This is a genomic window from Arthrobacter sp. Marseille-P9274, assembly GCF_946892675.1.
Classification (GTDB): domain Bacteria; phylum Actinomycetota; class Actinomycetes; order Actinomycetales; family Micrococcaceae; genus Crystallibacter.
Window position 1 is genome coordinate 281,868 of sequence record NZ_CAMPOV010000002.1, and the last position, 453,838, is coordinate 735,705.

The 453,838-nt window shown below is 67.6% G+C and carries 408 protein-coding genes, 2 tRNA genes, 8 pseudogenes and 1 riboswitch (2 of these 419 only partly in view); of the genes and pseudogenes, 210 read left to right on the plus strand and 208 right to left on the minus strand.

The genetic code is table 11. The annotated features are described in order from the left end of the window. From OC550_RS14520 to OC550_RS14530, 3 genes are all read left to right on the plus strand, one after another. Positions 1 to 1,035 carry the 3' portion of a DUF5129 domain-containing protein gene (locus OC550_RS14520; RefSeq protein ID WP_262106610.1) on the plus strand. The gene continues 396 nt to the left of window position 1, outside the view, so the window shows 1,035 of its 1,431 coding nt (coding positions 397-1,431); its start codon lies off the left edge, out of view; the stop codon is at positions 1,033 to 1,035. 144 nt (positions 1,036 to 1,179) lie between these two features. Further along, on the plus strand, positions 1,180 to 2,112 hold the full coding sequence (locus tag OC550_RS14525; protein WP_262106611.1) for a cytochrome b/b6 domain-containing protein: 933 nt from the start codon (positions 1,180 to 1,182) through the stop codon (positions 2,110 to 2,112). 22 nt (positions 2,113 to 2,134) lie between these two features. Then, positions 2,135 to 3,130: an adenosine deaminase gene (locus OC550_RS14530; protein WP_262106612.1), complete on the plus strand. Its 996-nt coding sequence runs from the start codon at positions 2,135 to 2,137 to the stop codon at positions 3,128 to 3,130. A gap of 153 nt (positions 3,131 to 3,283) precedes the next feature. Here the strand turns inward: OC550_RS14530 and OC550_RS14535 are convergent, their stop codons facing one another. Then, a complete protein-coding gene (locus OC550_RS14535; protein ID WP_262106613.1) occupies positions 3,284 to 3,487 on the minus strand; it encodes a cold-shock protein in 204 nt (67 codons plus the stop codon). A gap of 177 nt (positions 3,488 to 3,664) precedes the next feature. On the opposite strand from OC550_RS14535, the gene OC550_RS14540 reads away from it, so the two are divergent. From OC550_RS14540 to OC550_RS14550, 3 genes are all read left to right on the plus strand, one after another. Then, positions 3,665 to 4,570, plus strand: coding sequence for a diacylglycerol kinase family protein (locus OC550_RS14540; protein ID WP_262106614.1), 906 nt, complete (start codon positions 3,665 to 3,667; stop codon positions 4,568 to 4,570). Positions 4,571 to 4,723: 153 nt separating this feature from the next. Next, positions 4,724 to 5,830, plus strand: coding sequence for an acyl-CoA desaturase (locus tag OC550_RS14545; protein WP_262106615.1), 1,107 nt, complete (start codon positions 4,724 to 4,726; stop codon positions 5,828 to 5,830). A 35-nt stretch (positions 5,831 to 5,865) separates the two neighbouring features. Further along, on the plus strand, positions 5,866 to 6,504 hold the full coding sequence (locus OC550_RS14550; RefSeq protein WP_262106616.1) for an NADPH-dependent F420 reductase: 639 nt from the start codon (positions 5,866 to 5,868) through the stop codon (positions 6,502 to 6,504). Between the two features lie 94 nt (positions 6,505 to 6,598). Here the strand turns inward: OC550_RS14550 and OC550_RS14555 are convergent. From OC550_RS14555 to OC550_RS14570, 4 genes and pseudogenes are all read right to left on the minus strand, one after another. Further along, positions 6,599 to 7,641 (minus strand): annotated as a pseudogene (locus OC550_RS14555) (NAD(P)-dependent alcohol dehydrogenase). A gap of 116 nt (positions 7,642 to 7,757) precedes the next feature. After that, positions 7,758 to 8,180: a nuclear transport factor 2 family protein gene (locus tag OC550_RS14560; protein WP_262106617.1), complete on the minus strand. Its 423-nt coding sequence runs from the start codon at positions 8,178 to 8,180 to the stop codon at positions 7,758 to 7,760. A gap of 21 nt (positions 8,181 to 8,201) precedes the next feature. Next, positions 8,202 to 9,692, minus strand: a complete 1,491-nt coding sequence (locus OC550_RS14565; RefSeq protein WP_262106618.1) for a carboxylesterase family protein — start codon at positions 9,690 to 9,692, stop codon at positions 8,202 to 8,204. Continuing rightward, positions 9,689 to 11,668, minus strand: a complete 1,980-nt coding sequence (locus OC550_RS14570; RefSeq protein WP_262106619.1) for an NAD(P)/FAD-dependent oxidoreductase — start codon at positions 11,666 to 11,668, stop codon at positions 9,689 to 9,691. The genes OC550_RS14565 and OC550_RS14570 overlap by 4 nt, the downstream gene beginning before the upstream one ends. 132 nt (positions 11,669 to 11,800) lie before the next feature. Between OC550_RS14570 and OC550_RS14575 the strand changes: the two genes are divergently transcribed. After that, positions 11,801 to 12,493: a GntR family transcriptional regulator gene (locus OC550_RS14575; RefSeq protein WP_262106620.1), complete on the plus strand. Its 693-nt coding sequence runs from the start codon at positions 11,801 to 11,803 to the stop codon at positions 12,491 to 12,493. 38 nt (positions 12,494 to 12,531) lie between these two features. Here the strand turns inward: OC550_RS14575 and OC550_RS14580 are convergent, their stop codons facing one another. After that, a complete protein-coding gene (locus tag OC550_RS14580) occupies positions 12,532 to 14,118 on the minus strand; it encodes an FAD-binding oxidoreductase (RefSeq protein ID WP_262106621.1) in 1,587 nt (528 codons plus the stop codon). A gap of 137 nt (positions 14,119 to 14,255) precedes the next feature. Here OC550_RS14580 and OC550_RS14585 point away from each other — a divergent pair, with 137 nt between their 5' ends. Beyond that, positions 14,256 to 15,200, plus strand: a complete 945-nt coding sequence (locus tag OC550_RS14585) for a LysR family transcriptional regulator (RefSeq protein ID WP_262106622.1) — start codon at positions 14,256 to 14,258, stop codon at positions 15,198 to 15,200. A gap of 131 nt (positions 15,201 to 15,331) precedes the next feature. Here OC550_RS14585 and OC550_RS14590 read toward each other — a convergent pair whose 3' ends face one another. Then, positions 15,332 to 16,666 (minus strand): LLM class flavin-dependent oxidoreductase, encoded by a 1,335-nt coding sequence (locus OC550_RS14590; RefSeq protein WP_262106623.1) that lies wholly within the window; start codon positions 16,664 to 16,666, stop codon positions 15,332 to 15,334. Between the two features lie 250 nt (positions 16,667 to 16,916). Next, positions 16,917 to 18,278 (minus strand): MFS transporter, encoded by a 1,362-nt coding sequence (locus OC550_RS14595; RefSeq protein WP_262106624.1) that lies wholly within the window; start codon positions 18,276 to 18,278, stop codon positions 16,917 to 16,919. A 251-nt stretch (positions 18,279 to 18,529) separates the two neighbouring features. On the opposite strand from OC550_RS14595, the gene OC550_RS14600 reads away from it, so the two are divergent. The 3 genes from OC550_RS14600 to OC550_RS14610 are packed head-to-tail and all read left to right on the plus strand — an operon-like array spanning position 18,530 to position 22,667. Continuing rightward, positions 18,530 to 20,032 carry a 4-hydroxyphenylacetate 3-hydroxylase N-terminal domain-containing protein gene (locus OC550_RS14600; RefSeq protein WP_262106625.1) on the plus strand — a complete coding sequence of 501 codons (1,503 nt, stop codon included), beginning with the start codon at positions 18,530 to 18,532 and terminating at the stop codon, positions 20,030 to 20,032. Between the two features lie 9 nt (positions 20,033 to 20,041). Then, entirely contained in the window at positions 20,042 to 21,472 is a 1,431-nt protein-coding gene (locus tag OC550_RS14605; RefSeq protein WP_262106626.1) for an MmgE/PrpD family protein, read from the plus strand. A gap of 46 nt (positions 21,473 to 21,518) precedes the next feature. Beyond that, complete coding sequence (locus OC550_RS14610; RefSeq protein WP_262106627.1) at positions 21,519 to 22,667, plus strand: flavin reductase; 1,149 nt, start codon at positions 21,519 to 21,521, stop codon at positions 22,665 to 22,667. A gap of 208 nt (positions 22,668 to 22,875) precedes the next feature. On the opposite strand, the gene OC550_RS14615 is transcribed toward OC550_RS14610, so the two are convergent. The 6 genes from OC550_RS14615 to OC550_RS14640 form a co-directional block, all read right to left on the minus strand. Further along, positions 22,876 to 23,958 carry a Zn-dependent alcohol dehydrogenase gene (locus OC550_RS14615; protein WP_262106628.1) on the minus strand — a complete coding sequence of 361 codons (1,083 nt, stop codon included), beginning with the start codon at positions 23,956 to 23,958 and terminating at the stop codon, positions 22,876 to 22,878. Between the two features lie 146 nt (positions 23,959 to 24,104). Beyond that, positions 24,105 to 25,196 (minus strand): Zn-dependent alcohol dehydrogenase, encoded by a 1,092-nt coding sequence (locus tag OC550_RS14620; protein WP_262106629.1) that lies wholly within the window; start codon positions 25,194 to 25,196, stop codon positions 24,105 to 24,107. A 69-nt stretch (positions 25,197 to 25,265) separates the two neighbouring features. Further along, positions 25,266 to 26,072 (minus strand): ABC transporter ATP-binding protein, encoded by an 807-nt coding sequence (locus OC550_RS14625; RefSeq protein ID WP_262106630.1) that lies wholly within the window; start codon positions 26,070 to 26,072, stop codon positions 25,266 to 25,268. Positions 26,073 to 26,104: 32 nt separating this feature from the next. Continuing rightward, complete coding sequence (locus OC550_RS14630) at positions 26,105 to 26,944, minus strand: ABC transporter permease (RefSeq protein WP_262106631.1); 840 nt, start codon at positions 26,942 to 26,944, stop codon at positions 26,105 to 26,107. Continuing rightward, positions 26,937 to 27,707, minus strand: coding sequence for an ABC transporter permease (locus OC550_RS14635; RefSeq protein WP_262106632.1), 771 nt, complete (start codon positions 27,705 to 27,707; stop codon positions 26,937 to 26,939). Before OC550_RS14635 ends, OC550_RS14630 begins: the two co-directional genes overlap by 8 nt. A 29-nt stretch (positions 27,708 to 27,736) precedes the next feature. After that, complete coding sequence (locus tag OC550_RS14640; RefSeq protein ID WP_262106633.1) at positions 27,737 to 28,750, minus strand: ABC transporter substrate-binding protein; 1,014 nt, start codon at positions 28,748 to 28,750, stop codon at positions 27,737 to 27,739. A 182-nt stretch (positions 28,751 to 28,932) separates the two neighbouring features. On the opposite strand from OC550_RS14640, the gene OC550_RS14645 reads away from it, so the two are divergent. After that, entirely contained in the window at positions 28,933 to 30,426 is a 1,494-nt protein-coding gene (locus OC550_RS14645; protein ID WP_262106634.1) for an aldehyde dehydrogenase, read from the plus strand. Positions 30,427 to 30,604: 178 nt separating this feature from the next. Here the strand turns inward: OC550_RS14645 and OC550_RS14650 are convergent, their stop codons facing one another. The 4 genes from OC550_RS14650 to OC550_RS14665 form a co-directional block, all read right to left on the minus strand. Continuing rightward, positions 30,605 to 32,191, minus strand: a complete 1,587-nt coding sequence (locus OC550_RS14650; RefSeq protein ID WP_262106636.1) for an FAD-dependent monooxygenase — start codon at positions 32,189 to 32,191, stop codon at positions 30,605 to 30,607. A gap of 36 nt (positions 32,192 to 32,227) precedes the next feature. Further along, positions 32,228 to 33,091 (minus strand): fumarylacetoacetate hydrolase family protein, encoded by an 864-nt coding sequence (locus tag OC550_RS14655; protein WP_262106637.1) that lies wholly within the window; start codon positions 33,089 to 33,091, stop codon positions 32,228 to 32,230. 134 nt (positions 33,092 to 33,225) lie between these two features. Continuing rightward, a complete protein-coding gene (locus tag OC550_RS14660; RefSeq protein ID WP_262106638.1) occupies positions 33,226 to 33,915 on the minus strand; it encodes a GntR family transcriptional regulator in 690 nt (229 codons plus the stop codon). A gap of 79 nt (positions 33,916 to 33,994) precedes the next feature. Next, positions 33,995 to 34,882 carry a VOC family protein gene (locus OC550_RS14665; protein ID WP_262106640.1) on the minus strand — a complete coding sequence of 296 codons (888 nt, stop codon included), beginning with the start codon at positions 34,880 to 34,882 and terminating at the stop codon, positions 33,995 to 33,997. A 337-nt stretch (positions 34,883 to 35,219) separates the two neighbouring features. On the opposite strand from OC550_RS14665, the gene OC550_RS14670 reads away from it, so the two are divergent. From OC550_RS14670 to OC550_RS14680, 3 genes are all read left to right on the plus strand, one after another. After that, positions 35,220 to 35,714 carry an NADPH-dependent FMN reductase gene (locus OC550_RS14670; protein WP_262106641.1) on the plus strand — a complete coding sequence of 165 codons (495 nt, stop codon included), beginning with the start codon at positions 35,220 to 35,222 and terminating at the stop codon, positions 35,712 to 35,714. Between the two features lie 114 nt (positions 35,715 to 35,828). Further along, the gene (locus OC550_RS14675; RefSeq protein WP_262106642.1) at positions 35,829 to 36,698 is read left to right on the plus strand and encodes an endonuclease/exonuclease/phosphatase family protein; all 870 of its coding nucleotides are present in this window, start codon (positions 35,829 to 35,831) and stop codon (positions 36,696 to 36,698) included. 32 nt (positions 36,699 to 36,730) lie between these two features. Continuing rightward, positions 36,731 to 37,597, plus strand: a complete 867-nt coding sequence (locus OC550_RS14680; protein WP_262106643.1) for a phosphatidylinositol-specific phospholipase C/glycerophosphodiester phosphodiesterase family protein — start codon at positions 36,731 to 36,733, stop codon at positions 37,595 to 37,597. Positions 37,598 to 37,635: 38 nt separating this feature from the next. On the opposite strand, the gene OC550_RS14685 is transcribed toward OC550_RS14680, so the two are convergent. Then, positions 37,636 to 37,815 (minus strand): DUF1508 domain-containing protein, encoded by a 180-nt coding sequence (locus OC550_RS14685; RefSeq protein ID WP_262106644.1) that lies wholly within the window; start codon positions 37,813 to 37,815, stop codon positions 37,636 to 37,638. A 281-nt stretch (positions 37,816 to 38,096) separates the two neighbouring features. Here OC550_RS14685 and OC550_RS14690 point away from each other — a divergent pair, with 281 nt between their 5' ends. Further along, a complete protein-coding gene (locus OC550_RS14690) occupies positions 38,097 to 39,215 on the plus strand; it encodes an alcohol dehydrogenase catalytic domain-containing protein (protein ID WP_262106646.1) in 1,119 nt (372 codons plus the stop codon). Between the two features lie 17 nt (positions 39,216 to 39,232). Continuing rightward, complete coding sequence (locus tag OC550_RS14695; RefSeq protein WP_262106647.1) at positions 39,233 to 39,997, plus strand: metalloregulator ArsR/SmtB family transcription factor; 765 nt, start codon at positions 39,233 to 39,235, stop codon at positions 39,995 to 39,997. Between the two features lie 77 nt (positions 39,998 to 40,074). Here the strand turns inward: OC550_RS14695 and OC550_RS14700 are convergent, their stop codons facing one another. Genes OC550_RS14700 through OC550_RS14710 form a run of 3 tightly spaced genes read right to left on the minus strand, consistent with a single transcriptional unit; the run spans position 40,075 to position 42,931 of the window. Continuing rightward, positions 40,075 to 40,767 carry a uracil-DNA glycosylase gene (locus tag OC550_RS14700; protein WP_262106648.1) on the minus strand — a complete coding sequence of 231 codons (693 nt, stop codon included), beginning with the start codon at positions 40,765 to 40,767 and terminating at the stop codon, positions 40,075 to 40,077. Positions 40,768 to 40,776: 9 nt separating this feature from the next. Beyond that, a complete protein-coding gene (locus OC550_RS14705; protein WP_262106649.1) occupies positions 40,777 to 42,285 on the minus strand; it encodes an MFS transporter in 1,509 nt (502 codons plus the stop codon). Then, positions 42,257 to 42,931, minus strand: a complete 675-nt coding sequence (locus OC550_RS14710; RefSeq protein ID WP_262106650.1) for a GntR family transcriptional regulator — start codon at positions 42,929 to 42,931, stop codon at positions 42,257 to 42,259. The genes OC550_RS14705 and OC550_RS14710 overlap by 29 nt, the downstream gene beginning before the upstream one ends. 175 nt (positions 42,932 to 43,106) lie before the next feature. Between OC550_RS14710 and OC550_RS14715 the strand changes: the two genes are divergently transcribed. From OC550_RS14715 to OC550_RS14735, 5 genes are all read left to right on the plus strand, one after another. Beyond that, positions 43,107 to 44,063, plus strand: a complete 957-nt coding sequence (locus tag OC550_RS14715) for an alpha/beta hydrolase (RefSeq protein WP_262106651.1) — start codon at positions 43,107 to 43,109, stop codon at positions 44,061 to 44,063. Further along, positions 44,060 to 45,670, plus strand: coding sequence for an NAD(P)/FAD-dependent oxidoreductase (locus OC550_RS14720; protein WP_262106652.1), 1,611 nt, complete (start codon positions 44,060 to 44,062; stop codon positions 45,668 to 45,670). The genes OC550_RS14715 and OC550_RS14720 overlap by 4 nt, the downstream gene beginning before the upstream one ends. Positions 45,671 to 45,797: 127 nt before the next feature. Then, complete coding sequence (locus tag OC550_RS14725; RefSeq protein WP_262106653.1) at positions 45,798 to 46,166, plus strand: hypothetical protein; 369 nt, start codon at positions 45,798 to 45,800, stop codon at positions 46,164 to 46,166. Then, complete coding sequence (locus OC550_RS14730; RefSeq protein ID WP_262106654.1) at positions 46,163 to 46,654, plus strand: hypothetical protein; 492 nt, start codon at positions 46,163 to 46,165, stop codon at positions 46,652 to 46,654. Before OC550_RS14725 ends, OC550_RS14730 begins: the two co-directional genes overlap by 4 nt. A 133-nt stretch (positions 46,655 to 46,787) precedes the next feature. Beyond that, positions 46,788 to 47,426: an NADPH-dependent F420 reductase gene (locus tag OC550_RS14735; RefSeq protein WP_262106655.1), complete on the plus strand. Its 639-nt coding sequence runs from the start codon at positions 46,788 to 46,790 to the stop codon at positions 47,424 to 47,426. Between the two features lie 35 nt (positions 47,427 to 47,461). Here OC550_RS14735 and OC550_RS14740 read toward each other — a convergent pair whose 3' ends face one another. Further along, entirely contained in the window at positions 47,462 to 47,734 is a 273-nt protein-coding gene (locus OC550_RS14740) for a DUF3040 domain-containing protein (protein WP_262106656.1), read from the minus strand. Between the two features lie 217 nt (positions 47,735 to 47,951). Between OC550_RS14740 and ubiG the strand changes: the two genes are divergently transcribed. The 7 genes from ubiG to OC550_RS14775 all read left to right on the plus strand — a co-directional run bounded on the left by ubiG (position 47,952) and on the right by OC550_RS14775 (position 57,098). Beyond that, complete coding sequence (gene ubiG, locus OC550_RS14745; protein WP_262106657.1) at positions 47,952 to 48,740, plus strand: bifunctional 2-polyprenyl-6-hydroxyphenol methylase/3-demethylubiquinol 3-O-methyltransferase UbiG; 789 nt, start codon at positions 47,952 to 47,954, stop codon at positions 48,738 to 48,740. A gap of 309 nt (positions 48,741 to 49,049) precedes the next feature. Further along, positions 49,050 to 50,681, plus strand: a complete 1,632-nt coding sequence (locus OC550_RS14750; RefSeq protein ID WP_262106658.1) for an ABC transporter substrate-binding protein — start codon at positions 49,050 to 49,052, stop codon at positions 50,679 to 50,681. Beyond that, positions 50,678 to 51,679 (plus strand): ABC transporter permease, encoded by a 1,002-nt coding sequence (locus OC550_RS14755; protein ID WP_262106659.1) that lies wholly within the window; start codon positions 50,678 to 50,680, stop codon positions 51,677 to 51,679. The genes OC550_RS14750 and OC550_RS14755 overlap by 4 nt, the downstream gene beginning before the upstream one ends. Then, a complete protein-coding gene (locus OC550_RS14760; protein WP_262106660.1) occupies positions 51,676 to 52,590 on the plus strand; it encodes an ABC transporter permease in 915 nt (304 codons plus the stop codon). Before OC550_RS14755 ends, OC550_RS14760 begins: the two co-directional genes overlap by 4 nt. Positions 52,591 to 52,593: 3 nt before the next feature. Beyond that, positions 52,594 to 54,300 (plus strand): ABC transporter ATP-binding protein, encoded by a 1,707-nt coding sequence (locus OC550_RS14765; protein ID WP_262106661.1) that lies wholly within the window; start codon positions 52,594 to 52,596, stop codon positions 54,298 to 54,300. Positions 54,301 to 54,332: 32 nt separating this feature from the next. Then, a complete protein-coding gene (locus OC550_RS14770; protein WP_262106662.1) occupies positions 54,333 to 55,601 on the plus strand; it encodes an acyl-CoA dehydrogenase family protein in 1,269 nt (422 codons plus the stop codon). A 90-nt stretch (positions 55,602 to 55,691) separates the two neighbouring features. Further along, positions 55,692 to 57,098, plus strand: a complete 1,407-nt coding sequence (locus tag OC550_RS14775) for an LLM class flavin-dependent oxidoreductase (RefSeq protein WP_262106663.1) — start codon at positions 55,692 to 55,694, stop codon at positions 57,096 to 57,098. 2 nt (positions 57,099 to 57,100) lie between these two features. Here OC550_RS14775 and OC550_RS14780 read toward each other — a convergent pair whose 3' ends face one another. Next, positions 57,101 to 58,282: an SGNH/GDSL hydrolase family protein gene (locus tag OC550_RS14780; protein WP_262106664.1), complete on the minus strand. Its 1,182-nt coding sequence runs from the start codon at positions 58,280 to 58,282 to the stop codon at positions 57,101 to 57,103. A gap of 165 nt (positions 58,283 to 58,447) precedes the next feature. Next, a complete protein-coding gene (locus OC550_RS14785; protein ID WP_262106665.1) occupies positions 58,448 to 59,233 on the minus strand; it encodes an IclR family transcriptional regulator in 786 nt (261 codons plus the stop codon). A 139-nt stretch (positions 59,234 to 59,372) separates the two neighbouring features. Here OC550_RS14785 and OC550_RS14790 point away from each other — a divergent pair, with 139 nt between their 5' ends. Genes OC550_RS14790 through OC550_RS14825 form a run of 8 tightly spaced genes read left to right on the plus strand, consistent with a single transcriptional unit; the run spans position 59,373 to position 66,512 of the window. Further along, the gene (locus tag OC550_RS14790; RefSeq protein WP_262106666.1) at positions 59,373 to 59,873 is read left to right on the plus strand and encodes a tripartite tricarboxylate transporter TctB family protein; all 501 of its coding nucleotides are present in this window, start codon (positions 59,373 to 59,375) and stop codon (positions 59,871 to 59,873) included. Between the two features lies 1 nt (position 59,874). After that, a complete protein-coding gene (locus tag OC550_RS14795) occupies positions 59,875 to 61,380 on the plus strand; it encodes a tripartite tricarboxylate transporter permease (protein ID WP_262106667.1) in 1,506 nt (501 codons plus the stop codon). Positions 61,381 to 61,424: 44 nt separating this feature from the next. Then, positions 61,425 to 62,417 carry a tripartite tricarboxylate transporter substrate binding protein gene (locus OC550_RS14800; RefSeq protein ID WP_262106668.1) on the plus strand — a complete coding sequence of 331 codons (993 nt, stop codon included), beginning with the start codon at positions 61,425 to 61,427 and terminating at the stop codon, positions 62,415 to 62,417. Between the two features lie 23 nt (positions 62,418 to 62,440). After that, entirely contained in the window at positions 62,441 to 63,079 is a 639-nt protein-coding gene (locus OC550_RS14805; protein WP_262106669.1) for a methyltransferase, read from the plus strand. Between the two features lie 34 nt (positions 63,080 to 63,113). Beyond that, positions 63,114 to 63,896 carry a DUF1932 domain-containing protein gene (locus OC550_RS14810; RefSeq protein ID WP_262106670.1) on the plus strand — a complete coding sequence of 261 codons (783 nt, stop codon included), beginning with the start codon at positions 63,114 to 63,116 and terminating at the stop codon, positions 63,894 to 63,896. Between the two features lie 34 nt (positions 63,897 to 63,930). After that, the gene (locus OC550_RS14815) at positions 63,931 to 65,268 is read left to right on the plus strand and encodes a TRAP transporter permease (protein ID WP_262106672.1); all 1,338 of its coding nucleotides are present in this window, start codon (positions 63,931 to 63,933) and stop codon (positions 65,266 to 65,268) included. A gap of 12 nt (positions 65,269 to 65,280) precedes the next feature. Further along, positions 65,281 to 65,529, plus strand: a complete 249-nt coding sequence (locus tag OC550_RS14820; protein ID WP_262106674.1) for a hypothetical protein — start codon at positions 65,281 to 65,283, stop codon at positions 65,527 to 65,529. After that, positions 65,526 to 66,512, plus strand: a complete 987-nt coding sequence (locus OC550_RS14825; RefSeq protein ID WP_262106675.1) for a cyclase family protein — start codon at positions 65,526 to 65,528, stop codon at positions 66,510 to 66,512. The genes OC550_RS14820 and OC550_RS14825 overlap by 4 nt, the downstream gene beginning before the upstream one ends. 26 nt (positions 66,513 to 66,538) lie before the next feature. On the opposite strand, the gene OC550_RS14830 is transcribed toward OC550_RS14825, so the two are convergent. Further along, positions 66,539 to 67,531, minus strand: a complete 993-nt coding sequence (locus OC550_RS14830; RefSeq protein WP_262106677.1) for a D-2-hydroxyacid dehydrogenase — start codon at positions 67,529 to 67,531, stop codon at positions 66,539 to 66,541. A 378-nt stretch (positions 67,532 to 67,909) separates the two neighbouring features. On the opposite strand from OC550_RS14830, the gene OC550_RS14835 reads away from it, so the two are divergent. The 8 genes from OC550_RS14835 (at position 67,910) to OC550_RS14870 (ending at position 79,743) form a co-directional block, all read left to right on the plus strand. Next, complete coding sequence (locus OC550_RS14835; RefSeq protein WP_262106679.1) at positions 67,910 to 69,190, plus strand: aspartate aminotransferase family protein; 1,281 nt, start codon at positions 67,910 to 67,912, stop codon at positions 69,188 to 69,190. Positions 69,191 to 69,199: 9 nt separating this feature from the next. Continuing rightward, positions 69,200 to 72,301: an FAD-binding and (Fe-S)-binding domain-containing protein gene (locus tag OC550_RS14840; protein WP_262106681.1), complete on the plus strand. Its 3,102-nt coding sequence runs from the start codon at positions 69,200 to 69,202 to the stop codon at positions 72,299 to 72,301. Continuing rightward, positions 72,298 to 73,797 (plus strand): NAD-dependent succinate-semialdehyde dehydrogenase, encoded by a 1,500-nt coding sequence (locus tag OC550_RS14845; RefSeq protein WP_262106683.1) that lies wholly within the window; start codon positions 72,298 to 72,300, stop codon positions 73,795 to 73,797. The genes OC550_RS14840 and OC550_RS14845 overlap by 4 nt, the downstream gene beginning before the upstream one ends. Positions 73,798 to 73,853: 56 nt before the next feature. Further along, positions 73,854 to 75,035 carry a M24 family metallopeptidase gene (locus tag OC550_RS14850; protein WP_262107174.1) on the plus strand — a complete coding sequence of 394 codons (1,182 nt, stop codon included), beginning with the start codon at positions 73,854 to 73,856 and terminating at the stop codon, positions 75,033 to 75,035. A gap of 8 nt (positions 75,036 to 75,043) precedes the next feature. Further along, the gene (locus OC550_RS14855) at positions 75,044 to 76,288 is read left to right on the plus strand and encodes a PLP-dependent aminotransferase family protein (RefSeq protein WP_262106685.1); all 1,245 of its coding nucleotides are present in this window, start codon (positions 75,044 to 75,046) and stop codon (positions 76,286 to 76,288) included. Beyond that, a complete protein-coding gene (locus OC550_RS14860; RefSeq protein WP_262106687.1) occupies positions 76,289 to 77,557 on the plus strand; it encodes a M20 family metallopeptidase in 1,269 nt (422 codons plus the stop codon). Between the two features lie 9 nt (positions 77,558 to 77,566). Continuing rightward, on the plus strand, positions 77,567 to 79,024 hold the full coding sequence (locus OC550_RS14865; protein WP_262106689.1) for an MFS transporter: 1,458 nt from the start codon (positions 77,567 to 77,569) through the stop codon (positions 79,022 to 79,024). 146 nt (positions 79,025 to 79,170) lie between these two features. After that, positions 79,171 to 79,743, plus strand: coding sequence for a molybdenum cofactor biosysynthesis protein (locus OC550_RS14870; protein WP_262106690.1), 573 nt, complete (start codon positions 79,171 to 79,173; stop codon positions 79,741 to 79,743). Positions 79,744 to 79,884: 141 nt separating this feature from the next. Here OC550_RS14870 and OC550_RS14875 read toward each other — a convergent pair whose 3' ends face one another. The 3 genes from OC550_RS14875 to ald form a co-directional block, all read right to left on the minus strand. Further along, a complete protein-coding gene (locus OC550_RS14875; RefSeq protein WP_262106692.1) occupies positions 79,885 to 80,478 on the minus strand; it encodes a DUF1992 domain-containing protein in 594 nt (197 codons plus the stop codon). A gap of 44 nt (positions 80,479 to 80,522) precedes the next feature. Beyond that, positions 80,523 to 81,269 carry a GntR family transcriptional regulator gene (locus OC550_RS14880; RefSeq protein WP_262106694.1) on the minus strand — a complete coding sequence of 249 codons (747 nt, stop codon included), beginning with the start codon at positions 81,267 to 81,269 and terminating at the stop codon, positions 80,523 to 80,525. 247 nt (positions 81,270 to 81,516) lie between these two features. Next, positions 81,517 to 82,635, minus strand: coding sequence for an alanine dehydrogenase (ald, locus tag OC550_RS14885; protein ID WP_262106696.1), 1,119 nt, complete (start codon positions 82,633 to 82,635; stop codon positions 81,517 to 81,519). A gap of 379 nt (positions 82,636 to 83,014) precedes the next feature. Here ald and OC550_RS14890 point away from each other — a divergent pair, with 379 nt between their 5' ends. Then, complete coding sequence (locus OC550_RS14890) at positions 83,015 to 84,241, plus strand: CdaR family transcriptional regulator (RefSeq protein WP_262106697.1); 1,227 nt, start codon at positions 83,015 to 83,017, stop codon at positions 84,239 to 84,241. Between the two features lie 244 nt (positions 84,242 to 84,485). Here the strand turns inward: OC550_RS14890 and OC550_RS14895 are convergent, their stop codons facing one another. Then, positions 84,486 to 86,114 carry an HNH endonuclease signature motif containing protein gene (locus tag OC550_RS14895; RefSeq protein ID WP_262106698.1) on the minus strand — a complete coding sequence of 543 codons (1,629 nt, stop codon included), beginning with the start codon at positions 86,112 to 86,114 and terminating at the stop codon, positions 84,486 to 84,488. Between the two features lie 1,380 nt (positions 86,115 to 87,494). Between OC550_RS14895 and malQ the strand changes: the two genes are divergently transcribed. The 4 genes from malQ (at position 87,495) to OC550_RS14915 (ending at position 92,107) form a co-directional block, all read left to right on the plus strand. Then, complete coding sequence (malQ, locus tag OC550_RS14900; protein WP_262106699.1) at positions 87,495 to 89,687, plus strand: 4-alpha-glucanotransferase; 2,193 nt, start codon at positions 87,495 to 87,497, stop codon at positions 89,685 to 89,687. Positions 89,688 to 89,829: 142 nt separating this feature from the next. Further along, positions 89,830 to 90,387, plus strand: coding sequence for a hypothetical protein (locus OC550_RS14905; RefSeq protein WP_262106700.1), 558 nt, complete (start codon positions 89,830 to 89,832; stop codon positions 90,385 to 90,387). Between the two features lie 97 nt (positions 90,388 to 90,484). Beyond that, the gene (locus OC550_RS14910) at positions 90,485 to 91,099 is read left to right on the plus strand and encodes a DUF305 domain-containing protein (RefSeq protein WP_262106701.1); all 615 of its coding nucleotides are present in this window, start codon (positions 90,485 to 90,487) and stop codon (positions 91,097 to 91,099) included. Between the two features lie 108 nt (positions 91,100 to 91,207). Beyond that, positions 91,208 to 92,107 carry a F510_1955 family glycosylhydrolase gene (locus tag OC550_RS14915; RefSeq protein WP_262106702.1) on the plus strand — a complete coding sequence of 300 codons (900 nt, stop codon included), beginning with the start codon at positions 91,208 to 91,210 and terminating at the stop codon, positions 92,105 to 92,107. A 136-nt stretch (positions 92,108 to 92,243) separates the two neighbouring features. On the opposite strand, the gene OC550_RS14920 is transcribed toward OC550_RS14915, so the two are convergent. Both OC550_RS14920 and OC550_RS14925 read right to left on the minus strand, forming a co-directional pair. Then, a complete protein-coding gene (locus OC550_RS14920; protein ID WP_262106703.1) occupies positions 92,244 to 94,376 on the minus strand; it encodes a copper-translocating P-type ATPase in 2,133 nt (710 codons plus the stop codon). Between the two features lie 347 nt (positions 94,377 to 94,723). Further along, entirely contained in the window at positions 94,724 to 95,575 is an 852-nt protein-coding gene (locus OC550_RS14925; protein ID WP_262106704.1) for a LysR family transcriptional regulator, read from the minus strand. Positions 95,576 to 95,660: 85 nt separating this feature from the next. Here OC550_RS14925 and OC550_RS14930 point away from each other — a divergent pair, with 85 nt between their 5' ends. The 6 genes from OC550_RS14930 to OC550_RS14955 all read left to right on the plus strand — a co-directional run bounded on the left by OC550_RS14930 (position 95,661) and on the right by OC550_RS14955 (position 101,427). Next, positions 95,661 to 96,539, plus strand: coding sequence for a DMT family transporter (locus OC550_RS14930; RefSeq protein WP_262106705.1), 879 nt, complete (start codon positions 95,661 to 95,663; stop codon positions 96,537 to 96,539). Positions 96,540 to 96,651: 112 nt separating this feature from the next. Further along, the gene (locus OC550_RS14935) at positions 96,652 to 97,134 is read left to right on the plus strand and encodes a CBS domain-containing protein (protein WP_262106707.1); all 483 of its coding nucleotides are present in this window, start codon (positions 96,652 to 96,654) and stop codon (positions 97,132 to 97,134) included. A 31-nt stretch (positions 97,135 to 97,165) separates the two neighbouring features. Beyond that, entirely contained in the window at positions 97,166 to 98,203 is a 1,038-nt protein-coding gene (pdhA, locus tag OC550_RS14940) for a pyruvate dehydrogenase (acetyl-transferring) E1 component subunit alpha (protein WP_262106709.1), read from the plus strand. Next, on the plus strand, positions 98,200 to 99,204 hold the full coding sequence (locus OC550_RS14945; protein ID WP_262106710.1) for an alpha-ketoacid dehydrogenase subunit beta: 1,005 nt from the start codon (positions 98,200 to 98,202) through the stop codon (positions 99,202 to 99,204). Before pdhA (OC550_RS14940) ends, OC550_RS14945 begins: the two co-directional genes overlap by 4 nt. A 9-nt stretch (positions 99,205 to 99,213) precedes the next feature. Continuing rightward, a complete protein-coding gene (locus tag OC550_RS14950; RefSeq protein ID WP_262106711.1) occupies positions 99,214 to 100,680 on the plus strand; it encodes a dihydrolipoamide acetyltransferase family protein in 1,467 nt (488 codons plus the stop codon). A gap of 111 nt (positions 100,681 to 100,791) precedes the next feature. Beyond that, on the plus strand, positions 100,792 to 101,427 hold the full coding sequence (locus OC550_RS14955; RefSeq protein WP_262106712.1) for a uracil-DNA glycosylase: 636 nt from the start codon (positions 100,792 to 100,794) through the stop codon (positions 101,425 to 101,427). A 138-nt stretch (positions 101,428 to 101,565) separates the two neighbouring features. Here OC550_RS14955 and OC550_RS14960 read toward each other — a convergent pair whose 3' ends face one another. Then, positions 101,566 to 102,798 carry a glycerophosphodiester phosphodiesterase family protein gene (locus OC550_RS14960; protein WP_262106713.1) on the minus strand — a complete coding sequence of 411 codons (1,233 nt, stop codon included), beginning with the start codon at positions 102,796 to 102,798 and terminating at the stop codon, positions 101,566 to 101,568. A gap of 415 nt (positions 102,799 to 103,213) precedes the next feature. Beyond that, complete coding sequence (locus OC550_RS14965; RefSeq protein WP_262106714.1) at positions 103,214 to 106,693, minus strand: chitobiase/beta-hexosaminidase C-terminal domain-containing protein; 3,480 nt, start codon at positions 106,691 to 106,693, stop codon at positions 103,214 to 103,216. 431 nt (positions 106,694 to 107,124) lie between these two features. Between OC550_RS14965 and OC550_RS14970 the strand changes: the two genes are divergently transcribed. Together OC550_RS14970 and OC550_RS14975 are read left to right on the plus strand one after the other, a co-directional pair. After that, complete coding sequence (locus OC550_RS14970; RefSeq protein ID WP_262106715.1) at positions 107,125 to 107,355, plus strand: PLDc N-terminal domain-containing protein; 231 nt, start codon at positions 107,125 to 107,127, stop codon at positions 107,353 to 107,355. Between the two features lie 68 nt (positions 107,356 to 107,423). Then, positions 107,424 to 108,266, plus strand: a complete 843-nt coding sequence (locus tag OC550_RS14975; RefSeq protein ID WP_262106717.1) for an amino acid-binding protein — start codon at positions 107,424 to 107,426, stop codon at positions 108,264 to 108,266. Here OC550_RS14975 and OC550_RS14980 read toward each other — a convergent pair. The 4 genes from OC550_RS14980 to OC550_RS14995 form a co-directional block, all read right to left on the minus strand. Continuing rightward, entirely contained in the window at positions 108,241 to 109,245 is a 1,005-nt protein-coding gene (locus OC550_RS14980) for an LLM class flavin-dependent oxidoreductase (protein WP_262106718.1), read from the minus strand. The two genes, OC550_RS14975 and OC550_RS14980, sit on opposite strands and share 26 nt — an antisense overlap. Positions 109,246 to 109,452: 207 nt before the next feature. Beyond that, a complete protein-coding gene (locus tag OC550_RS14985) occupies positions 109,453 to 110,112 on the minus strand; it encodes an HNH endonuclease signature motif containing protein (RefSeq protein ID WP_262106719.1) in 660 nt (219 codons plus the stop codon). Continuing rightward, on the minus strand, positions 110,078 to 111,115 hold the full coding sequence (locus OC550_RS14990; protein ID WP_262106720.1) for a 13E12 repeat family protein: 1,038 nt from the start codon (positions 111,113 to 111,115) through the stop codon (positions 110,078 to 110,080). The genes OC550_RS14985 and OC550_RS14990 overlap by 35 nt, the downstream gene beginning before the upstream one ends. Before the next feature lie 283 nt (positions 111,116 to 111,398). Further along, on the minus strand, positions 111,399 to 111,854 hold the full coding sequence (locus tag OC550_RS14995) for an Lrp/AsnC family transcriptional regulator (RefSeq protein WP_262106721.1): 456 nt from the start codon (positions 111,852 to 111,854) through the stop codon (positions 111,399 to 111,401). Positions 111,855 to 111,959: 105 nt separating this feature from the next. Between OC550_RS14995 and OC550_RS15000 the strand changes: the two genes are divergently transcribed. The 3 genes from OC550_RS15000 (at position 111,960) to OC550_RS15010 (ending at position 114,189) form a co-directional block, all read left to right on the plus strand. Next, positions 111,960 to 112,619: a LysE family translocator gene (locus OC550_RS15000; protein WP_262106722.1), complete on the plus strand. Its 660-nt coding sequence runs from the start codon at positions 111,960 to 111,962 to the stop codon at positions 112,617 to 112,619. 110 nt (positions 112,620 to 112,729) lie between these two features. Beyond that, entirely contained in the window at positions 112,730 to 113,050 is a 321-nt protein-coding gene (locus OC550_RS15005) for a multidrug efflux SMR transporter (protein ID WP_262106723.1), read from the plus strand. Between the two features lie 71 nt (positions 113,051 to 113,121). Beyond that, the gene (locus OC550_RS15010) at positions 113,122 to 114,189 is read left to right on the plus strand and encodes an NAD-dependent epimerase/dehydratase family protein (RefSeq protein WP_262106724.1); all 1,068 of its coding nucleotides are present in this window, start codon (positions 113,122 to 113,124) and stop codon (positions 114,187 to 114,189) included. A 161-nt stretch (positions 114,190 to 114,350) separates the two neighbouring features. On the opposite strand, the gene OC550_RS15015 is transcribed toward OC550_RS15010, so the two are convergent. Together OC550_RS15015 and OC550_RS15020 are read right to left on the minus strand one after the other, a co-directional pair. Then, entirely contained in the window at positions 114,351 to 115,127 is a 777-nt protein-coding gene (locus OC550_RS15015) for a 3-hydroxybutyrate dehydrogenase (protein ID WP_262106725.1), read from the minus strand. Beyond that, positions 115,124 to 116,500, minus strand: coding sequence for an MFS transporter (locus tag OC550_RS15020; protein ID WP_262106726.1), 1,377 nt, complete (start codon positions 116,498 to 116,500; stop codon positions 115,124 to 115,126). The genes OC550_RS15015 and OC550_RS15020 overlap by 4 nt, the downstream gene beginning before the upstream one ends. 137 nt (positions 116,501 to 116,637) lie before the next feature. Between OC550_RS15020 and OC550_RS15025 the strand changes: the two genes are divergently transcribed. Further along, positions 116,638 to 117,567, plus strand: coding sequence for a LysR family transcriptional regulator (locus OC550_RS15025; protein WP_262106727.1), 930 nt, complete (start codon positions 116,638 to 116,640; stop codon positions 117,565 to 117,567). A 449-nt stretch (positions 117,568 to 118,016) separates the two neighbouring features. On the opposite strand, the gene OC550_RS15030 is transcribed toward OC550_RS15025, so the two are convergent. Beyond that, positions 118,017 to 119,630, minus strand: coding sequence for a BCCT family transporter (locus OC550_RS15030; RefSeq protein WP_262106728.1), 1,614 nt, complete (start codon positions 119,628 to 119,630; stop codon positions 118,017 to 118,019). A gap of 185 nt (positions 119,631 to 119,815) precedes the next feature. Between OC550_RS15030 and OC550_RS15035 the strand changes: the two genes are divergently transcribed. The 6 genes from OC550_RS15035 to OC550_RS15060 all read left to right on the plus strand — a co-directional run bounded on the left by OC550_RS15035 (position 119,816) and on the right by OC550_RS15060 (position 126,242). Further along, positions 119,816 to 120,442 carry a cob(I)yrinic acid a,c-diamide adenosyltransferase gene (locus tag OC550_RS15035; RefSeq protein WP_262106729.1) on the plus strand — a complete coding sequence of 209 codons (627 nt, stop codon included), beginning with the start codon at positions 119,816 to 119,818 and terminating at the stop codon, positions 120,440 to 120,442. 92 nt (positions 120,443 to 120,534) lie between these two features. Next, positions 120,535 to 121,344 carry an IclR family transcriptional regulator C-terminal domain-containing protein gene (locus OC550_RS15040; protein WP_262106730.1) on the plus strand — a complete coding sequence of 270 codons (810 nt, stop codon included), beginning with the start codon at positions 120,535 to 120,537 and terminating at the stop codon, positions 121,342 to 121,344. A 79-nt stretch (positions 121,345 to 121,423) separates the two neighbouring features. After that, complete coding sequence (putP, locus tag OC550_RS15045) at positions 121,424 to 122,920, plus strand: sodium/proline symporter PutP (protein WP_262106731.1); 1,497 nt, start codon at positions 121,424 to 121,426, stop codon at positions 122,918 to 122,920. 222 nt (positions 122,921 to 123,142) lie between these two features. After that, positions 123,143 to 124,465, plus strand: a complete 1,323-nt coding sequence (locus OC550_RS15050) for an MFS transporter (protein ID WP_262106732.1) — start codon at positions 123,143 to 123,145, stop codon at positions 124,463 to 124,465. 65 nt (positions 124,466 to 124,530) lie between these two features. Then, positions 124,531 to 124,893 (plus strand): PadR family transcriptional regulator, encoded by a 363-nt coding sequence (locus tag OC550_RS15055; protein WP_262106733.1) that lies wholly within the window; start codon positions 124,531 to 124,533, stop codon positions 124,891 to 124,893. After that, positions 124,890 to 126,242, plus strand: a complete 1,353-nt coding sequence (locus OC550_RS15060; protein ID WP_306556939.1) for a permease prefix domain 1-containing protein — start codon at positions 124,890 to 124,892, stop codon at positions 126,240 to 126,242. Before OC550_RS15055 ends, OC550_RS15060 begins: the two co-directional genes overlap by 4 nt. A gap of 165 nt (positions 126,243 to 126,407) precedes the next feature. Here the strand turns inward: OC550_RS15060 and OC550_RS15065 are convergent, their stop codons facing one another. The 3 genes from OC550_RS15065 to OC550_RS15075 are packed head-to-tail and all read right to left on the minus strand — an operon-like array spanning position 126,408 to position 129,915. Next, positions 126,408 to 127,748 (minus strand): MFS transporter, encoded by a 1,341-nt coding sequence (locus tag OC550_RS15065; RefSeq protein WP_262106735.1) that lies wholly within the window; start codon positions 127,746 to 127,748, stop codon positions 126,408 to 126,410. Positions 127,749 to 127,782: 34 nt separating this feature from the next. After that, a complete protein-coding gene (locus OC550_RS15070) occupies positions 127,783 to 128,790 on the minus strand; it encodes a PDR/VanB family oxidoreductase (RefSeq protein WP_262106736.1) in 1,008 nt (335 codons plus the stop codon). 30 nt (positions 128,791 to 128,820) lie between these two features. Further along, positions 128,821 to 129,915, minus strand: coding sequence for an aromatic ring-hydroxylating dioxygenase subunit alpha (locus OC550_RS15075; RefSeq protein WP_262106737.1), 1,095 nt, complete (start codon positions 129,913 to 129,915; stop codon positions 128,821 to 128,823). A gap of 114 nt (positions 129,916 to 130,029) precedes the next feature. On the opposite strand from OC550_RS15075, the gene OC550_RS15080 reads away from it, so the two are divergent. Next, the gene (locus tag OC550_RS15080; RefSeq protein WP_262106738.1) at positions 130,030 to 130,617 is read left to right on the plus strand and encodes a PadR family transcriptional regulator; all 588 of its coding nucleotides are present in this window, start codon (positions 130,030 to 130,032) and stop codon (positions 130,615 to 130,617) included. 71 nt (positions 130,618 to 130,688) lie between these two features. Further along, positions 130,689 to 131,081, plus strand: a complete 393-nt coding sequence (locus tag OC550_RS15085; protein WP_262106739.1) for a VOC family protein — start codon at positions 130,689 to 130,691, stop codon at positions 131,079 to 131,081. A gap of 6 nt (positions 131,082 to 131,087) precedes the next feature. Here OC550_RS15085 and menE read toward each other — a convergent pair whose 3' ends face one another. After that, a complete protein-coding gene (menE, locus tag OC550_RS15090) occupies positions 131,088 to 132,638 on the minus strand; it encodes an o-succinylbenzoate--CoA ligase (RefSeq protein ID WP_262106740.1) in 1,551 nt (516 codons plus the stop codon). A 369-nt stretch (positions 132,639 to 133,007) separates the two neighbouring features. Between menE and OC550_RS15095 the strand changes: the two genes are divergently transcribed. The 7 genes from OC550_RS15095 (at position 133,008) to OC550_RS15125 (ending at position 141,765) form a co-directional block, all read left to right on the plus strand. Continuing rightward, entirely contained in the window at positions 133,008 to 134,000 is a 993-nt protein-coding gene (locus OC550_RS15095; RefSeq protein ID WP_262106741.1) for a phosphate/phosphite/phosphonate ABC transporter substrate-binding protein, read from the plus strand. A gap of 18 nt (positions 134,001 to 134,018) precedes the next feature. After that, complete coding sequence (gene phnC, locus OC550_RS15100; protein WP_262106742.1) at positions 134,019 to 134,849, plus strand: phosphonate ABC transporter ATP-binding protein; 831 nt, start codon at positions 134,019 to 134,021, stop codon at positions 134,847 to 134,849. Further along, a complete protein-coding gene (phnE, locus tag OC550_RS15105) occupies positions 134,846 to 136,540 on the plus strand; it encodes a phosphonate ABC transporter, permease protein PhnE (RefSeq protein ID WP_262106743.1) in 1,695 nt (564 codons plus the stop codon). Before phnC ends, phnE begins: the two co-directional genes overlap by 4 nt. Before the next feature lies 1 nt (position 136,541). Continuing rightward, positions 136,542 to 137,816, plus strand: a complete 1,275-nt coding sequence (locus OC550_RS15110; protein WP_262106744.1) for a cytochrome P450 — start codon at positions 136,542 to 136,544, stop codon at positions 137,814 to 137,816. Positions 137,817 to 137,840: 24 nt separating this feature from the next. After that, a complete protein-coding gene (locus OC550_RS15115) occupies positions 137,841 to 138,803 on the plus strand; it encodes a PaaX family transcriptional regulator C-terminal domain-containing protein (RefSeq protein ID WP_262106745.1) in 963 nt (320 codons plus the stop codon). Between the two features lie 335 nt (positions 138,804 to 139,138). Then, positions 139,139 to 140,338 carry a S9 family peptidase gene (locus OC550_RS15120; RefSeq protein WP_262106746.1) on the plus strand — a complete coding sequence of 400 codons (1,200 nt, stop codon included), beginning with the start codon at positions 139,139 to 139,141 and terminating at the stop codon, positions 140,336 to 140,338. Next, positions 140,335 to 141,765: a hypothetical protein gene (locus OC550_RS15125; protein WP_262106747.1), complete on the plus strand. Its 1,431-nt coding sequence runs from the start codon at positions 140,335 to 140,337 to the stop codon at positions 141,763 to 141,765. Before OC550_RS15120 ends, OC550_RS15125 begins: the two co-directional genes overlap by 4 nt. 138 nt (positions 141,766 to 141,903) lie before the next feature. Here the strand turns inward: OC550_RS15125 and OC550_RS15130 are convergent, their stop codons facing one another. Beyond that, positions 141,904 to 142,887: an ABC transporter substrate-binding protein gene (locus OC550_RS15130; protein WP_262106748.1), complete on the minus strand. Its 984-nt coding sequence runs from the start codon at positions 142,885 to 142,887 to the stop codon at positions 141,904 to 141,906. Positions 142,888 to 143,106: 219 nt separating this feature from the next. Between OC550_RS15130 and OC550_RS15135 the strand changes: the two genes are divergently transcribed. Continuing rightward, complete coding sequence (locus OC550_RS15135) at positions 143,107 to 143,736, plus strand: flavin reductase family protein (RefSeq protein WP_262106749.1); 630 nt, start codon at positions 143,107 to 143,109, stop codon at positions 143,734 to 143,736. 1 nt (position 143,737) lies between these two features. Here the strand turns inward: OC550_RS15135 and OC550_RS15140 are convergent, their stop codons facing one another. Beyond that, positions 143,738 to 143,983, minus strand: a complete 246-nt coding sequence (locus tag OC550_RS15140) for a PLDc N-terminal domain-containing protein (RefSeq protein WP_262106750.1) — start codon at positions 143,981 to 143,983, stop codon at positions 143,738 to 143,740. A gap of 68 nt (positions 143,984 to 144,051) precedes the next feature. Between OC550_RS15140 and OC550_RS15145 the strand changes: the two genes are divergently transcribed. Beyond that, positions 144,052 to 144,378 (plus strand): antibiotic biosynthesis monooxygenase, encoded by a 327-nt coding sequence (locus tag OC550_RS15145; RefSeq protein WP_262106751.1) that lies wholly within the window; start codon positions 144,052 to 144,054, stop codon positions 144,376 to 144,378. Between the two features lie 18 nt (positions 144,379 to 144,396). Here the strand turns inward: OC550_RS15145 and OC550_RS15150 are convergent, their stop codons facing one another. Together OC550_RS15150 and catA are read right to left on the minus strand one after the other, a co-directional pair. Next, positions 144,397 to 145,113, minus strand: coding sequence for an NUDIX domain-containing protein (locus OC550_RS15150; protein WP_262106752.1), 717 nt, complete (start codon positions 145,111 to 145,113; stop codon positions 144,397 to 144,399). 150 nt (positions 145,114 to 145,263) lie between these two features. Continuing rightward, a pseudogene (catA, locus tag OC550_RS15155) lies at positions 145,264 to 146,113 on the minus strand (catechol 1,2-dioxygenase). Between the two features lie 324 nt (positions 146,114 to 146,437). Here catA and benA point away from each other — a divergent pair. From benA to OC550_RS15180, 5 genes are read left to right on the plus strand one after another with little or no spacing between them, the layout of a single operon-like run. Further along, positions 146,438 to 147,814 carry a benzoate 1,2-dioxygenase large subunit gene (gene benA / locus OC550_RS15160; protein ID WP_262106753.1) on the plus strand — a complete coding sequence of 459 codons (1,377 nt, stop codon included), beginning with the start codon at positions 146,438 to 146,440 and terminating at the stop codon, positions 147,812 to 147,814. Positions 147,815 to 147,846: 32 nt separating this feature from the next. Then, on the plus strand, positions 147,847 to 148,350 hold the full coding sequence (benB, locus tag OC550_RS15165; protein ID WP_368736945.1) for a benzoate 1,2-dioxygenase small subunit: 504 nt from the start codon (positions 147,847 to 147,849) through the stop codon (positions 148,348 to 148,350). A 26-nt stretch (positions 148,351 to 148,376) separates the two neighbouring features. After that, positions 148,377 to 149,420 carry a benzoate 1,2-dioxygenase electron transfer component BenC gene (benC, locus tag OC550_RS15170; protein ID WP_262106755.1) on the plus strand — a complete coding sequence of 348 codons (1,044 nt, stop codon included), beginning with the start codon at positions 148,377 to 148,379 and terminating at the stop codon, positions 149,418 to 149,420. Beyond that, positions 149,417 to 150,244: a 1,6-dihydroxycyclohexa-2,4-diene-1-carboxylate dehydrogenase gene (locus OC550_RS15175; RefSeq protein WP_262106756.1), complete on the plus strand. Its 828-nt coding sequence runs from the start codon at positions 149,417 to 149,419 to the stop codon at positions 150,242 to 150,244. The genes benC and OC550_RS15175 overlap by 4 nt, the downstream gene beginning before the upstream one ends. A 38-nt stretch (positions 150,245 to 150,282) precedes the next feature. Beyond that, a complete protein-coding gene (locus OC550_RS15180; protein ID WP_262106757.1) occupies positions 150,283 to 152,955 on the plus strand; it encodes a LuxR family transcriptional regulator in 2,673 nt (890 codons plus the stop codon). 48 nt (positions 152,956 to 153,003) lie between these two features. On the opposite strand, the gene catC is transcribed toward OC550_RS15180, so the two are convergent. The 3 genes from catC to OC550_RS15195 are packed head-to-tail and all read right to left on the minus strand — an operon-like array spanning position 153,004 to position 155,325. Then, positions 153,004 to 153,282 (minus strand): muconolactone Delta-isomerase, encoded by a 279-nt coding sequence (gene catC / locus OC550_RS15185; RefSeq protein ID WP_262106758.1) that lies wholly within the window; start codon positions 153,280 to 153,282, stop codon positions 153,004 to 153,006. 37 nt (positions 153,283 to 153,319) lie between these two features. Beyond that, complete coding sequence (locus OC550_RS15190; RefSeq protein ID WP_262106759.1) at positions 153,320 to 154,426, minus strand: enolase C-terminal domain-like protein; 1,107 nt, start codon at positions 154,424 to 154,426, stop codon at positions 153,320 to 153,322. Then, on the minus strand, positions 154,423 to 155,325 hold the full coding sequence (locus OC550_RS15195; RefSeq protein ID WP_306556940.1) for a LysR family transcriptional regulator: 903 nt from the start codon (positions 155,323 to 155,325) through the stop codon (positions 154,423 to 154,425). The genes OC550_RS15190 and OC550_RS15195 overlap by 4 nt, the downstream gene beginning before the upstream one ends. Positions 155,326 to 155,526: 201 nt before the next feature. On the opposite strand from OC550_RS15195, the gene OC550_RS15200 reads away from it, so the two are divergent. The 3 genes from OC550_RS15200 to OC550_RS15210 all read left to right on the plus strand — a co-directional run bounded on the left by OC550_RS15200 (position 155,527) and on the right by OC550_RS15210 (position 157,193). Then, positions 155,527 to 155,820: a DUF503 domain-containing protein gene (locus tag OC550_RS15200; RefSeq protein ID WP_262106760.1), complete on the plus strand. Its 294-nt coding sequence runs from the start codon at positions 155,527 to 155,529 to the stop codon at positions 155,818 to 155,820. 107 nt (positions 155,821 to 155,927) lie between these two features. Then, positions 155,928 to 156,353: a hotdog fold thioesterase gene (locus OC550_RS15205; protein ID WP_262106761.1), complete on the plus strand. Its 426-nt coding sequence runs from the start codon at positions 155,928 to 155,930 to the stop codon at positions 156,351 to 156,353. Between the two features lie 9 nt (positions 156,354 to 156,362). After that, on the plus strand, positions 156,363 to 157,193 hold the full coding sequence (locus OC550_RS15210; protein WP_262106762.1) for an aldo/keto reductase: 831 nt from the start codon (positions 156,363 to 156,365) through the stop codon (positions 157,191 to 157,193). Positions 157,194 to 157,231: 38 nt separating this feature from the next. Here the strand turns inward: OC550_RS15210 and OC550_RS15215 are convergent, their stop codons facing one another. Then, positions 157,232 to 157,687, minus strand: a complete 456-nt coding sequence (locus OC550_RS15215; RefSeq protein WP_262106763.1) for an SRPBCC family protein — start codon at positions 157,685 to 157,687, stop codon at positions 157,232 to 157,234. Between the two features lie 36 nt (positions 157,688 to 157,723). Then, positions 157,724 to 158,833, minus strand: a complete 1,110-nt coding sequence (locus OC550_RS15220) for an acyl-CoA desaturase (RefSeq protein ID WP_262106764.1) — start codon at positions 158,831 to 158,833, stop codon at positions 157,724 to 157,726. Positions 158,834 to 159,176: 343 nt separating this feature from the next. On the opposite strand from OC550_RS15220, the gene OC550_RS15225 reads away from it, so the two are divergent. The 3 genes from OC550_RS15225 to OC550_RS15235 all read left to right on the plus strand — a co-directional run bounded on the left by OC550_RS15225 (position 159,177) and on the right by OC550_RS15235 (position 160,859). After that, positions 159,177 to 159,380 (plus strand): cold-shock protein, encoded by a 204-nt coding sequence (locus tag OC550_RS15225; RefSeq protein WP_262106765.1) that lies wholly within the window; start codon positions 159,177 to 159,179, stop codon positions 159,378 to 159,380. Between the two features lie 155 nt (positions 159,381 to 159,535). Next, positions 159,536 to 160,141: a hypothetical protein gene (locus OC550_RS15230; RefSeq protein ID WP_262106766.1), complete on the plus strand. Its 606-nt coding sequence runs from the start codon at positions 159,536 to 159,538 to the stop codon at positions 160,139 to 160,141. Between the two features lie 19 nt (positions 160,142 to 160,160). After that, the gene (locus tag OC550_RS15235; protein WP_262106767.1) at positions 160,161 to 160,859 is read left to right on the plus strand and encodes a PspA/IM30 family protein; all 699 of its coding nucleotides are present in this window, start codon (positions 160,161 to 160,163) and stop codon (positions 160,857 to 160,859) included. A 40-nt stretch (positions 160,860 to 160,899) separates the two neighbouring features. Here the strand turns inward: OC550_RS15235 and OC550_RS15240 are convergent, their stop codons facing one another. From OC550_RS15240 to OC550_RS15250, 3 genes are read right to left on the minus strand one after another with little or no spacing between them, the layout of a single operon-like run. Continuing rightward, positions 160,900 to 162,339, minus strand: a complete 1,440-nt coding sequence (locus tag OC550_RS15240) for an amidase (RefSeq protein WP_262106768.1) — start codon at positions 162,337 to 162,339, stop codon at positions 160,900 to 160,902. Continuing rightward, on the minus strand, positions 162,336 to 163,109 hold the full coding sequence (locus tag OC550_RS15245) for a maleate cis-trans isomerase (protein WP_262106769.1): 774 nt from the start codon (positions 163,107 to 163,109) through the stop codon (positions 162,336 to 162,338). The genes OC550_RS15240 and OC550_RS15245 overlap by 4 nt, the downstream gene beginning before the upstream one ends. Next, complete coding sequence (locus OC550_RS15250; protein ID WP_262107177.1) at positions 163,106 to 163,870, minus strand: aspartate/glutamate racemase family protein; 765 nt, start codon at positions 163,868 to 163,870, stop codon at positions 163,106 to 163,108. Before OC550_RS15250 ends, OC550_RS15245 begins: the two co-directional genes overlap by 4 nt. Before the next feature lie 88 nt (positions 163,871 to 163,958). Here OC550_RS15250 and OC550_RS15255 point away from each other — a divergent pair, with 88 nt between their 5' ends. From OC550_RS15255 to OC550_RS15270, 4 genes are all read left to right on the plus strand, one after another. Beyond that, positions 163,959 to 164,483, plus strand: coding sequence for a DUF3830 family protein (locus tag OC550_RS15255; RefSeq protein WP_262106770.1), 525 nt, complete (start codon positions 163,959 to 163,961; stop codon positions 164,481 to 164,483). Positions 164,484 to 164,797: 314 nt separating this feature from the next. Then, the gene (locus OC550_RS15260; RefSeq protein ID WP_262106771.1) at positions 164,798 to 165,184 is read left to right on the plus strand and encodes a hypothetical protein; all 387 of its coding nucleotides are present in this window, start codon (positions 164,798 to 164,800) and stop codon (positions 165,182 to 165,184) included. A 305-nt stretch (positions 165,185 to 165,489) separates the two neighbouring features. After that, entirely contained in the window at positions 165,490 to 165,795 is a 306-nt protein-coding gene (locus OC550_RS15265) for a hypothetical protein (protein ID WP_262106772.1), read from the plus strand. Positions 165,796 to 165,914: 119 nt separating this feature from the next. Continuing rightward, on the plus strand, positions 165,915 to 166,106 hold the full coding sequence (locus OC550_RS15270; RefSeq protein WP_262106773.1) for a hypothetical protein: 192 nt from the start codon (positions 165,915 to 165,917) through the stop codon (positions 166,104 to 166,106). A gap of 68 nt (positions 166,107 to 166,174) precedes the next feature. Here the strand turns inward: OC550_RS15270 and OC550_RS15275 are convergent, their stop codons facing one another. Next, complete coding sequence (locus OC550_RS15275) at positions 166,175 to 166,639, minus strand: GatB/YqeY domain-containing protein (protein WP_262106774.1); 465 nt, start codon at positions 166,637 to 166,639, stop codon at positions 166,175 to 166,177. Between the two features lie 375 nt (positions 166,640 to 167,014). Between OC550_RS15275 and OC550_RS15280 the strand changes: the two genes are divergently transcribed. Beyond that, on the plus strand, positions 167,015 to 168,838 hold the full coding sequence (locus tag OC550_RS15280) for a calcineurin-like phosphoesterase family protein (protein WP_262106775.1): 1,824 nt from the start codon (positions 167,015 to 167,017) through the stop codon (positions 168,836 to 168,838). A gap of 98 nt (positions 168,839 to 168,936) precedes the next feature. Here OC550_RS15280 and OC550_RS15285 read toward each other — a convergent pair whose 3' ends face one another. The 9 genes from OC550_RS15285 to OC550_RS15325 all read right to left on the minus strand — a co-directional run bounded on the left by OC550_RS15285 (position 168,937) and on the right by OC550_RS15325 (position 179,805). Further along, positions 168,937 to 169,467, minus strand: coding sequence for a hypothetical protein (locus OC550_RS15285; RefSeq protein ID WP_262106776.1), 531 nt, complete (start codon positions 169,465 to 169,467; stop codon positions 168,937 to 168,939). Positions 169,468 to 169,959: 492 nt separating this feature from the next. Beyond that, the gene (locus OC550_RS15290; protein WP_262106777.1) at positions 169,960 to 170,811 is read right to left on the minus strand and encodes a pyruvate, water dikinase regulatory protein; all 852 of its coding nucleotides are present in this window, start codon (positions 170,809 to 170,811) and stop codon (positions 169,960 to 169,962) included. Next, positions 170,812 to 173,220: a phosphoenolpyruvate synthase gene (ppsA, locus tag OC550_RS15295; protein WP_262106778.1), complete on the minus strand. Its 2,409-nt coding sequence runs from the start codon at positions 173,218 to 173,220 to the stop codon at positions 170,812 to 170,814. A gap of 57 nt (positions 173,221 to 173,277) precedes the next feature. Beyond that, entirely contained in the window at positions 173,278 to 174,756 is a 1,479-nt protein-coding gene (gene cycA / locus OC550_RS15300) for a D-serine/D-alanine/glycine transporter (RefSeq protein ID WP_262106779.1), read from the minus strand. Between the two features lie 157 nt (positions 174,757 to 174,913). After that, a riboswitch (glycine riboswitch) is annotated at positions 174,914 to 175,011 on the minus strand. A gap of 131 nt (positions 175,012 to 175,142) precedes the next feature. Next, positions 175,143 to 176,096 carry a hypothetical protein gene (locus tag OC550_RS15305; protein WP_262106780.1) on the minus strand — a complete coding sequence of 318 codons (954 nt, stop codon included), beginning with the start codon at positions 176,094 to 176,096 and terminating at the stop codon, positions 175,143 to 175,145. Between the two features lie 59 nt (positions 176,097 to 176,155). Continuing rightward, a complete protein-coding gene (locus OC550_RS15310; protein WP_262106781.1) occupies positions 176,156 to 176,998 on the minus strand; it encodes a DUF1524 domain-containing protein in 843 nt (280 codons plus the stop codon). 216 nt (positions 176,999 to 177,214) lie between these two features. Further along, on the minus strand, positions 177,215 to 178,237 hold the full coding sequence (locus OC550_RS15315; protein ID WP_262106782.1) for a DUF808 domain-containing protein: 1,023 nt from the start codon (positions 178,235 to 178,237) through the stop codon (positions 177,215 to 177,217). Between the two features lie 794 nt (positions 178,238 to 179,031). Beyond that, complete coding sequence (locus OC550_RS15320) at positions 179,032 to 179,616, minus strand: hypothetical protein (RefSeq protein ID WP_262106783.1); 585 nt, start codon at positions 179,614 to 179,616, stop codon at positions 179,032 to 179,034. A 116-nt stretch (positions 179,617 to 179,732) separates the two neighbouring features. Then, positions 179,733 to 179,805 (minus strand) — tRNA-Ala (locus OC550_RS15325). Between the two features lie 287 nt (positions 179,806 to 180,092). Between OC550_RS15325 and OC550_RS15330 the strand changes: the two genes are divergently transcribed. Next, the gene (locus OC550_RS15330; protein WP_262106784.1) at positions 180,093 to 180,587 is read left to right on the plus strand and encodes an Lrp/AsnC family transcriptional regulator; all 495 of its coding nucleotides are present in this window, start codon (positions 180,093 to 180,095) and stop codon (positions 180,585 to 180,587) included. 33 nt (positions 180,588 to 180,620) lie between these two features. On the opposite strand, the gene OC550_RS15335 is transcribed toward OC550_RS15330, so the two are convergent. From OC550_RS15335 to OC550_RS15350, 4 genes are all read right to left on the minus strand, one after another. Next, positions 180,621 to 181,118 carry a DUF456 domain-containing protein gene (locus OC550_RS15335; protein ID WP_262106785.1) on the minus strand — a complete coding sequence of 166 codons (498 nt, stop codon included), beginning with the start codon at positions 181,116 to 181,118 and terminating at the stop codon, positions 180,621 to 180,623. A gap of 9 nt (positions 181,119 to 181,127) precedes the next feature. Continuing rightward, positions 181,128 to 181,625, minus strand: coding sequence for a DedA family protein (locus OC550_RS15340; RefSeq protein ID WP_262106786.1), 498 nt, complete (start codon positions 181,623 to 181,625; stop codon positions 181,128 to 181,130). A 116-nt stretch (positions 181,626 to 181,741) separates the two neighbouring features. Continuing rightward, a complete protein-coding gene (locus OC550_RS15345; protein WP_262106787.1) occupies positions 181,742 to 183,007 on the minus strand; it encodes an MFS transporter in 1,266 nt (421 codons plus the stop codon). Positions 183,008 to 183,150: 143 nt separating this feature from the next. Then, positions 183,151 to 183,957 carry an SGNH/GDSL hydrolase family protein gene (locus OC550_RS15350; RefSeq protein WP_262106788.1) on the minus strand — a complete coding sequence of 269 codons (807 nt, stop codon included), beginning with the start codon at positions 183,955 to 183,957 and terminating at the stop codon, positions 183,151 to 183,153. Between the two features lie 148 nt (positions 183,958 to 184,105). On the opposite strand from OC550_RS15350, the gene OC550_RS15355 reads away from it, so the two are divergent. Beyond that, positions 184,106 to 184,969 carry an SDR family oxidoreductase gene (locus tag OC550_RS15355; RefSeq protein WP_262107178.1) on the plus strand — a complete coding sequence of 288 codons (864 nt, stop codon included), beginning with the start codon at positions 184,106 to 184,108 and terminating at the stop codon, positions 184,967 to 184,969. Positions 184,970 to 185,001: 32 nt separating this feature from the next. Here OC550_RS15355 and OC550_RS15360 read toward each other — a convergent pair whose 3' ends face one another. Next, positions 185,002 to 185,847, minus strand: a complete 846-nt coding sequence (locus tag OC550_RS15360; protein ID WP_262106789.1) for a CoA ester lyase — start codon at positions 185,845 to 185,847, stop codon at positions 185,002 to 185,004. Positions 185,848 to 186,047: 200 nt separating this feature from the next. Between OC550_RS15360 and OC550_RS15365 the strand changes: the two genes are divergently transcribed. The 4 genes from OC550_RS15365 to OC550_RS15380 all read left to right on the plus strand — a co-directional run bounded on the left by OC550_RS15365 (position 186,048) and on the right by OC550_RS15380 (position 188,611). Beyond that, on the plus strand, positions 186,048 to 186,458 hold the full coding sequence (locus tag OC550_RS15365) for a helix-turn-helix domain-containing protein (protein ID WP_262106790.1): 411 nt from the start codon (positions 186,048 to 186,050) through the stop codon (positions 186,456 to 186,458). A gap of 77 nt (positions 186,459 to 186,535) precedes the next feature. Next, the gene (locus OC550_RS15370; RefSeq protein ID WP_262106791.1) at positions 186,536 to 186,997 is read left to right on the plus strand and encodes a hypothetical protein; all 462 of its coding nucleotides are present in this window, start codon (positions 186,536 to 186,538) and stop codon (positions 186,995 to 186,997) included. 55 nt (positions 186,998 to 187,052) lie between these two features. Beyond that, positions 187,053 to 187,613, plus strand: coding sequence for an NAD(P)H-dependent oxidoreductase (locus OC550_RS15375; RefSeq protein WP_262106792.1), 561 nt, complete (start codon positions 187,053 to 187,055; stop codon positions 187,611 to 187,613). Positions 187,614 to 187,777: 164 nt separating this feature from the next. Next, the gene (locus OC550_RS15380; RefSeq protein WP_262106793.1) at positions 187,778 to 188,611 is read left to right on the plus strand and encodes an aldo/keto reductase; all 834 of its coding nucleotides are present in this window, start codon (positions 187,778 to 187,780) and stop codon (positions 188,609 to 188,611) included. 37 nt (positions 188,612 to 188,648) lie between these two features. On the opposite strand, the gene OC550_RS15385 is transcribed toward OC550_RS15380, so the two are convergent. Next, positions 188,649 to 190,004 carry an MFS transporter gene (locus tag OC550_RS15385; RefSeq protein WP_262106794.1) on the minus strand — a complete coding sequence of 452 codons (1,356 nt, stop codon included), beginning with the start codon at positions 190,002 to 190,004 and terminating at the stop codon, positions 188,649 to 188,651. Between the two features lie 135 nt (positions 190,005 to 190,139). Between OC550_RS15385 and OC550_RS15390 the strand changes: the two genes are divergently transcribed. Then, positions 190,140 to 190,586 (plus strand): MarR family winged helix-turn-helix transcriptional regulator, encoded by a 447-nt coding sequence (locus tag OC550_RS15390; protein ID WP_262106795.1) that lies wholly within the window; start codon positions 190,140 to 190,142, stop codon positions 190,584 to 190,586. 123 nt (positions 190,587 to 190,709) lie between these two features. Here OC550_RS15390 and OC550_RS15395 read toward each other — a convergent pair whose 3' ends face one another. The 6 genes from OC550_RS15395 to OC550_RS15420 are packed head-to-tail and all read right to left on the minus strand — an operon-like array spanning position 190,710 to position 196,308. Then, complete coding sequence (locus tag OC550_RS15395) at positions 190,710 to 191,702, minus strand: ABC transporter substrate-binding protein (protein WP_262106796.1); 993 nt, start codon at positions 191,700 to 191,702, stop codon at positions 190,710 to 190,712. A 41-nt stretch (positions 191,703 to 191,743) separates the two neighbouring features. Beyond that, entirely contained in the window at positions 191,744 to 192,733 is a 990-nt protein-coding gene (locus OC550_RS15400; protein ID WP_262106797.1) for an ABC transporter substrate-binding protein, read from the minus strand. A 30-nt stretch (positions 192,734 to 192,763) separates the two neighbouring features. Beyond that, positions 192,764 to 193,219, minus strand: coding sequence for a MaoC family dehydratase (locus tag OC550_RS15405; RefSeq protein ID WP_262106798.1), 456 nt, complete (start codon positions 193,217 to 193,219; stop codon positions 192,764 to 192,766). A gap of 49 nt (positions 193,220 to 193,268) precedes the next feature. Next, positions 193,269 to 194,453, minus strand: a complete 1,185-nt coding sequence (locus OC550_RS15410; RefSeq protein WP_262107179.1) for an acyl-CoA dehydrogenase family protein — start codon at positions 194,451 to 194,453, stop codon at positions 193,269 to 193,271. 14 nt (positions 194,454 to 194,467) lie between these two features. Further along, positions 194,468 to 195,316, minus strand: a complete 849-nt coding sequence (locus tag OC550_RS15415; protein ID WP_262107180.1) for an amidohydrolase family protein — start codon at positions 195,314 to 195,316, stop codon at positions 194,468 to 194,470. 56 nt (positions 195,317 to 195,372) lie between these two features. Next, complete coding sequence (locus tag OC550_RS15420) at positions 195,373 to 196,308, minus strand: SDR family NAD(P)-dependent oxidoreductase (protein WP_262106799.1); 936 nt, start codon at positions 196,306 to 196,308, stop codon at positions 195,373 to 195,375. 137 nt (positions 196,309 to 196,445) lie between these two features. On the opposite strand from OC550_RS15420, the gene OC550_RS15425 reads away from it, so the two are divergent. Then, positions 196,446 to 196,964, plus strand: a complete 519-nt coding sequence (locus OC550_RS15425; protein ID WP_262106800.1) for a MarR family winged helix-turn-helix transcriptional regulator — start codon at positions 196,446 to 196,448, stop codon at positions 196,962 to 196,964. Between the two features lie 36 nt (positions 196,965 to 197,000). Here the strand turns inward: OC550_RS15425 and OC550_RS15430 are convergent, their stop codons facing one another. The 4 genes from OC550_RS15430 to OC550_RS15445 form a co-directional block, all read right to left on the minus strand. Continuing rightward, positions 197,001 to 197,417, minus strand: coding sequence for a hypothetical protein (locus OC550_RS15430; RefSeq protein WP_262106801.1), 417 nt, complete (start codon positions 197,415 to 197,417; stop codon positions 197,001 to 197,003). Between the two features lie 440 nt (positions 197,418 to 197,857). Next, positions 197,858 to 198,709, minus strand: coding sequence for an ABC transporter ATP-binding protein (locus OC550_RS15435; RefSeq protein WP_262106802.1), 852 nt, complete (start codon positions 198,707 to 198,709; stop codon positions 197,858 to 197,860). Then, positions 198,699 to 199,472, minus strand: a complete 774-nt coding sequence (locus OC550_RS15440; protein WP_262106803.1) for an ABC transporter permease — start codon at positions 199,470 to 199,472, stop codon at positions 198,699 to 198,701. Before OC550_RS15440 ends, OC550_RS15435 begins: the two co-directional genes overlap by 11 nt. Beyond that, entirely contained in the window at positions 199,469 to 200,305 is an 837-nt protein-coding gene (locus OC550_RS15445; protein WP_262106804.1) for an ABC transporter permease, read from the minus strand. Before OC550_RS15445 ends, OC550_RS15440 begins: the two co-directional genes overlap by 4 nt. Positions 200,306 to 200,688: 383 nt before the next feature. Here OC550_RS15445 and OC550_RS15450 point away from each other — a divergent pair, with 383 nt between their 5' ends. Further along, positions 200,689 to 201,324 (plus strand): hypothetical protein, encoded by a 636-nt coding sequence (locus OC550_RS15450; protein ID WP_262106805.1) that lies wholly within the window; start codon positions 200,689 to 200,691, stop codon positions 201,322 to 201,324. Positions 201,325 to 201,426: 102 nt separating this feature from the next. Here the strand turns inward: OC550_RS15450 and OC550_RS15455 are convergent, their stop codons facing one another. From OC550_RS15455 to OC550_RS15465, 3 genes are all read right to left on the minus strand, one after another. Further along, positions 201,427 to 201,612 carry a hypothetical protein gene (locus tag OC550_RS15455; RefSeq protein ID WP_262106806.1) on the minus strand — a complete coding sequence of 62 codons (186 nt, stop codon included), beginning with the start codon at positions 201,610 to 201,612 and terminating at the stop codon, positions 201,427 to 201,429. Beyond that, entirely contained in the window at positions 201,609 to 202,580 is a 972-nt protein-coding gene (locus OC550_RS15460) for a lantibiotic dehydratase C-terminal domain-containing protein (protein WP_262106807.1), read from the minus strand. The genes OC550_RS15455 and OC550_RS15460 overlap by 4 nt, the downstream gene beginning before the upstream one ends. A gap of 95 nt (positions 202,581 to 202,675) precedes the next feature. Further along, positions 202,676 to 202,810 (minus strand): hypothetical protein, encoded by a 135-nt coding sequence (locus OC550_RS15465; protein WP_262106808.1) that lies wholly within the window; start codon positions 202,808 to 202,810, stop codon positions 202,676 to 202,678. Positions 202,811 to 203,110: 300 nt separating this feature from the next. Between OC550_RS15465 and OC550_RS15470 the strand changes: the two genes are divergently transcribed. Both OC550_RS15470 and OC550_RS15475 read left to right on the plus strand, forming a co-directional pair. Continuing rightward, positions 203,111 to 204,082 carry a helix-turn-helix transcriptional regulator gene (locus OC550_RS15470; RefSeq protein WP_262106809.1) on the plus strand — a complete coding sequence of 324 codons (972 nt, stop codon included), beginning with the start codon at positions 203,111 to 203,113 and terminating at the stop codon, positions 204,080 to 204,082. Positions 204,083 to 204,176: 94 nt separating this feature from the next. Next, on the plus strand, positions 204,177 to 205,487 hold the full coding sequence (locus tag OC550_RS15475) for a PLP-dependent aminotransferase family protein (RefSeq protein WP_262106810.1): 1,311 nt from the start codon (positions 204,177 to 204,179) through the stop codon (positions 205,485 to 205,487). On the opposite strand, the gene OC550_RS15480 is transcribed toward OC550_RS15475, so the two are convergent. The 6 genes from OC550_RS15480 to OC550_RS15505 all read right to left on the minus strand — a co-directional run bounded on the left by OC550_RS15480 (position 205,484) and on the right by OC550_RS15505 (position 211,254). Beyond that, a complete protein-coding gene (locus tag OC550_RS15480; protein ID WP_262106811.1) occupies positions 205,484 to 205,699 on the minus strand; it encodes a hypothetical protein in 216 nt (71 codons plus the stop codon). The genes OC550_RS15475 and OC550_RS15480 overlap by 4 nt on opposite strands. Before the next feature lie 40 nt (positions 205,700 to 205,739). Next, on the minus strand, positions 205,740 to 206,225 hold the full coding sequence (gene rraA, locus OC550_RS15485; protein WP_262106812.1) for a ribonuclease E activity regulator RraA: 486 nt from the start codon (positions 206,223 to 206,225) through the stop codon (positions 205,740 to 205,742). A gap of 54 nt (positions 206,226 to 206,279) precedes the next feature. After that, the gene (locus tag OC550_RS15490; protein ID WP_262106813.1) at positions 206,280 to 207,800 is read right to left on the minus strand and encodes a dihydrolipoamide acetyltransferase family protein; all 1,521 of its coding nucleotides are present in this window, start codon (positions 207,798 to 207,800) and stop codon (positions 206,280 to 206,282) included. Between the two features lie 12 nt (positions 207,801 to 207,812). Next, positions 207,813 to 208,787, minus strand: coding sequence for an alpha-ketoacid dehydrogenase subunit beta (locus OC550_RS15495; RefSeq protein WP_262106814.1), 975 nt, complete (start codon positions 208,785 to 208,787; stop codon positions 207,813 to 207,815). Beyond that, entirely contained in the window at positions 208,787 to 209,956 is a 1,170-nt protein-coding gene (gene pdhA, locus OC550_RS15500; protein ID WP_262106815.1) for a pyruvate dehydrogenase (acetyl-transferring) E1 component subunit alpha, read from the minus strand. Before pdhA (OC550_RS15500) ends, OC550_RS15495 begins: the two co-directional genes overlap by 1 nt. Positions 209,957 to 210,102: 146 nt before the next feature. Further along, the gene (locus OC550_RS15505; protein ID WP_262106816.1) at positions 210,103 to 211,254 is read right to left on the minus strand and encodes a histidinol-phosphate transaminase; all 1,152 of its coding nucleotides are present in this window, start codon (positions 211,252 to 211,254) and stop codon (positions 210,103 to 210,105) included. 74 nt (positions 211,255 to 211,328) lie between these two features. Here OC550_RS15505 and OC550_RS15510 point away from each other — a divergent pair, with 74 nt between their 5' ends. The 4 genes from OC550_RS15510 to OC550_RS15525 all read left to right on the plus strand — a co-directional run bounded on the left by OC550_RS15510 (position 211,329) and on the right by OC550_RS15525 (position 217,162). Further along, positions 211,329 to 211,733: a phage holin family protein gene (locus OC550_RS15510; RefSeq protein ID WP_262106817.1), complete on the plus strand. Its 405-nt coding sequence runs from the start codon at positions 211,329 to 211,331 to the stop codon at positions 211,731 to 211,733. Positions 211,734 to 211,929: 196 nt separating this feature from the next. Further along, positions 211,930 to 213,324 (plus strand): MFS transporter, encoded by a 1,395-nt coding sequence (locus tag OC550_RS15515; RefSeq protein ID WP_262107181.1) that lies wholly within the window; start codon positions 211,930 to 211,932, stop codon positions 213,322 to 213,324. Beyond that, a complete protein-coding gene (locus OC550_RS15520) occupies positions 213,324 to 215,534 on the plus strand; it encodes a molybdopterin oxidoreductase family protein (protein ID WP_262106818.1) in 2,211 nt (736 codons plus the stop codon). The genes OC550_RS15515 and OC550_RS15520 overlap by 1 nt, the downstream gene beginning before the upstream one ends. Further along, positions 215,531 to 217,162 carry an FAD-dependent oxidoreductase gene (locus OC550_RS15525; RefSeq protein WP_262106819.1) on the plus strand — a complete coding sequence of 544 codons (1,632 nt, stop codon included), beginning with the start codon at positions 215,531 to 215,533 and terminating at the stop codon, positions 217,160 to 217,162. The genes OC550_RS15520 and OC550_RS15525 overlap by 4 nt, the downstream gene beginning before the upstream one ends. On the opposite strand, the gene OC550_RS15530 is transcribed toward OC550_RS15525, so the two are convergent. Both OC550_RS15530 and OC550_RS15535 read right to left on the minus strand, forming a co-directional pair. Continuing rightward, positions 217,119 to 218,585, minus strand: a complete 1,467-nt coding sequence (locus OC550_RS15530) for a hypothetical protein (RefSeq protein ID WP_262106820.1) — start codon at positions 218,583 to 218,585, stop codon at positions 217,119 to 217,121. The genes OC550_RS15525 and OC550_RS15530 overlap by 44 nt on opposite strands. Continuing rightward, entirely contained in the window at positions 218,582 to 218,875 is a 294-nt protein-coding gene (locus OC550_RS15535; RefSeq protein WP_262106821.1) for a hypothetical protein, read from the minus strand. Before OC550_RS15535 ends, OC550_RS15530 begins: the two co-directional genes overlap by 4 nt. A 153-nt stretch (positions 218,876 to 219,028) precedes the next feature. Between OC550_RS15535 and purB the strand changes: the two genes are divergently transcribed. The 6 genes from purB (at position 219,029) to OC550_RS15565 (ending at position 225,528) form a co-directional block, all read left to right on the plus strand. Continuing rightward, positions 219,029 to 220,441, plus strand: coding sequence for an adenylosuccinate lyase (gene purB, locus OC550_RS15540; RefSeq protein ID WP_262106822.1), 1,413 nt, complete (start codon positions 219,029 to 219,031; stop codon positions 220,439 to 220,441). Positions 220,442 to 220,630: 189 nt separating this feature from the next. Beyond that, positions 220,631 to 221,806, plus strand: a complete 1,176-nt coding sequence (locus tag OC550_RS15545; protein WP_262106823.1) for a metallophosphoesterase family protein — start codon at positions 220,631 to 220,633, stop codon at positions 221,804 to 221,806. A gap of 62 nt (positions 221,807 to 221,868) precedes the next feature. After that, positions 221,869 to 221,942, plus strand: a tRNA-Met gene (locus OC550_RS15550). Between the two features lie 267 nt (positions 221,943 to 222,209). Then, positions 222,210 to 224,471, plus strand: coding sequence for a choline BCCT transporter BetT (betT, locus tag OC550_RS15555; RefSeq protein ID WP_262106824.1), 2,262 nt, complete (start codon positions 222,210 to 222,212; stop codon positions 224,469 to 224,471). A gap of 85 nt (positions 224,472 to 224,556) precedes the next feature. After that, positions 224,557 to 225,060: a GNAT family N-acetyltransferase gene (locus tag OC550_RS15560; RefSeq protein ID WP_262106825.1), complete on the plus strand. Its 504-nt coding sequence runs from the start codon at positions 224,557 to 224,559 to the stop codon at positions 225,058 to 225,060. Positions 225,061 to 225,096: 36 nt separating this feature from the next. Beyond that, entirely contained in the window at positions 225,097 to 225,528 is a 432-nt protein-coding gene (locus tag OC550_RS15565; protein WP_262106826.1) for an acyl-CoA thioesterase, read from the plus strand. Between the two features lie 41 nt (positions 225,529 to 225,569). Here the strand turns inward: OC550_RS15565 and OC550_RS15570 are convergent, their stop codons facing one another. Continuing rightward, positions 225,570 to 225,923 carry a DsrE family protein gene (locus tag OC550_RS15570; RefSeq protein WP_262106827.1) on the minus strand — a complete coding sequence of 118 codons (354 nt, stop codon included), beginning with the start codon at positions 225,921 to 225,923 and terminating at the stop codon, positions 225,570 to 225,572. A 25-nt stretch (positions 225,924 to 225,948) separates the two neighbouring features. Further along, a complete protein-coding gene (locus OC550_RS15575; RefSeq protein WP_262106828.1) occupies positions 225,949 to 226,140 on the minus strand; it encodes a hypothetical protein in 192 nt (63 codons plus the stop codon). Between the two features lie 179 nt (positions 226,141 to 226,319). Between OC550_RS15575 and OC550_RS15580 the strand changes: the two genes are divergently transcribed. Together OC550_RS15580 and OC550_RS15585 are read left to right on the plus strand one after the other, a co-directional pair. Then, positions 226,320 to 227,729, plus strand: a complete 1,410-nt coding sequence (locus OC550_RS15580; RefSeq protein WP_262106829.1) for an MBL fold metallo-hydrolase — start codon at positions 226,320 to 226,322, stop codon at positions 227,727 to 227,729. A gap of 81 nt (positions 227,730 to 227,810) precedes the next feature. Beyond that, positions 227,811 to 228,882, plus strand: a pseudogene (locus OC550_RS15585) (MFS transporter). A gap of 105 nt (positions 228,883 to 228,987) precedes the next feature. Here OC550_RS15585 and OC550_RS15590 read toward each other — a convergent pair. Then, the gene (locus tag OC550_RS15590; protein ID WP_262106830.1) at positions 228,988 to 229,245 is read right to left on the minus strand and encodes a metal-sensitive transcriptional regulator; all 258 of its coding nucleotides are present in this window, start codon (positions 229,243 to 229,245) and stop codon (positions 228,988 to 228,990) included. 179 nt (positions 229,246 to 229,424) lie between these two features. On the opposite strand from OC550_RS15590, the gene OC550_RS15595 reads away from it, so the two are divergent. From OC550_RS15595 to OC550_RS15605, 3 genes are read left to right on the plus strand one after another with little or no spacing between them, the layout of a single operon-like run. Beyond that, positions 229,425 to 229,955, plus strand: a complete 531-nt coding sequence (locus OC550_RS15595) for a rhodanese-like domain-containing protein (RefSeq protein ID WP_262107182.1) — start codon at positions 229,425 to 229,427, stop codon at positions 229,953 to 229,955. A gap of 52 nt (positions 229,956 to 230,007) precedes the next feature. After that, positions 230,008 to 230,304: a rhodanese-like domain-containing protein gene (locus OC550_RS15600; RefSeq protein WP_262106831.1), complete on the plus strand. Its 297-nt coding sequence runs from the start codon at positions 230,008 to 230,010 to the stop codon at positions 230,302 to 230,304. A gap of 41 nt (positions 230,305 to 230,345) precedes the next feature. Then, a complete protein-coding gene (locus tag OC550_RS15605) occupies positions 230,346 to 231,236 on the plus strand; it encodes a sulfite exporter TauE/SafE family protein (protein ID WP_262106832.1) in 891 nt (296 codons plus the stop codon). 76 nt (positions 231,237 to 231,312) lie between these two features. Here the strand turns inward: OC550_RS15605 and rlmN are convergent, their stop codons facing one another. Beyond that, complete coding sequence (rlmN, locus tag OC550_RS15610) at positions 231,313 to 232,530, minus strand: 23S rRNA (adenine(2503)-C(2))-methyltransferase RlmN (RefSeq protein ID WP_262106833.1); 1,218 nt, start codon at positions 232,528 to 232,530, stop codon at positions 231,313 to 231,315. 55 nt (positions 232,531 to 232,585) lie between these two features. Here rlmN and OC550_RS15615 point away from each other — a divergent pair, with 55 nt between their 5' ends. Continuing rightward, positions 232,586 to 233,032 (plus strand): pyrimidine dimer DNA glycosylase/endonuclease V, encoded by a 447-nt coding sequence (locus tag OC550_RS15615; protein ID WP_262106834.1) that lies wholly within the window; start codon positions 232,586 to 232,588, stop codon positions 233,030 to 233,032. Positions 233,033 to 233,065: 33 nt separating this feature from the next. Here OC550_RS15615 and OC550_RS15620 read toward each other — a convergent pair whose 3' ends face one another. The 6 genes from OC550_RS15620 to OC550_RS15645 form a co-directional block, all read right to left on the minus strand. Further along, positions 233,066 to 234,268 (minus strand): aminotransferase class I/II-fold pyridoxal phosphate-dependent enzyme, encoded by a 1,203-nt coding sequence (locus tag OC550_RS15620; protein ID WP_262106835.1) that lies wholly within the window; start codon positions 234,266 to 234,268, stop codon positions 233,066 to 233,068. A gap of 119 nt (positions 234,269 to 234,387) precedes the next feature. After that, the gene (locus tag OC550_RS15625) at positions 234,388 to 235,224 is read right to left on the minus strand and encodes a DNA/RNA non-specific endonuclease (RefSeq protein WP_262106836.1); all 837 of its coding nucleotides are present in this window, start codon (positions 235,222 to 235,224) and stop codon (positions 234,388 to 234,390) included. Positions 235,225 to 235,325: 101 nt separating this feature from the next. Then, positions 235,326 to 235,529 (minus strand): hypothetical protein, encoded by a 204-nt coding sequence (locus OC550_RS15630; RefSeq protein ID WP_262106837.1) that lies wholly within the window; start codon positions 235,527 to 235,529, stop codon positions 235,326 to 235,328. A 120-nt stretch (positions 235,530 to 235,649) separates the two neighbouring features. Beyond that, a complete protein-coding gene (locus OC550_RS15635; RefSeq protein ID WP_262106838.1) occupies positions 235,650 to 236,525 on the minus strand; it encodes a carbohydrate ABC transporter permease in 876 nt (291 codons plus the stop codon). 4 nt (positions 236,526 to 236,529) lie between these two features. After that, positions 236,530 to 237,465 carry a carbohydrate ABC transporter permease gene (locus OC550_RS15640; RefSeq protein ID WP_262106839.1) on the minus strand — a complete coding sequence of 312 codons (936 nt, stop codon included), beginning with the start codon at positions 237,463 to 237,465 and terminating at the stop codon, positions 236,530 to 236,532. Further along, positions 237,465 to 238,853, minus strand: a complete 1,389-nt coding sequence (locus OC550_RS15645; protein ID WP_262106840.1) for a sugar ABC transporter substrate-binding protein — start codon at positions 238,851 to 238,853, stop codon at positions 237,465 to 237,467. The genes OC550_RS15640 and OC550_RS15645 overlap by 1 nt, the downstream gene beginning before the upstream one ends. A gap of 118 nt (positions 238,854 to 238,971) precedes the next feature. On the opposite strand from OC550_RS15645, the gene OC550_RS15650 reads away from it, so the two are divergent. Together OC550_RS15650 and xylB are read left to right on the plus strand one after the other, a co-directional pair. After that, positions 238,972 to 239,934, plus strand: coding sequence for a sugar-binding transcriptional regulator (locus OC550_RS15650; protein ID WP_262106841.1), 963 nt, complete (start codon positions 238,972 to 238,974; stop codon positions 239,932 to 239,934). Beyond that, entirely contained in the window at positions 239,931 to 241,334 is a 1,404-nt protein-coding gene (gene xylB / locus OC550_RS15655; protein ID WP_262106842.1) for a xylulokinase, read from the plus strand. The genes OC550_RS15650 and xylB overlap by 4 nt, the downstream gene beginning before the upstream one ends. On the opposite strand, the gene OC550_RS15660 is transcribed toward xylB, so the two are convergent. Further along, positions 241,331 to 242,809: a mannitol dehydrogenase family protein gene (locus OC550_RS15660; protein WP_262106843.1), complete on the minus strand. Its 1,479-nt coding sequence runs from the start codon at positions 242,807 to 242,809 to the stop codon at positions 241,331 to 241,333. The genes xylB and OC550_RS15660 overlap by 4 nt on opposite strands. A gap of 179 nt (positions 242,810 to 242,988) precedes the next feature. Here OC550_RS15660 and OC550_RS15665 point away from each other — a divergent pair, with 179 nt between their 5' ends. Further along, a complete protein-coding gene (locus tag OC550_RS15665) occupies positions 242,989 to 243,411 on the plus strand; it encodes a VOC family protein (RefSeq protein WP_262106844.1) in 423 nt (140 codons plus the stop codon). Between the two features lie 56 nt (positions 243,412 to 243,467). Here OC550_RS15665 and OC550_RS15670 read toward each other — a convergent pair whose 3' ends face one another. After that, positions 243,468 to 243,890 (minus strand): low molecular weight phosphatase family protein, encoded by a 423-nt coding sequence (locus tag OC550_RS15670; RefSeq protein ID WP_262106845.1) that lies wholly within the window; start codon positions 243,888 to 243,890, stop codon positions 243,468 to 243,470. Positions 243,891 to 244,052: 162 nt separating this feature from the next. Between OC550_RS15670 and OC550_RS15675 the strand changes: the two genes are divergently transcribed. Both OC550_RS15675 and trxB read left to right on the plus strand, forming a co-directional pair. Then, positions 244,053 to 244,487, plus strand: a complete 435-nt coding sequence (locus OC550_RS15675) for an arsenate reductase ArsC (protein WP_262106846.1) — start codon at positions 244,053 to 244,055, stop codon at positions 244,485 to 244,487. Positions 244,488 to 244,506: 19 nt separating this feature from the next. Then, positions 244,507 to 245,484 carry a thioredoxin-disulfide reductase gene (gene trxB, locus OC550_RS15680; RefSeq protein WP_262106847.1) on the plus strand — a complete coding sequence of 326 codons (978 nt, stop codon included), beginning with the start codon at positions 244,507 to 244,509 and terminating at the stop codon, positions 245,482 to 245,484. A gap of 72 nt (positions 245,485 to 245,556) precedes the next feature. Here trxB and OC550_RS15685 read toward each other — a convergent pair whose 3' ends face one another. After that, on the minus strand, positions 245,557 to 246,096 hold the full coding sequence (locus tag OC550_RS15685; RefSeq protein WP_262106848.1) for a TetR/AcrR family transcriptional regulator: 540 nt from the start codon (positions 246,094 to 246,096) through the stop codon (positions 245,557 to 245,559). 89 nt (positions 246,097 to 246,185) lie between these two features. Here OC550_RS15685 and OC550_RS15690 point away from each other — a divergent pair, with 89 nt between their 5' ends. From OC550_RS15690 to OC550_RS15705, 4 genes are all read left to right on the plus strand, one after another. After that, the gene (locus tag OC550_RS15690; RefSeq protein ID WP_262106849.1) at positions 246,186 to 247,688 is read left to right on the plus strand and encodes an MFS transporter; all 1,503 of its coding nucleotides are present in this window, start codon (positions 246,186 to 246,188) and stop codon (positions 247,686 to 247,688) included. 91 nt (positions 247,689 to 247,779) lie between these two features. Then, positions 247,780 to 248,154: a metal-sensitive transcriptional regulator gene (locus OC550_RS15695; RefSeq protein ID WP_262106850.1), complete on the plus strand. Its 375-nt coding sequence runs from the start codon at positions 247,780 to 247,782 to the stop codon at positions 248,152 to 248,154. A 26-nt stretch (positions 248,155 to 248,180) separates the two neighbouring features. Next, positions 248,181 to 248,408 carry a heavy-metal-associated domain-containing protein gene (locus tag OC550_RS15700; RefSeq protein WP_262106851.1) on the plus strand — a complete coding sequence of 76 codons (228 nt, stop codon included), beginning with the start codon at positions 248,181 to 248,183 and terminating at the stop codon, positions 248,406 to 248,408. 86 nt (positions 248,409 to 248,494) lie between these two features. After that, positions 248,495 to 250,816 (plus strand): cation-translocating P-type ATPase, encoded by a 2,322-nt coding sequence (locus OC550_RS15705; RefSeq protein WP_262106852.1) that lies wholly within the window; start codon positions 248,495 to 248,497, stop codon positions 250,814 to 250,816. A 141-nt stretch (positions 250,817 to 250,957) separates the two neighbouring features. On the opposite strand, the gene OC550_RS15710 is transcribed toward OC550_RS15705, so the two are convergent. From OC550_RS15710 to OC550_RS15720, 3 genes are all read right to left on the minus strand, one after another. After that, positions 250,958 to 251,227 carry a DUF2277 domain-containing protein gene (locus tag OC550_RS15710; protein ID WP_262106853.1) on the minus strand — a complete coding sequence of 90 codons (270 nt, stop codon included), beginning with the start codon at positions 251,225 to 251,227 and terminating at the stop codon, positions 250,958 to 250,960. Positions 251,228 to 251,445: 218 nt separating this feature from the next. After that, complete coding sequence (locus tag OC550_RS15715; RefSeq protein WP_262106854.1) at positions 251,446 to 252,804, minus strand: MFS transporter; 1,359 nt, start codon at positions 252,802 to 252,804, stop codon at positions 251,446 to 251,448. Positions 252,805 to 253,067: 263 nt separating this feature from the next. Continuing rightward, positions 253,068 to 254,078 (minus strand): DMT family transporter, encoded by a 1,011-nt coding sequence (locus tag OC550_RS15720; RefSeq protein ID WP_262106855.1) that lies wholly within the window; start codon positions 254,076 to 254,078, stop codon positions 253,068 to 253,070. 115 nt (positions 254,079 to 254,193) lie between these two features. Between OC550_RS15720 and OC550_RS15725 the strand changes: the two genes are divergently transcribed. After that, positions 254,194 to 254,769, plus strand: coding sequence for a CGNR zinc finger domain-containing protein (locus OC550_RS15725; RefSeq protein ID WP_262106856.1), 576 nt, complete (start codon positions 254,194 to 254,196; stop codon positions 254,767 to 254,769). A gap of 43 nt (positions 254,770 to 254,812) precedes the next feature. Continuing rightward, positions 254,813 to 255,178, plus strand: coding sequence for a YtxH domain-containing protein (locus OC550_RS15730; RefSeq protein ID WP_262106857.1), 366 nt, complete (start codon positions 254,813 to 254,815; stop codon positions 255,176 to 255,178). 5 nt (positions 255,179 to 255,183) lie between these two features. On the opposite strand, the gene OC550_RS15735 is transcribed toward OC550_RS15730, so the two are convergent. From OC550_RS15735 to OC550_RS15770, 8 genes are all read right to left on the minus strand, one after another. Next, positions 255,184 to 256,032, minus strand: coding sequence for a DUF1206 domain-containing protein (locus OC550_RS15735; RefSeq protein WP_262106858.1), 849 nt, complete (start codon positions 256,030 to 256,032; stop codon positions 255,184 to 255,186). A gap of 27 nt (positions 256,033 to 256,059) precedes the next feature. Beyond that, complete coding sequence (locus OC550_RS15740) at positions 256,060 to 256,464, minus strand: hypothetical protein (protein ID WP_262106859.1); 405 nt, start codon at positions 256,462 to 256,464, stop codon at positions 256,060 to 256,062. Between the two features lie 110 nt (positions 256,465 to 256,574). Beyond that, the gene (locus OC550_RS15745) at positions 256,575 to 257,135 is read right to left on the minus strand and encodes a hypothetical protein (RefSeq protein ID WP_262106860.1); all 561 of its coding nucleotides are present in this window, start codon (positions 257,133 to 257,135) and stop codon (positions 256,575 to 256,577) included. Positions 257,136 to 257,145: 10 nt separating this feature from the next. Then, complete coding sequence (locus OC550_RS15750) at positions 257,146 to 258,492, minus strand: MATE family efflux transporter (protein ID WP_262106861.1); 1,347 nt, start codon at positions 258,490 to 258,492, stop codon at positions 257,146 to 257,148. A gap of 23 nt (positions 258,493 to 258,515) precedes the next feature. Further along, positions 258,516 to 259,346 carry an ABC transporter permease gene (locus tag OC550_RS15755; RefSeq protein WP_262106862.1) on the minus strand — a complete coding sequence of 277 codons (831 nt, stop codon included), beginning with the start codon at positions 259,344 to 259,346 and terminating at the stop codon, positions 258,516 to 258,518. Beyond that, positions 259,343 to 260,311 (minus strand): ABC transporter ATP-binding protein, encoded by a 969-nt coding sequence (locus tag OC550_RS15760; protein ID WP_262106863.1) that lies wholly within the window; start codon positions 260,309 to 260,311, stop codon positions 259,343 to 259,345. Before OC550_RS15760 ends, OC550_RS15755 begins: the two co-directional genes overlap by 4 nt. A 67-nt stretch (positions 260,312 to 260,378) precedes the next feature. Then, positions 260,379 to 260,669 carry a transcriptional regulator gene (locus OC550_RS15765; RefSeq protein ID WP_262106864.1) on the minus strand — a complete coding sequence of 97 codons (291 nt, stop codon included), beginning with the start codon at positions 260,667 to 260,669 and terminating at the stop codon, positions 260,379 to 260,381. A 2-nt stretch (positions 260,670 to 260,671) separates the two neighbouring features. After that, the gene (locus tag OC550_RS15770; protein WP_262106865.1) at positions 260,672 to 261,340 is read right to left on the minus strand and encodes a hypothetical protein; all 669 of its coding nucleotides are present in this window, start codon (positions 261,338 to 261,340) and stop codon (positions 260,672 to 260,674) included. Positions 261,341 to 261,637: 297 nt separating this feature from the next. Between OC550_RS15770 and OC550_RS15775 the strand changes: the two genes are divergently transcribed. After that, positions 261,638 to 261,835 carry a hypothetical protein gene (locus OC550_RS15775; protein WP_262106866.1) on the plus strand — a complete coding sequence of 66 codons (198 nt, stop codon included), beginning with the start codon at positions 261,638 to 261,640 and terminating at the stop codon, positions 261,833 to 261,835. A 33-nt stretch (positions 261,836 to 261,868) separates the two neighbouring features. On the opposite strand, the gene OC550_RS15780 is transcribed toward OC550_RS15775, so the two are convergent. The 3 genes from OC550_RS15780 to OC550_RS15790 form a co-directional block, all read right to left on the minus strand. Further along, entirely contained in the window at positions 261,869 to 262,747 is an 879-nt protein-coding gene (locus tag OC550_RS15780) for a hypothetical protein (RefSeq protein WP_262106867.1), read from the minus strand. Positions 262,748 to 262,848: 101 nt separating this feature from the next. Beyond that, a complete protein-coding gene (locus OC550_RS15785; protein ID WP_262107183.1) occupies positions 262,849 to 264,744 on the minus strand; it encodes an ABC transporter ATP-binding protein in 1,896 nt (631 codons plus the stop codon). A gap of 191 nt (positions 264,745 to 264,935) precedes the next feature. Further along, the gene (locus OC550_RS15790) at positions 264,936 to 266,666 is read right to left on the minus strand and encodes an ABC transporter ATP-binding protein (protein ID WP_262106868.1); all 1,731 of its coding nucleotides are present in this window, start codon (positions 266,664 to 266,666) and stop codon (positions 264,936 to 264,938) included. A 416-nt stretch (positions 266,667 to 267,082) separates the two neighbouring features. On the opposite strand from OC550_RS15790, the gene OC550_RS15795 reads away from it, so the two are divergent. Further along, a complete protein-coding gene (locus OC550_RS15795) occupies positions 267,083 to 269,737 on the plus strand; it encodes a PEP/pyruvate-binding domain-containing protein (RefSeq protein WP_262106869.1) in 2,655 nt (884 codons plus the stop codon). 253 nt (positions 269,738 to 269,990) lie between these two features. Next, on the plus strand, positions 269,991 to 271,139 hold the full coding sequence (locus tag OC550_RS15800) for an LPXTG cell wall anchor domain-containing protein (protein ID WP_262106870.1): 1,149 nt from the start codon (positions 269,991 to 269,993) through the stop codon (positions 271,137 to 271,139). A gap of 185 nt (positions 271,140 to 271,324) precedes the next feature. Here the strand turns inward: OC550_RS15800 and OC550_RS22390 are convergent, their stop codons facing one another. From OC550_RS22390 to OC550_RS15815, 4 genes are all read right to left on the minus strand, one after another. After that, positions 271,325 to 271,723, minus strand: a complete 399-nt coding sequence (locus OC550_RS22390; RefSeq protein WP_368736942.1) for a GNAT family N-acetyltransferase — start codon at positions 271,721 to 271,723, stop codon at positions 271,325 to 271,327. A gap of 105 nt (positions 271,724 to 271,828) precedes the next feature. Further along, positions 271,829 to 272,923, minus strand: coding sequence for a low specificity L-threonine aldolase (locus tag OC550_RS15805; RefSeq protein ID WP_262106872.1), 1,095 nt, complete (start codon positions 272,921 to 272,923; stop codon positions 271,829 to 271,831). Beyond that, positions 272,920 to 273,678: an SDR family oxidoreductase gene (locus OC550_RS15810; RefSeq protein ID WP_262106873.1), complete on the minus strand. Its 759-nt coding sequence runs from the start codon at positions 273,676 to 273,678 to the stop codon at positions 272,920 to 272,922. The genes OC550_RS15805 and OC550_RS15810 overlap by 4 nt, the downstream gene beginning before the upstream one ends. Next, the gene (locus OC550_RS15815) at positions 273,675 to 275,078 is read right to left on the minus strand and encodes a DUF6421 family protein (RefSeq protein ID WP_262106874.1); all 1,404 of its coding nucleotides are present in this window, start codon (positions 275,076 to 275,078) and stop codon (positions 273,675 to 273,677) included. The genes OC550_RS15810 and OC550_RS15815 overlap by 4 nt, the downstream gene beginning before the upstream one ends. A 690-nt stretch (positions 275,079 to 275,768) precedes the next feature. Here OC550_RS15815 and OC550_RS15820 point away from each other — a divergent pair. Beyond that, positions 275,769 to 276,017, plus strand: coding sequence for a hypothetical protein (locus tag OC550_RS15820; RefSeq protein WP_262106875.1), 249 nt, complete (start codon positions 275,769 to 275,771; stop codon positions 276,015 to 276,017). Further along, the gene (locus tag OC550_RS15825) at positions 276,014 to 277,579 is read left to right on the plus strand and encodes an amino acid permease (protein WP_262106876.1); all 1,566 of its coding nucleotides are present in this window, start codon (positions 276,014 to 276,016) and stop codon (positions 277,577 to 277,579) included. The genes OC550_RS15820 and OC550_RS15825 overlap by 4 nt, the downstream gene beginning before the upstream one ends. Before the next feature lie 253 nt (positions 277,580 to 277,832). Here the strand turns inward: OC550_RS15825 and OC550_RS15830 are convergent, their stop codons facing one another. The 5 genes and pseudogenes from OC550_RS15830 to OC550_RS15850 all read right to left on the minus strand — a co-directional run bounded on the left by OC550_RS15830 (position 277,833) and on the right by OC550_RS15850 (position 281,077). Beyond that, positions 277,833 to 278,045 (minus strand): Fur family transcriptional regulator, encoded by a 213-nt coding sequence (locus OC550_RS15830; RefSeq protein ID WP_262106877.1) that lies wholly within the window; start codon positions 278,043 to 278,045, stop codon positions 277,833 to 277,835. Between the two features lie 65 nt (positions 278,046 to 278,110). Then, positions 278,111 to 278,191: pseudogene (locus OC550_RS15835) on the minus strand (hypothetical protein); the annotation flags it as partial. 42 nt (positions 278,192 to 278,233) lie between these two features. Continuing rightward, positions 278,234 to 279,151 (minus strand): metal ABC transporter permease, encoded by a 918-nt coding sequence (locus OC550_RS15840; RefSeq protein WP_262106878.1) that lies wholly within the window; start codon positions 279,149 to 279,151, stop codon positions 278,234 to 278,236. Between the two features lie 58 nt (positions 279,152 to 279,209). Beyond that, positions 279,210 to 280,088 carry a metal ABC transporter ATP-binding protein gene (locus tag OC550_RS15845; protein WP_262106879.1) on the minus strand — a complete coding sequence of 293 codons (879 nt, stop codon included), beginning with the start codon at positions 280,086 to 280,088 and terminating at the stop codon, positions 279,210 to 279,212. Further along, positions 280,085 to 281,077, minus strand: coding sequence for a metal ABC transporter substrate-binding protein (locus OC550_RS15850; RefSeq protein WP_262106880.1), 993 nt, complete (start codon positions 281,075 to 281,077; stop codon positions 280,085 to 280,087). Before OC550_RS15850 ends, OC550_RS15845 begins: the two co-directional genes overlap by 4 nt. A 109-nt stretch (positions 281,078 to 281,186) precedes the next feature. Between OC550_RS15850 and OC550_RS15855 the strand changes: the two genes are divergently transcribed. The 3 genes and pseudogenes from OC550_RS15855 to aztD all read left to right on the plus strand — a co-directional run bounded on the left by OC550_RS15855 (position 281,187) and on the right by aztD (position 283,804). Then, positions 281,187 to 282,299, plus strand: a complete 1,113-nt coding sequence (locus OC550_RS15855; RefSeq protein ID WP_262106881.1) for a GTP-binding protein — start codon at positions 281,187 to 281,189, stop codon at positions 282,297 to 282,299. 89 nt (positions 282,300 to 282,388) lie between these two features. Beyond that, positions 282,389 to 282,509: pseudogene (gene ykgO, locus OC550_RS15860) on the plus strand (type B 50S ribosomal protein L36). Between the two features lie 5 nt (positions 282,510 to 282,514). Next, entirely contained in the window at positions 282,515 to 283,804 is a 1,290-nt protein-coding gene (gene aztD / locus OC550_RS15865) for a zinc metallochaperone AztD (protein ID WP_262106882.1), read from the plus strand. A 1,441-nt stretch (positions 283,805 to 285,245) separates the two neighbouring features. Here aztD and OC550_RS15870 read toward each other — a convergent pair. The 7 genes from OC550_RS15870 to OC550_RS15900 form a co-directional block, all read right to left on the minus strand. Then, the gene (locus OC550_RS15870; protein ID WP_262106883.1) at positions 285,246 to 285,467 is read right to left on the minus strand and encodes a hypothetical protein; all 222 of its coding nucleotides are present in this window, start codon (positions 285,465 to 285,467) and stop codon (positions 285,246 to 285,248) included. Positions 285,468 to 286,175: 708 nt separating this feature from the next. Beyond that, the gene (locus OC550_RS15875; RefSeq protein ID WP_262106884.1) at positions 286,176 to 287,771 is read right to left on the minus strand and encodes a sulfatase; all 1,596 of its coding nucleotides are present in this window, start codon (positions 287,769 to 287,771) and stop codon (positions 286,176 to 286,178) included. Further along, positions 287,768 to 288,568: an ABC transporter ATP-binding protein gene (locus OC550_RS15880; RefSeq protein ID WP_262107184.1), complete on the minus strand. Its 801-nt coding sequence runs from the start codon at positions 288,566 to 288,568 to the stop codon at positions 287,768 to 287,770. The genes OC550_RS15875 and OC550_RS15880 overlap by 4 nt, the downstream gene beginning before the upstream one ends. A gap of 98 nt (positions 288,569 to 288,666) precedes the next feature. After that, positions 288,667 to 289,440, minus strand: coding sequence for an ABC transporter permease (locus tag OC550_RS15885; RefSeq protein ID WP_262106885.1), 774 nt, complete (start codon positions 289,438 to 289,440; stop codon positions 288,667 to 288,669). Then, positions 289,437 to 290,213 carry an ABC transporter permease gene (locus OC550_RS15890; RefSeq protein ID WP_262106886.1) on the minus strand — a complete coding sequence of 259 codons (777 nt, stop codon included), beginning with the start codon at positions 290,211 to 290,213 and terminating at the stop codon, positions 289,437 to 289,439. Before OC550_RS15890 ends, OC550_RS15885 begins: the two co-directional genes overlap by 4 nt. Positions 290,214 to 290,243: 30 nt before the next feature. Then, positions 290,244 to 291,236, minus strand: coding sequence for an ABC transporter substrate-binding protein (locus OC550_RS15895; RefSeq protein ID WP_262106887.1), 993 nt, complete (start codon positions 291,234 to 291,236; stop codon positions 290,244 to 290,246). Positions 291,237 to 291,287: 51 nt separating this feature from the next. Then, positions 291,288 to 292,997 (minus strand): amidohydrolase, encoded by a 1,710-nt coding sequence (locus OC550_RS15900; protein ID WP_262106888.1) that lies wholly within the window; start codon positions 292,995 to 292,997, stop codon positions 291,288 to 291,290. A 191-nt stretch (positions 292,998 to 293,188) separates the two neighbouring features. On the opposite strand from OC550_RS15900, the gene OC550_RS15905 reads away from it, so the two are divergent. After that, positions 293,189 to 293,827, plus strand: coding sequence for a TetR/AcrR family transcriptional regulator (locus OC550_RS15905; protein ID WP_262106889.1), 639 nt, complete (start codon positions 293,189 to 293,191; stop codon positions 293,825 to 293,827). 9 nt (positions 293,828 to 293,836) lie between these two features. Here the strand turns inward: OC550_RS15905 and OC550_RS15910 are convergent, their stop codons facing one another. From OC550_RS15910 to OC550_RS15920, 3 genes are all read right to left on the minus strand, one after another. Further along, positions 293,837 to 294,721, minus strand: coding sequence for a formylglycine-generating enzyme family protein (locus OC550_RS15910; RefSeq protein WP_262107185.1), 885 nt, complete (start codon positions 294,719 to 294,721; stop codon positions 293,837 to 293,839). A gap of 267 nt (positions 294,722 to 294,988) precedes the next feature. Further along, positions 294,989 to 295,651, minus strand: coding sequence for a TetR/AcrR family transcriptional regulator (locus OC550_RS15915; protein ID WP_262106890.1), 663 nt, complete (start codon positions 295,649 to 295,651; stop codon positions 294,989 to 294,991). After that, on the minus strand, positions 295,648 to 297,966 hold the full coding sequence (locus OC550_RS15920; RefSeq protein WP_262106891.1) for an aminotransferase class III-fold pyridoxal phosphate-dependent enzyme: 2,319 nt from the start codon (positions 297,964 to 297,966) through the stop codon (positions 295,648 to 295,650). Before OC550_RS15920 ends, OC550_RS15915 begins: the two co-directional genes overlap by 4 nt. 209 nt (positions 297,967 to 298,175) lie before the next feature. Here OC550_RS15920 and OC550_RS15925 point away from each other — a divergent pair, with 209 nt between their 5' ends. The 4 genes from OC550_RS15925 to OC550_RS15940 all read left to right on the plus strand — a co-directional run bounded on the left by OC550_RS15925 (position 298,176) and on the right by OC550_RS15940 (position 303,518). Then, positions 298,176 to 298,952, plus strand: a complete 777-nt coding sequence (locus OC550_RS15925; RefSeq protein ID WP_262106892.1) for an SDR family NAD(P)-dependent oxidoreductase — start codon at positions 298,176 to 298,178, stop codon at positions 298,950 to 298,952. Between the two features lie 23 nt (positions 298,953 to 298,975). Continuing rightward, complete coding sequence (locus tag OC550_RS15930) at positions 298,976 to 300,442, plus strand: APC family permease (protein ID WP_262106893.1); 1,467 nt, start codon at positions 298,976 to 298,978, stop codon at positions 300,440 to 300,442. Between the two features lie 117 nt (positions 300,443 to 300,559). After that, the gene (locus OC550_RS15935; RefSeq protein WP_262106894.1) at positions 300,560 to 302,287 is read left to right on the plus strand and encodes an amidohydrolase; all 1,728 of its coding nucleotides are present in this window, start codon (positions 300,560 to 300,562) and stop codon (positions 302,285 to 302,287) included. Between the two features lie 43 nt (positions 302,288 to 302,330). Then, complete coding sequence (locus OC550_RS15940; RefSeq protein WP_262106895.1) at positions 302,331 to 303,518, plus strand: MFS transporter; 1,188 nt, start codon at positions 302,331 to 302,333, stop codon at positions 303,516 to 303,518. 453 nt (positions 303,519 to 303,971) lie between these two features. Here OC550_RS15940 and OC550_RS15945 read toward each other — a convergent pair whose 3' ends face one another. After that, positions 303,972 to 305,399, minus strand: a complete 1,428-nt coding sequence (locus OC550_RS15945) for an amidase (RefSeq protein ID WP_262106896.1) — start codon at positions 305,397 to 305,399, stop codon at positions 303,972 to 303,974. A gap of 230 nt (positions 305,400 to 305,629) precedes the next feature. On the opposite strand from OC550_RS15945, the gene OC550_RS15950 reads away from it, so the two are divergent. From OC550_RS15950 to OC550_RS15960, 3 genes are all read left to right on the plus strand, one after another. Further along, positions 305,630 to 306,373, plus strand: a complete 744-nt coding sequence (locus OC550_RS15950) for a DUF5058 family protein (protein WP_262106897.1) — start codon at positions 305,630 to 305,632, stop codon at positions 306,371 to 306,373. Positions 306,374 to 306,385: 12 nt separating this feature from the next. Next, positions 306,386 to 307,123, plus strand: a complete 738-nt coding sequence (locus tag OC550_RS15955; protein WP_262106898.1) for a hypothetical protein — start codon at positions 306,386 to 306,388, stop codon at positions 307,121 to 307,123. A gap of 166 nt (positions 307,124 to 307,289) precedes the next feature. Further along, the gene (locus OC550_RS15960) at positions 307,290 to 308,231 is read left to right on the plus strand and encodes an Lrp/AsnC family transcriptional regulator (protein WP_262106899.1); all 942 of its coding nucleotides are present in this window, start codon (positions 307,290 to 307,292) and stop codon (positions 308,229 to 308,231) included. Between the two features lie 679 nt (positions 308,232 to 308,910). On the opposite strand, the gene OC550_RS15965 is transcribed toward OC550_RS15960, so the two are convergent. Further along, on the minus strand, positions 308,911 to 309,549 hold the full coding sequence (locus tag OC550_RS15965) for an HD domain-containing protein (protein WP_262106900.1): 639 nt from the start codon (positions 309,547 to 309,549) through the stop codon (positions 308,911 to 308,913). Positions 309,550 to 309,648: 99 nt separating this feature from the next. On the opposite strand from OC550_RS15965, the gene OC550_RS15970 reads away from it, so the two are divergent. Next, positions 309,649 to 310,659 (plus strand): GlxA family transcriptional regulator, encoded by a 1,011-nt coding sequence (locus tag OC550_RS15970; RefSeq protein WP_262106901.1) that lies wholly within the window; start codon positions 309,649 to 309,651, stop codon positions 310,657 to 310,659. Between the two features lie 123 nt (positions 310,660 to 310,782). Here the strand turns inward: OC550_RS15970 and OC550_RS15975 are convergent, their stop codons facing one another. Then, positions 310,783 to 311,229, minus strand: a complete 447-nt coding sequence (locus OC550_RS15975; RefSeq protein WP_262106902.1) for a GNAT family N-acetyltransferase — start codon at positions 311,227 to 311,229, stop codon at positions 310,783 to 310,785. Positions 311,230 to 311,423: 194 nt separating this feature from the next. Between OC550_RS15975 and OC550_RS15980 the strand changes: the two genes are divergently transcribed. The 5 genes from OC550_RS15980 (at position 311,424) to katG (ending at position 316,771) form a co-directional block, all read left to right on the plus strand. After that, positions 311,424 to 311,885 (plus strand): MerR family transcriptional regulator, encoded by a 462-nt coding sequence (locus OC550_RS15980; RefSeq protein ID WP_262106903.1) that lies wholly within the window; start codon positions 311,424 to 311,426, stop codon positions 311,883 to 311,885. A gap of 73 nt (positions 311,886 to 311,958) precedes the next feature. Continuing rightward, positions 311,959 to 312,372 (plus strand): cupin domain-containing protein, encoded by a 414-nt coding sequence (locus OC550_RS15985; protein ID WP_262106904.1) that lies wholly within the window; start codon positions 311,959 to 311,961, stop codon positions 312,370 to 312,372. A gap of 22 nt (positions 312,373 to 312,394) precedes the next feature. Next, positions 312,395 to 313,441 carry an NAD(P)-dependent alcohol dehydrogenase gene (locus OC550_RS15990; RefSeq protein ID WP_262106905.1) on the plus strand — a complete coding sequence of 349 codons (1,047 nt, stop codon included), beginning with the start codon at positions 312,395 to 312,397 and terminating at the stop codon, positions 313,439 to 313,441. A 94-nt stretch (positions 313,442 to 313,535) separates the two neighbouring features. Beyond that, complete coding sequence (locus OC550_RS15995; RefSeq protein WP_262106906.1) at positions 313,536 to 314,105, plus strand: DapH/DapD/GlmU-related protein; 570 nt, start codon at positions 313,536 to 313,538, stop codon at positions 314,103 to 314,105. Between the two features lie 374 nt (positions 314,106 to 314,479). Continuing rightward, positions 314,480 to 316,771 (plus strand): catalase/peroxidase HPI, encoded by a 2,292-nt coding sequence (gene katG / locus OC550_RS16000; protein WP_262106907.1) that lies wholly within the window; start codon positions 314,480 to 314,482, stop codon positions 316,769 to 316,771. 83 nt (positions 316,772 to 316,854) lie between these two features. Here the strand turns inward: katG and OC550_RS16005 are convergent, their stop codons facing one another. Continuing rightward, positions 316,855 to 318,078: an MFS transporter gene (locus OC550_RS16005; RefSeq protein WP_262107186.1), complete on the minus strand. Its 1,224-nt coding sequence runs from the start codon at positions 318,076 to 318,078 to the stop codon at positions 316,855 to 316,857. Between the two features lie 68 nt (positions 318,079 to 318,146). Beyond that, positions 318,147 to 318,635, minus strand: a complete 489-nt coding sequence (locus OC550_RS16010; RefSeq protein ID WP_262106908.1) for a MarR family winged helix-turn-helix transcriptional regulator — start codon at positions 318,633 to 318,635, stop codon at positions 318,147 to 318,149. Between the two features lie 198 nt (positions 318,636 to 318,833). Between OC550_RS16010 and bcp the strand changes: the two genes are divergently transcribed. Then, a complete protein-coding gene (gene bcp, locus OC550_RS16015) occupies positions 318,834 to 319,304 on the plus strand; it encodes a thioredoxin-dependent thiol peroxidase (protein WP_262106909.1) in 471 nt (156 codons plus the stop codon). Positions 319,305 to 319,381: 77 nt separating this feature from the next. On the opposite strand, the gene allB is transcribed toward bcp, so the two are convergent. The 5 genes from allB to OC550_RS16040 all read right to left on the minus strand — a co-directional run bounded on the left by allB (position 319,382) and on the right by OC550_RS16040 (position 325,594). Continuing rightward, positions 319,382 to 320,728 (minus strand): allantoinase AllB, encoded by a 1,347-nt coding sequence (gene allB / locus OC550_RS16020; protein WP_262106910.1) that lies wholly within the window; start codon positions 320,726 to 320,728, stop codon positions 319,382 to 319,384. Between the two features lie 2 nt (positions 320,729 to 320,730). After that, positions 320,731 to 321,957, minus strand: coding sequence for a glycerate kinase (locus OC550_RS16025; protein WP_262106911.1), 1,227 nt, complete (start codon positions 321,955 to 321,957; stop codon positions 320,731 to 320,733). Between the two features lie 2 nt (positions 321,958 to 321,959). Next, positions 321,960 to 323,750 (minus strand): glyoxylate carboligase, encoded by a 1,791-nt coding sequence (gcl, locus tag OC550_RS16030; protein WP_262106912.1) that lies wholly within the window; start codon positions 323,748 to 323,750, stop codon positions 321,960 to 321,962. 149 nt (positions 323,751 to 323,899) lie between these two features. Beyond that, positions 323,900 to 324,778: a 2-hydroxy-3-oxopropionate reductase gene (locus tag OC550_RS16035; RefSeq protein WP_262106913.1), complete on the minus strand. Its 879-nt coding sequence runs from the start codon at positions 324,776 to 324,778 to the stop codon at positions 323,900 to 323,902. A gap of 33 nt (positions 324,779 to 324,811) precedes the next feature. Continuing rightward, a complete protein-coding gene (locus OC550_RS16040; protein ID WP_262106914.1) occupies positions 324,812 to 325,594 on the minus strand; it encodes a hydroxypyruvate isomerase family protein in 783 nt (260 codons plus the stop codon). A gap of 432 nt (positions 325,595 to 326,026) precedes the next feature. Here OC550_RS16040 and OC550_RS16045 point away from each other — a divergent pair, with 432 nt between their 5' ends. Next, positions 326,027 to 328,000, plus strand: a complete 1,974-nt coding sequence (locus tag OC550_RS16045; RefSeq protein WP_262106915.1) for a transglycosylase domain-containing protein — start codon at positions 326,027 to 326,029, stop codon at positions 327,998 to 328,000. Positions 328,001 to 328,094: 94 nt separating this feature from the next. Here OC550_RS16045 and OC550_RS16050 read toward each other — a convergent pair whose 3' ends face one another. Genes OC550_RS16050 through OC550_RS16065 form a run of 4 tightly spaced genes read right to left on the minus strand, consistent with a single transcriptional unit; the run spans position 328,095 to position 333,186 of the window. After that, positions 328,095 to 328,910: a bifunctional allantoicase/(S)-ureidoglycine aminohydrolase gene (locus tag OC550_RS16050; protein ID WP_262106916.1), complete on the minus strand. Its 816-nt coding sequence runs from the start codon at positions 328,908 to 328,910 to the stop codon at positions 328,095 to 328,097. Beyond that, positions 328,907 to 330,181 carry an HpcH/HpaI aldolase/citrate lyase family protein gene (locus OC550_RS16055; protein WP_262107187.1) on the minus strand — a complete coding sequence of 425 codons (1,275 nt, stop codon included), beginning with the start codon at positions 330,179 to 330,181 and terminating at the stop codon, positions 328,907 to 328,909. The genes OC550_RS16050 and OC550_RS16055 overlap by 4 nt, the downstream gene beginning before the upstream one ends. Continuing rightward, a complete protein-coding gene (gene aceB, locus OC550_RS16060; RefSeq protein ID WP_262106917.1) occupies positions 330,181 to 331,785 on the minus strand; it encodes a malate synthase A in 1,605 nt (534 codons plus the stop codon). Before aceB ends, OC550_RS16055 begins: the two co-directional genes overlap by 1 nt. 15 nt (positions 331,786 to 331,800) lie before the next feature. Further along, positions 331,801 to 333,186 carry an NAD-dependent malic enzyme gene (locus tag OC550_RS16065; RefSeq protein WP_262106918.1) on the minus strand — a complete coding sequence of 462 codons (1,386 nt, stop codon included), beginning with the start codon at positions 333,184 to 333,186 and terminating at the stop codon, positions 331,801 to 331,803. A gap of 248 nt (positions 333,187 to 333,434) precedes the next feature. Here OC550_RS16065 and OC550_RS16070 point away from each other — a divergent pair, with 248 nt between their 5' ends. The 6 genes from OC550_RS16070 (at position 333,435) to OC550_RS16095 (ending at position 341,432) form a co-directional block, all read left to right on the plus strand. Beyond that, a complete protein-coding gene (locus tag OC550_RS16070) occupies positions 333,435 to 334,196 on the plus strand; it encodes an IclR family transcriptional regulator (protein WP_262106919.1) in 762 nt (253 codons plus the stop codon). Between the two features lie 233 nt (positions 334,197 to 334,429). Continuing rightward, positions 334,430 to 334,924 carry a nucleoside deaminase gene (locus OC550_RS16075; protein WP_262106920.1) on the plus strand — a complete coding sequence of 165 codons (495 nt, stop codon included), beginning with the start codon at positions 334,430 to 334,432 and terminating at the stop codon, positions 334,922 to 334,924. A gap of 10 nt (positions 334,925 to 334,934) precedes the next feature. After that, a complete protein-coding gene (locus tag OC550_RS16080) occupies positions 334,935 to 336,404 on the plus strand; it encodes an NCS2 family permease (protein WP_262106921.1) in 1,470 nt (489 codons plus the stop codon). Between the two features lie 59 nt (positions 336,405 to 336,463). Continuing rightward, positions 336,464 to 337,705, plus strand: a complete 1,242-nt coding sequence (locus tag OC550_RS16085) for an XdhC family protein (RefSeq protein ID WP_262106922.1) — start codon at positions 336,464 to 336,466, stop codon at positions 337,703 to 337,705. A gap of 9 nt (positions 337,706 to 337,714) precedes the next feature. Then, a complete protein-coding gene (locus tag OC550_RS16090) occupies positions 337,715 to 338,560 on the plus strand; it encodes an FAD binding domain-containing protein (protein WP_262106923.1) in 846 nt (281 codons plus the stop codon). A 1-nt stretch (position 338,561) separates the two neighbouring features. Further along, complete coding sequence (locus OC550_RS16095) at positions 338,562 to 341,432, plus strand: molybdopterin cofactor-binding domain-containing protein (protein ID WP_262106924.1); 2,871 nt, start codon at positions 338,562 to 338,564, stop codon at positions 341,430 to 341,432. A gap of 28 nt (positions 341,433 to 341,460) precedes the next feature. Here OC550_RS16095 and OC550_RS16100 read toward each other — a convergent pair whose 3' ends face one another. From OC550_RS16100 to uraD, 5 genes are all read right to left on the minus strand, one after another. Continuing rightward, positions 341,461 to 342,816 carry an 8-oxoguanine deaminase gene (locus tag OC550_RS16100; RefSeq protein WP_262106925.1) on the minus strand — a complete coding sequence of 452 codons (1,356 nt, stop codon included), beginning with the start codon at positions 342,814 to 342,816 and terminating at the stop codon, positions 341,461 to 341,463. A gap of 182 nt (positions 342,817 to 342,998) precedes the next feature. Beyond that, positions 342,999 to 344,603, minus strand: a complete 1,605-nt coding sequence (locus OC550_RS16105; RefSeq protein WP_262106926.1) for a nucleobase:cation symporter-2 family protein — start codon at positions 344,601 to 344,603, stop codon at positions 342,999 to 343,001. Between the two features lie 66 nt (positions 344,604 to 344,669). Further along, positions 344,670 to 345,578: a factor-independent urate hydroxylase gene (gene pucL / locus OC550_RS16110; RefSeq protein WP_262106927.1), complete on the minus strand. Its 909-nt coding sequence runs from the start codon at positions 345,576 to 345,578 to the stop codon at positions 344,670 to 344,672. 2 nt (positions 345,579 to 345,580) lie between these two features. After that, complete coding sequence (gene uraH, locus OC550_RS16115) at positions 345,581 to 345,922, minus strand: hydroxyisourate hydrolase (RefSeq protein WP_262106928.1); 342 nt, start codon at positions 345,920 to 345,922, stop codon at positions 345,581 to 345,583. Next, positions 345,919 to 346,413: a 2-oxo-4-hydroxy-4-carboxy-5-ureidoimidazoline decarboxylase gene (uraD, locus tag OC550_RS16120; RefSeq protein ID WP_262106929.1), complete on the minus strand. Its 495-nt coding sequence runs from the start codon at positions 346,411 to 346,413 to the stop codon at positions 345,919 to 345,921. Before uraD ends, uraH begins: the two co-directional genes overlap by 4 nt. A gap of 272 nt (positions 346,414 to 346,685) precedes the next feature. Between uraD and OC550_RS16125 the strand changes: the two genes are divergently transcribed. Then, a complete protein-coding gene (locus OC550_RS16125; protein ID WP_262106930.1) occupies positions 346,686 to 346,853 on the plus strand; it encodes a hypothetical protein in 168 nt (55 codons plus the stop codon). A gap of 88 nt (positions 346,854 to 346,941) precedes the next feature. Here OC550_RS16125 and OC550_RS16130 read toward each other — a convergent pair whose 3' ends face one another. Together OC550_RS16130 and aceE are read right to left on the minus strand one after the other, a co-directional pair. Further along, on the minus strand, positions 346,942 to 347,319 hold the full coding sequence (locus OC550_RS16130; RefSeq protein WP_262106931.1) for a VOC family protein: 378 nt from the start codon (positions 347,317 to 347,319) through the stop codon (positions 346,942 to 346,944). A gap of 153 nt (positions 347,320 to 347,472) precedes the next feature. After that, positions 347,473 to 350,211: a pyruvate dehydrogenase (acetyl-transferring), homodimeric type gene (gene aceE, locus OC550_RS16135; RefSeq protein ID WP_262106932.1), complete on the minus strand. Its 2,739-nt coding sequence runs from the start codon at positions 350,209 to 350,211 to the stop codon at positions 347,473 to 347,475. 166 nt (positions 350,212 to 350,377) lie between these two features. Between aceE and OC550_RS16140 the strand changes: the two genes are divergently transcribed. Then, positions 350,378 to 351,145, plus strand: a complete 768-nt coding sequence (locus OC550_RS16140; RefSeq protein ID WP_262106933.1) for an SDR family oxidoreductase — start codon at positions 350,378 to 350,380, stop codon at positions 351,143 to 351,145. A gap of 9 nt (positions 351,146 to 351,154) precedes the next feature. After that, a complete protein-coding gene (gene pyk, locus OC550_RS16145) occupies positions 351,155 to 352,573 on the plus strand; it encodes a pyruvate kinase (RefSeq protein ID WP_262106934.1) in 1,419 nt (472 codons plus the stop codon). 22 nt (positions 352,574 to 352,595) lie between these two features. Here pyk and OC550_RS16150 read toward each other — a convergent pair whose 3' ends face one another. From OC550_RS16150 to OC550_RS16160, 3 genes are all read right to left on the minus strand, one after another. Beyond that, complete coding sequence (locus OC550_RS16150; RefSeq protein ID WP_262106935.1) at positions 352,596 to 352,868, minus strand: hypothetical protein; 273 nt, start codon at positions 352,866 to 352,868, stop codon at positions 352,596 to 352,598. A gap of 97 nt (positions 352,869 to 352,965) precedes the next feature. After that, positions 352,966 to 353,109, minus strand: a complete 144-nt coding sequence (locus OC550_RS16155) for a hypothetical protein (protein ID WP_262106936.1) — start codon at positions 353,107 to 353,109, stop codon at positions 352,966 to 352,968. A 91-nt stretch (positions 353,110 to 353,200) separates the two neighbouring features. Continuing rightward, positions 353,201 to 354,328 carry a hypothetical protein gene (locus tag OC550_RS16160; RefSeq protein ID WP_262106937.1) on the minus strand — a complete coding sequence of 376 codons (1,128 nt, stop codon included), beginning with the start codon at positions 354,326 to 354,328 and terminating at the stop codon, positions 353,201 to 353,203. A gap of 224 nt (positions 354,329 to 354,552) precedes the next feature. Here OC550_RS16160 and OC550_RS16165 point away from each other — a divergent pair, with 224 nt between their 5' ends. Beyond that, positions 354,553 to 354,813: a GlsB/YeaQ/YmgE family stress response membrane protein gene (locus OC550_RS16165; RefSeq protein ID WP_262106938.1), complete on the plus strand. Its 261-nt coding sequence runs from the start codon at positions 354,553 to 354,555 to the stop codon at positions 354,811 to 354,813. A gap of 161 nt (positions 354,814 to 354,974) precedes the next feature. Then, a complete protein-coding gene (locus OC550_RS16170; RefSeq protein ID WP_262106939.1) occupies positions 354,975 to 356,585 on the plus strand; it encodes an AMP-binding protein in 1,611 nt (536 codons plus the stop codon). A gap of 12 nt (positions 356,586 to 356,597) precedes the next feature. On the opposite strand, the gene OC550_RS16175 is transcribed toward OC550_RS16170, so the two are convergent. Together OC550_RS16175 and OC550_RS16180 are read right to left on the minus strand one after the other, a co-directional pair. Further along, the gene (locus OC550_RS16175) at positions 356,598 to 357,197 is read right to left on the minus strand and encodes an NADPH-dependent FMN reductase (protein ID WP_262106940.1); all 600 of its coding nucleotides are present in this window, start codon (positions 357,195 to 357,197) and stop codon (positions 356,598 to 356,600) included. Positions 357,198 to 357,304: 107 nt separating this feature from the next. Continuing rightward, entirely contained in the window at positions 357,305 to 358,528 is a 1,224-nt protein-coding gene (locus OC550_RS16180; RefSeq protein WP_262106941.1) for an ROK family protein, read from the minus strand. Between the two features lie 83 nt (positions 358,529 to 358,611). Between OC550_RS16180 and gap the strand changes: the two genes are divergently transcribed. Beyond that, positions 358,612 to 359,622, plus strand: coding sequence for a type I glyceraldehyde-3-phosphate dehydrogenase (gene gap, locus OC550_RS16185; protein WP_262106942.1), 1,011 nt, complete (start codon positions 358,612 to 358,614; stop codon positions 359,620 to 359,622). Between the two features lie 74 nt (positions 359,623 to 359,696). Here gap and OC550_RS16190 read toward each other — a convergent pair whose 3' ends face one another. After that, entirely contained in the window at positions 359,697 to 360,953 is a 1,257-nt protein-coding gene (locus OC550_RS16190) for an MFS transporter (RefSeq protein WP_262106943.1), read from the minus strand. A 120-nt stretch (positions 360,954 to 361,073) separates the two neighbouring features. On the opposite strand from OC550_RS16190, the gene OC550_RS16195 reads away from it, so the two are divergent. The 3 genes from OC550_RS16195 (at position 361,074) to OC550_RS16205 (ending at position 362,805) form a co-directional block, all read left to right on the plus strand. Further along, positions 361,074 to 362,168 (plus strand): exo-alpha-sialidase, encoded by a 1,095-nt coding sequence (locus OC550_RS16195; protein WP_262106944.1) that lies wholly within the window; start codon positions 361,074 to 361,076, stop codon positions 362,166 to 362,168. Positions 362,169 to 362,175: 7 nt separating this feature from the next. Further along, positions 362,176 to 362,478: a MoaD/ThiS family protein gene (locus OC550_RS16200; RefSeq protein ID WP_262106945.1), complete on the plus strand. Its 303-nt coding sequence runs from the start codon at positions 362,176 to 362,178 to the stop codon at positions 362,476 to 362,478. Positions 362,479 to 362,550: 72 nt separating this feature from the next. Further along, the gene (locus OC550_RS16205; protein ID WP_262106946.1) at positions 362,551 to 362,805 is read left to right on the plus strand and encodes a hypothetical protein; all 255 of its coding nucleotides are present in this window, start codon (positions 362,551 to 362,553) and stop codon (positions 362,803 to 362,805) included. A gap of 127 nt (positions 362,806 to 362,932) precedes the next feature. On the opposite strand, the gene OC550_RS16210 is transcribed toward OC550_RS16205, so the two are convergent. After that, entirely contained in the window at positions 362,933 to 363,916 is a 984-nt protein-coding gene (locus OC550_RS16210; RefSeq protein ID WP_262106947.1) for an ABC transporter substrate-binding protein, read from the minus strand. A gap of 204 nt (positions 363,917 to 364,120) precedes the next feature. Between OC550_RS16210 and OC550_RS16215 the strand changes: the two genes are divergently transcribed. Then, positions 364,121 to 364,939: an IclR family transcriptional regulator gene (locus OC550_RS16215; RefSeq protein WP_262106948.1), complete on the plus strand. Its 819-nt coding sequence runs from the start codon at positions 364,121 to 364,123 to the stop codon at positions 364,937 to 364,939. Positions 364,940 to 364,946: 7 nt separating this feature from the next. On the opposite strand, the gene OC550_RS16220 is transcribed toward OC550_RS16215, so the two are convergent. The 4 genes from OC550_RS16220 to OC550_RS16235 form a co-directional block, all read right to left on the minus strand. Next, the gene (locus OC550_RS16220; protein WP_262106949.1) at positions 364,947 to 365,537 is read right to left on the minus strand and encodes a DUF308 domain-containing protein; all 591 of its coding nucleotides are present in this window, start codon (positions 365,535 to 365,537) and stop codon (positions 364,947 to 364,949) included. Between the two features lie 106 nt (positions 365,538 to 365,643). Beyond that, entirely contained in the window at positions 365,644 to 367,353 is a 1,710-nt protein-coding gene (locus tag OC550_RS16225; RefSeq protein ID WP_262106950.1) for a long-chain-fatty-acid--CoA ligase, read from the minus strand. Between the two features lie 84 nt (positions 367,354 to 367,437). Further along, positions 367,438 to 367,842, minus strand: coding sequence for a hypothetical protein (locus tag OC550_RS16230; protein ID WP_262106951.1), 405 nt, complete (start codon positions 367,840 to 367,842; stop codon positions 367,438 to 367,440). Positions 367,843 to 368,025: 183 nt separating this feature from the next. Next, positions 368,026 to 368,634 (minus strand): LysM peptidoglycan-binding domain-containing protein, encoded by a 609-nt coding sequence (locus OC550_RS16235; protein ID WP_262107188.1) that lies wholly within the window; start codon positions 368,632 to 368,634, stop codon positions 368,026 to 368,028. Between the two features lie 787 nt (positions 368,635 to 369,421). On the opposite strand from OC550_RS16235, the gene nboR reads away from it, so the two are divergent. Then, positions 369,422 to 370,090, plus strand: coding sequence for a nicotine blue oxidoreductase (gene nboR / locus OC550_RS16240; protein WP_262106952.1), 669 nt, complete (start codon positions 369,422 to 369,424; stop codon positions 370,088 to 370,090). 15 nt (positions 370,091 to 370,105) lie between these two features. On the opposite strand, the gene OC550_RS16245 is transcribed toward nboR, so the two are convergent. Then, on the minus strand, positions 370,106 to 370,249 hold the full coding sequence (locus OC550_RS16245; protein WP_262106953.1) for a hypothetical protein: 144 nt from the start codon (positions 370,247 to 370,249) through the stop codon (positions 370,106 to 370,108). A 404-nt stretch (positions 370,250 to 370,653) separates the two neighbouring features. After that, complete coding sequence (locus OC550_RS16250) at positions 370,654 to 372,279, minus strand: MFS transporter (protein ID WP_262106954.1); 1,626 nt, start codon at positions 372,277 to 372,279, stop codon at positions 370,654 to 370,656. A gap of 16 nt (positions 372,280 to 372,295) precedes the next feature. Here OC550_RS16250 and OC550_RS16255 point away from each other — a divergent pair, with 16 nt between their 5' ends. The 3 genes from OC550_RS16255 to OC550_RS16265 all read left to right on the plus strand — a co-directional run bounded on the left by OC550_RS16255 (position 372,296) and on the right by OC550_RS16265 (position 373,996). Next, positions 372,296 to 372,496: a hypothetical protein gene (locus OC550_RS16255; protein WP_262106955.1), complete on the plus strand. Its 201-nt coding sequence runs from the start codon at positions 372,296 to 372,298 to the stop codon at positions 372,494 to 372,496. A gap of 38 nt (positions 372,497 to 372,534) precedes the next feature. After that, a complete protein-coding gene (locus OC550_RS16260) occupies positions 372,535 to 373,143 on the plus strand; it encodes a TetR/AcrR family transcriptional regulator (protein WP_262106956.1) in 609 nt (202 codons plus the stop codon). Positions 373,144 to 373,243: 100 nt separating this feature from the next. Further along, positions 373,244 to 373,996 carry an ABC transporter permease gene (locus OC550_RS16265; protein WP_262106957.1) on the plus strand — a complete coding sequence of 251 codons (753 nt, stop codon included), beginning with the start codon at positions 373,244 to 373,246 and terminating at the stop codon, positions 373,994 to 373,996. Positions 373,997 to 374,020: 24 nt separating this feature from the next. On the opposite strand, the gene OC550_RS16270 is transcribed toward OC550_RS16265, so the two are convergent. Genes OC550_RS16270 through OC550_RS16285 form a run of 4 tightly spaced genes read right to left on the minus strand, consistent with a single transcriptional unit; the run spans position 374,021 to position 380,286 of the window. Further along, on the minus strand, positions 374,021 to 375,484 hold the full coding sequence (locus tag OC550_RS16270; protein WP_262106958.1) for a YdiU family protein: 1,464 nt from the start codon (positions 375,482 to 375,484) through the stop codon (positions 374,021 to 374,023). Further along, entirely contained in the window at positions 375,481 to 376,338 is an 858-nt protein-coding gene (gene xdhC, locus OC550_RS16275; protein ID WP_262106959.1) for a xanthine dehydrogenase accessory protein XdhC, read from the minus strand. Before xdhC ends, OC550_RS16270 begins: the two co-directional genes overlap by 4 nt. Before the next feature lie 13 nt (positions 376,339 to 376,351). Beyond that, complete coding sequence (gene xdhB, locus OC550_RS16280; protein ID WP_262106960.1) at positions 376,352 to 378,826, minus strand: xanthine dehydrogenase molybdopterin binding subunit; 2,475 nt, start codon at positions 378,824 to 378,826, stop codon at positions 376,352 to 376,354. Continuing rightward, the gene (locus OC550_RS16285) at positions 378,823 to 380,286 is read right to left on the minus strand and encodes a xanthine dehydrogenase small subunit (protein ID WP_262106961.1); all 1,464 of its coding nucleotides are present in this window, start codon (positions 380,284 to 380,286) and stop codon (positions 378,823 to 378,825) included. Before OC550_RS16285 ends, xdhB begins: the two co-directional genes overlap by 4 nt. A gap of 246 nt (positions 380,287 to 380,532) precedes the next feature. Here OC550_RS16285 and epsC point away from each other — a divergent pair, with 246 nt between their 5' ends. The 3 genes from epsC (at position 380,533) to OC550_RS16300 (ending at position 383,013) form a co-directional block, all read left to right on the plus strand. Then, the gene (gene epsC / locus OC550_RS16290; protein ID WP_262106962.1) at positions 380,533 to 381,120 is read left to right on the plus strand and encodes a serine O-acetyltransferase EpsC; all 588 of its coding nucleotides are present in this window, start codon (positions 380,533 to 380,535) and stop codon (positions 381,118 to 381,120) included. A 101-nt stretch (positions 381,121 to 381,221) separates the two neighbouring features. Continuing rightward, positions 381,222 to 382,571, plus strand: coding sequence for a rhodanese-like domain-containing protein (locus OC550_RS16295; RefSeq protein ID WP_262106963.1), 1,350 nt, complete (start codon positions 381,222 to 381,224; stop codon positions 382,569 to 382,571). A 34-nt stretch (positions 382,572 to 382,605) separates the two neighbouring features. Next, on the plus strand, positions 382,606 to 383,013 hold the full coding sequence (locus tag OC550_RS16300; RefSeq protein ID WP_262107190.1) for a DUF302 domain-containing protein: 408 nt from the start codon (positions 382,606 to 382,608) through the stop codon (positions 383,011 to 383,013). 8 nt (positions 383,014 to 383,021) lie between these two features. Here OC550_RS16300 and OC550_RS16305 read toward each other — a convergent pair whose 3' ends face one another. Then, positions 383,022 to 384,323, minus strand: coding sequence for a hemolysin family protein (locus OC550_RS16305; RefSeq protein ID WP_262106964.1), 1,302 nt, complete (start codon positions 384,321 to 384,323; stop codon positions 383,022 to 383,024). A 107-nt stretch (positions 384,324 to 384,430) separates the two neighbouring features. Here OC550_RS16305 and OC550_RS16310 point away from each other — a divergent pair, with 107 nt between their 5' ends. After that, positions 384,431 to 385,972: a DUF4389 domain-containing protein gene (locus OC550_RS16310; protein ID WP_262106965.1), complete on the plus strand. Its 1,542-nt coding sequence runs from the start codon at positions 384,431 to 384,433 to the stop codon at positions 385,970 to 385,972. Here the strand turns inward: OC550_RS16310 and OC550_RS16315 are convergent. Further along, positions 385,969 to 386,862 (minus strand): LysR family transcriptional regulator, encoded by an 894-nt coding sequence (locus OC550_RS16315; RefSeq protein WP_262106966.1) that lies wholly within the window; start codon positions 386,860 to 386,862, stop codon positions 385,969 to 385,971. The two genes, OC550_RS16310 and OC550_RS16315, sit on opposite strands and share 4 nt — an antisense overlap. An 83-nt stretch (positions 386,863 to 386,945) precedes the next feature. Between OC550_RS16315 and OC550_RS16320 the strand changes: the two genes are divergently transcribed. The 5 genes from OC550_RS16320 (at position 386,946) to OC550_RS16340 (ending at position 392,696) form a co-directional block, all read left to right on the plus strand. Beyond that, positions 386,946 to 387,860: a DMT family transporter gene (locus tag OC550_RS16320; RefSeq protein WP_262106967.1), complete on the plus strand. Its 915-nt coding sequence runs from the start codon at positions 386,946 to 386,948 to the stop codon at positions 387,858 to 387,860. A gap of 101 nt (positions 387,861 to 387,961) precedes the next feature. Beyond that, complete coding sequence (locus tag OC550_RS16325; RefSeq protein ID WP_262106968.1) at positions 387,962 to 388,396, plus strand: helix-turn-helix transcriptional regulator; 435 nt, start codon at positions 387,962 to 387,964, stop codon at positions 388,394 to 388,396. Next, entirely contained in the window at positions 388,393 to 390,054 is a 1,662-nt protein-coding gene (locus OC550_RS16330; protein ID WP_262106969.1) for a SulP family inorganic anion transporter, read from the plus strand. Before OC550_RS16325 ends, OC550_RS16330 begins: the two co-directional genes overlap by 4 nt. A gap of 159 nt (positions 390,055 to 390,213) precedes the next feature. Continuing rightward, the gene (locus tag OC550_RS16335; protein ID WP_262106970.1) at positions 390,214 to 390,699 is read left to right on the plus strand and encodes a hypothetical protein; all 486 of its coding nucleotides are present in this window, start codon (positions 390,214 to 390,216) and stop codon (positions 390,697 to 390,699) included. Between the two features lie 239 nt (positions 390,700 to 390,938). Beyond that, complete coding sequence (locus tag OC550_RS16340; protein WP_262106971.1) at positions 390,939 to 392,696, plus strand: thiamine pyrophosphate-binding protein; 1,758 nt, start codon at positions 390,939 to 390,941, stop codon at positions 392,694 to 392,696. A gap of 155 nt (positions 392,697 to 392,851) precedes the next feature. On the opposite strand, the gene OC550_RS16345 is transcribed toward OC550_RS16340, so the two are convergent. After that, positions 392,852 to 393,757 carry a TM2 domain-containing protein gene (locus tag OC550_RS16345; protein ID WP_262106972.1) on the minus strand — a complete coding sequence of 302 codons (906 nt, stop codon included), beginning with the start codon at positions 393,755 to 393,757 and terminating at the stop codon, positions 392,852 to 392,854. Between the two features lie 501 nt (positions 393,758 to 394,258). Between OC550_RS16345 and OC550_RS16350 the strand changes: the two genes are divergently transcribed. Both OC550_RS16350 and OC550_RS16355 read left to right on the plus strand, forming a co-directional pair. Beyond that, positions 394,259 to 394,510: a hypothetical protein gene (locus tag OC550_RS16350; protein WP_262106973.1), complete on the plus strand. Its 252-nt coding sequence runs from the start codon at positions 394,259 to 394,261 to the stop codon at positions 394,508 to 394,510. Positions 394,511 to 394,837: 327 nt separating this feature from the next. Next, the gene (locus tag OC550_RS16355; protein ID WP_262106974.1) at positions 394,838 to 395,287 is read left to right on the plus strand and encodes a rhodanese-like domain-containing protein; all 450 of its coding nucleotides are present in this window, start codon (positions 394,838 to 394,840) and stop codon (positions 395,285 to 395,287) included. A gap of 13 nt (positions 395,288 to 395,300) precedes the next feature. Here the strand turns inward: OC550_RS16355 and OC550_RS16360 are convergent. Together OC550_RS16360 and OC550_RS16365 are read right to left on the minus strand one after the other, a co-directional pair. After that, a pseudogene (locus OC550_RS16360) lies at positions 395,301 to 395,587 on the minus strand (helix-turn-helix domain-containing protein); the annotation flags it as partial. Positions 395,588 to 395,759: 172 nt separating this feature from the next. Beyond that, positions 395,760 to 397,301 carry a sodium:solute symporter gene (locus OC550_RS16365; RefSeq protein WP_262106975.1) on the minus strand — a complete coding sequence of 514 codons (1,542 nt, stop codon included), beginning with the start codon at positions 397,299 to 397,301 and terminating at the stop codon, positions 395,760 to 395,762. A 469-nt stretch (positions 397,302 to 397,770) separates the two neighbouring features. On the opposite strand from OC550_RS16365, the pseudogene OC550_RS16370 reads away from it, so the two are divergent. Next, positions 397,771 to 397,914, plus strand: a pseudogene (locus OC550_RS16370) (pyridoxal 5'-phosphate synthase lyase subunit PdxS); the annotation flags it as partial. Positions 397,915 to 397,976: 62 nt separating this feature from the next. Here OC550_RS16370 and OC550_RS16375 read toward each other — a convergent pair. Continuing rightward, positions 397,977 to 398,171 carry a hypothetical protein gene (locus OC550_RS16375; RefSeq protein ID WP_262106976.1) on the minus strand — a complete coding sequence of 65 codons (195 nt, stop codon included), beginning with the start codon at positions 398,169 to 398,171 and terminating at the stop codon, positions 397,977 to 397,979. 282 nt (positions 398,172 to 398,453) lie between these two features. On the opposite strand from OC550_RS16375, the gene OC550_RS16380 reads away from it, so the two are divergent. Beyond that, positions 398,454 to 399,848 (plus strand): NAD-dependent succinate-semialdehyde dehydrogenase, encoded by a 1,395-nt coding sequence (locus tag OC550_RS16380; RefSeq protein WP_262106977.1) that lies wholly within the window; start codon positions 398,454 to 398,456, stop codon positions 399,846 to 399,848. 547 nt (positions 399,849 to 400,395) lie between these two features. Here the strand turns inward: OC550_RS16380 and OC550_RS16385 are convergent. Both OC550_RS16385 and OC550_RS16390 read right to left on the minus strand, forming a co-directional pair. Further along, positions 400,396 to 402,120 carry an amidase gene (locus tag OC550_RS16385; RefSeq protein WP_262106978.1) on the minus strand — a complete coding sequence of 575 codons (1,725 nt, stop codon included), beginning with the start codon at positions 402,118 to 402,120 and terminating at the stop codon, positions 400,396 to 400,398. Beyond that, positions 402,120 to 403,163 (minus strand): agmatine/peptidylarginine deiminase, encoded by a 1,044-nt coding sequence (locus tag OC550_RS16390; RefSeq protein WP_262106979.1) that lies wholly within the window; start codon positions 403,161 to 403,163, stop codon positions 402,120 to 402,122. The genes OC550_RS16385 and OC550_RS16390 overlap by 1 nt, the downstream gene beginning before the upstream one ends. A 106-nt stretch (positions 403,164 to 403,269) precedes the next feature. Between OC550_RS16390 and OC550_RS16395 the strand changes: the two genes are divergently transcribed. Next, positions 403,270 to 403,932: a TetR/AcrR family transcriptional regulator gene (locus OC550_RS16395; protein ID WP_262106980.1), complete on the plus strand. Its 663-nt coding sequence runs from the start codon at positions 403,270 to 403,272 to the stop codon at positions 403,930 to 403,932. 285 nt (positions 403,933 to 404,217) lie between these two features. Here the strand turns inward: OC550_RS16395 and OC550_RS16400 are convergent, their stop codons facing one another. Further along, a complete protein-coding gene (locus tag OC550_RS16400; RefSeq protein WP_262106981.1) occupies positions 404,218 to 404,859 on the minus strand; it encodes a TetR/AcrR family transcriptional regulator in 642 nt (213 codons plus the stop codon). A gap of 113 nt (positions 404,860 to 404,972) precedes the next feature. Here OC550_RS16400 and OC550_RS16405 point away from each other — a divergent pair, with 113 nt between their 5' ends. Both OC550_RS16405 and OC550_RS16410 read left to right on the plus strand, forming a co-directional pair. Further along, complete coding sequence (locus OC550_RS16405) at positions 404,973 to 406,406, plus strand: cytosine permease (protein WP_262106982.1); 1,434 nt, start codon at positions 404,973 to 404,975, stop codon at positions 406,404 to 406,406. A 139-nt stretch (positions 406,407 to 406,545) separates the two neighbouring features. Next, the gene (locus tag OC550_RS16410; protein ID WP_262106983.1) at positions 406,546 to 408,189 is read left to right on the plus strand and encodes an amidohydrolase; all 1,644 of its coding nucleotides are present in this window, start codon (positions 406,546 to 406,548) and stop codon (positions 408,187 to 408,189) included. 84 nt (positions 408,190 to 408,273) lie between these two features. Here the strand turns inward: OC550_RS16410 and OC550_RS16415 are convergent, their stop codons facing one another. Beyond that, positions 408,274 to 409,290: a LacI family DNA-binding transcriptional regulator gene (locus OC550_RS16415; RefSeq protein ID WP_262106984.1), complete on the minus strand. Its 1,017-nt coding sequence runs from the start codon at positions 409,288 to 409,290 to the stop codon at positions 408,274 to 408,276. Between the two features lie 149 nt (positions 409,291 to 409,439). On the opposite strand from OC550_RS16415, the gene OC550_RS16420 reads away from it, so the two are divergent. The 4 genes from OC550_RS16420 to OC550_RS16435 all read left to right on the plus strand — a co-directional run bounded on the left by OC550_RS16420 (position 409,440) and on the right by OC550_RS16435 (position 413,392). Continuing rightward, on the plus strand, positions 409,440 to 410,513 hold the full coding sequence (locus tag OC550_RS16420; protein WP_262106985.1) for a C45 family peptidase: 1,074 nt from the start codon (positions 409,440 to 409,442) through the stop codon (positions 410,511 to 410,513). Between the two features lie 32 nt (positions 410,514 to 410,545). Continuing rightward, positions 410,546 to 411,898 (plus strand): MFS transporter, encoded by a 1,353-nt coding sequence (locus OC550_RS16425; protein ID WP_262106986.1) that lies wholly within the window; start codon positions 410,546 to 410,548, stop codon positions 411,896 to 411,898. Positions 411,899 to 412,492: 594 nt separating this feature from the next. Then, positions 412,493 to 412,690, plus strand: a complete 198-nt coding sequence (locus OC550_RS16430; RefSeq protein ID WP_262106987.1) for a hypothetical protein — start codon at positions 412,493 to 412,495, stop codon at positions 412,688 to 412,690. 333 nt (positions 412,691 to 413,023) lie between these two features. Continuing rightward, complete coding sequence (locus OC550_RS16435; protein WP_262106988.1) at positions 413,024 to 413,392, plus strand: hypothetical protein; 369 nt, start codon at positions 413,024 to 413,026, stop codon at positions 413,390 to 413,392. Between the two features lie 325 nt (positions 413,393 to 413,717). On the opposite strand, the gene OC550_RS16440 is transcribed toward OC550_RS16435, so the two are convergent. From OC550_RS16440 to OC550_RS16450, 3 genes are all read right to left on the minus strand, one after another. Then, positions 413,718 to 415,085, minus strand: a complete 1,368-nt coding sequence (locus tag OC550_RS16440) for a sugar porter family MFS transporter (protein ID WP_262106989.1) — start codon at positions 415,083 to 415,085, stop codon at positions 413,718 to 413,720. A 432-nt stretch (positions 415,086 to 415,517) separates the two neighbouring features. Continuing rightward, on the minus strand, positions 415,518 to 415,979 hold the full coding sequence (locus tag OC550_RS16445; protein ID WP_262106990.1) for a hypothetical protein: 462 nt from the start codon (positions 415,977 to 415,979) through the stop codon (positions 415,518 to 415,520). A gap of 658 nt (positions 415,980 to 416,637) precedes the next feature. Further along, positions 416,638 to 418,344: an IS30 family transposase gene (locus OC550_RS16450; protein ID WP_262106991.1), complete on the minus strand. Its 1,707-nt coding sequence runs from the start codon at positions 418,342 to 418,344 to the stop codon at positions 416,638 to 416,640. 654 nt (positions 418,345 to 418,998) lie between these two features. Between OC550_RS16450 and OC550_RS16455 the strand changes: the two genes are divergently transcribed. Further along, positions 418,999 to 419,649, plus strand: coding sequence for a hypothetical protein (locus tag OC550_RS16455; protein ID WP_262106992.1), 651 nt, complete (start codon positions 418,999 to 419,001; stop codon positions 419,647 to 419,649). A 358-nt stretch (positions 419,650 to 420,007) separates the two neighbouring features. Here OC550_RS16455 and OC550_RS16460 read toward each other — a convergent pair whose 3' ends face one another. Next, entirely contained in the window at positions 420,008 to 420,751 is a 744-nt protein-coding gene (locus tag OC550_RS16460) for a GntR family transcriptional regulator (RefSeq protein ID WP_262106993.1), read from the minus strand. A 129-nt stretch (positions 420,752 to 420,880) separates the two neighbouring features. Between OC550_RS16460 and OC550_RS16465 the strand changes: the two genes are divergently transcribed. From OC550_RS16465 to OC550_RS16480, 4 genes are all read left to right on the plus strand, one after another. Next, a complete protein-coding gene (locus tag OC550_RS16465) occupies positions 420,881 to 422,047 on the plus strand; it encodes a mandelate racemase/muconate lactonizing enzyme family protein (protein WP_262106994.1) in 1,167 nt (388 codons plus the stop codon). Positions 422,048 to 422,139: 92 nt separating this feature from the next. Then, entirely contained in the window at positions 422,140 to 423,522 is a 1,383-nt protein-coding gene (locus OC550_RS16470) for a cation:dicarboxylase symporter family transporter (protein WP_262106995.1), read from the plus strand. A gap of 110 nt (positions 423,523 to 423,632) precedes the next feature. After that, on the plus strand, positions 423,633 to 424,577 hold the full coding sequence (locus tag OC550_RS16475) for a phosphoglycerate dehydrogenase (RefSeq protein WP_262106996.1): 945 nt from the start codon (positions 423,633 to 423,635) through the stop codon (positions 424,575 to 424,577). A gap of 34 nt (positions 424,578 to 424,611) precedes the next feature. Continuing rightward, a complete protein-coding gene (locus OC550_RS16480; RefSeq protein ID WP_262106997.1) occupies positions 424,612 to 425,766 on the plus strand; it encodes a tartrate dehydrogenase in 1,155 nt (384 codons plus the stop codon). A 548-nt stretch (positions 425,767 to 426,314) separates the two neighbouring features. Here the strand turns inward: OC550_RS16480 and OC550_RS16485 are convergent. The 3 genes and pseudogenes from OC550_RS16485 to OC550_RS16490 all read right to left on the minus strand — a co-directional run bounded on the left by OC550_RS16485 (position 426,315) and on the right by OC550_RS16490 (position 428,978). After that, complete coding sequence (locus OC550_RS16485) at positions 426,315 to 426,770, minus strand: recombinase family protein (RefSeq protein WP_262106998.1); 456 nt, start codon at positions 426,768 to 426,770, stop codon at positions 426,315 to 426,317. 250 nt (positions 426,771 to 427,020) lie between these two features. Continuing rightward, positions 427,021 to 427,514: pseudogene (locus OC550_RS22395) on the minus strand (flavin reductase family protein). A 129-nt stretch (positions 427,515 to 427,643) separates the two neighbouring features. Beyond that, the gene (locus OC550_RS16490; protein WP_262106999.1) at positions 427,644 to 428,978 is read right to left on the minus strand and encodes an NtaA/DmoA family FMN-dependent monooxygenase; all 1,335 of its coding nucleotides are present in this window, start codon (positions 428,976 to 428,978) and stop codon (positions 427,644 to 427,646) included. A gap of 180 nt (positions 428,979 to 429,158) precedes the next feature. Here OC550_RS16490 and OC550_RS16495 point away from each other — a divergent pair, with 180 nt between their 5' ends. After that, entirely contained in the window at positions 429,159 to 429,551 is a 393-nt protein-coding gene (locus OC550_RS16495; protein ID WP_262107000.1) for a MerR family transcriptional regulator, read from the plus strand. A 130-nt stretch (positions 429,552 to 429,681) separates the two neighbouring features. Here the strand turns inward: OC550_RS16495 and OC550_RS16500 are convergent, their stop codons facing one another. Then, the gene (locus OC550_RS16500) at positions 429,682 to 431,088 is read right to left on the minus strand and encodes a DHA2 family efflux MFS transporter permease subunit (protein WP_262107001.1); all 1,407 of its coding nucleotides are present in this window, start codon (positions 431,086 to 431,088) and stop codon (positions 429,682 to 429,684) included. Positions 431,089 to 431,587: 499 nt separating this feature from the next. Between OC550_RS16500 and OC550_RS16505 the strand changes: the two genes are divergently transcribed. Next, on the plus strand, positions 431,588 to 432,331 hold the full coding sequence (locus OC550_RS16505; RefSeq protein ID WP_262107002.1) for an NADPH-dependent F420 reductase: 744 nt from the start codon (positions 431,588 to 431,590) through the stop codon (positions 432,329 to 432,331). A 351-nt stretch (positions 432,332 to 432,682) separates the two neighbouring features. On the opposite strand, the gene OC550_RS16510 is transcribed toward OC550_RS16505, so the two are convergent. Beyond that, a complete protein-coding gene (locus OC550_RS16510) occupies positions 432,683 to 433,888 on the minus strand; it encodes a YbfB/YjiJ family MFS transporter (protein WP_262107003.1) in 1,206 nt (401 codons plus the stop codon). Positions 433,889 to 433,980: 92 nt separating this feature from the next. Between OC550_RS16510 and OC550_RS16515 the strand changes: the two genes are divergently transcribed. The 3 genes from OC550_RS16515 to OC550_RS16525 all read left to right on the plus strand — a co-directional run bounded on the left by OC550_RS16515 (position 433,981) and on the right by OC550_RS16525 (position 436,558). After that, entirely contained in the window at positions 433,981 to 434,811 is an 831-nt protein-coding gene (locus OC550_RS16515; RefSeq protein WP_262107004.1) for a LysR family transcriptional regulator, read from the plus strand. Between the two features lie 202 nt (positions 434,812 to 435,013). Next, entirely contained in the window at positions 435,014 to 436,123 is a 1,110-nt protein-coding gene (locus OC550_RS16520; RefSeq protein ID WP_262107005.1) for a nitronate monooxygenase family protein, read from the plus strand. 45 nt (positions 436,124 to 436,168) lie between these two features. After that, positions 436,169 to 436,558, plus strand: coding sequence for a tautomerase family protein (locus tag OC550_RS16525; protein WP_262107006.1), 390 nt, complete (start codon positions 436,169 to 436,171; stop codon positions 436,556 to 436,558). Positions 436,559 to 436,868: 310 nt separating this feature from the next. On the opposite strand, the gene OC550_RS16530 is transcribed toward OC550_RS16525, so the two are convergent. Continuing rightward, positions 436,869 to 438,167, minus strand: a complete 1,299-nt coding sequence (locus OC550_RS16530; RefSeq protein ID WP_262107007.1) for an Nramp family divalent metal transporter — start codon at positions 438,165 to 438,167, stop codon at positions 436,869 to 436,871. Positions 438,168 to 438,290: 123 nt separating this feature from the next. Further along, positions 438,291 to 439,226, minus strand: a complete 936-nt coding sequence (locus OC550_RS16535) for a dihydrodipicolinate synthase family protein (RefSeq protein ID WP_262107008.1) — start codon at positions 439,224 to 439,226, stop codon at positions 438,291 to 438,293. 164 nt (positions 439,227 to 439,390) lie between these two features. Here OC550_RS16535 and OC550_RS16540 point away from each other — a divergent pair, with 164 nt between their 5' ends. Continuing rightward, positions 439,391 to 440,425: a LacI family DNA-binding transcriptional regulator gene (locus tag OC550_RS16540; protein WP_262107009.1), complete on the plus strand. Its 1,035-nt coding sequence runs from the start codon at positions 439,391 to 439,393 to the stop codon at positions 440,423 to 440,425. 322 nt (positions 440,426 to 440,747) lie between these two features. Here the strand turns inward: OC550_RS16540 and OC550_RS16545 are convergent, their stop codons facing one another. The 3 genes from OC550_RS16545 to OC550_RS16555 form a co-directional block, all read right to left on the minus strand. Further along, positions 440,748 to 441,023, minus strand: a complete 276-nt coding sequence (locus OC550_RS16545) for a hypothetical protein (RefSeq protein ID WP_262107010.1) — start codon at positions 441,021 to 441,023, stop codon at positions 440,748 to 440,750. A gap of 393 nt (positions 441,024 to 441,416) precedes the next feature. Continuing rightward, positions 441,417 to 441,917, minus strand: a complete 501-nt coding sequence (locus OC550_RS16550; protein ID WP_262107191.1) for a GNAT family N-acetyltransferase — start codon at positions 441,915 to 441,917, stop codon at positions 441,417 to 441,419. Between the two features lie 1,200 nt (positions 441,918 to 443,117). Continuing rightward, positions 443,118 to 443,681: a dihydrofolate reductase family protein gene (locus OC550_RS16555; RefSeq protein ID WP_262107011.1), complete on the minus strand. Its 564-nt coding sequence runs from the start codon at positions 443,679 to 443,681 to the stop codon at positions 443,118 to 443,120. 229 nt (positions 443,682 to 443,910) lie between these two features. Here OC550_RS16555 and OC550_RS16560 point away from each other — a divergent pair, with 229 nt between their 5' ends. Then, positions 443,911 to 444,648 carry a polysaccharide deacetylase family protein gene (locus OC550_RS16560; RefSeq protein ID WP_262107012.1) on the plus strand — a complete coding sequence of 246 codons (738 nt, stop codon included), beginning with the start codon at positions 443,911 to 443,913 and terminating at the stop codon, positions 444,646 to 444,648. A gap of 228 nt (positions 444,649 to 444,876) precedes the next feature. Here the strand turns inward: OC550_RS16560 and OC550_RS16565 are convergent, their stop codons facing one another. From OC550_RS16565 to OC550_RS16575, 3 genes are all read right to left on the minus strand, one after another. Then, the gene (locus OC550_RS16565; protein ID WP_262107013.1) at positions 444,877 to 445,038 is read right to left on the minus strand and encodes a hypothetical protein; all 162 of its coding nucleotides are present in this window, start codon (positions 445,036 to 445,038) and stop codon (positions 444,877 to 444,879) included. A 243-nt stretch (positions 445,039 to 445,281) separates the two neighbouring features. Then, positions 445,282 to 446,388 (minus strand): glutamate--cysteine ligase, encoded by a 1,107-nt coding sequence (locus tag OC550_RS16570; RefSeq protein ID WP_262107014.1) that lies wholly within the window; start codon positions 446,386 to 446,388, stop codon positions 445,282 to 445,284. A 229-nt stretch (positions 446,389 to 446,617) separates the two neighbouring features. After that, positions 446,618 to 447,523: a M20/M25/M40 family metallo-hydrolase gene (locus OC550_RS16575; protein ID WP_262107015.1), complete on the minus strand. Its 906-nt coding sequence runs from the start codon at positions 447,521 to 447,523 to the stop codon at positions 446,618 to 446,620. A gap of 621 nt (positions 447,524 to 448,144) precedes the next feature. On the opposite strand from OC550_RS16575, the gene ggt reads away from it, so the two are divergent. Beyond that, positions 448,145 to 449,968 carry a gamma-glutamyltransferase gene (gene ggt, locus OC550_RS16580; RefSeq protein ID WP_262107016.1) on the plus strand — a complete coding sequence of 608 codons (1,824 nt, stop codon included), beginning with the start codon at positions 448,145 to 448,147 and terminating at the stop codon, positions 449,966 to 449,968. Between the two features lie 98 nt (positions 449,969 to 450,066). On the opposite strand, the gene OC550_RS16585 is transcribed toward ggt, so the two are convergent. The 3 genes in view from OC550_RS16585 to OC550_RS16595 are tightly spaced (each overlapping or abutting the next) and all read right to left on the minus strand, a layout consistent with a single transcriptional unit that may run on beyond the window. Next, positions 450,067 to 451,347 (minus strand): M20 family metallo-hydrolase, encoded by a 1,281-nt coding sequence (locus tag OC550_RS16585; RefSeq protein WP_262107017.1) that lies wholly within the window; start codon positions 451,345 to 451,347, stop codon positions 450,067 to 450,069. After that, entirely contained in the window at positions 451,344 to 453,017 is a 1,674-nt protein-coding gene (locus OC550_RS16590) for an amidohydrolase (RefSeq protein ID WP_262107018.1), read from the minus strand. Before OC550_RS16590 ends, OC550_RS16585 begins: the two co-directional genes overlap by 4 nt. Further along, positions 453,014 to 453,838 carry the 3' end of a thiamine pyrophosphate-dependent enzyme gene (locus OC550_RS16595; protein ID WP_262107019.1) on the minus strand. Its footprint extends 891 nt past the window's final position, so only the last 825 of its 1,716 coding nucleotides appear in the window; the start codon falls outside the window, past its right edge; the stop codon is at positions 453,014 to 453,016. Before OC550_RS16595 ends, OC550_RS16590 begins: the two co-directional genes overlap by 4 nt.

Below are 453,838 nucleotides of genomic sequence, written 5' to 3' on the forward strand. Positions count from 1 at the left end.
ACCAAGGACCTCTTCCGCGAGGCGCAGTGGACCGACGGAACCATCGCCGGAGTCCGGCGCGGCGCCGAGCTGATCAACCGGCCGTGGTACCGATCCGGCTGGTTCATCGGCGGAAGCATCGCTGCCGGGGTTGTGGCGCTTGGCGGCGCCGGAACGTGGATCGGAGTACGACGCCGGAACCGGGCACGCGGACGCAGCGAACGTGAGCGCGGCAACCGGAGCTATGCCAACGTCACCATGGACCTCGAGGCTACGGAGGTCAACGCCCGCACCATCCCACCGTCGTCCGAGTTCGGCGCGCTGGTCCTGGAGAAATACCGCGGGTTCATGGCGCGGTACAAGGACGTCAGCAAGCTCAACCAGCAGGTCCATTCCCTGGCCGACAGGGACTTCTCGTCCGGCAAGAACGTCAGGCTGGCCGCTCAGTACGCCGATGCGGCCGCGGAGCTGGACACGCTGGACGACGTCATCGCTGATTCCAACACCTTCCTGAACCTCGCCTCCGGCTGGCCCAGGGCCTGGGACCGGCAGCTCTCACCGCTCCGCGATGACTTGGACAGCCTGGACCAGATGCTCACGGGGCCCAAGGCGGCCGGAAAGTCCGCCACCGCGGCAGCGCTGCTGTCCTTCCGCGACGCCACCCGGGACGACTTCCAGCGCTGGGCCGCAGAGCTTGAATCGGGAACAACGACGCCGGATACAGCCCTGCGCGGTCTTCGCACCGTCCGCGAGGAGTTCACCGACCTGCTCAGGCAGCACTCCAAGACGGTCATCGACGAGTCCGCCAAGAATCAGAAGGAAGCCGACCTGATGCGGCACGACATGGACACAGAGTTCAGCCGCGGCGGCCGCAGTCGCTCGAGCATCCTGGACTCGGTCTACCCCGCCTCGCTCTTCTACTCCGTGAGCTCCTTCAACACCGGCTTCAGCGCGGGACAAACCAGCATCGAGTCGGCCCGCAGCGAATCGAGCAGCACCGGCTATGGCAGCAGCGGCGGCAGCTTCTCCGGATCCGGCAGCTCGTCGAGTTTCTGACCGGCAGCCCTGCCCGGCGGTCCCGGCGCCGGTTCCTCCCGCTCTCCGCCTCGTCGCGGGAGCAGAGTATTCTCGGTTCATACCCTTGACCGAGTAGACCTGCACGGACGCACCCGTCCTTACCAGAGAGACAATCTATCCCCCATGTCCCCCTCCACGAAGACCAAGTCCGCCGCCTCCCGGAGCAAGTGGTCCAAGCTGCTCTGGGTCATTCCCGCCATCCTGGTGGGACTGTTCCTGGTCGTCCTTGCCGCCAAGGGACTGCGCGGGCTGCCGGCCGTCCAGCAATTCCTCACCGATTACCCGGGCCACTCCGATCTCCCCGAGGGCGCGCCGGTGGGCTTCCCCGCCTGGCTGGCCTGGCAGCACTTCCTGAACGCACTGCTGATCCTGCTGATCATCCGCTCCGGCTGGCAGGTCCGCACCGTGACCCGGCCACCGGGCTACTGGACGCGCAACAACCGAGGCTTGATCAAGACCAAGAATCCGCCGACCAAGATGAGCCTGCACCTCTGGTTCCATCTCAGCCTGGACGTGCTCTGGGTGCTGAACGGCCTGGTCTTCTACGTCCTGCTCTTCGCCACCGGACAGTGGACCCGCGTGGTCCCGACCAGCTGGGACGTCTTCCCCAACGCCGCCTCGGCCGCCTTGCAGTACGCGTCGTTGGACTGGCCGCTGGAGAACGGCTGGGTCAACTACAACGCCCTACAGCTGCTGACCTACTTCATCACGATCTTCGTCGCGGCGCCGCTGGCCATCATCACCGGGCTGCGGATGTCCTCGGCGTGGCCCAAGCAGGCCGGGATCAACAAGGCCTACCCGATCGAGCTGGCCCGTGCCGTGCACCTGCCGGTCATGTTCTACTTCGTCGCCTTCATCATCGTCCACGTCACGCTGGTGCTCACCACCGGTGCCCTGCGCAACCTCAACCACATGTACGCGGCGCGCGACGACGGCGGCTGGCTCGGCTTCTGGATTTTCGCGGCGTCCCTAGTCGTCATGGCGGGCGCCTGGATCGCCGCCAGGCCCATCCTCCTGCGGCCCGTCGCCGCCCTGATGGGCAAGCTCAGCCGCTGACACCCCGACTGGAAGGACCACCATGGCCAGCCCACCCTGCGCGGAACTGCACCTCCATATCGAGGGGACGCTCGAGCCCGAGCTGATCTTCGACCTAGCGGAACGCAATGGCATTGCGCTGCCCTACGCGGACCTCGAGGAACTCCGGGCCCAGTACGAGTTCACGGATCTGCAGTCCTTCCTCGACCTGTACTACCGCAACATGGAGGTGCTGCGGACCGAGGCGGACTTTGCGGACATGACCCGGGCCTACCTGCGGCGGGCCGCTGCAGCCGGGGTCCGGCATGCCGAGATCATGATGGACCCGCAGGCCCACCTCGCGCGCGGCGTCGGGCTGGAAACCTGCGTTAACGGGGTTGCCTCCGCCCTGGCGGAGAGCGAGTCAGAGTTCGGTATCAGCACCGGGCTGATCGCGGCGTTCCTGCGGGACCGACCCGCCGAGGAAGCCCTGGAGGTCCTGGAACGGCTCCTCGACATGGATGCGCCGGTCATCGGCATCGGACTGGACTCGGCCGAGGTCGGCCACCCGCCGAGCGGTTTCGTGGACCTGTACCAGCGCGCCCGGGCGGCCGGGCTCCGCCGTATCGCGCACGCCGGCGAAGAGGGCCCGCCCGAGTACATCACCGAGGCCCTGGACCTGCTCGGCGCGGAGCGGATCGATCATGGCATCCGGTGTATGGAGGATGATGAGCTGGTGCAGCGCCTCGCTGCAGAGCAGGTTCCGCTGACCGTCTGCCCGCTCTCGAATGTCCGGCTCCGCGCCGTGGACACGCTCAAGGACCACCCGCTGCCGGCCATGCTCGCCCGCGGCCTGAACGTGTGCGTGAACTCCGATGATCCGGCCTATTTCGGCGGCTACGTGGACGAGAACTTCGCGCAGCTGGGCCAGGCCTTCGCCTTCTCCACTGACGACCTCGCGCAGCTGGCGGCCAACTCCATCCGGTCAGCGTTCATTGATGGGGAACGCCGGTCCGCCCTGCTCGCCGACGTCGACTCCTGGCGTGCCGCCCAACCGTAATCCGTACGCGGACGGAGCCCCGTCGTCGTTGCTTCCCTATACCTTCGGGCAGCTCGCCGGCAGCCTCCCCTGACCGGCTAAAAAACAACGGCGGGATTCGGGCAGGTTTCACAACCCGCCCAAAATCCCGCCGTTGGCTAGACGCTTATTTGGTTAGAGCGGTCGGATATTCTCCGCCTGCGGACCTTTCTGGCCCTGCACGACTTCGAATTCCACCTTCTGGTTTTCTTCGAGCGACCTGTACCCACTGCTCGCAATAGCGGAGAAGTGGGCGAACACGTCCGCCGACCCGTCGTCAGGCTGAATGAAGCCAAAACCCTTTTCAGCGTTGAACCACTTGACGGTGCCTGTTGCCATTGTTTTTTCCTCTGCGTTTCTTCAACCGACGACAGCCAGGACGGCTCCCCGGTCTTATCAACCTAGGGGCAGAAGGACGAACTGACAAGGGGTGAAGTGGATGACCCCCTCGCTAACATGGCTTCATGGTGCCTCTGATTCCCCTTTTGGCCCCCGTCAAGGCGGAACGGATCCGTCGTGGCCGCTGAGCCTGCCGTGCCCGAAGCACGTTTTGACCGGGTGGCGGTGATATTCAATCCTGACCCCTCGCGCATGCCCGTCCACCTCGCGGAGCACCTGCGGGACGAACTCGTTGCCAGGATGCCGTCCGTGCGCGTGGACCTGCTGCCAACCGGCTTTGCCGGCCATGCCCGTGAACTGGCTCGTGCCGCCGCCCAGGCTGGCCGCCCGTTGATCGTCTCGGTCAGCGGGGACGGCGGATACAACGAAGTGGTCAACGGCGTCATGGACGTGCCGGACAACCAAGCGGTCTGCGCAGTGCTCGCAGCGGGCAACGCCAACGACCACCGACGCAGCACGCGGACCCTGCCGCTCATCGAGGCGATCCTCCACGGCAGCCTCCGCAAAATGGACCTGCTGCATCTTCAGGCAGCAGCGCCGGAGGCGGTGACGACCCGCTATGCCCATTCGTACATCGGATTCGGGCTCACTCCGGCGATGGCTATCGCGATCGAAAAGGGTGGAAAGGGCAGGCTGCGCGAACTTATCGCGGTGGCACGGGCCGTCTCCGGGCTAACGCCCTTCGAGATCGCCCGGTCCGACGGAGCGCACGCGACCTTCGACAGCCTGGTGCTGGCGAACATCCCGCACATGGCCAAGTACGGCAGGCTGAGCCAGTTTGGCGATGCCACCGACGGGAAGTTCGAGGTCGTCATGCTGCCCCACTCGGGCACATGGAGGATGGCGCTGATGACACTCCGGGCGGTGACTGTCGGGCTCGGCGTCCAGCCCAGCGTCCGCCGCTACGACTTTGTGACCGTCGGACCCCTCCCATTGCAGATCGACGGCGAGGTTCTGCACCTGCCGGAAGGGACCGCGGTCCAGGTCAGGATCGCGCCGGGCGCCCTGACTGTCATCGGGTAGCGAAGCCTCGGCCGCACCTCCCGCCGGGGCGCCTAAGCCGCCAATGGCCATCCGGCTCTGGCGCGCTGGATGGGCCGGGAGTAACCTCAACGGAGGGCCCTCCGATTCGCTTCAAGGACCGCAGGGGCATCCCGGCAGTTTCGAGGTACTCCCATGGACACTCCCGCATCTTCATCCCCCGCGGACGTCGAGAGGCCGAAACCGCCGCCGCCTAAGGAGCCCAACGCAATCGCCGCCGGCTACCTGGCCCTGGCCGGGGCGATGCGCAGCGGCGGGCTGCTGCGCCGCCGGCGCGGCTACTACATCACGCTTTTCTCGGTGCTGATGCTTTCCCTGGCCGGTGCCTGGACCGGCTTCGCGCTGCTGGGCAGCAGCTGGTTCCAACTGCTGATCGCCGCGGGCCTCGGCATCCTATTCACGCAATTCAGCTTCCTGGCCCACGAGGCCGCGCACCGCCAGATCTTCGCGTCGAAACGCGTCAATGAATGGGCCGCACGGATCGTCGGCACCGGACTGGTCGGGATCAGCTACTCCATGTGGCAGCAGAAGCACACGCGGCATCACGGTTTCCCCAACCACGTGGACAAAGATCCAGACATCCACACCGGCGCCGTCGCCTTCCATCCGGACGCTGCCGCCGGCCGGCGCGGGTTTATGGTCCTGGTGACCCGATGCCAGGGTTACCTCCTGTTTCCGCTGCTGCTCTTCCTCGGTTTCAGCCTGTACCTGGATTCGATCAAATTCCTTGTCAGGCGCGGAAACATCGACCGCCGCTGGGTCGAACTCCCGCTTCTGACCGCCCGCTTCGCGCTGATGCTCGGGGTCGTGTTCTGGTTTTTGCCGATCGGCATGGCCTTGGCCTTCATCGGCGTCCAGGTCGCCGTCTTCGGGTTCTATATGGGGGCGCCCTTCGCCCCAAATCACAAGGGCATGCCCATCTATCCCCGCTCCAGCAAGCCGGACTTCGTGACGCGGCAGGTCACCGCTTCCCGCAACATCCGCGGCGGCGTCTTCATGGACCTGCTCATGGGAGGACTGAACCGCCAGACCGAGCACCATCTGTTCCCGGACATGCCCCGCCCGTCCCTTCGCAAGGCGGCACCGCTGGTCCGGCAGTACTGTCGGAAGAATGGCATAACGTATACGGAGACGGGGCTGTTCTCGTCCTATGCCACGATCCTTCGCTACCTTAACAGCGTCGGCATAGCGGCGGTCGACCCGTTCCATTGCCCGGTTGCAGACATTTACCGGCCGCGGTGATTTGCCAGAGCGGTTCTCCTGTGAAAGGAAGCAGCATGACAGATATAACCATCCTCGGGGCCGGCAATATGGCCAGGGCGATCGCCCTGCGGGCGGTCGCCGCCGGCAGGAACGTCCAGATCCTGGACCGCACACCGGAGAAGGCGGCCAAGCTTGCCGCCGAACTGGGTCCCGATGCCAGCAGCGGCGGGCTGGACGAAACTCCCGGCGGCAACATCGTGGTCTTCGCCCTCTACTTCGATCCGGCCCGGGAGGTCGCTTCCAGGCTTGGGGACTCCCTGGACAACAAGGTCGTGGTGGACATCAGCAACCCGATCAACACGGCGACGTTCGACTCGCTCGTCGTCGAACCCGGCACCTCCGCCGCCGAGGAGATGGCGAAGCTACTGCCCAAGGCCCAAGTCGTCAAGGCCTTCAACACCACCTTCGCCGGCCCGCTGGCGGAAGGGAGCCTGAACGGCAAGCCCCTGGATGTCTTCATTGCCGGCGACTCCGAGGACGCCCGTAACCAGGTGGCGGCTTTCGTGTCCGACGCTGGCCTGCGGCCGCTGCAGGTCGGGGCGCTGCGGCACGCCCGCGAGCTCGAGGGATTCCAGCTGCTGGTGATGGCTCTGCAGGCAAATCCGGCGTACGACACCTTCAACTGGGGCACCGCCCTGAAGGTCATCGACTAAGCGCCCAACGCGTACGACGCCGGCACCCGGGTAAGTTGCGTGACTTGCCCGGGTGCCGGCGTCGGTTATCCGGCGTTCCTCTGCCGGCTCAGGCTCAGAAGCCGTGCGGGACGATGACCGCCCGGCCGGAGAGCCGGCCTGACTCGAGCCGGCGGTAGGCTTCAAGCCCGTCATCCAGGGAGAACTGCTCGACCTCCGGCGTGATCTGGCCGGCCTTGTACATGTCGACGACCTCATGCAGGTCCTCGATGGTGCCCCAGTACGTGTTGGTGAGCTGCGATTCGTAGGGCGTGGTGAAGAAGCTCCACTCGTAGCTGCCGCCGGCGATGCCCACGACGGTGAGCTTGGACTGCTTGGCCATCACGGCTGCCGCGGTCTTGATCGTGGGGCGACGCCGACGAAGTCGAAGGCGGCGTCGACGCCGCGGCCGTCGGTCAGCTCGCGGATCCGCTCCGTCTGGCCGTCGCCGCCGGGGACCGTGATGGCGCCGGCCGCCTCCGCCGTGCGCATGGCGTCTTCCTTCATGTCGGTGGCGATGACCGTGGCTCCGGAGAGTGCCTTCAGGATCTGCACTGCGATCTGGCCGAGGCGGCCGAGCCCGATGACCAAGGCGTACTTGCCGCCGCCGTTGAGGTACGGGAGGGCCTGCTTGATGGCGTGGTACGGGGTGAGCCCCGCGTCGGAGAGCGGCGCGGCCGCGATCGGGTCGGCGTCGCCGAGAGGCACCAGGTTCCGGGCCGGAACCGCGACGTACTCGGCCATCCCGCCGTCGCGTCCGAGGCCTACGCCCAGGTAGGGCATCGTGGCGGCGTTCTCGCAGTAGGTGTCCTGGCCGCGCGAGCAGGCCTTGCAGCGCCCGCAGCCGACCGGCCCGTAGACCAGGCAGGCGTCGCCCGGCCGGACGCCGGTCACGCCGTCGCCGAGTTCCTCCACCCAGCCGGAGTTCTCGTGGCCTAGCGTGAACGGCGGCGGGACCGCGCCAGGGGTGTCCTTCGCGAAGGTGTAGACGGCCACATCGGAGTGGCAGGCACCGGCGCCGGCCACCTTGAGCAGGACCTCGCCCGGCCCCGGCGTGGGCACTTCGACATCCTTGAGTACGGGGAACTTCTGCCAGTCTTCGAACACGATCGCGCGCATGAATGCCTCTTCCGTTCCAGATTTTCGGCTGATGCACTTCCGACGGTATTAGCCCGCGGCAGTCCATGTCAGCCTCTTCGCCGGATTGCTCCCCCGCAGACCCAGCGGCCGTGCCGCTAAGCTGTGGGGGCCGACGTGGCATGGAAGGCGAGCAGGCGGTAACCGCCGTCATCTCCGGTCCAGAGCGTGGTGGTGCGGGTGCGCAGCCTCCTGGCCTGGCCGCCCTTGACCAGGTCGATCAGCATCGTGCCCGTGGCCCAGACCGTGCCGCCCAGCGGCTCCACGCGCTCCAGGCGGTGCTCGATCGCGCTGTAAGTGACGACGCCGGATCCGACCAGCGCCAGCAGGCCGGCGAGCGTGTCCCGCCGGCCCGTGGAGTGGACGTAGTCCAGGCGCGGATCACACAGTGCGGCGAGGCCGTGCGGGTCGCCGGCAATCATCCGCCGGAGGCGTTCGGCTTCGGCCGCCTCTATCGCTTCGCGAACGACGGCGGCGCCTCCGGCGGCGGGCGCGGTTTCCGGGCGGTCCGGGGTCGCCATGCAGTCCTCCTGAACCGTCCGTCAGCGGCGCGGCGACAGGCCGCGCTCGGGTTCCATCGTTGTTGCTCCGTCCGGGCCGATCCGGTGCAGCCGGGGGGCGGCCGGATCGTAGGCGCCGACGGCGGCACCGGCCGCGTCGCGGGGCGTGCCGTCGGCCGTGAAACCGAGCAGCAGCGAGCGCAGTTCCGAGCCCGCACGGTCAAAAGCTTCCTCCGACAGGTCCGAGAGCATCGGCGCGTCGTGCCACTTGTCCCGGTCGCCGAAGACAAACGGAACTTCGAAGCAGTGCGGGCTGCGGTCCTCCGCGAGCGGGGTCCCGGCAGCGAAACGTGCCACGGTGGCGGGGATTCCTTCCCCGGTGACGGCCTCGGCAAGTTCGACGGCGGCCAGGCGGTGCTGATGCAGGCTCATGGCTTCAACCAGCTTGGCGTGGTCGGTGGTTCCGGGCAGGGCCTCGTCCAGCCAGGCCAGGGCGCAGGAGACGTCCTCGAAATGGGCGGACACGAAGCCTGCAAGCTGCTCCCGCCCGACGGCCGCGACGGGCAGTGCCCTGAGGAAGGCTGCGGCCTCGTCCTGGGTGCTGTTCAGCAGCAGGGACTCGACATGCAGCCGCCGGGCGGCCGCCGCGAAGTCGAACAGGTCGACGGGAACCGTCCCGTCCGCGGCAGGCATCAGGCCGAGCCCGCGGCCGGCGTAGGCCTTGGAAACAGCTACCTGGGCCTGCAACAGTGCCTCGACCGGAGCGTCCTGGTCCGCCGCTTGCCCGGCCAGCGCGTCCGTGAACAGCCGGTGGCGCTCGGCGTACTCCCCTGCCGACAGCGGCGGTTGCCAGGGAAGGCTGAGCAGCGCGACGCGGCGGAACAGGCCCTCGGCTTCGGGCAACTGGCTGAGCAGGTAGGCGTACCAGGCACCGGCCGACTGCCCCACCAGCGTGACCTGGTCGGGGTTGCCTCCGAAACCGGCGATGTTATCGCTTATCCAGCGCAGTGCCTGCAGCAGATCCGTCACCGCCAGGTTCCGCGGCGTGTCCTCGTCGCCCAGCAGCGCGAGCGCTCCCAGCCGATAGTTGACCGTAACGACGACGCAGCCGCCCTCGCGGGCCAGCCGCTCGCCGTCGTACCATCGCCCCGTCCCGGCACCGCTGATGAAGGCGCCGCCCGGCACATAGATCATGACCGGGGCATCGCTGGCGTCCTCGGGAGCCCAGATGTTGAGCTGGAAGGCGTCCTCGCTCTGCGGCAGCTCCATCAGCGCCGGACCAAGCAGCCAGTCCAGCGAACCCGACAGCTGAGGGAAAGCGGCCGGCGCCGACTGCCGCAGCCCGGGGCCGGGGTGCCCGACCGGGCTGAAGCGATCCGCGGGATTGAGCCGTTCCCCGTAGTGCACGCCAAGCGTGCCGACGACGGCGGCCTCCGCCCGGGGGCCAGGCACCCGCCCCACAGCCGGCGGACCTATTGGCCGCGTGCCGGGGCCCATTCCGGGAGCGGCCGCGAGATCAGTGGATGCGCTCATGCCAGCTTGTTGTAGTCGTCGAGCCGGACCTCGCGGGTAATCTTCCAGAAGTCGAGCACCGGGAAGGGCCAGATCTGCGAGACGCGGCCGAACTTGTTCTTGTACCAGGTCTGCACGCTGGGGTGGCCCCAGGCCTTGGTGGCGCTCGCTGCATCGAGCTTACTGACGAACTCGTCAAGCACTTCCTGCCTCAGGTCGAGCGCCTTCAGGTTCTCCTGCAGGACCACGCGCAGCGCTTCGAGGATGTACTCCACGCCGTATTCGATCATCGAGTACAGGCTGCCGTTGACTACGTGGCCGGTGTTGGGGCCGGTGATGATGAAGAGGTTCGGAAAGTTCGGCACCGTCAGGCCCGCGTAGGCCTTGGCGTCGCCGCCCCAGTACTCGTGCAGGTCGACGCCGTTTAGGCCGCTAACCTGAAGCGGCTCAAGGAACTGGGAAGCCTGGAACCCGGTGGCATAGATGATGACGTCCAGTTCGTGCAGCACGCCGTCCTTGGTGATGATGCCCTCGGGCACCATCCGCTCCATCCCATCGGTGACCAGGGTGGTCTGCGGCTTCTTGAGGGACTGCGCCCAGACGCCGTTGTCGCGGAGCATGCGTTTGCCGCCGACGATGTAGTCCGGGGTCACCTTGGCCAGCAGGTCCGGGCGGTCCTTGTACTGCTCGGCCAGCATCGCGGTCAGGGCCTGGCGGACCCGCTCGTTCACGGCGGAAACGCTGCCGGGCTTGTTCCAGCCGGGCTCGGCAACCGTGGTGTGCTGGCGGCCCTCGACGCCGAGCCAGTGCTGCCAGAAGCGAAGCCACTGGCCGTAGTGAGGAAGCTTCCGCACCAGCCACTGAACGGATTCGGGCATGTCGTCGTAGTAACCCTTGGTGGGCAGCATCCAGGGCGAGCTGCGCTGGATCACGGTGAGCGAGGCGACTTGGTCCACGATCGCCGGGACGATCTGGTACGCGCTGGCCCCGGTGCCGATCACGGCGACACGCTTGCCGGCGAGGTCGACGGTGTTGTCCCACTCGGCGGAGTGGAGCTGGATCCCGGCGAAGTCCTCGCGCCCGGCAACCTCCGGGTACTTCGGGCGGTCCAATTGTCCGACGGCGGAAATCACCGCGTTGAAGCGGCGCACGGTGGTGACCCCGTCTTGGACTATCTCTACATCCCAGAGGCCGGCGCCGGCGTCGTACGTTGCCTTGGTGACTTCCGTGTTGAACTGCATGTGCTCCATCAGGCCGCCACGCTCCGCCACCTCGCAGGTGTAGCGGTGGATCTCGGTGCCCTGGGAGAACTGCTGGGGCCAGTCGTCGCGCTGGGCGAAGGAGAAGCTGTAGGCGTAGTTAGGGGTGTCGAGCCGCACGCCGGGATAGGTGTTCTTCCACCAGGTACCGCCGATCGTGTGTCCCTTTTCAAACACGGTGTGGGGAATGCCGGCCTGCTTCAGCCGGTAGGAGGCGGCCATCCCCGAGACACCGGAACCGATCACAGCGACGCTGAACTCCCGGCCGCCGGCGACGTCCTCGAAGTTCCATTTCGGCTTGCCGCCCTTGCCCTCGACCAGGGCCATGTCATGCATCAGCATCGGGTAGTACTCGGAGTTGGCGGCGTTGGTGATCCAGTCGAGGATCTGCGCCCCCTGCTCCTCCGTCAGCGTGCCCACGCTGGTCAGCCGTTCCTCGCGGACCTGCTTCAGCGCCGCGAAGGCAAGTTCGCGGGCGGCGGCCTGGGCGTCCGGCGCCATCCCGCCGTGCGGTTCGCCAACGATGTCGGCCGGCGGCTGCGGCGGGCGGAGGTCCTCACGGAGCAGGGAGAAGTCCCCCGTGACCGCCGCCAGGGCGACCATCAGGGCCGGCAGATCCGCGGTTTCCACGATGCGCCGCAGGAACGCGTCATCCTCGGTGATGGGCTCGTAGGTTTCGCGCCAGTACAGGTCGTCGACGGCGAGGTCTTCGTGCAGCTCGGTCAGTGAGTCGGTCACGGCGGTCTCCTTGGTGTCGTGCAGCCCGCGGGCCTGTGATGCAGCTCTCGCGGTGAGGTTGTTTCCAGTTTAGGGGTGTTATTGCATAAGTCAACTAAAAATGCATTATCTTCTCATTGCTACAATTTGCTTATGGCAAAGCGCACTGATTCCGAGACCCTCAGCAAGCACCTCAGGGATGCCCTGCGCAGCGACATCCTGGCGGGTCGCTGGGCGCCCGGCGCCAAGCTGCAGCTGACGGCGCTCTCGGACCACTACCAGACCAGCAGCACGGTGGTCCGGGAGGCGCTCACCCGGCTGGTGGGCGAGCGCCTGGTCCAGCTTCGGCCCAACCGCGGCTTCTTCGTGCCGCCGATCTCGCTCGCCGAGCTTGAGGACATCACGGAGCTGCGCTGCGTCAATGAGGAATTCGCCGTGAAGCTGGCGATCGAGCGCGGCGGGCTGCAGTGGGAGTCCGAACTGATGGCCGCGCACCATACGCTGGAGCGCACGCCGCGACGCTCGGAGGAGAATCCGGACGAGCACACCCAGGAGTGGAATATCGCCCACCAGGCGTTCCACGCCAAGCTGGTGGAAGCGTGCGGCATTCCCGTGCTGATCGAACTGACCTGCACGCTCTCCGACATCAGCCAGCTGTACGGGCGCTGGGCCGGCGTGGCCACGCGCGATGCCAAGCGGGACATCGACCAGGAACACCGCGACATCCTGGCCGCTGCCCTTCGCCGCGACGCCGCCGAGACCGGGGCATTGCTGCGCAGGCACTACCAGACCACGATGGACGCGGTGCGCGAGGCCGGCGAGGTGGGGCTCGAAGCAACCGCCTGACCCCGGCACCGCAGCGGGACGCCCGGTGCCGGTAAACGCTAGATCTGTGCCGGAGCCAGCTCGGGCTGGACCGCCGATCGCTGCGCGCGCAGCCGGGCGGGCCACACGCCTTGCTTCCCGGGCGAGATGACGCCGTTCGGGTCCAGCACATCCTTGAGCTTCTCCTGCAGCCTGCGGGCCGCATGGTTATTGAAGTCGAAGCCCTCGGCGATGCGGTCCATGTAGTCCACGTGGCTGCGGTACGGGGCGTAGCCGCGGCGGCGGGCGGCGTCCAGCAGCCTGCCGTAGAGTTCGCGGGCGCGGGCCAGCATCTCCTCGTTGTCGTTCTCGAAGAAGATCATGGTCACGTGCACCATGTGCCGCGGGTACAAGTGGTAGCCGATGTACAGATCGAAGCCGTACTCGCGGTAGAGCTGCTTGGCCTCCTGGTAGAACTCGTACACTTCGTGGCCACGGGCCGGAATGATCGGGGCAGCATCAATGTGGCCGCCGTTCTCGGCCGCCCAGCCCACGGTGCTCAGCGGCTTGAGCGTCGGCACGCCGGCCATCTGCGTGCGGTCGATTTCGGTGATGTCCTCGTAGGCGACGGCCTGCCCTTCGGCGCCTTCGTAGAGCCGCGCCTTGACCTCCACCCCTTCGAGCCCGGCGAAGCGCTCCCGGATGATTTCGAGGCGGCGTTCGGCCAGGCCCTTGTCGCCGTAAATGGCGAAGCGGGCGTTCCACTGGCCGATGCCGAACTCCTGCCGCATCTCCTCGAGGCGTTCGTCCGGAATGGACCCCTCGCCGTCGTAAAAGTCGGCTTTGCTGCCGCGCATGGTGGCGGCGCGGACCACGTTGCCGCAGAGCGCGTTGTTCTGGATGACGTCCTGGCGCCGCAGGTCAGTGAGGATGTCGATCAGCTGCGGAAGGTCCTCTTCCCGTTCCGCGGTGACGTCACCGGAGATGTAGACATCGGGCCAGGGCATCAGCCACAGGCCGACCTTGGTCACTACCCCGAGATTGGACTGGGTGAACAGCCCGTCCAGCGTCGGGCCGAAACCGCCCTGGAAGATGGGTCCAAGGTCCGTGCCCTCCATCGCGCCCATGCCGGTGCGGACGAGGTCGCCGTCCGGCAGCACCACCTCCATACCGCAGAGCGACTTCACGTGGTCGCCGTACGGGGTCATGCCGTAGCCGCGGTCCAGCATGTTGCCCATGACCGAGCCCCAGCCCAGCGCCGGCACCGAGAGCCAGACCTTCAGGCCGCGTTCCTGGATGTACTCGAACAGGTCGAAGAACGTCACGCCGGGTTCGACGACCGCGTAGCAAAGCTTGTCGTCCACCTCGAGGATTCGGTTCATCCGGCCGAGGTCGAGCGCGACCATGGTCTGGTCACGCGGTTCGGGACCGCCGTAGCCGAGGTTCTTCCCGCGCGAGAAGGTCCACAGCGCGACGCCGGCATCATTGGCCAGCCGCACGAGGTTCTGGACTTCCTCGACGGATCCTGGCCGGATGCCGGGCCACTTGCTGCGGCCGGGGTTCAGCGGGTACGGGTCCTTGTAGCCGGCGTCGCCGGCAACACGGACCACATTCTCCTCGCCCACGATGGCTGCGGCCCGGTCCAGGAATGTCTCTCGGATGTCCATGAAGCTCTTGCACCTTCCACGCATGCACGGACCGCTCGGCCGCGCCGGCCCGCCTCGGGCCCTGCATCCATCCTCGCAAGGAAGTAGCCTCAAGTAAATTGTCGATTTTAGTGCTATTAGTTCAATAGAATTGACATATGAACCTCGAGAGCCATCCCGCCATCACCCTCCGCCAGATCTGGCACTTCGTGGTCGCCGCGGAAACCGGCACCATGAGCGAGGCCGCCCGGCGGCTGCACATGGCGCCATCGGCGATCTCCATGTCGATCTCGGAGCTGGAGCGGATCATCGGCGCGGAGCTGGCGATCAAGCGGAAGTCGAAGGGATTGACGCTCACCTCCACCGGCCGGATGGTCTTCCAGCAGGCCCGCCAGCTGCTGGACCTCGCGGACGAGATTGCCTCGCTGTCCAAGGGCGAGCGGCCGAGCCTGCGCGGCCCGCTGACCGTGGGCTGCTACATGACGCTGGGGCCGACCATCATTCCGCCGATGCTGGCCGGTTTCGCCGAGCAGTGCCCGCACGTGGAGGTGGACTTCGTGGAGGGCTATCACGAAGACCTCCAGCAGCGGCTGCTGGACGGCTCGCTGGACGCGGCATTCCTCTACGACGCGGACGTCTCCCCCGCCCTCAAGACCGCGCCGCTGGCGTCGGCGGATCCGTACGTGCTGGTCTCCGCGAACCACCCGCTGAGCGGCGCCAGCGAGGTCTCCCTGAAGGACATCGTCGGCGAGCCGCTGGTCTTCTTCGATGCCGCCCCGATCTCGCACCGGGTCCTCGACATGTTCCGGGATGCCGAAGTGGCGCCGGACATCCGGCACCGCTCGCGCAGCTACGCCACCATCCGCTCGCTCGTGGCCAGCGGCCGCGGGGTGGCTGTCCTGTTCCAGCAGCCCCGCCTTGAGGCCCCGTACGAGGAACTCAGGGTCCTGCTCAAGCCACTGGCACCCACGCGGACGGCGGCGCACGCGCCCGTCACCGTGTCCGTGGCCTGGCCCCGCAGCACGCGGCTGAACGCCCGTGCCCAGGCCTGGATCGACGTCGCCGATGAGCTCTTCGGCGCCGGTTCCGGCTCGAAGGCCTGACCCGGCGCAGGCCCGGCCAGCTGCAGGCGGGCCTGCGCCTCGGCGAACACAGAAAGGGTACGACGCCGGCGGAAGCATTCCGCCGGCGTCGTACCTTTGTTGCGTCTTGCCCTGCCTTGCCCCCTGGGCCCTTAGACCAGAGCCCTGGAGCGGACGGACGACGGGCGGGGCAGGCCGAGATTGTCGCGCAGCGTCGTGCCCTCGTATTCGGACCGGAAGTAGCCCCGGTCCTGCAGTTCGGGGACCAGCTTGTCGCAGACCAGCTTGAAGCCGCCCGGGTTGAACGGGGCGTTGAGGTTGAAGCCGTCGCAGGCCTTGGATTCGAACCAGTCCACCATGCGGTCGGCCACCTGCGACGGCGTGCCCGCCATCCACTGGTGCCCGGTGGAACGTGCCAGGTCCACGATCAGTTCGCGGAGGGTCATGCCCTGGTCCACGCTCTTGCGGCGGTAGATCTGGTAGCGCGAACCCAGCTTCGGATCATCGGAGAACCACTCGGCCGGGATAGTGCGGTCCAGCGGCAGTTCGGACAGGTCCATGCGCAGGTCCGCGCCCACCTGCTTGCGGCCGTTCTCCATGTGCACGTTGCGGCCCAGCTCGTCCGCCAGTTCCAGCGCCTCCTTCTCCGTGTCGCCGAGGATCGGCAGGATGCCCGGGATGATCTTGACCAGCTGCGGGTCGCGGCCCTTGGCGGCGGCCATCTGCTTGAACTTCGCGTAGAACTCCACGGACGGCTCCTTCAGCGGCTGCGCGGTGTAGATCCCGTCCGCCACGGAGGAGCCGAGTTCCATGCCCGGCCCGGAGGAACCGGCCTGCACCAGCACCGGGCGGCCCTGCGGGGAGCGCGGCATGTTGATCGGCCCCTCGACCTCGAAGAACTCGCCCTTGTGGTTGAGCGGGTGGACCTTGTCCGTATCCACGTACCAGCCGGACTCGCGGTCGTTGATGACCGCGTCGTCTTCCCAGCTGTCCCACAGCCGCTGGACGACGTCAACGAACTCCGTGGCTCGGCGGTAACGGGTCGTCGGGTCGGGCGCCTCCTTCATGCCAAAGTTCCGGAAGCCGTCCGACGAGGTGACGATGTTCCAGCCGGCGCGGCCGCCGGACATGTGGTCCAGCCCGCACATCTGGCGTGCGACGTTGTACGGCTCGCTGAAGGACGTCGAGACGGTTCCGATCAGGCCGATGTTCTTGGTCCGGGCGGCGAGCGCGGCGAGCACGGTCATCGGCTCGTAGAAGCCGTTCATCTTGATGTCGCCGCGCATTACGGTGTTGGCATGCACGATGTCGCCGAAGAAGACCGCGTCCAGCTTGGCGGCTTCGGCCATCAGCGTCAGATCCGCGACGAATTCCAGGTTGGCCAGCTCCTCGGAGCGGCTGCCCTCCATGCGCCAGCTGTCCTTGTGGTAGCCGGCGGGGAGCATAAAGGTTGTCAGCACCATGTGCTTGCTGGGCTTGGTCACCATAACGGCGGGTCCTTTCACGATCTGCGCCTCGACGGCGCTGCTATATCCATCGTCACAGGTAGTCCTTCCCTAGTAAATGACAAGTTTTAGCACTGGCTTATCAGAATTTTTGACTTAGTATTCAGGTCCCGATGAGGCAGCGCGACGGCTGATTCCGTGAGCTTGCGCGAGTGGCAAGACGACGAAACGCCGCCGTCCCGCCCGCGGGAAGCGGACGGCGACGACGGCGGAGCGCGGCGGCGCGGGGCTCCTAGTGCCGCTTCGGGGACAGTTCGGCACCTTCGCGGCTCATGCGGACGGCAACCAAGCCCATGGCGAGGATGCCGATCCAGAAGAAGCCGACGAAGAGATAGGAACCGCCGGCGAGCATGACGAGCGCAGTGGCGATCATCGGGGTGAAACCGGCACCAAGCGTGGCAGCCCCCTGGTAGGCCAGGGAAGCTCCGGTATAGCGGACATTCGCAGGGAACTGCTCCGAGATGTAGGCGCCGATCGGCCCGGCAAGGAAGCCCTGGATAACGCCGTTGCCGACGATGACCGCAATGGCAAAGGCCCAGACAGCACCGGTATGCATGAGGTACAAGGCGGGGAACGCAAACAGGATGCCGCCCACGCCGCCGATGGTCAGCACGGTGCGGCGGCCGATGCGATCGCTCAGGCGGGCCGTGTAGAAGCAGACGATGATGGTGAAGACGGCCGCAACACCCTTGAGGTTGAGCACATCCGAGCGCTCCACGCCGCTCTGAACCGCTACAGACACGCCCCACGAGGTCAGAATTCCCTGGCAGCAATAGAAGCCCAGCGAGGCGACGAGCGTGAGGACGACAACGCGCGGGTGCAGGCGCAGCACGTCCATCAGCGGGGTTCGCTGCTTCTGCTGCCGCCTGGCGGCTTCCTGCTCAAGTTCCTGGAAGACCGGCGTTTCGGCGACCTTCAGTCGGATCAGCATGCCGACCAGAATCAGCACCGCGGAAAGGATGAATGGAATTCGCCACCCCCACACCAGGAACTGGTCCCCGGTCGCAGCGGAGACGCCGGATACCACAAACGTGGCCAGCAGGCCGCCGGCTGGGCCGCCCGCATTAGCGAAGGCGGCCGCGAAGCCGCGCTTATGGGCAGGGGCATGTTCCAGCGCCATCAGCGTGGCGCCGCCCCACTCGCCGCCCACCGAGATGCCTTGGACGAAGCGCAGCGTGACCAGGATGACCGGTGCGAGGACGCCGATCTGCGCCGTCGTGGGCAGGAAGCCGATGGCGACCGTCGCGAAGCCCATCATGAGCATGGACAGCACCAGCATCTTCTTGCGGCCGATCCGGTCCCCGTAATGCCCGAACAGGATGCCGCCGAGCGGGCGGGCGACATAGCCGACCGCCAGAGTGCCGAATGAGGCGAAGAGCGCCACGCCGGGACCAAGGTTGGCGAAGAAGACCTTGTCGAAGATCAGCGCTGCGGCAGTGGCATACAGGATGAAGTCGTAGTACTCGATGACGCTGCCCATGAGGCTCGACCCCAGGACCCGGCGAAGGTCCTTTGTATTAAGGGAGCCGCTGGCTGGGGAGCCTGCGTCGGGACCCTGCTGCTGCGGAAGCTGCTGGTCTGTAGGAGAAGACATAGCGTTCCTCTTGGCGTTCGTTGGATTGTGACCTACGCCATCATGACAGCGTGTTCCGCAAAAATCCACCGCTAGAGCATTTTTTACCTGAGAATATTTTCTTTGACTTGGAATAGATCAGCTGGACCGAGTTAGCGACCCGGAGAATTTCCGCGCAAGGCATTGCCATCACGGTCACATGTTTATAAACTAGCCCACAGAATATATTTTCACTCGAAAATGCGGGACTTCCGCGGAGCAAGGAGAACGACGTGACTGCACGTACCGGCGCCGAATACAAGCAGGGCCTGGCCGATGGGCGCGAAGTCTGGCTGGGCAACGAGCGCATCAATGTCCTCGAGCATCCCGTTTTCGCGGGGTCGATCGACGGCATGGCCGCCTACTTCGACTACCAGCACAAGTACGCCGCCGACTGCCTCATGGAAGACCCGGAGACGGGCGCACTGATGAATGTCAGCCTGTCGCTGCCGAAGAATGCAGAAGACATCGCCCGCCGGCACCAGGCCTTCGACCGGCTCGCCCGTTACTCCAACGGGATGCTCGGACGGACGCCGGACTACGTCAACGTGGTTTTGGCCGGCCATGTCTCGCGCAAGGACATCTTTGACAAGCACAGCGACCCGGTGTTCCACGAGCGACTGGCCGCCTACCACCGCGAGGTCATCGAGAAGGATCTCGCGCTGACCCACACCATTGTGCACGCCGCCATCGACAAGAGCGTCGGCGAACTGCAGGGCATCAACGAGGAGCTCACGCTCCGGGTCGTGAAGCGGACCGAGGAAGGCCTGGTCGTGCGAGGCGCCAAGATGCTGGCCACCCTCGGCCCGATCGCCGACGAACTCTACGTCTACCCCGCCACCCCGATCCAGAAGGGATTCGAGGAGTACGCACTCTCGTTCGCCATTCCCGTGGCGACCGCCGGCGTCGTCGCTGTTTGCCGCGACCACTACGGTGTGGCACAGGACGTGGTGGACAAGCCGTTCTCGTCCCGGTTCGATGAACAGGATGCGGTCATCATTTTCGACGACGTACTGGTCCCCTGGCACCGCGTCTTCATCGACGGCAACCTGGACGTCTACAACTCCCTCAACGGCGGCACCGCGACCGGCAACACCCAGCAGCAGACGGCCATCCGGGCCGCGGTGAAGCTGGAGTTCGCCTACGACCTGTGCGTCCAGATGGCCAAGGTCACGGGCACGGAATCCAAGCCGGACACCGCGGCCATGCTGGGCGAAATCTACTCCTACCTGCGCATTGCCCGCGCCGTCATCCATTCCGCCGAGGTCAACGCGTCGGACTGGGGCGGCGGCGCCTTCTTCTGCCACGACGACATCAGCTCGCTGCGCACCGTGATGCCGATCTGGATGGCCCGGGTCAACGACATCATCAAGACCATGGGCTCGCACAACCTGCTGGCCACGCCGACGGCAGCGGCGTTCGAGAACCCGCGGCTGGGTCCGCTGCTGCACAAGTACTTGCCCGGGGCCAACGGCATTCCCGCCGAAGAACGGGCCCGGATCTTCCGCACTGCGTGGGATTTCGCCGGCTCCGCGCTGGGCAGCCGGATCGAACTCTACGAGCGCTTCTACCTCGGTTCCGTGCCCCGTGCCCGCGCACTCGACCACCGCAAGGCCCAGGCCAAGGGCGAGACCGGCGCGTACCGGGCCATGTTCGAGGAAGCGGGTATCGGAGAAGTTCCCGTGCCCGCCGAGGACGCAGATTTCCCCGGCACCTACGCGGACCTGCGCGGCTAGGACGCAGCCATGACGACGACGAGCACTTCCCCGGGTGCGGTGGCCGCGGTCGGTCCCACGATCACGGACCGGCTGGTCCGGCATGTCGCGGGGACCGGTTTCGGCGATATCGACGGCGGCACCATCGGGCGTGCCAAGGTACGCCTCATCGATTCGCTGGGAAACATCGCCGCGGGACACCGCGCCCAGGGAAGCGACGGCGTCGTACATTTGGCGGCCCGCTGGGGCGGAGCCTCCGAGTCCACGGTGCTGACCCACGGCCTGCGTGTTCCGGCCCAGACGGCCGCACTGGCCAATGCGGTGATGATGCGTTCCTACGACTTCGAGCCGATCAGCGCCGAAGGCCCGGACGGGATGCAGATTGCCGCCCACATCTCGGGTACCACGGTCCCGGTGGCCCTGGCCGTGGCCGAGCAGCAGGGCGCCAGCGGGCGCGAACTGCTGACCGCCCTGGTACTTGGCGACGACGTGGCGTCGCGGCTGGCCGTGGCCAGCGGCTTTGACGTCTACGGCGGCCAGGACAACACCGGCACCGTCAACGGCCTCGGCGGCACCGCAGTGGCCGGGCGGCTTATGGGGCTGGATGCCTTCCAGCTGCGCCACGCCTTCGGCATCGTCGAAAACCAGCTCGCCGGGACAGTGGCCAGCATCGTCGACCAGAGCCTGGCCTTCAAGCTGCCCATGGCCTTCGCGGCGCGCAACGCCATCGTGTCGGCCGAACTCGCCCAGCTGGGTTTCACCGGCCCCGTGGATGCGGTGGGCGGCCGGCACGGGTTCCTCGACATGTACTGCACGGACCCCGTGCCGGAGCGGATCATCCACCGGCTCGGCGAGGAATTCTACGGCGACTGCGTCATCAAGCCGTGGTCCGCCTGCCGCGCCAGCCACCCGTCGCTGGACGCCTGCGTCCGGCTGGCGTCCGATGAACGGTTGGACCTGGCTGAGGTGGAAGCCGTCCGGATCCACGTCACGCCGCGCACCCTGGCCGGTTTCGTCGGCCAGCCCTTCGCAATCGGCGACTGTCCCGAGGTGTCGGGAGCGTTCAGCATCCGGTTCACGGCGGCGACGGCGTTGATGTACGGGACCGTACGCCCGGAACACTTGACCCTGGCGCACATGCAGGATCCGCGGCTGGCCGCCCTGCTGGAGAAGATCGAGCTGGTCGGTTCGCTGCCCCCGCACGAAGTCCTCACGGCCGAGGTGGAACTCACGCTGCAAGACGGAGCGGTGTTGCGCCAACGAGTTGACCAACCCCGCGGCGACATACACGCCTCTCCCCTGTCCGAGGCCGAGATCCTGGACAAGTACTTTGCCAACGTCGACTTCGGCGGGGTAGTCACCCGTTCCGACGCCGAACGCGCCATCGAGATCATCCACGACCTGGAATCCTGCGAAGACATCACCGCCCTGGTGGGGCTCTTCGCCGGCAAGCAACCCTGACCCGCCGCGGTGGCCGACCGGCCACCGCATCCTAGGAGGTAACAACATGAGCACCAACACCATCGAAGGAGCCGGCGTGGACCAGCTGGTATTCCGTAACGTCGTCGGTCACTTCGCGTCCGGCGTCACCGTCATCACCACCGTGGTCGACGGCGAAATGTTCGGCACCACGGCCTCGGCGGTTTCCTCGCTGTCCATGGACCCGCCGATGATGCTCGCCTGCCTGAACCGATCCAGTTCCACCCACGACGCGGTGGTCAAGGCAGGCTGGTTCGGCATTAATATCCTGGCCGAGGAACAGGGCGGCCTCGCCATGCAGTTCGGGCGCAAGGGCGGCGACAAGTTCGACGGCGTGGCGGTCACCCGTTCAGAGCACGGCGGAGTGCCGATGATCGACGGCGCCCTGGCGCAGATCGTCTGCCGCGTGGCAGAGACCCCGACGGGCGGCACCCACACGGTCTTCCTCGGCCTGGTCGCCGAGGCCTCGGCCCGCGAAGGCGCGGAACCGCTGGCCTATTACCGCGGCACCTTCGGCCGGTTGGAGCGGGTCAAGGAGCTGGCAGCCTACGAGTCCGTGCGGAACTGGGTGCTGCACCGCAGGACCCCGCTCGGCGAGGAACTGGCCCCGGCCGCCGTCGCCGTCGAGATCAAGGCCGAACCGCACCACGTGCACAATGCGCTGGTGAAGCTGAACGCCGAAGGACTGGTCACCCGCAACGAACAGGGCGGCTACCAACCGAACCCGATGACCGAGGACCTGGTGGCCAGCTTCTACGACGGCCGCGCCACCATCGAATCCGGCGTGATCGCCAGCCACCTGGACAAGCTGACCGACGACGACGTCGCCGACCTCCGCCGGATTACCGCCGAGCTCGGCCGCCTGCGCGGAGACTCCGATGCCGCCCTGGACGACTTCCTCAAGCTCAACGTTGCCTATCACGACCGCCTCGTGAACGTGGCCGGTTCCGCGCAGCTGACCGATTCCTTCCGCCGGCTGGGCGTGGGCACCGTGTGGCGCCAGGCCCTGACCGCCGAGGAATGGGGACGGCAGCTGGACCACAGCTACATCGTGGAGCTGACCGAGGCCCTCGCTGCCCGGGATGTGCAGCGTGCCATTGCTGCCCTGAACGCCCACACCTCGTTCGGCAAGGCCCTGGCCCAAGAGGTCATCAAGCGCCACGGTGGAGCGGTCTAGGACCACCTGATACAGGTAGCGACCTCCTGAAGAACCGAACACCGAAAGCCGGGCTGGCATTCTGGCCCGGCTTTCGGCGTTCGGTTCCTTTGCATGCCGGAGGAGACCTTCCTTGGCCGCCGCTGCTGTGCCCAAGACGAAAGGGACCGGCCCGGCGCATCGCCGGACCGGTCCCTGGAGCTGCTTGGAGCGCCTACGCCGCCGGAGCTCAGAAGGTGATCACGCTCCTGGCGATGCCGCCCGACTCCTGCACGGCGTACGCTTCGTTAATCTGGGCCAGGGAGATCTCCTGGCCGATGAGGTCGTCCAGGTTGAGGCGGCCCTGAAGGTAGAGGTCAGCGTAGAAGGGGATGTCCCGGCGGATGTTCGAGGATCCCATGTAGACGCCTTGGAGCTTCCGCTGCCCGATAAGAAGGTCCGTCATCACATTGAAGTCAAGCGGAGTGCCCTGCGGGATGCCGATGAAATACACGCCTCCGCCCGATCGAGTGAGGCCCAGGGCAAGTTTTTGGGTCGTACCAAGGCCAATCGCCTCAAAGGAGTGATGGACACCCCGGCCGGTTATTTCATTAACCCTGGCCTCAGCGTCGTCCTCCCCCGAGTTGATGACGTGCGTTGCCCCGAACTTGCGGGCGAGTTCCAGCTTCGCAGGATGAAGATCGATTCCAATGATGGTCTTGGCGCCGGCTATCTGCGCCCCGGAAACGATATTGAGCCCGATCCCTCCGAGGCCGACCACGGCCACCGTGTCTCCCGGCTGCACACCGGCCGAATTCAGGGCCGCTCCGACGCCCGTCGTCGTCGCGCAGCCGAGCACGGCGGCCTGCGGAAAGGGAATCTGGTCCGGAACCCGGACGAGTTTGTTCTGGTGCACCAGCGCATGTTCGGCGAAACCGGCCACGCCGAACGCCTGGACCGCTTCGCCGTCACGACGCAGTTTCGGCACCTCCTCCGGGCTGCGGTTGATCGATCCCGGATCCATACACCGGTAGGTCCCCCCGCCGACACACTCCTCGCAACGACCGCAGAAGTTGATTTCCGACGCGATGACGTGGTCACCAACTCGGAAGTCCGTGGCCTCAGGTCCGAGTCCGACGACGATTCCCGCCATCTCGTGGCCCACGACCATGGGCAGCGGGCGGCCGCGGTCCACGGACGCGACGATCATGTCGGAGTGGCAGAGGCCGGCTGCCTTTACTTCCACCAGCACCTCGGCCCCGCGTGGTTCGTCGATCTCCAGCTCTTCGATGTCGAAGGTGCCGTCGATCCGATTAATAACTGCTGCCTTCATATGTTTCCTCCCGGAGAGGCTCAAAAGCCCGTAAATTTCCTATAAACGCATTCGGCTTCTTTGGCCAGGACGGCGCATCAAGATCAGGCACTCGGTCCATGGGACCTCAGGCCCCGGTGCCATAACACCGGGGCCTGAGGGGGCTTTCAGAAGCTTGTAATAACCGACCGGGCAACTGCTCCGCCCCGCAAGAGCTGGTAGCCGTGATCTATCTCCTCGAGCGAGATCCGCTGGGATATGAGTTCGTCGAGCTTGAAGCGGTCCTGAAGATAGAGATCAGCGAACATCGGGATGTCGACCTTGATATTCGCCGAGCCCATGGCCACTCCCCGGACTCCCTTTTGCTTCCCCATGAGGTCGCCGAAAGGAGTGATCTCCAGTGTTGCGCCGGGCCGGTGAACGCCAATGAGGTAGGCAGTTCCGCCGATCTCCAGCATCGCAATCGCGTTCTCGGCGGTGGGTTTCAATCCGATGACCTCGAACGCATGCGTCACGCCGCCTCGCGTGGACTCCAGGACCGACTGCACGGGGTCCAGCTCCGATGCGTTGACCACGTCCGTCGCGCCGAATTGCCGCGCGAGCTCGAGTTTGGACGTGTGAAGGTCGATCGCGATGATCCGCTGCGCACCAGCCAGAGCAGCACCCTGGATAACGTTCAGTCCTACGCCGCCGCAGCCGATGACCGCCACGGTGTCCCCCGGCCTGACCCGTGCAGTGTTGAGCGCTGCCCCCGCGCCGGTCACCACGCCGCACCCGAGCAGCGCTGCCCGGTCGAAGGGGAGGTCCTTCGGCACGCCAACAACCGTGTTCTCATGAACGAGGACCTGCTCCGCGAATCCACCGATCCCGATGAACTGACCCAGCACGGTCGTGCCGCGGCTCAAGCGCGGCCCGGATCCTGTGCCGCGTTGGGTGTGGCCGGGAACCCGGCACTGGTATGGCCGTCCGGCCAGGCAGCCGCGGCACTGCCCGCAGCTGTGCACGGGGGAAGTCACCACATGGTCGCCCGCACGGAATCCGCTCACATCCGGGCCGGCTTTGACCACCACACCGGCGACCTCGTGGCCCAAGACCGCCGGCAGCGGGAAGCCGACGTCCGTTGAAGCCACGTGCAGGTCGGAGTGGCACAGGCCGCTGGCACGGACTTCGATGAGCAGTTCCTTGCCCCGCGGGGCGGCGATCGAAATGTCCTGGATCTCGAAAGGGCTTCCAACGGCCTCGGTAACTGCAGCTTTCATGGAACCTCTTTCCGGTAGTTATCGAATAAGACGAGGCTTCGGGAACGCACTGGGACGGAACCTCGCCTGCTAGTGGGCGCGCAGGCGGTGCAGGATTCGTGCCCGTGCTTCCGCAAACCGCGGGTCGGCCTTCGTCTCGACCTGGTCGCGATGGTCTCCGAAGCCCGTCTCGATTTCGTCGACGACGGTGGCCGGCTTCTCCGCGATCACCACGACCTTGTCGGCGAGGTACAGGGCCTCGTCGATGTCGTGGGTGACCAGGATGATGGTGACGCCCAGTTCCTGCTGCAGGGTGATGACCAGGTCCTCGAGATCGAAGCGCGTCTGCGCGTCGACGGAAGCAAACGGCTCGTCCATGAGCAGAACCTTGGCGTTGTAGGCGAGGGCACGCGCGATGGCCACCCGTTGCTGCATGCCGCCCGACATCTCCCAGGGGTACTTGTCCCCTTGCCCTTCCAGCCCGACGGCCTGCAGGTTGTGTTCCGCCAGGGCGTTGCGCTCGATCTTGCCCAGCCCCTTTCCCTGCAGCGGGAAGGCGACGTTCTCCCTCGTCGTCATCCACGGCATCAGCGACCTGCTGTAGTCCTGGAAGACGACGGCGAGATCGGGGTGCGGCCCGTTGATTTCCTGGCCGCCGACCGAAATCGTCCCGGCCTTTGGCCGCAGGAGCCCCGACAGGCAGCGCAGCAGCGTCGTCTTGCCGACGCCCGAGGGGCCGACGATCGAAACGAACTCGCCGGCACTCACGTCCAGGTCGAGGTTCTCCAGGATCTTGTTCTCGGCAGCGCCCGTTCCGTAGCTCATGGACATGCCGCGGACCTTCATCAGCTGGGTTGCGGTGCGCGGCACTCCGGCCTCGCGCGTATCAATGCTCATGCTTGCTCCTTGCTTGTAATGCGTTGAGATGCTCATTTCGCCGCCGAGGCGAAGTACCAGCGCAGGAGCCTGCGCTCGAAGACAACGAACAGGACTGACAGGATGTATCCGATGACGCCGACCAAGAGCGCTCCTGCCCACGTCTCGGAGACTTTGAAGGTCGCCGAAGAATTCAGGATGTAGAAGCCAAGCCCCTCGGTCGCGGCGAACATTTCGCTGACAACCATGACAGTGATGCCGATCGGCAGTGCCACGCGGATGCCGGCGACAATCTGCGGGAGGGCGGCCGGGAGTACCACGCGCCGGAAGTGGAGCCACCTCGGAATGCGGTAGACCTGCGAGAACTTGCGGATGGTCGGCTCCACGCCAAGGACTCCGTCGATGGTGTTGAGCAATACCGGCCACATGCAGGCGAAGGCGATCGTGTAGATCTTCGGGCCCTGGCCTACACCGAACGCGCCGATGATGAGGGGAACCAGCGCCGCCTGGGGAATCGACCGGAAAAAATTGATGATCGGTTCGACAATCAGGCGGACCCGGTCAAGTTCTCCCAGTACGACCCCCAGGACGATCCCGACGACCACCGCGAGAACCATGCCGGCTGCCAGGTTGGTCAGCGAATATGCCGCTCCGGAAAGGATCACTCCGTTCCCCAGGTCCCGTCCCAGCGAAGCCAGGATCTCCTGCAGGGAGGGAATGAAGAAGTTGGTGCTCTTCGCCGAAGCGACCCACCACAGGACGAAGACGACGGCGACCAGCCAGACGGAGTCGAAGGCCTGGAGCCAAGCGGAACGCGGGCCTTTCGCTGCGCGGCCGGACTTGGCCCGCGCGGGCGACGCCGGACGGTCGAGGTTGAGGGTTGTGTCAGTCATGATCCTGCCTGTTCCACTTCAGAAGCCGGGCTTCAGCCGTTTGCAGCAGCCAGGCGATGGCCCAACCGACCAGTCCTGCGAAGAACAGGTAGGCGAACGCGATGTCCCAGTTCTGGGCCTGCTGGGCGAGCGTGATATTCCGGCCCATTCCGGGGGCCTGGCTGATGACTTCCACGCCCACCGCCACCAGGATGGCTATGGCGGCGGCGATGCGGACTCCCGTGGCCACGAACGGAAGCGCGCCCGGTAACAGGACCCGCCGGAACCACAGGGTCCGGGGTATGCGGAAAACCTTCACCGTGTCGAGGACTGCGGCCTCCTGGCGCCGCGCGCCGTAGATCGTTTGCACGAGTACCGGCCACAGGCAGGAAAGGCCAACGACGACGATTTCCATGCGGGTGCTGGAGCCGAGCAGCATGATGACCACCGGCATGAGGGCCAGCACCGGGAACGAACGGCCAAAGTCGATCAGGATCGAGGTGGAGCGATCCAGGTACCGCATCGACCCAATGAACAGGCCGAGAATGACACCGGTAACGGAAGCCAGCGCCCACCCGGTCAGTGCCGCGAGCAGCGTCTTCGCGAGCGCGGCCCAAAAGACCGGCGCCATGATCGTCGACAGGACGGCGGTGGCGATTTCGGGAACGCCCGGAGTCATCGATGGCATGGACCCGGACCAGATGACGAGCTGCCAGATCGCGAGCAGCAGCAGTACGGCCAGGACGCGCTGCAGTTGTATGGGAATGGTGGATGCCAGCTTCATCGCTTAGTCCTCCTGCACTCGATCGGGTGCTACTTCGCGTCCGCGGAGGCGCGGCGGGGAGCTTCTTCCCAGAGCAGTTCCTCGACGCTGAGCGGATCATTCAGGAGACCGAAGTGTTCCATGGCATCGATGCCGGACTGGGCTTCCTTGACGTTGATCGGTACCGAGACGGGCACAAACGCCTTGGGGGCTTTGGCAACGTCGATCTGGTTCACCTTGGCATGGACTTCCTGGGTGGCCGCGAGATTGGCGTCGTCGTTATAGAACTCCGCGGCGTCTTCCATGGCGGCGACAAACTTCCCGGCCGTCTCGCCGTTGCCGGTGAGCCATTCGTTGGTCGACGTCCACACCGTCACCGGCATGTTGGCCTGGTATTCCCGGACCGGATTGGAGATGGTCCGGTATCCGGCTTCCACCATCTGGTGGTAGAAGGAATCCGCGGGAACGACGGCGTCTACCGTCTTCTGCTCGACGGCGGCCTGCATACCGGAATAGGGCACGGCCACCTCCTTGACATCATCGGGCGACACGCCTGCCCCCTCCAGAGCCTGCAGAACGGGGATGTCCCCACCGCTCTTGACACCCATGACGCCAATCGTCTTGCCCTTGAGGTCGGCGAGGGACTTGACGTCGGAGTCTGCTGCTACCAGGACACCGGAGTTATCGGTCTTGGAATCCACCACCCCGTTGCCGCCGATGACCGACACGGGAACTCCTTCTGATGCGGACGTCGCCACATTGATCCAGGAGCCGATCGCGATGTCCACCTGTCCGGAGACGGCCATCGCCAGCAGTGCGGCCGGATCCTGCCCGGGAACCAGTTCGACATCCAGGCCATGGTCCTCGAAGTAGCCCTGGGACTCCGCCAGATGAGCCGGCTCGAAGTGGATGGGCGCTACGGCCACTTTGACCTTGGTCAAGCCTTCCCCGCTGGCAGACGCCGTAGTCTCGGAGCCGCAGCCGGTGAGCGCCGCCGTGACGAGACCGGCGAGGGCGGTGTAACTGGCCAATTGGGTAAAGGCGGAACGGTTGACAGGACGCATGAAGTGCTCCTCGTTTGCATAAGCGGTGGGTACACGGATTGAAGGCCGGGAAAGAGGCGACACTCCCGGGAGTAATGAATGTATTCTCCGTTGAAAAATATAGTCTTAATCGGCTAATGTGGCAACAGTCACAAAATCTATCTTCCGGATGGCTCGTGCAAGCCCTCCAGTTAGGACCGGATATGACCGTCGCCGACGCTGTAATAGCCCCTGAGCCGCCCCTGCTCGAGCGCCCTTTGCGCTTGCTGATCGATGGGGAATGGACGGAAGGCCACGGCCAGCCCCTGGCCATCCTGAATCCTTCTACGGGCGACTCCCTCACGACGTCGGCCTCGGCGGACGGGACTGATGTGGACCGTGCCGTCGCCGCCGCCCGGAGGGCCTTTGACGACGGGCCCTGGTCCAGGATGGCGCCGGCAGCACGGGCCCTGCTGATCCACCGTTTGGCTGACGCCCTTGAGGAGGCAAAGGAGGAATTTGCCCGGCTTGAGACACTCAACTGCGGCAAGCCGCTTGCTGTGGCCCGCGATTTCGAAGTCACCGCGGCCGTCAGCACCTTGCGCTACAACGCCGGGTGGGCAACGAAACTGAACGGCGAAACGCGCGATGTTTCGCTGCCGGGCCAGTGGCAGGCGTTCACGCTTCGGGAGGCCGTCGGTGTGGCAGGCCTGATCGTGCCATGGAACGTGCCGCTGGCCATCGCGGTATCGAAGCTGGCCCCCGCCCTGGCAGCGGGCTGCACGGTGGTCCTCAAGCCTGCCGAGCTGACTCCCCTGACGGCGGTCCGCTTGGGCGAACTGGTCCAGGAAGTCGGGTTCCCCTCCGGCGTCGTCAACATAGTGCAGGGGCTGGGCCACGTCGCCGGGCAGCGCCTCGCCGAGCACCCGGACGTGGACAAGATTTCCTTTACCGGCTCCACCGCCGTCGGCAAGCGCCTGCTCGCCTCCTCCGCTGGCAACCTCAAGCGGCTGTCGCTGGAACTGGGCGGCAAATCGCCCGTGGTGATCTACCCCGATGCCGATCTGGCCAAGGCGATACCTGCCGCGGCGATGAGCATCTTCGCCAACACCGGGCAGGTGTGCGCCGCCGGCTCCCGGCTGTATGTGCATCGCGATGTGGCGGACGAGGTCATCGGCGGCATCACCCGGATCGCCGAATCGCTGAAGATCGGGCCGGGGCTCGATCCTGCCACCCGGTTGGGGCCGATCATCTCCGAGGCACAGCGGGAGCGCGTCCTGGAATACATCCGCAGCGGCATCGAGGAGGGGGCAGCCGTTATAACGGGCGGCGCTGCCGTCGAAGGGCCGGGGTTCTTCCTGCAGCCGACGGTACTGTGCAACACGGCGCCCGGCATGCGTGTGGTCCGCGAAGAGATCTTCGGTCCCGTCCTGTCGGTTGCAACGTTCGACGACGCCGACTCCATCACCGACGTCGTGGCGCGGGCCAACGACACCGATTACGGTCTGTCCTCGACCATCTGGACCCGGGACATCTCCAAGGCACTCCAATTTGTTCGCCGGATCAAGGCCGGCAACGTCCGGGTCAACGCTTCGGGCGGCATGGATCCCAACATGCCCTTCGGCGGCTTCAAGCAGTCAGGTTGGGGCCACGAGAACGGCCGGGAAGGCGTGGAGGCCTTCACCGAACTGAAATCCGTGGCCATCAACATCGACTGACGGCCCAAGCCGAACGGCTCCGGAGCGGGCAACCGCTCCGGAGCCGTTGTGATTTCGCTGCCGGCACCGCAGGCACATCTGCGGGATGAAGGCCGTGATACGACCTGGCCCCGGCACCGAGGGTCTCGGCACCGGGGCCAGGTCTGTGAGGCTCGGTCTGCGGGGTGGGTGATCCGGGTCAGTCCCGGGCGGCGACCGCGGCGGAGGCCGCGGCTCCAGGCTGCACAGCCAGCCCCGGCGCATAGTCCTTTAGCGCCCGCAGCGCCGCTGCTTCTCCTGCAGCCGTTGTCGCCGCCGCGACGTAACGGTCGGGACGCACGATCAGCACGCTCCGCGTCCCGGCCAAGGCGGCGAAGGCGCCAGAGGTATCCACGACCGAAAGAGGCGAGGCACCGCCGTCGTTGGTATCCAACGGCTGGATCTCGATGCTGCCGCCGGGCAGGAACCGCAGGGCCGCCCAGCCGGTGCCGAGCACCGTGTCCAAAGGAACCGTGTCCCCCGTGGCCAGCAGGACCTGGGGCTGGGACAGCGAGCGTCCGACCAGCGCCGCTGCTGCCTTCTCTACGTCGTCCGCCGCGGAAACCACGCAGCCTTCGGTGAAGTGCGGCTGCTTGAGGAACTTCATGCCGGTCAGCCAGTTCTTGGCCGCCGGCACCACGCCCAGCCCGGTGATCAGCGCGTCGCGGACCGCCGTCAGCTTCGGATTGACGCTCATGACGACCTTGCCGATGCGCTGGGACAGCCGCACCATGTCGACCGCGTGCGGCCGCCGCTCGGTGGCGTAGGTGTTGATCAGGGCGTCGGTGCCGATGCCCCGCACGTGCGCGGCGACCTTCCAGACCAGGTTCGCCACGTCGCGGATGCCCGCGTTCAGGGCCTGCCCGGCGAAAGGCGGCATCATGTGCGCGGCGTCCCCGGCCAGCAGCACGTGCCCCATTCGGTAATTCAGCGCCACCCGCTGGTGCGCCACGTAGACCGCGGCGCGGCGGATGTCCTTCGGCACGATCTTCTGGAACGGAGCGATCAACGCGATGATCTTCTCCGGCTGCGTGACGGTCTTGGCGTCCTCCCCGGGCAGCAGCATGAATTCATAGCGTCGGCGCCCCTTCACTCCGGGCACGACGACGGCCGGACGGGTCCCGTTGCAATGGAACTCCGCGAAGGGCTCCGGCGTGCCGGGCGTATTCACGATGTCGGCCACGATCCACTTCTGCACTTGGGTGGATCCCTCCATCGGGATACCCAGCTGTGCGCGCACAGGGCTTCGTCCGCCGTCGCAGGCGATGATCCATCTGGCGCGGACGGTCTTCTTGCCCTCGTCGTCGATCAGCACCGTGTCGGCGTGGTCCGGGGCCTCCGTGATGCGGAAAGCCTCGGTATTGAAGCGGATGTCGATCTGCGGGCGCTGCCGCGCCGCCTCCAGCAGCAAGGCCTCCATGACCGGCTGGTCGAACTGCGATTTGCCAGGCTGACCGAGCCGCGGGCTCGCCGGCCGGACCTCGGCGAGCAGCTGGCCCTTGCGGCCGTAGTAGCGGGCACCGGTATCCATCAGCATCTCAGGCGCCAGGCGGTCCATGATGCCGATCCGCTGCATGACCCTCAGCGTCTCGTCCGTGGCGCTGATGGCCCGCGGCTCGTCGCTGGTGCCGGCGTTCTTCTCGACCAGCATGACGCGCACGTCCTGATCGGCCAGCAGGTTGGCTGCGGCCAGGCCTATGGGCCCGGCACCGATAACGAGCACGTCTGTTTCGAGGAGGTTTTCCATCGCTATTGCCTTTCCGTTGGTCCGCGAGTGGACAGGTCAGGCCTCGAGCCGGACCGTGTTGCGCAGCACGCCCAGACCGGTGATCTCGACCTCCACGACATCGCCGTCGGAGAGCAGGCCTGAGGGGGTCATGAAGCGGCCCACTCCTCCCGGGGTGCCGGTGACGACGACATCGCCGGCGGACAGCTTCGTGAAGCCGGTGACGTAGCTGAGGAGCTGAGGGATATCGAAGTACAGGTCAGCCACGGAGGCCTTCTGCCGAATTTCGCCGTTCACGCGGGTTTCCAGGGTCAGGTCCCTGACGTCGCCCAGATCCGACGCCGGTACGAGGTACGGCCCAAAGGCGCCGGTGCCGGGGAAGTTCTTTCCCGGCGTCCACTGCGTGGTGGCCAACTGCCAGTCGCGCACGCTGAAATCGTTGTACGCGGCGTAACCGGCCACGAGTTCCATGGCTTCAGTCTCGGCGACGTGGAAGCCGTCCTTGCCGATGACAAGGGCCATCTCTCCCTCGTAGTCGAATTCGTTCGTGGAGGCGGGCATCAGAGCCGGCTGCAGGTGGCCCATCTGCGAATCCGCGAAGCGCGTGAAGATGGTCGGAGCCTTCTGCTCATTCTGGTGCGCAGCCCTGCCCGTTTCCTGCTGATGGCTGCGGTAGTTCACGCCGATGCAGATGATCTTGCCCGGGTTGGTGATCGAGGGCAGGAACTCGATTTCCGCCTCCGGACGGGAAGGGGCGGTATGGAACTCTTCGCCGACGGAGCCGAAGATTCCGTTTTCGACGGCGGCGCGCAGGGTGGGTGCCAGTGCCGAACCCGTGGGGCCCAGATCATAAGCGCGGCCCTCGTCGATGATGCCCCAGGTTTCGGATCCGTCTGCTGCGGTAAACGATGCGTACTTCAATGGGTGTTCCTTTCGCTGTGGCGCCAGGGCCGTCCTGCGGTCTTGCCGCACTGCCGCCATCCAATGTGGCCAACGCCACCAGCTTAGGAATAGTAGAGTCGATTTGTCAACGGATTATATATTCTGAACTCTTTTTACTTTTCTACTGCTGCGAGTTCGGCCGCGGGAACATCGAGGCCGGCTTCAAGCACGATGTGCATCGTCCTCTCGTAGTGCCGCCGCAGCAGCTTGGCGAGCCCCGAGGCGTCCCGCGCGAGCGCCGCCTCCAGAATGTCGCGGTGCTCCTGTTCGACATCGCGTTCCGCTGCCCCGCGGGACGGCGCAGCCCACCGCCGGTAGAGCTCCGTGGAATCGGCCAGATTGTCGGCCAGCCGAATCATGGGGGCGCTGGCGCAGGCCTCCAGGAGCTTCGCATGGAAGGACCGGTGTGCAACCGACCACGGGTCCGCAATATGCTCCGGATCCTCTTGGTCCCGCCGAGGCGTCCTGGACAACTGATGATGCGCGGCGATGAGGTCGGATTCCCATTGCAGGTCCCCGCGTTCGACCGCGAGGCGCGAGGCCAGCTCCTCGGTGACGCAACGCAACTCCGTGAGGTCACGCAACTCCCGCGGTTCGAGTTCGGGGACGAAGAAGCCGCGATTGCGTTCCCATGTCAGCAGCCCATCTCCGGCCAGGCGGGTCAGCGCCTCCCGGACGACGGTTGAACTAGTGCCGAACCGTTCGGCGAGCGCAACCGGGGCCAGCCTCTCCCCCGGCCGCCACGAACCGCCCAGGACGGCGCGCCGAATCCCGTCAACTGTCTGACCCCCGGCCTCAGCCATGACCCCACCCTCTCACCCAGCTGGTTTCCCGACGTTCCGCCCGGCGCGCCCGACCGACACTCCCGCCCTGAGCGCAACCTTAGCGGACGCCGGACAGCCGGTTGGCAACGGGCGGAATCCCGAACTTGCGGAACTCCTCGGGACGGAATGAGCTCCACTTGTTGTACCAGTTCTCCTCCTGGCCCCAGACCACGGGCGGACGGCTGTCGTCATAGATCTGCTCCAGGTCGGTGTAGAGCTCGACCACCGCGCCGGAGGTTTCCACATAGTAGGCGGCAATGTTGTGGCCCGCGCCGTGGCGGACCGGCCCCCAGATCAGTTCGCGCCCGACCTGATGCAGCCGGTCACCGAGCTTGCCGAGGTCGACAATGGACTGGGCCTGCCACGCGTGGTGATGGAACGTGCCCTCGCCCTTAATGAGGGCGATGCCATGGTGGTCAGCGTTGCAGCGCATGAAGTAGGCGAAGTCATCGCCGATCACGTCGGAAAGCCGGAAATCGAGGACGCGGTGCAGGAACTTCATCATTCCGGTCACGTCGCGCGGATGGAAGTTGATGTGCCCATACCTGTCCGGGCCAAAGGACAGCTGCCCCGGCGCATCCGGCTGCATGTCGATGTAGACCTCGAAGATCCAGCCTTCGGGTCCAACGAAGGTGAAGCCATCCTGGATGCCGGCGCTGACCGCCTTCTCGCTGATAACCGGAAGGTTCTCATCCCGCACGCGCTGCCGAATGGTCCGCAGCGCGTCTCCGTCCCGGGCCACAAGCCCCAGGCTGTGGATGCCGTTGACGTCCGACTCCACGTAGACAAGCTCGTGGTGAACCCCGGCGGCCGCAAGGTAGACCTCGTTGTCGGTCTTCTCCGTCACCCGTAGGCCCAGGAGCTGCGTGGCATCGAAGACCGATCCCTGCACATCGGTGGTTTGGATGGCGACGTGCCCCATCTCGCTGATTAGTCCCCAGGACATACCCTGCTCCTTCCATACACGGCACACGCCGCAGCCAATGTGACTGCCTCCACATTATCTGACCAATAATGTATTTTCCAGCGTTTATGCGTTTTGTTCGAATCCCGGGAGGATCTGGCTTTCCGGCTGCACGGCCCCATCGGGCGTCTTGCAGCCGGTGGAGCACGGCGAGCCGGAACTCGATATACCCGTCCAAGAGCATTTGCCCTGGTTCCGTCTGGCAGACTGCGAAGTCCGGGTGTGGCTGTCTCGCACGCTGCTGCTGACTGTCGCCGGGACGACTTCTGGCCACTAGACTCCGGACCAGTCCCCGAGCACCGTCGTCGAAGGAAACCGCATGAAGACCGTTGTTGTCGCCGGAAACCCCAAGCCAGGCTCCCGCACCCTCGATGCCGGCATCCGGCTGGCCGCGCGCCTCGGTGCGGACCCGCTGGACATCGTCGACGTGGTCCAGTTGGGGCCGGGGCTGCTCGGCTGGGGTGATCCGGGCGTAAAAGACGCCCTCGAACTCGTGGCGGGAGCCGACTTGGCCGTGATCGCCTCACCCACCTTCAAGGCCACTTACTCCGGTCTGCTCAAATTATTCCTCGACCAGTTCGCGACCGGCGACGGCCTGCGCGACGTCGTCGCCGTGCCGCTGATGCTCGGCGCCGGACCGGCCCATGCACTCGCACCGGAACTGCTGCTCAAGCCGGTCCTCGTCGAACTCGGTGCCGTCTGCCCGGCGCCCGGTCTGTACCAACTGGACCGCACCTACGCCGAGGATTCCAGCGCGGCCGACTATGCGGACCGCTGGCAACCGGCCATCCGCGCTGCGCTCCGCCACCGCTGACACGCCGCACGTTCACCCTCGCGCCACCGCCCGGCCCGCTGGCAGTCAACCGCTTGAAACGGTTATCCGAAACAGTAAACCCTGCATCCCAATTTCCCAACAGAAGGATGAACAATGCAGGGAACTACCCGCATCAAACGTCTGATCCCCACAGGCACCGCGGCCGCCATGGTGGCCCTTTCTGCCCTGGCAGCCGCTCCGGCGCAGGCGGACGCGCCTGCCGATGAAGTCCGCGTGATGTCCTTCAACATCCACCACGGCGCCGACGGCGCCGACAACCTGGACCTCGAGCGCATCGCCCGCGACATCGAGGCGAGCGGCTCGGACATCATCGGGCTGCAGGAAGTAGACAACCACTGGTCCACCCGAAGCGATTTCGAGGACCAGGCCGCCTGGCTCGCCGACCGCCTGGACATGCATTACGCCTACGCCGCAAACCTGGACCGGGAGCCGGCCGAAGGACAGACCGAGCGCCGCCAGTACGGCACGGCCATCCTGAGCGAGTACCCGATACTGGACTCCGAGAACCATCTGCTGACCAACCTCGAATATGCCCAACGGCCCACCGAACAGCGCGGACTGCTGGAGGCGGTCATCAACATCGAGGGCAACCACGTTAGCTTCTACAACACGCACCTGGACCACCAACGCAGCGAACAGCGCCAGTCGCAGGTGAAGGAGATCCTCGCGGTCGCAGAGGAATCCGAGCTGCCCTCCGTCCTGGTCGGAGACCTGAATGCCGTGCCGTCGGCCCCGGAGATGCAGGACATCATGACCGGGTTCACCGATGTCTTCGCGGTGCTCGGCCAGGACGACGCCTACACCTACCCGGTCGAGGAGCCGGACCGGCAGATCGACTACATCCTCACCAGCGACGACATCGAAGCCGAAGCCGCCGAGGTCATCGACACGACCTCCTCGGACCACCTGCCGATCGTCGCTGACCTGAGCATCGAGCAGAACCCCAACGGCCTGCTCAAGTAGTCCCCGAACCACTGACCCCGAAGGACAATCCCGTGTTCAAGCACACCGCAGCGGCCCTGCTGGCCACCGCCGCCGCCTTCTCCGGCTCAGCCCTGCCCGCCACCGCCGCCCCGCAGGACGAAACGGCAGCGGCGCCTGCCGGCGTCGTCCTCGGCGCACCGCAGGACCAGGCGCACGCCCACAACGACTACGAGCACGACCGCCCGCTCTACGACGCGCTGGAGCACGGCTTCACTTCGGTGGAGGCCGACGTCTGGCTGGTGGACGGTGAGCTGTTGGTCGCGCACGACCGCGAGGACGTCGAAGCCGGCGTGACGCTGGAAAGCCTCTACCTGGATCCGCTGACGGAACTGGTGAAGGGCAACGGCCGCAGCGTCTACCCCGGCTGGGACGGCCAGTTCCAGCTGCTGATCGATATCAAGAGCGAGGGCGAAGCCACCTACGCCGCGATCGAGGAAGAGCTGGCCGAACACCGCTCAATCCTCAGCCGCTACACCCATGGCAAGACCAAGACCGGCCCCGTGGCCGCGGTGATCAGCGGAAACCGGCCGCTGGAAACCATGCAGTCGGCCCAGCAGCGCTTCGGCTTCTACGACGGCCGCGCCTCGGACCTCGAATCGGGCACGTCCGCGGACCTGATGCCGCTGGTCAGCAACAACTGGACGCAGCTCTTCACCTGGCAGGGCGTCGGTCCGATGCCGGAGGCCGAGCGCGCCCGGCTGCGGGAGTACGTTGCCACCGCCCACGAGCAGGGCTTCCGGGTCCGATTCTGGGCCACCCCGGACCAGGCGGGAGCGGCGCGCGACGCGGTCTGGACCGAGCTCTACAAGGCCGGCGTTGACCACATCAATACGGACGACCTCGCCGGGCTGGAAAAGTTCCTCGCGGCGCGCGGCTGATTCCCGTCGTAAAGCTGCACCCCCGTGCAGTCTTTGGCTTACCCGACCGGTACAGACTTGTCGGCAATCCGGGCGGTCGCCGCGACTTCGCGCGCATCGCGGATGGCGGCCACCACGCTCGACTTCTCCTCATACCCCTCGGAGACGGCGATGACGCGGTCCTTCTCCATCATCCGGAACCGGTACTTCTTGTTGGCATCCCGGTAGATTTCGAACATGATGCATTCCCCCTGATCTTTGTGGTGATCCCCCCGCGGCCCCCTTTTGTGCGGCCGGCGTACGGCAGGCTTGTGTGGCCATGGCGCCATTGCCACGGCCGTAACACAAGGGTAGGGCGAACCGTGGTTACTCCCGAGTACGGTTCTGTAATGTTTGTCACATCCGGTAAAACGCTGAATTCCAGCTGTTAAATCCCTCTGAATGACGGCGGGAGGCTTGTCGCCCCGCCCTGAACGAACCGCGCCGCCTACGATCAAAAGGACCGGGAGGAGGTGCAGGAGTGGCGGATGAGCAGGACGACACCCAAGACGGCGGCGGCCGAAACTGCAGCAGGCTAGACGGCGCGCAGGACCAGGGCCCGACGAACCTGGCGTTGGCCCGCACCTCGACGGAACCCGGGGGCGTGGGCCTGGTTGATCATCCGGTGCGCCTGCCGGGACCGGAGGAAGTCGAGTTCCAGGTCGCGCTCTGCGGCCTGTGCGGTTCGGACGTAGTCGTTTACGACGCCGATCCCCACTTCGCGTGGGTGCCTCCGCGGACCGTGCTGGGCCACGAATCGGTCGGCACGGTGGGCCGCGTCGGCCTGCTGGTGCCGGAGGAAATCGTCCCGGGGATGCGCGTGGTGCCCGTTTCAAAAGTCCGCTGCGGCCGGTGCAGCGAGTGCGCCGCCGGGCGGGTGGAGCAGTGCCGGCGTCCCGCCACCCTTGGCCTGGGCCGGCATGGAACGGCGTGCGGACGGACCATCGTTCCGTGGCACTGCCTGGTCCCGGTGCCGGATGGGCTGCCGGACACGACGGCGGTGCTCGTCGAGCCGACGTCCGTCGCCTGCCGCGCGGTGGCCGAAGTCGCCCAAGTGCAGGCCGGCGAGCGCGTCGCCGTCTCGACCACAAGGGCCATCGGCCTGCTGGCCGCGCTTATCGCGAAGGCCCGGGGCGCCGAGGTCACGATGGTCGGCCGCCCGGACCCCGAGCAGGAGGCCAGGCGGGAGCTGGCAGTCCGGCTGGGGCTGAGGAGCACCACCGCCCCGGATCCCGGCCGGTTCGACACGTGGGTGGAGGCGTCCGGCTCCGGCAAGCAGTTAACCACCGCCATGGCCTCGCTGCGGTCCGGCGGCAAGCTGGTACTGGTCGCCATGTATGCCAGCGGCACCGCACAGCCCGTGAGCGCCCGCGCGCGCAAGGACATCTCCATCCTGACCAGCTACTCGTCGGTCCGCTCCGACTTCGAGCAGGCCATCGGCTTCCTGCTCACCATGCCCCGCGTCGGGGAGCAGCTCATCACGCTCTTCCCAATGGACCGGGCGGTCGAGGCCCTGCGGCTCACCTCCCAGCCGCACAGCACCGTCGGCGGCAAACCGCTGATCAAAGCCGTCCTGGATCCTCGACATGTGACCATTTAGTCACCTATTATAAAGACGTGGACGAGGTGTTCAAGGCGCTGGCCGATCCCACCCGGCGCGAGTTGCTCGACGAGCTGTTCCGCCGGGACGGACAGAGCCTGAGTGAGCTTGAAGAGCGCTTCGAAATGTCCCGCTTCGGGGTGATGAAGCACCTGAAGCTGCTGGAGGAAGCAGGCCTGGTGGTGACCCGGCGCCGCGGCCGCGAAAAACTGCACTTCCTGAATCCGGTGCCCATCCGGCTCGTTCACGACCGGTGGGTCAGCAAGTACGCCGAGCCGTGGGCCGCTGGCCTCAGCGACCTCAAATCCCGTTTGGAGACTCCCATGGAAAACACCGAAAAGATCTTTGAAATCTACATTCGCACCAGCCCCGAACGCCTCTGGGAAGCCATCACGGACAGCGAAACCCGGAGCAAGTACATGTTCGGCAACCGGATCGAGACCGACTGGCAGCCCGGCTCCGCCTACCGCATGACCAATCCTCGGGCCGACGGCCCGCTCGGCGAGGGCGAGGTCCTCGAGGTGGATCCGCCCCGCCGCCTGGTGCAGACCATGCGCGCGCTCTGGGGCGAGGACGTCAAGGCGCAGGGAACGTCTCGCATCACGTGGGAGATCGAGCAGGTCGAGGATTCCTGCCGGCTCACCGTCACCCATGACCAGCTGCGCGAGGGCGCCAACGAGCAGCTCTACGGCGGCTGGCCGATGATCCTCTCCGGCCTGAAGACCTGGCTGGAGACCGGCGAGACCCTGACCACGCCGGGCTCGATCATGTACACCCGCTGACCCGGGCCACGGAACGGGTACGGTCCGCGGATGGACATCAGGGAGGACGACGGCGGAACCGCGCTTTCGCCGTCGTCCTAACTTTTGGCTTCCGTGCCAGAGTGCGACCCGGCAGGGGTTTCGTCGATACCCGCGGCGAGAAGTTCCCGCAGGCCCTCGCGGAACTTGACCTTGCCGCCGTGGGCCGGATGCCGGACCTTCGGGGCGCTGCGGCCGCTGGCGAGGACGCTGCGGTGGCCGATGTTGCCGACGGCGATGACGTTCCCGATCCCGAAGATCCGGGCCAGTTCCTGCCACAGCGGCAGCCCGGTCCGGATCTCGGCGGTCGACGGCGTGCGGTTGGAGAGCGGCCGGCCCGGCTGGTGCGGATGCAGCGGGTAGGCGCTCCAGAGCAGCGGCAGGAAATCGAGTTCCGCCAGCACGTCCCACATCACCGTGGCCGTGGGTTCGGCGGCGACCGTGCCGGCGTCCGGCGGCAGGACGTAACCCTTCTCGGGGCCGAACAGGCCGAACGGGTCCGCTCGGCCCTCGATGATGGCGGGGTTGCTGAACGGCACGCCGGTCATGCGCATGCCGCGGTAGCCGGGAGCCTCCCCGACCAGCAGGACCGAGGGCCGGCGTTCCAGCATCTCCAGCAGGTACAGCTCGAGGTTCCGGCGCCGCAGGGCATTGCCGGCGTCGCTGTAGTCGAAGAAGTTGGTGCTGGCGGGGCCGGTTTCCGTGCGGGCCAGCAGTTCGACGAACGCCCGGACCGGCTTTTTCGCTGACATGCTCCGACGTTATCGCTTCCCGCGCCGCAGCCCCGGGGAATCGACGCCCGGACCGGTGTCGGACGGGCCGGCGGCAGGCGGGTTGCGGATCCCCCAGGCCGAGATGAGCCCTCCGGCGATCGCCAGGACAGCCACGACGACCATCACCCGGCGAAACCCTCCGCCGTCGAGCGCTCCGCCGAGGATCACGCCGGCAAACGCCACGGCGATCAGCCCGGCAATGCGCGAGACGGCATTGTTGATGGCGGAACCGATCCCGCTCTCCCCCGGTCCCACGGCCGCGAGGATGCCGGCGGTCAGCGGCGCGACGGTGATGGCGAGGCCCAGCCCGCACACCAGCAGGCCGGGCAGCATCCGGGCCGGGAAATCCAGGGGCATGCCTGCCCCCGTCATCAGCAGATAGCCGGCGCCGAGCACCATCGGGCCCGCCGCCATGAAGATCCGCGGGCCGTACTTCCCGGCCAGTCCGCCGAAGGTGCCGGAGAGCAGCAGCATCAGCACGGCGACGGGAATCGTGGCCAAGCCGGCCTGCGTCGCCGAGAATCCCCCGACCTGCTGCAGGAACAGCACAATCATCAGCATGCCCAGCGACAGCGCGGCGTAGATGAACGCCGTCGCGATGTTTCCTACACCGAAGTTGCGGACTTTGAACAGCCGCAGCGGCATCATCGGATGGGCGGTGCGGCCCTCCCACCACAGGAAGGCGGCGAAGGACGCCAGCCCCAGGACCAGGGAACCCGCGATGCCCGGATGGGTCCAGCCCAACCGCTGATGCTCGATCAGCGCGAAGACCACCCCGGCCAAGCCGAACGCGGCCAGCAGGGCGCCCGCCAGGTCTACCGGGGGACGGTTCCGGACAGAAGGCCCGGCCTTGAGACGCCCGAGAATCGCGAGCGTGACCGCGATCGGAAGCACGTTGATGGCGAAGATCCAGCGCCAACTGGACAGATCGACCAAGAGCCCGCCGAGCAGCGGGCCGGCGATGGCCGAGGTTCCGGTCCACCCGGTCCAGATCCCGATGGCGCGGGCCTGGGCCGCTCCCTGGTATGACGACATGATGAGCGCCAGCGAACTGGGGACCAGCAAGGCGCCGCCGGCCCCCTGCACCGCCCGCGACGCAATCAGCGCCGCCCCGGTCGGCGCCAGCGCGCAGGCCAGCGACGCCGCCCCGAACAGCACCAGGCCCAGCCGGAGAATCCGGATGCGGCCGAAGCTGTCGGACAGGGACCCGGCGATCAGGATGAGGGCGGCGAGGGTCAGGAGGTAGGCATCCACGACCCACTGCTGCAGGGCCAGGCCGCCGCCCAGATCCTCGCCGATCGCAGGCAGCGCGACGTTGACGATCGCCCCGTCCAGGAAGGCGATGAACGAGGCCAGGATCGCCGCCCAGAGCACCGGCCGGAGGGCAGGATCGAGGCGGTCGTTTGCAGCTGACCGATGGTTCCCGCGGACCCGTCTGCTCATCAGCGCCTCGTCGTCGGCCCCGGTCCTAGTGCGGCCGCGGGGCGACGACGGCATCGTCAGAGCGGTCGCGGTGCATGGCCGCAATCAAGTCGCTGAAGAAGGAGCGCAACCGCTGAACGGCGGCAGCGTGGTCGCCGCCGGCCAGCAGCCCGGCGGTGTCGCCGAATGCCTCCCCCCAGAGCGACAGCAGGTGGTTGGAGGGATAGAGCTGGATGCGGTTCAGCGAGCGGAGCAGCACATGGTCCGTCACCGCCCGCAGTTCGTCGTTGTCCGCGGCGTCGCAGATCAGCTCCGCGATCCGGCGGAAAGCCTTCCCCGAGCGGTCCAGCTGGTCGGGCCTGAGCTCGGCCTGGAATCCACGCACGGCGGCGGCGAACTCGTCCAGCCACTCCTGGTCCAGCCGCCCCTCGGCCCGCTCCAGTCCGGCTACCAGCACGGCGCCCAGCACGTCCATCAGGTCGATGGCCTGCTTCTGCGTCAGCATGGCCACCCGGCGGCGCTTGTTCGGCAGCGCCTCGATGAAGCCCTCGCTGATCAGCTGCGTGATGGCTTCGCGCACCGGCGTCACGCTGAGCCCCAGCCGGGCTGCGAGCTCGGCATCCTTCACGGGCGCGCCGGGGGCCAGCTCGCCGGAGAGCATTTCGCCGCGCAGGCGCTGCACCACGGCGTCCTTGCGGGACAGGGGTAGCTCGAAGGCCATGCCGCTCCCCTTTCCCCTCGGATCTTCCTCGCCGCGAGGGCATATCCAACTCTACCGAGGGTTCGTAAAATAGGGGCCTCCGACCTCTTCCTTTCGTAAAACAATGCATTCTATAGTGATGTGACCTGCATCACTGGTGCGGGTTCGACAATCCGCTCAACGAAGAGAGATTGACATGGCGCTTGATGAAGCCACCATCCAGTTCCTGGCCGCCGCAGCAGAAGCAGCGGGCCCCGATGCCAAGCCGATGTGGGAGATGGAGCCCGCACAGGCCCGGGCCACCTCGGCCGCGATGAATGAAATGTTCGGCAAGGGCCCGGACATGCAGCGCACCGAAGACCACACCCTGACCGGCTACGACGGCGGCACCTTCGCCATCCGCGTCCACGTGCCGACGGACCGGCCCACGGGCGTCTTCCTCTACCTCCACGGCGGCGGCTGGGTCGTCGGCGACATCGACGGCTACGACACCCTCGGCCGCCAATTGGCGGAAAAGACGGGCAACGCCGTCGTCCTGGTCAACTACCGCAAGGCGCCGGAGAAGCGGTTCCCCGCCGCCGTCGAGGACTCCTGGACTGCCCTGCAGTGGGCGGCCGAGCACCTCGAGGACATCGCCGGCTCCCGGGTGCCGCTGTTCGTCGGCGGCGACAGCGCGGGCGGCAACCTCTCCGCCGTGATGGCCCTGCGTGCCCGCGACGAGGGCGGCCCGCAGCTGGCCGGCCAGATGCTCATCTACCCCGTCACCGACGCTGACTTCACCCGGATTTCCTACGACGAGCCGGAGAACCAGACCCTGCTGACCAAGGAATTCATGATCTGGTTCTGGGACCACTACGCGCCGACCCCGGAGGACCGCGACCATCCGCACGCCTCGCCGCTGCGGGCCGAAAGCCTGCAGAACCTGCCGCCGGCCCTGGTCGTCACTGCGGCGCACGACGTGCTCCGCGATGAGGGCGAATCCTACGCGCAGCGGCTTGAGGAGGCCGGAGTCGACGTCGAGTTCCACCGCTGGCCCGGCCAGATGCACGGCTTCTTCTCGATGGTCAATGTGCTGCCGGCGAGCGCCGAGGTGATGGACCTCGTGGCCCGCCGCGTGCGGGCCCTCTCCGCCGAGCCGGCCTTGGAGGCATGATGGAGCGCGTGCGCGAGGTGGACGCGGTCATCGTCGGTGCAGGCTTCTCCGGCCTGTACATGCTGCACAAGCTGCGTGACCAGGGGCTTTCCGCCGTGGTGTTCGAAAAGGGCGACGGCGTCGGCGGCACCTGGTACTGGAACCGTTACCCGGGAGCCCGCTGCGACGTGGAGAGCCCGTACTATTCCTACTCGTTCGACCCTGAGCTGGAGCAGGAGTGGGAGTGGACGGAGCGCTACCCGGCCCAGCCTGAGCTGATGCGCTACCTGAACTTCGTGGCCGACCGCTACGACCTGCGCCGGGACCTGGAACTCGAGACCACCGTGACGGCAGCGGAGTACGACGGCGGAACGAACCGGTGGCGGGTGTCGACCAGTTCCGCCCGGGGCGACGAGGTGACGCAGGCCCAGTTCTGCATCATGGCAACGGGCTGCCTGTCGACCAGCCGCATCCCGGACTTCCGGGGGCTCGAGTCCTTCAGCGGCGAGGTCTACCATACCGGCGCCTGGCCGCACGAGGACGTAGACTTCACCGGCAAGCGCGTCGGCGTGGTCGGAACGGGTTCCTCCGGCATCCAGTCCATCCCTGTCATCGCGGCGCAGGCCGAGCAGCTGACCGTGTTCCAGCGGACGCCGAACTTCAGCGTCCCGGCCAAGAACGGACCACTGGACCAGGAGTTCTGGCAGGACGTGAAGGCCAACTACCGCCGGATCCGGGAGGACGCCAAGCACACCCCCACCGGCCTGCCGTTCCCGCCCGGTGCCGACGCAGCGCTGGAGGCGGCTCCGGAGGAACGCCAGCGGGTCTTCGACGAACACTGGACGCTCGGCGGATTCCGGCTGGCCCAGTGCTTCTCGGATCTGGCCGTGAGCAACGAGGCCAACGAGACCGTCGCCGAATACATCCGGACCAAGATCGACGAGATCGTGGAGGACCCGGAGACGGCGCGGCTGCTCAAGCCGTACGACCATCCCGTGGGCACCAAGCGCATCTGCGTCGACACCGAGTACTACGCCACCTACAACCGGCCGAACGTGCAGCTGGTCGACGTGCGCAAGGCGCCGATCGAGGAGATCACCCCCGCCGGCCTGCGCACCGCCGAGCAGGAGTACGAGTTCGACGCGATCGTGTTCGCCACCGGCTTCGATGCCATGACCGGAGCTCTGCTGGCCATCGACATCCGCGGTCGCGACGGCGTCGCCCTGCGGGACAAGTGGGAGGCCGGCCCGCGAGCCTACCTGGGCGTCTCCATGGCCGGGTTCCCCAACCTGTTCACGGTCACCGGCCCGGGCAGCCCGTCCGTGCTGAGCAACATGGTCACCTCCATCGAGCAGCACGTGGACTGGATCGCCCGGCACATCGAGTACCTGGACGCCAACGGGCTGCAGTCCTCGGAACCGCTGGCGGAGGCCGAGGACGCCTGGGTCGAGCACGTCAACGCCCTGGCGGACATGACGCTCTTCCCGCAGGCCAACTCCTGGTACCTCGGCGCCAACGTGCCCGGCAAGCCGCGGGTCTTCATGCCGTACGTCGGCGGCGTGGGCGCCTACCGCGCCAAGTGCGACGAGGTTGCAGCGAAGGCCTACGAAGGGTTCGCGCTCGCCTAGCACCGGCATGGGGAGGACGACGGCGGGAGGCAGCTTCCGCCGTCGTCCTTGCCCGTGTGCCGGGCCGGAAAAGCCAACAGCCCAAACCCATGCTCGTTCCAAGTCCAGCCTGATAGACCCGGGACCTATGAAGAAGATGCCGGCACGCCTCGCCACTCCCGCGCTCATCCTCGCGGCCGCCTTGACCGGTTGTTCGAGTCCCGGAGCGGGCACTTCCGCCGCCTCCCCGCCGGCTGCCGCCCCGCCGGCTGCTTCGACCGACACCGCCAGTCCGTCCGTGCAAACCGTCGATCCGAACACTGCGACGACCGAGGAGCTGACCGCGGCACTGGCGTCGGCCGGCGTCGACAACCCCGACCGGTGGGCCGAGGAGGTCCAGGAGTACGGCCCCTACACGGCCGAGAACCTCGAGCCCACACTGACCGAAGAGCTCGGGAAGTACGGCATCTCCCAGGACCAGCTGAGCAAGGTGCTCAGCGCCCTCAAGGTGGAGTGAGCACCGTGGCCAACACCGTGGAGACAGGGACCGACTCTGTTGCCCTGGTCGCCGTCTATCGCCGCATCCTGACCTGGCTCGGCATTGGCACCGCCCTCGGCGCCTGCGTCGAGCTCGCGATGCTCCGCCACTGGCACGACGCGGGCCAGCTCGTGCCGTGGGCGGTCCTGGCGGTGCTCCTTGCTGCCGCGGCGGCCTGGCTGGTGCGGCGCTCCGTGGCGACGGCGCGGATCATGCAGGGGACCGCGATTGTGGCGGTTCTTGGCAGTGCCTTCGGCGTCTACGAACATATCGGCGCGAACCTGGCCGCCGGACCGCTGAGCGGCCGGTACTCCGCCGTCTGGGATTCGATGTCCGCGGTGTCGCAACTGTGGGCCGCCGCCACCGGCTCGGTCGGCGCGTCCCCGGTCCTCGCTCCCGGCATGGTCGGGCTGGCGGGGGTGCTGCTGTGGCTCGCCGCGTTCCGCTGGGTTCCGGCCCGCGATTGATGCGGCTTTGCTCTGGCCTCGGGCCTGCACACGCCATAGTCTGGCGACGGCGGGGCGCTGAGTTCCGCCGTCGCCCTTTGGCGAGGGCTTCGAGCGTGTCACGGACCTGTACATTCCTGCGGGAGGAAGCATCATGACGGACATCACCATCATCGGCACCGGAAACATGGGCAGAGCCATCGCCACGCGCGCCGCGGCCGCCGGCCGCTCCCTCCAGATCCTGAACCGCACCCCGGAGAAGGCCGCCCAACTGGCCGGCGAACTGGGATCGGGGATTATCACCGGCGGGCTCGCCGAGCCCGCGCTGGGAGACATCGTCGTGCTCGCCTTGTACTACGGGCCCGCCCAGGAGGTCGTCACGAGGCTCCGCGGCTCCCTGACCGGCAAGACCGTGGTGGATATCAGCAATCCGATCGACGTGGAAACCTTCGATTCCCTCGTGGTCGGACCGGACACCTCGGCCACCGAAGAGCTGGCAAAGCTGGCGCCGGAGGCCCGCTTCGTCAAGGCCTTCAATACGACCTTCGCCGGACCGCTGTCAGAGGGCTCGGTCGACGGCAAGCCGCTGGACGTCTTCATTGCCTCGGATTCGGAGGAAGCGCGGAAGCAGGTCGCGGACTTCGTGAGCGCCGCAGGCCTGCGGCCTCTTGAGGTCGGCGCCCTCCGCCATGCCCGGGAGCTTGAGGGCTTCCAGCTGCTGCTCATGGCCCTGCAGGCCAACCCCGCCTACGAGTCCTTCAATTGGGGCACGGGGCTGAAGATCCTCGACTGACACTCTTCGCGGCAGCGCGGTCCGATGTTGGACGTTCACCGCGTCCGGCGTTGGAACAGGCGCAGCGCCCAGTACACGGAGGCGCCCATCAGCAGGAAGCCGACGATCCCCACGATGACCAGCTGAGCGGCGATCCCGCCGATCAGCAGCACAAGGCCCGCAATCCAGGCCAGGGCGGCCAGCAGCCCGCGGGATTGCCGGGGCCACAGAGAACCGGACTCCAATTCCCGAGCGAGTCTGGGATCCTCCGCGGCCAGCTCTTCCTCCAGCTCCCGTAGCTGTTTCCGTTCTTCATCCGACAGTGGCATCGCACGGTCCCTTCCGCCAGCCGAGCAGCGCTCTAAGAGGTCTGCCGCCCGGGCCAGTTCCTGGAAGAGCAGGCCCCGGTAGAGCCATGATGCTCCTCTAACGCAAGAGACGCCAGCGTTGGAAAGCGGGCATCGGTGTCAGTGGTCCGGCTCCCATGCCCGCCCGGCCCCGCCGTCCGACCCCGGCGTATGATCGACGTCAAAGCGAGGAGCAGCGATGCCGATCGATAACGAGCTGTACGACCGTCTGGGCGGATCCTGGTGGCACGAGGACAACCCGCTCAACCTGCTGCACGGCAGCCTCACCCCGGCCCGGATGGAGTATTTCCGGGGCGCGCTGCGGGACCGGCTCGGCGGCCGGGTGGCCGGGCTGAAGGCACTGGATATCGGCTGCGGCGCCGGCCTGCTGGCCGAGGAGTTCGCGCGGCTCGGCTGCGAGGTGACCGGCGTCGACCCATCGGAACCCGCGTTGGCGGCCGCCCGGCGGCACGCCGCGGACGGCGGCCCGGCGATCCGCTACCTGGCCGGCAGCGGCGAGGAACTGCCGCTCGCGGACGCAAGCTTCGACGTCGTTCTCTGCTGTGATGTGCTGGAACACGTCACCGATCTGCCGCGGGTCATCGCGGAGACCGCACGGGTCATGAAGCCGGGCAGCCTGTACCTCTTCGACACGATAAACCGGACGGCCGCCAGCTGGCTGCTGGCCATCAAAATCCTGCAGGACTGGCCGCCCACCAGGATCATCGACGCGCAGCTGCACAGCTGGGACATGTTCATCAAGCCGCGCGAGCTCGCGCGCCTGCTGCAGCGCAACGGGCTGGAGCCGGGCGGATTGGCCGGCCTGGCCCCGCGGGCGAACCCGCTGGCCGCCCTCTCGGCCCTCCGCGCTGCCCGCCGCGGCCGGATCAGCTACGGGGAACTCGGCCGCCGGCTGGACTTCGGCCAGGTCCGCTCGACTGCGCTGTCCTACATGGGCTACGCCATCAAGGCCGCCGAGCTGGGCTGAACCGAAAGAACCGGCTGAGCGGGCCTTTCGTTGCGTAACGTCCGGTCACAAGCCGTCATTGCGACGTCATGTCCGGCCGCGGAAAAGTCATATGAATTCACCGCGCTCCACAAAGATTCCGGCCTCCGCCACGGGTGCGTAGATTCTTCCGTACCTCCTGCGGGACGAGTGTTAGAACCACTGTTCCCGCCGGAATTGAACTGCCGCGAGGCGTGAGAAGCCTCGTTGAACACTAGCCGGTGATTGCAGTGCCCGAGTCTTCGGGCGCGTCCGGTGCCGTGTGCAACGGGCCGAACGGAAGACCGGAACATGAACCATCGCAACGCCCCTTGGGCGCCCACGGCCGCAGCCGCCGTCGTGCTTCTGGCGCTGACCGGATGCGGCGGCAGCGCCAGTGCGCAGCCGGCAGACGACACCTTCGTTTTCGCGACGGGCAAGGACATTTCCTGCCTGGACCCGCACGTGAACGGCGACATGCCGCAGGCCTCGATCGCCGCCAACTACCTCGACTCGCTGGTCTCGCAGGACAAAGACGGCAAGATCCACCCGTGGCTGGCCGAGTCGTGGGAAGTCTCGGAGGACGGGCTGACCTACACCTTCAAGGTCCGCGACGATGTCACCTTCACGGACGGCACCAGGTTCACCGCCGAGGCGGTCAAGGCGAACCTGGACCACATGGTGGATCCGGACACGCAGTCCGGCACGGCCGGCGGCTACCTCAAGCCGTACAAGAGCACCGAGGTGGTTGATGACACCACGGCCGTGGTCACGCTGAACCGCCCGTACGCGGCGTTCCTTGAGGTGCTGGCCCAGCCGTTCCTCGGCATCGAATCGCCGACGGCGCTGAAGCGGCCGCAGGCGGAGAACTGCAACTCGCCGGTTGGGACGGGTCCCTACAAAATCGTGGACTACGTTCCGCAGTCCAAGGTCTCGCTGGTGCGCAACGACGACTACAACTCGGCGCCGCCGTTCGCGCAGCACCAGGGGCCGGCGCACATCAAGAACCTCGAATGGCAGATCGTGCCGGAGGATTCCACCCGCTACGGGCTGCTCCGCGCCGGCCAGGTGGACGCGCTGGACCTGATGCCGTCGGTCCACTTCGCCGAGGCGGAGGCGGACAAGAACGTCGCGCTGGTGCTGCAGGACCGGCCGGGCAACCCGACCAACCTGATGCTCAACACCACGCGGGCACCGTTCGACGACCTCCGCGTGCGCCAGGCGTTCCTGCGCAGCGTGTACGTGGAGGCCGGAATCAACAGCGTCTACTTCGGCACGGTGACCCAGGCCGGCGGCCCGCTGGCCAGCACCACCAAGTTCTATTCACCGGACTTCGAGGACGCGTACCAGCCGGATCCCGCGAACGCGGCCAAGCTCCTCGACGAAGCGGGCTGGACGGGGCGTGACAAGGACGGCTACCGCACCAAGGACGGCAAGCGGTTGGTGGTGCACTTCCCGTATACGCCGGCCGTCTGGCCGACCGCCCACCAGGCCCTAGTGACCCAGCTGCAGGCCAGCGCGAAGCAGGCCGGGTTCGACGTGCGGATCGAGACGGGCGACTCCGCCTCCGTGAGCGAGCAGGGCAACAACTTCGACTACGACCTGCGCTCCGACTACTGGAACACCAACACTGCGGACGTGCTGCGGATCGTCTTCTCCTCCGAGTACACCGAGTCCGCCGGCTTCGTGCCGAACGGGTCCGGCTTCCGGAACAAGGAATTCGACAAGATCGTCAACGACGCTTTGGCCACCGACGATCCGGCAGTGCGCGAAAAGCTCTACTACGAGGCGCAGCAAATCGTCAGCCGCAATGCGCTGCAGCTGCCCCTCTACAACCAGGCCAGCCAGCTGGCTGTCCGGACGGACCGCTTCGCCAACCTCACGCTGGAGCCCAGCCTGTCCCTGCCTTATATCTACGACGTCTCGGCGGTGAAGCAATCATGAGTGCTGCAGCAACAACCTCCCACACGGGACTTCCAAGAACGACGGCGACCGCCGGGTCCGCCGGGCGGGTCATCCTTAAGCGCGCGGCCGGCAGCGTCTTCGTGCTCTGGGCCGCCGTGACCCTCACGTTCTTCGTGCTCCGCCTGACCCCGGGAGATCCCGTGACCGCCATTCTCGGCGGGGCCGGCTCCTCGCCCTCGCCGGAGACGGTGGCCGCGGTCAAGGCACAGTACGGGCTGGACCAGCCCGTCTTCGTCCAGTACCTGGACTACCTGGCCGGCCTGGCCACCGGGAACTTCGGCACCTCGTACATCTTCAAGGTGCCGGTGCTGGACATCCTTGGGCCGCAGATCCTGCCCACGTTCCAGCTGGCGGGGCTGGCGCTGGTCTTCGCGTGGGCAATCGCGCTCGCCTTCACCCTGCTGACCGTCGGCCGCGGCCGCCTACGGGACGGCATCGGCCGCGGCATCGAGGTCTTCTTCGCCGCGCTGCCACCGTTCTGGGTCGGCATCATGCTCGCCGTGGTCTTTGCGGTCATCCTGGGCTGGTTCCCGGTAGCGGGCGACGACGGCTTCAGGTCGCTGGTGCTCCCGGCGCTGGCCCTGGCCATCCCGCTGGCCGGCTTCATCGCGCAGGTCACCCGGTCCTCCTTCGAAGAGGCGCTGGCGCAGCCGTTTGTACTCTCCGCCCGGGCCCGCGGGCTGTCCGACCTGGCCGTCAGGCTGGGCCACGCCCTGCGGCACGCGATCCTGCCCGGCCTGACGCTCTCCGCGTGGGCCGTCGGCTCGCTGGTCAGCTCCGCGGTGGTCGCCGAGATCATCTTCGCCCGCCCCGGCCTGGGCCGCTCCCTCGTGGACGCGATCATCAACCGGGACCTGCCCATCACCCTGGCCGTGGTGGTCATCATCGCCGCCGTCTACATCGTCGTGAACCTGCTGGTCGATGTGCTCTACCGCGTCATCGACCCGCGCATCACCGAGAAGGGAGCCATCGCATGAGCGTGGCACTTGAACCCACCACCGCCCGCGGAAGCCTGCCGGGCAGCCCCCGGCCCGGAAAACCCGCACCTTCCCCGCGCGGCACGGCGAAAGCCGCGGCAGCGCTGCGGAAGACGCCGATCGGCCTGTGGATCGCGGCGGCGCTGCTCGCCTTCCTGGTGATTGCCGCCGTCGTACCTTCCCTGCTGATCCGGCAGGACCCGTACGTCATCGACCCGGCCACCGCCTTCACAGCGCCCAACGCGGAGCACTGGTTCGGCACGGACCAGAACGGCCGCGACGTGTTCTCGCGGGTGGTCGCCGGCACCGGCCAGTCGCTGCTGCTCGGGCTGGCCGCCACGGCCATCGGCCTGGTGCTCGGCGGCCTGCTGGGCATCACCGCCGGCGTCTCGGGCAAGTGGCTGGACTCGGCGATCTGCCGCTTCGTCGAGATCCTGTTCGCCTTCCCGGGCCTGCTGCTGGCGCTGATCGTCATCGCGGTCTCCGGCACCGGCATCGTCACCGCGGCCATCGCCGTCGGCGTCGGCACCGCACCCGGCTACGCACGGATGCTGCGGACCCAGACGCTGCAGGTCATCGCCTCGCCGTACGTCGAAACCGCGCTGTCGCTGGGCCGCTCGCGCTCGCACATCCTGTGGCACACCATCGTGCCGAACGTCGTCCGGCCGCTGTTCGTGCTAGCCACGCTCGGCGTCGGGCAGGCGATCGTCTGGGCTTCCTCGCTCAGCTTCCTCGGCCTGGGCGCGCAGCCGCCGGCCGCCGAGTGGGGCGCCATGCTCGCCGACGGCCGCAACTACATCCAGCTGGCCTGGTGGATCGCGGCCTTCCCCGGCATCTTCATCACCCTCGCCGCCCTGACCACCACCGTGGTGGGTCGACACCTGCAGCAGCGTCTCGAAGCGGAGGTCTAGGACATGACTGTCACCAAGAACGACGGCGGAACTTCCGTTCCACAGCAGGGTCCGGCATCGCTGCTGGGCATCGAGGGGCTCAATGTCTCCTTCGCGACGCCGCGCGGGCGGGTGGACGTGGTCAAGGACGTCTCGCTGGCGCTGGCACCGGGCAAGGCGCTGGCGCTGGTCGGCGAATCCGGCTCCGGCAAGACGGTCACGGCGCGGACCCTCGTGGGGCTGAACGCGGCCAACGCGAAGGTCACCGCCGACCGGCTCGAGGTGCTGGGACGGGACGCGCTGGCGCTGTCCGAGCGGCAGTGGCGCGGCGTGCGTGGCAAGGAGATCGGCTACGTCCTGCAGGACGCGCTGGTCTCGCTCGACCCGCTGCGCACCGTGGGCCAGGAGATCGACGAGGCGCTGCGGGCGCACGGCGTGCGGGGCAAGGCGGAGCGCCTGGAGCGCGTGCACCAGGCGCTCCGCGACGCCGGCATCCCCGACCCGGAGCTGCGGGCTCGCCAGCGGTCCGGCGAGCTCTCCGGCGGCCTGCGCCAGCGGGCCCTGATCGCGCAGGCGACGGTGCTGAATCCGCAGCTGGTGATCGCCGACGAGCCGACCACAGCGCTGGACGCGACGGTCCAGGCCCAGATCCTGGAACTGCTCGAGGGCCTGAAGGAACAGGGCCGGGGACTGATCTTCATCTCCCACGACCTGGCCGTGGTGGGGCACTTGGCCGACGAGATCGCCGTCATGCAGGGCGGGCGGATCGTCGAGTCCGGCCGCGCCGCTGAGGTCCTAGCGAACCCGCGGCACGAGTACACGAAGGCGCTTATCGACGCGATCCCGTCCGGCGCGGCCAAGGGCACCCGGCTCTCCACCGGCCCGCGGGTCCAGGTCGCCGCCGAGCCCGACCGCGCCACCGAGTTCTCGGAAACGGCCCCCGCCCTGGAGGCCCGCGGCCTGGCCAAGTCCTACCCCGGCCCCGGCGGCACCACCCGCCGGACCGTGGTGGACGACGTGTCCTTCACCCTCGAACGCGGGAAGACCCTGGGCATCGTGGGCGAATCCGGCTCGGGCAAGTCCACCACCGCCCGGATCGCCCTAGGCCTGACCCGCCCGGACGCCGGCACCGTCACCCTCGGCGGCTTCGCCTGGTCCGGCGCCGGAGCGGACGAGGTGAGCGAAGAGCAGCGGCGCCGGCACCGCCCGGACATCCAGCTGGTCAACCAGGACCCGCTGAGCTCCTTCGACCCGCGGTTCAGCGTCGGCAGGGTCATCCTCGATGCCCTCGATGCCGGCTCGATCGGCACACCGCGCGACCGGACCACCCGCGCACTGGACCTGCTCGACCAGGTCGGCCTGCCGGCGTCGTTGTTTGACCGCCGCCCTCTTACGCTCTCCGGCGGACAGCGGCAGCGCGTCGCGATCGCGCGGGCCCTGGCCCTGCAGCCCCGGGTGCTGCTGCTGGACGAACCGGTGTCCGCCCTCGACGTGTCCATCCAGGCCCAGGTCCTCGACCTGCTCGCCGACCTGCAGGAACAGCTCGGCCTGAGCTACCTCTTCATCAGCCACGACCTCGGCGTCATCCACCACGTGAGCGACGACGTGCTGGTGATGAAGGACGGCCGCGTGGTGGAAAGCGGCACCGCGGCGGAGCTGTTCGCCAACCCGCAGACCGACTACACCCGGCAGCTGCTCGCCGCCGTGCCCGAACTCCCCGCCCGCGCCTGACCCGGCGCCGCCCCACCCCTCCAGGAGGAACCGTGACCATCACCGCAGACTCAACCGACGCCACCGCATCCACCCCTTCAGCAGCAGCCACCGCTCCGGCCACCACAGCTTCGGCCCCGAGCTACGCCGAGCTCGCGGCGAAGTACCGGCCGCTGTTCGACGAGATTGCCGCCGGCGCGGCGGAACGGGAAACCAACCGCGAGCTGCTGCACCGGCAGATCGGCGAACTGGCGGCCGCGGGCTTCGGCGCCGTCCGGGTCCCGAGCGAGTTCGGGGGCGACGGCGCCACGGCGCCGCAGTTCTTCCGCCTGCTGGTCGAGCTGGCGGCGGCGGAGTCCAACATCGCGCAGGCGCTGCGCTCGCACGTCGCGTTCGTGGAGGGTCGGCTGTACGCCAACGACGCCGAGTGGCTGCGGAAGGTGGGCGAGGGCCGGATCCTGGGCAACGCGTGGACCGAGACGGGGCCGGTCGCCGTCGGCGGTGTCGGCACCACGATCGAGCGGGACGGCGAGGACTTCCGCATCAACGGCACGAAGTACTACACCACCGGCAGCCTCTATGCGGACTGGATCCAGACGGGCGCGCGCACCGCGGAGGGCCAGGACATCATCGCGCTGGTCAAGGCGGACGCCCCGGGCGTCCGGATCGACGACGACTGGGACGGATTCGGGCAGAGGCTGACCGCGTCGGGCACCACGGTGTTCGACAATGTGCTGGTTCCCGCCTCCGACGTCCTGGTGGAAACCGACCAGGCGCCGTACACCACCGGCGTCTACCAGCTGATCCACGTGGCGACGCTGGCCGGCATCACCCGGCGGGTGGTCCGGGACGCCGCAGCCGCGGTGCGCGGACGCTCCCGCGTGTTCAGCCACGGCAACGGGGTTCCGCCGCGCGAGGACATCCAGGTCCAGCAGATCGTCGGCGAACTCTCGGCCAAGGCCTTCACCGCCGAGGCCGCCGTGGAGCGCGTTGCCAACCTGCTGCAGGAAGCCATCGGGCTGCGCGCGGCCGGGGCCGATCCGGCGGCGTTCGAAGAAGCTGTGCATCTGGTGGAGTTCGGCTCGTCCCAGGCGCAGATCGTGGTGACGGACCTGGCCCAGCGGGCCTCGACGTCGCTGTTCGACGCTTTGGGAGCGTCCGCGGCGAAGACCGAACTGCAGCTGGACCGGCACTGGCGCAACGCCCGCGTCATCTCCTCGCACAACCCCGTGGTGTACAAGTCGCGGATCGTCGGCGCTTGGGAAATCAACGGCACCGTGCCCGAGTTTGTCTGGCGCTCCGGCACCGCCGCCGGCTCCTAACCCGGACCCCGCAGGCACTCCAGCCTCCATCCACCGCCCGCAACCCCCGGCGTCGTTAATTCCAGCCCATCCCCAAACAGGAGCATCCCCATGGCAAAGCCGCTGCACTTCAACGCGTTCGTCATGAACACCACCTCGCACATCCACCACGGCCAGTGGCGCCGGCCGGACGCCGGGCAGACCGAGTTCAACGACGTGGACACCTGGATCGACCTCGCGCAGAAGCTGGAGGCGGCCAAGTTCGATGCCATATTCTTCGCGGACGTGACCGGGCTCTACGGGGACGCGGACGCCGACTTCGACGTCTATGCGCGCGAGGGGCTCCAGATTCCTTCGAACGATCCGACGGTGCTGCTGGGCGCGCTGGCGGTCAAGACCGAGCACATCGGGCTCGCCCTGACGTCCAACGTGGTGCAGAACCACCCGTTCAACTTCGCCCGGCAGGTGTCGACGCTGGACCACATCTCCCGCGGACGGATCGCCTGGAACATTGTGACCGGCATGCAGGACAACGGGGCGCGGAACTTCGGGCTGGAACAGCTGACCGACCACGCCGAGCGCTACCGCTGGGCCGAGGAGTACGTCGACGTGGCCTACAAGCTGTGGGAGGGTTCCTGGGACGAGGGCGCGCTGCTGAAGGACAAGGAGCACGGCATCTTCTCGGACCCGGCGAAGATCCACAAGATCTACCACCAAGGGCCCCGGTACCGCGTGGAAGGCCCGCACCTCCCGTCCCCGTCCCCGCAACGCACCCCGCTGCTCTACCAGGCCGGGTCCTCCGCGTCCGGCCGTACCTTCGCCGCGCGCAACGCCGAGGCCGTGTTCATCATTGCGCCGACACCTGAAGTGGCCGCTCTGCAGATCGCGGACACCCGGCGGCTGGCGGTGGAAGCCGGACGGCGCCCCGAGGACATCAAGTTCTTCCAGGGCCTGTCCTTCATCATCGGCGATACCGAGGCAGAAGCGCATGCCAAGGCGAAGGAGTACGACAAATACGTCAGCGTCGACGGCTACCTGGCGCATGCCGCGCTCGTGGACAAGACCGGACGGGTCTATCCGGCGGACACCCCGCTGTCCGAGGTGGATACAAACACCCGGAAAGGCTTCCAGGAGTGGGTAGCCAAAGCCATCACGGACCGCGAGCCGGTGGTGGGCGACATCGCGCACCTGCAGGCGCGGAACACCCGGGTGGTCGGCACACCGGAGCAGATCGCGGACCGGCTGGATCAGTGGCAGGCGGCCGGTGTGGACGGCATCAACGTCATCAACTGGGTCATCCCGGGCTCCTTCGAGGAGTTCGCCGACCGCGTGCTGCCGGTGCTGCGCGACCGCGGCCTCGCGCAGACCGAATACGCCGAGGGCCCGCTGCGGCAGAAGCTCTTCGGCGCTCCCCTGCTCAACGAGCGCCATCCTGCCGCCCGGTACCGCGGCGCCTTCGCCAACGGCCCGGCCAGCTGGGAGGAGGCCGAAGCCGGAGTGCCCGCGGCGCGGCTCTAACGTCAGGCGCTTGTCGGGAAGAACCCCTCGGGCCCGAAGGCCAGGCGGGCGAACCGTTTCCCCATCAGCTGGTGGGTAACGGCATCCGGGTGCAGCGCGTCAGGCAGCGGAAGGTCGGCGGCGTCCTGCTCGCCGTACAACTGCAGGCCGTCCAGCCAATACAGATTCGGGTCGTCGACGGCCCGCTGGCGGACGACGCGGTCCAGCTCTTCGCGGATCACCCCGAGGGTGAGCTTGCCAGCGGCGCGCTCCGCCGGATCGCCGGTCGCCCGGAACCGGAGCTGTCCAGCCGCAATGGCTTCGAGGTCGAATGCTCCGGGGCCCGGGGTGTCCTCGTGGATGCCGCAGTAGATCGGCGAGACAACGAGGAGGGGCGTGTCCGGGTGTCCATCGCGGATGGTGTCGAGGTACCCGTGGACGGCAGAGCCGAATGCGCGGCGACGCATCAGGTCCGCGTTGACCAGGTTGATGCCGATCTTCACGCTGATCAGGTCCGCCGGCGCGTCCCGCATGGCCCGGGCCGTGAACTGATCGAGCAGGGCGCTCCCGCCGAATCCCCGGTTGACCAATTCGACGCCGCCCAGGCGCGCCGCAATTGCCGCCCAGATTCCAGTAGGCCGGGTGGCGTTGGACCCCTGGCTGATCGAGCTTCCGTGGTGCAGCCACACCGGCCGCCCGGAGGCGGGGGCCGGTTCAATCGGCGCGTTGGTGCGCAGTTCGAGGAGTTCCGTCGTCTCATTGTGCGGCAGCCACAACTCGATGGTCTTAACGCCCTCCGGGAGGTCCGCGAACCTTGTTGTGCACACCGGGCCCTGCACTTGCTCGGCGGCGCCCGTCGCCATGTCGATCGTGACAGTGTTCCCGCCGCTCGTCGCGGCGCTTCCTGCGATCCGGCCATCCACCATCAGGTCGATCACGCCGTCGGGCCGCGGCGGGAGGCCGGAATAGGTAGTCCTTGTGCGCAGCGTGTCGAGCTCGATCTCGGTGGCGGAGGTCCGGACGGCAATCCGCACACCCGAAGGCTGCGTCTCGACCATCTGCAACTGCGGATCGTTGGACTGAGCCCGGGCGCTCGCGGGAAGCCGGTGCGGCAGTACGCCCTGCTCGGTGCGCTCCAGCTCCTGAGCGCCCCGGACGAGGGACATGTCGATGGGCGCGGTGATCGTCCGGTTTTCGATAGTCATGTTCGGTGTTTTCCCATTCCTCGCTGGCTCGGCCCGTCTCCGCCGGCCCCGGCCACGCATTCATCGCGTTCGTCGCGACATCCAACCTACATCTGGCGGACTCTTCCCCGGATGCTCTTCGGCGAAAATATGCGCTGCTGTGGAACCGTCGCGGAGCAGGTTTCCTTAGTAGACGGTGCTGGCCAGCTGGTCGGCCAGGCGCCTTGCTGCGTGGCGCAGTTCCGGAACGCGGGCGACGAGGTCCTCGCGGGATGAGGCATGGACCGGTGCGGTGAGGGCGATCGATTCCGTCGCTGCGCCGGTCCGGGCAGGGACGGCGACGGCGATGCTCACGACGCCGGTCGCGCGTTCATCCTCCGAGTAGGCGTAGTCCTCGCCGGGCGCCGGCAGCCGGCGCCGTAGGTTCTCGAGGGTTGATTCTTCAGGTTCGTACTTGAGCTCGACGGCGGCTGCGAGCACATCAGCGAGCTGGTCCTCGTCCAGGGCTGCGATGAGGATTTTTCCTGCCGCACCGACGGTGAGGGGCAACCGGCGGCCCTGGGGCAGTTCGTATCCCAGGGACGCGGCTCCGACGACGCGTTCGACCAGCACGCGTTCGAAACCGAGACGGGAGTACAGCGACGCGGTCAGGCCGGTATTCCCGGCCAGTTGCTGCAGGATGGGCCTGGCGGATCGCGGCATCGGGTCGGCTTCGAGGAAGACGCGCGCGGCGGGCAGGACCGCCGGACCGATGCGGTAGTTCTTGTCGGTTTGGCTGACCAGGCCGGCGTCCTGAAGCACGCGCAGGATTCGCAGCGTCGTAGGTGAACTCATGCCGCAGTCCTTGGCGATCCGGTTCAGCCGCTGGGGGTGGTCGTAGCGCTGGAGCTGCTCGAACACTCCGATCGCACGCGACAGCGACCGCATGGTGCTGGCACCGCGGGTATCCGATGCCTTGGGTTCGGCCGTCATTCTTTCATCCTACGCAATCTCTTGGTGATTGGCCGCACTTGACCCTGTGATGTGGACCATGCCATCATTTCAATGCACGTTACAAGATTTTATCTAATGAAATTTTAGAACGCTCTACGAAACAGCATCAAGGATTCCCATGACTTCAGTCACAGAAAAAAGGCCGGTGGAGAAAGTGCGCCGCTCCGTCCTCGCGGGCCAGACCGCTCTGGTAGCCGTCGGCGCCTACGTGCTGGCCGAGTCGTTCCGGCTCGGGCTGTGGAACGAGCTCGGGCCAGGCCCAGGTTTCTTCCCCTTCGTGCTGGGCGGCGGCCTCGTGCTGCTCTCGCTGGTCTGGTTCCTGCAGGAGCGCGCCGGCGTCCAGGCTGCCCCGGCGCCTGAGGCCTCTGACACGTCCCAGGTCCGCGCGGTGGTGCTCAGCCTGCTGGTGCTGGCCGCGGCCCTGCCGTTCATCGGTTTTCAGCTGGGCGTGTTTGTGTTCCTGCTGTATCACCTGCGGCTGCGCGCCCGGACCTCCTGGGTCAAGTCGCTGGTGATCTCCCTGCTCGGCAGTGTCGGCGTCTACTACCTCTTTACGCTAGCGCTGCGGGTCTCGCTGCCCGAAGCGGGCCTTGTCCCCCTGAACCTGATCGGACTCTGACGTGGATGTACTGAACGAACTGCTGGGCGGGTTCGCCTCGGCGCTGACGTGGCAGAACCTTCTGTTCGCCTTCATCGGCTGCCTGCTGGGAACCGTGATCGGCGTGCTGCCCGGCATCGGGCCGGTCGCCGGCGTCGCGCTGCTGATCCCGCTGACCCTCAACCTGGACCCCGCCGGGTCGATCATCATGCTCTGTGCGATCTTCTACGGCACCACGTACGGCGGGACGATCACCAGCGTCCTGCTCAACACCCCTGGTGAGGCCGCTTCGGCGATTACCGCCTTGGACGGGTACGCGATGACGAAAATCGGGCGGGCAGGGGTGGCGCTGACCATCGCCGCCGCCGGTTCCTTCATCGGCGGCTCGCTGGCCACGGCCGGCCTGGTCGTCGCGGCGAAGCCGCTGGGCGGACTGGGCCTGATGATCGGCCCGCCGGAATTCTTTGCGCTGGTCGTCGTCGGCATTTCGCTGCTCGTGGCCTTGGCCGGACGGTCCATGGTCCGGGCGTTGATCTCCGGTGCCTTGGGCCTGCTGATCTCCATGGTCGGCATCGACCCCGTCGCCGGGGCCCCGCGCTTCACCTTCGGAATGGAGCGTCTGCTCGACGGAGTCTCTTTTGTCGCCGTCATCGTCGGACTGTTCGGTCTCTCCGAGGTCCTGTCCTACCGTCCCGGACGGAACAAGGTCACGGTTCAGTCCCCGGGCATGCGTTCCCTGCTGCCGACCCGCGCCGACTGGCGGCGCAGCGCCCCGGCTATTGCCCGCGGCACCGGCGTCGGCTTCGGACTGGGCCTGATCCCCGGCATGACCGGTTCGGTCTCTTCCCTGCTCTCCTACGGTGCCGAGAAGAAGTTCTCCAAGCACCGCCACGAACTCGGCCAAGGCGCGATCGAGGGCGTTGCCGGCCCCGAAACGGCGAACAACGCCCACGCCAACGGCGCCCTGATCCCGCTGTTCACCCTGGGTATCCCGGCCTCCCCGACGATCGCGGTGCTCATGGGAGCATTCCTGCAGCAGGGCCTGACCCCCGGCCCGACACTCTTCGCCGAACACGCCGATATTGCCTGGACGATCATCGCCAGCCTGTTCATCGGCAACATCCTGCTGCTGGTGCTCAACGTACCGCTCGTGGGGCTGTGGACCTCCATCCTCAAAGTGCCCTACCCGATCCTGTCCAGCCTGATCCTGATGTTCATGGTCGTCGGCGCCTACACCATCAACTTCTCCGTCTTCGACGTCTTCGTGATGATCCTCTTCGGCGTCGTCGGTCTGGTCCTGCGCAACCTGGACATCCCGCTCGCGCCCATGGTACTGACCCTGGTCCTTGGCCCGCTGATGGAACGCTCCCTGCGCGAGTCCCTCGACATCTCCCGGGGCGACCTGTCGATCTTCCTCGACCGCCCGGTGACCGTGGTCCTGCTCCTGGTCGCCCTCGCGATCGTCGCCAGCCCGCTGCTCAAGCTCCGCAAACCTGCCGCCCTCGCCGCCGAGGACCCCGAAACCTAAACCGCTCTAACACCAACCGTTAAGCACCTAGCAAAGGACAACCAATGAAGCGCATCCTTGCCGCCACCTCAGTAGCAGCCCTCACCCTCATGGCTTCCACTGCCTGCGGCGCTCAAACCTCCTCCTCCGCGGGCGAGGACTTCCCCCGCCAGGGTAAGTCCATCGAGATGATTGTTGCGTTCGCCCCGGGCGGCGCCGTCGATACCGCCGCCCGCCTGGTCCAGCCCGTGCTTGAGAAGGAGCTGGGCACGAACGTCGAAGTTGTGAACAAGCCCGGCGCCGGAGGCCAGATCGGCTACACGGCCCTGACCAGCGCCGAGGCCGACGGCTACACGATCGGTGCCACCGGCTCGCCGTCGGTCGTCGTCACCCCGCTCGACCCGGCCCGCGGCGCGAGTTTCACGCGGGAGGACTTCCAGCCGCTCGGACGCCAGGTCATCGACCCCGCCGTCGTCGCCGTCCAGCCGGACAGCCCCTACCAGAACCTCGACGACCTGCTGAAGGCAGCGAAGGACAAGCCGGACACCATCACCGCGACGACCACCGGCCAGCAGGGCGGCGAGCACTTCGCGATCGCCCAGGTCAAGGATGCCACCGGTGCCGCGCTCAGCCCGGTCCACTTCTCCGAGGGCGCCTCGCAGGCTACCACTGCATTCCTCGGCAAGCACGTCGAAGTCCTCGTGGCCAACGTCAGCGATGTCACCGACCTGGTCAAGCAGGGCAAAGCCAAGGTCCTGGGCGTGATGGACAGCGAACGGGCCGAGGCCCTGCCCGACGTTCCCACCTTCAAGGAGTCCGGACATGACGTCGTCGCCGCCACCGCCCGCGGCTACTCCGCCCCGGCCGGCCTGCCCGAACCCGTCGCGCAGAAGCTCGAAGCAGCCCTGAAAACCGCCATCGAGGATCCGGCCGTTGTCGCGAAGATGGAGGACCTGGGCCTGGCCACCAGCTACCAGTCCGCCGGCGACTACGAGACGTTCTGGGGCCAGCAGGAGACCGACTACAAGACCGTCCTGCCCCTCGTCCAAGCCAAGTAATACCCGAACGAAGGAACAGCATCATGTCCTCCACCGCTGACACCACGACCGTCGTCGATTTCGAGCGGCCCGCCCCGGAACTCATCGCCCGCCTCGCGGCCCTGCCCGCGGCCAACATCGGCGATGCGATGGAGCGCCTCGGCGTCGCCGATTCGGCCATCCAGGCGATCTGGCCCGGAGCCAGACTGGCTGGCCCCGCCTTTACCGTCTGGGTCGCCGCCGGCGACAACCAAGGCATCCACGCAAGCCTCGCCGCGGCCAGCCCCGGCGACGTCGTGGTGGTCAGCGGCGGGGGCGACACCTCCCGCGCGCTGCTCGGAGAACTCATCGGTGAACGGGCGATCTCAGCCGGACTAGCCGGCTTCGCGCTGGACGGGGCCGCGCGGGACGCCGAAGTCCTCGGCGAGATCGGATTGCCGGTCTTCGCCAAGGCCACCAGCCCGGCCGGCCCCTATAAAAACGGCCCGTTCCGGATCGCGGTGCCCATCGCTTTCGGCGGGGTTCCGGTCCTGCCAGGCGACATCATCGTCGGTGACTCCGACGGCGTCGTCGTCGTTCCCCGCGGCCGGGCGGACGAAATCGCGGCAGCGGCCGAAGCGGTCTTCGCGGACGAAGCCGAACGCCGCGCCCGCATCATCGGCGACCGCGCCGCCAACTCCTGACACGCACCACGCTCCACCCGAAGGAAACAGCACCATGAATTGCACCGTTATCGGCCTCGGCGAAGCCGGCGCCATCTACGCCTCCGCCCTGCTGCGCGCCGGCCACCAGGTCACCGGCTACGATCCGGTCGTGACTTCTGCCCCGGCCGGAGTCGGCCTCGCACCTAGCGCAGCAGCCGCCTGCGCCGAAGCCGACGTAGTCCTGGTCCTCACCGGCGCCGGGGCGGCCCGCCCCGTCGCCGCCGAGTGCCTGCCGGCCATGCCTGCAGGGGCCTGCTACGCGGATCTGACCTCCTCTTCCCCTGGCACCATGGAAGAGCTCGGCCGCGGCGCCGGGGACGTACTGTTCGCCGACGTCGCGATCCTCGGACCGGTCATCGCACAGCGCGAAGCCACCCCGCTGATGGCCAGCGGTCCCGGCGCCGCAGCCTTCGCCGACGTCGTGCGCGGCATTGGTGCACCCGTTGAGGTTGTCCCCGGACCTCCAGGGGCCGCGATGGCGCATAAACTGCTGCGCAGCGTCTTCATGAAGGGGCTCGCCTCCGTCGTCGTAGAAGCCGTCAACGCAGGTCGGGCGGCGGGCCTGGAAGATTTCGTCCGCGCCCAGATCACGGGGATGCTCGCCGGGGACGGGCAGGCCGTCATAGAGCGGTTCCTCACGGGCACGCAGAAGCACGCGGCCCGCCGCTCCTTCGAGATGCGCTCCACCAGCGGCTACCTAGCCGAACTCGGTGTCCCTGCGGAAATGACCGAAGCCTCGGCCACCGCGATGGAACGCATGGCCGCGGCCGAAGAAACCGAAAGCGTGGCATCCTGAAAGTGGCCGGCAAGAGACACGGGAAGGACCACTCATGATCGGCGTCTGGGCACTCGGCGCCTACCTGGCCGTGATCATCTTGTGGACGACCCTGCTTAAGCGCAACGTCGGGGAAGCCATGATGATCGGCTTCCTCGTTGCAGCCGGGTTCAACGGGGCGGCCGCGCTGAACGCCGGCTGGACCGCGCTCTACGACGCGCTCACCGACGAGATCGTCTACGCCACGGTCATCTTCGTGTTCATGGGCTACCTGCTGGAAAGGGCCGGAGTCATGGAACGGATGATCAACCTGCTGGACGCGCTCATCGGCGGCCGCAAGGGCGGCTCCGCCTACGTGTCCACCGTCGCCTCCGCAGGTTTGGGCAGCATCGTGCACAACCAGGCCGCCATCGCCGCGACGGTCGGCTCGGTGACCATCCCTTGGATGGAACGCGCCAAGGTCGAGCGGACCACGGCGGCCACCATCGTCGCCGGCAACGCAGGCATGGGCATCACCTTCCCCTTCAGCGCGTCCATGTTCGTCCTCGTCGGTTCCTCCACCGTCGGCCCCCTGCTCGACATCGACACGCTCATCCTTCCCCTGATCGCCGGAGGCCTCTGGTGCGTCCTGCACCGCCTCATCGTCACGGCCATCCTTGTGCACCGCAGCGGCGCCCGCGCCACAGCCAAGGAAAACCGCCCCCTGCTGCTCGAGGCCCTGCGCCGCGGCTGGACCACCCTGCTGCTCTTCGTCGGGGTCGCCCTGCCCATGCTCCTGACAACCGGAGCCCTCGCCAAGATCCTCTCCGGCCACGCAGGGACGGACGTCTCCGACGCCATCAGCCCGATCTTCTGGATCCCCGTTGTCCTGATCGTTCTCGGCCTGGCCCTGGGACGCAGACAGCTGCCCCGCAGCCCCAAGGCATGGGCCCAGCTCATCGGCGACTCCGCACCCAGGTTCGGCGTCGTCGGCATCACCGTTCTCTTCGCCTTCGCCGGCGCGAACGCCCTGGCCACCACCGGCCTGCCCGAACAACTGTCGGGCCTGCTGGACGGCCTCGACCTGCCCGTGTGGCTGCTCGCGGTCGTCATCGGCCTCATCGTCGTCGCCGTCGCAGCCCCCCTGTCCTCCACGGCTACCATGGCCGCCGTGGGCACCATCGGCGTCGCCGCGCTCATCGCCGCCGGTGTCCCGGCCCCGACAGCCGCGGTCGCCGTGCTGATCTTCTCCTCCTGCGAGGCCGCCGTGCCCCCGGGCGGTGCGCCCCTGTACGTCGCGTGCGGCATTGCCGGCGTCGATCCCCTCCACACCTTCCGGCGCATGCTGCTCTACTATGCCCTGCCGCTGCTGGGCATCGGGGTGCTGGTCGCCGCAGGCGTCCTGCCCGTCTAGCAAGGAACCACCATGCTCCACCGCATCGCCCGGACCGTGTTCATCGCCTCACTCTCCACCGCCCTGGCCGGCGGCGTGCTGCTCATCGTGTGGCAGGTCCTCGGCCTGGCCGCCGGCGACGCCGAAATCCTCACCGCCCCGAACGGCATCTTCAAGACCGTCCTGTGCATCGCGGCCTCCGCTTCCGCGATCGCCGCGTACGTCCTCGTCCATGTCAAAGCAGCAAGCCCTACCGCTCAATCGAAAGCCGGGACCCGATGACCGCCGCCGCGCGCGGCGGCCTGCCCGACCGCCGGGAACTCAAAGAACGCCCGGGCGCTCTGGCCGGCACCTCCTGGAACCTGTTCACGGACTCCTCGAGGGGAACGCCGTCCTTCGCCGACGCTGCCGCCGTGGTCGGTGCTGCCCGGTCGGTGCAGCACGGAGAAGTCTTCGGGCTCGATTACCCGGTGGATGCCTTCGCCCCCGGTATGTCCAAAGCCCGCAAGGCTCCCGTCCACACCATCTATGCCAACCATCCGGCCCATCGCGATGACTTCCTCGACGGGTTCTATCTGCAGGGATCTACCCAAATCGACGGGCTCCGGCACAGGCGCGCAGACGACGTTGGCTTCTATGGCGGCGTCCCGGACGACCTGATCCAGCCAGGCACTGAGGAACTGGGCATCCAGGTATGGGCAGACAAACCCATCGTGACCCGCGGCGTGCTGGTCGATGTCGCCGGGTACCTCCAGTCGCAAGGCCGGGAGGTCGATCATTCCGGCGGCCAGCCGCTTCCGTTCGATCTGATTCCCCGGGCGCTCGAAGCCCAGGGTGCGGAGGTCAGCACGGGCGACGTCGTCATGCTCCATACCGGCTGGGCCGAGTGGTTCCTTGGGCTCGACGACGCGCGCAAACGTGAACAGCAGGCCAACGGCCGCGCAACCGGCATGGCGCAAAGCGAAGAACTCCTCAACTGGTCCTGGAACAGCGGGGTGACACTGCTCGCGGCCGACAACTTCGCCGTCGAGTGCCTGCCTCCGGTCCCGGATTCTCCCTTCAGGCAGACGGCGCCGAACGACCGCGGCATGATGCACCAGGAATTCCTCGCCAAGCTCGGGCTGCCCCTCGGAGAACTCTGGCGCCTCGGACCGCTCGCCCGCCGGATGCGGGAGCTAGGACAGTGGCACGCCCTGCTCGTCGTCAAGCCGCTCAATGTCACAGGCGCCACCGGTTCGCCGGCCAATGCCACCGCCATTCTCTGATGCGCATTCTCTGATGCGGCCGCGGTTTACCCCCGCGAGCTGACGTAGCCGCGTTCCTTGTCCACCTGGTTGGCGAGCGGTTCGCCGGCGAGCCAGCGGTCCAGGTTGGCGAGGAACTGGTCCGCGAGGGCGTCGCGCCAGCCGACGACGTCGCCGCTCATGTGCGCCGAGATGTGCACGTTCTCCATGGCCCAGAAAGGGTGGTCGGCCGGAAGCGGCTCCTGATCGAAGACGTCCAGCGAGGCGGCGGCGATCCGGCCGGCCTGCAGCGCCTCGATGAGCGCGGGCTCGTCCACGAGCGCGCCGCGGCCGACGTTGACCAGGTGCGCCGTCGGCTTCATGGAGGCGAGCACCTCGGCGTTGAGCATCTGCCGGGTCTGGTCCGTCAGCGGAGCGATCAGCACGACGTGGTCCGCCCACCCGGCCTGTTCGGCGAGCTCGGCGCTGGGCACCACGGAGCCGAAATCGTCGTCGCACTCCCTCGCCGTCCGTCCGGCGCCCCGGACCTCCAGCCCGACCGCGCGCAGCAGCCGGGCCGTGGCACGGCCGATCCCGCCGGTCCCCACAACGAGCACTCGGGAGCCTGCGGTCGGCGTGAGTTCGCGGTGCATCCACGTGGCCTCCCGCTGCAGGGCCTTGCTGTGGTGCAACTGTTTGTCATGCGCCAGGATGGACGCCAGCACGAACTCGGCGATCGGCCTGTCGAAGGTGCCGTGCGCGTTGGTCAGCTCTACCTCGGAGTCGCGCAGCCCGTCGAACAGCATCGTGTCCACGCCAGCGGCCGCCACGTGCACCCACTTCAGCGCGTCCGCCTGCGGCCACGCATCGCGCAGCGCCGAGGAAAAGAAGTCCCACAGGAACAGGGCGTCCGCGCCGGCGATCGCCTGCGGCAGCTCGGCGGCGGGGGCAACAACGACGTCGGCGCGCGCCTTAATCGCACCCAGATTGTAGGGGCGGGGCTGGCCGTCCTCGGCCAGAATCACCACGCGGGGGCGGGACCCCGAAGCTCGATTAGTCACGGCTCCACGCTACGCGAGCGCAAGATTGTTGACAATAGACAGCTAGGCGGACCCCGACGTGAATAACGGGGTCCGCGGCCGCGCGCCGTTCAGCCGGCCAGGGACCCCACGGGGTAGTTGACAATGACGACGCCCGGCGGCGCGTAGTTAGGCACATCCGCGGCGAGGGCCTGCCCTTCGGGGGAGGACATGGCCGCGACATAGGCCGCCTTGTCGTCGAAGTCCCCCTCGAAGTGGCGAAGAGGGCTCGGCGGGCAGAGTGCAGCACTCGAGCCCAGCGTAGTGATTCGAGCGGCGGCAGGGCACCCTTGATGCCAAACAGCCGGGGGTGTCGACGGATTGTTGACAATAAACAGATGTGACCTACACCATGGGTGCATGACTTCACTTAGCCCCGCGCTCAAGCAGGCCACCCCCGTCGTCGTCGACCACGCCCTCGGCAGCTGGATCTACGGCACGGACGGCAAGGACTACCTGGATTTCACCACCGGCATCGGCGTCACCAGCACCGGCCACTGCCACCCGAAGGTGGTCGCCGCGGCGCGGGATCAGGTCGGCAAGATCATCCACGCGCAGTACACCACGGTGATGCACCAGCCGCTGCTGCAGCTGACGGAAAAGCTGGGTGAGGTGCTGCCGGCCGGGCTGGACTCCGTCTTCTACGCCAACTCCGGCTCGGAGGCGGTCGAGGCCGCGATCCGACTGGCCCGGATGGCCACCGGGCGCCCGAACATCGTGGTCTTCCAGGGCGGCTTCCACGGCCGCACCGTCGCGGCGGCGTCGCTGACCACGGCGGGCACCAAGTTCTCCGCCGGCTTCGCACCGCTGATGGCCGGCGTGCATATGTCCGCCTTCCCCTACGCCTACCGCTACGGCTGGGACGAGGCCACCGCCGTCGAATTCGCCCTGAAGGAACTGGACTACCTGCTGCAGACCCGCACCGCGCCGAACGACACGGCGGCGTTCCTGATCGAGCCGGCCTTGGGCGACGGCGGCTACCTGCCCACCCCTCCGGCGTTCATGGAAGGGCTGCGCGAGCGCGCGGACCGGCACGGCATCAAGCTGATTTTCGACGAGGTGCAGGCCGGCGTCGGGCGCACCGGCAGGTTCTGGGGCCATCAGCACTCGGCGGCGACGCCGGACATCCTGATCACCGCCAAGGGCATCGCCTCCGGCTTCCCGATCTCCGCGATCGCCGCCTCGACCGAGACCATGTCGAAGGCGTGGCCAGGTTCGCAGGGCGGCACCTACGGCGGCAACGCCGTCTCCGCGGCGGCCGGCGTCGCCACGCTGGAAGTGGTCCAGGAGGAGGGGCTGGTGGAGAACTCGCGGCTGCGCGGCGAGCAACTGCAGGCCGGGCTGCTCGAGATCCAGGGCAGGTTCCCGCAGATCGGTAACGTCCGCGGCCTGGGCCTGATGCAGGGCATCGAGTTCACCGGAGCGGACGGCAACCCGGACGCGGCCACGGCCACCGCGGTCCAGCAGGCCACCACCGAGCAGGGCCTGCTGACGCTGACCTGCGGTCCGGCGGGCAACGTGGTCCGGCTGATCCCGGCCCTCGTGGTCACGCCCGAAGAAATCACCACCGGCCTGGAGCGCTTCGAGGCGGCCGTCGCCGTCGCCACCGGAGCCGTCCCCGCGGCAGCGACGGGAGCCTGAGCACACCACATGAGCGAAGCCGTCCTCCCCGACACCACCCGTACCCCGGACCGCCGAGCCGGCAACACCGGCGTCGACCGGCCCGCCGTGCTCGCCGCGCTGGCCGCGGCGGGCATCACCGCCGACGCCTCGCCGCGCCGGCGGGCCGAGTACTCCTTCGACGCGTCCAACTACCGCGTCCCGCCGCTCGCCGTGGTCTTCCCGCGCAGCATCGAGGACGTCGTCGCCGCCGTGAAAGCCTGCCGCGCCACGGGCACGCCGCTGATCGGCCGCGGCGGCGGTACCTCGATGGCCGGCAACGCGATCGGTCCCGGGGTCGTGCTGGATTTCTCCCGCTACCTGAACCGGATCCACCGCGTCGACGAGGCGGCCGGGACGGTTTCGGTGGAGCCCGGAGTGGTGCTGGCCGCGCTCTCCGCCGAGGTGGAGCGCGCGACGGAGGGACGCTTCACCTTCGCGCCGGATCCGTCCTCGAAGAACCGCGCCACGGTCGGCGGCGCGCTGGGCAACGATGCGTGCGGCAACCACTCGGTCCGCTACGGCCGGACGTCTGACCACGTGGCGGAGATCGACGTCGTGACGTCCGACGGCGTTCGGCTCACCGCGGGCGCGGAGGGGCTGCGGGCCACGGATCCCGAGGACACCGCCGCCGCGCTGCGCGCCGCGCAGCTCACTGCCGAGCTGAAGGAGCTGGCGCGCGCCAACCTCGCCGGGTTCCGCACCGAGCTCGGCCGGATCCAGCGGCAGGTTTCCGGCTACCACCTGGCCAACCTGCTGCCGGAGAAGGGCTTCAACGTGGCCCGCGCGCTGGTGGGGTCCGAGGGCACCTGCGCGGTCATCGTCGGGGCGCGGATGAAGCTGGTGCCGAAGCCCGCGAGCGCGCTGCTGGTCTGCGTCGGCTACCGGGACGTGGTCGAGGCCTCGCGGGATATCGGCACCATCCTCGAGTTCTCCCCCTCCGCGGTGGAGGGGATCGACGAGGCGATCGTGGACACCATGCGCTTCCGCCGCGGTGACGGCTCCGTGCAGGGCCTGCCGGAGGGCAAGGCCTGGCTGTACGTCGACCTGGACGGCGACGACCCGGACGAGGTCGCCGCAGAGGCCGAGCGGCTGCTGGCCCGGCTGAGGGAGAACGGCCGGATGATGGACGGCCGCCCGGTCCCCGATCCGGTGGAGCGCGCCTCGCTCTGGCGCGTCCGCGAGGTCGGCGCCGGCCTGTCCTCCCGGCTGTCCACCGGCGGCGAGTCCTGGCCCGGCTGGGAGGATTCCGCCGTTGCGCCCGAAAAGCTGCCGGAGTACCTGGCGGACTTCCGCGACCTGCTGGCCAAGCACGGCCTGACCGGCGTGATGTACGGACACCTCGGCGCCGGCTGCATGCACATCCGGATCACCTACGACCTGCGCAGCGACGCCGGCCGCGCCGTGTTCCGGGCCTTCTCCCGCGAGGCCGCGGAGCTGGTGGTCCGGCATGGCGGCTCGCTCTCCGGCGAACACGGGGACGGCCGCGCCCGCTCCGAGCTGCTGCCGATCATGTACTCCGCCGCGATGCTGAGGGCCTTCGCCGACTACCGCCGGATCTGGGACCCCGCCGGCATCCTCAACCCCGGTTCGCTCACCGATCCGGACCCGCTGGACGCGCACCTGTCGCTGGACGGCGTGCCGGAGCGGCAGTGGCGCACCAGCTTCGACCTGCGCCCGATCGGCGCGGGCGGCAGCGCCAGCGCCGAGACCGACAACCCGGCGGACGAGTCCGGGGCCGGCGCCGACCCGTGGGTGCACGCCGTCCAGGGCTGCATCGGCGTGGGCAAGTGCCGCTCGGACACCGCCGGCGTCATGTGCCCCAGCTACCGCGCCACCCGGGACGAGAAGGACTCCACCCGCGGCCGCGCCCGCGTGCTGCAGGACATGGTCCGCGGCGCCCGCAGCATCGAGGAAGGCTGGCGCTCCGAGGAGGTCCGCGAGGTGCTGGACCTGTGCCTGTCCTGCAAGGCCTGCTCGAGCGACTGCCCCACCGGCACCGACATGGCGACCTACAAGTCCGAGTTCTTCGACCACTACTACCGCGGCCGGCGGCGTCCGCTCTCGCACTATTCGCTCGGCTGGCTGCCGCGCTGGCTCAAGCTCACCGGCCGCATCGCGCCGCTGGTCAACGCCGCGCTGGACACGCCGCTGGGCAAGCTGGCGGCGGCCGCGGGCGGCATGACCACGAAGCGCGCGCTGCCGAAGTTCGCCGGTGCCGGCGAATGGTGGAGGCAGGTGGCCGCGGCCGGGCTGCAGCGCGGAAAGCACGACGGCGGTGTCCGGCCGGTCGCGGGCGGCACCTTGGAAGGCGAGTACGACGGCGGTGCACGCCACCGCGCGGACCGCACCTCCGGCGTCGTCCTCTTTGTGGACACCTTCACGCGCGGCTTCCGCCCGGAGGTCGCCGGTGCCGCCGCGCGGGTGCTCGCGGGCGCCGGACAGCCGGCCGAATGCTCGGCCGACGCGTGCTGCGGGCTGACCTGGATCTCCACCGGCCAGCTGGACACCGCGAAGAAGCTGCTCCGCGGGGCCGTCGAGGCGCTCGACGACGGGACGGACCGGCCGATCGTCGTCGTGGAACCCAGCTGCGCCGCCGCGCTGCGCAAGGACCTGCCCGAACTCGTGCATACCGAGCAGGCCCGCCGGGTGGCCGCCCGGGTGCGCAGCTTCGCCGCCTATGTGGGCGAGCTGGCCGCGGGCGGCTGGAAGCCGGCGCCGGCGGAACCGCTGCCGGAGCAGGTGGTGCTGCAGACGCACTGCCACGAGTACGCCGTCTTCGGCGCCGCAACCCAGCGGCAGGCCCTGGCCGCCGTCGGCATCGAAGGCGTCACCGATGCGACCGGCTGCTGCGGTGTCGCCGGCAACTTCGGCTTCGAGAAGCAGCACTACGACGTGAGCATGCAGGTGGCCGAGCACGCCCTGGCCCCGGCCCTGCGCGGCAGCGGCACGGACGTGCCGGTCCTGACGGACGGCTTCTCCTGCGCCATGCAGGTCAACCAGCTCGCCCCGGACAGACCCGGCCGGCACCTCGCCCAGCTGCTCGATCCCAAACCTGACCAGACCACTGACAAGAAGGACTCTCCCGCATGACAACTGAGACCGCCCCCCGCACCGACGCAGCAACCTCGCAGGAGGCGCGCGACGCCGTCGCCAAGGTCAGCACCGGCGTCTTCATCGACGGCGAGTGGAGCGAATCCGCCTCCGGCGCCCGCTTCGACGTCGTCAATCCCGCCACCGAGGAAGTCGTCGCCACCGTGGCCGACGGCGGCCCGGAGGACGCCCGCCGCGCCATCGAAACCGCCGGCCGGGTGCAGAAGGAGTGGGCGAAGACCGCGCCGCGCGAGCGCAGCGAGATCCTGCGCCGAGCCTACGACCTGATCATGGCGCGGCAGGACGAGCTGGCGCTGGTGATGACCACGGAGATGGGCAAGCCCTTCGCCGAGGCCAAGGGCGAGGTGGCCTACGCCGCCGAGTTCTTCCGCTGGTTCTCCGAGGAGGCGGTGCGGATCGGCGGCGACGTGACCACCACGGGCGACGGCAAGAACCGCATCCTGGTTTCCAAGGAGCCCGTCGGCCCCTGCGTGCTGGTCACCCCGTGGAACTTCCCGCTGGCCATGGGCACCCGCAAGATCGGCCCGGCCATCGCCGCCGGCTGCACCATCGTGTTCAAGCCGGCCAACCTGACCCCGCTGTCCTCGCTGGCGCTGGCGGACATCCTCATCGAGGCCGGTCTGCCCAAGGGCGTGCTCAACGTCGTCTGCACGTCGAAGGCCTCCTCCGTGGTGACGCCGTGGATGGAGAGCGGCATCGCCCGCAAGGTCAGCTTCACCGGCTCCACCGAGGTGGGCGTGAAGCTGCTCGAGCAGGCGGCCAAGCACGTCATGCGCTCCTCGATGGAGCTCGGCGGCAACGCGCCGTTCATCGTGTTCGAGGACGCCGACCTGGACCGTGCCGTCGAGGGCGCGGTCGCCGCCAAGATGCGCAACATGGGCGAGGCCTGCACCGCGGCCAACCGTCTGTTCGTGCAGCGGCCGGTCGCCGAGGAGTTCGCCCGCAGACTGGCCGCGCGGCTCGGCGCACTCACGGTGGGGGACGGCGCGAAGGATGGCACCGACGTCGGACCTTTGGTGGAAGAGAAGGCCCTGGTGAAGGTGCAGGAACTGGTGGACGACGCCGTCGCCAAGGGCGCCACCGTGGTCTGCGGCGGCTCCCGTCCGGAACGCCCCGGCTACTTCTACTCCCCCACGGTGCTTTCCGACGTCGATCCGGCCGCGGACCTGATGAGCGAGGAGATCTTCGGCCCGGTGGCCCCCGTCATCCCCTTCGACACCGAGGAGGAAGTCACCCGGCTGGCCAACGACACCCCGTGGGGGCTGGTCGGCTACCTGTTCACGCAGGACGTGGACCGAGGCTTCCGGATGGGCGAGGCGCTGGAGGTCGGCATGGTCGGCCTGAACACCGGCGTCGTGTCCAACCCGGCGGCGCCGTTCGGCGGCATCAAGGCCTCCGGGCTGGGCCGCGAGGGCGGGCGCGTGGGGATCGAGGAGTTCCTCGAGTACAAGTACATGGCCGTTCCACGCGGCTGAACATTTCCCGTCTAGACATCACGGAGGCTTGAGTGGAACCAAACGGCATCGCCCCCATGCTCTTCTCCATCGGGGAGTACGAGGCGCGGCTCGCAGCGGTCCGGCTGCGCATGGAGGACCAGGGCCTAAGCGCCCTGATCGTCACCGATCCGGCCAATATCTATTACCTGACCGGCTACAACGCCTGGTCCTTCTATACTCCGCAGATGGTGTTCGTGCCGGCCCAGGGCGACATGATCCTCTTCACCCGGCAGATGGATGCCAACGGCGCGTTCCGCACGGCCTGGCTGCCGGAAGAGTGCATCGTCGGCTACCCGGAGAGCTACATCCACCGGCCGCACATCCACCCCTTCGACTGGGTCGCGTTCGCGCTGCGCGAGCGGCACCTGATCGCGCCGGCGGCCAAGGGCTGCGTGGGCCTGGAGATGGACTCGCACTTCTTCGCGCCGAAGGCCTACCGTGCACTGGTCAACGCCATCCCGGAGTGGACGCTGGTGGACAGCTTCGAGCTCGTGAACTGGGTGCGGTCCGTGAAGTCGCCCGCGGAGATCCAGTTGATGCACAAGGCCGCGGTGATCACCAACAATGCGATGGCCGCCGCCGAGGAGGCCATCCGTCCCGGGGCCCGGCAGTGCGACATCGCGGCCGCGATCACGGAGGCGCAGATCTCCGGCACCGAGGAATTCGGCGGCGACTACACGGCCATCGTGCCGCTGCTGCCGACGGCGGAATCCGCCGACACCCCGCACTTGACCTGGAGCGAGCGGCGGCTGCGCGGCGATGAGGCGGTCGTCGTCGAACTCGCCGGCGCCTACAAGCGCTACCACGTCCCGCTGAACCGGACCTTCCTGCTGGGCCAGCCGTCCGCGGAGCTGAGCCGCGTGGCCGAAGCCACGGACGCCGGCCTCAACGCAATGCTGGACGTGATCGGCGCCGGCGTGCCCGTCCGGGAGGTCGCCGCCGTGTGGAACCGCACCATCTTCGAGTACGGCTACGAAAAGGACTCGCGGCTGGGCTACTCGATCGGCATCGGCTACCCGCCGGACTGGGGCGAGCGCACCATCAGCATCCGCAGCGAGGACGAGCGGGGCCTGGCCGAGAACATGACCTTCCACCTGATCTGCGGGATGTGGATGGACAACTACGGCTACGGCCTCTCCGAATCCATCCGCGTCACGGCGACCGGCGTCGAAACCTTCACCACCTACAAGCGGGGCCTGCTCCCCATCAACAGCTAGGACTTCCTATGACCCTGCGCAACCTTCCCCTCGGGGCACGGGCCGGCAACCTGGTCGGCTCCGTCATCGACTCCAGCACGTCGCTGCTGGCCAAGCAGACCCACGACATCGTGCGCTTCGCGATGGGCGCCCCGGCGGAGGAAGCCGTGCCCGTCGAGCTGTTCAACAGCGTGCCCGCCGCCGTCTACGACGCCTCCTCCTACACCTACGGCGCCACGGAAGGCGAGCCGCACCTCATCGACGCGCTCACGGACTATTTATCGACGACGGCGGATCCCACCGCGCGTGAACGCATCACCATCACTTCGGGCGGCATGCAGGGGCTGGACCTGGCCTTCAAGATCTTCGTCGACCCCGGCGACCTGGTGGTCGTGGAGAGCCCGACGTACACCAACGGCTCGGCCACCGCGCTCAGCTACGGCGCGGAGCTGCTGGAGGTCCCGGTCGACGAGGACGGCATGGACGTGGACCAGCTGGAGTCCCTCGTGGCCGCGTACGGCAAGACGCCGAAGGCCATCTACACCATTCCCAACTTCCAGAACCCGTCGGGGACGACGCTCTCGCTGCCGCGCCGCAAGCGGCTGCTGGAGCTGGCGCATGAGTGGAACACCGTGATTGTCGACGACGACCCGTACGGCCTGCTGCGCTTCGAGGGCGAGGAGCTGCCCACCTTCAACCAGCTCAGCCCGGACGATCCGCTGATCTTCTCGGTCCGCACCTTCTCCAAGATCCTCGCCCCCGGCCTGCGCGTGGGCTGGGTGGAGACCGACCCGGAGCTGCAGCGCCTGGTCATCAACGCCAAGCAGGCCATGGACACCTGCACCAACGTGCCGGCCCAGCACCTGGTGGCCGAGTTCATCCTGCGCGGCGGCCTGGACGACCACCTGGCCTGGCTGCGCCGCGAGTACCAGGGCCGCAAGCACGCAATGCTGGAGAGCATCGGGCGGCATCTCGGGGACCGCGTGCGCACCACGAACCCCGACGGCGGTTTCTTCCTCTGGGTGACGCTGCAGGGCGAGGACGCGAAGATCAACACCCAGCGGCTGTTCGACATCGCGCTGGCCGAGGGCGTCGCCTTCATCCCGGGCCCGGCGCTCTCCCCCGGCGGCCGGTTCACCGACGCCTTCCGGCTCTGCTTCGCCTCCTCGTCGCCGGAGCGCACCGAGACCGGCATCGTCCGCCTCGCCGCGGCCATCGACAAGGCCCGCGCCGAGGTCTCCTTCGGCACGGCAGCCTCCTCGGGAGCGCGGTAGGTGGCGCCGGCCCCCCGCGAGGCAGCCCAGCGCGCGCTGACTGCCACCGAGCAAGCCGTCCTCGACGCCGTCGACCTGGGCCGGATCGTAAACCTCGCCGCCCGGCTCATCGGGGCCGGCGGCGAGAACCCCGGGGACACCGAGGCCGCCACCGTCGCCGTGCTGGAGGCCGCGGCCCGCGAGCTGGGCCTCGAAGTCGCCATCCAGCCCGCGGCCCCCGACCGCCCGAACATCCTCGTCACGCTGCCGCCGCCCGCTCCCGCCGGGACGGCTGCGGAGACCGGCGTCCCGGGCCCGGAATCCGGCGCGGCGCGCGGCCTGATGTTCCTCGGCCACTCCGACGTCGTCCCGGCGGGGCCCGGCTGGAGCCGCCAGCCCTTCCAGGCCGCCGTGGAAAACGGCCGGCTCTACGGGCGGGGCGCCACGGACATGAAGGGCGGCCTCGCCGCGGTCCTCGGCGCCATGGCCGCGCTCAAGCAGGCGGGCGCCGAGCTCTCCGGCCCCGTCACGCTGGTCTGCACCGTGGACGAAGAGGACCTCGGCCTCGGCATCCGGACGCTGGCCGCCTCGGCCCTCCCCCATGACTACCTCGGCTGCGTCGTGGCCGAACCCACGGACCTGGAAACCGTCGTCGGCTGCCGCGGCGACAGTTACCTGGAACTGGAAATCACCGGCCGCCCCGCGCACTCCGGCCGCCCGGCGGACGGGCGCAACGCCATCGCCGCCGCCGCCCGGATCTGCGAACTCATCCGCGCGGACCACGAGCGGCTGCAGCAGGACCAGGACGACCTCCTCGGAGCCGGCAGCTGGAATGTCGGACTGATCGAAGGAGGCCAGGGCACCTCGGTGGTGGCGCCGTCGTGCTCCCTCTCCCTGGACCGCCGCCTGATGCCGGACGATGACCCGGACCGCATCCTCGCGGACCTGCTGGCCCGGATCCGCGAAGCCGGCATTGACACGGACGGGATTTCAGTCACCGGCCGCGTCAGCATGCAGATGCCAGGCTTCCGCACCCCCGCGGACCACCCGCTGGTCGCCGCGGCCGTGGCCAGCGTGGAAGCTGCCGGGGGCAGCACCCGGATCGGCGGCTGGACGGCCGCGTGCGACGGCGGCTTCATCGTCCGCGACTTCGGCGTGCCTGCCATTGTGCTCGGCCCGGGCGGCCTCAACGACCAAGCCCACCAGGCGGACGAATCCGTCGGCCTGGACGAACTGTCCATCGCCGCGCGTGCCTACGCCCTGCTCTGCCTGCGTACCCTGACCAACTAGGAGCACTCCATGAGCACTTCCGAATCCCTGCGCAACAACCAGCCGGAGCCCAAAACGGCGCCGGGCGCCGAACCGGGCACGCCCGAGGGCAAGCGCACGCTCAACCGCGCCATCCTCGGCTCGGCCCTGGGCAACGCCGTCGAATGGTTCGACTACGGCGTGTACGGCTACCTGACGATCTTCATGGCGGTGAACTTCTTCGGTTCGGAGGAGGGCGACGGCGGCCTCGGCGTCACGCTGACCCTCGCCACCCTCGCGCTGTCCTTCCTGGTCCGTCCGCTCGGCGGCATCATCCTCGGGCCGCTCGGCGACAAGGTCGGCCGGCAGAAGGTCATGGTGCTGACGGTGATGATGATGACCCTGGCCACCGGTGCCATCGGCCTGCTGCCCACGCTGCAGACCGTCGGCGCCCTGGCCCCGGTCCTGCTGCTCCTCTGCCGGCTGGTACAGGGCTTCTCCGCAGGCGGCGAGTACGGCGGCGCCGCGGTCTACATGGCCGAATCCGCCCCGGACCGACGCCGCGGCTTCCTCGGCTCCTTCCTGGAATTCGGCACCACCGTCGGCTTCATGCTGGCCGCCGTCGTCTGCACCACGCTGATCACCGTAGCCGGCGAGCAGGCCGTCCAGGACGGACTCTGGCGCATCCCGTTCCTGCTGACCATCCCGCTCGGCCTGACCGCGCTGTGGATCCGCACCCGGTTGGGCGAAGCCCCGGTCTTCTCCGAGGCCTCCGCACAGCACGAGACCACCCGTTCCCCGCTGCGCCACGTGATCGTCCACAACTGGCGCCAGATCCTCGTCCTCGCCGGCTTCGTGGTGCTGCTCAATGTCGCGTTCTACCTGATCCTCGGCTACATGCCGACCTACCTGAGCGGACAACTCGGCCACAGCACGGCCCAGGGCAACTGGATGCTGGTGGGCATCATGGCGCTGATGCTGGTGGCGATCCCGCCGATGGGCGCGCTGTCCGACCGCGTCGGCCGCAAGCCGCTGCTGCTGGCAGCCGCCGCCGGGTATGCGCTGCTCTCGGTCCCCGCCATCATGCTCCTCGGCATCCCCAACCTGCTGCTGCAGTTCGTCGGCCTGGCCGTCCTCGGCCTGCTGCTGGTGGTCCTGGTCTCCTCGGTCTCCTCCACCCTGCCCGCGCTGTTCCCCACCGCCGTGCGCTACAGCGGCTTCGCCATCGGCTACAACTTCTCGACGGCGTTCTTCGCCGGCCCGTCCCAGACCGTCGCCAACCAGCTGATCGAAACCACCGGCAACCAGCTCGTGCCCGGCTGGTACATGGCCATCGCCGGCGTCATCGGCTTCGTCAGCATCCTCTGCATGCGCGAGACCTCGCAGGCCACCCTGCGCGGCGAAGAACTCCCCGGCCTCCCGGAATCCACCGGGCTGCCCAGCCTGCGGCATGTCGAGTTCAACCGCGAGGACGCCCGCGCCCGCCGCGAGGCCTTCCACAGCGCCTAGGCCAACCGCCCGCCGCCGGCCCGACAGGGATCGGCGGCGGGCTTCGCCGAGCCTGCCGCACCGCACGTTCCGCCGTCCCCGCCAACCCGCTCACGATGCGGAGCCTGCCAACCCACCCCGAGGGCACCCGCCCTAAGCTGGGTAGCATGACGGCGACGTTCGCATACCAAGTGGAGATCCTGCATCTGCTGGTCTCCCCGCGCCATGCCTACTTCGGCCGCGCCCGGGACGGCGCCGCCGACGTCCCCACCTCGGACCTCGACCAGGTCGAGGTGGTCGCAGGGAAAGGCATCGTCGGCGACCGCTTCTTCGGCAAGGCCGCGCACATGGACGCAGCGGTCACGCTCATGGCCATCGAGGCTCTCGAGTCCATCGCCGCCGAGCTGGAGGCGGTGCCCTTCGACCCGCTCCTGGCCCGGCGCAACGTGATCCTCAGAGGTGCCCAGCTCGCCCCGCTGGTCGGCCAGGAATTCACCCTGGAATCCGGGGGCGACTCCGTCACCCTGCGCGGCGGCCGGCAGGCCCACCCCTGCGTCTGGATGGACCGGATGCTGGCTCCCGGAGCCCATGCCGCGATGCGCGGACGAGGCGGCATTCGCTGCCAGCCCCTGGCCGGCGGTCTCCTCCATCGCGGTCCGGCGACGCTCCTGAGCCCCGTCCCGTTGGAGCCCGAAGAGGCTGGCGCCCAGGCCCTGCCCAGGAAGACACGGCTGCCCTAACCAGCGAAAACCAGCCCAGCCAGCCTGCAGCCCGCGAAAACCGGGCCAAAACCAACCGGCGGCCCGCGAAAACCAGCCCCCTAGCCAGCCAGCAGCCAGCCTGCAGCCAGCCCCAGCTAACGCGTCATTATCGGCCGCTAATTACCCGCCGCCCCTGAGCCGCCGCCACCAGGTCCGCTTGGGCTCCGGCTCGGGTTCCGCCGGGGTCGCCGCGCGCCGGGCCTCGCGGCGCTCCTGCCAGCGCCGGACCTCCCCGTCCACGTCGCGCGTCTTCGTGATGACCGGCGGACCGCCCTGGAGCTGGCGCCGGGCGTCGATGACCCGGGCGTTGAAGTCCTCGACGATCTCGCGGACCTGCTTCTCGGTGTACACGCGGTCCAACGTGGCGTCGAGTTCGGCATCCTCGGTGCGCAGCAGGATCGCCTTCGGCCCCAGCCCGGTCAGGTTCTCGCGCTGGATCAGCCCCTTGACCCACCAGTCCGGATCGTTCCCCTGCCCCAGCCCGGGGATCGGCTTGCCCGCGTACTTCAGGTTGTCGAACTCGCCGCGGGCCATCGCGTCGCGGATCAGGTAGTCCGCCCTGGCGGCGCTGCCGAGCTTGCGCCGCTTCTCCTCGAGCTCCTCCTCCGCGGCCGCGGCCTGCGCCTCCGCGGCGCTGCCGCCCGAGGCCCGCACGGAACGCACCTCGGCCGCCCGTTCCAGCCGCCGCTTGTATTCGTCGGACGCCCTGCCCATCAGGCCACTCGCCTCCAGCTATCTCGAGGTTGCCGGTTCGCCCGTTACGCTACCGGCTCCGCAGCCGCGCCCGCGGCACCCGGCACCACGCCGCCGTCGTTCTCCGTTGCGTTCTCCAGCGCCCGCATGCTGCTGGAAATCTTCTCCACCGCATCGTCCATGTGGTGTGCCAGCAGCTTGTGGAACAGCGGCACGTTCGCCGCCCCGATCGCATCGGCGATGGCCTCGTGCTCGGCCAGCCGGTCCTCCGGGGTGTAGCCGGTGTCCTCGAGCGCCGCCATGCACATCCGGGTCTCCGTCATCAACGTCTGGTGCATGCGCGAGAGCCGGCCGCTCTCGGCCATCCTGACCAGCAGCTCGTGGAACTCGATGTCCAGATCGCTCAGGACGCTGCCCCGCTCGCCGGCGGCGACGGCCTGCGCCATCTTGTCCGTCACGGTCCGCAGCGCGGCCGCAACCTTCTCGTGGATGCCGACGACCTCGATAACCTTCAGCCCGGCGGCGCGTTCGACGGCGGTGCGCGCCAGGTACATGTCGGCAATATCGTCCGGGCCCAGTTCCGTCACGAAAATGCCGCGGTTCCGTATGCTGACCAGCAGGCCTTCCTGGGTCAGCCGCTGCATCGCCTCGCGCAGCGGCCCCCGGCTGACGCCCAGCTCGCGGGCCAGGTCCGCCTCGCCGAGCTGCTGGCCCGGCTGCAGTTCGCCGTGCCCGATGGCGTAGCGCAGCTTGCGCGCGATGATGGCCGGCGTGGACTCCTGGACCAGCGGCTCGATGAATCGGTGTGCCATGGGCTTCCTTGCTCTCGGCAGTGGCTGCTGAGCAGGCGCCGGAATGCCGCCGCCTGTCCATTGCAGACAATCTTACAACTGCTTCGGCGAGCCGGGCCAGAAATGCTTAGCCGCAAAAGCGCCGCGGGGCGGATGCACCGGATTCAGTGCGCCCGCCCCGCGGCGTAGTGGATCTATTGAGTTATGGCCCCAACGAAGTGGTGGGCCCGTGAAGGAATTCAGCCCTAGCCTGGCGAGGAGCTAAGCCCTAGGCGTTGACCAGCTCGCCGGCTTCGGCCAGCTCCAGGCCGAAGGCTTCGGCTACCGAGCGGTGGCGGACCTGGCCTGCCGAGACGTTCAGGCCCGCGGCAAGCGCCGGATCCTTGGCCAGCGCCGCGTCCACGCCCAGGTCGGCAAGCAGCGCGGCGTAGCGCAGCGTGACGTTGGTCAGCGCGTAGGTGGAGGTGTTTGCCACGGCGCCCGGCATGTTGGCCACGCAGTAGAAGAGCGAGTTGTGCACGGTGAAAGTCGGATCCTCGTGCGTGGTCGGCCGGCTGTCGGCGAAGCAGCCACCCTGGTCCACCGCGATGTCCACCAGGACGCTGCCGGGCTTCATCTTCGCGACCAGCTCGTTGCTGACCAGCTTCGGGGCCTTGGCGCCCGGGATCAGGACAGAGCCGATCACGAGGTCAGACTCCACCACGGAACGCTCGACCTCGAGGCTGTTGGAGGCCACGGTCTTCAGGCGCCCGGAGTACTGGGCGTCCAGCTCGCGCAGCCGGTTGACGTTGATGTCCAGGATGGTCACGTCCGCGCCCAGGCCCAGCGCCATAGCGGCCGCGTTGGTGCCGGCCACGCCCGCACCCAGCACGGTGACCTTGGCCGGCCGGACGCCCGGCACGCCGCCGAGCAGCACGCCGGGGCCGCCGGCGGGCTTGGTTAGGGCCGTGGCGCCGACCTGCACGGAGAGCCGCCCGGCGACCTCGCTCATCGGGGCGAGCAGCGGCAGGGCACCGTTGGCGCTCTGCACGGTTTCATAAGCGATGGCGGTGACGCCCGAGTCGAGCAGCGCACGCGTCAGCTCCGGCTCGGCGGCCAGGTGCAGGTAGGTGAAGAGAACGAGCCCGTCCCGGAAGTGGCGGTACTCGGAGGCGATCGGCTCCTTGACCTTCATGACCATCTCGGCCCGTGCCCAGACCTCGTCCGCACCGACCACGATCTCGGCACCGGCAGCGACGTACTCGGCGTCCTCGATGCTGGAGCCAACTCCGGCGCCGGCCTCGATCAGCACCTGATGCCCGCGGCCACGCAGTTCGTGCACGCCGGAGGCCGTGATGGCCACGCGGAATTCGTTGTTCTTGATTTCCTTGGGAACGCCGATGATCATCGGGGTGCCTCCGTTTTCGTGGGTGGAATTCTGTGCCGGAACCGGCCGTGAATCAACTGTAGAGGCGGAAATTACGACGCCGGCCGCTCCCCTTCGCGGGCACCGCGGCGCCGGTTGTGGCAGCGTGCGGCGACCCGCCGCCGTCGTCCGTTCCCGAAGCCGCCATGATCCGCGGATCGGCGCGGAAGATCAGGCCTCAACCGGTCCCGCCAGCCGAACAGGCGCTGTGATGGCTACCACAGCTATGCTGGAAGCTGCAATCGACAAATGTCGAGTCGCGGCGCAGCAACTGTCGCCCGTTGTCTACGTGGCCCGGACCATTCCCGGGCCGCCGTCGACCGGGGCATTGCCGCCAGGATCCGTTTCTACAGGAGAGTGCGTGCAGAACCTCAGCACGGAACAGGCCGTCGAGTCGATCGCCCGGACCCTGGACCACGGCGTCTCCGTGGAGGACCTGGACGGCGACCTGATCGCGTACAGCAGCCACCGAGCCTCGGCGGACCCGGTGCGGGTGAACTTCCTGCTGACCAAGAAAGTGCCGGAGGACGTCAGCGCCTGGCAGCTCAGCCACGGCATCGCCACCGCCGTGCGGCCCGTGGTGGTCGGCGCCAACGAATCGCTCGGCATGCTCGGCCGCGTCTGCGTGCCGCTGCTGGTGCGCGGGTTCCGCGTCGGCTACCTCTGGGTCCTGCAGGAACCTGGCGAAGCACCCGACTCGATTCTGGCCGGGTTGCCGCAGGTCCGGCCGCTGTTGGACGGCCTGGCCGAGGAACTGCTGGACACCAACACCCCGGAGTCGGAAGCCCGGCGGCGCCGCGAAGCCCAGTTTCTCGCCGCCTGCGCCGGCGACAGCGCGGCCATCGAGGACGTGGCCGGCTGGCCGGAAATAGGCGGGCGGGAGCCTTGGGCCCTCGGCGTGGTCATGGAGCGCATTGATGACCCGGACGTGGCGATGGCCGAGCTCGCGGACCCGGAGGCGGCCGTGATGCTCCAGCGCGTCTCCGCCCTGCAGGCCACCGTCGGCATCCGGCCCGCGCTCTTCAGCGCCGGCGCCCCACAGCATGCCGTGCTGCTCTTCCGCGACCTGGCCGGACGCGCCGACCACCAGGAGGTGCTCCAGCGCTACAGCCACGAAATCTCGCTGCGCGGCGGGCACCCCGAGCGGCCCGACATGCTGGGCCTCAGCGAACCCTTCACCGACCTGCGCCGACTGCCGACCGCGTACCGGGAAGCGACGACGGCGGCGCAGGCGGCTTCCGTGGATCCGCGCGTTGGGCATCTGGTCGACTACCGCGACACCGGCGTGTATCAGTTCCTTGCCGAGGCCCGCGGGCTCCTGCCGGCCGGATCCGTGCATTTCCGCGAACTCGCCGAGCGGGACCGGAACGGCGAACTGCTGCCCGTCCTCGAGCTGCTCTACGACACCGACGGCTCGGTCGCCGACGTCGCCGCCGGACTGCACCTGCACCGCAGCAGCGTGTACAACCGGCTGGCCAAAGTCCGCTCCATCATTGGCGCCGACCCACTCAAAGGCCATACCCGGCTGGAGCTGCACCTCGCCCTCAAAGCCGCCCGGTGGTCCCGCCGCCCGCGCCTCACGGAATAAGCGGCAGGCTCCCGGCTCCCCCACCCGGCGCCAGTACAACGCATCCCAGGCTGAGAACCCGCGGTGGGTCCGCATCCCGGGCTCAGAGGTCTGTCCCCTCAACCCCGTTAGGCCTCTGTTCGCGCCTGCCGGCTCGGCGTCCGTGTGAGCCTCCCAGCTCGCAACCGGTGCTTTCCTCCCGGCTTTGTCGGCCCACGTCCCGCTCTTGTTACGCGCGGGTATTCGGATCCAGAACTCGGTGTATCTAGAAGGGCGGCGGCGTGGTGTCGTTGAAGGGGTCCGGTGGCGGGGGCGGTGGCGGTTTGATGCCGTGGCTGACCCAGGACCCGTCCGGGTAGCTCGTGTAGGTCTGTCCGGTCCTGGTCTGGTGGCGGATCACCCCGTGTGGTTCCTGGGTGGTGTGCCAGCCGTCATTGTGCTTGGACAGGTGGTCGGGTTTGCAGCGCAGGGCGAGGTTGTCCAATTCGGTTTTGCCGCCGTGTTCCCACGCCAGCGTATGGTCGAGCTCGCAGTGCTTCCACTGGGTCCGGCAGCCCAGCCCCCGGCAGGTCCCGTCCCGCAGTCGCACGTGGCGTTTGAGCCATTCGGGCGGGTGCCGCATCTCCCGGGCCACCATGACCGCTTTGTCGTGTTCGTCGGTGATGACCGGCAGCCACGTTTTCGCCAGGCCCGCGATCCTGCGGGCCATTGCGGGCGGGATCGGCCCGTACCCGGCCAGTTCGCCCGGCTCGTCCCCGCCCGCGGCGGTCGCCAGCGGGATCGTCACCGCCACAAACGATTTCACGTTCCCGCCGCCCCACACCTCACCGGCACAGGCACCCCCGGCAACGCCGTCACCGGCAGCGGCGGCACCGGCTGCGACGTGACCGGCCTGGGCGGCACCGGGAGTGCCGTCACCGGCCGCGCCGCCACCGGCCTGGGCGGCACCGGGAGTGCCGTCACCGGCCGCGGCGCCACAGCGGCCGTCCATGACGCCGGTGAGGGTGTCCGTTCCGGCCCCGTTCCCGCCGGCCGGCGGGAGGACTGTGGCCCCGAAGGCCGTCCCGCTCCCCATCCCGTTCCTGTTGCCGTTTCCGTTGCCGTTCACGGGGGCGAAGCAGCGGCTGCTGCTGTCGACGGGGCCGTGTTCACCGGTTTCGCCGGCAAGGCCGGTGAAGACGTCGGCGCGCAGCTGGGCCAGGGTGCGGGTTTCTCCGTCGAGGGTTTTCAGGTGTTGGGCGTGCTCCTGCACCAGGTTGTAGACGGCCATCGCGGTATCCGCGCCGGTATGCACGCTCAGTTCGGCCATCCCGTCTTCCTGCGGCCGGAACCAGAGCCCGCGGTGCTCCATCGCCCTCGTATGCCGTTCGTCCAGGGTCTGCGGGTGCAGCCGTTGCCGTGCCGTCCGGGCCCGGTCCTGCACGGTCTCGCGGACCACGTGCTCCGCCCCCGGCAAAACCTGCGCCTCATACTCGGCTAGTACGGCGGCGGGCAGGTCGCGGGAGCCGCGCACGATCGCACTCGCCCGCCCCAAATCCACGCGTCCTTCGCCCATCGCCGCCACCGTGCCCGGGAAGTGCCCGCAGAGCTGGACCGCGTCCGCGAGCTGCGGGGCCAGCGTGTTCCGGGACTGGTGCAGGTGCGCGCTGAGCTCCTTGACCGTGCCCTGCTCGTAGCCCTCCGGGCCCATTAGCGGGGATCCGGGCTCGGTCCGGCGGCCGGCGAACTCGCCGAGTCCGACCACCCGCAGCGACTGCAACCACGCCGTGGCCTTCTCCACCGCGGCCAGGTACTCCAGCAACACCCCGTCAGAGAGTCCGGACAGGTCCTGCCGCGCCAGCACCACCACCAGATCCGGCGGTGCGATGTCCCGCCACGCCTGAAACCACTCCACCGGCCCGTGCTCCACCAACGCCGGCGGCTTCGGCCGGGCCGCCTCCCTGGCCCGCTCCCGCTCCGCCCGCCGCCTCGGCGACAACGCCCAATCCGGCACCTCCTCCCCATCCCCAGCCTCATCCGCCGCCGGTACCGGCTCGGACGGCGTTAGGGGAGGTTCGGCTTCGCACGCTGCAGCGGGATCTGCCGCAGCGTCATCCTGCGCAGCCGCCATGTCTTTCTGTGCGGGGGCGGTAGCGGACCCGGACGCGGCAGGTTCAGTCAGCTCCCCGGGACCAGCCGCGCAATCAGCGGCCACGGCTTCCGCGGGGCCGGACTCGGCACGCCCTGGATCCGCGCCGCCAGTGGCAGGGACGGAACCGGACGCGGGGGAAGCGTCCGGGGCCTGCGGGGCGGCAGCGGGCCCTTCCGGTGCGGACGCGGCCGCGGGGGTCTCAGACCCCGGAGCGGCGGAAGCGGGGCGCGTGTCGTTGCTGTCCCGGTCGTCGGGATCACCGATCGGTACCGTGACGCCGTCCTTGTTCCTGCCGGCAGGCGACACCTTGCCCGGCCGGCGAGGCAGCTGGGCGCCGCAAAGGCCATCCGGATCGGAGGAAGACGGGGGCGAGGCAGACGGAGCAGCGGCAGGCGGATCGGAGCCAGTCGGATCGGAGGAACACAAGCCTTCCGCTCCTGCGCCCTGAACCTCGCCCGGATTATCCAGGCCCGCGATGTGCAGAGTGCCCAACGTTGGATCTTCTACGACACGCAACTGATCGCCGGCCCCAGGCGCCAGGTCCGGATACATCCGCCGCAGGCACTCATCCAGCAGCGCCCTATGCAAGTGGTACTCAAAAAGAGAAGACGGCCCAACCGGCGCAGCAGAGAACGAGGCATTGACCTGCCGCTTCCTCGACCGCTGCTTCCCGAAGTCCTCCATGCACCAACACTATGAGCTGGCTCCGACATTATTTCGGGACTGCGGCAGAGGCCTTCGGGAAACGAATACCGGGATGCGTGACGATGCATTGTCCTGCCGGGGCACTCCTGCCTGGACACTTCGCTCTCAACCGAGCAAGGCCGCGGAGGCGCCAACGCCGTCGTTCGCAATCCTTCTGTCGGAGGAGCTCGGCAAGGACGGCCGGGACTCATTTGAGAAGATCAACGACCTGTGATGGCCAGATGCGGCGTGGTTGACGTCCTGGTCGACTTGAACAAGATCATCCTCCAACTGCGGCGGGGACCGGCGGCGGGCCATCGTCGTGCACTATGACCGACGTTGACCACTGGTTCGCCGTCATCTTCTTCCACTGTCAGTGCGCGCTGACATAATCGGAACCAGGTGCCCCAGCGCTCCGGCACATGCATGCAGCGACCCTCGGTAGACAAGGCGGACTTGATGAGCAACCCCGCGTCCCCCGTCAGCACTTCCGCTGACGCCCACCTCGACCCAGACCTCGCCCAGCTGCGCCGGCTGGCCGCGGCGTACGGCGTCGGCACCACCTTCACTGGCTGGAACGGGAAGCCGCAGCAGGTGGCGCCCGGGACGCTGGTCAAGGTGCTGGCCGCCCTCGGTGTTCCGGCCTCGTCCCCCGAACTGGTGGACGGATCCCTTGCCGACGCGGAACTGGAGCCCTGGCGCCGCATGCTGCCCCCCGCCGTCGTTGTCACCGCGGGAAAGGAAGCCCTGGTCCCGGTGCACGTGCCGGACGGGACACCGGTGAAGCTGCGGATCGTCGCCGAGGACGGGCGGGAGCACACCGCCCGGCAGCGCGACGTCAGCGTGGAGCCGCGCGAGGTGGATGGTGTGCTGACCGGCCGCGCCACCTTCGCACTGCCGCGGGACCTGCCGCTGGGCTGGCACACCCTGCATGCCGAGATCGAGGGCGCCGCGGCCCAGACCGCGCTGATCGTGGTGCCGGACCGGCTGGCCACCACCGGGATGCTGGAGCAGCGCCGGGGCTGGGGCCTCGCCGCGCAGCTGTACTCGGTCCGCTCCAGTCGTTCCTGGGGGATCGGGGATTTCGGCGACCTGGCGGACCTGGCCGCGCTCAGTGCCGAGCGCGGCGCGGACTACGTGCTGGTCAACCCGCTGCACGCGGCCGAGCCCGCCCCGCCGCTGCAACCCTCGCCCTACTCGCCCTCCACCAGGCGGTTCTTCAACCCGCTCTACCTGCGGATCGAGGCGATCGACGAACTGGCCTACCTGGAGCCGAAGCAGCGGGAACAGGTGGAGAAGCTCGCGGCCAAGGCGCAGCGGCTGAACCGCAGCGCCGGGCTGCTGGACCGGGACCAGGTCTACGCGCTCAAGCTCGAGGCCCTGGAGCTGCTTCACCAGGCCGAGCGCTCCCCCGCGCGCGAGCAGGCCTACCGCGCGTTCGTCCGCGACAGCGGCTCCGGGCTGGAGGACTTCGCCCTCTGGTGCGCCCTGCGCGAGGAGACGCCCGCGGACGATCCGTCGTGGCGCGACCCGGCGGCGGCCCCGGACACGGCGGCAGCGCAGGCGAAGCGGCGCAAGCTGGCCAAAAAGATCGGCTTCCACATGTGGCTGCAGTGGCTCTGCGACGAGCAGCTCGAGGCGGCGCAGCGTGCGGCGAAGCTGTCCGGGATGCGCCTGGGCGTGGTGCACGACCTGGCGGTCGGCGCGGATCTGTCCAGCGCGGACGCGTGGATGCTCCGCGGCGTGCTGGCGCCCGGGGTCAGCGTGGGTGCGCCGCCGGACATGTACAACCAGCTGGGGCAGGACTGGTCGCAGCCGCCGTGGCACCCGAAGCGGCTGGCCGAGGCCGGCTACGTGCCGTTCCGGAACATGCTGCGCACCGTGCTGCGTCACGCCGGCGGCGTGCGGGTGGATCACATCCTGGGCCTGTTCCGGCTCTGGTGGGTGCCGGAGGGGAACCTGCCCATCGACGGTGCCTACGTCACCTACGACCATGAGGCGATGATCGGCATCCTGGCGCTGGAGGCGCAGCGCGCCGGCGCCGTGGTGATCGGCGAGGATCTGGGCACCTTCGAGCCGTGGGTGCGCGACTACCTCGCGGAGCGCGGCATCCTGGGCACCTCCATTCTGTGGTTCGAGAACGACGGCGGCGCTCCCCTGCCGCCCGAAAAGTACCGGATGCAGTGCCTGGCCAGCGTCAACACGCACGACCTGCCGCCAACCGCCGGCTACCTGTCCGGCGAACATGTGGCCTTGCGGGACGGTCTCGGCCTGCTCCAGCAGAGCGCGGCCGAGGAGCTGGCCGGGCACCGGAAATCGGTAAGTGCCGTGCTGGAGGTTGCCCGCGAGCGCGGTCTGCTGCCGGACGGCGAGGCGACGGAACAGCAGCAGATCGAGGCGCTGCACCTGCTGCTGGCCCAGACGCCGTCGGTCCTGCTGGGCGTCGCGCTGGTGGACGGCACCGGCGACCGCCGGGTCCAGAACCAGCCCGGCACCACCGCCGAGCAGTACCCCAACTGGCAGGTGCCGCTGGCCGATTCGGCCGGACAGCCGGTCCTGCTGGAGGATCTCGAAGGGGACCCGCGCTTCAATGGCCTGCTGGCCGCCGTCGAAAACGCCCTCCGGCAATCGGACGCTCCCGGGCGGCGCTAACGCGGGGCACATGGCCCTCCGGCATCGAGGCTCACAGGTGGAACTGGATACCCCCGCCCGGTATCATTGTCAGAGGGCGGGGAACGGCGACCAGGCCGTTGGCTGCTCGAAGAAGGCGGCTCCGGCTAGCAGGAAGGCAGGCATGGCGGACCACATGTTCGTGATTCCGCGCTGCCCCGCGCCTTTCCGGCACAGCTCGATGCTACTGGTCGGCCTGCTGGCGGTAATCGCCGGCATCCTCGGGATGCATACGATGGGCATTTCCCACCAAGCCGCGCCCGGACACGCCGCCGTGGCCTCGGGCCAGCCCGCTTCACCTGACGCCGGCAGTTTCCACGGCTCCCACACGGACCACGGCACTCCGCACGCGGACGACAGCTTCCACACCGCCCGGAGCGCCTCGCGCGACGCGGGCAGCATCCACACGTCCCAAGGCGTTACTAATTCCGCCGCCACCCTCACAACCGCCGATCCGGACCTGCATTCCGCAACCTGCGCCGGTCCCTGCGGAGGGGAGCACACGATGGAAGCCGCGTGTGTCTTCCTGGTGGTGCCGACCGGCTTGCTCCTGGCCTTCCTGCTGCAGCGGCATCACGTGAGCGGCGCCCATGGACTGCGCGCACCCCCGCCTTCGCCCTCGTGGATCCGGGCCATTCCCAGATCACCTTCGTTGCTGGAACTTTCCGTCAGCCGCACGTAGGCCGCCTGTTTGATCCCGTTACGGGAACGGCCTATTTCCGCATGCCCTGCGCGTGCGGCCTCGACAGACACCCAAGACTTACGAAGGACCGATCGCTATGAAGCGTTATGCAGTCATCGCCTCTTCCGCCGTCGCCGCTGCCCTGCTCCTCTCCGGCTGCGGCTCGGACACCGGCTCCGATTCCTCCGCCCCGAACGCTGGCCAGCAGGGAGCGGCCCCGTCCGCTGCGGCATCCGGATCCGAGGCGGCACAGGCGGGCGCCGCGTTCGCCCAGGCGATGATCCCCCACCACGAACAAGCCGTGGATATGAGCGAGATGATGCTCGTCAAGGACGGCGTGGATCCAGAGGTGAAGCAGCTGGCCGAAGACATCAAGGCGGCTCAGGGCCCCGAAATCGAGAAGATGCACAGCTGGCTCGAGGCCCGGGGACAGCCGACCACGATGGCGGGCGGCAGCGACCACAGCAGCCACTCGAGCATGAGCGGAATGATGAGCGACGCCGACCTCGACAAGCTCAGAGGGGCCGAAGGAACCGACGCCTCGCGGATGTTCCTGGAGCAGATGATCGAGCACCACGAGGGCGCCATCACCATGGCCGAGCAGGAAGCGGCCAATGGATCGGATGCCCAGGCCGTGGTGCTGGCCAAAAAGATCGTGGCAGACCAGCAGGCTGAAATCGACAAGATGAAGGGCCTGCTCGCCGGGCTCTGAGTCCTCCCGCCGGCGCGGCTGCCCAGGCGCGCAACCACGCGTGCCCGGGCAGCCGCCCCACGACCCCTTCTGCTTCAACCTCCACGGATTCAACTTCTACGGAGAAACATGAAAGCCCCATTTTCCAGGCTGCCCGCAGGCGCGCGCCTGGTCCTGCCCGCTGCGGCCGCAGCGGCGGGCCTGCTGCTCAGCGGCTGCGGCGGCACGGCCGCCCCGCCCTCGAACGCGGCAGCCGAGTCCTCCGGCGCGACAAAGGCCGCGGCAGCGGCCGCCGAACTCTACGGCCATGTGCATGGCATCAGCGCCGACCCGCAATCCGGACGCGTGCTGCTGGCAACACACAACGGCCTCTTCGAAGCCGGTTCCGGATCGGCGGCGCCGCTCAGCCCGGTCATCGACCTGATGGGCTTCGCCGCGGGCGACGGCCAGTTCTTCGCCTCCGGGCACCCCGGCCCCGGGTCGGACCTGCCCGAACCTGTCGGGTTGATCCGCTCCTCTGACGGCGGCCGCACCTGGGAGCAGCTGTCCAGGCAGGGCGAGTCGGATTTCCACGCGCTGACCGCCACGGGCTCCGGTGTCATCGGCTTCGACGGGCAGCTGCGCATCACCGAGGACCTCGAAACCTGGCAAACCGTGGACGCCGGCTTCCACCCGTACAGCCTCGCCGGAACGCCTACCAGTCCGGTGGTGCTCGCGACCACCGAGCAGGGCATCCACCGGTCCGATGACGGCGGCAAGACCTGGTCCTCCCCCGAGGACGGGCCGGTCCTCCTGCTGACCGCGTTCGCGGACGATGCCACGGTGGCCGGCATCGCGCCCGACGGATTGGTGTACACCAGCTCCGACGCCGGCCGCTCCTGGCAGAAGGCCGGGAACGCCTCCGCCCCGCCCGAGGCCATGACCGCCGGAATCGGAGAGGGAGGCAAGCTGCTCGTCTGGGTCTACACAGCCAACGGGCTGGAGTACTCCGACGACGGCGGGAAAACGTTCGCGCCGCAGGGCACCTGAGTAGGCGCTAGGTCCGGGTGTTAACGCTGGCAAGCGCGGCGCCCCTGCATTGCCCCTCAAGTAAGTAAGCAGCGACAGCCGCGGCCCCAGGGCCGCGGCTGTCGTCATCTCTGTGGCGCTCACTGTGTGAGCCGTCCTAGCGGATCCGCTCCGGGTCAAGGTCGATCCTGCGCAGCAGCTGCGCGTTGAGGGCCACCACGATGGTGGAGACCGACATCAGGATCGCGGCGACGGCCGGCGAGATCGCGACGCCGGCGAAGGCCAGCACGCCGGCGGCCAGCGGCACCGCGACGATGTTGTAGCCCGTCGCCCAGACCAGGTTCTGGATCATCTTCCGGTAGCTGGCCCTGGACAGGTCGATCATCGACAGCACCGCGCGGGGATCGTTTCCTGCGAGCACGACGCCGGCCGATTCCATCGCCACATCGGTTCCCGCGCCGATGGCGATGCCGACCTCCGAGCGGGCCAGCGCCGGGGAATCGTTGACGCCGTCGCCGACCATGGCCACCTTCAGGCCGCGCTGCTGCAGTTCGGTGACCTTCTTGTCCTTGTCCTGAGGGAGGACCTCGGCGAAGACCTCGTCGATACCGAGGTCCCGGCCCACGGCTTCGGCGACCTGGCGGGCGTCGCCCGTGATCATGGCGACCTTCACGCCGCGCTGCTGGAGCGCCTTGACGGCGGCCCGGGATTCGGGACGGACCTTGTCTTCAAGGGCCAGCCCGCCGACAATCCGGCCGTCGTGGACCACGTGCAGCACGCCCGCGCCGCGTTCCCGCCAGGCGTCGGTCTGTGCGGCAATGTCCTGTGGCTCGGCCAGGCCCAGTTCGCGGAGCATGTTCGGCCCGCCCACGGAGACCTCCGAGCCGCCAACGGTGGCCCGGACGCCGCGGCCGGTGCGGGAGCTGAAATTGCTGCCGGCCAGGCCCAGCCCTTGGGCATCGGGGTTCTCGGCGGCGACGCGGACGATGGCGCGGGCGACGGGGTGTTCGCTGTCGGACTCGGCGGCGGCGGCCAGCGCCAGCAGCTCGGCCTCGGAAACACCGCTGGCGGGGGCGGTCCCGGTGACGGCGTGCTCGCCTTCGGTCAGGGTCCCTGTCTTGTCGAACAGGACCACGTCCACGGTGCGCATCCGTTCCAGGGCCATGCGGTTCTTGATCAGCACGCCGGAACGGGCGGCACGCTCGGTCGAGATGGCGATGACCAGCGGGATGGCCAGCCCGAGGGCGTGGGGGCAGGCGATGACCAGGACGGTCACGGTGCGGATGACGGCCTCGTCCGGGCTGCCGAGCAGCAGCCAGGCGGCGAAGGTGATGATGCCGGCAACCAGCGCGAAGTAGAACAGCAGGGCGGCGGCTCGGTCGGCCAGCGCCTGGGCCCGAGACGAGGACGCCTGCGCCTCGGCGACCAAGCGCTGGATGCCGGCCAGCGCGGTGTCGGAGCCGACGGCGGTGATCTCCACCCGTACGGCATTGTCCGTGGCGACGGTCCCGGCGACCACGGTGTCACCCGTTCCGCGGCCGACGGCCTTGGACTCGCCGGTGATCATCGACTCGTCGAACTCGGCCTCACCATGAATGATCCGCCCGTCCGCGGGCACCCGGGCTCCGGAGCGCACCAGCACGACGTCGCCCGTGCCCAAGGAGGCCACCGGCACCGTGGTGACGCCGCCGTCGTCGTTAATCCTGTCCGCTTCATCCGGAAGCAGGGCGGCCAGCGCATCGAGGGCGCCCTGCGCGGAGCCCAGCGCCCGCATCTCCATCCAGTGGCCCAGCAGCATGATCACGATCAGCAGCGCCAGTTCCCACCAGAAGTCCAGGTCGAAGCCGCCGATCCCCAGGCTCGTGATCCAGGAGGCGACGAAGGCGACCGTGATGGCCATGGCGATCAGCAGCATCATGCCCGGCTGGCGCGACTTCAGTTCCTTCAGGCCGCCCTTCAGGAACGGGGTGCCCCCGTAGAAGAAGATGACGGTTCCCAGCACCGGCGGAATCCAAGCGGCGCCGGGGAAATCCGGAATGGCGTAGCCGAGGATGTCGGCGAACATCGGACTGAAGAACACCACCGGGATCGACAGCAGCAGGGACAGCCAGAACTTGTTCTTGAACATCGCCGTGCTGTGCCCGGCGTGTTCGCCGTGCGTGTGGACGGCATGCTCGTCGTCCACCGCCGAGTGCGCCTGGCCGGCAGGCATGGCCTGCCCGTGGGTGTCGTGGTCGGTCATCGCCGGGCCGTGGCCGGAATGGTCGTGCTGCGAATGCGGGGTTTTCATGATGCGGCCTTCCGCTGGGATTCGTTTGGCTCTTCGGCAGTCTGGGAGCAGCAACTGCAGCCGGAGGCTGATTTCCCGGTCAGGGGCAGTACGCGGTCGATCGACGCGCTCATGATGATCTCCTCACACAGCATTCGTTGGCGGCGCGGGGATCGGGGGCGTCAGGCCACTGGATGGCGCTCCGCTGCCGCGGCGGTGAGGACCTTCGCTGCGTTGGAGTCCGTCGGACTCGGACGCTGGTTTCCGGTACTGCCGAATATATACCCCTAGGGGGTATATATCAAGAGTTGATTGGCATCGCCGCACGCCCTGACCAAGCGCGGCTCGGTGTCGCGACGGAACCGATGTCAGGCGTAAAAGCTGGCGAGGAGTTCGATGACGTCCTTGCGCGCCGGGGGCGGATCGGCCTTGGACCAGGCGACGTAGACAGGCAGCGGCGGAGCGTCGCGCACGAGACGGTAGACGAGGCCGGGCCGCCGGTATTGGTACGCGGTGGATTCGGCAGTCACGCCGCGGGCTGCGCCGGTCGATATGACGGTAAGCCAGTCGTCGACGTCCTCGATGGAGATGCTCTTGCCTGGACGCCGCTCCTCCGGCCAGAGCTCCAGCCGTGTGCTTCCGGTTCTCAGGTCGAGCGCCACCGGCTTGTCGGCGAGCTGCGCTAGCGAGACGGTCCGCTTGCCGGCCAGGGGGTCGTCGGAGGCCATCGCACAGTAGCGCCTCTCGTGCCCGATCAGCACAAGGTCCACGGCCGCTGTGTCGGGAACGCGCCGCAGGATGGCGAAGTCGCTGGTGCCTTCGACGAGTCCCGACGTCGGCGAGTTGGTCCTGACCAGTCGCAGCTCGCTGTGCGGGAACACCACCTCCCATCGACGCTGGAATTCCTGCGTGTGCCGGCCCAGCGCGGACCAGGGATACCCGATGCTGACGGTGCCGCCGCTACCGGCAGCCTCCCGCTGGAGCTCCGCGACGATCGACAGGGCCCGGCGGGCTTTCCGGATGGCCCGCTCCCCCGCGGTGGTCGGCTCGACGCTGCGGGTGGTGCGGTGCAGGAGCCGTACGCCGAGGGCACGTTCCAGCGCGGCCACGTTCCGGGAAACCGCGGCCTGCGAAATGCCCAGCTCGATCCCGGCGTCGGTAAAGCTTCCGGTTTCGACGACGGCAACGAGGGATCGCAGGTGGCGCAGCTCGACGTCCATGGGACGAGTCTATTCATACGTGCAGCGCATAGACACCCGCGTCCATGCATTATGCGAATGCTGGCCGGCGGAGCAGACTCGGCGCATGGAGCAGAAAGAATCTTTCGCCCGCGGACGCAGGGCCGGCGTCATCACCCTGATGGGCAGCGCCTTGTCCAACCAGCTGGGTGCGGCCAGCGGTTCCCTTGCCTTCCCGGTGCTCGGCCCCGTCGGGGTCGTGGCGGTGCGCCAGCTCATCGCCGCCGCCGTACTCGTCCCAGTGGTCCGGCCGCGCCTGCGGTCCTTCACCGCGCAGCAATGGTGGCCGGTGCTGCTCCTCGCGCTCGCGTTCGGAACCATGAACCTCAGCCTTTACGCAGCCGTGGAGCGGATCGGGCTGGGGCTCGCCATGACCCTCGAATTCGTGGGCCCCCTGACCGTGGCCATCGTCGGCGCCCGCCATTGGAAGGCCAGAGCGTGCGCCCTTCCCGCCGCGGCCGGCGTCCTGGCGATCACGCAGCCCGGGCCGTCCACGGATTACGTCGGCATCATGCTCGCGCTGACGGCGGCGGGCGGCTGGGCCGCCTACATCATGCTCAACAAGACCGTGGGGGCGCGCATCCCCGGCGTCCAGGGCACCGCGGCCGCCACGGGCGTCTCCGCCACCCTCTTCCTGCCCGTCGCGGTGATCATTTTCGCCACGCAACGGCCCGACGGCGCCACCCTCCTCTTCGCAGTGGGTGCGGGCATCCTGGCGACCGTTGTCCCCTACACGGCGGATCTGCTGGTCCTGCGCCGGTTCCCGGCGAACCTCTTCGGGATCCTGATGAGCATCAATCCGGTCTTCGCGGCCCTGGTCGGCGTCTTCGCCCTCCACGAAGCGCTCAACACCGTGCACTGGCTCGGCATCGCCCTCATCGTCGGCGCCAACGTCGCCGCGCTGCGGCTGAGGGACGGTGGCCGCAGCGCCGCCGGCCGGCCCTAACCGGGGCTGCCCGTTCCGCCCTTGACCTCCCATGCAACCGGACTAGGCTTGGCACCAGGCGCCAGGTACGTCATTTCCGCAGTTCAACTCCGGTTGGAGAGGACAAACAAGCGTGGAAGCAACGGCAGCAAGCACCGCCGGCGAGATCATGACCAGCCCCGTCATCACTGTCACGGCCGAGACGCCGGTGGACCGGGTGGCCGGGCTCCTGCGGCGGCACCGGATCAGCGCCGTTCCCGTGGTGGACAACTCCGGAAATGTCGTGGGGCTGGTTTCCGAGTACGACCTGCTCGCGCGGAGCGGCACCACCGCCGGCCAGCTGATGAGCAGCGAGATCGCGACGGTCAGCCCGGAGACCTCGATCGACACCGTACGGAAACTCCTGGTGGACCGCCATTTCCGCCGGATTCCCGTGGTCCAGGGCGGACAGCTTGTCGGCATCGTCAGCCAGGGCGACATCATCGCACTGATGGCGACCGAGTGGATCTGCGGCGCGTGCGGCGAGGCGGTCCGGGGCGACGAGCCGCCGGAAAAGTGTCCCCGCTGCGGCAGCGCGGACCAGTTCAGCTTGCAGGAGCAGCTGCCCGGAACCTAGGGCCGGGGCAAGAGTAGACGCAGGAGCGGCCATGAGCGAAGAAGTGCAGGATGCCCGGCAACTGACGGACTACTACGCGCAGATGGTGCTGATCCGCCGGTTCGAACTGGTGGCGGACCAGATGTACAAGCGGGCCAGGATCGGCGGCTACTGCCACCTCAACCTCGGCGAGGAGGCGACCGTCGTCGGGCTGATGGCCGCGCTGCGGGAGCAGGACTACCTCTTCACCACCTACCGCGACCACGGCTACGCGCTGGCCCGCGGCATGGAGCCCGGCCGGGTGATGGCGGAGCTGTTCGGCAAGTCCACCGGGGTGGCCAAGGGCCGCGGCGGCTCCATGCACATGTTCGATGCCGGGCTGCACATGCTCGGCGGCTACGGCATCGTCGGCGGCCAGATCCCCCCGGCCACCGGGGCCGCCCTCGCCCTGACCTACCGCACCACGGCGGGCCCGGAAGCCGGCGCCGTGCTCTGCCAGCTGGGCGACGGCACCACCAACATCGGCGCCTTCCACGAATCCCTCAACCTCGCCGCTATCTGGAAGCTGCCCATCGTCTACGCCATCGTGAACAACCGGTTCGGCATGGGCACCGCAGTGGAGGCGGCCTCCGGCGAGCCGGACCTGTACAAGCGCGGCGCCTCCTACCGGATTCCCGGCGAGCGCGTGGACGGCGGTGATCCCGTCGCCGTCCGGCAGGCCGCCGAGGCCATGCTCACCCGAGCCCGCGAGCAGCACCAACCCGGCCTGCTCGAGCTGATGAGCTACCGGCTCAAGGGCCACTCCGTCGTCGACCCGGCCAAGTACCGTTCCCAGTCCGAGGTGGAGACCGCCCAGGCCGCCGACCCGGTGCCGGCGTTCCGTGCGCGGCTGCTGGAAGCGGGCGTCCTCACCGAGGATGCGGCCAGGGAGATAGAGGACGACGCCGAGGAGAAGGTGGGTGCCGCCGTCGCGTTCGCCGAGAACTCACCCGATCCGGCGCCCTCCGAGCTCTTCGACTTCGCCTACGCCCAGGACGTGCCCAACGCGCCGCGGGCCCTGCCGGGCGACCCGCTGGAGGTGGAGCCGTGAACGCCGAGCCAGCCCCGATCACCTACCGCCAGGCGCTGAACGACACCCTGCGCGCCGAGCTCACCCGGGACCCCAACGTCATCCTGCTCGGCGAGGAGATCGGCAAGTTCGAGGGCTCCTACAAGATCACCGCCGGCCTGCTCAAGGAGTTCGGCCCGGAACGCGTCCGCGACACCCCGATCGCCGAGGAAGGCTTCGTCGGCGCCGCCATCGGCGCCGCGATGCTCGGTTTGCGCCCCGTCGTCGAAATCATGACGCTGAACTTCAGCCTGATCGCGATCGACCAGATCGTGAACCACGGCGCCAAAATCTACGGCATGTTCGGCGGGCAGACCCCGGTGCCCATCGTCATCCGGTTCCCGGGCGGCGGCGGCCAGCAGCTGGCGGCCACGCACTCCCAAAACCTCGAGGTCTGGTACGCCCACGTGCCGGGCCTGAAGGTCATCGCCCCCTCCACGCCGGCGGACGCCAAGGCCATGCTCACCGCTGCCATCCGCGACGACGATCCGGTCATCTTCCTGGAGAACCTCGCGCTCTACAACACCAAAGGCGTGGTCCCGGACGGCGAGCAGGTCGCCGAAATCGGCCGCGCCGCCGTCGTCCGCGAAGGAACGGACCTGACGGTCATCACCTACTCGCGCGGCACCCTGATCGCCCTCGAGGTGGCCCGCCGCTTCGCCGACGAAGGCATTTCGCTGGAGGTCGTGGACCTGCGCAGCCTGCGCCCGCTGGATCGTGCAGCCTTCTGCCGGTCGGTGCGCAAGACCAGCCGCGCCGTGGTGCTCGAGGACGACTGGCTCAGCTACGGCGTCGGCGCCGAAATCTCGGCCACCCTGATGGAGTGCGCCTTCGACTACCTCGACGCCCCGGTCCGCAGGGTCGCCGCGGCCGAGGTGCCGCTGCCCTACGCCAAGCCGCTCGAACTCGCCGCCCTGCCCGACGCCGAGGACCTCGTCCGCGTGGTGCGCGAAGTCCTGGCCGCAACCGGTTTCCACAGTTAGGTGACAGCCATGTCGGAAATTTTCATGCCGCGGCTCTCGGACACCATGGAAGAAGGTGTCATCGCGCGCTGGACCAAGAAGCCGGGGGACGCGGTGAAGGCCGGCGAGGTCATCGCCGAGATCGACACGGATAAGGCCACCATGGAGCTCGAGGTGTTCGAGGACGGCGTGATCGAGCAGCTGCTGGTCGAGGAGGGCGCCACGGTGCCCATCGGTCAGGTCGTCGCGCTGATCGGCACGGGTGCCCGTGGCACCGGCGGCGGGACCGGCGGTTCAACAACGACGGCGGCGCCCGCCGTGGCGGGGTCCGTCACCGAGGGCGCGGCGCAGGAAAAGGTCGGGGCGGAACCCGAGCCGGGCCAGGGACCGGTAGAGCCGGCCGGCGCGGGGCAGGCTGCCGGCGGACGGGCTGCCGGCGCCGAAGGACAGGCCGCCCGGGAGCCCGGGGCCCGCGTGCCGATGTCCCCGCTGGCCCGCAAGATCGCCCACGAGCACGGCATAGATCCGGACACGCTGGCCGGCTCGGGACCCGGCGGACGCGTGGTGCGGCAGGACGTGGAAGCCGCCATCGCCGCCCAGGCTGCCGGGGGCGCAGCCGCAGCGCAGCCGGCCGCAGCGCAGGCGGTCGCAGGCACACCCTCGGCCCGGCCTGCCGGGGCTGCAGAAGCCGGGCAGGCCGCCGGTCCCGAAGCCGGGGCAGCCGCCGGTCCGGCGGGCGCAACCCGGCCGCCCGCCGTCGTCGCCGGTCCCGCCGCCGCCGCGGTGCCGGGGGTGGAAACCGGGCAGGCCGCTGAAGCCACCGAGATACCGCTGACCCAGATGCGCAAGGCGACCGCGCGCCGGCTGACGGAGAGCGCCGCCGTCCCGCACTTTGACCTGATCATCCCCGTGACGGTGGACCCGCTGCTGGCCTTCCGGGCGGACATCAACACGCGGCTGGCCGACGACGGCGTCAAGGTCAGCGTGACGGACCTGCTGGTGCGGGCGGTGGCGGTCACGCTGCGGCGGCACCCCAAGGTCAATTCGTCCTGGGCCGGGGACAAGATCCTGCAGCACCACCATGTGCACGTCGGCATGGCCGTGGCCATCGAGGCCGGGCTGATCGTGCCGGTCATCCGGGACGCGGACGTCAAGGGCCTGGCCGTGCTGGCGCGCGAGAGCAAGGAACTGGCGGAGAAGGCCCGGACCGGCAAGCTCCGGCCCGAGGAATTCAGCGGCGGCACCTTCACGCTCAGCAACCTCGGCATGTTCGGGATCGAGCAGTTCACCGCGGTGATCAATCCGCCGGAGGCCGCCATCCTGGCGGTCGGCGCGAGCGTGGCCGCGCCCTACGTGGAGGAGGGCGCCCTGCGCGAACGCACTGTGATGCGCCTGACCATGACCTCGGACCACCGGGTGCTCGACGGCGCCGTCTCCGCGGGGTTCCTGCGGGATCTGAAGCAAACGCTGGAGGAACCGCTGCGGATCCTGCTCTGAGATAGCTTGCTAGACTAGGTAAGCCCCAAAAACACCCCACGGCGCGTCCGCATGCCCAGCAGCGGTGCGCAAACAGCTGCCCGGCACGGCGCAAGGAGATACCTCACTTTCATGACAGCCCTGGCTACCGAGTCCTTCCATGACCAGCTCTTCGACCGCCGCTACGACCCGAACGTGGCCGTGGTCAACCAGCTCTGCGACAGCCTGCAAGAGCAGAAGCCGGGCAGCGAGGTCCCGTACGTCGATCCCGGGCACAACGTAGAAGAATGCCGGATCATCAGCCTGTTCTCGAATATCGGCACCGCATCTCCTTCCGGTTTCATCACGGCCGGGGACGACGACGCCGCGACACGCCTTCTCGGCGTGCACTGGCAGCTGGGCCTGCGGCCCGAGTACGTCATGCCCTGGAACGTGCACCCCTGGTTCGTGCCCGGCCAGCCCAACGGCAAGCTCTCGCCCCAGCAGGTCACGGCGGGCCTGAAGCCGCTGCTGAAGTTCCTCGCCCTGGTGCCCCGCGCCTCCGCGCTGGTCGCCCACGGCACCGAGGCCCAGCGGCTGGCGGCGCAGCTGCTGAAGACCGAAGCCCCGCTGCTCTGGCGTCGCGGCTTCAAGACCTACAAGGTGCGCGCCCTCAGCGGCCGCTCCTTCGCCGGCTCGCCGGAGCGCCAGGCCCAGTGGCTCGGCGACATGAAGGACGCCTACGGCGACGCGATGGCCCGCACCGGCCTGCCCCGCCGCATCAAGTAGTCCGCAACCGGTCGGGTTCGGCCCGACCATTCGACGACGGCGGCGCCCGCCTTCCGCTCCCCGGCACCCTAAGGGGTGGGCAAGGGACCTCGGGCGGGCACCGCCGTCGTCAGTTGGAACTGCGGAAGGCCGCTGCCGCTAGTTCGCGAAGACGTCCTGCAGGGTGTCCTGCGGCGACCACAGCGCGACCGAATCGCCCGTGTTGTTCAGGACATTGGCGTCCCCGCCGTTGTAGTAGGCCTCGGCGGAGTTGGTGCCCGGCCCGGTGTAGACGCGCAGTTCGGCGCCCGGTTCCAGCACGTAGCCCTCGCCTACGGTCAGGATGTTGTTGGCCGCATCGCGGAGGATGTAGCCGCTGACGTCCACGCTGCGGTCGGTGGTGTTGCGCAGGACCACGTGCTCGCCGGTCTCGGCCTGCACGTCATCGCCGGCCGGGTTGTTGACGGCGCCTTCGATCTCGATCCCGGTGCTGGCCGGGAACGGCTTGTTGCCGTCCACGTAGCGCATGGTCTGGATCGGGAAATCACCGGTGACGGCGTCCACGCCGAGGTCGATGGAGTGCTGGACGGCTTCCGGCGAGTTGGCCGTGTAGACGCCGATGATGAGGCCGGCGGCCTTGGCATCCGCGACGTTCTGCTCGGTCAGCGTGCGGTAGTTGGTGCCGACCGAGTCGACGAAGGTGGCCCAGGAGTCCAGCACGGACTTGGCGGGAACGATGCTGGAAAGCTGCTGCAGCTCGATCTCCGGGGCGATCTCGGCGAACTTCCGGTTAGAGGCCTCGTCGAAGCCGAGCACCTGGATCTTGTCCGCGGCGACCAGCTTCTTCCACTTCGCGTCCGTGCGCAGTTCGTCGGCGACCAGCTGCTCCACGCCGGGAGAGTTCTTCGGGGACTTGATCTCGATGTAGACGCCGGTGTTGATGGTGGCGACCTCGGCGGCATCGTCCAGGTGCGGGATGCGCTCCCCCTCGAACTCTTCGCCGAAGTAGGAGCCCGCGTCCAGCTGTTGAAGCTCGGCCCAGGTGAAGGACGTGATCGGATCCTTGGCCCGCTCCGGGAAGACCTCTTCCACGTTGGTGGTACGGGCCGGGGTGTCGTCGTGGAACAGGAACGGCACGCCGTCCTTGCTGAGCTGGACATCGATCTCGAAGAAGTCGGCGCCGGAGGCGCGGCCGTCCTTGAAGGCGGCGACGGTGTTCTCCGGTGCGGTGCCGGCCGCACCGCGATGCCCGATGATGAGCGGTGAGGTTTCGGCAGCGGCTTCGGCCGGAGCCTCAGTCTCCTGTGCCGTGGCGGGCGCAGCGAACAGGGTGAGTCCGACGGCGGCGGCGGCCGCGGAACTGGTCAGGGTCTTGGTCAAGCGGGATGGCATGCGTCGTTCGAATCCTTCGTCGTGGTGGTTGTTTCCCCTTCGCGATGTTCACAGCCGAGTCCGTCCGGAAAGACAAATGCCCGTGAACTCAAGGTGAAACGAGCTATCGGTGGGCGCGGCTGCCACTGAAATAACTGGATTTTCAGGCTTTTAACAGGTTCTACCCCGGGTTTCCTCAAACTCCGTCCCTACATTTGAATTACCTCATCAAGGTGCGAGTGATTGAAACCCCGGTGGCCAGGAGCTTCCCCCATCTCCTGGCCGCCGGGGTTTCCCCTTGTCCGGGATCGGCCCTTACCTGCGCCTTCCCGCCGGCCGGAACCGCGGCGCCTAAGACTGGCGGAGCCGAAGCCCCGGGCACGCAGCAAGGCCCCCTGCCGCTGGCAGGAGGCCTTGCCTGGTTGGGCGGGTCGAGCTAGAAGGCCGACATGTTGTTCCAGCCCCTGCTACCGATGACGTTCCAGGTCAGCCAGCGGCCTTCCCCGTTGCCCCGGTAGAGCCACAGCGAGCCGTTCTTATTCCGGGCAAGCACATCGGCGTTGTCGTCGCCGTCGAAATCGCCGGCGCTGAAGATCGACGTCATGGAGTTCCACCCGGTACCGATCTGCTTCCAAGGCAACCAGCGGCCCTTGCCGTTGCCCGGGTACAGCCACAGCGTCCCGTTCTTGTGCCGGGCGAGCACGTCGGCGTTGTCGTCGCCGTCGAAATCACCGGCACTGAAGATCGCCGTCATGCCGTTCCAGCCCGTGCCGACCTGGACCTTCTTGAGCCAGCCGCCGTTCCCGTTGCCCGGGTAGAGCCACAGCGTCCCGTTCTTGTGCCGTGACAGCACGTCCGTGTCGCGGTCCCCATTGAAGTCGCCGGGGCTGAAGATCGACGTCATGGTGTTCCAGCCGGTGCCGGCCTGGATCCGCTTCAGCAAGCGGCCTTCGCCCGTGCCTGGATAGAGCCATAGCTTGCCCGCCCGGTCGCGGGCGAGGACATCGGCATCGCCGTCGCCGTCGAAGTCGCCGGGGCTGAAGATCGACGTCATCGTGTTCCAGCCGCTGGCGCCCATCTTGATCTTCGGCAGCAGACGGCCTTCCCCGTTGCCCGGGTAGAGCCACAGGACGCCCTGGCTGTCGCGGGCGATGACGTCCACGGCGTTGTCGCCGTTGAAGTCGCGGTTGTCGGAGATCCGGCCGGATGAGCCGCCCGGAGTCTCCCCGCCGGGTTCAGCCGGGTTCTCGGTGCCAGGATCGCCCGGATCGCCCGGGTTCTCCTCGCCCGAGCCGTCTGCGGCTTCGAAGGTCCACGCACCGATGTCGCTGACGTTCCCGGCCTGGTCAATCGCGATCGCCCGCAGCGTGCTCGCCCCCGTGACCTCCATGGGGCCGGAATAGGACAGGCTCTGGTCCGTGGGCTGCGATCCGTCCAGCGTGTAGTAGATCGCCGCATTCTCACTGGCGGTCAGGGTCACCAGGCTGCCCGCGGCGAGTGTCCCGCCCGCCGGATCAGCTGTGACGGCCGGAGCCGTGAAGTCCAGCGTGTAGGTTTCCGTGACGATGTCCGAGGCCACGCCGTTGAAGGCGATGAACTTCAGGGTGGTCGCACCCTCGGCGGTGATGTCGATCGGACCCGTGTACAGCGTGCTGTCCGTGTCCGGATCGGTCCCGTCGGTAGTGAAGAAGATCTGCGCCCCTGCGGGATCGGCCGCCAGCTCGATGGCCTGCGGTGCGGCGAACGTTCCGCCGGCCACGCTGGCCGCTGCCGTTGCGGGAGCCGGAGCCTCCGCGCCCGCCGTGCGGCCCTGGACGATGAACTCTTCGGTCTCGCCGACGATGGCCGGGGAGTCCAGTTCGGCCCCGGTGCCGTCGGTGAGCTGCTCGATGCGGAAGACGTTGGTGTTGAACGGGCTGCCGACAACGGCGTGCGGCGTGGTGCCGTCGCCCAGGTAGCCTGCCGGCGCACCTTCGGTCCAGCGCAGGAACGGCCCGATCTTGGCCTCAAGCAGCGGCGTGAAGTCGCCGTTGCCGTTCATGCTGCCCAGGTCCTCGGTGAAGTTGATGTCGCCGACCTCGTCCGCGGCCACCTCCAGCACTCCGTACGGATGGGTGATCCGGTACGTGGCGCCGGGCACGAAGACCCCGTCGCCACGGACCCGGATGCGGCCAAATGCCACCTGGTCGCCGTCACGGACTTCCTCTGCGGCCCACGCGGCCTCAGAGGCCAGGGTCAGTCGGATGTCTTCCGCGCCAATCGTCATTTCCGCATCCGCGGCCCACCAGAACGCTTCACCGGGGAAGTTGTCCGGGAAGGACGCCGGCTGCGCCGGATCGGGCAGTACGTCGACTATCGGGCAGAGCGGATCATCCAGGCACAGCTCCAGCCGGACCGGATCCTGGCCTTCCCAGCCGTTGTCCTCAAGCCACTGCGGGAAGCCGTGGTCACCGACCGGGCCGACCGCCTTGAGGTTGTGGATGACGTAGCGGAAGGATCGGATCTCCCCGGCTGCGCCCGTGCCGTCGACCGACACTGCGCGCAGCGTCGCCGTGCTCGCGATGGTGAACGGGTCGCTGTACAGGCGGGTGCTGCCCTCGGGCTGGCCGTCCGCGGTGAACCTCGGAGCGGAGCCGTCCAGCGTGTAGAAGATCGATGGCGCCTCGCCCGTCTGGGTGGTTCCGGTCAGGGTCACCGTCTGGGGCCCGGCCATCGGGCCCTCGGCCGCAGGTGTCGCCTCGATCCACGGCTTGGTGGCGTCGAGTTCGTACGTCTCGCTGTAGATTTCGGTGGTCTCTCCCGTGGCCGGGACCACGGCGAGGTACTTCAGCGTGGTCGTGCCCGGCGTATCGAGGGTAACGACGGCGGCGGCGTCCTTGTTGCCAGCATCCGGAACGTACTCGAGGCCGTTGACTACCGCGCCGGCCTCGCCCACCTGCGGGTCGGTGCCGTCGGTCGTGTAGACGATCTTGGCTTCCTCCGGGAAGGAGGCCTGGATCTTCACGTCCTGGGCGGCGTTGTAGAGCCCACCGCGCTTGTCCACGCCGGCTTCCAGCGTGGCGATCTTGCCCTGGACCGCGAAGAGGTCCGTCTGTGCGGTTGCCATGGCTCCGCCCGCGGTGAAGACGCCCTCCACCCGGAAGAAGTTCGTGCCGTTCGGGCTGCCAACCACCTGATGCTGCACATTCGGGTCACCGATAAACCCTTCCGGCGCGGCGGGCGCCACGGCGGGATCCCAGCGCAGGAACGGGCCGATGCTGCCGTCCAGCGGCTCGTCCCAGGTGCAGGGCTGCTGCAGGCAGCCGATGTCCTCAGTGTGGCGAACGCGTCCGCGGTCGTCGGCGACCAGAGTCTCGGTGCCGTAGGGATGGGTGAACGTATAGCTCTGGCCAGGCACGCCGTCGTCAATGCGGATCCGCAGGCGGGCAAAGCCGTTCTGCTGGCCCGCGGCCACTTCGCCGGCACCGCCGAACGCGGCCTCCTGCGCCAGGACCAGGAGGGCCTGGCCGCCGCCGGGCAGATCCATCTCGGCCTCGGCGGACCACCAGAAGGACTCCTCCGGGAAGTTGCCCGGGATCGCCAGCGGCTGGGTGTTGTCGTAGTCGACGCCGATCACCGGGCAGCCGACGGCGTCGAGGCACAGCTCCAGGCGGACCGGATCCAGTCCGGCTTCGGGGATGCCGGTGTCGCCGTACCAGTACGGGTAGCCGTTGTTCGGGTTAACCGGGCCAACGCCCTCGGGTGCAACATTCAGCGCGGCCGGGAGCATCCCGCCCGGACCGGCCTGTGCGACGGCGGGCGGCAGGATGCCGAGCCCGGAAACAAGGACGGCGCCGGTGGCAGCTACTGCCGCTGCCTTCCGCCGGAAATGCCAGTGCACGGCAGGCCTGCCGCGCAGTTCAGGTTGTGACGTCATGAATCCCCCTAGTGCGAATGTTGCCCCTTGCGGAAGCGGGCGATCGGCCCCGGCTCCCGCCACTAGACTTGCTTCGCGACGCTGGAAAATCCTTGCAGCAGCCTCCCGCGAGCTGCGGAGGCACCGGTTCACAGCGTTTTAACAGCTTTCGTAAAGCCTGTGTCCAAACGGCAGTCCTACGGTGGAACCACCTCTTGAAGAGTGCGAGTGGTGTCAAAGCACCGGCTGGCAGGAATTCCCCCCAACGTCCTTGCCAGCCGGTGCTTTTCTCGTTCCCACAGGAAAATCCCATGCCCGGCGTCGTAGGCTGCACCAAATCTCATACCTACGGCGGATGCCCGGAGCCCGTCGGGTTACTTATGCTCTTTGCGGGGCGCCGTCGAGGGGAGGGCCCCGGCAGGACCGGCTTTTCGCCGGAAATAGGGGGACGCATGGAATTCGATCCGGTGCTGTGGGTCATGGCTCTGCTGAGCGCCGGGCCGTTCGCCCTGGCTGTCACGGCGGGCGCCATCGTCAGCATCTTCCGCAGCCATTTCAGCGGCCCGAGGACGGCAGGGTGGATCCTGCTGGTCGTGCTCCTGCCGCTTCTCGGCCCTGCCTTTTGGTTCGGCCGCCACCTGCTCCAGCGGCTTCCAACCGGCGTTGCCCGGACCCCCGGTTAGCGGCAGATGTTCGCGCGGCGTGACGCCGCCGCAATCACTGCGAAACACCGCACCGCCATGATGGCTGCATGACGCGCCGAACCACAACCAACGCCCACACCGACCTGCTCTGCAGCGCCTGCGGCCAGTTTCCCGAGCCGCCCAAGTCCCGCCTCGTAGTGGCCAACCTTGCGGCAGTGCTGCCCATCGAGCTGCTGGTCCATGCCGCCGTCCTCAGCGCGGAGCTGCCCTACTTCTGGAAGGTCCTGACCCTCGCGGTCACGACGACGGTGCTGGTCATGTGGGTCGCCGAGCCGTCCGTCGCCCGTTTGCTGCGCCGCTGGCTCCATGCCGCGGCACTCAAGCACCGCCGTCGTTATGACGCCGCTCCCGCGCTGTGGCGGGCCCGCACCGTCGTCGACGACCGCCCCGGCTCGCTCGAACGCATCACGCACGCGCTGAGCTGCCTGGACGTCAACATCCTCAGCATCCAGGTGCACCCGGTGGTCGGCGGGGCGCTCGACGAGTTCGTCCTCTCGACACCGGCGGGCACCACCGAGCAGGACCTGCTGGATGCGCTCGAGGCCGGCAGCGGCCGCCGCCCGCGGGTCTGGACCACCACCGCGCTGGCCCTCGCCGACGGCCAGACCCGGGCGCTTGGCCTGGCCGCCAAGGTCGCGGCCGATCCCGACGCGCTGCCGCACGCCGCCGCGTCGCTGCTCTCTGCCGTCGTCCTGGACGACGACACCGCGCGCAGCCTGCCGCTCCTGCCGAAGGACGGCACGGTCTTGAAAATCCCGACCGTGTGGGGCGCCCCGCTGCTCCTATCCCGCCCGGACGAGCCGTTCACTCCCGCCGAATCCGCCCGCGCCCACCGGCTCGCGGAACTGGCGGAAACCGTACAGCTTACCGGGCGGAGCCAGCGGGAGTGACCAACCCGACGGCCCGGGCGGTCAGCTCCACAGAGCGCAGCCGCTGCTCCACCGTCGGGGCCTGGTGCGCGACGATGAGCTCGTCCGCGTCGGCGTGCTTGGCGAAACCCTCAAGGTATTCGCGGACCGCATCGGGCGTCCCCACGGCCGTGTACTTGACCATCTGCTCCACGTGCTGGCCCTGCGGCGACTCAAGCACCATGTCCGCTTCCTCGTCGGTGAACTTCCGGCCGCGGCCGAACAGCAGCCCGACGCGGGCACGCCGGACCACCTGGAACTGCGCCTGCGCGTCCTCGTTGGAGTCGGCGGCGATCGCGTTCACGCCGGCGATCACATAGGGCTCGGCCAGCTGCTCCGACGGCTGGAATTCGCGGCGGTAGGCTGCCACGGCGTCGTTCAGCGCGGCCGGTGAGAAGTGCGAGGCGAACGAATAGGGCAGCCCGAGCGCGGCGGCCAGTTTGGCGCCGAACAGCGACGAGCCCAGGATGTAGAGAGGCACGTTGGTCCCCTTGCCCGGCGTCGCATCGACCCCGGGGATCCGCGAGTTGCCGGTCAGGTAGCCCTGCAGCTCCAGCACGTCCTGCGGGAAGGTCTCGGCGCTCATCGGGTCCCGCCGCATTGCGCGCATGGTCTGCTGGTCGCTGCCCGGCGCCCGGCCCAGGCCAAGGTCGATCCGCCCCGGGTGCAGGGTCTCCAGGGTGCCGAACTGCTCCGCGATGGGCAGCGGCGCGTGGTTGGGCAGCATGATGCCGCCGGCGCCCAGCCGGATCCTCTTGGTGTGCGCCGCCACGTGCGCGATCAGCACGCTGGTCGCCGAGGACGCGATGCTCGCCATGTTGTGGTGCTCGGCGTACCAGACCCGCCGGTAGCCCAGTTCCTCGGCAAGCTGCGCCAGCCTGACGCTGCCGTCCAGGCTTTCCCGCACCGTCTCGTCCTTGCCGATCGTTGCGAGGTCGAGGATGGAGAGGGGAACAGTCATGTCGCGGACCGGCCTTTCGTCGTCTTGTGTGGTGTCCGGACGCGGGAGCGGCGGACACTGGAGACAACGACGCCGGTGCCCCGGTTATTTCAGCCCGTCCCGGTGACGGGGCGTACGTACCGCTTTGCCGCCCGTCCTAGCTGGTTAAGCCCGGTGTCTGATGTGGGCCGGTTTCTGATGTCGGGTATAGGTGGTGTTATCACGTTTCTACCAAGGAGGCGTCGCCGGTTGCAGTGGCCCGTCGCCGAAGGGCCGGGTCCAGCCGTCGGTTGATTCGACCGGCGCCACTGCGGGAGGCGCCGCGGCAGTGCCCAATGGCGGAGACAGTTCCAAAGGCGGGCTCGAACCGTCACTCCCTCGTGCGGGGACAGCCGGTCGTTCGGCGCGTTTGAGGTCGGGCGGGAAGCGGTATCTGTTGCGTCGCGGGACTTGTGAGGGGTCGATGTAGGCGGGCGGGATGAACCACGGTATGCCGTCCATCGATTCGATGATCCAGTCTCCGGCGTGGACCAGGTGATGGTGGAAGGAGCAGAGGAGCACGCCGTTTGCGACGGAGGTGCGGCCTTTGTGCTTTTTCCAGTAGCGGATGTGGTGGGCTTCGGTCCAGTGGGCTGGCATGGTGCAGCCGGGGAAGGCGCAGCCCTTGTCGCGGGCGACGAGGGCGCGGCGCTGGGCGGGGGTGAAGAGGCGCTGGGCGCGTCCGATGTCGAGGACTTCGCCTTTGCCGCCGAACACGATGGGGATGAGGTCGGCGTCGCAGGCCATCTTGCGGACCGTGCGGGGTGTGATGAGTCCGGTGAAGACGGCCTGGCCGGTGGTGCCGGCTTCGGTTTTACTCATGAGGTCCTGGTAGTCGATGGTGACCATGACCTGCGGGCGGTGGCCCTCCGCTGGCGGGAAGCTTGTCCGTGGACAGCGCGATCTGGCAGGCTCCGACCAGACCCTGGAGCAGCAGTTGGGGCCGGGTGGGATTCGGCCAGCCCGGGGGCGGTCCGGCTTCTCCGGCGGGATCGGCTGCCGCTTCGCTTGCCTCCCCGGCGGCGCCGTCGGTGAGGTGGCCGGGGCTGCTGTCGGTGGCCTGGAGGTTGCCGGCTTCGGGTGAGAAGGTGGTTTGCAGGCGCGGGTTGGTTGCCGTGTTCATGGCGGTGATCAGGTGTTCGTACTGTTCATCCGTGGCTCGCACTTCGAAACGGTGCAGGCCCCAGCGCTTCCCTTTCACAAACACACCCTGCTGGGCGGTGAGCTGTTCGGTGCTGGGTTCGCGTCCGTCCGGGTCGATGGCAGCTTCCCAGCTCCGGGCGACGATGCGGAGCGTATCCAGGTCCGCCTCCGCCGCCTGCCGGGTCAGCTGTTCCTCCATGGCGGCCAGGTGGTCCGGGGCGGCTACCGGGCGGATGCGTTCGAGGGTGTCATGGATGAGGGTGGCGGCCGTGCCGCCGATCTCCGATGCCGCCAGCCCGGCTGCGAGGTGTTCGTACTTCGGCGGGGCCTCGCCGCCGGAGATGAGGGTGTGCGGCATGGTGCCGGCACCGACGCGGATGCGGCGGCGGGCTTCGGTCCGGCTGATCCGCAGCCGGGCCCGGAGGTAGTCCGCGGTGTCCCGGAATTCGGTCTTTGACTCCGGGTTGCCCGGGTCCCGGCCGAACAGGCTCGCTACGCCCTGCTGCTCGATGGCATGCGCGCCGGTGACCTGCAGTTGCTCGACGGTCCTGGAGAAGTCCTCGAAGAGTCCCACGCATTCGGCCAGCACCCCAGGGGTCTCAAGGGCCGCCGCCTCGCGGAAGACCGCGGCGAATTCCTGCAGTTGGTCGCGCATCGAAGCGAGGAAGCCGGTGACTTCCTCGGTCGCTTCGAATGCCGCTATTGCCATGCATTAACGCTATTGAATGCCTATCCGAAGTGCACCTGAAATTAGGCCATGTGTAGGGCAAGTGGGAATCACCAATCAGCCGGAAGCCACTTTCCAGAAGCGGGTGAGTGGCTTCCCGTTCGCTGAGCTTGGAACAGGCCATTTCCAGGCGGCGGGCATGGGCCCAGCATGCCGATCAGCCAGAGCCGGAAGCCCCAATAGGGCCTGCAGCGCGAGCCGCCGTACCCGCAGCCGGCGTTCGCGAGGGACTGCCTCAATGTGAGACTTCATAGGACTTGGTCAGCTAGATGGGCAGGCCGGCGTTCGCCTTCAGGTTCTTCATGACGATGGTCGACTGCAGCTTCTCCACGGCCGGCAGGTCCGTGAGCTCCTCGTCGTAGAACTTCTGGTAGGCCGCCAGGTCCGGCGCGACGACCTTGAGCTGGTAGTCGATGTCGCCGAAGAGCCGCAGGGCCTCGATGATGTGCGGATTGGCGCTGACCTTCGCCTCGAAGTCCGCGAGGGTGGCCCGGTCCACTTGGCGCAGGCTGACGAAAACGATCGCCTCGAAGCCGAGCCCCAGCGCCCCGGCGTCGAGGTCGGCCCGGTAGCCGCGAATGACGCCCTTGGACTCCAGCTCACGCAGCCGCCGGTGGCAGGGAGCCACCGTGAGGCCGATCTTCGATGCGAGCGCAGTAGCAGTCATTCGCCCGTCCTGCTGGAGCTCGCGCAAAATACTTCGATCAATTGCATCTACCACGCAAGAACCTTACCCTTCAGCCCGCATGTTGCGCGAAAACAGCAAGCACTTCCGCGAGCGTTTTCCCTACAGTTGGCTCGTCGCCAACTTCGAAGGAGTTCCCCCGTGGACCAGCAGCTGTACCTGGGCTTCGCCGCCGTCGCCATCACGCTGGCCTGCACCCCGGGAGCGGACTGGGCCTACTCCATCGCAGCGGGCCTGAACCAGCGCAGCTTCGCCCCGGCCATCGCCGGGCTCTGCAGCGGCTACGTGGTGCTCACGCTGCTCGTGACGGCCGGCGTGGCCGCCGTGATCGCCAGCGTGCCCGCCCTGCTGGGGTGGCTCACCGTCGCGGGCGCCGCCTACCTGCTCTGGCTGGGCTTCAGCACCGCACGTTCCTGGCGCGCGGCGGCGTTCTCGAGCATGGAGCAATCCGGGTCCTCGCGCCTGCGCAGCTTCTTCCGCGGCCTGGGCACCAGCAGCATCAACCCGAAGGGGCTGCTCCTGTTCCTCGCGCTCGTCCCCCAGTTCATCAACCCGGCGGCTGCGCTGCCTGCCCCGGTGCAGCTGGGCGTCCTCGGGCTGTCCTTCGTGCTGATGGCCGCCGTCGTCTACGCCATGGTGGCGCTGGCGGCAAAGAAACTGCTGCAGTCCCGGCCCGCCGCCGCCCGCGCCGTCACGCTGGCCAGCGGCCTCATCATGATCGTCCTCGGCGCAGCCCTGCTGTTCGAACAGGTCGCCCCGCTCATCGCCGACAGCCCGCTCCTGGCCGCCTCTTCGTTCTGACACAGCCGGGACTCCGGCAGGTGAAAGACTGCTGGGAGAACGAAGACCGACAAGGGGAACCCCTGACCGCCTGTACATGACTGGCCGAGGGGCATGAAAGGCAATGGCACATGGGTTATGTCTTCCTGCTGCTCGCAATCGCCGCCGAAGTCTTCGGCACGAGCCTGCTGAAATCGACCGAAGGCTTCAGCAGGCTGTGGCCAACCGTCCTGTGCCTCACGGCCTACGCGGCCTCGTTCGCGCTCCTCGCGCAGGTCGTCAAGAGCGTGCCGGTAGGAGTGGCTTACGCCCTCTGGTCCGGCCTAGGAACCATAGCCATCGTCGCCATCGGTACTGCCTTCCTGGGCGAGCCCATCAGCCTCGTTAAGGTCCTCGGGATAGGCCTGATCGTGGCCGGGGTCGTGGTGCTCAACCTCGGCGGCGCGCACTAACCTGCCGGCCGCCGCCCGCAACTTCGGCCGACCGCCTACAGTCTGTCAGTAGCCGGGCGTAGGGTGGGCCCATGCGGATCGCGATCATCGGAGCAACCGGCAATGTAGGGACCGCTGTGCTGCGGCGGATCAAGAGGGCGGCGGCCACACGCCCCGGAGGTGTGGAGCTGGTGGGCATCGCGCGGCGGCTGCCGGACACGTCCCGGGAACCGTACGACGGCGTGGCCTGGCACAGCATCGATGTCGCCTCGGAGTCGGCGCGCGAAAAGCTGACGGCGGCACTGGCCGGGTGCGACGCCGTCGTACATTTGGCCTGGCTCCTCCAGCCGAACCGCGACGAAGAGTTCATGCGCCGGGTCAACGTCGACGGCACGGCCAACGCCCTGGCCGCGGCCGCGGCCGCAGGCGTGAAGCAGTTCGTTTGCGCCTCCTCGCTCGGGGCGTACAGCCCGGGGCCGAAGGACCGGCCGGTGGACGAGAGCTGGCCCGCGCGCGGCATCGCGAGCTCGCACTACAGCCGGTTCAAGGGCGAGCAGGAGGCGCTGCTGGACGGCTTCGAACGCAGCCACCCGGAGATCAAAGTCGCCCGCCTGCGCCCGGGCCTGATCTTCCAGACCGACGCGGGCTCCTCGATCGGCCGCTACTTCCTGGGCCGGGCCATCCCCAAGTTCTTCCTCAACAAGGTGCGCCCGCCGCTGCTGCCGTTCCCGCGGGAGTTCGTGTTCCAGGCCGTCCATTCCGACGATATTGCCGATGCGTACTGGCGCGTTGTGGACCAGGGCGCCAGCGGGCCCTTCAACATCGCTGCGGACCCGGTGATCACTCCCCAGCTGCTGGGCGGATTCCTCGGCGCCAGGCGCGTGCTGCATGTGCCGGTGCCGCTGGTCCGCGCCTTGGTGGGTGCGGCATGGTCACTGCGCCTGGTGGCCATGGATCCGGGATGGGTGGACATGGCCCGCTTCGCTCCGGTGATGAAGACCACCCGGGCCCGTGAGGAGCTGGGCTGGGTTCCCGCGAAGACCTCGCTCGAGGCCCTGCAGGAGGTGCTGGACGGTCTGAGCTCGGGCGACGGGGTCGGCGGGTCCCCGGTGCTGTACGGCCGCGGGGACCTGGAGTCCGCGGAGCCAGCCCCGCGCTGAGCCGGGCCGCTCCCGGACGGCAGGACTGGCCGCATGCGGCGAGGCATCGGAGGCAGGCTTCCGGCGCCGGGTAACACGAAAGCCGGCGGCGAACCGCCGGCGACCCGTCCAAAAGACGGGCCGCCGGGCATGCTGCTGGCTGGTTGTGCGCGGGCTGCCTCCTACCGGGCGGACCAGCCGCCGTCCATGGTGTAGCTGGCGCCGGTGACCATGGCCGCGTCGTCGGACGCCAGCCAGGCCACCAGCGAGGCCACTTCATCCGGTTCGACCAGCCGCTTGATGGCGCTCTCGGTCAGCATGATCTTGGCCAGCACCTCCGTCTCCGGGATGCCGTGCAGCCGAGCTTGGTCACCGATCTGCTTCTCCACCAGCGGCGTGCGTACGTAGCCGGGATTGACGCAGTTGCTGGTCACGCCGTGGGGGCCGCCCTCCAGGGCGGTCACCTTGGACAGGCCCTCGAGCCCGTGCTTGGCCGTGACGTAGGCGCTCTTGAAGGCCGAGGCGCGCAGCCCGTGCACGGAGGAGATGTTGATGATCCGCCCGAACTCGTTTGCGTACATCTTCGGCAGCGCCGCCCGTACCAGCAGGAACGGGACCTCCAGCATCAGTGTGATGATCCGGCGGAAGTCCTGCGGGTCGAACTCCTCGATGGGGCTCACCCGCTGGATGCCGGCGTTGTTCACCAGGATGTCCACGCCGTCCAGCGCCTCGGACAACCGGGCCTCCGAGACTGCTTCCGGATCCAGCAGGTCCACCACCCAGGCGGAGCCGCCGAGCTCGGCGGCGGCCGCCTCGGCCCCCTCACGGTCTCGGTCGGCGACGACCACGTGGGCCCCTCGGGCGGCCAGCGCCTTGGCCGCGGCAAGGCCAATCCCGCCCGCGCCGCCGGTGACGAGCGCGCGGCGGCCCTTCAGCGCCTGCCCGTCCGCGGCGGTCACCGGGCCGCCTGTGCGTTGGTGTCGAGTCCGTGCTTGCGGGCGTCTTCGGCGTCCACATCACGCAGGGACAGGCCCTTGGTCTCGCGCAGCGTCAGGACCGTCGCGGCGGTGATGGCGCAGGCGACCAGGACGTAGACGGCCACGGCAACCCAGCTGCCGGTTTCCTGCAGCAGCGCGGTCGCGATGATCGGCGCCAGCGAACCGGCCAGGATTGAGGTCACCTGGTAGCCGAGCGAGACGCCGGAGTAGCGCATCCGGGTCGGGAACATCTCCGCCATGATGGCCGGCTGGCCGGCGTACATCAGGGCGTGGAAGCACAGACCGATGGTCACGGCCAGGATGATCACCAGGGGGTTGAGCGTGTCGAACATCGGGAAAGCGAAGAAGGCCCAGGTCGCGGACAGGACGGCGCCGACCAGGTAGACCGGCTTCCGGCCCAGCGAATCCGCCATGCGGCCGACCTGCGGAATGACCAGGAAGTGGACCACGTGGGCGATCAGCAGCGCCAGCAGCAGCTGGCTCGTGTCGTACTGGTGCACGGTCTTCAGGTACACGATCGTGAAGCTGACGATGATGTAGTAGATGATGTTCTCGGCGAACCGCAGTCCCATGGCCTTCAGGACGCCCTTCGGGTACCGCTTCACCACCTCGAACACGCCGTAGCTAACGGACTTCTCGGACTCCACCTGTGCACGGGCCTCAAGGAAGATCGGTGCCTCGCTGACATGCGTGCGGATGTAGTAGCCGACGATGACGATGACGGCGGACAGCCAGAACGCCACGCGCCAGCCCCAGCTCAGGAACTGGTCGGGCGGGAGGATCCAGGACATGCTCAGCAGGACCAGAGTGGCCAGCAGGTTGCCCACCGGCACCGCGGCCTGCGGCCAGCTGGCCCAGAACGCGCGCTGCTTATTCGGGCTGTGCTCGGCCACCAGCAACACCGCGCCGCCCCATTCGCCGCCGACCGCGAAGCCCTGGATGAACCGCAGGATGACCAGCAGCGCGGGTGCCCAGTAGCCGATCGAGTTGAAGCCGGGCAGGCAGCCCATGAGGAAGGTGGCCACGCCGACCAGGATGATGGTGACCTGCAGCGTGTGCTTGCGGCCCAGCTTGTCGCCGATCTGGCCGAACACGATGCCGCCCAGCGGCCGCGCGACGAAGCCGACGGCGTAGGTCAGGAAGGCGGCAATGATGCCGTCCAGCTCGGAGCCGGTATTCGGGAAGAAGAACTGCCCGAACACCAGCGAGGCGGCGGTGGCGTAGAGGAAGAACTCGTACCACTCCACCACCGTGCCGACCATCGAGGCGGCAACAATCTTCTTCAAGCCCGATCGCTCCGTCTGCGCGGCAGCCGCGGGTTGGTTCACGCTCATGCGAGCACTCCTTTGTGTCCTTGACTTGCTGTAAGTTTTGTGACGCGAGACACGCCAATGGCCTCACTCGAGTATCGACTGAGACCGAGTGTGCAGCAATGACTACTTCCGCAGACTGAGAGTGCAGAATTGCAGATATGGGAACGTCGCCAGCGCCCAACCCCGACGACCTGCTGATCCTGCTCGCCGTGGCACGCAGCGGGAGATTTACGACGGCGGCGGAGGGCTTGGGCCTGAACCACACCACTATTTCGCGCAGGATTGCGGCCCTGGAGAAGGTGCTGGGCGGCCGGGTGCTGGCCAGGACGGTGGGCGGCTGGGAACTGACCGAGCTGGGCCGCCGCGCGGCCGGAGCCGCGGAACACATCGAGACCGCCGTCGCCAGGATCCACGAAGGCGAGAAAGAAACGGACCAGGTTTCCGGCGTCGTCCGCGTTTCCGCCACTGACGGCTTCAGCGGCTACATCATTGCCCCGGCGGTGGCCATCCTCCGCCGCACGCACCCCAACCTCAGCGTGGAGATCGTCAACGTCACCCGGCGGGCGCTGCAGCACCGCTCCGGGCTGGACATCGAAGTGGTGGTCGGCGAGCCCCAGGTGCACCGGGCCGAGGCCGTCTGCCTGGGCCAGTACATGCTCGGAATGTACGCATCGCGCAGCTACCTCGAGGAGAACGGGACGCCGGCCGATGCCCGCGAGCTCACCCGGCACGGCCTGGTCTACTTCGTCGACTCCATGCTGCAGGTCGACGCGCTGGACGCGCCGCGCCGGCTGGTGCCCTCGATGCAGGACTCGCTCAGCTCCACCAACGTCTTCGTGCACGTCCAGGCCACCCGGGCCGGCGCCGGCATCGGCTTCCTACCCTGCTTCATGGCGGACCCCCATCCGGACCTGGTCCGGCTGCTGCCGGACGACTTCGCCGAACTGCTGCCGTACTGGATGGTGCTGCGCCCCGACTCGCTGCGCCAGCCCGCCGTCGCCGCCGTCGCCAGAGCCCTGCGAGCGCGGACCGCCGCCTTCGAGCCCGAACTGCTCGGCCGCGGCCCCGGCTCCGGCACCGGCACCTGACCGCACCGGCACCGGCTGCCGCCCAGGCCGCCTCATGCCAGCCCGCCTCCCGCTGCCGCCCAGTCCGCCTCATGCCAGGTCGCCTCCCCTGCTTGCCGGCCCGCCTTGCCTCCCGGCCCGACTCATCGAGCGACCCCCTCCCGGCGACGGAAACGGTGCAGGTCTTGCCGACGGCCCGGGATAAAACCGCTCGTCAGGGGGCTTGCCGCCTTCCAAGAACTGCACTTCTTCCGCCAAACCTGCACGTTCCCCGTCGCCCACGAGCCCTGCCTGCTCCGACCCGGCGGCATTGAAGGCGCTTAAGCGGGTGAGCCCCCGGCGTTGGCCGGGGGCTCACCCATGGGAGGGATCAGGGCAGGGTCGGCTCCGGGATCATCCGGCGCCAGTCCGGCGCGTGGTCCGGCGCGTGGTCCGGCGCCAGGTCCTCGCCCGGGTCATGGTCCCTGGCGTCAGGGCCGGTCGCGGTCCTCGCCGGGTTTGTCGACCGTGGTGATCGATCCAGTCTCCGTCGGCTCGGCGAAGGGCACGGTGCTGGGGACCGTCACCGCTCCCCGGACCGGGCCGATCCGCCGCTGCCGGAGCGGGTCGCGCCTCAGGTCGGCGTAGAGGGCTACGCAGAGGCCGATGATGATGATCACGAACGGGCTGGCCGCGAGGATGGTGAAGGTCTGCAGCGCCCCGAGTCCGCCGACGAACAGCAGCACGGCGGCCACGGTTCCGGTGAGGATGGCCCACATGAGCACCAGCGGGGTCCACGGTTCCTTGGTTCCCCGCGAGGAGAGCGTGCCGAGCACCAGCGAACCCGCGTCGGCACCGCTGATGAAGAACACAGCGGTCAGCACCATGACCACCAGCGCCGCGCCGAAGAAGAACGGGTACTGCTGCAGGGCGGCGAAGAAGCCTGCGGCTTCGTTGCCGGTGCCGGCGATGTCCACGCCGCCGAGCTGCAGGTGGATGCCGGCGCCGCCGAAGATGGTGAACCAGATCATGCTGACGGCGGTGGGGACCAGCAGCACGCCCAGCACGAACTCGCGGACCGTGCGGCCCCGCGAAATCCTGGCGATGAAAGTGCCCACGAACGGCGTCCAGGAGATCCACCAGGCCCAGTAGAAGATGGTCCAGCTGGCCAGCCACTCATGTCCGCCGAAGACGCCGGAGTTGAAGCTCATCTCCACGAAGTCCGAGAAGTAGGCGCCGACCGAGGCCGGAATCAGGTCGAGGATGAACACGGTCGGACCGACCACGAACACGAAGACCACCAGCACGAAGGCCAGGACCATGTTGGTGTTGCTGAGCCACTTGATGCCGCGGGAGACGCCGCTCGCGGCCGAAATCACCACGCCCACGGTCAGCACGCAGATGATGATGATCGGCACAGCCGTGCCCGGGTCCTCCTGGAACTGCCCGGTCCGCAGCAGGGCCAGGCCGGCCGCGATCTGGAGTGCGCCCAGGCCCATCGACGTTGCGGAACCGAACTTGGTGCAGATGATCGCCAGGATGTCGATCGGCTTGCCCCAGCCCTTGTCCTCGATCCGCTCGCGGCCGAACAACGACTGGAACGGCGAGCTCATCAGGTTGCCGCGGCCCATCCGGTAGGTCGAGTACGCCAGCGCCAGGCCAACGACGGCGTAAATCGCCCAGGGGTGCAGGCCCCAGTGGAAGAACGTGTAGGCCATGGCGGTGCTGGCCGCCTCCTGGCTGCCGGGCTCGACATTGGCGAACGGCGGCGGCGACGCCAGGTGGGTGACCGGTTCGTACACGCCGAAGAACATCAGGCCGATCCCCATGCCGGCGCTGAACATCATGGCCACCCAGGACAGCGTGGAGAACTCGGCCTCCTCGCCCTCGCGGGAGAGCGGGATGTTGCCGTAGCGCCCGAAGGCCAGCACCAGGGAGAAGACCACGAACCCCGTGGCACCGAGCACGAACAGCCAGCCGAACGACGTCGTTACCCACGCCAGCGCGGCGGCCGCCGCGGTCTCCACCGCCTCCGTGAAGAAGATTCCGAGCAGGCAGACCACCGCGATGATGCCTACCGAAACCCCGAAAACTGTTTTATCCACCGTCGCGAATCCCTTGGCGGGAGGAGCGGAAACGGTGTCCCCCAGCCTGGATTGTGCGCTTTCACCGGACGGTTCGTTGCTCATGAATACCTCGCTGGTAGCGGTCGGTTCCTTGCCCGGCGGGACGGAATGTCCACTCTTTCCTCTCTTCGACGCCGGCCTTTTCCTTACGTATAGTTTCAGCCATGGACGAGCACGACGCACCGCTTCCGAACATTCCGGCAGAGTCTGCCAGGACAGGCGACTACGGCCGGACGGACTTCGGCGGGCACGGCAACGTTTCCAAGAACGACGCGCGGGTCCTCGCCTATGACGAATGCGATGCGGGTAACGCTTCCATCAGTGTCGTGATGGCCAGCGCGGCGGTGTCGACGCACGTCGGGGCTACCTTGCTCAGCATACAGAACGATCTCTACGACCTCGCCGCCGACCTGATGCAGCCGACGGACAGCGAGGAGCCGGCGCAGGCACGCATCGTGCCGGGCCACACGGAGCGGCTGGAGCGGGCGATCGAGCACTTCGCGCAGGACGCGGAAGACCTCAGCGGCATGATCCTCCCCGGCGGCACGCTCGCGGCGGCGCTGCTGTATCAGGCCCGGGCCACTGTGCGGCGGGCCGAACGCGCCGTCTGGGCGGCCGTGGAGGAATTCCCGGACAGCGTCAACGCGGAGTGCGCCCGCTACCTGAACCGGCTCTCGAGCCTGCTGTTCGTCCTGGGCCGGGTCGCCAACGCCGAGCACGGCGACGTGATGTGGGTGCCCGAAGCCTCGGTCCGGCCGGCCGATCCGGAGCCCGAGGTCGGCGAGGCCTGAGCCCCGTCCGGCGGCCCGGACCCGCGTTCGGAGCAGGGCACCGGCTGTAACGGACGTCTCATCCACCAACCCGCCCCGGCTATCCTGAAGTGATGACAACCACAGCGCCGGCGGTTTCCGCTGCGTCCCCTGCGCCCCCGGTGGCCCCGGTGCGTGCGCTGGTCCGCGGGCTGTCGGTACTGAACGCCTTCGACGAAGAGCATCAGGCGATGCGCGCGGCGGAGGTCGCCGCGCGGGCGGGCCTGAACCGCGCTGCCACTGCCCGGGTCCTGCGCACTCTCCACCAGCTCGGCTACGTGCGGATCAGAGGCGACAAGTTCTTGCTGACCCACAAGGTCCTGGAACTCGGCCACGGCTACATCTCCGGCGTTCCCCTGGCGGTTTCCGCGCGGCGCCGCGCTGAGGAGCTGACCGCGGCCTTCTCCGAACCCTGCACGGCCGGAGTGCTCTCCGGCGCCGAGGTAATCTGCATCGCCGGCACCCGCGCCCCCGGCCTGATCCGCAGCGGGCTCTCGGTCGGGGCCCGGATTCCGGCGCACGCCTCTTCCATGGGCAAAGTCATGCTGGCCGACCTCAGCGACGAAGAGCTGCGCCGGGTCGTCGGGGACCGGCTGAGCCGACTCACTGGCAACACCATTGGGCGCCTTGACACCCTGCTGGAAGAGATCCACACCGTCCGCTCCCGGGGCTACGCCACCAATGACAGCGAGCTGCAGCCCGGCCACCGCACCATGTCCGTGCCGGTCCGCGGCCCGGACGGCCGGGTCGTCGCCGCCATCGGGGTCAACATGCTTCGTTCCGGGCCGGAAGCCCTCGAGGCCGCCACCGCCGAGTACCTCCCGCCGCTCCAGGCCGCGGCCCGCCGAATCGAGGAGGACCGCGCCCGCTTGTCACACGATTAACCGGCCGGCGGATGGTCTTGGAATACTGGTACGGCTCGCTCGAGCAACCGAACCCGGTCGCGCCGGAAGGAAAGCCCACGTGAACGACCAGATTTTCCAGTACATGGCCATGGTCCTCTATATGGCCGGCATGCTCGCAATAGGCTGGTGGGCGTACAAGCGGACCAGCGACCTCGACGACTATATGCTCGCCGGCCGCGGCCTCAAGCCGGGCGTGGCCGCGCTCAGCGCCGGCGCCTCGGACATGTCCGGCTGGCTGCTGATGGGCCTGCCCGGCGCCCTCTATGTGAACGGCCTCTTCGAAGCCTGGATCGCCATCGGGCTGACCGTCGGCGCGTGGCTGAACTGGAAGTTCGTGGCACCGCGGCTGCGCTCCTACACCGAGGTCTCGAACGACTCCATCACCGTGCCGAGCTTCCTGGAGAACCGGCTCAAGGACAACTCGCACATCCTGCGCGTCGTGTCCGGCCTGATCATCCTGGTCTTCTTCACCTTCTACGTTTCCTCCGGCATGGTGGCCGGCGGCATCTTCTTCGAATCCTCGTTCAACTCCACCTACACCATCGGCATGCTGCTGGTCGGCGGCGTGACCGTGCTCTACACCCTCTTCGGCGGCTTCCTCGGCGCCAGCTACACCGACGTGGCACAGGGCCTGCTGATGTTCGCCGCCCTGCTGGCCGTGCCCATCGCCGGCCTCTTCGCCACCGGCGGCCTCGGCGCCACCTTCGACTCAGTCCGCGAGGCCGACCCGGCCCACCTGAGCCTCTTCGCCGGCGGCGCCGTCGCCGGCATCTCGGCCGCGGCATGGGGCCTGGGCTACTTCGGCCAGCCGCACATCATCGTTCGCTTCATGGCGCTGCGCTCCCCCGGCGAAGCCAAGGCCGCGCGGCGGATCGGCATCGGCTGGATGGTCATGACCGTCCTCGGCGCCACGGCCACGGCCCTGATCGGCATCGCCTACTTCCGGCAGAACCCGCAGGCCACGCTGACCGATCCGGAGTCCGTCTTCCTGGACCTTGCCCAGATCCTGTTCCATCCCTTCATCGCCGGGCTGGTCCTCGCCGCCGTGCTCGCGGCCATCATGAGCACCATCTCCTCGCAGCTCATCGTCTGCTCCTCCGCGCTGGTCGAGGACCTGTTCAAGATCGTCGCGAAGCGCGAGGCCTCGCCGAAGACGCAGGTCATGCTGGGCCGGCTCGGGGTGCTGGTCGTCTCCGTCGTCGCGGCCGTCCTCGCCTGGAGCCGCAACGACACCATCCTCGGCCTGGTCGCCTTCGCCTGGGCCGGGTTCGGCGCCTCCTTCGGCCCGACCATCCTGCTGTCGCTGTTCTGGCGAAAGCTCACGATGCCCGGCGCCCTCGCCGGCATGGTGGCCGGCGCCGTCACCGTCTTCACCTGGGGCAACTCGGAGCTGACCGACACGATGTACGAGATCGTCCCCGGCTTCATCCTCAACGTCGTGGTCGCGGTCGTGGTCAGCCTGCTCACCTTCCGGCACAAGCCGGAGATCGAGGCGGAGTTCGACGCCGCGCTCAGCGGGCTCAAGCCGGAACCGGTCGGCGCCGGCGCACGCTAGGCGCTAACGACGGCGGGGCCCGGCCGGGTGCCCGGGGCCTCCTGGGCGTTCACTCGCGCCACAGTAGCCGGCGGGGGCACCGGAAGCGGTGGCCCCGCCATCGTCGTCAAGGTCAACACCGGAAACCCGTGCCCCCGCTGTCGTCATTGACGCCCCAAGTGGTTTGCGCTTCCCAATCACTTGGTGGATACTGGTGCCCTGCCCTACGTCCAAGGGAAAACCATGTCCTTGCCCCGCGCCATGCGACCCTTCGTCCACCGCGACTACCGCGTCCTGATCGCTGCCCTGGCGATCTCGATTTTCGGCACCGGCATGTGGGCGGTTGCCATGGTCTACCAGGTCATCCACCTCGGCGGCGGGCCGGTGGAGCTCTCCATAGTCGCGACCGCCTCCAGCATCGGCCTGCTCGCGTTCGTGCTGCTGGGCGGCATTGCCGCGGACCGGCTGCCGCAGCGCCGGCTGATCATCGCCGTGGAGGCTGCCAACCTGCTCGCGGTCGGCACTGTGGCGGTGCTGGCCGTTACGGACCTGCTGCAGTTGTGGCACCTGGCCGCCGCCGCATTCCTGCTCGGCGTCGGCGCCGCGTTCTTCTTTCCGGCCTACTCGGCGATCCTGCCGCGCATCCTGCCGGCGGAGGACCTGCTGGCCGCCAACGGGATGGAAGGCACCATGCGCCCGCTGCTGCAGATGGCGGCGGGGCCCGCCGCGGCCGGCATGATCGTGGCCGCCTTCTCGCCCGCGAGCGCGACGGCCTGGATCGCCGTTTGCCATCTGTCGGCGCTGGTCATCCTGACCTTCCTGAGCCGCGCGGTGGCGTCAGCCGCGCCGGCGGCCGCGGAAGGACCGTCCGGCGAGATTGGCCCAACCGACGCGGGCGGCCCGGAGGCCGCAGCCGGCCGCTCATCGGTCTGGCGCGACCTGCGCGAGGGCGTCGCCTACACGGTAAAGACCCCGTGGCTGTTCTGGACCCTGCTGTGGGCCGTCGTCTACGTGCTGCTCTTCATCGGGCCGATCGAGGTGCTGCTGCCCTTCGCCGTCGCCGACCAGCTCGGCGGGGACTCCAGCACGTTCGGCTTCCTGCTCGGCACCTACGGCGCCGGCGGGGCGGTCGGCGCGCTGGCGACGGCATCCTTCCGGCTGCCCCGGCGCTACCTCAGCGGCATGCTGCTGCTTTGGGGCGTCGGCTCGGTCCCGCTGGCCATCACCGGCTTCGCCACGAACTTCTGGGTACTGGCCGCCGCCCTGTTTGTCGTCGGGCTAACCGGGGGCGCGGGCCAGGTCATCTGGGGCACGCTGTTGCAGCGCCGCGTCCCGCCGCACCTGCTCGGCCGGATTTCCAGCCTGGACTTCTTCGTCTCCCTCGCGCTGATGCCGGTATCGATGGCACTGGCCGGACCGCTGGCCGCGGTGGTGCCGATCTGGCTGATCTTCCTGGTGGTCGGGCTCATCTCGCCCGTGCTGTCCGTACTCGCCATCGCCTGCGGCGGCATGCTCAAGGACGAGATCGCCCATCCGCTGGACCGGGAGGCGGCCCCCGTCGACTGACCGGCTTTGCCATACCTAGAGCTGCTATGCTTCAATGCGTAGTAGATCTAGGTATGGGAGGCGCAGTGCGCATCGATAAGGACCTGGTCGCCGCTTCGGCCACCCCGCTGGTGCTGGGGATCCTGGCGGAGGGCGACCTGTACGGCTACGCGATCATCAAGCGGGTGAGCGAGCTGTCGGCCGGGGGCATGCAATGGACCGACGGGATGCTCTACCCGCTGCTGCACCGGCTGGAGCGGCTCGGCTATGTCTCCTCCTCGTGGGGAACATCCGAGGCCGGGCGGCGGCGCAAGCACTACGCGATCACGGCGGCGGGCCGCGAGGCACTCGCCGACCGGCAGGAGCAGTGGGCCGTCGTTGCCGACGCGCTGCGGCAGGTCTGGCAGTCCGCCCAGCTGCCGCCCGTCGTGACGGAGGGGTGGGCATGATGGAGGCGCACGCGGAACTGGAGGCACAGATCGGGCGGTGGCGCGGGTACGTCCAGCGGCGCCAGGCGATCTCCCCGGCGGACCTCGACGAGCTCGAGGACCACCTGCGCGAGCAGATCGCCGACCGGCGGGCCACGGGGCTCGACGACGAGGAGGCCTTCCTCGTCGCCATCAAGCGCATGGGCAACCTCGACGCCGTTTCCCGGGAGTTCGCACGCGAGCACTCCGACCGGCTGTGGAAGCAGCTCGTCCTCGTCCCCGAGGACACCGACGACGCCGGCGCCGGGCGCTGGCGCGAGCTCGCGGTGGTCCTCGCCCTGGCGGTAGGCGCCGGGCTGACGGTCAGGGCCGGGATGGCGTGGCTCGGCGACGGGACCGCTTTCGTCCGCAACGCCGGCCTGCTCGTCATCCCGTTCCTCGCCGCCTACTTCGCCTGGAAGCGGCGGCTCGGCGCGCGGCCGGTGGCGGTGCTGCTGGCCGGATTTGCCGCGCTGGCGGTGGCCCTCAACGCCTACCCGTTCTCCCCCAACGGTTCCACTGAACTGCTCGCCGCGCTGCATGCTCCCGTGGTGCTCTGGCTGCTGGCCGGGATCGCGTACGCCGGCGGGCGGTGGCGGTCCGACAACCGGCGCATGGACTTCGTCCGCTTCACCGGCGAGCTGGCCATCTACTACACGCTGCTGGCGCTGGGCGGCGCCGTGCTGATCGGCCTGACCTTCGCGTCGCTCCAGATCGTCGGCGCCGACTTTGAGCCGGTCCTGGAGGGCTGGATCCTGCCGTTCGCCGTCCCCGGGGCGCTCGTCGTCGCCGCCTGGCTCGTCGAGGCCAAGCAGAACGTCGTCGAAAACATCGCGCCGATCCTGACCCGCGTCTTCACGCCGCTGACCATCGCCATGCTGCTGGCCCTGCTCGCCGTACTCACCGCCGCCGGCGGCTTCGCCGAGGTCGACCGCGGCCTGCTCATCCTGATGGACGCAATCCTGATTCTGGTCCTGAGCCTGCTGCTCTACTCCATCTCGGCGCGCGACTCGCTGGCCGCGCCCGGGCTCGTCGATGCCCTGCAGCTGGTCCTCGTCATCGCCGCCCTCGCGGTGGACGCCGCGATGCTGACCGCGATGCTGGCGCGGATCGCGGAGTTCGGCTTCAGCCCGAACAAGATCGCGGCGCTGGGCCTGAACCTGCTGCTGCTCGTGCACCTGGTCCGGGCGGGCTGGCTCACCCTCGGGTTCCTGCGCGGGCGGCGCCCGTTCGGCACCCTCGAGCGCTGGCAGACCCGCTATCTCCCGGTCTACGGTGCCTGGGCCGCCGTCGTGGTCCTGGTCTTCCCGCCGCTCTTCGCCTTCGCCTGATCCGCGATCCGAGACCTGCGGGGGGGGATCGTCGTTGAAGACCCGCCAGTACGTTTGGCCGGCAGGCACAGCCACATGGCGGCGGGAGCAACAAGCTTCCGCCGCCATGTGCGGGACCGGGCTGCGTCGCCCGGCCCCGGAACCGCCGTCGTTATTGCAGCCGGACTAAAGCGCAGAGACCTTTTCCCGCTCGGGCTGGACGCGGCTCCGGGCAGGGCCCAGCATCCGCACGGCAACCGCGGCCACCAGCACAACCGCCCCGACGCCCAGGTACAGCTGGACCGGACTCCACGCCGCGTCCAGCAGTGCGCCAGTGATCATCGGCGCGACAATGGCGCCGGCACGGCCGATGCCAATGGCCCACCCCACGCCGGTGCTGCGCGTGCGGGTGGCGTAGAGCGAGGGGGTGATGGTGTAGAGGCCAGCGATGCAGCCATTGATGAGCATGCCCACTCCCACGCCCGTGACGAAGGCCAGCGCCAGCATCGCGGCAGTGCTGATGAACAGGACCATAGAGGCCGCAGAGAGCACGGCGAACACGATGAAGACTCCCCGGCTGCTCCATTTGCCCGCCAGCACGCCGTACAGAATGGAGCCGAAGGTTCCGCCCAGGGTGAGCATCAGGCCGCCGACAACGCCCTGCTGCTCGGTCATTCCGGCCTCCACAAGGAGCCGCGGCGTCCAGCTGTTGACGAAGTAGAAGCCGAACATCGTGGCGAAGAAGGCCAGCCAGATCAGTAGGGTGGTCCGGCGCTGCTCGGGGGCCAGCAGTTCACCCACCCGGTTCCGGCCGGGGGCCCCGGCATCGGCCGCGGGCGTGGCGGCCAGCTCACCGACCGCCGGCTGGCCCAGGCGGCGGGCGATCTTGTTGAGACGCTCGACGACGTTGCGGGGCCGCTTCGCCAGGAGGAAGTCCACCGATTCCGGCAGCAGCACCGCGAGCAGCGCCAGCGCCAGGGCCGTGGCGGTGCCGCCGAAGATAAAGACCGAGCGCCAGCCATAGCTGCCCTGCAAGGCCACCGCTGCCATGCCGCCCAGTGTCGCGCCTACGCCATAGCCGGCGGTGTAGATGCCGATGCACAGTCCGCGCCGCCGGTCGGAGGAGTACTCACTGGCGATGACGTTGGTGCAGGCCAGGATGCCGCCGACACCGAGCCCGGTGACCGCGCGCCACAGGCCCAGCTCACCGGCGGAGTGCGCCGTGGCGGACAGGAACATGCCGCCCGCGGCCAAGGCCAGCGACACGAGGATCAGCGGGCGGCGCCCGAAGGCGTCGGCGAACGGGGCCAGGCCCAGCGAGCCGATGGCCATGCCCACCAGTCCCGCGCTGAGAAGCAGGCCGAGTTCGGTCCCGCTCAGGCCGAAATCGTTGGTCACGCTGGTGGCGGTGAAGGCCATGGCCATCACGTCGAAGCCGTCCAGCGCATTCAGCAGGACGCAGAGTCCGATGATGAGCCACTGGTACGGCGACATGGCCGACTGGTTGATCCGGTCGCGCAGTTCCATTCGTTCTTCCTTCTTGTGCAGCCGGAGTCCGGCGTCAGGATACGTCGATAGTGATGATGGCGGGGCCGGCGGGCGAGGCGTCCGCCCTTGCGCCGGTTTTCGAGGTGACGCCGCGGGAGACGCAGCAGCACATCTTTTCCGTGGCCTTCTGCTGGCGCTCGCTGTAGAACACGTCGCGGTGGTCGATGCCGCCGTCGAGCGCCAGGATCCGCACCTCGCAGAGGCCGCATTCGCCCTTGCGGCAGTCGAACATCATGTCCGCTCCGGCGTCTTCGAGGGCCTCCAGCATGGAACGGCCCTGCCCGACCTTCGCCTCGATGCCAAGCCGGGGGACCTTGACGATGAACTCCTCCGGGTCGAACCAGCCGCTGTTGCCGAAGGTCTCGTAGCGCAGGTTCGGGGAATCGAGCTCGCGCTCGGACCAGGCCCGGCGGACGGCGTCCATCAGCCGGATCGGCCCGCACATGTAGAGCTCCGTGTCCAGGTCCGCCCCGGCAACGAGTTCGTCCACCTTCAACGAGGTGCCCTCGTCGTCGACATGGACCACCAGGTTCTCCCCGTGCCGCTCCTCCAACTCGGCCAGGTACGCCATCGCGGCGCGGCTGCGGCCGGCATATACCAGCGTGTAGCTGGCCTTGAGCCGCTGCAGGACCGCCGCCATGTTGGCGATGGCCGTGATGCCAATGCCGCCGGCGAGCAGGAGGTAGCGCTCGGCACCCACCCGCAGCGGGAAGTTCTGCAGCGGCTGCGTGATCTCCAGCTGCTGCCCGGTTTCCAGCCCGTGCATAAAGACCGAGCCGCCGCGGGACTGCGGAGCCCGCATCACGCTGATCACCAGGCGGCCGGCGTCGTCGGACTCCACCACGGAATAGGAACGCTTCTGCTCCTCCCCGCCGATGGTGACCTTGACATCGATGTGGGACCCCGGTTCCGCCGCCTTGGGCAGGGCGGGTTCCAGCACAATGCGCCGGATGTCCGTCGCGACGGTGTGGATTTCGACGACGGTGGCCCGCTGCCAGACTTCGGTATTCGTTGCTGCCATTGTTCTCTGCCTGTCTCTCGATCGGCCGGCTCAGGCGGTCGGGACCAGGCGGCCCTCGGCGTCGAGCATCCGCTCGATCAGCCTCCGCACCCACATGCCCCCGGCGTCGATGTTGAGGTTGTAGAACTCGTAGTCCGGGTTGGCGTCGATGGCTTCCTGCTGAGCCTTGAGCATCTCCTCGTCCTCGCCGAACACGCCGTGCACGCCGTTGCGCAGCTGGGTCGTGATGAGCTGGCTCTCCAGCCGGTAGTTGCGCATAAACGCCCAGAAGTAGTGGCAGGATCGATCAGTTTCCGGGGTGATCGTGTTCATGACGAAGCCGTTCACGCCCTGGCTGCGGTCGCCCTCGGGTGCCCCAGTGCCGGCGGCCGCCACACCGACGTCGATGCAGATGGTGGACGGCGCCTGGAAGGTGATGATCTGCCAGCGGTCCACCCTGCCCTCGAACCCGGGGAACTTGTCCCGCATGTTCTTGAGCCAGAACGGCGGCGCATCGATGTCCAGCATCCACCGCGAAACCGTGACGGTGTTGCCGTCGTGCGAGACGACGAAGTCGGACTCGCTGAGCTCCTCCTGGCCGATCGAGGACGAGTGCACGAACTCCTCGTGCGTGAGGTCCATCAGGTTGTCCAGCACCAGCTGGTAGTTGCACGGCGCATGGATCGTCTCGCCGTCCCCGGCCCACTCCTCGGAGGACATCTGGTGCATGTCCGGCACCAGGTCGGGGTCCGCCTTGGTCGGATCACCGAGCCAGACCCACACATAGCGGTGACGCTCGACGACGGGAAAAGACGGGACGGTCGCGCTCGGGTTGATCGTCTCCTGGGCCGGCATGGACATGCAGCGGCCCGCGGAGTTGTAGACGATGCCGTGGTACGGGCACTGGATGCCATCCTTGCCGACGGTCTTTCCCATCGACAACGGGGCCAGCCGGTGCCAGCACGCGTCGGCGAGCGCCACGGCCTTGCCGTCCTCGGTCCGGTAGAGCGCCACCGGGCGGTTGGCGATCCGGCGGGACATCGGAGTGCGCGTGACCTCGTGGTCCCACGCCGCCACGTACCAGGCATTCAGTGGGTGCCCGAGGACCTTATTGGTCGTCGAACTCTGGGATTGGACAGCGGTCACTGCGGATCCTTTCGGCTGATTCAACTATCTATCTCCATAGATAGTGCTCTGGGTCACCAGAATAACTATCGATATAGTGATTTGCAACACCCGCGAGAAGGAGCCTGGAAGCCCGTGAGCCTGCGATACGCCCTGCTGGCGCTGCTCAGCGTCGAGCCCATGACCGGCTACGACCTTTACAAGGAATTCGAATCCTCCGTCGGCCACGTCTGGCATGCGCCGGATTCCCAGATCTACCCCGAGCTGCGACGCATGGAGAAGGACGGACTGCTCGAGGGTGAAGAGGTCGCCTGGGGCCAGCGGGGGAAGAAGCGTCAGTACCACATCACACAGGCAGGAACAGAGGCCTTCCGGGACTGGATGAACGGGACCCTCGAGTACTCGCGCGAGCGCGACCCGGCCCACCTCAAAGCGGCCTATCTGGAGTGGGCCGCGCCGGAGGCCGCCCGCGAGCAAATGCGGGCACACATCCGGCACCACTCGGCCCAGCTGGAGCAGTGGCGGGACAAGGTCCGGGAAATCGAAGAGGGCAGCAGCCCGATGCTGGCCCGGAGGCTGGCCAGCCTGCCGACCTCGGACCGGGAAAAAACAACGGCCTTCAAAAAGTTCACCTACCAGGGCCTGATTTCCCGGGCCGAGCAGGAAATCGCCTGGGCGCAGCAGGGCCTCGCCCTGATCGACGAGCTCTATCCCGGCAGCTGACGGCCGCCCCTTCTCGCCTCAGCAAAAACCAGCTAGTGTTTCCGGCAATCCCGCCGAGGTTGGAGGAAGCCATGGATACCGTCAGCGTCCGGTACATCGTCGAGGACATCGATGCCGCCGTCCGGTTCTACACCGAACTGCTCGGCTTCGAACTGCGGATGCAGCCCGGCGGCGGATTTGCCATGCTCACCCGCGGCAGCCTGCGCCTGCTGCTCAACACCCCGACAGGTCCGGGAGGCGCCTCGCAGCCGATGCCCGATGGCCGCCGCCCGGAGCCCGGCGGCTGGAACCGGATCCAGTTCGAGGTCGGGGACCTGGCCGCCGAGGTGGACAGGCTCCGCAGCCAAGGTGCCAGCTTCCGCAACGACATCGTCTCCGGGATCGGCGGCCGGCAGATCCTGCTGGAGGACCCCGCCGGCAACCTAATCGAGCTCTTCGAATCCGGCCGCCCCGACGCGCCGTAGGCGCCCCTAGCCCGAGTACTGCTTCCGCAGGTCCGCCTTGCGGATCTTGCCGCTCGCCGTGCGCGGCAGGTCATCCACGATCACCACGCTCTTGGGGATCTTGTACCGCGCAACCCGTCCCGAGAGGTGGTTGATGACGTCGTCGCCCGTGAGCTGGAAGCCGTCCCGAAGGGTGACGATTGCCCGCGGGACCTCTCCCCACTTCTCGTCCGGAACACCGATCACCGCGACGCTGCTCACCGCCTCGAGCTCCACGATGACCTGCTCAACCTCGGCCGGATAGATGTTTTCACCGCCGGAGATGATCATGTCCTTCAACCGGTCCGAGATGAAGAGGTAGCCCTCGTCGTCGACATAGCCCATGTCCCCGGACCGGAACCAGTCGCCGTCGGCGTAGCTGTCCGCCGTGGCATCAGGACGCTGCCAGTATTCCTTGATGACGTTGGGGCCCTGGATCTGGATCTCCCCCACCTCACCCGGACCGGCCGGCCCGCCCAGCGGGTCCACGATCCGGACGTCGGTGAAGAAGTGCGGCAGGCCGGCGGAACCGGCCTTCTCCCGCGACTTGTCCGACGCGAGCGTGGTGGTGCCCGGCGCGGTCTCGGTCATTCCGTACCCGTTGGTGAAGGACAAACCACGCGCCTCATAGGCCTCCAGCACGCGCATCGGAACCGCGGAGCCGCCGCACGTCAGCTTGTTGAGCGAACTGACATCGGTGGTATCCCACGCCGGATGTTCACAGATCAGCTGGAACGTCGTCGGCACGCCGCTCAGGGTGGTCACCTTGTACCGCTCCACCAAGTGCAGCGTCCGCCCCGGATCGAAGCGCGGCTCCAGGATGACGGTGGCGCCCTTGAGCAGCGACGGCAGCACTCCCATGCCCAGCGAGGCCACGTGGAACATTGGCGCAATCATCAGCGACACATCCTTGCTGGACAGATCGAAGTCCACCAGCACGTTGAAGCTGTTCCACGTCATGTTCGCGTGGGTCAGCAGGGCCCCCTTCGGGCGGCCCGTGGTCCCGGACGTGTAGAGGATCATGGCCGGATCATCGAGCGCCACCTCAAGGTCAAGGTGCGTGTCGGCTCCGGAGGCGATGACGTCTTCGAAGAGTTCGACGGCGGCGCCCGCCCCGTCTTCCGGCGCGCCTTGCGCCGCGGCGTCCTCCACGACGATGCGGCGCTCCACCCCGGTATCCCGGGCCCCGCCGACGGCCAGCCCGTCAAGGCTGCGCGCGTTGACCAGGATCCGGCTGCCCGAATCCTCCAGCGCGAACTGGATCTCGGGCGGCGCCAGCCGGGTGTTCAGCGGAACAAAAATGGCGCCTAGGGTGCCGCAGGCGAAGAACGTCTCTAGGAAGGCCGCATGGTTTTCGCCAAGGTAGGCGACCCGGTCGCCCTTGGCAACGCCGCGGTCCGCGAAAGCATTAGCCAGGCGATCCACGCGGCTGGCGAAGTCCGCGTAGCTCAACTCGGCCCCGCTGCTGACGAGCGCCACCTTATCGGCGAACTTCCTCCGCCTGCGGTGGATCCACGTCCCGACCCCTTGGTTGTGCATCGTTACACGTACCCTTCGCTATTCGTTCCGACGACGGATCTGAGGACCGAGTCCCTTCACCAAACGAGCCGGTGAGTCCCGTCACATGTTCGTACCCATACGTTAGGAACTATTGATTGAATAAGTCAATAGTTGTGAAAACGCTGAATACCGCCCGCGGAAATCAAAACCGTTGACAACTTCAATCGATAGTGATGCACTGTGTTTCGCACCACACACATCCCAGACCCTTCGATCAGCGTGGATCAATAGGCCACAGTTATTTGAGCTTCAGACTACATAACTGGCGTCCATTGTCCGGCACGAACCTGATCCGGCCGGACCCGGACGGTCAGCATCCAGCCAAAGGAACCACAGGAAGACCCGATCATGCACAAGATCTTCAAAGCCGTCGCGACTTTGACCGCGGCCGGACTCCTGCTCACTGCTTGCGGCGCCAGCCCCAATGCGCGCACTAATTCGGCGAATGCCGAAGGTGAGGCCCCCGATTCCCTCGTCTTTGCGGTTGTTCCGACCGACGACAGCAAAGAGCTGGAGAACAGCTTCAAGCCGATTGTGGAGGCGATCGAGAAGGAAACCGGGCTCCCGACGAGCATCGAGGCGGTGAGCAGCAACGCGGGCGTGATCGAGGCCCAGGTGGCCCAGCGGGTAGACGTCGCGACCTACGGCGCATTCTCCTACTACCTGGCCAAGGACGTCGCGGACGTCACTCCGGTTGCCATGGACCAGCGCACACCGGAATCCGGCTCGGGCGCCGTGCAATCCCTCGGCGTCGTTCCTTCCGGTTCGGATATCGGCCAGCTGGCGGATGTGAAGGGCAAGGACGTGTGCTTCACCGACCCGGCTTCCAGCACCGGTTACCTGGCCGCGGCGGCGGGCATGATGGAAGCCGGCATCGACCCGGAGAAGGACATCAACCCGATCTTCGCAGGATCGCATGATGTTGCGGTGACCCAGATGCTCGCCGGCGACTGCGACGTAGCCTTCGTGGCGGCCACCTTCATCACGGACTTGCTGCCGGCCCGCGGCATCCTCCAGGACGGCGATGTGGAGACCGTCTGGACGTCCCCGGACATTCCTGGCACACCGCTCGTCGTCGGCAACTGGTTGCCCGAGGAACTGCGCACCAAGATCACCGAGGCCGTTTTCAAGTACGACGCCGTCACCGGGGCCGAAGCGGGTCTCTGCCCGGACAACCAGCGCGAGGCGCCCGAGGCCTGGGGCGACGAGTACGCGGGCCAGATGGCCTGCGAGTGGGGCGGCACCGGCGCTTTCGCCTTCGAGCCTGCTTCCGAGGCCGATTTCGACTCGATCCGCGAAATCTGCGAAACCACCCAGGCCGAAGTCTGCCGCAACGAGTAGTCCCCAAGGAGCCACACGATGACCGCCGCCACCCGCCGCCCACACATCACCGAAGCCCAGGCCGCCGCACCCGCCGCCGGCGCTGCGGACATAGCACCGCCCAGCTTGCTCCTCCAAGGACTCGGCATGAGCTTTGGCGGAAAACAAGTGCTTGGCAACGTCAATCTCGAGGTCCGCCCCGGACAGTTCCTGGCCCTCGTCGGCCCCTCGGGTGCAGGCAAATCCACGCTGCTGCGCCTCATCAACGGCAGCCACCGCCCTACCGCGGGCTCTGTCTCCGTGCTGGGTGCCGATCCTGCTACCTGCAGCCGGAGGGATCTCCAGAAGCTGCGCACCCGGGTGGGCTTCGTCTTCCAGCAGTTCGGCCTCGTCGGGCGCCTCAGTGCCCTAGAGAACGTGCTCATGGGGACCTTGGGATCCCTGACGATGCCGCGCTACGGCATTTCTACGTACCCGAAGGCCCTCCGGGAAAGGGCCGTGGCGAACCTGGAGCGTGTGGGGCTAGTCAACGAGCGGTTCCAGCGCTGCGATACGCTCTCCGGCGGCCAACAGCAACGCGTGGCCATCGCGCGAACGCTCATGCAGGAAGCCGAGATCGTGCTTGCGGACGAACCTGTGGCGTCCTTGGACCCCAGCGCCAGCCTGTCGGTGCTCACTACTCTGAAGAAGCTCAGCGCCGAAGATGGCTTCACCGTGGTCTGTTCCCTGCACCAGGTGGACCTGGCCCTGCAGATCTCGGACCGGATCGTTGCGGTCCGTGGCGGCTCGCTCATTATGGACACCCCCACCGAAGCAACGTCGGAAGAGGCCATCCGGGCGATTTACCAGCAGGCGGGGGATCAACCGTGAGCAGCACGATGCAGGACAATCCCGCCGAGGCGCGGCCGCTGCGGGGCGGAAGCGCCGACGGGGAAATCGTCACGGTGACGACCGGACCGTCCGCACACCGGACCGGCAAGTGGGCGGGCGTCTCGGCCGCAACGCTGGGCATCCCTCTTGCCTACCTGGCGATCACCGCCTTCGGTACCTGGTGGATCGACATCCGACCATCGGCTCTGGCCGCGGGCGTGGGCGACATCGCACGGCTCCTCGAGCGAATGCTTCCGCCCACCACGGGTCCGCTCCCGGACCTGTTGGCGCTGGCGTTGGAGACCCTCTGGATCGCCATCGCAGGTACGGCCATGGCGACTCTCGCTTCCGTGTTCCTGGCCGCGGCCGCCTCACGCCGCTACACCGGGCCCAGGGCAGTCCAGTGGCTCGCCCGCGCGATCATCATCGTGACCCGCGCCGTCCCGTCACTGATCTTCGCCATCCTCTTCGTCCGGATTTTCGGCCTGGGTCCGCTCGCGGGCGGCCTGGCTATCGCCTTCCACTCCGTCGGCATGATCGGCAAGATGATGGCGGACAGCTTCGAGGAGCAGGATCCTGCCCCGCGTGAGGCGATTGCCTCCGTCGGTGCCACCCAGTTGCAGAACTTCGTCTCGACGACCCTGACCCGCGCCCTGCCCGCGCTGGCGTCGCTGGTGCTCTACCGGCTGGACATCAACATCCGCGCCTCGGCGGTACTGGGGCTCGTGGGCGCAGGCGGGATCGGCGTAGCCCTCCAAACGGCCATCGGCTCGTTGAACTATCAGCGGGCGGCGGGCATCATCGCCGTGATCGTGGCCATGCTCCTGGTCCTGGAGCTGGTCTCCTACGTGGTGCAGCGTGCCGTTGCCGAACACGCGGACGAGCATACACAGTCGCAGCTGCACCGGGCAGGCACCCACCCTGCCACGCCAGGCTGGGACCGCGCCCGCGCACTGAGGACCGGCGGTGCCGTGGCGGCCGCCCTGCTCTTTGTCTACTCGCTGAGCCAACTCTCCCTCAACCCGGCACGGCTTGACCAGGCGTGGGAGAACGCGCTGGCCCTGCTCTCCGGCTTCGTGCCGCCGGTCTTCACCGCGGAAGTCGCCCTGGGTATCTTCGAGAGCGTCATCATGGCCCTCACGGCCACGTCCTTCGGCGTGGTCCTGGGACTCGCGATTGCGGTGCTGTCCACCCGCCACCTCGTTCGTTTCGAGCCCCTTTCCCTGGCCCTGCGAGGCATCGTCGTAGTCCTGCGGGGGATCCCCGACATCATCTACGCCCTCGTTTTCGTCGCAGCCCTGGGCCTCGGTCCCTTTGCTGGTTTCCTGGCCTTGTCCCTCTCCTGCACCGCGCTGGCCTCCAAGTTCTTCACCGATTCGCTGCAGAATGTCGACCCCGCTCCCCTGCGCGCCCTCGAAGCAACCGGGGCCAGCCGGCTGCAGGTATTCGTTAGCGGGGTGTGGCCGCAGTTCGTGCCCAGCTTCATTGGGAACAGCCTGTTCACATCTGACCTGGCCCTACGCGAATCCGCTGTGCTGGGCATCGTCGGAGCCGGAGGGATCGGTTTCCTCCTCGACGAATCGGTCGCCACTCTTCACTACCAACAGACCGCCGGCATCCTGATCGGGCTGATCGTCGTCGTCGTAGCCCTCGAGTCCGTGGCCCGCTGGGCCAGAAGAAAGGTCATCTGACATGGGCCAGTGCCCCGTAGGCTTCACCGCTGCCGTGCAAGAGCGGCCGGCGGACACCCGAACAGCCAGCGAGCGCGGGTCCGAATGGTCGCCGGCTCTGGACGAAACGTTCGGCAGCGCCCACCAGGACTACGCCCGGCTGCGCCGGAGCAACCCCTTTCCCTGGAGCAGCGATTTCGGCGGATTCTGGTCCGCCACCACGTACGAGGACATTGCTCGGGTCGCCCAGGACGACGACCTGTTCATCACCTCAGTGCAGAACGTCGTGCCGCATGTGCCCCGCTCATCGCGCCGTCCCCCTTTGCATTTCGATCCGCCCGAACACACGGCGTACCGGGAGGCGATCGATCCGGTCCTCCGGCGGTCCTTGCTGCGCAATCACGAGGCCGCCTTCCGGGCGAGCGCGGAAGAGCTGCTGGACGGGATGCTCGCCGGAGACGGCGCGGACGGGGTCCGCGACTTCGCCGCTCCGTTCGTGATGGACTGCTTCGCTGCGTTCCTCGGCGTCCCTTCCTCGCTGACGCGGCACATCAGGGACATCGGTGTCCGCTACGCCTTCGCCATCCAGGACATGGACAACGAGGTGATCGGCGAGTGCAGCGCGGAGCTGTACCGGATTGCGGAGCAGGTCTATCGAGACCGTGTGTCGGCCGGCGCCGACCCGCGGCGGGACCTCGTCTCCAGCCTCCACCACGCTGCCCTTAGCCCGGACAACCACATCACCGAAGGGACCGCCATCGCCACCATCCGCCAAATGATCGTGGCAGGAATGGGCGCTCCCCAGGCAGTACTGGGCAGTTGCGTGGTGCATCTGGCCCAGGACCAGGACCTGCAGCGGCACCTTCGTGAGCATCCCGAGGAGCTTCCGTCCGCGATCGAGGAGTTCCTCCGCCTGCATGCGCCCTACCGGGTGTTTGCCCGCACCGCGCGGCGGGACACGGAGTTGCACGGACGCCTGGTGCGCGCAGGCGAGCCCATCGCGCTGATCTTCCCCTCTGGCAATCGGGACGGGACCGCCTTCCCGGATCCGGACACGTTCGTGCTGCGCAGGCCCAACAACTCCCATCTTGCTTTCGGCCGGGGCGCCCACAAATGCCCCGCGGCCACGATGGGCCGTCTGGAACTACTCATCGCGCTGGAGGTACTCCTGGAACGCACCGAAGCCTTCGCGCTGGCTGGCGACGTCGTGATGATGAACTGGCTCGAGTACGGACCACGCTCCGTCCCCCTGCAGTTGGCAGGACGGACAGCGGCAGGCAAGCAGGCGGCGTCGTAGTCACCGCGATGGCAGAATCAACGCATGTCCACTCCAGCGCCGAGCCTGCCGCGCTTCCAGCAGGGAGCACGCCCCCAGCAGCTGCTGACCGTCCTGCTGGGAGACTACTGGCACGCACGCAACGAGCCGATCCCCTCGGCGGCGCTCGTGGAGTTGCTGCAGGGCTTCGATGTGACCGTTACGGGGGCGCGTGCAGCCATTCAGCGGCTGGCCCAGCGAGGCTTCCTAGTGGGGATAAAGGCGGGACGCCAGACGGCCTACGCGGTGCCGACCATGAGCCAAGACAGGATCAATGCGCACGTGCGCTCGCTCTTCATGAGCCACCTGCCGCAACAGTGGGACGGCGCCTGGACGCTTGTCGGCTATTCCCTCCCCGAGGATGCCAGGGGCACGCGGCGGGCCCTGCGCGAACAGCTGCGCCAACTGCGCTTCGGGAACCTGTACGACGCCCTCTGGATCCGGCCGGGCGACCATTTGGCGGCGGTTCGCGACTTGCTGGACGGCCTCGGCAGCGCGCTCGATCCCGAACACGTTACGGTGTTCACGGGAGCACGACTGCCGGAGGGAACGGGGCTGAGCGCGGTAGCCTCCGCCTTCGACTTGCCGGCCTTGGCCGAGCAGTATCGCGAATTCCTGGACCGTTGGGAGCCAGTCGCTTCGCGGCTGCAGGACGGGCTGGAGGCCGCCCTCGAGGTCTCGCCCGAGGCGGGAGCCAGGCCGGGGGACGCGGCCCTCCGCTTGCGCACGTCGATCATGGCCGACTGGCGCACGCTGCGCAGGCTCGACCCCCGCCTGCCGCACGAACTGCTTGGCGAGGACTACCCCATGCATCGGGCTGTAGCGGCCTGCTGCGCCATCTACGACGCCCTCGGGCCGCCGGCGGAAGCCGCCTTCCGCCGTATCCTGCGCGCACACGATGGGCATCTGGCCGAGCTGGTCACGCACCACACTTTCGCAGCCTCTGCTTCACTGCTTTCCGAGGCGTAGGCGCGCCGCGCAATTACACGCGGCGCAACAGCACCTTTCCCCTTATCTCTTTCGCATCGCAGCCGGCCCTTTCATGAGCCGTGCCGCTGGAAGGATTTTCCATGCCCCAACATACGTCCGGTCCGTTACGTCCGTCCCGGAGACCACGTAGACTCTTGGCGGCCACCGCAGCGGCCTGCCTCGCACTCCCCTTAATCGGCGCCGCTACGTCAGCCGTATCGCCGCCTTCCGCGAAGGCCGCTCCTCTGGCCGGCAGTGCCGCCGTCGAAAAGCGCGGCACGCTTCCCGGCGGAGGTCGATATGTCCTCTTCGAACCCGCGCAGTGGAACGGCATCGTGCTGGTATGGAATCCGGGCTACGGCAGCAGCGGTGCCCCGACAGCCGCCGCCGGACCCACGAACCCGGTCAAGGCGTGGCTGCTGGACCAGGGCTACGCCCTTGCCGGAACCACCGCATCCTCCGGCGGCTGGGCCGTCGAGGATCTCGTCGCTAACCAGCCTGACGTTCTCCGGATTGTCAGCGCAGAGCTCGGCGAGCCCGAGGAAGTCATTGCCTGGGGTGAGTCCATGGGTGGCCTGACCTCCGCCGCCGCCTTGGAAGCGCACCCGGAACTCATCGATGCCGCATTGCCGTTGTGCGGCTCGGTCTCCGGCGCGGTTCCAATGCTGAACGGTGGCCTGGACGGCACGTTTGTGCTCAGGATGCTCCTTGCACCCGACGACGAACGGCTCGAACTGGCCGACGTCCGGAACGAAGCCGCGCGCCAGGCGGCCTTCCGCGAGGTGCTGGAGGAAGCACAGGCCACCCCCCAGGGCCGGGCACGTATCGCTCTTGCCGCCAGCGCGGCCCAGATACCCGCGTGGACCCAGGCCTCGGACCCGGAGCCTTCAAAGGGAGACCTGGCAGCGCAGCAGGAACAGCTCTACGCAGCATTCATGTTCGGGGTGGTTTCTCCCCGGCAACCGCTGGAAGCCCGCGCCGGCGGAAACTTCTCTTGGAACACAGGGGTGGACTACGGGCAGTCGCTTGTCCATTCGGGCAACGCCCAACTGGTCCGTGCCCTCTACCGCGAGGCAGGCCTGTCCCTGTCCGAGGACCTCGGCACCCTCGCCTCCAGCGACCGAATTGCGGCCGACCCGCGCGCCGTCGCCTACATGCAGGAGAACGCTACACCTGAGGGCAAACTCTCCGGGCCGGTGCTCACCCTGCATGAAACGGGTGACACCGCACCGACCGTGGCGCAGGCCGCGACCTACGAGGACCGCGTGCGGGCTAACGGCGACAATGCGCTGCTCCGGCAGGCCTTCGTGGATCGGCCGGGCCATTGCGACTATGCCGATGCGGAGATAGCCGCCATGGTCACTACCCTCCATGAGCGCCTTGACGAGGACCATTGGGCCGATTTGGCACATCCTGCCTCCCTGAATGCCCTGGCCGACAGGATCACCGCGGAGAGCGGCCTCGAGCGCGGAGGCTCCTTCGCCAGCTACGCACCGAACAGCATGCTCCGCCCCGAACGGGAGGTACAACGATGACCAGAATTATCCAGACCCCAACCAGGAAAAGCCGGGCGGCAAAGGCCCTTTGCCTGGTCGCCCTCATGGCCTCGGCAGCCCCACTGTCCGCGGCACCCGTTTCCGCTTCTCCGCCAGCCTCCAGCCCCACTGCCGTGCCGTTCACCGGAGATCTAGCCCCGGGAAAGGAGCTCATCCGGGAAGGCACCTTGGGCGGCGAGGCTCCCTATTCCCTCATCAAGCCTGCCATCTGGAACGGCGCCATCGTCGTTATGCCGGGCCGCCCGGACCTTGCCGGTGTCACCGCACGGTGGCTGGTCGAGCAGGGCTATGGCGTGATCGGCTACGACTTCACGGCCAACTGGGACCTGGAACTGAACCGTGACAATGCGGGTGCCGCCGTCAAAGTGTTCACGACCGTCGCCGGAGAGCCTGAAACCGTTGTCGTGAACGGCAGGTCGCAGGGAGGGCTGACCACGCGCATTATCGCCGACTCCCGACCGGAATGGCTCGACGGCGCCCTGCCGATGTGCGGCGGCGGAGCGGGGTCCGTCAGCACCTGGAACTATAAGCTGGATACCGCGTTTGCACTCCGGGAGCTCGTGGATCCGGGCTCACCGATGAGGATCCAAGGTATCACCGACCGCCAAGCCGAACTCCAGGCGATGAATGACCTGGTGGCCACGGCGGCGTCCACCCCTGAGGGACGGGCCCGTGCCGTGCTCGCAGCGGCCCTTGGAAAGATCCCCGCCGTGGATCCTGCAACCGACAGGGAAATCCCCGAGACGGACCTGGACGCCCGCATCGACCGGTACATCGACCATCTGCCATTTGCCATGGGCTCCCACGTCCGCGCCGGATACGAGCAGACGGTCGGCGGCGTCTTCTCGTGGAACACCGGCGTGGACTACGTGAGGTCGTTGAAGGAGTCCGGTCGATGGTCCGAGATCATGGCTGCCTACCGGGCCGCTGGTATCTCCCTCGAAGAGGATCTGGATGCGCTTGCCTCCGCGAAACGGCTGTCCGCAGACCCTGAGGCAGTGGCCTTCGTTGAACGAACCGCAACTTTCACGGGTGAGCTCTCAGTCCCTGTGTTGTCCCTGCACACTAACGGCGACGGCGCCGGGACCACGGCGGACGACCAGGCCTACGCGTCGGTGGTCCGCTCGACCGGCTCCTCGCCGCTGCTACGCCAACTGTTCGTTTCGGCTGATGGCCACTGCACCTTCACCCCGGCCGAAGAAATCGCTTCCCTTCAGGTACTCTTCGAGCGGATAGAAGACGGCCGCTGGGGCGCCACGTCCCCGCAGGCCCTCTCCTCCGTGGCCGCCGAGGTGAAGGCCCGTTCGGAGCTGGACCTGGGCGCGTCCCGTTTCACCCAAGTCTCCACGGCCGGCACGCCCGCCCGCATGTGGGATGCACGGGACTGGGGAAGCTACAGCCGGTAAGACTGGCGGTAAGGCCCGGCGCCAAGCCGGCAATGGCGTTGTTGCTGCCCCGAAGTCTGTGGCGGCAACAACGCCTCCTCCGTTATAGGCAATGCCTGTCCAATCGCTCGGGAGGGGCTGCCCGCCGTCGTCGCTGCCTTACTGCTGCGGGAGCAGCGCTGCCATGTCCGGCTTCTCGTCGATCAGGCCATCTTTGAGGGAAATGTCGGCGATGGCCTCGAGGGAGTCCGTGTTTACCTCCTGGGCGAACTTCGGCAGGGTGAGCTGCTCGATGATGGCGGGGTCCAGCTGGGTGTAGGTCGGCAGGATCCCGCGGACCTTGTCCGGATTGGCGTCGGCGAAGGCCTGCGACTCCTTCATGGCGGCAGTAAAGGCCTCGGTTTCCCCGGACTTCTGCTGGGCGATCTGGTCCGAGGTGAAGTAGACGGCCACGGTGAGGTCGTCCACGGGATGCGCATAGTTGGAGAAGACGGGGGTGGCGCCGTCGCCCTTGGCCATCGTCACGAAGGGCTCGACGGCGGCGATGGCGTCCACGTTGTCCTGCTCCAGGGCTGCGCACATGTCCGGGAAGGGCATCTCCACGTAGTCGATGCTGGCGGCGTCTCCCCCGGCTTCTTGCACGGCCGCGCTGATGGTGGAGTCGGAGATATTGTTGAGCGTGTTGACCGCAATGCTCTTGCCGGCCAGGTCCGCGATCTCCTTGATGCCGCTCTCCGGCTTGACCATCACGGCGGCGAAGTCCGCATCCTGGTCGCCGGTGGAGGAGGAGCCGCTGGCGAGGATCTGCAGCGGCAATCCCTTGGACCGGGCGATGATCAGCGACGTTACGTTGCTGAAGCCGAAGTCCATCTGTCCGCTGGTGATGGCCGGGACGATGGCGGCACCGCCCTGGGCAGGCGTGAGTTCGACGTCGAGCCCGTGCTTTTCGAAAATGCCCTCCTGCACGCCGAGGTAGATCGGGGCGACGTCAACGATGGGGATGACACCGACGGTGACGGGTGTGAGGTTCCCGCTGGCCCCGGAAGACGCAGCCGCCCCCTCCCCGCCCGAGGGGCTTCCCCCGCCGCAAGCGGTCAAAGCAAGGACCGCCGTCATCGCCAGAGCCGCACCGAGTTTCTTCATGCTTGTACCCCTCACACCTTCCCCGCGCACGATTGTGCGTTGCGCCACATACTAACTATTGCCATAGTGAGTGGTCAACGGCGGCGGGTTGCACCTTCATCAAGGTCCGACCGGGAACCCAAGACGGAGGAACTGATCTGCCCGTAGGCGGGGAGCAAGTCACGTCCAATTTAATCGCGTTGCCGCGGGGGCACGGTGAGGCTGTGGTCAGATGGGACAATGCGCGTTGACATTTCCCCGGAGGAACTGGGGCCCAAGGACTTCTACAAGTTCCTCACGTCGGTGATCATCCCGCGGCCCATCGCCTGGGTATCGACGATCAGCGCCGACGGCGTGCTGAACCTGGCGCCGCATTCGTTCTTCACCGTGGCGTCCACCGATCCGCCCATCGTGCAGTTCACCCCGACGGCCCGCAAGGACAGCCTCAACAACGCGGAGTCGACGGGCGAGTTCGTGGTCAACTTCGCGCCGGAGGAGTTGTTCGCGGACATCAATGGCACGGGCACCAATTTTCCGCCGGAGGTCAGCGAGTTCGACGCCGTGGGGTTGGGCACGGAGCCGAGCCTGACCGTGCGTCCACCGCGGGTGGCCGAGTCCCCCGCGGCCCTCGAGTGCCGTGTGCACGAGATCATCCCGGTGGGCAATTCGTGGCTGGTGCTGGGGCGGGTCCTGCACGCCGCCATTAATGAGGAGATGATGGAGGGCGGCCACCCCGAGGCGACCCGGCTGAAGCCGCTTGCCCGCCTGGGGCGCAATGAGTGGAGCCGGCTGGGGGAGATTGTGCGGATCGACCGGATCCCGTACCGCGACTGGCCGAAGGACCAGCTGACCCCAAAGGACCGGAGCTGATCTAGAGCTTTTTCCAGGCGGCGATCGCGGTCTTCTTGCGGCCGAAGAGGAAGTAGGCGGTGGGACCTATGAAGCTGATGAACGAGCCCACGGCCCATGCCGCCTTGGGTCCGTTGATCTCCGCGGCGGGCCGTTTCCTCAGGTCGCTCAGCGCCGCGACCATGAGGCTCAGCTGGACGCCGATGGAAAGGAGGACGGACACCTTCTGGGCCGTGGTCAGTTCGTTCCAGGACTTCTTCTGTCGCATGGCTGCTCCCTGTCATATTCGCTGGTGAGCCCAGTGTACGGTCAGCGTCGGTGGGCATAATAGGGCCCATGAGCATCATCAAGATCAACGCCATCACCGTGCCAGCAGACTCCGGCGACGAGCTCGCCAAGCGCTTCGCCGCCCGCGCCGGGGCGGTGGACAACCAGGACGGCTTCGAGGGTTTCGAACTGCTGCAGCCCACCGACGAACGGACCACCTGGCTGGTCATCACCCGGTGGCGCGACGAGGAGTCCTTCGAAACCTGGAAGAACTCCAAGGCCTTCGGCCGCGGGCATGCGCAGGCCGAGGGCGAGTCCCCGCACAAACCGGTGGGCATGTCCGCCGAGCTGTGGAGCTACAAGGTCGCCGGGGGCTCAACCGGCCGGCAGGCGTAGCCCGGCCGGCCTAACCGGTCAGCCGTCGGTGCGCTGGTAGCTCCAGGGCAGCGAGCTGACGTCCAGCCGGTGCCGACCCCCCGCCCGGGGGCCGGCAGAGGCGTCGGCATCGGGATAATCCGCGTCGCCGGACCAGAGCACCAGTCTGCGTCCGTCGGCGTCCGCCCGCTGGCGGCTCTGGTAGGTCTCGGGCTCACCCGTCCGGGCGCGGCCGAGGGCGGTCTCGACGTTGGCACAGCCGGAGAGCCAGTGCAGCGTCACCCAGGTGGGCGGGATCAGGGACATGGCTCCGGCGGCATGCCGGGACAACGCCTCCCTCGGGCTGAGCCACGCATAATCCTCGAGCTCTCCCACGTTCAGGACGATCTCCTGTCCAGGCACCGGCGCGGGCGCAACAAAAAAGTAGGTCCGGAAACGGCGCGGCTGTACGGAGTCCGGAATCCACACGGACAAGTGGACCAACTGGTCGGCGTGCACCTGAAGCCGGGTCTCTTCCCAGGTTTCCCTGACGCCGGCGCGGCGGGCGGCGAGCACTTCATGCGCATCCGCCCTGCCGCCGTCGTTGGCGTCATCATGCCCGCGGGGACCAAAATCCTCCGGATCCACCTTGCCGCCCGGAAACACCCAGGCGCCGGCGAAGGAGCCGGTCTGGGGCCGCTCCAGCAAGAGCACCTCAAGGCCGCCGGGCACATCCCGCAGCAGTACCACGGTGGCAGCAAGAACCGCAGGCGGCATGATCGGGCCCCTTCTTTTCGACGCGCACAGCTGGCTCCAACGTACATTGCCCGCCGCTGCCCCGCGCAATACGAGGCGGAGGCGAAGAGCTGAAAACGTTGCGGCGGCCGCGAATATTCGGGCGGCCGCCGCTCAAATGGTGGATGAAGCTTAGTTGGCCGGATCCAGCACGAAGTTGTGAGATGACTTCGCGGCCGGAGCCGTCGGCCTTGTCCTGCGGGTCAAGGACCAGCTCGGGCTTGACGGCCGAGGCGATGTCGTCGGACAGGTGCTCATCGCCTACGAAGTAGAGCTGGGCGGTGATCTCCTGGTACCCCTCGGCATGGACCTTGACGTGAATGTGCGCCGGGCGCCAGGCATGCCAGCCGGCCGCGGCGATCAGCTGGCCGCAGGCACCGTCCGTCGGAATCTGGTAGGGAGCCGGCTGCATGGTGTTGATCTGGAAGTAGCCGTCGGCGTCGGCGACGACAGTGCCGCGCAGGTTCCATTCGGGCAGGCCGGGCGCGTACTGCGAGTAGAAGCCGGCGTCATCGGCGTGCCAGATTTCCACGATGCCGCCGGGCAGCGGTTCGCCGGCCACGTTGGTGATGCGGCCTTCCCAGAGCAGCGGCGTGCCGGACTCGTCTTCACGCATCGGCAGGGTCGCCGGCGATTCCAGCTTCGGTGCATCCGGGACGTAGTAAGGACCCTCGATGCTGCCCTTGCTGCCCTCGCGGCTCTCGTTGGCCACTTCCTCCACGGAGTGCTCGACCCAGACGTCGAGGAACAGCGGCCATTCGCCGTCTTCGCCGACCTTGATCAGCCAAGCCTTGAAGGCGTTGTACTCGTCGTACGTCACCTTCTCTTCGAGCACCGTATCGTTGACGGCCTTGACGAGGCGCGAGGCCAGGAGGTTGACGCGCTCCTGGCTGGTGCCGGCGGCGAACTTCTTGTTTTCGTGGAAACGCTCCGTCGCCTTCGCGCCTGAAGCGGCGGCAGTGGCTTGGGTTTCAGCAGTCATGTCGGTTCCTTCTCTCGTACTGTTCCGGGCCCCTTCGCCCGGCAGCGGCTGCTCGAACGTGCTGCAGCCGGGCAACCCCAACAGTGGGCCCGGGCACATCTGATTTTGCCCTGCAGTAACCGTAGCCACATTTTTTAGGACCAACAAATACAAATATCCCGCCGATTAGTATCAATCACGTCTCAATCCACCCCTAGGTCAAGCCTAGGGGTGACCCTAGTGTGAGCCGCGCTTCCTGCTGGAACAGTTGTCGCTAAATGTCGAGCAGCATGTGACAGCCACCACGCTACTCAGTGGTGGTGGCCATAGATGAAGGAGACGTACATGACCCGGACACTGAGCGCTGTCGGCGCAACACTGGACGATGCCGTCGTAGAGGATCACGAGAACGGAGTTCATCGGGCGAAGCGGAGCATCTTCACGGACGAGGAGCTGTTCGAGCTAGAGATGAAGCACATCTTCGAGGGCAACTGGGTGTACCTGGCGCACGAGAGCCAGATCCCGGAGATCGGGGACTACTTCACCACGTACATCGGCAGGACCCCGGTGGTCATTTCCCGCTCCAAGGACGGCGAGCTGAACTGCCTGGTCAACGCGTGCAGCCACCGCGGCGCGATGCTGTGCCGGCGCAAGACGGACAACCGGACCAACTTCACCTGCCCGTTCCACGGCTGGACGTTCAACAACAAGGGCAAACTGCTCAAGGTCAAGGACTCCCGCGGCGCCGGCTACCCCGAGCAGTTCAACAAGGACGGCTCGCACGATCTGACGAAGGTCGCCCGTTTCGAGTCCTACCGCGGGTTCCTCTTCGGCTCCCTGAAGGCAGACGTCAAGCCGCTCGAGGAGCACCTGGGCGACGCGACGAAGATCATCGACATGGTCGTGGACCAGTCCCCGGAGGGCCTGGAGGTCCTGCGCGGGTCCTCGACCTACACCTACGACGGGAACTGGAAGGTCCAGGCCGAGAACGGCGCGGACGGCTACCACGTCTCCGCCACGCACTGGAACTACGCCGCGACCACGGCCCGGCGCACCGCGGGCGAGTCCACGAACGAGACGAAGGCGATGGACGCCGGGACCTGGGGCAAGCAGGGCGGCGGCTACTACTCGTTCGAGCACGGCCACCTGCTGCTGTGGATGTGGTGGGGCAACCCCGAAGACCGCCCGCTCTACGAACGCCGGCAGGAACTGGCCGCCGAATTCGGCGCGGAGAAGGCCGAGTTCATGGTCGGCGCGTCCCGCAACCTGTGCCTGTACCCGAACGTGTACCTGATGGACCAGTTCTCCTCGCAGATCCGCCACTTCCGCCCGATCTCGGTGGACAAGACCGAGGTCACGATCTACTGCATCGCCCCGAAGGGCGAGTCCGACGCCGCCCGCGCGAACCGGATCCGCCAGTACGAGGACTTCTTCAACGCCTCCGGCATGGCCACCCCCGACGACCTCGAGGAATTCCGCTCCTGCCAGAAAACCTACCTCGCCGAAACCGCCAAATGGAACGACCTCAGCCGCGGCGTGGCACACCAGCTCAACGGCCCGGACGAACAGGCCCGAAAGATCGGCATCAACCCGCTCTCCAGCGGCGCCAAGACCGAAGACGAAGGCCTCTACCCCGTCCAGCACGGTTACTGGGCAGAAACCATGCGCAAGGCCGTTGCGGCGGAAGAAGCCGAAGAACGCGCTGCACAGGCCCAGAACTAGCCCGGATAAGGATTCCTGCCATGACTGTCACCATGTCCGAAAACAAGGCCGCCACTCTCGAGGGCATCCGCGAGTTCCTGTTCCGGGAGGCGCGGTTCCTGGACGACCGGGAGTTCGAGCGGTGGCTTGACTGCTACCACCCGTCCGCCGAGTTCTGGATGCCGGCCTGGGACGACAACGACGAACTCACCGAGGACCCGCAGCGCGAGATCTCGCTGATCTACTACTCCAACCGCGGCGGCATCGAAGACCGCGTCTTCCGCATCCGCACCGACCGCTCCAGCGCCACCAGCCTGCCCGAACCCCGCACCGGGCACAACATCACCAACGTCGAAATCATCGAACAACGCGACACCGAAGTCGACGTCCGCTTCAACTGGTTCACCCTCTACTACCGCTACAACAACGTCGACACCTACTTCGGCACCTCGTACTACACCATCGACACCTCCGGCACCCAGCCCGTGATCCTCAAGAAGAAAGTCGTCCTCAAAAACGACTACATCCACCACGTCGTGGACATCTACCACATCTGATTCCCTGGCCTGAAAGGAAAATCCTCATGACCTACAAGGTTGCATTGAGCTTCGAAGATGGCGTCACCCGGTTCATCAAGTGCGGACCGAACGAGACGGTCGCCGACGCCTCCTACAAGGCGCGCATCAACATCCCGCTGGACTGCCGCGACGGCGCCTGCGGCACCTGCAAATCCCTCTGCGAATCCGGCACCTACGACGGCGGGGACTACATCGACGAGGCCCTCACCGACGAGGAGGCCGAGGCCGGCTACGCCCTGCCGTGCCAGATGACGCCCAAGAGCGACCTGGTGCTGCAGATCCCCACTACCTCCGACATGGCCAAGACCGGCGCCAGCACCCACAGCGGCACTATCACGGAGATCAGGCGCTACTCCCCGACCACCATCGGCTTCAGCATGGCGGTCGAGGACCGCGCGGCGCTCTCCTACCTGCCCGGCCAGTACGTGAACATCCAGGTCCCGGGCACGGACGTCGAGCGGTCCTACTCCTTCAGCAACGGCCCGGACACCGAGGACATCTCGTTCCTGGTCAAGATCACCGAGGGCGGGGCCATGTCCACCTACCTCAGCGACCGGGCGGAAGTCGGAGACACTCTGGCCCTCACCGGCCCGATGGGGTCCTTCTTCCTCCGCGAGCCCAAGCGTCCCGCGCTGCTGCTCGGTGGCGGCACCGGCCTGGCGCCCCTGCTCGCGATGCTCGAAACCATGACGACGACGGCGCCCGGCCAGCCCGTGCACCTCATCCTGGGCGTGACCACGGATGCGGACCTGGTGGAGCTGGACAAGCTTCGCCACTACGCGGACACCATCGAGGGCTTCACCTGGGACTACTGCGTCGCCGACCCGGAGAGCGAGGCCCCGAACAAGGGCTACGTCACCGCCCTGATCGAGCCGACCCACGTCAACGACGGCGACGTCGACGTGTACCTCTGCGGCCCGCCTCCCATGGTCGAAGCGGTGCGCGGCTTCCTGAAGTCCGAGGGCATCACGCCGGCGAACTTCTACTCCGAGAAGTTTGCCCTGGCCACCGCTCCCGCCGCCGGCGACCTCGTCGGGGCCTCAGCGTGAGCACCGGCTCCGCGGCTGCCTCAACGGAACGGCCCGAACGGGTTTTTCCGGGACGGTTCGACGGCAAGGTCGCCATGGTGACCGGTGCCGCGCAAGGCATCGGGCTGGCAGTGGCGCGCAGGATCAGCGCGGAGGGCGCCGCCGTCGTACTGGTTGACCGCTCCGAACTCATCCACGAGGTCGCCGCGGAACTGGCCGCGGCCGGGGCCAAGGCTACCAGCGTGACGGCCGACCTAGAGCGATTCGCCGGCGCCGAAGCGGCGGTGGCCGAGGCGGTGGCGGCGCATGGCCGGATCGATGTGCTGGTCAACAACGTCGGCGGCACCATCTGGGCCAAGCCGTACGAGCACTATGCCGCCGAGGAAATCCAGCAGGAAATCCAGCGCTCCCTGTTTCCAACCCTGTGGACGTGCCGCGCGGCGCTGCCGCACCTGATCGAACAGGGCGCGGGCGTGATCGTGAATGTCTCCTCGGTGGCCACGCGCGGCGTCAACCGGGTGCCCTACGCTGCCGCGAAGGGCGGGGTGAATGCCCTGACGCAGTCACTGGCCCTGGAGGCGGCGCCGCACGGCATCCGCGTCGTCGCCACCGCGCCCGGCGGCACCGAGGCGCCGGTGCGGAAGGTCAAACGCGGGCCGGAACCGGAGCAGGAGCAAGAGAAGGCCTGGTACCAGCAGATCGTGGACCAGACGGTGAATTCGTCGCTGCTGAAGCGCTATGGAAGCCTCGATGAGCAGGCCGCGGCCATCGTGTTCCTGGCCTCGGACGAAGCCTCGTACATCACCGGCACCGTCCTGCCCGTGGCCGGCGGCGACCTCGGCTGAACTGTGCCGCGGCGCACATCGGGCTAATCTCGTAATCTATGGTCCACCGGAATCACCACAGCCTGTTCGTCGGGCGCCTGCAGGAGCTCTCCGTTCTCGGGGAGCTCCTGCAGGACGTTAAACGGTCCCGGCCCAGAATCGCCGTCCTCACCGGGCGCAGCGGTACGGGCAAGAGCGCCGTCCTGGACAAGTTCCTCGCCGACCACCCGGAGCTACAGGTCCTGCGGTCGGGGGGCCTGGAGTGGCTGCGTCCCGCGCCGCGATCGGGGCTGGAGCGGGTAGCGCGGGGCGGCGACCCGGCCCGGCTGGTGGCCTCCCTCCAGGAGCAGGGACCCGTCGCCGTCGTTCTCGAAGACATTCAATGGGTCGATGCCGAATCCGTGCACGAACTTCTCCAACTGGCGGAAGACCCGTCCGCCGGCGCGCTGCTCCTGCTGCTGACGCTGGACAGCGGCGCGGCGCTGGACCGCGCCACCGCGCGCCATCTGTCCGGCCACTCGATCTCCAAACTGGCGCTGGAGCCGCTGTCCCCCGCGGAAATCCGGGAGCTGCACGAGCTGCTGACCGGCCGCACCCTCGCCGGCCCCGCGGCCCAGCAGCTGCGCCGCCACACGGGAGGCAAGCCGGGCTATGTCCGCGAACTGGTACCCGAGCTGCCGCCCGCCTTCGCCAGCGTAGGCATGAACCGGCTGCCGGCGCCGTCGTCAACCGCCGCACAGGTGGCGCGCGAGCTCGAGGGAGCGTCCGACGAGGCGCGGGCGCTGATTGAAGCGACGGCCATCATCGGACAGTCCGGCGACCTCTTCGACATCGCCGCGATCGCCGAAATTTCCCGCCCGCTGGCCGTCATGGACGCCGCCGTGGCGACCGGTCTGCTGCGCACCGAGTTCACCGACAGCGCGCATCTCCTGGATTTCCGGCTCCCGCTGTTCCGGGCCGCCGTCTACGACACGCTCTCGGGGGAGCGGCGGGCCGCACTGCACCGGCAGGCCGCCCGTGTGCTCCCGGACGAGGCCCTGCAGCTCTGGCATCTGGCGCGGTCCGCCCCGGACGCTGACGACGCACTGGCGGACCGGCTCGACGAGTTCGCCGCCAGCCAGGCGTCCAACGGGGCGTGGGCGGCCGCCGCCGATGCCCTGCTGGAGGCCAGCCGGCTCAGCACGCAGGCCCGCAACCGGCAGGGCCGCCTGGTCCGTGCGGTGGACGCGCTGGTGGGCGCCGGCCGCCTGGTCAAGGCCATCCGCCTGCTCCCGGCACTGGAAAGCATGCCGGCGTCGGCCGAACGGGACGGCGTGCTCGGCTACCTCGCCGCGTGCCGTGGGCGCGAGGCCGAGGCCCGGTTCCATCTGGACAATGCGTGGCGGCGCAGGCCGTCCGGGGACCGCGCCACCGGCGCCAGGATCGCCCAGCGCCAGGTCATTCACGCGCTGGCCCGATGGCAGGGAGCCGACATCGTCGAATGGGCCACGCGTGCAGTGGAGCTTGCTGAGCCCGGAAGCCCCACCGCCATCGAGACCAAGGCCATCATCGGCCTGGGGCTGGCTGCCTCGGGGCAGCCGGATGCCGCGCGCAGGCACTACGAGGCCGTGCTGGCCGACGCCCCGCCGGGCGCGCACAGCCAGCGGGTCCTGCTGGGCAGCGGCTGGACCAGGCTGGCGTTGGACGATCCGGAAACCGCGCGGATGCAGCTGGAAGCCGCGGTGCCCAGCGAGTACCGGTCCGGTTCGCTGCGCATCTCGCTATGGGCCAGCGCCTGGCTCGCCCGGACGCACTTCACCCTCGGCGACTGGGACGCCGCCCTCGCCGTCGTGGGTACGGCGTCGGCCCAGCTGGAACGGGCCCAGCTGGACCTGCTGCGGCCGCTGATCCATTGGACCGCCGTCCAGATCCACGCCCTCCGCGGCAACCCAGTGCAGGCCAGGGAGCATCTGCTGCTGGGCGCCGCCTTGGCGGAGAATTACGAGAGCATGGTCAGTCCCGCACTGCTGGCCCACGCCCAGCTGCTGGAAGCGGCCGGCGACTACCAGGGCGTGGTCCGGGTGCTGGCTCCGCTGGCACAGACCCGTTCGGCGCAGCTGGCCGAACCGTTCTTCTGGATCTGGCAGGATACCTATGCCAACGCCCTGGTGGTGCTGGACCGGGTAGACGAAGCCTCCGCTTTCCTGGCGCCCTACGAGAGCCTCGCCGCGGAGCGCCGGCACCGCACCTCGCTGTCGCAGCTGAGGTCGGTCCGCGGGCGAATCCACGCGGCCAAGGGCGACCTGGACGCGATGCGCCGCTCGTACCAGAGCGCCCTCGGACAGCTGGATACGCTGTCCGCCCCGTACTACCGGGCGCGGGTGCAGTACTCGTACGGGCAGAGCCTGCGCCGGGCGGGAAAACGGCGGGAGTCGGCGGAGCAGCTGGCGGCCGCCCGGCAGGCCTTCGTCCTGCTGAACGCGCAGGTCTACGTGGCGCGCTGCGACCGCGAACTGGGGGCAAGCGGAGTGGACGTGCAGCGCCGGGACGATCCCACCGGCAGCTCGCTCACGGCACAGGAGGAAGCGGTCGCCCTGCTCGTCGCCCGGGGCAAGAGCAACCGGGAAGCGGCCCAGGAGCTGATCGTCTCGGTGAAGACGGTGGAATACCACCTCACCCGGATCTACGCGAAGCTGCAGATCCGATCCCGCACCGAGCTGGCCGCGCGATACCGGCCGGAGGACCCTGCCTAGGGCTTCCATCCTCCGGCCGGTCTCGCCGGCGCTCTTGCTGAGGCGGTCCTACTTGATCGAAGAGGGGTGCTTCGCCAGCGGAATCACGTCGATATCCATGTACGGGAAGAGCGGCAGGCCGGAGAGCAGTTCGTGCAGCTCGTCATTGCTCTCGACGTCGAATACCGAATAGTTGGCGTACTCGCCCACGACGCGCCAGATGTCCGCCCAGCGGCCGTCCTTCTGCAGCTCCTGCGAGTAGGCCTTTTCCGTCGCCTTGATCGACGCCGCCTCCTCGGCGGGCATGTCGACCGGCAGGTTCACGTCCATTCGAACCAAAAACAGCATGTGCTTCCCTCTATTCGTTCTATTCGTTCTATTTGTTCTATTTGGTGTCCTGGCGGTAATGCGCCAGCTTGGCTTCGTCGATGGCTGCGCCGACGCCCGGCACCTGCCGGACGCTGATGGCGCCGTCCCGGATCACGATCGGCTCGGCCAGCAGGTCGTCGCTCATGTCCAGGAAGTTGGAGAGCTCGCCGGCGCGCCGGGAGGACGCCTCGTGGGCGGCGCCGAACGTGACGGTGGCGATAGTGCCGATCTGCGTGTCGATCTGGTTGCCCATGGTCACGTCCACGCCCAGCCCGGTGCAAAGCCCGAGGATCTGGGTGGCTTCGGTGAAGCCGCTGCGCGCGGTCTTGATGCAGATCGCGTTGCAGCCCCCGGCGAGCAGTTCGCGGGAGACGTCCCCCGCCGTCGGGACGCTTTCATCCCCGACGACCGGGATCGGCGACTTGTCCACCAGCCGCTTCCGGCTCATCGTTTCCTTGGCGTCGCACGGTTCCTCGAGCAGGGACAGGCCCAGCCCCTCGGTCCGGCGCAGCACCTCGAGCGCCTCGTTGGCCGTCCAGCCGCGGTTGGCATCCAGGTAGATGTCGGTGTCCTCGCCCAGCCCCTCGCGGAGCACGTGGCACGCCTCGATGTCGAGGGCCAGCGGACGCCGGCCGACCTTCAGTTTGAACGTGTTGATGCCGTAGTCGCTGCGGAAGCGCAGCGCCTCGTCCAGCAGCTTCTGCGCCGGCTGGAAGCCGAGCATGTGGCTGACCTGCATCGAATCGGTGTAGCCGCCGAGCATCTGGCTGACCGGCATCCCCGCCGCCTGGCCGAAGATGTCCCAGAGGGCGATGTCCAGCCCGCCCTTTGCGGTCTGGTTGTGGATGGTGCGGCCGAGCACCTGGTGGATCTTTTCCCGGTCCAGCGGGTCCAGCCCGATGATGCCGGGGGCGAAGATCTTGTTGATCACGGAGACGATCGAGTCCTGCGTCTCGCCGTAGGTGTACGGGCGGGGCGGGGTGTCCGCACTGCCGACGATGCCCTCGTCCGTGTGCACGCGGATCAGCACGTGGTCCGCCTCCGTGACCTGCCCGCTGGCGAACTTCAGCGGCTTGTTGTACGGGATGGAGTAGGGAATGGCCTCGATGCGTTCGATTTTCACGACGTCTGGTCCTTCGTGGGTTGGGAGATTTCCTGCATAAGTTCGATGAAGCGCGCCAGCATCGGCCGCTGGTCGCCGGCCCGCCAGGCGACGGCAAGTTCAACCGCCGGCGGATCCGCCAGCGGCCGGAACACCGTGCCCGCCAGCGAGAAGGTCCGGGTGGCCGCCGGAATCAGCGCCACCCCCGTGCCCGCCGCCACGAAGGACAGCAGCGTGGAGGTCTCGCGCGCTTCCTGCACGACCGCGGGCGCGAAACCGGCCTTGCGGCAGGCCTCCATGAAGATCCGGTAGACGACGGAATCGCGGGGATAGGAGATGAACTGCTCCCCCGCCAGCTGCTGCAGCGACAGCTCCTCCTCCGCTGCGAGCGGGTGGTCGTGCGGCAGCGCGGCGATGAGTTCGTCCCGCTCCAGCGGCCGCAGTTCCAGCCGGTCCGAATCCACCGGGGGCCGCAGCACGCCCACGTCCAGCGCGTGTTCCTCCAGCCCGGAGATCAGTTGCGGTGTGAGCATCTCGCCGCGAACCTTCAGCTGCAGCCCCGGCAGCTGCTCCTTCGCCTCGCGGACCACCCGTGGCATCAGCCGGTAGGTGGCGGAGCCCGTGAAGCCGATCCGCAGTATGCCCTTCACGCCGCTCCCGACCTGGGCGACATCGGATTCCAGCGACTCGAGCTCCTCGAGGATTCTCCGGCCGCGCTCGAGCAGCAACTCCCCCGCCGCCGTCAGTTCGACCTTGCGGGTGGTGCGCTCCAGCAGCAGGGTGCCCAGTTGTTCCTCCAGCTGCTTGATTTGCTGCGACAGCGGCGGCTGCGCCATGCGGAGCCGGTCGGCCGCCCTGCCGAAGTGCCGTTCCTCCGCCACCGCGACAAAGTAGCGCAGATGCCGCAGTTCCATCGCCATTCGCTCCTTCGTCTCGGCTCCCGGTCGTCGTCCCAGATTAGGCCGCCGGGAAGCCTTGTTGGAAATACATATTGACCCTTGATTGATATTCGGGACGTCTCAAATGTAACGTCGCGCCCCCGCGCCGGATAGCCCCGGAGGAAAAGTACGACGGCGGCATACGGCCTTCCGCCAGGTCCTCGCCGGGGGCAGGATGGGCCTATGTGGATTGGCTGGATAGAGTTCGACCTCCTGCTGGGAGACGTCCATTCCCTGAAGGAGAAGCGGTCGGTGATCCGGCCGATCATCGCCGAGGTGCGCAAGCGCTACGACGTCTCCATCGCGGAAGTCGGCCAGCACGACCTCTACCGCCGGGCCGAAGTGGGCATCGGCATGGTCGCACCGGACCGCGCCCACGTGGTCGAGGTGCTGGACGCCGCGGAGAACCACATCGCCTACCGGCCCGGCGTGGACCTGCTGAGCGCCCGCCGCCGGATCGTCTCAAGCGACGATTGACGGCGATTGACGGCCTACGCCCATGTGATGGACCTGGCACGTGCCGCCGGTCCATGCTTGCTACGGTAGGACGAGACCCGCGCCACAGCCCTGGAGGAACCGTGACCATGCCCGCCACCGAAGAAGGATTCGCCAGCGTCGAGGACCTGATCCGCCATCGCTACTCCTTCGACAAGGCCTCCCAGCACCTGGGCATCGAGGTTGTCTCCGCCGAAGCCGGCCGCGTCACCATGGCCATGGACGTCCAGGACAGCATGCTCAACGGACACGGCATCCTCCACGGCGGCTACCTCTTCACGCTCGGCGACACGGTCTTCGCCTTCGTCTGCGAATCCCTCGGCCACCCCTCGGTCTCCCGGCAGGCCGAGATCACCTACATCGCCCCGGGCGGCGCCGGCTCCCGGCTCATCGCCAGCGGGGTGGAACGCACCCGCTACGGCCGCAACAACATCGTCGACGTGACCATCGAAGACCAGGACGGCCAGCACCTGGCCGAGGTCCGCGTCTTCGGCGTCTTGGTCCCCAAAAAGTAAGGAACCCGCATGGTCCAGGTCCCCGACGTCGTACTTAACAACGGTGTCAGCATTCCGCAGCTCGGTTTCGGCGTCTTCCAGGTCCTCCCGGGCGAAACGCAGCAGGCAGTCGAGGCGGCGCTGGAGGCCGGCTACCGGCACATCGACACGGCCGCCGCCTACCGCAACGAAGCCGCCGTGGGCGCGGCGATCCGGGTCAGCGGGCTGCCCCGCGAGGAGCTGTTCATCACCACCAAGCTGCGCAACGGCGAGCAGCACATGGCACGCGGGGCCTTCGACAGCAGCCTGGCCCAGCTCAGGCTGGACTACGTCGACCTGTACCTGATCCACTGGCCGGTCCCCTCGCAGGGGCGGTACGTGGAGGCGTGGAAGGAACTGGAAAAGATCCAGTCCGACGGCGGCGCCCGGGCAATCGGGGTATCGAACTTCCTGCCGGAGCACCTTGAGACCCTGCTCGCGGAAGCCCGCACCACCCCCGCCGTGAACCAGCTGGAAATCCACCCCAGCCTGCAGCAGGCCGCCGCGGTGGAGAAGAGCCGCTCCCTGGGCATGGCCGTGGAGGCCTACAGCCCGCTCGGCCAGGGCGTGGACCTGGACCATCCCGTGATCACGTCCCTGGCGGAGCAGCGCGGTGCCACCCCCGCCCAGATCATCCTCGCCTGGCACCTGGCGCAGGGCACCATCGTGATACCCAAGACCGTCAATCAGGCCCGCATGGCCGAAAACCTGGCCTCGGCCGGGCTCACGCTGACGGCCGAGGATGTGGCGGCCGTGTCCGCGCTGGAGGCCGGCAACCGGGTCGGCGCGGACCCGGCGACGGCGGCGTTCACCCAGCTCTAGCTAGCCAGTCCGGCCCACGTGCGAGGGCTGCCGGTCCGTCACGTCCGTGGCCCGGCCTCCAGTATCTCCTTGAGCTGCCGCAGGTCTTTGCGGTTTTCGCGTCGCATCGCCGCGGCCATGAATGGGCCGGCCAGCTTCGAGAAGCCCTGGGGCATCCCGGCGTTCCGGAGGGACATTCGGGTTTCCGCGGGCCCCAGCTCCTCCCAGCGGTAGATGGTTTCCATCGGAAACGGGCCGTGCGCGGTCCGCATCACCAACCGGCTCCGCGGCATCCACTCTTCGACCCGGTAGGTGTAGGCCAGCCGCCTGCCGAGGAAGCAGGCAACAAACGCGATCTCCGATCCGACGGCCAGCGGCTTCGGCGTGCGCCATTCGACCTCGCGGATGTTGGCGTACCAGGAAGGCGCGCGGTCCGGATCGGCGGCAAAGCCGGCCACTTCCGCAAGCGGACGGTTGATCACGGCTTCTGTAAGGACATCTACCACGTTGCCCATTCAGCCATTCCCGGGCCGCCGGTGCAAGGCAAGTGGTCAGCGCGGGCGGTACTGGGTAACCATCGGGCAGTCGAACGGGTCGCGGGCGGAGAGCCCGACCTTATTGAGGTAGTTGATGACGATGCCGTAGGACTGCGGGAGGGTCGCCTCGGTGTACGGGATCTTGTGGGCGGCGCAGTATCCGCGGACGATCTCGCTGGCCCGGGCCAGGTTGGGCCGCGGCATGCTGGGGAAGAGGTGGTGCTCCACTTGGTAGTTCAGGCCGCCCATGAAGGCATTGATCGCCCGGTTGCCGAACCGGGTCCGGCCGGTGATGTTGCGGCTGGTCAGCACCTGGCGGCTGAGGAAGTCGATCTTCGAGCCCTCGGGGATCAGCGGCATGCCCTTGTGGTTCGGCGCGAAGGACGCGCCCATGTACACGCCGAAGACCGCGAGCTGGACCCCGATGAAGGCGAAGGCCATGCCCAGCGGCAGCACGTAAAAGATCACCGCGATGTAGGCGGCGAGTCGGGCGAAGACCATCGACAGCTCACGCTTGCGGCCCTTAATGGACCCCTTGGTGAAGAGGTAGCGGATGGAGGTCGCGTGCAGGTTCAGGCCCTCGAGAGTCAGCAGCGGGAAGAACAGGTAGCCCTGCCGGCGCGTCAGCCAGGCCATGAATCCCTTGCGTGCCTGGGCCTGCTCGGGGAGGAAGGAGATCGTGTCCTGCTCGATGTCCGGGTCCTTGCCCAGCGTATTGGGATTGGCATGGTGCCGGTTGTGCTTGTTGGTCCACCACTGGTAGCTGATGCCGACGAACAGGTTCGCCAGCACCCGGCCGAAACGGTCGTTGGCCGGGCCCGACTCGAACACCTGCCGGTGCGCCGCCTCGTGGGCGATGAACGCCAGCTGGGTGAACAGGATGCCCAGCACGCCGGCGATGATCAGCTGGAACCAGCTGTCACCGAGGAGCACAAAGCCGGTGGCCGCACCGGCGAGGCCGAGGCAGAGGGCGATGAACAGGGTGATGTAGAACGACCTGCGGCGCCGGAGCAGGCCGGCCTCGCGGATAGTCTTGATGAGGCTGGAGTAGCTGCTCGAGCCCGCGGTGCCGCGGGCGGGGCGGACAGCTGGGCGGGCACTGGGGGCAGTTGCGGTAATCGTCATGCGGCCTTCAGGGGATCGGATTCGACTTCCCAGCCGCGGAAAAGGGCGATCGCCCTGCAGATGTCTGCCAGTGTAGCCCGGGAACCTGCACGCCGGCTGAACAGACCGCAAATTTCTTGGACAGGACTCCCAAGCCCGCACAACGGCGCCCGTCGCGGCCTTGGTCACGGGCCGACGAAATCATGCTGTACAGTTAGTCGCGTAGTTGTTGTGTTGCGCATTTGATTTTGAGCAACAGGCTCCTCCATCCGGAGGACTTGTGCTTCTCTGAACGGCGGCAAAACGAACACCGCTGCAGGAGGCCCCGAAAGACGGGGCTTGGACAAACTCCGAGGAGTACAAAATGGCAACTGGAACTGTGAAGTGGTTCAATTCCGAAAAGGGCTTCGGCTTTATCGCTCCCGATGACGGATCGGCCGACGTTTTCGCCCACTACAGCGCGATTGAATCCAATGGCTACCGCGAACTCCGCGAAGAGCAGAAGGTCGAGTTCGAGACCACCCAGGGCCCCAAGGGCCTGCAGGCCGCGAACATCCGCCCCCTCTAAGGACGGCTGGGCGGCTCACGCCGCCGACTGAGCTTTAGGAAGCCGGTCCCTCTTCGGAGGGGCCGGCTTCCTTGTTGTCCGAGGCAGGGGAACCTTGCACACCCCTCTGCTCGTTATTCTGGCGGGAAGGTGAGGTGGGGATGCAGACTAGTCTTATGCGTGAAATGTCCGTTGATGCCAGCGCCGCTGATTTCGTCTCCGAGGTTGTGCCGCAGCTCCTGCTGATCGGAGGCACTCTTGTGCTGGCCTTGTGGCTGGCGTTCGCGCTGGCCTGCTGGCTGGTGGTCCGCCGGATCCGGCGTTCCAGGAAGATACGGCAGAGCATGCGCAAGGGACAACTGATGATGCGGGTCGCCACCGGGGACCCGTCGAGGCGGCAACTGGCCAGGCTGAGGATGCAGCTGCAGCGCTCAACCGAGGCGACGGAGCGCTCACTCGCCGCAGCCTCGGGCCAGGGCCGTCCCGTGGGCGAGCTGCCGGCGGTCGCGCTGAACCTCTCCCGGGCCGAGCAGGCCCTCGATGCCCAGCTGCATTTGGCCGAACGCGAGCCGGACCCGCAGTTGCGCAGGATCCTGGTTCCCGGCATGCAGAAGGAGGTCGAACAGCTGTGCGGGCTGGGGTCCCAGCTGCGGCAATCAGTCCTGGAGACGGGGCACACGGTCAGCGCCGCGCGGCTGGAGCAGGTCGGTCGGCATCTGGCGATGGAGCTGGATGCGCTGCAGACCTGGAACCAGTCCTACAAGTCCCGCCAGCGCCACTGACCCGCCGCGAAGGAGCATAATGTCGATCGGACGGCGCCTGGGGCGCATCATCCGGGCCAACCGCACCGCGCGGCAGCAGCCGGCGGCGGATCCGATGCAGACGCTGGATGAAACCTACGCCAACCAGCTGGACCTGCTGGACCAGGCCAGCCGCAGCGCCGCGGACGTGGCGGCCAACAGGCGCCGCGTCGAGCTGCTCGCCGAACAGGCCGCCGCCGAAGTGGCCGCCCTGGACCGGGCCGCGGAGCAGGCGGTGGCGGCAGGCAACGACGACGGCGCGCGGCAGGCTTTGCAGCGGAGCATCGCCGTGCGCAAGCGGATGGAGACGCTCACCGCCCAGCGGCGGCAGCTCGATGACCAGGTCCGCGGGCTGGAGCAGACCCTGCTGCGCCTGGAGCATCGGATCGAGGATTCCCGGCTGCACTACCAGTCGCTGAAGGCCACGCACAGCGCGGCGCAGGCCGCCCTCGGCATGCAGGAGGCGGTCAACTCGTCCGGCCGGCAGGCCGCCGACGCGCGGGAAGCCGCCCGCCAGGCCGAGCAGGAGGCCCGCACCCTGCAGGCCCGCGCCGCCGCCTACGAGGAGCTGTCCTGGTCCGATCCGGACTCCCCGCAGGTGCGCCAGGCCTTCGAGGAACTCGAAACGCGGATGGAGGCCGAAGAAGGCCTGCGGCAACTCAAGGACCGGAAGGGCCTCAACCCCGGCCCATCGGCGTGAGCCGCCGCCTCATCGTCACCGTGCGGTGCCACCCTCATCGTCACCGTGCGGTGCCACGAGGACCATCGTCCGCCAGCAGCGGCGGCTGTCCCCAGGCGCCCCGTGCCTGCTCGAATGCGTAGGCTGCGCGCAGCACCAGTGCGTCCGCGTGCCGCGCCCCCACCAGCTGGAGACCGATCGGCAGGCCGGACGAGGTCAGGCCGCAGGGCACCGACACCGCCGGCTGCTGCGTCATGTTGAACGGGTAGGTGAACGGGGACCACTCGGCCCACCGTTTCAGGCCCGAACCCGGCGGGACCTCGCAGCCGACGTCAAACGCCGGCAGCGGCATGGTCGGCGTCGCCAACAGGTCGTACTCTTCGTGGAAGGCGCCCATCTGCTGGCCGAGCGCCGCGCGCACCGCGTTCGCATCCAGGTACTCGTCGACGGTGACGGCCTGGCCCTGGCGGCAGACTTCCAGCAGCGCCGGATCCAGCTCACCCCACCGCCCTTCGGGGTAGCCCCGGATCACCTTGCCCGCGCCGGCGAACCAGAGCGTGTGGTACTCCCCCAGCGGGTCCCGCAGCCGCAGGTCCGCCTGTTCCACGTCGGCGCCGAGTCCGCGAAGGAGCCTGACGGCGGCCTCCACCGAGGCGGCGACCTCAGGTTCGACGTGGGCATAGCCGAGGTCCGGGCTGTAGGCGATCCGCAGCCCGGCCACTCCGTCGCGCAGCCCGGCCAGGAACGACCCGCGCGGAGCGGCCAGCGCCGACCAGTCCCGGCTGTCGAAGCCGGCCAGCACATCCAGCATCAGCGCATTGTCCTCGACCGTGCGCGTCATGGGCCCCGCATGCGCCAGCGTGCCGTACGGCGTCGGCGGATACAGCGGAATGGTCCCATAGGTGGGCTTCAACCCCACGATCCCGCAGAAGGATGCCGGGATGCGGACGGAACCGCCGCCGTCGGTCCCCACGGAGAGCGCACCCATGCCCAGCGCCACCGCCGCCGCGGAACCGCCCGAGGAGCCGCCCGACGTCTTCGACGGATCCCAGGGGTTCCCGGTATTGCCGGTCAGCGGGCTGTCCGTCACGCCCTTCCAGCCGAACTCAGGCGTGGTGGTCTTGCCCAGGAACACGGCGCCGGCCCGGCGCAGCGCGGCCACCGCCGGGGCGTCATCGGTCCAGGGCTGGTCCGGATCGATCAGGGTCGAGCCCCGCAGCGTGGGCCAGCCCCTGGTCAGCAGCAGGTCCTTGATCGAGGCCGGCACGCCGTCCAGGGCCCCGGCGGGTTCGCCCCGCAGCCAGCGTGCCTCCGATTCCCGTGCGGCCGCGAGCCCGTCGTCCTCGGCGATCAGGCAGAAGGCGTTGACCTCGTCGTTGAGCGCGTGGATCCGGGTCAGCGCCGCCTCGGCCGCCTCGACGGGCGAAACGGACTTCGCCCGGTAGCGGGCCAGCAGTTCGGCAGCGGACAGGTCCGCTAACGACGTCGTTGCAGCAGTCATGCCGGGTCTCCTCCTTTTGCGGTGGCCGGGTCCGCGGTCCGGAACAGCCGGCCCAGTCCGTCGACGCGGCCCAGTCCATCCAGTCTGCCGGCGATCCGCAGCCCCTCCCACACCGTTACCTGGTTGGCGGTGAGCACGGTCTTGCCCACAGCCTGCTCCAGTTCATCCAGCCACGCCAGCGAATGCACCGCGGTGTCCGGCACCAGCACGGCTTCGGCATCCGGCCGGTCCGCGGCGGCCGCCATCCGCGCGATCTCCGGCAGGCCCATGCGTCCGGCCTCGCCCGCCGCCGGAATGCCGCTGCTGTCCAGATTGACGACGGCGATCCCCGCCTCCGCGAGGAACGTCCGGAAGTGCCGGGCCAGGTCTTCGGGGTAGCTGGCCGCCACGGCTACCGTACCCAGGCCCAGCCGCTGGACGGCGTGGGCAAAAGCGAGGGAGGTCGACGACGCCGGACGCCCCGCCGCCGCGGCGAGCTCGGCGGCCTGCTGGCGGGCGCCCCCTAAACCGAAGACGAAGGAACCGGAGGTGCACGCCCACATGACGGCGTCCGGCCCGAACGCCGCCAGCCGCCGGACGCCGTCGAGCAGGTTGACGGCGCTGCCCACCCGGCGCAGGGTGGCGACGGTGTGCTGCACGTCGCCGCCGGCCGTGGTGACCAGCGGAAGCCGCAGCCGGCCCGCCAACTGCCGCTCGAGGGCGGGGAAGTCATCCTCCGCCCCGACCCCGGGGTAGAGGAGTCCGATGACCGGGGCGGCCGCGCGGTTCATCGCGCCGCCCCGTCGGCCCGCACCGCGAGCAGCCGCTGCCCGGGACCCGCCGGCTCCAGTCCGAGGTAGTCGAGCGCGGCCCACATGGCTGCCTGGTTGGCGGTGACGAGCGGCTTGCCCAGATACTCTTCGAGCGGGGCGATCAGGTGGTAGGTCGGCAGGTTGGTGCAGGCCACGACGACGGCCTCGGCCTCGGGGCAGTCCGCCGAGGCGATCAGTTCCGCCGTGCGGGCATAGGGAACCTTCCAGATTTCGCCGGCCAGGCCGAGCATCGAGGCACGGCGGACCTCCAGGCCGCCCTCCGTGAGGAAGTCCGCGAAACGCTGGGTGACCGCGGCCGTGTAGGGACAAGCGACGGCCACCCGCCGGACCTTGAGTGCGGACAGCGCCGCGAGGATCGCCCCGGAGGCCGTGACCAAATGGGGCAGGCCTGCGGCCCGGACCGCCGAGACCAGTTCCCGTTCCCCCGCCACGCCGTGGACGAAGGACGCGGACGTGCAGGCGTAAACATAGCAGTCCGGCGAAACGGCGCTGATCCTGCGGGACGTCTCGATAATCATCTCCGGGCGCGCGAGCTGCTCGGCCTGGGCGATGTCGACCGCGGAGGGTTCGAACGGCGAGCGCGCGAAGTAGAGGTCCGCCTGGCCTTCCGCCCACCGTCCCATTTCGTGGTCGAGCGCCATGTCGTACGGGGCGACGACACCGATCTTTTTGAGCACAACCGGGCCGGGCGGAACCATTGAGGCCAGGTCTTTCAGCATGTCCACCACCGCCGAGATCGTTGATTGTTGACAATCCTAGGGGATGGGCCGCTAGGCTCGCATCAACTATTTTGGCGCTGGAGGATCCATGGACCGTTTCCTGAAGGTATCGCTCGAAAAGCGCGGTGTCTCCTGCCTTGCGCGGCTGCTCGATGCCGAGGCACCGCGGACGGCCGCGGCCGTGTGGGACGCCCTGCCGCTGTCCGGGCAGGTCTTCCACGGCAAGTACGCCCGCAACGAGATCTACCAGCTGGTGCCGGCCTTCGCGCCGGTGGAGCCGGGTCCGGAAAACACCACCGTCACCCCCATTCCCGGCGATCTCTGCTACTTCACCTTCAACGCAGACATCCTCAACACCCCGTCGCATGGCTACGGAGCGGGCGACGCGGTCAGCACCCCGGAGGCCATCATCGACCTGGCCCTCTTCTACGGGCGGAACAACCTGCTCCTGAACGGGGACCAGGGCTGGGTTCCCGGAAACGTCTTCGCCGCCGTCGTCGAGGGACTGGACGAAATGGCCGCTGCCTGCCAGAGCATCTGGATGGACGGCGCCCGCGGTGAAACCCTCACCCTGGCCCGTCACGAAGGCGGCTCCGAGGACGCGGACAGTTAGATGGCGCCGAATCCGCTCCGGCCCTGATTGTCAAGCCCCAGTTTGGGTATTGTTGGCACCCAAAGTGCGGCTTAGTGTGACTACACCATCGGAATGGCCGGTGGCGGGGAAGGCTCGGGGCGAGCATTCAATCCACTCGTTGGGAACCTGCCTGGTTCCCAAAAGGACCGCCCAAAGCGCTACTGCGGGAGGGTCCTGCACTCACAAGGCGGCACGCTTGATGAAGGGCCGGGGGCTCGTGCCGTTCGGGAAGCGGCACCGCGGGCGATGGGCCCAAATGCCGGCGGATCCCGGCACCACGAGGAAGCATCGCGATGAGAAAGTCACCCACGTGGCGGCTGCTGCTGCTCATGGCAGGAGTAATGCTGGGCTTGATCGCGGGACCGGGCGTGGCGGCCCCGGCCGCCGCAGCTGAGGTCTCCAAGGCCGCCGCCCAACGACTGACCTTGGCGGTCAGCAGCAATGGCAGCTACGTCGTCCAGGGGAAAAACTACAAGGACAGCGTCGTCGACGTCTGGATCGTCATGGTCAGCGGCCGCGACCGGGTCGTCGACCACCGGCGCGTCCGCCCCGGGGGCGACGACGACTTCACGATCCGCGGCTGGGGCCTGGCCTGCAGCGAGACCTACCAGGCCGTGAGCTACAGCCGCAAGGACGACTGGGACCGGAGCGCCCGCGAGCGCGTCCGCTGCGACCGCTGAATCCGTCCTGGAAGTCGAACGGCACAGGTACGGCGCAGGCGCAGGACAGACATGGAAGGAGGGAGGACCGGGTCCGCCGGTCCTCCCTCCTGGTCAGCCAGCGGGTTCCGGCAACCGGGGCGAGTCGCCGGAATCCGGGTCTCTGGCTGCGTCTACTGTCGCTGGCGGCACTTGGAAAAGCCTTGCATTGGGCCTGCTGGCGGAATCTTGACGATTGCTGGCAGGAATCGCGGCCATGGAACGTGACCGGGCCGGTGTTGACATCAGTGTCAACGCCACGAAGACCCGACCCGAAAGAAGGAGCCATGAGCCTCCAACCCGCGGAATACTGGCTGGACATGCACAACGCCCAACTGCGGCTGAAGATGGCCGAGGCCGAGCGCCTCCGCCGCCGCAAAGAGGCCGGTGTGCGTCCGGCCCGGCGCAGCACGCAGTGGCGGGCGCGGCTCGCAGCCCTCGCCACCCGCGCGGCTGTTGGGGCCCGCCGCTCCCCCGCGGCCTCGGGTGCCAGCGGCACCGCAGCAGCAGGCGCGCGAGGTGGCACAGCTGCCGCCGGTACCCGCCGCGGCAGCCGGCCGGCCGCCGTCGGCCTTTCCCCCTGCCCCGACTGACGCGGCCATCCCGGCCGCTCGCCCTTGACCGCCGGCCCGGACAACCGCCCCGTCGCGGAAGGCTGTCGTTCGCCGCCGGAAAGGAGGACGATTAAGGGACGAGGTGAAGGAGGTGCGCGATGTGCTACGCCTCGAATAGGGATTTCGGCTGGCGCTTCAGGAAAGAAGCGGCAGGTAAGCCGGAAAAGCGCGACAAGGATGAGGACGTCCGCGTCGAGTCCTGGACCGCAGCGGATGACACCACGGTGCAGGCGTTCCTGGACAAGGCCAAGGCAGGCGAAGAGGAAACCGCCAGCGACCGGACCCCGTAGCCGGGGTCCGGCCAGGAGCAGCGAAGCCCCGCGGGGAGATCCGCGGGGCTTCGCTATGTCCGGGGTCGTCAGGCGAGGCGCCTGCGGACAATCTCGCTGACGGCCTTGCCATCGAAGCGGCCGGCGACCTTGGCAGTCACGGGCTTCATCACGACGCCCATTTGGCGCATCGACGGCTCCGTCCCGTCCGCCTTCAGCCCGGCGATGACCTCGTCCACGATGGCTTCGACGTCGGCCTCGGACAGCGGTTCCGGCAGGTAGGCCTCGATCACCTCCGCCTCCGCAAGCTCGGCCGCCGCGCGCTCGGCCTCGCCGGCTTCCGTGTAGATGCGGGCCGTGTCGCGCCGCTTGGCCGCTTCCTTCTGCAGCACGGCCGTCGTCTGGGCGTCGTCCAGCTCGACCGGCGTCTTGCCCGATTTCTCCTTGGTGCCGATTTCGCCCAGCACGTTGCGCACTGTGGTCAGGGCAATTTTGTTGCCCGCCTTCATGTGGGCAACGACGTCGGCCTGGAGCCTTTCCTTCAAAGTCGCCATGGTGTCCTCGCTTTTCTCGTCCTGTCCTTACTCAGGATTCTCGCACTCTCAGCAAAGGGGCGCGCACACCGGCCGGCGCCGCGAACGCCGTCGGACGCCGCCGGAGGCCGCCGGACGCCGCCGGACGCCGCCGGACGCCGCCGGACGCCGCCGGACGCCGCCGGACGCCGCCGGACGCCGCCGGACGCCGCCGGACGCTAGGAGCACCGTCTTGGCGCTGAACCGTACGGGCGAAAACGCTGCAGGCCGGGCGATTCGTAAAGCTTGCTTCCCATCCCCGTAGCTTCGGCTTAGTTAACTGTTTACCCTGCGCTGAAACGGTGCCAGAGGCTGGCCAATCCGGCCCGCCTCACATCACCGCTCCGGAGGTTCTTCGTGCGCCCTAGTTCCCCTAAACGATCCGCCGTCCCGCTCGGCCTGGCCGCCGGCACCCTGGCACTCACCGTCGCCGGAAGCCTGCTCTCCCCCGCCGCGACGGCCGCTCCCGGCCAGGCTCCGGCCGAAACCGACTCCGCCGCCGCTGCGTTCCGCGGCGCTGTCGAGGTCGTCGACGGTCCCGATGACGACCAGCAGGTCATCGACGGCGCCGTCTTCGACGACAAGAACAAGAACTCCAGGCAGGATGCCAACGAGCCGGGCGTCCCGGGAGCCACCGTTTCCAACGGCCGCGACGTCGTCACCACGGATGGCCAGGGCCGCTACGAGCTGCCCGCGTTCGACAACATGACCGTCTTCGTGACCCAGCCCCGCGGCTACCAGGTACCCGTCGACGAGGACAACGTCGCGCAGTTCTTCTACCACCACCTGCCCGAAGGCTCACCGGAACTGAAGTTCGGCGGCCTCGAGCCGACCGGAGCACTGCCGGATGCCGTGAACTTCCCGCTGGCCAAGAGCGCGCTGACCCAGTCCCCCGAACAGCACTGCGTCATCGGCGGCGACATCCAGACCTACGACCAGGAAGAGGTCGGCTTCGCGAAGGACGGTGCGTTCGCCGACCTGGCCGCCCGCGACGACTACGCCGGCTGCGGCGCCCTCTTCATCGGCGACGTCGTAGGCGACGATCTCTCGTTGTACCCGCAGACCCGGGAGCTCGCCGGTATGCTCAACGGCCCCGCGCGCTTCCTGCCGGGCAACCATGACCTCGACTTCGACGCCACCAGCGGCGAGCACACCTTCGATACCTTCAAGGCGAACCTCGGCCCCGACTACTACTCGTACGACGCCGGCAAGGCCCACGTCGTCGCGCTGAACACCGTGGAGTACCCGACCAAGCATCCGGCGGCCAAGGGCGACTACAACGGCGCGCTGGACGACCAGCAGCTCGAGTGGCTGCGCAACGATATCGCGAAGGTGCCGGACAACAAGCTGATCGTGCTGGCCGCCCACATCCCGCTGCTGGACTATGCGGACCAGGGCAGTGCCAAGCACCAGGTGGACCAGGTCGCCGAGATCTACGAAATCCTTGAGGGCCGCGAAGCCGTGGCACTCGGCGGACACACCCACAGCATCGAGAACATGCGCACCGGCGATTCCCTGGAGGGCTGGGACAAGCTCTTCGGCGTCAAGGGACTGCCCTTCCCGCACATCACGGCCGGTGCGATCTCCGGCGACTGGTACTCCGGACGCACCGCGGACGGCAATTACCCGCTGGGGGTCCAGCGCGACGGCGGCCTGCCCGGCGTCCTCACCCTGGACATCAAGAACAACACGTTCCAGGAACGCTTCACGGTCCGCGGCGAAGACGATTCCCTGCAGATGGCCCTGGGCCTGAACACGCCGCGCTACCGCGACTGGTATGCCGCGAACCTGGCCAAGAAGGGCTCCGCGCCCGAGTTCGCCGATCCGACCGCGGTCTCGAAGTCGGACCTGGCCGGCGGCACCTGGCTGACCACCAACTTCTGGATGGGCAGCACGGGCTCCACGGTCAAGGTTCAGATCGATGGCGGCGAGACCGTCGAGGCCGACCGCACCCAGAAGATGCAGGGCGAAGGCCAGCTCGTCGGAGCAGAGTGGTCAGACCCGGTCGCCGTGCAGGAGCAGCTGGTCAACGGCGGTAGCCTGGCCGACCGCATGATGCACCTGTGGCGGTTCGAGCTGCCCTCCGATCTGAGCGTCGGCGAGCACACCGCCAAGGTCACGTCGACCGATGCCTACGGACGCGAGTTCACCGAGAGCCTGAGCTTCCAGGTGACCGAGTAACTCCCGGCCCGCACCTTCGGACCGGTGCCGGCGCCGATCGAAGCCGCTGCGGCTCTCGGTCGTCGCCGGCACCGGCGCTTATTTATCGTCGTGCCTGCTCACCGATCGGGGTAGTTCACGAATCTTTGGACGTCGCGAAGCTGTTGCTGAAGCTCCTCTATGGCGCTCTCGTACCGGGCGAATTCCAATCTGCGGCGCCTTTGCTCGAGACAGCTGGCCCACAGCGCGAAGATGCCCAGCGGGACCGCGGCCAGGCACCCCCAGCCGGCCATCGTGAAAAAGTCCAGGGCCACGGGAACCGCCTGCTGGAAGCCGCGAAGATCATTCACCCCGCCGACAACATTGGCCATCAGGGAGTCCAACGGCTTCAGGTAGTCCCCGACCAGCGGCGTCCCCGCCAGTGACGGCGCCGACAGCGGCGCTCCGGCGGGCCAGCGCAGGTCGATCGGATGGGCCAGCACATAGATCCCGGCACCGATGCTGGCCGCCACAAAAACGCCCGCCGCCCCGAGGGCGGCCCAATGCAATGTGCGCGGATACCAAAAGCGCAGTAGCAAGGCTGTCCCGAGGGCCAGCGACCAAATGAGGGTCTGCAACCCGCTGATGCTGATTCCTGCCAGAATATCCACTCAGAACAACCGCCTTAACTGCGCCCGTGGCTTTCTTCCTGACGACGTTACGGGCGCCCGCACAAAGGAGCCCCGGCCACAAATGGCCGGGGCTCCTTCAATCTATCGAAAACGCTTCTAGATTGCCGTAGCGATCCAAATGATCAGGGCAATGGCAGCCAGAATGCCCACGATTGTCCAGATAAGGTTGCTTCCGCGCATTATGCTTCCTCCGTTCTCTCTATTGATCACCATTCTGCCCATAGAAAGCACACTTATGGGTGCAAGACGCGAAATCAATCCAGTGGGCTGTCTCACGCCGGGGATCACATCGGTCGGTTCGGCCCTGTCGTCGTCTTAGCTGACCGTCCTGGCACTCACGTTCGTGATGGCGCGGGCCTTCGCTTCAGCCAACCGCACGGCCTTACGGCGTCGGAGCGGGCAGATTCCTCCTGCCTAAGGCCCGAGGCCCAGTCCGCGGAGCTGCCGCCAGCCGGGGCCCAAGACCGCGGATCAGTGGTGCAGCTGCATCCGCTGGAGGATCGTGGCCGAGATCTCCTCGACCGACATCGAGGCGGAGTTCACAAAGGGGATCTGGTTGAACCGGTACATCTCCTCGGCGTTGCGGAGTTCGTGGCTGCACTGAGCCAGCGAAGCATAGTTGCTGTCGGGCCGCCGCTCCTTGCGGATCTGGCTGAGCCGGACCGGCAGCGAGGTCAGCCCGAAGCACTTGCGGACAAACGGCCGCAGCGGGTCCGGCAGCGTCTGGTGGACAAAGTCCTCCTCGACCAGCGGGAAGTTGGCGGCCAGGATGCCGTGCTGCAGGGCCAGGTACATCGTCGTCGGGGTCTTGCCGCACCGCGACGGGGCGATCAGGATCAGTTCCGCGCGTTCCAGGGCGCGGATGGACTGTCCGTCGTCGTGCTCTATCGCGTATTCGACGGCGGTCATGCGGGACTGGTACCGGATCGCGTCGCCGACGCCGTGGGCCTTGCCCGGCTCGCCGCTGGCCGGGGCATGCAGCGCGTCCTCCAGCCGGCCTATGTGCGTGCCGAACAGGTCCAGGAAGTGCCCCTTGCTCTGCGCCAGGATCTCCCGGATCTCCCGGTTGACGGCGGTCGAAAAGACGATCGGGCGCGGGCCCGAGGACGCGATGCCGTTGATGACCTCGATGACGCGGCAAGCCTCCACAGCCGTGGTGATGAAGGGGATGGTCCGCCGTTCGAACCTGTGGCCGGGAAACTGGGTCAGCAGGGTGTTGCCCAGGGTCTCGGCGGTGATGCCGGTGCTGTCCGAGAGGAAGAAGACCACGGGGGCGGGGCCGCGCCCGGCCCCCGCGGTTTCCTCATGCGTTGCGTCGGACACTTAGACCGCGGACGGTTTGCCGGTCTTGGCCAGGCGCAGCCAGGTCTCCGTCACAGCGTCGGGGTTGAGCGAGACCGAGTCAATGCCCCGCTCCAGCAGCCATTCCGCCAGGTCCGGGTGGTCGCTGGGGCCCTGGCCGCAGATGCCCACGTACTTGCCGCGGGCGCGGCAGGCAATGATCGCCATCTCCAGCAGCTTCAGGACCGCCGGGTTGCGCTCGTCGAACCCCCCGGCGACGAGCGCCGAGTCCCGGTCCAGGCCCAGGGTGAGCTGGGTCAGGTCGTTGGAGCCGATGGAGAAGCCGTCGAAGTAGTCCAGGAACTCGTTGGCCAGCAGGGCGTTGGCCGGCAGCTCGCACATCATGACGATCTCGAGGCCGTTTTCGCCGCGGCGCAGGCCGTTGGCCGCCAGCAGTTCGGTCACGCCCTTGGCCTCGTCCAGGGTGCGCACGAACGGGACCATGAGCTTGATGTTGGAGAGCCCCATCTCGTTGCGAGCGAACTTCAGTGCCTCGCACTCGAGTTCGAAGGCCTGGCGGAAGGAGTCCGAGAGGTACCGGGAGGCGCCCCGGTAGCCGATCATCGGGTTTTCTTCGGTCGGTTCGAACGCCGGTCCGCCGAGCAGGTTCGCGTACTCGTTGGACTTGAAGTCCGAGAGCCGGATGATCACCGGCTCCGGGGCGAAGGCTGCCGCGATGGTGGAGATGCCCTCGGCGAGCCGCTTGACGTAGAAGTCGCGCGGTCCGTCGTAGGCGGCGATCCGCTCGCGGATTTGCTGCACCGTGTAGTCCGAGAGCGCGGCGGGCCGCTCGATCTCGCCGTCGAGGGCCAGCAGGGCGTTGGGGTGAATGCCGATCTGGCGGTTGATGATGAATTCCAGCCGGGCCAGGCCGACGCCGTGATTCGGCAGCCGGGCGAAGCTGAAGGCCTGTTCGGGAGTGCCGACATTCATCATGATCTTCACCGGAGCCTCGGGCATCGTGTCCAGCGAGGTCTCGTGCAGCGTGTAGTCGAGCAGCCCCTGGTAGACCCGCCCGGCCTCGCCTTCGGCGCAGGAGACGGTCACGGGCGTGCCATCGGCCAGCACGCGGGACGCGTTCCCGGTGCCGACCACCGCAGGGATGCCCAGCTCGCGGGCGATGATGGCGGCGTGGCAGGTGCGGCCGCCCCGGTCGGTGATGATGGCCGCGGCCTTCTTCATGATCGGTTCCCAGTCGGGGTCCGTCATGTTCGCCACCAGGACGTCGCCCTCCTCGAAGGAGGCCATCTGGTCGATCGAGGTCAGCACGCGCACCTGGCCGGCGCCGATGCGCTGGCCGATGGCGCGGCCTTCGGCCAGGACCTTCGAGCGTTCGTTGAGGACGAAGCGGGAAAGGGTGCCGCTGGCCTTCCGCGACTCGACCGTCTCGGGGCGCGCCTGCAGGATGTACAGTTCCCCGTCCACGCCGTCTTTGCCCCACTCGATGTCCATCGGGCGGCCGTAGTGGGCCTCGATGGACATCGCGTGACGGGCCAGCTGCTCGACCTCCGCATCCGTGAGGCTGAAGCGGCCGCGCAGTTCCCTGGTCACCGGCACGAAATCAACGGTCCGGCCGATTTCCTGCGATTCGGTGTACGTCATCTGCAGGGCCTTCTCGCCCAGTCCGCGCTTGAGGATCGCCGGCCGCCCCGCCGCGAGGGTGGGCTTGTGCACGTAGAACTCGTCCGGGTTGACCGCGCCCTGGACCACGGCTTCGCCCAGCCCGTAGGAGGACGTAATGAAGACGGCGTCGGTGAAGCCCGATTCGGTGTCCATGGTGAACATGACACCGGAGGCACCGATGTCGGAGCGGACCATGCGCTGGATGCCGGCAGAGAGCGCGACCTCGGAGTGCGTGAAACCGTGGTGGACCCGGTAGGCGATGGCGCGGTCGTTGTAGAGCGACGCGAAGACGTCCTTGATGGCCAGCAGCACGTTGTCGATGCCGCGGATGTTCAGGAAGGTCTCCTGCTGGCCCGCGAAGGAGGCATCCGGCAGGTCCTCGGCCGTGGCGCTGGAGCGCACCGCCCAGGAAACCTCCGACTCGTTGCCGTGGCCCTCGGTCAGCTCGGCGTAGGCGCCGCGGACCTCCTCCTCGAACCCGGCGGGGAACGGAGCCTGGCGGATCAGGTCCCGGATAGCAGCGCCGGCCTTGGCCAGTGCCGTGACGTTGTCGCTGTCCAGGTCTTCGAGGATCGCGGCGATGCTGGCTTCGAGGCCCGACTCGTGCAGGAAACGCCGGTAGGCGTCCGCCGTCGTCGCAAAGCCCTCCGGGACCCTGACCCCGGCAGTTGCCAAATTACGGATCAATTCCCCGAGCGAGGCATTCTTGCCGCCGACCTGTTCAAGGTCGGCCAGCCCAAGTTCGGTGAACCAGAGAACGTCGGTCATAGTGTGGTGCTCCTTGTGAGAAAACAGCGCTAAACGTGTGGACAAAACTTTGGCGGGCTACTGGGCGTCCGCTGCGGCGGCCCGGCGGGCCTCGGCCTCGAGCTTGGCTTCGGCCTCGAGGTCGGCCTGGAACGCCTCGTAGCGCGCCAGGTGCGCCGGGCGGCGGCGCAGCATGAGCCAGGCGATGCCGAGGACGACGAACCAGAGCGGGGTCACCAGCAGCGCGGTGAGCGTGTCCGGCTGCGTGGTCAGCGCCCAGAGGACGAAGGCGAAGAACGCGAACACCACCCAGACCATCGCGATGCCGCCGGGCATCTTGAACTTGGACTCGTCATGCAGCCGCGCCCGGCGCTTCCGGAAGGCGAGGTAGCTGGCCAGGATGATGGACCAGACGAACATGAAGCAGACCGCGGAGACCGTGGTCACCATTTCGAACGCCAGGGCGATGTCCTTGCCGGCGTAGAGGAGGACGACGCCGGAGAGCAGCAGGACGCAGGACACGAACAGTGCGTTCTGCGGAACCTTGCGCGAGGAGAGCTTGCCGAGGACGGTCGGAGCGTCGCCTTCCTGCGCGAGGCCGTAGACCATGCGGGAGGTCGAATAGACGCCGGAGTTGGCCGAGGACATCGCCGAGGTCAGCACCACGAGGTTGATGATCGTGGCGGCCATGCCGAGTCCGGCCAGGGAGAACATTCCGATAAAGGGGCTGCGGCCCGCCTCGAACTCGGTCCACGGGGTGACGGACATGAGGATGATCAAGGCGCCGACGTAGAACAGGAGCACACGGATGGGGATGGAGTTGATGGCCTTGGGAAGGTTCTTCTCCGGGTCCTTGGCTTCCGCCGCCGTCGTACCCACCAGTTCGATGCCCACGAAGGCGAACACCGCGATTTGGAAGCCCGCCACGAAGCCCATGAACTCGTTCGGGAAGAAGCCGCCATGGCTCCACAGGTTGCTGAAGGCGGCCGGGCCGGCCGGGGACTCGAAACCGGTGAAGATCATGATCAGGCCGGTGACGATCAGCGCCACGATGGCGACGATCTTGATCATGGCGAACCAGAACTCGGTCTCGCCGAAGGCCCTGACGGTGGCCAGGTTCAGCAGCAGCAGGACGGCCACGGTGAAGATGCCCGGGATCCAGAGTTGGATGCCCGGAATCAGTTCGTCGGCGTAGCCGGCGATGGCGATGACGTCCGCGATGCCGGTGACGACCCAGCAGAACCAGTAGGTCCAGCCGGTGAAGAACCCGGCCCAGGGACCGAGCAGGTCAGCGGCGAAATCGCTAAAGGACTTGTAGTGGAGGTTGCTCAGCAGCAGCTCGCCCATCGCCCGCATGACGAAGAACAGCATGAAGCCGATGATCATGTAAACGAAGATCACGGAGGGGCCGGCCGCCGAAATGGTCTTCCCCGAGCCCATGAACAGGCCGGTGCCGATCGCACCGCCGATCGCGATCAGCTGGATGTGCCGGTTGGATAACTGCCGCGCGAGATGCGGCGGCTCGCCTGTCGTGGTGGATGCATGTGGCGTAGTCATGAGGAACTCCATGGTTCAAGTGGCACGGGCGCACCACGTTGATTAGGTTCCTCCCCACTCTGTATTGGACCTGAGAGATTCCGCGCCCCCTGCTTGCGCAGGAGCCGCTTGCACCGTCGGTGAGACAGGCTGCCGCCTGGCTGCTTTCCAGAGTTGCCTAGCCGCGGCGGTACATGGGCCTGAGAGATTCCCGGGGAGGGTTTGCTCCTACGGCGCCTGCCGAATGTACCGGCAGGACTCTCCCGCCGCAGATCGTAAGCATTATTGACTTATGGGTGACTGGGATCACAACTCAGAGTAGAGTGCGGCCCGGCCTCCCGCAAGCCGGTTGCGTGAAGGGCGTCATATTCCGGAAACAGAGTCCGGCGGCCCGCCGTGCAAAGCTGTCAGCCCCGTTCGGCGAACGGCGGCACGTGGTGACCTGGCCCGAAAGGCCTGAACCAGTCCTCGAACTTCATCGACGGAGCCCCTTCGGGGCTGGCCTCCGGATCATTTTCGAAGCCGTCCATGGCCGGGTCGAAAAGCATCATGGAGTCGGCGAAACGCAGGAAGAAGTGTTCGAGCCCGGCCACCCAGTCCGGCGGCAGGTCGGCCTCGAGCTCCAGTTCGTCGGCCAGGAATTCCGCCTCGGCGAGAAGGCAGCGCAGCCCGAGCTCCTGGGCCACGCAGGACGGTTCCTTCCAGCCGGCGGCCAGGTTCATCGTGAGGTCGGTGCAGACGGTGAGGAACCGGGCCGCGAAACGTGCGTCGTAGTGGTGCGCGTACTGCGGCGGCAGGTTGCCGAGGACGTAGGTCTCGTCAATGTCCCTGGCCGTCGGTTCCCGGCCCCTGAGCAGGTCTATGTCGTTGAACAGCTCGTCGATCATGCCGGCGCCCGCATGCCAGAGCAACCCGGCCAGCACCCGGGCCCGGTGCCGCGACAGCTCGCGCTCCGCCTCGGGCGCCGCGGCATCGTAGCCGAGCCGCTCGAGAGCGATCCCGCCAGCCCGGCCCGCGGCTTCCAGCAAGGTGGCCACGGCGTTGCCGCTGATTCCGGTGTCCGCCGGCTCCCGCCCGCCCTCTGCCCCGGCGGCATGGGGCATAACGGAGTCCGCCACCCCGTGGCCCTCCGCCGGCTCGACCTTGCCGCGCAGGATCCGGATGCCCGGGACATCCGCCGCGATGGCCAGCGGATCCATGGCAACGGCGAGGGCGGCGAACAGGTCAGTCGAGGCCAGAGCCACGTGTTCGGGTGTTTCGGCTTTGACGACGGCGTAGCTCCGCAGCTCCCCCGGGTCGGTGATGTCCACGTCTATGGCGATGTGGATCGACGCCGCGATGGGCCTCTCCGGGTCATTCATGCGTAACACCCTACTCCCGCTGGCGCCTGCCACGACGGAAAGAAGCAGGCCCGGACTGGTCAGCCCTCGCAGCCGACCCCGTCGCCGTTGCCGTCGAACTTGGTGCTCCAGCCGGGGTCGCCCACCCGGATGGGCGCTGCGCCGCGGGCCTTCACCTCGGCGCAGTTCTTGTACTCGATGGCTGGGAGGGTCACTCCGCCGCCATCGGCCGGGACCCGTTGGTCCGCGCAGGATGAGGTTAGGACCTTCTTGATGGCGTCGTACTCGGCCCGGGTCATCCAGAGACCGTACTTGGCTTTCACCGCGGTCTGCAGGGCAACGTACTCGCAGCGGAAGCCCTTGTTCGGCGGCAGCCAGGTCGCAGCGTCGCCGTCGCCCTTGGCGCCGTTCGTGGGACCGTCGGCGGCCCTCAGGTTCAGCGGATCGTTGGCGAACGCTTCGCGTTGTCCGGAGGAGAGCTTCCGGGCGCCCTTCTGCCACGCATCCGAGAGGGCGACGACGTGGTCGATCTGGACCAGGGTGCTGGTCTTGTTGCCGCGGACAAAGTCGATCGTCTTGCCGGTGTACGGATCGGCAAGGGTGCCGGTCAGGACGACGCAGTCCTTGGTGCCGGGCTTGAAAGTCTCGTTGGCCAAGTCGCGGGCGAGAACATCATTCCGGGCGTCGCAGCCATTGTGGTCCGGATCCAGCCACCCCTCGCCGAACTGCTCACGCGAGTATCCGGTCTTCGGGGCGCGGCCCTTGACCGGGATCGTCGCGAGCTGCTCCAGCGCGGTACCGGCCTCGGCCGCCCCGGCCGCCGCCGGCACTTGGGCGTCGTAGCCCGGAGTACAGGCCGCCAGCGATGCGGCTGCGAGGAAGGCAGTGGTCAGGGAGAGGGCACGACGGCGGAAAGTCTGCATGATCCTTCGGTGTACGGGGAGACCCGGCGGATCCCATCCTCCAGCCTATGATCCCGTCGCCCGAACGCGGGGCAGGCTCGCTCTGCACGGACGTCTGGGAGTCCGCGCTGACAGCCCCGGACGGAGATGGGCGCCGGCGGTGTGCGCACCTTAAAGCCGCAGGATCCAATGAGCCACAAAGGCGCGTAACCGGCGCGGCCGGTCACGGACAACCTGCTAGGGGGCGGGATCGGAGTCTCGCTCCGGCGGATGGTGACCAGCGGCAGCGGCGCGTACGTCGCCCTCGTCGTGCCCACCCTTCTTCTTACCGAAAGGCAGCACCTTCAGCAGCGGGTGCAGGACGGCCATAACGACGAGGCCCCAGACGAGTCCCAGGATGGCCGAGCACAAGGTGTTCACCAGCCATGCCAAGGCGCCGCCGGCCACCGGGATTGCTGCGAAGGGGGCCTCGAGGACGTGGACCAGGTCGTACGGCGCATGCCAGCCGAGGTCGTGCGCCCCCTGGAGCATGATGTGGCCGCCGACCCACAGCATGGCGATTGTCCCAACGAAGGTGATCGCACCCAGCACGGCAGGCATGCCCTTGACGAGCAGCCGGCCAAAGCGCTGCGAGCCCGCGGAGTCCTTGGTAGTCAGGTGCACGCCGATGTCGTCCATCTTGACGATGAGCGCGACGGCGCCGTACACGAGCACCGTGATCGCGATCGCCACGACGACCAGGATGACCGCCCGGACCAACAGGGACTGGTCGGCCACCTCGTTCATGGAGATGACCATGATCTCGCAGGACAGGATGAAGTCGGTCGTGATCGCACCCTTGACGACCTTGCCCTCCGCAGCCCGGCCCCGCTCAACGGCCGGAGCCTCTTCGCCACCGTGGTGCCCGCGGAGCCTGTGCCAGACCTTCTCGGCACCTTCGTAACAGAGGTAGGTGCCGCCCAGCATCAGGATGAACGGGATGACCGCCGGAATGAAAGCGCTGATGAGCAGCAGCGCCGGAAGGATGATCAAGAGCTTGTTCCGCAGCGAGCCCCAGAAGATCTTCTTGATCATCGGCAGTTCGCGGGACGGGTCCGTCCCGGACACGTACTGCGGCGTGACGGCGGCGTCGTCGATCACCACGCCCGCGGCCTTCGTCCCGGCCTTGGCCGCTCCGGCGGCGACGTCGTCTACCGAGGCGGCCGCGATGCGGGCCAGGGCTGCGACGTCGTCGAGCAGGGCGACGAGACCGCCGCTCACAGGTCTCCCCCGAACTGCTCGACGGCGGACTGCTGGGCGCGGCTGGCACGTGTGATCGGCATGCTTCGAGTATAAGTTGGCGACCGGCTCAGGCGGGCAGCCGGCGCGGAGTTGGAGCCACGATCCGGAGGACGCCGGGTGGTCGCAACTGCCGCTGGCTGAGCCGAAATCCGGCCCACCGGCCATGGCTGAATTCGACTTCAGGAAAGCCCGCGGATAACACCGGAAATGTTCCGGACACCCGCTCGAACAGGTAAGGACCACCGATGGAACAACTTTTGACGATCATGCCGACCCTGCTGACCGCAGCGGCACTCCTCATCACCTTTGCAGGGATGGCGTGGATCCGGGGACGGCAGAGGAAAGTCCTCGCCGAGGTCAGGGCCATGAGTGACAACCAGCTGCGAGAGCTGCCCCTCGCCGACCTTGCCCGGAAACGCCTGAAGATCGGGTCGCTGAGAGGGCGTCAGCCGAAGAAAACATCCACATCGAAGTCCAGTTCTCCCGCATCAAGGACGCCCACTGAGGAGCTTGACCTACTGCCGCGGCGAATCAGTCGTGGCATGCCTAGCCGGCGAGCGTGCCGCTAACCGTAGTTTTCCAGCGAGGCATCCCTGGCGAGTTCGGGGACGGCTGGTCCAGCCCGGGCGTCACGGCCTGATTGACTCCCACCGGGTCTTCCAGTTCCTGCTCGTCAACCAGCTGCCCTACGAACTCACCGTCCTGCGGGAGCCCGCACGGTGAGCCGGCCCGCAGTTCCATCCTGCCCGCTGATCGGAAAAGGCCTCTCGAGGTCAATGCACGAGCGTACTGAGCCAGATAATGATCAAGCCCAAGGCCGAGGTAGTGGCGGCGTTGAGCAGCCGGAGCGGCCAGCGTTTGCGACGCCGGGCGGCGTTGGCGTAGCCCAGCACAGCGAGGATCCCGACACCGACCCACAGGGCGACGTAATAGGCCACGTACTCGTCGAGTACTCCGGCTGTGGCCAGCAGCAGGAAGAAGGCCGGCAGGAGCATCGCAAGCACCATGCCGGCCGAATGCCGGGCGGTGTCTAGGACCGTAGCCCAGACCGCCTTGCGGGGGCGCTCGGCCGACCGATTGCCCGCAACCACACCGGAGTAAATGTGGGACAGCCAAAAAACGCCGACGGTACCGAGGGTGAACAGGAAGACTTCCAGGTCAGTCTCGTATTTCCAGCCGACGGCAATCAGGGCGCTGACCAGCACCGTGCCGTAGATGGCGTGCTCGGTTTCGTAGGTACGCAGCAGAGCGGCCGCGGGCCGGGCGACGCCGTGCGCGGCGCGCCGGGTCAAGCGGCGGGCACGTGATGGCAAGGTCACTGCGTCGGAATCGATCGCGTCAGGATTGGCACCGGCCATTGCTGTCCTTCGCACGGCTCTTGCCCCCACTTGATCCTACGGTAGCGGCCCGGGCTGCCGCGGTCCAGAGGACGCGTTATTTAGGCGCTGGTACCAGCCAATAGCCGCGCAAACAGTGGAGCCTAGGGGAATCGAACCCCTGACCTTTTCATTGCGAACGAAACGCTCTACCAACTGAGCTAAGGCCCCGAGTAACTGCGTAGATCATATGACCGCCGTGGCCGAATCACCAAAACCGAATGCAGCGAGACCCCCGCTCCATCCGGCAGGCATCCGGCTGGATCGGGGGTCTTCAGCTGTGAACAACCAGGTTGGATCCTTGCGGGATCCGTCCACAGATCGTCGGCGGGGTGGGCCGGTTTCACTGCACCTTGGCGGGCGGAAGCTTGTGGCTCGTCCCGCGTTGCACCCAATTCGAGCACCACGGCAGCAATCGGTGCAATAGTTGCCTTATCGGTTGGTCAATCTGATCAACGATGAAGCGGGACACCGGACAGGGAGTGGTCAGATTGCAGCAGCTGGACCCGACGGACCGCCGGATCATCCTTGCGTTGGATGAGGATCCGCGCATTCCGGTCATGCTGCTCGCCCAGAAGCTCGGGCTGGCGCGCGGCACGGTCCATTCCCGGATCGAGCGGATCAAGGCGGCGGGCATCCTCCGTCCCCATTCGGCGCGGATCCTCCCGGAGGCCACCGGACGAGGGGTGATGGCCATGGTGAGCGCGGAACTGGACCAAAGCAAGCTCAACAAGGCCGTCGAGGCGCTGCGAAAAATCCCCGAGGTCCTCGAATGCCATGCCCCGGCCGGCGACACGGACCTGCTCATCCGGGTGGTGGCGAAGAGCCCGGACGATCTCTATCGGGTCAGCGAGGAGATCCGGCTCTGCCCCGGCATCACGCGGACTTCCACACAGATGTTCCTCCGCGAGGTGATCCCGTACCGGACCACGGGACTGCTCCAGGAGGACTGAGTCCGCAAGACCGGCCCCCGGAGGGGACGGCTGTCAGGCGAAGAATTGCACCAGGACGCCGATGGTCCAGATGCTGCCGGCGGCAAACGCGCAGCCGAGCTCCACAATGATTCCGATCCCCATCGCCTTGAGGGCGACCCCGCTCGAGGTCAGGGCGCGGCCGAAGTCGCGCTGCCGGAGGAACTCGCTGAGCAGCAAGCCCGCCGCGAAGCCGATGAAGAGGCCCAGCACCGGGATCACGAACATGCCCACCAGTCCCACGACAATGCCGACCACGATCGAGTGGTTGGGGATCCTGCGGGCCTTGAGCCGTTTCCCGGTCAGCACGGCGCTGGCCGTCATCCCGATGGCCACCAGCACCGCGCCCAGTCCGAAGACGACCCAACCGACCGTGTTCTGCAGCACCAGCGCCCAGATCAGCAGGCTAATGGCGATGGTGATGCCGCCGGGCAGGACCGGAACCACGATGCCGGCGACGCCGACCGCGATGAGCAGTCCGCAGATGACGGTGGTGATGATCTGGGCTTCCATACGCCCAGCCTAAGCGGCTTCGCGGGCCTCTTCCGCCTTGGCGGCACGTTCGCGCCGCTTCCGGCGCCACAGCAGGAAGACCAGCACTCCCAGCAGCAGGATCGCAATAACGACGGCGGCGGCCGGCGAAGCGAGCACCAAACCCAGCCATGCGGCTACTGCCGCGAGGCCGACTGTGGCATAAACCACGGCCCAAATGATGCTGCCGGCCACAACGGCGGGCAGGAAGCGGACCAGGTGCATGCGGGCGATGCCTGCGCTGGCAATCACCGCCGTCTGCAGGCCGATGGTGAGGAAGCACAGCGTCACGGCGAACGGCCCGAACCTGTCCATCAGGCGTTCCGCGCGCTTCATCACCGGGCTGTCGAGGTGCTTCTCGAGGGACGTGCGGCGGGCACCGGCGGCGGCGCCGCGGCCCAGCCAGTAGGTCGCGTTGGAGCGGACCATGGCGCCGCAGAAGAGGGCGAGGATGGCCCATCCCAGCGGCAGCTCAAGGAAGATGTCCATCGCCCTCCTTTCCGCGGATGCCGGCCCGTTAATTCTACCGTCCGTAGAATCGGCCGGATGACCCCTCCGCGGCGGTAACGTCCTGCGCGGCGACGATTATTCCGCCGCTACGGCCCTTACCGCACGCCCTTGATCTTGACCACGAACACCGCTCCCAGCAATCCGATGACGGCCGCGAGCACGAACAGGGCCGTATAGCCGCCGAGGTACAGCACCACGGGAGCCGCGACCAGCGGGGCGAAGACCTGCGGGGACGAGTTGGCGATGTTGATGACGCCCAGGTCCTTGCCGCGGTCGGCGGCGCTGGGCAGCACCTGCGTCAGCAGCGCGAAATCGACTGCGAGGAACATGCCGAAGCCGGCGCCCAGGACGGCGGCGGCGACCAGCGCCGTCGGCCAGGTCTGCCAAAGCGCCACCAGGATCGACGCCGTCGCGATGGTCGCGGCGGAGGCGATGACAAACGGCTTCCGCCGGTCGATCCGGTCGCTCCAGGGCCCGCCGATGACCGCGGTGACGATGACCATCAGCGCGTAGATGCCGGTCAGCAGCAGCACGCCGGCCGCCGGGTCGGGGTGCCCCACGGCGTCCTGCAGGAAGAAGAACAGGTAGAGCGTGAACAGGTTGTTGCCCAGGTTGACCAGGAACCGCGTCAGCCAGGCCCAGCCGAAGTCAGGGTGGCGGCGCGGGGAAATGTAAAAGCTCTTCAGGAACCGGCCCCAGGCAAACGGCGGACGCAGCGCCGGGTCCAGCGGCACATCACGGCCCTTCACCAGGAACATCACCACGCTCAGGAGCAGGAACACCGCGCAGTAGATGTAGCCGAGGACGAAGCCGCCGGCCAGGTTGGCCAGCACCGCCCCGAAGACGATGCCGACGGTCTGCCCCATGGCCGCCAGCCCGCCGACCTGGCCGCGCTGCAGCGCAGGGACCCGGTCCGGAATGCCTGCCGTCACCGCGGCGTAGGCGCCGTTGCAACCCGCCTGCACCAGGCACCAGGCCGCCACCATGACGGCGATGGTCGGGGCGCCGGCCAGCAGGAGCAGGGCGGCAAAAGCCAGCAGCGCGCCGCCCAGCACCCAGGGCACCCGGCGTCCCAGCGCCGACGTCGTACGGTCGCTGAAGGCGCCGGCGATGGGATTGGCGACCAGCGAAACGGCGGCCCCGAAACCGGTGGCCAGCGCCAGGACGGCCTCCTTGTTGGCCGCATCGAAGGACTGGGCCTGCTGCGCGAGGAGCACCTGCAGCGGACCGAAGAAGGCCGCGTTGATGCCGACGTTGACGAGGATAACCCCCGTGATCCAGCCGGGGCCGACCCGCCGCGTCGGTTCGGCGAAGGCGGCCGCCGGCACCCCAGCGCCGGGCACCCCTCCGGGACTGGTCATGCGGGCGCTCCTAGATCCCGGCGAACTGCATGATGAATCCCATGCCGACGCTAGCCACCATCGCGACGATGAGCAGCCAGACAATGGGCGTGCGGAATTTGCGCATAGTCTTCATGATCCACAAGTCTAGGTCCCCTGCGGGCCTATCCCACCGGGGCCCTTCCGGCCCGCTTGGCCAGCTTCTTCAAACCGTCGGAAACCTTGACCGGCTCCGGCCAGCGCGGCGGCAGGTTGTCCCCCAGCGTGACCCCGCGCAGCTTGCGGCCGAACATCGGCACGACCCATTCGTGCATCCAAGCCCGCTCGCGGCGCAGCATTTCCCGCCAGCCATAGCGCTCCATCGGCCCCAGCGGCCGGATTTTCAGGGTGTGTTCGACGCCGAGCAGCTCCAGGACCTGCGCGGCCATGTACTTGTGTCCGGCAGGCGACATGTGCAGCCGGTCGGAGTCCCACATCCGCTTGTCCTGGTAGGCGTCGAATGTCCAGTGGTCCACCAGCAACGCCCCGTACTTGCGCGCTATGGCCCGCACCGCCTCGTTGTACTGCCAGTTCCGCCGGCGCATCGGTTCCAGCACCGACGGCAGCATCACGTCGAACCCCGTGAAGAGCACCAGCCGGGCACCGGTCGATGCCAGCCGGGCCACGGCAGCCTCGTACTGCTCCAACAGCTCGTCCATGTCCTTGCGGATCTCCAGGATGTCGTTGCCGCCGGCGTAGAACGTGACCAGCGTGGGCTTCATTGCCACGGCCGGCTCCAGCTGGTCCGCTACGATCTGGTGCAGCCGCTTGCTCCGCACGGCCAGGTTGGCGTAGCGCAGCTCCGGATCCTTCTTGGCCAGCTGTTTGGCCAGGCGGTCGGCCCAGCCCCGCACCCCGTTCGGGAACTTCTTGTTCCGGTCGCCCACGCCTTCGGTGAAGCTGTCCCCCAATGCGACGAATACCTCTGGCACCCGACCCACGCTAACCGCGGACGGAAAAGGGCCGGGAAACTCAAGATGAATTCCCCGGCCACCGCCGGAATCCGGCCCGCCGGACGGCCGCGCTGCAGCCGCCGTCGCTGAACACGCGCGGCTTCCCGGCCCTATGCTTGGAGCCATGATGCCGGATAAGACTCCCACCCCTCCCACCATCGCCGTCACCGGTGCCTCCGGCCGGCTCGGCGGCGAAACGGCGCGCCTGCTCGCCGCCGAGGGGATCCCGCTTCGCCTGGTCCTGCGCGACGCCTCGCGCGCGCCTGCGCTTCCGGGAACAACGACGGCGGTGGCCAGCTTCGGGGACCCGGAGGCCTGCCGCCGGGCGCTGGAAGGCATCGGGACGGTATTCATGGTGTCAGCCGCGGAATCCGAAGACCGGCTGCAGCAGCACTTCAGGTTCATCGACGCCGCCATGGATGCCGGCGTCGAGCACATCGTCTACACCTCGTTCGCCGGCGCCGACCCCGATTCGACCTTCACCCTGGCGCGGGACCATTTCGCCACCGAAGAGAAGCTGCGGGAGACGGGGGCCAAGTTCACCCTGCTGCGCAACAACTTCTACGCAGACATCCTGCCCGACTTCGCGGACCGGGACGGGGTGATCCGCGGGCCCGCCGAGGACGGGCGGGCGGCGTTTGTGGCCCGGTCCGACGTGGCCCGCGTGGCCGCCGCGATCCTGCAGCAGCCCATCCCGCACGCCGGCTTCACCTACAACCTCACCGGCCCCGAGGCCCTCACGCTGGCGGAGGCCGCGGCCATCCTGACCGAGGCCACGGGACGGCAGCTGAGCTTCCACAATGAGACGGTGGAGGAGGCCTACGCCTCGCGCGCACATTACGGCGCCCCGGCATGGCAGCTGGATGCCTGGGTCAGCACCTACACCGCGATCGCCCGCGGCGAGCTCGCCAAAACCACCAACGACGTCGAACTGCTCACGGGCCAGGCTCCGCTCAGCCTGCACCAGTTGTTCTCGCAGCCCTTGAACTGACGCCGGGGTGGCCTCAGCGGGGCGGAACCGGCTCAGGCGTTCCAGAGTCCGTAGGAATCCGCGAGCGAGGAGATCTTCTCGGCGCGGGCCAGGCGGGGCAGGTAGGAGCCGTCGCCCACCACGGCCCCGGCGGCGTGCGCATTCAGCAGCTCGTGCGCCCAGCGGATCTCGGACTCGCTCGGAGAGAGGCCCTTGTTGATGGTGTCCGCCGCCTCGAGTAGCAAGCAGAGCTTCCCCGTCATGCCCATCGATGCCGTGACCTTGCAGGCCTCCAGCAGGTCTTCGCCCAGCATTCCGACGCTCGGTCCGTCGATCGGGCCGGGGAGCTGGCCCACTCGGGAGGCGATCACGAGCCGCGAGCGCGCATAGGCGAGCGCCATCGGTTCGTCGCTGGCGCCCGTGTCGCGGCGGAAGTCGCCGACGCCGAACGCCAGGCGAAAGGTCCCGGGGGCGCTGGCGATGGCCGTGGCGTTCTCGATGCCGACGGCGGATTCGATCAGCGCGACCACCGGCGTGCCCGCATTCAGCCGCATGGCCGTGTGGGTCACCTGCTCCGGACGCTCGGTCATCGCGAGCATCACGCCGCGGAGGCCCGGCGCCTTGGACAGCGCGGCCAGGTCATCGGCCCAGTAGTCGGTTTCCATGCCATTGACCCGGACCCAGGCGGTCATGCCGTTCGACAGCGCTTCGACCACACGCTCCCGGGCCTCGGCCTTGCCCGCCGCGGGGACTGCATCTTCCATGTCGAAGATGACGGAGTCGGCTTCGGAGGCAAGGGCAGGGGCGAAATTGGCTTCGTCGGCAGCCGATGCCAGGAGCCAGGAACGGGAGAGCTTCGCCGGCAGTGCTGCTGCGCGGCGGTTTCTGATCGTGGGCATATACAGAGCCTACTTAACCCTCGCCCGCCCTGCTAACACGAGGGCGGTACTCTGCGGCCAACGTCACCTCCGGAAAGGCGCCGCCGGATAGGCTTTGGCAACCACCGCCGTCGCGGCCGTCTCCTCGCGGCTCTGTCGTCCATTTGCGCCGCGGGTTAGAGCCCCGGTGATGGGGGAGCCGGTGGATTAGGGTAGGTGCTATGGCGCAGCTGAAACCCCGCACCACGGACGCCCTGCCGGAGACCGAATCCCGGCGGCTCGCCCGCGCTCTGGGCGAAAGCGACGACGTTACCGTCTTCGTCAATGGCACCACGGTGAAGCTGCCCGCCGAAGCACGGGACGCCGTCGTCGATGTCCTGCGCCGCCTGGCCGACGGTGACGCCGTCATGGTCAGCTCCGCCGAGGGGCTGCTCAATACTTCCCAGGCGGCCGAGGTTGCCGGGATCTCCCTGACGTACATGCGGAAGCTAACCGACTCCGGCACCATTCCGGTCGAGTACCGCGGCACCCACCGGCGGATCCGGCTGCGCGACGTCCAGGCCTGGCTCGAGTCGCGCGCGCAGAAGCAGCGCGAGCAACAGCAGCCCGGGCAGCGGCCCGCAGACCCTTAGCCGCCGCCGCTTCCGATGGAGTATGCTGGTTCATCCTGGTTAAGCAGTAGCCGGATCCTTTCGTCTTTAAGGAATCCGTGGATCTGCACAACCCGCCCGCCGAATACGGCGCCGGTTCCATTCTTTACCTCCTCACCGCTGCCGCCGCCGCCCTGGAAGGCACCGCGGACGAGGCGCTGGCTCCGCTGGGCATGAACCGGCAGTCACTGAGCCTGCTGGAAAAGCTCGCGGGCGGCCCGCTGAGCGCCGCCGAGCTCACCCTCCTCGCAGGTTCCCCGGGCGAAGACATCAAGGCGGTCCTGTCCAGGCTGGAGTCCCGCGGCTACGTCGACCGGCCGCGTTCGGCCGGACGGAGCACCGGATACGTACTGACGGACAAGGGGCGCCGCGCCGCCGCAGCCGCCCAGCTGGCTGTCGGCCGTGCCACCCACGTCGCCGGCGCCGCGCTGCCGGAGCTGCGGCCACAGCTGGCGGCGCTGATCGAAGCGTTGGAGTCCACCGGCCGAGGTGAGGAACCCCACGCCGCGGACGAGGAATGAATCCCCCGGGCCTCCGGTTGTCATCCGTGTACCAACCACTTGGCTTAGGAGATTCATGAGCATCAAGGTCCTCACCCTCGTCGGCAGCCTTCGCGGCGCCTCCGTCAACCGCAAGCTGGCTGAAGCGGCCGCCGCCGTTGCCCCCGAAGGTACCGAGGTGACCCTGTACGAGGGGCTGGCCTCCGTCCCCTTCTACAACGAGGACCTCGACGTCGAGGGCCAGGTACCGGCCGCCGCGGCAGCCCTGCGCGAGGCGGCCGGCGAGGCTGACGCCGTGCTGTTCGTGACCCCCGAGTACAACGGCACCACCCCGGCCGTGCTGGCCAACGCCATTGATTGGCTGTCCCGTCCGTACGGCGCCGGCGCCGTGAAGGACATGCCGGCCGCCGTGGTCAGCGCCTCCCCCTCCGGCTTCGGCGCCCAGTGGGCCAACGACAACACCCGCAAGGCCCTCGGCGTTGCCGGCGCGAAGGTCCTCGAGGACGTGTCCATCACCGTCGGCGGCCGGTTCGAGGTCTTCGCCGAGACCCACCCGAAGGACCACGCCGAGACCGCCGCCGAACTGGCCGGCGTTGTTTCCGCACTGGCTAGCGCCCTGGAGCCGGCCAACGCCTGATTCCGTCTCCGCCCCGCGCCGAGCCCGTGGGCCCGGCGCCGCTTCCCGAAAGGGGCAGTGGCGCCGGGCCTTCGCTTTGCGTTTCCCTTTGCTTCCGCAACCGCCTGCCGGCCGTCCCAGCCAAGGCCTAGGCTGGTGACCACCACGACGACCCTGGGAGAACAGTGACTGGACAGACCGCACCCCTGCTGGACCTGCGCAACGGCGCCACCATCCCGCTGCTGGGCCTGGGCACCTGGCCGATGAACAACGCGGAGACCGCCGACGCCGTCGAACACGCCCTGGGCTTGGGTTACCGCCTCATCGACACGGCCGAGAACTACGGGAACGAGGCCGGGGTCGGCGAAGGCGTCCGCCGCAGCGGGCTGCCCCGCAAGGACGTCTTCATCACCACCAAGTTCAACAAGGAGTGGCACAGTTACGACGGCGTTCGGCGGGCTTTCGAAGCCGGCGCCGGGCGGCTGGGGGTCGAGTATGTGGACCTGCTGCTGATCCACTGGCCGAACCCGGGACAGGACCGGTACGTGGACGCCTTCAAGGGCATGGCCGCGCTCCTGGAGGAGGGGCTGGTCAGGGCGGTCGGCACCTCCAACTTCAAGCCTGCCCACCTGCAGCGGCTGTTCGACGCCGGGCTGGTGCCCGACGTCAACCAGATCCAGCTGGACCCGCGGCACACGCGCGCCGACCTGGTCGAGCTGCACCGCGGGCACGACATCGCCACCGAGGCCTGGAGCCCGCTGGGCCGCGGCGGCTCGCTGCTGCGGGAGCCCGCCATTACCGCACTCGCCGACAAGTACAACCGGACGCCGGCGCAGATCGTGCTGCGCTGGCACACCCAGCAGGGCTTCGTCGCCATCCCCAAGTCCGGCCGGCCGGAGCGCCTCGCCGAGAACCTTGCCGTCTTCGACTTCACGCTCGACGATGCCGAGGTCCGGCAGCTGTCCGCGCTGGACACCGGCGTGGCGGATATCTACGACGCGGACGAATTCGGGCACTGAGCCCCGCGGCGGGCAGGCCGGCGCTAGCGGGATTCGGCTAGCGGGATTCGGCCAGCTGCCCGGCGACCGCGGCTGCCGGTTCGATCGGGGCGCTGAGCGACTTCGGCTTGCGCAGCACGGCGATCGCGACGGCGCCGAGGACCAGCGGCAGGATGAAGACGAAGTAGATGTTGCCCGGGACCCAGCCGGCGTCGACCAGCGCCCCGGCGACGATCGGGGAGACGATGCCGCCGGACCGGCCGATGCCGCCGATCAGGCCCACCGCTGTAGCGCGGATGGAGGCGTCGTAGTAGACCGGGCCGATCGAGAACATGCCGGCGATGGTGGCGTTGCTCAGGACGCCCAGCAGCCCCGCGAGCACGAGGGCCGTGCTCAGCTGGTTGGCGAACAGAGCGAACACCGCGAAGGCAGCCCCGGCCAGCACGAAGAAAACGGCCAACGTGCGCTTCAGGTCAAACCGGGAGCCGAAGTAGGCAAAGACGATCGAGCCGAGGATGGAGCCGACGCTGAAGAGCACGCCGGCCGTGATGCCCTGATTGGCAGAGTAGCCGGATTCGGTCAGCAGGCGCGGGGTCCAGGAGTTGGCGAAGTAGAACGAGCCCATGATCATCATGAAGGCGAAGGCCAGCAGGCTCGTCTTGAGCGCCTGCCCGTTGGAGAAGATCGCGACCAGCTTGTTGGATGGCTGTCCCGTGGTTACCGGGGCGGCGGGGAGTGCGGCAAGGGCGGGCTGTCCGAGGCGGGCGAAGATGCTGTTGATCTTCTCCAGCGCGCCTTCCGGCCGCTTGGCGTTCAGGTAGTCGATCGACTCGGGCAGCCACTTCAGCACGATGGGCAGCATGATGAACGTGATGATGCCGCCGAAGATAAAGCCGGCGTGCCATTCGAAGCGGGTGAGCAGCGCCGCGACGATGATGCCGCCGAGCACGCCGCCGATGGGCAGGCCGGCGCTGTAGAGGCTGACCGCGGTGGCGCGGCGCCGGGCGTTGGAGTATTCGGCAACCAGGACGTTCAGGCTGGTCTGCATGGTGCCGGCGGCCACGCCGGTCACGACGCGAAGCGCCAGCAGCGTCTCGTAGTTGGGCGCGAAGGCCGAGGCGAACATGCCGGCGGTGATCACCGCGGTCGAGAGGATGATCGTGTTCCGGCGCCCGATCTTGTCGGCAATCTGCGCCACGAAGATCGCGCCGATGGCCATGCCGGCCAGGGCGGCACTGAGCAGCAGGCCCAGGTCCCCGCCGCTGAGGCCCCAGGACTCGGCGATGGCGGTGGCGCTGAACGCCATGACCAGCACGTCGTAGCCGTCAATGAAGTTCATGGCAAGGCAGATGGCAACAATGCCGATCTGCGCATTGCTCATCGGGGATGCTTCGATCCGAGCCTTGATATCCATGGTCGTGGCCTAACTACCTCGAATTACTGTCCGACCGTTCGGTCGTACGTACCCGGACGATGTTACGGTAATGCGGGGCAGCTCACAATCCCTAGGTCACCCACGATCGGCCCCGCTGAAAGGTTGGTGCTCCCCGTGCCCCGTTCCGAGGCCGTCGAATTCCGCAGCTACTGGCTGCGCCGGGCGCTGCAGTTCCATGGACAGCTCTGGCACCTGCACGCCTCCCCCGAGATCTCCTCCATCCAGTTCGGCGTGCTCACCTTCGTCCGCGACCATCCCGGAATCGGCCAGCGGGAGCTGGTGGCGCTGTCGCAGCTGGATAAGTCCACCCTCGCGGAGCTCCTGGCTCGCATGCAGAAGAGGGGCCTGCTGCGCCTCAGCCGGCACGCCACGGACAAGCGGCGCAACAGGGTCGACCTGACCGAGGCCGGCGCCGAGGCCGTTAAGGAGCTGGAGGCCAAGGCCCGGGCGGTCAACGAGCTGCTGGTCGCCGGACTGGACGAGGCGGAGGCCCGCGAGCTGGACCGGCTGCTGGGCAAACTGCTCGCCGCGGAGCAGGCAAGAGCCGCGTCCTTGTCCTGACGCTTGCTGAGCGCTTCCGGCCGTCTCCGGCCTTCTCCTGCCAGCCTCAACGCACGACGGCGCAGGGCGGCTCCCGTAAGTCCGGGAACCGCCCTGCGCCTTGTCCTGCGTCCGCTCCGGCGGTTACTGCACCGTCATCGCGGCCACGTCCGGGGTCTTCTCGACGTAGCCGTACTTGACCGTCAGTTCGCCCATGTCGCTGAGCACCTCGGTGGGCAGCTCGGCGTCGAAGGTTTCCATCTTCAGGCCCTTCGCCACTGCCTCGTCCATCCCCATGAACTCCGGCAGCACGGCGCGCACGCCCTCCGGGTCCGCCTCCGCGGCGGCAAGGGTCTCGGTCACGGCGGCCTTGAAGTCGGCCACGATCCCGGGATTCTCGCTGGCGAAGCTGCCGCTGGTGAAGGTCACCATGGTGGGCAGGCCCGGCAGCGCCTTCTGGTTCGGGTAGCCCAGCAGCTTGTAGTCCTTGTTGGCCAGCGCCTTCGCCTGGAACGGCTCCGGGATCCAGATGGCGTCCACGTTGCCTCGCTCCAGCTGGGCTTCCATGTCCGGGAACGGCATCTCGCTGAACTTCAGCGCCTTCGGGTCGCCGCCGTCGATCGCCGCGCTCTCCATGATGGTCAGGTCGCCCTGGGTCTTGAGCGTGTTAACCGCGGTGGTCTTGCCCGCAAGGTCCGCGAAGGACTCGATCCCGGAGTCCGCCTTGACCACTACGGCGTTGATGTCCTCGCCCTCGACCTTCGAGTTGCTGTAGCCGGTGACGATCTTCATGTCCAGGCCCTTGTCCACAGCGGTCATGACCGAGAGCGGATTACCGACGGCGAAGTTCATGGTGCCGGTGGACACGGCCGGCAGCATGGCCGCGCCGCCCTGGCCGGTCTGGAGCTCGACGTCCAGCCCGTGCTTCTCGAAGATGCCTTCGTCGATGCCGTACTGCATGGCGCCGGAGGGGGCGATGGGCAGGACGCCGACGGTGACCTTCTGCAGGCCCCCGCTGGCCGCCGCCTCGCTGCCGGCGGGCTCGCCGGAGCCGGAGGGGGAACCTGAACCGCAGCCGGTCAGGGCGAGCGCTGCGATCGCGCAGCCGGCCAGCAGTGTGGCAAAGCGCCTCTTCATAGTGATGCCTCTTCCTTGAGGTGGTTGGTGGTTGGTGGCTGCTACTTGACCAGGACGGCGTTGACGTCCGGGGCCTTCGAAACGAAGTCGTACTTCTGCATCAGCTCGCCCAGCTTGGTCATCTGCTCGGTCCGCAGTTCGCCGGAGAACTCCTCCATGTTGATCGCCTGGGCCTTTGCCTCGTCGATCTTGAGGAAGGTCGCGACGGTGCTCTTCAGCCCCTTCTCGTCCGCCTGGGCCGCATCCAAAGTCTCGGCGAGCGCCGTCTTGAAGTCGGCGACGGCCTCCGGGTTCTCCTGCGCGTACTGACCGGAGGTGAAGGCCACCATCGTCGGCAGCCCGGGGATGACGTCCTGGTAGTTGTAGCCGAGCAGCTTGTTATTCTCGTCCGCCAGTGCGTTGGCGACGAAGGGCTCGGCCATCCACGCCGCGTCGATATTGCCGCGCTCCAGCTGCGCCGGGGCGTCGGGGAAGGCCACCTCGCTGAACTTCACGGCCTTCGGGTCCCCGCCGTCCTGCTCGACGGCCTCCATGATGGTCAGGTCGCCCTGCGTGTTCACGGCGTTCACGGAAACGCTCTTGCCCGCCAGGTCCTTCCACGAATTGATCCCGGAATCCTTCTTGACGACGACGCCGGTGATGTCGTCGCCCTCGGCCTTGGAGTTCGAGTAGCCCGAGACGATCTTCATGTCCAGGCCCTTGTCCACGGCGACCAGGACGGAGAGGGGATTGCCGATGCCGATGTTGATCGTACCCGTCGAGACGGCCGGAAGCATGGCCGCCCCGGCGGAGCTGGTCTGGAACTCGATATCCAGGCCGTGCTTCTCGAAGATGCCCTGGTCGATGCCGTACTGCACGGCGGCCGACGGGGCGATGGGCAGGACGCCGACAACAACCTTGGTCAGCTCCCCGTTGGCGCCTTCCGAGCCGGCCGGAGCCGCGCCGCCGGACGGGGAGCCGCTGCCGCAGCCCGTCAATACCAGCGCAGCGACAGCCGCGACCGCAAGCATCTTGCCGAAGTGCTTCTTCATGCTCTGCTCCTTGTAGTGGTGGGCCGCTGGTCAGGCGTAGAACCGGGCGAGGAATTCGGCGACGACGGCCGGACGCTCTTCGCCCTCGATCTCGATGGTGTTGTTGGTCTTGATCTGGACACCGCCCTTAACCTCGGTGACCTCGGCGATCGCGGAATGCATGCGGACCTTCGCGCCGACCTTGACCGGGTTGGTAAACCGGACGCGGTCCAGGCCGTAGTTGACCTTGGTCTTGACGCCCTCTACGTCGAACAGCTCGCTCCAGAACGGAATGATCAGCGACAGGCTGAGGAAGCCGTGGGCGATCGGCGCGCCGAACGGGCCGTCCTTGGCGCGCTCCGGATCGACGTGGATCCACTGGTGGTCGTTGGTCGCCTCGGCAAAGGTATTGATCTGCTCCTGCGTGATCTCGATGTAGCTGGTGTAGCCAAGGTCCTTGCCGACCAGGCCGGGCAGTTCCTCGAACGTGACAACGGTGTTGCTCATGGGATGGCTCCTCGTGGTGGATGCGGGTGGAATTCCGGCGTTTGCCGGTCTAGCGGAAGGCCCCGGTGCCGGTGATCGCCCGGCCCACAATCAGGGCGTTGATTTCGTGCGTGCCTTCGTAGGAGTAGACGGCTTCGGCATCCGCATGGAAACGTGCGACGTCGGTGTCCAGCGTGATCCCGTTGCCTCCTACCAGCTCGCGCGCCAGGGCGACGGTTTCCCGCATCCGGGCGCAGGTGAACATCTTGGCCAGCGCGGAGTTCTCGTCCTTGAAGATGCCGGCCTCCTGCTGCTGGGTCAGCCGGACCACCATGCCGAGCGAGGACGTGACGTTGCCCAGCATTGTGGCGAGCTTCTCCTGCACGAGCTGGAAGCTGGCCAGCGGCTTGCCGAACTGCTCGCGCCCCATCACGTACCGCACGGCCGCCTCGTAGGCGCCCGCCTGCAGCCCCGCGGCGATCCAGGCGACGTCCGACCGCATGTTGCGCAGCAGGCCGGCGACGTCGGCGAAGGAATTGACTCGCTGCAGGCGCTCGGATTCCGGCACCCGGACGTTCGTCAGCGTGATGTCCGAGTTCTGCATCATGCGCAGCGCGGTCTTGCGGTGGATCTTGGACAGCTTCACGCCCGGCGCGTCGGTGGGCACCAGGAACGCCTTGACCTGCCCGTCCGCCTCGTCGCGGGCAAACACCGCAAGCACGTCGGCCGAGACCGCCCCGCCGATCCAGCGCTTGTGCCCGTTGATGACCCAGTCCCCGCCGTCGCGCCGCGCGCTGGTGGCCAGCCCGCCGGCAATGTCGGAGCCATGGTCCGGCTCGGTCAGCGAGAACACGCCCTTGTACTCGAAGGAGCGGATCAGCGGGTCCAGCCGCGCCACCTGCTCGTCGCTGCCGCCGAGATTGACTGTGGTGCGGAACAGGCCGGACTGGGCGTTGTAGAACGTCGCCACGGAGGCGTCGGTCCGGGCCAGCTCGAAGTTCCGGAAGCCGGTATACAGGCCGCCGGGCACCGCGCCGCCGGCCGTCAGCTCCTCCGGGTCCATCAGCCTCAGGTCGAACAGCGGCTTGGTGATCTGGTAGGGAAACTCGCCCTGTTCCCAGTAGTCCGCCAGCAGCGGCTTGACCTGCTGGTCCAGCACCGCCCGCAGCCGGCCCAGCACGGCCAGCTCGGCCTCGCTGAGCAGCGTCGAGAAACCGTACTGGTCCGAAGGATAGAACCCCGTCTGCTCCTGCACGCCGGCGGAGACGCTCACGACTGCCCGCCCGCGCCCAGGCCCAGCAGCCGCATCGCGTTGTGCTTGAGGATCTTCGGCCGGACCTCGTCCTTCAGCGGCAGGTCGGCAAAGGCACCCAGCCACTTCTGCGGCGTGATCAGCGGGAAATCCGTCCCGAAGAGGACCTTGTCCTGCAGCATTGAGTTGGAAGCCCTCACCAGCGACTCGGGGAAGTACTTCGGCGACCAGCCCGAGAGGTCGATCCACACGTTGGACTTGTGCGTGGCGATCGAGTTGGCCTCGTCCTGCCACGGCACCGAGGGGTGCGCCATGATGACCTGCAGCCCCGGGAAGTCCGCGGCGACGGCATCCAGCAGCAGCGGATTGGAGTAGGCCAGCTTGATCCCGTAACCGCCGGGCAGGCCCGCGCCCATGCCGTTCTGGCCGGTGTGGAAAATCGCCGGCAGGCCGATCTCCTGCAACGCCTCCCAGAGCGGGTAGAACTCCCCCTGGCTGGGGTCGAAGCCCTGCAGGCTCGGGTGGAACTTGAAGCCCCGGACCCCGTAGTCCTCCGCCAGCCGCTTGGCCCGCACGATCGCCTCCGATCCGGTCAGCGGGTCCACGGAGCCGAACGGGATCAGCACGTCATTGTTCCGCGCGGCGCCTTCGACGATGTCCTCGATGCTGTTCGGTTTGTGCGAAAGCTTGGTCCGCGCATCGACGGTGAAAACGACGGCGGCCATGTTGAGCGCACGGTAGGTCTCGGCGATGCTGTCCAGGGACGGCGTCCGCTCCTCCGCCTTGAAGTACGCGCTGGACGCGTCCATCAGCGCCGGGGGCAGCGAACAATGCCCGTGCCCGTCGATCTCCACATGCACGTGCATGTCGATCGCATCCAGCGCCGCCGCATCGACGCCGAGCTCGTACGCCTTGACCGCCACTACTTGCTCCCCGCCGTCTCAGGCTGCAGTTCCGCCGGCAGCTCCGGAAACTCCTCGCCAACGGTCTGCAGCCGCTGGCCGAACAGATCGTCGAACCGCTCGCCCAGCGCCTCGTAGGTCCAGCCGCCGTCGCGGTACTCGGTCGCCACGGCCTCCGGGTGGGACCACAGCTGCAGGCGGTCGCCGCCGACGCCGATCGCCTGGCCGGTGACATTGGCGGCCGCGTCGGAGGCGAGGTAGGCAACCAGCCCTGCAACGTCGTCGGCCGTTCCGAAACCCAGGTCCTTGCGGAAGAAGTCCGGCATGGCCTCTCCGCGCTCATCCGCCTCGACCGCCTTCTGGAAGAAGGGCACGGTCTTGGTCATCGCGGTGGCGGCCACCGGGATGACGGCGTTGGCGGTGATTCCGGCCTTCTTCATCTCCAGCGCCCAGGTGCGGACCATGCCAACGATCCCGGCCTTGGCGGCGGCATAGTTCGTCTGGCCGAAGTTGCCGCGCTGGCCCGTGGGCGAGCCGATCGTGATGATGCGGCCGGGGATGCGGTTCTCCTTGAAGTAGGCGTAGGCCTCGCGCACGCAGGTGAAGGTGCCGCGCAGGTGCACGTTAATGACGAGGTCGAAGTCCTCGTCCGTCATCTTCAGCAGCGACTTGTCGCGCAGCACGCCCGCGTTGGTGACCAGGATGTCCAGCCGGCCGAAATTGTCGACGGCGGCAGCCACCAGCTGCTTCGCGGTCTCCGTCGAGCCGACGGGGGCCACCACGGCCACGGCCCGGCCGCCGGCCGCGGTGATGCCGGCAACGGCTTCGTCCGCGATCTGCTGGTCAACGTCATTAATAACGACGGCGGCGCCCTGCTTCGCCAGTTCCTGTGCGTAGGCCAGGCCAAGCCCGCGGCCGCTGCCGGTGACGATGGCTGCTTTTCCTGCCAGTGACATAACGTAAGCTCCTTTGCTCAGGTCCCGGCCCATGGCCAGGACCAGCGTGCGACTGTTCCAAAATCAATGACAACGTATACCATTGATAAAGTCAACAGATTTTCGGCAGGACCTGCCCGAGTAAGATGCGAGGAACCATGGCGATACAGAAGACGGCAGAGCCCCGCTCCGGCAGCGCCACCCAGGCGGCGGAGGCAAATGGAGCGGCCACGGGTCCGGAACGGCTTATGGCCGCCGAACTCGCCGATGAAATCGAGTTCCTGACCGCTCGGGCCCGCTCCGTCGGCTCCAGCCGGGCGAACCTCACCCTCAAAGAGCTGGACCTGAAGGTGCGCTCCTACTCCGTGCTGTCGCTGGCCTGCAGCGACCTCAACCCCTCACAGCGCGAACTGGCCGACTTCCTCAGCCTGGATCCCAGCCAGATCGTGGCCCTCGTGGACGAGCTGGAACGCCGCGGCGCCGTCACCCGGGAAGCCGACCCCCGCGACCGCCGCTCCAAGGTCATCGTCGCCACCCCGGAGGGACGACGGCTCTACAAGCAGGCCTTCGACCTCGTGCGAACGGCCGAAGAGCACTCGCTCGGCGAGCTCAGCCTCGAAGAACGCGACCTGCTCCGCACCTTGCTCAGGCGCATCGCCTTCGAAGCTGCCGACTGACTTCAATCCACTGTCCCGGCGTTGGACCGGTCCCCGTCAGCGCTTGACCAGCAGGTTGGGATGCAGTTCCCGCCAGCCGTCCTGCTGCAGTCTGGACGAATCGAAGCCGTCCGTCACGAGCATGGCCCGCACACCGTCAATTCCGGTCGCCACCGGGGCCTTCTCTGAGCAGCCCGCGACCCAGGACGAGCCGTCGCGCTGCCCATCGATCACAATGCACGCCGCCGACGCCGCCCCATCGGCGGCCGGTTTCGCCGCGTAGAAGGCTACTCCGTCGGACTCGGCCAGGAACCGGGAGCTCGCGGCGTCCAGCTCCGCCGCTTTCAGGTATGCAGGCAGCGCGTCGCGGGGCGCCGCCTCGACCTCGAACGCGCCCACCCCTTCCGGACCACCGCAGGCCGCCGCCACCAGCGCGGCCAAGCCCATGACCGCCGCCAGAACCATCCGCTTCATAACCAGCCTCTCCCCCGGTTCCACCAACCTAAGCGCAGCCCAAGTGCAGGGCGGCGTGAATCCGGGCTTCTTTTCGATAACGGTTCCACCCGGACACGCCCACCTGCCACCCACCGCCTGCCTGCTTGCTTGCCAGCGAAGCCGTCACCGTCTGCCTGCCTGCTGCCAGCGAAGCCCGGCATCGCCTGCCTGCTTGCTTGCCAGCGAAGCCGTCACCGTCTGCCTGCCTGCTGCCAGCGAAGCCCGGCACCGCCTGCTGGGTCCCACCACCGAGCTCTTCCAACCAGGATCCCCCAGGCTGCCTCCGCCCCACGGTCGATTCCTCCTTAGCCGGCCCCCGCCGTCGTAATCCCCCATACGCGAATGGCAGTTGCCCTCCCCCACGGAAGGGCAACTGCCATCGGGATACTGCTGGACCGCCTCGGAACGATCGACGGCGGTCAGGCCTGCCGCGCGGCTGCGGGGCGGTGTCCGGCTTTGGCGAGCTGGATCTGTTCGTAGACGTGGTGGCGTAGTTCGGTGAAGCGGGGCAGGGCGCGGGTGTTGAGCTGGTCGCGTTCGTCGGGCAGGTCGATGGTGATGTCTTCCTGGACGACGGTCGGCGAGGAGGACAGGATGATTACGCGCTGGCCGAGGTAGACGGACTCGTCGATGTCGTGCGTGACGAACAGGACGGTCACGCCGAGCTTGCGCCAGACGGTGCGGATCAGGTCCTCGAGGTCGGCGCGGGTCTGCGCGTCGACGGCGGCGAACGGTTCGTCCATCAGCAGGACCTCGGGCTGGTAGGCCACGGCCCGGGCGATCGCGACGCGCTGCTGCATGCCGCCGGAGAGCTGCCACGGGTAGGACTGCGGCACGTGCGCCAGTCCCACGGCTTCCAGGGCGTCGTCGACCAGGCGGTCGCGTTCGGCCTTGGGCACGCCCTGGTTCTTCAGCGGCAGTTCAACGTTCTCGCGGACCCGCATCCAGGGGAACAGCGAGCGGCCGTACTCCTGGAACACCACGGCCATCTTCTTCGGCGGGCCGACGACCCTGGTGCCGTTGAGCAGCACCTCGCCCTCGGTCGGGGCCATCAGGCCGGCGATGCATTTGAGCAGCGTGGTCTTGCCGGACCCGGACGGGCCGACCAGGCAGGCCAGCTCCCCTGCGCGCAGGTCGAAGGTGAGGTTGCGGACGGCCTCGATGTCGCCGCCGTCGGTCTTGTAGACCTTTTTCATGCCGCGGACCGAGAGCATTGCCTCGTTCGCGGGGAGGGTCTTGCCGGCCGGTGCCGGGGTTGTCTCAGACTGCATTTTCTACCTCTCGCAGGCCGTGGTACCAGCGCAGGATCCTGCGCTCGGTGAATTGGAAGATGAACGACATGGCCACACCGATCAGGCCCAGCACCACGATGCCGGACCACATTTCCGGAATCGCGAACGAGCGCTGGAACTGCACGATGGTGAAGCCGAGCCCCGACGAGGAGGCGAACATTTCGGAGATGACCATCAGGATCAGGCCGATGGACAGGCACTGGCGGACACCGGCCATGATCTGCGGGCCGGCGGAGGGCAGGACCAGGTACTTGATCCTCGCCCAGCCCCGGATGCCGTAGGTGTGGGCGCTGTCGGAGAGGACCGAGTCGATCGCGCGGACGCCTTCGATGGTGTTCAGCAGCACCGGCCAGACGCAGCCGGAGATGATCACGACGACCTTCATGCCGTCCGTGATGCCCATCAGCAGCATCAGGACCGGCACCAGCACCGGCGGCGGGATCGCCCGGAAGAACTCTAGCACCGGCTCGGTCAGGTCCCGCAGCCACTTGATCGAACCGATCAGCAGGCCCGCCACGATGCCGATGATGATCGCCGCGACCACGCCGACGAAGAGCCGGCCGAGGCTGGGCAGCACGTCCGAGACGATCCGCTCACCGAACCAGGTCTCGCCGAACTTCTCCGCCAGCACCCCGGGGGTCGGCACGAAGAAATTCGTCTCGCCGAGGGTGGAGGCCCACCAGATCATGACCAGGATGACCGGCAGCGCCAGCGCGTACCCGATCCCCTTCAGAATTTTCATACGATCACCTCGGAACGGATGGACGAGTGCCAGGACAGGGTCTTGCGCTCGATCCAGCGCATCAGCAGGTTGATCAGCACGCCGATCAGGCCGGTCGCCAGGACCAGGGCGTACATGCCCGAGATCGCGCCGCCCGACTGAGCCAATGCGATTTCGCGGCCCAGCCCCGGCGAACCGATGACCAGTTCGGCCGTGATCGCCAGGATCAGCGCCACCGAAGCGGCCAGGCGCACGCCGGTCATCAGGTACGGCAGCGCGGTCGGGAAGACCACGTACCGGATCCGGGCCACCCGGCCCAGCCCGTAGGACTTAGCCGTGTTCATCGCCACGTTGTCCACGTCCGTCACCCCGTACAGCACCTGGATGAAGACCTGCCAGAAGGAGGCATACACGACCAGCATCAACGTGGACTCGATCTTCACACCGAACAGCAGCACCGCCAGCGGGATCAGCGCCACCGACGGAATCGGCCGCAGGAACTCCACCGTGGAATTAGTCAGCTTCCGCAGGAACGACGACGAACCGATGATGAAGCCCAGCACCGTGGCCAGCACGATCGCGATCACCAGGCCCAGCAGCCAGGCCAGCATCGTCTCGCCCACCGCAACCCAGAAAGCCGTCAGGCCGAAATCGCGGGCCAGGGCCCCGATCACCTCGGACGCCGGCGGCAGGAACCGCGGCTCGACAATACCGACCCTGGGCACCAACTCCCAGATCAACAGAAAGGCCAGGATGCCGGCGATGCCCAGCAACTGCTTGCTCGGCATCTTCCTCGCCGGGCGCTTCGGTGCGGCGTGCGCGGCACCGCTCTTGTTAACCGCCTGCGCCGTCATACCGATGCGGTCCTCGGTCGTTTCATTTCCACTCCTTCGTGCCCCCTCAGCGAGCGGGATGCCGCGTCAGTGTTCGCTTATTGAACAGCTGTTCACTAGCTAGTGTGAGATGACCCACCGAGTGGCGTCAAACACGGCGTGATGATCGTTACACACAAGATATTCCGTGACGCAGGCCGACAAATCAAGTTGAAAAACTCAATTGTTTGTGATTCCACGAAAATTCCGTCGCGCGCACGCCGGGCAGACGACCACCGCTGAGGGCCCTCTGGCACTTGCCGCAGCCGACCGGCGCAGTAGCGTTTGACTTGACGGGGTGAGTCACCGGTCCGAAGTAAATGCGGATGAACGCGCCCCCGCTCGCCGCAAGAGGGGGATCCGACGTGGAAACGATGAAGATGAAGCGGGCTCTCCCCGCTGTCGCCGCTGCCCTGCTGACGCTTGCGGGCTGTGCGCCGGCGGAGCCGCCCGCCACGTCACCGGCCACGACCCGGGCCAGCGCCACTGTGGGAGCATCCTCGGACGCCCCGGAGCAAAGCCCGACCTGGACGACGCCAGTGGCGACCGGAAGCGGGCCGGTGTTGTCGCCGCCCGGCACGCAGGACAGTGCTGCACCAGCAGCGCTGACGCTTTACTACGTGGCGGTGGACGATGCCGGCGGGTCCGGCGAAGCCATCGGCTGCGGCGACAGCCTGGTGGCGACCTATACGGAGCGCCTGAGCACTCCGGACAGAGTTCGCGAGGCGATGGAACGGTTGCTCGCCGACAAGGGGCAGTTCCTTGGAGAGTCGGGACTGTACAACGCGCTGTACCAATCCGACCTGTCCTTCGTCCGGGCAAGCACGGAGGCGGACACCGTCATGGTGGAGCTGGAGGGCCAACTGCAGTCCGGAGGAACGTGTGACGACCCTCGAATCGAACGCCAGCTGGAACAGACAGCGGCGACCGCTGCGGGCACGGGGACGTCCGTGGTCCTCGTCAACGGCGTCCCGGTCGAAGAGCTGCTAAGCGGCAAATAGCGGCCGCTTTCCTGGGAGGCGATTGTTTTTGGACAGGGAACTGGCCGGAACCGTTGGGGGGAGTTCCGGCCAGTGGCTTATGGGGTTATTGAGGTAGGAGGGTCACTGCCAGGCGTGGTCCGCCCAAGCCGCATCCCGTGAGTAGTCGCTCCCGGTCAGGTTCCACAGGTCGCCGTCCGGTCCGTGCGAGGCGAGCCCGCCCATCTCTTCGAGGGCGTCGGTGCTGGTCTGGTCAGTAGTTTCGGACGAGCGCAGGTAGACGGCGTTGGCCGACGTAAACGGGGTCATCTTCTTCTCTTCTCCAACAGAGCGGATTCAGTATCAGGCGTCCACGCGCGGGCGTAGATTCCCAAGGCTGCTTCTTCCCACATCGTGAAGCCAAGCCGATTCATCATGTAGTGCGACTGGCTGAACATAAGGTTCTGGGCGCTGCGGCTCACCCGGGACTTGTCAGCCCGGTAGAGGTAAGCATCAATTGCCCGCTTCCAGCGGCGGCGCCAGTTCTGCACGGAGCCTTCGGCTGCTGTCGCTGCCATCAGGCGGTGCATCGGGGCCGTCCTCGGGGCAAGACTGGCAGCCAGACCGGCGCGCGCCTTTGCAGCACCGCGCCCGAGCTCCAACGTCGAGACCCTCAAATGGTTGTCCCAGCAGTAGTTCCAGGACAGCCTGCGCCGGTCCGGCCACTGGGCGGACTTCGGGCCGTTCATCATTGCCCAGGCGGCATCCGAGAGCAACAGCGCTCCCAGGGCCGTCCGCCCCTGCGACTTGCTGAAGCGGCCAACCGCCCAGCTCGCAAGTTCAGATGAAAGCTCGAAGACCTCCTCGGCCAGAACCAGGCCATCGGCGCCGCCGAATCGGTCCAGCTCCGATTCGTGAACCATCGACACCGGCTCAGGCCCGACCAGGCCGGCCAGGTCCTCGCAGTTCGGAGGCAGTACGTAGTTCTGCTGGATCCTGGCAGTGGGCACGGCTTCAAGGAGCCGGCCCCGGGCCGCCAACTCAAACCTCTGGAGGCTATCGAGGGCTGAGCGGTGGCCCAGGAACCGGACCTTTATGTGAGGCCCCACCTCATCAACATGATGACCGAAGTACCAGCGGCCCACGCCTTCGCGGCGAGCGTGGGCCACCAGCGGCGTAACCAGTTCTCCTATGACGGTTTCGGCTACGTCCTGTCTACCCGTGTATATAGACAGGACCCACCAGTATGATTTGAGACTGAGCGTTTCCGAGGTGCGGATGGCTGTCAGCTGGCTCATGCGCTTCTCCTTGGTTAGCTCGCTGGTGGTTGGGGAGGAATAGCCTGGCCGTCCTGGTTACAGGATCAGCTACATGCTGGGGATGGGGCGGCTTTTTACCAGTCCCAGGCTGCGACCGGTGTGCTGTTGGGCTTAGGCCCTTGCTCGGCTACCACTGCAGGAGTGGCTGCCGAGATCGCACCGAAGGCAACCAGCAGACCTGCCGTGATGCTGGCGATCCTCTTGAACATGTCATTCCCCTTTTGGGTGTGAGTGGCAAACCATCGGGGAATGCCCCCCGACAACTTCAAGAGTTCCGTGTCAGCCCGGGTGGTGTCCAGCCGGAGGAGGGGCAGGAACCGGACATGCACACATTGGGACAGGCGCCGGCGGGTGTCCGCTTGATGCCACCGGTGATTGACCCGAAAATCCCTTGAGATTCCAAGGTTTCAGCACCAAAGGTATGATTTGAACGTGCCTACTTAAACCGATTGGCAACAACCGGACATGGCATTCACTTACCAGTCTCAAACCAGCCGAGGGGGCAGCGGATGCTGAGCGGCACAGCCTTCGAACTGTACGAACACGCCGTAGCCAATCCGGAATGGACGAAAGAGTCTGCTTCCACGGCGTTGGGCTACACGATACGTGACCTCAACGCCGCAATCGCGGAACTAGTGAGCCGCAAGTTGCTGCAGCAGCCGGCACCGCATATCGAGGCCTTCATCGCCATCCCCCCGGACGTCGCGCTCTCCCAGCTGGTGGACGCGGACGAGCGGCTGCTGATCGACTTGCGGGCCAAGATCAGCGGACACCGCAGCGATATGGCCGCCCTGGTTCCCTCGTATCTGGCGGCGCGGAAGAACGTCGGCCTCGATTCGACGGTTGAGGTGCTGGAGGACCCCGGAGTCATCCGCAAGCTGCTGATCGACTACGGCCGCGACGTCAGCGAGCAGGTCCTGATCAGCCAGCCCGGCACGGGCTCCACCGCGGAAGTGCATGAGGAGAGCATCCAGAAGGACCTGGAACTGCTCGGCCGCGGGGTCGTGCGCAAAAACCTCTACAGCACCAGCACGCTGGACCATGTGCCGACCCGCAAGGCCGTAGCAGCCACGGCTCCGGCCGGGCTCGAATACCGGACCCTTCCCTACGTGCCGCTGAAGGTGCTGATCTTCGACCGGAACCTGGCCCTTGTGGCCCGCCAGCTTTTCCCCGACGACCGCGGGGCGCTCGTGGTGCGCGACCCGAAGCTCATCCACGTCTTCACCCATCTGTTCAACGTGGCCTGGGAGCTCGCGACGCCCTACAACTCGGACGAGGACAGCCCCGCCGCCCAGCTGAACAGCGTCCAGCAGTCGATCCTGCGCGGCATGGCCTCGGGCCACTCCGACGAAGTGATCGCCCGCCGGCTCGACATCAGCGTCCGGACCTGCCGGCGGCACATCGCCTGGATGCTGGAGCAGCTTGGCGCCGAAAGCCGCTTCCAGGCCGCGCTCAAGGCCAAGGACGCCGGCTGGCTCTGACCAGGACGGACCGGCCTGCCGTCAGCCCGGGAACCAACCACGCAAAGTAAACAGGAGTTGCCCCTAAGGCAACATGGCGGGTTATCCTGTGTGAGTGACAGCACATCAGCCGACTGCGCCCGCCGATCTTTCCACGGAGACCGAGGTCGCTCTGGAGCGCGCCGCGACCTCCCACCGCCACCACGAGCTGTTTTCCGAGCGGGCGTCCAAGATCAAGCAGTCCGCGGTCCGTGACGTCTTCGACATCTCGCTGCGGCCGGGGCTGGTCTCGCTGGCCGGGGGCAACCCGTTCCTGCAGTCACTGCCGCTGGAAAAGATCGGCGGGATGGCCTACAAGCTCGTCACCGAACACGGCCTCACCGCGCTGCAGTACGGCGGCGGCCAGGGCATGGAAAAGCTTCGGGAACAGATCTGCGAGGTCATGGCCGAGGAAGGCATCACCGATGCCGACCCGGGGAACGTCGTCGTTACCGTAGGATCCCAGAGTGCGCAGGACGTCGCCTGCAAGGTGTTCTGCAACCCCGGGGACACCGTCCTGTGCGAAGATCCGACCTACGTCGGTGCGCTTAATACCTTCGAAGCCTACGAGGTCAACGTCGAAGCCGTCGCCATGGACGACCGCGGGCTCGTTCCGGATGAGCTCCGGCGGCGCATCGCCGAGGTCCGCTCCGCCGGCGGCAACATCAAGTTCCTCTACACGATCCCCAACTTCAACAATCCCTCGGGCATCACGCTGGCGGCCGAACGGCGGGAAGAGATCGTGCGGATCTGCCAGGAATCGAACATCCTGATCATCGAGGACAACCCCTACGGGCTGCTGCGCTTCGACGGTCGGCCGATTCCGCCCCTGCGGGCGGGGCATCCGGCGGACGTGATCTACATGGGCTCGTTCTCCAAGATCCTCGCCCCGGGCCTGCGCATCGGCTGGGCGCTGGTGCCGTCCCACCTGCAGCGCCGGTTCTACCTGGCCAGCGAAGCCGTGACGCTGTGCCCGCCCACGCTGAACCAGATGCTGGTGTCGGAGTACCTCGACGGGCACGACTGGCGCGGCCAGATCACCACCTACCGCGACCTCTATGCGGAGCGCTGCCTCGCGATGCTTTCCGCGCTGAAGGAATTCATGCCGCCGGGGGTCACCTGGACGCGCCCCGAAGGCGGCTTCTTCGTCTGGGTGACGCTGCCGCCGGGAATCGACACGTACCCGCTGCTCCACCGCGCTATCGACGCCGGCGTCGTGTTCATCCCGGGAGCCGCATTCACGCCGTCGGACGAGCCGTCCAACCGGCTCAGGCTGGCCTTCAGCGCCGTGGCAGGCGACCGGATCCGCGAGGGCGTCCGCCGGCTGGCCCCGGTCATCGCCGAGGCCATCGAGGCGGGAGAGGCGCAGCTGCCTGAGGACGCCTAGCGCCGCTTCTTCAGGTACCGGTGGTACACGTACCGGCCGGCGAAGTAGAGGGCGAGCACCAGCACGATGCGCAGGATGGCGTGCATGCCCGGGAACAGCGCGATGAAGACGTAGCTGAGCAGGAAGATGAATAGCATCGCCCAAAGGGTGCCGCGCCAGTCGATGCGGGGGATGCCAGGGTCGTCGCGGCGCGTGGGGCGGTTGTTGCTCATGCCTCCCAGTCTGTCACAGACGTGCGGTGCTTCCGGCGGCTCAGCGCTCCACGAGGATGCCGTCGAGGTCCGCGTAGAGCATCGCGCCGGGACGGAACTGCACGCCGGAGAATTCCACCGGCGCGTCCACTTCGCCTGCCGACTCCTTGGCACTCTTGCGGGGATTGCTGCCCAGCGCCTTGATCCCCAGCGGCAGGCCGGCCAGCACGGCACGGTCCCGGACGGCGCCGTTGATGACGACGCCGGCCCAGCCGTTCTCCACGGCCGCCGCGGCGATCAGGTCCCCCATCAACGCGGTGTTGAGCGATCCGTCTCCGTCAACCACCAGGACACAACCGTCGCCCGGGGAATTCAGCACGGACTTCACCAGGCCGTTGTCCTCGTGGCAGCGGATGGTGCGGACAGGCCCGCTAAAGGTCGTGTTCGCGCCAAGGTCCAGGAACTGCAGCGGGACGGACTGCAGTTCCTCGCCGCGCTCGTCGTAAAGGTCGGCAGTCTGTACAGCGGTGCCGGTCGTCTCGGTCATCGTTCGCTCCTCCTCGCCACTGCTGTCGATCATAGCGAACGACGGTGCCGCGGCTTAGTCGAGCAGGAGCGCCGGCTCCTCCATGATCGAAGCCACGTCCGCCATGAAGCGCGCGGAGAGGTCCCCGTCGACCACGCGGTGGTCGAAGGAGCCGCCCAGGGTGGTGATCCAGCGGGGAATGACCTCGCCGTCGAGCACCCACGGCTTCTGCTTGATGGTGCCGAAGGCGACGATGGCCACTTCGCCCGGGTTGATGATCGGCGTGCCGGTGTCGATGCCGAGCGCGCCGATGTTGGTGATGGTCAGCGTGCCGCCCTGCATCTCCGCCGGCTGGGTCTTGCCCTCGCGGGCCCGGGTGGCCAGCTGGTTCAGCGCGATGGCCAGTTCCTTCAGCGAGAGGTCCTGGGCGTCCTTGATGTTGGGCACCATCAGGCCGCGCGGGGTGGCCGCGGCGATGCCCAGGTTCATGAAGTGCTTGACCAGGATCGCATCGTCCGTCCAGGTCGCGTTGACCGAGGGGTTGCGCGCGGCGGCCCAGATGACGGCCTTGGCCAAGATCAGCAGCGGGGAGACCTTGATCCCCTCGAAGTCCCGGCTGGCCTTGAGCCGCTTGACGAACTCCATGGTCCGCGAGGCGTCGACGTCCACGAAGATGCTCACATGCGGCGCGTTGAAGGCGGATTCGACCATCGCCTTCGCGGTGGCCTTCCGTACGCCCTTGACGGGTACGCGCTCGATCCGCTGGTCCTGCGGCTTCTTGCTCGGCGCCCAGAACGTCTCGGCCTGGTCCAGCTCGGCGTCCCGCTGGGCCTGGTAGCTGAGCAGGTCCTGCTTGGTGACTTCTCCGCCGCGGCCCGTCGGCACGATGTCCGCCAGGTCGATCCCGAGATCCTTGGCGGCCTTGCGCACCGGCGGCTTGGCCAGCACGCGGTTCAGCAGCCGGGAGACGGCGGCCTGCGCGTCCGCCCGGCGGTGCTTCAGCCCGGCGGGCTCGGCAGAGGGCGCCGCCGGAACGGGCGGCACGTGCGGAGCGTGGTGGGCCGGGCTGGAGTCGGAGACGCCGTGATGGTGCCCGGCGGGAGCGTTGGCGAGCGAGGTATCTTCCGGGGCGCCGCTCCCCTCGGCGGCATCCGCCGTCGTCGTTATTGGAGCGGTGACCCCGGCGCTGCGGCGCGGCCGGCGCTTGACCGCATCCGCCTTCGGCCCCGAACCAACGAGCGGCTTCAGCTCCTGTTCGGGCGCCGCCGCAGGGGCCTCGCCCGGCGCGGCGGGCAGCGCCTCGGCGAGGGCGTCGCCGGCGGGCTTCTCCGGCTCGGCCTGCGCTTCGGCCCCGGCGGGCCGGACGGCGATGATCGGGGCGCCTACTTCCACGGTCTGGCCTTCCTCGGCCAGCAGTTCGGCCACGACGCCGGCATACGGGCTCGGCAGTTCCACCAGGGACTTGGCCGTTTCGATCTCCACGATCACCTCGTTGATCGCCACCGTGTCCCCGGGCTTGACCTTCCAGGACACGATGTCCGCCTCGACGAGGCCTTCGCCGACGTCTGGCAGGTTGAAGATAAATGTGTTCGACATGGGAACTCCGGATCAGTAGGCGAGCGAACGGTCGAGGGCCTCGAGGATGCGGTCGATGTCCGGCAGGTAGTGCTCCTCGACCTTGGCCACCGGGTAAGGCATGTGGAAGCCGCCGACGCGGAGCACGGGGGCCTCCAGGCTCAGGAAGGCGCGTTCGCTGACCCGTGCGGCGATTTCCCCGCCGATGCCGCCGAAGGTCGGGGCCTCGTGCGCGACGATGAGCCGGCCGGTCTTCTGCACCGAGGCGGTGACCGTGTCGAAGTCGATCGGCGAGATGGAGCGCAGGTCGATCACTTCGACGCTGGTGCCGTCCTCCTCGGCGGCCTGCGCGGCGGCGAGTGCCACGGGCACCAGGGGGCCGTAGGCCACGGCCGTCGCGTCCGTGCCTTCGCGGAGGACGGCGGCGCGGAAAGCGTCCAGCCCGGCCCGCTCCGTGTCCACCTCGCCCTTGAGCCAGTACCGGCGCTTGGGCTCGAAGACGATGACCGGATCATTCGAGGTGACCGCCTGCTGGGTCATCCAGTACGCATCGTGGGCGTTGGAGGGCGTGATGATCCGCAGGCCGGCGGTGTGCGCGAAGAGCGCCTCCGGGGACTCCGAGTGGTGCTCGATGGACCCGATCCCTCCGCCGTAGGGAATGCGGACGACGACGGGGGCCGAGATCTGCCCGCTGGTGCGCGCGTGCATCTTGGCCAGCTGGGTGGTGATCTGGTTGAAGGCCGGGAACACGAATCCGTCGAACTGGATCTCGCAGATGGGGCGGTAGCCGCGCATGGCAAGGCCGATGGCGGTGCCGATGATGCCGGACTCCGCGAGCGGGCTGTCGACGACGCGGTCCTTCCCGAACTCCTCCTGCAGCCCTTCCGTCACGCGGTAGACCCCACCGAGGGCGCCGATGTCCTCGCCCATCAGCAGCGTCTTCGGGTCCTCGGCCAGGGCGCGGCGCAGCCCGGCGGTAATCGCCTTGGCGATGGTCATCGTGGCCATTAGTTGCCCTCCCCCGAGCGGTCGGTGTCGGCGAAGCCCGCCTCGTATTTCCGGTGCCAGGCCAGTTCCTCGGCGACCAGCGGATGCGGGTCCGCGTAGACCGTGTCGAAGCTCTGCTCGAACTCCGGTCCCTCCATGGCGAGCACCTCGGCGCGGACCGCGGAGGCCATGGCCTCGCCCTCCGCTGCCACCTCGTCAAAGAACCTGTCCCCGGTGCCGGCGCCGCGCAGGTGCTGCGCCAGCCGGGCCAGCGGATCCCGCTGCCGCCAGTCCGCCTCTTCGGAGGACAGCCGGTACTTGGTGGGATCGTCCGCCGTCGTATGTGCGCTCATCCGGTAGGTAAAGGCTTCGATCAGCACCGGCCCCTTCCCGGAGCGGGCGTGCTCGAGGGCCCAGCGGGTGACGGCGTGAACCGCCACCACATCATTGCCGTCCACGCGGATGCCGGGGAAGCCGTAGCCACTGGCGCGGTTGGACAGCGGGATCCTCGACTGGACTTCGGTGGGCACCGAGATCGCCCAGTGGTTGTTCTGGCAGAAGAAAACCACCGGGGACTGATTGGAGGCCGCGAACACCATGGATTCGTGGACATCGCCCTCGGAGCTGGCGCCGTCACCGAAATACGCGACGCTGACCGCGTCCTCCTGGTCCCGCTGGATTCCCATCGCGTAGCCGACGGCGTGCAGCGTCTGCGCAGCAAGCACCAGCGTGTAGATGTGGAAGTTCTTCTCCCGGGGGTCCCAGCCGCCGTTGGTGATGCCCCGGAACAGCTGCAGCAGGGAGGAGAGCTGCAGGCCCCGGGTGAGGGCGACGCCGTGTTCCCGGTACGTGGGGAACACGTAGTCCTGCGGCAGCAGCGCGCGGCCGGAGCCGATCTGCGCGGCCTCCTGTCCGAGCAGCGGCGGCCACAGGGCCAGCTGGCCCTGACGCTGGAGCGCAGTGGCCTCCTGGTCGAAGCGGCGGATCAGGAACATGTCCCGGTACAGCCCGCGCAGCGCCTCAGCGTCCAGGTGCTCGGCGAAGGGGCTGAAGCGCGCGTCGAACTGCAGGACGCCGTCCGCGCCCAGCAGCTGCACCATGTCCGGCGCGTCAGCGGGATCGCTGGCGGTCAGGGACTGCTCCAGTTCCGCAATCTCGAATTCCGAGGTGGGCAGGTGCTCAGCGCCCATACGAACTCCTCGCCGGCGAGGAGCTCTCCAGCCTCGCCTGTGCTGTTATATTCCCGCGAAGGAATAGATCACCCGCGGGGCATATATCGGTCGTTTTCCGCTCCCTAGCCTACTGCCACCGGGCAGCGACCCTGTTCCTATTACGATCAGGAAACGCCGGGGCCCTTTGTGTAGTTCGCGCACAGCGCCAGGAACCGGGTGTTGGCCTCGACCTCGCCGACGGTGACGCGCACTCCCTCGCCCGGGAATGCGCGCACCGAGAGGGCCTGCGTCCCTGCGAACTGCGCAAAGTCCTGCGAATCCGCCCCCAGCGGCAGCCAAACGAAGTTCGCCTGGGTCTCCGGGATCTTCCAGCCAAGATCTGTCAGTCCGGCGACGACCCGCTCCCGCTCGTCCACCAGGCTTTGCACCCTTTCCACAACCTTGTCGTAGTGCTTGAGCGAGGCGATGGCGGCGTCCTCAGCCAGGCTGGATACAGCGAACGGGGTGGCGGCGACCCGGAGGTGCTGGGTCAGGCTCTGGTTGGCCACGGAGTAGCCGACGCGCAGGTTCGCCAGCCCGTGGGCCTTGGAGAAGGTCCGCAGCACGATGAGGTTCGGGTAGTTGCGATAGAGCCGGATGCCGTCGACCGCCTCGGGGTCGCGCACGAATTCGGTGTACGCCTCGTCGATCACCACAACGACGTCGGAGGGAACCTTCGCGAGGAAGGCCTCCACCTGGGCCGTGGTCAGCGCCGGACCGGTCGGGTTGTTCGGGGTGCACAGCAGGACGACGCGGGTCCGTTCGGTGATGGCGGCCGCCATCGCCTCCAGGTCGTGGGCGCCGTCCGCCCGGTTGGGCACCTGCACGCTTTCCGCGCCGGCCAGTCCCACCATGATGGGGTAGGCCTCGAAGGACCGCCACGCGTAGACAACCTCGTCCGCGGTGCCGTCCGGATTCCGCCCGGCGAAGGTCTGCAGGATCTGCACCAGCGCACCCAGGCTGCCGGCACCCGTGACGATATCCTCCGCCGGCACGTCCAGGAAGCGGCCCAGTTCGGTGCGCAGCGCGGTGCTCAACGGGTCCGGGTAACGCTGGATGTTGTGCTGGGAGTTGATCGCGGCCAGCACCTCCGGCAGCGGCGGCAGCGGGTTCTCGTTGGACGAGAGCTTGTAGGGCTGGAGCCCCTCGATCACGGCGGGCGGCTTCCCTGCGGCATACTTGGGCAGCTGGGCAACCACGGGGCGGGGAGCGACGGCGGCGGCGCGGGGATCTTCCTGGACCGCAGCGTCATCGGTGAAGTTCCTTGCAGAAGTCATGGGTTAAAGAATACGTGGGCCAAGGCACAGTCCTGTCCGGTGTGCTCCGGCGGCTCGTGTGACAGCATGAGGCCATGGGAAAGTTCATCGTGCGTGTCCTGATCAACGGCCTCGCGCTGTGGGTGGCCAGCTGGCTGCTGCCCGGCATCTTCATGGAGACCACGTCGACGGCCGCAGCCGCAGGCGGAAACGAAACGGTCGGCGTCGTGCTGGCCTTCCTGTTCATCGGGCTGATCTTCGGGCTGGTCAACGCCATCGTGCGCCCGATCGTGAGCCTGCTGTCGCTGCCGGTGACCATACTGACCCTCGGCCTGTTCACGATCATCATCAACGCGCTGATGCTGATGCTCACGGCCTGGCTCTCCGGCTTCACCCCGGTGCACTTCGTGATCGACTCGTTCTTCTGGACCGCCGTGCTCGGCTCGCTCATCATCAGCGTCGTCTCGCTGATTGCCGGCTTGATCACCAACACGCGCTGACCCGCGCCCCGGCTCACCTGGACGCCGAAGCCGCCCTCCCGGCGTCGTTCTCACCGTCCGTCCGGCCCGCCGTGAGGCACTTTTGATGCGGCCGTAACGTCCCGCCGCCGGAATCGAAACACGCGGTTCCTACAGTCTTCTCCATCGGTGAAAACTGCTCCCCCTGGAGGACCGCGTGAGTATTGACCAGACTGAACTGAGGACCGGCCCGGCCGGCGCACCTGCCGCCGCGGCTTCCCGGCTGCGGATCCGGCCCGGGCGCTGGGTGGACGGCTGGGACCCGGAAGACAAGCAGCTCTGGGAAACCGAGGGCCGTGCCCTGGCCACGGTCAACCTGCGCTGGTCCATCTTCTGCGAGTTCCTCGGCTTCGTGGTCTGGCAGCTCTGGTCCATCATGGCCGTGCAGTTGCCGGCGGCAGGCTTCGACTTCAGCACGTCGCAGATCTTCTGGCTGATCTCGATCCCCAGCCTGGTCGGGGCGACGCTGCGGATCCCGTACACCTTCATGGTCCCGCGCTTCGGCGGCCGGAACTGGACCGTCGTGTCGGCGCTGCTGCTGCTGGTCCCCTCGATCGGGCTGGCGCTGTGCGTGGCCAATCCGCAGACGCCGTTCGCCGTGATGTTGCTGGTGGCGGGCCTTGCCGGGTTCGGTGGCGGCAACTTCGCCAGCTCGATGGCCAACATCACTTACTTCTACCCCGCCGCGGAGAAGGGCTACGCGCTGGGCCTCAACGCGGCCGGCGGCAACCTCGGCGCCGCGGTGGCGCAACTGGTAGTCCCGCTGGCGATCACGCTGGGCGCCGCCGCCTCCGTGAACCTGCCGCTGGGCGGGCTGATCTGGGTGCCGCTGATCCTGGTGGCCGCGTGGGGCGCCCGGAAGTACATGCACAACCTCTCGCATGCCAAGGGCGACCTGGCCGGCTCGGTCGCGGCGCTGCGCGAGCCGCATCTGTGGATTATGGCCCTGCTGTACATCGGCACCTTCGGGTCCTTCATCGGGTTCTCGGGCGTCTTCCCGAAGCTGATCAATGACATGTTCCCCGCGTTCTCCTCCTTCGCGGTGGGCACGGCGGCGCTATCGCTGGCCTTCCTGGGCCCGCTGGTCGGCTCGCTGACCCGTCCGCTCGGCGGAAAGCTGGCGGACCGGTTCGGCGGCGCAAGGATGACGGTGGCGGCGTTCGCGACGATGGCGGTGATCGCCCTGGCCGTGGTCTGGACCCTGCCGCTGGGCAACTTCTGGCTGTTCCTGTCGCTGTTCCTCGCGCTGTTCACGGCCAGCGGGTTCGGCAACGGCGCGACCTACCGGATGATCCCGAGGATCTTCGCGATCCGCGGGCACCAGCTGGCCGGTGTGCGGGGCAGCGGCAAGGTGGACAGCCAGCGCAAGTCTTCCGCGGCGCTCGGTTTGATCTCCGCCATCGGCGCCTACGGCGGCTTCGTGATTCCCCAGGTGCTCAGCGCCTCGCACGCAGCCGGGGGCAATTACAACGGGGCGTTCTACGGGTTCGTGGCGGCCTACGTGCTGATGCTCGCGGTGACCTGGTTCTGCTACCTGCGGCCGGGATCCGTCATGGCCAAGGGCGGCGTCTGATGGGCACCGCGACGCACTGCCCGTACTGCGCGCTGCAGTGCGCCATGCGCCTGTCGCCCGCCGGCGGTTCCGCTAACGACGGCGGGATGGCGGCTTCCGCGGGCAGGTCCGGGGTGCCGGCTTCCGCGCACGACGGCGGGATGGCGGCTTCCGCGGGCAAGCCCGGGCTGGCGGTGGCCGGGCGGGATTTCCCGACCAACCGAGGCGGCCTGTGCCGCAAGGGCTGGTCGTCCAGTACGCTGCTGAATTCGCCGGAGCGCCTGACCGCTCCCCTGCTGCGCGGTGACGACGGGAGCTTCCGGCCGATCGGCTGGGAAGAGGCGCTCGACCTCGCCGCCGGTGCCGTCCGCAGCACCCAGGCGATGCACGGGCAGGATGCGGTGGGCGTGTTCGGCAGCGGCGGCCTCACGAATGAGAAGGCGTACCAGCTCGGAAAGTTCGCGCGGCTGGCGCTGCGGACCTCGCGGATCGACTACAATGGCCGGTTCTGCATGTCGTCGGCGGCAGCCGCGGGGAACCGGGCCTTCGGCCTGGACCGCGGCCTGCCTTTTCCGCTGGAGGATCTGGACGGCGCGGGCACCATCATGCTGCTGGGCTCCAACGTTGCCGACACCATGCCGCCTTTCGTGCAGCATCTCCAGGGCGCCCGCGATGCCGGCGGCCTGATCGTGGTCGATCCGCGGCGCTCCGCCACGGCCGCGCTGACCGGCTCCGGGGCCGGGCTGCACCTGGCTCCGACACCGGGAACCGACATGGTCCTGCTGATGGGCATCGCGCACGTGGTGCTGCAGGAAGGGCTCGCCGACACGGACTACATCGCCCGGCGCACCTCCGGCTTCGAGGAGCTGCGCCGCAGCCTCAACCGCTGGTGGCCCGCCCGGGTGCAGGAGGTCACCGGAGTGCCGGTCGCGCTGATCCGCGAGACGGCGCACCGGTTGGCCGGTGGTGTGCGCCAAGCCGCCGCGGGGAACGGGACCGGGGGAACCTACATCCTGACCGGGCGCGGGGTGGAGCAGCACGTCGACGGCACCGACACTGCCACGGCCGCCATCAACCTGGCCCTACTGCTCGGGCTGCCCGGCAGCGCCCACAGCGGCTACGGAACGCTCACCGGGCAGGGCAACGGCCAGGGCGGACGGGAGCACGGCCAGAAGGCGGACCAGCTGCCCGGTTACCGCAAGATCACGGATCGGGCGGCCCGCGAGCATGTCGCCGCGGTCTGGGGTGTCCAGCCCGAGGACCTGCCCGGCCCGGGCGTTCCCGCCGTCGAGATGCTGATGTCGCTCGGGCGGCCCGGCGGTGTCCGCTGCCTCTTTGTCCATGGTTCCAACGTGGCCGTTTCCGCCCCCGATGCCAACGCGGTGATCGCCGGCCTGCAGCGGTTGGACTTCCTCGTGGTTGCCGACTTCTTCATGTCGGAGACCGCCGCCGAAGCGGACCTGGTCCTGCCGGTCCTGCAGTGGGCCGAGGAAGAGGGCACGATGACGAACCTCGAGGGCCGGGTGCTGCGGCGCCGCGCCGCCATCGAGCCGCCAGCAGGCGCCCGCTCCGAGTTGTGGATCATGTCCGAACTGGCGCGGCGGCTGGGGGCGCCCTCGGACTTCAGCACCGATCCCGAAACCGTCTTCGACGAGCTTGCCCGGGCGTCTGAGGGCGGGCCGGCCGACTACTCCGGCCTCAGCTACCCCCTGCTGGACTCCGGCGCCGCAGCCTACTGGCCTTACCCGGCAGGCTCGGCCGGTACCCGGAGGCTGTTCGGGGACGCCTTCGCCCATGCGGACGGACGTGCCCGGCTGATCGCAGTGGCTCCGGCCGCGCCGCCGGACGAGCTGCACCGGCCGGGCGAGCTGATCCTTGCCACCGGGCGCCTGCTGGAGCATTACCAGTCCGGCACCCAAACGCGGCGGGTCACTGAGCTGGCCGCCGCGCAGCCCGAGCTCGCGCTGCAGATCCATCCGGTGACCGCGCACCGGCTGGGCATCGAGGCCGGAGACCGGCTCGCGATCGGCAACGGGCGCGGTTCGGTCACCGGCGTGGCCGACCTTACCCAGGACATCCGCCCGGACACTGTCTTCCTGCCCTTCCACTTCCCCGGCGGCCAGAGCGCCAACCGGCTCACCCCCGCCGCCACCGATCCGGTCTCCGGCATGCCCGAATTCAAAACCAGCTCCGTGAGCGTACGCGTGCTGGAGAAAGCGGGTGCACTGTGACGCGCCAACCCGAGCGGATCGCCGTCGTCGGCTTCGGTCCCGTAGCCGCCCGCCTGGTGGACGAACTGCTCCCCGCGGCGGGCGAGGGGCTGATAAGGCTCACCGTGATCGGCGCGGAGACCGAGGCTGCCTACAACCGGGTCCTGGTGGCCGATGTTGGAGTTGGGCGGACCGCGGCCGAGGCGATCGCGCTGGCGGACGAGGCCGACCTGCGCCGCCACGGGGCCATCGTCCGCCTGGGCCGGACGGTGCGGCGCATCGACCGGCCGCGCCGGCAACTGCTGCTCGACGATGGCAGCGTCGAGCCATACGACCGGCTTGTGCTGGCCACCGGCGCCCGCCCGGTGGTCCCGACGCTGACCGGTCTCAACCCGGATCCTTCCGCCCTGCACCTGCTCCCGCCGGGCGTGACGGCGCTGCGCGACCTGCGCGATGCCGCCCGGCTGCGGCACGTGGTCGCCGCGGGCGGAGAGGTCATCGTGCTCGGCGGAGGGATCCTGGGCATCGAGGCCGCGCTCGCGGCTGCCGACGAGGGCGCATCGGTCACGGTGGTCCATCATGGTCCGCGGCCGCTGGGACGGAGCATCGATGCAGGGGGCGGAGCCGTGCTCGCTGGGGCGCTGCGGGACCGGGGTATCAAGCTGGTCTCCAACACCCGCTCGTCCGGCATCCGCTTCCGCAACCAGCCCGGGGGCCGGCACCGGTTCGACGCGCTGGTCCTCGACGACGGCAGCGAATTGCCGGCCGACCTGCTGCTGCTCTCCTGCGGCGTCCGACCGCGAACCGCCCTCGCCGACGGCTGCGGGCTCGCCGTCGACACCGGCATCGTGGTCAACCACCGGCTTGAGGCAGACGTCGAAAGCCGCGTCTTCGCGATCGGCGACTGCGCCCAGGTCAATTGCGGGCAGGACGGCTGCCCGGAGTGCGGTCCCGGTTCCGGCGCGCCGCTGGGACTGCTTGGCCCGGGCTGGCGCCAGGCCGAGTTCCTCGCCGGACAGCTGCTCGCCGCTGCCGCCGCAGGCGGCACGCCACCCGGAGGGGAACAGCCCGCGGCCGACAGGCGGCCGCCCGGAACGGAACGGCATGGTCCGGACAGGCTGCCGGCCGAGCGCCCGCCGGTGATCCTCCTCAAAGCGCGCGGGGTGGACATGGCGTCCGCGGGCGACGTGGGCGCCGAACTCTGGGACGACGTGCCGCACGAACCGGGCACCGCCCCGCGGCACGTTTCGCAGTGGGCAGACCCGGAACACGGACGGTACGCCAAGATGGTCACCCGCGGCGGTGTGCTCGAGGGCCTCGTCTGCGTGGGCATGCCGAGGACTGCGGCCGAACTCGTGCTGCTCTTCGAGCGCGGAGCGGAACTGCCGGCCGACCGGACGGCGATGTTCCGGCTCGATGCGGTCGAAGCACTGCCGGACAGCGCCGGGCCTGCCGATCCCGACTCGACGCTATGCCGCTGCACCGGAGCAACGCTCGGCAGCGTCGAGGACGCCATTACGGGCGGCTGCTCTACGACTGAGGAGGTGTCCGCCTGTACGCGGGCCGGCACCGGCTGCGGCGGCTGCAGGTCCCGGATCAAGGAACTCATCGAGGCACACCGCGGGCTGGAGGCCGCACCGGCCGGCTAGGCGGAGAGGGCAGCCCGGACGGCGCGGCCTTCGGGGTGTTCTGCGGCTGGGACTGACGCCGGAGGGTGAACAGGTGCCTGCGGGCGGCTCCCCCGCCGGCGAGCGCGGTGCCGAGCACGGCGGAGCTGGCGGCGACCGACGGGTCCCGGCTGCCTTCCAGCTGCCGCGCGCCGGCAACGTAGTTGGCGAAGTCATGCCCGGGACCCAGGCCTGCGCCTTCGCCCTCCGGGGTGGCTACCCTGCCCGTCAGGGTGACCGTGACACGGTCCCGGGTGTCCGGGTTCGGCTGGCCGTCCGCGCCGGGAACCCAGTCCTGGACATGTTCGAGGTGCAGTCCGCCGGTTCCGTCCGGGATCGCCGTCCCGCCGACGGGCGAGCCCGCAGTCACCACGTACGCCACATCATGGCGCGCCCGGAACTCTTCGCTGGCGGCAAGGTTCGCGGCATGCATTCCGCCCTGGCTGTAGCCGACCAGCACCACGGGGTCTCCGGCGGCGGCGCCGGCGTCGGAGAGCGCCCGGGAGACCGCCTCCGCGGTGTGCCGGCTGTTCCCCGCGAGCGCTTCGGCCACGCCGGTCTCGTCGAACGGATTGGCCGTGGCCTCGGCCGCCCCCGACGCTTGGGTGCCCGGCAGCGTGACGACCCAGCGGGCTCCTTCCGGCGTCCGGACCTCGAGGATCTCGATGGTCCCCGGTCCCGCGTCGGCTGCCGCTTCGGCCCGTTCCAGCAGGGCCGCGGCGGTCGGCTCGAGCCTGATTTCGCCGGCGGGCCGGGCGGTCTTCGCCACGGAGACCGGAGCCGCCCGCAGCAGCCCGAAGGAGTTGGCACTGCCGACCAGCGCGGCCGCTGCTTCCCGCGGGGAGGCTGCAGCGGAAGACCTGCCGGCCAGCGCCAGCAGGGACGGCGGCAGCCCCATCAGCGCCCCCAGGGTAGCCGGACCGTGGACGATCGCCAGCTCCGCGCCGTCACGGGTCGGCCGGCCTTCGTTTCCGGCCATGCCAAGCGGAGTGCTGACCCACCAGGTGGCTCCGTGCACCTGGTCCATGCCCCACGCGGCCGCTTCTTCGGCGAGGCGGTAGGCGGCGTGGGCAGCAGCGACCTCCCCGGCCAGGTCCCTGATCTCCGTGATGGACCTGCCCAGCACCTCTGCCGCCTCCGATACCGCGGCTTGCGCCGCCACCCGCGAGGGCAACCAGGCCAGGCGCGGGTCCTGAAGTGCCAGCTGGACCAGCACAAGGTCCCCGTAGGCGGCGTCGGCATCATCCGCCACCGCGCCCAGTTTGGCCGCGGCATCGCTGAGTTCCTGCCACTGGAACTTCATCCCGCCCACGCCGCCGCGGACGCTGAAGGCTCCGCCGGGATCCGGCGGCTTCGGCCAGCCTGTGTACCCGCCTGCCCCGGGCTGGAGCACGTGCCCCGTCATGAAAAAGGATCGACGGGCGACGCTGCGGCGGCTTGGCCGAACGCGTCCACAGCCGCCGCGGCCTCCGCCACCTCGGCTGCGGCCCGGTCGAGCCGCAGCCTGCGCAGCTGCAGGCTTTCCCGGAAGGCACGGCCCGCCGGCGAAACCCACGCTTCCAGTTCCAGCCCGTCCAGCTCGCCGTTCAGCCTCAGCAGTTCATCCTCGCAGCTGAACAGCTTTTGTGCCGCCGCCCTGACGCCGTCGGCACCGCCCGCCAGTCCCGGCGTCGTACTTACCCAAAGACCGCACATGATGTCTCCTCTCCGATGCCACCACGCTAGGCACCGGGCTCCTCAGCGCACAGGCGGCCGGTTCCGCTATGTCGAAAACCCGATGCCAAGGCCTCCTGTGGAGGCGGGGTCATCGATCCGCCGGGCAGGCACGGTCATGGAAGAATGAAGGGCATGTCTGAAACTTCCCGCGTCTCACTCGCAGAACTCACCCCCGGCATCATGCTCGGCCCGCTGGACGGCCGCTACCGCTCAGCCGTCGCTCCGCTGGTCGACTACCTGTCCGAGGCCGCGCTGAACCGGGACCGCGTGCATGTGGAGGTCGAGTGGCTGATCCACCTCACCGACCAGTCCGTGCTGCCCGGCACGAGCCCGCTGACCGAGGACCAGAAGTCCGCGCTGCGCCGGATCGTCACCGGATTCGACGCCGAATCCATCAAGGAACTCGCGGAGACCGAAGCCATCACCGTCCACGACGTGAAGGCCGTCGAGTACTTCATCGGCAACCGCCTGCCGGACATCGGGATCGGCCACCTGAAGTCGCTGGTCCACTTCGGCTGCACCTCGGAAGACATCAACAATCTCTCCTACGCCGTGGGCATCAAGGGCGCGGTCGAGCAGGTGTGGCTGCCCGCGGCCCGCGCCCTGGTCGGACAGTTCGCGGCGATGGCCCAGGAGCACCGGGACGTGCCGATGCTCTCCCGCACGCACGGCCAGCCCGCCACGCCCACCAGCCTCGGCAAGGAACTGGCGGTCATCGCCCACCGGCTCGACCGCCAGCTGGACCGGATCGCGCGCACCGAGTACCTGGGCAAGATCAACGGCGCCACCGGCACCTACGCGGCGCACTACGCCTCGGTCCCCGGCGCGGACTGGCAGGCCGTTTCCCGCAGCTTCGTCGAGGGCCTGGGCCTGACCTGGAACCCGCTGACCACGCAGATCGAGTCGCACGACTGGCAGGCCGAGCTGTACGCCGACATGGCCCGGTTCAACCGGATCCTGCACAACGCCTGCACGGACATCTGGAGCTACATCTCGATCGGCTACTTCGCGCAGGTTCCGGTGGAGGGCGCCACGGGCTCCTCCACGATGCCGCACAAGGTCAACCCGATCCGATTCGAAAACGCCGAGGCCAACCTCGAGATCTCCTGCGGGCTGCTGGACACCCTCGCCGCCACGCTGGTCACCTCCCGCTGGCAGCGCGACCTGACGGACTCGTCGTCGCAGCGCAACATCGGCGTCGCCTTCGGCCACTCCCTGCTGGCCATCTCCAACGTGGCGAAGGGGCTCGATCGGCTCAACGTCCCCGCCGACGTCCTGGCGGCGGACCTGGACCAGAACTGGGAGGTCCTGGGCGAGGCCATCCAGATGGTGATGCGGGCCGAGGCAATCGCCGGCGTCGAGGGCATGGAGAACCCGTACGAGCGGCTGAAGGAGCTCACCCGCGGGCACCGCGTGGACGCCGAGCGCATGAAGGAATTCGTCTCCGGCCTGGGCCTCAGCGCCGACGCCGAGGCGCGCCTGCTCGCGCTGACCCCGTCCACCTACAACGGCATCGCCGGCCGGCTGGTGGACCACCTCAAGTAGCCCAAGCCAGAGGGAAAGTACGACGCCGGGACGCAACTTCCGGCGTCGTACTTCTGTTTGGGAATCGTTCAACCAGGCGGCAACCTTCCGGCCATCTTCGGTGTCTACGGTCGAAACTCCGGCCCGCGGGTCCTCCCCAGACCCCGCCGCATCGCGGCTGCCAGTGGCCGGATGCACGAAAGGCACCTGATGAGCACCAACTCCCCCAACCTCGGACGCCGCGGCCTGATCGCCGGAGGCTCTGCAGCAATCCTCGCCGGCATGCTGGCCTCGACCCCCGGGGCCAGCGCCGCGGTTTCGTCCCAGCGCCCGGGCCGCGCCGGGATGCCGCTGGCGTTCGGCAGCGACGGCAAGTTCCGCATCGTCCAGTTCAACGACACCCAGGACGGCCCGCGCACGGACCGCCGGACCATCGAGTTCATGGGCAAAGTGCTGGACGCCGAAAAGCCCGGGTTCGCCCTGATCAACGGCGACGTCATCAACGGCTCGCCCAAGAGCGCGCAGGAAGTGCGCCAGTCCATCAACAACGTGGTCCAGCCGATGGAGTCCCGCGGCGTCAAGTGGGCGCTCACCTTCGGCAACCATGACGAGGATTCGATGGAGAACGGCACCGGGATGACCGAGGCCAAGATGCTCGAGTTCGTCCGCGGATACGAGCACAACGTCAACGCCGGGCCGGAAAAGGGCGTCGAGGGCTCCTCCAACGCGCAGTTGCTGATCCGTTCGGGCAGCAGCAGCAAGCCGGCCTTCGGCATCTGGCTGCTGGACTCCGGCCGGTACGCCCCGGACACGCTCGGCGGGCAGGACTTCCACGGGCTGATGGGCTACGACTGGGTCCGCCCGAGCCAGATCCAGTGGTACCGGGACACCTCGCTGGCCACGGAACGGAAGTACGGCAAGGTCCAGTCCCTGATGTTCTTCCACATCCCGCTCTTCGAGCACCACCACATGTGGTTCGGCTCCCAGTTCAGCTCGAACGACGCCGACCACGCTGCCGCAGTGAAGAAGCACGGCATCGTCGGGGTCAAGAACGAAGAAGTCTACACGGGCGCGTTCAACTCCGGGCTTTATGCCGCGCTGCAGGAACGCGGGGACGTCCGCGGCGTGTTCGTCGGCCACGACCACATCAACACGTACTCGGGCGACTACTTCGGCATCGAGCTGGGCTACGGACCGGGAACGGGCTTCGGCACCTACGGGCTCGGCGGGGATAAGGAACACCACCTGCGCGGCGCTCGGGTATTCGAGCTGGATGAGAAGGCCGAGCGCGTTTACACGGCCACCCGGACGGTGTTCGCGAAGGACCTCGGCATCGACATGGACCCGAAAAAGCAGCCGCTGGACGGGCCGCTCCCGCTGCCCTAGGCGTGAGCCTGCTCACTCGATTCGTCAGATGGACACTCCGCGCGCTAATGTTGATTCCACGCCGCGGGGTGGAGCAGTTCGGTAGCTCGCCGGGCTCATAACCCGGAGGTCACAGGTTCAAATCCTGTCCCCGCAACTTCCACGATAGAACCCCGGCCCGGTCTCCCGGGCCGGGGTTCTATCGTTTTTACTGCTTGCCCGACGGCGGATTGCCCGCCACAGTTAACCCGTACCGCTGGCCTGAGCCGGCGCAAAGGCCGTCCAAGCGGCCGCCGAACCGGCCGGGGCGAGGGCCGGGTTTGCCGCACCGCACGCGTGCTGCGCCAAGGAGCGCGGCCCTTCCTCAAGCATTGCGGCCAGAGTTCGAGGACCGCGGGCACCGCCCGCGAGAGATGGAGCATGTATGGCTAAGGTTGAGCAGACACCGACTCCGGACAACGAGCCGACGAAGGCACTCGTTGAACGCGAGCGCTTCGGCGGAACCGATCGACGCAGGAACCACGATCCTGAGATCGAGGCCAGGCGTCCTCCCATTTCCAGCACCGAGCTGAGCAAGGGACCAACGGAACTCGTCGAGAGCCCCAGACCACGGGTCAACTGGCGGGTCTTCATCATTTCCTCGATCGTCGTCGTCCTGTTTTCGTTGTGGGCGATGCTCGCGCCGACGACCGCGGCCAGCACCATGCACTCCGTGGTCACCTGGATCGCCACCAACCTGGGCTGGTACTACGTCGTAACGGTCACCCTCGTCATCATTTTCGTCCTGTGGGTAGCCCTCTCCAAGGAGGGCAGCGTCCGGCTCGGCCCCGACCACTCGCGTCCGCAATACCGCCTGTTCACCTGGGTCGCCATGCTGTTTGCCGCAGGCGTGGGCATCGACATGCTCTTCTATTCGGTGACCGGCCCGATCACCCAATACATCACGCCCCCGTCAGCTACTCCCGAGTCGGCGGCGGCCGCCCAGGACGCGGTCGTCTGGACCATGTTCCATTACGGCGTCGCCGGCTGGTCGATGTATGCGCTGCTCGGCATGGCGATGGGTTACTTCGCCTACCGGTGGGGGATGCCGCTGTCCATCCGGGCAGCCCTGTACCCGCTGCTGGGCAGGCGGGTCCGCGGTGCGACCGGCGACGTGATCGACATTTTCGCCCTGGTGGGCACGGTGTTCGGCGTGGCCACCTCGATGGGAATCGGCGTCGTCCTGCTCAACGTCGGCTTCAGCTGGCTGTTCGGGCTAGAGGAAGGCCTGGCCCTGCAGATCGCCCTCGTGCTCGTCGCCGTGATCATGACCATCGCCGCCTGCACGTCCGGCGTCGACAAGGGGATCCGGCTGATCTCCGAGCTCAACCTCTGGTCCGCCGGCGCGATGATGCTCTACATCCTCGTCACCGGCAAGACGTCGTTCCTGCTCAACGCCATGGTCGAAAACATCGGCCGCTTCGTCTTCACCCTTCCCGAGCGCACCCTGCAGACCCTGGCCTACGAGGAAGGCGGCTCGGAGTGGATGGCCGGCTGGACCTTGTTCTTCTGGGCGTTCTGGCTGGCCTGGGGGCCGTTCGTCGGGCTCTTCCTGGCGCGCATCTCACGGGGCCGGACCCTGCGTGAGTTCGTCATCGCCGCCATCACCGCTCCGGTCCTTTGCGACTTCTTCATTGTCTCGATCTTCGGCAACAGCGCCATGAGCGAGGTGCTCGGAGGGAACAAGGAGTTCGCGCAGCTCGCCATCGACAGCCCGGAACACGGCTGGTACGCACTGCTGGAGATGTTCCCGGGAGCGCCCTTCCTGATCGGGCTGGCCACGTTGTCCGGCCTGCTGTTCTACCTCACCAGCGCCAACTCCGGCGCCATGGTCATGTCGAACTTCTCCTCCTCGATCCCCGACCCATCGATGGACGGAGCGAAGTGGCTGCGCATCTTCTGGGCGCTGGTCACGGCCTTCCTCACGGTGGCCATGCTCGTGGCGGGCGGCGTGACGACCATGGAATACGCCACGCTGATCTTCGCCCTGCCGGTCACGATCATCGCGTATCTGGTGATGGCTTCCTTCTCGAAGGTGCTCCGGATGGAGCGGGCCGAGAGGGAGGGCCTGGTGCTGCGCCGCCGTTCTGCTGCCGCCCATGGCGGCCATGCTCCCGAGAAGACCTGGCGGCAGCGGCTTGCCGGTCTGCGCTCCTACCCGTCGAACAGGGCCGTGGCCCAGTTCGCCGCACGTGTCGTGAAGCCCGCCCTGCAGGACGTGGCCAGGGAATTCACGCAACTCGGCTACGAGGCCGAGCTGACGACCGCATCCAACGAGGAAACCGGCGTCGATGAGCACACCCTGGTGGTGAACATGGCAGACCACAGGAACTTCCACTACCAGGTGGCAGCCGTCGAGGCCCCGGTGCCGATGTTCGGCGCCCGCAGCATGTCGCGCGAGATCGACACCTACTACCGGCTCGAAGTGTTCACCCAGACGGGCACCGAGGGGTACGACCTCATGGGCCTGAGCCGGCAGCAGATTATCGACGACGTCCTCGACCGCTACGAGGCGCATCTGGCGTTCCTCAAGTACTCCAGCGAGCACGCCTACGCCTCGGTGCTCACCCCGGCGGTACCGCCGTCGACCGGGTCGACTCCGCACGTGGAGGCAAAGACCGAGGATCCCGAGCGGCCCGACGTTTAAGCACTCTCCATCTGCCCGAAACACTGGCGAAACCATGGCCGCCTAGCGTTGTTGGCATCACCTCTTCTACGGGTTGGAGGACAGGATGCACGGCAGCAGGCGGCTTATTTTCCGGCGGGTCCCCTGGGACAACCCGGTGGGCGCGGAACTGCGCAGGGCGCAGCAGGCGGAACTGGCCGCGCGCTTCGGGACGCCGGACCACGAACCGGGTCCGCCGCCGTCGGACGCGGACGTGGCGCTCTTCCTGATCGCGTATGAACGCTGCAGCGGACAACCGCTGGGCTGCGGCGGCATCCGCCATCTGGACGAAGCAACCGGGGAGATCAAGCGCGTCTATGTGCTCCCCTATGCCAGGGGCTCCGAAGTGGCCAGCTCCATCCTCGCGGTACTCGAGGACTGTGCCGCGGAGCTCGGGTATTCGGAGCTTCGGGCCGAGGCTGGCTCCGTCCAGGCCGATGGCATCAGGTTGTATGAGAGTTCCGGCTATGCGCGCGTACCGAACTTCGGCCCTTACGCGGAGGCGGCCACGTCCCGCTGCTTTGCCAAGGTCATCGGCGCGAGGACCCTGGCAGCCAGCGCCGCTTCATAGCCCGGAATCCGCCGGGGTTCCGCTACTGTCGTCCCTATGGAGAACGGCGACATCACCTTCCACACCCGCAAATGGGTGCGGCCCGAAGACCTCAATGCCAACGGCACCCTCTTCGGCGGCAGCCTGCTGCGGTGGATCGACGAGGAGGCGGCCATCTACGCCATCGTCCAGCTGGGCAACGGGATGGCGGTCACCAAGTACATGTCCGAAATCAATTTCGTCAGCTCGGCCCAGCAGGGCGACCTGATCGAGATGGGGCTGACGGCCACGGACTTCGGCCGGACCTCGCTGACGATGCGTGCCGAGGTGCGGAACATGTTCACCCGCCAGTCCATCCTGACGATCGAGAAAATCGTCTTCGTCAACCTCGGCGAGGACGGCAAGCCAGCCCCGCACGGCTACACCGAGATCACCTACTCCCGCGACCGCGTGCCGCGCCAGCACCTGGACCGCATGCCGCCGCGATAAACCGCGGCTGAATCGGGGCTGCAGTCCAGTGCCGTCAGGCGCTAGATGCGGATGTAGGCGGCGCCGCCGAATTGCCGTTGGGCGAGGTGGGCGACGGCGGCGGGGACCACGGCGATGCCCGGCGGCAGGGATGTTTCGTCGATTCCTGCCGTGCGGAGGCTGTTGCGGCACGCCGTCACCTTAGTGCCGCTTTCGGCGGCGAGGGCTCCGGCTTCCGCAGCCGCCGGGCCGGATCCGGCCAACTGGGTGACTACCGGTCCCTGCACGACGAGTTCGATCCTGGCCTCGGGCAACTCCGCGCGCGCATTACGCGCGACGCGCAAGGCTGCGGCAAGGTCGGGGAATGGCTGTGTCCCCGGGCCGCCCAGGTGAAGGACAAGATCGGCGTTCTCCATGCCGGTCACTTTAACAGGCTGCGGGTCAGCGCCCGAAGAGCTTCCTGAACCAGCCGAGGCCACTACCCGTGCGCGCAAGGGTGCCCTGCCGCCCCGCCACGCGGGAGCAGGTACAGCGCCGGGACTGCGGAACATTGCGCATCACCTGCTCCACATGGTTGCCGCAGCCGGCCCACGTCGCTTTTCCGCAGTGCCGGCACGTCGCCACTCTGCACACAACAGTCCTCCATCACGGTTCGTTAGAGGACACCGCGCTCGGTGCCCGCCTCCATTCTATATACCCCCATGGGTATTCGACGGTTTCGGGACGACACTTGCGGCATACCCCCGGAGGTATTATTGTTGATTCTGAAATATACCCCCGGGGGTACCGGGAGCCAACGACAAGGAGACGAGATGCTGCTCGAGCGAATCTATGACGAGGACCTGGCGCAGGCCGGCTACTTCATCGGCTGCCAGCGCAAGGGCGAGGCCGTGGTGGTCGATGCCCGCCGCGACATCGATGTGTACCTCGAGATGGCCAAGGCCAACGGGATGAAGATCGTCGCGGTCACCGAGACCCACATCCACGCCGACTATCTCTCCGGCACCCGTGAGCTCGCCGCGGCCACCGGCGCGGACATCTACGTCTCCGGCGAGGGCGGCACGGACTGGCAGTACGGCTTCGGCGCCGCGCGCCTCAACGACGGCGATGCGGTCTCGATCGGCAACATCACCGTCCAGGCCGTACACACCCCCGGGCACACCCCGGAACACCTGTCCTTCCTCGTCACCGACGGCGCATTCAGCGACCAGCCCGGCTACCTCCTCTCCGGCGACTTCGTCTTCGCGGGAGACCCGGGCCGGCCGGACCTGCTGGACGAGGCCGCCGGCGGCATCGACACCCGCTTCGAGGGCGCGAAGCAGCTCTTCGCCAGCCTGCGCACCAAGTTCCTGACCCTGCCCGACCACGTCCAGGTCTACCCCGGCCACGGCTCCGGCAGCGCCTGCGGCAAGGCTCTGGGCGCGATCCCGTCCACCACGGTCGGCTACGAACGTCTCTACTCCTGGTGGGGCAAGTACCTTGAAACCAACGACGAACAGGGCTTCATCGACGAGCTCCTCGACGGCCAGCCCGACGCCCACGCCTACTTCGGCCGGATGAAGCGCCAGAACCGCCTCGGCCCGGCCGTGATGGGCGACCGCGCACCGCTGCCCGAACTGGACAATCAGACCATTGCCGCAGACCTGGCCGCCGACAAGGTCACTTTCGTCGACACCCGCCCCAACACGCAGGTCCACGAAGGCACCGTGCCTGGCGCGCTGAACATCCCGGCCGGGAACAAGGCCGCCAGCTTCGGCGCCTGGGCCTACGACCCCGAGACCGACGACCGGCCCCTGGTCCTGCTGGCCCCGGACCAGGACGCGGCCCGCACCATGTGGGACCACCTGGTCCGCGTCGGCATCGACAACGTCGCCGGCTACACGACAAACCTGGACGGGCTGCCCACTGCGGTCCCGGCCCTGATCCAACCCGAGGAACTCGAGGGCTTCGACGCCGCCCTGGTCCTGGACGTGCGGAACAGGACCGAGCACACCGCCGGCCACATCCCCGGCTCCGACCAGCTCAGCGCCGGCCGTGTGCTCTGGAACCTGGACAAGCTCCCCTTCGACGGCACCATCGTGACCTACTGCCAGAGCGGGGTGCGCAACTCCGTCGCCGCCAGCGCCCTGCGCCGCGCCGGCTACAACGTCGTCGAACTCGACGGCAGCTACGCAGCCTGGGAAAACTTCCAGGCCACCCGCCAAACGGCCGCCATCCGCTAACCGACGAACACCACCGCACGGGCCCGCAGTCACTGCGGGCCCGTGGGCGTTATGATCGCCCCACTCCTGCGGAGGATAAAGATGGCCGACACACCAAAAGCCCCCTTGCCAGCCCTCGGACTGCGGGCCAACGCGGCACAGTTCACCCTACTGGTGGTAGTAAACGCACTGGTCGGCGGGATGGTCGGCCAGCAGCAGACCGTACTGCCGCTGCTGGCCACAGAGGACTTCGGACTGACAGGGTTCACCTTCATCTTCACCTACGTCGCGGCCTTCGGGGTGACGAAGGCGATCGCCAACTACTTCGCCGGAACGCTCTCCGACCGGCACGGCCGCAAGCCCGTCCTGCTCGCCGGCTGGCTGTTCGCGGTGCCCGTGCCGCTGATGCTGATCCTTGCCCCGAACTGGGGCTGGGTCATCGCCGCCAACGTGCTGCTGGGCATCAACCAGGGCCTGACCTGGTCCACCACCGTCGTGATGAAAATCGATCTGGTGGGTCCGCGGCAGCGCGGGCTGGCGCGCCGACGGGATGCACGACCACCTGCACCAGGACCTGGACAACCGGCAGATCCTGATCCAGACCAGCCTGCGGGAACCGGCGCTGTCGTCGGCAAGCCTGGCCGGACTAGTGAACAACCTCAATTTCGGCCTGTCCTGGGGCCTGTTCCCGCTGCTTTTCGCCACCGCCGGCCTGCCGGTGGAGCAGGTGGGCCTGCTCTTTGCCCTCTACCCGGGCGTGTGGGGCGCGGGACAACTGGTCACCGGAGCCCTCTCTGACAGGATCGGCCGCAAGCACCTCATCGCGGCCGGCATGAGGCTCCAGGCCGCGGCCCTGGCCATCATCGCAGCATCCGGTGCCTTCGGCGGCTGGGCCCTGGGAACCGTGCTGTTGGGAGCAGGGACCGCGATGGTTTATCCGACGCTCCTGGCGGTGGTCGGGGACGTGGCACACCCAGCCTGGCGCGGCCGGGCGGTCGGGGTCTATCGGATCTGGCGCGACCTCGGCTACGCCTTCGGTGCCATCCTCGGGGGCGTCATCGCCGACCGGTTGGGCCTGCACGCCGCCGTCTGGGCGGCAGCGGCCCTCAGCGCGGCGACTGCGGGCATCGTCGCTGCGAGGATGTACGAAACGCTGGCCTCCCGGCCGGGCTAAGGCACGGTCCCGGGCGGGCCCGGCGCGGCACCGCACCGAACAAAGCGACAGGCGGCCCTGGTCCGCATGGACCCGGCCGCCTGTCCGCCTTGCCGATCGTCTGGCTCAGGCCAGGGAGAGGAAGAGCTTTTCGAGGTCCTTCTTGTCGATGGAGTTGTCCTGCTTGGCCAGGCACTGCTCCAGGCCGGTCGAAATGATCACGAATCCTGCGCGGTCCAGCGCCTTTGACACGGCGGCCAACTGGGTGACCACGTCCTTGCAGTCGCGGCCTTCCTCCAGCATCCGTGTGACGGCGGCGAGCTGGCCGTGCGCGCGCTTGAGCCGATTGATCACCGGCGTGAGTTCTGTGGCATCCAGTTGCATCGTCTTCTCCTCGCGATAAAGGTCTCCTTCCATCGTATACCCCCTAGGGTGTCTTGCATACCCCTGGGGGTATATGCCAGACTTGTTAGGACACAACCCCCCCCTGGAAAGGAAACTTCCCCTTGGCTTCCGAAACCTCCACCGTGACCGCCCTCGACGCACCGACCCTTCGTGAATGGATGGACCGGCACGAGGACCTGGTCGTGATCGACGTCCGCTCCGCCGCCGAGTTCGAATCCCAGCACATCCGCGGCTCCTACAACGTGCCGCTGCCGCTGCTCTCCGAGCACACGGACGAACTCGCCGAACGCCTCGGCAAGCGCGTCGTCCTGGTCTGCCAGTCCGGCGTCCGCGCCGAGCAGGCCCGCCAGCGGCTGGTCACCGCCGGGCTCGGATCGGCCCGAGTGCTCACCGGCGGCGTACCGGCATTCGCCGCGGCGGGAGGCGACGTCGTCCGGGGTGCCCAGCGCTGGGACCTCGAGCGCCAGGTCCGGATGGCAGCCGGCACCCTCGTGGTCGGCGGCCTGCTGGCCGGCAAGTTCGTCTCCCCCAAGCTGCGACTGCTCGCCGGCGCCATCGGCACCGGCTTGACCTTCTCGGCCGCGACCAACACCTGCGCCATGGGCAACATGCTCTCCAAGATGCCCTGGAACAAGACCGCCGCCAAGCCCACCGCCGAAAGCGCAATCCGGCAACTGCCCGGCGCCTGAGCGACTTTCCCCTCAAGCCGGTTCCCGCCAGCCTTCATCCAAGGAACCCGCCATGGCCGAGACCACCATCCAGGACACCAACGACCGCCGCACCCGCGACCAGATCCTCGATGTCCGCGAGGATTTCGAAGTCGCCGAGGGAATGATCCCCGAAGCCCTGCACATCCCGATGGGCGACCTCAACCGCCGCCTGAACGAGCTCGACCGCAGCCGCCCCTTCATCGTGGTCTGCCGCAGCGGCAACCGCAGCGCCCGCGTCGCCGACGCGCTCAACACCGCCGGCTACACCGCCGACACCATGACCGGCGGCATGATCGCCTGGCAGCGCGCCGGCCTTCCCACCCGCTGACCCGCCTGCCGGCCCCTCCCACCACGCAAAGGACCGACCACATGAGCCTCGCCCTCACGGCCACCCTGCTGCTCTCCGTCGTCATCGGACTCTCCCTCGGCCTGCTCGGCGGCGGGGGCTCCATCCTCACCGTTCCCATCCTCACCTACGTCGCCGGGCTCGACCCCAAGGAAGCCATCGCCGCGTCCCTGTTCGTCGTCGGTGCGACCTCGGCCGTGAGCGCCATCGCCCACGCACGCAACGGCCGCGTCAAATGGCGCACGGGCCTGGTCTTCGGTGCCGCCGGCATGGCCGGAGCCTTCCTCGGCGGCCTGCTCGGCGGACACATCCCCGGCACCATCCTCATGATCGCCTTCGCCCTCATGATGGTCGCCACCTCCATCGCCATGATCCGCGGCCGCAAAAACAAGGCCCAGGACGCCACCACCCACAACAACGAACTGCCCGTCCTCAAAGTCACCCTCGAAGGCCTCGTCGTCGGCCTCGTCACCGGACTGGTCGGAGCCGGCGGCGGATTCCTCGTCGTCCCGGCCCTCGCCCTTCTCGGCGGCCTCGCGATGCCCGTCGCCGTCGGAACCTCCCTGGTCGTCATCGCGCTGAAGTCCTTCGCCGGACTCGGCGGCTACCTCACCAGCGTCAGCCTGGACTGGGGACTCGTCGGCGCCGTCACCGCCGCCGCCATCGTCGGCTCCGTGCTCGGCTCCCGCCTGGCCGGCCGCATCCCCGAAACAGCGCTCCGCAAGGGCTTCGGCATCTTCGTGCTCGTGATGGGCGTCTTCGTCCTCGTCCAGGAACTCCCCGCCCCGGCCAACACCATTCTCGCCGTCGCCGCAGCCGTCCTGGCAGCAGCCGCCCTCACCTGCCGCTACGCCATCCCCGCCTGCCCGCTACGGCGGTCGCCCGCCCGGCCTGCCGCGGCGGGAGCCCGCTAGCGCCGCAGCAGCAACAGCAAACGGCTGCTTAGGTCTACAGACCTAAGCAGCCGTCGTCGTTGTGTGGCTGGAAAGATTATTCCGCCGCGGCGAGCTGGCCGCAGGCGCCGTCGATCTCCTTGCCGCGGGTATCGCGCAGCGTCGTGGGGACGCCGGCATCATTGAGCCGGTCGACGAATTCCCGGGTGACGTCCGCGTCCGAGCTGGTCCAGATGGAGCCCGGCGTCGGGTTCAGCGGGATCGGATTCACGTGCACCCAGCCGCGGCCGCGCTTGTTCAGCTTCTTGGCCAGCAGGTCCGCGCGCCAGGCGTGGTCGTTCATGTCCTTGATCAGCGCGTACTCGATCGAAACGCGGCGGCCGGTGCGCTCGTAGTAGCCGTAGGCGGCATCGAGTGCCTCATCCACCTTCCAGCGCGAGTTGACCGGGATCAGCTCGTCGCGGAGCTCATCGTCCGGTGCGTGCAGGCTCAGTGCGAACGTGAAGGGAAGGTTCTCGTCCGCCAGCTTGTTGATCGCCGGGACCAGGCCGACCGTGGACACCGTAATGCCGCGGGCGCTCATGCCCAGCCCCTCCGGAGCCTCGTCCACCATGCGGTGCACGGCGTTCATCACGCGCTTGTAATTGGCCAGCGGTTCGCCCATCCCCATAAAAACGATGTTGGTGACGCGCTCGGCGTCAGCGCCGCCGTCCCGCCGCTTGCCGCCGAGCCCGCCCTCTGCGATCACGCGGTTGGCCTGGACGATCTGGTCCAGGATCTCCGCCGTCGACATGTTGCGCGTCAGCCCGGCCTGTCCGGTGGCGCAGAACGGGCAGTTCATGCCACAGCCGCACTGGCTGGAGACGCACAGCGTGATCCGGCCCGTGTAGCGCATCAGCACCGACTCCACGAGCGAGCCGTCGAAGAGCCGCCACAGGAACTTGATCGTGTCGCCCTTGTCCGTGGTCAGCCGCTTGACCTCGGTCAGCAGCTTCGGGAAGAACGCCTCGGCCAGCTCGGCGCGGCGCTCCTTGGGCAGGTCGCTCATCCGCTCCGGGTCGGTGGTGTAGTGCTGGAAGTAGTGCGTGGAAAGCTGCTTCGCGCGGAAGGCGGGCAGCCCCAGCTCCTTCATCTTCTCCTGCCGCTCGGCCAGCGTCAGGTCGGCCAGGTGGACCGGCGGCTGCGTGACCCGCGGGGACTTAAACTGCAGCAGCGGCCGTCCCTCGGCGGTGACGGCCTGGTTCCAACCCTCGGTCGCGGGGCGCACCTGTGGCCGGTCTGAAATGACTTGGGGGGAAGTTTTCTGCGAAGACATTGGCACTATTGTCTCACACGGACTACAGTTCTCCCTTTCGCCTAGAGTATCCAGCATGCGCTTGTGGAGCCTGCACCCCCGGTACCTGGACCAGAAGGGGCTGGTCGCGTGCTGGCGCGAGAGTCTGTTGGCGCAGAAAGTGCTGGCCGGGGCCACGAAAGGCTACCGCAACCATCCGCAGCTGGTGCGCTTCCGCGCCGCCGCCGATCCAGGCGCGGCCATCGGCGCCTACCTGGTCGGTCTGGCCGAAGAGGCCGAGGGCCGCGGCTACCGCTTCAACACCGCGCTGGTACTCTCCCCGGAACCCGCGTCGGCGGCGCCCATCCTGGTCACCGAGGGACAGCTGAACTTCGAACGGCAGCACCTGCTGGCGAAGCTGGCCATCCGCGACCCCGGCCGGCGGCACCAGCTCTCGCCCGCGCTGGCCGGCAGGGTCCCGGACGCGCATCCGCTGTTCCGGGTCATCGGCGGGCCGGTCGAGGACTGGGAGCGGGCGGTCTGAAACCGGGCGGCCGCTGCCCGGGCCCCGGCGCGCTCAGCGGCGGCGCTCCTGGAAGCGGACAATCCGCTCCACGGCCTCGGCCACGGCATCCTTGCCCGCGGCAAAGGACAGCCGCACCGAACGGCGTCCGTTGACGGCGTCGAAGTCGGAGCCCGGCACCAGCGCCACGCCCTCGTCCTCCAGCAGCGCGCGGCAGTACTCCGCAGAATCGGCGAAGCCCGCCAGCTGGTCCCCCAGGTCCGCGTAGAGGTAGAAGGCACCGTCTGCCGGAGCAGCCGTCCCCCACTCCAGCCGGCCCAGGTTGTCCAGCAGCACCTGCCGGATGCCGGCGAACTCCGCCACCGCGGCGTCCGCCTCGGCATAGGACTCGGGGCGGAAGGCCTCCACCGCGGCGAGCTGCGCGGGGGTGGGCGGGCAGAGCGCCACGTTGCCGGCGAGCGCGTCCATGGCCGGCGCCAGGTCGCGCGGCATCAGCGCCCAGCCCAGCCGCCAGCCGGTCATTCCCCAGTACTTGGAGAAGGAGGAAATAACGACGCCGGTCTGGTCCAGTTCCCACGCGCACACGCCTTTGGCGTCGGGCGCCTGGGGGTCCGTGTAGGTAATGCCGTGATAGATCTCGTCGCTGACCAGCCGCACGCTGTTTGTGCGGCACCAGTCCGTCAGCGCGGCGAGCTCGGTCCGGGAGACCATAGTGCCGGTCGGGTTCGCGGGCGAGGCCAGAACCAGCCCGGACAGCTTGCCGTGGGCCTCCGCCGCCGCGTCCAGCAGGGCCGGATTCGGCTGGTACCGTTCACCCGGGCCGCAGTCGATCTCGACCACCTCGCAGCCCACCGCGGTCAGGATGTTGCGGTAGGCGGGGTAGCCGGGGCGGGCGAGGGCCACCCTGTCGCCGGGATTGAACGCCGCGAGGAACGCGAGCATGAAGGCCCCGGATGAACCGGTGGTGACGGCGACGTCGTCGTCAGTGATCTCCAGACCGTACCAGCGGCGGTAGTGCCCCGCAATCGCCTCCCGCAGGTCCCGGACGCCAAGCGCGCTCGTGTAGGTCAGCGGCAGGGCCAGGCGGTGGATCTCCGCAGCCTTGGCCGACACCGCGCTCGGGGCGCCCGCGGACGGCTCTCCCGCGCACAGCGAGATGACGTCCCGGCCCGCGGCGCGCATATCGGCCACGCGCTGCAGGACGTTCATGACTTCGAAGTGCGGCACCCGGGCGCGGTCAGCGACCTTGAGGCTCACGTGGCGGCTCCTTGCGGAAGTAGGGCTGGGGCTGAAGCCACCAGCTTCGCACATCCGCAGCAGGCCCGGGCGGCCGCCTTCCGGCGACGGCATCGTCCAACGGGCGGCAAAGCCCGCACTCAGGCTTCGCCGGGCAGCAGCACAATCTGCTCAGGGCGGACCAGCAGCTGCCAGCGCGGTTCACCGGCCCGGGCGCCAGGAGCCGGCACGAACCGGTCCACAGCAACCAGCTGCTCCAGCCCCAGACCAGTCAGGTCCTGGACGTCCGCGACCGGAACCTGGAAGGTCCGGTAGGGGCCCAGCGGAGGGGTGGCGCCCTCCGCGGCGCGCAGGGCCGTCTGGCGCTCCTGCTCCAGTTCGCCCAGCAGCGGCGACTGGTCCAGGATGTAGCCCGTACTGGCCAGGCCGTCGGCCCCCTGCCACGCGACAACCTTCCAGAACAGCAGCGGGATGGCGAACCCCCGGTACGGCGGGTCCTTCGGGTCGAGGACGGGTCCGGTGAACACGCTCAGCCGGGCGTCGTACTGGTCCGCATGGTTGAGCACGTAGTCCTCCAGCCCGAGCCAGAGCGCCTTGGACTGGTTGAAGGTGTCCACCTGCGGGGCGGCGTTGGTATAGAAGAAGGTCTCGATGTTGGCCTTCGCCGCGTCCGCAGGCGGGCCCCACACCGGATCCCGGCGGCGCACCAGGTGCCCGCGGTCCAGATCGTTGTTCCGGTACAGCTCCTCCCCCGCCTGGAGCGCCGAGGCAACCCGCGGGTCCAGCCGCCACGTATCCTCGCGGCCCACGTCACGCAGCTGCCCGCCGTCGAGATTGACCGCCGTCAGTTCGGCGAACCGCCGGGACGTATTGAGGAGAACGGTGAAGTGCGTGTAGTCCAGCACCTTGGCCGCGGTGGCCGCGTGCGGCAGATCAACGGTGGTCTGCAGGAAATCAGCGTCGTAGCCCAAAGTCATGCTTCACCCTACCCGTCGGAGGTTGAACGGCCGCCTGCCCTTCCGCCAAACAGCAGTTGAAATCCGCGACAACCGCCGCGGAACTGGCCGCCGCGGACCGCTCAGTCGACGAACTCGGATTGCGTTTCGATGAAGTCCCAGTCCCGCCGGGACAGCGACTGCTCCTTGAGGTCCGGCCCGCCGGCGTCGTAGACATCCAGGGCCGCGTCCGGATCGATCTCCTCGGCCCCGTAATTCGCCCGGAACCACTGCTTGGTCGCCGTGTGCAGCTCCGGCCACCACTGTTCAATGCTCTTCTCGGACATGATGGGCACCTTCCATGGTCGTCTTGGTTCAACCGTAGGCGCGGCCCACATTCCGTTCAAGGGTGCGACGGGATACGGGCACACTTCCGCTCTGTCCATGCCGCCCGCCTGCGCACCCGCCTACTTGACGGCGCCCATGGACAGGCCGCGGACCAGCTGCTTCTGCGCGATCCAGCCGGCCAGCACTACGGGCAGCGACGCCAGCACCGACGCCGCGGAGAGCTGGGCGAGGAACAGCCCCTCGCTGGTCATCTGCGAGACGAGGAACACCGGCACCGTAGCGGCTTTTGCCGCGGTCAGGTTCAGCGCGAAGAAGAACTCGTTCCACGCGAAGATGACGCAGATCAGCGCCGTGGCGGCGAGGCCGGGGGCGACCATTGGCATCAGCACTGAGCGCAGGGTCTTGATCAGCCCGGCGCCGTCCATCTGTGCGGCCTCCAGCACCTCGGCCGGAACCTCCTGGAAGAAGGAGCGCATCATCCAGACGGCAATCGGCAGGTTCATCGCCGTGTAGAGGACAACGAGGGTCCAGATATTGTCCAGCACCTTGAGCTGTCCGGCGATGACGTAGATCGGCATGATGACCGCGACGACGGGCAGCATCTTGGTGGAGATGAAGAAGAACAGGACGTCCTGGGTCTTCTTCACCGGCCGGATGCTCAGCGCGTAGGACGCCGGGACTGCGAGGATGATCACCAATATCGTGGAGGCGCCCGTGGCGATCACGGAATTCAGGAAGTATGGACCGGCACCGGACTCCAGCACGGCCGCGTACTGGTCCAGCGTCGGCTTGAACACGAACGTCGGCGGGCTTGAGGCGGCCTCCGACTCCTGCTTGAAGGATGTCAGGACCATCCAGATAATGGGCGAAAAGAAGCCGAGCGCGAGGATCCAGGTCAGCACGGTAATGAGCGACGACGGTTTGCCGTTCCCCTTGCGGCGCCCCTGGGGCGCCTCGGCTGGCCTGGCGGGCGCCGGCGCGGTATCGATAGCCACGTCTTCAGTCCTTTACGTCGAAGCTGCGGAAGATCAGGCGGAGCGCGAAGGTCGCGATGATGATGGTGGCGATCACGACGACGACGCCCATGGCAGCTGCCTGCCCGATGTCGAAGCCAAGGAACGCACGTTGATAGATGTAGAAGGGCAGGTTGGCGCTTGCCGTGCCGGGACCGCCGGCGGTCATCAGGTAGATCTGGTCGAACGTGTTGACTACGTAGATCGCGCCGAGCAGGATGCCCAGCTCGATGTACCGGCGCAGCTGCGGCAGGGTGATTGAGGTGAACGTGCGCCACCAGCCCGCGCCGTCCATCTGCGCGGCCTCCAGCACATCCCGCGGCTGCGCCTGCAGCCCGGCCAGGACCAGCAGCATCATGAACGGGGTCCACTGCCAGATCAGCGCCATCAGGATGGATAGCACCGGGTAGGACGAGGTCCAGTCGACGGCGGGGATGCCGAACAGGCTGAGGATCCAGTTCACCAGGCCGTAGCTCGGATTGAGCATGGAAACCGACCAGAGGACGGCGCTTGCCACGGGCATGATGAGGAAGGGCGTGATCAGCAGCGTCCGGACGATGCCGCGTCCGCGGAATTCGCGGTCCAGCAGAAGCGCGAAGATGATGCCGAGGACCATCGCGGCGAAGACGCAGCCCACCGTGTAGATGACGCTGTTCAGCGCCGCCTGGCGGAAGGTGGAATCCGCGAAGATGTCCGCGTAGTTCTGCAGGCCGATAAACTCGGTGGCGCCCGGACGGAGCAGGTTCCAGTTCAGCAGCGAGTACCAGAGCGTGAACACGAACGGCAGCTGCGTCACGATGATCGTGAAGATCAGGGCGGGCAGCAGCGGTGCCCGCCTGCGCCAGCCCTCGGCGCGGTCGCGTCCGCGGTCGGCCCGCCGAGCCCGCTGCCGGCGGTTGTGCGAATCAACCAGGGTTGCCATCAGCTTCCTCCTGCCTGGTAGCTGTCCGCCACGGTGCGGGCGTACCGTTGTGCCTGCTCGAGGGCCTCGTCCACGGACTTCTGTCCGGCGATGGCCGCGGAGATCTGCTGGGCGACCCGCGTACCCAGATCCTGGAACTCGGGAATGCCGACGAACTGCAGTCCGGTGTAGGGAACCGGATGGACCATGGAGGTCTTCTGGGATGCGCCGGCCATGGCATTCAGGGTGGGTTCGGCGTAGGCCTCGGAAACCTCGGCGTACCCGGGGAGCTCGTAAGTGGAGAGCCGGCTGCCCGGGGGAACCCGTTCCCAGCCCACCTTTTCGCCGACCAGCTTCATGTAATCGGGACTGGTCATCCAGGAGATGAAGTCCCAGGCGGCGTCCTTGTGCTGGCTCGTTTCGGGGATCGCCAGCGACCAGCTGTACAGCCAGCCCGCGGCCTCGGTGTCCTTGACCGGAGCCGGCGCGTACTTGGTCTTGCCGACCACCAGCGAGGAGTTCGGATCCTCGACGCTCGAAACCATGGCGGTGGCGTCATACCACATCGCCGCGTTGCCCTGCGCGTAGCGGGTGAGGCAATCGCCGTAACCGCTGGTGGCCGCGCCGGGCTGGCCGTAGCTGCGGACCAAATCGACGTAGTCCGTGACCGCGGCCTTCACCTCGGGAGTATCGAGGGTGGCGTTCCAGTCCTCGTCGAACCACCGGCCGCCGTAGGTGTTGATCATCGTGTCGAGCGGCGCCATGACCTCGCCCCAGCCGGCCAGGCCGCGCAGGCAGACCCCGGAAAGTCCCTTGGCCGGGTCGTTCAGCTCCTTTGCGAACGTGCGGATGTCGTCCCAGGTCGGCTTCTCCGGCATGGTCAGCCCGGCCTGTTCGAAGAGGTCGGACCGGTAGGCCAGGAAGGAAGACTCCCCGTAGAACGGGACTGAGTACAGGTCGCCCTCGTAGCTGAGCGCCTCCTGGATGGTGGGGACGAAGTCATCGGGGTTATAGCCCTGGGTCTTCTCCGCATAGTCCTGCAGGTTGGTGATCCACCCGTTGGCGGCCCACATCGGTGTCTCGTAGTTGGAGATCATCACGACGTCGAACTCTCCGCCGCCGGTGGCGACCGAGGCCGTGATCTTGGCCCTGGCCTCGTTTTCCGGAAGCGAAACGAAGTTGACATCCACGTCCGGGAACTTGGCGCTGAACTCGTCCTGCAGGGAAATCGCGTCCTGCATCTGCGGATTCGACACGATCGCGACGACAATTTCTTCCTTGCCGGCTTCCGAGGATCCCCCTCCGCAGCCCGTCAGGACGAGGAGGGGGACGCTGAGGGCCGAAAGGATTCCGAGCCTGCGGCGCGGCCGGCGGCTGGCCCGGCGAGCCGGCTTGAATGGGAATTTCACGAGGCCACCTTTGCTCATCTGAGAACCAGTCCGCGCTCATTTGGTATGTGACTCTAGTCATATATACTCATTTGAGCAAGAGGGGTTGCTCAGGCGTGAGACTGGAGGTCCTAGCCCGGTGGCCAAGCCAACCGATGATGAAACGCTGGCCCTGATCGGCCGGGACTATTACCTCGGGAATATGTCCAAGGTGGAAATTGCCACGAGCTACGGGATCTCGCGGTTCCAAGTGGCCCGCATGCTCGAAGAGGCCCGCTCCAAAGGCATCGTCCGGATCGAGGTCGTCTTCCCCAACAGCCATACGGCCGCGGACCCGCGCCGCCTCAGGGACGCGCTGGGGGTCGAAGCTGTCATCGTGACCCCGACCGGCGCCGACGACGCCCGGACGCGGGACCTCATGGCGCAGGCAGCCGCGAAGGAGCTCGTGAAGCGGACCCGCCCCGGCTTCACCGTCGGCATCTCCTGGTCGCGCACCCTCGACCTGGCGGCCCGGCACATCGACACGCTGCCGCCGTGCGACCTGGTCCAGCTCGCCGGCGCGCTCCCCGTTCCCGGCAGCGGCAACTCCGTGGAGCTCCTCCGCGTGCTCGGCCACGCCACCACCGGCCGCATCTGGCCCATTTGGGCCCCGCTCGTCGTCGAAAATACCGCGACCGCCGAAAGCCTGAAGCGGCAGCCCGAGATCTCGCAGGCGCTGACCAAGGCGGACACCCTGGACCTCGCCGTCGTCGCGCTGGGCAGCTGGAAGCCCGGAACCTCGACCGTCTGGGACCGGGTGGACAACGCCACGCGGCTGGCCTGCACAAAGGCGGGCGCGGTGGCCGAGTGCTCCGGCCGCCTGCTCGACGCAGACGGCGACCCCGTCCTGACGGACCTGGACGACAGGGTCATCGCCGTGACGATCGAGCAGCTGAGGCACACCCCGCACGTCGTCGTCGTGGCCCAAGGCGCGGAGCGGACGGACGCGGTCCTGGCCGCGGCACGGGCCGGCATCATCGGGACGCTGATCGTCGACGAGGAACTGGCCGAGGTTTTGGAAGAGCAGGAATCCCACGAGCGTAGGCAGGCACCGGCTACATGAGCATCGCAATCGGCATCGACTCCTCCACCCAATCCTGCAAGGTACTCGCCGTCGACCTGGAGACGGGCGCCATCCGCTCCTCGGGGTCCGCGCCGCACCCGGACGGGACGTCGGTGGACCCAGTCCACTGGGAGCGGGCCCTGGCCAAAGCATGGAACGACGCCGGCATCCGCGGTTCCGCGGATGTCGCGGGGGTGAGCGTGGCCGCCCAGCAGCACGGGATGGTGGCGCTCGACGCCGAAAACCGGCCGGTCCATGACGCCCTGCTGTGGAACGACACCCGCAGCGCGGGAGCGGCCGAAGACATGGTCGCCGAGCTGGGCGCCGCGGCGTGGGCCGAGGCCGTCAACGTGGTGCCGGTGGCCTCGTTCACCCTCACCAAGCTGGCCTGGCTGGCCCGGAACCGGCCCGAACTCGCGGCCAAAGTGGAGCGCGTGGTCCTGCCGCACGACTACCTCAACTACCGCCTGACCGGCCGCTTCTTCACCGACCGCAGCGACGCCTCGGGCACCGCCTACTACTCCGCCGCCGCGGACACCTACCGGGCCGACCTGCTCCGGAAGTACTTCGGCAGGCTGCCCGAACTGCCGCCGGTGCTCGCGCCGCAGGAGTCCGGCGGCACGCTCCTGCCGGACTGGGACGCCGGCGGCGTGCCGGTCGGCGCCGGCGCGGGCGACAACGCGGGGGCGGCGCTGGGCCTGGGCATCAGCCCCGGAGACGTGGTGGTCTCCGTCGGCACGTCGGGCACCGTATTCACCTCCGCCCGCGAACCGGTGAACGATCCCAGTGGCGCGGTCGCCGGCTTCGCGGACGCCACCGGCGCCTACCTGCCGCTGCTGGCGATGATCAACTCGGCGCGGGTCATGGCGGCCACGGGTGCGATGCTCGGCGTGGACCTGCCGGAGCTGGACCGGCTCGCGCTTTCCGCCGCTCCGGACGCCGCCGGCCTGACGCTGCTGCCCTACCTTGACGGCGAGCGCACGCCCAATCTGCCCTACGCCACTGGCGGCCTGGTCGGCCTGACGCGCAGCAATATGACCCCGGAGAACCTAGCCCGGGCGGCGGTGCTGGCCGTGCTCAACTCGCTGGCGGACGCCCAGGAACTGCTGCGGGTCCGGGGCATTCCGGTGGAAAAGGTGCTGCTGATCGGCGGCGGGTCCAAGTCGCGGGCGCTGCGCCAGGCCGCCGCGGACGTCTTCGGCGTGCCGGTCGAGGTTCCCGCGGCGGCGGAATACGTCGCCCTGGGCGCGGCCCGCCAGGCGGCGTGGGCCGCCACCGGCTCGCTGCCCCAGTGGAAGCCGGCGCTGGACGCCGCCTACGAACCGGACCCGGGCGCCGACTGGGGCGCCGAGGTCCGCCGGCGATTCACCGCGGGCCGCATGTCGCTCTACGGCGTCTAGCTTCCGGCCACCAGTTCCTCGACGGTCGCGCGGGCGCCGCGCTCGTGCAGGGAATCCAGGGCCGCGGTATAGGCCTCGACGAAGCTCTCGTTGTCCACGAGGTCGCCGAACACCTCCCGCTGGGCGATGAAGGCCAGCTTGTCCTCGCGGTTCCGGGCCGCCGCGGCCATCAGCGAGTCCTTCAACCGGTCGACGACGGCGATCGGCTCGCCTTGCTCGTCGGTTCCTTCCGCGTAGCGCGCCCACGAGGCGACGATCGCCGCGGAACGGTGGATCTCGCCGTCGTTCTTGAGGTTCTCCCGGATCACCGGCACCAGCCACTTGGGGATGCGGTCCGAGCTCTCCGCGCAGAGCCGGGTTAGGGTGTCCCGGACGTACTCGTTGGAGAAACGCGCGATCAGCTTGTGCTTGTAGGCGTCCAGGTCGATTCCGGGCACGGGCTGCAGGGTGGGCGTGGCCTCCCGGTCCATGTAATCGAGCAGGAACCGGGCGAACGTCCGGTCCTGGCAGACCTCGTGGGCGTAGCGGTAGCCGGCCAGGTAGCCGAAGTAGCACTGGCCCTGGTGGCTGGCGTTGAGCAGCCGCAGCTTCATCAGCTCGTAGGGCTCCACGTCCTCCACCAGCTGGACGCCGGCCTCGTCGAAGGGCGGCCGGCCCTGGGTGAAGTGGTCCTCCAGCGCCCACTGCTCGAAGTCCTCGCAGACCACCGGCCAGGCGTCCTCAACGCCGAACTCCTGGGCGATGGAGGCCCGGTCCTCGTCCGTGGTCACCGGGGTGATCCGGTCCACCATGGAGTTGGGGAAGGAGATGTTGGCGTCCATCCATTCCCCCAGCTCCGGGTCCTTCAGGCGGGCGAAGGCGGTGAACATCCTGCGGGCCATGTCCCCATTGCCCTGGATGTTGTCGCAGGACATGATGGTCAGCGGCGGCAGGCCGCGCTGCCGCCGCCTAGCTACGGCCTCGGTGACCAGTCCGAAGGTGGTCGACGGCGTGGCCCCCGGCGCCAGGTCCGCGGCCACGGCGGGGTTGGCCGCGTCGAACTCTCCGGTGACGTGGTGGAAGTTGTAGCCGCCCTCGGTGATGGTCAGCGAGACGATCCGGGTCTGCTCCGAGGCCATCTTCTCGATCACCGCCTCCGGGTCCTCCGGCGCCAGCAGGTATTCGATGATCGAGCCGATCACGCGGGCCTCGCGGGTGCCGTCCGGGTTCTTGACCACCAGGGTGTAGAGGCAGTCCTGGTCCGCCATGGCCTTCTTCATCGCCGCGTCCGAGGGCATCACGCCCACCCCGCAGATGGCCCAGTCGAGGGCCTTGCCGGCGTTCATCAGGCGGTCCAGGTACATCGCCTGGTGCGCCCGGTGGAACCCGCCGACACCGAAATGCACGATTCCGGCTCTCAGCTTGCTCCGGTCATAGGAAGGGATGGCCAGCTGAGAGGCTAGCTGCGGCAGGGTTACGGCGTTGAGCGCGGACATGCTACCACCTTGTGAGCCGGGTTACTTTCGCACAATCTAGCATATGAGTCTCCGCCGTTGCTCAGATGAGCACATCCTCTCCGGGCCCCTGGCTTGGGCCCCTTGGCAGGACCGCGGAGCAGTGCCAAGGTGAACACTGTCCGCAGTCATCCACGCTATCGATTCCGTGAGGACCAGCCATGGCACGCATGATCTTCCCGAACCTCCCCGTGACCGACCTGGCCAAGGCCACGGACTTCTACACCGGCCTGGGCTTCGAGAAAAACCCGCAGTACAGCAATGACGTCTGCTCCGCCATCGTCGTCTCGGACAGCATCGTGGTGATGCTGCTGCAGCAGGAGTTCTTCAAGGGTTTCCTGGCCGACGGCGACACTCCGCACCTGACGTCGGACGCCAAGGAGGTGCTCAACTGCCTCAGCTGCGACTCCCGCGAGGAGGTGGACAGCCTGGTGCAGAAGGCCCGGGACAGCGGCGGGACGGTGTACCACCCGGCCGAGGAGGGCACCCCCGGCATGTACGCCGCCTCGGTGGCCGATCCGGACGGCCACATCTGGGAGCTGCTCTACATGTCCCCCGAGGCCATGGCCGGACAAGAAGGCTGACCCGACGCAGCGCGTACCCGACACTGCCTATACGGCAGCTCCTACTCCGGCAGCTCCTACTCCGCGGTGAGCTCCTCGTAGAGGCGGTGGACCCGGGCATCGATCTCGTCGCGGACCAGGCGCATCCGTTCCATGCCGTGGATGTCGCGGAGGCTCGGCTCGTCGATCTCCCACCGCTCGTAGCGGGTCCCGGGCACCTCATCCAACCGGGCGTTCGTGCCGAGGATGACGACGACGTCGGCGGAGCGCTGCGCTTCCTCCGTCACCGCGGTGGGGGTGTTCGCGCTGATGTCGACGCCCTTCTCGAGCAGCGCCGCGGCCGATTCCGGGTTGACGGCCGTCCCCGGCTTGGTGCCGCAGGAGTGCACCTCGACCGTTCCACCGGCCAGCTTCTCCATCAGGCCCGCGGCCATCGGGGACTTGCCGCTGTTGGACGAGCAGACGAAAAGGACGCTGGGTCTGTCGGTGGGCGTAGCCATGCTGCAAAATCCTCTCGCGGGCCGTGAAGTCGGTGTCGGTGCGGCTGTCCGCGGCCAGGCGGCCGGTTGCCGCCGACCCCTTGATAGTAGCCGCCGTTCTTGCTGGACTGTTCTAGAGCGCACGCGGCTGCACCTGCGACGCCGCAGAAAGAGGGAACCGCCATGACCGAGCCCAGCAGCCACACGCCCGTCGTCCTCTTTGTCTGCGACCACAACGCCGGCCGCTCGCAGATCGCCGCGGCCTACCTAAACCACCTCGGCCGCGGCGCCCTCGTGGCCAAGTCGGCCGGGTCGCGGCCCTCCGCCGAGGTTCATCCCGCCGTCGTGGAGGCGATGGCGGAGGACGGACTCGACATTTCCGCGGAGACACCCAAGGAGCTCACCGACGAGGCGCTCCAGGACGCCAACATGGTCATCACACTGGCCGGCAGCGAGGCCGTGCGCGTGATCCCGGGACGCAAGTACGAGGACTGGCAGCTCCGGCATCCTGACAACGATTCGCTGTCGCACGTCAGGCCGCTGCGCGACGACATCAAGGCCCGCATCCAGGAGCTGCTCTCCGAACTGCTTCCGGCCGTCCACCCCGACGCCAACTAATACCTGCGAGGAACCCGCCATGGACACTGACAAGCTGATCATCATAGGATCCGGACCGGCGGGCTACACCGCCGCCGTCTACGCCGCGCGGGCCGGGCTGGCGCCGCGGGTGATCGCCGGCGCGGTCACGGCCGGCGGCGCGCTGATGAACACCACCGAGGTGGAGAATTTCCCCGGCTTCCCGGACGGCATCCAAGGTCCGGAGCTGATGGAGCAGATGCGCTCCCAGGCAGAGAGATTCGGTGCCGTGATTGAGTACGACGACGTTTCCACCGTCTCGCTCAAGGGGCACGTCAAGGAGGTGGCCACCATGGGCGGGAACACCTACACCGCGCCGGCCGTCATCCTTGCCACCGGTTCGGCGTACAAGGAGCTGGGGCTGCCGGAGGAGAAGATGCTCTCCGGCCACGGGGTGTCCTGGTGCGCCACCTGCGACGGGTTCTTCTTCCGCGACCAGGACATCATCGTGGTCGGCGGCGGCGACTCCGCGATGGAAGAGGCTCTCTTCCTGACCCGCTTCGGAAAGAGCGTCACGGTCGTGGTCCGCCGCGACACCCTCCGGGCGTCGAAGATCATGGCCATGCGGGCCCGCGACAACGAGAAGATCCGCTTCGCCTACAACAGCGCCGTCACCGCCATCCACGGGGACACCAAGGTCACCGGCGTGACCCTGACGGACACCGTCAGCGGCGCCACCCGGGACCTGCCCGCCTCGGGCCTGTTCGTCGCGATCGGCCACCTGCCGCGCACCGACCTGGTCAAGGGCCAGGTCGAGCTCGACGACGAGGGCTACATCAAGGTGGACTCCCCCACCACCTGCACCAACCTGGACGGCGTCTTCGCCTGCGGCGACGCCGTGGACCACCGCTACCGCCAGGCCATCACCGCCGCCGGCACCGGGTGCTCCGCCGCCTTGGACGCCGAACGTTATCTGGCGGCCCTGGACGACGCCGACAGCATCGCCACCGCGCTCGTCGAAGCGGAGACGCACGCCTGACCGGCCCCTCCCGGCCGGCCCGCCTGGCCCTTGCTCCCCCGCCCCGGGGCCTCCCGGACGAACCGGCCCGGATTAATTGCGCGCCACGAGCGCGTCGACCTGCTCGAGCAGCGCTTCCATTTCCACCTCGGTGACGTCGGCAGGCTGGGCGTTACCGGAGAAGAACGTCGCGCTGTAGTACAGCCCGTCCCCCATCAGCTTGACCGCCTGGGCCAGCGGCCGGCTGCCCAGGGCTTCCTCGAGCGCCTTCAGCCACAGGTCCTGGATCCGCGAGAAGGCATGCGCGGCCGCCGGGTGGCCCTGCTGCACCAGCCGGGCCACCGCGACGATCGCCCGGTCCAGGGGTGAATCCACGTAGTGCGAGGTCCGCACGTAGTAGCGCGCGGCGCCTTCGGGCGCGGCGCCGATCTTCACGGCGTCGTCTTCGGTCAGCGCCTCGAGCCGCTGGCACAGTCCTTCCACCATCGCTTCCTTGGACGGGAAGTGGTAGAGCAGCCCGCCCTTGGAGACTCCGGCCGCGGCGGCTACCGCGTCCATGGTGGCGGCCCGTTCACCCTCTTTGATGAGGATGTCTTCAAAGCTGTCGAGGATCCGGTCTTTCGCGCTGGCCATGGCTCCATCCTACGGGTCGGCGAATTGTTTATAAACCGTCCAGACGGTACAGTTATGCCGTTCCCGTTCGTTCCTCCAGGAGGTGCAGTATGCTCACGATCACCCAACGCGCCGGCCGCAAGGAGTGGACCGCCCTGGCGGTGCTCATGCTGCCCGTCCTACTGGTCGCCGTCGACAACACGGTCCTCAGCTTCGCCCTGCCGGCCATTTCGCTGGACTTCAACACCAGCGGCACCACGCTGCTGTGGATCATCGACATCTACCCGCTGGTGCTGGCCGGACTGCTGGTCGCGATGGGCAGCCTGGGCGACCGCTTCGGCCGCCGGCGGATGCTGATGATCGGCGCGGCCGGGTTCGCAGCCCTGTCGGCGGTCGCCGCGTTCTCCCCCAGCGCCGAGCTGCTCGTCGCGGCGCGGGCCGGACTGGGCATCTTCGGCTCCATGCTGATGCCGGCCACGCTGTCGCTGATCCGCAACATCTTCGGTGACCGCGGCCAGCGCCGGCTGGCCATCGCGATCTGGGCGGCCGGCTTCTCCGCCGGTGCCGCCCTGGGCCCGCTGCTCGGAGGCTTCCTGCTGGAGCACTTCCACTGGGGCGCGGTCTTCCTGCTCGCCGTGCCCGTACTGGTGCTCATGCTCGCGCTGACCCCGGCGTTCGTGCCCGAGTCCCGCGATCCATCGCCGGGCGGCGTGGACGTGGTCAGCATCGCGCTCTCGATCGCTACCATGCTGCCCGTCGTCTACGCCATCAAAAACCTGGCCAACGACGGTGGCTTGCCCGCAACCCTGGCGAGCGCCGCCGTCGGGCTGGCCTCCGGCTGGCTGTTCACGCGGCGCCAGCTCTCCCGCACGAGTCCGATGCTGGACGTGCGCCTCTTTGCGGTGCGGCCGTTCACCGGCGCGGTGCTGGTCAACCTGCTGGCCATCTTCTCGCTGGTGGGCTTCCTCTACTTCGTCTCGCAGCACCTGCAGCTGGTGCTCGGGCTCGGCCCGCTGGAGGCGGGGCTGGTGCTGCTGCCCGGCCTCGCGGTGACGATTGCGGCCGGCCTGCTCGCCGTGCCGCTGGTCCGGCGGATCCAGCCGCATCTGGTGGTCTCCGGCGCCCTGCTGCTTTCGGCCGCGGCCTACTGGATGGTGGCTTCCTCCGAGGACGGCTCGGCCGGGTGGCTAATGCTGGCCTTCGTCGTGCTGGGAGCGGGCGTCGGCGCCTCCGAGACCCTGTCCAACGATTTAATCCTCTCCAGCGTGCCCGCAGCCAAGTCCGGTGCCGCCTCCGCGGTCTCGGAGACGGCCTACGAGGTCGGCTCCGTGTTCGGAACGGCACTGCTGGGCAGCATCCTGGTGTCCTCGTACCGCGACAACGTCGAACTGCCGGCCGGCCTGGACCCGGAACAGGCGGCGGCTGCCGGCGAAACATTGGGCGGCGCGATCAATACCGCGGCCGACCTCCCGGCGCGGAGCGCAGACGCCCTGCTGGACTCGGCCTTCCGGGCCTTCGACAGCGGTGTGTCGATCACCGCGGGCATCGCCGCCGTGCTGATGCTGGCCGCGGCCTGGCTGGCCTTCCGGACCCTGCGGGGCGTCCAGGCCTGAGCCGGATCGCCGTCGAGCGAACCCGGCCGATTCATTGCTCTATACCCCAAGGGGGTATAGACTGTGTGGGCAGGACACGGAAGGAGCAGCCATGAACCCGGAACCGGCCGCCGTCGACACCGAAGCGGAAGCCCTCGCACACGCGGAGGCGTCCGCCGTCGACCCCCACGTCGGCCATGCCTACACGACGGACAAGGCGGCGTACCAGCGCCGGCTGAAGCGGATCGAAGGCCAGGTGCGCGGCATTGCGCGGATGGTCGATGAGGACAAGTACTGCATCGACATCCTGACGCAGGTGGCCGCCGTCAACAAGGCGCTGCACGCCGTGAGCATCGGGCTGCTCGAGGACCACATCTCGCACTGCGTCGTCGGAGCGGCCAAGGAATCCGAGGCCTCCGCGGACCCCGCAATCGTGCAGGAGAAGGTCAAGGAAGCCACGGACGCCATCGGCCGTCTGCTCCGCTGAACCGCCCATTCCCCAAGGAGAGCACCATGAGCACCATTACCAAAGTCAGCATCGACGGCATGACCTGTGGCCACTGCATTGCGGCCGTCACCGAGGAACTCACCGCGATCGAGGGCGTCCAAGAGGTTGCGATCGAGCTGAACAAGGGCGGGATTTCCACCGCCACCGTCCAGTCCGCGGGCCAACTGGATCCGGAACAGGTCGGCGAGGCCGTGGCAGAAGCCGGCTACCTCGTGGTTGCGGACGAGGCGTAGCGAAGCAGGGCACTTTAGGTAGGGCACGTCGCGAGCGGTGCCCTACCGCGCCGCCATCAGACTTGGCAGGAGGGAACGGGGCAGCGATGACCCACGAAACGGACACATGGGTGGCAGGCGAGGCGGGGCCGTCGCGCCTGGTCGAACTCGAGATCGAGGGCATGACCTGCGCCTCCTGCGTGAACCGCGTGGAACGCAAGCTCGGCAAGATCGAGGGCGTGCACGCGAGCGTGAACCTGCCGCTTGAATCGGCGCAGGTGACGGTGCCCGCGGGCATCACGGACCAGCAGCTGGTCGAGACCGTGAACGCCACGGGCTACCGGGCGCGGGTCAAGGCGGCAGGGCACGCGGACCGCGCCGAGTCCGCCGAGCACGCCGAGCACGCCGGGCCAATGGACCACCTGGACGATGCCGGAACCGAAGACCACATGGCCCACGGCGGCACCGCCCGGCAGCTCCGCCCGCGGCTCTGGGTCGCGGCGCTGCTGACCGTGCCCGTCGTCGTGATCTCCATGGTGCCCGGCGCGCAGTTCCCGCACTGGGGCTGGGCGGCCTTGGCGCTCTCGGCCCCCGTGGTGTTCTGGGCCGCCTGGCCGTTCCACCGCGCCGCCGCCGTCAACGCCCGCCATCTGGCCTCCACCATGGACACCCTGGTTTCCATCGGCGTGCTCGCGGCGTTCCTCTTCTCGGCGTGGCAACTGGCCATGGATCCGATGATGACCGCGCAGCAGCATTCCGGCATGGCGGAGGGAGCCTTGTATTTCGAGACGGCCGCCGTCATCGTTACCTTCCTCCTGCTGGGCCGCTACCTGGAGGCGAACGCCAAGCAGAAGGCCGGCGACGCGCTGAAGGCGCTGCTCAGCCTGGGCGCCAAGGAGGCCACCGTGCTGCGCGACGGCGCGGAGGTCCAGGTCGCCGCGGAGCAACTGGTGCCGGGCGACCTGATCGTGGTCCGGCCGGGCGAGAAGATCGCGACGGACGGCTACGTCGTGGAGGGCCGCTCCGCCGTCGACACCTCCCTCATCACCGGCGAGTCCGTTCCGGTGGATGTGGAGGCGGACGACGCCGTCACGGGCGCGACCATCAACACCTCCGGCCGGCTGCTGGTGCGGGCCACCCGCGTCGGCTCGGATACCACGCTGGCGCAGATGGGGCGGCTGGTGAGCCAGGCGCAGGCCGGCAAGGCGCCAATCGCACGGCTGGCGGACCGAATCAGCTCGGTATTCGTGCCGATCGTGCTGGCCATCGCCGCGCTCACGTTCGTCCTGTGGCTGGTCTTCGCGGGCGACCTGCAGTCCGCTTTTACGGCCGCCGTCACCGTGCTGGTGATCGCGTGCCCCTGTGCGCTGGGGCTGGCCACGCCGACCGCACTGCTGACCGGCACGGGCCGGGCGTCGCAGCTGGGCATCCTGATCAAGGGCCCGCAGATCCTCGAGGACACCCGGCATGTGGACACGATCCTGCTGGACAAGACCGGCACGGTCACCACCGGCAAGCAGTCGGTCAGTTCCGTGGCGGCGCTGAACGGGCATGCCGAGGCGGACGTGCTATGGCTCGGGGCCGCGGTAGAGGCCGGGTCGGAGCACCCGATCGCCCGCGCGGTGGTCGCCGCGGCACAGGAGCGCGGGGCGGTGCTGCCGGCGCTCTCCGATTTCCACAGCGCGGCCGGGGGCGGCGTGCGCGGCACCGTTTCCGCGAACGACGGCGGGAACGTCACCGTGGTGGCGGGGCGGAGCAAGTGGCTGGAGGAGAACGGCATCGCCCCGGACGAGGAACAGCTGGCGGCCTTCCGGGCGCAGCAGGAGGCGGGCGCGACGGCCGTCTGGGTTGCCGTGGACGGCGCCGTGGCCGGCATCGTCAGCCTGAAGGACACCGTCAAGCCGGGCTCGGCCGCCGCCGTCGCGCGGCTGAAGGAGCTCGGCCTGCGGCCGGCCCTGCTGACCGGTGACAACGCCGCAGTGGCCGCCCAGGTGGCCGCCGCCGTCGGTATTGCCCCCGAGGACGTGCAGGCCGACGTCCTGCCGGAAGGCAAGGTCGCGGCGGTGAAGCAGCTGCAGGCCGAGGGCCGGACCGTGGCGATGGTGGGCGACGGCGTGAACGACGCGGCGGCGCTGGCACAGGCGGACCTCGGGATCGCCATGGGCGCGGGCACGGACGTGGCGATCGAGGCCGCCGACATCACCGTGATGGGCAGCGAGCTCGGCCAGGTGGTGCAGTCCATCGAGCTCAGCCGCAGGACGCTGTCCACGATCAAGGGCAACCTGTTCTGGGCGTTCGCCTACAACACGCTCGGCATCCCCATCGCGGCACTGGGCCTGCTGAACCCGATGGTCGCCGGGGCCGCAATGGCCGCCAGCTCGGTGCTGGTGGTGGCCAACTCGCTGCGGCTGCGCAGGTTCGCCCGGTAGCCGGCGCTCCCCCAAGCGCCGCTCGGCAGCCGCCGCTTCGCGCAAACGACTCATTCCGCTGCGTTTTGGAGTTTCTCCTACGGTCTAAAACGGCGGCAGAATTCCAGAACGCAGCAGAATCGGCAGGCGGCGGCAGTCCGCCTAGGTGCCGTAGCGGACGGCGGCGCGGGCCTTGGCCTTCGCCGCCTCGTCATCCCGGTTCTTCGGCGGCGCCGTCGTGACGAGCGAGTCGAGCAGGTGCTGCGTGATGTGCGCGATCTCGTGGACGGCCTCGTTGAAGGCCTGCTCGTTCGCCTTGGAGGGCTTGTTGCTGCCGCTGACCTTGCGCACAAACTGCAGGGCGGCGGCTTCAATCTCGGCGTTCGTGGCGGACGGCTCGAAGTTGTGGAGCTGGCGGATGTTGCGGCACATGATGCCTCCTCGACGGGAACGGGCTCAGGCTGGCTCCTTCCAGTCTGCCCCGCCCGGTCGCCGCACGCTACCGAGCCGTCGGAGCAAATCTGACGCCCGTTCGCAGAAGAGACCGGCCGCTCACACGAAGGCGGGGCCCAGCCGCTTAAGCTGGGCCCCGCCGTCGTTAGGGGAAAGCCGCGCGGGCAGCGCTTGTGTCACACCCCGCACGGGCAGGATCAGCGGCTTGCGCTGAGTTCGTGGTCATCGCGCTCGGACTCACCAGCCGGGGCCGCGACAGCCAGCACCGGCTTGCCCAGCATCGAGATGAACGCCGCGCCGAGCAGCATCGGGACGATGAACAGGAAGTACAGATCCGTCGGCTGCCAGCCGCCGTCCATCAGCGCGCCGGCGATAATCGGCGAGGCGATGGACCCGACCCGGCCCATGCCGATGACCAGGCCCAGCGCGGTGCCGCGGACCTCGGAGGAGTAGTAGGTCGGGCTGATGGCCAGCATGCCGGCGATCGGGGCGTTGGAGCCGAAGCCCACCAGGAACGCCGCCAGCAGGGCGCCGGCCAGGGACCCGGTGGAGAGCGAGAACGCGCCGAAGGTCAGGCCGCCGAGGATGAAGAAGACGGCGAGGACCTTGCGCATCGGGAAGCGCGCGCCGAAGAAGCCGAGGGTCACGGCCCCGACGATCGCGCCGACGCTGAAGAGCACGCCCGCGTTGATGCCGTCCTGCTGGCTGAAGCCGCTGGCGGTGACCAGCTTCGGGGTCCAGGAGTTGGCGAAGTAGAAGCTGGCCATCAGGACGAAGTAGCTCAGCGAAATCAGGATGGTGCGGCGGGCGTTGGTGCCGGTGAGCACGTCGGCGAAGCGGGACTTCTTCTTCGCGGGGGCCGGGGCGGCATCGGGCAGCAGGGAGACGGCCGGCTGCTCGATGCGGGCCAGTACCTTGTTGACGCGCTCCAGGGCGTTGGCCGGGCGGCGGACCAGCAGGTAGTCGATCGATTCCGGCACGGCGCGCCAGATGATCGGGATCATGACCAGCGTGATGACGGCGCCGAACATGAAGGCCGCGCGCCACCCGTAGGCCTGGATCAGGACACCGGTAATCAGGCCGCCGACCACGCCGCCGATGGGCTGGCCGATGCTGACCAGGGCCAGCGAGGTGGAGCGGCGCTTGGCGTTGGCGAACTCGGAGGCCAGCACGTTGGCGGTGGCCTGCAGGGTTCCTACCGCCAGGCCGGTGATGAAGCGCAGCACGACCAGCAGTCCGTAACTGGGCACGAAGGCTGAGGCCAGCATGCCGAGCGCGACGACGGTGGCGCCCAGCAGGAGGGTCTTCCGGCGGCCGATGATGTCCGCAATCGTGGAAACGAAGATCGAACCGAGGGCCATGCCGACCAGGGCGGAGCTGAGCAGCATGCCCAGCTGTCCGGCGCTCAGGCCCCAGTACTCGGAGACGGCGTTGGCGCTGAACGCCATGACGAGAACGTCGAAGCCGTCGATCATGTACAGGGCGGCGCAGACGGCGATAATGCCGATCTGCGTCCGCTTCATGGGGGCGGCTTCGATCCGCGACTTGATATCCATTCGGGGCCTAACTCTTGCTGATGCCTGGACCGACCGTGCGACTCGGGAAGAAAGATCGGTTCGACAGGTGAACGAACGTTCGGTATCAGAGAGAAAGTATATGGCCCCGGGCACCCCCTGCCGTGTCGACCGCCACACATTGTGAGTAAGCTCACCGCTCCGGCCGGCGCGGCGGGGTTTGCGGGCGCGGCGCGGTTCGCGGCGGGCCGCGGCGCCCAGCCGAGCAAGTCGTAGCAGGTGGCGCTAAAGTACGACGGCGCCCCCTAGGCTCCGGCGTCGCCCCGGTTCCGGGCGGGGACGGGCTCCGCGGGCCTCATCCTGAGCGGCTGCGACCGCAGTTCGCCCAGGCGGACCAGCACGACGCCGGCGACAATCAGCACCCCGCCGAGCAACTGGACGGCCGCGGGCAATTCGCCCAGGAGCAGCCAGGCCCAGAGCACCGCGAAGAGCACCTCCGTCAGCGATACGAAGGAGGCCACCTTGGAGCCCAGGATCCGCGCGGCCATGATGCCCGTGACGTAGGAGAGGACCGTGGAGAACAGCACGAGTCCGAGCATTGGGACCCACCACGGGGTGCTCCAGCCGCCCAGGGTGACGTCGTCGGTGCTGAACCCCATGGGCACGGCACCGACGGCGCCGAGCAGCAGCATCACCGCCCCGCCCACCAGCAGCCCGCCGGCCGCGAGCACCAGCGGCGGAAGCGAATCGTTCTGTTTGGCGGTGATGAAGAAGTAGATGACCAGGCAGACGGCCGCACCCAGCCCCCAGAGCACCCCGGCGGGATCCAGCCGGGCGGAACCGAACACATCCAGCACGAGCATCAGCCCGGCAACGGACAGCACCGCCCCGGCCAGCGTCGCCGGCCTGGGCATGCGCCGGCTGGTCAGCCACAGCCACAGCACGATCAGCACCGGCGCGAGGAACTCCAGCAGCAGCGCCACGCCCACCGAGAGGGTCCTCACCGCGTTGAAGTAGAAAAGCTGGCAGCCCGCCACGCCGATCAGGCCGAAGAGCACGATCGTCCTCCAATTGCCCCGCACCTGGTGCCAGCGTCCGCGCAGGGCCAGGGAGGCGGGGACCGCAAGCACCAGTGCGGCTCCGATCATGCGGAGGGCGACGGCGGCACCCGGCGTCCAGCCCGCCTCCAGCAGCGACTTGGCGAAGGAGCCTGACAGCCCGAACACGGCGGACGAGAGCAGCGCGATACCCACACCGGAGACAGCCGCGGGCGGAACCGCGCGGGCAGCCGGAACGTGGGCGGTTTTGCCGGCCATGGGGACCTCGACTATCGGACTGGAGCCCTGCCCTCGCTGCCTCATTGCAGCGGAATGTCAGGGGCTAAAACGGGTATAGTAGTGACAGTACTTTCGTTCCCGTTCAGGAGTCAAGATGGTTTTTGCCCATGACACCGAGGCCTCGCTGCTAGACGCGGCAAAGCTCATCAATACCGCCGAAAACGAAGTGGACCGGCTCAAGACCATGGCGGACCTGGACGAATTCCTGGAGGTCAACGGGTACACGGGTTCCCGCACGCACACCATGCATGAGCTGCGCGCGGTCCGCCACCTGCGGCCGCAGTTGCGCGCCATCTGGACCGCGGAAGAAGATGAGGCCGTACGGCTGGTCAACAATATCCTGCGGAACGGCCGGGCGCTCCCCCAGCTCGTCAAGCATGACCATTGGGAGTACCACCTGCACGCCACCACGCGCGAGGCGCCGCTGGAGGTCCGGATGGCGGTCGAGGCCGCGATGGCTTTCGTCGACGTGATCCGCGACCAGGAGCTCGAGCGCCTGCGGGTGTGCGAGGCCGAAGACTGCAACGCCGTCCTGGTCGACCTGTCGCGCAACCGCTCGAAGCGCTTCTGCGACACCGGCAACTGCGCCAACCGCACGCATGTCGCCGCCTACCGGGCCCGCAAAGCTGCCGCCGCCCCGTTGCGAATCCGGAAATCATCAGTAGGCTGAGGAATGGAGTAGTAATACCCACCTACGAACTGGAGGAACAGCCATGATGAAGAAAGCAGTTTTCCTGGCAGGCGTCGGCGTCGGATTCCTGCTCGGCTCGCGCTCCGGGCGGGAGAGCTACGAAAAGCTCAAGACGGAGGCCCAGAAGCTCTGGAACGATCCGAAGCTCCAGCACAAGGTGTCCGAGAGTACCGAGTGGGCCAAGCAGAAGGCCCCGCAGGTGCAGGAGAAGGTCAGCGAGAAGGCCAAGGAAGTCTTCCACAAGAACGACGACGGCCACGGAGCCGGGCACGCGGGCACCGGCACGGCCGGCACCACCAGCCCGGGCGTCACCGGAACCACCAGCCCCACGGCAACCGGCGAGTTCCTGCGTGACCCGTCCCGGCCGGACCAGGATCCGCTCGCGTAGCCCCGCTACATCCGCCCGTGCCGGGCCCTGATCATCGCGAATATGCCGTAGCAGATCAGCCCCAGGGCGATCGCCAGCAGTGCCGGAACACCGAACGGGTGTTCCGGCAGTGCTTTAAGGCTCCCGTCCAGGCCGGTCGACTCCGCCGGGTCGTGCTTGAGCGTGGCGATGACGATCAACAGCCCCATCAGCATTAGGGCCACGCCCTTGGCGATGTGCCCGAAGACGCCGAGGCCGTTCACTGTGCGGCCGCGTTTGGTCACCCCGAGGTTGAGTTCTTCCTTGAACTTGAGGCGCAGCGCCTTGACCACGAAGTAGACGCCGATGCCGAAGACCGTGCCGCCCGCCGCCACCAGCAGGGCCATGCCCGGTCCGGTGGCCAGCAGCGCCGCGGTCAAATCCTTGGTGGACTCGCCCGAGTCCGAGCGGCCGCCGAGGGCGTAGCGGGCAAACGTGAGCGAAAACAGCCCGTAGGCAATGCTGAGCGATCCCGAGGAGATGGCCTTGGATACCCGCTCGCGCTTCCGCGGCAGGTGCCGGGCCCGGAAGGTCGCCTCGCTGAATTGCCACAGGGCGAGGCCGGCGCAGCCCAGAAAGCAGCTCCACATCACGATCGGCCCGAACGGGGCGCTGGCCGCCAGCACATCCACCGCACCAGCAGGGTCTGCCTCGCCGTAGCCGCCGAAGGCGATCCGGAGGGCGATAGCGCCGATGAGGATGTGCACTAGGCCGAGCACAGCGAAGCCAAACCTCGCCAGCACGTCCAGCGTCCTGGTGTTGGAGAGTTCCTCGGCGGCGTCAGCCGTACGCGCCGCCAGCGAATCGGCTTGGTTCTCGCCGCTAATTTCCTGCACCGCAGCCCCTAGCGCACGGTACGCGGGTCAGGCGCTTCGCGGCGTCCCGCCGTCGTCGTTATTGTCCGGATCCGGCTCCTCGCGGGGCGGTGTCCCCGGCCGACGGCCGTCCGCATTGCTCCGCGGATTGCCCACGCTGCCGGCCCCGCCGGGAATCTTGGAGGAGACTCGGTTGACGCCCGAGCCCTCGCTCAGGTGGCCGGGGTTCTCCTTGCTGGCCATGGTCAGCACGGCGACCAGCAGCAGCGACGCGATGAACGCGATGCCCGCGGCCGTGATGCCCAGATCCCAGCGCAGCTCGTTGCCGGCACCCCCGGTGGAGAAGATCATCGTGAAGAAGCCGGCGATGACCGCGAGCACCGCCGAGAAGATCAGCGGCCCCTTGACGGACATCCGCGCCTCGTTGGATGCTCCGGACGGCTTGGTCCCCACGATGAATCCTCCTGAATACTGCAAAGCTTTCCACACAAGTCTACCGGCTGTAGAAGAAGCCGGGCTTCGCGGGCGGCAAGCCGGCACCCGGGCGGGCGCGGGGGCCGGACTTAGGCGGCCGCGGCCTTCCGAGCATCGAACCGGTAACTGAGCGCCGCGATTCCCAGCACGACGGCGATGATGATGGCCGACCCGCCGAGCACGCCGAGTAGCGCGTGCGCGCCAAGGTGCGTGAAGAAGGGCATGGCGGCGCCGAAACCGACCGACACGGCGCCGGTGATGAGCCAGTCCTTGGCGAGCACGGAGCCCCGCGCACCGCGGTTCTGCCACCAGAGCACCAGTTCCGCGCCGCCGCCGATCAGCAGGGCTGCCGTGGCGAGGATGGTGAACGTCGCCGGGGCCTGCAGGGCCATGGCGAGCAGGCCGGCGACGGCGAAGGCCCCGGCCTGGAGCGTCAGCAGCGTGCGGTAGTCCCCCGCCGCGGGCCTGCGCGAGAGCATCCACACGGCGGCGCCGCTGAGCAGCAGGTAGAGCCCGCCGGCCACAGCCATGACGGCCTCGCCCGGCTCCTGCCAGAAGATGGTCAGGGCCCCGAAGACCGCGGCCACGAGAGCCCTCAGCATGATGGGTTGCCAGTAGGCTGCGGCCTGGTCTGCTCTGTTGGTGCTCACCCCCTCGAGTTTAGTGCGCCCCGGTGACCATCCACGCATCGTTGCGCACGCGCCAGCCGAGGGTCAGCGCGCGGGCGGCCATGTAGCCGAGCCCAAAGGCCGCCCACAGCCACACCAGGCCCGCGGCGCCGGACAGCCGTCCGGCGTCGACCAGGGCCAGCAGCGGCAGGTACATCAGGAGATTTACGACGCCGGAAATCGCCAGGTATTTCGCGTCGCCCGCCCCGATCAGCACGCCGTCGAGCACGAAGACGAAGCCGCAGATCGGCTGGCTGAGGGCCAGCAGCAGCACGCCGACGGCGAACGCCTCCTGCACGGCCGGATCCGACGTGAACATCCAGCCCAGGTGCGGCCCGGCGAGCCCCAGGACGGCTCCGGTGAGCACCCCGAAGCCCACGCCCCAGACGATCATCCGGCGGGTCAGCGAGTGGGCCAGCGGCTTGTTGCCGGCGCCGAGCTCCTTGCCGATCAGGGCCTGCGCGGCGATGGCGATGGCGTCCAGGGCGAAGGCCAGGAAGGTGAAGACCGTCATCACGAGCTGGTGCCCCGCCAGGCTCACCGGGCCCTGCGCGGTGGCGACGAAGACGGTGGCCAGGATGGCGATCCGCAGGCTCAGCGTGCGCAGCATCAGCCAGGAGCCCACGTGCGTAGTGGACTTGATGCCGGACCAGGTCGGCGCGAGCGGGATGCGGTACTTGACGGCGGCCCGGTAGACGATGACCAGGTAGACCGCGGCCATGCCCCACTGTGCCAGGCTGGTGCCGAGCGCCGAGCCGGCCACCGAGAGGTCGAGCCCGTACACCAGCGCGAAGTTCAGTCCGATATTGACCATGAACCCGATGCCCGCCACGAGCAGTGGCGTCTTGGTGTCCTGCAGCCCGCGCAGCACGCCGGTGGCGGCGAGGACGATCAGCATCGCGGTCAGGCCGGGCATCGACCAACGCAGGTAGTCGACGGCGTACTCGTGGACCTCGCCGGCGGCGCCCATGGCCGATGCGAGGGCAGGCGCGCTGAACCAGCCCGCCACCGAGAGAATCAGCCCCAGCAGCACCGCCAGCCAGATGCCGTCGCGCCCGATCGCCAGCGCCTCCGCGATCCGGCCCGCGCCGAGCATGCGCGCCACCGCGGGGGTCGTGGAGTAGGCCAGGAACACCATCAGGCCGACGGCAGTCTGCACCACGGTGGCCGCCAGGCCCACTCCAGCCAGCTGCGCCACGCCCAGGTGCCCCACGATCGCGGAGTCGGCCAGGAGGAACAGCGGCTCGGCCACCAGGGCCCCGAAGGCCGGGAGGGCCAGGGCGAGGATCGTGCGGTTGAGGCCCTGCTGGGGCCGGACCGCGGTTTGTCGTGAAGTCACGCTTCCCAGCTTAGGGCCCGGCGCTAGCGGAAGCGGCGCCCCTGGTCCCGCCGGTTTGCCCACAGCGCCAGGCCACCCAGCAGCACCATCCACACCGCGAGGCACAGGACCGAGCCGGCCTCCAGGCCCTCTCCGGTCAGGGCGAAGACCGACACATCGCGGGCGGCGCGGGACGGCAGGAAGAGCGAAAGGGTATTGAGCCACTCCGGGAACGCCGCCGGCGGCATCATCATCCCGCCGGCGAAGGCCATCGGGAAGAACACCACCTGCGTCACCGCCACGGCCACCTTGGAGGTGCACCGGTAGCCGATGAACAGCCCGAGCGCCAGGAACGGCAGCCCGCAGGACAGCCAGACTGCGACGGCCAGCGGCACCCGCCACCAGGAGAGGCCGCCGTCGCCAAAGGCCTCCGGCGCCGACGTCAGCAGGGCCCCGATCGCCAGCACCGGGACCAGCGCAAACAGCGCGAACAGCATGGCCGGCACCGCCCGGGCAATGGTCGGCGGCACAGGACCTACCGGCAGCGTCCGCAGGTAGCTGCTCCACGGGTTGGCCCGCTCCTCCGCGATGCCGATGCCGTAGTTGAACAGGAACGAGCTCATCACGCCGAAGACCGCCAGTTGCGCCACCGCGGTCAGCGACGCCATCGGGTTCGACGTCACCAGCTCCTGCGGGACGACGAAGAACAGCAGCACCAGCGCCGGGAAGACGGTGGAGGAGATGACCGCCACCGGAATCCGCAGCTGCTCGAGGACCTGCGCCTTCGAGTGCGCCAGGACCAGCGCGGCGTGGCTTGGCGCCGGCCGGACGGCGGTTGAGTCCGACACGGGAACGGGCTGGGTCAGGGCGCTCATGCGGGTTCCTCTTCGGTGGTGGCTGTGCCGGAATGCCGGGTGAGGGCCACGAAGGCTTCCTCCAGCGTGGCGGCGTGGACTTCGAGGCCGCTGAAGCCGATGCCCTCCTCCACGAGGCGGCGGACCGTGGCGTCGGCGTCCTGCGTGACAATGGTCGTCACCCCGGAAGCGGCCAGGGAGGAACCGACCGTGTGCGGCCAGGAGCCAAAGTACGACGGCGGCAGCGGGCTGTGGAACGTGACCCGGCTAATTGCCACGTGGCTGCGGACCTCCTCCACGGTGCCGTCCGCGACGATGGTGCCGTGGTCGACGACCACGACCCGGCTGGCCAGCGCCTGGATCTCTTCGAGGTAGTGGCTGGTGATCAGCAGCGTGCCGCCCCCGGCGCGGTAGTCCCGAAGCTGCTGCCACAGCGTCTCGCGGGCGTCCACGTCCAGGCCGGTGGTCGGCTCGTCGAGGATGACCAGCCGGGGACGCCCGACCAGGGCCAGCGCCACGAGCAGCCGGCGCTGCTGCCCGCCGGAGAGAGCGCCGCACTGCCGGTCCGCCATGTCCGACAGGCCAAAACGGTCCAGCAGTTCGGAGGTCGGGATCGGGTCCGCGTAGTGGGCGGCCACGAAGTCAACCGTCTCCCGCAGCTTGAGCGTCTGCGGGACGGAGGTGGCCTGCGGGGTGATGCCCAGCTGCAGCCGGGCCTCCGGGTCCAGCGGGTTCCGGTTGAACAGTTCCACGGAGCCGGCATCCGGACGGCGCAGCCCGCAGAGCAGGCTGATCAGCGTGGACTTGCCGGCGCCGTTCGGCCCGAGGAGTCCCACGGCCTCGCCGGCGTTGATCGCAAGGCTGAGCCCGTCCAGGGCCTTCACTTGGCCGAAGCTCTTGGCGACCCCGGTGGCCGAGGCGAGGACCGGCGTCGTACCTTCAGTAGTTACTGTGGGTAGTGCCAAAGATGGTGCAGGGACTGACATGTGTGCTCCTCAGGATGGCGCAGTTCAGCTCCGCCCGCGGACCGCGGACGGTGGATGTGGCTTGGTTTCAGCCGCCGAGCAGTTCCTTGAGCGCGTCGCGGTAGGCGGTGTAGGCAGCGCGGCCCTTGGGCGTGATGCCCACGTAGGTGGCGGGAGTGCGGCCCTCGATGGTCTTGGTGACTTCGATGTAGCCGGCGTCTTCGAGCTTGCGCAGGTGGGTGGAGAGGTTACCGGCGGTCATCTCGAGGATCTTGCGGAGTTTGGTGAAGGCGATCTTGTCCCGCTCCCCCACCTGGTTGAGCACCGTGATGGTGCGCAGGCGGGACTCGGCGTGGATCACCGGGTCGAGCTCCGGCATGCTCACGCACCTGCCAGGAGGCGACGGCGGCGGACGGTGCCCGCGAGGGCCGCTGCGAAGAAGCCGGCCGGACCCAGGACCGCCAGCACGGTCAGGAAGTGCACGGGGCCGGCCAGCAGCGAAACGATGTTTACCACCAGGAACCAGACGCCCAGGACGGCCTGGTTCCGGTCGTTGAACATCGCACCGCCTGCCATGTACATCAGCCCGACGATCAGGATGGCGATGCCGTTGAAGGCCATGCTGCGCAGCCAGTAATCGTCGGTCATCGCGACGACCACGCCTCCGAGCGCGCCCATGGTCATGAAGCCCAGCGCCCATCCGCCGCCGTACACCGCGCCGAGGAAGGACGAGTGCCCGCGGATTCCGCGGCTCTGCCGGGTGATGATGACGACGGTCGAGACCAGCGCCACCAGAATGCAGGCTCCGAAGATCAGCATGGCCTGCTCCGGTGCGAGCGGCAGCCAGCCGAAGCGGGCGCCGTGCAGTCCGCCGTAGCCGACCAGCCAGGCCAGGCCCCAGATGAGGTAGACCATCGCATCATCGCCGTAGAGCTCGCGCCGGGCACGGGTTTCCGCGTCATTGACCAGGCGGAGCGCGGCATGCAGATCCAGCGGCGCCTCTTCCGGTTCCCCGCGCTCGGCGGGACGTTCCTGGGCTTGCGGTGTCATGGCTCTCCCTGCTTCCTAACGGCGATTCTACAAACTAGTTTGTACTACAAACTGATTTGCCGCAAGAGCTCAGTAGTGAATGCGGCAGCTGGGACCACGACCCGCCCTGCCCGCTGGTGCCCCACCACACCGCATCCCAACGTGACAGTACCCGGGAGGACGCGCGCGGCGTCGTAATCCGTGTCGTCTTCGCCTGCGAGCCGGCAGCCGAAGCAGAAGTCCGCCAGCGTATAGACCGGGCACTTCGCTCGGGCTCCGTGGCCAATCCGAACGGCCGTCCTGCTTCGAACATCCGGTATGACCGACGCATTTGGGATCAGCTATGCGGCCGGCGAGTCGAAGGCCCTGTCCCTCGCGCGGCTGATCGTGGCCGACACCCTCGCCGAGCTCGAACGTGTCTGGTCCGACCCACGCCCCGAAGCGGTTGTCGCCGCGGCCCGGCGCCACCTCGCCGCTGCAGAGGACTGGGCCAACGTCCGCCGCGAGGGAGCCTAGGAACGGAATCGAGGACCTGGAGCCTGATCGGACCTAAATGCAGGAGTAGTCGTAGTCGAAGCCGCGGGAGACAAACTGCGTCAACGTTACCCGGCCGCCCGGCGTGAGCGGCGCGGAAGCGCAGTTGTTCTTGGCTCCGTTCAGGGTGCGGGCTCCGGCCAGCCAGCTCGGCAAGCTGTTGAGATTGCTTCCGGCCGGCACCTGGCCGACGATCTGCGCCCACTGCGAGGAGCCCGCATACAGGCCGACGCGGGCCCCGATGCTCTGGAAGTAGGCGGTCATGCCTTCAAGGTCCGCCCTGTTGGCCTGCCGGTCCGCCGACCAGCTGTTTCCGGTTTCCACGTCCAGCCACCACAGGTAGACGGAGGGGTTGCTGACGCCGCGAAGATGGACGTCGTCGTAGGCCTTGGCGTAGCCGTACATGTAGGCGCAGGCTGCATCCTCGCCGCCCTGGCAGGCGCCGTACGGGTTGTTGACGATCGTGCCGCCGTACTCATTGCTGACCGGCCACCACGAACCGGCATGGCCGGGGTTCGCCGTGTTGACGTAGAGCGCGACCAGCGGCTGGCCGGTGCCGCCCGACGACTTCTGCGCCCAGGCCAACTGGTCGGCAAAGCAGGGGTTGGTGTTGTTGGCCAGGCCGCCGTTGACGCCGACGATTCCGAAGGCCTGCCCGCTCGGCAGCGCCTTGTTGCACTGCCGCCAGGAGACGTCGTTGCCGAGCGGCGTGTCGTTGCTTCCCTTCGCCGGGGCCGCGGCGGCACCGGGAGCACCGGCTAAGCCGACAACCGCGGCAGCGGCCCAACAAGCCAGGAGCAGCACCATGCGACGGAGGCCGCGCCGGCACAGTCGGCTGCCCGGGGAGGTTCCGCCGCCGGTGCGGGCGGGCTCAGCAAAATCATCTGCGGGCATGTGGAGCCTCTCGTCCGGACGGTCAAACCTGACCGCCAGCTTCCTCCCGCAGGAAGCCGGCGGTCAAGGTTTCGGCCGCAGATTTCTTCGCTCGCGGAGGGTCAGGCCGGGTCCGCCGCCGCGGCGAACTGCGACATGTAGAGCCGGTAGTACGCGCCGTGGGCTTCGAGCAGCTCGGCGTGGTTGCCCTGCTCCACGATCTGCCCGTCCTCCATCACCAGGATGACGTCCGCATCCCGGATGGTGGAGAGCCGGTGCGCGATCACGAACGAGGTCCGGTCGGTGCGCAGCGCGGCCATGGCGTGCTGGACCAGCACCTCGGTGCGCGTGTCCACCGAGCTGGTCGCCTCATCCAGGATCAGCAGCGATGGATTCGCGAGGAAGGCCCGGGCGATCGTGATCAGCTGCTTCTCGCCCGCCGAGACGTTGTTGCCCTCCTCATCGATCACCGTGTCGTAGCCGTCCGGCAGCGCCCGAACGAACCGGTCCACGTAGGTCGCCTTGGCCGCCGCCAGCACCTGCTCCTCGGTGGCGTCCAGGTTGCCGTAGCGGATGTTGTCGAAGATGGACCCGCCGAAGAGCCAGGCATCCTGCAGCACCATGGCCACCTTGGAGCGCAGCTCGGCACGGCTCAGGTGCGTGATGTCCACGCCGTCCAGCGTGATCCGGCCGGAGTCCAGCTCGTAGAAGCGCATCACCAGGTTCACCAGCGTGGTCTTGCCGGCGCCCGTGGGCCCGACGATGGCCACGGTCTCCCCCGGCCGTGCGGCAAAGGAGAGGTCCTCGATCAGCGGCTTCTCGGGCGTGTAGCTGAAGCTGACGCGCTCGAACTCCACGTGCCCGTCGGTCTTCGCCGGCAGCGTGTCGATGGCCGTATCCGGCTCCTGCTCCTCCGCGTCCAGCAGCTCGAAGACGCGCTCGGCGGAGGCGACACCGGACTGCAGCATGTTGGCCATGCCCGCCATCTGGCTCAGCGGCTGGTTGAATTCGCGCGAGTACTGGATGAACGCCGTGGCATCGCCCAGCGTCATCGAGCCCGAGGCCACCCGCAGGCCGCCCACCACGGCGATGCCGACGTAGGACAGGTAGGAGATGAACTGCATGATCGGCATGATCATGCCGGAGACGAACTGCGCCCCGAAGGACGCCTTGTAGAGCTCCTCGTTCTTCTTCTCGAACTCGGCCAGCGACTCCTGCTCGCGGCCGAACACGCGGACCAGGTCGTGCCCGCTGAAGGACTCCTCGATATGGCCGTTCAGCGCGCCCGTATTCTTCCACTGGGCGGCGAAGAGCTTCTGGCTGCGCACCCCGATCAGGCCCGCCCCCACTGCGGAGAGCGGCAGCGCGATCAGCGCGATCAGCGCCAGCTGCCAGGACACGATGAACATCATCACCGTGATGCCAATCAGGCTCAGGGCGGACATGATCAGCTGCGCGAAGGCCTGCTGCAGCGCCTGCTGGACATTGTCGACGTCGTTCGTCACCCGGGAGAGCAGGTCGCCGCGCTGCCGGGTATCGAAGTAGTTCAGCGGCAGCCGGTTCAGCTTGGCCTCCACATCGCGGCGCAGGTTGAACACCACGCGCATCACGATCCGGTTCAGCACGTAGCCCTGCAGCCACATGAACAGCGAGGAGACCAGGTACATGCCGAGCACGATCAGGATCAGCCGGCCCAGCAGGGTGAAATCGATCCCCGCGCCCGGAATGAGGGTCATCCCGGAGAGCATGTCCGCGAACTGGTCCTGCCCCTGCGCGCGCAGGCCGGCGATCACCTGGTCCTGGCTCACGCCGGCGGGCAGGTTCTTGCTGACCACGCCGTTGAAGATGACGTCCATGGCGTTGCCCAGCACCTTCGGTGCAATGACGTTGAGAACGACGGCGACCAGCACCATCGCGAGCACGGCGAAGATCCCTGCCTTCTCCGGTTTCAGCAGGCCGAAGAGCCGCTTCGCCGAGGGCCAGAAATGCTGGGCCTTCTTCGCCGGCGTGCCGGTCATCCAGTCGCCGTCCGCTTCGGTGGGCTGGTATTCCTCCTCGTCGAAGGTCCCCGACACGGCCTCGGCCTGCGCCTCCGCGGCGGCCCCCGGGGTGGGGGCGACGACCGGCTCAATGGCCGGAGCGGTTGCGGGATCGGCGGCTGGCGCGGTGTCGGTGTCCCCCAGCGTTGCCCGGTTGTCCTTGTCCACGCTCAGGCCACCTCCTCGGCTGCGATCTGCGATTCAACGATTTCCTGGTACGTCGGCGAGGTCTCGAGCAGCTCCTCATGGGTGCCGCGGTCCACGATCTGCCCGTGCTCCATCACCAGGATCTGGTCCGCATCGCGGATTGTGGCCACCCGCTGGGCCACGATGATGACGGTGGCGTCCTTGGTCCGGGTCTTCAGCGCCGCACGGAGCCGCGCATCGGTGGCCACGTCCAGCGCGGAGAACGAGTCGTCGAACAGGTAGACCTTGGGCTTGGCCACCAGCGCGCGGGCGATGCAGAGCCGCTGCCGCTGCCCGCCGGACACGTTGGTGCCGCCCTGGGACACCCGGGACTCCAGCCCGTGCTCCTGCTCCAGCACGAAGTCCGCCTGGGCCACGGCCAGCGCGTCCCGGAGTTCCTCGTCCGCGGCATCCGGGTCGCCGAAGCGCAGGTTGTGCGCGATGGTTCCGGAGAACAGGTAGGGCCGCTGCGGCACAATCGCCACGCGCCGGGTGATCTCCTCGCGCGCGAGCTCGGTGACGGGAACGCCGTCGAGCAATACCTCGCCGCTGCCGGCGTCGAACAGCCGCGGCAGCATGGAGACCAGCGTGCTCTTGCCGGCACCGGTGCTGCCCACGATCGCCGTCGTCTGGCCCGGCCGCGCGGTGAAGCTCACGTTGCTCAGCACGGGAGCCTCGGCCCCGGGGTAGGCGAAGGAGACGTTGCGGAATTCGACCGCGCCGGCCGCCTCCGCGGGTACGGTCGGCCGCTCGGGTTCGTGGATCGAGGGCACCGCCTTGAGCACCTCGCCGATCCGCTCCGCGCACACGGCGGCGCGCGGGATCATCATCGCCATAAAGGTGCCCATCATGACCGCCACCAGGATCTGCAGCAGGTACTGCAGGAATGCCGTCAGCGCGCCCACCTGCATCTGCCCGGCATCAACCCGAAGGCCGCCGAACCACAGCACGGCGGCCGTCGCCAGGTGCAGGATCATGCCGATCGCCGGGAACATCAGCACGAACAGCGATCCGACCGCCAGGGACACGTCCGTCAGTTCGCGGTTGGACTTGTCGAAGCGCGAGGCCTCGTAGGGTTCGCGCACGAAGGCCCGGACCACCCGGATGCCGGTGATCTGTTCCCGCAGTACCCCGTTGATGCCGTCGATCTTGGTCTGCATGGTGCGGAACAGCGGCATCAGCTTCCAGACCAGGAAACCAACGACGACGAAAAGCGCCGGCACCGAGACCCAGACCAGCCAGGACAGCTGCAGGTCCTCGCGGACGGCCATGATGATGCCGCCCACGCACATGATCGGCGCCGACACCATGAAGTTCAGCCCCATCAACACCAGCATCTGCACCTGCTGCACGTCATTGGTGCCGCGGGTGATCAGGCTCGGCGCGCCGAACTCGTTGACCTCGCGCGCGGAGAACCCGGCGACCTTGTGGAAGACGCCCCTGCGCAGGTCCCGGCCGACCGCCATGGCCGCCTTCGACCCGAAGTAGACACCCGCGATGGCGGTGGCCACCTGGACGAAGCTGACCCCCAGCATGACCGCGCCGGTGTTCCAGATGTAGTCGGTGTCGCCCCGGGAGACGCCCTCGTCTATGATCTGGGCGTTCAGGCTGGGCAGGTAGAGGGCCGCGATGGTGGATGCCAGCTGCAGCACCACCACGGCCAGGACATACGGAAGATAAGGCCGCGCGTAATGGCGGACCAGTTTGATCAGCATGAGCCGCTTTCTCGGACGTTCCGGAAGGCCCGGAAGACATTAAGGTGGAGTGGCGGCGCCTTCGGTGAGGCATTCCGGCGCAAGAATCGGGCGCCGTTCGAAGAGACCGCAATTCAGGTTATGCCCCGGCCGGTGCCGCGTCTATCCATCCAAAGGCGTATTCCGGACAGCTACTGCCCTGATCATGCCGCCCCGAAGAGTCCGGACTCGACCCGGGAGCGGCGGGGACGCCCCGAGCAGGCACGCCACGGATTCGGGCCATGCAGTCGGGTGATGAGGTGGTGGCCTCCGGTCCTCCCCGCGCCGTCCTTGCGCGGAGTACCCTGAGGGCAGCATGACCGCTCCCGGGACGGGGCAACGCCGAGGAGCAGCACTTCGGGGCGCGGCCGGCGGGCTATTTGAGGCGGGGGCGGAACATGGCATTCATCAGGGACCTGGCGGACGTCGGCCGGACAGATCTCGCTTCGGCCGGCGGAAAGGGCGCCAACCTAGGCGAACTCGTGCGGGCCGGCTTCCCCGTGCCGCCTGGATTCGTGCTGGAGACGGCGGCCTACGATGCGTTCGTCGCCGCCAACGGCATTGGTCCGCAAATCCTGGCCGCGGCCGACCTCCCGGCCGAGTCGGCGCCACAGGCCTACGAGGAGGCCTCCGCCCGCATCCGCGCCCTGTTCACCGGCGGCACCGTTCCCGCCGACATCGCCGCGGAGCTGGCCGAAGCGCTCAGCCGGCTGGCCGCCGACGCGGCGGTGGCGGTCCGGTCCTCCGCTACCGCCGAAGACCTTCCGGGCGCCAGCTTCGCCGGGCAGCAGGAGACCTACCTTAACGTGCGCGGGCAGCAGGAGGTGGCCGCCGCCGTCGTTAACTGCTGGAGCTCGCTGTGGACGCCGCGGGCGATGGCCTACCGCGCCCGCGAGCGAATCGCGCCGTCCGATGTGCGCCTGGCAGTGGTGGTGCAGGACATGGTCGACGCCGATGCGAGCGGCGTGATGTTCACCGCCAACCCGGCGGACGGGCGCCGCGACCAGCTGGCCATCAGCGCGGCCTGGGGACTGGGCGAGGCGGTAGTCGGCGGCACGGTGGGCACCGATGAGTTGATTGTCGACGCCGGATCGCGGCGCGTGCTGTCGCGGCAGGCCGGCGGGCAACGGGCGAGGACCGTGCCCGCCGGCAGCGGCGTGCGGGACGAGGAGCTGCCGGTGGCGCTCCGCGGCAAGCCTGTGCTCGACGACGCGGCGGCGGCCCGGCTGGCGGATTTGGGGACGCGCATCGCCGCACTGTTCGGCACGCCCCAGGACATCGAATGGTCGCTGGCCGGCGGCGAGGTGTGGATCCTGCAGGCGCGGCCGATCACCGCTCTGCCGGAGCCGAGCGCCGCACCGCCGACGGACTGGAACGTCCCCTACCCGGGCGGCATGTACTTCCGGGCCAGCATCGTGGAGCAAATGCCGGATCCGCTCACACCGCTGTTCGCAGACATGGTGGACGGTTCGGTGACCCGCTCGCTGGGAGCCCTGATGTACCGCGTGATGGGGCGCAAACTGCTGAACGACGGCGATGTCCGGTTTCCGACGGTGAACGGCTACGCCTATTACTACTACCGGAACTCGGTGATGCTGCGGATGACGGCCAGGACGTTGCCGGCGATGCTGAAACTGGCACGCGGCGGGGCCAACATGGGCCTGAAGGGCTGGCGCGAGTACGGCCACCCGCGCTACGCGGCGACGGTACGGGAGTGGGCCGGGAAGCGGCCGGAGGAACTGGACGGCACGGAGCTGCTGGACGGCGTCGGGACGCTGCTGGACGCCGGCACCGAATACTACACGGCGGTGCAATCCGTCATTCCGGCCGCCGCGTCCAGCGAGATGCTCTTCACCGCCTTCTACGACAAGCTGGTCCGCCGGGCCGGGGATCCGCCCGCGTCCGCGTTCCTGCTGGGCTTCGACAGCGCGCCCATCCGGGCCGAGAAGTCGCTCTACGACCTGGCCGCCTGGTCGCGGCAGCAGCCCGGGCTGGCCGAAGCACTCCTGGCGGTTCCGGTGGCTGCGCTGGCACAGGCTCTGCGGGACGGGACCGAGCCGGCAGGCGTTCCCGCGGACCTGTGGGATTCCTGGCGTGAGCGTTTCATCGGGCACCTGGACCGCTTCGGCCACGCCGTCTACAACCTCGACTTCGCCGTCGCGGTGCCGGCAGACGCCCCGGCCCCGCACCTGGAAACCATCCGGTTCTACCTGGGCGGCCGGGGCCAGGACCCGCACCGGCGGCAGCAGCTCTCGGCCGCCCGGCGGGACGAGCTGACCGCCGCGGTGTTGGCCCGGCTCGGGTTGGCGCGCCGCCGCGGCTTCCTCCGGCTGCTGCGCTGGGCCCAGGCGGCCGCGCCGGTGCGTGAGGACGCGCTGGCCGATGTCGGACTGGCCTGGCCGCTGCTGCGGCGGATGCTGCGCGAACTCGGCCGGCGCCTGGCCGCCTCCGGCGTGATCGCCGAGCCGGAAGACATTTTCTGGCTCCGCCACGGCGAGCTCCGCGCGGCGGTGGACTTCGGCCTCGCGGACGCGGCCGGCGGCAGCGGACCCGCCATCACTGGGGCCGCGGCACCGGTCCGGGCGGGGGCCGCCGAACAGCGCAGGATGCTCTGGCGCGGCCAGCGCCGGGCCACCGCGCCCCAGATGCTGCCTCAGCGGCCCTGGATGAACAGGTTGTTCGGCTCGATGATGCCCGCCGGCGCCCAGGACCAGCAGGGGGACACCATCCGTGGCATCGGCGCCAGCCCCGGCCAGGTGACGGCCGCCGCCAACGTGCTGGGCGGCCCGGAGGACTTCGGCCGGATGCGCGAGGGGGACGTCCTCGTCGCGCGGATGACCACGCCGGCCTGGACCTCGCTATTCGCGATGGCCTCCGCCGTGGTGACCGACGTCGGAGGTCCGCTCAGCCACAGCTCCATCGTCGCCCGCGAGTACGGCATCCCCGCCGTGCTCGCGACCGGCGTCGCTACGCAGCAGCTCGCCGCCGGAGACCTCGTCCACGTGGACGGCGACGCCGGCACCGTCGCCGTCGTCAAACACTCCGGCAAGTAGAACCCTGCCTGCCCCTGGCGCAGGCTCCGCCTTCGGGAACCGAACGAACCCGCCTGCCCAATCCGGCCCCGAAGTCCCAGCCGCCAGCGGCCCGGGAGGCATTCGTGGAAAAACGTTCTGACTAGCCAATATGCTCCGAATCACTTATATTTCTGCGTAAGTCCGGATGAAGCCGGAAGCAGGGCACGGAACTTGCCGGATTGGCGCGGTGGCTGCCCTGCCTGCACAGCCAAGTTGGGGACAGGAATTCCACGTGACATCACGACTGCGCTTTGCGCTGCTCACCGGCACCGTTGCCGCCGCTCTCGCCCTCGGTGCCGCACCGGCCCAGGCCGCCGCCCAGGATGCCGCCCAACAGCCGGCCGAGACCGCTGAATCCGCGCCCGCGGCCAGCCCCGACACGAATGCTGTCGGGGCCGCTGCCTCGGAATCGGCTTCTTTCGCCGCGTCCGCACCGGCTGACACCCTGCCGGCTCCGGTATCCGTTCCCGCCGGGACCGAAGAGGCCCTGGCGGACGCCGTGATCCCCCTGCTGGCGGAGGACCCCCCTTTCGACAGCAACGGCGGAGCACTGAATGAAACAGCTGGCGGGGTCGCCGGCGGATCTGGCGAGGCGACAAGCCCTGCGGACAGCGGCTCCGAAGGGGAACCGGCGACGCCTGCCCCGGCCTTTCCTGAAACCGATCCGTCGTCCGGCGCCGGAATCGAACCCGCACCCGAGACCGAGCCCGCCGGTCCCGGTGCCGGACCGGCTGCCCCTGCAGAGGAGCCGCCTGCACAGCCCGGGCCCACGCCTGCTGCTCCCCCGGCCGCAGATCCCACGCGCGTCGAGTCCATCGTGGTGGGCGGACGAACTCTGACCCATGCCGATTTCAATATTCCCGATGACATCGCCGCCAGCGACGAAGAGACGATCAACCGCTGGATGGAGGAGAACTTCGAACTGGTGCTCGAATCCGACGGCATGACATACCTCGTTGATCTCATGTTGGGCTACCTCATGGCCGACGACCTGGATGGCCTGGCCGCCCTGATCCGCGAAATGACTGTCTCCGACCCGGCTGCCGGCGAAGAACTGATCCAGTGGATGTATGAACTGTTCCAGGGGGTGGGTGAATGGCCCGTCGACTTTGAGGACTGGCCCATTGACGCCGAGCCCGCCCCCGCGCAGGCTCCAGGCCGCGAACCCGCCCCAGAGATCTCGCCCGCCAGCCTCGACGTAGCTCCGGCCGCAGGCCCCGCTCCGGAGGCGCCCCAGACGGACGTTGCACCCTCAGCCGCCCCGGCCAACGAGCTGGCCCAGACCGGCACTGCCGACACCCTGTGGCTCACCTCCGGCGGAGCAGGACTCTTGCTCCTCGGCGCCACCCTCATCGGATGGCGCCGCCTGAGCACCCATTGACGCCGGAATAGCCCTGCGATGGAGGATCGGGCCTATCGCCGATAACGGCGCATATGTAGCGAGGAATTCCACTCGTTGTTATCGAGGCAGGCCCGTTCTGATCCTGAATAGGACCAGGGTTCAACTCCTGTGGAGCAAACAAGCCGAGAGCCAGTAACAAAGGCCGCAGCAAGTTCCGGACGGGATTACGCGCCAGCTGGCTCTGCCGCTGGATCATTTGCAGGACGATCAAGTGGTGAGGTGGACACCCGCGGTGCCACTGACTCGCGATAATGCCGCGAAGGCTGGGTATAGCCGTGGCGTTCGTAGAATCGGTGGGCTTGCTGACGTTGGTTTGATGTCGAAAGCTCCAACACGGGGGCTCCCATATCCAGCGCCACTTGCTCCGTCGCTTCCAAGAGCAACGCACCGACACCGCGGGAACGCTCGGCTTCATCCACCACCAAGGCAGTGAGTCTGGCCTTATAACGCCCTCGGTAAGAAACGGCACCCGATGGACGTGCGCCAGACCGAATACTCGAGTCCCTGCCTCCGTCAGGATGCTGACCTGCCCGATCATCCGGGATCCCGTGGACTTCTGACAACCCGGCGAGGACACGGGCGGGGCCACTGGAAACCCCGCCCGATCGGAAAGTACCCGCCGCTAGTTGGCGGGCACGTCTCCCTGACTCGACGCTAGCTGTGTGAAGCTAGGCGACTACGGCAGCTTCTACGGCTGCCACCAGAGATTGCACATCGGTTTCGGTGGTGTCCCAGGAACACATCCACCGGACTTCGCCGCGCACCTGGTCCCAGTCGTAAAAGCGGAAGGATTCCCGGACTTGCGCGGCTGCCCCGGGTGGAAGAACGGCAAAGACACCATTGGACTCTGTGGCTTGTGTCAAGGCGACACCGTCGATGGCCGAGACGCCTGCGCTGAGACGTTGCGCCATCTCGTTGGCGTGACCGGCGGACCGCAACCACAATCCATCCGTTAGCAGGGCTATCAGTTGCGCGGAGACATAACGCATCTTCGAGGCAAGCTGCATGTTCATCTTGCGCAGGTAGTGCAGGCCCGGATCGGACTCTGAGTTGAGCCAGACAACGGCTTCGCCGAACAGCAGTCCGTTCTTGGTGCCGCCAAAAGACAGGACATCGACACCGACTTCGGTGGTGAATGCCCGCAGGGGAAGCCCGAGATGTGCTGCAGCGTTGGCCAGCCTCGCCCCGTCCAAGTGCAGTTTCATCCCCCTCGCATGGACGTGCTCAGCAATCCGTTGAATTTCTTCCGGCGTATAGCAAGTGCCGAGTTCGGTGGTCTGGGTGATCGATACGACGAGCGGTTGCGCGCGATGCTCGTCTCCCCATCCCCAAGCTTCGGCGTCGATCAATTCCGGAGTGAGTTTGCCGTCCGGTGTTGTGATCGGCAGGAGCTTCATTCCGCCAATCCGTTCCGGGGCGCCGTTTTCATCGGTATTAATATGTGCTGTTGCCGCGCAGATGACAGCGCCCCAGCGCGGGAGCAGGGCTTGTAAGGCAAGGACATTGGCCGCGGTTCCGTTGAAGACGGGAAATGCGGTAGTGGCTTTCCCGAAATGGGACTGGACGACCTGTTGAAGCGCCCGCGTGTAGACGTCTTCGCCGTACGCAGTGACATGGCCCTCGTTGGCTGCCTGAACTGCTGCGATGATTTCGGGGTGAGCCCCGGCGTAGTTATCCGAGGCGAATCCCCGGTAGTTCGGGTCGTGCAGGCGCCCCGCCAGTAGCAGCGGGCCGCCTGCTTTGGATTCAACGCTGACGCTCATGCCGGTACACCTGCAAGGTGGCCGGTCGTGAGGGGCAAGCGCTGCCCGTTGATCTGTTCTGCCTCCAGGTCGAAGATCCGGTGTACTGCGTCGGCAAGGACACTGACATCGGTGAATCCCGGAAATTTGCGTTCCGGGCGGGCTGCGCGCATCCGGTCATCTACCAGGGCCTTGACGACGAAGACCAAGGCGGCTGAGTGCTGAGCGGAGAGAGGTCTTTCGCTTCCTCTGTGCCGTAGCCGGAATCCGTCCGCCATGGCCAAGGTCCAACACTCGGCGGCGGATTTGACGGCAGCATAGGCGGCGCCGTCCGCTGTGGGCGAGGAAGCGGACTGTGCGGAAACGATGGCTAAACGTCCCACCGGGGAGGCAGCCACGTCATCGTAAAATGCGCGGCTGGTGTTCCTCAGGGTGGTGAGAACGCTGGTGTGCAGGAAGTCCCAGTCTTCATCCGTCTGGCCTTTTATGCCGGTACCGCCGCGCCACCCTCCTACGAGATGGATCAGGCCGTCCACGGGACCCAGATCGTGCCGGACAGACTCGGCCAAGTCGTCAACGGCTTGCAGGTCAGCGAGATTGCAGACGTAACCCGTAACGTTGTCGTATGCGGCCGAGAGCTCCCGCACTCGGTCCGCAAGAATGTCCACGGCGGCAACGCGTGCCCCTGCTCGCGAAAGGGTATCTACTACGGCAACGCCGGCAGCGCTTGTCGAACCGGCGACGACGACCGTACGCCCCGACAGGTCCTGGCTCATGCGCCCACCTTGCCCTCAGTCTTCACAGGGCTCTTACCAGTGATGCCGGCGGTAGATTCAATGACCGAGCGCATCTTCTTCTCCAGTGCTTCGTAGAACATCGACAGGGGAAATTCGTCATCAAGGACCTGGTCCGTCAGGCCCTTGGGAGGGCCATCGAGCGGAAGGGCCTTCGGCCCCTTGGCCCACACGGAGGCCGGGTTGGGGGTGAGGGTTTCTGAAACGAGCTGATAGGCAGCCAGCCAGTGTGCGGTCTTCGGCCGGTCGATCGAACGCCAGTAGAGTTCCTCGACGCGGAGACCAAGCTCGACGACGACGCCGGCGACGTCCTTCCAGTCAATGCTCAACTTTCCATCGGTCCAGTGCAGGACCCGGTGCTGGTGCATCCAGGCAAACAATAATTGGCCGCCCACAGCGTCGTAGTTACGGACCCGATTGCCGGTAATCGCGAAGCGGAAAATGCGATCGAAAATCACGGCGTACTGGACCAGCTTGGCGTGCTTGCGGGCGTCCTCGGACGCCGATTCGTCCCGCTCGATGAGGACTGATTCGCGGAAGGCGGTCAGGTCACAGCGCAGCTCCTCGAGGGAGTAGAGGAAGTAAGGCATCCGCTGCTTGATCATGAACGGGTCAAAGGGCAGGTCACCGCGCATGTGGGTCCGGTCATGAATCAGATCCCACATGACGAAGGTCTTCTCCGTGAGGTGCTGGTCCTCGATCAATTCCGCCGCATCAGCGGGCAGGTCCAGGGAGGTTATCTCGGCAGCAGCCTTCAGGACGCGACGAAACCGGGCAGCTTCACGGTCCGCAAAAATGCCTCCCCAAGTGAACGATGGAGTACTCCGGACCGCCACGCTCTCCGGGAAGAGTACTGCGGAGTTCGTATCATAGCCGGGTGTGAAGTCGACGAAGCTGATGGGGACGAACAGCTTGTTGGAGTAGTTTCCTGCCTCCAGTTCAGCAACGAAAGAAGGCCAAATGACTTCAATGAGGACGGCTTCAAAGTAGCGGTTGGTGCTGCCGTTCTGCGTGTACATGGGGAACACGACCAGGTGCGGCAGTCCATCGATGCGCCACTGCTCGGGGTGGAAGGCTACCAACGAGTTGAGGAAATCAGGCACGACGAAGCCCCCGGATGCCCACCGCTGGAAGTCCTGCACGAGCAGTTCAAGGTATTCCGTGTCGTGAGACAGATGGGGGCGCAGGTCGTCGATTGAGTCAGTAATGATGCTGACATTCCGCCGGGCCTGCTCGTGGTCTGCGGGTTCCGGAACGGAACCGTCCTGCGCCTGAACCTGCTGCAGTCCAATGACAGCCGTCTTCAGAGCCTGCCATCCCGGGAGCGCTTGGAGGTCATCTGCCAGGGTGGTTGCCGCTTCCGGGTTTGCGATTACGGACATGCTCGTTCCTTCCGTTGGGGGAGTTCTCGACGAAGGTAGCAATGACTAAGCATGCGTGACTGATTAACAGGCAATACATAAGGAAGTCTTTTGCTAAGAAGAGCTTCCTCCCCCCGATGCCCACGCCGCCCTTAGGGACCGTCATCACAAGCCATGCGGAATCGGCGTCCATGGATCCCCTGGCAGCCCTGAACGCAGAAGGCGCCGCATCGGCTGATCATCGCCGGCATCCCAAGCGGGAAATTCATCCTCGGGCACCTCGAACAACGGTGGAGCCCGCAGGCAGAGCCGCAACCGGTCAACGCTGTCGTGCCACTCGGAGTAATAGCGCGAGTGTGAGTCAAAGGCCAGTGGCAGCAGAGCCTCGGATCATCACACTGCGGCATCTAAATCGATCGTGGTGATGCAGCGGTTCCCCTGCTCCCGGTCTTCGGACACATGGTTCGCCCGTGGCCACCGCAGCCTTAGCAGATCTTCAGGGCAGCTTACTCATCAGCGAAGAAGAAATCAGGAACTCTTACGCTTAGCGCGGGTAGTCCAGGCCTATACGTAAGGACTAGGCTCGTCTGTCGTGCAACATTCGCTTCGCCAAAGAGCGCCTTCTTCTCGTGTGTTAGCTTGATCACCATCCTTCCTGGCCCCGGAGCGCCGGAAGTCTCCAATCCACCGCAGCTACCTTTCGGAGGCCCCATGGGACTGGGTTCCCACATGCAAACAAGTGACCGGGCTATTGCTCCCGACACGATGGAAACCGGTCTGCGTTTCGTTCCAGGACTGTTCTTCAGATCGGAGTCCACCACCGCGCAGGCAGGACTCAGCGGGACCGCTTTGGCCTTCCTGCTCGGCACGACAATCGCGGAAACCTGCACCAGTCGAGCCACCGGCGGCACGGGGAACCCGAGCCGGATCGCCTTGATGAACCTTGGCGGTGTTGCATGACACCAACGAGCGGAACTTCCACAGATATCAAACCCGATGCGCCGGCACAACACGCGTCATCCCCTACGACACAGGCGGGTCGTGCGTCCCACGAAACCGCCAATGACCTTAAGCGCGGGCTGAACAGCCGCCACCTGCAGATGATCGCGATAGGCGGTGCGATCGGTACCGGGTTGTTCGTGGCCTCAGGCGGCACCATTTCCCAGGCTGGTCCCGGGGGTGCGTTGGTGGCCTACGCTCTGGTCGGGCTGATGGTATTCCTGTTGATGCAGTCATTAGGCGAGATGTCGGCAAAAATTCCGGTCGCCGGTTCCTTCCAGTCATTTGCCACCCGATTTGTCTCCCCGTCCTTTGGGTTCGCGATCGGTTGGAACTACTGGTTCAACTGGGCCATCACAGTGGCCGCCGAGCTGGTCGCGGCGGGAATCATCATGGACTTCTGGTTCCCGGGGGTCCCCGGCTGGGTCTGGGCCGGCGTCTTCCTGCTCGTCTTGGCGGGGCTCAATGCGCTCTCGGCGAAGTCCTTTGGCGAGTCGGAGTTCTGGCTCTCCCTCATCAAGGTCAGCGCAGTGGTGCTCTTCCTGATCGCGGGCGTGCTGATGATTTTCGGCATCCTCGGGGATAGCTCCCCGGGACTGAGCAACTGGGAAAACCGCGATGAAGCGTTCCATGGGGGTTGGGTCTCAATCATCTCGGTCTTCATGATTGCCGGGTTCTCCTTCCAGGGCACCGAGCTCGTCGGTGTGGCCGCAGGCGAAGCCAAAAACCCGCGTCGTGAAGTGCCGAAGGCAATCCGCACTGTCTTTTGGCGCATCATGCTCTTCTACATCGGCGCCATTTTTATCATCGGCTGCTTGATTCCGTTCAATGATCCAAGCCTGTTGGCCTCCGGCGAGGCCGACATCGCGGCGTCGCCGTTTACCCTGGTCTTCTCGCGCGCCGGAATTGCCTTCGCAGCGGCTTTGATGAACGCGGTGATCCTGACCGCCATTTTGTCTGCGGGAAACTCAGGACTGTATGCCTCCACCCGGATGTTATACGCCATGGCCCATGACGGGATGGCCCCGAAAATCTTCGGCCGGACCAATGCGCGTGGCGTGCCGATCCCGGCGTTGCTGGCGACCGCGGCCGTGGGACTCTTCGGGTTCCTCTCCGCGATCGTCGGTCAGGGCGCGGCCTACTCCTGGCTGCTGAACATGTCAGGCTTGTGCGGCTTCATCGTCTGGGCCGGGATCGCGGTCTCCCACTACCGTTTCAGGCGCGGCTTCCTGGCTCAGGGGAACAAGGTCAGCGACCTGCCGTACAAGGCGTCCCTGTTCCCCATTGGCCCACTGCTGGCCTTCGCCCTGCTGGTCCTGGTGATTGCGGGGCAGAACTACGAGGCGGTGCTTGCCGGGCGGAGCATGGAGGTGCTTTCTTCCTACATCGGTTTGCCGGCTTTCATTGTCCTATGGCTGGCCCACCGCTTCGTCACCAAGTCCAAGGTGGTCCCGCTGCTCGAGATGAATCTCGCGGCACCAAAGGACCTCGAGGACGAAGCCCGGAACCCCCGCCCCCAGTAAACCTGCTGTCCCGGGCCGGCCCGGAAACAGTGAGCCGGGTGGGAGCTTCACCCGGCTCCCTGTTTTCCTGCACAGGTTAAACGACTGATTCAGCCGGACTTTGCAGGCGTCACTGGGTAATGAAGCGGGGGATGGCATAGAAGAGCCATTCGGCTGGGAAGCCGCTGAATCTCTGGAACTTCCCACGGCCTTGCCTGTCCGTACTGGAAAGACTTGCTTTCGGATCATGTCCGGCAATCGAGGGGCGCCCGTCTCATCCTTGCTTTGGACAGGTTGCACACTCGCCTTCAAGTTCCAGGCGGTGGGCGACTGCGGTGAACCCGTGCTGGCGGGCGACCAGGGAGGCCCAGTGCTCGAGGAGGGCGCCCTTGATTTCGATGGTGTGGCCGCAGTGCCGGCAGACAAGGTGGTGGTGGGGCCCATCGCCAGCGCAGCGGCAGTAGCGGTGTTCGCCGGCCGTGCCCATGGTGTGACATCCAGGTGGCCGTCTTCGGTCAGGGCCTGCAGAGCGCGGTAGACGGTAGCGAGCGAGATCTGTTCACCGCGCCGGCGAAGCCGCTCGTGCAGTTGCCGGGCGGTGAGGAATCCTGTGGCCTCCTGGAGCAGGTCGATGAGGGCTGAGCGCTGGGGTGTTGCGCTGCATGCCGGGCCTTCCTACGCGTCTTGGGCGGCGGGCTCACGCTGGGCCGGCGCAGGCGCGGCGGCCGCGGGGGCGCGCCGCCGGCGGGCCAGCAGCGGGGCTGTCGCCGCGGCCAGGGCGTAGACCCCGATGGCGAGCACCACGATCGTGGCCCCGGGCGAGAGCGGGCGGTAATAAGTGATGGCCAGCCCCGTCACGCACACGGCGGCACCGACGCCCATCGCGAGGGCCATGGTGGTGCGGAACGAGCGCGTGAGCAACTGGGCGACCGCGACCGGCACGATCATGATGGCGGAGACCAGCAGCACCCCGACCACGCGCATCGACACCGAGACCGTCAGCGCGGCGAGCACGGCGACCAGCAGGTTCAGCGCCCGAACCGGCAGCCCGGACGCGCGGGCGAACTCCTCGTCATGGCAGAGCGCGAAGAGCGCCGGCCGAAGCCCGAGGCCCACGCCCAGGATCACCGCCGCGAGCCCGGCCGTCAGCCAGACGTCCAGGCCGCTTACGGTGGAGATGGAGCCGAAGAGGTAGCCGGTGAGGTTGGCCGAGGTCCCGCCGGCGATCCCGATCAGCAGCACGCCGCCGGCGATGCCGCCATAGAACAGCAGCGCCAGCGCCACGTCCGCACTGGTCCGGCCACGCTCGCGGACCACCTCGATCAGGATGGCGCCAGCGACGGCGGCAATCACCGCCCCTGGCACGGCCAGCATGTCGTAGGGTGCCAGCCCGGCGGCGCTGCCGGCGAGCCAGCCCATCGCCACACCGGTGAGCGCCACGTGGCCGATGCCGTCGCCGAGCAGGGCCAGCCGCCGCTGGACCAGGTAGGTTCCCATCACCGGCGCGGCCACGCCCACCAGCACCGCGATGATCAGGGCGCGCTGCTGCAGCGGGCTGGCCAGCATCGCCTGCAGCGTTTGCCAGAACTCCATTATTGTTCCCCTCTGCCGTTCCCTGCGGCGGCCGGCGGGATTCTCCCGGCAGCCGCCGCTACCACTCCTTATGCAGGCCGGGTGTATGCCCGGCCCCCTGCGGCGCCTCGTGCGGATGCCGGTCCTGCCCCGCCTCGCTCGGGCCGTCCGCGCGCGGCGGGCCGTCGTAAGCGATTCGTCCCTCCGTCAGGACCACGGCGCGGCGGATCAGCGCGGCCAGCTCGCCCAGGTCGTGCAGCACCAGCAACACCGTCGTTCCCCTGGCCTGCAGCGCCGCGAGCGTCCGGGCCAGGGCCTCGCGCGACTCGCGGTCCATCCCTGCCAGCGGCTCATCGAGGATCAGCAGGTCCGGCTCACGGACCAGCGCGCGGGCGATCAGCACGCGCTGCTGCTGCCCGCCGGAGAAGACCTGGACGCTCTCTGCCGCCCGGTCGCGCAGCCCCACCTGCTCCAGTGCCTCCAGGGAACGACGCCGGGCCCAGCGGCCCGGGCGCAGGCGGCGGTAGTCCAGCAGCCCGGCCGCGACGACCTCCGCCGCCGTCGCGGGCACGCCTGAGCTGGCCCCCATGCGTTGCGGAACGTACCCGATCCGGCGCCACGGCAGCCTTCCGGCGGCTCCGAAGACTTCCACCCGGCCCGATGCCGGCGGCACCAGGCCCAGCAGAGACTTCACCAGCGTGGACTTGCCCGAACCGTTGCTGCCCAGCACGGCCACGGTCTCCCCGCGGCGGATGCTCAGATTAATGCCGTCCAGCACAGCCGCGCCGCCCAGTTCCACCCGGAGCCCGCGGACCGCGACCGCCGGTGTTTCCCGCGCGTCCCCCCTCGCCTGGTTCATGGCCGGCTTCGCCGCATCCTCCGGTGTCCTTGGGTCCTGGCCGGTCGCGCCCCCAGCGATGGGTTCTGCCGGTCGGGTCCGCCGTACTTCTGCCGTCATTTGCAGTCCAACGCCTTTTGCAGCGCGGCAAGGTTGTCGCGCATGACCTGCCGGTAGTCCTTATTCCCGTCGGCCTGTGCCTCTGCCGGATCCAGCACTGCCGTCTCGATCCCCAGCTCACGCGCCAGCGTCTCCGCCGCTGCCGGGTTCAAGGCGGACTCCGAAAACACCGTGGTGACGCCCTCGGCCTTGATGACCTCGCCTATCTCCGCCATGCGGGCCGGCGACGGTTCCGTCTCCGGCTCCAGCCCGGCGATGCCTACCTGCTCCAGGCCGTACTTGTCCGCCAGGAAGCCATAGGCCTCGTGCGAGACCACGATCGTGTTCCGCCGGCAGGACTCCAGGCCGGTCTTGAATTCTTCGTCCAGCGCCGTCAGCTCTTTCGTCAACGCGACGGCGTTGGCTTCATAGGCCTCGGCGTTGGCGGGGTCGGCCGCGCCGAGCTCGTGGGCGACCTCGTGCGCCACTTCGGCCAGCCGCTCCGGATCCAGCCAGAAGTGCGGATCCGCCGCCGCATGGTCATGGCCGGCAGGCTCATCCCCGGCCGGCGCGCTCTCCTCCGCCGCATGATCGTGGCCGGCATGCTCGTCCCCGCCCTCCTCGTTCCCCTCGCCGCTCTCTGCAAAGGCGGCGACATCCAGAAGGCGCTCGGGCGAAGTCCGCTCCACGGCCTCGTCGACGGCCGGCTGGAACCCGGACAGGTACACCACCAGGTCGGCCGCCCCCAGCTCCGCAACGGCGTTGGGCGAAAGCTCAAGGTCGTGTGGTTCCGCGCCGGGCGGAGTAAGCGAGCTGACCCGGACCAGATCCCCGCCGACCTTCTCCGCCACGTACTGCAGCGGGTAGAAGGACGACAGCACAGCGGGTTGTTCCCCGCCGCTGCCGGCGATGGCGGCGTTGCCGGCAGACTGGCCGGCCCCGGCACAGGAAGTGAGGGCGAGCAGTGCTGCCGCGGACATGGGGAGGCTCAGCAAGGTGCGGGATTTCATGAGAACGATTCTCAAACTACTGAGAATCATTGTCAATTATGAAACCCTGCGAAGGTGCCGGGGGCGGGTTTTTTGCTAATGAGAATGGTTCTCATGTAGCCTGCCGTTCATGTCTGTCATCCTCGTCACCTCCCTCGATCCGTTCTGCCGCCAGGACGCCTGCGAATCGCTCCGCGACCGCTACCCGGACGCGGTCACCGTGCTGCACGATCTGCTGGAGAACGGCACGGTTCTGCGGACCATCTTCCGCGGTGAGCGGCTGGTGGAACGGGCGCAGACGCCGTTTGAGCACGGCTGCCTCAGCTGCACGGTCCGGCACGATGTGGTGCCGACCGTGCGGCGGCTGCTGGACGATGGCACCGCGGATGTGGTGCTTGGTCTGCCTGCATCCGTCCCCGCCGGAACGGTGGTCGAGGCGTTCGAGCGGGGCCCCGGCCCGGTCCCGCACATCGCGTCCGTGATGCTGGCCTGCTCGCCGGCCAATCTGGAGGACCAGTTGTGGGACGCGCACACGCTCTTCGAATCCGGCTACTCGCCGACCCCCGAGGACCACCGAAGGCCGGGAGAGTTCCTGGTCGGCGAGCTCGCCTATTGCGACACGCTGCACTGCTCCGGCCCGGCTTTCGCAGCGGCGGGTTCCGCGGCGCACTCCCGCGGCATCCGGCTGGCGGCCGAAATTGCCCCGCACGCCGCAGTCGTCGTTCCCGGAAAACCCGGGATGCCCGGGCGCTTCGACCACAGTGAAGCTCTCGCCCGCTCGCGCCCGTGCTCGGTGCGGATCCCGGCGGCAAGCTCCAACGCGCCCTTCCGCAGCACTGTGCTGCGAGCGGCCCGCCCGCTGCACCCCGGGCGGTTCCGGCTGGCCCTCGCCGAGCTCGCCGAGGGCAACTGCTGGCTGCGTGGACGCATCTGGCTCGCCTCCTCGCCCGCCTCCCGGATTGCCTTATGCGGCGCAGGCCCGCGCATCTGGCTGGAGGACACTGGGCCCTGGCTGGCCGACGCGATGCCGGCCGGCGCGCCATCCGCGGGCCTGGGCATCGACGCAGCGTTGGACTGGCACGAAGAACACGGCGACCGCGGTACGGTCCTCGCCATCACCGGCGACGAAGTGGACGCAGAGCACGGCGCACGACTGCTGCGCCGCTGCGAACTGACCGAGGCCGAAATGTCCCGAGTGCCGGCGCCGCTGCCGGACCCCTTCGGCCTGCCCGCACTCCCCTAAAGGTCCCCTGAACCGCTTGCACCCCTGCGCCGGCACGTGCCCGGCGCCGCCCGATCCCCTGCACCCGCAGGCGCACCGAAAAGGAACAAATGAAAGTCCGAAATTCCTGAAGGCCCTCAAGAAACAGCCCGGCGCCCAAGTGGTCCGGCGCCGCGGCGCGTCTTCGTCATCAATAAGAAGAACCCGCGGCTGAAGGCTCGGCAGGGCTGATCCGCGTGAACAAGACCCTCCCGCCCCTGAGGCCGCCAACCCGACCCCTCGGCGAAACCCGGATCCGGCGCCGGGCCCGGCCAGCCGCCGCAGCCTCGCTCGCCGCCGCGCTGCTCCTCACCTCCTGCGGACAGGCCGCACCGGCCGGCCCCGGCACTGCTGAAACAACCCCTTCCGCCTCACCGGCGCCGCAGGAGGCTTCCGCCGCTACGCCGCGCCTGGTGATGACCTACGACGGCGGCCTCATGACCACTGACGCCAAGAACCTGGAAGTAATTGCCGAAGAGCCCCTGGCCGGGTTCAACCGGCTCAACCCCGCCGGCGACGGGCGCCACGTCCTGGTCTCCACCGGCGATGCCTTTCAGGTGTACGACGCCGGCGCCTGGTCCAGCAGGCACGGCGACCACTCGCACCACTACACGGCGCAGCCGGGTCTGACCTCCACAACATTCACCGCCCCGGAACCCGGGCACGCCGTCAACCACGCCGGCATGACCGCGCTCTTCAGCGATGGGACCGGCCGCATCGAAGTCTTTGACCCGGCAGACCTGACCGAAGGAAAGCCTGAAGTCAAGGAACATCTGCTGGAACACGCACACCATGGCGTCGCCGTGCCGCTCGAGGACGGCGGATTGCTCGTCACCCTGGGCACCGCAGACTCTCGCAACGGGATCGCCGTGCTGGACGCCGCCGGGAAGGAGGTTGCCCGGAACGAAGACTGTCCCGGCACACATGGTGAAGCTGCCGCTGACGGGGCAGTCGTCGTCGGCTGTGAGGACGGGATCCTGATCTACCGCGACGGCAAGATTACCAAGGTGGACAGCCCGGACAGTTACGGACGGATGGGCAACCAGGCCGGCACCGAGCACTCCACCGTGGTCCTGGGCGACTACAAAGTCGACCAGGACGCGGAGCTGGAGCGGCCCGAGCGCATCTCCCTGATCGACACCGCCACTGCGCAGCTGCAGTTGGTGGATCTCGGAACCAGCTACTCCTTCCGCTCACTCGGCCGCGGCCCCCACGGCGAAGCGCTCGTCCTCGGCACCGACGGCGCCCTGCACATAATCGACCCGGAATCAGGCACCATCACCCAGCGCATCCCCGTGGTGGAAGAATGGAGCGAGCCGCCCGAATGGCAGCAGCCGCGTCCCACCCTGTTCGTGCAGGACCACACCGCCTATGTCACCGACCCCGCCGGACAAAAGCTACACGCCGTCGACCTGGAAACCGGCGAAGTCACCGCCACCGCAGAGCTGCCGCATGTCCCCAACGAAATCACCGGCATCTCCGGCTGACTACCCTCACATCACGGACCCTTAGTGGCTGGGCTGAGGCTTCAGTCCAGCCACTACAGGCGAAGCAGTGAAACTTTGACGGAAACAGACTGCGTCCCACGTGCGGCACCCATCCAGGTGCCGCCGCTAACGGCGCATATGTCGCCACCCTTGCCGGCGCACCCAACGCTGATGTTCATGGCATAAGTCAGGGACTTACCCAGATGAATGAAGCTCCGGTCAGGACCAACAGCATCCCGGCGAGGCTCAGGCTTAGTAGCGCTGCCCGCATGGCCCCAAAGGTTCACCTGCCTTTCGCGGCCGCGACTGCCTGTACAGCGCGGTCGGCAGACCCATCAAAATTCCGGCCACGATGAGCACGACCCCCAGCTGCATGAACCCAGCCTAGTCATCCCCCGACCGTTCCTCTGCTGCATGCCAGTACAACTGCCAGTAGGATCCTCAACCCTGGATTAGCTAGCAGTTTCCCGCCGTCATCATCCGGTTGTTCGCACGCTTGGAGGTGTTCGTCGCGTCGGAAGGCGAGTTGAAGGTCGACGAGCGCCTGCCTCATCAGCGTTTCCTGCCGCGCCCAAGCCGCACGGCCGTTGCATTCTCTGAAAATCTGCTCCTGCAGCGCAGGGGAGAGGCGGACCAGGTCTTCCACGGGCAGTGCGGCGAGGTTTGCAGGGAAATTGTCATCGCGAGAAATACGATCTCGAAAACACCTAGGTCTTCCTTCAGCCTCCAAACGCCTTGAGTCTAAAAGGCGTCGACCACCTGGCGGCACCCCCCCGTTTGACGGGGCCCATAGCCGCCGGTAGGGAGGTGCTGTCAGTGGCCGGACGGGGTTCCGACGCCAAGACGGCCCAAGGCAGCGCATACACGAGCACCATGCAGATCAGCCCTGCACTCATCTGCTTGCCCGTTCCACCGCCCAACCGGTATCGGCGCAGGTGCTAGTCGTGGCGGCTCAGATGCAGTCAGGCAAACGGGCCGGTCGCTTCCTGCGAAGATGCGGCCGGCCCGCCTCATCCCGCCACTCACAGGCAGGGACTTGGCACATTAGCGCCACCCCCTTAGAAGCACCTGAGAGTTTAGTTCCAGTGGTGCCTCCCTCCGATGACAGCGCCTCCGTCCCGTTTTTCCTAGGGACTCCAGCGGGCTCATCCACGTGCCGGTCTATACTCTTGCCTCTTGCCAGGAGCCGTTGAGTGTGCCCCTCGCCAGTCAACCCGGCCACTTAGAGCACAGCGGTGCTGAGATGCCGGTTTGAGGACAAGTCCTCGTGCAACCTGGCTGTCCACGACCTGTTCGCTTCCGCCGTATTCGCCAGGCGGGACCGGAAGCCACGGCGGCGCGATCAGCCCGATACGCATTATCTGCTTCCCTTACCCGGGAGGACGAGACTACGGCGGCCGGGCAGGGGTTGGCGAGCCTTTAATGCCGGCCGCGGTAACGGCTACGCACGGTCCTGTTCCATGGCCCGCGCCTTGATGAAGTCACGGTCCTGCACGGAGAGCTCGAGCTCTCCATGCTGATCCCGGTCACCGCTGCCGGAGAGCTGATGGACGACATTGGTCACGGTCCGGGGAAGCAACTGGACGCCGGGGTGCTCCCGAAACCACTGCCGCGTGCCCGGATCCAGTTCGTGCCACCATTCTTCAATCGGTCTCTGACCCATGATGATTCTCCTACCTCACTGCAGGAATTCCGGCCGCGGTGGCCGCTGCCAGCGTACGGTGAATGACCCTGCCGGACAATAGCCACTATCCGCCGGCCCCGACATGTACAGCTGCCGGCAATAAGGGCACAAGAACGGCCCTTTTCCATTGGCGGGGGTAGTCATCCGTCCTGTCAGTGGTGCTGTCTTGGATCCGGAGGAATGCCCCTCCATGCTTTGGTACTGGGACCGATGACCGCGGCACAGACCACTTCAATGGTTATCCCTGTGCTTGATTTTCAGCCATATCTGCACCAAATCTGCGCCGAGCGCCCTTATCGCCGATAACGACGCATATGTTGGTTGGGCCTCTGCCGCGAGCTGGCTTGTGTAGCGTCTAAGGAGCAGAAGCCGGAGTTATAGCAAACTTCGGCCTCTGCCTGGTGTCTCACTTCTTGTTCTTGTAACCGGCTTCTTCTACACAGTGGCAGTATTCAGGCCCCCTGTTCCTCGTCTGATACCTGGAAGCGACCCGAGAGGCTGAGCGCTGGCGCGACAAAGACAATGCGGCCCGCCTTGTTGAAGACCTGCCGGCAGCGGCCTCCTTCAGCGCCGTCGGTCTCCCGGGTTCTTGCAGTAGGCGCGTGACTCGTCCACGACCCTCTGCCCGGCGAATCACCGGGCCGCACCCGGGTTCGGCACTTTGCCCAGGCGCGGCGGCGTGATTGGCTACGCTGACGCCGTCGGAGCGATCCCCTGGTCGGCCAATGCGGCCATGCCCTCGAGCATCGCCGCTGTCAGGGCATCCTGCAATTCCTTGAACTTCGGCTCCCCGGTCACGTTGTTGAGCTCTTCCCGGTCCGTGACATGGTCATACAGCTCACTGATGTCCGTGCCGAAGTACCGGGTGAGCCGCCCCCCCTTGGTCAGCACGGAGCGGGTCCGGACGGGCCCGGGCAGGCCGGGCAGTCCGAAGGGCTGGTCCTCCTCGATGATGAGGGCGTCCCGCACCGAGGCCTCTTCTCCCTCCAGGAGCGGCACCAGTGAAACCCCTTGGATGCCGCGGTAGTGCCGGGTACCGGTCAGTTCCAGCAGCGTCGGGGCCAGGTCGGCGGTGGATACCAGTGCGTCGCTGGTGCCTGCGGGCTTGCCTGGGACCTTGATGGTCAGCGGCACATTGGTCACGGCGCGGTAGTGGCTGAAGTGCTTGAGCATCAGGCCGTGGTCGCCGAACAGGTCCCCGTGGTCACTGGTGAAGATGATGATGGTGTCCTCGGCCAGCCTGTTTTCCTCGAGCGCGGCCAGGATGCGGCCGATTTGCTCGTCCATCAGGGTGATCAGCCCGTACTGAGCGGCCAGCGCCTGGCGGAACTGGGTCTCGTCGGCGGCGAAGGTCATGGTCGGGTCTTCGTTGGGTTCGCCGCGGTGCTCGAACATGTGCTGGATGTGCGGCGGTGACTTGGCGTGGTCCTGCCAGAAGCCGATGGGCATCTGGACCTCATCCGGCGAGTACAGGTCTGCATAGCCATCCGGTGGGGAGAACGGGTGGTGCGGATCAGGGAAGGAGACGAACATGAAGAACGGGTCCTCCGCGCTGGCGAACTCCGCCAGGTGTTCCACGGCGCGTTCCCCCACGTAGCTGCTCGGATGCAGTTCGGCGGGGATGGCGCTCTGATAGACCTGGTCCCAGCTGTCCAGGCGCCGCGTGGCGTTGGCGGCGCCGCCGACGGCCAGCGGGTCCAGGCCTCGTTCGCGGGCCCAGTGCACGTAGTGCCCGCCCGGCCGGTCGCCGTGGCCGATTACCAGGTCCACGTGCCGGTAGCCGTAGTAGTCCTCAGGCAGCGGGATGAACCGCTCGTTGTGTGCCTGGCTGTCCTCCCACTTGTCCCAGCCGGCCGGACGCAGGCGGGTGCGAGCGTCGGCGGCCTGCGGGTCCAGCAGCAGCGGGTTCGTGGCCTGGATTTCAGCGCGCTGGACCGGTTCAAAGTCCCAGCCCATGTTCTGGTGGTGCAGCTTGCCCACGGCGGTGGTCAGATAGCCGCCGCAGGAGAGGGCCTTGACCATGTTGCCGGCGTCCGGGTCCATGGTGATGCCGTTGCACCGGGTGCCGTGCGCCGAGGGCCAGCGGCCGGTCAGCAGGCTGGCCCGGTTGGGCATGCAGGTCGGGTTGGTGACCGTGGCCTCCGTAAAGACCATGCTCCCGGCGGCGAGCCTGTCCAGGTTGGGGGTGCGCACTACCGTGTTGCCGGCGAAGCCGAGGTGGTCGGCCCGCAGCTGGTCGGCGATGAAGACCAGGACGTTCGGGCGCTTGACTGTTCCGGTCATGCCGGTTTCCGGATCATGGACAGCACGGTGGTGCGCTGTTCGGCGAATTCGGGCAGGGATCGGGTGCTGATCTGGTCACGGGGGGCGGGCAGGTCGACGTCAACGACGTCGAGTACCCGGGCCGGTTTGGACCCGAGCACCACGACGCGGTCGGAGAGGTAGACGGCCTCGTCGATGTCGTGGGTGACCACCAGGATGGTCATGCCGAAGTCTTCGCGGATCTTCAGGCACAGGTCTTCCAGTTCGAAGCGGGTCTGGGCGTCCACGGAGGCGAAGGGCTCGTCCATGATCAGGATTTCCGGGCGGTAGGCCAGCGCGCGGGCGATCGCCACGCGCTGCTGCATGCCGCCGGAGAGCTGCCAGGGGTACTGGTTCGCGGCATGGGCCAGGCCGACGGCCTCCAGGGCGGTGTCGATGCGCTGGTTCATTTCCTGCCCGGGCAGGTGCAGGTGGCGCAGCGGCAGGCGTACGTTCTTGCGCACGGTCAGCCAGGGCATCAGCGAGCGGCTGTAGTCCTGGAATACCAGCGCCATTTCCGGCGGCGGCCCGGCAATGGTGCGCCCGTCGATGGCCGCGGTGCCGGAGGTCGCCGGCTGCAGGCCGGCCAGGCACTTGAGCAGTGTGGTCTTACCGACGCCGGAGGGGCCGACGATGCAGACCACCTCGTCGGTGTTGACCGTGAAGGTCAGGTCCTCGATCACGCACTTGGCGTTGGCGCCGCTGCCGTAGGTCTTGGACAGGGCGGTGACTTCCAGCCGCGGCGGTGTTCCGCCGCTGGCTGGGCTGCTGTTGGTGATGTTGGCAGTGTCGATGGCGGGGTTGGTATCGGTGGTGTTCACAGGTGTCCTCCTACGCGTCCGTGCGGGCCTGGGGATGGCGATGGGGTGGGCGGTGGTCATGATTTCGCCAGCCGCCGGGAGCCGACGTACCAGGCCAGGATTTTGTTCTTGGCGACTTCGAAGAACATGTTGGCGCCGAAACCGATGACGCCCAGCAGCAGGATCCCGGCCCACATGTCCGAGGTCATGAAGCTTTGCTGGGCCAGCAGTGTCATGGCGCCGATGCCTTGGGAAGAACCGAGCATTTCGGAGGCGATCATGACGATGAACGCGACTTGGAGGCTCACCTGCATGCCGGAGGCGATCTGCGGCCCGGCCGCCGGCAGGTAGACCTGGGCCAGTTTCTCGCCGCGGGTCAGCCGGTAGACGGCGCTGACGTCCTTCAGCGACGGATCGACGCTGCGGATGCCGTCCACGGTGGCGATCAGGGTCGGGAACAGCGCCGCGAGCGTGATGCTGACCAGGCGCATTTCGATGCCGAAGCCGATCAGCGAGATGAAGATCGGCACCAGGGCCACCGGCGGGATGCCTCGGAAGAAGTGGATCAGCGGATCCAGCGCCCAGCGCACCACCGGGACCAGGGCAGTGACGAAGCCCAGCGCGACACCGATGACGGTGGCCAGGGCATAGCCGATGACCAGGTTGCGCAGGCTCAGCATCACGTCCGAGCCGAAGTGGTCGAACAGCCACAGTGCCTGGAAGCGATCCAGGATGGTGCCCAGCGGCGGGAAGAAGGTGTTGGTCGAGTTCTGCGAGGCGGCCCACCAGGCGGCCACCAGCAGCAGGGGCGTGCCGATGCCGAGGCCCCAGTTGATCAGTTTGCGGTTCATGCCGGAAGCACCTCACGGTAGGACGCGTGCCAGTGGAGCAGGCGGCGCTCGGCCAGCCGGCTGGCGCCTTGGAAGGCCAGGCCGAGCAAGCCGAGCACGACGACGTAGGCGTACAGGGTGGGATAGTTGCCGCCGGCCTGGGCCTGGTAAATGCTGCTGCCCAGACCGGGGCCGCCGCCCAGCAGCCCGGCCACCACGGTGATGACCAGGGCGCCCGGGGCGGCTACCCGCATGGCGGTGCCGATGAACGGCATGGCCGAGGGCAGGGTGACCCGGGCCAGGATTTCGGTCCGGCCCAGCCCGTAGGAGCGGGCCGTGTCCAGGGTGACCGGGTCGGCGTCGTGCACGCCGGCCACCGTCTGCACGATGATCGGCAGCACGCAGCCAAAGAACACCAGGAACCAGGACATCTGCGTGGTCGGGCCGAAGATCAGCACCACCAGCGGCAGGATGACGATAGGCGGGATCGGCTTGAGGAATTCCAGGACTGCGAGCGTGGCGTACCGGAACGGCTCGAAGCTGCCGATCAGCACGCCCAGGAGAACACCGGCCACCGCCGCCGCGGCCAGTCCGGCCAGCGCGATCACCAGCGTGTCGGCCAGCGAGGTCCAGAATGTGCCGGCGGCGAGCAGCCCGGCCAGTTCGGTCAGGGTCGCCGAGACCGGTGGCAGCGGGCCGCCGGCCATCGGTCCGGTGGCCATGAACTGCCACAGGGCCAGGGCGGCGGCGATACCGCCGGCACTCACCAGCAGCTGCCTCAGGTTTCTGTTCATGGGTTCAGCTCCAAACGCGTCGGGAGGACACTACTGCCCGCTGAAGATCAGGCCCGCGTCCAAGGGCACTTCCTGGGGCAGGAAACCCAGTTCCACCAGCTGCTTGTTGACCCGCTGGATGTCTTCCAGCCGGACCTCGGTGGGCCAGTAGGTCTCGGCGCCGGCCTTGACGGTTTCCAGCGGCACGCCGGTGATCTCGGCGCCCACTTCCTGGGCTTCTTCAACGTGGTTGTTGGCGTAGTCGTTGGCCTTGTTGATGGCACGGGCGAACGCGGCCATCTGCTCCGGCTTCTCCTCGGCGGCCTTCGCCCCGGCCACCCAGAGGCCCACCGCGCCCTGCTCGAAGAATTCGATGCCGGGAGACGCCAGGCGCTCGTGTCCCTTGCCTTCGGCCTGTGCGGTAAACGGGGAAATCAGTGTGGCGGCGTCGACGCGCTGGGAGTCCAGGGACTGCAGGGCCGAGGACGGGTCGAGCACCATCCAGTTGACCTTGGCCGGGTCGCCGCCAGCGTTCTTGACGGCGTTGGCGACGGTGACCTCCATCTGCGCCTTGCGGGCGGGGACGGAGACGGACTTGCCTTCCAGGTCCTTCGGGCTGGTGATGCTGCTGCCCTTGGGAATGAACAGGCCGGTGTCGTCGACCTTGCCGAGGTCCTTGTTCTGCAGCGCGCCGTCGGCGTAGCCGTCGGCCGCGGCGACGACTTTGAGCGGCACGTTCTGGCTCAACGCGTTCAGCATCGGGATCGACGGCGAATAGGTCAGGTCCAGCTGTCCGCTCTGTGCGGCGGCGACACCGGCGGGCGGGTTGGCCACGACGGTGGTTTCGACGTTGATGCCCTCTTCCTTGAAGTAGCCCCTGTCGGTGGCCATTTGGATCGCGGCGTCGGAGCCGATGCCGACGGTGCCCACCTTCAGCGTCGAGGGGTCTCCCGCCGCTGCCGGCCCCTCGGACCCGGAACTGCTGCCGCAGCCGGCGAGGACGAGGGAGGCCGCCACGGCCAGGGCGGGGACAAGTTTCTTCATTCCCATGGTTTTCCTTCGGTTCTTCCAACTCGGTTGTTCAGGTGGGGTGAATCAGAGTGCGGGGGTCCCGTTCAGGCCCGCGGACACCCAGCCGGGTTCGTGGACAACGGAGCCTGCCGCGATGGTCCACGCGATCTGGCGTTCGGCCAGCTCGTCGATGTCGGCCGGCCAGGCGCCGTCGAGCACGCAGATGTCCGCGGTCATCCCCGGCGCCAGCTGCCCCTTGAAGGATTCGGCGTTGTCCTGCCAGGCCGGCAGCGAGGTCATGGCCTGCAGCGCCTGGAGGGACGTGATGCGTTCGGGGTCATCAGGACGTCCCGGCGAGTGCACGGTGGCGCGGGTGACGGCAGCGGCCACCGTGCGCCGCCAGTCGGTGTCGGTGACCGGGGAGTCCGAGGCGATGTTCAGCTTCACGCCGGCCTTCAGCGCCGAGTTCAGTGGCTGGTGGCGGTCGTATCGCTCCGGTCCCAGCAGGCGCTTGATCAGGTCGCCGGCGGCGGCGCGGATAGCCGGGTTGGTGCTGTAGCCGATCTGGTGGGCCGCGAGCCGGTGCAGGGATTCGTTGCTGCTGAACGCGCCGTGGATGATGTAGTGCCGGCCCTGGCGCCCGTCCGCGGACTGGGCCGCGATGATCGCGTCGACGGCCGCTTCCGTTGCGGCGTCGCCGGTGGCATGGATGCCTGCCTGCAGGCCCGCCGCGTGGACGAGCCGGACGATCTCGTTCAGCTCGGCGGTGCGGTCTGCGTCGGTGGAACCGGCGACCACCATGGAGCCGTGGCTGCACTGCTCGCCGTAAGGCTCGCTCATCCACGCCGTGCCGCTGCGGGGCGTGCCGTCGGCGAAGACCTTGACGCCGGCGATGCGCAGCAGCTGCGGGTCGATCCCCTGCTGCCTGTAGAGGTGCTGCAATCCGGAGGCCAGTCCGTTGCCGACCGTTTCGGCGGAGATGCCTCCGGTGCCGGCGAACAGCAGGAGCGCGCTGATGCGCACGGTGAGATCACCATCGAGGGCCATCGCGCCGAGCACTTCCAGGGCATCGGTGGTGCACGCGCCGCCGAGCAGCGCCTTGCCGCCGGGGCCGAGCCCCGGTTCGGTGAGCGAGGTGATGCCTTGGGCGTGCAGCAGGCGCTGGAACTTCAGGGCGGCCGAGCGCAGGTCTTCGCGTGGAACCGGAGGCAGCGCTGCGGTGATCATCTCCATTGCGGCGTCCACGAACAGTCCGCTGGGTTCGCCGCCGGCGGTGCGCCCGATCACGCCGCCGGCCGGAACGGCAGGTGCCCGGCCGATACCGGCGGCCTGCATGGCCCTCCGGTTGGCCAGCAACTGGTGGCCGGTCTGGTCGAAGACGACCACCGGGGCGTCCTGCCGCAGCTCCAGCAGCGCTTCGGCCCCTCCCGGCCCGAGGACGACCTCGTCCCAGCCGTGTGCACGGATCCAGCCGTCGCGGCCGGGAGCAGCGGCAGCAAGGATGCCGGCCACCCCCTGCCAGCTGGAGGCGGCCGAGGCGGCGACATCCAGGTAGCCGAACCTGGTCATCGCCGAGGCGATGAAGTGCAGGTGGGCATCATTGATACCCGGCAGCACGGCACCGCCTTCGGCGTCGAGGACCCGGGTACCCGGGCCGACCAGGGCCAGGACGTCCTGCCCGGCGACGGCCAGAACCGCGCCGCCGGACACCGCGACATTCACACTCCCGGATGTCTCCGGCAGTGTGCCGTTGATGATGACCAGTTCGGCTGCTTTCCGTTCGCCCAGGCTCATGGACGGGCCCTCCTGATGTGACGTGGCTTACTGACTTGCATCAGTATGTCGCATGACTTGGTCACTTGACCATCTTTTTCTGTAAAATTTTTGTGAAGCGTTCTTCTGCCCCCTCCTCCGCCGCGAAAATCCGGCTCCGAAGGGACCGCAGGAACCACCCTTAGGATGGGTGCATAACCGGAGGTAGATGCATGGCCCGAGTACCCACTGCCGAGCGCAGGCTGCAGTTTGTCCGGTCGGCCGCCCGGGTGATTGCCCAGGACGGGCTGGCCGCCGCCACCACGCGGCGGATCGCCGCCGAGGCCGACGCACCCCTGGCCTCGCTGCACTACTGCTTCCGGAGCAAGGACGAACTGCTCCAGGAGGTCTATTACTTCCTCAGCAGGGACTACGCCCAGTCCCTGCCGCCGATGGTCGCGGCAGACGCCGGCCTCGACACGGTCGTCCGTGCGCACGCCAGACGGATCTGGGAACGCATGCTCGCCGAACCGCACGAGCAGGTGACCACGTTCGAACTGCTCCTGCGCCGGTTCCGCGTCGGCGCCGACGAGGAGCCGCAGGCGCTGGCGATGAACCGGTCCATGTACGAGGGCTGGATTCGCTCGACCTGTGAGCTCTTCGAATCCGCGGCCCGCAATGCCGGAGAGGAAGTGCCGGACAATCTGGAACTGGGCGCCCGGCTCTTCATTGCCGGCATCGACGGGATCAGCATGCAGCACCTCGCCGACCCGGACCCGGAACGTTCCGCCGCGCTGGTAGACGGGCTGGCCGCCGCCGTTGCCGGAACCCTTACCGACGCCGGGAAGAGCCGGAAAGCGGCCGCCCGCTGACCGCCACGGTCAGGCCGCGGTGCGGAAGCCGCAGTTGCTGCTGGCTGAATCCGGCCCGTTGGAACTGCGGGCGGCCACCCGGTAGCGGTTGCAGTAGGAGTCGTGACACAGGAAGGATCCCCCGCGCATGACCCGTCCGCGGCCGATGGTGGGCCCCTGCGGGTTCTCCGCCGGGGCCGTGCGGTAGTACTTGGGCAGGAACCAGTCGCTGCACCATTCCCAGACATTGCCGCTGACTTCATACAGGCCGAAACCGTTCGGCGGGAAGCTGCGCACCGGAGCCGTAGCCAGGAACCCGTCCTCGGCCGTGTTGATCCGGGGAAAGTCGCCCTGCCAGATATTGCACAGAGGCTCCCCCGCGGGCCCGTACAGTTCGTCTCCCCAGGCGAAACGTTTGCCCTCCAGTCCCCCGCGGGCCGCGTATTCCCACTCGGCCTCGGTGGGCAGGCGCCGGCCGGCCCATCGGCAGTAGGCTTCGGCGTCGTTCCACGACACCTGGACCACCGGATGGTCCGGGATCTCCTCCCAGCTCGAGAGCGGACCGGCCGGGTGGGCCCAGTCCGCGCCGCGGACGCTCAGCCACCACGGCGCCGCCGGAACCCGCCCGAGGATGTCCTGCGGCGCGGCCTGCACCTGCAGATGGAAGACAGCTGAGGAGCCGTAGACCTCGGACTCCGTGCGGTAGCCGGTGGCCTCGACGAAGGCGGCGAACTGGACGTTGGTTACTGTCGCAGCATCGATCCGGAAGGCAGCCACCACGGCGTTGTGCACCGGGGCCTCGCCGTCATCCGGATAGCCTTCCCCGAAGTGATCACCCATACGGAAGCGCCCCGCAGGCAACAGCACGTCATCGTGCACAGCTGCCGGTGCCCCGGATCCGGCATCGGCAGGCAGCGCGTCCGGCCGCCGCCCGCCTGATTCAGTTCCGGGACGGGACGGTATCCCACAACATGACGACATCCATCCTCCTTACATTCTCCGAACGCAGACGTCAACCCCTGGTTCCGCCGATTCCGACGCCCGGAACCACGGGTACCGAGGGCGCCGCGCTGCCGGTGCAGGAACGGGCCGGGTCGACGCTCCGATCGCCTCCCCTGCAGCCGGCCGGGCACCTGCTTCCATCGGATCAGCGTGTGGAAGGGCCGCTGAGGTCCTGGTCAACTATGTGCGGATGGCCTCCAGCAGTTGCCGGAATGCGTTAAGCCGGCGGGGAGCGGTCGATGGGTCGCGGGAGGTGTCGATTCCGGCTTCGCGGATCGCGCCGACGAGGAGTGCCGCGATGGCTTCTACGTCGAGTTGTGGTGATACTTCCCCGGACTCCTGTGCGTGAAGCAGCCCCGCAATCATGGCATCGAGGGTACGCTGCGACCCTGTCCCGCGGTGTTGCATGCCGACGAGCTGGGGGCCTGAGACGTTATAGAAGAGACCGAGCTCGCGTTGAGAAGAGAGTTCGAGCATGGCCCGGGGGTACGCGCAGAGCCGGTCGATCCATTCGCTGTGCCGGGCGGCGTCCCGTTCGGCTGCCTGGATCAGGTCCCGGCCGACTGTCTGGTACGCCTCGGCGATGAGATCGGTTCTGCCGCCGGGAAAGTGCGCATACAGGGTTGCCCGTGAAGCCCCTGCCCTTGTCGTGATGCGCTCGATGGTAGCGGCCCCGAGTCCCCCTGCGCTGATGATGCCGATGACGGCCCGCACCAGGTCCTGGCGGGTGCGCAGCTGCTGGCGTTGCCGCAGCGAGACCGGAGGACCTTCCGGTCCAGCCCCGTCCCCGGTCTCACCGCTGACCGGCGAGCTGCCAGGTAATGACGGAAAGGTAGTGTTCATGCCCGTCCCGCCAGGCTGTGTGTCTCGGCGACGAGTGCTGAATCGAGGGCGTCGATGACCCGGTCGAGTTCGTCCTTCTCGATGACCAGGGGCGGGCGGATCTTCAGCACGTTTTCGTGGGGTCCGATGCGGCTTATCAGGATGTGTTCGCGCAGGAGCGCCTCGACGATGCGTTTGGCCAGGGCGCCATCGGGTTGTCCGTGGTCATCGATCAGGGCCAGGCCGAAGAACAGGCCCCGGCCCTTCGCGGCGGCCACGTGCCGGTGACCGGCAACAAGTGCGCCGAGGCGTTCTGCGACGTGGCGTCCGAGATCACCGGTGCGCGCGATGAGGTCCCGGTCCGTGATCTCCTTCAGGACGGCGTGGCCGGCTGCCGCCGCGGCAGGGGTGCCGGCGAAGGTGTTGAAGTACAGGTTCGCGCTGCTGAAGTCCTGGAGGATCGTCTTGGTGGTGACGACACCCCCAAGAGGGTATCCGTTGCCCAGCGGTTTGCCGAGCGTGACCAGGTCAGGCCTGATACCGGTGGCCTGGTGGCCCCACCAGACATCACCGAGACGGCCGAGGCCGACCTGGACCTCGTCGGAGATGACGAGGCCGCCGGCGGCCTGGACGCGTTGAACGAGCCCGGCAAGATACTCCTCGGGCAGTCGCGGGAGGCCTTCGGTGGTGAAGGCCGGTTCGATCAGCAGCGCGGCCAGGCCGTGCCCGTGCTGTTCGAGGGAGGCGATCGCCGCGTCGATCTGTGCGAACGCCGCCGCCAGCAGGGCGTCGGGGTCTGCGGGTCCGGAATCGTCGAGGTCGGGGATCCTGATGGCGCGTACGTGGTCTCCGAACGGTTCGGAGACCGGCAGCCCGGTCGTGAGCGAGGCCAGTGCGATCGTATTGCCGTGGTAGCTGTGGTCGGTGACGATGATGCCGCTGCGGCCCGTGCGGTGTCGCGCTATGCGCAGTGCCAGTTCATTCGCTTCGGATCCGCTGTTGGTGAAGTAGACGCGGTCCAGGGGCGCGTCGAACGTGGCGAGCAGTTGTTCGGCGTAATCGACGACCGGCTCGCTCAGGTAGCGGGTGTGGACGTTGTAGGTACGCATCTGTGCGCATACGGCATCGGCAACGCGGGGATTGGCGTGCCCCACCTGGGGCACGTTGTTGTAGGCATCGAGGTAGCGGTGGCCGTCGGCGTCGGTCAGCCATGCGCCTTCGCCGGCGACGAAGTGCTTGGGCCGGTCGTAGAAGAGCGGTGAGTAGGGTCCGATAGTCTCCGCCCGCCTCGCGAGCAGCCGTTCGTCACGGTCAGGCAAGGGTTCCACCTCCGGGGTGGTGGGGTTGTTGTTGAATTCGCGGCACAGGTCCAGGACGACCGGCAGGACCTCGGCGCGCAGGAACGCGCTGGTGTCCACCTCCGGACGGTCAGCGGCCCATCCCAAATAGGTGAGGCCACGGGCGAGGATCAAAGCATCGAGCGCTGCACGGGCCTGCTCCGGGACGGCCACGTGCCGTTCGTAGGCCCCCAGCAGGGCGTTCCGGTACTCCCTCGCCCGAGGATGGCGGTGGTACCAGAACAGAACGGTCGCGAGGTCGAAAAGCCACCACCCCTCACCGAAGTCATCGAAATCGATCAACGTGAGGCGCCCCTGCGCGGTGAGGACGTTCTCGGGGGTGAAATCCGCATGGATAACGCCGTACACGTCGGGACCGGTACCAAGTTCCGTGAGTGTTGCCCGGATTCGGCCCAGGGCCTCCTCGATGACCGCCCGGTCAGCTTCCGTCTCCGCCAGTCCGCGAGGGTCGCCCCACAAGGGTGCCTGCCCCGCCAGCCCGTCGGCATTCCACGCCTGGCGGGAGTAGCCCGGGATAAGCCCCAACCGGCGGGAAGTGATGTGGAGGCGGGCGCAGAGTTCACCCAGTTGCCCGAAAGCCTCCGCCTCCGGACTGTCCTGCCCCCGCCAGGCGTCTCCGGCGTCCCCCAGCGGGGCTGAGTCTTCTACCCACCGCTGGACATCCACATGATGCCCAAGGCCGTGCCCGTCACGAACTACAGAGAACAACTCACCGTCGAGCGACGGAACCACGTCGGGGACGGAAAGCCCCGCGTCGCGCATGGCAACCATGTACGCGTTCTCGGTGTGCACCTCGGCGTCGGTGCGGTGCCCGTGCCGGTGCATGCGCAGTGCATAGGAGCCCTGGTCATCGGATACCCGGAAGACCACGTTCTCCCGGTGCTTCACAAACTCAATTGCCGCATCGGCCCCGATCCCAAAGGACGGCAAGGCGGCCCGGGCGATGGACAGAGCGGCCTCGCGGGACAAATTCGTCATGGTGATCCTTTCAATAATGCCCCTAATGGGCCGAGTTTTGCTTCTGAAATCAATACTGACATCGCGGGTCGGTTATCGAAATAGCGTTCTGATTTTTAGACTCGTGTTCTGAAAAACAGACCGCTATTCCCATGACCTGAATCACACCGGTACATTCGCTGCACGGGCCCAACAGGACCGGCACGGAACAGGCAGAGGGAGCATGAAGCATGACGGCCCAACCAGCTGATCACGGACTTCCCCGGCGGGTAGTCGTTACGGGCGGATCCTCGGGGATCGGTCTGGCCGTCGCGCGGCACTTCCTCATCGCCGGTGCCAGCGTCGGTATCATCGGGCGAAACCAAACGCGACTGGACGCCGCTGTGGCGGAATCAGGCCCGGCAGCGGGAAGCCGGCTTGCCGCAGCGTGCGCGGATGTCAGCGACGAACCACGAATCCAGGCAGCCATCGACGAACTCGCCGGAAAATTGGGCGGCATCGACGCCCTGGTCACGGCGGCCGGCGCGGAAGGCGAGATGGGGGCGGCCTGCGAGGACGTCACCGCCGATTCCTTCCGAGAAGTGCTCGATATCAATGTCACCGGCACTTTCCTGGCCGTGCGGCACACCCTGCCCCACCTCAAGCGCGCCGAGAACGCCAGCATCGTGATCATCGGTTCGGACTCCGGCTTCGTCGCCGTACCGGGAATGCTGGCCTACAACGCATCCAAAGGCGCGCTGGTCCAGCTCACCCGTGCCCTGGCCGTTGAGCTTTTCGACGCCCACGGCATTCGGGCCAACAGTGTGTGCCCTTCCATCGTGGACACACCGATGGCCCGCCGCGGCCTGGGCGTCGGCTCCTTCGCCGATGCTGCCTACCCCGTCCAGGCACCAGAGGACATCGCCTGGACTGTGGGATACCTGGCCTCCAGCCATTCGCGCGCGATCAACGGCGTGAACCTGCTCTCCGACTTCGGCTATACCGGCCGATCCTCCTTCCCCGCCTAACCAGCAGATATGAAAGGCCGGCCATGACCGTCCCTACCACCAACAGCCAGCAAGACGCCCTGTCAAAGAACTCCCTGGGAGTCTTCGGCGTCGCCTTCCTCGTCCTGGCCGCCGTCGCCCCCTTGACCGGCATCGTCGTGGTCACCGCGATCGGCATCGCCCTCGGCAACGGCGGCGGCATGGTCGCATCCTTCATCGCCGTGACGATTGTGCTGCTGCTCTTCGGAACCGGTTACGCCCGTATGTCGAGCGAGCTCGTCAACGCGGGCGGGTTCTACGCTTTCGTGCTCAGCGGTCTGGGCAGGCCGGCAGCGCTTGTCACCGGGCTCGTCGCCATGATCGGCTACAACTTCTTCGTTGCCGGCGCCGTCGGCACCATCGGCTTCTTCGCGCAGATCGTGATCGCACAGCTGACCGGATTCGACCTGCACTGGTACCTCTGGGCGATCATCTCTGTCGTCGCAGCGTTCGCCCTCAGCCGGAAGGGCATCGGCTTCAGCGCGAAGGTGCTCGGAGTCGCCCTCGTTTGCGAGGTGCTCATCCTCCTGGTCTTCGACTTCGCGGTGCTTTTCACCCACGGCTTCGACCTTGACGTATTCAAGCCCGAAATCGCCTTCACCGGCGCCGTGGGCATCGGCTTCCTCTTCGCCTCCAACGCCTTCGTCGGCGTCGAAGCCACCGGGCTGTTCAGCGAAGAGGCCCGGAATCCCAAACGCACCATCCCCCGCGCCACCTTCACCGCCATCGGCTTCATCGGACTCTTCGCGGCCTTCACCACCTGGGCCATCGTCAGCGCGACCGGCGCCGCCCAAGCCCAAAACACCGCCCTCGAGCACCTGGAGGCCGGAGACCTCGTCTTCTCGCTCTCCAGCACCTACCTCGGAGCACCGCTCACCAACGCGATGATGGCGCTTCTGCTGGTCAGCCTCTTCGCCGCGCTCATGGCCCTGCACAACTCGGCCACCCGGTACATCTACTCCCTCAGCCGCGCACGCATCCTGCCCCGGAACCTCAGCCGCACCCGCAACAACGGGGTTCCCGAGCGCGCCTCGATCGTGCAGTTCATTTTCGCCACCGCCGTCGCCGGCCTCTTCGCCCTGGCCGGACTCGATCCCATCATCTCCCTGGTGCCGAGCATGACCGGCTTCGGCACGCTGGGCATCATCACCCTCCAGCTGCTCGCAGCCCTCGCCATCGTCGTCCACTTCCGCCGCACCCGAGACCCCCGCCTGTTCTCCACCCTGGTGGCCCCGGGCATCGGCCTTCTCGGACTCACCGTGATCGTCATACTGGCCATCATCAACTTCCCGATCCTCGCCGGCTCCGACGCACCCGTCATCGCGTCGCTCCCGCTCCTGCTGCTCGCCGCGCTGGCCGGCGGGCTCCTCTACGCGGCTTACCTCCACCGGAAACGGCCCGACGTCTACGAAGGGCTCAACCACGACCTGGAACGCTTCGACGAAACCGAACAGGCGCAGACGGTCAGCTAACAAAGGGCGCAGAGGCACAGGTGCTAGTTCGAAATATCCGGCCAGGTCCGTCCGCTCCCCCAAATCCTGACACCTATCCCAGCACCCTTGATGCAGCACGCAAGAGAAGGAGACAGCATGACCGAGCATGCCCGCGCCGAGCTGATCGTTACCGGCGGCAGAATCTACACCAGCGACCCTGCCCGCGAATGGGCAGAAGCCATTGGCGTGGCCGACGGAAAGATCATGGCCGTCGGCACCAACAGCGAAGTACATGCCCTCGCCGGTGCTTCCACTGAAATCCTGGCACTGGACGGCGAACTGGTCCTGCCCGGCTTCAGCGACGGACACGCCCACCTGGGCCTGGGCGGCGGACAGGCCGCATGGGAACTGCCGATCCTGCCCACCGATTCCAAGCAGACCATCTTCGAGAAGGTCCGATCCTGGGGTGAAAAACTGGGCCCGGACGAGTGGATCATCGGCGGCATCGTCGGCGCCACCATCATGGACGAAATCATGAACACGGCCGATCTGGCCGCACTGGATGCCGCAGCCGGAGGCCGCCCCGTGCTGCTGCGCGACGATTCAATGCACAACCGCTGGGTCAATTCCCGGGCCATGGAAATCATGGAAGTACGCGCTGACACCCCCGACCCCGAGGGCGGCACCTATATGCGGGACGGCACCGGCGCCCTCACCGGGGTTCTGCACGAACTCGCATCAGCGGTGGCTGAAGCGGCGGCCGACGCCGCGGTCCCGGACCCGGACGCCCGCAACAAGGTCTCGTTGCGCACCGCGCTACGGACACTCAACTCTTTCGGCATCACCTCAGTGCAGGACGCCGCGACCATGGAGTACTCCTGGAAGGCACTCAACTCACTGGAAGCCGCCGGCGAAGTCACCGCCTGGGTCATCGGCTCGATGCCAGCCCGCAACTTCATCGAAGCAGGCGTCGTGGGCGAAGAACTGTTCCAGATCGCCGACGCCCACCGCAGCACCCACGTGCGCCCCGACTTCGTGAAATTCGTGCTCGACGGCATTCCGATGACCCGCACCTCCGCCATGCTCCGGCCCTACGTCTGCCATCACAGCAATGATGATCCGGGCTTCACCGGCGCCCCGCTCTGGACCCGGGACGAGCTGGTGGAGGCACTTGAGCTGTGCTATGAACGCGGGTACGGCGGGAAACTGCACGCCACCGGCGATGCAGCCGTCCGCCTGGTACTCGACGCCGTCGAGGACGTGCGGCGCAGGCTCGGCTTCGGCCCGATCTTCCAGATCGCCCACGTGGAATTCATCGAGCCGGCGGACATCGCCCGCTTCGCCGAACTGCAGGTGATTCCCGATGCGTCCCCGTACATCTGGTACCCCTCCGTCATCCAGGACAGCATCGCCAAACAGATCCCGAAAGAAACGGTCAACAGCAGCTGGCCCACGAAGGACTTGATCGAGGCCGGCGCCACGCTGGCCGCCGGTTCCGACTGGCCGTGCGCCCTGCCCTCACCCGACCCCTGGACCGGACTCGAAACCCTCATCACCCGGCGCAACCCCGACCCGGCCGTTAAAGGGGTGCTGAACGAATCCCAGCGCCTGAACGTGGCCGAAGCCATCGCCGCCTTTACCCGCAACCCGGCCCAAGCCATGGGCCTGGCCGATACCACCGGCATGATCCGTGAAGGCCTGTCCGCCGACTTCATCGTGGTGGACCGGAACCTGTTCGAAATCGACCCGGGCAGCATCCACCAAACCCGGGTCCTGCAAACGTACTTCGAAGGCCGGAAGGTCTACGACCGGTCCGCCCCGCTCACTGAAGACGCCAGCCAGGCTACGGCCGCGGACGAGACTTCAACATCGCTCTCCTCCTGACAGCACCCACACCACCCTGCACACGGCGAAGAGGACAAATTACATGGCAACACTGACCACCGCCGGACCCCGTACCGGATCCGACCGCGGCATCTACACCTATATCGGCGTCTTCTCGGCCGTTCTGAACACGGTCCTGCTGATCGCCCCGGTCATCGCCGGCAAGCTGGTCGAGCGGTACGGCGTGACACCGGTGGAGCTGGGCGCGCTGTTCTCCCTGGAGCTGGCGTCCTTCAGCCTGGCCTCGTTACCGGCCTTCCTGTGGCTGCACCGGATCAATCTGCGCACCGCCACCTACCTGTTCACAGGCCTCGTCATTGCAGGCAACATCGCCTCCGGCTTCATGGACAGCTTTCCGGCCCTGATGGGCGCCCGCTTCGTCACGTCGCTGGCCTCCGGGTCGATCATGGTCATTCTCCTGACCCTCAGCGGCCGGGCCTCCAACCCGAGCCGCGCCTTCGGCATCTTCGTCGTGGCCCAGCTGGCCATGGGCGCCCTGATTCTGGCCGTATTCCCGGCCCTGTATGCGGGCACCGGCGTGGCCGCCATCTACTGGACCCTGGCGGGTCTGGCGGCGCTGTGCCTGCTCGCGGTGCGCTGCATCGACGGTGACGCATTGCGCTCCCCCTCCCGGGCAAGGAACTATCCAGATGCGGATGCTGCCGCCCCGGAACGCGGCCGGACCAAAGTTCCGGCGCTTCGGCTGGTTCTGGGCCTGTCCGCGGTGCTGCTGTTCTACGTCGCGCTCTCCGGCGTCTGGACCTTCATCGCCCAAATCTCTGCGGCCGCCGGCATCGATCTGTCCGCCTCCAGCCTGGTGCTCTCCCTAGCCACCGTCGCTGGCATCATCTCCGCGCTGGTAGCCACAGTCCTGGGAGAAACCCCGCGGCGCAGAGCCTTCCTGCTGGCGGGCTATGTGGGCATGGGCATCAGCGTGGCCCTGCTGTTCGGCGCCCCGGGGCTGGTCCGATTTGCTGCTGCCGCCATCATCTTCAAGTTCGCCTGGACATTCATCCTGCCCTACCTGCTGTCCACCCTCTCCGATCTGGGCGGCGGGCACATCATGAGCACGGTCAACCTCGTCATCGGCACCGGCTTTGCCATCGGCCCCCTGCTCGGCGGCGCACTCATCCAATCCACAGGTGACTTCACCGGACTGCTGGCAGTAGCCCTCGCCGGCCTGCTGGCCTCGATGGCAGCCGTGACAGCAACCCAGCGGAAAGTAGCCTGACCGACCCTCGTGTAGGTGGCCTAACACCTATCATCGCTCCTAGGGTTGCCGTCCCATATCGGCTTCGGATCCGCGGCCAGGATTGCCGGCACCACCCCCAAGAAGGCAAAGCCGTTCAAGGTGACGCCATGCGGTGGACAATTCAGACCACAGGAGCATGCGAGATCGTGGTCCCGGCGATTCGGCGGACATGGTCCGGTCATCTCGTTGGTTGTCCCTCGAGCGACCGGCCCACCTGATCTGGCCATCGAATGCGGCCAGGACCGCTTCCACGGGGCAGGGACGTGATTGCCGCCATAGGTGACTGCCGTGCCCGAAGGACGACTTCGCGTCCTTCGGGCAGGTGGTGGTGCTGGTGCGTCCCTACGGAGAGGGTGTCATGCTTGAACGCCATGGCGAGCCCGCACCGAAGGACTTTGGACCCAATGGAATGTCCTCGTCATCTCGTCATCCCTAGTTTGTCGGCACTCTCTGGAGGATTGCGGCCGGCGGAATCTGGGCGTGGTTCGTGGCGGCTTCATAGCAGGCGGCCCAGCGGAGCAGTTGGGGGTCGCGGTGATGGTTGGCGGCGATCTGGATGCCAACGGGGAGGCCGGCGGAGAACCCGGCAGGCATCGAGATTGCGGGCAGCCCTGTTGCCGAAAGCAGGCAGGCCGACCGCATCCAGTCCAGATAGGTCTCCGAGGCGACCCCACGGATGCTTTGCGGATAGCGGAGAGCAGCGTCAAAGGGGAGCACCTGCGCTGTCGGGCTGATGAGCAGATCATAGTTCTGAAAGTACCTCCGGACAGCCTGCTGCAAACGCGTGCCTGCTGCCCGCGTCGCCAGAATTTCCCTCACATCCAGGGCCCAGCCCTTTTCGACGTTCCAGATGACTTCGGGCTTGACGAGTTCGCGATGCTGTTCGACCACCGGCCCGATGCCACCCGCGAACTCCAGCGCGCGTGTGTTGCCGAAGACGCGGTCGGCCTCACGGAAGTCGATCGTGGCCTCTTCGACAACAGCGCCGAGCGACTCGAAGACGGCAAGCTGCGCGTCGAAGACCTCGAGGACTTCCTGCTCCACGGGCACTCCGAGACCGAAGTCGCGGGTGAAGCCAACGCGGACTCCGCGCAGGTCAGCGGGAGTCTGCCGGGTGAAATCGGCGGCTTGGGCCGGTGCCTGAAGCTGGAGCTCTTCAGAGGGGCCGGCGACGGCTGACATGAACAGCCCGATGTCCTCTACCGTCCGAGCGATCGGACCCGTGCGAACGATCCAGGCCCAGGCATTCACCGGGCTGGGCATCGGGATGACTCCGAGCGACGGGCGGAAGCCCACAACGTTGCAGAATGAGGCGGGGATGCGCAGCGATCCACCCATGTCGCTGCCGTCGCCCAAAGGCTGGATGCGTGCGGCAACCGCTGCGGAAACGCCGCCGGAGGAGCCGCCTGCGCTCAGCGTTGGCGCATAGGGGTTGGTGGTTGTCCCGAAAACCTCATTGAAGGTGTGCGAGCCGGCGCCGAATTCCGGCACGTTGGACTTCCCCGTGGGGACGACTCCGGCGGCACGGAGCCTAGCGATGATGAGGTCGTCTTTGGCCGGCACATGGTCGGCGAACACCGGGGAGCCGTTCGTTGAACGCATTCCGGCCACCATATGCGTGTCCTTATGAGTCATGGGCAGCCCGTGCAGCGGGCCGAGGCTGCCGCCACGGGCCGCTGCATCATCGGCCTTGCCCGCCGCGGCCAGGGCGGCTTCAGCGTCGATGGTGACGATCGCGTTGATGGCCGGGTTCCGCTCCTCGATCCGAGCGAGGTGCGCTTCGGTGAGCTCCCGGGACGAAACTTCCCGCATCCCCAGCAGCCGGACCAGTTCGGCAGCCGTCAGGTCCATCAATTCCATCGGATTCTCCTTAACGCGGTGATTGGGCGGCGCCGCCAGTTGTCAACGACGAGCGGCTCGCCTGATCACTAGAAGCCCACGCTGTGTCAGCCGACACATTTCCCCAATAGTAGGCATTAATATGAAGGAAGTCGACAAGTTGTGCCGCAAAAAGAATTTACTTGCCATTAGAGCGCTTATGCGTGAACCTTAGTGACCAGTGAGCTGAGTCACTTCGAAAGGATCCACTCATGTTTCCTCTTACAACAAACACCGCCGTAGGGCACTCGACGGACATCGGAGCCATCGCGCAGTCTCCAATCCTGTGGATCTTCGCGCTCGGTGTGTTCGCCGTCATCTTTGTGCAATCGTTCATCTATGTGCGGGCGGCGAAGGCCGCAGGTCCTTCCGTCGGGATGGAACACCGCGAGCTGAACCAGGCTTTCCGCTCGGGAGCCATCGCTTCCATCGGACCGTCGCTGGCTGTGGTGATCGTGGCCATTGCACTGCTGGCGCTTTTCGGCACTCCGGCGGTCCTGGTGCGGATAGGGCTTATCGGCTCGGCGGCCACTGAGACAGCCTCCGCGGGCATCGCCTCCACGACCATGGGTGCGGTGCTTGGCGGCGAAGGCTATAACCAGCAGGTCTTCGCGGTCGCGTTCGCCGCCATGAGCATCAGCGGCGGGGCATGGATGCTGGCCACGCTGATCCTCACGCCCCTCCTCAAGCGCGGCGGCCATAAGCTGTCCCAGGTCAATCCGGCCGCCATGGCCCTCATCCCCGGTGCTGCTCTGCTGGGAGCGTTCAGCATGCTGACCCTCAGCGAGCTGCCCAAGTCCACCGTCCACGTGATCACCGTCGTCGTATCCGCCCTCGTGATGGCCGGGCTGCTGTTCGTAGCACGCAAGCTCAATGCGCACTGGCTCAAGGAATGGGCGCTCGGCGTCTCGATCCTTGTCGCCCTTGCCGTGGCCTTCGTGGCCCACACTGCTTGAAAGGAACACCTGATGAGCACTCTGCAAACCACCGTCTCCGCCGACCAGGGCATGGCGCGCTTCGAGCGCACCACCTCCCGATGGGGGCGCATCACGATGACCGCCGGACTGCTGCTGTCGCTGGCCGGGCCCGCCTACCTCGTATTCATCCTCGATCTGGGCGTGAGTGTGGACCAGATCCTCGGGGCCTATGCTGCGGTCGCGGCTACATTCCTGGTCTTCGCCCTCGTCGAACCGATCACGTACTTTCCGATCCTCGGCCAAGCGGCGATGTACCAGGCCTTCATGATCGGCAACATCTCCAACAAACTCCTGCCCGCCGCTGTCGTTGCCCAGAGCAGCATCGGGGTCAAGCCGGGCAGCCGTAAGGGCGACTTGGCTGCCGTCATGGCCATCTGCGGTGCCGCCACCGTCCACCTCGTCTCGTTGCTTGTTTTCGTCGGCCTGCTTGGCACCTGGTTGCTTTCGCTGATTCCTGCCCCGGTCACCGAAGTAGCCCGTCTCTATATTCTTCCGGCCATCCTCGGCGCCGTCCTCGTCCAGTCCATCGCGACGGTGAAGCAAGCACGCACCACGGCCGTTGCTGTGACGGCCAGCCTCGTCCTGCTCTTCGGCGTGCTCCCGCTGGTTCCTGCCCTGGGAAGCTTCGGGATCGCCCTCGCAGTCCTTGCGACAGTCATCCTGGCCTGGATGCTCCGCGCAAAGGGCGGCCCGGGAGCCGCCGATTTGCCCGCCGACGGAGTTGCCTGAGCTTGGTCCCGCTGCTGCCCGCCCTCCCCGGGGCGTGCATGGCGCTAGGCCGGGGGCCGCCGTCGTAAACGTCCCGCCTTCACAGCTGAAGGCGCGTTACCGGTAGAGTGCCCTAGGCACCAAGCTGGAGAGCCGTGCGGCAGGGCGAGGGAAAGCAGGACTCGACATGGACAACCTCGAGCTGCGGATCGTTGAGGCCTTGCAGATCGATGGCCGAGCCTCTTGGCGCAAAATCGCGTCCGCCCTAGGCGAAAACGAACGTACCGTTGCCCGCCGAGGATCGGAAATGCTCGCCTCGGGCGTCGTGTCCGTGGCTGCCATCCACCTGCAGCCGGCCTCCATACTTATCCGCGCCCGCTGTACACCGGGAACGATCGAACAGACCTTGGAGGCTCTGGCTTCCCGCGGCGACACCAGCTTCGTCTATGCCGTGACCGGTCCATCGGACGTCGTCGCCGAGCTCCTCACAACGCCCGAGGCAATGGGCCAGCTGATCACAAAAGACCTGCCGACCACGCCCGGCGTCGTGAACCTGGAAACCTATCCGGCCCTGAAGTTCTACCGGACTATCGGAGGCTGGCGGCTCGGAGTCCTCAGCGAGGCCGAAGCAGCGGCTATGGGATCTTCCGGCGGCTCCGACACGTTCCTGCTCGAGCCCATGGCGGAACTAGACCCCGCCGACGCGTCCATCCTGGAATGTCTGCAGGGCGACGGACGGATGGGGTTCGAGGAGCTCGGGAAGCGCGTCGGCCTCTCCGAAAGCACGGCCAGGCGCCGGGTGGAATCGTTGCTCTCGGCGCGGCAGATCCAGATTCGGGCCCTGATAGAACCGCGAAGTGCCGGCCTGCCGGTCGAGGCCCTCATTTGGTTCCGGCTGTCGCCGCAGCGCATCGCGACTGTCGCCGATTCATTAATGATGCACAGGAAAGTCCGGTACGCCGCGGTGATCGCCGGCGGTTATCAGCTGCTGGTCGATGTCACGGTCAAAAGCATGAATGAGCTGAACGAGTTCCTTTCCAACGCCGAATGGGTCGGCGACGTCGACGGTATCGAGACTTCACTCATCATAGGAGCCCGAAAACGCGGTGGCCGCGTCGTCCCGTTGTAGTTCCGGTCACTCCGGCGCGCGCCCTAGCTCTCTCCGGGCCCGCGGGCCGCTGGAGCGTGGCGAACGAGCACCCACAGCCCCAACGCCTTCCACTGTCGATCCAAAGAATTTGCGACACTACACCGCGCAAGCTCCTCGGGTACCGCCCGCGAGCCGACCAGGCTTCCTGCTCTTCAGGGCCCACACTACAAGCACTTCCCCCGGCGCCAGAAGATACTCCGCGGCGATCCACTGCCGATAAGGGCGCATATCACAGCGCTCAGGAAATGGCTTCAAGTCAAACGTCCCTCCAGGGAAGGGCCACCGGCACCTGCAGTGGGTATGGCCCGTCTCCTAACGGGGGGCCTGGCGAGTACCCGGGGCTATGGATCGGACGAACCTGGTTGCCATCGGGGAAAGGCCGATGCCTGGGTCCAAGCAATCCTTGGCTGATACGGATGGACCATGCCTACCGGGCCGGAACCCACCCGTCCCACTCTCCGGAACTACCAGCAAGCCGCACCTGACGTGGTTTCCAGCATGCCTGAAGCCGATCACGACGGATATGTCGGCGCATACAGATGTATTGAGAGTGGCCTGGCGGATAACGCCGATTGAAGTTGCTTCTTCCTCCCCTGGTCTTATGAGCCAACCTTGGGCTCATAAGACCAGGTGACTCCGAACGCCGGGCGTCCGGTATCTATTCGGGCCAGTCGGAGTTCTTGATGACCTCCACGAAGTCGCCGCGCTGGAAGCCCGGGACAAAGTGGGCGAGGACGTCGGCCTTGACGTTTCCGAAAGTGGTCTCCGGGCGGTCCTTGATGCCTTCGGTGAACGCGGCGAGGATGCCGTTCTTGAAGTCCGGACGCGGGTGTGCGGCGACCACGGCCTCGCGATCTTCGTCGGAAATGGCGTCGTAGCCAATGCCCAGGACATCCAGCTCAACGCCGCGCGTCACCAAGGCGATCTCGGGTGCCATGTGCAGCGGGATCTCGGGGGTGGTGTGCAGGGCGATGCCCGCCCAAACCAGGTCGGCCCCCTCCCCGGTGATGCCGTGCGAGTGCAGGAACCGGCGTGCCTCGTCGGCAGCATCGATCTCGAAGCGCTGGTCGGTGCGGCGATACTTCTCGGTCAGCCCGAGGTCGTGGAACATTGCGCCGACGTAGAGCAGCTCGGGATCGAAGTCCAGGCCCTGCTCGCGGCCGCGCAACGTGCCGAACAGGAACACCCGGCGGGAGTGGGCGAACACCAGCGGCGTGGCCGCCTCGCGCACCAGCTCGGTCGCCTCCCTGGCCATGGTGTTGTCAGGGATCTGCACGCCTGCGATGGTTTCAGCCACCTTGTTTCCTTTCGTTGAGGACAACTGCCCCTCCCACTCTCGCCCGCCACGCTACGCTGGTGCCATGTCCATACGGCCACGAAAACCACAGATCCAGACATGATGCAGCGGGTTGGCTTTGTCGTGTTCGACGGCGTCACCATGCTCGATGTCAGCGGCCCGGGCGAGGTCCTGCACCAGGCAGTCCTGGCCGGACGCCCGTACACGCCGGTCCTGGTTTCGCCGCGCGGCGGCAACGTCGCCACCTCGTCCGGGCTGGTGCTGGCCGGCACTACAGCTGCGGCCGACGCCGGCACCCTGGACACCGTGGTGGTTGCCGGCGCCGCCCGCCTCACCGAGCCCTACCTCGACGACGAACTGCTGGCTACCGTTCGCAGGGTCTCCGCGGGCGCGCGGCGGGTTGCCTCGGTGTGCACCGGGGCTTTCGTGCTGGCCGAACTCGGCCTGCTGGATGGGCGACGGGCGACCACCCACTGGCGGCATGCCCGGACACTTGCCGCAAGGTATCCACAGGTGCAGGTCGAGCCGGACGTCATCCATGTCCGCGACGGGCGGTACATCACCTCGGCCGGTATCACAGCCGGAATCGATTTGGCGCTCTCCCTGGTGGAGGACGACCACGGAGCGGATGCGGCCCGCGCCATCGCCCGCGAGCTGGTCGTGTTCATGCAGCGCCCGGGCGGGCAGTCACAGTTCTCTACCGCGTTGGAAACGCCGCCGGCACGCAGCAGCCTGCTTCGGTCGCTGACCAACGCGGTCCACGCAGACCCGGCGGCCGAGCACAGCCTGTCCACCATGGCAATGGCCGCAGCGGTCAGTCCACGACATCTGACCCGCCTGTTCCAGGCCGAACTGGGTACCACGCCGGCCCGCTGGGTGGAGCGTGTCCGCCTAGACCGCGCCCAGCAGTTGCTCCTCGACGGGCACAGTATCACCGCGGCAGCCCGGCACAGCGGCTTCGGCAGCGACGAAACCCTCCGCCGCGCCTTCGCCCGGCACCTGGCCATCACACCGACCCAGTACCGGGAACGCTTCACCACCTCCAAACCGCCCCACACCCGCGGCGTCTCAAGGATCAAAGCTCACCGAGCGAGCGAACATGGCTCCTAAGATGACGGGGGCAAGCCCGAAGGGGCTGCCGATAACGGCGCACATGACCGCTGCAGGAGAAGCGTTGAAGCGTGCGGGTCGGCATAAAAGTCCGGAAGTCTACCGACTGTTTCCGCCAGCGGGTCAGCTACACGAATTGCTGGGACCGATGAGTCGTTTGCTGAACCTTTGTCCCGTTTGCTCATATCCGAGGTGGGAGTAGAAGGCGTGGGCTGCCGTGCGGTGGGTAGCCGAGGTGAGGACAGTCCGTGCCGCGGCGTTCCCACTGGCCCAGCTCTCGAAGACGTCCACCAGGCGCCTACCGAGACCGGTCCCCTGAACGGTAACGTCCACGACAAGAGCGGTGAGATATGCTGCCGGTTGGTCCTCGATGGGAAAAACCATGTGGCCGACGGCGAGGCCCAGCATAGTGCCGTCATCCCCCTCTGCCACCCACACCGCATACTCGGGATGAGACAAGAGCCGTTCCAGACGAGGTGTCAGCGCAGCGACGGGGTTGGAGTATCCAAGCTGATCCAGAAGTGGAACCAGCCGGGCGGCGTCTTCGGTGGTACTCAACCTGATGCGCACGAGACCATGCTATTCATACCTCGGGTGGCTGGAGCCCCCTCTGCGCCTATGAATAAAGGAGCCGACCCCTAGCGCCGATAACGGCGCGCACGGCTGGTGTGCCGGGCGCCGTATTCTCATGGGCGCTGGTCGCCGGGGTTGGATGGGACACAGCCGCTTGTCTTCAAGTACTTGAAGTTCCTATCGTTAATGGAGTGAGCGCAACAAGCATCCAGCACACCTACTCAATCAAGGAGGCCGCGGCGCTGACCGGGCTGCCGGCCAGCACGCTGCGCTACTACGAATCCATCGGCGTCATCACCCCGATTCGCCGCGGCGCGAGCAGCAAACATCGCGTCTACACGAACGAAGACCTGGACCTCCTGACCTGGGTGTCGTGCCTCAGCGCGACGGGCATGTCGGTCGCCGACATGCGCCGCTACCTCGCGAACAGCGCCCTCGGGCCGGCCGCTGCCCCGGAGCAGATCGAGTTGTTGAAGGCGCAGCAGGAGCGGTTGGAGGACGAAGCGAGGTCCATCGCCCTGCGCAAGCGGTACGTCGCGCTGAAAATCGACTACTGGCGGGCGATGCAGGACGGTGACGGTGCCAAGGCCGAACAGCTCTCGGACGAGGCACGCACGCTGGCCGACGACCTCAAGAAAACAAGGAACCAGTAACCAACACGCCCATGAGATCGCGGACCCCACCGGTCCGCCGGTCCGGCGTGCCCAAAGACAGGGAGGAACCGACATGAAGCTCACCCGAAGCGGGGGCCAGACCGCCAGTGGCCCCGAATCATGGTTCACCGGCACCGTCTTTATCGATGGAATACGCAACCCCGACAAGCAATCAGCGGTCGGCTGCGCGCACGTCCGCTTCACGCCGGGCGCCCGCACCGCCTGGCACACCCACCCCAAGGGCCAGACCCTGTACGTCACGGACGGCATCGGCTACGTGGCCCGCCGTGGGGGCCAAGTGCAGGAAATCCGGCCCGGCGACGTTATCTACATCGAACCCGGCGAGGAGCATTGGCACGGTGCCACCGCCGACCGCTTCATGGCCCACGTCGCCATCCAGGAAGCCGACGACCAGGGCCAGGTCGTGACGTGGGGCGAACACGTCACCGACCACGAGTACGGCCTGCCCACCACAGCGACCAACTGACCACCCTAGAAGGAGACAACCCATGACCACCACCGTAAACGCCTACGCCTCCCCCTCGCCCGACGGGGCCCTTGTCCCCACGACCATCGAACGCCGCGAAGTCGGTCCCCGCGACGTCCTGATCGAGATCAAGTACGCCGGCATCTGCCACTCCGACATCCACACCGTGCGCGGGGACTGGGGGCCGCAGCCGTACCCGCTGGTGCCCGGGCACGAGATCGCGGGCATCGTCACCGAGGTCGGATCCGAGGTGACCACGCACGCCGTCGGCGACCGGGTCGGCGTGGGCTGCATGGTCAACTCGTGCGGGGAGTGCAGGAACTGCAAGGCGGGCGACGAGCAGTACTGCCTCAACGGGATGGTGGGCACCTACGGCGCCACCGACCGCGACGGGACCATCACCCAGGGCGGGTACTCCACCCACGTCGTCGTCACCGAGGACTTCGTGCTCCGGATCCCCGAGGGCATCGACCTCGACGTCGCCGCTCCCCTTCTTTGCGCCGGTATCACCACCTACTCGCCCCTGCACCGCTGGGGCGCCGGACCCGGCAAGAAGGTCGCCGTCGTCGGCCTCGGCGGTCTTGGCCACATGGCCGTCAAGATCGCGCACGCGATGGGCGCCGAGGTCACCGTTCTCTCGCAGTCCCTCAAGAAGCGTGAGGACGGGCTGCGCCTGGGCGCGGACCACTACTACGCGACGAGCGACGAAGCCACGTTCACCGAGCTGGCCGGTTCGTTCGACCTCATCATCAACACGGTCAGCGCCCCGGTCGACGTCAGCGCCTTCCTGGGACTCGTGACCGTCGGCGGGGCCATGGTCAACGTCGGCGCGCCCGCGGAGCCGCTGCCGGTGAACGCGATGGCACTCATCGGCGGCCGCCGCTCGTTCGCCGGTTCCATGATCGGCGGCATCCCCGAAACCCAGCAGATGCTGGACTTCTGCGCCGAGCACGGCATCGGCGCAGAGATCGAGGTCATCCCCGCCGACAAGATCAACGACGCCTACGAACGCGTCCTCGCCTCGGACGTGCGCTACCGCTTCGTCATCGACACCGCCACCCTCAGCTAGCGGCGGCCAAACCGGGGCGTGGCGGCTCCTTGCCGCCACGCCCCGCCCTCCGCCGGAACCGAAGCCGCAACGGATCAACACGCGAAGGACCACCATGAACCTCGACGATCTCCTACGGGCTCTGAACGCCGGCCAAACCATCACCGGGGACTCGCCCTTGCATCAGGTCATGCATGCCGCCAGCCAGGAGGCGCTGCGCATCACCGGCGAACTCAATGGCCGGTACCAGGAACCAGTACGGGTGCGGGAGCTGTTGGCCCGGCTCACCGGCAGGCCCGTCGATGAGTCCGTCACCGTGTTCCCACCCTTCTACTCCGACTTCGGGAAGAACATCACGCTCGGAAAGCGGATCTTCATCAACTCCGGGTGCAAATTCCAGGACCAGGGAGGTGTGGTCATCGGGGACGACTGCCTGATCGGGCACAACACAGTGCTGGCCACCCTCAACCACGACCTCGAGCCATCCCGCCGCGCAGACATGCACCCAGCCCCGATCACCATCGGCCGCAACGTGTGGATCGGGTCGAACGCCACCGTCCTGCCGGGAGTGATCATCGGCGACAACGCCGTCGTCGCGGCAGCATCTGTCGTGACGAAAGACGTGCCCGAAAACGCCATCGTCGTGGGCTCGCCGGCCAGGGTGGTGCGCTCGCTAGCCAGCTGAACGCGCTTTGGCACTCGGTTGCGGCAGGCGCTCATCTCCGGCAGCGACATCCTTGCAGACGGCGGAGTCACCGCGTCCTGGTTCTACGGGCCACTCAAATCCCGCCCGGTCGGTAACCCTCACGCCGGCTCACAGAGGGAAGCGTCCAGTCCTCGCCCATCACCCAAATACTGCTAATGGCGCATATGTAGCACTGAGGAGTGGGGCCCGTCCGAGAGAAGCCGGCACGGATTTTGGAAGTCTGCCAATGCGGCGATCGGGACGCATTAGTGTCGAGGAAGCCCTCCCCCCGCGCCGTCCGCTCGTGGTCAAATGGGAGGGTTAGACCGGCTGCCCGAGTCCGACCGCGGCCTCGGCCATAGGGAAGGAAGCCCATGACCGATCGACAGGAACATCCCCCGGTCCCCACGCCGGGAAGCGCCCAGGGTCTGGACCGCAAGGTTGAGGGCGGGTGCCCGGTCGCCCCTGGGAGCGTGACCTCGCACGGCAGCGAGAGCGAGAACCCGGCGATCGACTCGCCGCAGCCCAAGGCTCACCGGCCGCGGACTGTCGCGGACTGGTGGCCCAACCAGCTCGACCTCTCCGTGCTCCACGCCCACCACCCGGCAGGCAACCCGCTTGGCCCCACGTTCAGCTATCGCGAGGAGTTCCAGAAGCTCGACGTCGAGGCACTCAAGCAGGACATCATCCAGGTCCTGACCACCTCCCAGGACTGGTGGCCCGCTGACTTCAGCCACTACGGCGGTCTGATGATCCGGATGAGCTGGCACGCCGCGGGCACCTACCGCGTCCACGACGGCCGCGGCGGCGCGGGGGACGGCAGCCAGCGGTTCGCGCCGCTGAACAGCTGGCCCGACAATGCAAACCTCGACAAGGCCAGGCGCCTCCTGTGGCCGGTGAAGCAGAAGTATGGCCAGATGCTCTCCTGGGCCGACCTGCTTGTCCTCGCAGGCAACGTCTCCCTCGAGTCGATGGGCTTCAAGACCTTCGGTTTCGCCTTCGGCCGCGAGGACGTGTGGGAGCCGGAAGAGATCTTCTGGGGGCCCGAGGACACCTGGCTGGGCGACGAGCGCTATATCGGCGAGGGCACGATGGCCGCCGAGGTCGGCTCGACGGAAATGGGCCTGATCTATGTCAATCCCGAGGGTCCCATGGGCAACCCGGATCCCAAGCTCGCGGCGACGTTCATCCGCGAGACCTTTAAGCGGATGGCGATGAACGACGAGGAAACCTTTGCGCTCATCGCCGGCGGACACACCTTCGGCAAGACCCACGGCGCAGCCGACGCCGACGAACACGTGGGCCCCGAGCCCGAGGCCGCAAACCTGGAGGCCCAGGGTCTGGGCTGGCTCAGCACTTACGGGACGGGCAAGGGCAGCGACACGATTACCTCCGGACTCGAGGTCACCTGGACGGACCGGCCGACGGAGTGGAGCAACCGCTTCCTGGAGATCCTGTTCGAGCACGAGTGGGAGCTGGTCAAGAGCCCCGCCGGCGCCAGCCAGTGGGTGGCCAAAGACGCCCCGGAGATCATCCCGGACGCCCACGACCCGCAGAAAAAGCACCGGCCCACTATGCTCACCACGGACCTGTCGCTGCGCTTCGACCCGATCTACGAAAAGATCGGGCGACGGTTCCTGGAGAACCCGGACGAGTTCGCGCTGGCGTTCGCCAAGGCCTGGTACAAGCTGCTGCACCGCGACATGGGTCCCGTTGGCCCGCACATGCTCGGGCCGTGGATCCCGGAGCCGCAGCTGTGGCAGGACCCGGTCCCCGCGGTGGACCACGAGCTGATCGGTGAGCAGGACGTCGCCACGCTCAAGGCCCAGCTCCTGGACGCCCTGTCCGTCCCCCAGCTGGTCAGCACGGCTTGGGCCTCGGCCTCCACCTTCCGCAAGACCGACAAGCGGGGCGGCGCCAACGGAGCTCGTATCCGGCTGGAGCCCCAGCGCAGTTGGGAGGTCAACCAGCCCGAGCAGCTGGCCGGTGCCCTGGAGGCCCTGGAGGCGGTGCAGCAGCGGTTCAATGCCGCCCAGGACGGCGGCAAGAAGGTGTCGTTGGCTGACCTGATCGTCCTCGGCGGCTGCGCCGCGGTGGAGAAGGCAGCCCGGGACGCCGGCTTCGACGTCACGGTTCCATTCCGTCCCGGCCGCACCGACGCCTCGCAGGAGCAGACCGACGTCGAGTCGGTCCAGTACCTGCAGCCGCGGGCAGATGGATTCCGCAACTACGTCCGTCCGGGCGAGAAGCTCCAGCCAGAGACCCTTCTGGTCGACAAGGCGTACCTGCTGGACCTCTCCGCGCCGGAGATGACGGCGCTCATCGGTGGCATGCGCGCCCTAGGCGCCAACGTCGGCGGCGCCGCCCACGGCGTCCTCACCGACAGGCCACAGGTCCTAACGAACGACTTCTTCGTCAACGTGCTCTCGCCAGGCACCCGGTGGAAGGCGTCGGAGTCCGAGGAGAATGTCTACGAGATCAGCGACGTCGCCACCGGCGAGCTGAAGTGGACCGCCACACCGGTCGATTTGGTCTTCGGCTCCAACTCCCAGCTCCGCGCGCTGGCAGAGGTCTACGCGAGCGACGACGCCGGGGAGAAGTTCGTCAACGACTTCGTGGCGGCCTGGGTGAAGGTCATGGAGCTCGACCGCTTCGACCTGCGCTGACCGAGGCATCCGGGCCGGCTCCAGATGGGGCCGGCCCGGAGCCGCCGGCCGACGGCGTCCAAAGGGTCGCAAACGGGGCGCGGCTACTCCCGGTCCGCGCCCGTGAAGGCGAGCACCGCCGTCGTACCCGCAAGCACGGCCAGGACGCCGGCGAAGGCCGCCAAGCCGCTCCAGCCGAACCGCACGAAGAACAGCCCGCCGGCCCAACCGAACAGGCTCGAGCCGGCGTAGTAGAAGAGGTTGTACAGGCTGGAGGCCTGGGACCGGCCGACTTCCGCCAGCCGAGGGGTCCAGCCGGAGGCCACCGAGTGGGCCGCGAAGAAGCCGCCGGTGAACACCAGCAGTCCCAGCAGGACCACCGGCAGCAAGTCGGAGAGCGTGATGGCCAGCCCGCCGAGGATCACCGGGATGCTGACCAGCAGCACGCGCAGCCGCCCGAAGCGGACGGTCAGGCCGCCGGCGAGCCGGGAGGACACGGTGCCGGCGAGGTAGGCGAGGAACAGCAGGCTCGCCAGCGAGGCCGGCAGGTTGAACGGCGGCGCCTCCAGCCGAAAGCCGAGGTAGTTGTAGACGGCCACGAAGCCGCCCATCAGCAGGAAGCCCTGGGCGTACAGCGCCAGCAGCCGCGGGGAGCGCAGGTTGGCGAGGATGCGGGCCGGCAGCCCGGGCCCCTCGCCGCGGACCAGCGGCCGGAAGCCGCGCGGCGCCGGGGCCAGCCGGACGAAGGCGAACGCGGCCAGCGCGGCCAGGATGCTGACGGCGAGCACGCCGGCACGCCAGTCCCAGAGTTCGGCCAGCGGCCCGGCCACCAAGCGGCCGGTCAGTCCGCCGATCGTGGTGCCGGCGACGTAGGTCCCGGCGGCCACCGCCGCGTGCAGGCGCTGGATCTCCTCGTTCAGGTACACCAGTGCCACGGCCGGAATCCCGCCGAGCGCGGCGCCTTCCAGGAACCGCAGCCCCAGCATCGCGGGGAACCCGGGTGCCAGCGGCAGCAGCAAACCGAGGACGACGGCGGCGCTGATCGCCCAGGTCATCGCGCGTTTGCGTCCGCACCGGTCCGCGATCGCCGACCACGGGATGACCGCGAGCGCCAGGCCGATCGTGGCTGCTGAGACGCTGAGGGCGGCGTCCGCGGCGCTGACCCCGAATTCGCGCGCGATGCCAGGCAGCACCGCCTGCACCGAGTACAGCTGGGCGAACGTCGCGAGTCCGCCGAACAGCAGCGCCAGCAGCATATTCCGGTAGGCCTTGCTGCCTTTGGGATGCCCCTGCCAGGTCCGCTGGTCTGCTGAAGTCACGCCTTCGATGCTAGCTTTTTCCGCGCGGGGCTCCTCACCGGCGCACGACACTGCCGGAACTTCGGCTGCGCATCACGTCAGGCGGTGACGGAGTGCTCGGGCAGTTTCGCCGGCTCCGGTCCGGCGCCGCTTGGGTTGTCCCAGCGTTGGGCCCCGAGGGTCTCGACCAGTTCAGCGAGGCTCTCCCGCAGTCCCTCGACGCCGGTCCCGGCCTCGGCCTCAAGCTCGGCTTCGATGCCGGCGGCCTTGGTGTAGGCGCCCTCGCCCTGGGGGCTCATGCTGACGAGGATCGTCCTCCCGTCGGAGGCATCGGGCTCGCGGAGGACGAGTCCCTGCCCCTCCATCCTGTTCAAGGTGGCCCCCAGCGTCTGCGGCTGCAGGCGGAGGTTCTTCGCGAGCCCGGCCTGCGTGTTCCGTCCGAGCTGGTCCAAGGTGGCTAGAATCCGCAGGCTGGCGTGGGTGAGGCCGAGTTCCCGCAAACGCTCGTTGTAGCGGTTCTCCATGAGTCGGGCGGCCGTCAGGAGCAGCTCGGCAGACGACCTGTCCAAACCGGATGTCGAGGTCATGACTGTCTGCGCTCCTTTGCCGTGTTCGCCTGCCGTACTTTCCCCATTATCCGCCACTTCTCTCGGCGAGCGGACAAAACCCCGAAAATAAGACTACTTAGCAACTTTTAGGACCGCCGTGCGGGTCATACCCGGTACACTGGAAGGGCAATATCGTTATGCAATAGACAGATTTCGCACTACGGAAAAGGAGTCATTGTGACCCAGCTTCGCCCCGGAGATCCCGCACCCGCCTTCACCCTCGAGGACGCCGTCGGCGGCAAGGTCTCGCTGGCGGACTATGCCGGCCGTAGCGTCGTCGTCTACTTCTATCCGAAAGCCGCGACCCCGGGCTGCACCACCGAGGCCTGCGACTTCCGCGACAACCTGAACTCGCTCCAGGCGGCCGGCTTCGATGTCGTCGGCATTTCGCCGGACGAGCCGGAGGCCCTGCGGGACTTCAGCACGGCGGAATCCCTGACCTTCCCGCTGCTCTCGGACCCGGACTTCGCCGTCGCCATGGCCTACGGCTCCTACGGCGAGAAGGAATTCAACGGCAAGAACTTCACGGGGACGCTGCGCAGCACCGTCGTCGTCGATCCGGAAGGCAAGGTCCGCCTCGCGGAGTACAACGTGGATGCCAAGGGCCACGTGGCCCGGCTGCGCGAAGAGTTGAGCGTGACGGCGTAAACTAGTCAGCGCACTCGCACGCGTTTGAGGCCCTTCCCACTGTGGGGAAGGGCCTCATTCAGTTATGGCCTAAGACGTCAGGCCATTCCGCGGCGCAGCAGACGGCCGGCGGGGTGTTCGCCGTCGACCTCCGTCCCGCGCAGGAAGGTTTTGCGTACGACGCCGGAGAGCGCCTTTCCCTGGTACGGCGTGAGGGGATTCTTGTGCTTGAGCTTCTTCGCATCCACCACGTACGTCTCATCCGCGGCGAAGACGGCGAAGTCCGCGTCGAAGCCGAGCGCCAGCCGGCCCTTGCGGGCGAGCCCGGCCAGGTCGGCAGGCCTGCTGGACATCCACGCCACCACCTGTTCCAGCGGCAGTCCGCGGCGGCGCCCCTCGGTCCAGATCAGGGACAGGCCGAGCTGCAGCGAGGCGACGCCGCCCCAGGCCACGCCGAAGTCCCCGTTTTCGAGGTCCTTCAGGTCCAGCGTGCTGGGCGAGTGGTCGGAGACGATGCAGTCGATGATGCCGTCCTCGAGCCCCTGCCAGAGCAGCTCGCGGTTGGAGGCCTCGCGGATCGGCGGGCAGCATTTGAAGGCGGTGGCGCCGTTGGGGATTTCCTCGGCCAGCAGCGTCAGGTAGTGCGGACAGGTCTCCACGGTCAGCCGCACGCCGTCGCGCTTGGCAGAGGCGATCATCGGCAGCGCGTCGGAAGATGAGAGGTGCAGGATGTGCGCGCGGGCACCGGTCCAGCGGGCCCGCTCGATGACCTCGGCGATGGCGACGTTCTCCGCGCCGCGGGGGCGGGAGGCCAGGAACCGAGCGTACTGGTCCCCCTCGGCGTGCGGCGCCCGCTCGATGGCCCGGGAGTCCTCCGCATGCACGATCATCACCGAATCGAAGCCCTTCAGCTCCGCCATGTCCTTTTCCATCTCGTCCGCATCCAGCGGGGGAAACTCGTCCACCCCGGAGTGCAGCAGGAAACACTTGAAGCCGAAGACGCCCTCGTCGTGCAGCGGCCGCAGGTCGCCGAGGTTGCCCGGCACGGCGCCGCCCCAGAAGCCGACGTCCACGAAGGCCTGGTCTTTCGCGGCGGCCCGCTTCTCCTCCAGCGCCGGCACATTGACCGTGGGCGGAATGCTGTTCAGCGGCATGTCCAGGATGGTGGTGACCCCTCCGGCCGCCGCGGCCCGGGTGGCCGAGGCGAAGCCCTCCCACTCGGTGCGGCCCGGTTCGTTGACATGCACGTGCGTGTCCACGAGCCCGGGGATCAGCGTTTCCTCCGCGGCGAGCTCGATGGTCCGCCGGCCGCGCAGGCCGTTGCCGAGGGGCTCGAGCGCGCGGATGGTCCCGTCGAGCACGCCCACCTCGCGGGCGGCGATTCCCGCCGTCGTCATGATCCGCTCCCCGCGGATGACCAGATCGAACTCAGGCTCGGCGGCCATGGTCAGGCTCCCTTCACGGTGCTCAGCAGGCCGGCCTCCGCGGGCCGGCGCTTCCCCGGCAGGGCCGCGGCGGCCCTGCCTTCCTTCAGTATTGCGGCGATCGCCGCTCCTGTCTGCTCCAGCAGCTGCGGCGCGGACGCCATGCACTGCTGCACGTCGGGCTCCAGTTCCAGCAGTTCGAAGGTGCCGGATATGCCGGCGGCCCGCAGGCGGTCCTCGGGCAGCAGGTTCCGGCCGCAGACCGCGAAGACCTGCGCGCCGGCGGCAGCGGCTGCCTGGGCAACGCCCACCGGCGCCTTGCCCTCCAGGGACTGTCCGTCGAGGCTGCCTTCGCCGGTGATGACCAGCTGTGCGCCCTGCACTTTTGCGTGCAGCCCGGTCAGTTCCATCACGACGTCGATGCCGCGCCGGCGACGTGCGCGCAGCACCGCGAGGGCGGCGAAGCCCACTCCCCCGGCGGCGCCGGCGCCCGGGAACACCGCCGCGGCCTTTGTCCCCGCGCCCAGCTCGGCGGCCAGCACCTCCACGACGCGGCCCAGGGCGGCATCCAGCAGCGCGACGTCCTCCGGTGCGGCTCCCTTCTGCGGACCGAAGACCGCGGCGGCGCCGTTGTGGCCGAGCAGCGGGTTGTCGACGTCGGAGGCCAGCACCACCGAGGTCCGGTCCAGCCGCCCATCCATGCCGGAGAGATCCACTGCGGCGAGCCGCGCCAAAGCCGCGCCCCCGGGCGGAAGCTCCGTCCCGGCGTCGTCCATGAACCTTGCGCCCAGGCCCTGCAGGAGCCCCGCGCCGCCGTCCGTGCACGCGCTGCCGCCCACACCGAGGACGATCTCGGTGCAGCCGGCGTCCAGCGCCGCCCGGATCAGCTCGCCGGTGCCGCGGCTGGTGGCGGCCAGCGGCCGGAGCAGGCCGCCGGGCAGCACGTCCAGCCCGGACGCCGCGGCGAGTTCGATCACGGCGCGGTGCCCGTCCACGGCGAACGCCGCCTCCAGCGCCTCGCCGGTGGGGCCGGTGACGATGGCCCGGTGCCGGCGGTATCCGGCGCTGACCGCGGCCTCCACGGTGCCCTCGCCGCCGTCCGCGACGGGGACCTTGATGACCTCCAGCTCCGGGTCGGCCGCCAGCAGCCCGCGTTCCAGCGCGGCGGCCACCTCCGGCGCCGAGAGCGAGCCCTTGAACTTGTCCGGCGCCAGCACGACCTTCGCGCCTGCGCCCTTGGCTGCTTCCACGGTCAGTCCAGCAGCGCGGTGATGGCGGTCGGAGCGTCGACGCCGCGGGCGGCCAGCTCCTCGAACTCCGTCACGTTGTCCAGCTCGGTGCCCATCGAAATGTTGGTCACCCGTTCCAGGATGACCTCCACGATGACCGGCACCTTGTACTCGGCCATCAGCGCGCGGGCCTTGTCGAACGCCGCGGCCAGGTCCTCGGGGTCCTCGACCCGGATGGCCTTGCAGCCGAGCCCCTCGGCCACCTTGACGTGGTCCACGCCGTAGCCCGCCGCGGTCGCCGACAGGCCGGCGGAATTGACGTTCTCGAAGGCCAGCGACACGTGGTAGTCCATCTCGAAGCCGCGCTGGGACTGGCGGATCAGGCCCAGGTACGAGTTATTGACCACCACGTGGATGTAGGGCAGCTGGAACTGCGCGCCCACGGCCAGCTCCTCGATCATGAACTGGAAGTCGTAGTCACCGGAGAGCGCCACCACGGTCTGCTCCGGCTTGCCGCGGACCACGCCCAGGGCGGCCGGCGCGGTCCAGCCCAGCGGCCCGGCCTGGCCGGCATTGATCCACCGGCGCGGGCCGAAGACGTGCAGCAGTTGGGCGCCGGCGATCTGGGACAGGCCGATAGTGGACACATAGGTGGTGTCTTCGCCGAAGGCCTTGTTCATTTCCTCGTAGACGCGCTGCGGCTTGATCGGCGCCTCGGTGAAGTGGGTCTTGCGCTGCAGCCGGCCCTTGCGGCGCCCGCACTCCGCGACCCAGGCACGATAGTCCGGCAGCCGGCCCGTGGCCTTGCGTTCCCGGGCCACCTCCAGCAGGACGTCCAGCGCGGCGCCGGCGTCGGAAGTGATACCCAGGTCCGGGGCGAACACGCGGCCGATCTGCGTCGGCTCGATATCGATGTGCACGAACTTGCGGCCCGCGGTGTACTTCTCCACCGAGCCGGTGTGGCGGTTCGCCCAGCGGTTGCCGATGCCGATCACGAAGTCGGAGGCCAGCATCGTCTCGTTGCCGTAACGGTGCGAAGTCTGCAGCCCCACCATGCCTGCCATCAGCCGGTGGCTGTCCGGAATGGCACCCCAGCCCATCAGCGTCGGGACCACCGGCACGTTCAGCAGCTCGGCCAGCTCCACCAGCCGCGAGGAGGCGTTCGCGTTGATGATGCCCCCGCCGGCCACGATCAGCGGGCGTTCCGCGGCCGTGAGCAGGTCCAGCGCCTTCTCCGCCTGGATGCGGGTGGCCCGGGGCTTTTCCACCGGCAGCGGCTCATAGGCGTCGATGTCGAACTCGATCTGCGCCTGCTGCACGTCGAACGGCAGGTCCAGCAGCACCGGACCGGGGCGGCCCGAGCGCATCAACTGGAACGCTTTCTGGAAGGCCCCCGGAACCTGTGCAGGCTCGAGCACGGTCATCGCCATCTTGGTCACCGGCTTGGCGATGGACTCGATGTCGACCGCCTGGAAGTCCTCCTTGTGCAGCTTCGCCACCGGCGCCTGCCCGGTGATGCACAGGATCGGAACCGAATCCGCCCAGGCAGCGTAGAGGCCGGTGATCATGTCCGTACCGGCGGGGCCGGAGGTGCCGACGCAGATGCCGATGTTGCCGTCCGCGGCGCGGGAGTAGCCGTCCGCCATGTGCGAGGCGCCCTCGACGTGGCGGGCCAGCGTGTGGCGGATGCCGCCGTGGGCGCGCATGGCGGAATAGAACGGGTTGATGGCCGCGCCCGGCAGGCCGAACGCCTCGGTGGCGCCCTCCTTGGCCAGGATGGCGATGGCAGCGTCAACGGTGCGCATCTTGGGCATGGGATTCTCCTTGGAACGCATCAAGTGCCCGCGGTGGGGCGGTTTTTGGGTGTGGGAGGCCGGACCGGCGCCGTGAAGTACGACGCCGGCCGGGCGGCTTATGGTGTTGTCCCGCCGTGCTGCGGGGTGCTGTTGCCGGGCGGGTTGCTTTACTTGCGCCCGGAAAGCTGCAGGACCTGCTTGAACAGGCCGGAGTGGTCCAGCCCGCCGTCGCCCTGGTTGACCGTGGCGGCGACGAGCTGGGCGACGGCCGCGCCGAGCGGCACGGCGACGTTGGCCTCGCGGGCCGCGGCGGTGACGATGCCCAGGTCCTTGTGGTGCAGGGCCAGCCGGAAGCCCGGGTCGAAGTTGCGGTCCAGCATCTTCTGCCCCTTCTGGTCCAGCACCTTGGAACCGGCGAGGCCCCCGCCAAGGACCTTGAGGGCGGCGTCGGTATCCACGCCGTAGGCCTCGAGGAAGGCGATGGCCTCGCCGAGAGCCTGGATGTTCACGGCGACAATCAACTGGTTGGCTGCCTTGACGGTCTGGCCGGAGCCGGACGGGCCGACGTGGACGATGGTCTTGCCGACGGCGTTGAGGACGTCCTGCGCGGCCTTGAAGTCGGCCGCGGCGCCGCCGACCATGATGGAGAGCACGCCGTCGATTGCTCCCTGCTCGCCGCCGGAGACCGGCGCGTCGAGGGGGCGGATGCCGGCGGCACGGGCATCATCGGCGAGGCGGGAGGCGACGTCCGGGCGGATGCTGCTGGCATCGATCCACAAGGCCCCCTTCTTCGCGTTGGCGAAGACGCCGTCGTTGCCTGAAACCACAGCCTCGACGTCCGGCGAATCCGGCACCATGGTGACGACGACGTCGGCCTCCTTGACGGCTTCCGCGACGCTCGCTGCGCCCCGGCCGCCCTCGCTGACCAGCTTGTCGATCTTGTCCTGGCTCCGGTTGAAGCCGGCGACGGTGTGGCCGGCCTTGACCAGGTTGATGGCCATCGGCAGGCCCATGATTCCGAGTCCGATTACTGCGACGTTCGCCATGATAGGAGTCCTTTTGGTGGGAGTTTCAGTGTCTTAGCGGATCAGCCAAGCGAAGGCTTCGGTCCGCGGAGCCTTGTACTCGAGGCCGATTGGCCCGTCATAGCCGAGGCTGCGGCTCCTGGAGATCCACTCGCCCAGGGGAAGGGTGCCGGTGCCGGGAGCCCCGCGGCCGGGATTGTCGGCGATCTGGATGTGGCCGAAGTCCGCGGCGTGCTGGTCGATGACGACGTCAACGTTGTCCCCGTTGACGGCCAGGTGGTAGAAGTCGGCGAGCAGCTTGATGTTCTGCGGGCCTTCGGCGTGGACCTTGCCGATCACGTCCAGCGCGTCCTGTGCGGTCTTCAGCGGGTAGCGCTCGGCGCCGGACACCGGCTCCAGCAGGACGGTGCCGCCGATTCGGGCGACGCCCTCCGCCGCGGCGGCCAGGTTCTCCAGCGCCAGCTCGTCCTGCTCCTCCGGGGAGTGCTCCGCCATCCGGTTGCCGTAGAGCGCGTTGAAGGCCGTGCAGCCCAGTCGCTCCCCGATGCCGGCCACCACGTCGATGTTGTCCTTGAACTCGGAGCAGCGGCCCTTCCAGGACACCAGTCCCCGGTCTCCGGCCGGCATGTCGCCGGCGTTGAAGTTCAGGCCGGTCAGCCGGACCCCGGCATCGGAGACGGCACGCTCGAAGGCTTCCACGTCCCTGTCCGCGGGCACGGACTCGCCGAACGGCCACCAGAACTCGACGGCGTCAAAGCCTGCGGCGGCCGCCGCAGCCGGCCGCTCCAGGAGGGGCAGCTCGGTCAGGAGGATGGAGCAGTTCACGGTGTAGGACATGCCGGGCCTTCCTTGCATATATTTCGCATTGCGAGAATGTGATCTTGCTTTATGAAAGCGTACCTACCCCAGCCGCAGGGGTCAACAGTTTTTCGCAATACGGAATTAACTTTTCATTGAGATCCGAAAGGGACACTTGGCCACGATTGGAAAACGAGGTGCCGCGGACTCTGGCCAGCCCGCTGGAGACGATCTAATCTTCTCTGTATCGACTCCAGCTCGGCGAAGGAGGGGGTGCGGGGATCCTGTGGCGGACGGGGGTGCGCCCTAAGCTCCCGACGCCGCCGTACGGCCGGGTGGGCAAGATGCGCAGGCGGTCGTGGCAATCCGCACGACAGCATGATGAGCCTTTTTGCAAAGCCCGAACCTGTCCCCCTCTCTGTGCTGATGACCTCGGCACGTCCCGACCGGAGCCGCTCCAGACGGCGCAGCGTGTCGCGGCGCCTGAACTCCTGGATCGTGTGGGTCGCCACCGCCGCCCTCGGGGCCGGGCTGATCGTGGCGCCTGCATCCGTGGCGCTCTCGGTGGTGGGCAGCACCGCGCTGGACGCGTGGGACGGCCTGCCGACCGGCCTGCCGCTGAACGTCCCGCTGGCCCAGCAGACGGTGATGCTCGACAAGAACGGCAAGGAGTTCGCCCGCCTCTACAACGTGAACCGGATCGACGTGGAGCTGAACCAGGTGTCCCCGGCGTTCCGGGAGACCCTGCTGTCCACCGAGGACGCGCGGTTCTACGATCACGGCGGCGTGGATCCTTACGGCATCACCCGCGCGCTGATCCACAACCTGTCCAGCAGCGACGTCCAAGGCGCCTCCACCATTACCCAGCAGCTGGTCCAGAACATTCTGGTCAACAACGCCCGGGACGAGGTCGAGCTCTCCGTGGCCGCCGGGGACACCTACAACGCCAAGATCCGCGAAGCCAAGTACGCCGTCGCCCTCGAAAAGCAGATGTCCAAGGACGAGATCCTTACGCGGTACATGAACGCCGTCTACTTCGGCAACGGTGCCTACGGGATCGAGGCCGCGGCGCGCGTCTATTTCAGCACCACCGCGGCGAAGCTGAACCACCTCCAGTCAGCGCTGCTGGTGGGCATGCTGAAGGCCCCGGTGAACTTCGATCCGTTCACGCAGCCCGACGCCGCCACCGAGCGCAGGAACACGGTGCTCAGCATCCTCGAGCAGCGGAAGGTCCTGACGCCCGAGAAAGCCCTGGCCGCCCGCGAGTCGGGGCTGGGCGTGAAGCGCGGTTCCGTGCCCTCCAGCTGCGGCGGCTCGAAGTACCCGTTCTACTGTGAGGTCGTCCGGGAGGAGCTGCTGACCAATCCCGCATTCGGGAAGACCGCCGAGGCCCGCGAGCAGCGCTTCAACCAGGGCGGCATGACGCTGACCACCGGGCTGGATCCGAAGGCGGCAGACGCCGCCCAGGCCGCGGTTGAGAAGGCGCTCGGCAACCGCAACCGCGTCGCCCTGGGAACCGCCGTCGTCGTACCAGGAAAGGGCCACATTGCCGCCATCGCCGAGAACCGCGAGTGGGGCAAGGGCGGCGGCAAGACGCAGGTGGTCTACGCCGAGAATGCCTTCCAGGTGGGCTCGGCCATGAAGCCGATTGTGCTGGCCACCGCGCTGAGCCAGGGCATTCCGCCGTCCCTGCGGCTGAGGGCGGACGGCCCGTACCGGACGGCAGCCCTGGACAACCCGCGCGGCGGCTACATCAACTACAACAACCGGGACTACGGCGTGATCAACGCCTACCAGGCGATCAGGAGCTCGGTGAACATCTACTTCGTCCGGCTCATCGAGCGCGTCGGCGTCGTCAACACCGCCAAGATGGCGGAGAAGCTCGGGATCAGCACCATTCCGGCCGACGAGCTGACCGGGCGCGAGGCATCCCTGGCCCTAGGCGCCTACGAGGTCCCGCCGCTGGAGATGGCCAGCGCGTACGCCGCCTTCATGAGCGGCGGCGTGGTCTGCAAACCGGTGGCGATCATCAAGGCGCAGCGCACCGACACCAAGAAGAACCTTCCCGTGCCGGATCCCGACTGCCACAAGGCGATCGACAAGGACGTGGCAGACACGGTCGCCCATGCCCTGAAGGAACCGTTCAAGCCGACCGGCACGCTGGGTCAGCTGAAGGGGCTCAAGGGCCGGGAGGCCGGCGCCAAGACCGGCACCACCAACAGCTTTGCCGCCAACTGGATCGTCGGCGGCACCCCGCAGCTCCTGGGCGCCGTCTGGCTGGGGGACCCGCGCGGCGGCGCGCAGCATCCGCTCAAGCGGGTCGAGGCCTACGGCAAGACGTTCAAGGACCTGACGGGCTCAGAGGTGGCCGGCCCGGTCTGGAAGGACACCATGGAGGGCGCACTCAAGGGGGTCAAGGCCGTCCGGCTGCCGGACGCCCCGTAGGCCGGCGGGTGCCGGCCGGCGCCTGGCCGCGGGCACAGCTCCGCCCCCGGGACTCTCAGACCAGGGGCGGAGGAACTGGGGCGGTGCGGCCGCGTCAGAGGACGATCTGGCGGTTGACGTCCTTGTAGAGCAGGTAGCGGAAGTTGGACGGGCCTCCGGCGTAGCACGCCTGGGGGCAGAAGGCGCGCAGGGACATGTAGTCGCCGGCCTGGACCTCGACCCAGTCGCCGTTGAGCCGGTAGACCGCCTTGCCCTCGAGCACGTACAGGCCGTGTTCCATCACGTGGGTCTCCGCGAAGGGAATGGACGCGCCGGGTTCGAAGGTGACGACATTGATGTGCATGTCGTAGGCCAGGTCGTCGACGGGCAGCATCCGGGTGGTGCGCCACTTGCCGTCGGTGTCCGGCATAGGGTTCGCTTCGAGGTCCTGCTCGTTGCCGAACACGGCCTTCGCAGTGTAGCCCTCCAGCGGCTGGTATGCCTTGCGGATCCAGTGGAACCGGGCGGGAGCACCGCCGTCGTTCTTGACCTGCCACTGCGCGCCGGCCGGCGCGTACGCAAAGCCGCCCGGCGCCAGGACGCGGTTCTCCCCCTCGATGGTGACGCTGAGTTCGCCGCCGACCACGAAGAGGAAGCCCTCGACCGTCGCCTGCGCCTCGGGCTGGTCCGAGCCGCCGCCCGGGGCGACCTCCATCAGGTACTGGGCGAACGTCGTCGCGCCGCCGGCAACCGGACGGTTCAGGATCCAGACGCGGGTGTCAGCCCAGTCCGGCAGCACGCTGGTGACGATGTCTCGCTGGACGCCGCGCGGGATGACCGTGTAGGCCTCGGTGACGATGGCGCGGTCGGTGAGCAGGTCGGTCTGCGGCGGCAGGCCGGCCGGGTTGGTGTAGTAATGCTGCGGGTTCATCGTTGGTCCTCGGTGGTGGTGTGGGAGTGGGCGAGCGCGGCGAGCTGTGCCGGGGAGACGTCGGCGAGCCGGATGAATTCGGCCTCTTCGACGGCGCCGCAGACCAGGCCGCGGTGGATGAAGCGGGCCAGCGCGCGGGCGGTGGCGGGCTCGTCCATGATGGCGCTCGGGATCCGGTGGACATAGTTCTTCAGCCGGGTCGCCGCTGCCTCGAAACCGTCGCGGTAGAAGGCGTAAGTGGCGAGGAACCGGGTGGGCAGCTGCGCGGCGTGCAGGTCCCAGCCCTGGTAGATCCCGCGTTCCAGGTGCCGGCGGACCAGGCGGGCGTGGAGGGCCCACGCGACGGCGACGTTCTCGGCGTCGCCGAGCGGCAGGATGTTCGTGGAGCCGTCCGAGAGGTGCACGCCGGTGCCGGCCACGGCGACCTGCATGACCGACTTCGCGTAGTCCGCGGCCGGGTGCTCCATCGACTGGTAGGCCGCCGCGATGCCGAGCGAGGCGCTGTAGTCGTACGTGCCGTAGTGCAGCGAGGAAACCCGGCCGGCGCCGGCGTGGATCAACTGCGCCACCGGAACGGTGCCGTCCGCGGCCAGGATCAGCTGCGGGGTCTCCATCTGCACCTCGAAGCGCAGGCGGCCCGCGGCGAGCCCGTGGACGTGCTCGAGTTCCTCGCAGACGATGACCATGGCGCGGACTTGGGCCACCGTGCTGACCTTGGGCAGGGTCAGCACCAGGCCGTCCGGCAGGACGCCGCCGGCGTGCTCCAACAGCGAACCGAGGAACAGGTCCAGGGTCCGCAGCCCGCGGGCCCGGGTGGGCGCCTCGAAGCACTTGAAGCGGATGCCGATGAAGGGCGGCGCCGTCCCGGCGGCGACGGCCTCGGCGACCAGACGGCCGGCGGATTCCGCGGCGGCATCCTCCTCCGCGTCCGGGCGGTGGCCGTAGCCGTCCTCGAAATCCAGCCTCAGGTCTTCGATCGGCTCGCTCTCCAGCTTCCGGCGTACCAGTTCGGCCAGCTGCGCGGGTTCGCGCAGGCCGAGGGATGCCGCGAGCTGCTCCAGCCCGCCGTGCTCCTTCACCGCGGCCAGCGCCTCCGCCCCCCAACGCGAGGCCAGGTCCGGGGTGAAAGAGTCGGCCGGCACGTAGACGGTGTGGACCGGCTGGCGCTCGGCCCGCTCGCCCGGGTAGGCGGCGGCCAGCAGCTCATCGGTGGCAGCCAGTTCGGATTCGATGCGGGCGGAGGTCTCCGCCGGAATCGAGAATTCCGCCATCACGGCACCAGCTTGTAGGCCGGAAGGGTCAGGAAGTCGACGAACTCGCCCTCGCCGATGGTCAGGTCCGCGATGAGCTCGCTGGCCGGCAGATAGAACTTCGCGAAGCGCTCCTCGTCGCCGACCTCGCCGCGCAGGCGCTCGGTTTCCTCGTCCAGCAGGCGCCGCACGAGCTCGCGCGTGACCGTCTGGCCGCTGTCCGCCAGTTTGACCTGGTTGTGTAGCTGCTGCCATACCTGGGTCCGGGAGATCTCGGCCGTAGCGGCATCCTCCATGAGGTTGTGGATGGCCACAGCGCCGTTGCCGGAGAGCCAGACCGCGGTATAGGCGACGGCGACGTACAGGTTCAGCCGGAGGCCGGCCTCGGTCACCTCGCCCTGGGCCGAGGAGACGTCGAGCAGCTGCTCTGGCGTTACCTGGACTTCCTCGCGGAGCCGGTCCACCTGGTTCGGCTTGTCCCCGAGCACGGAGTCGAACACTTCGCGGCAGGTATCCACCAGGTCCGGGTGTGCCACCCAGGACCCGTCGAAGCCGTCGTTCGCCTCGCGCGTCTTGTCGGCGCGGACCTTCTCGAAAGCGGCGGCGGTGACTTCCGGCTCGCGCCGGTTGGGGATGACGGCGGCCATGCCGCCCATCGCGAAGGCACCGCGCCGGTGGCAGGTCTTGACCAGCAGCTCGGTGTAGGCGCGCATGAACGGCGCGGTCATCGCCACGGACGCCCGATCCGGCATCACGAACGAGTCCCCGGCCTCCCGGAAGTACTTGATGATGCTGAACAGGTAGTCCCAGCGGCCGGCGTTCAGGCCGGAAGCGTGGTCGCGCAGTTCGTAGAGGATTTCCTCCATCTGGAATGCCGCCGGAATGGTCTCGATCAGCACCGTGGCCCGCACCGAGCCCTGCGGCAGCCCGAGCTCATCCTGCGCGAACACGAACACGTCGTTCCAGAGGCGGGCCTCCAGATAGGACTCCATCTTCGGCAGGTAGTAGAAGGGGCCATCGCCGCGCTCCAGCAGGTACTTGCCGTTGTGGAAGAAGTGGAGGCCGAAGTCCACCAGCGCACCCACCCCGGGTTCGCCGTCGACCAGGACATGCTTCTCCGGCAGGTGCCAGCCGCGCGGACGCACCACTACGGTGGCCAGCGGCGCATCCGTGCGCAGCGCGTACTCCTTGCCCTCGGGCGAGGTGTAGGACAGCTGGCCGCGGGCCGCGTCGGTCAGGTTGACGAGCGCGTCGATCACGTTGTCCCAGGACGGTGAGCTGGCATCCTCCAGGTCGGCCAGCCACACCTTGGCGCCTGAGTTCAGCGCGTTGATCGCCATTTTGATCGGGGAGGCAGGACCGGTCATTTCCACCCGGCGGTCGCGAAGCTTCTCCGGAGCCGGAACCACCTTCCAGTCGCCCTCGCGGATCTCCCGCGTTTCGTCCAAAAAGTGGAGGCCGCCCGTTTCGGCGGCGCGGCGCCGGGCGGTTACCCGCTCGGCCAGCAGTCCGTCCCGGGTACCGGCGAACTTGCGGTGGAGCTTCTCCACGAAGTCCAGTGCCTCCGGAGTCAGGATCCGGTCGGCGCCGGGAACCGGCGAGCTGTGGGTCACGGTGAGAGTCATGGTGTTCGCCTCCGTTTAGCGGTTGGGTGCGGCATTGGCGACGGCGGACGCAACGTCCGCTGCCACGTGCGGGTCGAAAACACTGGGAATGATGAAGCTGGGGTTGAGTTCCTCGTCCGAAACGCGCCGGGCGATGGCCATGGCTGCTGCTACCAGCATGGCATCGTTGATCTCGGATGTCCCGGCATCGAGCAGTCCGCGGAAGAAGCCCGGGAAGGCCAGCACGTTGTTGATCTGATTCGGGAAATCGCTGCGCCCGGTGGCAACCACCGTGGCGTACTTCGCGGCGATGGCGGGGTCGACTTCCGGATCCGGGTTGGCCATGGCGAAGATGATGGAATCCGGCGCCATCGTGGCCACCTGTGCCTCTCCCAGCACGTTCGGGCCGCTGACGCCGATGAACACGTCCGCTCCGGCCACGGCATCGTGCAGGCTGCCGGCGAAGTTCTCCGGATTCGTGTTCTCGGCGAGCCAAGCCCGGTGCGGATCCGCGTAGGACTCGTCCCGGTTGATGGCGCCGTTACGGCCGCAGGCCACGATATTCAGCGCGCCCTGTGCCTTGAGCAGCTGGATGATCGCGTTGCCGGCGGCGCCGACGCCAGCGACGACGATCTTCACGTCCTCGATCTTCTTGTTGACGACCTTCAAGGCATTCTGCAGCGCCGCCAGGGTGACGATCGCGGTGCCGTGCTGGTCGTCGTGGAAGACCGGGATGTCCAGTTCCTCGCGCAGCCTCCGCTCGATTTCGAAGCAGCGCGGCGCGGCGATGTCCTCGAGGTTCACGCCGCCGTACACCGGCGCCAGTGCCTTGACGATGCTGATGATCTGCTCGGTGTCCTGCGTGTCGAGGCAGACCGGCCAGGCGTCCACGCCGGCAAACTGCTTGAACAGTGCCGCCTTCCCCTCCATTACCGGGAGCGCCGCGGCCGGACCGATATTGCCCAGCCCCAGCACCGCGGAGCCGTCGGTGACTACGGCCACCGTGTTGCGCTTGACCGTCAGCCGGCGGGCATCCGCCGGATTCGCGGCAATCGCTTGGCAGACGCGTGCGACGCCGGGGGTATAAGCGCGGGACAGATCGTCACGGTTGCGCAGGGGAACCTTGGGGACGACTTCGAGCTTGCCGCCCAGATGCATCAGGAAAGTGCGGTCGCTGAGCTTGCGTACCGCGACCCCGTCCACGGCGTCCAGTGCGGCCCGGACACGCTCGCCGTGCTCGGCGTCGGTGGTGTCGCAGCTGACGTCGACTACCAGCCGGTCGTGGTGCGATTCGGTCACGTCCAGGGCGGTCACCGACGCGCCGGCACCGGCAACGGCCGCTGCCAGCTCGCTGGTTGCGGTGAAGTTTGCGGGCGTTTCCACACGCAAGGTGATCGAGTACCCGGGGCTGGGAGTCGCCATTGGTTCTCCTTCGGTCGGGGGCAGCGCCGGTCCTCCTGCTTCGGCCGCACCGGCCGGCGAGGATGGTATCGGGGCCCATCTTTTTTCCGTATTATGGATATTATTCTTTGCTCAATGGAAATACAAGACTTCTGATGCCGTGGATTCCGAAGAGCGGAACTTTTCTTCGTTCCAGCGATATTCTGGAAGGGACGAACAGCGCCGTTCCGGCGCGCCGCGGGAAACCGCGCAACATCGAGGAGCACATCATGCCCGCAAAGCCCGCCGGCGGCGTCCAGTCCGTGGAGCGCGCCTTCGACCTGCTGGAACTCATCGCAAGGGCGGGCGGCGAAGTTGCCTTGACCGAGCTCGCCGCTGAAACCCCTCTTCCGCTGCCCACCATCCACCGCCTGCTGCGGACCTTGGTCGGGATCGGCTATGTCCGGCAGCTGCCCAACCGCCGCTACGCCCTGGGCCCGCGCCTGATCCGGCTCGGTGAAGTGGCGAACCGCCAGCTCGGGGCCCTGGCCATGCCGCTGCTCAAGGACCTGGTCGCCAACCTGGGCGAAACGGCCAACATGGCAGTGCTCGACGGCGACATGGTCACCTACCTCGCGCAGGTCCCGTCGCCGCATGCCATGCGCATGTTTACCGAGGTTGGCCGGCAGGCCAACCTCCACGACAGCGGGGTCGGCAAGGCGATCCTGTCCGTGATGGACGACGAACGCGTCACCCGCCTGGTCAAGCAGGCGGGAATGCCGACGCCGACGCCCAAGTCCATCTCCACCCTGGAAGATCTGTTCGCCGACCTCACCCGCATCCGCAAGGACGGCTATGCCGTCGACGACGAAGAGCAGGAAACCGGGGTGCGCTGCTTCGCGATGGCGGTCCCCGGCGCCCCCACGCCGATGGCGCTGTCCATCTCCGGCCCGGTTTCCCGCGTGGATGACGACTTCCGCGACCGCGCCGTGCCGGAGCTGCGGAAAGCCACGGACGCCATTGCCGCAGCACTGACCCTCACGGGGGACTGAGCCCTCCGGCGCAGCCCTAATTCCCGCAAGCCGGAAATTCCCTTCCGAAAAAGGTGGCGGGCGTCACATTCTGCTGCTAACGTTCTTCTTGCCAATGGCGGGCTCCGCTTCCGGAGCTATCTACCGGGCGCTACTAACCTAATCAGCCATCGTTGAAGCTGAGGTCATGCCGCCCGCGCCTTGAGCGTTCCTGGTCCGTGGCCAGCTTCCCCGATCACAGGAAGTCGCCGACCATGAAACCTTCCCTCGCCAGCACTGAGTGCACGCAATATCTGGCCATGGCAATCAACCTTGCCTCCGCCAATGTCCGCAACTCCGGCGGACCGTTCGGCGCCGTCGTCGTTTCCGCCGACGGCCGGATCTTCGAAGGCACCAATCGGGTCACTGCCACCAATGACCCCACCGCCCATGCCGAAGTTACCGCAATCCGCACCGCCGCGGCAGCGCTCGGCACGTTCGACCTGTCCGGCGCCGTGCTCTACACCAGCTGCGAGCCCTGCCCCATGTGCTTGGCTTCCTCGCTCTGGGCCAGGATCAGCCGCGTTGTCTACGCAGCAGACCGCCATGACGCCGCACGCTCCGGCTTCGATGACGCAGTGTTCTACAACTACTTCGACGCTGCGGGAGACCGGCAGCTGATGCCGGTGGTCCGGGACGGCCACCGGGACACCGACTACCTGCAGCCGTTCCAGCTCTGGGACCGGCTGGACACCAGGATCGACTACTGAGGCGGCAGCCATGGCTATCTCGATCCTTCCCAAGGGCGGCCCGCGTCTTTCCAGCGGCCTGCTGGACCGGTACTTCCAGATCACCGAGCGCGGCTCAAGCGTCGGCCGCGAGTTCCGCGGCGGCCTGGTCACCTTCTTCACGATGGCTTACATCGTCATCCTCAATCCGCTCATCCTCGGTGGTTTCGGCCCGGGCTCGGCCCCGGTCGACGTCGCCGGCAACTGGCTACCCGCCGCGCAGGTAGGAGCGGTTACCGGGCTGACCGCCGGCGTGATGACCATCCTCTTCGGACTGGTCGCCAACCTGCCGTTCGGCCTCGCCGCGGGCCTGGGCATCAACTCCTTCCTCGCCGTTTCCGTGATCCAGGACGTCACCTGGCCCGAGGCAATGGGGCTGGTGGTGATCAACGGCATCCTGATCGTCGTGTTCGGCATGACCGGCGCGCGGACCGCGATCTTCCGGGCCATACCGCAGGACTTGAAGGCCGCCATCACGGTGGGCATCGGCCTGTTCATCACGTTCATCGGCTTCGTGGACTCCGGCTTCGTCCGGCGCACCGAGGGCGGCCCGCCGGTCCAGCTGGGCAACGACGGCTCCATCACGTCGCTGCCGACGCTCGTTTTTGTCGCGGGCTTGCTGGTCATGGGCGCCCTGATCGCCCGGAAGGTCCAGGGCGGGCTGCTCATCGGCATCGTCGCCACCACGGTACTGGCAGCAGTACTGGAGGCAGTCCTGAAGCTCGGTCCGGCATCGGACAGCAATCCCGGCGGCTGGCACCTGAACACCCCGGTGCTCGAGGGACACATCGTCTCGGTTCCTGACCTCAGCCTGGTCGGCCAGTTCGACCTGTTCGGCTCCTTCGGCCGGATCGGCGCGCTGGCGGCGACCATGTTGGTGTTCACCCTCGTCTTCACCAACTTCTTCGACGCCATGGGCACCATGACCGGGCTGGCCAAGAGCGCCGGAGTCGCGCACGCAGACGGAACCTTTCCGCGACTGAAGTCCGCCTTCATCATCGAGGGCTTCGGGGCGGTGGCCGGCGGTGCCTCTTCCGGATCCTCCAACACGGTCTACGTGGACTCGGCCGCCGGCATCGGCGAGGGCGCCCGCACGGGCCTGGCTTCGGTGGTCACCGGCACATTGTTCCTCGGGGCCATGTTCCTCACGCCGCTGACCTCGGTGGTGCCTATCGAAGTGGCCGCCGCGGCGCTCGTCGTCGTCGGTACCCTCATGGCTGCGCAGATCCGCGAAATCGACTTCAGCCGGTTCTCCATCGGCATGCCGGCCTTCCTGACCATGATCACCATGCCGCTGACCTACTCGATCGCCAACGGGATCGGCGTCGGCTTCATCGTCTGGGTGCTCGTGCACTCCGCGACCGGCAAGGCCCGCAGTATCCACCCGCTGATGTGGCTGGTCGCCGCAGGCTTCCTGGTGTATTTCGCCCGGGGACCGATCAGCCTCCTGCTCGGCGGCTAGCACGTCCCGGTAGCGCCCGCAGCACAACGGGCGCCGCCGGAATGGAAAGGACAAGCATCATGTTGAATTTTGGACCCGAGCTGCACGCCTGGCTCGACTCCGACCGGCAGTTGGCGGTGGCCACGGTGGTTGCCGCCACCGGCTCCGTGCCGCGGCCGGTGGGCACGTCCATGCTGGTCGCGTCCGACGGCGCGGTACTCGGCTCGCTGTCCGGCGGCTGCGTTGAGGGCGCGGTGGTCGAGTCCGCGCTGGACGCCCTCGCCACCGCACTGCCGCGCCGCGAGTACTTCGGCTTCAGCCGCGAGGACGCCTTCGCGGCCGGCCTCACCTGCGGCGGCGAGCTGGAGGTGCATATCGCTCCGGCAGGCGGGAACAGGTACGACGGCGGCCTGCCCCTTGCGCTGCTGTCCCGCCTTGCGTCCCTCGGGCCGCAGGAACCGGTGGCCCTGGTGCGCCGCATCGACGAAGGCGGCTGCGGGGCGCTGCTGGTTCCCGACCCGCAGCAGTTTCACGCCGCCGACTGGCTGCCCGAACTGCGCCGCCTGGCCGGTTCCGGTGCGGCCGCCCGGTCTGCGGCGGCACAGCTCTCCGTCCTGCTGCCCTCCGGCGGAAGCGGAGTGCTGCGCCTTCCCTCCGGCGTCGACGACTGCACCGGTGAACCGCCGGCGCTGCTGGTCGAAACCCGGCTGCCCGCGCCGAGGCTGCTCGTCTTCGGTGCCAGCGATTTCGGTGCGGCGCTGCTGCCGCAGGCCAAGCTGCTCGGCTACCACGTGACGCTGTGCGACGCCCGGCCCGCCTTCGCCCGCCAGCCGCGCTTCGCCGCAGCAGACGAGGTGGCCGTCGACTGGCCGCACCGCTACCTGGCAACGGAGGCAGCCGCGGGCCGAGTCGACAGCCGCACGGTGATCTGCATCCTCACACACGATCCGAAGTTCGACCTCCCGCTGCTGCGCACGGCGCTGGACCTCGAGCTGGCTTATCTGGGCGCCATGGGCTCCCAGCGCAGCCACCGCCAGCGCGTGCGGGACCTGCTGGCCGAAGGCGTCCGCCGGGAGGACCTCGAGCGGCTGCATTCGCCGATCGGCCTCGACCTGCAGGCAGCCACCCCCGCCGAGGTCGGGGTCTCGATCATCGCCCAGGTCATCGCGTCCCGGAACAGCGCCGCCACCGGCCAGCCGCTGTCAGTGCGGAGCGGACCGATCCACACTCCCGCGGCCGGTGCGGCTGCGAACAGCAGCCGGACACCCGCCGTCGTACTTTCCCTCCCGGCCGGCGAAAAGCTGGCCCTCACCCGTGCATAGGAGGCACCCATGGATATGAACACCATCGAAGCCGTGCTGCCGACCGCGGACCCCGCACACTGGCAGCCCGGCGATGCCTGGCTGGGCGGCGGCACTGTGCTGTTCTCGTACGGCAGCACCACGCTGCGCCGGCTCCTCGACCTCGGACAGGCCGGCTGGGAGCCTGTGACCGTCTTCGGCGACGGCATCGCGCTCGCCGCCACCTGCACCATCGCTACCCTGTACCAGGTGCCGGACTCCCCCGGCCTCGCCGCGCTGTGGCCCGCGCTGGACCTTGTGCGGCCATGCTGCGATGCGTTCGTCGCGTCCTTCAAGATCTGGAACATGTCCACGGTGGGCGGAAACATCTGCACCTCACTGCCGGCCGGGCCGATGACCTCGCTCTGCTCCGCGCTGGATGGAGTGGCCACCATCCTCTCCCGGGATGGCGGCAGCCGGACCCTGCCCGTGGCCGAACTGGTCACCGGGGATGCCACCAATGCGCTGGCGCCCGGCGAGCTGCTGCGCAGCGTCCACCTGCCGGCCCACGCGCTGTCCGCCCGGACCGCGTTCCGCCGCCTATCGCTGAGCAACCTGGGCCGCTCCGGCGTCCTGCTCATCGGCCGCCAGGACCTGGACGGGGTGTTCGTGCTGACCGTGACCGCGGCAACCAAGCGCCCGGTCCAGCTGCGCTTTCCCGCCGCCCGCCTGCCCGGGCCGCGGCAGCTGCAGGACGCCCTGGACGTGGCCATCGAACCCGGGCTCTACCACGACGACATCCACGGCCTGCCCGAGTGGCGCCGCGACATGACCCACCGGCTGGCGGAAGAAATCCGCGCCGAACTGCTGGCTGAGCCGGCGGAAAGGAGCGCCTGACATGGCGATCGAGATCAACGGCGAACCGTACGCCAACACACCCCGGCCCGGCCAGTGCCTGCGCACCTTCCTGCGCGCGGAGGGCATGCTCGGCGTAAAAAAGGGGTGCGACGGCGGTGACTGCGGTGCGTGCACCGTGCATGTCGACGGCGAACCCGTGCACAGCTGCATCTACCCCGCCGTGCGCGCCGAGGGCCGGTCCGTCACGACGATCGAGGGCTTGGCCGGCGAGGACGGGCTGCACCCGATGCAGCAGCAATTCCTCGACGCCCAGGGCTTCCAGTGCGGGTTCTGCTCCGCAGGGATGATCATGACCGCGGCGACGTTCAGCGAGGAGCAGAAGCAGAATCTGCCGCGCAACCTGAAGGGCAACCTCTGCCGCTGCACCGGCTACCGGGCCATCGAGGACGCCGTCCTGGGCCGCGACGGCGGCAGCTGCTCCCATCCGGCGGACGGGGACTGCGCGCTGGATGCCCCGGCAGGAGCCGGGACTGCGGAAGGCGCCGGGCGAGCCAAAGCACCCCGCGCCGTCGGTGCGGACACCCCCGCCCCCGCCGGCCCCGCCGTCGTTACCGGCACCGCGCGTTACACTCTGGACGTCCCGGCGGAGCAGCTGCTCGCGCTGCTGCACCTTAAGCTGGCCCGCTCGCCGCACGCGCACGCCCGGATCCGTGGCATCAGGACCGAGGCGGCACTGGCGGTGCCCGGCGTCGTCGCCGTCTTCACACACGAGGACGCACCCGTGCAGCCGTTCTCCACCGCCCAGCACGAACTGTATGCGGACGACCCGGACGACACCCGCGTGCTGGACGACGTGGTCCGGTTCAAGGGGCAGCGGGTCGCCGCCGTCGTCGCCGATTCCGTCGCCGCTGCCGAGGCCGGAGTGCGCGCGCTCGAGGTGGACTATGAGCTGCTGCCCGCGGTCTTCGATCCGGCCGCCGCGCTGGCGCCGGGTGCGCCGCTGCTGCATGCGGACAAGCCGGCGGAGTCGCGCATCGCCGTGCCCGAGCGCAACATCGTGGCCGAAGTGCACACCGAGATCGGCGATATCTCCGCAGCCTTGGCCGCCGCGGACGCGGTCCACGAGGAAACCTACCGGACCCACCGCGTGCAGCACGTGGCGCTGGAGACGCACGCGGCCATCGCGTGGACCGGACCGGACGGCTCACTGGCGGTGCGTTCCTCCACCCAGGTGCCGTTCCTGGTCCGCCGCACGCTCGCGCGGATCTTCGCCCTGGACGAGGACCGGGTCCGGGTCACCGCCGGACGGGTCGGCGGCGGATTCGGCGGGAAGCAGGAGGTTCTGACCGAGGACATTGTGGCCCTGGCCGCGCTGAGGCTGGGCCGGCCGGTGCAGCTGGAACTGACCCGCAGCGAGCAGTTCACCGCCACCACCACACGGCATCCGTTCAGCATCGCCGTGCGCGCCGCCGCCCGGAAGGACGGCACGCTCACCGCGCTGGCGGTCGACGTCACCACGGATACCGGGGCATATGGCAACCACGCGCCGGGCGTGATGTTCCACGGTTGCAGCGAATCCATCGCGGTCTACCGGTGCGCCGCGAAGAAAGTGGACGCCCGCGCCGTCTACACCAACACCGTGCCGGCCGGCGCCTTCCGCGGCTATGGCCTGAGCCAGATGATCTTCGCCGTCGAGTCCGCGCTGGACGAACTCGCCCGCACCCTGGGGCTGGACCCGCTGGAGTTCAAACGCCGCAATATGGTCTCCGAGGGCGACGAATTGCTCTCGCTGCACGCGGAGCCGGAAGAGGATGTCATCTGCGGCAGCTACGGGCTGGACCAGTGCGTTGATTTGGTCCGCAGCGCGCTGGACCGCGGCCGCGAGCGCGGAGCCGGCGGGCAGGACCTCGGCGCGGAGTGGCTCGTTGGCGAGGGCACCGCGCTGTCCATGATCGCCACGGTCCCTCCGCGCGGCCACTTCGCGCACAGCGTCATCCGGCTGGAGGCGGACGGCTACCTGCTGGACGTCGGCACCGCCGAGTTTGGCAACGGCACCACCACCGTGCACGCACAGCTGGCCGCCGAGGCCTTGGGCGTGGCGCCGTCGGTCGTGCGGATCCGGCAGTCGGACACCGCCCTGACCGAGCACGACACCGGCGCGTTCGGCTCCACCGGCACTGTCGTCGCCGGTAGGGCGACCCTCGCCGCGGCACAGGAGCTCGCCGCCCGGCTGCGCACACTCGCCGCCGAGCTGACCGGCAGGCCGGCGCGGCACTGCGTCCCGGGCCCCGAGGGCGTGGACTGCGGGGACCGGGTTCTCGGTTTCGCGGAGCTGGCCGCGGCCGCCACGCGGCAGGGCGGACCGCTGCAAACCGAGGGCCGCTGGGGCGGAACGCCTCGCTCGATTGCGTTCAACGTCCAGGGTTTCCGGGTCGCCGTGCACTCCGGCACCGGGGAACTCGCGATCCTGCAGAGCGTGCAGGCGGCCGACGCCGGCGTCGTCGTCAACCCCCGCCAGTGCCGTGGCCAGATCGAAGGCGGCATCGCCCAGGCCCTCGGCGCCGCGCTCTACGAAGAGGTGAGGATTGACGACGGCGGCGCCGTCACCACAGACATCCTGCGGCAGTACCACATCCCTACCTTCGCGGACGTCCCGCGCAGCGAGGTCTACTTCGCCAGGACCTCGGACACCCTGGGCCCGCTCGGCGCGAAGTCGATGAGCGAAAGCCCGTACAACCCGGTCGCTCCCGCGCTAGCCAATGCCCTGCGGGACGCTACCGGCCTCCGCTTCACCTCGCTGCCGCTCGCCCGCGACCGCATCTACCTGGCCCTCAAAGCCGCCGGCCGAGTCCCTGCCGACACCGCCGGCCAGGTGTCGGCGTCGAAGGCAGCGGCGGGCATGGCGGGATAGCGCACGCTCCACGCAGTGCCCGGCCAGCCTACGCTTCTGCGAGGAGCTGGCAGGCTGCTGCCGAGTGGTCGGCGATCAGGCCGTCGAGGTCGAGCCCTTCGACGCGGCCGTCAATGACGCGCCAGCGACCGCCGACCATGACGCGGTCGGCCCGGTCGGCGCCGCAGAGCAGCAGCGCCGAGAGCGGGTCGTGGCTGCCGGAGAACCGGAGGCCGTCCAGTGTGAAGAACGCGAGGTCGGCCTGCTTCCCCACTGCGATCTCGCCGATGTCGGTGCGGCCCAGGGCCAGGGCAGAGCCCTTGGTGGCCCAGCCGAGAGCCCGCTCCGGGGTCGCCAGCTCCGCCCCGTAGCGCAGCCGTTGCAGGTACAGGGCCTGCTTGGCCTCGAGGATCATGTTCGAGCCGTCGTTCGAGGCGGATCCGTCCACGCCGATCCCGACGTGCACGCCGGCGTCCTCCAGCTCCACCGCGCGGCAGATCCCGGAGGCCAGCCGCATGTTGGAGCTGGGGCAGTGTGCCACGCCGATGCCGGCGGCACCGAGCCTCGCCACTTCATCATCGTTGAAATGGATGCCATGCCCCAGCCAGGTCCGCGGCCCCAGCCATCCGACGTTCTCGAGGTAGTCGACCGTCCGCAGGCCGAACCGTTCCAGGCAGAACTGCTCCTCATCGATGGTCTCCGCCAGGTGCGTGTGCAGCCGGACGTCATGCGACTCGGCCAGGGCAGCGCTGTCCTTCATGATCTCCGGGGTCACCGAGAACGGCGAGCACGGCGCCAGCGCGATCTGGATCTGCGCACCCGGCCCGCGCTCGTGGTAGCGGCCGATCAACCGTTCGCTGTCCTCGAGGATCACCTCCGGCGACTGGACCACCCGCTGCGGCGGCAGACCGCCGTCGTCCTCGCCCAAAGTCATGCTGCCCCTGGTGAGCATGGCCCGCATGCCCAACTCCCGGACCACCTCCACCTGCACGTCCACCGAATCCTCCATCCCGGCGGGGAAGAGGTAGTGGTGATCGGCGGCCGTGGTGCAGCCGGAGAGCAGCAGCTCGGCCAGCGCGGCCTTGGTGGCGAGCCGGAGGGCCTCGGGGGTCAGCCGGGCCCAGACGGGATAGAGGTTGACCAGCCAGGGGAACAACGGTACGTTGACCACCGGCCGCCAGGCCCGCGTGAGGGTTTGGTAGAAGTGGTGGTGCGTGTTGACCAGGCCCGGCAGCACCACATGGGCGCCGGCATCGAATACCGAGCCCCAGCAGGTCTGCGGCTCCCGGCCTGCGGGCACGAGCTCCGCGATGGTGCCGCCTTCAACGACGAAACCGCCGGCAGCGTCCTCCGTGTTTGCGGTGAAGACGGCCAGCGGGTTGCGGATCCAGATTCGTTCGGCCATGGGTCTCTCCTCATCAGTTGCAGTATCGAAGCCGAGCATCCAAGGGACGACGGCGGTGCCGCCAGCTCAGTTACGTCCTGTCTGCTGATCCAGGAGACCATCAACAATGGCCGGCCCGGGCGGTGGAAGCCCGGGGGCCGGGCCGGCTCCGCGGTGGAGCCGGCCCGGCCTGAGGTACGTTGTCAGTTGTCCTTTCCGGCCGGGCGGATACCGGCGTCGGGTTCGTCCGAAACCTCTTCCTCGCAGATCCGGCGGATGTCCTCGGGGCAGGTCACCTCGCCCCGGTCCAGCTTCTCCTTGACCACCTGGTACTGCTGGGCGGTCACGACCGGAATCTCGGTTCCGTCCGCGGCGATCAGCTTGCCGCCCTGGTAGTAGTCGCCTTCCTCGAGCGCGTGCAGCTCCTCGACGCGCACCATCCGCGGGGGGCTGGCCACCAGCGTGGACTGCTTCTCCGAATTGCCGGCCTTCAGCTGGTTGAAGAGCAGGTTCAGCAGCACGGCCATGATTGCCGCGGAGCTGATGCCGGAGTGGAAGATAATGCCGAACCAGGTGGGGAACTGGTCGTAGAACTCGGGCTTGACCACGGGGATCATGCCGAAGGCCAGCGACACGGCCACAATGACCATGTTCATGTTGTCCTTGTAGTCCACCTTGGACAGCGTGCGGATGCCGCTGGCGGCCACCGTGCCGAAGAGCACGATGCCGGCGCCGCCCAGGACGGGAGTCGGCACGGCGGCGACGACGCGGCCGAGCACCGGCAGCAGCCCGAGCACCAACATGATGGCGCCGCCTGCGGTGACGACAAAGCGGCTCTTCACGCCGGTGATCGCCACCAGGCCCACGTTCTGCGCAAAGGCGGTCTGGGTGAAGGAGTTGAACACCGGCGCGAGGGCGCTGGAGAGCATGTCCGCGCGGAGCCCGTCGGCGATACGCCGGGAGTCCACCTTGGTCTTGGCGATCTCGCCCACGGCGAGGATGTCCGCCGTCGTTTCCGTCATGGTCACGAGGATAACGATGGTCATCGAGATGATGGCGGCCACGTCGAAGACCGGCCAGCCGAAGGCGAACGGCTGCGGGATGGCGAAGATGGCCCCGTTGCCCACGTTGGAGAAGTCGGCCATCCCCAGCAGTGCCGCGATGACGGTGCCGGCGACGATGGCCAGCAGGATGGACAGCCGGGAGATGGCGGCGTTGCCGAGTTTGCTCAGCAGCAGGACCAGTGCCAGTGTCAGGGCTGCCAGCCCGATGTTGGGCAGGCTGCCATAGTTCTCGGCCTGTGCGTTGCCCCCCATGGCCCAGTTGGCCGCCACAGGCATCAGGGTCAGGCCGATCGTGGTGATGATGACGCCCGTGACGACCGGCGGGAAGAACCGGATGACCTTGGCGAAGAACGGGGCGATCACCAGGCCGATCACGGAGGCCACCAGGACGGATCCGAAGACCATCTGGATTCCGCCGCCGCCGCTGAGGATCGCGGTCATCGTGGCGACGCCGGCGAAGGAGACGCCTTGGACCAGCGGAAGCTGCGAGCCGAAGAACTTCACTCCATAGCTCTGCAGGATGGTGGCCGCGCCGCCCACGAAAAGGCAGCTGGCGATCAGAAGTGCGATTTCGTCCTGGGATAGTCCGGCTGCGTTCCCCACGATCAGCGGGACCGCAATGATGCCGCCGTACATTGTGAGGACGTGCTGGAGACCGTACGTGAAGGACCTGCCCACCGGCAGGCGTTCGTCCTCAGGTCTTTGTGCGGTTAAAGTCTTGGTTGTGGCTTTTGCTGCATTCACAGCTGACCTCCTTGTCGGCTGGGGAGGTCGGGGCGCGCCCACCGCGTCCCGACCTCCGGCATGTGGCTAGCAGAATCCGGCGATGTTCGCCCAGATCGGGTGGTCAGCGCGCGAGCCCTCGCGCTGGATGGTGGCTTCGATCAGTCCGTAGGGACGGTCGGCGGCGAAGAACACCTCGTTGGGGTTGTCCTGTCCGAAGGGCTGCAGGTCCACCAGGAAGTGGTGCTTGTTCGGCAGGGACATCTTGATTTCGTCGATTTCCGGGTGCGCCTCGATGACGGCCCTGCCCATTTCGAACATGGTCTGCTGCAGGGCCAGCGAGTGGGTCTCGGCGAAGGCCTTCAGCAGCAGCCCGCGGACGTTCGCGTAGACGGCGTCGAAGTCCACATCGACCGTGTTGTAGCGCCAGCGGGCGCTGACATCCGTGGCGAGGATGCGGTCGGTGGTTTCCTGCAGGGTGGTGTACTTGTCCCGCGGGAAGCCGTGGAACTCCGAACCGGTGGACTTCAGGACCGTCAGGCCCTCGATCCCGGCGACGATGGACTGCTCTTCGCCCGAGATCTCGAGTACGGCCGTGCGCACCTCGCTCTTGTTGCGGGAGAAGGCGTGGTCGTGGTCGTTGATGCGGTCCCAGAAGAACTGCTGCGCCGCCCAGCGCCCGCCGGTCACCCAGTCGAAGCCCTCGGTGAAGTGCCTGCCCAGCCGGAGCAGGAACTCCTCGGTGGTGGCGAAGCCATCGCGGGCGAAGGCGTAGACTGTGTTCTTCTGCGTGTCGGTGGCGACCACGTGCGCGTTGTCGCCGGCAGTGTGGGCGGCCTCGAAGTCGCCGCGCAGCTGCGAGGTGACGTTAAGGTCCTGGATCTCGTGCCGGGTGGTGTCGCGCGTGACCTTGACGAGGCGGACTTCGGCCTTGCCGTACTGGTTCTGTCCAAGGACGACCTTGGTGCCGGTTGAGGTTTCTGCGGTGGCAGTCATGGCTAACTCCCTCGGTAGGTTGAGAATGCAAACGGGCTGATGAGAAGTGGTACGTGGTAGTGCTCTGCCGGTTCCTTCACCTCGAAGGCCAGCTCCACGAACGGGAAGAAGGTTTCCGTTCCCTTCTGCCCGAAGTAGGGCCCGGTTTCGAAGACGATCCGGTATATCCCTGCTTCGACCGCCTCGGGACCCAAGTTCTTGATACGGCCGTCATTGTCCGTACGGGCCGAGGCGATTTCTTGCCAGCCGGTTGCCGATTTGGCTTCCAGAGTGGCCTTGACACCGGAGGCAGGCCTCCCGGTCCCGGTGTCGAGAATGTGGGTAGTGACATGGCTGACGCTCATGCTTCGATGACTCCTTCAAGTCGGAGGATGGCGATTTCGCGGAGCTGCTGGGCCACGACGGCGATTTCTTCGTCGGGCGAGTTGTGCAGGCGCTTCTGCAGCTGCTCGAGGATGTCTTCGGCGCTGCGGCCGGCGGCCCGGATCAGGAAGACCCGGTCGAATTTTTCCTCGTAGGCGCGGTTTCCCGCGTCGAGCGCGGCCTGGACTTCGGCGGAACGTACGACGCCGGACTGCTCGTTCCGCGACATCCCCGCCTCCGCGCTGTTTCCGGCGGCGCGCTCCCCGATCCGGGGATGGTGCGCCAGCGCGGCGTCGATCTCTGCGGTGGTCCAGGGTGCGGCGGCCCGGCCCGCGAAATCGATCAACTCGCCGCGGTTGGCGAAGGGCCGGAGGGCGACGATCTCCTCTACCCAGCGGTCGATATCCACGCAGGGCCGGAGGACGGCTGCCGCTTCGGCGGCCGGTGAGTCATTAAAGGAGGAAAAATCCATGGCGGGTGTCAGCTTTCAGTAAGGCTTCTCGATACAGCGCTGAACACCCTTGACCATCGATTTGCAATCGACTTGATTCGATGTTTTTGTATCGCGGAATTTTTATTTCGAAAATAGTGTAAGCCCGCTCACACGAACCCTGTCAAGGGTATCGGCAACGATCTTTTTGCAACAGAGTCCCGGGCCGAAAACTCTTGACCAGCCAGGCCGGGACATCCTAGTCTTTCGTATAGCAATAACAAAGTTCCACGATACGAAACAAGGAGCAGGCCATGACCCAGATCAACCAAGCGCCGCCGTCACACTCCCCCGCATATGAAGCGGGAGGTTCCGACCCCGACTTCTACCTGCCGCCCGTCAGGACCGACAGTGCCGGCCTCCTCGCGAAGATTCTGCGCAACATCCCAGGGCTGTCCGCACTGCTGCGCGGCTCGCGCTAAATAGGCAGAGCCCAGCTTCCGTCAGGCCGGCCAAGGTGCCACTGTTTTCCACCCGAACTTGCACTCAAATTGCTAAGTATGCTTACCGTCATGGCAAGCCATTAAGACGCAACCATGCGGTTTCATCATTGAACCGAACGTTCTTGGGTTCGTTTTTTCCGTGATCGCAGTCGTACTGCTGATCGGTGTCGCCGAGGGCTTCGCCGGCCGCCGCAGCCTCCGCCGCTAGCCTCAGGCCTGGGCGTCCTGGCCCCGCCCGCAGGTCGAAATGGAGCCTCTTCTTGCTGGCCTTGCCTTCCGGCACCGGAACGACATCGATGGACGGCCAGGCCCCGTCGGGCGGCCCGATCGTGATGAAGCCGCTCTCCTGTTCCAGGACCCGCCAATCGAGGACCTTGCACCAGAAGTCCGCCACTTTAGGCGGATTGACGTCACCGATAACGATGACAGCTAAGCGGCTCGCCATGGCAACCACCGTGGGGGAGCATCACAGCTACCGGATAGGCAAACCGGCCAAGGGCCGGCAGCACGTTTACGATCCTGCCCCCTCGCTCCGGCCGGCCGAATGTGGCCCCTCCTTTCGGGGAGGGGCCACATTCGTTCCGCGGCCGCATCGGGACTACGCGTCGCCGCCTGCGGTCCCGGAGGTGCCAGCGCTGACGTCGTCCAGACGGTAGCGGCGGAAGGCCTCGACGGCAGCGTTGGCGGGAACTTTGCCTTCCTCGGCCAGCAGCTGCAGGGTCCGGACAACAATAGAGTGGCTGTCGATGTTGAAGAACCGGCGGGCGGCGGCGCGGGTATCTGAGAAGCCGAAGCCATCGGCGCCGAGCGTGGCGAAGCGGTGCGGCAGAAACTGCCGGACCTGGTCTGGGACCTGCGCCATGTAATCGGATACAGCGACAACGGGGCCTTCGGCATTCTCGAGCTGCCGGGCGATGAACGGCTTGCGGGCGTCGGCGCCGGGATTCAGGAAGGCTTCCCGCTCCGCGGCGAGGCCGTCGCGGCGCAGTTCGGTCCAGCTGGTCACGGACCAGACATCGGCGGAGACGTTCCACTCCTCGGCGAGGATCTGCTGGGCCTCGAGCGCCCACGGGACAGCAACGCCTGAGGCCAGCAGCTGGGTCTTCGTGCTTGCGGCTCCGCCTTCCTTGAGCCGGTAGATGCCGCCCAGGACGCCGTCGACGTCGAGGTCCTGCGGCTCAGCCGGCTGGACGATGGGCTCGTTGTAGACGGTCAGGTAGTACATGACATTCGGGTCCGGGTGGTTCCCGCCGTACATGCGCTCCAGGCCGGCCTTCATGATGTGCCCGATCTCATAGCCATAGGCCGGGTCGTAGGTGACGACGGCCGGGTTGGTCGCTGCGAGGACCGGGGAATGTCCGTCGGCGTGCTGGAGGCCCTCGCCGGTCAGGGTGGTCCGGCCGGCGGTTGCACCGATGACGAAACCGCGCGTCATCTGGTCCGCGGCGGCCCAGAAGGAATCGCCGGTCCGCTGGAAGCCGAACATCGAGTAGAACACGTAGATCGGGACCAGAGGCTCGCCGTGCGTGGCGTAGGACGTGCCGGCTGCGGTGAACGCCGCGACGGCGCCGGCCTCGTTGATTCCGGGATGGATCAGCTGTCCGGCGGGCGACTCCTTGTAGGCGAGCACCAGGTCGCGGTCCACCGAGAGGTAGTTCTGCCCGGAGGGATTATAGATCTTCGCCGTCGGGAAGAAAGCGTCCATGCCGAAGGTGCGCGATTCGTCCGGCACGATCGGGACCACCCGGTTGCCGAATTCCTTGTCCCGCATCAGGTCCTTCAGCAGCCGGACGAAGGCCATCGTCGTGGCGGCCTGCTGCTTGCCGGAGCCCCGCTCGGCGACTTCGTAGGCCTTGGCCTCGGGCAGCTTCACGGCGGCGTGGCCGCTGCGCCGGGCCGGGACGGAGCCGCCGAGTGCCCGGCGGCGCTGCAGCAGGTACTTGATCTCCGGCGCGTCCCGGCCGGGGTGGTAGTACGGCGGGCGGTACGGGTCCGACTCAAGGACCTCGTCACTGATCGGAATCCGCAGGTGGTCGCGGAACTGCTTAAGGTCCTCGAGCGTGAGCTTCTTCATCTGGTGGGTCGCGTTGCGGCCCTCGAAGCGGCTCCCGAGGCCGTATCCCTTCACGGTCTTCACCAGGACAACCGTCGGCTTGCCCTTATGGTCCATGGCCGCCTTGTAGGCCGCGTATACCTTCCGGTAGTCGTGGCCTCCGCGCTTGAGGTTCCAGATCTGCTCGTCGGTCAGGTCCGCGACCATTTCCTTGGTCTGCGGGGTCTTGCCGAAGAAGTGCTCCCTGACGAATCCGCCGGACTCGGCCTTGTAGGTCTGGTAGTCACCGTCCGGCGTCGTATTCATCAAGTCGACGAGGTGGCCCTCGTGGTCCTTGTCCAGCAGACCGTCCCACTCCCGGCCCCAGACCACCTTGATGACGTTCCAGCCGGCACCGCGGAAGAACGCTTCCAGTTCCTGCATGATCTTGCCGTTGCCGCGGACCGGGCCGTCGAGGCGCTGCAGGTTGCAGTTCACCACGAAGGTCAGGTTGTCCAGCTTCTCCTGCGCCGCGAGCTGCAGCAGCCCGCGGGATTCGGGCTCGTCCATTTCGCCGTCGCCAAGGAAGGCCCACACGTGCTGGTCCGAAGTGTCCTTGATGCCGCGGTTCTGCAGGTACCGGTTGGACTGCGCCTGGTAGATCGCGTTCATCGGGCCGATGCCCATCGAGACCGTCGGGTACTCCCAGAATTCCGGCATCAGGCGGGGATGCGGGTAGGACGAGAGCGCGTGCCCGGCCTTGGACTTTTCCTGCCGGAAGCCGTCAAGGTCCTCTTCGCCGAGGCGCCCTTCGAGGAAGGCCCGGGCGTACATGCCGGGGGAGGCATGGCCCTGGAAGAAGACCTGGTCTCCGCCGCCGGGATGGTCCTTGCCACGGAAGAAATGGTTGAAGCCGACTTCGTACAGGGTCGCGGCCCCGGCGAAGGTGGAGATGTGTCCGCCGACTCCGATCTCGGGATGCTGAGCCCGGTGGACCATGACGGCGGCGTTCCAGCGCATCCAGGCCCGGTAGCGGCGCTCGGTCTCTTCGTCGCCCGGGTACTGCGGCTCCACGTCGGACGCGATCGTGTTGATGTAATCGGTCGTCATGCCCAGCGGAACATCCACCCGGCGGGAACCAGCGCGCTCGAGCAGCGAACGCATGATGAAGCCGGCGCGGGCCGTTCCGCGGGCATCGATCAGCTGGTCCAGGGATTCGGACCATTCGGCCGTCTCTTCCGGGTCATGGTCTCCGAAGCCGCCGGCCGGGAGGTTCGCAGCGGTGAAATCGTCGATGGCGGTCATGTGCAACCTCTTCCTTGAGGGGCAGAGTTCTCCTGCCGCTCTTGCAGCATAGTTTCATATCGCGGAATCTTTATTCCGAAAATATAGGCTACAGTGAACACAGGCGACCGGCCGTCTGTCAAAGCCTGCCGCCTCTTCACCCGCCGACCACTGGAATGAGGACCACATGGATCGGGATCCCTCGGCACCCCGGATGCGCACCGCCGTCGTCACCGGAGCCGGCTCCGGCATTGGCCGGGCCGTGGCACGGCAACTGCTGGACGCCGGATTGGCCGTGGCGCTGGCCGGGCGACGCGTGGAGGCTCTCCACGAAACCGCGTCGGGACATGGGGAGGCGCTCGTGGTTCCCGCGGACATCACCGATGCCGGGCAGGTGGAGGCGCTTTTCGGCCGCGTGCGCGAGGCCTGGGGCAGGCTCGACGTGCTGTTCAACAACGCCGGCTCCTTCGGCCCGGCCGCCGCGGTGGACGAGATCGACTTGGCGGACTGGAACGCGACGATCGCGGTCAACCTCACCGGAGCGATGCTCTGCGCGGCCGAAGCGTTCCGGGTCATGAAGGGCCAGCAGCCCCAGGGCGGGCGGATCATCAACAACGGCTCGATCTCCGCTCATGTGCCGCGCCCCCGCTCGGTGGCCTACGCCGCCACTAAACATGCGCTCACCGGGCTGACCAAGTCGATCGAACTCGACGGCCGGCCCTACGGAATCAGCTGCGGCCAGATCGACATCGGCAATACCGCCACGGCCATCGTGGCGCACACCGGAGCCGACACCGGAGCGCTGCAGCCCGATGGAAGCCGTCGGCCTGAGCCCACCTTCGATGTGGAGGAGGCCGCGCGCGCTGTCGTCCTCATGGCCACGATGCCGGCCCAGGCCACCATCAACCAGCTCACGATCACCGCCGCCGGCATGCCCTACATCGGGCGCGGCTGAGGAGGAACCATGCGCCAAGCCAAGATCATCGCCACCTTCGGTCCGGCCCTGGCCGGCTACGAACGCACGCTTGCCGCGCTCGAGGCGGGCACCGACGTCGTACGCCTGAACATGAGCCACGGCGAGCACTCGGTGCACGAGGAAACCTACCGCAACGTCCGCCGGGCTGCCGCCACCCTGGACCGGCCCGTAGGCATCTTCGCGGACCTGCAGGGACCGAAAATCAGGCTGGGGCGCTTCGCGAGCGGGCCGCACGAGCTTGGGGCCGGGGACCGCTTCACCGTCACGACGGCGGACGTTCAGGGCACCCGCGAGCGGGTCTCAACCACATACCCCGGCCTGCCCGGCGACGTGCGGCCCGGTGACACGCTGCTGATCGACGATGGCAAAGTGACGCTCCGCGCGGTGGACGTCGACGCACAGAACGTGGTCACCGAAGTCGTGGTCGGCGGACACGTCTCCAACAACAAGGGCATTAACCTCCCCGGCGTCGCCGTGAACGTGCCCGCCCTGAGCGCCAAGGACGAGGCAGACCTGCGCTGGGCGCTGCGCACCGGTGTAGACATGGTGGCGTTGTCCTTCGTGCGCAGCGCCGAGGATATCAGCCGCGTGCACGACATCATGGATGAGGAAGGACGGCTGACTCCGGTCATCGCCAAGATCGAGAAGCCGCAAGCCGTCGACGCGCTGGAGGAAATCATCGACGCCTTCGACGCCATCATGGTGGCCCGCGGCGATCTGGGTGTGGAGCTGCCGCTGGAGGATGTGCCAGTGGTGCAGAAGCGGGCCATCGAGCTGGCCCGCCGCGCCGCGAAGCCTGTCATCGTTGCGACGCAGGTTCTTGAGTCCATGATCGAGAACCCGCGGCCGACCCGCGCGGAGGCCTCGGACTGCGCGAACGCCGTCCTCGACGGCGCCGACGCGGCCATGCTTTCCGGCGAAACCAGCGTCGGCCGCTACCCCATCGACGCCATACGGACCATGGCCCGCATCATCGAATCCACCGAAGAGCATGGACTGGAACGCATCCAGCCCCTCGGCAGCACACCAAAGACCCGCGGCGGCGTGATCACCCGCTCCGCCGTTGCCATGGCGGCCCAGCTGGATGCGCGGTGCATCTGCGTACTCACCCAATCAGGCGACTCGGCGCGGCGTCTGGCGCGGCTGCGTCCGCCCAAGCCGCTCTACGCCTTCACTCCCCTGCCGGCCTCCGTCAACGAGCTCACCCTGGCCTGGGGAATCCGGCCGCAGCTTGTGGACTTCGTATCCCACACCGACCAACTGGCGGCGCAGGTGGATCGAATCCTGTGCGAGCGGGGACTGGCGGGAATGGGCGACCTGGCCGTCATCGCGGCGGGCTCTCCCCTGGGCAAAGCCGGGACCATCAATTCGCTGCGCCTGCACCGCATCGGGGACCTGGACGCCTAGGATGACGTCGGCGCCTTCGCGGTTATTCAGCCGCGTCTTCGGGAGGCGCCTCTTCCAAATAGCGTTCCCCATGGCCGGCGTCGCGGACCGTGAAGTTCTCTTCCACATACTCGATGGCCGCCGCGTCGGTCTCGCCGGGAGGAGTGACCGGGTCATCCAGGACGCTGCGGTCCGCGTCGCCGTACACCTGCGCCAGGCCCTTGGCATCCGGCGTGACCTCGCCCGGCTCCAGCACCTCCTGGTCCCGGGTGATGCGGCCTTCGCTGTCTGCGTTTTCTTTACGTTCCTGGCTCACGGCTCTTCCTTTGCTCATGCGACGTCTTCAGCAGCTCCAGCTAATCACCTGGGTGTCATGAGCAACAGGGCTTGGCCGGGTTACGCTCGGCCGCGTATCAGGACAGGCGCCGGAATTCGCCCGGCCTGAGTTCGACATATATCGGCAGCACCAGCTGCAGGTGGGCGACGCCGACAGGCTCGTCGAGCAACTCGTTAATCGAGGTCTGCCCTTCGAGCTCACCGGTCTGGTCCCTGTCCATGAATCGACCTTATGCGCGTCTGGACGAGCCGCCCGCTTAGACACGAACCTCAGGCTCTATCCAGCCTGAAGAGGCGCCGAGCGAGGCACCGTCACGGGGCCTGGCGGCGGACCAGGCGCGTAGCCGTCTTGGCAAGCATCAGGACCAGCAGCAGGATGCCGACATAGCCGTTGATCACATAAACGATGTTGACCATCTGGGAGAACGGGAGGACCAGGCCGATCACCGTCCCGACGGCGGCCAGGCCAATGGTCAGGTACTTGAAGCGGGGCGTCTTATCGGCAAAGAAGCGGGACGATACGGTCCACAGCAGCGGGACCGCCGTTGTGTAGATGCCGGCGAGGATCATCACCGAGATGCCGGAGGCGAGCAGCACGTTCACGTCGGAGGCGAGGACGAGCATCGGAATCTCCGTGTTGCCGACGCGCGTGATGTTGGCCAGCAGGCCCAAGCCGACGATGATGCAGGCCACCGAGAAGGCGATCGCACCGACCAGGGCGCCGGAGGCAGCTTCCTTCCGGCTGCGCGCCGTCTTGCCAAGCGCGGTGAGGAAGGCGGCCAGCCACAGCATGCAGAAGCCAACATAGGACAGGCCGGCCATGAACCAGTTCGTCGACGCCTGGGTCAACGCCAACTCCGGCAGCAGGGCGTTGCCCTCGGCGATCCCGCCCGGATTGCGGACGATCCCCAGTACGCCGAGGGCGATCGCAATCACGACGATCAGGGGGCCGATCTTGCCGATCACGTCGACCAGGCTCTTCAGCCCGAACCACACACTGATGCCGACGGCCACGGCCAGCCCGACACCGCCGATGTACTTCGACAGGCCGTAATGCTCCTCGAAGACGGCGCCGGCACCGGCGACCATCACCGTGAAACTCAGGAAAACGAAGAGGACCGAGAAGAAGTCGAAGAACGTTCCGAGATGCTTGCCGCAGTAGTAGTGGAAGATCATCGACGGCCGGTCGAATTTCTTGGCTTGGCCGACGGTGAAGAACTCGACCGCGACGTAGGTCATGAGCACCAGGACCAGAAGTCCGGTACCGAAGACGCCCCAGTACCCGTACGAGGTGAAGTACTGCAGAATCTCCTGGCCGGTGGCGAATCCCGAACCTATCAGGAACGCAACGATTGCCCCGGCGTAGGTGAGAACCCGCAATACGCTTGTCTTCTCGAGGGTATGCAAGTGCGCTCTGGTCTGCGACGACGTCTGGGCCATATCTTCCTTCGTCAGATTGATATATCAGTCGTATAGAAAAATATGGCAAGAGGTGTGATCCAGTCAACACTTGAGTCATAACGATTTATCAATCGCAGTTGCCGGACCATGGCAGGGGGATGGATTCAAGGCCGGCATGACGAAGGACCGTGGCCTCTGCGACAGGATTTGCCAAAGAATTGCTAAGTCTGCTTATGGTTGGGGAAAGCCATAAGGAGGCAAATATGATCGGTTTCATCATTGCTGGACTCATCATCGGGGCGCTGGCGCGCTTGGTTAAGCCCGGGAGGCAGAACCTGGGGCTCCTGGCCACCCTGCTGCTGGGCCTGGCCGGGTCGGTCATCGGCGGCGTCATCGCCAACCTGCTCGGGACGGGCGACATCTTCGAGCTGAACGTCGTTGGATTCGTCGTCGCCGTTATCGCGGCCGTGCTCCTGATCGGCGTGGCCGAAGGACTATCGGGCCGGCGCAGCGTCCGCCGCTAGCGCACCCTCAGGCATGACCGGTCTTGTCCCGGAGCGCTGCGAGGCCTCCGGGGCAGGACCAAGCTTTCCTCTCCAACGTGACGATCGGCCCAGCGGGCTGATCCGCGCCGCAACTCTGTAGTATGCAGAGTCACGGCAAAACCATCCAATGGGAGATCGAAATGCCTGCACCAGCCCTCGACGTCGAGGCCCTCCTTCGGCGCTACGACACGCCCGCCGCCTGCGCCGCCGAGCTGCTCTGCGACGCACACGATCCGGATGCCATCGCGTTCACCATCATCGGAGCCGACCTCTCCAGCGAGGACATCACGTACGGACAGCTGCGCGAACGTTCCGAACAGGGAGCGGCGGCGCTGGCAGAGCTGGGTATCGGCCGCGGTGATTGTGTAGCGACGCTGATGGGCAAGTCCGCTGACCTCGTCGTGATGCTCCTGGCCATCTGGCGCCGCGGCGCCATCCACGTTCCTCTCTTCACCGCCTTTGCCTGGCCCGCCATCGAGCTGCGCCTCGTGTCATCAGGCACCAAAGTCATTATTTGCGATGCGAATCAGCGTCAGAAGATCGAGGAGACAACCGCTACGGTCCTGGTGGCCGGCGGCCAGGCCACGACACCCGACCTGGCCCTGGCGCAGCTGCTGGACGCGCAGCAGCCCGGCATCCCTGCGGAAGCAGTCGGCGGCGACGGCACGCTGGTCATCATCTTCACGTCGGGGACCACGGGAACACCCAAGGGTGTTCCCGTTCCGCTTCGCGCGCTGGCCGCGTTCCGGCAATACGTCGAGCTCGGCCTCGATGTCCAGGAAGACGATGTGTTCTGGAACGCCGCCGACCCGGGCTGGGCCTACGGACTCTACTACGGCATCCTCGGCCCGCTGGCTGCGGGACGGCGCAGCCTGCTGCTGCAGGCGGGCTACTCTCCGGAGTTGAGCTTCGCCGTCCTTGAGCGGTTCCGGGTCACGAACTTCGCCGCGGCCCCGACCATTTACCGGACCATGCGGTCCAAGGCCGCAGGCGCGCCGAAAGACCTCAGCCTGCGCCGGGCCTCCTCGGCGGGGGAACCGCTGACTCCGGAAGTCATCTCCTGGTCCGAGCAAACCTTCGGCGTTCCGGTCAGGGACCACTACGGGCAAACGGAACACGGCATGATGATCATCAACGCCTGGCACGACGACATCCGGAAGGAGCTGCGACCGGGCTCCATGGGACACCCCCTGCCCGGGTGGACCTGCGCCATCCTGAAGGACTCTTCGGATGAACCGGCGGCTCCGGAGGAAATGGGCAGGGTCGCGGTCGATGCCACGGCGAGCCCGCTGATGTGGTTCACGGGCTATAAGGACGCCCCGGAGAAGACGGCCGAGCGCTTCTCCGCGGATGGCCGCTGGTACATCACGGGGGACGCGGGCAAGGTCGACGAGGACGGATACTTCTTCTTCTCGTCCAGGGACGACGACGTCATCATCATGGCCGGATACCGCATCGGGCCCTTCGACGTCGAAAGCGTCCTGTCGATGCATCCGGCAGTCCAGGAAAGCGCCGTCATCGGCGCCCCCGACGAACTCCGCGGCGAAGTCCTGGAAGCGTACGTCGTCCTCGCCGAGGGGACCACCGGCGGCGACGCACTCGCCGCCGAGCTTCAGAACCTGGTCAAGACCCAGCTGGCCGCCCACGCGTACCCCCGGAAGGTCCACTTCGTCGAAGTCCTCCCCAAGACACCGTCAGGAAAGCTCCAACGGTATGTCCTGCGGCAACGCCGCGCAGCCCAACCGGAATAGCTGCGCCCGCCCCTACTTCGAGGAGTCGGGGTGCTTGTCGCCGATGTGGCCTGGTGCCGTGGCGGCCAGCACGCGCTGCACGAAGGCGCAGTACTCGTCCATGTAGTGGCGCAGGAACTCGCGGGTACCCTCTTTTTTCACCTCGCCGTCCTCGCCGAACACTTCCGGGTCGAACTTGACGTAGGCCTCGGGCGCGTTGAGCTGCGGGGCGTCGAGGAAGCTGAGCACGCTGCGCATGGAGGACTGCATCACGGCCGTGCCGATGCCGCCCGGAGATGCGCCGATGATCCCGGTGGGCTTGCGCGCGAAGGAGTTGGTGCCCCACGGCCGGGAGCCCCAGTCGATGGCGTTCTTCAGGGCGCCGGGGACGGACCGGTTGTATTCGGGCGAGACGAAGAGGATGCCGTCGGACGCCTCGATGGATTCCTTGAGGGCGCGGGCCGGGGCCGGGAAGTCGGCATCGTAATCCGGGCTGTAGAGCGGCAGGTCCTTGATCGGGATCTCGGTGAACTCGAGTTCGTCCGACGCCAGCTTGATCAGCGCCTTGGAAAGGGTGCGGTTGATGGAGTTGGAGGCGAGGCTCCCGACGAAGTATCCAATCTTGTGTGCCACGTTCGGTACTCCCTTCAAACGGCCGGAGCTGATCCGGCCCTTACCCGGACGCCTTCCGGTCTAGCACGGCCCCAATCCTGCGGCTAGGGAAAAACCGGATCCGGACATTACCCGACCGCAGCCGGCTGCCCGCCCGGGGTGAGGGACGGCATATTCTCTTCGACATAGTCGAGTGCCAGCCGAAGGGCGCCGGTGGCGACGATGCCGTCGCCGAGCCGGGAAACTTCGACGCGCGGGGGCCGCTCGGTGAGCGACGGGAGCTCCCGGTTGATCGTGGGCAGCAGCGCCGCGGCCGAGTCTGCCACGGCTCCGGCGAGGACCACGAGTTCGGGATCGAGGAAGGTGCCGAGCACGGCGATGACCCGCGCGATCCTGCGGGCGATCTTGTCCAGGATCTCCAGCGCCACAGCATCCTGCCGGGCGGCGGCTTCGAAGACGTAGCGGGCCGAGACGCGCGTGGTGCCGGGCCCGACCAGCTCGCGGATCAGCGTCGGCCGGTCCTCCTCCAGCGCCTGGGTGCCCCAGTGCCGGGCGAGCCGGGCGATGCCGTCCTGGCTTCCAACGCCCTCGACCAGCTGCAGCGATCCCACGTCCCCGGCGCCGCCATTGCTGCCGTGCAGCAGGCGCCCGGACTCGATCAGCCCGGTGCCGAGCCGCTCGCCGGCCAGCATGACGGCCAGGTCCTGGGTCCCCTGGCCGATGCCGCGCCACCTTTCGGCCAGTGCCGCCAGGTTCGCGTCGTTCTCCAGCAGCACGGGCCAGGCGCGGTCGCGCCACACCTCGGTCTGCAACCCCAGGTCGAACATCGACGACAGGTGGTGGCCGCCCGCGATGTTGCCATGCCGGTCCACGACGGTAGCGACTCCGATCCCCACGGCGAGCACCGCCGTCGTTGGCAGTCCGGCGTCCTGGAGCACCCGGTCGACAGTCCCGGTGATGGTCTCCAGGCGCGCGCTGGACGTGGCCTCCGCGGCCCGTCCGGGGATCCGCTGCGCGGCGCGGCCGAGCACCGTGCCTTTCAGGTCCGCCACGTGGGCGGTGACCGTCGCGACGCCGAGGTCGAGGCCGAGCACGCAGCCTGCCTCGCCGTTGAATTCGAAGCGGCGCGCCGGCCGGCCCTTCTGGACTCCCCCGTTCCGCTCGGAGACGAGCTCGCGGACCCAGCCCCGCCGGACCAGGTCGTCGCACACGGCGATCACGGTGGCGCGGGTGAGCCCGGTGCGGTCGATCAGGTCGGTTCCCGTACAGGTTCCGCCGTTCCTCATCACGTCGAGGACGGCCTTGAGGTTGGTCCTGCGCAGGACCTGGGGCGTGCTGGCGCTGCTGCTCACAAAGTACCTCTTGACGTTAGCGGGTCCGACTCCGAATAATAATAAAGGAACATAAATTTAGACACTAAATAAAAGGAGTTCCCATGGCTACCCGAGTTGGCATCAACGGATTCGGCCGCATCGGCCGCAACTACTTCCGCGCCCTGCTCCAGCAGGAGGCGGAGCTTGAGGTCGTCGCCGTCAATGACCTGACGAATCCGGAGACGCTGGCCCACCTGCTCAAGTACGACTCGGTTACGGGCCGCCTCAGCGTCGACGTCGAGGTGCGCGGCTCGGATCTCGTGGTTGACGGCAAGACCATCAAGGTCCTGGCGGAGCGGGACCCGGGAAACCTGCCGTGGAAGGAACTCGGCGTGGACATCGTCATCGAGTCCACCGGCTTCTTCACCAATGCCGCCGACGCCGAGAAGCACCTGGTGGCCGGCGCCCGCAAGGTCCTGATTTCCGCCCCGGCCAAGGGTGAGGACCTCACCGTGGTCATGGGGGCCAATGACGCGGAGTACGACGACGCCAAGCACAACATCGTCTCCAATGCCTCCTGCACCACGAACTGCCTGGCCCCGCTGGCCAAGGTGCTGAATGACAAATTCGGCATCGAACGCGGCCTGATGACCACCATCCACGCCTACACCGCGGACCAGAACCTGCAGGACGGGCCGCACGGCGACCTGCGCCGCGCCCGCGCCGCCGCCGTGAACGTCGTGCCCACGTCGACCGGTGCGGCCAAGGCCATCGGCCTGGTCCTCCCCGAACTCAAGGGCAAGCTGGACGGCTTCGCCATGCGCGTCCCCGTGCCGACCGGCTCCGCCACGGACCTGACTGTGACCGTGGGCCGCGATGTCACTGCGGAGGAGGTCAACGCCGCCTACCGCGAGGCCGCCGCCGACCCCAAGTGGGCGGGCATCCTCACCTACTCCGACGAGCCGCTGGTTTCCTCCGATATCGTTACGGACCCGGCCTCGTGCATCTTCGACTCCGGCCTGACGAAGACGATCGGCAACCAGGTCAAGATCGTCGGCTGGTACGACAACGAGTGGGGCTACTCGAACCGCTTGGTGGACCTGACCGAGCTGGTCGCCGCCAAGCTCGCCTGACCTGCCGCGGGGCATCGCCGCCGGACGGGCCGCTGCGGCGCCGGGTTCTCCCGACCTAGCGGCCGTGCCGGCGGCTACTCCTTGATGACGCCGGGCAGGTACCTGGCCCCTCCGGCCGCGGCGAGGACCGCGCAGGAGAACCAGATGGCGCCGGCCGGCCCCAGCGGCGCGGCGACCAGGCCGGCGGCGAGCGGCAGCACTACCTGGCCAATGCGGTTGCCGAGGAGGCGCAGCGCGAGGGCGGCGCCGCGGGATTCGGGCCGGACAGCCCGGCTGATCAGGGTCATGGTCAGCGGCTGGCCCAGCCCGAGCAGGAAACCGCCGGCGAAGAGGCAGGCCCCGGCAACCCACAGGTGGTCCAGGAGGAACGGGGCGGCGGCGATGATGACCCCGGCCCCGGCCAGGCTCGCCACCAGCAGCTGGTACCTGGTCCAGCGGCCCAGCAGCTGGTACAGGATCACCCGCGAGATGATCGATGCGAGGGCGCGGACGGCCAGCAGAATCCCGACGAAGACCGGTGCGACACCCTGTTCCTCTGCCAGCAGCGGCAGGAACGCGACGAGGATGTCGATCATCGACAGCAGCGCCAGCGAGGCGGCCATGTTCCAGGTGACGCCGGGCTGGCGTAGGATGGACAGCGCCGAATCGGGCTTGGCCGCCCGCGCACCCCCGCCGTCGTTATGGCCCTTGGCAGCGGGAGGCAACTCCGCCGTCTTGCCCGGACGCCGGGCCCGCCCCGGGGCGTAGCCGAGCATCAGCGGCATGGCGGCCGCGGCAATGCCGGCCGCGAGGTAAAGCGACAGGTTGATGGCGGACATCCGGTCCTCGCCCGCCGTCTCCACGCCGCTGCCCAGCATCAGGCCGGCGATCAGCGGGCCCAGCAGCTGGCCGCCGGAGAAGGCGGCGGTGAACCAGCCGAAGCCGCTGTCCATCTGGTCCAGCGGGGCGTAGCGGGCAATCGCGGACTGGCCGGCGATGGTGAAAACGAGATGACCCATGCCAAGCACCGCACTGGCCGCGCCGATCCAGGCGATTCCCGGTGCGAGGGCAAGCAACAGCCCCGCAACCGCCAGCAGCGCCGCACCGGTCACCACCAACCCGCGCAGCGAGGGCAGCCGGTCCGTCACGCGCCCCAGCCAGAGCGCCGCGATCACCGGCAGGGTGGCGTAGACAGCAGTGACGAGGCCGATCGCCGCCGCGTCCCCGCCGAGGGCCAGGATCTTGTACGAAATCACCGGGCGGGCCAGGTTCAGCGCGGTCTGCGTCAGGACGGCCGCGCCGATCAGCACCAAGAGCCATAATGCGGGCTTTTGTGCTTCGGCGGCCGGCATCTGGCGTGTGGCTCCTCGGTGCAGTTCTGGTCGGGCTCGGGCTCCCCTATTCTGCCGCACGCCGAACCGTTCACCGCATAACCGTTGCGGGTCGTGTCCCCCGATGGTCGAATAGGGACCATGGCCAACGGCGCAACCACCCTGCTCGCGATCGGCACGAAGAAGGGTCTCTGGCTGGCGACCAGCCAGGACCGGGCTAACTGGACCTTGTCCGAGCCGCACTTTTTGATGAACGAGGTGCCCAGCATCGGAATCGACCGGCGCGGCGGCCGGACCCGGCTGCTCGTGGGTGCCCGCTCCGAGCACTGGGGCCCCACGGTCTTCCACTCGGACGACCTTGGCGCTACTTGGACCGAACCGGAGCAGGGCGCGATCCGCTTCGCGGAGGAGGACGGCGCCGCGCTCGAACGGATCTGGCAGCTCTATCCGGACGCCGAGGACCGGCCGGGCGTGGTGTGGGCGGGCTGCGAGCCGATCTCGGTGTGGAAATCCACGGACGGCGGCGAGCATTTCGAACTGAACCGCAGCCTGTGGAACCATCCGGACAAGGAGCAGTGGGGTGCCGGCTTCGGCGGCGCGGCCGCCCATTCCGTCCTGCCCAGCCCCGCGGATCCGCAGACCGTCCACATCGCCATGAGCACCGGCGGCGTCTACCGGAGCACCGACGGCGGGCAGAACTGGACCGCGCGCAACCACGGCATCTCCGCGTACTTCATGCCGGACCCGAATCCCGAGGTGGGCCAGTGCGTCCACAAGATCGCGCGGGATGCCGGCAAACCCGAGACCCTGTTCGCGCAGAACCACCACGGCGTCTACCGCTCGGACGACAACGCGGACACGTGGGTCTCGATCGCGGACGGGCTGCCCACGGACTTCGGCTTCGTCATGCTCACGCATCCGCGCACGTCCGGCACGGCGTGGGTGGTCCCGATCAAGGCGGACGGCGAGCGGATTCCGCCGGAGGGACACCTTGCGGTGCACCGGACCAACGACGGCGGTGCCTCCTGGACGCGGTTGTCCACCGGTTTGCCGGACAGCGACTTCAATGCAGTGCTGCGCGACGCCGCGGGTGTGGACCAGGCGGAGCCTGCGGGCGTGTACTTCGGCACCCGCGGCGGCAGCGTCTATGCCAGCGCGGACGAGGGCGACGTCTTCGTGGAGGTCGCCTCGCACCTGCCGGACGTGCTGTGCGTCCGCGCGGCCACACTGAGTTAGGAGCGCCATGGCGCAGCAAGAAACGCAGGTGGTCACCGTCGTCGTACCCAGCCTGCTGGCGAAGGCGATGGACGACCGGCGGGAACTGCAGGTGGGCCTGGACGAGCCGGCCACGGTTGCCGGCGTGCTGGACCGGCTCGCGGCGGACTACCCCGTGTTCGGCCGCCGGGTGCGCAACGAGCTCGGCGACATCCGCCGCTATGTGAACCTGTACGTGGACGGCGAGGACATCCGCGGGCTGGACGGGATTGGCACGCAGCTTCGCCCCGGCCAGGAACTTCTGATCATCCAGTCGGTGGCGGGCGGGTAGCGTTATGTGGCTCCAGGGTCTAGAACTGGAAGGGCCACAGGAAACAGCACTGCACGGAAAGGGAGGGGCACCATGACCAGCAGCAGCAACGAGCCTTATTCGCCCGAGGCGGAGGAAGCCGACCGCCAGTGGCAGCAGATGCCCGCGGGGCCGGAGGACGACGGCGACGAGGTCCTGGCCCCTCCCCCTGCCGCGCCCGAGGCCAACGAGGCCGACCTGCTCGAGCAGTCCCTCCCGGTGAATCCGGACGAGGATGACGAATATCCGCACGGCGCCGCGGAGGAATACGCCGCCGAGGAATACGCCGCCGAGGAATACGAGGAGTAGGCGGCCGGCAGGCGGCTCCCCCGGCGAGGGCGGCTCCGCCTTCAAACAGCATCCATTGCGCAGCTGCGGCCCTTTCCAATGCCGGAAAGGGCCGCAGCTGCTTGTGATTCCCCGGGAAGGTGCGGGCCTACGGGAAGATGCTCTCCAGGTCCGGCTCCTTGCTCAGGGTGCCGTACTTGACGGCGGCGTCGGCCAGCTTCTGCGCGGCCTCCATGTTGAAGTCCTTGCGGAAGGTCGGCAGCGCCATCTCGGCCCGGTCCGCCTCTTCGATCTTGGTGTAGGTGCCGACGATGTCCCGGACCTCCTGCGGATTCTCCTGCGCGTACTCCAGCGACTTGTTCATCGCCGACTGGAACTTGGCGACGAGCTCCGGATCGCTGCTGACCTTGTCCCCGGTGGTGAAGTAGCCGGAGATGTCGAGCTTCGGGTCGAAGTCGGCGAAGTTGTAGGAAACCACGCGGCCGCCGTCCGCCACGGCCTTGGACAGGAACGGCTCGAGGATCCACGCGGCGTCGACCTGGCCGTTGGACAGCGCGGCGGGGGCGTCGGGGAAGCCGACCTCGACGAACTTGATACTGTCGGGATCGCCGCCGTCGGCCTCGACTACGCTGCGGATGGTGGTATCGCCGATGTTGGACAGGGTGTTGACCGAGACGGTCTTGCCGGCGAGGTCCTTGGGCGACTTGATGTCCGAATCGTCCTTGACCACGACGCCGCTGAAGTCCTTCTGGGTATCGCCGGACGTGGAGTTGCCGTTGGCGACGAGCTTGATGTCCAGGCCCTTGTCGTTGGCCACCATGACCGAGACGAGGTTGCCGAAGGAGAAGTCGAAGCCGCCGCTGACCACGGCCGGGATGGCTGCAGCACCGCCGGCGACGGTCTGGATGTCCAGGTCGAGCCCTTCCTCCTTGAAGAAGCCCTTCTCATCGCCCAGGTACAGCGGGGCGGTGTCAACGATCGGGATGACTCCCACGGTGACCTTGGTGAGGTCACCGCCAGGCGCGGACTCGCTGCCCTGGGGCGCTTCCCCGCCGCTGGGCGAGCCCGACCCGCAGGCCGCCAGGCCGAGCGCGGAGACGCCGGCCATGAGAGTCAAGAGCGTTCGTTTCATGTCACTTCCTCGTGTTTTAAGGTGCGGCAGCGCGGGCGCACTCCCCCAAACGGAGCACGCAAAAAGCGTGCGGCGCTGCTGTCACCACTGTGCGGCAATGTGTCGACGACCACATTCTAATTCTGACAGGCAGAATTATTCAGCAGGCGGCGGCCGATCGAGGAGCCCGTGTCGCTACCCGCCCGGCGGCCCTAAGCTTCTGATATGCAGAACACGAAGGTCCAGCGCACCAAGCCGACCTACGCCATCGAAGCCGTGGACAACGCGCTGCAGCTGCTGCAACTGCTGCGGGACCTCGGCAGGGTGCGGCTCAAGGACGCGGCCGCGGAGCTCGGCGTCGCTCCGTCTACCGCCCACCGGCTGTTCGCCATGCTGGTCTACCGCGGCTTCGCCGTCCAGGACGAGACCAAACAGTACCTGCCCGGCCCCTCGCTGGACGCCGCCCCGGCGGGGGTCAGCTGGACCACGCAGCTCCGCCGGGTCTGCCAGCCGCACCTGGAACTGCTCGCCTCGCGCGTGAACGAGACCGTCAACCTCATGATCCGGGTGGGCAGCCAGGCCCGGTTCCTCAGCACGGTCGAGGGCACCAACATCCTCCGAATCGGCGACCGCCAGGGGGCCGTCCTGCCGGCCCGGAGCGCCTCCGGGGGCAAGGCCATGCTCGCGGAACTGGAGCCGGCCCAGCTGCATCAGCTCTTCCGCCCCAACAGCTCGGGCACTGGCGGCGCCGGCGAGATCATCCCCGACGTCGAGCACCCGGGCTTCCTCCGGGAGCTCGAGGCGATCAGGCAGAACGGCTTCGCCGCCAACTTCGAAGGCACGGAGGAAGGCGTGAGCGCGCTGGGCGTGGCTATCCACAACGGCGCGGGCGAGGCGCTCGGCGCGGTCAGCGTCGCCGTCCCGGCCACCCGCTTCCGGCAGGTCTTCGACAACGGGCTGCCCCAGGAGGTGCTGCGCTGGCGGCAGGAACTCGAGCTGGACCTGAAGTCCTTCCTCGTCCCCGATGACGGGCCTGCAGCATAGTGCCCCGTCAGGTCCCCGGCACGGCCTCCGGCCCGCGGTGCGACCGCAGCGCCGAGATGACGGCGTAGGTCAGCCGGACGCCGGAAAACAGCGTGCGGACGCCGAAGAGCATGGTGATGCCCAGCAGCGTCAGCAGCGGCAGGAGCAGCGCCAGGACCGCCAGCGCCGCGTCGAGGAGACCCAGCAGCAGCACCGTCCGCCGTTCAGCCCCCGCTACCCGGGGCAGCAGGGACAGGTGGCTGACGGCGCCGGCGGCGAGCGCGCACACCCCGATCGCCACCAGGGCGGCCACCTGCGCGCCCGGCCAGGCCGCTATCAGCACGCCGGCCAGGATCCAGGCGATCGCCACCAGCGGCGGCATGAGCCGCCGCGGCGAGCGCGGAACGGCCGCAAGGTCCGCCAGGCCCGAGAGCGCCAGCCCCAGGCCGATCGACAGCGAGTAGTGGCTTAGCGAGGCCACCGGGTTGAGGATCAGGAACACGCCCAGTCCGCTGGCGAACAATCCCAGCGCCAGCAGTACCCACCACGGCGCGCCCTGCAGAAGCCGCGCCACGAGGCTCGGCCAAGCCCGTAAGCGTTCCCCGATCGTCCTCCGCACGCCAGCCTCCTCGACCCCCCGGCCGAAGCCGGAACTACTTGGTGGTGCCGCTACCCTTCAGGGTACCCGCGCCGGTCCGGCCCGTCGCGGCCCGGACGCCACCCGCTTAGCGGGAGAGCTGCTCCCGGACCTTCTTGCGCAGCACCTTGCCCAGCATCGACTTGGGCAGCTCGTCCACCGGCACGATCCGGCGCGGGACCTTGTACGCCGCCAGCCGCCCGCGGCAGTACTCGCGCAGGGCACCCTCGTCGATGGTGGCCTGGGGACGGAGCACGACGGCGGCCGTCACGTCCTCGCCGCCGGCCGCCCTGGGCAGCCCCACTGCGGCGGCTTCGATCACGTCCGGATGCGAACGCAGCGCATCCTCCACCTCGGAAGGCGAGACGTTGAAGCCGCCGGTGATGATCAGTTCCTTCTTGCGGTCCACAATCGTTGCGTTGTGGTCCGCGTCAACGGTGACGATATCGCCGGTGCGCAGCCATCCACCGTCGAGCAGGGTGGCCGCCGTCTCCTCCGGCTTGCCCCAGTAACCCTGGAAAACCTGCGGCCCGCGGATCAGCAGTTCCCCCGGCTGGCCCGGCTCGACGTCGTTCCCGGGGTGTTCCGGATCCACCACCCGCATTTCCGTGCTCGGGAACGGGACCCCGATGGTGCCGTTCCGCCGGGTGTCGGCGAACGGATTGCCCAGCGCCACGGGCGAGGTCTCGGTCATGCCGTAGCCCTCGACCAGCAGCCCGCCGGCGGTGCTTTCCCAGAGGTCCACGGTCTCCTGCGTCAGGTTCATGGCCCCCGAGATGGCGAAGCGGACCGAACTGATGTCCACGCCGCGCTTCCGTGCCTCGGTGGCGGTGCGGTCGTAGATCGGCGGGACGGCGCAGAAGATGGTCGGCGGGTGCTTCTTCGCCGCCGCCAGCACCAGGTCCACGTCGAACTTGGGGAACAGCACAATGCGCGAGCCGGCCAGGATCCCGAAGGTCAGGTGCAGCGTCATGCCGAAGGCGTGGAACATCGGCAGCACCGCATACATCACCTCCTTGCCCTCCCGGGCGCCGTGCATCCACACCCGGCCCTGCTCGGCGTTGGCCCGCAGGTTCAGGTGGGTGAGCATGGCGCCCTTGGGATGGCCGGTGGTGCCGGACGTGTATTGGATGGCGGCGAGGTCCCCGACCCGTGGCTGCGGGTAGGCCCGCGGCAGCGGCTTGTTCCGCAGCAGCTTCTCCCACGGGACCGTGTGCCTGACGACGGCGGTCAGTGCCTTGCGCGCGTTCCGCGCCTTGGGCACGGGCAGCTTGAGCGCCAACCGCTTGGAGCGCGGCATGGCACGGATGATGTCGACGGAGACGATGGTGTCCACCGCGATGTCCCGCGGGAAGCCCTGGATCTTCTCCACCACGTTGTTCCACACGATCGCCACGGTGGCGCCGTGGTCTTCGAACTGGTGGCGCAGTTCCCGCTCGGTATAGAGGGGGTTGTGCTCAACAACGACGGCGCCGAGCCGGAGTACCGCATAAAAGGCCACCACGTGCTGCGGACAGTTGGGCAGGATCAGGGCCACCCGGTGGCCCGGTCCCACGCCCAACCGGCGCAGCCCCTCGGCCGCCCGCTCCACCTGGTCGCCGAGCTCCCGGTAGCTGGTGGCGGCGCCGAAGAAGTCCAGCGCGGTCTTGCGGCCGAACCGTCGGGCGGACGCGGCCAGCATCTCCGGCAGGGAATCGGCGGGAGTCTCGATATCGGCGGGGACGCCCGGCTGGTAGTTCTTCAACCACGGCCGGGTGGCTGTGCTCGCTGTGCCTTCGTTGCTTTCGACGGCGGACATGGCTCGGGTACGGTCCTCTCGCTTGGCTGTGGCCAGTCTACGAGGGACAGCCGGGCTGCGAGGCACGATACCCGGTTTTGGTGCTCAGGCGCCCGTGGGGGCGGGGGCGGCCGTCAGCCCCGCCAGCGCCAGCATGCCGAAGGCGAGGGCGATCGCGGCCGGGGTCACCAGGGTGGATAACCGGACGGCGTGTTCCTTGCGCCAGTGCCACAGCGCCAGGACGCCCAGCGCCACGCCGTAGGCCAAGGCAACCAGCACCGCGACGGGCGCGCCGGCCTGCCAGAAATACGGCAGGCTGATAACCGCTGCGAGCCCCAGCTCGCCCGCGCCTGTCCAGCGCTGGGCCGCGGGCCCGGGCTCCTCGCCGTAGACAAACCACGGAAGGCGGAACAGGTTGCTGAACGCACTGCCCAGCAAGAAGGCGACGAATGCAATGTGCACCATCACCACCATGATCTCGAAGACTCCCTGACCATCGTTTGCCACCATCGTGCTGCCCTCTTCATCGCCTGCTCTTCCTTGATAGACAACCCGCGGCTCCCGCCGGCGGTTCCTCAGGCCGCGGCAGTGAGAGCAACACCACCCCCGGACAGCAGGAAGCCCCGCATCGATCGTGTCGATGCGGGGCTTCCCGGTGCTTCGAACGCAGCCGCAGGCTGCGGTCAGTCGGCCTTAGTTGGCCGGGAGCTGCAGAACCTGGTCCACGAAGATCAGGTTCGGGTTGCTGACGGTGTCGGCATTGGCAGCGTGCAGTGCCTGCCATCCACCCTCGATGCCGAGCTTGGAGGCGATGGTGTTCAGGGTATCGCCCGCCTGGACGGCGTAGGTCTCGCCGCTGACGGCAACCTCGGCCGGTGCCTCTGCCGGGGCCGGAGCCGGGGCTTCAGCCTGCACCGGAGCCGGAGCTTCGGCCTGCACCGGAGCCGGAGCCGGAGCCGGAGCCTCGGTCGGGACCTGGGCCACGTTCACCTCAACCGGTGCCTCTGCCGGGGCCGGAGCCGGGGCTCCGCCGCCGCCGGAGAGTCCCAGCTTGGCCGTGCATGCGGGCCAGGCGCCCCAGCCCTGAGTGGCCTGGACCTTCTCGGCTACAGCAATCTGCTCAGCCTTGCTGGCGTTCTCCGGGCTGCCGGTGCCACCAAAAGCGGCCCAGGTGCTGGGGGTGAACTGCAGTCCGCCCGAGAAGCCATTGCCGGTGTTGATGCTCCAGTCGCCGCCGCTCTCGCACTCTGCGAGGGCGTCCCAAGTGGCGGTGTCGGCGGCGTTGGCCGGCGCACCGACCATGGCAACGCCTGCACCCGTCAGGGCTACTGCAGCAAGTCCGCCACGCAGGGCACGGCTGAGGTTCTTGTTGTTCTTAGAGTTCACGATGCTCCGCAGGGCCACCTTCGCTCCATCCGTCCCCGGACTTCATTGCGCCACCGTCAACCGCTCGTAATCGAGGTCAATTCCGACGTCTGCCATGTTGACGGCGTATGGTGTGGGCAGCGTCGAGCATATTCGGTTTTTCAAGATTGGTTCGGCTGTTGTCGCCGAATCCCCTTTGTGCGGGTTTCACGATCCCCCGCTCGCGATGCAACGTTACCCCATCGTTATGGTGAGACCAAATCGTGATCTTCACCTTGGCGTGTCGCGCCAGCTTTCAGCGGCTAGCCTATGCAATTACGGGCCTGAAGCCAAACCGGGACGAGGGGAAGTACGCCATGGCGCCTAGCAGCAGCAAACGCTATTTCGGCATTCTTGTGCGGGCTGACAAGGACTTTCGCGCAAGCATGCCGGACTTATCCATCCCGTCGACTGTAGCGATGATCACCGGAAGGTCCGGCGCCTGCCCCGCCATCGGATCTGGCGTCGCATCCACGACGAGGGGCTCGAAATGTCACGGCGGGATCACGACGCAAGAAGGGCCGATAGACCCTATTCGGCAGGGCAGGCAGCGCACACCTTGGCCCGGAATGACGCCGATCATTGCGGCGGGACGGGCCGGCAATCACGGCGCCGGGCGGGGCTGCCCGACATTCCGCGCCGCCTTTTTGTCACATTTCTTAACACGGCTTTGCGGGAAGCACCCGTGAGGGCGGTTGCGGTCCTGTTGGCCGCCGGCGCCGGCAGCAGGCTCGCCCGCGGGCCGAAGGCGCTGCTCCCCTACCGGGGACGGACACTGGTCGAGCACCTGGCCGGTGAGCTGCGTGCGGGAGGTTGCGGCGACGTCGTTATTGTCCTGGGGGCCGGGGCTGACGATGTGCGCCGGCGGTGCCGGCTGGAAGACTACCGCGTGGTCCATAACCCCGACTGGGCCAGCGGCATGGGCTCGTCCTTCCGTCTAGGCGTGGCGGCGGCCGAGGGGGCGGAGGCCATCCTCGTGGCACTCGTGGACCAGCCGGATGTGAACGCCGTACTGGTCCGGCGGCTGCTGGAACGGCACCGGACCGGCCGCGTCACCGCCGCCGCATACCGGGCCGATGCAATCGCCGGCGGAAATCCCGACGGCGCAGCGGCCGGACACCACCCGGCCGTCCCTCAGGGGACGATCCAGGCGGCGGAGCCCAGGCTGCGGCGCGGGCACCCGCTGGTCTTCGACGCCCCGCTGGCCGTGGAGGCCGCAGCCGAGGCGGCCGGAGACGCGGGCGCCCGGAACTACCTGGGCAGGCATCCCGAGCTGATCGATCTCGTGGACTGCTCCGGCCTCGGCTCGGCCGGCGACGTGGACACGGAGGCGGACTTGCCCCTCCTGGACTAACCCGGCCCGGCGGGGTCAGGCATCCGCCCCCTGGAGCAGCTGCAGCCGGCTGAGCGTTCTGAAGTCGTCGGGACGCTCCGCCGTGTCCACGCGGAACTCCCGATAGTCCAGTTCTGACGTGAGGTAGGACGGCGTGTCGGAGTCGCAGAGGATATCCACCAGATTGCTGGGCGGGATCCAGTGTGAAGCCCGCCTCCGCCGCGGACCGGTCTATCGCCGTCGTTATGTCCCGCCTGACGCGGCGCCGCAAACTCACGCGACCCATTCTGCCGGATCAGCGTTTCACCACCGGCCCGAGGCCCGCGCAGCCCACCCGCCTCAGCACCTGCCTCCACACCGCACCCGCCCTGCTCGCCGTCCAGCCGCAGCGCCCGTCTTTACGCTTCAAGCTTTCCAAAGACGCAGGTCAGCGCGTTGCTTGAAAGGTAAAGCGGGGCAGCGAAGGCAGAAGCTGCACACCCGGGCGGCGCGGAGGCGGGCGAGCAGGGAAAGGGTCTACCGTCTGGACAACCCGAAGCGGCGCCTGGATCATCAGACGCCGCCCCGGGAGCTTATGTGACCGCTTACGAAGCGGGTTCGAGCTGCTCCGCTTCGCGCTCCGGGTCGGCGGCCGCGTCGCGGCGGCCTCCCAGTCCAAACCAGCTGAGCAGCGCGGCGGCCAGGGCCGCGACGGCCACCACGAGGAAGGCCTGGGTGAATCCGCTGCCCAGCGCCTCCATGGCAAACTGGCTGGCGGCGGAACCCGGTACGCCTTCGGGGAGGCTGTTGACCGCGATCGGTCCGCCGGCTTGCGCGATGCCCATGGCCGGACCGAGCTGGTCCGCCGGCAGGCCGGAGGTCTGCAGTGACGCCACGAGCTGGCCGCCGGCGGAGCTCAGGGCGATGGCTCCGACAAGCACGGGCCCCAGTGCGAAACCGAGGTCGCGCAGCAGGTTGGTGGTGGCGCTGGCCATGCCGGTCATTTCCCGCGGGACGGAGTTCACGGCGATCGCCGTCATCGGGCTCAGGGTGAAGGCGAAGCCGAGGCCGACCAGCAGGGACGGCAGGACGAACACGCTGACGTCACGGTTGGCCACGTCGGCCGTGGAGTTCATCAGCGCGCCGGCAGCCATGGCCAGGAAGCCGAAGGTCATCAGCCAGCGCGCCGGGACGCGGTGCTGCAGCCGGGAAAGCAAGGGAATCAGGAGGAACGCCGGGCCCTGCAGCAGCAGGAAGAGCAGCCCGAGGAACAGCGGATTCTGGTGCTGGACCGGGCCCAGCCACATGCTCGTGGAGAAGCAGGCGCCGAGGAAGGCGAACATGCCGACGACCGCGACGATAGACGAGACGGTGAACTGCCGGTTCAGGAACAGGCGCAGCTCGAGCAGCGGGGATTCCACGCGCAGTTCGATGGCGATGAAGGCGGCCAACAGGACGGCGCCAGCAATGAGGGAGCCGATGATGTGCGGGGCTGTCCAGCCGTCCTCCGGCCCCTGGACCAGCCCGAAGAGCACCAGGATCAGGCCCAGAGCGAAGGTGATCTGGCCCCAGAGATCCAGGCGGCGGCCCTCGGCGACCTTGGCCTCCGCGGAACGGAAGATAGTCAGGAGCATGGCGGCGACGCTCACCAGTGCCACCACAATGTAGGCCCCGCGCCACCAGCCGAAGCCGGCAAAGACGCCGCCGAGCAGCGGGGAGACGGCGGAGCCCGCGGAGAGGAAACCGGCCCAGATGGCGATGCCGCGCACCCGCTCCTGCATGGTCCGGGCCACGGAAGCGACCAGCGCCAGCGACGCCGGGAAGATCGCGCCCGCACCGAGGCCGTTCAGCGCCGACCCGATCCACATCGCCTGGATGCTCGGCGAGAATGCGCAGACCAGCGAACCGAGGACAACCAGCACGGCGCCGCCGAGCACCAGCTTGCGATGGCCGAACTTGTCGCCGAGCACGCCGAAGGTCAGCTCGAACACCACCACCGGAATCATGAACGCGGCGGTGATCCACGTCAGCTGCGAGCCGAAGGAATTGAAAGTCAGCTGGAATTCGCCGTTGAGCGCGCCCGGAAGGGCGTTGGCGACCTGCGCCACCATCACGGCCAGGGAAGCGGCTGCCAGGGTGCCCTTGGCTCGGGCGCTCCCCGGTCGGGCCGGCTTCGCGGACGGCGGGTAGGACTGGTCTGAGGACGTGAGTGTCCCGCGATCTTGGCTCATGAAGGTCTCCTTGTGGATGAACGAGATCGAACCGATGCTGGGCTGGCGGGTGCCATGGAGTCTTGCCCTCGGCCGGGACGACGTCGATCCCGGCGATCCGGGCCCTCAGGCAGTGAAGGTCTTTTTCGTAGTCGCGGTCACAGCCAGCTGTGATTCATGCAACAAGCATGCCGCTCACACGACACGCTGTCAAGTAAAACTTCAGCGAGAAAAGTGAGTGGTCTCAGTCACAGCTCCTCGGCTATCCTGAATGGCATGGCAACCCTTCGTGAAGCGCAAAAGCAGCAGACGCGCCAGCTGCTCCTGGACAAGGGTCTGGAGCTCTTCGAATCCAAGGGCTACCCGGCTACCACCATCGACGACATCGCCTCCGCGGCGGGCACAACGAGGACGACGTTCTACCTGCATTTTTCGTCCAAAGCGGAGCTCATGTCCGAATTGATCACCACGGTGGACCAGATCCTCACGACGGTGGACAACCCGCCCCTTTCGACCGTGGTTGAGCTGGGCCGGCGGGACCTGGTGCGTGCGTGGCTCGACAGCAAGTTCGACCAGTGGCAGGTCATCCGCCCCTACATTCTTGTCGCGCATCAGGCGGCGGCGGGAGAGCCCGAGGTCGCCGACAAGATCGAGTCCTGGTTCGAGGACGTCACGGCGTCGATGCGGGAAGGGCTAGACCGAGCCGGACGCTTCAGTCCCGAATCCCGCCGGGTCCGGTGCGTGCTTGCTTTCGGCCAGTTCGAGTTCCTCTCGCGCCGCTGGTTCCTCTCGGGCTGGACCTCGGACCGCGAGGTTTGCCTGGAGACGCTCACGGATTCCTGGTGCCATTTGCTGACGGATGCCGGCCAGGCTGCTGCGGGCTAGGGCCTTGGTCGTCTAGCTCAACCAGGCCGAAGGCGCCCGCGAACCAACCGAGATGCCTGAGCCAGCGCGCATCAGGGCCCGCAGGATGCGAGGATGAGGCGTGCCGGACTCAACGTTGCTCAACCTCGGACCGGCCAGCTGGGTCCTTCTCGCGGTGCTCCTGCTCGGCGCGGCAGCCGTCTGGCGTTTCGCGCTCTCCGGCGGCTTCCGCCATGTCTTCGCCGCCGGGATCAGGGCGCTGCTGCAGCTGGCACTGGTCGCGCTAATCATCTCCCGGGTCTCAGGGAACCCGCTCCTTGCCCTGCTCCTGGTCGCCGTGATGTTCGCCGTGGCCACCTGGACCTCGGGCCGTCGCGTGGCCCAAAAGGGACGCTGGTGGATGGCCGCCCTGCCAATTGCCGCGGGAGTGCTGCCGACGGGGCTGCTCATGTTCGCCAGCGGTGTCCTGCCTGCCGACGCCCTGGCCCTGATCGCCGTCCTGGGCCAGCAGATCGGCGGAGCCATGGCCACCACCACCGTGGCCGGCCGGCGTATCGAGGCCGAGCTTTCCACCCGCCGCGGCGAAGTCGAAGCCGGTGCCGCCCTGGGGCTCACCTGGCCCCAGGCGAGGATGCTTATCGCCGGTCCGGTGGCAGGCGAGGCCGTCCTGCCGAGCATCGACCAGGCCCGAACCGCCGGAACCGTCACGCTGCCCGGCGCGTTTGTCGGCCTGATCCTGGGCGGAGCCGACCCCTTCAGCGCGGCGCTGGTGCAGCTCCTCGTGCTGATCTCCCTGCTGCTCGTCAACACCGTGGCCGCGTGGACCACGCTCCAGTTGAGCGCCCGGGCGGGCTGGCGGCCGCTGCCAAGGTGACGATCCAATGGGCCCGCCGGGAAGTCAGGTTCCGCAGAAGGTCCGGTAGGGTCCGAAGCTTTCCGGAGCCGGCGCGGCATAGAGTTCCAGGCCGGGGCGCTCGTCATAGGGCCGAGTGACCGCTTCCAGGAGCGACCCGAACGGCTGAAGGTCGTCCTCCGTCGCGGCGGCCAGCGCCTCCTCGACCAGATGGTTCCGCGGAATGTAGGCGGGATTGACCCGGTCCATCGCATCCGCGTCCGGACCGGTTGCGCGCCAGCGGTCGACCCACGCATCGAAATCGGACGGGTCGGGAAACAGGCACCGCGCCGCTTGGAGGTTGCCCCGGGCGGCAGCCCCCAGGCTCCGGAAGAAGGACGTGTAGTCGGGGCCGGCCGCCTGCAACAGGGAGACCACCCCGTCCACCAGGGACGAGGCGGTTTCCTCGTCCGCGCCGGCCGGCAGCCCGAGCTTGGCCCTCATGCCGGCGGACCACGCCTGGCTGTACTGTTCCCGGAAGCCTGCGAGGGACTCCTCGGCCGCGGCGACAGCCTCGTCCTCGGTGCCGGGGAAGAGCGGCAGGAGCGCCTCCGCCAGGCGGGCCAGGTTCCACTCCGCCACGACGGGCTGGTTGCGGTACGCATAGCGTCCGGCGTCGTCGATGGAACTGTAGACGGTGGCCGGATCGAAGGCGTCCATGAAGGCGCACGGCCCGTAGTCGATGGTCTCGCCCGAGATCGTCATGTTGTCCGTGTTCATGACGCCATGGATGAAGCCCACGAGCATCCAGCGCGCCACGAGCGTCGCCTGCGCGGCGACCACCGCCCGGAACAACGCCAGGTAGGGCGACTCTGCTTCCGCGGCGCCGGGATGGTGGCGGGCGATCGCATGGTCCGCCACTCGCCGCAGGAGATCGACGTCGCCGGTGGCCCGGGCGTACTGGAAGCTGCCCACCCGCAGATGGCTTTCCGCCACCCGGGCCAGCACCGCCCCGGGCAGCACGGTGTCCCGGCGCACCGGGCGGCCGGTCGCCACCACAGCTAGCGACCGGGTAGTGGGGATGCCGAGGGCGTGCATCGCCTCGCTGACGATGTACTCGCGCAGCATGGGACCGACGGCGGCAAACCCGTCCCCGCCGCGGGCAAACGGCGTGGGGCCGGAGCCCTTGAGATGGATATCGCGGAGGCGGCCGCCCCTGTCCTCGACCTCTCCGAGCAGGAGGGCGCGCCCGTCGCCGAGGCGCGGGGCGTAGAAGCCGAACTGGTGCCCGGCATAGGCCTGCGCCACCGGAGTGGCACCGTCCGGCAGCCGGTTTCCGGTCAGCAGCGCCAGCCCCTCCCCCGACCGCAGGAAGGCCGGGTCCAGCCCCAGCTGGCCGGCCAGCGGTTCGTTGAGGACCAGCAGGCGGGGATCGGCGATCTCCTCCGCCTGCCAGGGCAGGGCCAGTTCGGCCAGGTCCCGGGCGAACCGGCCGCCGAGCGTGAAAGTAGGCGAGGCTGCTGTGCTCATTCCTTAAAGCTACCCGCGTCCGCCGCCTCGGTGGCCGCCCGAGACGTTCCTGGCCGGGTCCTGCCCGCGGATCGGTCGAGGGCCTCAAGCAGCTCCGCCGCGATGGAGACGGCGATGGCGGCCGGAGCCTTGCCCGCAATACCGGGCAGGCCGACCGGACAGCGGATGCTGTCGACGTCGTCGTGCCCCTCCGCGAGCAGCCGCCTGCGGAACCGCGCCCACTTGGCGGCGGACCCGATCAGCCCGACGTCCAGGTCTCCTTGGTGCAGCGCGGCGTCGCACAGCAGGAAGTCCTCCGCGTGGTCGTGCGTCATGACGTACACGTGCGCGCCGGCGGGGAGGGCGCGGAGCACGGTCTCGGGAGCGGGGGCATGATGTACGACGACGGCGGCGGGTCCGGCGGTCACGTCCGCCAGCCGCAGCGGGTCGAGTTGCGCGGCGCGGCTGTCGACCAGGTGCAGGCGCACGCGCAGCCGGGAGAGGATGCGGGCGAGTTCGTAGCCGACGTGTCCGAGGCCGAAGATGGCGACGACGGGATCCACGTTCAGCGGTTCCAGCAGCACCTGCACCTCGCCGCCGCAGCACTGGCGGCCGTGGCGGTTCGCGACGTGCTCGTTGAGCGCGAAGGCCAGCGTCTCGGGGAGGCCGGCCCCTTCGGCGACCATGGCGCGGGCGCGGTCGATGACCTCGGCCTCGAGGTTGCCGCCGCCGACGCTGTCCCACGTGGCGTCCTGGGCTACGACCATCTTGGCCCCCGCCTCCCGCGGTGCATGCCCCCGCACCGAGACGACGGTGGCGAGCACGCCGGGCCGGCCCTCCTCGCGCAGGCTCCCTACGGCTTCCAGCCAATCCATGGCAACCGCCTCCTCACTCCCGGGCGCGCGGCGCGAGCCCGCGTTCCCGGCTCGGGGACCGGTCCGGACTGTGCTGCCGGGGCGGGCCTGCTGCCCCGCCCTCTTCGCCGGCAACCTGGCTGCCCGCTTCGGCGGCGGCATCCCCGAGCGTTTCCGCGAGCGCGTCCCGCGCCCCCTGAAGCGCCCAGAACACGGCTTCCGGAGTGGCCGGGCTGGCCAGCTCAAGCGGCCGGTCCGCGGGCCCGAAGGCCCCGGCCGCCGCGCGCAGCGCCTCGCGCACGCTGAAGGCGAGCATCAGGGGCGGCTCCCCCACCGCCTTCGAGCCGTACACCACGCCGCTCTCGGTGGCCCGTTCGTAGAGATGGACGTTGAGCACGTCCGGCATCTCGGAGAAGGCGGGCAGCTTGTAGGTGCTCGCCGCCTGCGTCGCCAGCCTGCCCCGATCCGGCCCGTCCGAGGTGTCCCAGCGCAGCTCCTCGAGCGTGAGCCAGCCCGCGCCCTGGACGAACGCACCCTCGATCTGCCCAAGGTCCACCAGCGGCGAAAGGCTGTCCCCGACGTCGTGCACTATATCGGTGCGCAGGAACCGGTAGGCGCCGGTGAAGCCGTCCACCTCCACCTCGGAAACGGCGGCCCCGTAGGAGAAGTACTTGAACGGCTCGCCCTGCATCCGGGCGGCGTCCCAGTGGAGGCCCTCGGTGCGGTAGTAGCCGGCGGCGAACAGCGGGATGCGCTGGAAGTAGGCGTCGTTGACCACCTCCGCGAAGGCGAGGTCCTGGTCGTGGAAGCCGATCCCCGTGACGCGGCCGTCCACGAACCGCACGTCGTCGGGGTGGATGTTGAACCTGCGGGCGGCGACCTCGGCCAGCCTGTCCCGGATCTGGTCGCAGGCGTTCTTCACTGCCCCGCCGTTGAGGTCCGCCCCCGAGCTCGCGGCGGTGGCGGAGGTGTTCGGGACCTTGTCGGTGCGGGTCGGCGCGAGCCGCACGCCGCCCAGCGGGATGCCGAGCGCGGTGGCGGCTACCTGGCGCATCTTGGTGTGCAGGCCCTGGCCCATCTCCGTGCCGCCGTGGTTGATCAGCACCGAGCCGTCCTTGTAGACGTGCACCAGCGCGCCGGCCTGGTTGAAGGCCGTGAGATTAAAGGAGATGCCGAACTTCACCGGCGTCATCGCGATTCCGCGTTTGGTGTGCTCGTGCGCCTCATTAAAGCGGACGACGGCGGCGGCGCGGCTTTCGAGGTCGGCAAGCCGGGCGAGCCGGGTCCAGATGTCCAGCAGCCGCTCGGCGTGCCGGACCGGCTGGCCGTACGGCGTGCTCTGGCCGGGCACGTACAGGTTGCGGCGGCGCAGCTCGGTCGGGTCGATGCCTAGCGCCGGCGCGCAGCGGCCCAGGATGTCCTCGATGACGAGCATGCCCTGCGGCCCGCCGAACCCGCGGAACGCCGTCTGGGACGTCTTGTTGGTCTTCGCGATGCGCCCGTGGACCTCGATGTCCGGGATGAAGTAGGAGTTGTCGATGTGGCACAGCGCCCGGGCCAGTACCGGTTCGGAGAGGTCCAGGCACCACCCGCCGTCGGACGTGATGGTGGCGCGCAGCGCGAGGAGGCGGCCGTCGTCGTCGAACCCCACCTCCCAGTCGGCGTGGAACGGGTGCCGCTTGCCGGTCATGGTCATGTCCTGGGTGCGGTTGAGCCGCAGCCGCACCGGGCGGCCGGTCAGCACCGCGCCGAGCGCGGCCACCGCGGCGAGCCCGTGCGGCTGCATCTCCTTGCCGCCGAACCCCCCGCCCATGCGCAGGCACTGGACGGTGACCTCGCTGCTGGAGCGGCCGAGCACGTGGGCGGCGATCTCCTGGGTCTCCGACGGGTGCTGTGTGGAGGCGTGGATGAACACCTGCCCGGCCTCGTCCACGTAGGCCAGCGAGGCGTGGGTCTCGAGGTAGAAGTGCTCCTGGCCGCCGAGCTCGAAGGTCCCGGCGAAGCGGCGCGGGGCGGCTTCGAGCGCGTCGGCAGCATCGCCCCGGGAGAGCGTGGGCTGGTGGCCCTGGAAGCTGCCGGCTGCGATCGCCTCGGTGAGGGTCAGCAGCGAGGGCAGCACCTCGTACTCGACCTCGACGGCGGCGGCACCCAGGCGGGCGGCCTCCAGCGTCTCGCCCAGCACCCAGCAGACGGCGTGCCCGTAGTACATCACCTCGCCGGGGAAGAGCGGCTCGTCCTCCTTGGTGCCTGCGTCATTGGTGCCGGGGACGTCCGCGGCGGTCAGGACGCGGACGACGCCGGGAACCGCCATTGCGCCTTCGGTGCGGAGGGCGGCGACACGGGCATGGGCGTGCGGCGCCTGGACCGGCCAGGCATGGAGGCACCCGGGCATGCGGCCGACCAGGTCATCCGTGTAGAGCGCCGTCCCGGTCACGTGCAGCGCGGCGCTCTCGTGCGGGACGGTCAGGCCGACCGCGGGATTGACGGGCCGTTCGGCGAGCGACTTCATCGGGCGGCCTCCGGCTCCGCCAGGCTTTCGGCGCAGAAGCGCAGCATCGCCTGCTCCAGCATGGCGGTGCGGTAGCGGGCGCTGGCCCGGTGGTCATCCAGGGGCGTGCCCTCGCCGGCCATGGCGGCAGATGCCGCCGCGGCGACCTCCGCGGTCGGTTCCTTGCCGGCCAGCGCTTCCTCTGCAGCCCGGGCGCGGATCGGGGTCGCTGCCACGCCGCCGAGGCCGATGCGCACATCGGTGACCAGTCCGCCGTCGTACCTTGCCGCAAACGCGACGGCGACGGAGGAGATGTCGTCGAAGCGGCGCTTGGCGATCTTGTGGAATGCGGTGCGGGCGGCCAGCGGAAGCGGGATGCGGACGGCCCGGATGATCTCGCCCGGTTCGCGCACGCTCCGCCGGTAGCCGGTGAAGTAGTCGGCGAGCGCCACCTCCCGCTCGCCCCGTTTCGACGCCAGCACCAGGGTGGCGTCGAGTGCCAGCAGGACGGGTGCGGCGTCGCCGATCGGCGAGGCGGTCCCGAGGTTGCCGCCGAGCGTGGCGCTGTTCCGGATCAGCGGGGAGGCGAACTGCGGGAAGAGCCGGCCGAGCAGCGGGACGCGCCCGTCCAGCCCGCGCTCGATCTCGCTGAGGGTCAGGGCGGCGCCGATCTCGACGTATCCGGCGCCTTCGTGGAGCCCGCGCAGCTCAGCCAGCCGGTCCACCGCGAGGATCAGCGGCGGCCGTGAATGGCGGAGGTTGCGCTCGACGCCGATGTCCGTGGCGCCGGCGACGAGCAGGGCGTCCGGCTGCTGCTCGAGCCGGTCGAGCAGCTCCCCGAGGGTCGCGGGGCGGACGAATTCCGAGCCGCCGGCAGCGGAACGGGTGGGCCGGGCGGCGGGCGGCGCCGCGGCACGGCGCGCGGCCAGCGGATCCTCCTCCGCGGGATCGCCCAGGGCATAGGCCGCGTCCCGGATGGGCCGGTAGCCGGTACAGCGGCACAGGTTGCCGCTCAGCGCGTGCAGGTCGAAGCCGTTGGGTCCGTGGTGCGGCTCCGGTTCGCTGGACCCGCCGGCGGCCGGGCGCTCGGGCCGGTAGTACTCGGCGGCCATGGCGCAGACGAACCCCGGGGTGCAGTAGCCGCACTGCGATCCGCCGCGGTCGGCCATCTCGCGCTGGACCGGGTGCAGGTCTTCGGCCGCGATCACTCCGGCGGCGGTGCCGAGCCCCTCGGACGTGACGATTTCCCCGCCGTCGAAGGCCGGGGCCGGCGGCAGACACGAGTTGATAGCCGTCCACCGGGTCCGGGCCGGGCCGTCCGGCCGGGCGACCAGCACGGCGCAGGCCCCGCACTCGCCCTCTGCGCAGCCCTCCTTGGCGCCGGTCAGGCCCTCGCCGCGCAGCCAGTCCAGCAAGCTGACGTTCGGGCCCGCCGCGGACCTTCGCGCCAGGCCGTTGACGGTCACGTCGATCGGCTCCATCGCCTCACGCTCCTCATCCGACGGGATGTGTCCCTACCGATGAGCCTAGTGGCTGCCCTGCGGGACCTCCAGAGCCCGCGGCTTCCCGCGCAAGGACCGGGCCGGGAACAACGCCGGGAGCGGCGTGGGGGCCCGGCTCGGGGAATGAATCGGGGCCGCCGCGCGGTTGCCTAAGATGTTCTCTTGGACAAGGTGCGGCAGCTTCCTGCCGGAGCAAGATTGACGACGGCGAGGAGCTGATTGACGATGGCCACGAGCGGCCTGCTGGCGCTGATGCGCGAGGACCTCAAGGCCGCCCGGGCCCAGGATCCCGCGGCCAACTCCGACCTCGAAGTCGCAGGGGCTTACTCCGGCGTGCACGCGGTCTGGGCCCACCGGATTGCCCACGCGATGTGGCGCCGGCCCGGCCTGCGGACGCCCGCGCGGCTGCTCTCCCAGTTCACCCGGTTCCTCACCGGCATCGAGATCCACCCCGCGGCGACCCTCGGCCGGCGCATCTTCCTCGATCACGGCACCAAGATCGTCATCGGCGAAACCGCCATCGTCGGGGACGACGTGATGATGTACCAGGGTGTCACGCTCGGCGGCCGCGCATTGGACAAGACCAAGCGCCACCCCACGATCGGCAACCGGGTGATGCTCGGCTCCGGCTGCCGCATCCTGGGACCCGTGACCATAGGCGACGACTGCGCGATAGGCGCGAACGCCGTCGTCGTCACCGATATCCCGGCCGGTTCCGTGGCGATCGGGATCCCGGCGCAGTTCCGCCCGAAGGACGGCAACTACCCCTGGGATCCGCGGCTCGACCTGATCGATCCGGCCTTCCTCCTCTAGGCCCGAGCCGGGGCCGCGGAAACACCCCCAGGGGTACCGCCCGGCAAACCTCAGCGGTAACGTGACGAGCAGACCGGCTCAGCGAGGAGGATGATTCCGGCATGGAAGTCGTCACGATCGAAACACCGCAGCTCGGCGACCGCACCTACCTGGTCCACGACGGCGAGGTCGGAGTCGTCATCGACCCCCAACGGGACACCGACCGGGTTGAGAAAGCCGTCTCCGACGCCGGGGTGCGCATCACCCACGTCGCCGAGACCCACATCCACAACGACTACGTCACCGGCGGACTGCAGCTGGCCAGGGACCACGATGCGGTGTACCTGGTCAATGCCGCCGACGACGTCCCATACAGCCGCCAGCCGATCTCCGACGGAGAAACGGTGCAGGTCGGCAGGCTGGTCCTCAAAGCGGTGGCCACTCCCGGACATACCCACCACCACCTCTCCTACCTTATTAACGACGGCGGGCGGCAGGCGGTGTTCTCCGGCGGCAGCCTGCTCTACGGCTCCGTGGGTCGCACCGATCTGGTCAGCGAGGAAGACACCGTCCCCCTCACCCATCATCAGTACGCCTCCGTCCGGCGGCTGGTGCAGCAAGCCAGCGATGATGCCGGGCTCTACCCCACGCACGGCTTCGGTTCCTTCTGCTCCTCCGGCCCGGCCAGCGGCGCGGACTCCTCCACCATCGGCGAGCAGCTGCGGGACAACCACGCCCTGACCGATGAGGACGAGGACCACTTTGTCCGTGAGCTCATCCACAACCTCACGGCCTACCCCTCGTACTACGCCCACATGGCGCCCATCAACATGGCCGGCCCCACTCCACCCAACCTTGAAGTGCCGGGTTCTTTGGCAGCGGACGAGCTGCAGTCCCGACTGGAGCAGGGCGAGTGGGTCGTCGACCTGCGGAACCGCGTCGCATTCGCCAACAACCACCTCAGCGGCAGCGTCAGCTTCGAATACGGCGACGGCACCAAGTTCACCGCGTTCCTCGGGTGGGTCCTGCCCTGGGACGAACAGCTGACGCTGGTCGGTGAACGCCGGGACGTCGAAAACGCCATCCGGGACCTCTCCCGCATCGGTATCGACAATCCGGACGCAGCCATCGGTGCCGGCCCGGCCGAACTCGCGCCCGAAGCAGCCACCTCGTCCTATGACAGCGTCGGCTGGCAGGAAGTACTGGGAAAACCCGAGAAGGACACCATCTTGGATGTCCGCCGCACGGACGAGTTCGAACAATCCCACATCGAAGGGGCAGTCAACATCCCGCTCCACGAACTGCTCCGGCGCATGGACGAAGTGCCCGCCGGGCGCCTGTGGGTGCACTGCGGCTCGGGATACCGTGCCTCTGTCGGCGCGAGCCTCCTGCAGCGGGCCACCCATGACGTCGTCCACATCGACGCCAAGTTCGAGGACGCCAAGAAAAGCGGACTCAAACTCAGCAGCTAACCGACGCTCACCCTCAACCGGAGGCATGAACACCATGGCCTACACGCACTCCATCACGGTCCCGCTTCCTTGGGATGACGCCCTCGCCCGCACCCGCGAAGCCCTGGCTGACCAGGGCTTTGGGGTCCTCACGGAAATCGACGTCCGGGCAACCTTCACCAAGAAGCTCGGACAGGACGCCGGCGACACGGTCGGCGACTACATCATCCTCGGCGCCTGCAACCCCCAGCTCGCCCAGCGCGGCATTACCGCCGAACCCCAACTGGGTGCGCTGCTGCCGTGCAACGTCGTCGTCCGCCGCCCACCCGGCGCCACCGAAACTACCGTGGAAACCGTCGACCCGCAGACCATGGTCCAACTCGCAGACAACGACGCCATCCGCGAGGTAGCCGACGACGCCGACCGCCGGCTAAAGGCTGCGCTGCAGGCCCTTTCCAGGTAAGTTCGGCTTCACCTCTCCGTATCGGCGGACGGTTGGCTGACCCGGATCCGTCCGATCCGCAGCCGGTCCATCGACAGCACGGTGAACATCCGTCCCTCGGCTTCCACCCGGTCACCGGTCCTCGGCATGCGGCCCAGCCGGTCGATCATGAAGCCGGCGACGGTCTCGTAGCCGCCCTCGGGCAGCCGGACCCCCGTAAGGGATGCGAACTCCTGCAGGATGAGGCCGCCGTCGATATCTATGGTGCCCCCGGACTTCCGGACCCTATCCTCCGGGTCCGCACCGGCGTCGTACTCGTCATAGATTTCCCCCACGAGTTCCTCCACTAGGTCCTCGAGGGTGAGGATGCCGTCCGTGCCGCCGTACTCGTCCACCACCAGGGCGATCTGATGGCCCTCCCGGCGCATCAGGGACAGCGACGGGAGCACCCGGTTGGTTCCGGGCAGGGGCAGCAGCTCCCGGATCATGCCGCGCACAGTGGCCCCGGGGTCCTCGCCAGGGTGCGGAATCAGGTCCCGGATGTGGATGAAGCCCAGCACGTCGTCCGGGGTCCTGCCGATCACCGGGTAGCGGGAAAACGGCAGGCTGCGGGTGAATTCACGCGCCTCGGCGAGCGTCATGCTTCCGTTGATGAACTGCACCTCGGTGCGCGGCCGCATGACCTCCTGCAGCAGCCGCTCTCCGGCCCCGAAGACGTCCGCCAGGATGCTGCGGCTGTCCTCCTCGAGGGCCTCGTTCTGCGACACCATGTCCCACAGTTCCTGGGTGGAGACCGACTCCTCGCGCTCGGACGGGTCCCGCCCGAGCAGGCGCAGCACTCCGTTGGTGGAAACCGAAAGCAGCCAGATGACGGGGCGCATGACGCGGGCGAAGACGTTCAGCGGCGGCGAGAGGATGCGGGTGAATCCGACGGCGGTCTGCATGGCGAGGCGTTTAGGCACCAGTTCGCCCAGCACCAGCGACAGGTAGGCCACGAAGATGGTCATGCCCACCAAGGCCGTCGTTTCCGCGACGCCGGCCGGCATGCCCCACCCCTCAAGCAGCGGGGAAATGTCCGGCGCGATCGTGGAGGCCCCGTAGGCGGCCGAAAAGAAGCCGGACAGCGTGACGCCGATCTGCACAGCCGAGAGGAAAGTATTGGGATTTCGGGCCAGCCCGGCCGTCCTCGCCCCGCGTTCCCCTGACTGCTCGATCCGGTGGATCTGGCTCTCGCGCAGGGAGACCAGGGCCATCTCCGTCCCGGCGAAGACACCGCCGAGCAACACAAAAAACAAGACCAAGGCAAGGTTCAGCCAGGTGTCGGCATCCATAGCCCGACAATACCCAACGTCAAACTGGGGACGCTTGCCCCTAGCGGGACCGCGCAGGCCGGGCCGACACTGCTCCTAACTGTCTCGCCCCGTAGGAGTTGAGCGCCATGAAACCCGGTCACATCATCATGCTCGTGCTGGGAATCCTGTTCTCGCTCGTCGGCCTCGCGCTGGCCGGCGGGGCGGCGTTCACCGGCGCGGTCCAGGCCGCGCAGGACAACGAGGGCTACCTCGTCTCGGACCATTCCCGGTTCACCGCGGATTCCCATGCCCTGGTCAGCGAGCCGCTGGAAGTCCTGCTGGACCAGGAACTGCCGCCCGGCGTGGAGGCCAATGACACTTTCGGCGTACTGCTGCGCGCGAGGGCGGCGAGCGCGGGCCGGGAGATCTTCATCGGCATCGCGCCGACCGCGCAGGTGGACGGCTACCTTGCGGGCGTCGCGCATTCGGTGGTTAACGACGTCGGCTTGGACCCTTTCGATCCCGACTACCGCCAGGTGCCGGGGACCCAAACGCCCGGCCCTCCCGGCGAGCAGGACTTCTGGGCCGTTTCGGCCTCGGGCACCGGCCGGCAGCAGATCCATTGGGACCTCCAGTCCGGGGACTGGACCGTCGTCGTGATGAATGCAGACGGCAGCCGGCCCGTTTCCGCTGACCTCGCCGCCGGGGTCAGGCTGGGGTTCCTCGGACCGCTGACCATCGGCCTGCTGATCACCGGCCTGGTCCTGCTGGTCATCGGGCTGCCGCTGCTCATCCTGGGGGCTGCCGGACTCGGCCGCCATCTGCCGCCCGGACCGGCCAACCGCCCGGCCTACCCGGACCACCCGCCGACCTATCCCGCGGCCGCCGCCGGCCCGCCCGGCGCGACGTACTGGAGCGGGCCGCCCCCACCCGGCTCAGGCAGTTCCGTCTCCACTCGGCCCGGCAGTCCATATCCGGCCCTGCTCTATGGCGAGCTTGACCCCGGGGTCTCGCGCTGGATGTGGCTGGTCAAATGGCTGCTGGCCATCCCGCACTACATCCTGCTGTTCTTCCTCTGGTTCGCGTTCGGCGTCGTCACGATCGTCGCAGGCTTCGCCATCCTCTTCACCGGCCGCTACCCCCACTCGCTCTTCCAGTTCTGCGTCGGCGTGGCGCGCTGGAACTGGCGCGTCGCCTTCTACGCCTACGGCGCCCTGGGAACGGACCGCTACCCGCCCTTCACCCTGGCCCCGCTGGCCTCGTACCCGGCGGAGTTCGACGTCGCATATCCCCACCGCCTCTCCAACGGCCTGGTGCTGGTCAAGTGGTGGCTGCTGGCCATCCCGCACTATCTGGTGATCGCGGCGCTGACCGGCTCCGCCTACACCTGGTGGGCGGCGGGCGACGACTGGGGCGAGTACGTCCGCGTCAGCGGCCCGTCCCTGCTCGGCCTGCTGGTTCTCATCGCCGCCGTCATCCTGCTCTTCAGCGGAATCTACCGCCGGCCCCTGTTCGACCTCATCCTCGGCATTAACCGGTGGGTCTACCGAGTCCTCGCCTACGCGGCCCTCATGCGCGACGAATACCCGCCGTTCCGGTTGGACCAGGGGCCTGTGGATCCGCTCGCGCCCGCCGCGGCCCCCGGGCCGACACCTCCGCCGGGCATGGGGCCCGATCACCGAACCTAACCGGCCGAGGCCTCGATGAGGCGGTCCATGACGTAGCGCAGCGGGGGCCAGTTGCTCCGCCCCTTCCGCGTCTGCGCATAGGCGCGCAGCACCACTTCGGGCTGTTTCAGGGGGAGAATAACGACGCCGGGGCTTGGCTTCCGGTCCACGGGCAGCAGGCCGATGCCCAATTCCGCGGCGATGAGGTCCTCCACCAGGTCAAGGCTGTCCGCTTCGTGCCGGATCCCTGGCTCGAACCCCGCGAGGGATCCGATGATGCGCAGCACGTCCGCGTCCGCCCGGTTGCGCGAATTCCCGATCCAGTCCCGTTCGCGGAAGGCGGCGAAGACCGCGGGCGAGCTCTCGCGGCCGCGACCAGCATCGCTCAGCGGGACGCCCAGGCCCCAGGGCGTTGACCAGAGCGGCGTGAGGTCAAGCCGGGGGTCGCTGCCCAGTGCGGCCAGGCTGTAGTCATAGGTCAGCGCCAAGTCAACATCGTCGGCGAGCAGCATCTCCCTCGCCTCGGCCGGTTCGTGTTCGTGCACCGTGACCTGGAGCGAGGGGTGCCTGGCGGCGGCCTCCTGGATGATCGGCATGAGGCTGTGGCGGATGGCGGTGGCGAAACCTGCCACGCGCACGGTGCCCGCCGGCTCCGCGTCGGGCACCAGATCGGCGCGGGCGGCATCGACCGCCGCCAGGATCGTGACGGCATGGTCGGCGAGGCGCCGGCCGGCCGGGGTTAACCGCACGCCCCGGCCACTCGGTTCCAGCAGAGCCGTCCCGACTTCACGCGCGAGCGCGGCAATCTGCTGGGAGACCGTCGAAGTGGTCGTACCGAGGAGGTCGGCCACCTCGCGCATGGAGCCGCTGCGGGAGAACTCGAGAAAGGTCCGGAGACGCTTGGTGTCCACGAGAAGATTGTTCACATTTTCTGGACGGAATGCACGTATCCATCACGTGGACATGGACGAGCCGGGCCGGTCTACTGGATGCCATGGTCCCTTCCCTTCCCGTTTCCCGCGCCGCCACCGGCACCGCCATGGCGGGCGCCGCCATGTGCTGCGTCCAGTTGGGCCTGGCGGTGTCCGTCGGCCTCGTGGACCGGCTGGGCCCCGGAGGGGTCGCCTGGCTGCGGCTGGCCTGCGCGGCACTTCTGGTGGTCATATTCACCCGGCCGTGGCGGTTGCGGTTCAGTGCCGGCGCCCTGCGTACGTGCACGTGGCTGGGTGTGGCTACTGCCGGCATGACTATCCTGTTCATGGCTGCCGCGGAGCGGCTCCCGCTGGGCACGGCGGTCGCCTTGGAATTCCTTGGCCCGCTAGGGGTGGCGGTGGCCCGCGGCAAGGGAGCTTCGCGCCTCTGGGCTGTGGTGGCCGGCGCGGGCGTGCTGGCGCTGACCGAACCGTGGCACGGGCAGACGGATGTGCCGGGCATCCTGTTCGCGCTGGGGGCGGCGACCTGCTGGGCGGCCTACATCCTGCTCACGCAGCGCGCGGGCGATGAGGTGGCGGGCATCCACGCGCTGGCCGTCTCCATGCCGGTCGCCGCGATCGTCGCAACGATTACCGTGGGCCCGTCAACCTTCGGCCACCTCGATCCGGCTCTTCTCCTCGCCGGATTCGGATTGGCGCTGCTGCTGCCCGTAGTTCCCTTCAGCCTGGAGATGCTGGCGCTGCGCCGGTTGAGCACCGCCGCCTTCGGAACCCTGATGTGCCTGGAGCCGGCGATCGGCCTCGCCGTGGGGCTGGTCTTCCTCGGCCAGGTTCCCGGACCCGCGGCGATCCTCGGCATCGCCCTGGTCGTCGCTGCAGGTATCGGAGCCACCCGCACGGGGGGACGCACAGCCGCGCCCGGCGACCCGGAGGCTCTCCGCACGCCGTCGAACGCGGACGCAGACGCCCGGCAGTAGCCGGGACCAAGGTCCCGTCTTTACCCAGCCCCTACTTGTGAAAGGCAGTTCGGCTATATGATGAAAACCTAAATTAGTGGATCAACGAAAGCCGTGCAGCCTTGCCAGACAAGCCCGCTTCCCACGCCCCGCTGTACGAGGTCAAAGCCAACCTGTTCAAGGGCCTGGCCCACCCCATCCGGATCCGCCTGCTCGAGCTGCTGGCCGAGGCGCCGTCGGTCTCCGTGACCGACCTGATCGCGGGAACCGGCCAGGAAGCCTCGAACATCTCGCAGCATCTCGGCGTCCTCCGCCGGCACCACCTGGTCGTTGCGGAGCGCCGGGGACTGCAGGTCTTCTACAGCCTCGCCTACCCGCAGGTGGCAGAGCTGCTGACCGTGGCCCGGAGCTTCCTGACGCAGGTGCTGGCGACCACGCAGAAGAACCTCGAACTGTCCATGGCCCCCGGGCCGCCGGCGCCGGAGCCGGAGCCGCCCTCGGGACGGGCGCCAGAGGCCCAGCCGTCAGAGGCCCGGCCAGAAGGGGCACGGCGATGAACCTGCTCGGTACCGCCCGCCAGCTGCTGCCGGGACCGGGAGATTATGCGCCGCTGCGGCGCAGCTGGAAGAACGATCTGGTCGCCGGCGTCACGGTCGGCATCGTGGCCCTGCCGCTGGCGCTGGCCTTCGGCGTCAGCTCCGGCGCGGGCGCGGCTGCCGGGCTGATCACGGCCATCGTGGCCGGCGTCGTGGCGGCCGTTTTCGGCGGGTCCAACGTGCAGGTCTCCGGACCGACCGGGGCCATGGTGGTGGTGCTCGCGCCGGTCATCGCGGCGCACGGCATGCAGTCGCTGGCTCTCGTGACTATCATGGCGGGCCTCGTCGTGCTGATCGCCGGCGCCCTCAGGCTCGGCCGGGCCGTGAGCTACATTCCGTGGCCGGTCATCGAGGGGTTCACCCTCGGCATCGCGGCCATCATCTTCCTGCAGCAGGTTCCGGCCGCGTTCGGCGTGCCCGCCGGCGCGAGCACCAACGCCGCGGTAGCCGCCTTCCAGTCGCTGCGGGCCACGGACTTCGCCACGCTGTTGTGGCCCGTAGCCCTGGTGCTGGTCGTTGCCGCCATCATGGTCCTGGCCCCGAAGCTCCATCCGCAGCTGCCCGGCTCCATCATCGGCATCGTCGTCGCCACGCTGCTGGCCGAGCTGGCCGGCCTTCCCGTCGCGAGGATCGGCGAACTGCCCGCCTCGCTGCCGGCGCCGTCCCTGCCCTTCGTGGACCCGGCCCTGGTCACGACCCTGCTCGGGCCGGCGCTGACCATTGCCGCGCTGGCCGCCATCGAGTCGCTGCTCTCCGCCCGGGTGGCCGCCTCCATCTCGGACACCGGCCCCTACGACGCGGACCGCGAGCTGGTCGGGCAGGGCCTGGCCTCCGTCGCCGCGGGCTTCTTCGGCGGAATGCCGGCCACCGGGGCCATCGCCCGCACCGCGGTGAACATCAGGGCAGGCGCCCAAACCCGCGCCTCCGCCGTCGTCCATGCCCTGGTGCTGCTCGCCGTCGTCTACCTCGCCACCGGACCGGTCTCCCGGATCCCGCTCGCCGCGCTATCCGGCGTGCTCATGGTGACCGCCTTCCGGATGGTCTCGCCGGCAACGCTGCGCAGCGTCATCGGTTCCACCCGCGCGGACACCATCACGTTCGTGGTGACGGCCGTCATCACCGTCTCCTTCGACCTGATCCAGGCCGTCGAGATCGGCGTCATCGTCGCCGCCTTCTTCGCCCTGCGCTCCCTGGCGAAAGCCAGCGGCGTGCACCGCGAGGAGCTCCCCGGCCCGGCCCGCGAGGGGGACGAGCAGATCGCGCTCTTCCGGCTCGACGGCGCGCTGTTCTTCGGCGCGGCCGAGCGGATGCTGGAGCGTGTCGGCGCCATCCGCAACGTCCAGGTGGTCATCATCCGCATGTCGCAGCTGCAGATCCTGGACGCGACCGGCGCCCGGGTGGTGGCCGAGCTCGTCACCGCTCTGGAGCGCCGCGGGGTCACCGTGCTCATCAAGGGGATCCAGGAGCGGCACCTGAAGCTCGCCGCACGGGTCGGCATGCTGGAGTCGCTGCGCCACCACAAGCACCTGTTCGCCGAGCTGGAACCGGCGGTGGAGCACGCCCGCAGCCACGTGCAGCGCGCCCGGCAGGCACAGTCCACTAACGACGGCGGTGCGTAACCTTGTCGAGCACCTCGCCGCACGTTGTCCTGCTCGGTCATCGGCCTCCGCTGCTCGTATCCGGTGCCTTACTATTCGGCCCTACCTGGCCGGCGCCTAGGTATGCGCCCGCGCCGGACCGGTGCTGAGCCGCACCCCGATCCTGCCTAGAGTAGAAAGGTGAGCTCCGAAGCAATGTCCCGACCCGCCGTCGTACGCAAGGCGAATCCCCTCCAGTGGCTGGTCGCGATGGCCAGCATCCCCATGGCCACGCTGGTAGCGCTGTGGGTGGTGGCCGGGCGGCTGCTCTTCGGAATCTCCGGGCCCATGGTCGCGATCTTGGGCTATAGCCTGGGTCCGGCGCTGTTCATCCTGCTGCTGATCGCCGGGGTGAAGACGACGGCTAACGCCCTGAAGGGCCGGCCCGACGGCGCACCGATTAAGACCTGCGCGCTGCTGCTGGTCGCCTGGCTGACGGCGATCGGATTCGGCTTCACCGTGCCGGACTTCGGCGAGGACGGGGGCTCGGTCATGACCGCGCTGGCCGGCGAATCCGCGCTGGGCATGTCGACCGCGCTGTGCAACCCGCTGGGCATCATCTCTGTCGGGCTCGCCATCACCGTCGCCGTGACGGCCTGGCGGGACGCCAAGTACGCCCGGCACTAAGCGTCGCTCCGCAGGCGCCCGGCGTCGCCCGCACGCCGTCCTCCTTCGCATGAGCAGGGCGGGACCTGCCACTTGCTGCACGAATTTGCTAGTCAGCCTGTATAGCTCTTTTGCACATCTGCGGGTCAAGATGCACAGATTGTCGACTCCATCAGTGACGGATTGCACGGTAGCCGCGGCTCAGGTCACACTCATTGGCAAGAGACCATGACGACCCGAGAGCACTGAGGAGTCCCGCCATGACCGCCGTCGCAGACCGCCCCGCGAACACCGCCGCCACCACCCTCGCTACTGAGGCCACCGCTACCGTTCCCCAGGCCGTGGCCCGGGTCGTGCGCGAGCGTGCCACCGCCCTCTTCGGGCTGATGGGCAACGGCAACGCCCACCTGATCAGCGAGCTGACCAGCACCGGCTTCCCCTTCGTCACCGTGCGCCATGAGGCCGGTGCGGTGGCCGCCGCGGATGCGTACTTCCGCGCGTCTGGGAAGCCGGCCACGGCCACCGTCACCTACGGCGCCGGGTTCACGAATACCCTCACCGCCCTGTCCGAGGCTGCCATCGCCCGGATCCCGCTGATCCTGATCGTCGGTGACGCCCCCGCATCCGGCCCGCGCTTCTTCGATGTCGACCAGGTCGGCATGGCGGCCGCTGCCGGAGTCGAGACGGTGCGCCTGGACGCCCAGGACCCGGCCGCCCGGGTCCGTGACGCCTACGACCGCGCCGCGGCGGAATCCCGGCCGATCGTCGTCGCCATCCCGTATGACCTGGTGGAGGTCCCGGTGCAGGCCGTCACGCAGCCGGCCGAAGCGCTGCACCTCACGACGCCGGCCCCCGCCACGCCTGCGGCCGCGGAGCTGGAGCCGCTGGCCGCCGCGCTGCGCGGCGCCGAGCGGCCACTGATCATTGCCGGCCGCGGCGTCGTCGACTCCGCCGGGGCCCCCGAGGCCCTGCGCCGGCTGGCCGACGGGCTGGGTGCCTTCATCGCCACCTCCGTGATGGCCCGCCATGTGGCCGGGCCCGAGGGCGATCTGGGCATCGCCGGCGGTTTCGCCCGGCCGGAGCGCGTGGAGATCATGCGCCGGGCCGACGTCGTGCTGGTCGTCGGAGCGAGCATGAACCCGTTCCAGATGCGCTACGGGACCCTCGTGTCCGAGGACGCCACCGTGCTCCAGGTGGACTCCCGCGCCGGCCAGCGTCATGAGCGCACGGACCGCTTCCTCCTCGCTGACGCCGGAACCGCACTGGCGGCCCTGGCGGCGGCGTTTGGCGCCACACCGCAGGAGAACGGCCGCCCCGACGGCGGCTGGCGCGCCCGCCAGCCCATGCCGGCGGCCCCGCGCGTGGAGGACATGCGCGAGGACGGCTCCGTGGAGGACGGACTGGCCCCGGACGGCCGGCTGAACCCGCGGACGATGGCGCTGGCGCTGGAGGGCATCCTGCCCCGCGAGCGCACGTTCGTGCAGGATGGCGGGCACTTCATCGGGTGGATCCCGCTGATGTGCTCGGTGCCGGATGCGCGTTCCCACCTGTTCGTCGGCACGGCGTTCCAGTCGATCGGGCTGGGCTTCCCCTCGGCCGTGGGTGCCGCGGTGGCCCGCCCCGAACGGACCACCGTGCTGGTGACCGGCGATGGCGGCGGGCTGATGGCCCTGGCCGACTTCGAGAGCTTCGTGCGCCAGGCACGCAGCGGCGTGGTGGTCGTGTTCAACGACGCTGCCTACGGTGCCGAGCTGCACCAGTACGCCGCCCGCGGACTGGATGAAACGGCCATGCTCATCGAGGAGGTGGACTTCGCCGCTCTGGGCCGGGCCTTCGGCGCCGAGGGCGTCAAGGCCCGGGGCCTGCAGGACCTGGAGGCGCTTAAGGCCTGGGTGTCCCGCGGCGCTGAAGGCGTGTTCGTGCTGGACCTGCCCATCTCCCAGGACGTGGTCGCCGAGTACATGGCCGAGTCGATGGCCGGTGCCCAACCCGCGCCGCGTCCGCTGCCGGTCGGCTGAATCGCGGTTCCCCGCCATCGAGTGCGGGGGCGTGCCACCAACCGCTCATCATCCGGCGGTCCATGGATGCCTTCGGAATGGGGTTTCAACCCGATCGGGTCATCCATGGGCGGGATCCCCGGGCAGCGGTCGGGGCCGGTTCCGGATCGTGGGATTCACCCCGGCTTGCGCACCACGCGTTCGGTGATGTGTGCCTCCCAGCCGCCGGCTGACTGCGCGTAGAGCCGGTATTCGCCCGGTGCAGCACGGACGGTGACCTTCCCGGCAGCGGCCTTCATCGTGGAGATGATCGGCTCGGTGAAGTTTGGCACGGCCTTGGTTCCGGCCGGCAGCAGGTAGATGAACCCGGCGCCGTCCAGGGTGTAGCTGATGGTCAGCGCATCCCCGCTGACCAGGAACTTCTCGGACGGCCCCGCGCCGGTCCGGGCCGAGAGCGTCGCTACTTCCTGCCACTCCCAGTCGGGCTCCGCCGGCGGGAAGAGCGCGGTAAGTACAGATAGCGTGGTCCGGCCGGCACCGGCCGTCAGCTTTCCCGTATAAGGGCCCGCAGCGGACACGGCTGCCACACCGGTCCCCAGGATCACGGCCAGCGACACCGCCACGGCCAGTACCCTGTGGCTGCGCCGGCCCTTCATCGGATGCCCTCTGCCGTCCACGGCATATCCGGCCGCCACCGCGAGCAGGTCCCCGGCCCACCAGAAGCCGGCACCGCCCACGGTGAGCAGTTTCAGCGCCCCGGTGACCGGGCGGCCGCGGTGGAACCGGTCCACGCCCAGGACACCCAGGAATAGGGACAGCGCCCAGTTGGTGCGGAAGTCCTTCAACTCGGGCAGGTCCACCGGGAACGGCCCGTATTCCTCCGCCGTAGACCGGCGGGGACGGGCGGGCGCACCTGCCTCGGAGTAGGGCCCCGGCGCCGGTTCGGGCGCCGGACCTGATGGGAGGCCGGAAGGCGCCAGCGGCGGCACGACGGAAAGCCCGCCGACGTCGAGGGATGGTGCTGGACGGTGCGGCTCCGACGCAATGCCGCCAGCGGCGCGGTCACCTTCGGAAGCATCCATGATGGCCACGGCATCTAAATGTTCCGCGGACGGTACGTATTCGCCATGACCCCGTCGGCCATATGCTCAGATTACATCCCCCGCCCCATAGCCGGGACGGGCCGAGCGGGAACGACGAGGCCTCGCATATCCGATGTTTGCCACAACCACATCAGGTCCCATCAAAGGTTCAAATTTCTGTTTCTGAGACTCGCATAAGTGCGGCACATTGGCACATCGCGCTCGAGTCGCGGGCTACAACCGGAAAAGTCCTGCTGTTCCCAACCGGCTCTGAATGACGCGCTGATCCGCTAGGGCAAGTCAACCTGGTCGAGGTCGACTCTAGCGATCTTCACAGGTATATCTCCGTTCTTTCGGCGGTCATTGTGGGGCCTGGCACGTTGACGGACAGCGGGACAAGAACCAGCCTCCCGGTCTGCTTCCTGGCGAGGAAGTCCTGTGCCTTGGCAATGTCGGCACCGGCACCGTCATGACTCCGAGCGCGACGCGACGCTGTTACCCTTGCTCGAGGTCGCGGCAGGAAAACGAACCGGATGGGCCGACTACCTTGAAGCGGTCTCCTTCGGCCTCGGCGCACTCGGCTGGAGCACCCGCACCGGAGCCGAACTGGAACCGAAAACCGTCCAAGCACTCCTCATCGACGCCCGAGACATCCTGCTGAACCTCGGCATCTTCGACAACCGCTTCGGGCTCAAAGCAAACACCGCCAAGATGCCAGGGCAAGCCTTCGCCCGCGCAGCACTTCGTTCATAACCACTCACAACCAGCAAAACACCCACCCCGCGGCGCCCCACGTTCTCCGAGGCTAAGCCGAGCCATTGAAGCAGTTGTATTCGCAGGTTCCCAATACGCCGGCTCACCAGCAAAACTCTGCGTGTCTCAGTGAATGAATCCATTCGACACAATTCCCTCCAATGGAGTCACCAAAGAACCCTCGGTGGCGGCGCCAATCTGGAGTCCCGATCGCACCTCCCGTTGACCTGACTCCCTCCATAGGCTTGAAATTGACGACCAAAGTAGCTCATCATTTCGCTTCATAGTGGAACGACCGACCGATCAGCAGGCAAAGCGAGGAAAACGGTGAAGCAGTGTCATACCTCCGACGACGGCGCCGCGACCTGCCAACGCAGTTTAGATCCCAGCGATTCCCCCGGGCGCCTTACGATCAACCAATTACTACTTGAGAGCCGCACCGGGCTCGAGCGTGTTCACGCTTCGGATCTTGAGCGGGAGATGACGGCGGGCGCCCTTATTGTTGACACACGGCCGGTCGATCAGCGAGACCGCGACGGTGATCTTCCGGGAGCGGTCGTCATTGACCGAAACGTTCTCGAGTGGCGACTCGATCCTTCCAGCCCCCACCGGCTCCCGATCGCCGACGACCCCGCGCGGCGGATCGTGGTCGTCTGCAATGAGGGCTACAGCTCCAGCCTCGCCGCACACACCCTGCAACGGCTGGGGCTGACCCGTGCGACCGACCTTATCGGCGGTTTCCAAGCCTGGGCAGCACTGCGCAAGCAGTCCGACTAAATAAGGTGCCTGCCCGGGCAATTTTCCTCACACCTGCGCCCTGCGCTTTCAACAGCGCTATCTCCTCACGTTCTTCGAACGACAGGTACCGGCCTTTGAGCGCTGTGAGCATGAACGTCGGCATGCCGCCACGATCCCGGAACCAGCGCGTTCCAGCCGCTTGCGTCACGCCAACCGAAATCGCCGCCGCGTCACTCGTGCACCCCGTCGTGATCGCACGCCAGAACGCCCGCTCAGTGTCGCGCCGTATGACGGCTTCCACGGCGATTCCATCGGGGACCTGCCCGTCAACGCCTTCATCCAGCCCGCCGGCCTGCCCATCACTACCTCCAGAATCGAGGCGTTGCGACAACCGGTTGAATTCGTCCTCTGAACCGCGGTCTGCGTGGTGGTGTTGGACATAGCGGTGCTGCTCCGGCCGCTAAACGGCCGAGTGAGCGCGGCGGTCCCCACGCCCCCTCAGCCGCGCGCGCTATGGCGCCCCGTGGGGTTTAGCCGTGGGGACGTCTTCCGGGCCCTCTACCGGGACCTCCTCGGTGACGGCGCCGGCCACGCGGCGGTCCCATGCAGTTATGACCGCCGGATCCGTTCGCCGGCTCAGCAGCGAGACCGCGAAGTAGGCCACCAGGGCGGCAATCAGGCCGTAATAGATCGGCTCGTTGGCGTAGACACCGTCGTACTGGTTCTCGGCATTGACCTCCAGCACGATCATCGTCGCCAGCGTGACCACGGTGCCGACGGCCATCGCGGCCGCGGCGCCGAGGCCGGTGCCGCGCTTCCAGAGCAGACCGCCGAGGATCGGAATCAGCAGCCCGCCGACCAGGATGTCGTAGGAAATGGTCAGCGCCGCGACCACGTCTTGGACCACGATGGCCAAGGCGATCACCAGCACGCCCAGGCCCAGCACATACCAGCGGCTGCCCTGGACATCGTGCTCCGGGTTTTCCCCGTGTTCGTGGTGGATTGGCTTGCCGAACCAGGAACGGACGAACGGTACCACGTCGGCCTTGGCCACGGTGGCCGCAGCAATCAGAGCCCCGGAGGCGGTGGACATCATCGCGGCGACCGCGGCGGCCAGCACGAGGCCGCCGATGCCGATCGGCAGGATGTTGATGGCCACATCGGCGTACACATCGTCCGTGACCTCAATGTTGGGCAGTACCACCGAGGCGGCCATGCCGATCAGCGCCCCGGCCACGCCGTAGAGGATGCAGTAAACGCCGGCCGTGGTCCCGCCCCAGCGGGCTACCTGCGGGGTCCGGGCGGTGAACACCCGCTGCCAGATGTCCTGGCCGATCAGCAGGCCGAGGGTGTAGACCACGAAGTAAGTGATGATGGTCTGAACACCGATTCCGGTGATGTCGAAGAAGGATTCGTCAACGCGATGGCGGATCCCCTCCAGCCCGCCCGCCCGGGCGAAGGAGAATGGCAGCATCAGCAGGAATACGCCGATGGTCTTGATCACGAACTGGGCCATGTCCGCTAGCGTGATCGACCACATGCCGCCGATCGTGGAATAGATCAGCACGATCGCACCGCCGACGACGATAGCCAGCCAGCGTTCCCACCCGAAGAGCACTACCAGAATGGTGGCGTACGCGCCGGTCGAGGTGGCGCAGAGCATCAGGGTGTAGGCCAGCATTACTATGCCGGAGACCTTGGTGGCACTAACGCCATAGCGCAGGGTGAGCATCTGGGCCACTGTGTAGATCTTCAGCCGCTGTAGCGTCGGGGCGAAGAACAGGCTCAGCACCAGTACCCCGGTGCCGATCGCAACCACCAGCCACATACCCGAGATGCCGAACTTGTAGCCAAGCCCCACGCCTCCGACCGTGGACGCCCCGCCGAGGACGACGGCGGCCATGGTGCCGGTGTACAGCACGCCGCCGAGGCGGCGCCCTGCAACCAGATAATCGCTGTTGTTCTTGGTGCGGGACTTACCCCACCAGCCGAAAAGCAGCATCGAGACGAGGTATGCGACAACGATTCCGCCATTGACAAGTTGTCCGTCCATGGATGCTCCCGCTAGTCAGATATTGAAGGACTTGGGTGGATTGCCCTGGGGGCAACAATTGTTGAGTATTAGGCTATTCATGTGACGCGGCCCACGTCAACCTCCTTATGCGACGGGCATCAACGCCGCCGGCGGAGGGAAACAGCGAGGAGCGGAGATCTGCTGTGAAAGCACTGCCCTTGGAGCCGACCAACTCCCCCTTGACCATCGGCTGCCGCATCCGGGCCGCCGGGCAGGCTCAGCGAATGACTATCGAACAGGTTGCCGAGTCCACCGGGCTGACCAGAGGATTCCTGAGTCGGGTCGAACGGAAACTCACCTCACATTCGATCGCCTCGCCAATGACGCTTTACCAGGTCCGGTGAATTCTCATCGGCGACCTGTTCGCGGATCCGGCAACTTACTTGAACGTCAGTGCGAAGGTCCGGATCAATCTCGAGGCTGACGGCAAGCGAGAACAGCTGCTGACGCCGCCGCGGTCGTGAAGGCCACCGCCTTCTACGACGATCCGGATATGATCGCCAAGGTTTCCCGCGGCCTCGGCGAAGCGATGGTCGGCATCAACGTGGACGAGATCCCGCAGCCGCACCGCCTCGCCGGGTGCGGCTGGTAATACGTCCAGACAATAACGGTAATCCCCCACGCCACCATTGACATCCTGGGTGATTGCCGTTGTTAAATCGGAAGCAGCTCGACCGAGTAGCCTTCCGCTTTTTCGAAAAGCTGACGAGGGTTGCCGCCGTGGTGTTCCATCCATAAGACATCCGCTGCGGGTGTCACTTCTTCAACTCGACCAGCCCGCACGGGAGTGCCGTCCTTTCGGATAAGGACCTGTCGCCCCTGCAGGTCCTTCCAACATTCAATGGTCATTTCGGTTCCTTCCTGTGAAGCGCCCGCCTTTACGCCAGCGCCCGTCGTCCCTCTGTCTAGACGGGCGAGCGGCTGGATTGATGGCTGGTGCTTTGCATGTCTGTGACAGCTCGGTACAGTAGAAGCATCATATATGAACGTCGTTCACTTTATGGAGTCCGTCACAGGATGCTGCGGAAGGCCATTCCAGCATCATCCGCACTATTGAGTTGTAGGTTCTTGGAGCGGTCGAGAGACGGCTTCCAGCGCCCACGCGCTAATTTTCAACAGGAGACACTGCCAGTGACTGCCACGTCGACCACCCAGCCCGGCTACCGCGTGCTTAATCCGGCCACCGGCGAGGTGGTGGAGGAATTCCCGACCGCCACCGATGCCGAGATCCAGGACGCCCTGGCCAGATCCCAGGAGGCCTTCCAGTCCTGGAAGGACGTGCCGATCGCCGACCGCGCCAAGATCGTGGCCAAGGTCGCCGATCTGTTCACCGAACGGGCCGATGAGCTCGCCGCGATCATCACCGAGGAAATGGGCAAGCCGCTCTCCCAGTCCAAGGGCGAGGCCGAGTTCTGCACCGACATCTTCAACTACTTCGCGACCGAGGGCCCCGGCCTGGCCGCGGACCAGGAAATCAAGGCCATCGGCGGCGGGCGCGCCCTCATCCAGCGGCTGCCGGTCGGCCCGCTGCTGGGCATCATGCCCTGGAACTACCCGTACTACCAGGTGGCCCGGTTCGCCGCACCCAACCTCGTGCTGGGCAACACCATCATCCTCAAGCACGCCGAGACCTGCCCGCGCTCGGCGCTGGCCATCCAGCAGATCATGGACGACGCCGGCGTCCCGGCCGGCGCATACATCAACGTCTTCGCCAGCCACGAGCAGATCGCGGACATCATCGCCGACCCGCGCGTCCAGGGCGTCTCGCTGACCGGCTCCGAGCGGGCCGGCGCCATCATCGGCGAACTGGCCGGCAAGAACCTCAAGAAGGCCGTGCTGGAACTCGGCGGCTCCGACCCCTACGTAGTGCTCGACGCCGATGACGTCGCGGCCGCGGCGGCCGATGCCTGGGAGTTCCGGATGGAGAACACCGGCCAGGCCTGCAACTCCAACAAGCGCATGATCGTCATGGAAGACATCTACGAGGACTTCGTCGCCGAACTGACCAAGCAGGCCAAGGACCTCAAGCCCGGCAACCCGGCCGAGGAAGCCCAGGGCACCTTCGCCCCGCTGTCCTCCCGCGCCGCGGCGGAGGCCCTCGCCGAACAGCTCAAGGACGCGGTCAACAAGGGCGCCACCCTGCATGCCGGCGGCCAACTGCAGGACGGGCCGGCAGCCTACATCGCCCCCGCCGTCCTCACCGGCGTCACCCCCGAGATGCGCGCCTACACCGAAGAGCTCTTCGGCCCGGTCGCCGTGGTCTACAAAGTCTCCTCCGACGAGGAAGCGCTCAAACTGGCCAACGACACCCAGTACGGCCTCGGCGGCGCGGTCTTCAGCACCGACGAGGAACGCGCCCGCAGGATCGCCCAGCAGCTCGAGGTCGGCATGGCCAACGTCAACGGCGTCGGCGAAGGCGCGGACATCCCCTTCGGCGGCGTCAAACGCTCCGGCTTCGGCCGCGAACTCGGCCCGCTCGGCATGGACGAATTCGTCAACAAGCGCCTCTTCTACATCGGCGACTAGTTAAAGCAGCATCACCAGGAGATGTTCGACTGGAAGCCGCTGCAGGCAGGCACGTCCCGGGGGTATCATCCCGGACGTGCCTGCCCGGGCCGGCAAGAAGTTGGACTTCTTCCCCTCTGCCCATGCCTGGGAGCAAGGAATCAAATGTCCATGAAACCAGTTGCCGGTACAGCCGTGTCGCCGCCGCGGCATGACGCACTAATCTCCGGAGTTGAACCGTTTCCCGTTAACCCGGCAGGGGCCGCCGGCTGTCCCACCGACTGCTTCTACTGCTGCAGCCCGGAAACAGACTGACGCTACGACGTCCTCATTCACAGCTGTTGTGATTTCCTGTCCGAGAGCAGCGAGCAGGTCCGCAACGGCACCTCCCGTGCCCCCGCCGGTCTCGGCCCGCAGCCTTCGCGGGTCGGCTGGAGCTGTGGCTGGCCGAATGGCTGGACGAGAATCCAGGATCCGTCTGCCAACGCCCCGGGCAGCTTGTCCCGGGGCGCCGGGGCAATGACACATGGCTTGCCTGCTTGCGTCAGAGCCCGTGCAGGGTCCCGGCTTAGTTCAGCGGCGGGGTGCGCGGGGGAACGGTGCGGCGGGCACCCGTGGCCTCGAACGCGGCGGCCAGGGTCAGCAACGCGGTGTCGTCATAGGCCCGGCCGGCGAAGGTTAGACCGACGGGCATGCCGATGTCAGCCAGGGTGCCCATCGGGACAGTGACCGTCGGGATGCCCAGGTGCCGCGGGACCAGATTGCCGTTGGCGACCCACACTCCGTTGCTCCAGCCAAGGTCTGCGGAGGCCTCGTTGATGTCCATGTCGGCCGGTCCGACGTCGGCGACGGCCGGGAAGACCACCGCATCCAGCCGCAGACCGTCCATCCATTCCTCCAGGTCAATCCGCCGGGTCTCCTCAAGCCCGCGCAGGCCTTCCGCAAGGTGAGGGATCTCGGTGAACGATTCCACCTTGTGCTTGCGGACGTGTTCCGGGTACTCCGCGATGTCGTCGTCGAAGCCGCCGTAGCGGTCCGGCAGCGCCCCTTCCGGATGCGGAAAGATCTGGGCTCCCTCGACTCCGGTCAGACTGTGGAGTCCCGGGTCGCCGTTGGCCGCCAGGAAGTCTTCCCACGCCCACGCCGAAAGATCCACGATCTCGTGCCGCAGGTAATCCGGATTCACCAGTCCGCGCGTGGCGATGGTCGGAGCCCCGGGGCGGTCGCCTTCGTAGTTCGTCACGACGGGGAAATCTACCAGCACTACTTCGGCCCCTGCCGCCTCGAGGTCGCGCCTCGCAGCCTGCCACAGGTCGACCACGGACTGGCGCGTGTGGATTCGTTGGCCGGTGGGTCCGCCGATACCGGGGTGCGCGCTCGTCCCGGCCTCGGAGTCGGCATTAATGTACATCCTCGGCACGCCAAACCGCTTCCCTTGGAGAGCCGTCCGCGCTGTGTCCGGGTCGGCAGGTGCCAGCGCCGGGTATGAGGCCGGGCGGATCAAGGATGCGGCCGGAATCGGGATCCACGACTGGGCGCGCCAGAAATCGCCGCGCGTTTCGGGGTCATCCGCCACGACGACGTCGAGGAGTTCAAGCAGATCTGCCATGGATCGGGTGTGCGGCACGACGACGTCCATGGTCGGCACGAGGGGCCAGTTGCCGCGCACCGAGATCACCCCGCGCGACGGCGTATAGGCGCACAAAGCGTTGTTCGATGCCGGGGCTCGTCCGCTGGACCAGGTCTCCTCCCCCAGTCCGAATGCAGCGAAGCTGGCCGCCGTCGCGGTCCCCGAGCCGTTGGACGAGCCGGAGCCGAAGGCCGCTGTGAGGAAGTCGGCGTTGTACGGACTTTCGGCACGCCCGTAGAGGCCGCGCTGCATGCCTCCGTTGGCCATGGGCGGCATGTTGGTGAGCCCGATCAGCACTGCGCCGGCGGCCCGCAGGCGTTCGATCGTGAACGCATCGCGCCGGGCGATGAGATGTTCGAATGCCGGCGACCCTGCTGCCGCCGTCAGTCCCTTGGCAAGATAGCTGTCCTTGGCTGTGTAGGGGATGCCGTCCAGCGGTCCGCGGGTCTCGCCCCGGTACCTGCGCTCGTCCGAGGCCCGCGCCTGCGCCAGTGCGTCGGGATTCATGACGACCACTGCGTTCAGCCTGATCCCGTTCCGGTCGTAGGCCGTGATCCGGTCAATATAGGCCTGGGTGAGCTCTTCACTGGTCACCTGGCCCGCTTCCATGGCGGCGCGCAGCTGAGCGATGGAGGCCTCGACAACCTCGAAGCGGCGACCCATCACGCCACCTGCCCGCTGAGTTTCGGCTGCTGCTGCGTGATGCAGTGAATGCCGCCGCCGCGTGCCAGGATCGGCCGGGCGTCCACAGTGAGCACCCGGCGGCCCGGGTAGGCCTCGGCCAGGAGCTCCGCCGCCAAGGCATCCGCCCGGTCCTCGCCGTAGCCACAGGCAATGACCCCGTCATTGACGACAAGGTGGTTCACATAGCTCCAGTCCACGAAGCCCTCATGGTCCTGCAGTGTTTCCGGTGCGGGTAGCGGGATGATCTCGAAGGGCTTGCCGGCAGCGTCGATCTGGTTTTCGAAGAAGGTCTGAAGGCTGCGGCTGACGTCATAGTCGGGGTGCTCCGGATTGCCCTGCCAGTGCAGCAGAATCCGGCCGGGCGACGGCAGTGTGGCCACCATGTCGATGTGCCCGCGGGTGCCCAGATCCTCATAATCGCGGGTCAGGCCGCGCGGCACCCATACCGTGTGCGTGGTTCCCAGCGTGCGGGCCAGTTCCGCCTCGACCCGCGCCCTGTCCGCCTGGGGATTGCGGGCAGGATCCAACTGCACGGTTTCAGTGACCAGCACGGTTCCTTCGCCGTCGACATGGATGGCACCGCCTTCATTGACAAGCATCGAGCTGACGAGTTCGGCGTCCGCCTGCCCGGCGACGAAGCGTCCGATGCCGCGGCTCTTCTCCCATTCGGCCCAGGCAGGGGCTCCCCAGCCGTTGAAAATCCAGTCCACCGCACCGAGCACGCCCGGACGTTCATCGTCGATGACGAAGGTTGGACCGATGTCACGCATCCAGAACTCATCCAGCGGCGCCTCGACCTGCTCAATCCCGCCGCCCAGCATCCGGCGGGCCCGATCGCGCTCGCTCGGGTCCACCACCATGGTCACGGGCTCGAACTCGGCCACCGCATGCGCGACGGCGGTCCAGGCCGCGTAGGCCTCCTCTGCGGCGGCAGCGTTCTCGCCCAGCGTCAACCCTCGACGTGGGAAAGCCATCCAGGTTCGCTCATGGGGTGCGGTCTCGGCCGGCATTTTCCAGGCCATGCGGGCTCCTTCATCGTGGGGACGAGGGAGCATTACGCCGCTGCCCTCGGACTCTTGTTGATCAAATGATCAACAGCGAAGACAAGCTACTTTAGACTGATCTGTGATGTCAAGAACCCCTCAAAAACGATCCGGCCGGAAGAAACCGGAGGAGCGGGCAGCTGAAATCGCGCAGGCCGCCCGCGAACTCGCGCTGGAGCGGGGGCTGTCGGCAATTACGCTGCGCGGTGTAGCGGCGCAGGCCGGGGTCGCGTCCGGACTCGTGGCCCACTACCAGCCGCAGGTGGACTCGCTGGTGGCCAGCACCTTTTCTGCCATCGTCAGCGATGAAATCCGGGAGGTGGAGGGCCTGCTAGCCGGGCTTCCGGCTCCGCGGCAGCGGCTCGCGGCGCTGCTGGACACTCTGCTGGACAGCGCCCGCCTGGAGGTGACAGCGGTGTGGGTGGAAGCCTGGAGTCTGGGGCGCCGCAATGACGTACTTGCCGCACGCGTGCGCGAGCAAATGGATGCATGGCAGCTGATAATCCAAGGCATCGTTGATGCCGGCATCGCAGCCGGCGAGTTCGAGACCTCCGACGCCGCCTCGGTGGCGTGGCAGATTCTTGGCATGATCGACGGTTTGAATGCCCAGGCGCTGGTGCGCTGGAACGGGGTCAGCGATCGCGGTGCACACCTCGTCCGCGCCGTGGAGGGGATGGTCGGCGCACCCGGCGGCGGGCTGCTGGTGCACGACCCGAGCGCCCCCGATGTCCCGCACCCGAAGCAATAGGCCCGCCCGTCGCTATTTGCGGCCGATTTTCGGCACGCCTTCCCTGACCTTTCCGGTCCCTCACTACCGGCAGGAAGCAAAACGGGCGCACTGCTCGTCGATATGCGGCGTACGGGGCCGGTGCTGCCGCCACACCAGGACCCAAGGATGGTCGGCACAGGAACGGTCCCGCAGCCTGCCCGATGGCTGCGGCGCGGCTCGGTCCGCCGGAACGCGTCCACAGGCGAGGCGTTCCGCAGCATGCAGCAGCGGCCTGTCGCGGATGCGCCATCAGCGGACCTGGAATTAGGCTGCAGACAGCCGGTCCACCGCGGCCCGGAGGTCGCCTGCGCGCATGCCAAGCGCCCACTCCGCCACATCCGAGACGTAGTGTGTGAAGGCCCTGTGCGCAAAGGGGTGCGTGTCATTGACATAGGCGCCCACTCCGTCGATGGCGACGAAGATTCTTACGCAGGCGGCGTGCGGGTCCTCAACGACGAAGTCTCCCGTGGCGATTCCGTCCTCGATCAGTGCGGCCAGACGCTGGCTGCCCAGATGCTCCTGGTGTTCCAGCGCGGCAGCAAGAGCCGGACTGAAGCGGCAGAGGTGCCGGGCGTTCAGCCACAACCGGGTGAGCTCAACAGCACCATCGCCTTCGATGTACGAAATGAGATGCGCCAGGCGCGCGACGGGGTCGCCGTCACCGGAGAACAGTTCCTCGCGCTCTTCGGAGACGGCACGGACGAAAGCGGCGATGACCAGGTCTTCTGCAGCGGGAAAATAATGGCTGATCAGGCCGGGCCGCACTCCCAGCCGCTCCGCGACGGCGCGGAGAGTAATGCGCTCCAGGCCCTCGGACAGTGCCATCGTCGCCGCCTCTGCGAGGATTTCGGCGCGGCGCTCCTCCGGGGCTTTTCGGATCCGCTGGGAAGTCCGGCTTGACATCATGCCCCTGAGTCTATTGGATTAGTGACCAATATCGCATTGGTCGTCCGGCCAATAACTTCCTAGCCGCGGCTCTTCAGGAAACTGCGCACCCGAACCCCTCGAGAGGAACAACGTTGTCCCAGTCTCGTTTCGCTGATGTCGTCAGTCCCCCGGAGCCCCTGTCCCACCCCGAGACCAGGGGCATCGAAGTCATCGATGCCTCGGAACGGCATGGGCGCGCCCGTGACCTCTTCGCGGTCTGGGCGGCCCCGAATGTGAGCGTTCTGAGCTTCGCTATCGGCGCATCGCTGATTCTGCTGGGCCTGGAACTCTGGCAGGCCCTCCTTCTCATCATCGCCAGCGGCGTGCCCTGGATCCTGACGGGTATTGTCGCGGTCAGCGGCCCTGCGGCGGGAACGAGCGGTTCCGTCATCACCCGCGCAATCTACGGGGTCAGGGGCAACAAGGTCGTCGTTGCGTTCTACGGCTGGTTCATCTCTGCGGTGTTCCTGGCGCTCAACTGGCTTGCGTCCTCGTTCATGGGCGCCGAACTCCTGGCCCGAGTTGGCTTCACCGATCCTGTCCTGGGGCCGGTGGTGGTGACACTCGTCGTCGCCGCAGTTACCGTTCTGGTGGCTGTCTATGGCCACGGCCTGATCCTGCGCAGCTACCCCGTGGTGGCGGTGGTATTGCTGGTGATCTTCCTTTTGGTGACCGCGTTCATCCTGCCGCACATAAACTGGGCTTACCATCCGGCCAAACCGCTGCAGGGCGTGCCGCTGTGGTCCGTGCTGTCCATCGGCTTCGCGATCATGGCCTCGAGTCCCTTGTCTTTCTCCAACAGTCCGGACATGGCCCGCTACCTGCCGGGCTCCACGAAGCCCTCCCACATCGTCGCGGCGACGGCGCTCGGCGGCGTACTGCCGGCCACGTTCTTCACCGCGGTCGGGGCCCTTCTGGCCACCGGGATCGACGCCGCCGCCATGGACCTCGGGATCGAGTCCGCGCTCCTGGCGCTTCTGCCCGTCTGGCTTGGGCCGCTCTTCGTGGTGGGCGTCATTATCAACACCATTTCGCTCAATGGGATGACCACCTACACCGCGAGCATGGCCTTCCAGTCGATCGGTATCCCGATCCGCCGGATTCCTGCGGCGATGGTCGTGGGGGTCATCGGCACAGCACTCACCGTCTACCTGGTGATGTCCACCAGCCTGCTGGAAGCGGTCAATCTGATGCTGCAGCTGCTGGTCCTCATCTCCGGTCCCACCATGGCAATCTTCGCAACAGACGTGGTTCTCCGGCGCAACCGCTATAACGGTAGCGACCTTTTCGACGAGAGGCCCGGCGCGGCGTTCTGGTACAGCCGGGGCTGGCACGTTCCCGGTCTGCTCGCCGTGGTGCTCGGCGGTGCTATCGCCTCCCTGTTCGTGACCAGCACCCTGTATACCGGCCCGATTGCAGCCGTCATGGGCAGTATCGACCTCTCGGTGCCGGTCGCTCTGATTGTCACCTCCGCGGTGTACATCATCTTGTCCGGCCGCGCCGTGAGAGAAGGAGCCCGCCCATGACCGTTCCCCCCGAGACCGCCACGACCCGGATGCATCCTGCCCGATAAGGCGATGACTCGGAACCGTCTGCTGCCGGACGTGGGCAACCCCTTGGACGTCCTCGATGCAAGAACCCAACAAACCCGAAGGAAAAGATCGCGTGACCATCCAGCTCTATACCAACGCCCGAGTCTTCACGGCGGACACCCGCCGCTGGGCGGATGCCATACTCGTTCAGGGCGAACGGATCCTCTACGTAGGCGACACGGCCACCGCGCACCGCCTTAGCCCGAACGCCGAAAAAATCGATCTCTCAGGCCATCTTGTCGTCCCCGGGTTCGTCGACGGACACGCGCACGTGATCGGCACCGGCGAAGCCCTCGGTCAAGTCAACCTGTGGGGTGCCGGCTCGGTCCAACAGCTCCAGCACCGGATTAAGGAGCGGGCCCTGGAGCACGCGCAGTCTCCGCGGATTCTCGCCACCGGCTGGCTCCACGGAGTGATCCCCGGCGGCATTCCCGACGCCGCAATGCTCGACGCCGTCGTGCCCGACAAGCCGGTATACGCCTTCGCCTACGACTTCCACTCAGTCTGGGTGAACACAGCCGCCCTGGCCGAACTCGCAATCACCGACGACACCCCGAACCCTCACGGCGGCACCATCAAGCGCGATTCCAACGGGCACGCCACCGGCTACATCGACGAGAACGCCTTCTACGAGATCGTGCTCCCCTTCCTCGACTCTCAGGTCAACGAGAACGAACACGAAGCGAGCATCACCGCCGTCCAGCACGCGTACCGTGAAACCGGTGTCACGACGGCCTGCGACATGGGCTTCAACGAGACCGATCTTGAGACCTTCACGCGCGCGGAAAAGGATGGCAGACTCACCAGCCGGCTCATCGCCTACTGGCGCGTGAACAACACCGGATCCGCGCAGGACAATCTCGCGCAGATCCGGCGGGCAGCGGATCTCGCCGCCGATCATGTCTCACCCTTCCTGCGCGTCGTCGGCATCAAGGTCATCATCGACGGCACCATCGACGGCTGCACCGCAGCCTTGGGAGCGCCCTACGCCGACGGGACCAATGCAGAGCCGATCTGGCGGCTTGAAGAGCTCGCCCCCGTGGTCGCCGCCGCCGATGCAGCAGGCCTGAAAGTCGCCATGCACGCCATCGGAGACGAGGCAACACGAATCGCCATCGGTGCCGTCGAACATGCCGTTGCAGTGAACGGTCCACAGGACCGCCGGCACCGCATCGAGCATCTCGAACTCGTCGACCGGGCCGACGTCGAACGGCTTGCCGCCCTCGGGATCACCGCCAGCATGCAACCGGTGCACGCCGACCCGGCGATTGCGGAGAACTGGCGGGCCAAGCTCAACGACGACCGCGTGGAGCGCGGCTTCCCCTGGCCCTGGATGACCGAAGCCGGAGCACGGCTGGCCTTCGGTACCGACTCCCCCACCTCACCGCACGCACCACTGCCCAACATGTACGTTGCCGCTACCCGGGCCTCGGCGCTCGATGCTGCCGCCGGCACCAACGTTCCCGACTTCGCCCTGCCGCTGGCCGAATCCATCGAACACGCCACCCGCGACTCCGCCTGGGCCTGCGGCGCCGAACATGAAATCGGCCGCCTTGCCGCCGGCCTCTACGCGGACTTCGTCGTCCTCGACACTGACGTCCTCGCCGCCGCCGATGACGCGCGCCCGGCTGCCCTGCTGAACACACAGGTGCTGCGCACAGTCGTCGCCGGCCGCACCGTCTACGAGAACGGCCGGCACACGGAGACCGACCGCTAAACGCGCAAGTCTATTGCAGCCATGAACCGCAGCAAGCGTCCCTGCGGCCTGCAGCTGCTGCGGCGCCAAGGGGAGGGTAAGGTCTCACTCCCTGCGGGTGGAGGCCCGGGGCCTTAGCCTGGCCTTCGTCAGGCGGGGCCCCGCAGTGCCGCCCGTCTCCAGCACTTCCTGCAGCATGTCCAGGAGTGCATCTGCGCAAGCCGCCGGGTTCAGCTCGAACGCCGTGATCGCCGGTCTGCTGGACCTTGCATGTTCAGAGTCGGATGCCGCCGCGATCATAACCTGCCCCGGAACATTGACACCGGCGGCGAGAAACTCCTGCTGCACCCCCGCAGCATGACGTCCCGTCAGGCACAGGACCGCTTCTGGCACGCCGTCGGCCAGAATCCTGGCTCCTGCTTGCCGCCCGCCCTCCACACCGGCCCGCTCCGGCTGCTCATAGACCCTAGGAGTTATGGCGTGCCGTTCGCACCAGGCCAGGTACTCCTGCCGGAAGTCATGGTTCCATGCGTTCCGATCGGTGCCCGGGACCAGGACCACTTCACGCGCTCCGCCTGCCTCCAGATGGGCCAACAGCTGGCGTGCCGCCAGAGGGTCGTCCTCTGAGGCCCACCGTGTGAATCCCGGCCGTGCGAGGACCCTGCCATAGCAGACGTAAGGAATCCCCCGCCGTTCCAGCAGCGCGACCACCGGATCGTCCTCGTGCGGGCTCATGACAATATAACCGTCCATGGAGAACGCCAGAGGCGGAACAGGCCTGCGGGTGAGGTCCGGCACCAAGGTGATGCTGAGTCCTTTGGCCAGAGCTCTGGAGGAGACGATTCCGGCGAAGCGCTCGAAGACGTCCACGCCTGCCGGAGCGTAGTCACCCAGGGCATCGAGCGAGCGCAGCACCAGGCCGATGGCTCCGATCCTCCCCTGCCGCATGCCGCGGGCAAACGCATCAGCCTGGTAGCCAAGCTCGTCGGCCGCGGCCTTCACACGGGCGCGCGTCGCCTCGCTGACAGTCCCCTTCCCGTTGAGGGAGTGCGAGACAACAGTAATTGAGACCCCGGCGCGTCGCGCTACGTCTCGGATTGTGATTCCTTCGCCTCGAGCCATGGCCCTCCTCAGCGGCATTCCCGCTCCTCACCCCTGCATGATGAGCCCAGCGCTTCCGGCTGCAGTGCCAGAAAACCATCATTGCACAAAACGTTTTGGCTCCGTACTGTGATGCGCACCTCACCGCTAAGTACCTAAAGGAAGGCCTCATGAAGTTACTCACCGCAACGTCAACGACTCAGGACCCGGACGAGCGTGGCGGCGAACTTGGCCTGAAGTTCGGCGACCGGTTCGACCGGGCAGCGGAGCTGTACCTGCAGCATTTCGACGACCTGCAGATTCCCGCGGATACTGTCCGCTGTATAGCCGAGACCAGTCACGCTGCGCTGGGAGTTTGGGCGCCCGGCCTAGCCGCTGAGACGGAGGCCATTGCGGCAGCTGCACACGTCGAGCTCTGGAAGCTCGCCGCAGTCGGCGCCCGCACCGAAGTCCTTGCCGCGGCGCCGCCTCGTTCAGAGGGCGAATGCTCTACGGCGGTTTTCACCGGCGTGGGCCGTGCCCCGGAAACAATGCAGACGTGGGACTGGCATGCATTCCTGGTCCCCGACGGCCTGCTGGTCAGCTTGGTCTCGGAGGAGGGCCGCAGGGTAAAGATGTTCACCGAGTTCGGCACCGCCGCGAAGATCGGCGTGAACGACGCAGGACTGGGCCTCCACTTCAACATCCTTGCCCACACCGGCGACTCGGATCACGGCGGAGTCTCCGTACATGCAATTGCCCGCCGCATACTGAACGAGGCCACCAGCCTGGAGGAGGCCGAGAAGATTGCGGCCAGTGCCGCAGTCAGCGCCTCGACCTGCCTCACGGTCTTCGAACTACACGAGGGCAGCTCCCGCGCTGCCAGCCTTGAGCTCTCACCGTCCGGGATGGGCATCGTCCGCCCGGGCGAGGACGGATGGCTGTTCCACACCAACCACTTCCTGGACCCGGAGTTGTGCCGTGGCGACACAATGCCCGCAGACTCCACCACGGCAGAGCGTTACCAACATTTGGACGCTATCCGTGGCAGCCTCGCGGGCCTTGGTCCCCTTGACCGTGCACGGGCCGCCTGTGGCGGCGAGGGTGCAAAGGCCGCAATCTGCATGACGCCCGACACCGGCAAACCGCTCATCGACCAGTGGTGCACCCTGCTGACCGTGTGCGTGGACGTCGAAAACTTCGCGCTGGTTTACTACCCGGGCCGCCCCGACGAAGCCGCTGCGCACGGCCTGACACGCTTCTGATCAAAATCCCGATTCTCCTAGGATGACCCGCCATGTCCCAAACACAGTCCACTCCGGTCTCACCGATGTCACCGAACGAAGCCCAACGCCCGGGGGCCCAGGCCACGACCGCCGTCCGCACGTTCTTCATTTCCGGTTTCGGCACCGCGCTGGAATTCTATGACTTCATCGTCTACGGACTTGCCGCCGCACTGGTGTTCCCCGTTCTCTTCTTCCCCGCTACCGACCGGCTGACCGGAACCCTTGTCGCCTTTGCCGCCTTCGGCGCCGGCTTCATCATGCGCCCGCTCGGCGGAATCGTCTTGGGACACTTCGGCGACCGCATCGGCCGCAAGACCATGCTGGTCATGACCCTCCTACTGATGGGAGCCAGCACCTTCCTGATCGGCTGCCTCCCCACTTATGAGAACGTCGGCGTGCTCGCACCCGTCCTGCTGGTTGCACTGCGACTCGTACAGGGCTTCGCGGCCGGCGGTAAATGGGGCGGCGCTTCCCTCTTCGGCATTGAAAACTCCCCGGAGAACCGACGCGGCCTGTGGGGAAGCTTCACCAGTACAGGCATCGGCATCGGGAGCCTGTTCGGCACCAGTGTGTTCACCGTCATGACTCTCCTGCCAGAATCCGCGCTCACCGCGTGGGCATGGCGGGTCCCGTTCTGGCTGGGCGGGCTGCTGGTCCTTGTGGGCATCATCGCCCGCCGGCGCATGCCTCATGAACACGTGAACAAGAAGCAGGCCCCCCGCGTTCCGCTGCTGGCCGCCATCAAACGGCACCCCAGGCAGATGCTGCTGGCCATTGGCGTCGCCTTCGGCTACAACACCATCGCCTACATCGGTTCGCTCTTCACCGTCACCTACACAGAAGAGCGCGGCTACACAGACACCCAGTCCCTCCTCTTCCAGGTAGCAGGATCGATCGCCTTTATGATCGCTGCCCCGTTCATGGGCTTGCTGTCGGACAGGATCGGGCGCAAGAAGGTCATTGCCGGCGGCGCCGCGATCTACGGTATCTTCTTCTTCCTGTTCTTCAGCTTGGTCGATAGCCACATCATTTTCCTGGCCACCGTGGCCTTCATTCTGGTCAACCTCTTCATGGCCATGCCGCAGGGCTGCATCCCCGCCTTCCTGGGCGAGCAGTTCTCCAGGGAAAGCCGCTACTCCTCCATCTCCGCCACCTACCAGACCGGTGCAGCGCTGGGCGGGGGCACGGCAGCCAGCATCGCCACAGCCCTGTTCATCGCATTCAACCGCGATTCCCTCGGCATCGTCCTCTACTCCGGCGCCGCATGTCTGGTGCTCGCCCTGTGCGTACTGGGGCTGCGGGAAACCTACAAGGTGCCCACAGCGGAGCTTGGTGAAGAAAAGAAAACCCCGGTCAGCGGCTGATCACCGAGGCTACGCAGCACCATCTCTAATACAGCGTCTGTCCCCGGCGGCAGCGGCACCCGCTGCCGCCGGGAAGACCTCAGCGGTTCCCGACAGAATTGAAGCCCAGTCAATTTGCCCGGCCAAGATCTCCGAGATGACGACCCGCTGTGGCGCGAGCCAGCCCTTCGGGCGTGCGCGGCATACCGTCTCACCGACGCCCCGTGCCCCGTGCCCCGTGCACCGTGCACCGTGCACCGTGCACCGGCAAAGATGCTGAGAAAACCCGGCACACCGCAACGCAAAGTTGGGCCGTAGGTGAGAACTAGTCCTGTCGGCCGGCGCCCGATAACCGCCGAGGACCTGGTGCCCGCGCTAGACCAGTACCGCATTGTCCAACGGCTCCTCGAGTGAACTTCAGTGGGAATGTGGTGAACATAGTGAATACGGCCGTCCTACTTCGTCTGTTGGAGAGGCGGATAGTCCACGGGCCTGATCTTGTGCACGAGCACACTGACCGCCCCGCGATCTCCCTATAGCCTCAAGCATGGTACGGAATGGGCTCTTACGAAGCCCGGTCCGTTCCTCGGTGTAGGCAGGGATGAAAGGTGGCCTATGGCCGTTGAAAATTGGAGAGAACTGGTTGGCCAGCACGTCCAGGTCAAGAAGGACGGACAGCTTATCCGAACCGGTTATGTGTCAGACGTGACCTACGCCGCCAACGCCATGTGGCTGGAGCATCACGGCGGCCATTTGCGTCACCTATTCGAAAAAGTCGAAGGCTACTCGGCCGAGCCCGTATCTGCGCCATGACCCCTTCCTAGACCCGCGTGACCCGGGCACCATAGGTTCTTACAGAGTCTGCAACTCTGGCACTCACAGAGTCTGTAACGAGGAGTGGCGCGAGGGCAAGCCCCATAAAACATCTATTGTTCGGGGGGCAATACGCAGCCTGAGCATCCTGGTCGGCGCCTCGCAGCAAGGCGGCACCACAACCGAAGCCCCGCCGGTTTCTACACCCCGGCACTCTGCCGAACGGCTCGGGCTCTTTCCGTTCCGGTAGGCTTCGGCCATGAACGTCCATCCCGCGTTTGGTGCCCTGGCTGCTGTCCTATAGCTGTCGCTGACCGCCGCGCACCAGTCAGCGTGTCCCTGGACGCAGATTCCAAGACGGAACACGATCCCTACGAATGGGCGAACCAGCAGTTCGGCGAGGAGCGATGGGGAGCGCCAGGCGTCCACCGCGCATCCGGCGGCATCGGGCCCGAAGCGGGCTTGAAGTTCACGCCCGAGAAGGCAGGCCGGTACGACATCGCGATGGCCTGCAAGAACGCCCGCTCCATCACCGTAACGGCTAAAGCGGCCGACGGTGACCTGGGAACCGGAAGCACGGACTGCGGTTCCACGGTGACCACCACCATGCAGCTTCCCGTCAGCGAAGTCACTATTGCAGTCGAAGGCACGGAAGCCAAAGGCATGTGGGCCCTAGCGGTTTCACTGTCAGACGGCCCGTAAGTCACGACGGCAGGGGCATCGGAGCTGCTACCCGGTGAAGGATCACCGCCCTAGTGGTCACGCGAAAGCAGCGTCTGAAGTTGCTGGAGCCCTCGTCCCTACAGTGGCTGCTGCACCTCGAAGACGCTGCCCCATAACGACGAATTGCACTCTGAAGGAACGGGACACCCCCAAAGGCGCCGCCACAATCGACGGCGGGCCAGCGAGAGGACGGCTTGAATATGGGTCTTGCCTTCGGCGCGTTTGCGCTCGTAGTAGGTCCGGGAGGCGTTGGAGCTTCGGAGGCTGGACATGGCAGCCATGTAGGAGGCCTCCTGTACTTTGCTCAGGCTGAGGCGCGCCAGTGCGCGAGCCCGAGCTGTTCTTCCATCTCTTCAAGCGGCACGCCCTTGGTCTCCGGCATTACCTTCAGGACCCAGATCAGCTGCCCAATCATGCAGACAAAGAAGATCGAGAAAGCCCAACCGCCGCCCAGCGCGATGATCACCGGCGGAAATGCCCACGAGGTTATCGCCGCGAACACCCAGTGGGTCAGGCTCCCCAACGACTGACCGCGTCCGCGGATGCGGTTGGGGAAGATCTCGGAGATGAAAACCCAGATCACCGCGCCCTGACCGAAGGCATGGGAGGCGATGAACACCAGCAGGCCGACGAGCACCAGGACGCTGGAAGTCGTCGTGAAGACAGGCTCGTAGTAGAACATCACAGCGGCAAGGAAACCGAGGCTGATCAGATAGCCGATCGAGCCGACCAGCATGAGCCGGCGCCGTCCGAACCGATCGATGACCGCCAGCGCGGCCATGGTGGCTACCAGGTTCATCAGGCCCACCGCGACGCTCATCAGGAAGGCATCATTCGTGGACGCGCCCGCCCTCATGAGCACTTCCGGGGCGTAGTAGAGAATCGCGTTGATACCCGACAGCTGGTTGAACATAGCAATGGCCACGGCCATCAGGATGACCCCCCGGTGCTGCACCGTGAAGAACGGGACGGTCGGGGCGTTCTCTGCAGCGGCGAGTGAGGCACGGATCTCACCCACCTCCAGGTCGAACTCGGCCTGGGTACTGCACAACCGGCGGGCGACCTGGGCGCCCCGCTGGTCCTGGCCAGTGCTCATCAACCAGCGCGGCGTCTCGGGCACGGTGAACAGCAGGAGCAGGAAGACGATCGCCGGGATCGCCATCACACCGAACATCCACCGCCAGGCAACATCGGCGGGCAGGGAGACGCGGATCAGGTAGTTCGACAGATAGGCCAGCAGGATGCCGAGCACGATGTTGAACTGGACCAAGCCCACCAGACGTCCTCGATGAGCAGCCGGCGAAATCTCGGCGGTATAGATCGGGGCGCACACGCTGGCCATCCCCACCCCGATACCCCCGAGGAAGCGGAAGATCATGAACGGCACGAGGCCCGTGGCCAGAGCGGAGCCCAGCGCACCGACCACAAAGAGGGCGCCGATGACGAAGAGCATCTTCTTGCGCCCATACCTGTCCGCCGGCGCTCCGGCGGTCAACGCACCCACAATGGTACCGATGAGCGCAGTGGCCACTGTGAATCCAAGGCTTCCTGCGCTCAGGTTAAACTCCCGCTGAAGCGCCTGGATGGTCCCCGAAATCACGGCGGTGTCGAAACCGAAAATCAGACCGCCGAGCGCGGCGACGATAGCACTGCGAATGACGAGAGGTCGCATTTGATGTCCAAAGGAGAAGAGGCCGTTCCCCCGCGCCCTCGCCCAGGGGGCCGACCGGAAGTAAGTTCCAGTCGATCGACGTGCACCTCGAGGCTCCCGGAGTCGTCCTCGATCATGACGGGTGTTCGACTTTATGTGAGGAAGCCGGCCCGGAGGCGGTCCTCACCGCGATGGTTCACTAAGCAAACCGCCGGTTGCACCTGCCGCCGGCGCGCAGGTCGTCGTCGGCCAGGAGGACATGAATCGCGGCGAGAACGAAAACGGGGCAATTCTCGCACCGGCGTCGAACGGGCGATTCCGCCTCGCTTCGGTTCTCTAGGGGAATCTTATACCTGCGTGACGAGGGTGTGACGGCTGGATCTGCTCACGGGCTTTCCTGGCGTCGCGAAAGGCACCGGGACGGCCGGGACCGGGATGCTCGAGAGCGGCCGGTCAGCCACGGTGAGTGCCGTCGGCAGCGAGACCGTAAAGCAGCAGGTTCCAGCCGCGGTCGCCATGGACGATCGTCGCGCGCTTGACCTTGCCATCCCGATCGAGCCACCGCAGGTGATCACCGTCCGCGTCTGCCCGATAGCCGGACTGACGGGCTACCCACACCCCCTCGGCAACCGCACGTTCCCGGCTCTCGGCCCACCACCACCACCGGCTCACCAAACTCAGGACAGCAATTGCAAAGCCGAACAGACCCATGAACACCCCTGACAGCGGCGGCAGGACCGGGATGAAGGTGAGCGCCACCGCGCAGACCATCGCGGTGAGCAGGAGTCCGACCGGATGGTTCCACCTGCGCGGGGCGGGAGTCGGCGGAGTGGGCGCGACGTCGGGGAAGACCCGGACCGGTGCGGGCCGTGTTTGGGTATGGCCGTAGTTGTCGTAGTAGTACATCGAGTTCATGAAGGTACTCCTGGCGCGCGAAGGACAAGGAAAGGAATGGTGATAGCAGCCCTGTGGATCAGCCAGGATGTCCGGCCTGCAGATCGGCTCTCAATATCCGGGCGACCCAGCCCCGCCGGTCCGTACTGGGTCGAAAACTGCCTTTCAATTCAAACACTTGCTCAGACGGTGCTGTCCAGCCCGATCGCCATCTGATTGGTCACACCGGCCGTCAGGCTCAGTCAGCAGCCCCAGCACCAGGTCGACGGGGCAAATCTCGTCGTTGCCCGCGGCACGGGCTTCGTTCTGGCCATCGTTCCGAGCTCGGGCGTGAACCGACTGAAGCCCTGGGCCGAATCCAGGTCCAACGGTTCAGCCGGGCTTGCCGGATTTGAACATTCCAAGCAGTCCCTGAGGGATCTCCGGGAGCAGGGTTCAAAAGTGCAGTCGCGCCCGGAACAACCTGATCCGGACGCAAATCTCGTTCGAACGTTTCTAACGCGGCAACTACTCCTTGAAGAAGTGCAGGATCGGCGTACTAGGCGGCAGTTACCATGGGCCCTATGGCTCCGATTCGCGCATGCCCCGCCCGCAAAAAGGTCCGTTGAGCGGGGGGCGGATTCGAGCGGTCGACGCAACGCTGAGATGATTCCGGCTGACCGGCCGGGTGTTTCTGAGTCTATCGGGCGGTGGCCGGGACGAGCTTTTTCTCGGCCCGAAACAGTGCCTGCGGGGTGAGGTAGCCCAGGCTCTTGCGGGGCCTGGTGTTCAGTTCCGCGCAGACGCCTCGGACGTGGTCCTCGGAGTGCACGGACAGGTCAGTGCCCTTGGGAAAGTACTGGCGGGCCAGTCCGTTGAAGTTCTCGTTGGCCCCGCACTGCCAGGGGCTGGAGCGTTCGGCGAAGTAGATCCGGGTCCCGGTGGCCGCGGCCAGTTCCCGGTGCCGGGCCATTTCCACACCCTGGTCCCAGGTCAGGGTCCGTTTCAGGTGGGCCGGCAGGACCGCGAAGGCTGCGGTGATGGCCTGGTTGGTCGTGGCCGCGGTGTGGTCGGCAGGCAGGTTGATGATGATGCCGTAGTGGGTCTTGCGTTCCCGCAGCGTGACCACGGCCGAGACCGACCCGGGCCCAACGATCAGGTCGCCCTCCCAGTGGCCGGCCTCTGCCTTGGTTTCGACCTCGGGCGGGCGCCGGCCGATCATGGTCATGTCCTGCACCGTGGCGCCGTGGCCGGAGCCAGTCCGCCACCGATGCTTGCGGATTTTGCGACCGGTGCGCAGCCGGGCACTGTATTTCTTGTCCAGGGCTCCGTCATCGTTGAAGAGCAGCGCCCGGTAGATCGTCTCCGGACACAGCCGCAGGCCCGATTCAGCCGGGAAGCGCAGGGCCAGCCAGCCGCAGATCTGTTCCGGTGACCAGCGCCGGTTCAGCTTGCGCTGCACGAGCGCGCGCAGGCGCCGGTTCGCCTTCAGCTTCCGCTCCCGCGGACGCCGGCGCCGCCGGAGCGCGTTATGGTCTGCGGTGCGCGGCAGGTACCGGCCCTGCCCGTCCCGGTGCCGGTCCAGCTCCCGCTTGATGGTTGAGGGAGCCCGTCCCAGTTCCCGCCCGATCCGGCGCAGGGAACAGCCCAGTCGCAGCAGGTCCGCGATCTGCAGCCGTTCGCGCAGGGACAGATACCGCCCGGAAGACTGCCCGGCCTGCCCCGGCGGCTGGGCCGCGCGCCGGTTCCGCAGCCGGGTCCCGATGTTCCTGCTCATGCCCAACATCCTGCAGGGCCGGGCATTCGAGACCCCGGCATTGACCAGTTCCCAGTACCGTGTCTCCCTGACAGCCCGCCGCGCCTGCGCCGCGGACAGGGGCCTGGCCGCGTGTTCGGCGAAGCCGCGCGCTTCCCGGATCCCGTCCAGGTGCACCTGCCGCAGGCGGGCCTTTTCGGCCGCCAGGTGCTTTGTCCGCCGGGCCTCCCAGGCAGCTAACGTCGCCGGCAAGAGCCGCAGCTCCCTGCCCACCCGCGCGGCCGGGAGCCCGGACCGCAGCAGCATGAACCGCCGGTAAAGCCACCGGTACCCGGTCGACTGGTTCACCCCGGCGGCCGCGGCGGCAGCTTTCAGGACCGCCCCGCCCAGATAGGCAGACCAGAACGCTTCCTCGACCGCGGGCGCCACCTGGAAGTGATGGCGCCCGTCCCTGTCCTCCAGGAATCGTTCGTTCCACTCCCGTGCCCGGCCGGAAAAGAAACCCAGCCCGGTCTGGGCCGCGGCATGGTCCAGGCCATCGCCCCGGAGCCTTAGGTACTCATCGCGCAGCCACCGGTACGCCGTCTCCTTCCCAATCCCGGCCGCGCGGGCGGACGGTTTGAGACCCCTGCCCTCACGGATAAGAGCCAAAAACCGCCGGCATGCAGGCGAATTGAACTGCTGATACATCGAAGCCACTCCTACAACGGGTGTTGCTTCGACCAACAGAATCCGGGGGGGCCAAAGCGCAACACAGGCTTGCGGCAAGGAATATGAGCTGGAGCGCCAGCTTGAAGTACACCTCAACCTGACGTCAGGTGAGTGGTCGAAGGCCCGTCAGAATAGAGTCCCATTTCCCAATTTCTGACGTTCTGCGACTCGCAATCTTAGAGTTCACTCTGACAGGACGCGAACTTCCGTTGGCCGGCCTTCGCCAGCGGTTTGGCCTCAGCAGTGATTCTCACGGCACCTCGACATATTTACGGTTATCAGTGATTGACGGGTTCAGATGGAAGGGAAAAATCGACAATCGCCGGCAACGAGGATGGCCATTCGGGGCTGAGAGGTGGTCCGGGCGTCAAGGACGCCGTGTACCTGTGCCTGAGCCCGATATTCGAAGTAGGAGCCCTCGAGTGGTCTCGGTCCTCGTAGTTGAACGATGCCTACAGCGGGCCGGTGGACTTCCCAGAGTTCATGGCGCCGTAGCGGAAATACAGCTTGGCCAAGGTGGTCCTTTCGACAGCGGCGACGTCGATTTCACGCAACGGCGGGCGGCGGGACCGGCCGAAGCCGTACGGTAGCCGGATGGAACGCTTTAGAGGGTTCATCGCGGGTCTGGGCACCAGCGCGGGTCGCCGGCTGCTGGTCGGGCACTGGATGGACTCACCGCTCGGCGCCTTCACCGACGTCATGACCGAGGACCGCGACGGGCTGCGGACGCTGCTGGCCCCCAACCGGGCGGTCGCCGACTACGTGTCCGCGACCTACCGCTTCGATGAGGTGGTGGTGGCGCCGCTGGACGCCAGCCTGAGCCCCGCCGGGGAACGGAGCACGGAACCGGGGAACGAACCTGGGACCGCCGCACTGGTCCTCCGCGTTTCCGGCGGCCCGCTGGAGCTGCGCGCCAATCTGGGCCCCGTGACAGCGCTGGGCCGGATGCTGCAACTGGTCCCCGCCCGGATCGCCGTCCACCCGGCGTGGCTGACGGCCGTGAACCGCGCCGCGGGGATCCTGCTCCCGGGGGTAGCCACCGCCGGCTCCGCCGGAGGCGGACGTCGGGAGTACTATGGCGTGCGCTCCATCCGTGGCGTCGAGCGCGCCGCGGCGAGCTGGGACCGGGCCGGCCTCGGGCCCCTCGCGCCGGTGGATCCGCCCGTGCACTTCGGCTTCAGTTCCGTCCCCCGCACGCCGCAGGCCGTGGCCGTCACGACGACGATCCTCCCCGCCCGCCGCTGAGGCGGGACCGGTGGCGGAAGGGGGTTAGTGGCATTCGTTGCCGAAGGCAACAAGACCTTCCCTTCTCAAGCTCGGAGTTTACAGGCATGGTACAGAGCTAAAGCGATTCACTGTCGAGGAGCAGATGTTTTTGCATTCGCCCCCAGATGTTTTCGAGCAGGGACACGTCTCGGACCGCTCCCTCGCCGGCTGACGACACCATGGTTGCGTTGGCACGCAGCGGGCAACACCACGCCTTCCCTGTTGCGAGTCCTCAATCCACCGTTGGCTTTAAGGTCGAAGTCTCTTAGGTCTGGCTGAATTGGCCGGGGCGGACAATGGCCGGCCCGCAGCGGTCGGCCATTGCGGATTCAGTGGACTAGGCGGTCTTCTCGAGGGTTCCCGGCTGAACGTTCTCGCGCTCCTCCAGTGCGCCGGTCACCGAGGCCGTGAGGCTGTTGGCGATGTGGGTTCGTGCTAGCTCGGCCGCGCCGGTGCCATCGCCGGCAACGACAAGTTCAAGGATCTGGTGGTGCTGGTTCAGGTCGATGGTCCGGGGCTCGTCACCGGAGGGCAGTTCCAGGCCAAGACGGCGGTAACGGTCGGACTTGTCCCACAGGTCGTCGAGGAGCTTGATCAAGGTGGTGTTATGGGAGGCGGTGTAGACGGCGCGGTGGAATTCCCGATGAGCCGTGATGGCCTCCTCACCCCAGACCCGGGTGACCGGCAGCAGCTTCTCGGCTGCGGCCCGCATGGCCTTGATGTCAGCCTCGGACCGGCGGTAGGCCGCCAGTTCCGTCGCTGACGGCTCGAGGGAGAGGCGGACCTCCAGCAGCTCGCGGGCCTCCAAAGCGCTGATGTCAGCCACGCGCGAGTCACGGTGCGTGTCCATGACGATCAGGCCCTCGCTGGCCAGCCGGCGGATAGCTTCACGCAGAGGGGTGATGCTCATCTGCATGTTCTCGGCAAGGTCGTACTGCGAGATGCGCGAGCCGGGGGCCAGACCGCCGGAGAGAATCAGCTGGCGAAGTTCGCTGTACGCCAGGGCGCCCTTGCTGGAAAAGACGTTCGGGGTGTTCATCAGGCTCCGCACTCTCTGCTCCGGGGTTGTGGTTCCGGTCACGCTCAGTATAGTCTCTGCGAACATCTTATAAGATATTCAGCGAAAAGGGTTGTGCGCTGGATCACTGATCGGCTAGCCTGATCAGCATCTTATAAGAAATAAGATATTCGCCTTAGGAGAGATTCCCCGATGAAAATCGTTTCCGCCCACGTTGGCACCATTCCCATCAGCTCCTCGATCCGGAACGCGTTCATTGATTTCACCAAGATGGACTGCACGATCATCGCCCTTGTCAGCGACGTTTTCGTCGACGGCAAGCCCCTGGTCGGCTACGGGTTCAACTCGAACGGCCGCTACAACGCCACGGGCATCCTGCAGGACCGCATCCTGCCCCGCCTGCTCGATGCCCCCTCCGAGGACCTTTTGGACGAGGACGGACAGCTCTCCCCCGAAAAGGCGTGGGACATCATGATGTCCAACGAAAAGCCCGGTGGACACGGCGAACGTTCCGTCGCCGTCGGCGTCGCCGACATGGCCCTGCATGACCTTGCCGCGAAGATCGCCGGCGTTCCGCTCTACCGCTGGATTTCGGACCACTACGGCGACGGCAACCCGGACAAGGACGTCTTCGTCTACGCCGCCGGCGGCTACTACGCGCCCGGCAAAACGCTTGAAGACCTGCAGAACGAGATGCGCGGATTCCTGGACCAGGGATACAACGTGGTCAAGATGAAGATCGGCGGCGCAGACCTGGCCGAAGACCTCCGCCGCATCGAAGCCGTGATCGAGGTCCTGGACGGTGACGGTTCCCGCCTGGCCGTCGACGTCAACGGCAAGTTCGACCTTGAGACCGCGCTGGAATACGGCAAGGCCATGGAGAAGTACAACCTGTTCTGGTACGAGGAAATCGGCGACCCGCTCGACTATGCCCTCAACGCGACCGTTGCCGAGCACTACAAGCACCCGATTGCCACTGGCGAAAACCTGTTCTCGATGCAGGATGCACGCAACCTCATCCGGTACGGCGGCATGCGCCCGGACCGCGACTTCATCCAGGTCGACCCTGCGCTGAGCTACGGTCTGGTTGAGTACAAGCGCTTCCAAGATGTCCTGGCCCAGCACGGCTGGTCCTCGCGCCGCTGCATCCCGCACGGCGGGCACCAGTTCTCGCTTCACATCGCTGCCGCCCTCAAGCTCGGCGGCAACGAATCCTACCCGGGCGAATTCCAGCCCACCGGCGGCTTCACCGACGACGCCGTCGTGGTCAACAGCCGGGTAGCCCCCGGCGACCTGCCCGGTATCGGCCTCGAAGGCAAGGCCGAGTTCTACAAGGTCCTGCGCGGGCTGCACGAGTAAACCACTCGATGGTGCCCGGTCCCGGGCAGCACCGCTGCCCGGGACCGCACCTCTCTTCCTCCCTCAGTCTGACGTGCGAAGGAGCACCCTAGATGTCGTCCCACTCCATTAAAGGCCAGCACCACTCATCCCCGCCCAAGCAGCGCTCCCGCTTCCGCCGCCTGCTCAGCGAACTCTGGTTCCAGGTCGTCCTGGGCGCCGTCCTGGGCATCGCCGTCGGCTTCCTCCTGCCCTCCGTCGGCAAGCAGCTCACACCTCTCAGCGACTGGTTCATCGCCCTGGTGAAAATGATCGTCATCCCCGTGGTGTTCTGCGTCGTTTCGCTGGGCATCGCATCAATGGACAGCCTACGCAAAGCCGGCCGCATCGGCGTCAAGGCTCTGGGCTACTTCATCGTCCTGTCACTGGTTTCAATGCTGATCGGACTCGTCGCCGCCAACGTCTTCCGGCCCGGCGCCGGAATGAACATCGATCCTTCCAAGCTGGACGCGAGCAGCGTGCCGGAAACGGCCAACCAAAGCTTCAACGGCATCGAGTTCGTCAACAACATCATCCCCGAATCGCTGTTCGGGGCCCTGACCGGCCACACCATCATCGCCGCGCTCATGGTATCCATCGTGTTCGGCGCAGCCATGAACGTCTCCGGCGAATCCGGCGCATTCCTTACCCGCGGCATCCAGGCCCTATCCACGGTCATCTTCAAGATCGTCGGATGGGTCATGCGCCTGGCCCCGATCGGCACGTTCGGCGCACTGGCAGCCGTCGTCGCCAACTACGGCACCCAGAGCCTGCAGCAACTCGGCATCCTCGTGCTGCTGTTCACCGCAACCTGCATCGTGTACGTCCTGGTCATCCTGGGCAGCATCGCGCGTGCCTGCGGACTGAACATCTTCACCCTCATGCGCTACTACAAGGCCGAACTCCTCATCGCCCTAAGCACCTGCTCCAGCGAAGCAGTCCTCCCGCAGCTGATCAAGAAGCTCGAAGCCATGGGCGTCGGCAAGTCCACCGTCGGCATCGTCATCCCCTCCGGCTTCTCCTTCAACCTGGACGGATCAGCCGTCTACCTGACCATGGCCTCAGTCTTCCTGGCACAGGCCGTCGGCATGGACCTCTCCTGGGAACAGCAGCTGGTCATGGTCGGTGTCATGATGCTCACCAGCAAAGGCACCGCCGGTATCGCCGGTGGCGCGTTCATCGTCCTGGCCAGCACGCTCAGCTCCGTCGGGCACATCCCGCTGGCCGCCCTCGCCCTCATCGTCGGCATCGACCGGCTCCTAAACGAAGGACGCGTCTTCATCAACGTCCTCGGCAACGTCATGGCCGCGGTGGTCGTCGGCAAATGGGAAAAAGACTACGACCCCGAGCAGGCCAAAGCAGCCCTGTCTGCCCGACCCGCAAAGACCACGGAACCTGAACTGGAACTGGAACAGTCACCGGCCGGCCACCGCGAACTCGTCGAAGACAAGGTCTGACCGCCCACCCGCCCACAGACAGCTGCGCCCCCGGCACACGCACCGCGGGGCGCAGCTGCGCTACGTTTCCCCGTAACCCTTCAAGCGAACCAGAGAGGACGCCTCCCACCGTGGCACGCATCCTGATCACCACCGACTACCTCGCCCCCGGAGACGACGTCGACCAGCTCCTCCGCCGGCACGGCCACGAAACCGTCTACTCGCCCTACACGGGCCCACGGGAGCCAGCGGACCGGAAAACCCTGTTCACCGGCTTCGACGGAGCGATCCTGGCCAGCGAACCCGTGACAGCGGACATGCTCGCCGAAGCGCACACCCTCAAGGTATTGGCCCGCAGCGGCGTCGGTTACGACTCCATCGACGTTCCTGCCGCCTCCGACAGCGGTATCCGCGTCTGCAACGCCCCGGGCACCAACCACCACTCCGTCGCCGAACTGACCATCGGCCTGATCATCATGAGCGCCCGCCGCCTCGCCGAAGTCACCGCCGCCGTCCGGCAAGGCCAGTGGCCACGCGAAGCAGGCCACGAACTGCGCGGTTCGACCCTGGGCATCATCGGCTACGGCCCCAGCGGCCGCGCCACGGCCCGAATCGGACTCGCGCTCGGGATGACCGTCATCGTCAGCACCTCCCACCCCGACCCCGAGGATCCCTCAATCCGCTTCGCCGACCTCGACACCGTCTTCGCCGACTCCGACTACATCTCCCTCCACGGACGCGCCGACAGAACCGCGGCACCGCTTATCGATGCCTCCCGGCTGCAGGCCATGAAGCCCACCGCCGTCCTAATCAACACCGCACGCGGGTCACTCGTGGACGAACACGCCCTGGCCCAGGCACTCCGAACCGGCACCATCGCCGGAGCCGCCCTCGACGTGCTCGAAAACGAACCGCTGACAGAAGACAGCCCGCTCCGTCGCCTGGACAACCTGCTCATCACCTCCCACCTTGCCGGCCAAACAGCCGAAGCACGGGCCCGCGCAGGGCTGGCCGCCGCCCAAGCGGTCATCGACGTCCTCGAAAACCGCGAACCCGCCCACCCGGTTGACCGATAACCAAATCGACCACCAAAGAAACGGAACAATTCTGATGTCAAACGCCCACAGCATTGCAGTCATCCCCGGCGACGGAATCGGCACCGAAGTCGTGCCCGAAGGACTGCGCGTCCTCGACGCCGCAGCCGCAGCCTTTGACCTGAACCTCAAATACGAGCACTTCGACTTCGCTTCAGCCGACTACTACACCCGGCACGGCAAGATGCTCCCCGACGGCTGGCAGGACCAACTGCAGCAGTTCGACGCCATCTTTTTCGGCGCTGTCGGATGGCCCGATGTTGTCCCCGACCACATCTCGCTCTGGGGCAGCCTGCTGCAATTCCGCCGCCACTTCGACCAGTACGTCAGCCTGCGCCCGGTCAAACTCCTGCCTGGCGTGCCCAGCCCCCTCGCCGGCCGGCGGCCCGGCGACGTCGACTTCTACGTCGTACGGGAAAACACCGAAGGCGAATACTCCAGCATCGGCGGAAAAATCTTCGAAGGCACGGACCGCGAAACCGTCGTTCAGGAAACCGTAATGACCCGCCAGGGTGTCGACCGCATCCTCAAATACGCCTTCGATCTCGCCCGGAGCCGGCCCAAGAAGCACCTGACCTCTGCCACCAAGAGCAACGGCATCTCCATCACCATGCCCTACTGGGACGAACGCGTCGTAGCCACCGCCACCGGCTACCCCGACGTCAACGTCGACAAGTACCACATCGACATCCTGACGGCTAACTTCGTCATGCACCCCGACTGGTTCGACGTTGTCGTGGCCAGCAACCTCTTCGGAGACATCCTCTCCGACCTCGGACCGGCCTGCACCGGAACCATCGGCATCGCTCCCAGCGGCAACATCAACCCGGAACGCAAGTTTCCCAGCCTCTTCGAACCCGTCCACGGCTCCGCCCCGGACATCGCCGGCAAAGGCATCGCCAACCCCATCGGCCAGATCTGGTGCGCGGCCATGATGCTCGAGCACCTCGGAGAACCCGAAGCCGCGGCCGCCATCACCACCGCCATGGAGACCGTGCTAGCCCGTGGACCCCAAGCACTCACCCCTGACATGGGCGGCAACGCCACTACCGAAGATCTGGGCAAAGCAGTGGCCTCAGCCCTAACCGCACCACTCGCACGCACAACCGGCAAGAGCCTGACCACGGACGGCCGGTCATGCTCCGGCAGCACATCCGCTGACGCCGGCTGATCAGAGAACGTCCAGATTCGCCGGAACCCCAGGGCCCTCCCCACCGGAACGGTCGCGGATGCCACGGCAGACGGCACAGCGCCCTGCATCCGAAACGACTCCCGAGCAGCCTGCACCATGTACGAATCTGGCACCGGATCGAGGTGCGCGGAGCGAAACACCAGAGACGGGCTCTCTGCTACCGCATGAGCATCGCCTCTGAGCGTCAAGGCACGACCACCCCTGAGTAAGAATGGAGACCCCTGACGCAGCACACCATGAGGAGCGAGGACTTCCGGACCATGTGGACCGCGCAAAACGTCCGCCTCCACCGAACCGGCACAGGTGCCTGGCGAGTCACGAAGTGGGGCCAGATATAGCCGTCTACCGGTCCGTCCAAACCTGTCACAGCCAAAGCCCTTCCACCACCCGGTCGTCGGGGACTTCTAACTGACGTTCCGGGCACTGCAGCTCCAGGGGACGAAGACCTCACCCTTTCCTGTTCCGTCAGTCTGCACCCAGTCCCAGGTACCGGTAGACGGTGGCACGGCTGGCGCCAATGATCTTGCCTATGTCCGAGGGCTTGAGACCCTGAGCCTCAGCTCGTGGGCGCGCTTCACCTTCCAATCCCCCATGGTGACTTCCCGCCGTCCTGCCTTTCGCCCATTGGCCTCAGCTGCAGCCATTCCTGCCGTGGTCCGCTCGACCAACTGGTCACGTTCGAGCTGAGAGAACGCGGACATGACCGTAAGCATGGCCTTGCCCATCGCACCCGTGGTCGTGATGCCCTCGGTCAGTGAACGAAAGTGCGCGCCCCGCCCCTCGAGGTCATCGATGAGCGCCAGCAGACTTCGTGTGTTGCGGCCCAGCCGGTCAAGCTTCCAGACAACTACTTCGTCACCGTCTCGCAGGTGCTCGAGCATCTTGTCCAGCTCAGGACGTTCCGCCCGGGTGCCGCTCACCCCGTGGTCCGTAAAGATCCTTGTACAGCCCGCGTTCCTTAGCGCGGCATGTTGAAGGTCCACGTTTTGTTCCACAGTGCTGACCCTGGCATATCCAATGCTTGCCACAACCACCCGGGTCCTATCAAAGGTTGCATTTCTCGATTCCGAGACTAACAGCTGTGAGACATATTGATGAGACGAGCTAGTTTTCGGGAAACCGCCACTTTGCCTCATTCTGAACGACGACGACTCGGGACCGCCTGCCGTCTCAACGGTCCTCTTCTGAGACGAGTAATCCGCATCGTTCTCGCGAACGGACATCCTCGCTGGTTTAGCGTCTGGCCGCTGGGGCTGGGTCTAGGGCCCTGTACTGGCCTTCGAAGTAGAGGAGTGGGTTGAGCCGCTCGTCATGGGTTGTTCCCAGTTGGACGACGTGTCCGATGACGATGATGTGGTCGCCTGCGTCATGTTCGGCCTGGATCCTGCATTCGAGCCAGGCCACGCTTCCGTCGAGGACCGGGTTGCCGTCGCTGGTCGGCTTCCATGAGATCCCGGCCCACTTGTCTGCGCCGGGCGGGCAAACTGGCTGGACGTCACTTCCTGCGCTTTGGAGAGGACGTTCACCACGAACGTCCGGTCTCGCGGATCCGCGGGTAGGTGGTGCTGGTCTTCATAACGCTGAAGGACACCAGGGGCGGTTTCGACCGAAACGCTGTAGAACGACTGGCAGGTGAATCCGATCGGGTCTTGGCTGTCGTGGCTGGTTATGATCGTGATACCCGAGGCATAACCGGCCGACAGTCTTACGGAAGAACTCGTGGTCAATGCCGACCTTGCCGCTCTGGCCGATCTCTGGGTCAGTCCTCTGGTTGGTGTGGTTACTGGTGGGTGTCGTCACGCCGTTGCGGCCTTGTTGGTCGACAGCGGCAGGGTTGAGGCGGACTTGAACGGATATCATTCGTTGAGGTTCGCGAGTCGGGGGTCGAGCCCGTACTGGGCGGGGGCGCCGAGGTGGTCGCGCAGTGTGGTGCCTTGGTAATCCTGGTGGTAAATGCCGCGTTCCTGCAGGATCGGGACGACCTCGTCGACGAAGGTGTCGATACCGTCTTCGTTGACGTCGATGGAGACCCAGAATCCGTCGCAGGCGTCGGCTTCGAACCATTCCTGCATGTGGTCCGCAGTGTCCGACGCGTCGCCGACGGGGGTGGGGTGATAGTCGATGACGCCGTGTGCGAGGATGTCGCGGATGGTCCATCCTTCGCGGGCGACTTCCAGGGCGCGCGCGGAGCGGGGATCGAAAGGGCTGGGTTGTGCTGCGCTGATCTGCGCGGGTGTGAGGGGCTCATCGAGCTGGCTGGCGTCCAGCTGAAGGTTCAGCATCGAGCCTAGGTAGGGGACGCGGGATGCTGCTGTGAGCTCGCCGAGGCCGACGCGCCGGTCCAGGGCGTCGCGTTTGGTCTTGCCGATGGCTGGCATGACTCCGGCGAAGTACTTGATTTCGTCCGGGTTGCGCCCTGCACGTCGGGCTGCTTCACGGTATGCCTGGCGCTGCTTGCGGGCGTCCTCGATGGTGAACACGGCGGCGATGACACCGTTGGCGTACCGTCCGGCGAGTTCGAGTCCGTTTTCGCCCCCGCCGGCGGAGAAGATGACGGGCTGGCCCTGCTCGGACGGTGGGATGGGTAGCGGCCCGCGGGAGGCGACGTGCTCCCCTTGCAGGTTGATGGGTTGGATCTTGTCGGCGTCTGAGAAGCGCGCGGTCTTCTGGTCCTTGATCCATGCGTCCTGCTGCCAGCTGCCCCAGAGGGCTTGGGTGATCTGGATGGTCTCGTGCGCGCGTTGGTAACGCTGCGGCCGGGGTGCGACGGTTTGTCCGAAGTTCGCGGCAGCGGCAGGATCGCTGGTTGTCACGGCGTTCCAGCCGGCGCGGCCGTGGCTCATCACGTCGAGGGCTTTGAACTGGCGGGCGAGGTTGAAGGGTTCGTTGAAGGTTGTAGAGCCGGTGGCGACGAGGCCGATGCGCTTCGTGGCGCGGGCGATCGCCGCGAGGGTCATCATGGGTTCGAGGGTGACCTGGGGGGCCTCGTGATCCCCACCGGACTGCAGGCCGGGGAAGTCCGGAAGGAACAGGAAAGCGAATTTCCCGCGTTCAGCTGCCTGGGCGTAGCGTACCTGCGCATCGAAGCTGGTGTAGTTGGCGGGGTCGACGCCAGGGGCGCGCCAGGCGGATCCCTGTGATCCGTATCCGTTGCCCAGATGCATACCCAGAATCATGTGCGGCTTGGTCATTGGTTTTCCTAGTACAGCTTTCTCTCGTGGTGTTTGTGGTGGTGGTGGTCAGGGTGCTGTGGGAACAAGACCACGTCGCTGGGGATGTGTCGTGAGGGGATGTTCCGGCTTGTCCAGTCTCAACGTTGCCATTAGTGTGAAGGTCAAATCGCGCTGGACAATGAGTAGCTTGGAGGGCTTGTGCGTATCGGAGAGCTTGCGAAGAAGACGGGGGTTCCTGCCCGAATGCTGCGGTATTACGAGGAACAGGGCCTCATCTCACCCCGTCGTCTCGCTAACGGGTACCGCACCTATGATGACTATCTTGTCGATCGGGTGCGGAAGATCCGGGGACTGGTGGACTCCGGGATTCCCACACGAATCATTTCCGACATCCTGCCCTGCTTGGATCAGCCGCAGACCATCGTTGTGAGGAACGCGGAGCCCGGGTTGCGGGATCTTCTGACTCAGGAGCGGGACCGTATGACGGAAAAGATTGAGTTCCTCATCCACAACCGTGACTCGATCACCCGGTACATCGAGGCGATTGACCGTGCCGCTGTCTCTCCACGCCAGGCGGCGCAGGCTGGCTAGCCTCATCAGGGTCTCGGGCAGCCCGAAACCAAGGGGGCCGGAAGCTTCACGCTGATGCTTCCGGCTTCCGTTCACCCGGTGACCTTATGCCCGTGATGTCGTCTCGGTGGCCTTGATGTGGAGTCTCTGTTCAGGATTCGTCGGTTGCGGTGCGGGCTTTGCTGACAAAGAGCGTGCCGAGGATTGCTCCGAGGGCGAGGACCGCGGCGACGGTGAATGCGGCCCGTCCGGCGTCGATGCTCTGAGCGAGGTCGAGCGCGCCGGCATGGGATGCGTTCGCTCCGATGGTGAAGGCGGAGATAAGAATCGCCCCGCCGGCGGCACCGGCGAGTTGCTGAACAGTTGAGAAGGCAGCAGTGCCGTGGGAGTACAGCTCGGTGGGCAGTGAGCCGAGGGCTGATGTGGTCATGGGAGCCCACATCAGCGCCTGGGTTCCGGTCATCACCAGGTATGTGGCCAGAACCAGCCATACGCTGGTGTTCTCGTCGATGGTGGTGAGGGACCAGATGGAAGCTGCCCAAATGATCGACCCGGGAATCGCCAGCGGCTTGGGCCCCACCTTGTCGTAGATGCGTCCGCCCAGCGCGGACACGAGGGCGATCATCGCTCCGCCGGGGAAGAGGAACAGGCCCATCTGCAGGCTGTTCAGTCCGAGGACGGCAGTCAGGATGAGCGGTAGGACGAGGACCACGCCGAAACCGTTCATCGCGACGAACGTCATCACGATCGTCGGCAGGACGTAGGACCGCGTCTTGAAGATCCGCATGTCGAGGAACGCGTCCCGGTACTTCTGCAACCGGACCTGACGGTAAACGAACGCGCTGACACCGATCAGTCCGATGAGGATCGGAATGTACGGGGCGACAGGTGCGTGACCTGAGACTGATTCGCCGATGGATGCCAATCCGAAGACCAGGCCACCGAAACCGACGACGGACAGCAGTAAGGAAAGCACGTCCAGGGTTACTCGCTCGGGCACGGTGACGTTCCGCAGCTTCGCGGCACCAAGGGTCAGTGTCGCGACAATGATTGGCAGCATAAGGATGAACAACCACCGCCAGTTCAGCTGGGACAGTATCAGCCCGGAGACCGCAGGGCCGACGGCCGGCGCGATGGCGGGAACCGCCGTGACGAGGGCCATCATCCGCCCGCGACGCGAGACGGGAACCAGGCGCATAGTGGTCGTGATGAGCAGAGGCACGAACACCGCGGTGCCCACCGCCTGGATGATCCGACCGGCAAAGAGCACAGCGAAACCCGGAGCGGCGACAGCGATAACCGTGCCGATCAGGAACAGTGACATGGAACCCAGGAAGATCGCACGGGTATGGAACCTGCGCATCACGAACCCGGTGGCCGGAATCAGGACCGCCAGCGTCAGCAGGTATCCGGTCGTCAGCCACTGACCGGTCGTGGGAGTGATGCCCAGGTCGGTGATCAACGTCGGCAGGGCCACGCCCAACATCATCTCGTTCAGCAGGACAACGAAGGTCGAGACCATCAGCAGCCCGATAACCATCGCACTGCCCGGTGCCATCCGGTCATCGGACCGGACTGCCTGGGTGTCATCAACTGCCCCTTGGGGAGCGGTTTCTAAAACGGACTCGTTTGGGCTAGGTACCGACATGGGGCTCTCCTGATTGTGGAATGGTCTCGAAGCCGGGAATCACCTGAACGGCTGCGCAAGCGCAGTCGGCCACGCGGTTCCGGCGTAAACGTAGGCCCGAACCGAAGGCGAGCAGCCATGGTGCGCTCGACCCGATGGAAGGGATTCCCGTGAGTCGCGTGCGATGCGCGAATACGGGCATATATCCGCCCACGCGTCAGCATGCTCGAGCAGGGCGGGCAGGAATGAGGAACTCACCGGATCATCGTGCAACCTTCTCATTAGTGAGAAGGTCAAATTCACGTGGCCAATGTGACCGACTGCACTGCCCGGGAGGGTGCCCGTATCTTCTCTGCTGTCCCCGCTTGACCTTGACACTGTTGGAAGGTTTGACACTTGAGGTGCTCACTCAATCCACGGAAGGACTTTCATGAAGATCGGCATTCTCGGCGCAGGGTCAATCGGTTCGACGCTGGCACGCAAGCTCGCCGCAGCAGGGCATGAGGTGAAGGTCGCCAACTCGCGCGGACCGGAAACGATCGAGGCCGACATCCTCACGACAGGAGCAACTGCGGTCAACGCCTCCGATGTTGTGCAGGACGTAGAGGTCCTCATCACCTCGATCCCCCTAAACGGAATGCCGGCGGTCAAGCCCCTCGTCGCGAACCTTCCCACAGACGCGGTCGTCATCGACACGTCGAACTACTACCCGGCGAGAGACAGGCACGTGCAGGCACTCGAGGATGGACAGGTCGAAAGCCTGTGGATCACCGAGCAGCTCGGTCGTCCGGTGGCGAAAGCGTGGAACGCTATCCTGTCGGGAACCTTTGAAGCCAAAGGCGCTCCGGCAGGAGACCCAACCCGCTTGGCCATCCCTGTCGCGGCTGACCGTGACGCGGACAGGGAAACCGCGATGACACTGGTGGAGGACACCGGGTTCGATGCCGTCGACGCGGGCACACTCGCCGATTCCTGGCGTCAACAGCCCGGCGCCCCCGCATACTGCACCGAACTTAGACTCCAGGAAATGCCTGCTGCCTTGGCCGTAGCCGAAAAGGACGTGCTTCCAGAACGCCGGGACAAAGCCATGGCAGCCATCGGCGAACGAGTGGAGGCCGGGGATTTGTTGACCGTAGCCGACCTTGTGGCACTCAATCGGGCCATATACAGGTAGGAGGCAGCTCGCCCGCACCACGACCAAGGGGCGCGCATCACGAAGGAGAGCGCCATGGGACGTCTGGATAATAAGGTCGCGATCATCACCGCAGCGGCCGGCGGACAAGGCAAAGTCGAAGCGAAGCGGACGGCGCCACGGAGACAGGCCAACTTCCCAAAAAATAATTCATCGCCCGGCTGCCCAATTAGCCCCGAGGATATATGTTTCCGGCCTTGCCTATCCTCTTAGGTGTCCCGGCGGGCAGACCGGGTGGAGGCGGCTGAAAAGGCTACGAGGTCGCTTCACCCCTGTCTCGTCGTAGTCCTGGTGTTCCCCCGCGTCACCGAGTCCGGCTCGGTTTTGGATGCGTCATTTGCCTGCCGTCGATGGGTGCGGAGCTCGATTCATCCGGTTGTGGGATTGCTTGTAGCGGATGAGCAGGGTAGGAATTGCCGCCAGAGCAACGGTCGCTGCTCCGCATCCGAGGGCAGCAGCGTATCCGTGGCTGAGGAAGGGAGCGGCGGCCACGGGGCCGAGTAGTTGCCCGGCGCTGAAGGCAATTGTCAGCGTCGCGGCGGAACGGGGAACCTGCAGCTGCGACCCGGCAGCGACGGCCAGCGTAGTGATGCCTTGAAAGGTTCCTCCGAATATCAGACCGGCAGTGATGGCTGACCAGGCACCGGGAGCGACGGCCGGCAGGACCATGCCGGCGGCTTGGAGGAGCAGGGCCAGACGCATGATCGAAGCGGTCGGATAGGACTGTGTGAAGCGCCCGTAGAGGACGGAGGACGGCAAGGCTGCCAGCCCGACGAGGATCCAGACGCTGCTGCCCAGCCACGCCGGTGAGGTTTCCCGGATCAAGGCAACAAGGAAGGTGCCGGCGATAATGTATCCGAGCCCTTCGAGGAAGTAACTGAGCACGAGCGCAGCGAAGCCCGTCCGTCGGGGCGTCGCCTGGCTTTCTGGCCGAACGGGATGCCGGCCCTGCTGAGGCTCGGTGCTGGATGTTCCCAGGTGCAGGGTCCATGCCAGGGCGCCAAGGACGCTGGCAGCGCCCGCACAGAACCACCAGGTGGCGGCCCAGTTTTCGAGGCTTTCGACCGAGAGTACGAGCGCCCCCGACAGTGCGATCCCTCCCCCGATACCGCCGTATACCCACCCTGCGATGTGCTGGGGACGGTTGCTCAGGCAGGCAGCAATGGACCCGGCTATCGCAATGAAAACCAGGGCGCTGGAGATGCCGGACAAGAGCCGCGCGGCGGCCCAGACCGGCACGGCGGTGGTGAGCGGCATCGCGGCCAGGCTCGCCACCTGGACGGTAATCCATGTGCGGTAGAGGGCGGAGGTGGAGGCGGCTGCGGGGCACGCCAGGGCCAGCACGGCGCCGATCAGGTACCCGGCATAGTTGCCGGTGGCCAGTTGGGCGCCTTCGGCCGGTGAGAGCCCGGCCTGTTCCTGCATCATCGGCAGGATCGGGGTGAAGCAGAAACGGCCGATGCCCATCGCCATCGCCATCGCCGCCGCGGCCGGCAGGACGATGCGGTGGGTTCGCCGGATGATGCGGGAGGGTTTCACTGGTTCCTTTCGTGCTGCTGGTCGCCCTCAGGTTAGGAGCCCGGCACGGGACCAGTACAATGCCTTCTGCGCACGATCTATGCTTAGGAATCATGGATGTGGAAGTGCGGCACCTGCGCGCGTTTGTCGCGGTCGCCGATGAGGAATCCTTCACCTACGCGGCGTCCGTCCTGCATTTGACCCAGCCGGCGCTGACACGCACCATCCAGCAGCTGGAAGCGACGCTGGGGGTGAAGCTCGTAGCGCGGACCTCGCGAACCTTCGAGCTGACGGAGCCGGGACGGGAGTTCTACAACCGTGCCAGGAGGCTTCTCAGCGATCTTGACCGCGCGGTACAGGCAGTGCGGGGCAACACGGTGTTCCGTCTCGGATTCACATGGCTCCTGCCCTCGCCCTGGGCCCAGCAGACAGCCGCACGTTTCACGGAAGCCAGCGGCATGAAGGTTATCTTCGTACGGTGTGATCACCCGCCGGCAGCGTTGAGGCGGGGAGAAGTCGAAGCAGTGGTCGTGCGCTCCGGACAGCCGGGGTGGGATCTTGACGGCGTGGATCTGTTCGAAGAACCCCGGGTACTCGTCTGCTCCCGCCACTCACCCCTGGCCGACAGGCAGTCAGTGGCTTGGGATGAGGTTCCCCGGTGGCCGCTGGTCATCAATACCGCCAACGGCACAACGCAGCCCTCGCTGTGGCCGGAGGCAACTCTGACCGTCCTGGAAACCAGCAGCTACGACGAGTGGCTCGAATCCGTCGCCTCCGGTGCAGGAGTCGGCGTCATCCCCGAGATCGGCGCCAGACACACCCACCCGGAGCTGCACTTCGTACCGCTGAAAGACGCCCCGCCTGTCATCGTGCGCCTTGTCATGGCCCCGCACGTGCCCCGATCCGTCCGCCGCGACTTCCTTCACGCAACCCAGCAGGAATAAGCCACCGCGAACGGCTTCCATCCATGCGCGGCACGCATGGATGATGCGGCAACGGCATTTCCCCGGCGCTTCGGCCGGTCCCTAGCATGGAAGAAAGATCGTGGACAGGCCGGCGAGGTGACTCCCTGGGGGTAGATCCCGCTTCCCGTGCACCCCGGCCTCCACCACATGTCAACCCGCCGAAGCAGAGGGACTTACGCTCATGGCCGATCACTCATCCTCCGATCACAAGGATTCCGGTGCCCGCACCGGCGGACTGTTGCCTGCAACCGGCCTCTTGGCGGAGCTCGGGGCAAGCATCCCCTTGGTCGCCGCACCCATGGCAGGAGGTCCCAGCTCCCCGGCGCTGGTCCTGGCAGCCGCAGAGGCCGGAGGGCTCGGGTTCCTGGCAGGCGGATACAAGAAACCGGATCAACTCGCCGGGCAGATAACCGAGGTGCGCGCCGGCGTTGCCGCTTTCGGTGTCAACCTGTTCGGCGTCAACCTGTTCGCGCCGAACCCCGTACCGATCGACACCGACGCCTTCACCGAATACGCCCAAGCCCTCCGAGAACTGGCCGCCACCTACGACATCAACCTCCAGGACGTCGAAGCCCTCGAAGACGACGATGACTGGGAGGACAAGGTCGACATGTTGGTCGACGATCCTGTCCCTGTCGTCAGCTTCACGTTCGGGCTGCCTCCCGCCGAGGCTGTGCGCCGCCTGCAGAAAGCCGGCTCACTGGTGATCCAAACCGTAACCAGCCCCGGTGAAGCCGAACAAGCCGCGGCCCTCGGCGTCGACGGACTCGTAGTCCAGTCGTATAAGGCCGGCGGACACTCCGGAACCCTGACCCCGGCCACCCCTGTCGCCCAGATCCCCCTGACCGATCTCCTGACCCGGGTGCGTTCAAAGGTCGAGCTGCCGCTTTGGGCAGCCGGCGGGGTCTCAACCCCGGACGCCGTCCGCGACGCCCTTAGCCACGGCGCCGAAGCCGTCGTCGTCGGCAGCGTCCTCCTTCGCAGCCCCGAGAGCGGCGCCTCGACACCATACAAGGAGGCTCTGGCCGACGAGGACCGCACCGAGACCGTTGTCACCACTGCGTTCTCCGGCCGTCCCGCCCGCGCGTTGCGCAACCGCTTCACCGACCGGTTCCACCCGCTGGCCCCCGGCGGATACCCCGCCCTTCACCACTTGACCAGTCCCATCCGCAAAGCCGCCGCCGCCGCAGGGGACCCCGAAACGATCAACATCTGGGCCGGCACCGGATACCGTGACGCCACCGAAGAACCGGCCGCCGACATCCTCCGACGCCTGGCCGGAGCGCGCTAGCCGGCCTCAACACGCTTGCTCCAACTGCCAAGGAAAGACAAACCCATGCCACTGATCAACATCGACGTCATCGAAGGACGGACCGGGGAAGAAATTCAAACCCTCCTCGATACCATCCACAACGCCATGGTCGAAGCCTTCGACGTCCCGACCGAAGACCGCTACCAGATCCTGACTCAGCACCAACCGCACGAGATCACAGCCCTCGATACCGGACTCGGGCTGACCCGGACCCGAAACCTCGTCATCCTCCGTTTCACCAGCCGAAGCCGCCCCCGGAACGCCAAGGAAAACCTGTACCGGCTCCTCGCTGAAGGACTCCAAAAGAACTGCGGCATCAACCCCGATGACCTCATCGTCACCATCACCGAGAACGACGCCGCAGACTGGTCCTTCGGCCGCGCCACAGCCCAATTCCTAACCGGTGAACTCTAAAGGAACCGACCTTCCCGAAGCGCCGATAACGGCGCATGCGTAAGCCAGTTCCGCAGCTTGTGCTGCTTTCTGGCACATGTCTATCGGGATCTCCTCGTACGATTCGTGGTCTTGCTGATCCTTCGCCTGAGGCTGGACGAGGCAAGGGCGAGTTTTCCGGTTCGCCGGCGGCCTTACGCTCACAGGGCTTCAGGCATCGGGGCCCCGACCGCCGTCCACATCGGGCAGCAGCAGGCGGACCATGTCCCAGACGAGTGCCCCCACCATTCGGTGGGGGCACTCGTCGTGTCTGCTGATCCTGGACTGCGTCTTAGCCGAGCAGTGTGGTGATGAGCCGGATGGAGGAGGCGATGATGGCGATGAGCCCGATGGCGCCGAAGAGGTTCTGCCACCACTTGTTGCGGAGGTCTCCCATGAGGGATGTTTTGTTGGCCATGATGACGATTAGGACGCCGAGCAGGGGTGCGATGAGGACTGTCAGCGACTGGGCGATGACGATGAGGCCGACGGGCGAGGCCTGGAACGTGAGAGTGACCGCCAGGCCGAAGGCCAGGATGACTCCTGTGAAGATGCGGGCGGTCGGTGATCCCGCTTTGGCTCCCCGGCCGAGGGCGTCGGAGATCATGGTGCCGCCGGCGGTTGCGTTGGCGATCATGGATGAGAATGCTGCCCCGGAGAGGCCGAGGGCGAACACCATCGCGCCGGTGGGACCTGCCAGGGGCGTGAAGACGGAGGCGAGGGCGCCGATGGTTCCTGCTTCCGCGCCGGTTTTGCCGAGCACGGCGGCGGCGACCATGATGACGAGGACGGTCATGATGCCGGGTGCGACGATGCCGGGGATGGTGTCCACGAGGGTGATGTCGCGGTAGTCGGAGCGCGTGCGGCGGTGTTCCTTGACACCGTAGGAGGTGTAGAAGGCGGCGTTGATGGAGAAGTTGGTGCCGACCAGGGCCACGATGAGGATTTCGCTTCCCGGCGGCAGGCTCGGAACCATGCCCGACATGGCCCGGTACCAGTCGGGTTGGGCTACTACCGTGCTGGCGATGAAGGCCAGGCCCATGAGGACGACGATGACCAGGAGTGCCTTCTCCACGATGCCGTAGACGTTGCGGAAGGCAAGGACGAAGCCGACGGCGGCGGTGCAGACCACGGTCCAGAGGACAGGCGATCCGCCGAAAATCAGGGAGAGTCCCAGGCCGGATCCCACGGCGTTGCCGACGGAGAACATGAGCGTGATGCCGAAGACGCCGAAGCCTGCCAGCACGCCAATCCATTTGCCGAGGTGGCCTTTGATTGACGTGATCAGGGAGGTGGGGGTCGAGATGCCGAGGCGGACGCTCATGTCGGTGAAGAAGATCATGAGGATTGTGGAGACGGCGATGACCCACACGAGGGTGTAGTCGAACCGGCTGCCTGCCTGCACGGCGGTGGTGAGGTTTCCCGGCCCGAATTGCCAGGCTCCGACCACGAAGGCCGGGCCCATGAGGGCAAGGTATCCGAGGAACGTGCGACGTTTCTTCGTGGCGCCTTGGGCCTGGTTTCCTTGCTGGTTTGCCATCTGTTCTTCCCTGGTTCCGGGGTGGGCGATGGTCCTATTGTGCTCGCGCATCGGCGAGTCCTCCTTATACAGCGATACTGCTGGGTCGTCCTTGACCGGGTGGAGAGTAAGAGGCTGGGGAACGGGTGGCGGGCTAAGGGCCCGCCACCCGTAAGGATCCAAAGGAGCCGAGGATCAGACGGTAGCGGTGACGTTGCCCAGGTTTGCCGACTTCAGGGCGATGGCGATCTCCCGGCCAGCACCTTCTGCCAGGGGCAGAAGCGGCGGGCGGACGGTGGCGTGCTCGAGGATGCCGCGGGCGACCAGGCCTTCCTTGAGCGCGACCGTGCCTTCCATGTGGGAACCACGGTGGTAGACGTTCTTGGTGACCGGCAGGAGGCGGTCGTGGATCGCGCGGGCTGCCGTGTAGTCCTTGGCTTTGCCTGCGGCGATCAGTTCCACCAGCGGCTCCGGGGCAAGTCCGCCGTAACCGACCAGGGCGCCGTCGACGTCGAACATCGTGTGGAGGAGGTATTCGTCGTGGCAGGTGAGGATCTGCAGGTCCGGGTAGGTCGCACGCAGGACGGGGATCTCGGTGTCCCAGCGCTTCATGTTGCGGACGCCGTTCTTGGTGGCGAACACGCCTTCCATGCCGGCGATCTCCAGCTGGGTTTCCAGGTCGTAGGTAGCCTTCGTGGCATCCGGGTACTGGAAGAGGATCAGCGGCAGGCCGGAGGTTTCGAAGATTTCCTTGTACCGGGTCTGCGGCGCGCCCTTCTGGTATCCGAAGCGCAGCCAACCGTGCGAGGGATAAACCAGGCCTGCGGAAGCACCGGCTTCAACGGCACGCTTGGCTTCGAGGGCGGCGACGGTGTTTCCCTCACCGGTGATGCCGGCGATGATCGGGATCTCACCGTTGACGGCGTTCTTGAACTCGCGGATGACCAGTGCCTGCTCGTCCTGGGTCAGGAAGGTTCCCTCGCCTGCGTGGCCGAGAACCACCAGGCCCTTGACGCCTTCCACGCTGGCCAGCCAGCCGCCCAGCCGGTGGATGGCGGCAACGTCGACGCTGCCGTCGCGGTTGAACGGGGTCACGGGTGCGGGGACCAGCCCGCGGAGATCGATGGTCATGTCAGCTACCTCTGTCTTCAGTGATGGTCGGCGATCCCGCTAGAATGAAATCGTTTGCGGGAACGTTTTCAAGTTTGCAACGTGTCCCACGTCACTGTCAAGAGAACGTTTGCAAGAGGAGGAATAGAGTGTCTGTTAGACCCCTGCTACAGAGGAGAACAGCCATGGAACCGGCCGCCCCTGGCACCATCGTCACTCTCAAGGACGTTGCCGCCGCCAGCGGCGTGAGTATCTCCACAGCGAGCCGCGCGCTCGATGAACGGACACACTCGCGTTCGGCATCAGCAGCCCACGTCAGGAAGGTTGCCGAGGACCTCGGCTACCGCCGCAACTCCTTCGCATCCAGCCTCCGCCGCGGCGAAACACGCACCCTGGGCGTACTCGTTCCCCGGCTCAGCGACACCGTCATGGCAATCATGTTCGAAGAGCTCGAACGAGCCGCATCCTCCCGGGGCTACTTCGCCATGGTCGCCACCAGCGGAGACGACCCCGACGACGAACGCCGTGCCGCCGAAACCCTGCTGGACCGCAACGTCGACGGGCTGATCCTGGCCACCGCGCGCCTCGATGATGAACTGCCCCGCCTCCTGCGCCAGCGCAACGTCGCACACGCCCTGGTGCTCCGCACCGACGGCGTAAGCCCTTCGGCCCTCGGTGACGATGAAGTCGGCGGCTACCTCGCCGTCCGCCACCTCATCGACCTGGGCCACCGCGACATCGCCGTTGTCACCGGGCCGTCCTTCACCTCCACCGGAGTTGCCCGCCTCGCGGGCGCACGCAAGGCGTTAGACGAAGCAGGCATCACCCCGCGCGAACCCTGGCTCATCGCGGCCGGCTACGGCATCGAAGACGGATTCACTGCAGGAGAGGCGCTCCTGGCCCAGGAGACCGGAAAACGGCCAACCGCCCTTTTCGCCGCCAATGACAACATCGCCATGGGAATCATGGCAGCAGCCCACCGTCACAACCTGAAAATCGGCCCTGACCTGGCACTCGTCGGCTACAACGACACCCCGCTGTCTTCCAGGCTCCCCACTCCCCTGAGCTCCGTCCACGTCCACCTGGACCAAGTCGCCAGAACAGCCATCGAACTCCTCACCAACCCCAACCAGGAGCCGAGGATCAGGAAAACTATCCCCACACTTATCCCGCGAGAATCGAGCGGGCCACCGCGACAGCACACTGGCAGCCCCTCCTAAGGTGAACCCGGGAACGCCTCACACATATGAATGGCCAAGACACCCAGGTTTACCGGGCCACGTCCCGCGAGTTGAACGTCGGCGCCATGCTTTGGCGCCAACTATTGCCGCACTCCTCATCTATGAGTGATAGGCGATTCCGATGCGGAGATCGCACCGACGCCGATAACGGCGCCTATGTTTTGAGCTCTCCCTGCCGTACATATCAGCTGCAGTGGGTCCAATTTTCACCCGGCGACAGGAGCAAAAGAGACGATGCAAGCGGCGCTGGAGCCAAGCAGCCGACTTCAGCGCGGAGCCGCCATCTACCAGGGTGCCTTCTTCAGTGACGTCCCGCCTTGGTTGTCCCGAACATGAGTGTTTGCCGACTAATGTCATAGAACACGGTTTCGGCCGTGGAGAGCAGATCCTGGAGATTATCGGCGTCATCGGCGTCGATCGTCAGCACTTCTTCCCAGGCTCCCTCATCAAGGACGAGTTGCAATGTCCATGTACCCGGGGCGCCGGGATCGCCGGCCACCCAGCTGAACTGGTAGTGGCTGAGCTGGCGCACCCTGATGCTGTCATCGGTCAGCGGCTGCTGGGGGTGTGGTGTCATGGCATGTACTCCTTTGGGATCGGGCGCACCAATCCAAGCCGTTCCGGATCGGAGCGCCTGTGGCGGATCCGCGCGTGCAGTTCACTGCCGCAGCACGAATCCTAAGGATGCTTATTACTGTGACCCATCGGGTCTTCAATCACAACCCCTTTTTCAGCCCGTCGGCCGGGGCCAGCTCGTCGACAAAGGGGAACTGATCGGGGAAGCCGCCTCCTCCGCTACGCCCGCAGACCCAAGGTCACACGAGCGATGACGGCGCCACACCCCGAGCTCACCGAAGCAGGCAGCGAACCGGAGCGCCGATAACGGCGCATGTGTCTTTCCTGCACGGTGTCCCACCTCGGATGCAGCTGGCACTTTTGGGAGGCCGTTCCCTCCCCGGCAGCGAGCGCGTCATGCCCGATTCGGGCGCGTTCTCCGCCAGAGCCACGCCTGCCGTATCTGATCGTCGGGAACAAGGCCCTGGCGGACGAAACCGGACTTCGTGAGGACCGTCGCGGAGGCGGTCATGTGCGGGAGTGTGCGGGCCTCGACCACCGCCACTTCCGCCGTGTTGAAGGCAAGCTCCACGAGCTGACGGGCCGCAGCGGTGGCATATCCCTGCCCCCGGAAGCCGGGCGCGATCTCGTATCCGATTTCGACTGTCCCGTTCTTGGGCGGACCCTTGTAGCCACCGGATCCGACCAGCACGCCAGCCTGCGGATTTAGGAAGTAGTACATCCACCACCCCGCCTGGCTTGGATGCTCTTGCAGTGCTTTGAGTGTGAACTCAATGACCCAGGGGTACTCGGGCCAGCCGGCCGGGATGCTGACTCCCAGGACAGAAGCCAGGGACTCCCGCCCGCCGTGCAAGTAGGCGCCCAGATCATCCGACGTGGCTGTTCGAAGCTGCATCTGCACCGTTCCTTCTGCAGCAGTCACTAATGCCTCTCTGCTTCAGCGTAGTGAGGTAAGGCCCGGGCGCGCGAGGTCCGGGCACCGCAGCGCCGACCACGTCATCACAATACCTAGCCACACACCGATAACAGCGCGTATGTTCGGTGGCGGCGGCACATGTGCAGACCGTCCCCTCCGGAAAGTCTCGGAACGCTGTCCTCGGAGCCCTGCTCCCTCCTGCCCCTGACTGGAGATACTGGCTTACCTTTTGCGGCACCGCCAGTGAAACTGGTTGAGGTTCCTCTACAGTCAGCATTTGGCCATTGAACCTGGGCAGAGTCGAGCCCGGGACGATGACTTGGCGGAGTCCCATATTCAAAGGCGCAGGTATTCCTCGACAACACGCGGGCGCTCAGGACCGGCGAAACCGGTCCTGCTACGGTCCCGGGGAAGAGGACCTCAGGGGCCGCCGAGGCTCCGCCCAAGGTCGATGTTGCCCAGGTCCAGAACAGCGCCAATAAACAGCAGGAGAACGCTCAACCACACTCCACCCATGGCCAGGCGATCAGGCGCCCCCCAGCCGCCGGCTGCTTCTCCGGATGACCCGTCGATTCCTGTCCGCAGTCGGCGCCGCGCACGCCACATTGCGAAGCCCGCGAACAGGACAAGGGTGATTCCCCACCAGGCCCAGCCGGGCATGGCCGCCGCTGCCCCTAACATGGCCGTTCCATAGCGCGAGTACCGATCCGCATGCATCCCCACATGATCTGCCTCCCCCTTGAGTGCGTGATGGTCCGTCAGTGGTAGCGCCACCCGCGTTATTGGCCTGTTATCAGGCCACGCCCCACGCCCCATGCCTCCGAGCCGGAAGTCGTTACTGGTGGCCTCCGGCAATCCCGCACGGCGTCGTCGGTGGCCCGAGGACCCCCATCTTGTGTCGAGTAGGCGCGAGTTTGATCTAAACGGCGCACGTGAACGGGTGTGGCCTCCACCGATAACAGCCGCCTAAATTCTCGCGGGCCCTTGAGGGTGATTAACGCAATCTCCCTCGGCCCAGCTGATGTCGTGTGGTCCTCTGGATTCTCACCGGCGACTGGCTTCTTCGAAACACCCGGGAGTGTGCTGCGGGGCGATTTATTGCAGGTAAAGCTTGCTTTGCAAGCGTTTACAGTTATTCCAGCAGAACAAGTTTTGAGGATCCGCCCGGAGGAATCGCGCTCAGCGCCTCGTCTCGTACCTGGTTAGGACCACGCCGCCGGGAAACGTCCGCGTCTCCACCAGGTCCAGGTTCACCCAGTTGTCCAGCGCGGTGAAGAACGGCGTGCCGCCGCCCACCAGGACCGGATGGGTCACGATCGTGTACTCGTCGATCAGCCCGGCCCGCATTGCCGCCCCGGCGAGCGTTGCGCCGCCGATGCTCATCGGGCCGCCGTCCTCGGCCTTGAGCCGAGTGATCTCGGCGATCGCGTCGCCGGTAACCAGGCGGGTATTCCAGTCGACCTTGTCGATCGTCGAGGAGAACACCACCTTCGGCGTGTCCCGCCAGTTCCGCGCGAACTCGATCTCCGCCGGGGTGGCGTCAGGCTGTTGGTCGCCAGTGGGCCAGTAGGAGCTCATTGTCTCCCAGAGCTTGCGCCCGTACAGCGACAGGCCGCTCGCCCGCTCCTGGTCGAGCCACCACTGGAACAATTCGTCGCTCGGCTCGCTCCAGCCAATGTCGTCGCCGGCCGCGGCGATGTAGCCGTCCAGGGTCAGGTTCATGCCGTAGATCAGTTTCCGCATGGGGCCAGCCTTCCGTCAGTCGGTCTCCAGCGTATAGATCGGGCGCGCCGGGGTAAACAAACTCATCGGTGGGCAATCGCCGCCGGCCGGAATTGAATCGGCAGGTCCTTGGCATATCCCGAAGCTTTTTCCAAGGTGCCTGCCCCATACTTCCCTCACCCGTGTGGGCCCCACGAACCGGGAATCACGGTTCCGGCCCTGCGGCGTGAGGGGGAAGGACGGTAACGCCATGCGTGCCCGCCGGATTCTGCTTACCTTAGCCACTGCCGTCTGTCTCATCACCGCCGGATTCGTGCCCAGCGCCCGCGCGGCCATCCACTGGACGGAGAGCGAGGCACGGGGGCCCAACCACACCGATCGGGTGGTGCTGAGCTATGACGACTGCCCCAAGACCCTGACCTCCTTTGAGGAGGTGATCAAATACGCGAAAAAGGCAAACATCGGTCTGGTCATCGCACCCACGGGCGGATGCCTGGTGAAGTACAAAGAGAAATACGACGTCGACCTGGCGAGACTGGCCCGGTCCTATGGCCAGTACGTGATCAACCACAGCATCCACCACCGCGGGGACATGAAGACGCTCAGTTGCGCCGCGGTGGCCCGTGAGCTGCGGGCGCCCGGCGTCGTCACCAACTATGGACGCCCGCCATACGGCCGGATCGATGACTCGGTCCGCTGCGGCTACCGCCAGGCGGGCATGAAGCCGTGGCTGTGGACCAGGGGCAGCTATGACACAACCGGCAAGACCAAGGCGCAGGTGGTCTCCACCGTGGCGAAGATCGCCACCAAGGGCGGCACCATCCTGATGCACATGCAGTGGAACGGTTTCAATCCGGACGCCATCGGCAAGATCAAATCCAGGCTGGCCGACCGCGGGCTGAAGGTCTGCCGGGCCTGGCGCGGGGACGACACCAAAGGCGCCGTCGTCACCAGTCCCGTTCGGCTACCGTCAAGGCTTCCCTGCTAGGGGCTGCAGCCACCATCCCAGAAGCCGCCCCGTACTGCCGGCCGGAAGGCCGGCGCTGCACGCAAGGACGGCAACGCCTAGAATGACGACGAGTTCAAGACCGAGCACGGTGTGCCTCGGGGAGGGTGGTCGGTCGGTTACGAGTCGGGTGGTCCCGCGAGGTACGGGGCCTGGCCCCGTTGCAGCGCCGGATCCCGCACCCGGGCCCTCGGGACGAGGCGGTCTCCGCTAACGGGCGGCCGACTCCTCGTTCCGCATGGCTGCAATCACGCCGCCGTCGATCAGCAGGTCGGAGCCGGTGACGAAGGAACCGTCCCCCCAAGCAGGAAAGCCGCGGCGCCGGCAACGTCCGAGGGGGCCGGTGCGTCGTGCCGCGGAGGTCTCGATCATGTGGCAATATCCGTCTCCGTCCGGCCCGGCCATCTCTTCATGCGCCATGGGCGTGGAGATGTGTCCTCTCCGCCGTTGGCGGACTGGTACTGCTCATCGTTGGCATAGCTACCAGACCATTGTCCTGGGAGTCCTGGGATTCCTGCTGATGGGTGGAAGCGTCTATCGGCTTATGGCTCTCCCCAGGCCTGAGGATAATCGACGACGATGACCACAGCCCGGGAACCCGAGCATGGGCAAGCCTCATGCCCGCTCGCCCGGACGGCTGCCGTGAGTGGCTGCCAGAGCGGCCTTCACGACGCCTGCCGGCGTGCCGGTCTGTTCCAGAGCCCGGCGTTGGTACCGGGCGCCGGTTCCCCTGGCTATGACCTGTTTGAGCAGCGCTTTGACCCGCTCGTCATCTCCGCTGTCGGCCAATGCCGGTACCAGGTGTGTGATCAACGCTTCCAGCACCTCGCCTGCCGGCCGTGGAACACCGGTAATCGGGTGAAGCAGTTCCCCGGTAATGCCCGTCCTGCTCGCCCGCCAAGCGGCCAACCGAAGGACGGCCGCGGGAACGCGAACCGGCGCCACCCCTGCATTCCATTCCCTGGCACCGGTCTCCACCAGAGCCCGGCACAAGCCCGCTATGAGTACCGCGTCATCCGGATACAGGCACACGTCAGCCACCCGGATCTCCACGGTCGGATAATTACGAGACAGCCGCGCATCCAGGTAAAGCATGGCCTCATCAATAGGCACTTCCGTATCCAGCATGGCCCGCAGACACTGACGGTATATATCTACGGACCCGTAAATCTCGGCCGGTCCGGCCATTGGCCACCGCCCCAGGGACTGGATCCGGTAGCTGCCATAACCGGTATCGCGGCCCTGCCAGAACGGCGAGTTCGCGCTCAGGGCGATGAGCACCGGAAGCCAGTTGCGGATCCGGTCAAGCACGGCCACGCCCTCCTCATCCGAGGCGACACCCACGTGCACGTGACAGGCACATGTCAGCTGTTCACGGGCAATGAGACCGAACCGTTCCGCCATCGCGCGCACCCGCGGCACGGGAGACAGGTGCGGTGTAAACGGCAGAACCGGCGTCGCTAACGCCGCTGCCCGTACCCCCGCCGCGGCAGCCTGGCCATCAGCCAAAGACCTGCCCCTGAGAATGTCTTCGGCCAACTCGTCGAGACGCGAATGCACCGGAGTGATTACTTCGATCTGCTCCATCTGCAGCTCCGACACCAGCCGGATGCCCGATTCCTCGAACCCGCCCCGGCCCAGAACCTCTTCCACCCGGGCCGTGATGGCACCGGTACCCTCCTCGACCAGCAAGAGTTCCTCTTCGACACCGAAAGTACGCACCGGCTCAGCCTAAAACATCACCCAAACCCCGACACACCAATCCGCGGCATCGAGGTGGATGGACCAAACTATGGGGAGTCGCCTGCCCGAAACCGGTTGCCGGACAGACGCGAGACGGGTTAGGGGGCTCTCACACGTGTAGCTGGTTTCTTGGGGAGGGTTTCACCGACCCTTCGGCCACACCGACCTGTTCATCCTCATCCGCCGAGGACCCGCATGTGCAAGCGGCTCAGCCGGCGCCCTCCTGCGCGCCCTCGGCGAGGCCGCCCTCGATGCCGCCGAGCGAGACCGTCGCACTCATGAGCGTTTCGGTCATCTGCTCCAGCACGGCCATGTCGACGTTCCCGATGGTGTCGCAGGCCCGGTGATAGCACTCGTCGTACTGCACCCCGGCCTGCCCGCCGAACACGCGCGCCTCGGCCTCGCTCTTGGTCCCCGCGTCGCCGGTGAACAGGCCCCCGGCCGGGATGCCGCCTTGCACGAACGCGTCGTAGTCCGAATCCGCGATGAACCCGAACGGCAGCGCCTCGACCCCCTCGGCACGCAGGATGTCCTGCAACACCCGTTCGACGGCGGCCGACCCCTCGGGCCCGGCTTCCTCGCTGTCCGAGCCGTCGCCGTCGTACACGAACACCACCGCGTTCGGCGAGCCCACCACGTCGACGTTCAGGTACGCGACGTGCGCGGCGGCCTCCGCGCGGGAGAGCTCCTCGACGTAGTGTTCCGAGCCGTGCATTCCGTCCTCCTCGCCGCCCCAGAACGCGAACCGAATCCGCTCCCGCGGCACGGCGCCCTCCGCAGCGAGCCGCAGCGCGACCTCAAGCACCGCGGCGACCCCGCTGCCGTTGTCGTTGAGCCCGGGCCCCTCCTCGACCGAGTCCAGGTGCGCGCCGAGCACCAGCACGCTCCCGGAACCGCTGCCGGTGTCGGCCAGGATGTTGAACGCGTCCACGTTGCGCCGGCCATAGCTGAACTCCTGCCGCCGCGGCTCGTACCCCGCCGCCCGCAACTGCTCCTCGACGTACGCCGCGGACGCCTCGTAGCCCCCGGTGGCGTCGGCCCGGTTCCCACCGTTCGCGTCCGCAGCCGCCTGCAGTGCCTCCAGGTGCCGCGTCAGTCCACTAGGCTCCACCACCTCGCGCACGAAAGTCGGGTCAGGCGGGGGCTCAACGACCACAGGCGGTCGCGGGTCGCCCGAACATGAGACAACGCCGCCGGCCAGTGCCGCACACAGTGCAACGGTCCACAGCCGGGTGCGGTGATGAGAATGGTTTTGGAAACGCTGCCGAACGGATTCTGCACGTCGCATGTCGACTCCCCCAAGTCTGCGTCCTGGACGCGGGTCGGTTGTCTGGTGGACCCGGCAGCAGGCGATTCTGCAGCGGAACCGGCGGCCGGAGCTGTTGTTACACGATGGTTCGGACGATGGGATCTAGCAGGATTGCTTGCAGTACCTCCACGGTCGGGCCGGGCCATAAGACTCTACTGTGGCCAAACTGTGAAAAAGCTATGGAACAGGACGGCAACGATGGCGGGAAAGGCTCATGGGTGAGCCGCTCCGCTAAAGAAGCCTTTTCGGCGCCTTGCGGCCCTGTCGTCTTTCGCTCACCGGGTGCGAATGACCGTTACTGGGAGGCCGGCTGCAGCTGCCGGCCCGCTCCCTTCGCATGAGAATGCGGCAGCATTGAGTGACCGGACCGCAGGGAGTAGCGTGGCCCCTATCGACAACCCGTATCATCCTCACTCCGGAGCAATCATGGCACACGTGAGATGTCGGTTCGCGGCCTTCGCGGCGGCTCTGGTCATGACCAGCAGCGGCGTCGCTACCAGCCCCGCATTCGCCGATCAGGCGGACCCCGACAAGAGTTCGACCGCCAGAGGGTATGGCGGCGCAGTCAGTACCGTGGACCCGGAAGCATCAGCGGCGGCGGTTTCGGTCCTTCGCGAGGGCGGCAACGCGGCGGACGCCGCCGTAGCCGCCGCGGCGACACTCGGCGTGACTGAACCGTACAGCGCAGGAATCGGCGGTGGCGGCTACTTCATGTTCTACAACGCGGAGACCGGGAATATTGGCACGATCGACGGCCGCGAGACCGCACCCGCGGCAATGCCGCACGACGCGTTCATCGACCCCGCGACCGGCGAGCCCTACCGCTTCACCCCGGAGCTCGTCACCAGCGGCGTCTCGGTTGGCGTACCCGGCACCCCGGCCACCTGGGAGAGCGCACTCGACCAGTGGGGAACGCTGGACCTCGGCGAAGCGCTCGAGCCTGCCATCGAGGTCGCCAATCGCGGCTTCGTCGTCGATGAAACGTTCCGCCAGCAGACCCTCGACAACGAGCTCCGCTTCGCCGCCTTCACCTCGACGAGCAGTCTCTTCCTCCCGGGCGGCGACGCACCCGCCGTCGGCAGTGTATTCCGCAACCAGGATCTCGCGAAGACGTACCGGCTCCTCGCGAAGGAAGGCACGGAAGCCTTCTATGGTGGGCCGCTTGCGGCGGAAATTGCGGCCACCGTACAGGATCCGCCGAAGACAGCCACCACACCCCTGCCCGTCCCGGTCGGCCACATGACGACGGCGGACCTCTCCGCATACCGCGCCCTGGATCAGGCTCCGACCCACGTGGAGTACCGCGGCCTGGATGTCTACGGCATGGCGCCGTCGAGCAGCGGAGGCACCACTGTCGGCGAGGCGCTGAACATGCTGGATACGTTCAACCTTTCCGAGATGTCCGCGCCCGACGCCCTGCACCACTACCTCGAGGCAAGCGCGCTTGCCTTCGCCGACCGCGGCAAGTACCTTGGCGACCCGGCTTTCGTCGAAGTTCCCACCGACGAACTCACGGACCCCTTGTTCGGCAAGGAGCGCGCCTGCCACATTGACCCGCAGCGGGCTGCCGTGAAACCTGTCGCGCCCGGGGACGTGTCCTCGTACGACGGCGTGTGCCCGGCTTCCGCGGCGGCGCCGGCCAACGAGGAGGACACCGAGAACATCTCGACGACGAACCTGACGGTCGCCGACAGGTGGGGAAACGTCGTCGAGTACACCCTCACGATTGAGCAGACCGGCGGATCCGGCATCGTGGTGCCCGGCCGCGGGTTCCTGCTCAACAACGAGCTGACCGACTTCACGACCGTGTATGACCCAGCCGACCCGAATCGGATCGACCCGGGGAAACGCCCCCGCTCCTCAATGTCGCCGACCATCATCCTCGAGGACGGCGAGCCCTTCCTCGCGCTCGGCTCGCCGGGCGGCTCGACGATCATCACGACCGTGCTGCAGACCATCCTGAACCGGGTGGATCTGAAGATGGACATCCCGGAGGCGATTGCGGCCCCGCGGGCGGCGCAGCGAAACACCCCCGACGTCACGGCCGAGCCGGAGTTCATCGACGCCTATGAGAGCGAGCTGGCACGATACGGCCACAAGCTCGTCCCGTCCGGGGACTCGTTCAGCTCGGCGGCAGAGATCGGCGCTGCGACCGCAATCGAGTTCCTGTCCGACGGGAGCATGATCGCCGCGGCCGAACCCGTGAGGCGCGGCGGCGGCTCGGCAATGGTAGTCGAACCGTCGCCCTGAGCCTCGGTGTGCCCGGTGGACTGGCCGGGCATGTCGACCGCGCTAGGCGGTTCGCTTTGCACCACTCGCGAACGCCGCCGCCGAGCCGGCCCGCGCCGCTACGGCCGGACGAATTCCCCGACGGCCACGCGGCCCAGCAGTTCGGTGAGCAGGTCCAGGCCGGCGAGCATGTCCTCGTCGCTGGTGAGTTCCTTCTCGTTGTGGCTGATGCCCTCGACGCTGGGCACAAAGAGCATGATCGTGGGGACCTTGTCCTTCATGTTCGTCGAGTCGTGCCCGGCCAGCGTGCGGACGGTGCCGTGCGGCAGGCCGAGGGCCTCGGCGCATTCGGCGGCCAGCTTCATGCCGGCCTCGTCGTAGGCCTTGGAGGCCCATACGTGTTCGGCTCCGCGCTCGATCTTCACGGCGGCGCGCTGCTCGATGGCGGCGATGCGGCGGTGCAGTTCGGCGTCCGCCGCGGCCAGCACGTCGGCGTCCGTGCTGCGCAGGTCCACCAGCAGGTTCACCCGGCTGGCCACGACCACGGGCGAGTTCGGGAACACGTTGAGCTCGCCGCAGGAGGTGATGACGGCGTGCTCCTCGGTGGAGAATTCGTCGGCGATGTCGCGGGCGGCGACCACCAGCAGCGAAGCGCCGAGCAGCGCGTCGTGACGGTCGGCGATGATGGTGGCGCCGGTGTGCGCCTGCTCGCCGTGCACCACGAACTCGTACTTGTTGGCGCCCCAGGTGGATTCGACCAGGCCGATGGTCAGCCCCGCGTCCTCGAGGGAGCGGCCCTGCTCGATGTGGATTTCGAGGTAGGCGGCCACGTCCAGCGTGAAGTCGCCGACGGTGCCGATGGCCTCCAGCGCCTCGCGCACGGTGGTGCCGTGCGGGTCCGTGGTGGCCAGCACCTGCTCAGCGGGCAGCTTGCCGGTGAAGACAGAGCTGCCCATCATGGAGGGCTTGAATCGGCAGCCTTCCTCGTTGAACCAATTGACGACGGCGATGTTGAACTTCGCGGTCTCGTCGCCTTGGGTGAAGCGCTCCTTGAGCCGGATGGCGGCGTGGGCGCCCGCCAGCACGCCGTAGGCGCCGTCGAAGCGGCCGCCGAGCGGCTGCGAATCAAGATGGGAGCCGACGGCAATGTACGGGGCACCGGGGGTGAGTTCGAGCAGCGCGAACTGGTTGCCCACGGCGTCGTAGCGGACCTCGAAGCCGTGCCCCTCGACGAGGCCGCGGAACCAGTTGCGGGTCTGCCCATCGACGATGCTTCCGGCCTGCCGGTCCACGCCGCCCCCGGCGGTGGCGCCGAAGGTGCTCATCGAACGGAAGTCGGCGAGGAAGGCCTGGCCGGGGTCGACCTCGGTGCGGGCGGCTGAAGCGGCGATGCTGGTCATGAGTCTGCTCCGATCAGTGCGGATTGGGTGATGAGGTCGTGCGTGAAGTCGCCGCCGACGATGGTGGCCAGGACTTCGAGCGCGGCGATGTCCGGGGCGTCCAGAGGGGAACCGGACAGGACGGCGAAGTCAGCCAGCTTGCCGGTTCGCAGGGTGCCCTTGTCGGCCTCCGTCCCGGTGGCGATCGCGGCCCATTCCGTGTAGCTGCGCAGCGCCTCTTCGGGAGTGAGGCCCTCGGCGGCGCCGCCGAGCAGCAGGCCGCGCTCGGTGCGCCGGTCCACGCTGGACTGCAGGGCGCGGAGGACGTTGTTGTCCGCCACCGGCAGGTCGGAAGAACCGGCCGGCAGCACGCCTGCGTCCACCAGCGAGCGGCCGCGATAGAGCCAGCCTTCCCGCTCCGGTCCCACCAGTGCCGCCATCTGGTCGCCGAGCGGCGAGATGAAGGAGGCCTGCGGGGTCACCGCAATGCCGGCGGCGGCCACGGCGGCGACCTGGTCCGGGCGGGCGATGCCGAAGTGCTCGATCCGATTGGGCAGCGCGTTGCGGCCGTAGCGGTCCTGGCAGGAGGTGATGATCTCGATGGCGAGGTCGATCGCGGCGTCGCCGATGGCGTGCAGGGCGACCGGCCAGCCGGCTCGGTAGGCCGCGTCGATGCGTTCGCGGTAGGCCTCGGGGGTGTCGAGCAGGTAGCCGGTGTTGTGCTGGTGCCCGCAGAAGTCTTCGGTGACCGCGGCGGTGGCGCCGAGCAGCGAGCCGTCCATGAAGACCTTGATCGGTCCGAGCGAGAGGTGTTCGTCGCCGAAACCGGCAACCGCACCCAGATCCAGCCCCCGGCCGGAGCCGGTGCCGTGCATGTCGCGGGCGTTGGCTTCCAGCGGCCGCAGCGCGTCCAGCGCCGGCATGAGCTGGGCCCGTGCATGCAGCTTCCCGGCGCGGCGGGCGGCCTGGTAGGCCTGCACTTCCACGGGGCTGTGCCCGATCCAGCCGCCGCCGATCCCGGCCTCGGTGAAGCTGGTGATGCCCTCGGCGGCGTACCGGGTGGTAGCGGCGTCCAGCGCGTCGACGATCTGCTCCACGGGGTACGGCAGCAGCAGGTTCTGGACCAGGGCCTGCGCGGATTCCTCCACGATACCGGTGGGGTAGCCATCGCCGCTGCGAAGGACGGCGCCGCCCGTCGGGTTGCTGAAGCCGGGCTCGAAGACCCCGGCCAGCCGCAGGGTCGCGGTGTTGGTGATGGAGAGATGGCCGGAGGTGTGCCGCAGGTAGAGCGGCCGGTCCCCGGTGATCGCGTCCAGCCGCCGGATGTCGGGGAAGGCGCCGCCGTGGTGCTTTTGGTTGAACCCGGTGCCCTGGACCCAGCGGCCGGGCTCCCCGGCGAGCCGCTCCGCCTCCGCTTCGAGCAGCGCGTAGAGCTCCTCCAGGCCGCGGGCCTTGCTCAGGTCCACGGCGTCCAGGCCGAGCCCCCACCAGGTGGTGTGGCAGTGCGCGTCGATGAAGCCGGGCACCACCGCGGCACCGCCCAGGCTGACGTCGCGGGCGGCGGTGCAGCCGGCCAGCTTCTCGTCGAAGCCGACGATGCGTCCGTGCAGCACGCCGACGCTTTGCGCGCGCGGCCGCACGGGATCGAGCGTGATGATGTCAGCGTCGCGCAGGATCAGGTCCAGCTTCATTCGCCCGCCCCTTCGGAAGCAGCGGCGGCCAGTTCAGCCTGCTCCGCGCCGTCGTCGTTAATGTCCCCCTGCAGCGCCGCGTTGGCCTGGCTCGGCGGCATCGTTGCGGGGTCGGTGAGCAGGTGCAGCAGGGCCGGCCTGCCGCTGGCCAGCGCCCGCTCCAGGGCGGGCGCGAAGTCTCCGGTGGATTCCACCCGCTCCCCATGCCCGCCGAAGGTCTGCATCCACGCGGCGAAGTCCGGGTTGGCCATCGAGGTGCCGGAGGGACGGCCCGGGTAGTGCTTCTGCTGGTGCTGCACGATGGTCCCGTAGATGCCGTTGTCCACCACGATGACCAGCGGTGCGGCACCGTAGCCGACGGCGGTGGCCAGCTCCTGCGCGTTCATCAGGAAGTCGCCGTCGCCGCACACGGCGACCACCTGCCGCTCCGGATGGACCAGCGCCGCGGCCACGGCGGCGGGAACGGCCAGGCCCATGGCGCCGTTGCGCGGGCCGACCAGCGTGCCCGGCCCGGAGTGGCTCAGGTAGCGGTGGCCCCAGATGGTCGCGTTGCCGGCACCGTAGGTGGCGATCCGGTCGGCGGGCAGCGCCCGCTCGAGCACGCCGAAGGCCTCGCCCAGGTCCACGCCGCGGGCAGAGTCACCGGGGCCGTAGTCCGGGCGGGCGGTGGCGTAGCGCCGCTGGTCGGCCGCGAGCGCGTCCATCCATTCCGGTCCGCGTGCGCCGCGGGCCGCGGAGGCGTCCGGCAGCGCCGCAGCGAAGGCGGCGGGGCCGGCGAGGATGTGCTGGTCGATGCGGCCCGCGTGGGTCGCGGCGTCGGG

Bases quoted from the DNA above. Each gene is read 5' to 3' on its own strand.
- OC550_RS15425 (WP_262106800.1), top strand. From the start codon at position 196,446: ATGGCGATACAGAAGACGGCAGAGCCCCGCTCCGGCAGCGCCACCCAG.
- OC550_RS15950 (WP_262106897.1), top strand. From the start codon at position 305,630: ATGTTTCCTCTTACAACAAACACCGCCGTAGGGCACTCGACGGACATC.
- OC550_RS16470 (WP_262106995.1), top strand. From the start codon at position 422,140: ATGTCGTCCCACTCCATTAAAGGCCAGCACCACTCATCCCCGCCCAAG.
- OC550_RS14980 (WP_262106718.1), bottom strand. From the start codon at position 109,245: ATGACTGTTCCCCTCTCCATCCTCGACCTCGCAACGATCGGCAAGGAC.
- OC550_RS16210 (WP_262106947.1), bottom strand. From the start codon at position 363,916: ATGAAACGAACGCTCTTGACTCTCATGGCCGGCGTCTCCGCGCTCGGC.
- OC550_RS15870 (WP_262106883.1), bottom strand. From the start codon at position 285,467: ATGGGTCAGAGACCGATTGAAGAATGGTGGCACGAACTGGATCCGGGC.
- OC550_RS16065 (WP_262106918.1), bottom strand. From the start codon at position 333,186: ATGGCGACTCCCAGCCCCGGGTACTCGATCACCTTGCGTGTGGAAACG.
- OC550_RS14700 (WP_262106648.1), bottom strand. From the start codon at position 40,767: ATGTCAGCGAAAAAGCCGGTCCGGGCGTTCGTCGAACTGCTGGCCCGC.
- OC550_RS15115 (WP_262106745.1), top strand. From the start codon at position 137,841: ATGTCCACTCCAGCGCCGAGCCTGCCGCGCTTCCAGCAGGGAGCACGC.
- OC550_RS16200 (WP_262106945.1), top strand. From the start codon at position 362,176: ATGGCGCAGCAAGAAACGCAGGTGGTCACCGTCGTCGTACCCAGCCTG.
- OC550_RS16160 (WP_262106937.1), bottom strand. From the start codon at position 354,328: ATGGCCCAGACGTCGTCGCAGACCAGAGCGCACTTGCATACCCTCGAG.
- benA (WP_262106753.1), top strand. From the start codon at position 146,438: ATGACCCGGACACTGAGCGCTGTCGGCGCAACACTGGACGATGCCGTC.
- OC550_RS14765 (WP_262106661.1), top strand. From the start codon at position 52,594: ATGACTGTCACCAAGAACGACGGCGGAACTTCCGTTCCACAGCAGGGT.
- OC550_RS16520 (WP_262107005.1), top strand. From the start codon at position 435,014: ATGGCCGATCACTCATCCTCCGATCACAAGGATTCCGGTGCCCGCACC.
- OC550_RS15545 (WP_262106823.1), top strand. From the start codon at position 220,631: ATGAGCACCAACTCCCCCAACCTCGGACGCCGCGGCCTGATCGCCGGA.
- trxB (WP_262106847.1), top strand. From the start codon at position 244,507: ATGGACACTGACAAGCTGATCATCATAGGATCCGGACCGGCGGGCTAC.
- OC550_RS16235 (WP_262107188.1), bottom strand. From the start codon at position 368,634: ATGGTCGGTGCGCCGGCCAACGCCGCCGACACCGCCACTTGGGACGCC.
- OC550_RS15225 (WP_262106765.1), top strand. From the start codon at position 159,177: ATGGCAACTGGAACTGTGAAGTGGTTCAATTCCGAAAAGGGCTTCGGC.
- OC550_RS15905 (WP_262106889.1), top strand. From the start codon at position 293,189: ATGGCCCGAGTACCCACTGCCGAGCGCAGGCTGCAGTTTGTCCGGTCG.
- OC550_RS15705 (WP_262106852.1), top strand. From the start codon at position 248,495: ATGACCCACGAAACGGACACATGGGTGGCAGGCGAGGCGGGGCCGTCG.
- OC550_RS14610 (WP_262106627.1), top strand. From the start codon at position 21,519: ATGAGCACCAACACCATCGAAGGAGCCGGCGTGGACCAGCTGGTATTC.
- pucL (WP_262106927.1), bottom strand. From the start codon at position 345,578: ATGACTGCCACCGCAGAAACCTCAACCGGCACCAAGGTCGTCCTTGGA.
- OC550_RS14705 (WP_262106649.1), bottom strand. From the start codon at position 42,285: ATGCCGTCGTCGCCCCGCGGCCGCACTAGGACCGGGGCCGACGACGAG.
- OC550_RS15355 (WP_262107178.1), top strand. From the start codon at position 184,106: ATGCCGGATAAGACTCCCACCCCTCCCACCATCGCCGTCACCGGTGCC.
- OC550_RS15995 (WP_262106906.1), top strand. From the start codon at position 313,536: ATGAACCTCGACGATCTCCTACGGGCTCTGAACGCCGGCCAAACCATC.
- OC550_RS16560 (WP_262107012.1), top strand. From the start codon at position 443,911: ATGCGTGCCCGCCGGATTCTGCTTACCTTAGCCACTGCCGTCTGTCTC.
- OC550_RS14635 (WP_262106632.1), bottom strand. From the start codon at position 27,707: ATGAAGCTGGCATCCACCATTCCCATACAACTGCAGCGCGTCCTGGCC.
- OC550_RS14965 (WP_262106714.1), bottom strand. From the start codon at position 106,693: ATGACGTCACAACCTGAACTGCGCGGCAGGCCTGCCGTGCACTGGCAT.
- OC550_RS14535 (WP_262106613.1), bottom strand. From the start codon at position 3,487: ATGGCAACAGGCACCGTCAAGTGGTTCAACGCTGAAAAGGGTTTTGGC.
- OC550_RS16400 (WP_262106981.1), bottom strand. From the start codon at position 404,859: ATGATGTCAAGCCGGACTTCCCAGCGGATCCGAAAAGCCCCGGAGGAG.
- pdhA (WP_262106709.1), top strand. From the start codon at position 97,166: ATGAGCGAAGAAGTGCAGGATGCCCGGCAACTGACGGACTACTACGCG.
- OC550_RS15945 (WP_262106896.1), bottom strand. From the start codon at position 305,399: ATGGAATTGATGGACCTGACGGCTGCCGAACTGGTCCGGCTGCTGGGG.
- OC550_RS16215 (WP_262106948.1), top strand. From the start codon at position 364,121: ATGCAGAACACGAAGGTCCAGCGCACCAAGCCGACCTACGCCATCGAA.
- OC550_RS15240 (WP_262106768.1), bottom strand. From the start codon at position 162,339: ATGACTGCTGCAACGACGTCGTTAGCGGACCTGTCCGCTGCCGAACTG.
- ppsA (WP_262106778.1), bottom strand. From the start codon at position 173,220: ATGACCGACGTTCTCTGGTTCACCGAACTTGGGCTGGCCGACCTTGAA.
- OC550_RS16225 (WP_262106950.1), bottom strand. From the start codon at position 367,353: ATGTCCGCCGTCGAAAGCAACGAAGGCACAGCGAGCACAGCCACCCGG.
- OC550_RS14720 (WP_262106652.1), top strand. From the start codon at position 44,060: ATGATGGAGCGCGTGCGCGAGGTGGACGCGGTCATCGTCGGTGCAGGC.
- OC550_RS14590 (WP_262106623.1), bottom strand. From the start codon at position 16,666: ATGGTGACCAAGCCCAGCAAGCACATGGTGCTGACAACCTTTATGCTC.
- OC550_RS15340 (WP_262106786.1), bottom strand. From the start codon at position 181,625: ATGGACATCTTCCTTGAGCTGCCGCTGGGATGGGCCATCCTCGCCCTC.
- OC550_RS16340 (WP_262106971.1), top strand. From the start codon at position 390,939: ATGACCGCCGTCGCAGACCGCCCCGCGAACACCGCCGCCACCACCCTC.
- OC550_RS15265 (WP_262106772.1), top strand. From the start codon at position 165,490: ATGAGCCTCCAACCCGCGGAATACTGGCTGGACATGCACAACGCCCAA.
- OC550_RS16505 (WP_262107002.1), top strand. From the start codon at position 431,588: ATGAAGATCGGCATTCTCGGCGCAGGGTCAATCGGTTCGACGCTGGCA.
- OC550_RS16375 (WP_262106976.1), bottom strand. From the start codon at position 398,171: ATGACCATTGAATGTTGGAAGGACCTGCAGGGGCGACAGGTCCTTATC.
- OC550_RS15955 (WP_262106898.1), top strand. From the start codon at position 306,386: ATGAGCACTCTGCAAACCACCGTCTCCGCCGACCAGGGCATGGCGCGC.
- OC550_RS15895 (WP_262106887.1), bottom strand. From the start codon at position 291,236: ATGAAGAAACTTGTCCCCGCCCTGGCCGTGGCGGCCTCCCTCGTCCTC.
- OC550_RS14820 (WP_262106674.1), top strand. From the start codon at position 65,281: ATGCTCCACCGCATCGCCCGGACCGTGTTCATCGCCTCACTCTCCACC.
- OC550_RS16320 (WP_262106967.1), top strand. From the start codon at position 386,946: ATGGTCCCTTCCCTTCCCGTTTCCCGCGCCGCCACCGGCACCGCCATG.
- OC550_RS16545 (WP_262107010.1), bottom strand. From the start codon at position 441,023: ATGACACCACACCCCCAGCAGCCGCTGACCGATGACAGCATCAGGGTG.
- OC550_RS15260 (WP_262106771.1), top strand. From the start codon at position 164,798: ATGAGAAAGTCACCCACGTGGCGGCTGCTGCTGCTCATGGCAGGAGTA.
- ubiG (WP_262106657.1), top strand. From the start codon at position 47,952: ATGCCGATCGATAACGAGCTGTACGACCGTCTGGGCGGATCCTGGTGG.
- OC550_RS15690 (WP_262106849.1), top strand. From the start codon at position 246,186: ATGCTCACGATCACCCAACGCGCCGGCCGCAAGGAGTGGACCGCCCTG.
- OC550_RS15445 (WP_262106804.1), bottom strand. From the start codon at position 200,305: ATGACGGCGCAGGCGGTTAACAAGAGCGGTGCCGCGCACGCCGCACCG.
- OC550_RS16415 (WP_262106984.1), bottom strand. From the start codon at position 409,290: ATGGCTCGAGGCGAAGGAATCACAATCCGAGACGTAGCGCGACGCGCC.
- OC550_RS14875 (WP_262106692.1), bottom strand. From the start codon at position 80,478: ATGGGCAGGGCGTCCGACGAATACAAGCGGCGGCTGGAACGGGCGGCC.
- OC550_RS15590 (WP_262106830.1), bottom strand. From the start codon at position 229,245: ATGCAACTGGATGCCACAGAACTCACGCCGGTGATCAATCGGCTCAAG.
- OC550_RS14675 (WP_262106642.1), top strand. From the start codon at position 35,829: ATGCAGGGAACTACCCGCATCAAACGTCTGATCCCCACAGGCACCGCG.
- OC550_RS15885 (WP_262106885.1), bottom strand. From the start codon at position 289,440: ATGAACCGCAAACTGATCAACTGGGGCCTCGGCATCGGCACGCCCCTG.
- gap (WP_262106942.1), top strand. From the start codon at position 358,612: ATGGCTACCCGAGTTGGCATCAACGGATTCGGCCGCATCGGCCGCAAC.
- OC550_RS16010 (WP_262106908.1), bottom strand. From the start codon at position 318,635: ATGACCTCGACATCCGGTTTGGACAGGTCGTCTGCCGAGCTGCTCCTG.
- OC550_RS14825 (WP_262106675.1), top strand. From the start codon at position 65,526: ATGACCGCCGCCGCGCGCGGCGGCCTGCCCGACCGCCGGGAACTCAAA.
- OC550_RS15775 (WP_262106866.1), top strand. From the start codon at position 261,638: ATGACCGACGCATTTGGGATCAGCTATGCGGCCGGCGAGTCGAAGGCC.
- OC550_RS15720 (WP_262106855.1), bottom strand. From the start codon at position 254,078: ATGGCCGGCAAAACCGCCCACGTTCCGGCTGCCCGCGCGGTTCCGCCC.
- betT (WP_262106824.1), top strand. From the start codon at position 222,210: ATGGCTAAGGTTGAGCAGACACCGACTCCGGACAACGAGCCGACGAAG.
- OC550_RS14815 (WP_262106672.1), top strand. From the start codon at position 63,931: ATGATCGGCGTCTGGGCACTCGGCGCCTACCTGGCCGTGATCATCTTG.
- benB (WP_368736945.1), top strand. From the start codon at position 147,847: ATGTCCGAAAACAAGGCCGCCACTCTCGAGGGCATCCGCGAGTTCCTG.
- OC550_RS15700 (WP_262106851.1), top strand. From the start codon at position 248,181: ATGAGCACCATTACCAAAGTCAGCATCGACGGCATGACCTGTGGCCAC.
- OC550_RS14625 (WP_262106630.1), bottom strand. From the start codon at position 26,072: ATGAGCATTGATACGCGCGAGGCCGGAGTGCCGCGCACCGCAACCCAG.
- phnC (WP_262106742.1), top strand. From the start codon at position 134,019: ATGACCGCCGCCACCCGCCGCCCACACATCACCGAAGCCCAGGCCGCC.
- OC550_RS14630 (WP_262106631.1), bottom strand. From the start codon at position 26,944: ATGACTGACACAACCCTCAACCTCGACCGTCCGGCGTCGCCCGCGCGG.
- OC550_RS16165 (WP_262106938.1), top strand. From the start codon at position 354,553: ATGATCGGTTTCATCATTGCTGGACTCATCATCGGGGCGCTGGCGCGC.
- OC550_RS15130 (WP_262106748.1), bottom strand. From the start codon at position 142,887: ATGAAGAAACTCGGTGCGGCTCTGGCGATGACGGCGGTCCTTGCTTTG.
- OC550_RS15560 (WP_262106825.1), top strand. From the start codon at position 224,557: ATGCACGGCAGCAGGCGGCTTATTTTCCGGCGGGTCCCCTGGGACAAC.
- OC550_RS15495 (WP_262106814.1), bottom strand. From the start codon at position 208,787: ATGGCCACGATGACCATCGCCAAGGCGATTACCGCCGGGCTGCGCCGC.
- OC550_RS14955 (WP_262106712.1), top strand. From the start codon at position 100,792: ATGACAGCCCTGGCTACCGAGTCCTTCCATGACCAGCTCTTCGACCGC.
- OC550_RS15200 (WP_262106760.1), top strand. From the start codon at position 155,527: ATGTGGATTGGCTGGATAGAGTTCGACCTCCTGCTGGGAGACGTCCAT.
- OC550_RS15685 (WP_262106848.1), bottom strand. From the start codon at position 246,096: ATGGCCAGCGCGAAAGACCGGATCCTCGACAGCTTTGAAGACATCCTC.
- OC550_RS14580 (WP_262106621.1), bottom strand. From the start codon at position 14,118: ATGGACATCCGAGAGACATTCCTGGACCGGGCCGCAGCCATCGTGGGC.
- OC550_RS15205 (WP_262106761.1), top strand. From the start codon at position 155,928: ATGCCCGCCACCGAAGAAGGATTCGCCAGCGTCGAGGACCTGATCCGC.
- OC550_RS15930 (WP_262106893.1), top strand. From the start codon at position 298,976: ATGACCGTCCCTACCACCAACAGCCAGCAAGACGCCCTGTCAAAGAAC.
- OC550_RS16585 (WP_262107017.1), bottom strand. From the start codon at position 451,347: ATGACCAGCATCGCCGCTTCAGCCGCCCGCACCGAGGTCGACCCCGGC.
- OC550_RS15145 (WP_262106751.1), top strand. From the start codon at position 144,052: ATGAGCATCATCAAGATCAACGCCATCACCGTGCCAGCAGACTCCGGC.
- OC550_RS14605 (WP_262106626.1), top strand. From the start codon at position 20,042: ATGACGACGACGAGCACTTCCCCGGGTGCGGTGGCCGCGGTCGGTCCC.
- OC550_RS15765 (WP_262106864.1), bottom strand. From the start codon at position 260,669: ATGCCGGAGCTCGACCCGGTGATCCACGCCGAGTCCCGCCTGCGCACC.
- OC550_RS15900 (WP_262106888.1), bottom strand. From the start codon at position 292,997: ATGAGCCTGGGCGAACGGAAAGCAGCCGAACTGGTCATCATCAACGGC.
- OC550_RS14710 (WP_262106650.1), bottom strand. From the start codon at position 42,931: ATGGCCTTCGAGCTACCCCTGTCCCGCAAGGACGCCGTGGTGCAGCGC.
- OC550_RS15085 (WP_262106739.1), top strand. From the start codon at position 130,689: ATGGATACCGTCAGCGTCCGGTACATCGTCGAGGACATCGATGCCGCC.
- OC550_RS15180 (WP_262106757.1), top strand. From the start codon at position 150,283: ATGGTCCACCGGAATCACCACAGCCTGTTCGTCGGGCGCCTGCAGGAG.
- OC550_RS15600 (WP_262106831.1), top strand. From the start codon at position 230,008: ATGGCCGAGACCACCATCCAGGACACCAACGACCGCCGCACCCGCGAC.
- OC550_RS15060 (WP_306556939.1), top strand. From the start codon at position 124,890: ATGATGGAGGCGCACGCGGAACTGGAGGCACAGATCGGGCGGTGGCGC.
- OC550_RS16050 (WP_262106916.1), bottom strand. From the start codon at position 328,910: ATGAACCCGCAGCATTACTACACCAACCCGGCCGGCCTGCCGCCGCAG.
- OC550_RS15760 (WP_262106863.1), bottom strand. From the start codon at position 260,311: ATGTCAGTCCCTGCACCATCTTTGGCACTACCCACAGTAACTACTGAA.
- OC550_RS16330 (WP_262106969.1), top strand. From the start codon at position 388,393: ATGAACCTGCTCGGTACCGCCCGCCAGCTGCTGCCGGGACCGGGAGAT.
- OC550_RS16130 (WP_262106931.1), bottom strand. From the start codon at position 347,319: ATGGCGAGCCGCTTAGCTGTCATCGTTATCGGTGACGTCAATCCGCCT.
- OC550_RS15615 (WP_262106834.1), top strand. From the start codon at position 232,586: ATGCGCTTGTGGAGCCTGCACCCCCGGTACCTGGACCAGAAGGGGCTG.
- OC550_RS16395 (WP_262106980.1), top strand. From the start codon at position 403,270: ATGTCAAGAACCCCTCAAAAACGATCCGGCCGGAAGAAACCGGAGGAG.
- OC550_RS14560 (WP_262106617.1), bottom strand. From the start codon at position 8,180: ATGGCGACCCCGGACCGCCCGGAAACCGCGCCCGCCGCCGGAGGCGCC.
- OC550_RS16420 (WP_262106985.1), top strand. From the start codon at position 409,440: ATGAAGTTACTCACCGCAACGTCAACGACTCAGGACCCGGACGAGCGT.
- OC550_RS14650 (WP_262106636.1), bottom strand. From the start codon at position 32,191: ATGGAAAACCTCCTCGAAACAGACGTGCTCGTTATCGGTGCCGGGCCC.
- OC550_RS14850 (WP_262107174.1), top strand. From the start codon at position 73,854: ATGCTCTTCTCCATCGGGGAGTACGAGGCGCGGCTCGCAGCGGTCCGG.
- OC550_RS16305 (WP_262106964.1), bottom strand. From the start codon at position 384,323: ATGGATGCCGACACCTGGCTGAACCTTGCCTTGGTCTTGTTTTTTGTG.
- OC550_RS15920 (WP_262106891.1), bottom strand. From the start codon at position 297,966: ATGACGAATTTGTCCCGCGAGGCCGCTCTGTCCATCGCCCGGGCCGCC.
- OC550_RS16565 (WP_262107013.1), bottom strand. From the start codon at position 445,038: ATGATCGAGACCTCCGCGGCACGACGCACCGGCCCCCTCGGACGTTGC.
- OC550_RS14530 (WP_262106612.1), top strand. From the start codon at position 2,135: ATGGCCAGCCCACCCTGCGCGGAACTGCACCTCCATATCGAGGGGACG.
- OC550_RS15810 (WP_262106873.1), bottom strand. From the start codon at position 273,678: ATGAGCCAGGACCTGTCGGGGCGTACGGTCGTCGTCGCCGGTTCGACA.
- OC550_RS14740 (WP_262106656.1), bottom strand. From the start codon at position 47,734: ATGCCACTGTCGGATGAAGAACGGAAACAGCTACGGGAGCTGGAGGAA.
- OC550_RS16490 (WP_262106999.1), bottom strand. From the start codon at position 428,978: ATGACCAAGCCGCACATGATTCTGGGTATGCATCTGGGCAACGGATAC.
- OC550_RS15395 (WP_262106796.1), bottom strand. From the start codon at position 191,702: ATGAAGAGGCGCTTTGCCACACTGCTGGCCGGCTGCGCGATCGCAGCG.
- OC550_RS14640 (WP_262106633.1), bottom strand. From the start codon at position 28,750: ATGCGTCCTGTCAACCGTTCCGCCTTTACCCAATTGGCCAGTTACACC.
- pdhA (WP_262106815.1), bottom strand. From the start codon at position 209,956: ATGGGCGCTGAGCACCTGCCCACCTCGGAATTCGAGATTGCGGAACTG.
- OC550_RS15010 (WP_262106724.1), top strand. From the start codon at position 113,122: ATGCGGATCGCGATCATCGGAGCAACCGGCAATGTAGGGACCGCTGTG.
- ggt (WP_262107016.1), top strand. From the start codon at position 448,145: ATGGCACACGTGAGATGTCGGTTCGCGGCCTTCGCGGCGGCTCTGGTC.
- OC550_RS14855 (WP_262106685.1), top strand. From the start codon at position 75,044: ATGACCCTGCGCAACCTTCCCCTCGGGGCACGGGCCGGCAACCTGGTC.
- OC550_RS16270 (WP_262106958.1), bottom strand. From the start codon at position 375,484: ATGAGCACAGCAGCCTCGCCTACTTTCACGCTCGGCGGCCGGTTCGCC.
- OC550_RS15795 (WP_262106869.1), top strand. From the start codon at position 267,083: ATGGCATTCATCAGGGACCTGGCGGACGTCGGCCGGACAGATCTCGCT.
- OC550_RS14805 (WP_262106669.1), top strand. From the start codon at position 62,441: ATGTCCTCCACCGCTGACACCACGACCGTCGTCGATTTCGAGCGGCCC.
- OC550_RS15565 (WP_262106826.1), top strand. From the start codon at position 225,097: ATGGAGAACGGCGACATCACCTTCCACACCCGCAAATGGGTGCGGCCC.
- OC550_RS15305 (WP_262106780.1), bottom strand. From the start codon at position 176,096: ATGAATGACCCGGAGAGGCCCATCGCGGCGTCGATCCACATCGCCATA.
- OC550_RS14870 (WP_262106690.1), top strand. From the start codon at position 79,171: ATGACGGCGACGTTCGCATACCAAGTGGAGATCCTGCATCTGCTGGTC.
- xylB (WP_262106842.1), top strand. From the start codon at position 239,931: ATGAGCATCGCAATCGGCATCGACTCCTCCACCCAATCCTGCAAGGTA.
- OC550_RS14880 (WP_262106694.1), bottom strand. From the start codon at position 81,269: ATGGCACACCGATTCATCGAGCCGCTGGTCCAGGAGTCCACGCCGGCC.
- OC550_RS15915 (WP_262106890.1), bottom strand. From the start codon at position 295,651: ATGAACACTACCTTTCCGTCATTACCTGGCAGCTCGCCGGTCAGCGGT.
- OC550_RS16590 (WP_262107018.1), bottom strand. From the start codon at position 453,017: ATGAAGCTGGACCTGATCCTGCGCGACGCTGACATCATCACGCTCGAT.
- OC550_RS14685 (WP_262106644.1), bottom strand. From the start codon at position 37,815: ATGTTCGAAATCTACCGGGATGCCAACAAGAAGTACCGGTTCCGGATG.
- OC550_RS14910 (WP_262106701.1), top strand. From the start codon at position 90,485: ATGAAGCGTTATGCAGTCATCGCCTCTTCCGCCGTCGCCGCTGCCCTG.
- OC550_RS14960 (WP_262106713.1), bottom strand. From the start codon at position 102,798: ATGCCATCCCGCTTGACCAAGACCCTGACCAGTTCCGCGGCCGCCGCC.
- OC550_RS15790 (WP_262106868.1), bottom strand. From the start codon at position 266,666: ATGCTGATCAAACTGGTCCGCCATTACGCGCGGCCTTATCTTCCGTAT.
- xdhC (WP_262106959.1), bottom strand. From the start codon at position 376,338: ATGGATTGGCTGGAAGCCGTAGGGAGCCTGCGCGAGGAGGGCCGGCCC.
- catC (WP_262106758.1), bottom strand. From the start codon at position 153,282: ATGCTGTTTTTGGTTCGAATGGACGTGAACCTGCCGGTCGACATGCCC.
- OC550_RS15210 (WP_262106762.1), top strand. From the start codon at position 156,363: ATGGTCCAGGTCCCCGACGTCGTACTTAACAACGGTGTCAGCATTCCG.
- OC550_RS15255 (WP_262106770.1), top strand. From the start codon at position 163,959: ATGGACCGTTTCCTGAAGGTATCGCTCGAAAAGCGCGGTGTCTCCTGC.
- OC550_RS16515 (WP_262107004.1), top strand. From the start codon at position 433,981: ATGGATGTGGAAGTGCGGCACCTGCGCGCGTTTGTCGCGGTCGCCGAT.
- OC550_RS15625 (WP_262106836.1), bottom strand. From the start codon at position 235,224: ATGACTTTGGGCTACGACGCTGATTTCCTGCAGACCACCGTTGATCTG.
- OC550_RS15035 (WP_262106729.1), top strand. From the start codon at position 119,816: ATGGACGAGCACGACGCACCGCTTCCGAACATTCCGGCAGAGTCTGCC.
- pyk (WP_262106934.1), top strand. From the start codon at position 351,155: ATGCGCCAAGCCAAGATCATCGCCACCTTCGGTCCGGCCCTGGCCGGC.
- OC550_RS16550 (WP_262107191.1), bottom strand. From the start codon at position 441,917: ATGCAGCTTCGAACAGCCACGTCGGATGATCTGGGCGCCTACTTGCAC.
- OC550_RS15715 (WP_262106854.1), bottom strand. From the start codon at position 252,804: ATGGATATCAAGTCGCGGATCGAAGCCGCCCCCATGAAGCGGACGCAG.
- OC550_RS15470 (WP_262106809.1), top strand. From the start codon at position 203,111: ATGCTGAGCGGCACAGCCTTCGAACTGTACGAACACGCCGTAGCCAAT.
- OC550_RS15465 (WP_262106808.1), bottom strand. From the start codon at position 202,810: ATGTTCAAGAGGATCGCCAGCATCACGGCAGGTCTGCTGGTTGCCTTC.
- malQ (WP_262106699.1), top strand. From the start codon at position 87,495: ATGAGCAACCCCGCGTCCCCCGTCAGCACTTCCGCTGACGCCCACCTC.
- ald (WP_262106696.1), bottom strand. From the start codon at position 82,635: ATGATCATCGGCGTTCCCAAGGAAATCAAGAACAACGAATTCCGCGTG.
- OC550_RS16295 (WP_262106963.1), top strand. From the start codon at position 381,222: ATGGAAGTCGTCACGATCGAAACACCGCAGCTCGGCGACCGCACCTAC.
- OC550_RS16465 (WP_262106994.1), top strand. From the start codon at position 420,881: ATGAAAATCGTTTCCGCCCACGTTGGCACCATTCCCATCAGCTCCTCG.
- OC550_RS15840 (WP_262106878.1), bottom strand. From the start codon at position 279,151: ATGGAGTTCTGGCAAACGCTGCAGGCGATGCTGGCCAGCCCGCTGCAG.
- OC550_RS16500 (WP_262107001.1), bottom strand. From the start codon at position 431,088: ATGGCACCGGGCAGTGCGATGGTTATCGGGCTGCTGATGGTCTCGACC.
- OC550_RS14990 (WP_262106720.1), bottom strand. From the start codon at position 111,115: ATGGCAATAGCGGCATTCGAAGCGACCGAGGAAGTCACCGGCTTCCTC.
- OC550_RS14550 (WP_262106616.1), top strand. From the start codon at position 5,866: ATGACAGATATAACCATCCTCGGGGCCGGCAATATGGCCAGGGCGATC.
- OC550_RS16195 (WP_262106944.1), top strand. From the start codon at position 361,074: ATGGCCAACGGCGCAACCACCCTGCTCGCGATCGGCACGAAGAAGGGT.
- xdhB (WP_262106960.1), bottom strand. From the start codon at position 378,826: ATGAAGTCGCTCGCCGAACGGCCCGTCAATCCCGCGGTCGGCCTGACC.
- allB (WP_262106910.1), bottom strand. From the start codon at position 320,728: ATGGCCGCCGAGCCTGAGTTCGATCTGGTCATCCGCGGGGAGCGGATC.
- OC550_RS15820 (WP_262106875.1), top strand. From the start codon at position 275,769: ATGGGACTGGGTTCCCACATGCAAACAAGTGACCGGGCTATTGCTCCC.
- OC550_RS14565 (WP_262106618.1), bottom strand. From the start codon at position 9,692: ATGAGCGCATCCACTGATCTCGCGGCCGCTCCCGGAATGGGCCCCGGC.
- OC550_RS16390 (WP_262106979.1), bottom strand. From the start codon at position 403,163: ATGGCCTGGAAAATGCCGGCCGAGACCGCACCCCATGAGCGAACCTGG.
- OC550_RS15675 (WP_262106846.1), top strand. From the start codon at position 244,053: ATGACCGAGCCCAGCAGCCACACGCCCGTCGTCCTCTTTGTCTGCGAC.
- OC550_RS15780 (WP_262106867.1), bottom strand. From the start codon at position 262,747: ATGCCCGCAGATGATTTTGCTGAGCCCGCCCGCACCGGCGGCGGAACC.
- OC550_RS15360 (WP_262106789.1), bottom strand. From the start codon at position 185,847: ATGCCCACGATCAGAAACCGCCGCGCAGCAGCACTGCCGGCGAAGCTC.
- OC550_RS16075 (WP_262106920.1), top strand. From the start codon at position 334,430: ATGAAACCTTCCCTCGCCAGCACTGAGTGCACGCAATATCTGGCCATG.
- OC550_RS15850 (WP_262106880.1), bottom strand. From the start codon at position 281,077: ATGAAATCCCGCACCTTGCTGAGCCTCCCCATGTCCGCGGCAGCACTG.
- OC550_RS15310 (WP_262106781.1), bottom strand. From the start codon at position 176,998: ATGCAGACTTTCCGCCGTCGTGCCCTCTCCCTGACCACTGCCTTCCTC.
- OC550_RS16125 (WP_262106930.1), top strand. From the start codon at position 346,686: ATGACCCAGATCAACCAAGCGCCGCCGTCACACTCCCCCGCATATGAA.
- OC550_RS15235 (WP_262106767.1), top strand. From the start codon at position 160,161: ATGTCGATCGGACGGCGCCTGGGGCGCATCATCCGGGCCAACCGCACC.
- OC550_RS15935 (WP_262106894.1), top strand. From the start codon at position 300,560: ATGACCGAGCATGCCCGCGCCGAGCTGATCGTTACCGGCGGCAGAATC.
- rlmN (WP_262106833.1), bottom strand. From the start codon at position 232,530: ATGTCTTCGCAGAAAACTTCCCCCCAAGTCATTTCAGACCGGCCACAG.
- OC550_RS15875 (WP_262106884.1), bottom strand. From the start codon at position 287,771: ATGACCGGAACAGTCAAGCGCCCGAACGTCCTGGTCTTCATCGCCGAC.
- OC550_RS15420 (WP_262106799.1), bottom strand. From the start codon at position 196,308: ATGTCACTGGCAGGAAAAGCAGCCATCGTCACCGGCAGCGGCCGCGGG.
- OC550_RS16100 (WP_262106925.1), bottom strand. From the start codon at position 342,816: ATGGCCGAACGAATCTGGATCCGCAACCCGCTGGCCGTCTTCACCGCA.
- OC550_RS15140 (WP_262106750.1), bottom strand. From the start codon at position 143,983: ATGCGACAGAAGAAGTCCTGGAACGAACTGACCACGGCCCAGAAGGTG.
- OC550_RS16040 (WP_262106914.1), bottom strand. From the start codon at position 325,594: ATGTCCTACACCGTGAACTGCTCCATCCTCCTGACCGAGCTGCCCCTC.
- OC550_RS14585 (WP_262106622.1), top strand. From the start codon at position 14,256: ATGAACCTCGAGAGCCATCCCGCCATCACCCTCCGCCAGATCTGGCAC.
- OC550_RS15960 (WP_262106899.1), top strand. From the start codon at position 307,290: ATGGACAACCTCGAGCTGCGGATCGTTGAGGCCTTGCAGATCGATGGC.
- OC550_RS16445 (WP_262106990.1), bottom strand. From the start codon at position 415,979: ATGAACTCGATGTACTACTACGACAACTACGGCCATACCCAAACACGG.
- OC550_RS15805 (WP_262106872.1), bottom strand. From the start codon at position 272,923: ATGAGCGTCAGCGTTGAATCCAAAGCAGGCGGCCCGCTGCTACTGGCG.
- OC550_RS16440 (WP_262106989.1), bottom strand. From the start codon at position 415,085: ATGCGACCTCTCGTCATTCGCAGTGCTATCGTCGCCGCGCTCGGCGGT.
- OC550_RS15665 (WP_262106844.1), top strand. From the start codon at position 242,989: ATGGCACGCATGATCTTCCCGAACCTCCCCGTGACCGACCTGGCCAAG.
- OC550_RS15345 (WP_262106787.1), bottom strand. From the start codon at position 183,007: ATGACCAGTCCCGGAGGGGTGCCCGGCGCTGGGGTGCCGGCGGCCGCC.
- OC550_RS15725 (WP_262106856.1), top strand. From the start codon at position 254,194: ATGGTTTTTGCCCATGACACCGAGGCCTCGCTGCTAGACGCGGCAAAG.
- rraA (WP_262106812.1), bottom strand. From the start codon at position 206,225: ATGACCGAGACGACCGGCACCGCTGTACAGACTGCCGACCTTTACGAC.
- OC550_RS16085 (WP_262106922.1), top strand. From the start codon at position 336,464: ATGTTGAATTTTGGACCCGAGCTGCACGCCTGGCTCGACTCCGACCGG.
- OC550_RS15640 (WP_262106839.1), bottom strand. From the start codon at position 237,465: ATGGCAACCCTGGTTGATTCGCACAACCGCCGGCAGCGGGCTCGGCGG.
- OC550_RS14525 (WP_262106611.1), top strand. From the start codon at position 1,180: ATGTCCCCCTCCACGAAGACCAAGTCCGCCGCCTCCCGGAGCAAGTGG.
- OC550_RS15670 (WP_262106845.1), bottom strand. From the start codon at position 243,890: ATGGCTACGCCCACCGACAGACCCAGCGTCCTTTTCGTCTGCTCGTCC.
- OC550_RS15215 (WP_262106763.1), bottom strand. From the start codon at position 157,687: ATGGGCAACGTGGTAGATGTCCTTACAGAAGCCGTGATCAACCGTCCG.
- OC550_RS15730 (WP_262106857.1), top strand. From the start codon at position 254,813: ATGATGAAGAAAGCAGTTTTCCTGGCAGGCGTCGGCGTCGGATTCCTG.
- OC550_RS14930 (WP_262106705.1), top strand. From the start codon at position 95,661: ATGGAGCAGAAAGAATCTTTCGCCCGCGGACGCAGGGCCGGCGTCATC.
- OC550_RS16255 (WP_262106955.1), top strand. From the start codon at position 372,296: ATGAACGAGATCGAACCGATGCTGGGCTGGCGGGTGCCATGGAGTCTT.
- OC550_RS15400 (WP_262106797.1), bottom strand. From the start codon at position 192,733: ATGAAGAAGCACTTCGGCAAGATGCTTGCGGTCGCGGCTGTCGCTGCG.
- OC550_RS15040 (WP_262106730.1), top strand. From the start codon at position 120,535: ATGACAACCACAGCGCCGGCGGTTTCCGCTGCGTCCCCTGCGCCCCCG.
- OC550_RS15335 (WP_262106785.1), bottom strand. From the start codon at position 181,118: ATGGAAGCCCAGATCATCACCACCGTCATCTGCGGACTGCTCATCGCG.
- OC550_RS16425 (WP_262106986.1), top strand. From the start codon at position 410,546: ATGTCCCAAACACAGTCCACTCCGGTCTCACCGATGTCACCGAACGAA.
- OC550_RS16540 (WP_262107009.1), top strand. From the start codon at position 439,391: ATGGAACCGGCCGCCCCTGGCACCATCGTCACTCTCAAGGACGTTGCC.
- OC550_RS14715 (WP_262106651.1), top strand. From the start codon at position 43,107: ATGGCGCTTGATGAAGCCACCATCCAGTTCCTGGCCGCCGCAGCAGAA.
- OC550_RS14790 (WP_262106666.1), top strand. From the start codon at position 59,373: ATGACTTCAGTCACAGAAAAAAGGCCGGTGGAGAAAGTGCGCCGCTCC.
- OC550_RS16170 (WP_262106939.1), top strand. From the start codon at position 354,975: ATGCCTGCACCAGCCCTCGACGTCGAGGCCCTCCTTCGGCGCTACGAC.
- OC550_RS14950 (WP_262106711.1), top strand. From the start codon at position 99,214: ATGTCGGAAATTTTCATGCCGCGGCTCTCGGACACCATGGAAGAAGGT.
- OC550_RS16250 (WP_262106954.1), bottom strand. From the start codon at position 372,279: ATGAGCCAAGATCGCGGGACACTCACGTCCTCAGACCAGTCCTACCCG.
- OC550_RS14670 (WP_262106641.1), top strand. From the start codon at position 35,220: ATGAAGACCGTTGTTGTCGCCGGAAACCCCAAGCCAGGCTCCCGCACC.
- OC550_RS15065 (WP_262106735.1), bottom strand. From the start codon at position 127,748: ATGGAACTGCGCGACCGGATCAACCAGTCGGCCATGTCGCCGTACCAG.
- OC550_RS15660 (WP_262106843.1), bottom strand. From the start codon at position 242,809: ATGTCCGCGCTCAACGCCGTAACCCTGCCGCAGCTAGCCTCTCAGCTG.
- OC550_RS16300 (WP_262107190.1), top strand. From the start codon at position 382,606: ATGGCCTACACGCACTCCATCACGGTCCCGCTTCCTTGGGATGACGCC.
- OC550_RS15755 (WP_262106862.1), bottom strand. From the start codon at position 259,346: ATGAGCGCCCTGACCCAGCCCGTTCCCGTGTCGGACTCAACCGCCGTC.
- OC550_RS16205 (WP_262106946.1), top strand. From the start codon at position 362,551: ATGACCAGCAGCAGCAACGAGCCTTATTCGCCCGAGGCGGAGGAAGCC.
- OC550_RS14835 (WP_262106679.1), top strand. From the start codon at position 67,910: ATGACTTCACTTAGCCCCGCGCTCAAGCAGGCCACCCCCGTCGTCGTC.
- OC550_RS15990 (WP_262106905.1), top strand. From the start codon at position 312,395: ATGACCACCACCGTAAACGCCTACGCCTCCCCCTCGCCCGACGGGGCC.
- OC550_RS15195 (WP_306556940.1), bottom strand. From the start codon at position 155,325: ATGGCGATGGAACTGCGGCATCTGCGCTACTTTGTCGCGGTGGCGGAG.
- OC550_RS15375 (WP_262106792.1), top strand. From the start codon at position 187,053: ATGAGCATCAAGGTCCTCACCCTCGTCGGCAGCCTTCGCGGCGCCTCC.
- OC550_RS15270 (WP_262106773.1), top strand. From the start codon at position 165,915: ATGTGCTACGCCTCGAATAGGGATTTCGGCTGGCGCTTCAGGAAAGAA.
- OC550_RS15440 (WP_262106803.1), bottom strand. From the start codon at position 199,472: ATGAAAATTCTGAAGGGGATCGGGTACGCGCTGGCGCTGCCGGTCATC.
- OC550_RS15595 (WP_262107182.1), top strand. From the start codon at position 229,425: ATGGACCGGCACGAGGACCTGGTCGTGATCGACGTCCGCTCCGCCGCC.
- OC550_RS14615 (WP_262106628.1), bottom strand. From the start codon at position 23,958: ATGAAGGCAGCAGTTATTAATCGGATCGACGGCACCTTCGACATCGAA.
- OC550_RS15460 (WP_262106807.1), bottom strand. From the start codon at position 202,580: ATGAGCCAGCTGACAGCCATCCGCACCTCGGAAACGCTCAGTCTCAAA.
- OC550_RS14920 (WP_262106703.1), bottom strand. From the start codon at position 94,376: ATGAAAACCCCGCATTCGCAGCACGACCATTCCGGCCACGGCCCGGCG.
- OC550_RS14775 (WP_262106663.1), top strand. From the start codon at position 55,692: ATGGCAAAGCCGCTGCACTTCAACGCGTTCGTCATGAACACCACCTCG.
- OC550_RS16080 (WP_262106921.1), top strand. From the start codon at position 334,935: ATGGCTATCTCGATCCTTCCCAAGGGCGGCCCGCGTCTTTCCAGCGGC.
- OC550_RS15985 (WP_262106904.1), top strand. From the start codon at position 311,959: ATGAAGCTCACCCGAAGCGGGGGCCAGACCGCCAGTGGCCCCGAATCA.
- OC550_RS14800 (WP_262106668.1), top strand. From the start codon at position 61,425: ATGAAGCGCATCCTTGCCGCCACCTCAGTAGCAGCCCTCACCCTCATG.
- OC550_RS15825 (WP_262106876.1), top strand. From the start codon at position 276,014: ATGACACCAACGAGCGGAACTTCCACAGATATCAAACCCGATGCGCCG.
- uraD (WP_262106929.1), bottom strand. From the start codon at position 346,413: ATGGATTTTTCCTCCTTTAATGACTCACCGGCCGCCGAAGCGGCAGCC.
- OC550_RS16480 (WP_262106997.1), top strand. From the start codon at position 424,612: ATGTCAAACGCCCACAGCATTGCAGTCATCCCCGGCGACGGAATCGGC.
- OC550_RS16230 (WP_262106951.1), bottom strand. From the start codon at position 367,842: ATGGTGGCAAACGATGGTCAGGGAGTCTTCGAGATCATGGTGGTGATG.
- gcl (WP_262106912.1), bottom strand. From the start codon at position 323,750: ATGCCCAAGATGCGCACCGTTGACGCTGCCATCGCCATCCTGGCCAAG.
- OC550_RS15330 (WP_262106784.1), top strand. From the start codon at position 180,093: ATGAAGCGGGACACCGGACAGGGAGTGGTCAGATTGCAGCAGCTGGAC.
- OC550_RS15050 (WP_262106732.1), top strand. From the start codon at position 123,143: ATGTCCTTGCCCCGCGCCATGCGACCCTTCGTCCACCGCGACTACCGC.
- OC550_RS16535 (WP_262107008.1), bottom strand. From the start codon at position 439,226: ATGACCATCGATCTCCGCGGGCTGGTCCCCGCACCCGTGACCCCGTTC.
- OC550_RS15530 (WP_262106820.1), bottom strand. From the start codon at position 218,585: ATGACGGGGCACGTGCTCCAGCCCGGGGCAGGCGGGTACACAGGCTGG.
- OC550_RS15435 (WP_262106802.1), bottom strand. From the start codon at position 198,709: ATGCAGTCTGAGACAACCCCGGCACCGGCCGGCAAGACCCTCCCCGCG.
- OC550_RS14840 (WP_262106681.1), top strand. From the start codon at position 69,200: ATGAGCGAAGCCGTCCTCCCCGACACCACCCGTACCCCGGACCGCCGA.
- OC550_RS15695 (WP_262106850.1), top strand. From the start codon at position 247,780: ATGAACCCGGAACCGGCCGCCGTCGACACCGAAGCGGAAGCCCTCGCA.
- OC550_RS15630 (WP_262106837.1), bottom strand. From the start codon at position 235,529: ATGTCCGAGAAGAGCATTGAACAGTGGTGGCCGGAGCTGCACACGGCG.
- OC550_RS15275 (WP_262106774.1), bottom strand. From the start codon at position 166,639: ATGGCGACTTTGAAGGAAAGGCTCCAGGCCGACGTCGTTGCCCACATG.
- OC550_RS14915 (WP_262106702.1), top strand. From the start codon at position 91,208: ATGAAAGCCCCATTTTCCAGGCTGCCCGCAGGCGCGCGCCTGGTCCTG.
- OC550_RS14845 (WP_262106683.1), top strand. From the start codon at position 72,298: ATGACAACTGAGACCGCCCCCCGCACCGACGCAGCAACCTCGCAGGAG.
- OC550_RS15245 (WP_262106769.1), bottom strand. From the start codon at position 163,109: ATGAACCGCGCGGCCGCCCCGGTCATCGGACTCCTCTACCCCGGGGTC.
- OC550_RS15385 (WP_262106794.1), bottom strand. From the start codon at position 190,004: ATGGATATCAAGGCTCGGATCGAAGCATCCCCGATGAGCAATGCGCAG.
- OC550_RS15770 (WP_262106865.1), bottom strand. From the start codon at position 261,340: ATGACACCGCAAGCCCAGGAACGTCCCGCCGAGCGCGGGGAACCGGAA.
- OC550_RS15785 (WP_262107183.1), bottom strand. From the start codon at position 264,744: ATGACCGGCACGCCGGCGAAGAAGGCCCAGCATTTCTGGCCCTCGGCG.
- OC550_RS14750 (WP_262106658.1), top strand. From the start codon at position 49,050: ATGAACCATCGCAACGCCCCTTGGGCGCCCACGGCCGCAGCCGCCGTC.
- OC550_RS16555 (WP_262107011.1), bottom strand. From the start codon at position 443,681: ATGCGGAAACTGATCTACGGCATGAACCTGACCCTGGACGGCTACATC.
- OC550_RS15520 (WP_262106818.1), top strand. From the start codon at position 213,324: ATGGGCACCGCGACGCACTGCCCGTACTGCGCGCTGCAGTGCGCCATG.
- OC550_RS16430 (WP_262106987.1), top strand. From the start codon at position 412,493: ATGGCCGTTGAAAATTGGAGAGAACTGGTTGGCCAGCACGTCCAGGTC.
- OC550_RS16310 (WP_262106965.1), top strand. From the start codon at position 384,431: ATGAAACCCGGTCACATCATCATGCTCGTGCTGGGAATCCTGTTCTCG.
- OC550_RS15855 (WP_262106881.1), top strand. From the start codon at position 281,187: ATGTCTGTCATCCTCGTCACCTCCCTCGATCCGTTCTGCCGCCAGGAC.
- benC (WP_262106755.1), top strand. From the start codon at position 148,377: ATGACCTACAAGGTTGCATTGAGCTTCGAAGATGGCGTCACCCGGTTC.
- OC550_RS14760 (WP_262106660.1), top strand. From the start codon at position 51,676: ATGAGCGTGGCACTTGAACCCACCACCGCCCGCGGAAGCCTGCCGGGC.
- OC550_RS15025 (WP_262106727.1), top strand. From the start codon at position 116,638: ATGGGAACGTCGCCAGCGCCCAACCCCGACGACCTGCTGATCCTGCTC.
- OC550_RS14620 (WP_262106629.1), bottom strand. From the start codon at position 25,196: ATGAAAGCTGCAGTTACCGAGGCCGTTGGAAGCCCTTTCGAGATCCAG.
- OC550_RS16385 (WP_262106978.1), bottom strand. From the start codon at position 402,120: ATGGGTCGCCGCTTCGAGGTTGTCGAGGCCTCCATCGCTCAGCTGCGC.
- OC550_RS15095 (WP_262106741.1), top strand. From the start codon at position 133,008: ATGCACAAGATCTTCAAAGCCGTCGCGACTTTGACCGCGGCCGGACTC.
- uraH (WP_262106928.1), bottom strand. From the start codon at position 345,922: ATGAGCGTCAGCCATGTCACTACCCACATTCTCGACACCGGGACCGGG.
- OC550_RS14545 (WP_262106615.1), top strand. From the start codon at position 4,724: ATGGACACTCCCGCATCTTCATCCCCCGCGGACGTCGAGAGGCCGAAA.
- OC550_RS14865 (WP_262106689.1), top strand. From the start codon at position 77,567: ATGAGCACTTCCGAATCCCTGCGCAACAACCAGCCGGAGCCCAAAACG.
- OC550_RS14985 (WP_262106719.1), bottom strand. From the start codon at position 110,112: ATGGTCACCATCGACTACCAGGACCTCATGAGTAAAACCGAAGCCGGC.
- OC550_RS14785 (WP_262106665.1), bottom strand. From the start codon at position 59,233: ATGACGGCCGAACCCAAGGCATCGGATACCCGCGGTGCCAGCACCATG.
- OC550_RS15710 (WP_262106853.1), bottom strand. From the start codon at position 251,227: ATGTGCCGCAACATCCGCCAGCTCCACAACTTCGAGCCGTCCGCCACG.
- OC550_RS14595 (WP_262106624.1), bottom strand. From the start codon at position 18,278: ATGTCTTCTCCTACAGACCAGCAGCTTCCGCAGCAGCAGGGTCCCGAC.
- OC550_RS15510 (WP_262106817.1), top strand. From the start codon at position 211,329: ATGGGAAAGTTCATCGTGCGTGTCCTGATCAACGGCCTCGCGCTGTGG.
- OC550_RS15020 (WP_262106726.1), bottom strand. From the start codon at position 116,500: ATGAGCGTGAACCAACCCGCGGCTGCCGCGCAGACGGAGCGATCGGGC.
- OC550_RS14725 (WP_262106653.1), top strand. From the start codon at position 45,798: ATGAAGAAGATGCCGGCACGCCTCGCCACTCCCGCGCTCATCCTCGCG.
- OC550_RS15250 (WP_262107177.1), bottom strand. From the start codon at position 163,870: ATGCTGAAAGACCTGGCCTCAATGGTTCCGCCCGGCCCGGTTGTGCTC.
- OC550_RS16455 (WP_262106992.1), top strand. From the start codon at position 418,999: ATGGAACGCTTTAGAGGGTTCATCGCGGGTCTGGGCACCAGCGCGGGT.
- OC550_RS15320 (WP_262106783.1), bottom strand. From the start codon at position 179,616: ATGGCCGGTGCCAATCCTGACGCGATCGATTCCGACGCAGTGACCTTG.
- OC550_RS15110 (WP_262106744.1), top strand. From the start codon at position 136,542: ATGGGCCAGTGCCCCGTAGGCTTCACCGCTGCCGTGCAAGAGCGGCCG.
- OC550_RS15890 (WP_262106886.1), bottom strand. From the start codon at position 290,213: ATGAACAGAAACCTGAGGCAGCTGCTGGTGAGTGCCGGCGGTATCGCC.
- katG (WP_262106907.1), top strand. From the start codon at position 314,480: ATGACCGATCGACAGGAACATCCCCCGGTCCCCACGCCGGGAAGCGCC.
- OC550_RS14970 (WP_262106715.1), top strand. From the start codon at position 107,125: ATGGAATTCGATCCGGTGCTGTGGGTCATGGCTCTGCTGAGCGCCGGG.
- OC550_RS14665 (WP_262106640.1), bottom strand. From the start codon at position 34,882: ATGTCCTGGGGACTAATCAGCGAGATGGGGCACGTCGCCATCCAAACC.
- OC550_RS16525 (WP_262107006.1), top strand. From the start codon at position 436,169: ATGCCACTGATCAACATCGACGTCATCGAAGGACGGACCGGGGAAGAA.
- aceB (WP_262106917.1), bottom strand. From the start codon at position 331,785: ATGACTCTCACCGTGACCCACAGCTCGCCGGTTCCCGGCGCCGACCGG.
- OC550_RS15150 (WP_262106752.1), bottom strand. From the start codon at position 145,113: ATGCCGCCTGCGGTTCTTGCTGCCACCGTGGTACTGCTGCGGGATGTG.
- OC550_RS16285 (WP_262106961.1), bottom strand. From the start codon at position 380,286: ATGGAGCCGATCGACGTGACCGTCAACGGCCTGGCGCGAAGGTCCGCG.
- OC550_RS16035 (WP_262106913.1), bottom strand. From the start codon at position 324,778: ATGGCGAACGTCGCAGTAATCGGACTCGGAATCATGGGCCTGCCGATG.
- OC550_RS15830 (WP_262106877.1), bottom strand. From the start codon at position 278,045: ATGGGCACGGCCGGCGAACACCGCTACTGCCGCTGCGCTGGCGATGGG.
- OC550_RS15005 (WP_262106723.1), top strand. From the start codon at position 112,730: ATGGGTTATGTCTTCCTGCTGCTCGCAATCGCCGCCGAAGTCTTCGGC.
- OC550_RS16345 (WP_262106972.1), bottom strand. From the start codon at position 393,757: ATGGATGCTTCCGAAGGTGACCGCGCCGCTGGCGGCATTGCGTCGGAG.
- purB (WP_262106822.1), top strand. From the start codon at position 219,029: ATGTCTGAAACTTCCCGCGTCTCACTCGCAGAACTCACCCCCGGCATC.
- OC550_RS15455 (WP_262106806.1), bottom strand. From the start codon at position 201,612: ATGACCCCGTTTACGTCGGCCAACGCCGTCTACCTGCGCTCGTCCGAA.
- OC550_RS15535 (WP_262106821.1), bottom strand. From the start codon at position 218,875: ATGTGCGGTCTTTGGGTAAGTACGACGCCGGGACTGGCGGGCGGTGCC.
- OC550_RS16090 (WP_262106923.1), top strand. From the start codon at position 337,715: ATGGATATGAACACCATCGAAGCCGTGCTGCCGACCGCGGACCCCGCA.
- OC550_RS16070 (WP_262106919.1), top strand. From the start codon at position 333,435: ATGCCCGCAAAGCCCGCCGGCGGCGTCCAGTCCGTGGAGCGCGCCTTC.
- OC550_RS15605 (WP_262106832.1), top strand. From the start codon at position 230,346: ATGAGCCTCGCCCTCACGGCCACCCTGCTGCTCTCCGTCGTCATCGGA.
- OC550_RS15070 (WP_262106736.1), bottom strand. From the start codon at position 128,790: ATGGCAGCAACGAATACCGAAGTCTGGCAGCGGGCCACCGTCGTCGAA.
- OC550_RS16260 (WP_262106956.1), top strand. From the start codon at position 372,535: ATGGCAACCCTTCGTGAAGCGCAAAAGCAGCAGACGCGCCAGCTGCTC.
- OC550_RS15845 (WP_262106879.1), bottom strand. From the start codon at position 280,088: ATGACGGCAGAAGTACGGCGGACCCGACCGGCAGAACCCATCGCTGGG.
- OC550_RS15415 (WP_262107180.1), bottom strand. From the start codon at position 195,316: ATGCACGTGCATGTGGAGATCGACGGGCACGGGCATTGTTCGCTGCCC.
- OC550_RS14975 (WP_262106717.1), top strand. From the start codon at position 107,424: ATGACGCGCCGAACCACAACCAACGCCCACACCGACCTGCTCTGCAGC.
- OC550_RS14755 (WP_262106659.1), top strand. From the start codon at position 50,678: ATGAGTGCTGCAGCAACAACCTCCCACACGGGACTTCCAAGAACGACG.
- OC550_RS16055 (WP_262107187.1), bottom strand. From the start codon at position 330,181: ATGGCGGAATTCTCGATTCCGGCGGAGACCTCCGCCCGCATCGAATCC.
- OC550_RS15220 (WP_262106764.1), bottom strand. From the start codon at position 158,833: ATGACGATTACCGCAACTGCCCCCAGTGCCCGCCCAGCTGTCCGCCCC.
- OC550_RS14925 (WP_262106704.1), bottom strand. From the start codon at position 95,575: ATGGACGTCGAGCTGCGCCACCTGCGATCCCTCGTTGCCGTCGTCGAA.
- menE (WP_262106740.1), bottom strand. From the start codon at position 132,638: ATGCACAACCAAGGGGTCGGGACGTGGATCCACCGCAGGCGGAGGAAG.
- OC550_RS14735 (WP_262106655.1), top strand. From the start codon at position 46,788: ATGACGGACATCACCATCATCGGCACCGGAAACATGGGCAGAGCCATC.
- OC550_RS15125 (WP_262106747.1), top strand. From the start codon at position 140,335: ATGACCAGAATTATCCAGACCCCAACCAGGAAAAGCCGGGCGGCAAAG.
- OC550_RS14905 (WP_262106700.1), top strand. From the start codon at position 89,830: ATGGCGGACCACATGTTCGTGATTCCGCGCTGCCCCGCGCCTTTCCGG.
- aceE (WP_262106932.1), bottom strand. From the start codon at position 350,211: ATGACCGCCATCGACGATTTCACCGCTGCGAACCTCCCGGCCGGCGGC.
- OC550_RS14780 (WP_262106664.1), bottom strand. From the start codon at position 58,282: ATGACTATCGAAAACCGGACGATCACCGCGCCCATCGACATGTCCCTC.
- OC550_RS15430 (WP_262106801.1), bottom strand. From the start codon at position 197,417: ATGAAGCGGATGGTTCTGGCGGCGGTCATGGGCTTGGCCGCGCTGGTG.
- OC550_RS15580 (WP_262106829.1), top strand. From the start codon at position 226,320: ATGCTGCTCGAGCGAATCTATGACGAGGACCTGGCGCAGGCCGGCTAC.
- OC550_RS14660 (WP_262106638.1), bottom strand. From the start codon at position 33,915: ATGGCTGAGGCCGGGGGTCAGACAGTTGACGGGATTCGGCGCGCCGTC.
- OC550_RS15925 (WP_262106892.1), top strand. From the start codon at position 298,176: ATGACGGCCCAACCAGCTGATCACGGACTTCCCCGGCGGGTAGTCGTT.
- OC550_RS15970 (WP_262106901.1), top strand. From the start codon at position 309,649: ATGATGCAGCGGGTTGGCTTTGTCGTGTTCGACGGCGTCACCATGCTC.
- OC550_RS16140 (WP_262106933.1), top strand. From the start codon at position 350,378: ATGGATCGGGATCCCTCGGCACCCCGGATGCGCACCGCCGTCGTCACC.
- OC550_RS15505 (WP_262106816.1), bottom strand. From the start codon at position 211,254: ATGACTTCTGCAAGGAACTTCACCGATGACGCTGCGGTCCAGGAAGAT.
- epsC (WP_262106962.1), top strand. From the start codon at position 380,533: ATGGCCACGAGCGGCCTGCTGGCGCTGATGCGCGAGGACCTCAAGGCC.
- OC550_RS15365 (WP_262106790.1), top strand. From the start codon at position 186,048: ATGGCGCAGCTGAAACCCCGCACCACGGACGCCCTGCCGGAGACCGAA.
- OC550_RS15405 (WP_262106798.1), bottom strand. From the start codon at position 193,219: ATGAGCAACACCGTTGTCACGTTCGAGGAACTGCCCGGCCTGGTCGGC.
- OC550_RS16095 (WP_262106924.1), top strand. From the start codon at position 338,562: ATGGCGATCGAGATCAACGGCGAACCGTACGCCAACACACCCCGGCCC.
- OC550_RS15490 (WP_262106813.1), bottom strand. From the start codon at position 207,800: ATGTCGAACACATTTATCTTCAACCTGCCAGACGTCGGCGAAGGCCTC.
- OC550_RS14810 (WP_262106670.1), top strand. From the start codon at position 63,114: ATGAATTGCACCGTTATCGGCCTCGGCGAAGCCGGCGCCATCTACGCC.
- OC550_RS14645 (WP_262106634.1), top strand. From the start codon at position 28,933: ATGACCGTCGCCGACGCTGTAATAGCCCCTGAGCCGCCCCTGCTCGAG.
- OC550_RS15940 (WP_262106895.1), top strand. From the start codon at position 302,331: ATGGCAACACTGACCACCGCCGGACCCCGTACCGGATCCGACCGCGGC.
- OC550_RS15135 (WP_262106749.1), top strand. From the start codon at position 143,107: ATGCGCGTTGACATTTCCCCGGAGGAACTGGGGCCCAAGGACTTCTAC.
- OC550_RS15230 (WP_262106766.1), top strand. From the start codon at position 159,536: ATGCGTGAAATGTCCGTTGATGCCAGCGCCGCTGATTTCGTCTCCGAG.
- OC550_RS14575 (WP_262106620.1), top strand. From the start codon at position 11,801: ATGGCAAAGCGCACTGATTCCGAGACCCTCAGCAAGCACCTCAGGGAT.
- OC550_RS15480 (WP_262106811.1), bottom strand. From the start codon at position 205,699: ATGAGCAACAACCGCCCCACGCGCCGCGACGACCCTGGCATCCCCCGC.
- OC550_RS16530 (WP_262107007.1), bottom strand. From the start codon at position 438,167: ATGCGCGAGCACAATAGGACCATCGCCCACCCCGGAACCAGGGAAGAA.
- OC550_RS16365 (WP_262106975.1), bottom strand. From the start codon at position 397,301: ATGGACGGACAACTTGTCAATGGCGGAATCGTTGTCGCATACCTCGTC.
- OC550_RS15570 (WP_262106827.1), bottom strand. From the start codon at position 225,923: ATGGAGAACGCCGATCTTGTCCTTCACCTGGGCGGCCCGGGGACACAG.
- OC550_RS15815 (WP_262106874.1), bottom strand. From the start codon at position 275,078: ATGTCCGTAATCGCAAACCCGGAAGCGGCAACCACCCTGGCAGATGAC.
- OC550_RS16190 (WP_262106943.1), bottom strand. From the start codon at position 360,953: ATGCCGGCCGCCGAAGCACAAAAGCCCGCATTATGGCTCTTGGTGCTG.
- OC550_RS16155 (WP_262106936.1), bottom strand. From the start codon at position 353,109: ATGGACAGGGACCAGACCGGTGAGCTCGAAGGGCAGACCTCGATTAAC.
- cycA (WP_262106779.1), bottom strand. From the start codon at position 174,756: ATGACTACGCCACATGCATCCACCACGACAGGCGAGCCGCCGCATCTC.